Source organism: Paludibacterium paludis (assembly GCF_018802605.1).
Classification (GTDB): Bacteria; Pseudomonadota; Gammaproteobacteria; order Burkholderiales; family Chromobacteriaceae; genus Paludibacterium; species Paludibacterium paludis.
In genome coordinates, this window is sequence record NZ_CP069161.1 from 3360330 (window position 1) to 3821702 (window position 461373).

A 461373-nucleotide genomic window follows, 5' to 3' on the forward strand; every position below is an offset into this window, starting at 1 on the left:
GCGGTGGACAGCATGAAACAGAGCATCGAAAGCGTCGGCAAGGTCTCGGGCACCGCCGAGCAGGCCTCGCACTCGATGCGGGAGATCGAACAGAGCTCGGAAACGATCGTCGGCACCATCAGCGCGATCAGCTCCTCGCTTGCCGAGCAACGCACGGCGAGCCACGATCTGGCCCAGCGGATGGAACAGGTCGCGCAGCTGTCCGAATCGAACAGCGCGACGGTCGAAGAACTGGCGACCACCTCCGCGGAATTGCAGGCCCTCGCGAAAAATTTGCAGGACAGGGTCAGTCTGTTCCGCCTCTAGGTCGGATACAATGGGGTCGACACCAACGACCCCGTTGAACCGATTTTGGATCTGATCGCTGCCGGCTGCCACGCCGCCCTTCCCTGGCTCGCCCAAAGGCTGAAGAGTCGCGGATACCCCGTCACCCGCCTGAATGACGTTCCCGAGCCGCTGACCCGGCTTGGCGGCGAGGTGTCATGCCTGATCGCCGAGGATACCGTGATCGCGCTCGCCCCTTCCTCCGCGGCGCTGGCATTGCGCATGGAAGCCGAATGTCTCGCCCGGGGACTTCGCTACGCGGAGCTGACCGGCCCCTGGCAGTCTTATGGGACGGAAACGGGATTCATCCTCATGACGGGCACCGACGAATCCCCCCCGCCCGTCCTTCCCCCGATCCTGGATGCCCTGGCCCCGGTGCCGGGCGGCTGGCTGCGCACCGGACCGGCGGGCAGCGCCTGCTACACCGCGCGCGTCCTCGATACCCTGGTTTTCAGCTGCGCGCTGGCGAGCCAGGCGTCCTGGGCGATCCCCGGCGAGGCGTTGCGCCCCCCCGACTGGGAAACATTCCTGGCGCGCTTGCACCAACTGGCCGACCAGTTGATGGCGTTGTCGCTCGACTACCTGGGCGAGGAACGGCACAACGCAGAAGCCGATCCGGCAAGTGTGCTCGCCGACTTCGCCCGCCCCCCAGCCGAACAGGCGCACTTCGCCGGGAATCTGGCGCGCGTTCTGGTTCTCGCGCTACGCCAGGGCAAGGCGCTGGAGCAGCTGTACCTGGCGCTTGCGGCCTCCCACGGGAACGATCCCCCGGCCTGACGCGCGCCTCCCGGGCCTGGCAACCCGTTTCGCCCCCCATAAAAAAAGCGCCTGCCCTAAGGCAAGCGCTCACGCAGAGGGGACGTGCGCGAAACTCAGACGGAAGCGGTCGTCGTCTTCTTGGCGCGGCTGACTGCGGCCGACGCGGCCTTGGCCGAGTTGGTCGCCGCCTCTACGCTGGCCTCGGCGATTTCGGCGCCGACTTTCTTGGCCGTCTTGGACACGCTCTCGAAAGCCGCGCTGGAAGAATTGACCAGCGTCTTGAGCGCGGATACGGCGATGTCGGAGCCGGCCGGAGCGTTCTTGGAGAAACGGTCGATCGAGTTCAGGAGCGCCTTGTTGGTTTCGGCAACCTGCTCTTCGACAAAGGCGGCCAGTTCATTCTGGGTCTGCACCGCGGCGTCGTAGACATTGCGGGCGGCCGAGAACGCCTGATCGATGCTCGGCTGGGCAAGACCCGACTGGAACTCGGCGAAGGCCTTGACGTCCTTGATTTCGCCAAGCGCCTTGAAGGTCTGGGCCTGATCGGCCAGAACCTTGCGGGTCAGATCGAGGTGCAAGTTGGCGAAGCGCTCGGCGCTCGCCAGAACGATGGAAGACAGGCGAACAGCTTTGTCGAATTGCGCCTGCCCCAGAGAGGAAAAATCTTGGGTGTTGGTAAACATCGTGTAAGACTCCTGAATGCGTTTGACAACTCAGCAACAACAGCAACAAAACTGGTTGAGGCGAGCCATGCTGCACCGCAACAAGCCTAATTTAATCAAAATGACGGCAAGGGTCAAGTCCACGGCCTGACTCATTCACCATTAACCATCTATTTTGTCTGGATTTTTACCACAAATACACTCATACATCATGACGATTTCGTGATATCTATTCTACTGCCTCGCAGGACAGTTTCGTCGCGTCGCAGCATATGCGACAAGCATGCCCATTTTCCCGGTATCGAAGCGATTGAAACCCCAGAGACAAACCGATACACTCGCCCCATAGAAGAAATCTATTTATGATCAGACCATGAGCCAAACGGCCAACGCTTTCGATATCAAATCAGCCAGCATCGACGTGCTGGCCATTGTCCTGCGCACGGCGGGACTCGAAGAACTCGGCCCGGCCCTCCGAGCCCGCTTTGGCACGGCATCCGCCGAAGCCGGCACCGAGCCTTTCGTCCTCGATCTGGAGATGCTCGACGAGCCGACCGCGCTGGACATGCAGGGACTTCTCGCCCTGCTGGCAGAATCCGGCATCCATGTCGTCGGCCTGCGCCACCCGGATCCGGCATTCGCCGAATTGGCCTCCCGTCATGCCCTTGCCTGGCTGCCGGTCAACGCGCCGCGGCCTGCGCAGGCCGCCGCGGAGCCGGCAAAGCCGGCCGAACCTGCCGCGCCCCCCGCCGGTCCGGAGTCCATCGCGCCGATGATCATCGACCGGCCGGTGCGCGCGGGCCAGCAGATCTACGCGCGCGGCGGCGATCTTGTGGTGCTGGCCGTGGTCAGCGCCGGCGCCGAGATCATCGCCGATGGCAACATCCACGTGTACGCGCCGTTGCGCGGCCGGGCGCTGGCCGGAGCCAGGGGCAATACCTCGGCGCGGATTTTCGTGCGGGCCATGGAAGCGGAGCTTGTCTCCATCGCCGGGGTCTACCGGACGATCGAGCAGGCGCTGCCGGACAGCCTGCGCGGCAAACCGACCCAGATTTATCTTGAGAACGAGCGCATCGTGATGAGCGCGCTCGGTGAATGACCGGATAACGGCTAACCGCTAAACATTCCAAGGGAGCCAACGTGGCAAAAATCATTGTCGTGACTTCGGGCAAAGGCGGCGTCGGCAAGACGACCACCAGTGCCAGCTTCGCCTCGGGCCTCGCCCTCAGGGGGCACAAGACCGCCGTGATCGACTTCGATGTGGGCCTTCGCAACCTCGACCTCATCATGGGGTGCGAGCGACGCGTCGTCTACGATCTGATCAATGTGGTCAATAAAGAGGCCACCCTCAACCAGGCCATGATCAAGGACAAGAACTGCGACAACCTGTACATCCTGCCGGCGTCGCAAACACGCGACAAGGATGCGCTCAGCCAGGAGGGGGTCGAGCAGGTACTCAAGGAATTGGGCGACATGGGGTTCGAATACATCGTCTGCGATTCGCCGGCCGGTATCGAGAAGGGCGCGCTGATGGCGCTCTATTTCGCCGACGAGGCCCTGATCGTCACCAATCCGGAGGTCTCTTCCGTCCGCGACTCGGACCGCATTCTCGGCATTCTCGCCTCGAAGTCGCGCCGTGCCCAGGAAGGACGCGAACCCGTGCGCGAACACCTGATGATCACCCGCTACTCCCCGGCCCGTGTCGAAAAGGGAGAGATGCTGTCGGTCGACGATGTGAAAGAAATCCTGCGCGTGCCGCTGATCGGGGTGATCCCCGAATCGCAGACGGTGCTGCAGGCGTCCAACTCCGGCACGCCGGCCATTCACCTCAAAGGCACGGATGTGGCAGACGCCTACTCCGATGTGGTAGCCCGTTTCCTCGGCGAGCAGTGCCCGATGCGCTTCCTTGACGCGCCCAAGGTCGGTCTCCTCAAGCGTCTGTTCGGAGGTTGATCATGTCGCTGATAGAACGCCTTTTCGGCAAACGCCAGAAATCCGCCGCCATCGCCAGAGAGCGGCTGCAAATCATCCTTGCCCATGAACGCGACGGCCGCACCACGGCTCCGGATTACCTGCCGGCGCTGCAGCGCGAACTGATGGAAGTCATTTCCAAATATGTCGCCGTGCATCAGGAAGACATCAAGGTCCATCTGGAACGCCAGGACAACTTCGAAGTGCTCGAAGTGAACATCGTCCTGCCGGAGAACAAGCGCTAAGCCGCCATGACGCTGACAGAACTGCGTTACATCGTCGCGGTGGCGAGGGAGAAGCATTTCGGCAGGGCGGCGCAAAGCTGCTTTGTCAGCCAGCCCACCCTGTCCATCGCGATCAAGAAGCTGGAAGACGAACTGGCGGTGACCCTGTTCGAGCGCGGGGGACCGGAAATCGCCGTGACAGAGATCGGCGAGCGCATCATCGAGCAGGCGCAGCGGGTTCTCGAGGAAGCCGATGCCATCAAGCGGCTCGCCGGGGAACACCAGAACGAACTGGCCGGCCCCCTGAAGCTCGGGGTGATCTTCACCATCAGCCCCTATCTGTTGCCGCGCCTGATACCCGCCCTGCGGATCCTCGCGCCCGAGATGCCGCTGATCATCGAGGAAAACTACACGGTTCGCCTCGCCGAGATGCTCAAGCGCGGTGAGGTGGATGCCATCATTGTCGCCGATCCTTTCGACGAGGCCGGCACGATCGCCTATCCGCTCTACGAAGAACCTTTCGTGGTGGCGACGCCGAAAGGTCACCGCTGGGAAGAGCGCGCGTGTCTCGAGCCTTGCGAGCTGTCGCAGGAAAGCGTGCTGCTGCTCACCCAGGGCAACTGCTTCCGCGACCAGGTTCTGCAAGCCTGCAGCGAGCTGACGTCGCGCTCCTCGCAGCACGCCGGCGGCCTCGCTTCGACCTTGCAGGGCAGCTCGCTGAACACCATCCGCCACATGGTGGCCAGCGGCATGGGCGTGACCGTCATGCCGACCACGTCGGTGAGCGAGGCGGACGATGCCCTGCTCTCCATCATTCCGTTCACCGAACCGGCTCCCAGCCGCAAGGTGCTGCTCGTCACCCGCAAACAGTATTTCCGCCGCAAGGCCATCGGCACGCTGCAGCAAGCGGTGTTCCGTTCCGGATTGCCCGACGTGGTCATGCTGGACGGGGAGGCGCAATGAAAAACGACCATCGCAGCGCCATGGAGGCATTCTTTCATGCCTACATGGCGTTTACCGCCAAGCCCGACGAGATTCTCGCCGGACACGGACTTGCCCGGGTGCACCACCGCATCATGTTCTTCGTCGGTCACTACCCGGGGCTGAGCGTGAAGGATCTCCTGGCCCACCTGCGCGTGACCAAGCAGGCGATAAATTTCCCGTTGCGTCAACTGGCCCAGATGGGCCTTCTGAACAGCAGAACGGCCTGGCACGACAAGCGCGTCAAGGAGCTTTACCTCACCGAAGCGGGCCAGGCGCTCGAAGCCAGCCTCTATGGCGCGCAAGTGGCGTTTCTCGAGCGCTCGTTCGATGGCTGCAGCGACGAGGCCGTGGCCGGCTGGCTGGCGGTCAACCAGCGCATGGCGCGCGAACGGCGCCCCGAATAACCCTTCCTCAGCCGATTTTCCGGTAGGTCACTTCGAGAATTTCGATATCCTCGTCCCCGTCGGGACCGCGGAACAGAACGGCATCCCCTTCCCTCGCCTTGAGCAGGCACCGGGCGATCGGAGAAATCCAGCTGATATGGCCACGGCTCAGGTCGATCTCGTCGACACCGACAATGCTCAGACACTGCTCGCTGCCATCCCCCCGCTGAATCAGAACCGTCGCCGAAAAGAAAATCTGGTCGGTCGGTTCGCGGCGCTCGGGATCGACGACCTCGGCGATCTCCAGACGCTTGGTCAGAAAGCGGATGCGGCGATCGATTTCGCGCAGGCGGCGTTTGCCGTACAGGTAGTCGCCATTCTCGGAACGGTCGCCGTTGCTGGCGGCCCAGTTCACCACCTGAACGACCTCCGGCCGTTCGCGATGCACCAGATGGTACAACTCGTCCTTCAGGCGCCGCCATCCGCCAGGGGTAATGTAATTCTTGCCCGACGCGGGCAACCGTCGCTCGGCGGGCAGATCGTCATCGGCGTCGTCGTCGTTTTCTCGGGTAAAGGCTTTGCTCATCGGTTTCATGCTTCACAAAAAAAAAGCCTCCGTCGACCTGACGGCAGACGGAGGCGCCTATCACACGCTTGGCGACGCGGTCAGCGTCCGCGTCCCGGCACTTTCAGGCCGGCCCATTTCATCACGGCGGCGGCTTCCACTTCGTTCAGCTCGTAATACTGGCCGCGCTTGAGGCGCGGAGGCAGGGCGATATTGCCGAAACGCACGCGCATCAGACGGCTGACCTGCAGATTGAAGAACTCGAACATGCGGCGCACTTCGCGGTTGCGGCCTTCCTTGATCACCACGCGGTACCAGTGGTTGGCGCCTTCGCCCCCCTGGTCGACGATGCGCTCGAAGCGCGCCGGACCATCATCCAGCTCGATCTCGCGACACAACTCCCTGCGCTGCTCGTCGGTCAGCTCGCCCAGCACGCGCACAGCGTACTCGCGCTCGACTTCGAAGCTCGGGTGCATCATGGAATTGGCCAGTTCGCCACTGGTGGTCAGCACCAGCAGACCGCTGGTATTCACGTCAAGACGGCCGATGGCGATCCAGCGGCTGCTTTTCGCCTGCGGCAGGCGGTCGAATACCGTCACGCGTCCCTGTGGGTCGTCGCGGGTCACCATTTCACCTTCGGTCTTGTGGTAGAGAATCACCCGCGGCAGACGATCCGGCCACTTGAGCTTCACCGCATGCCCCTTGGCCACGACGCGATCCTGAGGCGTCACCTTGTCGCCCAGCGACGCGGTCTTGCCATTGATGGTCACAAGGCCGGCCTCGATCCACTCTTCCATTTCACGGCGCGAACCGCAGCCGGAATTGGCCAGGGCTTTTTGCAAGCGCACCGGTTCGATCTCGTCGCTCGCGACACGCGTTTCGCGCAGGCGGCGGTTCTGGTCCTGCACTTTCTGGTTCGGCTCGCGCACCAGCATTTTTTTCGCGCGGGCGACCTTGGGCGAGGTATCGCGGCCGAAGCGGCGTCCATCATCGCGCTGGCCGTCACGACCGGATGGCTGACGCTCGTCGCGGTTGAAACGACGGTTGTCGTCGCGACGGTCGTTGCGGCCGAAGAAATCGCGCTGGCTGTCGCGCTCGGCGGACTGGCGATCCTGATGCCCGAAGAAATCGCGCTGGCTGTCGCGGTTGGACGGCTGACGCTCGTCGCGGTTGAAGCGGCGGTTTTCACCCGGATTGCCGTTGCGGCCGAAGTCGCGCTGGCCATCGCGGTTGAACGGCTGGCGCTCGTCGCGGTTGAAGCGGCGGTTTTCACCCGGATTGCCGTTGCGGCCGAAGTCGCGCTGGCCGTCGCGGTTGAACGGCTGGCGCTCGTCGCGGTTGAAGCGGCGGTTTTCACCCGGATTGCCGTTGCGGCCGAAGTCGCGCTGGCCATCGCGGTTGAACGGCTGGCGCTCGTCGCGGTTGAAGCGGCGGTTTTCACCCGGATTGCCGTTGCGGCCGAAGTCGCGCTGGCCGTCGCGGTTGGACGGCTGACGCTCACCGTTGTTTCCGGCGCCCTGCCCGCGTCGTTGTCCCTCCCGGGAGAACGGCGCCCGGCCTTCTTGCGGCGCGGGAGCATTGCGGTTGGCCGACCGGATGAACAGAGAGCCTCCCGGCTTGCTGTTCGCGGGGTTGCGCGGCGCCTGGCCGTCGAAACGCGACTGCGACGCGTCTTCGCGCCCCCTGACACGCGCCGCCGGCTGGCGGTCGTGATTACGCTGTCCTTTAGACATCATGATTCCTGTTCAATTTCGTTGGCCTCCTCGTCACCGAGGGGCTCGGCGCCGGCCAATCCGGCGCCGCCGATGCCATCGCCGGCATCAGACACGACCAGTGTCCCCAGATCCGCCAACGGTGGCAGATCCCTCAGGGAGTTAAGCCCAAGATCGTCGAGAAACTTGCGCGTCGAGGCATAAAGCCCTGGTCGTCCGGGCACGTCCTTGTGCCCGATCACTTCGATCCAGCCACGCTCAAGCAGGGTCTGCATCACGCCGGTCGACACCGATACGCCGCGAATGGCTTCGATGTCGCCCCGGGTGACAGGCTGTTTGTAGGCAATGATGGCCAGTGTTTCCATGACCGCCCGCGAGTAACGGGGCGGCTTTTCCGGGTTGAGCCTGGCAAGGTAGGGCGTGAACTCGGCGCGCGCGCGAAAGCGCCACCCCGAGGCCAGCCGAACCAGTTCGACTCCCCGTCCCCGCCAGTCCTGCTGAATCTCGTCGAGCAGATCGTTGATCAGCGACGCCTTGATCTCTTCGGTGAACAGCCGTTTCAGGGCGGATACCGGCAAAGGCTCGGTCGTCGTCAGCAGCGCCGTTTCCAGCACGATCTTGAGGTACGTGAGATCAGTTATGGTGGACATGAAATCCAGTGTAGCCCATTCCGGGACGATTTCGCGGGAAGGCACGGATTTTACATGACTTTTTATGTTTCAGGCCAGAGCCAGACGCACATAAATCGGCTGATAGGGTTCTTCCTGGCTCACCCGCACCAGCGCCTCCTTGACCAGCTCCAGCACGGCGATGAAATTGACCACCAGATGGGCCACTCCTTTTCGCACGTCGAACAGCTCATCGAAGGGCACGTAATCGCGGCCTTCGAGGTAACGCAGGATCCAGCTCATTTGCTCGCGCACCGACAGCTCGTCCTTCTCGACCTTGTGGTGGCGGAAGTTCCTGGCGCGCGACAGGATGGCGAGCCAGGCATCGCGCAGATCCGGCGCCGCCACGTCAGGCAGGCGTTCCGCCGCCGTTTGCTCGAGCCACACGGCAAGCCAGATGAAATCCCGGTCGGCCTGGGGCATTTTATCCAGCTCCAGGGCCGCAAGCTTCATCTGCTCGTATTCGAGCAGACGCCGCACCAGCTCCGAACGGGGGTCCTCCGCTTCGCCGTCCTCGTCAAGCACCGGCCGCGGCAGCAACAGCCGCGACTTGATCTCGATCAGCAAGGCCGCCATCAGCAGATATTCGGCCGCGAGTTCCAGGCGTTCGGCTTTCATCGCCTCGATATAACCGAGGTACTGGGACGTCACTTCCGCCATCGGAATGTCCAGCACATTGATGTTCTGCTTGCGGATCAGATACAGCAGCAGATCCAGCGGGCCTTCGAAGCTTTCCAGAATGACCTGCAACGCATCCGGCGGAATGAAGAGATCGGGCGGAATTTCAAGCACCGGCTGCCCGAACACGTGCGCGACCGGCACCCCCGCGGGCAAGGCCGGCGGAGTCAGTTCGAAGGCGGCGCCGGCAGTCGCGCTCACAGCCCGCCGTAACCCAGGCCCATGGCTTCGCGCACGTCATCCATGGTTTCCTCAGCCACTTTGCGCGCGCGCGTGTTGCCTTCCTCGAGAATCTCGCGCACCAAAGCGGGGTTGTCCACATAGCGCCGGGCGCGCTCGAACATCGGCTGCTGCTCGGCCAGCACGCCTTCGATGACCGGCTGCTTGCACTCCAGACAGCCGATGCCCGCGCTCTTGCAACCCGTCTTCACCCACTCGCGGGTGGTGTCACAGGAGTACACCTGGTGCAATTGCCAGACCGGGCATTTTTCCGGATCGCCGGCATCGGTACGGCGCACGCGCGCCGGATCGGTCGGCATCGCGCGGATCTTCTTGCTGACGGCCTCCGGCTCTTCCCTGAGAAAAATGGTGTTGCCGTAGGATTTGGACATTTTCGCGCCGTCGAGGCCGGGCATTTTCGACGCGGCGGTCAACTTCGCCTCGGGCTCCGGCAGGATGGTCTTGCCCTTGTTCTCCAGAAAGCCCGTCAGGCGCTCGCGATCCGCGCCACCCAGATTCTGGCTGGCGGCCAGCAAGGCGCGAGCCGCTTCCAGCGCCTCGGCGTCCCCTTCCTGCAGATAACGGGTGCGAAGGCGGTCGTAGTCCTTGCCGGCCTTGCCCATTTTCCGGATGGCGTCGCGCGCCTTGTCCTCGAAGCCCGGCTCGCGGCCGTACAGGTGATTGAAACGACGCGCCACTTCGCGGGTCAGCTCGATATGCGGAATCTGGTCCTCCCCCACCGGCACCTGTCCGGCGCGGTAGATCAGGATGTCGGCGGCCTGCAGCAGCGGATAACCCAGGAATCCGTAGGTCGTCAGATCCTTGTGGCTGAGCTTGTCCATCTGGTCCTTGTAGGTCGGCACCCGCTCAAGCCAGCCCAGCGGCGTCATCATGGACAGGGCCAGATGCAGTTCGGCGTGTTGCGGAACGCGCGACTGGATAAAGATCGTGGCCTTTTCCGGGTCGACGCCGGCGGCGAGCCAGTCGATGACCATGTCCCAAGTGCTCTTGCCGACGATCGACACATCGTCATAACTGGTGGTCAGCGCATGCCAGTCCGCCACCATGAAAAAACACTCCTGCTCGTGCTGAAGGCGTATCCAGTTGGCGATCACGCCGTGATAGTGGCCAAGGTGAAGGCTTCCGGTCGGACGCATCCCGGACAAAACGCGATTGGCAAACATGTTCTTCTATTCTTTCAAATCAGTCGTAACAGCAGATTCAGCAGCATATAACACAATGTAATCAGGGGCTGAAGGATCGCCGAGAGGATGCCGCTGAACGCCAGCGCCAGCACGATCCACAGTCCGTAAGGCTCGATGCGCGAGAATTTCCAGGCCGTGCCCGGGGGCAGCAGGCTTTCCACCACGCGGCCGCCGTCCAGGGGCAGGATCGGCAGCATGTTCAACAGCATCAGTGAAAAATTCAACCCGACACCCGCCCGGCTCATCAGGGAGAGCGGCTCGCTGAACACACTGGGCACGATAATGGAGAGTTTCAGCAAGACCCCCCAGATGATGGCCATGGCGAGATTGGCGAGCGGCCCCGCCAGCGCCACCCAGCGCATGCCGACCCGGGGGTTTTTCAAGGCGCCGAAATTGACCGGCACCGGCTTGGCCCAGCCGAACAGCATGCCGCCGGAGATCAGCCCCAGTAACGGCAGCAGGATAGTGCCCACCGGGTCGATGTGCTTGAGCGGATTGAGCGTCATGCGGCCCAGCATGTAGGCCGTGGCGTCGCCGAAACGCTTGGCGGCATAGGCGTGGGCGGCCTCGTGCACGGTGATGGCCAGCAGCACGGGCATGGAGTAAATGATGATTTTCTGCAGCAGGGAAATGTCGTCCATGATTCCTCGTTCAGAATGGCGATGGAGGGTAGCGGGTCAAAGCCCGAACAATGCGGGGTCACCCTTGCCGCGGCGCACCAGCTCGATACCGTCTGACATGTCGATCACCGTGGTGGCCTCGGTGCCGCACCAGCCGCCATCGATGATCAGGTCGACGGCACGCTCGAGCCGGTCGCGGGTTTCGTAGGCGTCGCACAGCGGCTCCTCGTCGCCGGGCAGCATCAGCGTGGACGACAGGATGGGCTCGCCCAGCTCTTCGAGCAAGGCCAGCGCGATCGGATGGTCCGGCACGCGCAGGCCGATGGTCGAACGTTTCGGATGCAGCGTGCGGCGCGGCACTTCGCGGGTCGCCTGCAGGATAAAGGTGTAGCTGCCGGGAGTCGCCGCCTTCAGAAGGCGGAACTGGCTGTTGTCCACCTTGGCGTAATTGGCGAGTTCCGAAAGGTTATGGCAAACCAGCGTCAGGTGATGCTTCTGGTCGATCTGGCGAATCGTCAGGATGCGCTCCATGGCCGCCTTGTCGCCAAGCATGCAGCCGAGCGCATAACAGGAGTCGGTGGGGTAAACGATAACCCCCCCGTCGCGGAGGATCTTGACCGCTTCCCGGATCAGGCGGGCCTGGGGGGTTTCCGGGTGTATTACGAAAAACTGTGCCATGGTGGCGGATTCTCTTTCTTCTCAGAGTGGGCGGGCGCGAACGACCCGCTCCTGCAAAGCCTCCCACGCGGGGCGGCAGATCGGGGGCAGGTCCTCGGTCATTCCCACGTCGCGCCCTCCTTCGCCGGGCGCGTGAAAATCGCTGCCGGCGCTGGAGAACAGGCCGTATTGCCTGGCGATGAGCGCGTATTTGTGCCGGTCGTCGAGACTGTGACTGCCGCTGGCGACCTCAATGCCCTCTCCGCCGGCATCCTTGAAATCGAGGATCAGGCGCTCGGTCAGCGTGCGACCGAAATCGTAACGTCCCGGATGAGCGATCACAGCCATGCCGCCGGCCGCGCGAATCCAGCCGACCGCGTCGGCCAGTCCGGCCCAGATATGAGGTACGTAACCCGGCTTGCCCGGCGTCAGGAATTTGCGGAATACGCTCTTCACGTCCTTGACATGTCCGGCATTGACCAGAAAGCGGGCGAAATGGGTACGGCCGATCATTTCCGTGTTGTCGCACAGCGCCATCGCGCCATCGAACGCGCCGTCGATGCCAAGAGCCGCGAGCGCGTCCGACATGGCTTTCGCCCGGCCCGTTCTGCCGTCCCGGATGCTTTTCAGCCCCGCGCTCAGCGCGGGGTGATCCGGATCGATGCCCAGTCCCACGATATGGATCGTGTGCTTGCCGCTCCAGGTCACGGACACCTCGACACCGTTGAGAAAATCCACTCCGCATCCGCTTGCGGCGGCTCGCGCGTCGGCCAGCCCGCGCGTGCAATCGTGGTCGGTCAGCGCCACCAGGGTCGCGCCGCGCCCGGCGGCGCGTGTCACCACCTCGGCCGGAGGCAAGGCGCCGTCCGACGCATTCGAATGAAAATGCAGGTCGATGGTGGCCATGTCCTACTCCTTTTCCCGCCGGGCGCGCCAGTCGTCAAGACGCCGGCGGTAATCGTCCATTTCTTCGCGGTACAGATCCCAGACGCACGGATCGCACCCGCTGCCGCAGCACATCGAGTCTTCCGGCGCCACGGGTGCCTCCGGCTCGGGATCGAAGGCCTCGCCGTCACGCATCGGCAGCCAGCACCGCGATGGTGAATCCGTCGCCCGCCACGGTCTGCCCCGCGCGGATCTTGCAGGTCTTGCGCAGCTCGATCTGGCCATCCACGGTCACGAGACCTTCGCCGACCATGTGTTTCGCCGCGCCGCCGCTTTCGGCCAGGCCGCAGACCTTGATGAGGTCGCACAAGGCGATATATTCACCGGACAACCGGAACGTAGTTTTCATTTTTTCACATTCATCAGGGAAAGACCTGTGCGCCGCCTGTGGAAAAGCGGGCCAAGCCCTTCACAACACTACCATTTTTCTTGCCGCCCAAAAAACAGGCAGCCCCACGCGATCATCCACACAGGTCCGGGACAGAGCTGTGGGCGGCCTGTGGACAGCCACGCCAAATCACTGAACCAACGGGATATTTTCCGTATCGCTTATATTTTAGGCAACATCCGGCGCGAGAAGTTCGCCTATCGCCGCCATGGCCCGCGCGATGCGCGCCTCCGCCTCGCCCCGGATTTCAACCCATTCGACCAAACTCGCCGCCAGCGCCGCGCGATAGCGCTCAAGCAACTCATCCCGCCCGTCCGGGTGCGAGCGCAGCGGGTCGGGTTGCCAGGGAATGTCCGGACAGGCCAGCAGGGTCAAAGCATAGTCATCGGGACGCCACAAACCGGCAAGTTCGGGCTCGACAGTCCCGAAAGCCACTTCGGACCAGATGCGGCAGGTCAGCACGGTACTGTCGCACACCAGCAGATCGGCCCCGGGCGCCGCACAACGCTCAGCTTCCAGTTGGCCGCGCGCGATGGCCAGCACATCCCGGGGGGTCGGCCGGTAAGGCCGGTCACGATAATAGTCCCGGGCATATTCCTCTACCACCGCAACGCGCGCCCGACCGGCGAGCCGTTCGCGGATCCGCCCGGCAAGCGTCGATTTGCCGGAGGATTCGGGGCCGACGATGGCGATTTTCTGCGGCGCGCTTTCGCGTTTCATTCTACGTCCGGAAAAGTCACGATTATACGTCGCAGATGGGGACAACAGCCAATTCTAACAGAGGGCGGGGACAGTCTTGTGAGCCGTCTGTGGACAAGCCGGATAAACCGATGACGCACAAGCGTATTTTATGATTGCTCAAAAAACAGGCAATCCGAGCGGCTTTTCCCCACCCCCGGTGAAAAGACATGTGGGTGTGTTGTGGACAACCGCCCCAACCCCATGAATGGCAATGAAAAAAGTACACTGCTCAAAAAACAGGCAATCAACCCGGCGCAGGAAACCCCGCGCCGCTCATTCGCTCGCCGGGGGCCCGTCACCCGCTGGCGCCGGCGGGAAAACCGCGGCGGTTCAGGAGTTTTCCACGTATCCCGTGCACGTCCGTGTGGGGCATATGTGGACAAGCTGGGCAAGTCGATGAGCCAAAAGGACAAATTTCCACTGATTAAAAAACAGGCGCCGGAACCGGGTTTTCCACCCCAGGCCTGAACGAAGGTGTGAAGCGTTTGTGGAAAACACGGCCAACTCACTGATGAGCAAGCAAAAAAAACGGCCGCCTAAAAAACAGGCAGCCGCTCTCCCGTCAGCGTCGACAGTCAGGTATAGGTAATGTGCAAGGTATTGGTCGATCCCACTTGTCCGAACGGCACGCCGGCCACCACGGCAATGGGCTGGTGATCGTTGGCGTAGCCGTGGCGCACCGCCGCGGCCACCGCCTTGCCGACCATGTCCTCGACGCTCGACGCGTCATCGGTGACCACCGGATGCACGCCCCATACCAGCGCCAGACGGCGGCCGGTGTCGGAAGACGGCGTCAGCCCCAGCACGGGAGCCGGCGGGCGTTCATGGGCGATGCGGATGCAGCTTTTCCCGGACGTCGTATAGGCCACCGTGGCGGCCAGCGGCAAGGTGCTCGCCGCCGCGAGGATGGCCGCGCTGATCGCGTCGACCACGGTGCGCTCCGTGGAGGCGTGGATGGCCATCAGCGTCTGGCGGTGCAAGGGATCCTGCTCCACCCGGGTGATGATGCGATCCATCATCGTGACCGCTTCGACCGGATACTTGCCGAACGCCGACTCCCCGGAGAGCATGATGGCGTCGACACCCTCGTAGACGGCGGTGGCCACATCGGAGGCTTCCGCGCGGGTCGGCGTCGGGGTTTCGTGCATCGATTCGAGCATCTGGGTCGCCACCACCACCGGCTTGCCTTGCGCACGGCAGGTGCGGACGATCTGGCGCTGCAGCACCGGCACATCCTCGGCGGGCAATTCAACCCCCAGATCGCCGCGCGCCACCATGATCGCGTCGGCGGCCGCGACAATCGCGTCCAGGCGCTGCAGGGCGGCCGGCTTTTCCAGCTTGGCCATCAGCGCCGCGCGCCCGGCGACCAGTCCGCGCAACTCCTCGAGATCCTCGGGGCGCTGCACGAACGACAGGGCCACCCAGTCCACGCCCTGCCGCAGGGCGAAGGCCAGGTCATTGCGATCCTTTTCGGTCATCGCCGAAATGGGCAAGGTCGCATCGGGGATGTTCACTCCCTTGCGATCGCGAACCGGACCGCCGATCTCCACCTCGGTCATCAGCCGGTCGGCATGCACCTCCAGCACGCGCAATCGCAATTTTCCATCGTCGATCAGCAGGGAATGTCCGGGCTGGATCACCGCGAAGATTTCCGGATGGGGCAGACACACGCGGTGCGCATCGCCCGCCGCCGTATCGCGGTCGAGCACGAAGCCCTGCCCCCTGACCAGGACGGCTTCTCCGCCGTTGAATGTTCCCAGGCGGATTTTCGGGCCCTGCAGATCGAAAAGAATCGCGAGCGGATGACCGACTTCCTTTTCCAGGGCGCGAATGGCGGCAATCCGGCCGGCATGATCCTCATGGGTGCCGTGACTGCCATTCAGCCGAAAAACATCCGCACCACTATCGAAAAGGGCGCGGATGCGCTCCGGCGTGGAGCTGGCCGGCCCGAGGGTGGCGATGATCTTGGTATTGCGATTACGACGCATAATAATGTCTCCCCCGAAGGGATGGGTTGTTGCAAGGTGGTTTCGTGCGCTTTCAGTGCACGCCGATTTCTCCGGCCAGCGATTCTCCAAGCCGCTTGAGCCGCTCTTCGTGCGACAGATCCATTGACAACAGCACGGTCAGTTTCGCCAAAGCGGCTTCCGGCGTCATGTCGGCGCCGCTGACCGCGCCCGCCCGCGCCAAGGGCGCGCCGGCCGCATAGGCCCCCACTTCGACGGCTCCATGCACCACCTGGGTCAAATTCAGAACCGGGATACCACGCGAATTGGCGTCCGCCACACCGTCCAGCAGCGCCGGATCCCCGGGGGCATTGCCATTGCCGTAACTCATCAGGATCGCGGCCCCCTCCGCCTGACGCTTGAGCGCCTCGCCGATCAGGCGGGGCGACGCGCCGGGCATCAGGAAGTGGCAGGACACCGTGACATCGCGCGGCAGAACCGGAGCGAAATCGCCACGGGGAGGCAGCCAGTGCTCGCGGTGCCAGCGCGTCGCGATGCCGAATTCGCCAAGCAGCGGAGCGTTCGGCGAGCCGAACCCGCAAAACCCCGAGGCATCGAGCTTGCGCGAACACGCGCCGCGAATCAGACGCCGGTCGAACACCACGGCCACTTCGGCCAGACCGTCGCAGGCGGCCGCTTCGAGCGCGTCGGCCAGGTTGCCCCAGCCGTCGCTACGCGGATGAACCAGCGGCAACTGCGCTCCGGTCAGCACCACCGGCTTGCCAAGCCCCCTCAAGGCAAAGGCGAGCAGCGACGCCGTGTAGGCCATGGTATCGGTGCCGTGAATCACCACGAAACCGTCGTAGCGTTCATAGTGTTGCACCAGATCGCCGACAAGTTTTTGCCAATGCGCAAGCGTAATCGCGGAAGAATCGATCAAATGAGGGTATTCGACGATGTCCAGGGCATAAGAGGGAAGACGGAAGCGTTCCATTTTCGACGGCAGCAGGCCGGGCACGGGGACCAGCCCGCCAGCGGCGTAATCCATGCCGATCGTTCCGCCGGTATACAGCACCAGAATCTTTTTCATTGTGTCCCGCCTGTCGCAAGGCGGACTCCTTAACCTAACAGTTCAAACGTTGCCGGCTCATTCTAGGACGAACCGGCAACGGATGCAGCATCGGGCAGCGTCCTTGTCGATGCTCCCGCAACGGGCCATGACACGAAGGTCCGCCAGCGGAATCGGCCGATACGGGAATCAGGCGCGCACGGCCCGCAAAACCCCCCAGGCGAAAATCAGCGAACCGATCCCGAACACCGCCTGGGCCATGACCGCCCCCACGGCGTCGGCCAGCCACCCCGCTCCCAGGGCTGCCGCGCTGCCGGCCGCCATCTGCCAGCGAAAAGCCATCGCCGTCGCGGCGCCAACCCGAGCCTCATCGAATCCGGACAGCAGCGCGTGGATCGCCAGGGCAAAAACGATATTGGAGAACACGTGGGCCAGAAACACCAGCCCCATGGCGACTCCTCCCGGACCGGCATGCGGCAAAGCCATGTAAGCCCCGACGAACAGAGCGAGGCTGCCGAGGATCTGGAATCGATCCTGGTCATCGCGGCGGAAACGTTCGACCGACAGGAGCAGAGGCCCGGCCAATTGCCCGAGGCTGCGGGCGAACAACAACGCCATGGCGGTGCGCCCTCCGTCCGGCGGTGTTGCTACCAGGGCGGGCAGCAGAGCCATCGCGGGCGAACCGACCACACCCAGCAACGGCAAAAGCAAGACGGCCCGCCGCTCGCGCGCGGACAACAGGCGCCAGGAAGAAAGCCTGCGCGCGGCCGGCGACGGTGCCCGCGCCGCTCCCCGGAACCACACCGACGCTTGGCGCAACATTCCCAGCGCCAGACAAAAACTCGCGGCATCGGCCGCCAGCATGCCGACGGGGGGAACCGCGCCGCTCAGCGCGGCGCCCACCCCGACACCGAACAGCACGTACGATGCGAAAGCCAGCGTTTCCAGTGTCGTCGCCGCCGGCAGCTCCGATGCGCTCAACCCGCGCTTGAATACCTGGCTGAGCGCGGGCAAGGTCAGACCGGTGCAAAATGCCGCCACGCATTCAGACATCATGAGCCAGGGCACCGACCCGGTCAGCGCTCCGGCCAGCGGCAGAACCAATCCGGCGCACCCGCTGATTTCTCCCGCCGCGAGCAGCGAAAATGGCGAATAGCGCCGCAGCAAACGCTCTCCGGCCAGACTACCCAGATAGCCGGGAGCCGACGCCAGAACGAAAGTCAGCGCCAGCGACGATGGCGGAACCTGCAAACGCAACAGCTCGCCGAACACCACGACAAAGGTCAAGCCATTACCGATTGAGGTCAGAAACAGGGCCCCGACAAGATAACGGAGCCATCGACGGGTCCCGAGGACCTTCAGAAGCAGAGCGAACATCAATACTTTCCCTTACTGCCCGCCCGAAAGCGGGCGCCAGATGACGAGCCCCTTGCGGGGGGAGAGAAAATATCGAAGTGCTTTACACGGGGAATGACGTAAACATAAATCGAACCGAGGAAACCTTCTACCAGAAAGCCCCGGGACATTCAAGCGTCCCGGCACCGTCATGACCTGTTCGAAACGACGGGTAAAACCGGCTGGCACCATCAATTCATCTGGTATAGCATCGAAACCGTTTAGCATAGACCGTCCACTCTTCCCGCGCGGAGACGACCATGGGGTTTTCGGCCGAAAGCAAACGCAACGCCGCGATTGTCGCCTTGAGCGCGTGGCTGACCGCCTGCGCCACCGACCCGCCGCCGCTTTACCAATGGGGCAACTACCAGACCCAGATCTACGAATATTTCAAGGCCAACGGCAAAACGCGCCGTGCCCAGCTCGCCACGCTGGAGAGCGATCTGCGGCAGCTCCGCGCGGACGGCAAAACACCGCCGCCGGGTTTCCACGCGCACTTGGGCCTGCTTTATGCCTCGCTCGGCAACTACGAACAAAGCTCGCGGCAGTTCGGCCGCGAAAAAACCCTGTTTCCCGAGTCGGCCCCCTTCATGGATGCGCTGATCGAACAAAGCCGCCGCTAACGGGAGTTCTCGATGGGTAAAATCTTGACGCTGATGGCATGGCTGCTGCCGCTTATTCTGCTGACCGGGTGCGAAACCCCGCGGCCGTACGATTACACGGCCTTCAAAAAGAGCCGCCCGCGCTCGCTACTCGTCCTCCCCCCCGTGAATGACACCAACCATGCCGGCGCGACCTACAGCCTGTTCGCGCAAATGACGTATCCGCTGGCCGAGTCGGGATACTATGTACTGCCGGTGACGCTGGTCGACGACACACTCAAACGGAAAGGCTTGTCGCATGCGGCCGATATTCACGCACTCCCCCCCGCGCAACTGCGCGGTCTGTTCGGCGCCGATGCCGCGCTCTATGTCACCATCAGCCAGTACGGCAACGATTACACGGTTCTGGACAGTGTGACGACGGTGGCGGCGCGCGCCCGGCTGGTCGACCTTAAAACCGGCGCCGTTCTGTGGCGGGGCAAGGCCAGCGCGTCGAACAACGAGGACGGGAGCGATTCCGGCGGCGGACTGGCGGGCGCGCTGGTCACCGCCGCCATCAAGCAGGTGATTCACGAACTGACCGACACGGAACACGAGATGGCCGGCATCGCGAGCGCCCGCCTACTGGGCGCCGGCCAGGAGAACGGCATCCTGTACGGCCCCCGCTCGCCCAATTTCGGTAAGGATTGACGTGGATCACCGGCAATGCGGTCCGCTCTTAATCATAAGGAATACCCATGCAACTCATCGGAATGCTCGACTCGCCGTACGTGCGCCGTGTCGCCATTGCCCTGCAACGGCTAGAAGTGCGCTTCGAACACCGCCCGCTGTCGGTTTTCAGCACTTACCCGCAGTTCCGGGATATCAATCCGGTCGTCAAGGCACCTTCCTTGGTCTGCGATGACGGAGAGGTGCTGATGGATTCGACTCTGATACTCGACTATGCGCAAACCATCGCCGCTCCGCGAAAAAACCTGCTGCCGGCGGAGCCGGATCCGCGCCGCCGCGCCCTGCGCCTGACCGGTCTTGCGCTTGCCGCCTGCGAAAAAAGCGTGCAGATCATTTATGAACAGGAACTCAGGCCCGCGGACAAACGCCACACGCCGTGGCTGGAACGCGTCACGGAGCAGACGCTCGCCGCGTTTGGCGAGATGGAGGCCGAACTCGACCGCCACCCTCTTCCGGCGCCGACCGACCGGATCGGTCTTGACGGAATCAGCGTGGCCGTCGCCTGGCGTTTCGCCCGGGAAAAAATTCCCGGTTTGGTGGCCGCGGAAACGTTCCCGGCATTGCGGGACTACTCCTCGCTGGCCGAAACCCTGCCGGCGTTCATCGCCGCGCCATTCGGCCCGGGCGTTTGCCGGCCGGACTGAGTCGTGGAACGGGGCCGATCCGTCGCGAGCGGATCGGGCAAGTCGCCGGAGCACGACGCCATCGCGTCGTTCCGGGACCACTGCATGATCTCGCACAAGCGTTCCAGGGCCTCTTCGGGATCGATCCCCCAGCGCGTCGGTTGCCGGAAAAGAAAATCCCGGTACAGCATCATCAGGCGATCACGGTGTTTCATGATGGACTCCTTGCGATAGAGCGGCTATTGTCACGGCAATAACAGGAAACATAAATTGCCGACTTGAACCCGAATACTTCCCCTTTTATGGCCAACAACCGACTACTGCATCACTACGCCCGGCTCTACCGGCATCTGGATGGAAGGGAGTGTGAAACGACGCTGCAAAAACTGGCCGATCTGCTGTTCTGCACGCGGCGGCACATGCGCGGCCTTCTTGCGCACATGCAGCGGGCCGGATGGCTCGAATGGCGCTCCAGCGCAGGCCGCGGCAGACAGTCGACGCTGCGCTTTCTGAAAGACATCGGACAACTGCAGCAAGAGCAGGCGGCCCGATGGCTGGAGCAAGGACGGGTGGAACAGGCGGTTTCCCTGCTGAGCGACGATCCGAAGCAATGGGCGCAGGCGCTGTTGTCGCGGCTTGGCCGACACTGGCAGCACGACCGCCAGGTACTGGGCGTCGCCTATTACCGGCCCATGCCCAACCTGTACCCGGGCACGCCGTTACGACGTTCCGAACGGCACCTTGCCGGGCAGATCTTCAACGGTTTGACACGAATAAATGAGGAAAAAGGGGAAATAGAAGGCGATTTGGCCCATCACTGGGAACAGCGCTCCGAAACGGAATGGCATTTCCACCTGCGTCCGGCGATACGCTGGCACGACGGGCGCGAACTGACCATGGATGATATTGTCGCCACTTTGCAGCGCTTGAAAAACCGCCCGCTGTTTGCTCATGTCGGGACGGTGCGCAAGCTGTCCGGGCGAAGTCTTGCCATCGAACTGGGCGAAGAGGATGCCTGGCTCCCCTGGCTGCTGGCCGACAGTTCGGCGCTGATCGTGCCCGCCGATCACGCCGAGCGGCCGGATTTCGCCTCGCACCCGGTGGGCACCGGTCCGTACCGTGTGGCGATCAACGATGCGCACCGTTTGTCCTTGCAGGCCTTCGACGACTACTTCGGCTACCGCGCCCTGCTCGATCAGGTGGATATCTGGATGGTGCCCGAGCTTGACGAACACGTGACCCTGGGCGCGCCGGGCCTCTGCGGCCTGACCGTGGAGATCCCCCCCATGCCGGCCGAGCCTCGTACCGAAATGTCGCTGGAAGCCGGCGTCTATTTTTTGCTGTGCGATGCGCGCTCAGAAGCCATGCGGGATGACGCAACCCGTGCCTGGCTCTCCCAGGCGCTCTCGCCCCTCGCCATCATGCAGCGCACCCGGGCGGAGCTGCGCCAGTACTGGGTTCCGGCCGCCGGGCTACTGCCCCGCTGGCATCATTGCCGGCCCGTGCCGCCAGCCGGGCAACCGCCTTTGCGGCGGCTTCGGATCGCATTCTATGAACGGCACCCCGAATACCGGCTGATCGCCACCGCCATCGCCGAATGCCTGCGGGCGCATGATGTGGAGCCCGAACTCAAGGAAATCGCTTACAGCCAATGGGAACGGGGGCAAGGCGACAGCGACATATGGCTCGGGTCGGTCAATTTCACCCGCGCGGTCGACTATGCCCTGCCCGCCTGGCTGCTGGGCATGCCCCTGCTGCGGGACAGCCTGTCGCCGGCCCTGCCCGTGAACGACTGGCTGCGCGGTTGGAGACGGAGTTCGCACCATGCGCAAGACCTCGCGGCGGCGGTGGTCCGGCCGCACTGGCTGCTTCCCCTGTTTCACAGCTGGTTGAGCCTGAAGGGTCCGGGACAAATCGAGGATTTCCGGTTGAACGGTCTTGGCTGGTTCGATTTCAAATCGGCCTGGTTGCGACCGGACACCCCATGAACAGGGCTAACCGCGCGACGGCGCGTCGCATCGACAGAACAGAACACGCATCATGAAAAAACTGGTCTTTTCCATTCTTCTGACGCTTTTGAGCCCGGCTCACGCCAGCGAACCGGGCATCTCCGGAACATGCGGCGACACCCTGCCCGAAAACCTGATCCCGCCCCCGGACCGGCCGCCAGCCGGCCTGAAACGGTACAAGCATTACTGTTACACGGACGCGAGCGGCTCCCATGATTTACTGCTGAGCGAAACACAGGACCGGCCCGGTGGCGACGCCCCCCTGTCGGGCACAATCGAGGCGCGGCTTTTCCGGCGTGTTCCGAACGATGCCCCGAGGCTTCTGTGGACAATCCGCGACCGGCCGGACCCGCAAGAGGATGGCGTCCGGTTCTGGGCGGCACTGACAGAATTGACGGATCTTGATCACGACGGGATGGTCGACCCGATTCTGGTCTACCGGTTTCAGGACAAAAACCGATCGGACGACCCGGCATTCAGCGGGCGGCTCAAGATCATTCTTTTTCACCAAGGCAGGAAAGTCGTCATTCGGGCTCGCTCCGGCACCCTGGACGATGAGCGAGAAACCTCCGCCACCGCCTCCTACTTCGATCTTCCGCTGGTGATCCGGCGGCATCTCGTCGCGAAAATGGCGAAAATGTACCGCGATGACCTGTTCGGCTTCGACAACACCCACCGCTTTCAGCCTCTCAAGCCAAGCCAACGGTAATGCCCCCGCCCCGGCCAGTCCAAGGGGAAGGACAGCGAACGGAAGCGCATGACCTTGCCAAACCGCTTAAAACCGGCTAAATTTGTCGTCTCTTGACGCCACGGCGCGCGGGTGTAGCTCAATGGTAGAGCAGAAGCTTCCCAAGCTTACGACGAGGGTTCGATTCCCTTCACCCGCTCCAATCGGCCAGCCGCGCCCGCTTCACGCCCTCCAGGGCTTTTTGGTATACTCCACCGATCCCTACCGGGCAGCATTCCCGCCCTCCGGCAAACGCACTGAACGTCTTACTCCGACACACGTATTATGAAATGGAACTCCGGCCGGCTTTGGCTGCGCGTCATCGTCTACAGCCTGCTTACCCTGTTCGGACTGTTCGTCCTGACCCAATCGCTGATTCTCTGGCAATTCGACGAGAAGAGCGTGCGGCGCGCGGTCACCGAATCGTTGCATGACACGGGCCGGAAGGTCGCCATTTCCGGTTCCGTCACGCCGCGGGTATTTCCGTTTCCCGGCCTGGATATCGAAGGCCTGACCATCACCGAGCCGGACGGCCGCACGCCGTTCGCGAAAATCCGCCAACTCAAGGCGCGTTTCACCTGGCTGCCGCTTTTGCTTGGGCATCACGAAGTCCGCTCGATTTCGATGACCGGCTTTAACGCCAGCATCACCCGGCAGGCCGACGGCACGCTGTCGGTGTCGGATCTGTTCATGCGCCGCGCCCAGGACAGCTTCCTCGTGAAACTGGACAACCTCGCCCTGCGCGAAGGACAGCTCGACTACCGGGACATCATCACGGCCATGAACGGACGCCTTGATGCCATCAGCCTGGACGCGGAAGGGCTTAACGGCGACGCGACACTGTCGGCGGGCGCCGTTCTCAACAGCGCGGGACAGCCCGTCCGGCTGGCCATCAACACTCCGTTGACGATCCAGGACGATCAGGTATCGCTCAGCCAGCTCGAGGCCATCGCCATTCTGTCGCGACCGGAGCTTGGCGAAACCAAACTGCTGGCCCAGGGCAAGTTCAAACTCAACTTCGCCACGCTCAATGCCGACGGTCAGGATCTCTCCCTCACCTTCACTTCGGAAAACCCCGCAAGCACCGTCCATCTGACGGTTCCCAGGCTCGCGGCCAACCTGACCGACATCAGCCTGCCCAAGAGCGAACTGAAGGCCACGGTCAACTATGGCCGCAGCCGCTTCCAGGCCGAGGCCACGCTCAACGATCTCAAATTCCGCCAGAACAACCTCATCGCCGAACGGCTCAACGGGGAACTGAACTGGCTTGTCGGCGACAACCGGATGAAGTTCACGCTGTCCGCCCCGCTGTCGGTCGTCAACCTCGACCAGTTCCGCATGGAGCCGCTGAATCTCACGGCCCAGGCCATCACGCCGCTGCTGCCGCGCGGCAAGCTGATCTCGTCGATGAGCGGCTCGCTTGACGGCGGAATCGACGAAGGACGTCTCAATGTGCGCGTTGCGGGCAAACTCGATGGCTCCGACGTGGCCATGACGGTCAGTCAGTTCGGCTTCATCAAGCCGCGCCACGAGGCGACATTCAACATCGGACAGCTCGACCTGAACCGCTACCTCCCGGAAAACAAGGGCGATCGCGTGGCGATTTTCCAGGATGCCACACCGATTCCCCTGGACTGGCTCGATCTTTTCAATCTGGACGGCAAAGTGCACATCGGCCAGCTATCGGTCGGGCGCTTCCGTGTCAGTGACGTGTCGGCCGATGTGAGAGCCACGCCGAAGGCCCTGGAAGTGCGCAATCTTGGCGCCGACATTTACGATGGCAGGCTGCAGGGCGATGCGCGCCTGACCCGGGGCGACAAGGCCACCCTCGATGTCAAGCAGACATTGCGGGGCATGAACATCCGCCCACTGCTGATCGACCTGTTCAATTTCGGCCGGCTCGAAGGCAACGGCAACGGCCAGGTCAACATCCGCGCCACCGGCAATTCCTTCGCCGACCTGCGCAACACCCTGGGTGGCGATGTCGCGCTCAGTCTCAACAAGGGCGCGCTCACCGGCATCGACCTTGTCACCGCGCTGAAGAACCTGCCCGCCGAATTGAAGGAATGGAACCGGCCGGCGCAGTCGGACCAGAAAACCACCTTCTCGACCCTGTCCGCGCGCATGGCTCTGGAAAACGGCGTCGGCCGCAATCAGGATCTCAAACTCGCATCGCAACTGATGAATGTCAGCGGCGGAGGCAAGATCGACCTCAAGCAGAACATCATCGACTATACGCTGGACGTGCAGGCCAACCCGAGCGAATTCACCCGCCTCAAGGGAGTGAATGTTCCGCTGAAGATCACCGGTCCGCTGAGCGCGCCGATCTACGCGCTGGACTTCAACGCGCTGGTCAAGGGCAAGAAAAGCGAATCGGAAAAGCAGCAGGCGCTCAAGCAGGAACTGAAAAAGCAGATCACCACCATCCTGCCGGGCAAGTACTGAACAAGGTGGACGGGAAACCGCGCTAGCGGTGGTCGAGATACTTGGCGTTGATGCGGGCCAGCGTGCCGTCTTTCTGCATGGCATGCAGGATTCCGTTCAGATCGCGCACCTGGCTGTCGGGCAAAGAACGATGGCACGCAAGGTACATGAACGTGCTGTTGAAGGTAAGCACGGGGCTCAGACCGGTCGCCTTTTCGCGGGCGACCAGATAGGCGCCCAGGTATTTGCCGGTCGCCCAGAAATCGATGCGGCCAGCCTGCAGTTTCCGGATGTTCTGCACGTCGGTATGGGTCAGGTCGACCTCGAATCCCCGCTCAACGAGGAACTGCGACACCGCATCCCCGCCGTATCCGCCGATTTTGTAAGGGCGCGCGCCTTCCAGCCCGGTCACGGCATGCGCGCTTCCCGCCCTCGCATACAGCACCCACGGATTCTCCACCAACGGTCCCACCCACTTGAAAAGAGGCCCGCGAGAATCGGTACGCGTCGTGGAATAGACGCAGGTGCGCGGCTCCAGCACGGCAAGGTTGAAGGCTCGGATCCAGGGCATGACTTCCACCGTCGACTTCACTCCGGCGCGCTTCATCAGTTCCCGAACGATTTCGGTCGACAGTCCGCCCGCCTTGCCCGCCTCGGTCATGTTGAACGGAGGATACTCTTCGGTCAGCAGGCGCAGCGACGGCGCCGGATCGCCGAAAGCCAGCGACACGACGACACCCGGCACGATCCCGGCAAGTCTCAGGCACCGCATGCTCCCCCCTCCCGAAGATCGGCCCCTCCGATTCCAGTCTAGGCAGCGATGCGGCGGCGAACCAGCGGCTCAACCGTTCAGGATCCGGTATTCCGCGCGACCGAGCGCATCGGGGCGCCCGAGCAGCACCAGCACATCCCCTTGCTCGACGGAAAAGCCGCCGTCGACGTCCAGCCGCCGGAATCCCCGGCGCCGCACCGATTTGAGTTCGACCTCCAGGTCGTCCAGTCCGAGATCGGCGATCCGGCCCCCCACCGCGGCCGCGCCTTCGCACACGTACACGCTCAACAGCCTCGGTTGAGCCTCCTCGCCCTCCCCCTCGTCGCTCGCCCCCCGGAAAAACCCGCGGAACAGGTCGTAGCGCTCTTCCCGCACCGAACGGATACGCCGCAAGATGCGGTTCAGCGGCACCCCGGCCACCATCAATGCCTGGGACGCCAGCATCAGGCTGCCCTCCAGAACCTCGGGCACCACTTCGTCCGCCCCGGCCTCGCGCAACATGCCGATATCGGAGTCGTCGACCGTGCGCACGATCACAGGAAGATCGGGGCGCAGATCCTGCACCAGGTGAAGAATGCGCACCGCCGTGTGGCTGTCCGCGAACGTCACCACCATCACCTTGGCGCGATCCAGTCCGGCCGCCATCAGGACCTCCTTGCGCATCGCATCGCCGAACACCACCGGATCCCCGGCCTCGGATGCCTCGCGCACTCTTTCCGGATCGGTATCCAGAGCGAAAAACGGGATGGATTCCGCATCGAAAAGCCGCGCCAGCGATTGCCCGGTCCGTCCGTACCCGCAGATCAGCACATGGTCGCTCCTTGACATGCCCTCGACCAGCAACTGGTGCAGATCGACCGCCTGCATCATCCAGTCCTCGCGGATGAAGCGCCGCGCGATCGCCTCCGAATGCATGATCAGGAACGGCGCGGCCAGCATCGACAGCAAGATGGCGGCAATACCGGCCTGCTCGAGCGTCGCGGAAATCAGCCCGAGATTGCCTGCCAGCGCGAGCAGAACAAAACCGAACTCGCCGCCCTGGGCAAGCGCCAGGGCTCCGCGCAAAGCGTCGCGCGACTTGTGGCCGAAGCGGCGCGCCAGCAAAAACACCACGCCGAGCTTCACAGGCAGCAGCAACACCAGAAGCAGCAGGACCTCCTGCCAATGCTGATACAGAGCCAGGATATTGACCTTCATCCCCACGGTGATGAAGAAGAATCCCAGCAAAATGTCCCGGAAAGGACGGATATCCTCCTCCACCTGATAACGGTATTCGGTTTCCGAAATCAGCATGCCGGCGACGAACGCCCCCAACGCCAGGGAAAGCCCGGACAACTCGGTAAGCCACGCCACGCCGAGCGTCGCGAGCAAGACGTTGATCATGAACAGTTCGCTGGAGCGGCGGCGCGCCACGACATGGAACCAGGGGCGGATGAGACGCTGTCCGAGCGACAGGAGCAGCGCCATCACCACAACGACTTTCAGGGCGGCCAGCCCCAGTTCCATCAGCAGATTGTGATCACCGCCTGCGAAGGCGGGCAGCAGGATCAGCAGGGGCACCACGGCCAGATCCTGGAACAGCAGCACGCCGATGGCCAGTTGTCCGTGCGGCTGGGCCAGCTCCAGACGCTCGGCCAGCAGCTTGCTCGCGATGGCGGTGGACGACATGGTGACGGCGCCGCCGATGGCCAGCGCCGCCGGCACATCGGCCGACATCAGCATCATCACCGCGAAGGCGGTGATCAGTGTCAGGGCCACCTGGCTTGCGCCAAGACCGAACACGAGATGGCGCATGGCGCGTAATTTCGGCAGGGAAAACTCCAGGCCGATGGAGAACATCATGAACACGATCCCGATCTCGCCGAGAAAATGCGTCTGCTCGCCGCCGGGAATCAGATTCGCCACACCCGGCCCGGCCAGGAAACCGACCACGAGATAGCCCAGCATCGGCGGCACCCGGACCGTGCGGCACAGGGTGACGACAATGACCGAAGCCAACAGGACAAGAACGATCGGGGCCATGGAGTGCATCTGGGGCTGGGTCTCCGCTTGCGGTGGATGAAAGGGCGTTCAAGGATGACTGTAGCGGACAAGCAAAAGTTGCACCAGCGTTCAAGTCATACGATTTCCAGTTTGATATACTCGAGGGCTTATGGAAAACGCAAACCTCTCCGCCCGCATCGCACGGGCACGGGAAGTCATGACCCTGGAGGCCGAGGCCATCCTGGCCGTATCCTCGCGTCTTGACGGAACCTTTACCCGGGCCATCGATCTGATCCTGGCCGCGTCCGGCCGGCTGGTCGTCACCGGCATGGGGAAATCGGGGCATGTGGCGCGCAAGATCGCCGCCACGCTGGCGAGCACCGGCACCACGGCATTTTTCATGCATCCTGCCGAAGCCGCCCATGGCGACCTGGGCATGATCGCGCCGGGCGATGTGGTGCTCGCCCTGTCCAACTCGGGCGAAAGCGACGAAGTGCTCGCCCTGTGGCCGGCGCTCAAGCGCAAGGGAATCCGGATCATCGCGATGACCGGCAGGGCGACCTCCAGCATGGCCACGCTCGCCGACCTGCACATCGACGCGCATGTCGACAAGGAGGCCTGCCCGCTGGGCCTCGCGCCGACCACGAGCACGACCGTGCAGCTGGCGCTGGGCGATGCGCTTGCCGTGTGCCTGATGCACGAGCGCGGTTTCGGCAGGGAGGACTTCGCCATGTCCCATCCGGCGGGCAGTCTGGGCCGGCGCCTGCTCGTCCAGGTTCGGGACATCATGCACAGCGGCGAGGCGCTGCCAGCGGTCGGAAGCGGCACGTCCCTGAAGGACGCCCTCCTCGAAATGACGCGCAAGGGACTGGGCATGACCGCCGTGATCGCGGCAGACGGCAGCCTTGCCGGCATCTACACTGACGGAGACCTGCGCCGCACGCTGGACCGCACGCTGGATCTGGCCGGACTCGTGATCGACGAGGTCATGACCCGCGCGCCGGTCACCATCGCCGCCGACCGGCTGGCGACCGAAGCGGTGCAGATCATGGAATCGAAAAAGAAAAACGGGCTGCTGGTCGTCAATGACCGGGGACAGCTCGTCGGCGCCCTCAACATGCACGACCTGTTCAAGGCCGGCGTCGTTTAGTCGTTAAGGACAATCATGCAAGCCATCACCACCCTGGCACGCTCAACCCGCCTCCTGATCATGGACGTGGACGGCGTGCTGACCGACGGCAGGATTTTCTTCTCCGCCACGGGCGAAGAGATCAAGGCCTTCAACACCCTCGACGGATTGGGACTGAAACTCCTGCAGTCGACCGGCGTCAAGCTCGCCATCATCACCGGACGCGCGGCGCCGAGCGTCGAGCACCGCGCGCGGGGCCTGGGCGTCGACTATTACTACGCGGGCATCCACGACAAGCGCGCCGCCTTGCAAAGCCTGCTCGAAGAAACCGGATTCGCCGCGGACGATTGCGCTTACATCGGCGACGATGTCGTCGATCTGCCGGTCATGATCCGCGTCGGCCTCGCGGTGGCGGTGCCCGACGCTCCGTCCCTGGTTCGCCAGCACGCCCATTATGTGACCGGAGCGGCCGGCGGCAAAGGCGCCGTGCGCGAACTGTGCGAACTGATCCTGCAGGCGCAAGGCAATCTTGAGCGCCTGATGGCGGGATATCTGGAATGATCCGGCAAAAACTGTTTCCGGTCCTGCTGATCGTGCTGATGGCCTTGCTGACGTTCTGGCTCGACCAGGTATCGAGCATCACCACGATCGTGCGCGACCTCAACCCGAACCGGCCGGAGTTCTCGGCGAGCGGCCTGACCGCCACCCGGTTCGACGAGCATGGCCAGTTGTACGAACGCCTCGTCGCGGAACGCGCCTGGCAATTTCCCAAACAGCACGATGTCTACTTCGACAAGGGCGTGCTGACGCTCTACCGGGCCGGCGCCACCGACAGCGTCGTCAAGGCCGAGACCGGCCATTACAACCCCCGCACGCGGCAAGGGTTCTTCGACCGCAAGGTCAGGATGGACAAGCCGGCCGGCGCCGAAGGCCCCGCATCGAGCGTGGACACCTCGGCCATGAGCCTCGACGGAGACAAAGGCCTGCTGCGCTCGAACCGCTATGTGGAAATGCATCACGGCAATTCGGTCGCCACGGGTGTGGGCTTCACTTACGATTATCGCAACAAGCAGCTTCATCTGCTATCCAATGCGAGGATAACCTATGCGAAATAACCGCCTGACGGCGCTATTCGTCCTCTCCTGCCTGGCGGCGGCGCCGGCGTTCGCGGAAAAAGCCGACCGTGAAAAACCCCTCAATCTCACGGCGAACGACGCCAAGTGGGACCAGATCCGGAAAGTGACCGTGCTGACCGGAAACGTGGTCGCCGTGCAGGGCACCATGATCGTGCACAGCGACCAGGCCTATCTGACGCAGGACGACAAAGGCAATCAGACGCTCGTCGCCAACGGCAAGCCGGTCACCTTCCGCCAGAAGTCCGATCCGGACAGCAAGGGCGTCGTCGAATGGATCGACGCGCAGGGCGACCGCGTGGATTACGCGACGCAAACCCATACCGCGATCCTGACCGGCAACGCGCGGGTGAAGAAAGGTGAAAGCATCGTCATCGGCAACGTGATCACCTACAACACCGAAACCCAGGTCGTGGAAAGCGTCGGCGGCACCGCCAATACCGCCAACAAGGGCCGGGTGACCATCATCATCCCGCCCAGGCAGGCAGGATCCGCTCCGGCCACCGACGGAAAAAAACCATGACCCCCAGCCAACTCGACGTCACGGGCCTGAAAAAACGTTTCAAGAAACGGACAGTGGTCAAGGATGTGTCGCTGAGCATCGCCAGCGGCGAGGTGATCGGCCTGCTCGGCCCCAACGGCGCGGGCAAGACCACCAGTTTTTACATGATCGTCGGTCTCATCGGCGCCGATGACGGCACCATTGTCCTCGACGGCAGGGAAATCACCCGGCTCCCCATCCACACGCGGGCACGGCTCGGCATCGGTTACCTGCCGCAGGAGGCATCGATTTTCCGGAAGATGACCGTCGACGAGAACATCCGCGCCATCCTGGAGATTTCCGGACACAAGGGCGAGGAACTGGAAAACCAGCTCTCCTTGCTGCTTGACGACCTGAACATCGCCCATCTGCGGGACAGCAGCGCGCTCTCTCTGTCCGGAGGCGAACGGCGCCGCGTGGAAATCGCCCGCGTGCTCGCCACCCGGCCGCGCTTCATTCTGCTTGACGAGCCCTTCGCCGGCGTCGACCCGATCGCCGTGATCGACATCCAGAAAATCATCGCCTTCCTCAAGGGAAAGGGCATCGGCGTACTGATCACCGACCACAATGTGCGGGAAACCCTGCGCATCTGCGACCGCGCGTACATCATCAGCGACGGCAGCGTCCTGGCCTCCGGCATTCCGGAAGCGCTGGTCAGCAACGAAAAAGTCCGCGAAGTCTATTTGGGCGAACACTTCCGCCTCTGAGCGTCATGAAGCCAACCCTTCAGCTCAAGGTCTCCCAGCACCTGACCCTCACCCCCCAGCTGCAGCAGTCGATCAAACTGCTGCAGCTCTCCACGCCGGAACTGCAAACGGAGGTCGAGCGCCTTCTTCTGGAAAACCCCCTCATCGAACGCGCCGACGACACGGCGGAGGATGCCGGAGCGCGCACCGATGCCGATGTCGATCCCGCGCCGGCCGAACCGGATACCGCCCGGGAGGAAGGCCAGGATACGCAGGGAGACTGGGGAACGGGCGGGGGACGCCGCGACGATGGGGACGATTACGACCCGCTGGCCAACGTTCCCGTCACACCCACGCTGCGCGAGCATCTGATCGCGCAACTGGGCGAAGTCGCGATGCCTCATCAGGACAGCGCGCGGGTCCGGCTGCTTATCGAGGAGCTCGACGAGGACGGCTACCTTCCCGCCGATCTGCCCGAACTGGTGGCCCAGCTTCCCGAGGAACTGGATATCGGCGTCGACGAAATGGCCGTGGCGCTCAGGCTGCTGCAGCAATTCGACCCGCCCGGCGTCGCGGCGCGGAATCTGGCGGAATCCCTGCGCCTGCAACTACTCAGGCGGGAAGATACGCCGGAGCGCCGATTCGCGCTGGAACTGGTCGATGGACACCTCGCGCTGCTCGGCAACCGGGACTACACGAAATTGCGCAAGCTCGCCGGCGGCGACGACAATCTTCTCAGGGCGGCCCGGCACTTGATCGCCACCCTCAATCCACGCCCCGCGGCCGGCTTCAGCGGCGCGGAGATCCACTACGTGGTGCCGGACATCACCGTGCGCAAACGCGGCGGACGTTGGGTCGCCCAACTGAACCAGGCCGCGATCCCCCGCCTGCAGGTCAATCCGGTTTATGCCAGGATGCTTGCCGAAAACCGTCAGAACAGTTCCGAGCTGACCGGCAGGCTTCAGGAAGCACGGTGGTTCGTCAAGAACATACAGCAACGATTTGACACTATCCTGAAAGTGTCGGAAGCTATCGTACAGAGGCAGCAAACGTTCTTTGAAGAAGGCGAAGTGGCCATGCGCCCCCTGATTCTCAGGGACATCGCCGAGGAAGTCGGATTGCACGAATCCACCGTGTCGCGCGTCACCACGCAAAAATACCTGCAGTGCCCGCGCGGGGTATTCGAGCTGAAGTACTTCTTCGGCAGCGCGCTGGAAACGGACAGCGGGGAGGAGTGCTCCGCCACCGCGATCAAGGCCCATATCCGGCGCCTGATCGATACGGAAAACCCGGCCAGGCCGCTGTCGGACAATGCCTTGTCCGACGAGCTCGGGCGCCAGGGAATCCAGGTTGCGCGCAGGACCGTTGCGAAGTATCGTGAGGCTATGCAGATTCCTCCGGCCAACCAGAGAAAGGCGCTGTGACCCGACAGGCTTCCCTTCCGTAGTGCCCGACAGAATGATCAGCTAATCCGGCCAACCCGTCCGGATAGTCAACAAAGAAGGAGTTAGGGTATGAACTTCAAACTGACCGGTCTTCATCTCGACATCACTCCGGCCATGCGCGAGTACCTGGAGAGCAAACTCGAACGCATCGCACGCCATGTCGATCAGCTGATTGATGTTTCCGTGATCCTGTCCGTCGACAAGCTGGTACAAAAAGCCGAGGCCAATGTCCATCTTTCCGGCAAGGACATCCACGTCGAATCCGCGGACAGCGACATGTACGCGGCCATCGACGCGCTGATGGACAAACTCGACCGTCAGGTGCTCAAGCACAAGGAAAAGATCTCCGAACACCGCGGAGCGGGCACGGCGGGAACCGCCCAGGAAGCCTCGCTGTAAAGAGGCCCGCAGGAATTGACGGGAACCCGGCGGGTTCCCGTTTTTCTTTGCTAAGCCCTCTGGCAGGACGTAAAATCATACCGTTTTTCTCGCGTGGCACAGAGAACTCTATGGGCCTCATAGGCAAAATCCTCACCGCGGACCACATTCTTCTGGACCTTGATGTTTCCAGCAAGAAACGGGTTTTCGAGCAGGTGGGGCTACTGATTGAAAATACGCGTGGCATCGCGCGCAGCGAAATCTTCGACTGCCTGTTCGCCCGCGAAAAGCTGGGCTCCACGGGCCTCGGACAAGGCGTCGCCATCCCTCACGGCAGAGCGCGCGGACTCAAGGAGGCGACCGGCGTCTTCATCCGGCTCAAGCAGCCCATTCCGTTCGATGCGCCGGACGGCAAGCCGGTGCAGAGCCTCTTTGTCCTGCTCGTTCCAGAGCAGGCAACGGACCTGCATCTGCAGGTTCTCTCGGAACTCGCCCAGCTGTTCTCCAGCCGCCAGGTACGCGAACAGCTGCTGGCCGCGGCGGCGCCGGGCGAAATCCACGAACTCCTGACCCAATGGAGCGCCAATGCCTAGCATAACGGTCCGCAAGCTGTACCAGGAAAACCAGCAGAAACTCAATCTGAGCTGGGTTGCCGGCACGGCGGGGGCCGACAATATCATAGGCAACGACGATCAGCGCCCGACCCTGGCGCTGGTCGGGCACTTGAACTTCATCCACCCCAACCGGGTCCAGGTGCTTGGGCTCGCCGAGGTGAGCTACCTCGACAGGCTCGAGCAGTCGGCGGCCAAAACCGCCCTCGACCAGCTTTTCCACAAGAGCATGTCGGTGGTGATCGTCGCCAACGGCCAGGCCGTGCCCAAGCTGTTGCGCGATTACTGCCACACCCATAACGTGCCGCTGATGTCGACACCGCTGGAAAGCCCCTACCTGATGGATGTGCTGCGCATCTATCTGGCCCGGGCGCTGGCGGTCTCGACCGTGCTGCACGGCGTATTTCTCGATGTGCTCGAAATCGGCGTGCTGATCATGGGCGACTCGGCGATGGGCAAGAGCGAGCTTGCGCTTGATCTGATCTCGCGCGGTCACGGACTCGTGGCCGACGATGCCGTGGAACTCTATCGCATCGGCCCGGAAACGCTCGAGGGCCGCTGCCCTCCCCTGCTGCGCGACTTTCTGGAGGTGCGCGGCCTGGGCATTCTCAACATCCGCACGATTTTCGGGGAAACGGCGGTCCGCCCGAAAAAGGTGCTCAAGCTGATCATTCACCTGGTCAAGGCCAACGACCAGGCGATGCAGGCGCTCGATCGCCTGAACATCCAGTCGGAGACCCAGGACATCCTGGGCGTGACTGTGCGCAAGGTCGTCCTGCCGGTGGCGGCGGGTCGTAACCTCGCGGTCCTTGTCGAGGCCGCCGTGCGCAACTACATCCTGCAGCTGCGCGGTATCGACAGCACCCGCGAGTTCATCGAACGCCACACCAATTTCCTCAGGGAACAGGAACATGCAGCTGATACTGATTAGCGGCCTGTCCGGCTCGGGCAAATCGGTCACGCTCAGGGCGCTGGAGGATTCGGGCTACTACTGCGTCGACAATCTTCCGGCGACCATGCTGACCGAGGCGCTGAACCTCTACGCCGACTTCGGTTACGATCATATCGCGATCAGCGTCGACACCCGCTCCGGCCCGTCGCTGGGCGCGCTTCCCGACGAGATGCGCAAGCTGCGCGAAAAGGGCGCCGATGTGCGGCTGCTGTTTCTCGAGTCGCAGGAGGACACCCTGGTCAAGCGCTTTTCCGAAACCAGGCGGCGCCACCCTCTGTCGAGCCCGGGTCTGACGGTCAAGGAATGCATCACGCTCGAACGCGAGCTTTTGGCCGACATTCAGGAACTGGGCACGCGCATCGACACCAGCGATATGTCGGCCAACACGCTGCGGAACTGGGTCAAAACCCTGGTCGAAGCCGACACGGGGCGTTTGACGCTGGTGATCCAGTCGTTCGGTTTCAAGCACGGCGTTCCGCTGGACGCCGACTTCGTGTTCGATGTCCGCTGCCTGCCCAATCCTTATTACGATCGGGAGCTTCGCCCGCTGACCGGTCACGATCAGCCGATCATCGAGTTTTTCCTGAAATGCCCGGATGTCGCGGAAATGATCGACGACATCGACAGTATCGTCGGCAAGTGGCTGCCCCGCTTCAATCAGGAGGGCCGCAGTTACCTGACCGTCGCCATCGGCTGCACCGGCGGACAGCACCGCTCCGTCTACATCGCCCGCACCCTTGCCGAGCGGTATGCCGGCAAACGGGTGCTGGTGCGGCATCGACAACTGGACAGCCTGCCCTGATGCGCCCCGTCAACACCGTCACGGTCGCGCTGACCGGAGCCTCCGGCCTGCCTTTCGGCCTGTCGCTGATCGAACGCCTGGCCGAATCGGGACGCAAGGTGTTCGTCCTCTACTCCCAGGCGGCACAAATCGTCGCTCGCCAGGAAATGGATCTGGCCATCCCCTCGCGGCCCGCCGATTTCGCCCTCTGGCTGCAACAGCGCACCGGCGCGGCGGACGGTCAGATCGAGGTGTTCGGCCGGGAAGAATGGTTCGCGCCGGTCGCCTCCGGCTCCAATCCAGCCGATGCGATGGTGATCTGTCCCTGCTCGATGGGCACCCTCGCCGCGATCGCGAACGGCATGTCGGACAACCTGATCGAGCGGGCCGCCGATGTCTCGATCAAGGAAGGGCGCAAGCTCGTGCTGGTCCCCCGGGAAACGCCGCTGTCGGTGATCCATCTGGAAAACATGCTGAGACTGGCCAGGCTCGGAGCCGTCATCCTTCCTCCCGTGCCGGCGTTCTACACCAAACCGCAAACGCTCGACGACATGATCGATTTCATCGTCTCGCGCATTCTCGATCAACTGGGCATCGACAACCAGCTCGTGGCGCGCTGGGGTGCCCCGGCGCCGGAGTAACCCTCATGTGCGGCGCGCCCCTCTATCCGCCCGGCGATATTCGCGTCGTGGAGGCCATGGCGCGCCAGCGGGGCGTCGACCTGATGGAACGCGCCGCGCGCGCCGTGCATCGCTGGGTCGAAACGCACTTCGCGGCCGGCGCGTCGATACTTGTGGCGGCGGGTCCGGGCAACAACGGCGGCGACGCGCTCCTGGCCGCCTGCCTGCTCGCCAGAAGCTCGTTCAACGTGCACATACTGCTGCCGGAAACGCCCCGTCAGGACGAGGCGATCGCGGCCCACCGACGGGCATGCGAGGCCGGCCTTCCGCTATCGGCCACGCTTCCCGACGGCTTCCCCGCTCCCGATCTGGTCATCGACGGCCTGTTCGGCATCGGTCTTGCCCGGCCTCTTGACGGACGGTGGGCCGAGGTTCTGCGTCAATTGGCGGCATTGAACGCTCCGGTACTGGCGCTGGATGCGCCATCGGGACTCGATGCATGGACGGGAAAGGTCTTGGGACCTTGCCTCGCGGCCGACCATACGTTGACCTTCCTGTGCCATAAACCCGGCCTTTACACGGCAGACGGCGCGGATTTCGCCGGAAACGTCGAACTCGCGAATCTCGACTGCCCTCCCGAATGGTTTCCCGCGCCGGCAGGAGCACTCAACGCTCCCGCCGCCCACCTCCTGAAACGCCGGGCCAACAGCCACAAAGGCAGTCACGGCACCGTGGTCATCGAGGGCGGAGCGCCCGGCATGACGGGTGCCGCCCTGCTCGCCGGGCGCGCCGCCCTGGCGGCGGGCGCGGGAAAGGTTCATGTCCGCTTCCTCGGGCCCGCTCCCCACGTCGACCCGGCTGCGCCCGAATTGATGCTCGCCGGAGCGGAAGGCGCCCCGCCGGCCTCCGCGGTGCTCGCCGTGGGTCCGGGACTCGGACCGGGCGATACCGCGACCCAACGCGTCGAACTCGCGCTGGAGACGACGCTGCCTCTGGTGCTCGACGCCGATGCCCTCAATGCCATTGCCTCCAATCGCGAGCTGGCCGCCAGACTTGTCGCCAGGGCGTCGCCGACCGTCATCACCCCACATCCGGCCGAAGCCGCCCGTCTGCTGGGCTGCGGCACGGGCGCGGTACAGGACGATCGCCCGGCGGCCGTGACAGCGCTTGCCCGGCGGTTCGGCTGCCATGCGGTACTGAAGGGTTCGGGCACCCTGATAGGCCGCCCTGACGGATTTTTTCTGGTCAATACCAGCGGTGGCCCGGCCTTGGCCGCGGCGGGTCAGGGAGACGTCCTGACCGGATTGATCGCCGCGCTCATCGCACAGGGAATGACAGTGGCACAAGCCTCGGCCCTTGCAGTACACTGCCATGGTCTTGCCGGGGACGATTACACCCGGGAAGCGGGCGGCCCGCTCGGACTGACCGCTTCGATGACCGTCCAGCGCCTCGGTCGCGTGCTCAATCGCCTGATCGGATAACGGCCCCGGGCAAGATACGACCGCCGACCGTCCGTTACGAGGAGTCCGATTTGACCCGCCAACAGAAAGCCTACGCCTGCGGCCTGTCCGCCGTTCTCGCCTGGTCAACCGTCGCCACGGCCTTCAAGATCAGCCTCGCGCATCTGAGTCCGGCGCAACTGGTGCTGTATGCCAGCGCCGCGTCCCTGTGCGTTCTGCTTGGCATCCTCGCCTGGCAAGGCCGGCTCGGCGAACTTCCGAAGACCGCGCGCGCGCACTGGCAACGCTCTGTCCTGTTGGGCGCCGTGAACCCCTTCATCTACTACCTGATCCTGTTCCAGGCTTACGCGCGGCTGCCCGCACAGGAAGCCCAGGCTATCAACTACACCTGGGCCCTGACGATGACCCTGCTGGCCATCCCGGTGCTGGGACAGCGCCTGCGGCCGCAGGATGCCGCCGGCGCGCTCTGCTGCTACGCGGGCGTGCTGGTGATCGGCACGCGCGGCGATGTGCTGGCGCTGAACTTTTCCAATGCGGCGGGCGTCGGCTTCGCACTGGCCTCCACCCTGCTGTGGGCGCTTTACTGGCTATTCAACACCAAGGACTCGCGGGAGCCCGTGGTCGGGCTGACGCTGAACTTCGCCTTCTCGCTACCGTTGATCCTCGTTTGGTGCTTTCTCACCGGAGAATTGCAACCGGTCGCCTGGCAAGGCCTGGCCGGCGCCTTCTACGTCGGGGCGCTGGAGATGGGATTCACCTTCGTGCTGTGGCTCGCCGCGATGAAACTGACCGACAGCACCGCGAAGATCGCCAACCTGATCTTTCTCTCGCCGCTGGTTTCGCTGGTGCTGATCCACTTCATCGTCGGCGAACCGGTCTACTCGTCGACGCTCGGCGGTCTTGCCCTGATTCTCGGGGGCTTGGCGATCCAGAAATTTGCCCCGATGAGGCTGGCCGCCGCCTGACCGGTGAGCGTTTTTTGCAAGTCCCGGTCCTGCACCGCATCGTATGCTCGGCTTTTTGCGCCACCTCATGAAACCGACCATCCCGCTTTCGTCCTCTGGACCCGCGCAGCCTGGCGCCATCGCGCCGCCTGCGCGAGCAGGGACCGCCATTCAGCAGCTCAGGCGTGTCTTCACCCTGTGTCTGCGGCCCGCCGCGCAAGGCCCAGCGCCGTTGGAACCGAGGTCTTGCGCGCTGACGGCGCGACAGTGTCGCGCCCTCGAACGGCTCGTTCCCCTCTTTCGCGAACACCGGCGGCAACGCAATGCCAAAGAGGCCAATGAGTCAGGCTATGTCGTCTTCGAAGGGCGGCGCACGCGAACGGATGAAACCGGCCGCATGACGTGGGAAAGGCACCGTTTTCATGTGCATCGCGCCGGCAAGGCGCCATCCGCCGTCGAAATCGGCACCGAGCGCCCCGATCCGGCCCTGGCCGGCGCCAACAAGCGCATTGTCCATCGGGCGGGCGGTTATCTGTCCCTGACGACAACGACTCCGGCAAACATCGTCCCACCCCTGCCGGAAGGCTTCTTTGAAGATTTTCCGCACCTTGTCGCGCCTCGAAGGGTCGCGCCTGAGCGGCTGATCATGCGGGATGCGGGCCAGGATCTCCAAAGCGCGCTATGCAAGGGGAAATGCCTGCGGCCCGAACAATGGAAGCCGCTCGCGGAAGAGCTGGACCGGCTGCATCGGGCGGGCTTTGTTCATGGCGACATCAAACCGGAAAACCTGGCGCTCGGGCCTGACAAAGCAAACGGCGGCGAAGCGGTGCTGCACCTCATCGACTGCGACGGGATCTGTCCGGTGTCGAGGCGGCCGGAGTTTTTCACGCCGGGCTACACCCCCGCCCTGCTGCTGCCCTATCTTGACGCGAGTCCGCAGCATGCCGGAATCACGGCGGACGAGCATGCCTTTGTTTACTCGGTCATGCTGGCGACGATCGGGCGGTTCGGTTTATCGCCCTCGGAGCACGCCGCTTTTCTCGCGGCGATCCGGGACTGCCAGCGCCTCAATCGCCGGTTGACCGATCATTACCTGGACGGGATGGATCTGGTGCGGCTGGCGTCCGGCCCTCCCGAGTCACGCCAGAACTTCGCCGCCGCCCATGTCTACAACGCCAGCACTTGCGCCGTGCTGGAGCGCTGGATCAAGCGTTATATCGTTCCGGGCGAACGCCGTCGTATCCGTAGGCTGTTGATGGACCCGGTCAGCGATTGCGCTCGTCGGGCCACTCGCCCACCCACTCCGCTGGCCAGCGCGTTCCGTTGGAAGTGACTCCCGTTTTCCGGTAGAGGCATGACAGAAATCGCGCTATCTGCCAGCCTGTCTTTGCAATTTGGGCTGCGGTTTCTTACGATGGTTAGAGGGGGCCTAGCGAAAGAACCGCAACCACATGAACAGCATCAAGGCGAAACTGACTGTCTGGTTGATCGTCGGCGTCACAATAATACTTGGCATAACCGGCTTCATCTCCTACGCCAACAATAAACGACAAGGCGAAGCCGACTACCAGGCTTTGCGCCTGGCGCTCAAGGAGCGTCTCGCCCTGTCGTTGCCCCATGGCGTCTGGCAGCTCGACGATCAGTACATCCGCCTGACGCTGGACGCCGAACTGGGCTGGCCCTCGCTGACGGCGATCCGCATTCGCGGCGATGCAGGACTGAATGTCGGGCGCATCCGAGATGGCAAGGGCGGCATCCGGGACATGACGCCTTCCGAGCAGCCTTCCGCCGACGACATTCTCAAGGTTCCGATCGTTTACCAGGGCAAGGAACTCTTGGGCGAAGCCACGGTGTTCCTGTCGCGCCAGAGCCTCGCGAGCACACTGCAGGCCCGCCTGATGGAGATCATCGCCCAGATCATCGTGCTGGACATCCTGATCCTTATTCTGATGACCTACGCACTGCGTCACTTCGTTTTCCATCCACTGACCGAGCTGCAGATGGCCCTCAATCACGCGGCGAGCAGCGACGCGCTCAACGACGCCACGCTGGAGTTCAAGCAGGACAACGAGTTCGGAGAGGTGGCCCGCAGCTTCAACCGCATCGTCACGCGCATCATGGACGAATTGTCGATGCGCACAGCGGCCGAGGCCAGCGCGCAGGATGAGAAGCAGAAGGCGCAGGATGCCTATCGGCGACTTCTGGAAACCCAGCAGACGCTGGTGGAAGCGGAGAAACTCGCATCCCTTGGCGGGCTTGTCGCCGGGGTCGCCCATGAAATCAACACGCCGGTCGGCATCACGCTGACCACGGCATCGCATCTTGCGACGGTCACCCAGCATCTGAACGGGGAGTTGCAGAACGGCTCCATCCGCAAAAGCGATTTCCAGAACTATTTGCAAACCGCGTCGGAAAGCTGCGATCTGATTCTCGCCAATGCCGAACGCGCCGCCAACCTGATCCACAGCTTCAAGCAAGTCGCGGTCGATCAAACCAGCGAAGCGCGGCGCGATTTCCAGTTGAACGAATACCTGCACGAAATCATCACCAGCCTGCGACCGCGGTTCAAGCGCAGCCGCATCGATGTCGAGATCGCCTGCGAAGAGGATATCCTGATGGACAGTTACCCGGGAGCCCTGTCGCAGGTCATCACCAATCTCGTCGTCAATGCCCAGGTTCACGCCTTCGACGAGGGCGCCGAAGGCAAGATCCGTATCGAGGCGCAGCACGGAACCGGCACACGGATCGTGCTGAAGGTCACCGATAACGGCAGGGGCATTCCCTCCGACAACCTTCCGAAGATTTTCCAGCCGTTCTTCACGACACGCCGCAGCAGCGGCGGAAGCGGACTGGGACTTCACATCGTCTACAACATTGTTCGCCAGCGGCTGGGCGGAACCATCGAAGTGGCGAGCCGCACCGGCGAAGGCACGGTCTTTACCATTGAAATGCCCAGCTCGGCTCCCGAGCAACAACAAAGAGAGGTCTCCTGATGATGCCGGACAAGACAACCAATGACGATGACGACTGGTTGGTCGACGACGAACCGGCCGAATCGGACACCGGCAAACAACAGCTTGCGCGGCGCCCGTGGAAAGTCCTGATCGTTGATGATGAAAAAGACGTCCATCTGGCCACCCGACTGGCCATCAAGGATATCCGCTTCAAGGATCGCGGCCTGGAGCTGCTGAATGCCTACAGCGCCGAAGAGGGTTATGCGCTGATGAAGGAGCATGGCGACATTGCTCTGGTGTTGCTGGATGTGGTGATGGAATCCGACGATGCGGGATTGCGGCTTGTGGAAAGGATCCGCAACGAACTGGGCAATCAGACGGTACGCATCGTCTTGCGAACCGGCCAGCCCGGCCACGCGCCGGAACAGGAAGTGATCCTCGACTACGACATCAACGATTACAAGACCAAGACGGAACTGACCGTCCAGAAACTGTTCACCACGGTGATCGCGTCGCTACGCGCCTTCGAAAACATGCTCACTATCGAGAAAAGCCGCCAGGGACTGGCCAAGATTCTCGATGGCGCCGGAGATCTGTATCACCTTTATTCACTGAAGGAATTCGCCTCGGGGGTTCTCAAGCAAATCAGCGCCATTCTCGATGTCGGCATGGATGGTGTGCTGTGCGTGGAGAACGGAACGGAAATCACGGGCCGTCCCGCGCTGGAAGTCATCGCCGCCACCGGCGCCTACGAAACCCTGTCCAGGGACAACGACTTTACCGGCAACCTCGAATTGGCCGACGCCATCAGCCAGGCGTTCCGGCAACGCAAGAACCTGTACTGCCACCCGTACGACATGCTCTACATCTGCTCGCAAAACGGCCGGGAATTTGTCGTGCATTTCAGCCCTCCGTGGCCACTGGACGACGTGGAGCGCAGCCTCCTCGAGGTATTCTGCCAGCGCATTTCTTCGGCCTACGACAACCTGTATCTGTACAGCCAGTTGCGCAACGCCCAGCAGGCCACGGTCGTGGCGCTGGCGGATCTTGCGGAGTTTCGGGACACCAATACCGGCGAGCATGTGATGCGCGTGCAAAAACTGACCGATGCGCTGGCAGCAGAGCTGAAGGACATGGGCTGCTACCCGGAAACACTTTCCAGGGAGTTCATGGACATGATCGGCATGGCAAGCATCCTGCACGACGTGGGCAAGGTGGGAACCCCCGACAACATTCTGTTCAAGCCCGGCCGTCTTGACGCGGATGAGCGAATCGTCATGGAGCAGCACGCCACCATCGGTTCGCACATCCTGCAAAAGGCCAGCCAGATGTGCGAGGGAGTCAGCTACCTCACTTTCGGCGCGGAAATCGCCGGAGGACACCATGAACATTACGACGGCAACGGCTATCCGCTCAAGCGCCGGGGGCAGGATATCCCCCTGTCGGCGCGCATCGTCGCGGTCGTGGATGTTTTCGATGCGCTGCTGAACAAGCGGCCCTACAAAGAGCCGTGGACCATGGACGATACCATGCGCTACATCCAGGAGCGTTCGGGCACCCAGTTCGATCCGCAGATCGTCGAGGCGCTCAGTCGGCTGGTCCGGGAAAACCGCCTGCCATTCGCACTGGACGAGTGAGACGGCGTAAAGCCTGGAGCTCAGCCCGTCATGCGTGTCCGCACGGTTTGCAGCATCGCCAGCCGGCTGGAGGAGCACGGATCCGCCCTCCTCCAGCCGCTGATGCAAACTCGCCCGTGAAAAACGGTCGGCCAGCGTGCGGCCAACATCGGGAGAGTGCACGGTGCTGGCGTCCAGCATTAACGTGGCAGCGCGCGATGCCTCAAGCGGTCAACAGAAAGATTTGTCGGGATCCGCGGAGGAAGTCCCCAGCCCAGGACGATCCGGCGCCAGGAATCGCAAGCCGAGTTCGCACAGCAACGGCGCGTCTCACCCCCAACCGCCATCCATCCCGGCGCCGGAACAGAACAGAACAGAACAGAACAGAACAGAACAGAACAGAACAGGCAGGCCATCGGGCGGCCCCCATTCGTGCCAACTCAAGACTCGTCCGGCGCTTAACGTTAAAGAATGACGCCTGCCCGGCATCAAGGGAATCTCGTCAACGGTCACAATCCGCTTTCAACGCACGGATGATATTGCGACCATTTTAAATCAATGCGTGTTTCTGTACCTATCAGCCATGCATATCACGTTGCCCACAGAACAGATTTCGCACATGCGAATGCCGGAAAAACAGGGCGTTGGCTCCGCTGACAGCCTTGATCACCACACACCGGCATAAATAGCGCTGGCCGGCAAGCACATGCGTTCCCTGACCGGAACCGACCGGATGGATCGCCACTGAATTAAATAAATAATTAACAGACCGGAGTCATATCGTGAACTACCATCCCATGACTCCATTGCCAACCCCGTAAATCGTTCACCTCTCGACCAGAAACACATGCCGAAAACCCTGATCAACATCGTGATTACAGCAATGCTTGCAAGCATTGTTTCGACGGCGTTTTCCCAAGAAAAATCCGTCTATCTGATAAAAGACAAAACAACGCTGATCTATGTTGGTGAAATTGAAAAAGACACCGTAAAAAACATCATCAAGGATGAGAGATCAAAAAACATAACAACGCTTGAAATTTACTCATCAGGAGGGAATATTGAGGCCGGACTGCAACTTGGAACATGGGTCGCAGAAAAAAACATCAATGTCATTATTGAAAAAGCATGCATGTCGACGTGTGCAACACTATATCTTTACCGCGGGGGCAAGGAAAATTATTCGCGACGGTGCAGTTGTCGTGTGGCATGGCAGCATGGAGCAACGCAACCTGATCAATGACCAAGAAACATATCGGCTAATTCTTGAAAAAAAATCCACTCAAAACATCACTGCGGAAGAAGATCATTATCTTGAAAAAAATGCACGCAAATATGAATACATTAAAAAACTGCGTGACCAGCAAAGCGATTTTTTTAAAAAAATTGGCGTGAACGAATATGTAACACGGATTGCACAAGAAGAAACAAATCTATACAAACCTGACTGGACGATGACAAAACAAATGATGGAAACATTCAACATTCATTCCATCGATGCGCCGGACGACTATGGCAGTGCCGCGTATCTCAAGAGAATCGCTCCCTCCGTTCAGAATGGACACATTTATTCCATTCGTCGTGACGCCTCCGGAAACGTGACGGCGGAATAAACACGCCCGTCCATGAGTTCATCCTGGCGCGGAGATGGAAACACCATCCCGCACAGTGTGTACAACACCATGTACGGTAGTCATCCGCCGAGACGACTACCGCCAGGGGTACGCGTATCCGCTCAAAGAGCGGGAAAATCAGCACGCTTGCCTTCCATCCAGTCGAATAGCGCCTGCTGGTAGTTCAGCACGGACTTCCCTTCCCCAGTCCTTCCATACGTCAGGCGGGCATCGTTGTCCGGCTGGTTGAGTTGTTCACGAATCGAGGCATAGCGCGAACCCTCCGTCCTGCGGTCATCGCCCTGCGCGCACGCGACCTGATAAATGGCCACATCCATGCACGCCAGCATCGCCAGCGCCTGAAAATCGTGATGGCGCAGCACCGTGGCGGGCTGCGCGCGGGATTCGGAACCGACCCCGCTTTTCTGGCAGCGGAGGCGAAGTTTTCTTAGCGCACGCAGATCCTCGCGACGGAACCGCGCGTCGTGAAATGCCCGGGCCGTCAAGGCCGATCCGGCGGCTTCGGAGCCATCACGCAGGCTGTTTTTCAGTTCATTGAGCGTATTGCGCAGCGCCAGGGTGCGGTGAAAACCCAGGGCGCCGTTCCATGAAGCCCTGACACAGCGCAGTTGTGCAAGAAATGCGCCGGCAGCGGGCATCCCCTCATCGGAACCGGAACAAAAAGGACGGACAGTACCGGCCCGCCGGGCTCCGAGAAAGCGGGAGGCGAGGCTGGATGAGGAGCCGTCGAACAGGCGCGAGACTCCCTGGACAAACGACAGGGAAGAAAAAGAAGGGGGGGCCGGAAAAAACAAGAAAATCTCCCGATGCATCACATCGGGAGATCGTAATCCGCTCCGCCGTTGTCGGCTTTCATAAAACGCCGGGGGCCGGCGCCGTGGGTTTCAGGCGACGTAGAGCAACACGGAAAGGAATTGACACACGCTGCCACCGAGCACGAACAGGTGCCAGATGCCGTGCCCGTGACGGATCTTCTCGTCGTTGATGAACCAGTAGATCCCCACGCTATACAGCAATCCGCCGGCCGTCAGCCAGATCAGGCCGCCGGTGGCAAGATTCGTCACCAGCGGATCGATGGCGATAAGCACAAGCCATCCCATCATCACGTACAGGATCATCGACAGCAGGCGGGTACGTCGTCCCAGTGTCAGCTCCTGAATGATGCCGAACAGGGCCAGCCCCCAACTGAGTCCGAACAGTGTCCAGCCCCAGACTCCTCTCAGGGTCACCAGACAAAACGGCGTGTAGCTGCCGGCGATGAGCAGATAAATCGCCGAGTGGTCGCACTTTTGCAGGATCGCTTTCGCCCGGCCTTTCACGCTGTGATACAAGGTGGAGACCAGGTAAAGGATCACCAGCGTAGCGCCATACAGGCTGAAGCTGACGACCTTCCACGGATCCCCTTCCATGGAGGCCAGGGTGACCAGCGTTGCCAGTCCGGAGATCGCCAGCACGGTGCCGGCCAGATGCGAGAACCCGTTAAAACGCTCGCCGTAATACATGATGGTTTCCGTTAGTGAACAAATACAGAATGGGGGCATGATCCCCTTTTCACCAGACAATCATACCGCCCGGATGAAAAAAAGGCGGGAGAATCCCGCCCATTTTGCCGCAGATCAATCCTGACGCTCCGCGATCATCCCTTCAGGACGGCCAGCACTTCGTCGCGAACGGTGCCGACATCGCGGGTACCGTCGATTTTCACATAGCGCGGAGCACGGGCGTCGCCGGCGGCGGCCATTCTGGAATAATAGCCGACCAGCACCTCGGTTTGCTCGTGATAGACGCCAAGGCGCTTCTTCACGGTTTCTTCCTTGTCATCGTCGCGCTGCACCAGCGGTTCGCCCGTTTCATCGTCGATGCCCTCGGCCTTCGGAGGGTTGAACACGACATGGTAGGTACGGCCGGACGACAGATGCACGCGGCGGCCGGACATGCGCTCGACGATCATCTGGTCGGGCACATCGATCTCGACGACGAAATCGATGTCCACTCCGGCTTCCTTCATGGCCTCGGCCTGGGGGATGGTGCGCGGGAAACCGTCGAACAGGAAACCGTTCGCGCAATCGGATTGCGCGATACGCTCTTTCACCAGACCGATGATGATATCGTCGCGCACCAGACCGCCTTCGTCCATGATTTTCTTGGCTTCCAGCCCCAGCGGCGTACCGGCCTTCACCGCGGCGCGCAGCATGTCGCCGGTCGAGATTTGCGGAATACCGAACGCTTCCTTGATGAAGCCGGCCTGGGTTCCTTTACCGGCGCCGGGTGCGCCCAACAGAATCAGTCTCATGAAAAACTCCCTAGATCGAGTTGTTATCGGGGTCGGTCTCGTCCCTGAAAGCCCGGACCACACGCGCCAGATCCTCAGGGGTATCCACCCCTGCCGGCGGAGCCTTCTCGACACGGGCCACGACTATGTCATGACCGTGCCACAGAACGCGCAGCTGTTCCAGTGCTTCAATGTTTTCCAGGGGTGAGGGGGCAAGACGCGTATAGGTATTGAGGAACGACGCGCGGTAAGCGTACATGCCGATATGACGCAGCACCGGCATGCCATCGGGCATGGTCCGAGCGGAGCCGGCGAACGCGTCGCGCGGCCAGGGAATCGGCGCGCGGCTGAAATACAGCGCCCGGTCGTTCCGGTCAAGTACGACCTTGACCACGTTGGGATTCAGAAAGTCTCCCGCATCATGCACAGGATGCGCGAGCGTGGCCATCGGGGCGTCGCACCCTGCCATCACGGCGGCCAGGCGGTCGATCAGCGCGGGGTCGATCAGCGGCTCGTCCCCCTGAACGTTGACGATCAGGGCGTCGTCGGGCAACGACAGCAAGCCGACCACCTCGGCGAGGCGGTCCGTGCCGCTCGGATGATCCGCGCGGGTCATCACCACATCGATGCCATCGGCTTCGCAAGCCGCCGCCACCGCCGTGTGGTCGGTCGCGACCACCACACGCGTTGCCGAACTTCTGCGCGCACGCTCGGCAACCCGCACCACCATCGGTTTACCGGCGATATCCGCAAGCGGCTTGCCCGGCAAACGGCTTGACGCCATGCGCGCCGGGATCACCACAACGAAAGGGATCATTCCACCTCTTCCTCGGCGGGCAGCTCGCGCGCATCGCTCTCCAGCATGACGGGGATGCCGTCGCGGATCGGATAGGCCAGTCGGTCCGGCTTGCAGATCAACTCCTGCTTTTCCTTGCTGTATACCAGCGGACCTTTGCACAGGGGGCACACCAGGATTTCCAGAAATTTAGCGTCCATGTCGTAGTCTGAGTCGAGTCGTTATCCAGGCGGCCAGGTCGGGCTCGATAACGGCCCGAACCGGCAGCACCCATAGTCTAGCATGATTGAGGTGGCGCAACTTCACGGCGTCCTTCGCGGTCACCAGCACCGCATCCGCATCATCCGGGATATCGCCCGGACCGAAGGGATGGTGATCGGGAAACGCGATGGTTCGGGCGAGGACGAAGCCCTGCTCCCTTGCCGTCGCGAAAAACCGTTCGGGATGGCCGATGCCGGCCAGCGCCACGACCTTCTGGCCGGCGAACGACGCCGCGCCTCGGCATATGGACGGATCGGCCGCCAGGTAGCATTCACCGGCGGCCAGACGCATGGCGAACCGCTCCGCGCAGTCCGGCAAACCGGACAAACCTTCGGACGGGCCATTGATCACCAGCGCGTCCACCGTCGCAAGACGGCTCAGCGGCTCGCGCAAGGGGCCGTTGGGCAGCAACCGGCCATTGCCAGTCCCGCGCCGGCCGTCCATCACGACGATTTCCAGATCGCGCCGCAATCGGTAATGCTGCAAACCGTCGTCGCTGAGAATCACATCGATATCCGGATGCCGGGCGAGGAGCCATCGCGCCGCCGCGACCCTGTCGCGCCCCACCACAACGGGGGCTTGCGAAGCCGCCAGCAAGAGCGGCTCATCGCCCACCAGAGACGCGGGCGTTTGCGCCGTCACTTCGGTCGGCTCCCGATGTGCGCCGCCATATCCCCGGCTGACGACTCCGGCACGGATACCCATGCGCCGCAAGCTTTCGATCAAAGACAGGGTAAGCGGTGTCTTGCCGACCCCGCCGACGTTGATGTTGCCGATAATGACCACCGGCACGCCCGGGTGCGAACTCTTGAGCCATCCGCGCCGGAATGCGGCGCGCCTCAGTCCGCCCACGACGGCGAACAGGCTTTCCAGCGGAGCCAGAAGAATCGACATCCAGGGCGACGGAGCGTACCAGTGGCGCTCGATCCGGCTCACTGCTGCGGCGTCCTCGTGGCGAAGGTCAGCTGGCTCAGGCCGGCGTTGCGAGCCGCCTCCATGACCGACACCACGGACTGGTGAGTCGCGCCGGCATCGGCGTCGATGGTCACCACCGCATCGCTCTTGCCCTGCGCGGCGGTTTTCAGGGCGGAGGTCAACGACCCGGTATCGCCGGCCGGCATGGCCGCACCAGCCACCTTGACACGCCCGTCGCGCGCGACTTCGACAATGATCTCCCTGGGACGCGCCTCGCTGGCCTTGCCCGCGGCGGCGGGCAGGTTCACTTCCAGCTCTGAAAAACGCGAGTAAGACGTGGTCACCATGAGAAAGATCAGAATGACCAGCAGAACATCGATCAGGGGAATGAAATTGATCTCGGGCTCATCCCGTACCCTGCCGCGTCGAAAATTCATGCGCGCCTCCTAGCCTTGCGACGCATCGCGCTGTCCATGCACCACTTCCACGAGTTTGACGGCCTGGGCTTCCATCTCGATCAGCAGGCTATCGACACGGGAACGGAAATGGCGATAGAAAATCATGCTGGGAATGGCGACGATCAAACCAAAGGCGGTGTTGTAGAGAGCGACGGAAATGCCGTGGGCCAACTGGTGCGGGTTACCGCCAGTCGGCGTCTGGGCGCCGAACAGCTCGATCATGCCGACCACGGTGCCAAGCAGCCCCAGGAGCGGCGCCATGGCCGCCACGGTGCCAAGCGGGTTGAGGAAACGCTCGAGCTCGTGACCGACAACACGGCCCTCATCCTCGATGGCTTCTTTCATGATGTCGCGCGAGCGGGCCGCGTTGCGCAGACCGGCCGCCAGCACCCGGCCCAGCGGGGAATGCCCGCCAAGCGAACGGATGAACGGGTCGTCCCCTCCCTGCTTGCGCCACGCATCCAGTGTTTCCTGCAGCAGTCCGGCAGGAGCGACCCGCGAGGCGCGCAATGAAAAAAAGCGTTCGAGAATGATGGCCAGCGAAATGACCGAGGCGGCGATGATGGTCCAGATGGGCCAGCCGGCGGCTTCAATGATCGACCACACGCGAGAACTCCCCGAAGAATAAAGGCCTGACTTTAGCTTTTCGTTGCGAAGCGGGCAAGCACGGCCTGCCGCGAGGCTCTTCCGACGGCGCGTTTCATGATATGGTTGAGGATTGTCCCCGGTGACGTCTTGTTGCCGATTGTAAGGAAAATCCCGCTAAGCCATGATTTACAAAGGAAATGACGGGCCATCCACAAAAACTGTGGACAACTCTGTGGGCAACTTCCGGATATCCGGTTGCCAAGCCCGTCCCGCCAAGCTCGCGCTGGCATTGACCTCCGAATGGGCAAAACTCGCAAACCATTGATTTTATTGAGTTTCGCGCTTATCGCTACTGTAATGCCGCCGGAAATTGTCGGACAATCGATCCGATAACAGAATCCGGCCCCAGACTGTGGATGACTTGACAACCATGCTATTCGATGCATCCCGTGATGATGTCATCAGCGTCGCGACGCTGAACCGGATGGCACGCCAGCTTCTGGAAGGCGGCTTGCCGCCGACATGGATCAGCGGCGAGGTTTCCAACCTGACCTTGGCCGCATCCGGCCACGCTTATTTTTCCCTGAAGGACGGCGGCGCCCAGATCCGCTGCGTCATGTTCCGCCACCGACTTTCCCAGGCTGGGTTCCGCCCGGCCGAAGGCATGCAGCTTGAGTTGCGCGGTACGGTCACCCTTTACGAGGCGCGCGGCGACTATCAAATCACGGTCGATACCATGCGCCAGGCGGGACTCGGCCGCTTGTACGAAGCTTTCGAACAACTCAAGGCCAGACTGGCCGAACAGGGATTGTTCGACAGCGCGGCCAAACGCCCGCTACCGGCGCATCCTCGCGCCATCGGCGTGGTGACTTCACCGGCCGCCGCCGCTCTGCGCGACGTGATCACCACCTTGCGTCGGCGGATGCCGTCCATCCCCGTGATTCTCTACCCCACCCCGGTGCAGGGCGAAGGCGCCGCGCAACAGGTCGCAGCGGCCATCCGGCTCGCGTCGGAGCGCGCCGAAACCGACGTGCTGATCGTCTGCCGCGGCGGCGGCAGCATCGAGGATCTGTGGGCCTTCAATGAAGAATGTGTCGCCTGGGCCATCGCCGACTCGGTCATTCCCGTCGTCACCGGCGTCGGACATGAAACCGATGTCACCATCGCCGACTTCGTTGCGGACCGGCGCGCGCCGACCCCGACGGCTGCGGCGGAGCTTGTATCTCCCGACAAAGCACAGCTGGCCGCCCAGCTGGAGCAGGCGCGCCGGCACCTGTACCGGGCCCTGGCGCGCCAGTTGACCGACAAATCGCAGCATCTGGATTTCCTGGCGCGCCGACTGAGCCACCCGGGCGAACGGCTCAGGCAACAGCAAGAACGGCTGCGAACCGCGCGCGCGAACCTTGCAAGGCTCGGACGGGAAAACATCCGGCGCAAGCAATGGTCCCTCGACATGGCGAAAACCAGGCTGCTCGGCTGCGAGCCCGGACTCGCCATACCCGCACGGCGCGTGCAGGCGGCGCGCGCCGCGCTGGAGCACGCCATGCAAAGCGCGCTGGCCGACAAGAGCCGTCATCTGGCCCGACTGGACGGAATGCTGGGGGCCATGGACCCTCATGCCGTGCTATCGCGCGGCTACGCCATCGTGGAAAACGCGGTGGGGCGCGCGATTCGCGCCCCGGCGGAACTGGCGGACGGAGAGACGGTCACTTTGCGTCTTGCCGAAGGCGGCACGGAGGCCGTGGTGCGTCATCCGAGCGGCACGCAGGCGGACTTGCCTTTCTGACCCCCGCCCATCCTTTGACATGGATCAACTTTTTGTGGATGATGCTTTCAAACGACCGTTTGAAAGCATGCCATGCCCGTCTCTCCCCGTTTGGTCAAAACCGTCATCAATCTCTGGCCCCCTTTCCTGGGCGCAGGCATCCGCGTCAAACGCATCGCGCCGGATTGGGGCCATATCCGAGTCGCCCTGAGGCTGGGGCTCACCAACCGCAACTATGTCGGTGTTCACTTCGGCGGCAGTCTCTACGCAATGACCGACCCGTTCTTCATGCTGATGCTGATGAACCGGCTCGGACGCGATTACATTGTCTGGGACAAGGAGGGGTGTATCGATTACATGAAACCGGGCCGCGGCACGGTCACCGCGGATTTTTCGCTCGACGAGGAACTTCTTGCGACAATCCGAGCCCAAACAGCCGGTGGCGATAAATGTCTGCCGCAATTGGCCGTCGAGGTGAAAGACGCGGAAGGAGATGTGGTGGCCCGGGTGACCAAGACACTGTACGTCAGGAAGAAGAAAGGCCGCTGACAGCGGCCTTCATGGTCCCGATGGTTCTGGCAGCTACTCGCCGAAACCACAAAAGACTTCGCGCATCATTCGGAGAACTTCGAGGGTGCGAAGATCCCCGACCCGGTAGAACACGCGGTTGGCGTCTTTCCGGGTTCGCAATACTCCTTTATCTCGCATGATCGCCAGATGTTGGGAGATGTTACTCTGTGACGTACCCACTTTTTCCACGATATCCTGGACGCTGACTTCCTGCTCGCCCAGTACGGAAATGATCTTCAGTCGCAGTGGGTGCGACATCGCCTTCATCGCCCGCGAGGTCTGCTCGATCTGCTCCTCATTGAACAGCAAAGCGTCACTCCTAAAGCTAGTCATTATTATGTGTCTTTAGGGTACAATAGTATCGTCTCCCCTATTTATTATCAAGAATTTCTAATATTCTGATTGCAAATACGATGAAGAAACCGACAAAGGCGCTACTGTTGATCCTGGACGGGTTCGGTTACCGGACAGAAGGGGAGGACAACGCGATTCTCCACGCCAAAAAACCCAATCTGGATCGCCTGTTCGCCCGTCACGCCTTCGGCACCATCGAGGCGTCCGAAGGTTTCGTCGGCCTGCCCGGCGGGCAATTCGGCAACTCCGAAGTCGGTCACCTCAACATCGGCGCAGGACGCGTGGTCAGCCAGGACATCAGCCGCATCGACCTCGACCTGGAAAACGGCCGATTCACCGACAATCCGGTTATCCGCGAGGCGATCGACCGCGCGCGCGGCAATGCGCTGCATGTGCTCGGACTGCTGTCCGACGGCGGCGTCCACAGCCATGAGAACCACATTCACGCGTTGATCCGCGCGGCCCAGGCCGGCGGCGTCGAACGCATTCTCGTGCACGCCTTCCTCGACGGGCGCGACACGCCCCCCAGAAGCGCGGCCCTCTATCTCGAACGTCTCGACGCGGTACTGGCCGAATGCCCGAATGCCCGTCTTGTCACGCTTAGCGGACGCTATTACGCGATGGACCGCGACAAACGATGGGAGCGCGTGGCGCCCGCCGCCCATCTGCTGGTCGACGGCGAAGCCGAATACCGTGCGGCCAGTGCCGCCGAAGCCCTCGAAGCCGCGTACGCGCGCGACGAGAACGACGAGTTCGTCAAACCGACGCTGATCGGCGCGCCGGTTCCGATGCGGGATGGCGATGCGGTTGTCTTCATGAACTTCCGCGCCGATCGCGCACGACAACTGACCACCGCGCTGACGCGACCGGGGTTCGACGGTTTCGCGCTGCGCCAACCGGCTTTCGGCTTTTTCGCGACACTGACGTCTTACGGCGAGGAATACACCTTGCCGGTGGCCTACGCCCCCCAGAAAATCCGCAACGGCATCGGCGAGTATCTGGCATCGCTGGGCCTGACCCAACTGAGAATCGCGGAAACCGAGAAGTATCCGCACGTCACCTACTTTTTCAGCGGCGGGGAGGAAACGCCCTACCCCGGCGAGGAGCGCATTCTCGTGCCCTCCCCCAAAGTCGCCACTTATGACCTGCAGCCCGAGATGAGCGCGCCCGAAGTGACCGACCGGATCGTCGAGGCCATCGCCTCGGACCGGTTCGACCTCATCGTCTGCAACTACGCCAACGGCGACATGGTGGGACACTCGGGACGCTTCGACGCGGCCGTCAAGGCCGTCGAGGCGCTCGACGCCTGCGTCGGCCGCGTTGTCGACGCCATGCTAGCGTCCGGAGGCGAAGTGATCCTCACCGCCGATCATGGCAACTGCGAAATGATGCAGGACGTCGTGAACCACCAGCCCCATACCCAGCACACCCTCAACCGCGTGCCGTTCCTGTATGTCGGCCGCCCCGCGCGCATCCGTGACGGCGGCGCGCTGCGCGATATCGCGCCGTCGCTGCTGGCGCTGATGGGCCTCGAACAACCTTCCGAAATGACCGGACATTCGCTGATCGACTTCACGTGAAACTCCCGACCCTCCTGACTGTGGCGTGTCTTTTTCCGGTGGCGGCCTGCGCCGCCACCGCCGGCAAGGCCGCCTCCGACCTGAATGTCGCCCCGCACCAGCAGGACCTGCGTTCGGTGCGCAAGGAAATCGATTCCCTGCAAAAGGACATCGCACAGAAGGAAGCGGTGCGCAAGGAAGCGCAATCCGCGATAAAGGAATCGGAGCAGGCCATCAGCCGGACAAGCCAGGCGCTCAAGGCGCTCGAAGGCCGCAAAACGACATCGTCGGCCGAACTGTCTTCGCTGCGCGCCGAAATCGACCGAACCCGACAGTCAATCGCCGTCACCCGCCAGCAGGTCGTGCGCATGCTGTCCAAGCAGTACCGCAACGGCAACCACGACGCGATGAAGCTGATGCTCAATGCCGCCGACCCCAATCAGACCTCGCGCGACATGGTGTACTACCGGCACATCGTCGAAGCGCGCCAGCAACTGATCGGCGATCTGAACATGCACCAGAGGGACTTGGAAGCCCTCTCGGCCAAACTCGAGGAAGAGCTGGCTCGGCTCGATCATCTGGCCAACCGCAAAACCACCGAAAAGAGCCGCTTGCTGGAAGACAAGGCCGACAAGGAAAGCACCGTCACGAAACTGGCGAGCGACATCCAGAGCCGCCAGGACAAGCTTGTGCGGCTCAAGGAGGATGAAAAGCGCCTGACGGGCCTGATCGCCCAGATCAACCGCGAAATCCAGAAACGCAAGGCCCAGGAAGCGGCCGCCCGCAAGGCGCGCATCGAAGCGGCCCGCAAGGAAAACGAGCGGCGGCGCAAGCTGGCCGACAACGCACGCAAGGCGGGCAAACCGGTTCCGAGCGAAGCACGCCAGAGCGTCCCGGTGGAAAAACCCATCGCCGCGGACGACAGCGCGGACGCCCGCGCCTTCCGTGGCCAGCAAGGCGCCCTCAAACTGCCCGTGGCGGGTGAAATCACCGGTCGCTTCGGTACGGCGCGCAGCGAAGGCACCACATGGAAAGGGATTTTCATCAAGACCACGCCTGGCCAGCCCGTTCACGCCGTGGCGGCGGGCCGGGTGGTCTACGCGGATGCCTTGAGGGGATTCGGTAATGCGGTTATCGTAGACCATGGCGGCAACTATATGTCCGTTTACACCGGACTTGGCAATATCGGCCGTTCGGTCGGCGATACGGTGAAAGCCCAGGATTCCCTGGGCAGCACCGGCAAACTGGACAATGGCGATTCCGGCCTGTACTTTGAAATTCGTTACCTGGGCCGGCCGGTGAACCCGCTGACCTGGGCACGCCAGTAGGCGACATTCGGAGAAAACTGAACAACATGAGCCGTCCACGCATCAAGAATCTGGCCCTGATTGTGGCCAGCGCGCTGGCAGGCGGAGCGCTGACCGTCAGCATCCAGGCCTTCGCCGACAAGGAAGCCCCGCTCGCCCCCCTGCCTCTGAATGAACTGAGGACGTTCGCCGAAGTGTTCGGACGCATCAAGCAGGATTACGTCGAACCGGTCAACGACAAGAAGCTGATCAATGACGCCATCAAGGGCATGATCACCGGGCTGGATCCGCACTCCGACTACATGGACGCGGACTCGTTCAAGGAACTGCGCGAAACCACCCAGGGTGAATTCGGCGGTCTGGGCATCGAAATCGGCGCCGAGGACGGGCTAATCAAGGTGATTTCGCCGATCGACGACACCCCCGCTTACCGAGCCGGCGTGAAAAGCGGCGACCTGATCGTCAAGATCGACGACACACCGGTGCGCGGATTGACGCCCAACGACGCGGTCAAGCGCATGAAGGGCAAACCCGGCACCAAAGTCACCCTGACCCTGCTGCGCAAGAACGAAGCCAAACCGCTGGTGGTGACCATAACCCGGGCCATCATCCGTTACCGCAGCGTCAAGTCCGGACTGGTCGAACCCGGCTACGGCTATGTCCGCATCAGCCAGTTCATGGATCCGACCACCGCCAACATGGCCGCGGCGATCACCTCGCTGTACCGCCAGAACAAGGCGCCGCTCAAAGGCCTGGTGCTCGATCTGCGCGGCAATCCTGGCGGCGTGCTGACCGGCGCGGTGGGCGTTTCCGCGGCCTTCCTGCCCAAGGATACCCTGGTGGTCTACACGGAAGGTCGCGCGGCGGATTCGAAAATGAAGCTGTTCGCCAACGCCGGCAACTACAGCGCCCCGAACCAGCCGGATCCGCTGGCTAAGCTGCCGCCCGAGGTGCGCAAGGTACCGCTCGTGGTGCTGGTCAACAGCGGATCGGCCTCAGCCTCCGAAATCGTCGCCGGCGCCCTGCAGGACAACAAGCGCGCGCTGATTCTCGGTACCCAGACATTCGGCAAGGGCTCGGTGCAGTCCATTCTGCCGCTCGGTACCGCGGGGGGGATCAAGCTGACCACGGCGCGCTATTTCACGCCGTCCGGACACTCGATCCAGGCCAAAGGCATCACCCCCGACGTGGTGGTGGAAAATGGCGTGCTGACGACCGGCGAGCAGGCGCTGCGCATCCGCGAGGCCGATCTGGAGCACCATCTGTCCAACCCGAACGGCGAGGACAAGACGGAACCACGTCCGGCCAAGAAGGTCGCGCCGCCGGCTCCAGCTCCAGCTTCGGTACCGGCTCCGGCCGGCAACGGAAGCAAGGCGACGCCGGACGACGATCCGCAAAGCGGCGCGATTCCCAATCCGAAGAACGACTATCAGCTGTCCCAGGCCATCACCACGCTGAAGGTCCAGCAGCTGATGCTGAAAAAGGCGAACTGAGTTTTACCGGTCCGCCCGGATTCCCATGTTCCGACCGCCCGGCCCCACCGGGCGGTCTGTTTCCGAGGCCGGCATGCTGACACGTGAATTCGTGCTTTCCTTCCGGGAAGCCGCCCCCTATATCAACGCATTCCGCGGCAAGACCTTCGTGCTGGCGGTCAGTGGCGAAACCGTGGCCGAAGGGCATTTTCCCGGACTCGCGCAGGACATCAACCTGCTGACCACGCTCGGCGTGCGCATCGTCCTTGTCCACGGTATCCGGCCGCAGATCGACTCCTTGCTGAACAAGCAAGGCGTCGAGCGCCAGTTCCACCGCCAGAAACGCATCACCGACCTGCCGACGCTCGACATCGTCAAGCAGGCCGTCGGACTCGCTCGCCTGGACATCGAAGCCACCCTGTCGATGGGCATGCCCAACTCGCCGATGCACGGCTCCCACCTGAGAATTTCGGGCGGGAACATGCTGACGGCCCAGCCTCTTGGCGTGATCGAGGGCATGGACATGCAGTACACCGGACAAGTCCGGCGCATCGACATTCCGGCCATCACCGAACGGCTGGCGGCGGGCGACCTCGTGCTGCTCTCGCCGATCGGCTACTCGCCAACCGGAGAGGCCTTCAACCTGACCATGGAGGAAGTCGCCACCCATGCGGCGATCGCGCTCAAGGCGGAAAAACTGATCTTTCTGGTGGACGGCCGGGGCATCATTTCCTTCGAGGACAAGCTGCTGAGCACCCTGACCGCGCAACAGGCCGAGGACCTGCACGAGGCCGGCAACCTGCCCGACGACATCACCCTTTATCTGCCTTACGCGATACGGGCCACTCGCGAAGGCGTGTCGCGCGCCCACCTGGTCAGCAGCAAGGAGGATGGCGCCCTGCTCGCCGAACTGTTCACCCGCGGCGGCAATGGCACGATGGTGGCCCGCGATCCGCTGGTGAAAGTGCGCACCGCGACCATCGACGACATCGGCGACATTCTCGGCCTGATCCGCCCGCTCGAAGAGCAAGGCATTCTCGTCAAGCGCAGCCGCGAACTTCTGGAAATGGAGATCGGCAACTATTCAGTGCTCGAGCACGACAAGCGCACCTATGGTTGCGTCGCGATGCACGCGTTTCCCGACGCCGACACCGCCGAGCTCGCCTGCCTCGCCGTCTCCCCGGAACACCGTGACGCGGGATTCGGTGAAGCCCTGCTCAAACATGTCGAATACCAGGTCCGAACCCGGGGACTCACTTCGCTGTTCGTCCTGACCACCCAGACCGCCCACTGGTTCGTCGAACGCGGATTCGTGGAAACCGATCCGAGCCGGCTTCCACTGTCGCGCCAGCAGTTGTACAACTACCAGCGGCGATCCAAGGTTTTCGTCAAGAATCTGTAAGGCCGCGCCGATTCCCCCCGCGGCGACAGGGTTGGAAGCTTTCCGGGCTTGTGCCACAATCACGGCATTGCAAATCTAGGCAATCAGGAATAGAAATGGCCCGAACCGTACACTGTGTAAAACTCGGCCGCGAAGCCGAAGGCATGGATTTTCCGCCGCTGCCCGGCGAACTTGGCAAGCGCGTCTTTGACAATGTCTCGAAAGAAGCCTGGCAAGGCTGGTTGCGTTACCAGACCATGCTGATCAACGAAAACCGCCTGAGCCTTGCCGACCAGCGGGCCCGCCAGTATCTGGCGCACCAGATGGAAGCGTATTTCTTCGGACAGGGCGCCGAAACACCCGCAGGCTACACCCCGCCTGCCGAATAATGTCTTATCATATAAAGCCCTCACCATGAGGGCTTTGTCATTTATCGGGATTGGTTCGCCGCACTATGTCACTTCACCAAGATTTGATGCTCAACCGGGAGCTCGGCCTGATCGAGTTCAACCGCCGTGTTCTGGCCCAGGCGGAGGATACCCGCCTGCCCCTGCTTGAACGCCTCAAGTTCCTCTGCATCGTCTCCTCCAACCTGGACGAGTTTTTCGAAGTCCGGGTCGCCTGGCTCAAGGAGGCGGCCGAGCACACACCCGACCGCATCCTGCCCGACGGCAGCACGCCGGGCGAAGCCCTGAATCTGGTGTCGGATGCCGCGCGCGAGCTGATCCGCGAACAGTATGCCGTGATGCGGGACACGCTGTTCCCCGCGCTGCGCCAGGAAAACATCCTGTTCCTGCGCCGCACCGAATGGGATGACGTCCAGCAGGAGTGGGTGCGCAACTTCTTTTTCCGCGAACTGATGCCGATCCTCACGCCGATCGGTCTGGATCCGTCCCACCCCTTCCCCAAGGTACTCAACAAGAGTCTGAACTTCGCTGTCGAACTGGATGGCCGCGACGCCTTCGGACGCGAATCGGGCATCGCGATCGTTCAGGCGCCACGCATCCTGCCGCGGGTGATCCGCATGCCGCCCGAACTGTGCGGCGGCCACCGCCACACCTTCGTGTTCCTCTCGTCCATTCTGCACTCCCACATGCACGAACTGTTCCTCGGCATGACGGTGAAAGGCTGCTACCAGTTCCGCGTCACCCGCGACAGCGAGCTGAACGTCGAGGACGAGGACCTGAAGAACCTGCGCACGGCCTTGCAGGGCGAACTGCGCCAGCGCCAGTTCGGCAGCGCGGTCCGGCTGGAAATCGCCGACACCTGCCCGCAGCACATGGAAGACTTCCTGCTCACCCAGTTCGGACTCCTGCCGCGCGATGTCTACCGCGTCGACGGCCCGGTCAATCTGGTGCGGCTGATGCAGGTGCCCGATCTCGTGGACCGGCCCGACCTTAAGTTCGCGCCGTTCATTCCGACGCTGCCGCCGGTGCTGGAAAAGAAAGTCGGCCTGTTCCAGGCCATCAGCGAAGGCGATATTCTGCTGCATCACCCCTATCAGAGCTTCCAGCCGGTCATCGACCTGCTGAACCTGGCCGCCAGCGACCCTCAGGTGGTCGCCATCAAGATGACCGTCTACCGCACCGGCACCGACTCGGTGTTGATGGAATCGCTGATCGCGGCGGCCCGCGCGGGCAAGCAGGTGACGGTGGTGCTGGAACTGATGGCGCGCTTCGACGAAGAGGCCAACATCAGTTGGGCGACACGCCTGGAAGACGCCGGCGCGCATGTGGTGTACGGTGTCTATGGTTACAAGGTGCACGCCAAGATGCTGATGGTGGTGCGTCGTGAAGAAAACGGCTTGCGCCGCTACGTGCACCTTGGCACCGGCAACTACCATCCGCGCACCGCCCGGCTTTACACCGACTTCGGTCTGTTGACCTGCAACGAGGATATCGCCAGCGACGTGAACGACATTTTCGTGCAACTGACCGGACTTGGCCGCGCGAGCAAACTGAAAATGCTTTATCAGAGTCCGTTCAGTCTGCACGGCATGATCATGAGCGCGATCGAACGGGAAATCGAGAACGCCTCGGAAGGACGCCCCGCCCAGATCATCGCCAAGATGAACGCCCTGCTCGAGCCGCAGGTGATCCGCGCGCTCTACCGGGCGAGTCAGGCCGGCGTCAAGATCCAGTTGATCGTGCGCGGGGTCTGCGCACTGCGCCCCGGAGTCGAGGGATTGTCGGAAAACATTACCGTGCGTTCCATCGTCGGTCGCTTCCTGGAGCATCCGCGGGTTTTCTATTTCTACAACAACCGTGAAGAAAACCTGTTCATCGCCAGCGCCGACTGGATGGGCCGCAATTTCTTCCGCCGCATCGAAACCTGCGTGCCGGTGCTCGATCCGCGCATCAAGAAGCGCCTGATCCGCGAAGGCCTGCGGCTCTATCTGGAGGACAACGTGAACACCTGGGACATGCAGGCCGACGGCCTCTATCGCCGCCGCACCTCGCGCGGCAAGGAGAAGTGCGCCCAGCAGCTGTTGCTCGAGGAGTACACCCGCTGATGCAGGCTGAGTACCTGTGGTATGCGCTCTCCGCCGTCCTGGTTCTCGTCGGCCTTGCGGGCACCCTGGTGCCCGCCCTGCCCGGGCTGCCGCTGATCCTCGGCGGACTCGTGCTTGCCGCCTGGGCCGATGGCTTCACGCATGTCGGCGCGCCGACCATCGCCATTCTGGCGTTGCTCACCGCGGCGGGCATGCTGATCGATTTCGTCGCCGGCCTGCTCGGCGCGAAAAAGACCGGCGCGAGCCGCGAAGCGCTGGCCGGCGCGTTCATCGGCAGCCTTGTCGGGCTGTTCTTCGGGATCGCCGGCGTGATTCTCGGTCCGGTCATCGGCGCCGTGGCCGGCGAGCTCGCCGCCCGGCGCACTCTGCCGCAAGCCGGACGCGTCGGCATCGGCACGTTTCTCGGTTTTCTGGCCGGCACGGTGGCGAAACTCGGTTGCGCCTTCGCCATGCTGGCCGCCTTTGCGCTGGCACTTCTGCTGTGATTTGGTAAACTCCCCTCATCCCATCTATTTGTAGCCTTTACGGATACTTCAATGTCACAGCAATATGTGTTTTCCATGCTGCGAGTCAGCAAGGTGGTTCCCCCCAAACGGCAGATCATCAAGGACATCTCCCTGAGCTTCTTCCCCGGCGCCAAGATCGGCCTGCTGGGCCTGAACGGTTCGGGTAAATCGACCGTCCTGAAAATCATGGCCGGCCTCGACAAGGAAATCGAGGGCGAAGCCATCCCGATGCCGGGCATCAAGATCGGCTATCTGCCCCAGGAGCCGGAACTCAACCCCGAACACACGGTACGCGAAGCCGTCGAGGAAGGTCTCGGCGACATCGTGACGGCGCAGAAAAAACTCGACGAGATCTACGCGGCCTATGCCGACCCGGATGCCGATTTCGATGCGCTGGCCGCCGAACAGGCCAAATACGAAGCGATTCTCGCCGCCAGCGACGGCAGCGCCGACCAGCAAATGGAAATCGCCGCCGACGCGCTGCGGCTGCCGGCCTGGGATGCCCGCATCGGCCATCTGTCCGGCGGTGAAAAGCGCCGTGTCGCGCTGTGCAAGCTCTTGCTGTCCAAGCCGGACATGCTGCTGCTGGACGAACCGACCAACCACCTGGACGCCGAATCGGTGGAATGGCTGGAACAATTCCTGGTGCGCTTCCCCGGCACCGTGGTCGCGGTGACCCACGACCGCTATTTCCTCGACAATGCCGCCGAATGGATTCTCGAACTGGACCGCGGCCACGGCATTCCCTGGAAAGGCAACTATTCTTCCTGGCTCGATCAGAAGGAAGCCCGCCTCAAGCAGGAGGAGAGCAGCGAATCCGCCCGCCAGAAGGCCATCAAGAAAGAGCTTGAATGGGTTCGCCAGAATCCCAAGGGACGCCAGGCCAAATCCAAGGCCCGTATCGCCCGCTTCGAGGAACTGTCCAGCCAGGATTACCAGAAGCGCAACGAAACCCAGGAAATCTTCATTCCGGTGGGCGAACGCCTGGGCAACGAAGTCATCGAATTCAAGAACGTCAGCAAGGCGTTCGGCGACCGCCTGCTGATCGACGACTTGTCGTTCAAGGTGCCGGCCGGCGCGATCGTCGGCATTATCGGCCCGAACGGCGCCGGTAAATCCACGCTGTTCCGCATGATCGCCGGCCAGGAAGCGCCGGATACCGGCGAGGTGCTGATCGGTTCGACCGTGAAGACCGCCTATGTCGATCAAAGCCGTGGGGCTCTGGAAAGCGGAAAGACCGTTTTCGAGGAAATCTCCGGCGGGCACGATATCCTGACGGTCGGCCGTTACGAAACGTCGTCGCGCGCCTATATCGGCCGCTTCAACTTCAAGGGCGCCGATCAGCAGAAGATCGTCGGCAACCTCTCCGGCGGGGAACGCGGGCGCCTGCATCTGGCCAAGACCCTGATCGCCGGCGGCAATGTGCTGCTGCTTGACGAACCGTCCAACGACCTCGACGTGGAAACCCTGCGCGCGCTGGAAGACGCGCTGCTGGAGTTCGCGGGCTCGGTGATGGTGATCAGCCACGACCGCTGGTTCCTTGACCGGATCGCCACTCATATCCTCGCCTGCGAAGGCGATTCTAAGTGGGTGTTCTTCGACGGCAACTATCAGGAATACGAAGCCGACAAGAAGAAACGGCTGGGCGAAGAAGGCGCGAAACCGAAGCGTATTCGCTACAAGCCGATCACCCGTTGATCAACACCACCCGCTCCCGAAAACCGGCCTTATGGCCGGTTTTTCTTTAGAGCAAGTGTTATCCCGTATGGAAAAAGCGACCGACTACAAGTAGATTGGTAGCAAACATCCGATGAGAAGCAACATGCGGTTCATATCGGCACTTCTGCGCGCGACCTTGCAGGCCGGCTTGCTCCTGCTTGTGGCCTCGAGCCTCTCGCGCGCCGATAATACAGTGCACATCGCCTTCGGCGAGACCCTGGCGCCTTACGTGATCGAAGAAACCCAGTCCGGGCTGGAGCTCGAGATCGTGCGCGCCGCGCTGAAGGAAGAAGGCCTGGCGCTCAAACCTTCGTTTTACCCCCAAAAACGCTTGCCGGTACTGTTGGGCAGTTCGCAGGTTGACGGCGTAGCGTTGATGACAGCGGCACTGGCTCCCCATGCCGCACTGTCAGAGGTGTATGTGACGTACGAGGATTACGCCATCACCCTGGCGCGGCGTGGCATCACACTCCACAGCATTTCCGATATGAAGCCCTACACTGTGGCCGGTTTTCCGCTTGCCAGCCACTACTTCGGCGCCGAATACCTCGCACTGGCATCGAACAATCCCAATTATTCTGAACCGTCCAATCAAATGGACCAGAATCGTCTGCTCTACCGGGAAGCGGTTGATGTGGTGATCGCGGACAAGCGGATTTTCCATTACTATGACAGGCAACTTATCCGGCAGAAGCTGGAGAAGCCTGCCGACGTCACGCTGCACCCGTTGTTCGATCAGGTATCCTACCGGATAGCCTTTCGCGACAAGGCCCTTCGTGACCGCTTCAACCGGGGGCTCGCCGCCATCGCCAAAAAAGGCATATACCGGACAATTTCACAACGTTACCCCTGAAAACCGGAGTGGACGGGCGTGTCCGTCACCCTTCGTTTAAATAATTCGAATGCTTATTATCGACCTAAAGACCGTTTACCTGATGTTTGTGCTGGCAAGCCTGGTCTACGCCATCGGGTTGATCGTCAGCTGGTTCGGGGATCGTGCGGAACGGTCATTGCTGCTGTTCAGCCTCGGCCCGCTGTTCAGTGGTGTTGGCGGGGCGATGATCGGCCATCAAAAAACCATGCCGCTCTGGCTGGCCCTGGGAGGCGGCAACCTGATGATCTGCGCGTCGTATCAGGCGATGATCGCCGGTCTGGCGCTGTATGCGGGAAAACGACCGCCTTGGAGCATCCTGGCTGCATTCAACACCGCGTATTTCCTGTTTTATTGCCTATACAGCGAGCCGGAATGGTTCACTTTACGCGTCGCGGTCAGCGGAATCGCCGGAGGACTGTTGCATCTGGGGATCGCTTGGCAATTCATCCACCTGAAAGAAGCGGGCAGCCGCATCACGGCGCTTTGCGGCGCGATAACGGCAATGTGCGGTGCTCTTGGCAATGCATGGCGGGCAATGACCCCTGTTCCCCAGGGAATTCACTCGGCTCTCGACCTGGGGCAACCATTCGCCTGGAATCTGGTCATTATTTTCTTTCTGGACTGCTTGCTGCTGTTCGTGGTGCTGCACCTGTACCATATCCGGCTGCGCGGCAAGCTGACCTATCTTGCCAGCTTCGACGTACTGACCTCGTTGCTCAACCGGCGGCGCTTCCAGGAGGAAGTCGCGCGGCTGCGGCTGAATGGATCCTCGGACAGCCATGCGGTGCTCATGATCGATATCGATCACTTCAAGCGTATCAACGATACCTACGGCCATATCTCCGGCGATGCCGTCCTGAAACATTTTGCCGCGACACTGCGCAAGAAACTGCGCCAACACGATATCGCCGCGCGCTTTGGCGGTGAAGAGTTCGTGGTGTTACTGCGGGACACCGATACGGAACTGGCCTATGTCATCGCGGAGCGCTTGCGACAGGATGTCGAGGCCACAGGTTTTTCTCATGGGGAAAAGTCGCTCAGTTACACCATAAGCATCGGAATCGCCGGGTTCCGGCCACTCCGGGGCGAAGGCCATCTCGAAGCGATCGACCTTGCCGACCGGGCGCTCTATACCGCCAAGCGCGGTGGCCGCAACCGTTCCGTGGTGCACGGCCCCGGAGCGGAACTGGCGGCGATAGCCTAGTCGGCGGAACGCTTGGGGAAAAGTCGCGGACGGGAGTCCGCGGGACGACTTTTCCAGGCAACGTACAGCGCTTCGAACCGCTCCCTGGCCCACGGCGTGCGCCGCAGAAACGCCAGACTCGACTTCACCGATGGATCCACCCGGAAACAGCGAACATCCAGCCTCGCCGCCAGGCCTTCCCAGCCATACACAGCCAACAGTTCGTCGAGCATGCGCGCCAGCGTGATGCCGTGCGTCGGGTTATTGGCTTGAGATGAAGTCATGACAATCCGAGTCCGCGATAAAGCGCGATTATACCGTGCGCCATGATGCGATTGCGTATCTTTTGCCGCGCATCAGAAGACGCACGAACAAGGAATGACACAATCGCCCTTCGGTAATTCCAATCTGCAAGGCTTTTCATGAAACTCTCGACCCGGTTATGGATAATCATCCTGACCAGCTTCCTTGGCACGCTGCTGATCGGCGGCATCGCCCTCTACGACATCCGGTTGACCCTGATTCACGAAAAACAGCACGCCATACGCACTCAATTGACCATGGCGAACACGGTTCTCGAACACTACGCCACCGCAGAGCGCCAGGGGCAAATGACTCGCGAACAGGCGCAAAGCGCCGCCCGTTCGGCCCTGGCCATGCTGCGCGACGGGGACACCTATATTTTTGCCCGTGATCGCGACCAGGTCATGGTCGTGCACCCCAAAACCGATCTGATCGGCAAAAAGGGGAATGGCGGCATGATGCCGGATGGCAAGACCTCGGTGGTCGAAGCCTACGAGGCGGCGTTGGGCCAGGGCCGCATCGGCTTCGTCGAAGTGCCCAGCACCCGTCCGGGCAGCACGGAAAGCGTTCAGAAGCTCAATGGTGTCATGCGTTTCGATGCCTGGAACTGGACGGTCGGCAGCGGCGTGTATTTGCATGACATTACAGAAACGTTCTGGCAAAGCGCCACCTTGCTGCTGGTCGGCGCGCTGGTTCTGCTCGGTATCGTCGGAGGACTGGGATTTGTCATGTCGCGGGGCATTCTGGCCACGCTCGGTGGCGAACCGGCCTTCGCGGTCAGCGTTGCCGAGCGTATCGCGTCTGGCGATCTGTCGAGCGACTTTCCGGTCAAAGGCGGTGAACACAGCCTGCTTGGCGTCATCAAGACCATGCAGACCAGTTTGCGCGGCATGATCGAACATATCGAGCAATCCTCCCGCGACCTGGCGGCGACCGCCGCCGACATGGTCGGCCACATGGACAAACTGGGTGCCGCCTCGGAAAACGCCAGTTCCTCCACGTCTTCCGCCGCCGCCGCGATCGAGGAGCTCTCCGTCAGTATCGATCAGGTACGGGACAGCGCCCGGCACACCGAAGAGGATTCGCAAGCCGTGGCGGCCCTGGCGAAAGAAGGCAGTTCGACCGTGCGCGTCGCCGTCGACAATATTCGCTCGATCTCCGGCGAAATGACCACCGCCAGCGCGCATGTCGATGAATTGAACCAGCTGACCCGCACCATCGGCGGCATCGTCGACACCATCCGCGATATCGCCGACCAGACCAACCTCTTGGCGCTGAACGCCGCCATCGAAGCGGCCCGCGCCGGCGAAACCGGCCGCGGATTCGCCGTGGTGGCTGACGAGGTCAGAAAACTGGCCGAGCGCACGTCCAAATCCACCGACGAGATCTCCGGCATCATTCAGACCGTGGTCTCGGAAACCGGCTCCGTCGCCACCCTCATCGGAACACTCTCGCCGATGGTGGACAAGGGGGTCGGGGAAGTGGGGCACGCGGCCGAGCTGCTTGGCCAGATATCGGACAAGGCCAGTGAAACGCTCGATCGGATCCACAACGTGGCTCACGCCATGTCGGAACAGAGTATCGCCGGCACCCAGATCGCCGGCAGTGTGGAAAGCGTCGCCGGGATCGTCGACGAAACCCGCAGCGCGGTGGATTTCACGGTCAGCGCCTCGGCTCATTTACGTCATTTGGCCGAGGATTTGCACCAAACCGTTTCGCGTTTTAGGCTATGAGTCGACGCACCCCAACCGATGCTCCGGCCGCTGCCCTGGCAGCGGCTTTTTACATGCCGGCAAGGAACATGTCATTACCAAAATACATGTCTTTAACATAACTTAAGATGCGGCAAAATGCATCGAAATTCGTGGGGGAAACCCGGGAAAACGCCTTTTCCGAAGCGATGCCGCGGGAACTAGGCATCCCGGAGGACAGCTGGGCGAGGACATCGGAGATGGCAGCTTTCCCGGATATATCTGCTGCGTGGACGGCAGGATGGCCGGTTATTGTTTCGGCGACAGCGGCAGTGGTGAAATCGTCGTCCTGGCCCTACTGCCGGAATACGAAGGACAGGGGACCGGCAAAACCCTGCTCGGACTCATGGTCGAGGATTTCCGCCAAGCGGGCTTCACGCGCCTCTTTCTGGGCTGCGCGGCCCGCTCTCACGGGTTCTGCCGGCATCTTGGCTGGAAACCCACCGGGCACATCGATGACTTGGGCGATGAAATTCTTGACCTTGCACTGGCATGAGAAATTAAGAAGACGCGGACTCCGGGAAGGAGAGCCGCGGCCAGGAGCGGTGCGGCACGGACAACAAAAAGCCCTTGATGGCATCCATCAAGGGCTGAGTGTCTGGCGTCCCCACGGGGAATCGAACCCCGGCCGCCGCCGTGAAAGGGCAGTGTTCTAACCGCTAAACTATGGGGACAACTGGCGCACCCGGAGCGATTCGAACGCCCGACCCTCTGGTTCGTAGCCAGATACTCTATCCAACTGAGCTACGGGTGCGCTGTTTCTGGCGGAGAAAGAGGGATTCGAACCCTCGATACAGGTTACCCCGTATGCCGCCTTAGCAGGGCGGTGCCTTCGACCTCTCGGCCATTTCTCCGTCTCAGAGAGCGCAATATTAAGGACAGTCGCGCCCCCTGTCAAGCGTTTCAGGCGACCGAAACGGCGTCGAGTCCGAATGCCTTGTGCAGCACGCGCACCGCCAGTTCCAGGTACTTCTCGTCGATCAGCACCGAGACCTTGATTTCCGAAGTGGAGATCATCTGGATATTGATGCCCTCTTCGGCAAGCGTACGGAACATGGTCGACGCTACCCCGCAATGGGAACGCATTCCGACACCCACGATCGAAACTTTGACCACTCTGTCATCCGCGTCGATTTTGGCCGCGCCGATATGGGTCTGCACATCGCGCAGGATGGTCAGGGTGCGCTGGAATTCGCCGCGCGGCACGGTAAACGAAAAGTCGGTCGCGCCGTTCTCGCCGAAATTCTGGATGATCATGTCGACTTCGATATTGGCATCCGCCACCGGGCCCAGAATCTGGTAGGCGATGCCCGGTTTGTCCGGCACGCCTTTCACATTGATGCGCGCTTCGTTGCGGTCGAACGCGATTCCCGCGACTACAGCCTTTTCCATGTTTTCGTCTTCCTCGAACGTAATCAGCGTGCCCTCGCCCTCCTCCTCGAAACTGGACAGGACACGCAAACGGACCTGGTATTTGCCGGCGAACTCGACGGAACGGATCTGCAGCACCTTGGAGCCGAGGCTCGCCATCTCGATCATTTCCTCGAAGGTGATGGTCTTGAGCCGGCGGGCTTCCGGAACCACGCGCGGGTCAGTCGTGTACACCCCGTCCACATCGGTATAGATCTGGCATTCGTCGGCCTTGAGCGCGGCGGCGAGCGCCACGGCGGAGGTATCGGATCCGCCACGCCCCAGCGTCGTGATATCGCCGTTCTCGTCCACGCCCTGGAAGCCCGCGACAATCACCACCCGGCCTTCATTCAGGTCCCCGCGCATGCGCTCTTCGTCGATCGAGCCGATGCGCGCCTTGGTATGCGCCGTGTCGGTGGTGATGCTGACTTGCCAACCACAGTAACTGATCGCCGGCACACCGATTTCCTTGAGCGCCATGGCGAGCAGACCGATGGTGACCTGCTCTCCGGTGGAGATCACCACATCCAGTTCGCGGGGGTCGGGGTATTCCTGTATATCCTGGGCAAGGGCGATCAGCCGGTTGGTCTCGCCGCTCATCGCGGAAACCACCACCACTACGTCATGCCCCTGGCCCTTCCATTTGGCGACACGCCGGGCCACGTTCTTGATGCGCTCCGTGGTTCCGACCGACGTCCCGCCGTACTTTTGTACGATGAGTGCCATGCTGGGTTCTGTGTTGAAAAGTCGTTGAAATGTCGAGCTTGATTCTTGCCTTATCTATGCAAGAAATGCAAGCGTGTTGTTGACCCACCGGGGGCATTGCCCGCCAGTCAGGACATTTCCATTCCAGATCGCCGAGGGATAATGCCATTGAACTTTCCTCAACGACCGTCCTCCAATCAGAGTTATGCCTAAAGCATTAACTCTGGTTAGTTCATATACTCTGCAAGATATCCGGCTGACGGATACACCAAGACCCGCCCATTCAGAGCGGGCTTTCATCTACAAAGGAAACGACATGATGATACTGCGCCGCGCCGTTCTGGCCGCACTGATAACCATCTCGGGACAAGCCTGGTCCGCTCCGCCGCTCTCGGGCATCGAATTTGAAAACTTCGACCGCTCGGTACGCGCCCAGGACGACCTGTTTCACGCCATCAACGGGAACTGGGTGAAAAAAACGGAAATCCCCGCTGACAAATCCAGCTGGGGAGCCTTCGCTATTTTGCGGGAACGCTCGGACGAACGCACGCGCCTCATCCTGGAGGATGCGCGCCAGGGCAAACTCAAAGGCGCGGACGCGCGCAAGATCGGGGATCTTTACGCAAGCTTCATGAACGAAGCCGCCATTGAAAAAACAGGATTGGCCCCCCTTGCCGGTGATCTGGCCCGCATCAGCGCCATCGCCGACAAATCCGCGCTCATCGATTACTTCGCCCTCACCCGCCGCGAAATCAACCTCGGCCCCCTGACCTTCCAGGTGGTGCCGGATCCGCACGACTCCCGGTCCCATATTGTGACGTTCTCGCAAAGCGGGCTGGCGCTACCGGACCGGGACTACTACCTTCAGGACGACCCGCGCTTCGTCAACGCCCGTGCCGCCTACCGCGCTTACCTGACCACGCTGCTCCGCCTGGCGGGCTATGACAAAGCGGACGAACGGGCCGGCCGCGTGCTGGATCTGGAGACCCGCCTGGCGAAGATTCAGTGGGACCGTGTCGCCGACCGGGATCCCAAGAAAACCGACAATCCCGTCGAGCAGGCCGACCTGGCCACCCGCATAGGAGGGATCGACTGGAAACGCTATCTCGCCAGCGCCGGACTGACGGGCGCCGGCAAGGTCAACATCGAACAACCTTCGTATTTCACCGCGCTTGGCAAGGAAATCGATTCGATCGACCTTGAGACCTGGAAAACCTATCTGGCCGCCGCGCAACTTAACGCTTACGCGCCGTACCTTCCACATGCTTTCGCCGATGCCGCCTTCCAGCTTTACGGCAAAACACTGATGGGTCAGGCGGAGGAAGGCCCGCGCTGGAAACGCGCCGTCAAACTGGCCAATGCCGTGCTTGGCGAGGCGATCGGCAAACACTATGTCGCCCGGCATTTCCCGGCGCGCAACAAGGCTCGCATGGAAGCGATGGTCGATCATCTGATCAAGGCCTACGGCGAGAGCATCGACACAGCCGAGTGGATGACGCCCGCGACCCGGGCCATGGCGCGCGCCAAGCTCGCCAAATACACGGTGAAGATCGGCTATCCGTCGGTATGGCGCGATTATAGCTCGCTGAACATCGAGGCCGGCGAGCTGATCGGCAACATCAAGGCGGGTCAGGGCTACGCCTACCGGCGCATGATGGCCAAAATCGGCAAGAGCGTCGACCGGCAGGAATGGCTCATGACCCCGCAAACGGTCAACGCCTACTACAACCCCCTGCAAAATGAAATCGTCTTCCCCGCCGCCATCCTGCAGCCGCCGTTCTTCAATGTCGAGGCCGACGACGCGGTCAACTACGGCGGCATCGGTTCGGTGATCGGGCATGAGATCAGCCACGGCTTCGACGATCAGGGCAGCCGCTTCGACGGCGATGGCAACCTGAAAGACTGGTGGACCGCCGAAGACCGCCAGCGTTTCGATGCGCTGGGCGAGAAGCTGGTTGCCCAGTATGGCGCGGTGGAACCGGTGCCGGGCCGGAAAATCAACGGAAAATTGACCCTCGGTGAAAACATCGCGGATCTTTCCGGATTGCAGATCGCCTACAAGGCATGGCGCCTGTCATTGGGCGGCAAGCCTTCGCCGACCATAGACGGCCTCTCCGGCGACAAGCGTTTCTTTATCGGCTTCACCCAGATCTGGCGCGCCAAAATCCGCGATGCGGCCCAGCTCACCCTGCTGGTCTCGGATCCGCATTCACCGTCGTACTACCGGCCCATCGGCGCGGCGATGAACAGCGAAGCCTTCCATGAGGCATTCGATGTCCATCCGGGTGATCGCATGTTCAAGCCGCAAAATGAGCGGATCCGCATCTGGTAAGACGCGGCCCGCGAGCCGGCGGGCATTGCCTGCCGGGCAAAATGACAGATATATTTCCTCCTTGGCCACCGTGCGCATGTCCGGCGCCGGTGGTTCTACAAAGGAAAAAACGACATGAAATTCAAAGCAGCCCTTCTCGTCAGCGCGCTGATGCTCAGTTGGCACGCCTCCGCGCAGGAGTTGTCGGGTATCGACAAGACGGGATTCGACACCAGCGTGCGCCCGCAAGACGACATTTACGACGCCGTGAACGGGGGATGGATCCGCAAGGAAGTCCTGCCGCCCGAAGAAGCCTACACCGGCGCGTTCAAGAAACTCTACGACCTTTCCCAAGAGCGCAGCCGCAAAATCATCGAAAACGCCGCAGCCAATCCGGGGCGTTCCAGCGAAGCGCAGAAAATCGGCGATCTCTACAAAAGCTTCATGAATGAGGCGGCCGCCGAGAAGAAGGCCCTCGCCCCCGTCAAGCCCGACCTCGCCCGCATCGCGGCGCTCAAGAACAAAGCCGAGCTGATCAAGCTTTTCGGTGAGTTGCAACGTTCGGTCGTCACCGTCCCGGTGACGTTCTACGTCGGCCCGGACGCCAAGAACTCCCTGGCCAACCTGCCCGAAGTCGACCAGTCCGGCATCGCCATGCCCGACCGCGACTATTATCTGGAAAAGGACGCCCGCTTCGAGAAAGCGCGCAAGGCTTACGTCGCCTACCTCACATCGATGTTCCGGATCGGCGGCTTCGACCAGCCTGCCCGTCGCGCCGAAGCCGTGTTCCAGCTGGAAACGGAACTGGCCCGCCTGCAATGGAGCAACGTCGAGAACCGCGATCCCCAGAAAACCTATAACAAGATGTCCGTCGAAGCGCTGGCCAAACTGGCTCCCGGTATCGACTGGGCGGCATTCCTGAGCGCCGCGGGCGCGTCCGGCGTCAACGAGCTGTGCGTCGCGCAGCCCAGCTTCTTCACCGGGCTCGCCGGCCTGGTCGAGAAAACGCCCCTGAACGTCTGGCAGGATTATCTGGCGGTCCACACGCTGGATGCCTACGCGCCTTTCCTGAACAAACAGTTGGTCGACACGAATTTCGATTTTTACGGCAAGACCCTGGCCGGTACCAGCAAATTGCGCCCGCGCTGGAAGCGCGCGGTGAAAACCGTGGAAGGCAGCCTGGGCGAAGCCATCGGCAAACTGTATGTGAAGGACTACTTCCCTCCCGAAGCCAAGGTCCGCATGGAGGGGTTGGTCGCCAACCTGATGAAGGCCTACGCGCAAAGTATCGACGAGTTGACCTGGATGGGACCGGAAACCCGTAAGGCCGCCCACCTGAAGCTGTCCAAATACATGTTGAAGATCGGCTACCCGGAAAAGTGGAAAGACTACGGCAGCCTGACGATTCGCGCCGACGACCTGATCGGTAACGTGAAACGGGCTCGCGAGTACAAGCACGAGGAAATGCTGCGCCGCATCGGCAAACCGGTCGACCGCGCCGAATGGCACATGACGCCGCAGACCGTCAACGCCTACTACAACCCATCGGTCAACGAAATCGTCTTCCCCGCCGCCATTTTGCAAGCGCCGTTCTTCGACATGAAGGTGGACGACGCGGCGAACTACGGCGGCATCGGCGCGGTGATCGGTCATGAGATCAGCCACGGTTTCGATGACATGGGCAGCCAGTTCGACGGCGACGGCAATCTGAAAGACTGGATGACCGCGGACGACAAGGCGAAGTTCAAGGCGCTGACGTCCCGGCTCGTCGAGCAGTACAACGCCTATGAGGCCCTGCCGGGCAAGCATGTCAACGGCGCGCTGACGCTTGGCGAGAACATCGCGGACAATTCGGGTCTGTCGATCGCCTACAAAGCCTGGCGCCTGTCGCTGGATGGCAAGGAGGCCCCCGTCATCGACGGCATGAGCGGCGAACAGCGATTCTTCTATGGCTTCGCCCAGGTATGGCGCTCCAAGACGCGCGACGAGAGCCTGCTGTCGCAGATCGTCTCCGATCCGCACTCGCCGGACAAGTTCCGCGCCATCGGCGCCTCGTCCAACAGCGATGCGTTCCACAAGGCCTTCGACCTGAAGCCGACCGACAAGATGTACAAACCGCAAAACGAACGGATCAAGGTCTGGTAAGACATCCCGCCTGAAAGCAACGGGCCGCGGCATCCACCGCGGCCCGTTGTCGTTCACGCGTCACCGGTCACTCAGGACTCCGGCGTCGCCCCGTCGGCCTTGAACATCGCCTTGATGCCGCGCACCGCCTGACGGATGCGGTTCTCGTTCTCGATCAGCGCGAAACGCACGTAATCGTCGCCGTGGTCGCCGAACCCGATACCGGGCGACACCGAAACCCTGGCCTTTTCCAGCAGTCGCTTGGCGAACTCCAGCGATCCGAGCGCCCGGTACGGTTCGGGAATGCGCGCCCACAAATACATCGACGCCTTGGGCAATTCCACCTGCCAGCCCGCTTCGGCCAGTCCCTTGTGCAGCACGTCGCGCCGGCGCTGGTACTGTTCGGCGATCTCCCGCACGCATTGCTGGTCGCCTTCCAGCGCGGCGATGGCCGCCACCTGCAAGGGCGTGAACGTACCGTAATCGTGATAGCTCTTCATGCGCGCCAGCGCCGCCACCAGATCGGCGTTGCCCACCATGAAGCCAATGCGCCAGCCGGCCATGTTGTAGCTCTTGGACAGGGTGAAGAACTCCACGGCGATGTCCTTGGCGCCCGGCACCTGCATGATGGATGGCGCCTTCCAGCCATCGAACACGATGTCCGCGTAGGCAAGGTCATGGACGACCAGGATGTCGTGTTTTTTCGCGAGGGCGATCACGCGTTCGAAGAAGTCCAGTTCCACGCACTGGGCGGTCGGATTGGACGGGAAACCCAGCACCATCATCTTGGGTTTCGGGTAACTGCCGCGGATGGCCTTTTCCAGTTCCTCGAAAAAATCCACCCCGGGGACCAGCGGCACCGAGCGGATCTGGGCGCCGGCGATGACCGCGCCATAGATATGAATCGGGTAGCTCGGGTCGGGCACAAGCACCGTATCGCCGCGATCCAGCGTCGCCAGCATCAGGTGTGCCAGCCCCTCCTTGGAACCGATGGTGACGATCGCCTCGCTGTCCGGATCGATCGCCACCCCGTAGCGCTCGTCGTACCAGCGGGCGATGGCCCGGCGCAGGCGGGGAATGCCGCGCGAGGCGGAATAGCCGTGGGTGTCCGGCCGCTGGGCGACTTCGGTCAGCTTGGCGACGATGTGAGCGGGTGTCGCGCCGTCCGGATTGCCCATGCTCAGGTCGATGATGTCTTCGCCACGGCGGCGCGCGGCGAGTTTCAGCTCGGCGGTGATATTGAAAACGTAGGGGGGCAGGCGGTCGATGCGCGCGAAGCGGCGCTGTCCTTGAGAAGACATGTGAGTTCCTTGTACGTTAGCGCCCGGAACCGTCCGAGCGACGCAGCCGGCGGCGTATGCGCCACCGCTCATACCATCCTAATCGATTATTTTGCAGCGCACCATACCCGGGAACCGTCAGGGCAGGCGATACACCCGGCGGCCGCTGAATCCCCCGGCGACGACCCTTCAGCGTTTTTGGCTATAAAAAAAGCGAAATTTATAATTTATCAAGACGTTTTCTTGCCGATAGACTGGTCCGACCCTCAAGGGCCGCATGCATGGCAAGGAAAAACGTTGTGATCGAAGTTGCTCATCTGGAAAAACACTATCGGGTCGACGGACGATCGGTCCGGGCCCTGGACGATATCAACCTGTCCATCGCCGAAGGGGAAGTCTTCGGCATCATCGGCCGTTCGGGCGCGGGCAAAAGCACCCTGATCCGCTGCCTGAACCTCCTGGAACGGCCGGACACCGGCCGGGTCGCGCTGGACGGCGTCGACCTGACCACGCTGGACGCCCGCGCGCTCCAGCACGCCCGGCGCCGCATCGGCATGGTTTTCCAGCACTTCAACCTGCTGACCTCCCGCACCGTCGCCGGCAATATCCGCTTCCCGCTGGAACTGGCCGGGGAACTGGACAAGGCGGCCATGGATGCGCGCGTGAACGAACTGATCGAGCTCGTCGGGCTCTCCGGATTCGGCGACAGCTATCCGTCGCAACTGTCCGGCGGGCAAAAGCAGCGCGTCGGCATCGCCCGCGCGCTGGCGAGCCACCCTGCCGTGCTGCTGTGCGATGAGGCGACCTCGGCGCTGGACCCGGAAACCACGGACGCCATCCTCGCCCTGCTGCTCGATATCAACCGGCGCCTGAAGCTGACCATCGTGCTGATCACTCACGAAATGCGCGTGATCCGCAATCTGTGCGACCGGGTCGCCGTCATCGAAGGCGGCCGCATCGTCGAGAGCGGGACGGTCATCGACGTGTTCCTGCATCCTCGCCACGACGCCACGCGCAAACTGCTCGCCGAAACCGGCTTTTACCAGGAAGCCTCGCAGCAGGCATGGCGCGCCCATGTCGCGGGTCCGCTGCTCAAGCTGACCTTTGTCGGCCCGGCGACGCTGACGCCGGTGCTCGACGAAGTGAGCCGGGAACATCGCGTGAATTTCAATCTGGTCAACGGCACCCTGGCCGACATCAAGGGCACGCCATTCGGGCAACTGCTCGTCGGCGTCGTGAAGTCGGACATCCCGCTGGCCGATTTGCAAACGGTATTTCATGAAAAAGGTGTGGATTGCGAGGTACTGCCATGAACGCATCGCTCATGTCGTCGCTGCTGGCCAACGTGGACTGGAGCGAAATCGCCCAGGCGGCGCTCGATACCCTGACCATGCTCGGCGGCTCGCTCGTGTTCACGCTCGTCATCGGCCTGCCGCTGGGCATCTGGCTGTTCCTCGCCTCGCCCGGCCAGTTGCTTGAACGCCCGCGTCTTTACGCCACGCTCTCGGTCATCGTCAACATCCTGCGCTCGCTGCCTTTCGTGATTCTGCTGATCGTGATGATTCCGCTCACCGTGCTGTTGATCGGCACCTCGATCGGCGTGGGCGGCGCCATCCCGCCGCTGGTCGCCGGCGCGGCGCCGTTCTTCGCCCGCCTCGTGGAAAACGTGCTGCGCGAGGTGGACCGCGGCGTTGTCGAGGCGAGCCAGTCGATGGGCGCGACCACGCGCCAGATCATCCTGCACGTGCTGCTCCCCGAAGCGCTGCCCGGACTCATCGGCGCGGCGACAGTCACCACCGTCGCGCTGGTCGGCTACACCGCCATGTCCGGGGTGATCGGCGGCGGCGGGCTCGGCGATCTGGCCGTGCGCTACGGTTACCAGCGCTTCCAGACCGATGTGATGGCCGTGACCGTGGTGCTCTTGCTGGTGCTGGTTCAGTGCCTGCAAAGCGCCGGCGACCGGCTGGTCCGCCGCTTTACCCGCAAGTAATCCCAAAGCAACGCAACGACATTTCGACACCAACAAGGAGAAACTTCCATGAAACGACGCACCTTTACCGCCGCCCTGCTGGCCAGCGCACTGCTCTCCCCGCTCGCTCACGCGCAGCCGGTGAAACTCACCGTGGCGGCCTCGCCGGTCCCCCACGCGCAGATCCTCGAAGCGCTCAAGCCGCAGCTGGCCAGGCAGGGCGTGGAACTCGATGTGAAAGTCTTCAACGACTACGTGTTGCCCAACACCCAGGTGGAAGAAAAGCGCATCGACGCCAACTTCTTCCAGCACATTCCCTATCTGACCGAATTCAACAAGAACCGCGGCACCCATCTGGTGGTGGCGAGCAAGGCGATCCACATCGAGCCGTTCGGCGGCTACTCGACCCGTATCAAGAAGCTGGCCGACCTGCCGTCCGGCGCCACCATCGCGATTCCCAATGATCCGACCAATGCCGGCCGCGCGCTGGCGCTGCTCGCCCAGAACGGCGTGATCTCCCTGAAGAATCCGAACGCGATCGCGTCCACCGTGAAAGACATCACCGCCAATCCGAAAAAGGTGGTGATCCGCGAACTGGAAGCGGCCACCCTGCCGCGCGTGCTGGGCCAGGTGGATCTCGCGCTGATCAATGCCAATTACGCGCTGGAAGCCAAACTCGTGCCGACCCGCGACGCGCTGTTCCTGGAAAAGAAAACCCCCTACGCCAACCTTCTGGTCGCCCGGCCCGACAACAAGGACAGCGATGCCGTGAAAAAACTCGCGGCGGCCCTGGCGAGCCCCGAAGCGCGCAAGTTCATCGAAGAGAAGTACAAGGGATCGGTGATTCCGGCCTTCTGATCCGGGCGCCGGCAACACCGCTCTTCCCAAGGCCCTCGTCCGAGGGCCTTGTCGCATCGGCCTTTCCCGCCCCTTCCGTCCAGCACCTGTCCCCCCTTTTCGCCCCGAACTTGATCTAACCCCACCTTCAGCAAGATTTTCCGATTTTTGATACTGCCTCGCCAAAGGGGCGGATTAGGATCATTCATATCAAATAAACCATGGTGTCATCATGGAGAAGGAACGGATCATTCAGGAGTTCGTGCCCGGCAAGCAAGTGACACTGGCGCATCTGATCTCCCATCCCACCGAAGAGCTGTCGCGCAAGATCGGCGTCGCCCAGGCCGAAGCCATCGGCATCATGACGCTGACCCCGGGCGAAACGGCCATGATCGCCGGCGACCTGGCCTGCAAGGCGGCCAATATCGAGATCGGGTTTCTCGACCGGTTCTCCGGCGCGCTGGTGATCACCGGCAGCTGCGGCGCGGTGGAAGAGGCGCTGCACCAGACGATCGCCGGCCTGAAGCGGCTGCTCGGTTACACCGTTTGCGCGCTGACGCGCTCGTGAGATCCGCGATGAGCACGCCTGTCCGATTCGCGCTGGTGGGGCCGGTCGAAGCCGGTAAGTCCACCCTGTTCCGCGCCTTGCACGGCGACGACGGCGAGGTCCGCAAGACCCAGGCCGTGGAATACGACACGGAAGGCTGCATCGACACCCCGGGCGAGTTCTTCTGCCATCCGCGATTGCATCACGCACTGATCAACAGCACCGCCGATTGCGATCTTCTGATCTATGTGCACCCGGCCAACGACATGGAGTGCCGGCTTCCGCCCGGCCTTCTGGACGTGTACGCGCAACGCCGCCTGGTCACCGTCATCAGCAAGACCGACCTGCCCGACGCCCGGCCCGACGCCGTGGAAGCCATGCTGCGCGACCAGGGCATCGGCGGCGAAATCCTGCGCGTATCGGGACTGGAGCCGGACAGCGTGGCCGCGCTCAAGACCCGCTTGGGACTGAATCGAGAATCCGCCGCCAAACCGCGGCAAACCGAATGAGGCGAATGGAAATGTTGAAAAAGCTGATCAGCGCGGAAACCGTGCGCGCCGCCCATGCCGAGGGAGAGACGCATCTCTGGGTCAACGTGCGCGAACATATCGTCACACCGGAAGCCCGCGTGGTGGCCGAGCGGCTGGGTTTGATTCTCGCCGACACCGAAGCACCGGCGGCGCCTGACGGCACCGCATCCGTAACCCCCTCCGGCGAAGCCGACGCCCTGCGGGAAATCCGCGCGCGGGTGCTGGCCCAACTGCCCGAAGGCTCGGTGAGCGCCGAGCTGGTGGAACAACTGGTGCGCAAGGCGGCGGCCGAGCATCTGGGCACCGCGCAGGCCGGGCCGGCCATCAAATGCGTACGCGCCGACGAGGTGAGCATGGGGGTGTTCGACGGCGCCGGCCCCGGCCAGCAGGTCAGGATCGCCGACGTGATCACCGCCGCGGACGGCAGCGCGATGGCGGCCGGCTTCATGCAGTGGGAAAACGCCTTCTTCCCCTGGACGCTCAATTACGACGAAGTGGATCTGGTGCTGGAAGGCGAATTGCATGTCCGCCACGGCGGGCGGACCACGGTGGCCCGGGCCGGCGATGTGGTGTTCATTCCCAAGGGCTCCAGCATCGAGTTCGGCACACCGCAGCGGGTGCGTTTTCTGTATGTGGCCTACCCGGCCAACTGGCAAAGCTGTTGAGGCGGATATGGGCAACTTCATCACCGAGGACTGGCTGCGATCCCGCCACTCGCTGGCGCGCCACACTGAAATCACCCTGCCGCGCGACGCGAAGCTGACACCGTCGGCCGAAGAGCTCCTGAAAAGCCGCGATGTCGCCATCCGCTATCTGGACGACAAGGGCAGTGTATTCCGCGCCGAGCCGGACAACGAACGCCATGCGGTGCACGCCCTCACCGGCCGCGACCGGCGCACGGAATCCTGCTGCCAGCTGTGCCGCCAGCCGGTGGCGCGCAAGACCGAGGCGCTGACGCACCTGAACGCCGACACCCTGGTCGCGAAAAACCATCCGCGCATCGCCTTCCGGGGCAAGCTGGACAGCGCCATCGCCCAGGCGGTGTGGGCGCAGGCCGAATGGGAAGAGCGCCGCGCGCCGGCGCCGCTGGCGCACTATCTCGCCGATATCCGCTCGGCGCTGGGCAATGTGCTGCGCGCCGAAGTCTGCGGCGAGGCCATGCCGCCCATCGCCATGGGCGACGCCGACGACGCGCGCCTGCACGAATTATCGCACCGGCCGCTGGCCCTGCTCGGGCACGACCATATCGTCCCATCCGTCGAACATGGCGCCGATGTCGCCCGGCTCAATCTGCTGCGGACCACGATCCGCGAGTGCGAAACCGCGGCCGCCGGCCTGTTTCTGGACGCCGACTTCCAGGTGAGCCGTCCGGACATCCTGCAAGCGCTCAACCGGCTGAGCAGCGCCGTCTACGTGCTGATGCTCCTCGCGCTGCTGGCTCGGCTCGGCAAACCCCTGCCGAATCTGGGAGAGACGTCATGAACCTGCTCGGTCAATGCCGTCTCGCCGCGCGGGAGCATCCGGCCCGCATCGTATTCCCGGACAGCCTGGACGAGCGCTGCGTGCGCGCCGCCCACGAGCTCGCGCAGGCCGGTCTCGCGCGTCCCGTACTGCTGGCCAACCCCTTCGAGCTGCGCCATTTCTGCCATGCGCGCGGGCTGCCGCTCACCGGATTGGCCGTGCACGACCCGGCCGCCTCCACACGCCTGTCCTCCTACCTTGCGGCGCTGGCGGCACGCCAGCCCAAGGAACATGAAACCACGTTGCGCGAGTGGCTGGTCCGGCCGCTGTGGTTCGGCGCGGCCATGCTCGCCGCCGGCGACGCCGACCTGTGCATCGCCGGCAACCACTCGTCCACCCCGGATGTCTTGCGCGCCGCGCTCAGGGTGATCGGCCTCGCCGAAGGCAATCGCACCGTGTCGTCGGTGTTCTTCATGCTGCCTCCCGATGACGGCGAACCGCTCGGCTTTGCCGACTGCGGCGTGGTGCCGCGCCCGACACCGGAACAGCTGGCCGACATCGCGCTGGCCAGCGCCGCCAGCTACCGCGCCGTGACCGGCCGCGAGCCGCGTGTCGCCATGCTGTCCTTCTCCAGCCACGGCAGCGCCCGCCACGCGGATGCGGACAAGGTGCGCGCGGCCACGGCGCTGGTGCGCGAGCGGGCGCCGCGTCTGGCGATCGACGGCGAGTTGCAGTGGGATGCGGCCATGGTGCCGGAAGTGGCCGCCGTCAAGGCGCCGGGCGGCCCGCTCGCCGGACGTGCCAACGTGCTGGTTTTTCCGTCGTTGGAGGCCGGCAACATCGGCTACAAGATCGCCCAGCGACTGGGCGGCTACCAGGCGCTGGGCCCGATGGTACAGGGGCTGGCCCGACCACTGCACGACCTGTCCCGGGGCTGCAGCGTGGAAGACATGGTCAACGTCAGTCTGCTGGCCATGAAGATGTGCAATGCGGATGGCGCGGCGCGGCAGCGAGCGTCGGCCGCCTAGGCAAGATGAATTAACCCAACCCTTCAAGGAGTGTGCAAATGGAAGCTCTTGGCATGATTGAAACCCGCGGCATGGTAGCCCTGATCGAAGCCTCCGACGCGATGGTCAAAGCGGCCCGCGTCAAGCTGGTCGGCGTCAAGCAGATCGGCGGCGGCCTCGTGACCGCGATGGTGCGCGGCGACGTGGCCGCGTGCAAGGCCGCCACGGACGCCGGGGCCGCCGCGGCGCAACGCATCGGTGAACTGGTGTCGGTGCACGTGATTCCGCGTCCCCACGCCGATCTGGAAGAAGTGTTTCCGATCAAAATGCCGGCCGACCAGAACCTCGATTGAACGTCGGCGGACCGCGGCCGGCGGCTGACGGCGTCAGACGGCCGGCTCTTTTCAAACGACCGCACGCCGTCACGCGCGGCAGGCGGAAAACGGAAGCAGGCACATGAAACTGGGCATCGTGGTGGGACAGGTGGTGTCCACCGTCAAGCACGGCGGCTTGCAGAAAGACCGCCTGCTGCTGGTGGAAATGATCATGCCGGACGGCCAGCCCGCCGGCGGCACGCAGGTGGCGGCCGACAGCCTCGGCGCCGGCGACGGCGAGTGGGTGCTTCTGGTGGCCGGCAGCTCGGCGCGGCGCATGCTGGACGAAGACACCCCGGTGGATCTGGGTGTGGTCGGCATCGTCGACGAAGTGGTGTTCAGGCAGCAAGTGGTTTACCACAAGTGATCCGGCCGCCCGGATCGCTTGGCAAGACAAGGAGCGGGTTGTGGAACTGAAGGCAAGCGATATCGAAGACGTGGTCAAAGCGGTGCTGGCATCGATGGGGCATACCGCCCCGGCGCGGCGGGCGCCGGCATTGCCGCCGGGCATTTTCGCGGAACTTGACGATGCCGTGGCCGCGGCCAGAAGCGCCCAGGCCGCCTTGCGCAGTGTCGCGCTGCGCGAACGCATCATCGCCGCCATCCGCGCGGCCGGCGAAACGCACGCCCGCGAACTGGCGGAACTGGCGGTCGCCGAAACCGGCATGGGCCGGGTGGACGACAAGATCGCCAAGAACGTGGCGCAGGCCCGGCACACCCCCGGCGTGGAGTGTCTGCACGCGCAGGTGCTGACCGGCGACAGGGGGCTCACGCTGATCGAGAATGCCGCCTGGGGCGTGATCGCCTCGGTCACGCCGTCCACCAACCCCGCCGCCACGGTCATCAACAACGCGATCAGCATGATCGCCGCCGGCAACAGCGTGGTGTTCGCCCCCCACCCCGCCGCCCGGAAAACGTCGCAGCGGGCGATCTCGCTGCTGAACGAGGCCATCCTCGCCGCCGGCGGTCCGGCCGACCTCCTGACCACGGTGGCCAAACCCGACATCGACACCGCGCAGCGGCTGTTCCGTTACCCCGGCATCCATCTTCTGGTGGTCACCGGCGGCGAAGCCGTCGTGGAGGCCGCGCGCAAGGTCACCGACAAGCGGCTGATCGCCGCCGGCGCCGGCAATCCGCCGGTGGTGGTGGACGAAACCGCCGATATCGCCCGCGCCGCGCGCGACATCGTCTGGGGCGCGTCCTTCGACAACAACATCATCTGCGCGGACGAGAAGGCGCTGATCGCCGTGGACGCGATCTGCGACGACCTGAAGGTGGCAATGGAAAACCATCGCGCGGTGGAACTGACCGCCGAGGAGGCCGAGCGGCTGGTTGCCATTTTGCTGACGCGGGTGGACGAACAGGGCCGCGGCGCGGTCAGCCGCGACTGGGTGGGGCGCGATGCGGTGAAAATCGCCGCCGCGATCGGCCTGAAAGTGCCGGACGATACCCGGCTGCTGTTCGTGGAAACGCCGGCCGATCACCCGTTCGCCGTCACCGAACTGATGATGCCGGTGCTGCCGGTGGTGCGCGCGCGCGATGTGGACGAGGCGATCGCGCTTGCCGTGAAACTCGAAGGCGGCTGCCGCCACACGGCGGCGATGCACTCGCGCAACCTCGATCATCTGGACCGGATGGCCAACGCCATCAACACCAGCATCTTCGTCAAGAACGGCCCCTGTCTTGCCGGCCTCGGCTTTGGCGGCGAAGGCTGGACCACGATGACGATCTCGACGCCGACCGGCGAGGGCGTCACCTCCGCCCGCACCTTCGTGCGACTGCGCCGCTGTGTGCTGGTCGACCATTTCCGCATCGTGTGAGGAAGCTCGCCATGCCGACCGCTTCCCCGACCCCCGAATGGCTGCGGCGACGCCTGCGCGCCGCGCAGGCGTTGCATCACGGCGCCACACGGCGCGAGCCGGCTCCCGGCATGCGCCTGGGCATCGACCTTGGCACCAGCGACGTGGTGTCGGTGGTGGTGGCGCCGGATGGCGAGCCGGTCGCGGTCTGCCTGGACTGGGCCGACGTGGTGCGCGACGGCGTGGTGTGGAATTTCTTCGGCGCGGTGGAGATTGTCCGCCGCCATCTGGACGCGCTGGAGCGGCGCCTCGGGCACCGTTTCGCCGAAGCGTCCACCTCATTTCCGCCCGGCACCGACCCGCGCATCTCGGTCAACGTGCTCGAAGCGGCCGGACTCGCGGTGCGCGGCGTCATCGACGAACCGTCGGCGGTGGCCGCCCTGCTGGGGCTGGAGCACGCCGCCGTGGTGGACATCGGCGGCGGCACCACCGGCATCGCCATCGTCGAGCACGGCGAGGTGATCTACAGCGCGGACGAAGCCACCGGCGGCCATCACGTCTCGCTGACACTGTCCGGCCGGCACGGCCTGCCGCTCGATGAGGTGGAGATCCTCAAGCGCGAGCGCGGCGAGGAGGTCTGGCCCGTCGTCCGGCCGGTATTCGAAAAGATGTGCGACATCGTGCGCCGCCACCTGGATCGCATGCCGCAAGGCGATCTTTACCTGTCCGGCGGCTCCTGCTCGCTGCCCGGGGTGCGCGAACTCTTCGCGCGCGAGTTTCCCGCGCACCGCGTCCACCTGCCCGAGCCGCCGATCTATCTGACACCGCTCGCCATCGCCTGCCACGCGGCGGACGATGGCGCGCAAGGAGCACGTCATGCAAGCCACCGACCTTGACCTGGCGCTGTATCACGCCATCGATCTTTTCAGCGCCCGCGAGGTACAGACCTTCGCGGTGCCCCCCGCCACCCTGATCGGCACCGGCGCCATCGCCCGGACGGGCGAGGCGGCGGCCCGGCTCGGCCTGCAACGGGTTTTCGTGACGGCCGACGGCTTCTTGCTGGACCGGGGGCAGGCCGACGCCCTGCTGCGTTCGCTCGCGCGGCACGATATCGACGCCGAATGCTACCGCTATCCCGGAGGAGAGCCCGACAGCGCCACGGTGGAAGAGGCCGCGCGCCGGCTCGCCGGCGCCAAGTGCGATGGCATCGTCGCGTTCGGTGGCGGCTCGGTGCTGGACACGGCCAAGGCCATCGCCATGCTGGCCCCCCATCCCGGCATGGACGTCGCCGGCCTGGCCGGCGCGCCGGCGCTGCCCAACGGCCGGATGCCGCTCATCCTGGCGCCGACCACCGCCGGCACCGGCTCGGAAGCCTCCAACATCACCGTGGTCACCGATAGCGCCAGCGGCATCAAGCAGGCCATCGTCCACCCCGCGCTGATTCCCGACCTCGCGGTGATCGATGCCGGCCTGACGCTGGACATGCCCGCCGCGCTGACCGCCGCCACCGGCATCGATGCGCTGACCCACGCCATCGAGGCCTATGTCGCACGCGGCGCCAACCCGCTCACCCAGGCGCTGGCGCTGCGCGCCATCACCCTGATCGGCCGCGCGCTGCCCGTCGCCGTGGGCCAGGGACACAACCTCGCGGCACGCCAGGACATGATGCTGGGTTCGTATCTGGCCGGCATGGCCTTCTCCAACGCGGGGCTGGGACTGGTGCACGCGATAGCCCATCAGATCGGCGCGCGCTATCACATCCCGCACGGCGTCGCCAACGCCGTGCTGCTGCCCTCGGTGCTGCGCTTTAACCGGCTGGTTTCGGCTCGCGCCTACCGCGACATCGGTCAGGCGCTATGCGGCGAGCCCCTGGGGGCGGACGAACTGATCGCGGCGGTGGCGCGGCTGATCACGGACATCGGCCTGCCCGGCGGCCTGCGTCTGCCGGGTGTCTCGCCGGACGATTTCGCCGCGCTGGCCGAGGCCGCGCTCACCGACGCCTGTCTTGCCGGCAATCCGCGCGAGGCCGGCCGCGAGGACATCATCGGCCTTTACCGCCACGCCTGGAATCGCCAGGCGCAGGAGAACTGAATCGCTGATTGGAAAAAGGGAGCAACATCATGGGCATCAACGAAATCATCATGTGGATCATGATGACCTTCATGGTCATCGCGGCGCTGGACAGAATGATGGCGCAGTTCGGCGGCTCGGAGACCGTGCTCGGCAAAGTGGGACTGGGGTCGCTCGGGCGCCAGATCAGCGGCGCGGGCTCGCAGTTCGAGGAAGGCTTCATGGCGATGGGCGCGCTCGGCCTCGCCATGGTCGGCGTGATCGCGCTCGCGCCGGTACTGGCGCACTGGCTCGGGCCGGTGGTGATTCCACTGTATGAAGCGGTCGGGGCCAGCCCGGCGATGTTCGCCACCACCCTGCTCGCCAACGACATGGGCGGCTTCTTCCTCGCCAAGCAGCTGTCGGGCGGCGACACCGCGGCCTGGCTCTACGCCGGCCTGATCCTCGGCGCGATGATGGGACCGACCATCGTGTTCAATATCCCGGTGGCGCTCGGCATCATCGACAAGGCCGACCGGCGTTTTCTGGCGCTGGGCGTGATGGCGGGAATGGTCACCATTCCGCTGGGCTGTCTCGCCGGCGGGGTGACGGCCATGCTGAGCGACGTCTCGGTGAACGGCCAGCCTGTCGTGTTCACACTGCCGATGCTGCTGGTCAACATGATCCCGGTCATCGTCGTCGCGGTGCTGTTGGCCGTCGGCCTCAAGCTGTGCCCGGAAAAAATGATCGCCGGCTTCCAGGTGTTCGCGAAGTGCCTGGTGGTGCTGATCACCGCCGGCCTCGCGCTGGCGGTATTGCAAGCGACCCTGGGCGTAGCGCTGGTGCCGGGCATGGATCCGATCTTCACCGCCAGGGGCGACGAGCCGGGCACCATGCGCGCGATCGAGGTGATCGGCTTCATCGCCTGCGTGCTGCTGGGCGCCTACCCGATGGTGTTCATTCTGACGCGCTGGTTCGAAAAACCGCTGATGCGCGTGGGCGGCCTGCTCGGCATGAACAATAGCGCCGCCGCCGGCATGGTGGCCACGCTGGCCAACTCCATTCCCATGTTCGGGCTGATGAGCAAGATGGACGACAGGGGCAAGGTGATCAACGTCGCCTTCGCCGTGTCGGCCGCCTTCACCTTCGGCGATCACCTCGGCTTCACCGCCGCCAACGTCTCCAGCATGATTTTTCCGATGATCGTCGGCAAGCTGGTGGGTGGCGTCAGCGCCGTGCTGCTGGCGATGAGACTCGCGCCCGCGGCGCAACAGGATTGAGGCGACACACCATGAACCGTCGCCAGATCCACAGCGTGGGCATCGACATCGGCACCACGACAACCCAGGTGATCTTCTCGCTCCTGGAGCTTGTCAACCGCGCCGGTGTGTCGCAGGTGCCGCGCTACGAGTTTTCGCGCCGCGACATCGTCTATGAAAGCCCGGTGGCGTTCACGCCGCTGGACGCGGACGGCCGGGTGCGCGAGGACGAACTGATGGCCTTCATCCGCGCGCAATACCGGGCCGCCGGCATCCGCGAGGACGCCGTGGAGTCCGGCGCCATCATCATCACCGGCGAGACATCCAAGGCCCGCAACGCCCGCGACGCGGTACTGCGTCTGGCCGAAACACTGGGTGACTTCGTGGTGGCCACCGCCGGTCCGCATCTGGAATCGGCCATCGCCGGCCATGGCTCGGGCGCCTGCGAGATGTCCGCGCAGGAAACCCGCCGCGTGGCCAATATCGACATCGGCGGCGGCACCGCCAACTACGCGGTGTTCGAAGCCGGCCGGCTGGTCGATACCGCCTGCTTGAACGTCGGCGGACGGCTGATCGAAACCACCGCCGACGGCGCGACCCGCCATGTGCACGAGCCGGCCCGCGCCATCTGCGCCGACCTGTTCGGCGATGGCGTCGATCTGTCCGCGCTCGGTCCGGCCGAGCACGAGCGGGTGGCCGGGCGCATGGCCGGCCTGCTCTGGGAAGTGCTGGTGGGCGACCCCTCCGCGCTCGCGCGCGAACTGTTGATGACCGAGCCCCTGCGAGCGGGCCGGCCATTCGATGCCGTGATGATTTCCGGCGGGGTCGGCGAGTGCTACTACCGCCCGTCCTCTGCCGCCACGCCTTACGCCTTTCACGATATCGGCCCGCTGCTCGCCCGGGCGCTTCACACGCACGAGGGCATGCGGGCGCAGCCCGTCATCATGCCCGCGCAAACGCTGCGCGCCACGGTCATCGGCGCCGGGGCCTACACGCTGTCACTGTCGGGCAGCACCATCTGGCTCAAGAACCTGAAACTGCCGCTGCGCAATATTCCGGTCGCGCATCCGGATCTGGCCTGGGCCGACTTCGCGCCGGGGCGGCTGGAGGAGAGCCTGGAGCGCGCCGTGCGGCGCCTGGACCTCGATCCCGGCCGGGATCTTTACGCCCTGGCGCTGCCCGCCGACCTGCCCATCGCCTATCGGGCCATCGACGCCTGCGCCACCGAGCTTGCCGGTTTCTCTCGCCGCTTCGCCCAGGAACGCCCCTTGATCGTGCTGTCGTGCCGGGATCTGGGCAAGGCGCTGGGGATGCTGCTGCAGCCGGCGCTCGCCGGGCGCGAGCTCGCGGTCATCGACGAAGTGGCCACGCGCGATGGCGACTACATCGACATCGGCGCGCCGCTGTTCGGTGGAGAGATCGTGCCCGTCACCGTCAAGTCATTGGCCTTTCCATCATCCAAAGGTATGTGATCATGAAACTGAAGACGCATTTATTCGGCAAGACTTACCAGTTCCGGGACGTGAAGGACGTGCTGGCCAAGGCCAACGAACCGCGTTCGGGCGACATGCTGGCCGGTGTGGCGGCGCAAAGCTCGCAGGAGCGCGTGGCCGCCAAGCAGGTGCTGTCCGAGCTGACACTGGCGGACCTGCGCGAGAATCCGGTCATCCCGTACGAGGAGGACTGCGTCACCCGCGTCATCCAGGATGACATCAACGAATCCGCCTACGCCCGCATCCGCAACTGGACGGTGGGCGAATTGCGCGAAGCCATTCTGGGCGACGACACCGACAGCACAGCGCTGGACTACCTGCGCAAGGGGCTGACCTCGGAGATGGTGGCGGCGGTGGCCAAGATCTGCTCCAACGCCGACCTGGTCTACGGCGCCAAGAAAATGCCGGTGGTCAAACGCGCCAACACCACCATCGGCCTGCCCGGCCGCTTCAGCGCGCGCCTGCAGCCCAACGACACCCGCGACGACGTGAAAAGCATCGCCGCGCAGATGTTCGAAGGCCTGTCGTTCGGCATGGGCGACGCGGTGATCGGCGTCAACCCGGTCACCGACAACGTGGAGAACGTGCGCCGCATCCTCGACACCGTGTATGACGCGATCGACAAGTACGCGATCCCCACCCAGGGCTGTGTGCTGGCGCACATGTCCACCCAGATCGAGGCCATCCGCCAGGGCGCGCCGGGCGGCCTGATCTTCCAGAGTATCTGCGGCAGCGAAAAGGGCCTCAAGGAATTCGGCGTGACGCTGGAACTCATGGACGAAGCGCGCGAAGTCGGCCGCAAGAACAATCGCATCACCGGCGGCAACTACCTGTACTTCGAAACCGGCCAGGGTTCGGCCCTGTCGGCCAATGCCCACAATGGCGCGGACCAGGTGACGATGGAAGCGCGCAACTACGGCCTCGCCCGCCACTACGACCCGTTCATCGTCAACACGGTGGTCGGTTTCATCGGCCCGGAATACCTGTACAACGATCGGCAAATCATCCGCGCCGGACTGGAAGACCACTTCATGGGCAAGCTCACCGGCATCTCCATGGGGTGCGACTGCTGCTACACCAACCACGCCGACGCCAACCAGAACTCCAATGAGAACCTGGCCATCCTGCTGGCGACCGCCGGTTGCAACTTCATCATTGCCATGCCGTTGGGTGACGACATCATGCTCAACTACCAGACGACGGCCTTCCACGACACCGCCACCCTCCGTCAGTTGCTGGGGCTGCGGCCGGCGCCGGAATTCGAAGCCTGGCTGGAAAAAATGGGCCTGATGGAAAACGGCAGGCTGACGCGCCGCGCAGGCGATGCGTCCTTCTTCTTCTGATACGGAGCGGACCAAAATGGACAAACAGCAAATCGACGAAATCGTACGCGCGGTGATGAGTCAACTGGAACAGGGAACGCCGGCCGCCGCGCCCGCCGGCGCCGCCCGCCCGGTCAAGACAGGCGAAGAGGAGGCCCTGCCCGACCTTGGCACCGAACCCTTCCGGGTCTGGATGGGGGTGGACGAGCCCAAGCGGCCCGAGGTGCTGGCCGAATTGCGCGCCAACACCGCCGCCCGTGTCTGCACCGGCCGCGCCGGACCCCGTCCGCGCACCACGGCGCTGCTGCGCTTTCTTGCCGACCATTCGCGCTCCAAGGACACGGTGCTCAAGGAAGTGCCGCAGGAATGGGTGGAACAAAAGGGCCTGCTCGAACTGCAAAGCGAAATCGAGAACAAGGACCAGTATCTGACGCGTCCGGACATGGGACGGCGCCTGAACGAGACGTCGCTGCAATTGCTCAAAACGCGCTGCAAACAAAAACCCCAGGTGCAGGTGGTGGTGTCCGACGGTCTGTCCACCGACGCCGTCACCGCCAACTTCGACGAAATCCTGCCCCCCCTGCTCAAGGGGCTGGAGAGCGCCGGGCTGGAGGTGGGCACGCCGTTCTTCGTCCGCTACGGGCGGGTCAAGGTGGAAGACCAGGTCGGTGAAACGCTCGGCGCCAAGGTGGTGATTCTGCTGGTGGGCGAACGCCCCGGTCTTGGCCAGTCGGAAAGCCTGTCCTGCTACATGGTGTACGCGCCGACCGCCGCCACCGTGGAAGCCGACCGCACCTGCATTTCCAACATCCATCGCGGCGGCACTCCGCCGGTGGAGGCCGCCGCCGTCATCGTGGATCTCGCCAAACGCATGCTGGAGAAAAAGGCCTCCGGCATGGCGCTCAACCGTTCGACAGGAGACTGACATGGCCACTTTGGATCTGATCAAACCCAGCGTGAAGGCCGTGCGCCTGATCGCCTCGGCGCAGTCCGACTTCAAGGCCGCGCTCAAGTTGCCCGCCCACATCAACTGCCTGGGCCTGCTTACCGCCGATTCGGACGACGTCACCTACATCGCCGCCGACGAGGCGACCAAACAGGCGCAGGTCGAGGTGGTGTTCGGCCGCTCGCTGTACGCCGGCGCCGCCCACAGTTCATCGCCCACTGCGGGCGAGGTGCTGGTGATCCTCGGCGGCGGCTCGCCGGCCGAGGTGCGCGCGGGACTGGATTCCATGATCGCCACCATCGAGGACGGCCCGGCCTTCCGCTGGGCCAACGACGCGGAGGACACCGCGTTCCTCGCCCACGTGATCTCGCGCACCGGCTCTTACCTGTCGGCGCAGACCGGCGTGCGCCAGGGAGAACCCCTGGCCTACCTGATCGCCCCGCCTCTGGAAGCCACCTTCGGCATCGACGCGGCGCTCAAGGCCGCCGACGTGACGCTGGCCGGCTACGTGCCACCGCCATCGGAGACCAACTATTCCGGGGCCTTCCTCACCGGCAGCCAGGCCGCCTGCAGCGCCGCCTGCCAAGCCTTCACCCAGGCCGTGCTGGATGTGGGCAGGCAGCCGATCGCGCTGATCTGAGCGGAGGGCGGCCATGATCAACGCACTGGGACTCATGGAAGTCAGGGGGCTCGTTACCGCCATCGAGGCGGCCGACGCCATGCTCAAAGCGGCCGATGTACGGCTCATGCGCCAGTGGCGCACCGAACCGGGCCTGATCTCGCTGGTGGTGGAGGGCGATCTGGCCGCCTGCCGCGCGGCGCTGGACGCCGGAGAGGCCGCGGCGCGGCGCCTTGGAGAGGTGGTCAGCCGCTGCGAAATCGGCCGCCCCGACCCGGACACCGAAACCCTGGTCGGGACCATGCTCGAGCCGCCCGCTTCAATCGCACCGCCGGCGACTCCCCGGTTCGACGAAGCGGAGGTCATCGCGCGCATTGCCGCCGCCCCGGCGGGCATGAGCCTGGTCGAACTGCAAACGGCCTTCCCCTTCGTCGGCGTCAGCCGCGCCTGGCTGCAGACGCAATGCCGCGAGGGACGGCTCGTTCGGCGGCGCGGCCGCTATTTCGGGACGCAAGACAAGGAGTGAAGCGGCCGTGTGGCTTGCTCAACCACAAAGCCTCTTCGTGCCTGGCGGTGTACCGTATCCGACAGGGGGGAGGCCGCCGGAGCGAAAACCCGGTGACCGGCACAACGGTCGCCGCCAAGCCGTTTCGCCAGGCATGGAACCGCTTAGAGAGGAGAAACGATGCCCGTTCAACCGCGAAAAAACGGACCATTGCACCGGCTGCGTCACGACAGCCCGCCAAGCGACGCTCCGCTGGATCCCCTGGGGGCCGAGGTCGGCGTCAGGCGCCGCGAGGCGCACAGCAGTTTCGAGCAGGCCTGCGCCATCACCGCATGGCAGCAATTGTACGACCAGTTGCAGCCGGGACGCTTCGCCGGCTATCTGAAGGAGTTGTGGCTGGACCGGCTGCAATGCTTCGAGGAGTTCACCAACCGCGCGTTGCGCCAATCGTGCATCGTCTGGCCCGGCGCCTACTGGTTCGGCATTCCCTGCCCGGGCCAACCCGATGCCGCGCGCGACGGCTCGACAGTCGACGACAACCTCATCACCATCAGTCCGGGCGGCGAGGAGTTCGAACTGACGACTCCCGGGGATTTTCATATCATGGGGCTGGTGGTGCCGCGCGATGCGCTCGAAACGCACGCCAACATCACGCTGGATGGCGGACTGCCGGCGGTGCTGGCCAATACGCCGCTCCTGCAGGTGAATCCGGCCCGCAAGCGCGAGTTCATCCGCCGCCAGCGAGAACTCCTGACGGAAGCCGAGCGCAGCCGGCTCGGACCGTCCGACGTCGTCGCCTATCGCTTCATGCGCCATGAACTGCTCGACAACCTGACCGATCTGCTCGCCAGCGCGAGCCCGGCCCCGGCGCCGCTGCGCAGCCGCCAGCAACACTGGCGCCAGGTCCGCAGGGCGCGCGATTTCGCGATGAGCCAGCCGGATGTACCGCTGGTGGTGGCCGATCTGTGCAACCATCTCAATGTGAGCCGGCGCACACTGCAGAACATTTTTCACAACACCCTGGGCATCTGCCCGCTCTCCTACCTCAAGGCGATGCGCCTCAATGCGGTCAGGCGCGAATTGCTGAGTCCCGAATCGCGCTACCTGTCGGTGCAGGATGCGGCCACTGACTGGGGATTCTGGCACCTGAGCCAGTTCGCGGTGGACTACGGCCGGCTGTTCGGCGAGAAACCGTCGGATACGCTGCGTCGTCGGGAGAAATGAAGAATGCTACCTGGTGGCCCAGCGCGACGCCGACACGCCTCCGAGAATGAAAAGAAAAATACCCGGCCAACGTCAGTTGCCGGGTACCCACGATCACCAGGGCTTGCGGTACAAGGCGCACTCGATACATCGCGACGCCGGCTTGCCGCGTTCAGACCAGCGGCGGCTCCTGCATCAGCGCCACCTGTTCGCGCAGCTCGAGAATGCGGTCCTGCCAGTAACGGACGGTGCCGAACCAGGGGAACGCGGCGGGGAAGGCCGGATCCTGCCAGCGGCGCGCGATCCACGCGCTGTAATGGAGCAGTCGCAAGGTCCGCAACGCTTCCATGAGTTGCAACTCCCGGTCGTCGAACTCGCAGAACATCTCGTAGCCGCTGAGCACCGCGTTAAGCTGGGCGCGCATCTCCGGGCCATCGCCCGAGAGCAGCATCCACAGGTCCTGGATCGCCGGCCCCGTGCGGCTGTCGTCGAAATCGACGAAATGCGGACCGTTGTCGGTCCACAGCAAATTGCCCGGGTGACAATCGCCATGCAACCGCAGCACCCTGACATCGCCCGCCCGCTGCCAGGCCTGGTCGACACCGTCCAGAGCCTGGTCCGCGATGCTGATCCAGGCGGCCCTCAATTCGTCGGGCAACCAATCCCCGCTCACCAGGAAATCGCGCGGTTCCTGTCCGAAGCTTTGCCGGTCAAGCGCCGGTCTTGCCCGGTATTCGCCGCAGGCGCCAATGGCGTGGATGCGTCCCAGAAAACGTCCGAGCCACTCGAGGGTCTCTTCCCGGTCCAGATCCGGCACCCTGCCGCCCTGTCTGGCGAACAGCGCGAACCGGTGACCGTCGACATGGTGCAGGGTGCGCCCATCGAACGCCAGGGGAGGAACAACCGGCACTTCCTGCCCGGCAAGCTCGAGACTGAACGCGTGCTCCTCGAGAATCGCCTCGTCGCTCCAGCGCCCCGGCCGATAGAATTTGGCGATCAGCGGCGGATCTTCATCCATGCCGATCTGGTAGACACGGTTTTCGTAGCTGTTGAGCGCCAGAAGACGGCCATCGGGCCGCAAGCCGATACTCTCCAGCGCCGACAGCAGGCAATCCGGCGTCAAACCGGAAAACGGCGGTTCGTGAGGCGTATCGGCCGTGTCGTTCGGCGTCATGACTGGCGCGGAGCCTCGACCTTGTAGCGCGGCGCCAGGAACAGCGCCGGCACTTCGCGCTTGGTCTTGGCCTGGCGGCCCGGCAACGGTGTCTTGCGGCCTTCGGCGGCCGGAGCGGCCAGGGCGGACACCGCGACCGGTCGCTCGGATGCGCCACGGCCGCCGCGACGAGCGCGCGGCTCGGGTGCTTCGCCGGCGGGACGCGGCATCCAGGAAGGCCAGAATCCTTCCACCGTTTCCGGTTTGAGGGTTTTCTTGATCAGTTTTTCGATGGCTTCGTGCTGCTTGTCCTCTTCCTCGCCCATCAGCGAAATCGCCACGCCGGTGGCGCCGGCCCGGCCGGTACGGCCGATGCGGTGCACATAGTCTTCCGGCGAATTGGGCATCTCGTAGTTCACCACGTAGGGCAACTCGGAGATATCCAGACCGCGCGCGGCCACATCGGTGGCGACCAGCACCTTCACTTCGCCGCTCTTGAATGCGGCGAGCGTTTCCAGGCGCGAGCCTTGCGACTTGTCGCCATGGATGGCTTCCGCCGCGTGACCGTCGCGTTTCAGATCGCGGGCCAACTGGTCGGCGCTGATCTTGGTGCGGCAGAACACGATGACTTGCGACATCTGGCGCTGGCGGATCAGGTGCGAGAGCAGATGGCGCTTGCGGTAGGCATCGACCTGGTACACCAGTTGTTCGACCTGATCGTTGGTCGAGTTCTGGCGCGCCACTTCGACCAGTTGCGGGTCGACCATGAACTCTTCGGCCAGGCGTTTGATCTCGTTGGCGAACGTCGCGGAAAACAGCAGGGTCTGACGCGACTTGGGCAGCATCGACAGGATCTTGCGGATGTCCTGGATAAAGCCCATGTCGAGCATGCGGTCCGCTTCGTCGAGCACCAGGATGTCGACCTTGTTGAGCGCCACCGTGCGGGCGCCGACATGGTCGAGCAGCCGGCCGGGCGTCGCGATCAGGATCTCCACGCCGCGGCGCAGCTCCTGGGTCTGGGGATCCATGTTCACCCCCCCGAAAACCGTTGTACAGCGTATCGGCAGGTAGCGGGTGTAGGCCTTGGCGTTGACGCCGATCTGGTCGGCCAGCTCCCGGGTCGGCGACAGGATCAGCGCGCGCACCGGATGCATCGCCGGCGAGGCGCTGGGATTGGCGAATTTTTTCAATCGTTCCAGAATGGGCAGCATGAAAGCCGCCGTCTTGCCGGTCCCCGTCTGGGCGGCGGCAAGCAGGTCGCGGCCGGTCAGCACCAGGGGAATGGCCTTGGCCTGGATCGGCGTGGGCTCGCTATAGCCCTGCTCGTCGATCGCGCGGAGGATCTCCGGCGACAACCCAAGCTCGGCAAATGTCATGTATTGCTCCTGCAAAAAAATGGGCGACGGCGCGAAGGCCAAGCCCGCGCGCCGCTCACCGCGATTCATGTGTAGACTGTTTCGGTCAGCTCAGATACCGGACAAGCCCGGCCAACAGGACAACGAACAGCCACAAGAGCACCGATCGCCATACCAGTCCGACGGCGCTCTTGAGCGCCTGGGGATCGGCTTCGTCGCCGATGCCCAGCTCCGGACGGAATTTGATGGTGTAGTCCTGCTTGAGGGGATCGCCAAGCCGTATGCCGATCGCTCCCGCCGCGGTCGCCAGCAGGATACCCGCGGCGTGGTTCCCCCAGGTTTTGGCCTGGGCGCGCCAGCAGTAGACCGCGTCCTCGAAGTCACCGGTCACGGCGAAGCCCGCGGCGGTAAGGCGCACAGGAATCCAGTCGAGCCACGTGGTGACCTGGGCGGCGAACTCCCCGAAACGCTCCTCCCGGTCGATACGGTCACCCCATTTGCTGCTGAGCATCGTCGACAGGCGGAACACCAGCGCGCCGACCGGGCCGGGCAGCAGCACGAACCAGAACATCGTCCCGAACACGTGACGGTAACTGTCGACAATGCCCTGCTCGATGGCCAGCCGGGAGATCTCGTTCACCGACAGCTCGGCGGTCGGCTGGCCGGTCCACTGGCGCAGCAGATTGCGCGCATCGAAGTCGCGCCCTTCGGACAACGCGAGGGAGATCTCGGAGAACGCGCTGGAAAAATGCCGGAACCCCATCGTCAGATACAGCACAAACACGTTCCACGCCAGCGCCAGCGCCGGCGTGACCGCCGCCAACGCGTAATACACGCCGAGCACGATCAACGCGGGGGGAAGGATGGCCGTCAGCCAGGCCAGCAGGCCATGCCGCCAGGCGCCGGCATTCAGGTTGCGCTCAAGATAGTTCGCATAACGGGTAAACAGCAACCATACCCGGTTGCGGTTCCCCAGGGGGCGCAACTGCTCCAGCGCCAGAGCAAAAATAAGGGATAACAGGGTCATTGGTTAAAGTCGTTGTCTCGGGCCCAGCTTCGAAGATACCACAAAGCGCCACCGCGCCCAAACAAGCCGACGGTCTTGTCATGCCGAGCCGAGATGGCGTCCTCCGACGGGAATGTCGGGCGTGGTGCCGTCCTTGCCGTAGCCAAGCGTGGACGCGGCGCAACTTCTCAGAAAAACCAGCGCTTCGCCGGTGCGCTCAAGACCACGTTCGATGATCGCGCCATTGCGGGCATTTCGCGCCTTGGCCTCTTCCAGCGCGTCCTCCAGGGCGCGCCAGGCGGCGTCGGCTTCGGGCTTGTCCGGCAACCATGCCGCGACGCCCTCCACGGAGTGGATGCCCTTGTCCAGCATCCATTGCGCGCGCGCGCGTCCCCGCTCCTCGATGGTTTCCAGAGCCGCGGCCTTTTCGGCGGCAATGGCTTCCACGCGGCGCATTTCGCCCTTCTCGAGCACGGCGAACTCCTCGTCGAGAAGCGCCACTAGCCGGGACAAGCTTTCCGCTTCGTCCCGGCACAATTCGGCAAATCGTTGGCTGTCAGTCATTCGTGCACCTGCCGGCACGGCCATGGGCCGCCTCCCGGGTTACAGCAGCCCCCGCAGATGCTGGATCAAACCATCCGCCGTCTTGCTGGAGTCGGGCTGATAATCGCCGGACAGCAGGGCGTTGCGGATTTCTTCGACCTTTTTGGCATCGAACGGCTGCACGCTGGCGCTGATCTGCTGATCCGCCGCGATCGCCTGCGAAGTCCGCGAGCTGATGGCCACGGTTTCGGACTTGGCCGGCGCCGTCTGCGAAGCGACGTCTTCGGATTCGGTCCGACGCGGGGTCCGCTTGGACTGGGGCGCAAACACCCCGGTCACGTTGCCCGTGTTATCGATCTTCATGGCGTGTCCTTCCTGACTGCATATGTTCTTACACTCTATTATCGGCGCAAATCCTGCTGTCTTGACAGTCTTTTCGATCAAAACACCACAATCACCGCGCCATCCTCGCGAACCGTGCCGCGGATCACCCGTCCGGCGCCCATTCTCACCGGCACGCTATCCCCCGCCGCAGCGTTGGCCATGGCGGTTCCATCCGCGCTGACCATGAAGCCTTCCCCGATCGCCAGCACCTTGACCCGCTGATTCATTTTAACAACAACCGGGGCTTTTACCATAAAGGAACGCAACCATCCGCCCGCCGGCACTCCGCTGGTCATGGTTTGCCCCACCGCCAGGGACAGATCGCCCAGCACGGTCTGCGTCGCGCTGCCTTCGGGCATGTCGACGAGCCGCACATCGTCGGGGCCGATCGTCTCCCCGGCGCGCAAGGCGCGGTTGGCGACCACGCCGACCCGCGTTTCGCTGATCGAGACGGGAACCCGCAGCGACCAGCCCAGCGACGGACAACTGACATCGACAAAAGTCGATCCTGTCTGCCGCGCTCCCTGCGCCCAACCGGCGAACAGCGCGTCGCACGCGGGAACCGCCAGCCGGCGATCGACCCGTCCTATCGTCCAGCGGGCCTTGCGTTGTGCCAGCTCGCCGGCGACAAACTTGCGGGCCGTCTCTTCCAGACGCGACAGATCCTGGTTGGCGGCCAGCAACGGCGCGGGAATCAGTGCCGCCGCCAGCGCGGCCATCAGCGTGAAAATCTTCAGTTTCATCGCGCCTATTCTACCCGAAGCTCCGCGTAAAGACTGTATGTCGCGATTGACAAACACATAAAGCAAAACAAATACTTTCCATGCGTAGTGCATTTACTTTAAACAACAATACACACAGGGGAAACACATGAAACGACGCCTTGCCGCGCTGGCGACCGCTTGCGCGCTTTCCGCCATGAGCCAGGCCCAAGCCGACTCGACATTCAGCAACATCTATTTCCTTGGCGACAGCCTGTCGGATGTCGGCGTGTACGCCGGCCTCGTCTATGACCCCACCGCCGCCGGCAGCCCCACGCTTGGCGCCAAGGCGCGCTGGCTGACAGGCTACGGCCCCAACTGGACGGATGTGCTCGCCGCCCGGTTCGGCTTCACCTCGGTCGCCAATAGCCCGATCTATAACGCCGCCAACACCAGCCCCACCGGCAACAACTACGCGCAAGGCGGCGCCCAGGCGCAAAGCGGCGCGACCCACAATAACCCGCATGTCGGCCCCGGCGGCGTGCCGACCGAGGACATCCAGGCCCAGTACACCAATTACCTGGCCCAACACGGCGGCAAAATCGACCCCAGGGCGGCCTACGCGGTGTGGATCGGCGGCAACGATCTGAATGGCGCCATCCGCGCAGGACAAGCCTCCAGCGATCCGCAAGGCACCGTCGCCCAGGTATTGAGCAACGCGGCGACCAACACCCTCGGCGTGGTCCGATCCCTCAACGCCCAGGGCGCCGCCGTGGTCATCGTGCCGAACATTCCGGACCCGAGCCGCTCGCCGACCATCCTGTTCGCCGTTCTCGATCAGACACTGGAAGCCGCGGCGCGTGCCCAGTTGCCGGGCAATGCCACGCAAGCCCAGGTGAACGCGCTCAAAACCACTATCGACCAGACCCTCGGCCTTTACGCGACGGTGTTGCAGACCATCGGCTCAACGGCGATCACCACGGAGTCCGACCGAATGGCGGCCTACCAGAACGCCATCAATGGCGTGGCTCAGGGACTGGCCGCCCTGCAGGGCAACCCGGCACTGGCGACCGGTATCGCCGCGCAAATCAGCACCGGAATGAACAGCCTGAAAACCGCCCTCACCACGGCAACGGCCGGCTACAATCAACTGGTGGACATGGGGCTGCAAGGCACGCACGGCGTCATCCGTCCGAATATCAGCGCCCTGTTCTCGGAACTGCTGGCGAACCCGGGCAAATTCGGCATCACCAACATCGCCAGCCCCTACTGCAGCCAGGAGGCGGTGATCTGTACGACACCCCAGATCGCGGCGCAAAGCTATGTGTTTTCCGATGACTTCCACCCGAGCCCGGCCACCTCCCAGATGATCGGCCGCTACATCGCCGACATTCTGGTATCGCCGCGTTTTGGCGGCGCGATACCGGAAGTGTCCCTCACCAGCGCGCGCCAACTGGAAGACGTGCTCTCTTCCCGCTACGAAGCCAACCGCGCGATCCACCGCGCCAAAGGCACCGTGAGCGCCTGGGCGGCGGGCAATTACCGACCCGACAAGTTCAATCTGAATAATCTGAACGGCAAGGTCAAAGGTCAGTTGTTCACCGTCGGCGCCGACTATCAGGCCACCGACAGCCTGATGCTCGGCATCGCCGCTTCACACGCGGGCGGCACGACCGATGTCGGAACACTGGGTACGATCGATAACAGCAGCACGCTGCTGGCGTTCAGCGCCAACTGGCAATCGGGCAATGTGTTCATCGACGGAGATCTGCACATCGGCAACCTCAGCATGACCAGCAAGCGCAACACGCTCACCGGCGCCAAGAACGGCGATGTCGGCGGCGATCAACGGGGCTACCGCATCGCGGCGGGAATGGATTATGAGGCGGGCCCCGTGGTGACCGGACCGCGCCTCGCGGTCAACTATGCGCGGGCGAAGGTCAACACGGTCGCGGAAGGCGGTCACGACAGCACGGCGCAATTCTTCAAGGACCAAAGCGTGTCCTCGCTGACCGGCAGCCTGGGCTGGCAGGTGCGCGCCACGTTCGGCAGGCTGACGCCGTATGCGCGGGTGGATTTCGTCAAGGAATTCAAAAACAAGGATCGCGCGGTGACGGCCGGTCTCAACAGCATGCCGGGCGACTTTACGCTCAATCTTGGCAAACCCGACAGCAATTGGGTCGACACACGGCTTGGGCTGAGCGCCCAGATCAGCAAAACCGTCACGGCCTGGGGCCAGATCGGCGCCACCAGCGGGCGCAAGAGCGGCAACCAGACCACCGCGACGGTCGGCGTTTCCGCCTCGTTCTGACCCCAAAGCCGCCGCGAAGCCGCGGCGGCTTTTCCGGTCTCAGCGCCGTGCGCGCAGGATCAGCGCCTTGACGGCCTCGACATCGGCATCCAGCACGTCGACGCGCTGCGGCAACGCCTCGATGCCGGCCATTGACGCCGGACGCGGGGCGTCGCGGCCCAGCGCTTCGGTGATGGTTTCGGCGAACTTCGCCGGCAGCGCGGTTTCGAGGCACACCACGTTCTCGCCCGGCCGGCGCAGCTCACGCGCCACCTTCACCCCGTCCGCGGTGTGCGGATCGATCACCACGCCGTCGCTGTCGGCCACCGCCCGGATGGTCGCAAGCCGGTCGGCGTGACAGCTCTTCCCCGCCGCGAAACCTGCCTCCCCGATGGCGCGAGCCAGGCCGTCGGCACCGATATCGAAACCTTCGCCACGCTCGACATCGCGCCACAACGACGCGATCCGCGCCGGATCCCGATCCGCCAGATCGAAAACGAAACGCTCGAAATTGGACGCTTTGGAGATGTCCATCGACGGGCTGGAGGTCACCCGGGTTTCGGCGCTGCCGCGCGGGCGGTAACGCCCCTCCCGGAAAAACTCGCACAGCACGTCGTTCTCATTGGTCGCGACGATCAGCCGGTCGACGGGCAAACCCATGCGCCGCGCGATATAGCCCGCGCAAACGTTGCCGAAGTTGCCCGACGGGACGCAAAAGCTCACCCGTTCGTCGTTGCCCGATGTCGCCGCGAAATAGCCGCGGAAATAGTAAACAACCTGGGCGACAACCCGCGCCCAGTTGATCGAGTTCACCGTGCCGATGCGGTTTTCCGCCTTGAAAGCGGCATCCGCCGACACCGCCTTGACGATGTCCTGACAATCGTCGAAGGTGCCGCGGATGGCGATATTGTGAATGTTCGCGTCCTGCAGGGAATACATCTGCGCGCGCTGGAACGCGCTCATGCGCCCCTCCGGCGACAGCATGAACACCGATATCCCCGCCTTGCCGCGCATCGCGTATTCGGCCGCGCTGCCGGTGTCGCCCGACGTGGCGCCCAGGATGTTCAGCGTCTCGCCGCGCAGGCCAAGAACATACTCGAACAGATTGCCGAGCAACTGCATCGCCATGTCCTTGAACGCGAGGGTCGGTCCGTTGGACAAACCAAGCAGCGCGATGCCGTCTTTCAGACGAACCAGCGGGGTGATGGCGTCGCTGCCGAACACCTCGGCGCGGTAGGTCGCGCGGGTCATGCGACGAAGTTCGCCCTCGGGAATGCCATCGGCGAAGAGCCGCAGGATTTCGAAGGCCAGATCCGCATACGGGAGGCCGCGCCACGCATCGAGCATCGCGCGGTCCACCGCGGGATAGCTTTCCGGCATCGCAAGCCCCCCGTCGGGAGCCAAGCCCATCAGGAGGATCTCGGAAAAGGTTTTGGGGGGCATGCCGCCCCGGGTGCTGATGTATCGCATTGTCCCTGGTCTTTTTTTGTCAGCCGTTCAACTCTTCCATGCGCAGGCGCACCACCTTGCCCGCCACACTCTCCAGCGCCTCGATGGCCGAGATGGCCAGATTGGCGTTGCGTTCCTTCACGCGATGAGTGAGGATCACCACCTCGGCCGAACCGTCCGAGACCGACCCCTTCTGGATCACCGCTTCGATTGAAATGCCATTCCCGGCCAGGATGCGCGTGATATCGGCGAGCACGCCGGCCCGGTCGGCCGCCTGGATGCGCAGGTAATAGCTGCTCACCACGTCCTCGATCGGCAGGATGGGCAGATCTTCGAGACGGTCCGGCTGAAAGGCCAGATGCGGCACCTGATGGCCCGGATCCGCCGTCAAGAGGCGGGTCACATCGACCAGATCCGCGACCACGGCCGAGGCGGTCGGCAGCGCGCCGGCGCCCGCGCCGTAATAGAGCGTCGGTCCCACGGCGTCGCCGCTGGCGAGCACCGCGTTCATCACGCCGTTCACATTGGCGATCAAACGGCCCTCCGGAATCAGTGTCGGATGCACGCGCAATTCAATGCCTTCCTTGGTGCGGCGGGTCAGACCGAGCAATTTGACGCGGTAGCCCAGCTCTTCGGCATAGCGGATGTCCTTGGCGGTCAACTGGCTGATGCCTTCGAGGTAACACTTCGCGAACTGCATCGGAATGCCGAACGCGATGGCCGACATGATGGTCAGCTTGTGACCGGCATCGTGGCCCTCCACATCGAAAGTGGGATCGGCCTCCGCGTAACCGAGCCGCTGCGCTTCGGCCAGCACATCGGCGAAGTTCGCGCCTTTTTCACGCATCTCGGTCAGGATGAAATTGGATGTGCCGTTGATGATGCCGGCGATCGATTCGATGCGATTGGCGGACAGGCCCTCGCGCAGCGCCTTGATGATCGGGATGCCGCCGGCCACGGCCGCCTCGAAAGCCACCATCACGCCCTTTTCGTGGGCCAGCGCGAAAATCTCATTGCCGTGTTCGGCGAGCAGTTTCTTGTTGGCCGTCACCACATGCTTGCCGTTGGCAATGGCCTTGAGCACCAGATCGCGCGCGATGCTGGTGCCGCCGATCAGTTCCACCACGATGTCAACCTCGGGGTGCTCGACGATCCGGAACGCGTCATCCACCACGGTCACATCGGGACCGCACACGCTCTTCGCACGTTCGACATCGCGGTTGGCCGCCATGAACAACCGGATGGTGCGCCCGGCGCGGCGGCTGATCTCCTCGGCGTTGCGTTTAAGTACGGTGGCGGTACCGCCACCGACTGTCCCCACGCCCATCAGTCCGACATTGATCGGCTTCATGTTTTCTCCTTCAAAACTGGCAAAATCGCGTTTCGTTCAATCATGATAAAAAAGGGGCCGCGAGAGGCCCCTTTTCAAAGCGGTGTCCGGCCCGGAGGGCATCAGAGCGAGCCATGCTGCTTGCGGACATTTTCCAGAAAGCGCGCGATGCGCCCGATGGCGTCCGTCAAATCGTCCGTATTCGGTAGGAATACCACGCGGAAGTGATCCGGGGCAACCCAATTGAAGCCGGTGCCCTGCACCAGCAGCACCTTCTCCTGCTGCAACAGTTCGAGGATGAACTGCTGGTCGTCGGCGATCGGATACACGGCAGGATCGAGGCGCGGGAACAGGTACAGCGCGCCTTGCGGTTTCACGCAGGAGACCCCCGGAATCTCGGTGAGAAGCTTCCAGGCCAGATCCCGTTGCCGGCACAAGCGGCCGTGCGGCGCCACCAAGTCGTCGATGCTCTGATAGCCGCCCAGCGCGGTCTGGATCGCGTGCTGCCCCTGGACATTGGCGCACAGCCGCATCGAACAGAGCATGTTCAGCCCCTCGATATAATCCCGGGCGTGACGCTTCTCGCCGGAGACGATCAGCCAGCCCACCCGGAAACCGGCCGCGCGGTAATTCTTCGACAGGCCGTTAAGGGTGATGCACAGCACGTCCGGAGCCAGCGACGCGATCGAGGTATGGCTGACACCGTCGTAGAGCACCTTGTCGTAGATTTCGTCGGCGTAAATGATCAGCTGATGCTGGCGCGCGATCTCCACGATATGAGCGAGCAGTTCGGGCGGATAGACCGCGCCGGTCGGATTGTTGGGATTGATGATGACGATCGCCCGGGTGTTCGGGGTGATCTTGGCGCGGATATCGTCAAGGTCGGGAAACCATCCGGCGCTCTCGTCGCACAGATAATGCACCGCCCGTCCGCCGGCGAGGCTCACGGCCGCGGTCCACAGCGGGTAGTCCGGCGCCGGCACCAGTACTTCGTCGCCGGCATCCAGCAGCGCCTGCATCGCCACCATGATCAGTTCGGACACCCCGTTGCCGATATAGATGTCCTCCATGCCGACATTGGGCAGCGCCTTCTCCTGGGCGTAATGCATGATGGCCTTGCGGGCGGCGAACAGACCCTTGGAGTCGGAATAGCCCGATGCGCCGGGCAGATTGACGATCACGTCCTCGATGATCTCGTCCGGCGCGAAGAAGCCGAACGGCGCGGGATTGCCGATGTTGAGCTTGATGATGCGGTGGCCCTCGTCCTCCATTTTCCTGGCGTGTTCGAGAACCGGTCCGCGGATGTCGTAGCAGACGTTGGCGAGTTTCTGGGATTTGTGTACGGGCTGCATGGCGATCCGATGTTCCCGCCGTTCGGACTCCGAGCCCGAGGGCTGGTTTCGCGAGCGGCGCGGCGAGGTTTTTCTGGTCATGGTTTTCGCGTCGGCGACGCGATCCGCGTCTGTCCAACCGGCATTCGATGGGTATAATCCTATCCCAATCCGTGGTGCGCTGCACTAACGGGATTTGCCACCCACAAGGACCTCTTTCATGAAACTCCATCTGGCCAGCGGCGAAGGCCAAAATCTCTTCACCGGCTACGGCGACGGCCATGTGCTGATCAACCGGGAGCGACACGACGGCAACCTGATCGTCACCCCCGATTCGGTCCGCCCCTGGGAGGTCGAACGCTTCGAGGCGCTGAGCGAAGCGCATTTCACAGGACTGCTCGGTGACAGCCCCGAAGTCGTGATCGTCGGCACCGGCCCCACCCAGCGTTTTTTCCACCCCCGGCTGACCGCCGCGTTGACCGATGCCGGTATCGGCGTGGAAATCATGGATACCCGCGCCGCCTGCCGGACCTACAACATTCTGCTCGCGGAAGGACGCCGGGTGATCGCCGTCATTCTCACCTGAGCGGTCATTTGTGAAAACGGCCCGCGCCAGCTAAAACGGAGGAGGTAGGCTGATGGGTGGCGGGAGGCAATGATCATGCGTCTGAAAACAGCCGTTTGCGCGGGACTACTCCTGTTCACTATCGCCTCGCGGGCCGTGGAGCTGAAAATCGTTCGGGGAGACGGCCAGTATCCGCCCTATGAAATGCAGGAAAATGGCGCGCTGTCCGGACTGCATGTCGACCTGATCAACCACATCGCCAGACAGATCGGCTGCACCGTGACCTGGCAAAGCGTCCCTTGGCTGCGCGCCCAGTCGATGATTCGTTCCGGCGAGGCCGATGCCATCACCTTCATGAGCCGCACTCCGGAGCGCGAAACGTTCGCGATCTTTCTTGACGACAACACGCTCAGCGTCACCCGTTCCGCGCTGTTCGTGCTCGCCGGCAATCCCCGGCACGTCACATGGAACCAGAACCTCGCGGGGCTCGAGCCCTATACCATCGGTGTCCTGCGCGGCTACGCCTACTCGCCGGAATTCGACCAGGCGGCCAGCCTGAAAAAAATGCCCGTCGCCGCCACCAACGAACAGTTGCTGCAAATGCTTCATGCCGGGCGTTTCGACTTGGCGGTCGGCGACATGGACCAGTTCCGTTATCTGTCCCGCCACGGCAAAAACATGCCGGCCATCGAGTTTCTTGCCCCACCGCTGGCGGCGCGCCCCAATTACCTGGCGTTCTCCCGGGCGGGCCACAATGCGGCGCTGGCAAGGCAATTCGCCGAGACCCTCGCCGCGTTCAAGAAAACCGCCCGTTATACGGAACTCGTGGCCCGCTACCGGCAGGAAGAATAACGCGCCGTCACTCGGGCTTGGCGAACGACTCGAACGCCTGCAGCGCCTCGGCGGCCGTCATCAGCGACGGGCCGCCGCCCATGTAGATAGCGACCTGCAGCATCTCCATGAACTCTTCGCGAGAGCACTCCAGCTCGGCCAGGGCCTTGGCATGGAACGCCAGACAGCCCTGGCAGCGGTTGGCGATGCCGATCGCCATGGCCATCAGCTCCTTGGTCTTGTGCGACAACGCGCCGTCGGTGTTGGCCGCGCGGCTCATCATGCCGAAACCTTTCAGGGTGTCCGGCATCGCTTGGCGCATCTTGGCAAGCTGGGCGGAGAGTTCTTCGGTCAGCACGGGATAGTTGTAACTCATGGTATCTCCTTTCATGGCAAAAGAAATGGATCACGACACGTTCATTTACATTATATATTATTATATATTATATAGCATGCCAAGCATGAAAAAAGGGGCCGCAGCCCCTCGTGTTCTCATCCATGCAGCCATCCGCTGATCAGCAACACCGCCAACAGGATAGCGATCAGCGCCAGCCAGAAATTCTGCCGCTTCTGCTCGCGCATCAGGTGCATATACCCTTCGACCACCAGCTCCGTGCGATTTGCCGATACCAATTCGTTGAATTTGCGCGGCAACTGGGGCAAGGTCGCCGCCCATTGCGGCGCCTCGTGCTTGAGCGAACGCACGAAACCGCGCCAGCCGACCTGCTCGTTCATCCACTTGACGAGAAAAGGCTTGGCGGTGTCCCACAGGTCCAGATGCGGATCCAGTTGCCGCCCCAGACCTTCGATGTTCAGCAGGGTTTTTTGCAGTAGCACCAGCTGTGGCTGGATTTCGACATTGAAGCGCCGGCTGGTCTCGAACAGGCGCAGCAACACCATACCGAAGGAAATCTCCGACAGCGGTTTCTCGAAGATCGGTTCGCACACGGTCCGCACCGCCGCCTCCAGCTCCTCTGCCCGTGTGTCCGCGGGCACCCAACCGGACTCGATGTGCGCGGTGGCCACGCGCCGGTAATCGCGATTGAAGAACGCCAGGAAATTGACCGCCAAGTAATGCTTGTCGACGTCGGTCAGGCTGCCGACGATGCCGAAGTCCAGCGCGATGTAGCGCCCGTCGGCGGCGACGAAAATGTTGCCAGGGTGCATGTCCGCGTGAAAGAAACCATGGCGGAACACCTGGGTGAAGAAAATCTCCACGCCGAAACGCGACAGTTTCTTCAGGTCGACCCCATCCGCCCGAAGCCGCTCGATCTGCGAGATCGGCGTGCCATGCATCCATTCCAGCGTCAGAACGTCGCGGCGGGTATGGTCGTAGAACACTTCCGGCACGATCAGCATGTCCGATCCGACGAAATTGCGTCGCAACTGATTGGCGTTGGCCGCCTCGTGCATCATATCCAGTTCGTCATGCAGGTACTTGTCGAACTCGGCGACCACCTCGCGAGGCCTGAGCCGCTTGCCGTCGGCGAAGAACCGCTCGACCCAGCTTGCCAGCGTGCGCATCAGGGCCAGATCCTGCTCGATCACGGGCAAAATGCCGGGGCGCAGCACCTTCACGGCCACCTCGCGCCCACGCTCCCCATCCCGGCCTCTCAGCCATGCCTTGTGCACCTGGGCAACCGACGCGCTGGCGACAGGCTCATCCTGGAAATCGACGTACACGTCTTCGACCGGACACCCGAAACTGCGTTCGATCACGGCGCGTGCCTCGGCGCCATCGAACGGCGGCACCTTGTCCTGCAACCGGGCAAGCTCGTCGGCGTAATCGGGGGGCAGCAAGTCGCGCCGGGTGGACAACACCTGGCCGAATTTCACGAAAATCGGCCCCAGCGACTCCAACGCCTCGCGCGTGCGCGCCGGCAGGGGCGCCGAGGTATCTCGCGGCAGCGGAACCCAGCTCAGCAGAGTATGAACGAATCCCAGCCTGCTGTGGCCGCGCAGAAAGTCATCCAGGCCAAAGCGCCAGAACGTCGAAAAAATCTTGAAGGAACGGGAGAGGCGCATAATCGTCAGTGAGAATGGCGTTGCAGGGCATCTTCCGCGCGCCGCAAGCGCTTTTCGAAACGCTCGCAGTCGTCGCGCAATTCATCGATCGCCGTCACGCTGGCATCGACATCGGATTTGCGGGCCAAAAGCGGTGCTTCGTCGCGCAGATGCTCGATCCAGGACTCGGCCAGGCGCCAGACGATCTCGCCACGCGCACCGGCCATCCGCCGCACGGCCCGCTCGGCGCGGCTCGCCGCCGCATCGCCGGCCAGGCGGGAGAGATCCTCGACCCAATGCCAGGAAAGCCGCCCCGAAATCCGGGCCAGTTCGCCGGCCAACTCGGCGTCCCCTTCCATGGCGATATCCGACAGCGCCGGATCCTTGCCGGCGAGGGCCGACAGAACGGCGGCATGGGAAAGCGCGAGCACCGCTTCGGGTTCGCCGTCGCATTCGGCGAGCCAGCCTTCGCCGGTGACGACGCCGCTGACGAGAACGGGCGGCACGCGCCAGGCCACACGGCGTCCGGCGTGCGCCGCGAGCATGGCGCGCGCCTCGGGAGTCTGCTTGAGCAGGTGATTGAATACGGCCAGTCCAATACGCATCGCGACCTCACGAATAGGGGAATCCCCGGAACGGGTCGCCGCCCGTCCGGAAAATCAGAACACGTAGCCCTTGTGCAAGGCCACCACGCCGCCGGTCAGGTTGTGGTAATCGACCTTGTCGAATCCCGCGTCGAGCATCATGCCCTTGAGGGTTTCCTGATCCGGGTGCATGCGGATCGACTCGGCCAGATAACGGTAGCTCTCGGCATCGTTGGCGATCAGCTTGCCCATCAGCGGCAAGGCCTTGAAGGAATACAGATCATAGAAGGGCGCGAGCGGTTTCCACACGCGGGAAAACTCCAGCACCAGCAGACGTCCGCCCGGCCTGAGCACGCGGCGCATTTCCTTGAGCGCCGCCTCCTTGTGCGTCATGTTGCGCAGGCCGAAGGCCACCGAGACGCAATCGAAATAACGGTCCGGGAAAGGAAGTTTTTCCGCATCGGCGAGCGAAACGGGAAGAATCAGCCCCTCATCCATCAGGCGATCGCGCCCCACTGTCAGCATCGAACTGTTGATGTCGGTGAGCCACACTTCGCCGCTCTTGCCGGTCCGGCGCGCCCAGCCGCGGGCCAGATCGCCGGTGCCGCCGGCGATGTCCAGTACTTTGTCGCCGGGGCCGACGCCCGAGGTATTCAGCGTGAAGTGCTTCCAGATACGGTGCATTCCGCCCGACATGACATCATTCATCACATCGTATTTCTGCGCCACCGAATGGAAAACCTCGGCGACCTTGCCGGCCTTTTCGCCTTCGGAAACCGTTTTGAATCCGAAATGTGTCGTTTTATCCATTGTCATGCCCGTACTCGTTCAAGAGAAGGCCGATGGATCGGGGTCGCGGCTGGCGCCGGCCTCGTCCAGTCGGGTCAGATAGGCTTGCCAGTATTCCGACTGGCGCGTGCCCAGCTCATAAAGGTATTCCCACGTATACAACCCGTTGCGGTGCCCGTCGTCGAACACCAGGCGCAGCGCGTAGTGACCGACCTGTTCGACGGACAGAATCGCCACGCCCCGCTTGCCGGTCTGCAGGATTTCATTTCCGACGCCATGGCCGCGCACCTCCGCCGACGGCGAGCGTACGCGCAGGTACTCCGCCGGAAGGGAAAACCGCCGACCATCGTCGAACCCGACCTCTAGGGTTTTCGAGACGGCGTGCAGGCAGATTTCCACCGGAAGCGGCGCGGCGCTCATCGCCCGGTACCTTCGCGCTTTTCCAGCAGCATCGCGTCCCCGTAACTGAAGAAACGGTATTCGTGCTCCACCGCGTGGCGGTAGGCCTCGCGCATGGTTTCAAACCCGGAAAACGCCGACACCAGCATCAGCAAGGTGGACTTGGGCAGGTGGAAATTGGTCAGGAGCCGGTCGACCACGCGGAACCGGTATCCCGGCGTAATGAAAATATCGGTCTCGCCACGGCCGGCGACCAGCTCGCCCGAACGGGCCGCGGACTCCAGCGCGCGCACGCTCGTGGTGCCGATCGCCATCACGCGGCGCCCGGCGCGCCTGGCGCGGGCGATGCACTCGACCGTGGCGACGGGGATCTCATAGCGTTCGCTGTGCATCACATGATCGGCGATATCGTCGACGCGCACCGGCATGAAGGTACCCGCGCCCACATGCAGCGTCACCCACGCCAGCTCCACACCTTTTTCCTCGAGCGCCTGAAGCATCGATTCGGTGAAATGCAGCCCGGCGGTCGGCGCCGCGACGGCGCCCTGTTCGCGGGCATACACGGTCTGATAGCGGCTGTCGTCGTCGCCGTCGGCGCTGCGGTCGATATAAGGCGGCAACGGCAGGCTTCCGGAAGCCTCCATGATGTCGTAGACCGACTCCCCCTCCTCGAAACGCAGGCGGAACAGATCGCCGGCACGCTCGACCATCGTGGCGTGCCAGCGTCCGGCAAAGATCAGGGTGGTACCCGGTTTCGGCGATTTGGAGGCACGCACATGCGCCAACGCTTCATGCGGGCCGGTCACCCGTTCGATGAGAGCCTCGACACGGCCGCCCGAGGCCTTCTCGCCGAACAGCCGCGCTTTCACCACGCGGGTATCGTTGAACACCAGCACGTCTCCGGCCGACACCCGCCCCAGAAAATCATCGAAGCATCCATCGGTCAGATTCGGGCCGTCCACATGCAAAAGTCGGCTCTGCCCGCGTACGGCGGGAGGATGCTGGGCGATCAGGCGATCGGGCAGGTGATAATCGAAATCGGCAAGCTGCATGGTCGTCACGGACGTTCAAATGGACTGATTATACCCGCGACTCACCCCTTGCGGGCAGATGCTCCGTTGATAGTCATTTGCATCAGATCAAAGGGTTTTCCGCAAAGAAGGCCACAATGGCATCTTGCCGAAGCCGCCGACATCAATTAGTGTATCTGCTCGGTCCCGTTAAATGACAATAGCAAAACACTGACAAACATCCGTTTGAATTTCAGTAAAAGCTAGACATCTTGCTGCCATTTGCGGCAAACTCGCGCCCATGATTAAACGAGGAACTCAAGTTTTGGCCCGAACCATACTTGTGCTGCACGGCCCCAACCTGAACCTGTTGGGGGTCCGTGAACCCGAGCACTACGGCAGTCAAACACTTGAAGACATCGACCGGAATCTGGTGAAGCTGGCCACGGCCCAGGGTCATCGGTTAACCACCCTGCAAAGCAACGCCGAGCATGTCCTGGTGGAACGAATCCACGCAGCGATGAGCGACGGCACCGATTTCATCATCATCAATCCGGCTGCCTTCACCCATACCAGCGTCGCCCTGAGGGATGCGCTCTCGGCGGTCAGGATTCCGTTCGTCGAAGTCCACCTCTCCAATATTCACGCCCGAGAACCGTTCCGCCGCCACTCCTATTTCTCCGATATCGCGGAGGGAGTCGTCGCCGGTCTTGGCGCCCACGGTTACGAACTGGCACTGGCCTACGCGCTCGCGCACTCGCCCGCGCACCAGTGACGTCACGAACATAGCTTCCGAAGGATGACCCTAATGGATCTGCGTAAACTCAAGAAACTCATCGATCTGGTCGAAGAATCCGGCATCGCCGAACTCGAAGTGACCGAAGGCGAAGAAAAGGTGCGCATCACCCGCGTCACCGCAAACGCCCAGCTGGCCTACGCCCAGCCGATGACCGCCGTCCAGGTCCCCCCGCCCGTGCAGGCTCCCGCGGCCGCACCCGCCGTGGAAACCCCGGCGGCGCCCGATCTGTCCAACGCCGTCAAGTCGCCCATGGTCGGCACGTTCTACCGCTCCCCGAGCCCGGGCGCCAAGATGTTTGTCGAAGTCGGCAGTCAGGTCAATGTCGGCGATACCCTGTGCATCATCGAAGCGATGAAACTGATGAACGAAATCGAAGCGGACCGCGCCGGCACGGTGAAAGCCATCCTGGTGGTGGACGGTCAGCCGGTGGAATATGGCGAACCGCTGTTCATCATTGAATAAGTCCCTGACCGACACGGCCGGGAACGACAGGGCACGACACAGATCCGTGCCCTTGTCGTTTGTCGCGCCACACTATGGACGATCCTGCCATGTTTGAAAAAATCCTGATCGCCAACCGCGGCGAAATCGCACTGCGCATTCAGCGTGCGTGCCGCGAGCTGGGCATCAAAACCGTGGTCGTGCACTCCGAGGCGGACCGCGAAGCCAAATACGTCAAGCTCGCCGACGAATCGGTCTGCATCGGACCGGCGCCTTCGGCCAAGAGCTACCTCAACATTCCGGCCATCATTTCGGCCGCCGAAGTGACCGATGCCCAGGCGATTCACCCCGGCTACGGTTTCCTCTCGGAAAATGCCGACTTCGCCGAGCGTGTCGAGCAGTCCGGCTTCGTTTTCATCGGTCCGCGCCCGGAAACCATCCGCCTGATGGGCGACAAGGTTTCCGCCAAGGACGCCATGATCGCCGCCGGCGTACCCTGCGTCCCCGGCTCCGACGGCGCGCTGACCGACGACCCGGCGGAAATCGTCCGCTCGGCCAAGAAGATCGGTTTCCCGGTGATCATCAAGGCCGCCGGCGGGGGAGGCGGACGCGGCATGCGCGTGGTACACAGCGAAGCCGCGCTGATCAACGCCGTGAACATGACCCGGGCCGAGGCGCAAGCGGCGTTCGGCAACCCGACGGTGTACATGGAAAAATTCCTCGAACAACCGAGGCACATCGAAATCCAGGTTCTGTCGGACGAATACGGCAACGCCATCTTCCTTGGCGAACGCGACTGCTCGATGCAGCGCCGCCACCAGAAAATCATCGAGGAAGCGCCGGCGCCGGGCATCACCGACAAACAGCGCGGGCAGATCGGCAAGGTTTGCGCCGAAGCGTGCAGCCGCATCGGTTACCGCGGGGCCGGCACGTTCGAGTTTCTGTACGAGAACGGTGGCTTCTACTTCATCGAAATGAACACCCGCGTTCAGGTCGAACACCCAGTGACGGAAATGATCACCGGCATCGACATCGTGCAGGAACAGATCCGTATCGCCGCCGGCGAGAAGCTTCGTTACAAACAGCATGATGTGGTGCTGCGCGGCCATGCGATGGAGTGCCGGATCAATGCCGAAGACCCGTTCTCCTTCATCCCCTCCCCGGGACGCATCGAAGGCTACCACCCGGCCGGCGGCCCGGGCATCCGCATCGACTCGCACATTTACCAGGGCTACACGGTGCCATCGCATTATGACTCGATGATCGGCAAACTGATCGCCTACGGCGACACCCGCGACCAGGCCATGGCGCGCATGCGCGTCGCCCTGTCGGAAATGGCCGTATCCGGCATCAAAACCAATATCCCCCTGCACCAGGAACTCTTCATCGACGCCGCTTTCCAGCGCGGAGGCACCAGCATCCACTATCTTGAAGAGAGACTCTCGCAACTGAAGAAAGGGGAAGCCTGATGGCCTGGCAGCAAGCAACCATCGAAGCGGATTCCGCCGTCGCCGAACGCCTGGCTGACGCGCTGATGGACGTCGGCGCCCTGTCTTCCGCCATCGAGGACGCGTTCGCCGGCACAGCCCAGGAAGAGCCGATTTTCGGGGAACCTGGCGAACCGGTGGACCGGATGTGGCGCCAAAGCCGCATCATCACCCTGTTCGAGGAAGGCGCCGACGTGGCGCTGACGATCGCCGCGGCGAGCAACGCCTGCCAGATCGCCCCCCCCCCGTTCTCGGTCGAACGTATCGAAGAGCAGGACTGGGTTCGCATGACCCAGGCGCAATTCGAACCGATCAGGATCTCCGACCGGCTGTGGATCACCCCCACCTGGCACGACGCACCGGCTCCGGAAGCGGTCAACCTGCAACTCGACCCGGGCCTGGCATTCGGCACGGGCAGCCACCCGACGACCCGTCTTTGCCTGCAGTGGCTGGACGCGCACATCCGCGGAGGAGAAAGCCTGCTGGACTATGGTTGCGGCTCGGGCATTCTCGCGATCGCCGCGCTCAAGCTCGGCGCCGGACGCGCGGTCGGGGTGGACATCGACCCGCAAGCGGTGCGTGCGAGCATCGACAATGCCAGCCAGAATTCGGTCACGGCCCGTTTCTGCCTGCCCGACCAGTTGCCGGACGAGAAAAGCGATATCGTTCTGGCCAACATTTTGGCCAATCCGTTGCGCATGTTGGGAGGATTACTGGCGAATCATGTCAGAACCGGTGGTAAAATCGTTTTGTCGGGCATTCTCGCGGAGCAGGCCGAAGAACTTTCGGCGATCTACTCCGCGTGGTTCGACATGGACCCTCCGGTGTTTGACGAGGGCTGGACACGCTTGACAGGAACCCGACGCTAAAAACGTATGACCTACACCACACAGTGCCCCGATTGCCAGACCCGCTTCAAAGTCAACGACGCCCAACTTGCCGTCGCAGGCGGACTGGTCCGTTGCGGGCGCTGTTCACACGTTTTCAACGCCACGCTCCACCTCGTCGAGCAACCGGAACCGCCCCGGCTTGACGAGGAAGCGCCCGCGCCGCAGCCGGAGACACCGCACGCCCACCTGCCGGAGCACCGCACGCCCGCCGAAGAGCTCGACGATTTCGAGCTCGAGGTGCCCGACTTCGACCCCGAGGCCGCGCGCGCCGAAGCGGAGGCGGAACGTCTCGCGGCGGAGCGCACCGATGAGATGGCAGAGGAAAAGCTTCCCCCTCCATCCGATGACAGCGCCGCCCCCACGCCCGAAGACATCGATGCGTTCCAGCGCGCGCTGAGCGACGCATTGCACACCCCGGCCGTCCCCCATCACGACCGTTCGCCGGACGCGCCGATCGGCGATCCGTTCGCGGAACCGGTCTCCACCTTCGTTCCGCCGCCGAGTCATGAGGCGGACACGCGAAGCGAAGAGGATGACGAAGACGAGACGCCGGCCATTTTCGACACGCGGCGCACCGCGGCCAAACCCGCCGCAATGAGCGAGAATGAACCGTTCGCGGAGCCGTTCACGCCCGCTCGGGACGAACCCGCCCTGTCATTCGCCACAGCGATGGATCCTGTCGATACGCCGACGACCGGCCGCGCCTGGTGGAAAACCACCCTGCTGGTCGCCGCGAGCGTTGTCGGTTTGACACTGCTTGCCGGCCAGTTGGTTTACCTGAACCGGACACGCATAGGCGCCGAGGTGCCCGAACTGCGCCCGGCGCTCGAGACCGCCTGCAAGGCGTTCGGCTGCACCGTCGCGCTGCCGACGGATCTGCAATACATCAGAACGGAATGGTCGGATTGTCCGCAATTGCCCGATCACCCCAATGTTCTGCAATTGCAGGCGAAGGTACGCAACCGGGCGCCCTACCCGCAGGCTTGGCCAATGATGGAACTGACGCTCAAGGATGGCGATGACCAGGTGCTGGTGCGCAAGGTATTCACACCCAAAGAATACCTGAAAGCCGACGACTTCAAGCTTGGCCGATTCAATGCCAACACCGAAGCCCGGGTCGACATCCTGTTCGACGCGGGCCCGATCAGGCCGCGCGGCTACAGCATCTACTGGTTCTACCCCTGACCCCGCTTGCCGCCGCCCTCCTCGCGGGCCGCGGCGCCATTCTCCGCGGTTTGCATCGATTCGATTTCCGCCTCGGCCAGGATCGCGGCGATCGTATCGAAGTTGAAGTCATCCAGCGTATCGCGCAGACGCTCCGAATAGAACACTTCGTCCCGGCCATCCGCCAGAATGATGGCGGGCGCGGTATATCCGGCCAACGGATACTCGCTGATCAAGACACCGTAGCGCTTGTGAAAATCCCTTCCGCGCAGAGTGGAGAGCAGCGCGACGCCGGGCAATCCGTGTTCTTTCCTCGCCCGCCGTAGACTTGATGGCGAGTCCACCGAAATCACGACCAGCTGCAACTGCGGCCAGCGCTCGAGAAACCGCCGTGTTTCCCGCAACAGGCGCAAACCGCCATGTTCGTTCTCATCGATGGACAACAGCGTGAGGATGACTTTGGGCTGGCCGTTGAAGTGCTCGAGCGGCAAATCGTTGAACTGGTCGTCGACCAGCATGAAACTTGGCAGATGAGATCCGGCTTCCGGAAACTCTCCCGTCACGGGCAGGATTTCCTCACCGTAAAGGACTCGATGCTGAACCATGGCATTCTCCCCGGTTTCCTATCATGTTTGGCCTTTTACAGCCAAATTGCAAGCGGAATACAGAGAAGCGAAAGGATCAGTCGAGCGCGCTGCCCGACTCGGACTTGGGGGAGCGATTGAGCAGGTCGTCGACCACGCGAGCCGGTTCCGCTCCATGATAGAGCAAACCGCACACCGCGGCCGTCACCGGCATGTCCACTTCGAGGCGCTCGGCCATGGTGAGCACCTCGCGAGCCGTCGGCACGCCTTCGGCCACGTGTCCCAGTTCGGCGAGAATGACATCCAGCGGCTTGCCCTCGGCAAGCTTCAGCCCCACCTGACGATTGCGCGACAACTCGCCGGTGCAGGTCAGGATCAGATCCCCCATGCCCGCCAGCCCCATCATGGTCTGCTGACTCGCGCCCAGGGCAATGGCAAGGCGGGTGATCTCCGCGAGACCCCGGGTGATCAGGGCTGCCCGCGCATTCAGACCGAACCCCAGGCCGTCGGCGACACCGGTCGCGATGGCCATGACATTCTTCACCGCGCCGCCGACCTCAACACCAATCAAATCTTCGTTCGCATAGATCCGCAGCAACGGGCTATGAAGCTCTCGCGCCACGGACGCGGCGAATCCCGAATGGTCGGATGCCAGGGTCACGGCGGCAGGCAAACCCGCCGCCACTTCCTTGGCGAAACTCGGGCCGGACAAGACGCCGCAGGGCACGGAGGAAGGCAACTCTTCGGCCACCACCTGATGCGGCAGCAGGCTGGAGCCCGCCTCGAATCCCTTGCAGGCCCAGACAACCGGGGGCAAGGTCGCCCGGCCGGACATCAGCGCCTTGAGCGTGGAGCGCAGACCGGCGATCGGCGTGACGATCATCACCAGTTCGGCGCCGTTCAGGGCAACGGAAAGATCGGCGGTCAGCGACAACGACTCGGGAAAAGTCTGACCGGGAAGATAGCGCCGGTTGCAGCGCTCGGCCAACATTTGGGCGACATGGTCGGCATTGCGACCCCACAATATCGTATCGTGGTGACGGGCAAACGCCATGGCCAGTGCGGTACCCCAGGCGCCGGCCCCCAATATCGCGAGTTTCATGTTACAGCCCCCACACATCCAGAATGCGCACGAACCCCTGCGCACCGTCGCGGTGGCGGACCTTCACCCATCCGGCCGAAGGCGAAGCGAGCATTTCCACCACGCCGTCGCGCGGCACGGTGAACAGCACGTTCGCGGCCCCGTCCGCCGCCGCGCGCACCTCAGCCTTGTCCGTCACCACCAGGAGCATCGGCTGGGAAGACAGGGCAGCCGTCGGAATCCAGGCGATACCGCCCGTCGCGTCGCGAACCCGCGACCATTCCTTCTGGCTGGTGAGCACTTCCACCGGGTAGTAGCGGCTGACCACGAAGAGTTTTTTCGCGGTCAGGGACGGTGCCTCGTACAACGCCACACCGGTTTCCTTGACCGAACGGAATTCCAGGGCTCCCGCGGACGCGGAAAACACTCCCGCGGCCATGGCGAGGGCGGCAACGAGACACCGACGCTTCATCAGGCGTTACCCGCTTCCGCCTGCTGCGCACGCTGCTGCATGTACATGGCTTCGAAGTTGATCGGGTTGAGCAGAACCGGCGGGAATCCGGCGCGGTTCACGACGCTCGATACGGTTTCGCGGGCGTACGGGAACAGGATGTTCGGGCAGGCCACGCCGAGGATCGGGTCGAGGTCTTCGGTCGGAACGTTGCGGATCTGGAAAATGCCGGACTGCACGACTTCGACCAGGAACACGGTTTTGTCGCCGCCTTTGGCGGTAACGGTCAGGGACAGGCTCACGTCATAGAAGCCATCATCGATCTGCTTGCCCTCGGTGGACAGTTGCATTTCGATCTCGGGCTGGGCTTGCTCGAGGAATACCTGGGGGGCATTCGGCACTTCCAGGGACATGTCCTTGGTGTAAAGTTTTTCAATGGAGAAAACGGGTTGCAGATCGTCTTGCTGTTCGCTCATCGTGAGTCTCACTCATCGCCCCCGAGGGGCGGGTTCAGGTTGAAATATGGGGAATAGCAGGCCTTGCGGCCGCGACTTCCCCCGAATGATCGCATGAATCGACCGGACCGCCAACATCATTCAAATGACATCAATCGGCCAGCAGAACATCCAGTTTGCCCGCCTGCAACAATGCCTGGAGGTCATCGCATCCGCCAACATGGGTCTCCCCGATAAAAATCTGCGGAACGGTGCGGCGGCCGGTGATCGACATCATCGCTTCGCGGGCATCGGCGTCCAGATCGACGCGAATTTCCTCGATGGCCGTCACCCCGCGGGAGGCAAGAATCTGCTTGGCTCTCACACAATACGGGCAAACGGCCGTGGTATACATTTTGACGGCTTTCATGAAACACGGCTTTCTCTAAGGTCAATCATTTCATTATACCCGCCTGTGCGGCATCGGGCGCGGCTGAAAACCGCCCGACCAGGTCGGCGACAATGGCGTCCATCGCGGGCACGGCGCGACCGGGGTCGGCGCGGTTGACCACGACGACAATCGCCAGGCGGCGGCCATCGGCCGCCTGCCAGAATCCGGCGAGCGACCGGACATCGCGCAACGATCCGGTCTTCAGGCGAAGCTGTCCGCCCAGCGCCGGAAAGCGCCGCTTGAGGGTACCCTCGCCGCCGGCCGCCGGCAGGCTGGCCGCCAGATCCGCGCCTTCGGCTCCACGCAGCGCGGCGATCAGGGCTTCGCCAAGCAAGCGGGCGGAAACCCGTTCGCGCCGCGACAGCCCCGAGCCGTTTTCAAGCACCAGCGGCGTGGCATCGATACCCCGGGCCAGCAAGTGTTCACGCACGCACGCCTCCGCGCCATCCACCACATCGCCGTCAACGGGCGCTTCACGTCCAAGCGTCAGAAAAATCAGACGGGCCATCGGATTGCTGCTGTGCTTGAGCATGTCAGGAAGAATTCTCGACAGCGTCGGGGAATCAATGCTCGCCAGCACGCGCGCGCCGACCGGCGCCTTGCCGCTGCCGGCCGGCAGCGCCCCTTCTCCGCCAGCTTTGCGCCAAGCCCAGGCGAAAGAGGCGTGAGCGAAGGATGACGCATCCATCAGCTCAACATAGGTGCGCGCCCCATCACAGGCTGCCGGCAAACGCCCCTCCACAACCACTCCGCGCCCGTCATGCCGGATCGACACATAATCCCGCACATTCGCGCAGGACGAACCGGGCCGGGACGTCAATCGCACAGTCAGCGGCACCTCCGGCAATGCCGGCTCCAGGGCCGCCCGCGGACCGCTGGCATCATTATAGAAAGTCAGCCACCCCACGTTGAGGTTGGTCAAATGGGTGTCAGGCGGGCTGGCGAACGCCCGCCCCTCATCGGCGTCGAAATCGTCCGAACCGGCGATCCGGTTGAACGCGGAGCGATCCTGAACCAGCCGCCCCTCGATCGCGCGAACGCCACGCTCCCGCAATCTGGACACCAGCGCCTGCAAATCGTCGAGATAAAACCGTGGATCGCCCCGCCCGACCCAATAAAGATCTCCCTTGAGCACACCATCAACGACCGGAGCGTCCGCCACCAGATCGGTGCGCCATACGTAGTCGGGTCCGAGCCGGGACAACGCGGCCCAGGCCGTGAGGAGCTTCATGGTGGAGGCCGGATTCACCGAGGCATTCTCGCGCCAGACGACCGGCACCCCGCCCCCTTCAACCGGAGCGGCGTAGACAGCGACGCTGTCCGGGTCAAGACCGTGCAGGTCGGGCATCGGGCCGGCGCCCGATGCTCGCGAAAAACACACGGCGATCACAACAAAGAAGAAACGGAACATGCTACAACTCCTGCGGATCGATATCCAAAGACCAGCGCAAGGCGCGCGGCGCGCGGCGCGCCAGATCGGCGGCGCAGGCGGACAACTCGTCAAGGCACGCGTGCAACTCGGCCCTGCGTTGCGCCTCGAGAATCAGCTGGGCCCGCTCCCGATTGGCCAGCCGCATCATCAGCGCCGGCGCGGGTCCGGAGAACAGTACGGCAGGGTGCCGCCCGGCGACATCGGCGGACACCGACTCGAGAAAGCGGCAGGCATCGCCAAGCCGCGGCGCGTCGGCCCGCAGCACGGCCTGGAAGGTGGAGGGAGGGAAGCCCGCCGCCTCGCGCTCGGCAAGCTGCGTTTCGGTGAACCCGTCGAAGTCGTTCGCGCGCAGCGCCTGGTACAAGGGGTGCTCCGCCCACTGGGTTTGCACCAGCACCTCGCCCGGCACATCCGCTCGGCCGGCCCGGCCGGCGACTTGCACCAACTGGGAAAACAACCGCTCGCCGGCGCGGTAATCGGCCGAATACAGTCCGCCATCGGCATTGAGCACCACGACCAGACTCAGCGCGCCAAAATCATGCCCTTTGGCCAGCATCTGGGTTCCGACCAGGATATCGACCTCTCCGGCATGCACTTGCCGGTAGATGGCATCCCAGGCATGCTTGCGCGCCGTCGTATCCCGATCGATGCGCAGCACGCGCGCCTCCGGAAACATTCGCTCCAACGCCGACTCAAGGCGCTGGGTTCCTTCGCCGAGCGGCTTGATGTCGATGTTGCCGCATGACGGGCAGGCACGCGGAACCGGCTCCTCGTGACCGCAATGGTGGCAGCGCAGCACCCGCTCGAGAAGATGGACGACCAGGCGGGCGGAACAGCCCGGGCAACCCGATATCCAGCCGCACTCCGTGCACGCCACAACCGGAGCGAAACCGCGCCGGTTGATATACACAAGACTCATCTCGCGGCGCTCGATGCGCCGGCGCAGTGCGTCAATGGCCGGCTCGGCCAATCCTTCGACACGCTTCAGGTGACGCACATCGAGCAGATGAATGACCGGCAGGCTGGCTTTGCCATGCGCGCGACGGGTCAGGCTCACGCGTTCGTAGCGGCCGGCGCGGATATTGGCCACCGTTTCAAGACTGGGCGTGGCGCTGCCCAGCACAACAGGCACCTTATCCCGGCGCGCCCGCCACACCGCCAGATCCCGGGCGTGGTAGCGCAAACCATCCTGCTGTTTGAACGAACCGTCGTGCTCCTCGTCGACGATGATGAGTCCCAATTTCGGCAACGGCACGAACACCGACATGCGCGTGCCGATGACGATGCCGGCCCGGCCTTGCCAGGCGTCCACCCACGCGCGCAAACGCTCGCCATCCGACAGTTCACTATGCAATAACGCCATGCGTGTTCGCGGAAAACGTTCGGCGAACCGCGAAACCAGTTGGGGGGTCAGGTTGATTTCGGGCACCAGGATCAGCACCTGACGCCCGGCCGCCAGTTCGGCTTCGATGCGTCGCAGATAAACCTCGGTCTTGCCGCTGCCGGTAATTCCCTGCAGCACCCATGCGCGGAATCCCTCGCCGGAGGACAAGGCAGCCAGCGCCGCCGCCTGCTCATCGTTCAGGACCGGTACGGTGGCCACTTCGAACGGAACGGACGGCGGGGTTTCGCGTTTTAGCAATCCCCGATCCAGCCAGTCCGCGACAACGGCGCCGGCCCTTGGCATGGCCGACTTGATCCGGGCAATCGTCATGGGGCCGTCGCACAGTGCCTGCCACAAGGCCCGGCGCGCGGTCTGGCGCGCCGGGGGCGGCTCGGACACCCCCCGGTCGGTCAGGGCATACAGCGTCTCGTCGGGCAGCACCACATCGCGCGCCTCCCGCAAGCTGGTCGGGAGCGCGGTGAACAGGGCCTGCCCGAACGGATAGTGATAGTAACGGGCGGCGAACTCGACCATGGAGAAGAACTCGGGAGGCAACGGCGGCACGCCGGCCAGACTCGCCTCGATTTCTTTGAGACGGTCCGCTTCCACACCCTCTCGGGGTATCGCGTTAGCAACAATGCCACACACCTTGCGCCGACCGAACGGTACAAGGACACGCTGCCCGGGAATCAGCGCCTCCCGGGCCAGATAAGTGAACGTTCCATGAAGAGGGACATCGACCGCGACTTCAACGGTTTGCACTTCGCCCAATTTTTTCCATCGCTCCCAAAAACCAGCGCTGACAAGCCTTTGCGCCAGCTGTTAACAGTTCCTGTGGATAACTTTGTGAATAATACCTTGACCATAATCAGGAAAGGCGGCGGACCGGCCTTTCCATTAGATTGCATATTTTTTAAGCAAACATTAAAGTCGTTTATTTTCAATGAGTTACAACGCCGCGCAAAAGACAGGTTTTTTCTCTCTACGTTGTTCCACTTAACCGCCTCAACGTGTGCATAAGTCGTGGAACGACACTCCGCCCCCCTGTCAATACCCGCCAGAAAAAATGCCGCGCAAGCAGCGCGGCATTTTTGCACACGACGGAGCCGGCTGGTCAAGACATCCCGAAAACCGCTCCGCGCCTGGGCGCATTCACATCGGATACCCCTTCACCCCGCGCGGCGGGACAAACCATGAACCGCCTCCACCAGCACGCCGGCATGCTCGGGATCGACAAACTGCGAAATACCGTGCCCCAAATTGAACACGTGGCCGGATCCTTGCCCGTACGCGGCCAGGATGCGCCTCACCTCCTGGCGAATACCGTCCGGCGATCCGAACAGTACATTCGGATCCAGATTGCCCTGCAAGGCGACACGATCACCCACACGGCGGCGCGCCTCCGCGATGTCCGTCGTCCAGTCAAGACCGATCGCATCGGCACCGCTGTCGGCGATCGCTTCCAGCCATTGCCCGCCTCCCTTGGTGAATACGATGCAGGGAACACGACGTCCGTCTTTCTCCCGGATCAGGCCATCCACGATGCGCTTCATATAGGCGAGCGAGAAGATTTTGTAGGCATCGTGCGAGAGCGCGCCACCCCAGGTATCGAAAATCTGCACCGCCTGGGCACCCGCCTCGATCTGGGCATTCAGGTAAGCGGTGACCGCACGGGCATTCACCTCGAGCACCTTGTGCAACAGCTCCGGACGGGAGTAAAGCATCGCCTTCACGTGTCGGAAGTCCGCGCTGCCGCCTCCCTCGATCATATAGCAGGCGAGCGTGAACGGACTGCCCGAGAAGCCGATCAGCGGCACACGCCCATCCAGCGCGCGGCGGATCGATGTCACCGCGTCGAGAACGTAGCGAAGCTTGTCGGACGGATCCGGCGCGAACAGCGCCTCGACATCGCTTTCGGTACGGACCGGACGCTCGAAACGGGGCCCCTCGCCTTCTGCGAAATACAGCCCCAGCCCCATGGCATCGGGCACGGTCAGGATATCGGAGAACAGGATCGCCGCATCCAGGGGAAACCTGTCCAGCGGCTGCAGCGTCACCTCCGTCGCAAGCTCGGGACTTTTGCACAACGACAGGAAGTCACCGGCGCGAGCGCGGGTCGCACGGTACTCGGGCAGATAACGTCCGGCCTGGCGCATCATCCAGACGGGGGTATAGTCGACAGGCTCTTTGAGGAGCGCGCGCAGGAAGGTATCGTTCTTCAAGGATGTCATTCTCATTTACCTGTTTGCAGAGTAGGGCGATTATACCGTCAGATATCCGCTTCGACTTCGTTGCCGTGCGCTTCCATCCAGCTGCGGCGACCGGCCGCCTCGCCCTTGCCCATCAGCATATTGAACATGACGCGCGTTGTCTCCATGGCGTCGGCGCGCACCCTGACCCGCGACAACCGGCGGGTATCCGGATGCATCGTGGTGTCCTTGAGCTGCTCCGGATTCATTTCGCCCAGCCCCTTGAAGCGGCTGATGCTCCACGACCCAGGGCGAACGCCTTCGCTGGCGAGACGATCCAGAATGGCGTTCATCTCCGCCTCATCAAGAGCGTAAAGCTTGCGCGGCGGACGGTTCTTGCCGTGCCCGGGCACATCCACCCGGAAAAGAGGCGGCTGGGCGATATAGATATGGCCCAGCTCGATCAAACGAGGGAAATGCCGGTAGAACAGCGTCAGCAACAAGACCTGGATGTGCGAGCCGTCGACATCGGCATCGGACAAGATCGCGATTTTCCCGTAGCGCAGCCCCGTCAGATCGACCTCGTCACCGGCCCGGTGCGGATCGACACCGATGGCTACCGCGATATCGTGGATTTCCGCATTGGAAAACAACTGATCCTTGTCGGTCTCCCAACTGTTCAAGACCTTGCCGCGCAACGGCAGGATGGCCTGGTACTCCTTGTCGCGAGCCAGCTTCGCCGATCCGCCGGCGGAATCGCCCTCAACCAGAAAAAGCTCGTTGCGCTCGATGTCCTCGCTTTCGCAATCGGTCAACTTGCCGGGCAGCACGGCGACGCCGGAGCCCTTTTTCTTCTCGACCTTCTTCGCCGATTTGAGGCGCGACTGCGCTTGCCGGATAGCCAGTTCGGCGATTTTTTTCGCGGCATCGACATGCTGGTTGAGCCACAGCTCGACCGGATCGCGACTGACAGAGGAGACCAGACGCAGCGCGTCCCGGCTGGTCAGCTTGTCCTTGGTCTGCCCCTGGAACTGGGGATCGAGCACGCGGGCGGACAAGACAAAGCGGACTTTGCTCCAGACATCCTCCGCCATCAGCTTGACGCCGCGCGGCAAAAGGTTGTGATGGTCGACGAAGCTTTTCACCGCCTCGAACACCCCGGCGCGCAGCCCCGCTTCGTGCGTTCCTCCGACAGGGGTCGGAATCAGGTTGACGTAGCTTTCGCCGCCCGCTCCATCCTCGAACCAGGCCAACGCCCACTGGGCGCCTTCGCCCGGAGCGAATTGCTCGTGATCGGGACCGATATAAGCTTCTCCGGCAAACAGGGGAGCCACAGGCTCGTCGCCGTTGCACAATTCGGCAAGATAGCTCTTCAGGCCATCCGGATACTGCCAGACCTTCACTTCCTCGCCGCCGGGCTTCTCGTGAACCAGAGAAACGGACACACCGGGCAGCAGCACCGCTTTGGCGCGCAGAAGACGCTCGAGCTCCGCCATCGAATAGCGAGGGCTCTCGAAATAGCGGCTGTCCGGCCAGACCCGCACGCGCGTTCCGGCCGTTCTCGCACCGCACTCCCCGACCTGGGCGAGCGGTTCGACCACATCGCCGCCGGAGAACGCCATGCGCCAGACACCGCCATCGCGCTTGACTTCGACTTCCAGGCGGGTGGACAACGCATTGGTCACCGAAACGCCGACCCCGTGCAGACCGCCCGAGAAAGCGTACGCCCCGCCGTCCTTTTTGTTGAATTTGCCACCCGCGTGCAGCCGGGTGAAAACCAGCTCGACGACGGGAACGCCTTCCTGAGGGTGCAGACCGACAGGAATGCCACGGCCATCGTCTTCGACCGACAACGAGCCGTCCAGATGCACCGTCACGGCGATCTTGCGCGCGAAGCCGCCCAGGGCTTCGTCGGCCGCATTGTCGATCACTTCCTGGCAAATGTGAGTGGGGTCGGTCGTCCGGGTGTACATGCCCGGCCGTTCCTTGACGGGCTCCAGGCCCTTGAGCACCCTAACCGAAGATTCGTCGTAATTTTGGGTCATCGTGAAAAGATTTCTTGTCTGTATCGGATGGGGGCGCGAACGGACGATCGCGGAGGAAGGCCATGCCGATCACCGCCCGCAATGGCCCCGCCAACCGGGAGAGCCGCGCCCTTCCCGGCCGAAAACACGCTGGCACACGGCAACCGTGGTGTCACGTCGGCAAGTCCGCGTCCGTCCTGTCGCCGGGCAAGCTGGTCAGATAATCCTCCCGGCTTTCCACACCCTTGAGAAAACGCGACAGTTCGCGCAGCGCCCGTTCGTACACATCGCGCTTGAATTCGATCACGGCATCGATGGGCGCCCAGTAGCGGTTCCAGCGCCAGCCATCGAACTCCGGATGGTTGGTGGCCCTCAGGCAAACATCGCAGTCCCGACCGACGAGTTTGAGCAGGAACCAGATCTGCTTCTGGCCTTTATAACTGCCGCGCCACTCCCTGCGCACCCAGTTGCTGGGCACGTCATAGCGCAGCCAATCCCGGGTTCTCCCAAGAATCTTGACATGTTGGGGCAAGAGACCCACTTCTTCCAAAAGCTCGCGATACATCGCCGCCTCAGGACTCTCCCCCGGTTTGATGCCCCCTTGCGGGAACTGCCAGGAATGCTCGCGTACCCGTTTTCCCCAGAAAACTTCATTGCGGGCATTGATAAGGACAATTCCGACATTGGGGCGGTATCCGTCCCGGTCCAGCATGAAAAAAACCTGCGATTCGTCTAGTTATTCGAATTTTTGCACATTTCAGACTCCTGTGCCATGCGCCCGCGCCACGACAAGACAGCATGATCACCACGCGGCACGCCACCTGTTGGCCAGTAGTGATACCATAGTCTGCTTTATGGCATGGCCTGAACAATAAAACTGATGCCCCAAATCCTACTTCGTCCGCAACTGGACCAGCTTCCGGCCTTCGGCCTCAAGACGGGTGACGTCACCACGCTGATGAGCGCCGAAGATTTTCGTGCAAGACTACTGGAGGCCATCGGCCAGGCCCGCGAACGCATCTGCCTGACCGCGCTGTACCTGCAGGATGACGAAGCGGGGCATCAGGTCATGGACGCGCTCGTCGACGCCGCCAGACGCAATCCGGAGCTGGCGATATCGGTCGTCGTCGACTGGCATCGCGGCCAGCGGGGATTGATAGGCGCGGCGCGCAACGACGGCAACGCCGCCTGGTACCGCGAGGTCTGCGAGGCGCACGGCGGCATCGTGCCGGTTTACGGTGTGCCGGCCCAGACCCGCGAACTCTTCGGAGTCCTGCATCTGAAGGGTTTCGTTATCGACAACAGCGTCATCTACAGCGGCGCGAGCCTGAACAATGTTTATCTTGGCTGGCGGGGACGCTACCGCTTCGACCGGTACCACATCATCGAATGCGCCGCGCTGGCCGACAGCATGTACGACCTCGTTCAGCGCCACATTATCGGCAATCCCGCCGTGCACCGGCTCGATCTGCCCAATCCGCCGGCCACAAAAGCGATCCGCCGCGAGATCAAGGAGTTCCGCGCGAACCTGGTCAAACTGCGCTACGACACATCGGGCGCCACCGCGTTGCCCGGCACCCTGTCGGTCACCCCGCTCATCGGCGTCGGCAAGAACAACCCCCTAAACCGCCAGGTGTGCCAATTGCTGGCGTCGGCGACCCGGCGAGTGGTGATCTGCACGCCGTACTTCAACTTCCCGCGCCCCGTCTCCCGCGAGATCGGACGCCTGCTCCGCCGCGGCGTGACGGTCGATATCATCGTCGGCGACAAGACGGCCAACGACTTCTTCATCCCGCCCGATGAACCGTTCAAGGCGATCGGCGCGTTGCCGTATCTGTATGAGATCAATCTGCGCCGTTTTGCCAAACGCCATGAAAAATTCATCGCCGACGGATCGCTGAACCTGCATCTGTGGAAACATGGGGACAACAGTTACCACCTCAAAGGCATTCTGGTCGATGATCGCTACACCCTCATCACGGGCAACAACCTGAACCCGAGAGCGTTCAGGCTGGATTTGGAGAACGCCTTGCTATTCAGAGACCCGCATGGCGAACTTTCGGCGCAGAACGAAGCCGAGCTGGCCAACATCCTGACACATTGCCGCAAGGTCGAGCGTGCCGGAGATCTGGAATCGGTCCGGCACTATCCGGAACCGGTGAAGAAGCTGATCAGCCGCCTGAGCCGTGTCCGTGTGGACAGACTGCTCTATCGGATACTCTGATCCCGCCCGCTATGCGAAAGCCGCCTTCTGGCGGCTTTTTTAATGCTCTGACGCCGAAGAAAACCGCACAACTCACCGCGCACATCATGGGGAGTTACCGACAGATGTTCGCGAACCGGTGAGACGCGGCCACATTCCCGCGGTTGCGCTCCAGGTCGATGGCACAACAGATCAAAACCGCACGGGAGGCGGCGCCATGAAATCCGGCCGCCAGAAAGGCAAAAGCCCTGACCGTAGGGTCAGGGCTTGGAGGGGGGAGTCTGGCGGTGTCCTACTTTCACACGGCGAATACCGCACTATCATCGGCGCTAAGGCGTTTCACGGTCCTGTTCGGGATGGGAAGGCGTGGGACCACCTCGCTATGGCCGCCAGACATAAACTGTCAACAAATCAAGAAGCCGCCCGCGCGTCGCGGGAGTATGTATCGGGTCGATGACGCATCGCGTCGCCAGCCTGGGCTCACCCAAGCTGTTCAAATGATAGGATCAAGCCTCACGAGCCATTAGTATCGGTTAGCTTAACGCCTCACAGCGCTTCCACACCCGACCTATCAACGTCCTGGTCTCGAACGACTCTTCAGGGAGGTCAAGCCTCCAGGGAAGTCTCATCTTCAGGCGAGTTTCCCGCTTAGATGCTTTCAGCGGTTATCTCTTCCAAACTTAGCTACCCGGCAATGCCACTGGCGTGACAACCGGTACACCAGAGGTTCGTCCACTCCGGTCCTCTCGTACTAGGAGCAGCCCCCGTCAAACTTCCAACGCCCACTGCAGATAGGGACCAAACTGTCTCACGACGTTTTGAACCCAGCTCACGTACCACTTTAAATGGCGAACAGCCATACCCTTGGGACCGGCTACAGCCCCAGGATGTGATGAGCCGACATCGAGGTGCCAAACTCCGCCGTCGATGTGAACTCTTGGGCGGAATCAGCCTGTTATCCCCGGAGTACCTTTTATCCGTTGAGCGATGGCCCTTCCATTCAGAACCACCGGATCACTATGTCCTGCTTTCGCACCTGCTCGACTTGTCGGTCTCGCAGTCAAGCCACCTTTTGCCATTGCACTATCAGCACGATTTCCGACCGTACCTAGGTGACCTTCGAACTCCTCCGTTACACTTTGGGAGGAGACCGCCCCAGTCAAACTGCCTACCATGCACTGTCCCCAATCCGGATCACGGACCAAGGTTAGAACCTCAAACACACCAGGGTGGTATTTCAAGGGCGGCTCCATGCGAACTGGCGTCCACACTTCCCAGCCTCCCACCTATCCTACACAAGTCTGTTCAAAGTCCAATGCAAAGCTACAGTAAAGGTTCACGGGGTCTTTCCGTCTAGCAGCGGGGAGATTGCATCTTCACAAACATTTCAACTTCGCTGAGTCTCAGGAGGAGACAGTGTGGCCATCGTTACGCCATTCGTGCGGGTCGGAACTTACCCGACAAGGAATTTCGCTACCTTAGGACCGTTATAGTTACGGCCGCCGTTTACCGGGGCTTCGATCAAGAGCTTGCACCCCATCACTTAACCTTCCGGCACCGGGCAGGCGTCACACCGTATACGTCCACTTTCGTGTTGGCACAGTGCTGTGTTTTTGATAAACAGTCGCAGCCACCGATTCTCTGCGACCCCTTCGACCTTCGAGCGCGAGGCTCTACAATCTACCGGGGCATACCTTCTCCCGAAGTTACGGTATCAATTTGCCGAGTTCCTTCTCCTGAGTTCTCTCAAGCGCCTTGGAATTTTCATCCTGCCCACCTGTGTCGGTTTGCGGTACGGTTTTTGCAAGGCTGAAGCTTAGTGGCTTTTCCTGGAAGCGGGGTATCAGTCACTTCAGGTCCGTAGACCCTCGTTATCACCTCTCGACGTTAACAGCGCGGCGGATTTGCCTGCCACGCCCGTCTACCAGCTTGAACGACCTATTCCAACAGGCCGCTGACCTAACCTTCTCCGTCCCCACATCGCACCTTGCAAAAGTACGGGAATATTGACCCGTTTCCCATCGACTACGCATTTCTGCCTCGCCTTAGGGGCCGACTCACCCTACGCCGATGAACGTTGCGTAGGAAACCTTGGGCTTTCGGCGAGCGGGCTTTTCACCCGCTTTATCGCTACTCATGTCAGCATTCGCACTTCTGATATCTCCAGCATCCCTCTCAGGACACCTTCACAGACCTACAGAACGCTCCCCTACCACGTGACCTAAGTCACATCCGCAGCTTCGGTTATAAGCTTGAGCCCCGTTACATCTTCCGCGCAGGACGACTCGACCAGTGAGCTATTACGCTTTCTTTAAATGATGGCTGCTTCTAAGCCAACATCCTGGCTGTCTGTGCCTTCCCACCTCGTTTACCACTTAGCTTATCATTTGGGACCTTAGCTGGCGGTCTGGGTTGTTTCCCTCTTGACGATGGACGTTAGCACCCACCGTCTGTCTCCCATGCTCGCACTTTCCGGTATTCAGAGTTTGCCATGGTTTGGTAAGTCGCAATGACCCCCTAGCCATAACAGTGCTTTACCCCCGGAAGTGATACATGAGGCACTACCTAAATAGTTTTCGGGGAGAACCAGCTATCTCCGAGTTTGTTTAGCCTTTCACCCCTATCCACAGCTCATCCCCTAGTTTTGCAACACTAGTGGGTTCGGACCTCCAGTGCGTGTTACCGCACCTTCATCCTGGCCATGGATAGATCACTCGGTTTCGGGTCTACGCCCAGCAACTCAGTCGCCCTGTTCGGACTCGGTTTCCCTACGCCTCCCCTATTCGGTTAAGCTCGCTACTGAACGTAAGTCGCTGACCCATTATACAAAAGGTACGCAGTCACCCCATTTTTCAAGGGCTCCCACTGTTTGTATGCATCCGGTTTCAGGTTCTATTTCACTCCCCTCCCGGGGTTCTTTTCGCCTTTCCCTCACGGTACTGGTTCACTATCGGTCGATCACGAGTATTTAGCCTTGGAGGATGGTCCCCCCATCTTCAGACAGGATTTCGCGTGTCCCGCCCTACTTCTCGTACGCCTAGTCTCATCGCCACGTTTTCGTGTACGGGGCTATCACCCACTATGGCCGCCCTTTCCAGAGCCTTCCACTAACGCCGCGACTATCTCGTACAGGCTATTCCGCTTTCGCTCGCCACTACTGGCGGAATCTCGGTTGATTTCTTTTCCTGCGGGTACTTAGATGTTTCAGTTCTCCGCGTTCGCTTCGCCTTCCCTATATATTCAGGAAGGGATGACCCCTAAGGGCCGGGTTTCCCCATTCGGACATCGTGGGATCAATGTTCCATTGCCAACTCCCCCACGCTTTTCGCAGGCTTGCACGTCCTTCATCGCCTGTGATCGCCAAGGCATCCACCAGATGCACTTAATCGCTTGACCCTATCATCTGAACAGCCTAAACCACCCAGACTCCAGTTTCGCGACACGTCACGATCCCCTTCAAGACCGTCACGTCGATACAATCATCTACCCAAGTCGCACCCACCCGGATTCCTCCGGATCGGTGAACTTTACATATCAGCTTCTCAATTTGTTAAAGATCAACGCGTTGGCTACAACGCAAATCAAAAACGACGGATCCCTTCCCATCCTCTTTGATTTGCACTGTGGTGGAGGCAGACGGGATCGAACCGACGACCCCCTGCTTGCAAAGCAGGTGCTCTCCCAACTGAGCTATGCCCCCCTTCAGAGTCCTGGTGGGTCTGGTTGGACTCGAACCAACGACCCCCGCCTTATCAAGACGGTGCTCTAACCGGCTGAGCTACAAACCCAGTCTCTACTTGCCAACTTCCGAATAACCGATAGGTTGTGAGCGCTTGACGTCGCCATTCTCTAGAAAGGAGGTGATCCAGCCGCAGGTTCCCCTACGGCTACCTTGTTACGACTTCACCCCAGTCATGAAGCATACCGTGGTAAGCGGCCTCCTTGCGGTTAGCCTACCCACTTCTGGTATCCCCCACTCCCATGGTGTGACGGGCGGTGTGTACAAGACCCGGGAACGTATTCACCGCAGCATGCTGATCTGCGATTACTAGCGATTCCGACTTCACGCACTCGAGTTGCAGAGTGCGATCCGGACTACGATCGGCTTTATGAGATTGGCTCCACCTCGCGGCTTCGCGACCCTCTGTACCGACCATTGTATGACGTGTGAAGCCCTGCTCATAAGGGCCATGAGGACTTGACGTCATCCCCACCTTCCTCCGGTTTGTCACCGGCAGTCTCATTAGAGTGCCCAACTTAATGATGGCAACTAATGACAAGGGTTGCGCTCGTTGCGGGACTTAACCCAACATCTCACGACACGAGCTGACGACAGCCATGCAGCACCTGTGTCCAGGCTCCCTTTCGGGCACCGCCGCCTCTCAGCAGCGTTCCTGGCATGTCAAGAGCAGGTAAGGTTCTTCGCGTTGCATCGAATTAATCCACATCATCCACCGCTTGTGCGGGTCCCCGTCAATTCCTTTGAGTTTTAACCTTGCGGCCGTACTCCCCAGGCGGTCAATTTCACGCGTTAGCTACGCTACCAAGGATTCAAACCCCCAACAGCTAATTGACATCGTTTAGGGCGTGGACTACCAGGGTATCTAATCCTGTTTGCTCCCCACGCTTTCGTGCATGAGCGTCAGTATCATCCCAGGGGGCTGCCTTCGCCATCGGTATTCCTCCACATCTCTACGCATTTCACTGCTACACGTGGAATTCTACCCCCCTCTGACGTACTCTAGCTGAACAGTCCTCAATGCCGTTCCCAGGTTAAGCCCGGGGCTTTCACATCAAGCTTGTCCAACCGCCTGCGCACGCTTTACGCCCAGTAATTCCGATTAACGCTTGCACCCTACGTATTACCGCGGCTGCTGGCACGTAGTTAGCCGGTGCTTATTCTTCAGGTACTCTCATCCCCACCCGCTATTCACAGGCAGGATTTGCTCCCCGACAAAAGTCCTTTACAACCCGAAGGCCTTCTTCAGACACGCGGCATGGCTGGATCAGGGTTGCCCCCATTGTCCAAAATTCCCCACTGCTGCCTCCCGTAGGAGTCTGGGCCGTGTCTCAGTCCCAGTGTGGCGGATCATCCTCTCAGACCCGCTACTGATCGTCGCCTTGGTGGGCCTTTACCCCCCCAACTAGCTAATCAGACGTCGGCCGCTCGGATAACGCGAGGCCCGAAGGTCCCCCGCTTTCCTCCTCAGAGCGTATGCGGTATTAGCACAACTTTCGCTGCGTTATCCCCCATTACCCGGCACGTTCCGACGCATTACTCACCCGTTCGCCACTCGCCACCCGGAGCAAGCTCCTGTGCTGCCGTTCGACTTGCATGTGTAAAGCATGCCGCCAGCGTTCAATCTGAGCCAGGATCAAACTCTTCAGTTCAATCGCTAACTTTACTTCTGGCACGCAAGATCAAAGAAACAAAACCAGGTTCATTTCTGTCTTGCCGTGCAAGTGTCGGCTTCGCCAAACACTCACACCTATCGGTTATTCGCATTATTAAAGATCGGCGCCGCGCTCTTCGCTGCAGCAGAGGAAGCGAACTATACCCCCCCAACCCACACACGTCAACACCTTCATCCTACAAAAAACCAGGAAATCACTTAAGCCATTGAAAAACAATAAATTCAGAATTCAACGGCGTGCCGGAAAATCAGAAAAAGTCCGGGACAGGGGACTTGCCATCACGTCATTTACTCGCTCCCGCCGGGGCCGCAGGCTTCAGATACGGCAAGAAAGCATTGACGATTTCATCGGATTCCGGCGGAGTCCGCGTTCCGAACGCCTTAACCTTCCCGTCCGGCAACACAAGGTATTTATGAAAATTCCAGCTCGGACTTTCCCCCGTGGCCTTGATCAGGTCCTTGAAAAAAGGATCCGCATCGCCGCCCCGGACATGGAGCTTTCCTGTCATGGGGAAGGAGACACCGTAGTTGGCCTGGCAAAAACTGCCGATTTCGCCGGCGCTCTCCAGCTCCTGGTAAAAATCGTTGCTGGGCACACCGATAATCATCAGCCCACGGGACTTGTAGGTCTCGAAAAGTTTCTGCAGGCCGGTGAATTGCGGAGTGAATCCACAGCGGCTTGCCGTATTCACCACCAACACCGGCTGTTGCGCGTAATCGCACAACCTCACCTGCCCTCCCATGAGCGCAGGCAAAGAACGATTCATCAAGGAAGGACAGGAGGCCGCGGCAACCGCCAGCGACGGCAGGAGAAAGAGAGGTACGATCCACGTTTTCATGGCAGCTCCATCGAACGAATATCTTGCCCCACTATAGAGAAGACCCCGCCAACGGACAAACCGTGCCGGCGGGGTCTGCGATGACCAGGCCTCAGTCGGCATGCCGTATCGCGAAACAGCGATGGATTTTCTTGTTGCGAAAATCCTCCGGCACCGATTGCCGGGACAACTCCTCAACCCGATAGAGGATGGGCAAGGAAGGATCCAGCTCAAACGATCGCAGGTTATTGGAAAAATACAGAACGCCTCCCGGCGCCAGCACTTTCATGGCCTGCGTGATCAAGACGGAATGATCCCGTTGCACATCCAGCGTATCGAGCATCTTCTTCGAATTGGAGAACGTCGGAGGATCCATCACGATCATATCGAAACGCTTGCCGGTCGCGATCGCATCGGCCAGGTACTGGAACACATCGGCGCGCACCAGCGTGTGCCTTGCCGGGTCCAGGCCATTAAGCTCGAAGTTGCGCCTCGCCCAGCCCTGATAGGTATTGGACAGATCGACTGTCTCCGACGACGGCGCCCCACCGGCTGCCGCATACACCGTGAAACTGCCCGTATAGGCGAACAGGTTCAGAAAACGCTTGCCGGCAGCCTCGTCACGCACCCGTTTACGGGTATTGCGGTGATCGAGAAACAAGCCGGTATCCAGATAGTCTCGCAAATTAACAATGAAACGCAGGCCGTATTCACCGATCACGAAATCCTCGCCGGATGCACCGAGCTTTTCATACTGGTTTTCGCCTTTCTGGCGACGACGCGTTTTGGTCACGATGCGCTCGGTCGGCACGCCGGTCACTTGGCCAATCGCCTCGACAATCGCCGCCAGCCACTGCGCATGGGCCTCGTCGTCCATGTCCCATCCGGTGTCGTACTCCTGCAGGTGGCAATGGTCACCATACACATCGACCGCCAACGGGAACTGCGGCACATCCTTGTCATAGGCTCGCCAGGCATCCAGTCCCTGACGCTTGGCCCACTTGCCGTAATGCTTGTAATTCTTGGCCAGGCGATTTGCAAAAGCGCTGACATCCACCATTGTGTTACCTCAAAACTCAATAAAACAAAACGCGCCAACCGAAGGCTGGCGCGCGAGCCACCAAAATCGGGCCGTTCACCCGCCCGACTCCTGGTACATGGCCACCAGTTTCCGGTAAACCGGCTCGGGCACATACTGGCGAATCACTTGCTCCCATCCCCGCGGCCCGACCATGCCCTTGACCATGGTCGATGACACCTCGGCATATTCGCGGGGAGGCATAAGAAAGATCGTGGTGATATCGCCCTGCAGATCGGAATTAATGTAGCGCATGGTGCGCTCATACTCGTAATCGCTGGCCGTGCGAATACCCCGCACGATGTAATTGGCACCGGTCGATTGAGCGTAATTGACCAGAAACTGGTTTTCGAACACGTCCACCTTCAGCTTGTTGAAGCCGCGCGTCACCGCCCTGAGCAATTCGACACGCTCATCGACACTGAAGGTACAGCGCTTGTCCGGATTCACGCCAACAGCAACCACCAGTTCGTCGAACAGCTCGACGGCCTCGCGGATCATCCACAGATGACCATTGGTGACCGGATCGAAACTCCCGGCATACACGGCACGCTTCAATTGGTGCTTTCCTCTTTTGGGTATGTGTGTCATCGCGGAATGTATCCTGCGCAAACCTGCGGGTAAAGGCATTTTTGCTGCGGCGCGAAAAAAACCCCGCCCGGGCGGGGTTTTCGCGACAGGTTCCATCCAGTGTATCAGCCGTTGATTTCCTCCGCCCGGTGACACGCCACCTGGCGCCCGTCCAGCTCGCGCAATGACGGCAGTTCCTCCCGGCAGCGCTCCACGGCATGCGGGCAACGCTTGTGGAACGCACAGCCGTCCGGCGGATTCATCGGACTTGGCAGCTCGCCGCGGATTGGAATCTTCACCCGCCGGTCCTCGGCCCGGATGCTCGGCGTCGCCGACAACAAAGCCTGTGTATAAGGATGCAGCGGACGGGAATAGATCAGGGATTTGCTGCCCATTTCCGCCGTACGCCCCAAATACATGACCAGCACATCATCCGCCACATGTTCCACCACCGCGAGGTTGTGCGAGACGAATACATACGCGGTGTGGAGCTCTTCTTGCAGATCCATGAAGAGATTCAGCACCTGCGCCTGAATGGAAACATCCAGCGCGCTGGTCGGCTCGTCGGCGATCACGATTTTCGGATTGAGCATCATGGCTCTGGCAATCGCGATACGCTGCCGCTGCCCGCCGGAAAACATGTGCGGATAGCGGTAGAAGAACTCAGGCCGCAACCCGACCTTGCTCATCATCGCGCGAACCTTCTCGACACGCTCGGCCCGTGTCAGGTGAGTGTTGATCAGCAGCGGCTCGCCCAGCTGGTCGCCGATTTTCTGGCGAGGATTGAGCGATGCGTAGGGGTTCTGGAACACCATCTGAACCTTGGTGCGCAACGCGGCGATCTCCTGCCGCGAAGCCTTGGCGACATCGGTGTTTCCGAGCACCAACGAACCGGCGCTGGGAGGCTCGATCAGGGTCAATTGCCTGGCGAGGGTGGATTTGCCGCAGCCGGACTCGCCAACCACGGCCAGTGTTTTGCCGGCCTGCAGATCGAAGGACACCCCATTGAGCGCCTTGACTGTGGCATGCCCTTTGAGGAACCCCCGCGAAACGGTGTAATAACGGGCCAGATCCCGTGCTTGCATAACGGTACTCATCGGGCCTCCTCGACGTTCAGGGGATAATGGCAACGGACCGCGGCGCCACCCTGCCCCGTCAGAACGGGACGTTCGCTGCGACAGGTGTCCTGGACATAGGGACACCGGGGGGACAACAGGCACCCGGCCGGGCGGTCATGGTGCCCCGGCACGATACCCGGCAGCGTGCTCAGGCGACGCGCACCCTTGCTGTGTTCCGGAATCGAGGCCAGCAGGGCCTCGGTGTAAGGATGGGCTGGCGCGACGAAGATATCGGGCACCCTCGCCAGCTCGACAACCTGCCCCGCGTACATCACCGCCACGCGGTGCGCGATCTCGGCGACCACCGCCAGATCGTGGGTGATCAGGATCAGGGACATATTCTGACTTTGCTGAAGACTCACCAGCAGATCCATGATCTGGGCCTGGATGGTGACATCCAGCGCCGTGGTCGGCTCATCGGCGATCAGCAGCTTCGGATGACAGGCGATCGCCATCGCGATGGCCACACGCTGGCTCATCCCGCCCGACAACTGATGCGGATACGCCCCGAGCCGGCTTGCGGCGGCGGGAATCTCCACCATCTCCATCAGCTCCAGAGCGCGCTTTTTCAGGGAGGAGCCACGCAGTCCCAAGTGTTCGCGGAGCACTTCCATGATCTGGTAGCCCACCGTGAAGCTCGGGTTGAGCGCTGTCATCGGGTCCTGAAAGATCATCGAAATGTCTTTGCCCACAATGCGCCGGCGGGCGCGGGAACCAAGCGTCAGCAGATCCTTGCCGTCGAAACTGAGCCGGTCTGCGCTGATTCTGCCCTGCCCCTCCAGGAGCCCCATCATCGCCATCATGGTCACCGACTTGCCGGATCCGGATTCGCCGACAATGCCGACGATCTCCCCTTGCCGAACGGTCAGATCCAGTCCGTCGACCGCTCTGAACGGATGATCGGCGGCGCCGAAGGCCACCGACAAATTCTGAATTTCCAGAAGATTCATGATGTATTCCTTACGCAATCCGCTTCAGTTTCGGATCCAGCGCATCGCGCAGACCATCGCCCATCAGATTGATGGACAGCACGGCCAACAGAATGGTAAGACCGGGCAGACTGACGACCCACCAGGCGCGTTCGATGTAGTCCCGGGCGGAAGCCAGCATGGTGCCCCATTCGGCGGAGGGCGGCTGCACCCCGAGGCCGAGAAAGCCCAGCGCGGAGGCTTCGAGAATGGCCGACGAAAAGCTCATCGTCGCATGAACGATCAGCGGCGCCATGCAATTGGGCAGCACCGTCACGAACATCAGACGCAACAGTCCGGCACCGGAGACGCGCGAAGCGGTCACGTAATCGCGATTAAGCTCCGCCATGGCGGATGCCCGGGTCAGGCGCACATACGCGGGCAACCCGACGACGGCAATGGCGATAATGCTGTTAATGAATCCCGGGCCGAGAATCGCGACGATCGCCACGGCGAGCAACAGCGACGGCAACGCCATCAGGACATCCATGAAGCGCATCGTCAGGCTGCCGATCATTTTCGGGAAAAAAGCCGAGAACAGTCCCAGCACCACGCCGGGGATCAGCGCCATGATCACCGACGAGAGGCCGATCAGCAGCGACATGCGGGCGCCATAAATCAGCCGCGACAGCAGATCGCGCCCGGCCTCGTCCGTGCCCAGAAGAAACGTGAAGCTTCCCCCGTCGCACCATGCGGGCGGCGTCAGCAAATGCTCGTGATATTGCTCGATCGGGCTGTGCGGCGCGACGATCGGCGCGAAGATGGCGGCCAGCGTGACAACAAGCATGAACACCAGACCGGCCACCGCCCCCTTGTTCTGGCTGAACGCCAGCCAGAACTCCTTGAACGGCGAAGGATAACTGGCCACGGCCGCGTCCGGCGAGGCGGTCATTGCGGTTTGTTTTTGCGTAGACATGAGAGAACTCCCGCTTATTTGGCGTGGCGAATGCGCGGATTGACGACGCCGTAAAGAATATCAACGGCGAAGTTGACCATGATGACGAGCGTGGCCACCAGCAGCAGGCCGCTCTGTATCACCGGATAATCGCGGCTGCCGATAGCATCGATCAGCCATTTGCCGATCCCCGGCCAGGAAAAGATGGTCTCGGTCAGGACCGCGCCCCCCATCAGCGTGCCGATCTGCAGCCCGATCACCGTCAGGACCGGAATCAGGGCATTGCGCAACGTGTGCACGAAAATCACCTTGAGCGGCGACAGGCCCTTTGCCCTGGCGGTGCGGACATAGTCCTCCTTGAGCACTTCAAGCATCGACGAGCGAGTCATCCGCGCGATGACCGCGAGCGGGATGGTACCCAGCACGATGGTCGGCAGTATCAGGTGGCGCAGGGCGTCAATGAAGGCTCCCGCGTAATTGGCCGGATCGGCCCGCTCGAGCAGCCAGGCATCGATCAGCATGAAACCGGTGCGCGGCGGAATGTCGTAAGCGATCAGGTCGATGCGGCCCGACACGGGGGTCAGGTGCAGATAGTTGGAGCACACCATGATGAGGATCAGGCCCCACCAGAAAATCGGCATGGAAAAACCGGTCAGCGCCAGTCCCATCACGCCGTGATCGGCGAACTTGCCGCGGTAGATGGCCGCGACCACCCCCGCGATCAAACCGAAAAACACGGCGAACAGCATCGCCGACACGGCAAGCTCCAGCGTGGCGGGGAACAGGGTCAGGAACTCGTCGAGCACCGGCCCCCGGGTCCGGATGGACTCGCCAAGATTGCCATGGGCCAGTTGCCCGATGTAATCGATGTACTGAAGGTAAAGCGGTTTATCGAGTCCGAGCCGGTGCATCGCCGCGGCGTGCATGGCCGGATCCAGGTTGCGCTCGCCCACCATCACTTCGATGGGGTCGCCGGGGATCATGTGAATCAGGCTGAACGTCAGCAGCGTGATGCCGATGAATGTCGGAATCAGCAGCCCGAAGCGCCGGAAAATGAATGCGAACATGCGTGTTTCTCCGTGTCGGCGGCAAAACCGCCGAATGACGGCACCCGCATCGGACAGGGAAACCCGGACAGCCTGGACAAGATTGGGGAACAGCGGTAAACGACGCGCCCACGGCGCATGGAAGGGTCGTGACGATGAAGCCCCCGAACCACCCACCGTATACCAGCGGCGCCACCATCACGACGGCACCACAGTATCACGCGACGCTCCGGCCGCGCTTGACCCACGTCAAACCACCACCCCGCGGCAGCCTGCCGGCGCCGCCTCCTTGCATCCCGCAGCCGGGCGCCCCGCCGACCGGCTTTGAAGCCGGTCGCGGACACCGTTGTTGCAGCCCGGGAATACCGTTCCCGGGACTCACTGCTTGTTATTGTTGTTTACTTCACACTGACGTCGTAGAACGAGTTCAGGCCGAACGGGCTCACTTTGAACCCCCCCACCGACTTGAGCATCGGCTGATTGACCGTGCTATGGGCGATCGGCGTGAACGGCACTTGAGCCTTGAAGATTTCCTGCGCCTTCATGTAAAGCTTGGTGCGCTCCGCGTTATTGGTGGTGTGCTTGGCCTTCTGGATCAGGTCCTCGTAAGGCTTGTAGCACCATTTGGAGAAGTTGTTGCCCTTCATGGCATCGCAGCTGAGCAAGGTGCCGAGCCAGTTGTCCGGATCGCCATTGTCACCCGTCCAGCCGATCAGCATGGCATCGTGCTCGCCGTTCTTGGCTCGCTTGATGTATTCGCCCCACTCGTAGGACACGATCTTGGCCTTGACGCCGATCTTCGCCCAGTCGGCCTGGATCATTTCGGCCATCAGCTTGGCGTTGGGATTGTACGGACGCTGAACCGGCATGGCCCACAGGGTGATGTCGAAGCCGTTGGGATAACCCGCTTTGGCCAGCAGCTTTTTCGCCGCATCGACATTATAAGGAGCATCCTTCAGCGACTTATTGTACGACCACTGGGTCGGCGGCATCGGATTGGTGGCAAGCTGGCCCGTCCCCTGGTAAACCGCGGAGAGGATGGCCTTCTTGTTCACGGCCATATCCAGCGCCTGGCGGACTTCCAGCTTGTCGAGGAACTTGTGCTTGACGTTGTAGGCCACATAGCCGAGGTTGAAACCCGCCTGGCTGACGACACGCAGCTTGGGATCGGCTTTCAGGCCGGCCACATCAGCAGGACGCGGGTTGAGGGTCACCTGGCACTCTCCGGCCTTGAGCTTCTGTACCCGCACCGAAGGATCGGTGGTGATGGCGAACACCAGATTGTCGATCTTCACCTCACCTTTTTTCCAGTAGTCCTTGTTAGCGACATAACGGATCTGGGAATCCTTCTGGTAACGCTTGAAGACAAACGGGCCGGTGCCGACCGGCTGCTGATTGAATTGGGCGGGCTTACCCTCTTTGATCAGTTTGTCCGCGTATTCAGCGGAATGGATCGAGGCGAACGACATGGCGAGGTTCTGCAAGAAGGCCGGATCGGCGTCCTTCAGCACGAAGCGTACCGTCAGCGGGTCGACTTTTTCGACCTTGGTGATGTTCTCGTTCATCCCCATGTCGTTGAAATATGGATACTCGGCCGGATAGGCCTTGGCGAACGGCTGGTTCTTGTCCAGCATGCGCAGGAAGGTGAACACCACGTCATCCGCGCCGAATTCGCGGCTCGGCTTGAAATATTCGGTGGTATGGAATTTCACCCCTTTGCGCAGCGAGAAGGTATACGTTTTGCCATCGGGGGACACGGTCCATTTTTCGGCAAGGGCGGGCTCGACCTTGGTACCGCCGTGCTGAAACTGGACCAGGCGGTTGAACACCGTTTCGGCCGACGCGTCAAAATCGGTGCCGGTGGTGTACTGGGCGGGATCGAAGCCCGCCGGACTGCCTTCCGAGCAATAAACCAGGGTGCCGGCGGCATTCGCGGCGGAAACGCCGGCGATCAAACCGGCAGCCAGCATTGTCTTGATGATAACTCGCATAATTTCCCCATTCCTTTGTATGTTTATGTAATTAACGCAAGCCTGGCTTGCACATTACAGGGGATACATTATGCAGAGGGGGAACTTTTGACAAGCTCCCCCTGCTGACCTTGCTCAAATCCGGGTTTTTTTACAGACTCCGGACAAGACCGTCAGCCTTTTTTTACCACAATGCTGCCGACCGAATATCCGGCGCCAAATGAAGCGATCACGCCGGTATCGCCGGCCGCCATGTCTTCGCTGTACAGGTGGAAAGCGATAATGGAACCGGCCGAGCTGGTATTGGCATAGCGGTCGAGAATCACCGGCGCTTCCTGCTCGGAAGCATCGCGGCCCAGCACGCGCCGGGCAATCAGCTGGTTCATCGACAGGTTGGCCTGATGCAGCCAGAAGCGCTTGACGCCGCTCGGTTCGATTCCCAGGGATGACAGATGTCCGACAATATGCTCGCCGACCATCGGACAGACCTCCTTGAACACTTTGCGTCCCTGCTGAACAAACAGTTTGTCCGGCTGGCCGATCCCGCTGCCGTCGCAGCGGTTAAGAAAACCGAAGTTGTTGCGGATATGACTGGAAAACACGGTGGCCAACTTCGATCCGATCACTTCGAAACGGCAAGCCGACACGGCCGCATCGGCGCGCTCGAGCACCATGGCGGTCGCCGCATCGCCGAAGATGAAGTGACTGTCCCGGTCGCGGAAGTTCAGATGCGCCGAGCAAATCTCGGGGTTAACCATCAGGACAGCGCGCGCCTGCCCGCTCTGAATGGCGTTGACCGCGGCCTGAATGCCGAACGTCGCGGAAGAGCACGCAACGTTCATATCAAAGGCATAACCTTCGATGCCCAGCGCCTGCTGCACCTCTATCGCCATCGCGGGATAAGCGCGCTGCATGTTCGAGCAGGCGACAATCACCATGTCGATATCGGACGCCTGGCGGCCCGCGCGCGCCATCGCATCCCTGGCCGCCGCCACCGCCATCTCGGCCTGCAACGACAGGTCTTCGTTCGCCCGCTCGGGCAAATGGGGAACCATCCGCTCCGGATCAAGTACCCCCTCGCGATCCATGACATAGCGCTGCCGGATTCCCGATGCCTTCACGATAAACTCGGCGCTCGACTCGGCAAGCGCGGCGAGGCGGCCCGCTTCGATATCCTCGCGATGCGCCGCGTTGTACGAAGCGACATAGTGATTGAACGATGTCACCAGTTCTTCATTGCTGATGGAAAAAGGCGGCGTGAAGAGACCGGTGCCGCTGATGACGACTTTGTTCATGTAATGGTTATTCCAGAGTCGGCCCGCCCTCTTCCGGAGAACGGCGTCCGTAGTTAGCCCACAATCCAGTAGGCAATCATACACCATAGGCCCGAATCCCCTGCAAAATCATCCCCAGTCAAACAAAAACCGAGTAAAATTATCAAGATTACAAACCGGACCCTATTCGATCCGGATAAAAAATAGTTGACTATTTTACTCGGAAATTCGCTATAATCGATTCCAAGACCACCCACCGGAGTTTCTGAACCATGCGCTTGACCACCAAAGGCCGCTTCGCCGTCACGGCCATGCTCGACCTGGCACTGAGGGAAGCCAATGGGCCGGTGACGCTGGCCGGCATCAGTGAACGCCAGAGCATTTCGCTCTCCTATCTGGAACAGCTGTTCGGCAAATTGCGACGCGCCGAACTCGTCGACAGCGTACGTGGTCCCGGCGGGGGGTACACCCTGGCGCGCGACGTCGCCACCATCTCCGTTTCGGACATCATCCGCGCCGTCGACGAGCCTGTCGACGCGACGCAATGCGGAGGCCGGGAAAACTGTCACGGCAACAACCGCTGCATGACGCATGACCTGTGGACCCGCCTGAACGCCACCATTTACGATTACCTCTCCGAGGTGAGCCTCGCCAATCTTGTCGACGAGCAGCGCGCCAAGGAAAACACCGTGATTCAGGACAAACGCGAAGCCAGCGTGGCTCGCGCACCGCGCAACCGCGTGGCGCCGACCGCCTGAACACCGAAGCAGCGAGTGGAGAACCCCATAAAATGAGTGAACTGAAGCTTCCCATCTACCTGGACTACTCGGCGACCACCCCGGTGGATCCGCGCGTCGCCGAAAAAATGATTCCTTACATCAGCGAGCTTTACGGCAACCCCGCCTCGCGCAGCCACAGCTTCGGCTGGGTGGCCGAAGAGGCGGTAGAGGCGGCGCGCGAAAACGTCGCGCGTCTTGTCAATTGCGACGCCAAGGAAATCATCTGGACGTCGGGTGCGACGGAATCCGACAACCTGGCGATCAAGGGAGCGGCCCAGTTCTACAAGTCCCGCGGCAAGCATCTGATCACCGTGAAAACCGAGCACAAGGCGGTGCTCGACACCATGCGTGAAATGGAACGCCAGGGGTTCGAGGTGACCTACCTCGACGTAAGGGACGATGGCCTGCTCGATCTGGACGTTTTCAGGGCCGCCTTGCGACCCGACACGATTCTCGTCTCGGTCATGCACGTCAACAATGAGATCGGTGTGGTCCAGGACATCGAGACCATCGGCGAGATCTGCCGGGAAAAGGGCATCGTCTTCCATGTCGACGCCGCCCAGGCCACCGGCAAAGTCGAGATCGATCTCGAGAAGCTCAAGGTCGACCTGATGAGCTTCAGCGCGCACAAAACCTACGGACCGAAGGGCATCGGCGCCCTCTACGTCCGCCGCAAGCCGCGTGTGCGGCTCGAAGCCCAGATGCACGGCGGCGGTCACGAGCGGGGCTTCCGCTCCGGCACGCTCGCCCCCCACCAGATCGTCGGCATGGGCGAGGCGTTCCGTCTGGCGCGCGAGGAGATGGCCACCGAAAACGTCCGTATCCGCGCATTGCGCGACCGACTGTGGAACGGCATCCGCGACATGGAGGAAGTCTATGTCAATGGCGATCTTGCCGCGCGAGTGCCGCACAATCTGAATGTCAGCTTCAATTTCGTCGAGGGCGAATCGCTGATCATGGCGATCAAGGAGCTGGCCGTTTCCAGCGGATCGGCCTGTACCTCGGCGAGCCTCGAACCTTCCTATGTCCTGCGCGCCCTCGGCCGCAACGACGAGCTGGCGCACAGCTCGATCCGTTTCACCATCGGCCGCTTCACCACCGAAGACGAGATCGACTTCGCCGTCCAGCTGCTGCGCGGCAAGATCGGCAAGCTGCGCGAACTGTCGCCGCTGTGGGAAATGTACAAGGAAGGCATCGATCTGAACACCGTCCAGTGGGCCGCTCACTGAACGCATCGCAGGAGAAGGCAATGGCTTACAGCAACAAAGTTCTGGATCACTACGAAAATCCCCGCAATGTCGGCTCCTTCGCCAAAGGCGACGAGACGATCGGCACGGGTATGGTCGGCGCGCCGGCCTGTGGCGACGTGATGAAGCTGCAGATCAAGGTGGGCGACAACGGCGTGATCGAGGACGCGAAGTTCAAGACTTACGGCTGCGGTTCCGCGATCGCGTCCTCCTCGCTCGTCACCGAATGGGTGAAGGGCAAGACGCTGGACGAGGCGCTGGCCATCAAGAACACGGAAATCGCCGAAGAACTGGCGCTTCCCCCGGTGAAGATCCACTGCTCGATTCTGGCTGAGGACGCCATCAAGGCCGCCGTCAGCGACTACAAGACCAAGCACGGACTGTGATATCGGAGGAAACGGTTATGGCTATCACATTGACCGAGCGCGCGGCGACGCATGTGAGCAATTTCATCGCCAAACGCGGCAAGGGGTTGGGCATCCGTCTGGGCGTCAAGACATCCGGCTGCTCCGGCATGGCGTACAAACTCGAGTTCGTCGATGCGGCGGGCGAAGACGACATCACGTTCGACAGCTTCGGCGTTACGGTGTTCACCGACCCAAAGAGCCTGGCCTATATCGATGGCACCGAACTGGATTACGTCAAGGAAGGCCTGAACGAGGGATTCCGCTTCAACAATCCGAACGTCAAGAACGAATGCGGTTGCGGCGAAAGCTTCAACGTCTGACGCGATATGGATTCCGCCTTCACTCAGGACTACTTCGCGCTGTTCGGCCTTGAGCGCCGCTTCCGTATCGAGGTGGCGGAACTGGAGCGCGCGCGACTGCGCCTGGCCATGGAGGTCCACCCCGACCGCAACGCCGCCAAAACCGCGGCGGAGCAACGGGTGGCGCTGATGATGGCCACGCGGGTTAACGAAGCGTATGACACCCTGAAAACGCCGCTTGGACGCGCCCGCTATCTGCTGGAACTGGCAGGAATTCCCACGCTGGAAGAAACCAATACCAGCATGCCTGCCGAGTTCCTGATCGAGCAGATGCAGTGGCGCGAACGCATCGAGGAAGCCGCCGACGAAGGCTCGATCGACAGTCTGGATGCGTTGTCGGCCGAACTGGCCGGCGATATCAGGCGCATGGAAGAGGCGCTGGCGAACGCGATCGATGACGCGCGCGACCTGGATGCCGCCGCCCTGCTGGTGCGGAAACTGCGTTTTCTGGAAAAACTCGAACAGGAAATCGGCGACGCCATCGAAGCCCAGCTCGGCTGAGCGGCGCGCGCCGGTTTCACAACCCATAAGTTTGCCATGGCTCTCTTGCAAATCGCCGAACCCGGCCTCTCTTCAGCGCCTCACGAACACCGGCTGGCCGTCGGTATCGATCTTGGCACGACCAACTCGCTCGTCGCGACGGTACGCTCCGGCTCCGCCGTTGTTCTTGGCGACCAGGACGGGCACACCCTGCTGCCGTCCGTCGTGCGCTACCACGAGAACGGCGCGACCACGGTCGGTCATCGGGCACAGGCCGAACAAAGCCGGGATCCGGCCAACACGGTCGTCTCGGTAAAACGGTTCATGGGCAGGGGAATCCGCGACATTCCGGACCCGGCCACCCAGCCTTACCGCTTCGTCGATGCGCCGGGAATGGTTCAAATCCAGACCTGCGCCGGAGTCAAAAGCCCGGTGGAGATTTCCGCGGCCATCCTCGCCACACTGCGCGAACGCGCCGAGGGGGCACTGGGTGGACAGCTGGCCGGCGCCGTGATCACCGTACCGGCGTATTTCGACGACGCGCAACGCCAGGCCACCAAGGACGCCGCGCGAATCGCGGGTCTGAACGTCCTGCGTCTGCTTAACGAACCCACCGCCGCCGCCATCGCCTATGGTCTGGACAACGCATCCGAAGGCACCTACGTGGTCTACGATCTTGGCGGGGGAACCCTCGACGTCTCGGTGCTGCGCCTCACCCGCGGGGTATTCGAGGTACTGGCCACGAGCGGCGACTCCGCGCTTGGCGGCGACGATTTCGACCATCGCGTTTACTGCTGGATACTTCAGGAAGCCGGCCTCTCCGGTCTTGGCGCCAAAGATGCGCGATTGCTGCTCACCCGGGCCCGGGAGGCGAAGGAAGCGCTCACCTCGAACAACGAAGCGCGCATCACCAGCCTGCTGTCCGACGGAATGGCCGTGGACCTGACGTTGGACGTCACCACATTCCGCGCCATTACCCGGCCCCTGGTCGATAAAACCCTGGTTCCGGTACGCAAGGCCTTGCGCGACGCCGGCATACGGGTGGGCGACGTGAACGGTGTCGTCATGGTGGGCGGCGCGACGCGGATGCCGCATGTGCAAAAGGCCGTGGAAACCCTCTTCGGCAAGGCCCCGCTGACCAATCTCGATCCGGACAAGGTGGTTGCGCTGGGCGCGGCGATCCAGGCCAACGTGCTGGCCGGCAACAAGCAGGACGACGAATGGCTGCTGCTGGATGTGATTCCCCTGTCGCTGGGCATCGAGACCATGGGTGGTCTCACGGAAAAGATCATTCCTCGCAATAGCACCATTCCGGTCGCGCGGGCTCAGGAATTCACCACCTACAAGGACGGCCAGACCGCGATGAGCATCCATGTCGTCCAGGGTGAACGCGAGCTGGTCAGCGATTGCCGCTCACTCGGCCAGTTCGTGCTGCGCGGCATTCCGCCAATGGTGGCCGGCGCCGCGCGCATTCGCATCACCTTCCAGATCGACGCGGACGGACTGCTGGCCGTTCATGCCCGCGAACAGACGTCCGGAGTCGAAGCCAGCATCGAGGTGAAGCCGGCCTATGGGCTTACCGACAGCGAGGTCACCCGCATGCTGACCGACTCGATGAGCCATGTCAAAGAAGACATCGAAGCCAGAAAACTGCGCGAAGCCATTGTGGATGCCGAGGCCCTGATCGGAACGACGCAGCGGGCCATCGAGCAGGATGGCGACCTTCTCGAGGCCGACGAACGCCGGCGGATCGACGAAGCCATCGCGCGCGCGCACGACGCCATTGCCACCGCGCGCACAAGGCAAATCAACGAAGCCACCGCGGCATTGAACAAAGCCACGGATACCTTTGCCGCGCGCAGGATGGATCGCAACATCCGCCGCGCGCTCAAGGGTCAGAACATCGCCCAATTGTGAGGAAACCCCCGATGCCCCGCATCACTGTTTTACCACACGCCGATCTGTGCCCGGAAGGCACCGTGATCGAAGACGCCGAGCCGGGCGTCAGCATCTGTGAAATTCTGCTCGAGCACGACATAGAAATCGAGCATGCCTGCGAAATGTCATGCGCCTGTACCACTTGCCACGTGGTGGTGCGAGAGGGATTCGCCTCGCTGGAAGAAGCCGACGAACTGGAAGAGGACATGCTCGACAAGGCATGGGGCCTTGAGCCCTCGTCCCGTCTGTCCTGCCAGGCCATCGTCGGCGACACGGATCTGGTAGTGGAAATCCCCCGCTACACCATCAACCATGCGCGCGAGCATCATTGAGAAAGGGTTGAGTGATGAAATGGACCGATATCGGCGAACTGGCCATCGAACTTTCCGAGGCTCATCCGGATGTGGATCCCCGCACCATTCGCTTTACCGATCTGCATAACTGGGTGATCGAACTGCCCGCCTTCGATGACGAGCATTCCCGCGGCGGCGAGAAGATCCTGGAGGCCATTCAGCAGGCCTGGATCGACGAGATGGACTGATCAGGACAACGCCTCCCTCGCGGAGGCGTTGTCATATTCCTTGCATGTTCCCGCGCAAACTCGTCTAATGTTGGAATATCGGTGTTGAAGAGTGCCAATCATGTTCCGTCTTACCATAGGTAACAAGAATTTCTCTTCGTGGTCGTTACGCCCCTGGCTGATTCTGAAAATGATCGGTGAGCCCTTCGAAGAGGTGATCATCGACCTGCGGTCCCCCGAGAGCCGGCTCTCGCTTTCCACCCTCACTCCCGCCGGCAAGGTTCCGGTTCTCCAAGACAAGCAACTGACGATCTGGGACTCTCTGGCCATCTGCGAATACCTGGCCGAATGCTTCCCCGGTTCCCATCTTTGGCCATCGGATCCGGCGGCGCGGGCCATCGCCCGTTCCATGGCCGCCGAAATGCATTCGAGTTTCTCCACCCTGCGCGGGCAAATGCCGATGGATGTCGCCTCGTCTCGCGAGTCGCCGGCCTCCACGCCGGAACTGGCCGCCGATATCGCCAGAATCGTGCATCTGTGGGAAGAGCAGCGCAGTCACTACCACCTCGCCGGCCCGTTCCTGTTCGGTTCGTTCTCCATCGCCGACGCGTTCTTCGCGCCTGTGGCCTTCCGCTTCAAGACCTATGGCGTCGTACTGCCCGAAGCGTCGCAAGGCTGGGTCGACCACATGCTCTCGCTGCCGGCCATGCAGGAGTGGGCGGAGGCTTCGGCCGAGGAGATCCGGGCCGGGGCATGACACGGCGGCTTTCGTAATGGCTCCGGCTCGCGGTCGCACGACGCCGCGGGATCGAACCGCCCCGCATTGCTGCGCATTTCGCGATGCAAGCGGTCAAGTGCCCGGAAAGTACGCACGGTCGCTGCGAACAGCAGCGCCGTGGCCGCAACCATTCCTCCGATCATGTGCCTCGTCTCCGTGAAAACCCTCATCATCGCGCTTCAGACCGGAGCCAAGCTCCCTCCCGAAGCAATGCCAATGACATTACCGTCGATCAAGGCAAAAAGCAACGGCCCCCGGCTCAAGCGAGCGAGGGGCCGTCTTGTCTTGCACAGGCCAGCGAAGCTGGCCCAAGACCGGATTACAGATCCTTGGCGTTCTCGGCGAGGTAGGAAGCCACGCCTTCAGCATCGGCCTTCATTCCCTTCTTGCCCTTGTTCCAGCCGGCCGGGCACACTTCGCCGTTCTCTTCGAAAAATTGCAGAGCGTCGATCATGCGGATGGCTTCATCAATGTTGCGGCCAAGCGGCAGGTCATTGACGACCTGATGGCGAACCACGCCATCCTTGTCGATCAGGAAGGTGCCACGATAAGCCACACCGCTGGCCTCTTCCACGTCGAAGGCCTGGGCCAGTTCGTGCTTGACGTCGGCAACCAGGGTGTAGCCGACTTCGCCGATGCCGCCCTTGTTGACCGGCGTATTGCGCCATGCGTTGTGAGTGAATTCGCTGTCGATGGAGACGCCGATCACTTCGACATTACGCTTCTTGAACTCTTCCAGACGATGATCGAAAGCGATCAGTTCGGACGGGCACACAAACGTGAAGTCCAGCGGGTAGAAGAACACGACGGTGTACTTGCCCGAAGTGGCGTCCTTGAAGCTGAAATTGTCCACGATCTGACCATTGCCCAGAACGGCGCCGAATTTCTTGTCGTCACTGCCAAAGAACGGGGCTTGTTTGCCTACGAGTACAGCCATGGGGTTCTCCTTTCAGGATTCGATTCGACGGATCCGGCCGTCAATAGGGGACCGATCCGATACCAAAGCGTGATTGTGAATCCCGCGGCCGACACCGGCCAATTGAAAATCAAAATGGTGTCCATTGACGCGGCCAATCACGCGAGGTGCGCATGCATCGCACACACCGACAACCCTAACAATATTGGGTTGCACAAGGATTTATTCAAGGTGTGTCACAACAGTCGAAATCCGTGAACCGCAACACCCGGCAAAAAAATACCCCGGCGCACCGGGGTATCGTGAAACACTTCCGCGCAAGGATCAGGCCGAGGGTTCGGCCTTCTGGCGCAGGCGCAGGTTCAGTTCGCGCAGCTGTTTTTCGTCGACGGCGCTGGGGGCCTGCGTCAGCAGACACTGGGCGCGCTGGGTTTTCGGGAAGGCGATCACATCGCGGATCGACTCGGCGCCGGCCATCAGCGTCACCAGGCGATCCAGACCGAAAGCGAGACCGCCATGCGGCGGCGCGCCGAACTTCAGGTTGTCCAGCAGGAAGCCGAATTTGCCCTGCTGTTCGTCCGGGGAAATCTTCAGCGCGGCGAAAACCTTCTCCTGAATCTCGGCGCGGTGGATACGGATCGAACCGCCGCCGATTTCCCAGCCGTTCAGAACCATGTCGTAGGCTCGGGCAAGACATGCGCCGGGGTCGCTCTCGAGCATGTTCTCATGCCCAGGCTTGGGCGAAGTGAAAGGATGATGGCACGCCGTCCAGCGGTCCTCGTCCTCGTCGTGCTCGAACATCGGGAAATCGACCACCCACAACGGCCTCCATTCCTTGACGGCGAAGCCCTTCTCGTGACCGATCTTGACGCGCAGCGCGCCAAGCGCCTCGTTCACCACCTTGGCCTTGTCGGCGCCGAAGAAGATCAGGTCGCCATTCTCGGCGCCGGTGCGCGCGAGAATTTCCCGCAGCGCCGCTTCGGAGAGGAATTTCACGATCGGCGACTGCAGGCCGCTGTCTTCGCCGTTGGTCGGACGGGACACATCGTTGACCTTGATGTAGGCAAGGCCCTTGGCGCCGTAGATCGCCACGAACTGGGTGTATTCCTCGATCTCCTTGCGGGACAGGGTCGCGCCACCGGGAATGCGCAAGGCGGCCACACGGCCGTTGGCCATGTCGGCCGCGCCGCGGAAGACCTTGAATTCCTCGGTCTTCATCAGATCGGTCAGTTCGGTGAACTTCAACGCAATGCGCATGTCCGGTTTGTCGGAACCGTAGTAGAACATGGCATCCTGATAGGTCATGCGCGGGAAGTCGCCAAGTTCGACACCCAGCACATCACGGAAGATATCGCGGGTCATCGACTCGGTGATATCCATGATCTCATTCTCGGAGAGGAAGGAGGTCTCGATATCGATCTGGGTGAATTCGGGCTGGCGATCGGCGCGCAGGTCTTCGTCGCGGAAGCACTTGGTGATCTGGTAGTAACGATCGAACCCGGCCACCATCAGCAGTTGCTTGAACAGCTGCGGCGATTGCGGCAGCGCGAAAAACTCGCCCGGATGCACGCGGGACGGCACCAGGTAATCACGGGCGCCTTCCGGGGTGGAACGGGTCAGCATCGGGGTTTCGATATCGATGAAACCCTGGCGGTCCAGATAATTGCGGACTCCCATCGCCACGCGGTAGCGCAGACGCAGGTTCTTTTGCATCTGCGGACGGCGCAGGTCGATCACGCGGTTGGTCAGGCGGACGTTTTCCGAGAGGTTTTCGTCATCGATCTGGAACGGGGGAGTGGCCGCCGTGTTCAGCACCTCGATTTCCTTGGCGAGGATCTCGATCTCGCCGGAAACCAGGTTGCTGTTGGTGGTGCCGGCAGGACGCTCGCGCACAATACCGGTAATCGACAACACGTATTCGTTGCGGCTGGCATCGGCCGTGCGGAACGCGTCGGGGGTATCGGGATCGATCACCACTTGCACGAGCCCTTCACGGTCGCGCAAGTCGATGAAGATCACGCCGCCATGGTCGCGACGACGGTGGGCCCAGCCTTTGACCGTCACGGTCTGGCCCAGGTATTTCTTGTCAATCAGTCCGCAGTAATCAGTTCGCATGTTGTCCTGCAATCAAATTCGAAAAATTGGTGTATAGCTTAACGCGCTTTCTCGCTCGGCGCCACGACGCCCATGGAAATCACGTACTTGAGCGCTTCGTCCACGCTCATGTCCAGCTCGCGCGTATCCTCGATGGGCACCATGATGAAATAACCCGAAGTCGGATTGGGGGTGGTCGGCACGTAAACACTGATGTATTCCCGACCATCCATCAACGCGGCGACGCCAGGACTCGGACGCCCGGTCTGGAAGGCCACCGTCCAGGCTCCCTGATGCGGAAACTGCACAAGCAGCGCCTGCCTGAACGCCTGCCCCGAATCGGACAGCAGTGTATCGCTGACCTGCTTGACGCTGCTGTAGATGGACTTGACCACCGGGGTGCGCGACAGCAAGGCTTCCCAGAAACGCAACAGACGCTGCCCCAGCACGTTCGCCGTCAGCATGCCCGTCACCAGAAGAATGGCGAGCGACAGCAGCACGCCCAGCCCCGGCACGGGGAATCCGAGCAGCCGGTCCGGGCGCCACTCGCGCGGCAGCAGGTTCAGCGTCTGGTCCAGCGTTCCGACGATCAGGTGCAACACCCACAAGGTGACAGCCACCGGCACCCATATCAACAAACCGGTGACCAAATAGCCCTTGAGGGTCATTTTGACTTTTTTCATGTCAGTGACAGCTTCCGCAGCCTCCGGTGCCGCAACTGTGCGCGGCGGGTTCGGACGGGGCGGATGCCCCCCCCTTGAAGTCGGTGGCATACCAGCCCGACCCCTTGAGCTGGAACCCCGCAGCGGAAATCAGCTTGCGGTATTGCGCACTGCCGCACGCGGGGCAGACCGCGATGGGCGCATCGCTGAGTTTTTGCAGGTGTTCATTCCGGGTCTTGCAGTCATCGCATTGATATTCGTAAATCGGCATCGATGTTTCCTTCCGCCAGCTTTGACATTGACATAATCTGCGCATATCCTGCCTGAGTTCCTGCAGGGGACCCCGGGCATCGACCCGGAATTAGATGGAGGCGGCGGGCCCATCCATCAATAGCGCCAGCAAAGTTCCAATTATATCCGACTGAGCTGCCCTGGAAAAATTTCCTAATGTTTTTTCATTGCACCGCAACATCCACTGTCTACGATGGATTCATGATCGAACCCTTTTCACTGCAGGAGGAATCACGATGGACGCAATCCGCAACAGCATCGCCGGAAAAAAAGGCCTGGTCGTCGGCATAGCCAACGAAAACAGTATTGCCTATGGATGCGCGAGGGTGCTTCGGCAAATGGGGGCGGAGCTGGCCATCACCTACCTGAACGAAAAAGCTGAAAAATATGTGCGCCCGCTCGCGGAGGATCTCCAGGCTCCGCTGATTCTGCCCCTTAACGTCGACGTTCCCGGCCAGCTCGATACCGTGTTCGAGCAGATCGGACAAACTTGGGGAACGCTCGACTTTGTCATTCACTCCATCGCTTTTTGTCCTATGGACGATTTGCACGGACGCGTCACCGACTGCTCGCTGGACGGTTTTTTGCAGGCCATGAAAATCTCCTGCTATTCCTTCATCGAAATGGCCCGGCTGGCCGAGCCGCTGATGCGCGACGGCGGCACGCTGATCACCATGAGCTATCACGGCGCCGACAAAGTGGTGGAAAACTACAACATCATGGGTCCGGTCAAGGCCGCGCTGCAGTCCGCCACGCGATATCTTGCCCATGAACTGGGCGGCAAGGGTATCCGCGTCCACGCGGTCTCCCCCGGTCCCCTCAAGACCCGCGCCGCCTCCGGCATCGCACATTTCGACACCCTGATCGACCAGGCCATCGAGCGGGCACCGCAAAACCGGCTGGTCGATATCGAGGACGTCGGCACGACCGCCGCCTTCCTGATATCCGATGCGGCCCGCGCCATGACAGGTGAAACCCTGTACGTGGACGCCGGCTTCAACATCATGGCGTAAGGACAACCACGATGATTCGCGACGACAACGCATTCACCGACATTCTCGAACAGGCCACCACTCTCGGTCCGCTGCCCATGGCAGTGGCCCACCCTTGCAGCCGTGAATCCCTGCTGGGTGCCGTCGAGGCGCAGGACCACGGCATCGCGGTTCCCGTTCTGGTCGCCCCCAAAGCCAAGCTGGCGACGGTCGCCCGCGAACTGGATGTCGACCTGGCCCGTTTCAATCTGGTCGACGTGCCGCACAGCCACGCGGCAGCAGAAAAAGCGGTCGAACTGGTGCGCGAGGGCTCGGCCGAAATCCTGATGAAAGGCAGCCTGCACACCGATGAACTGATGAGCGAAGTGCTGGCGCGCGGCACCGGCATCCGCACCGACCGGCGCATCAGCCATGTGTTCATCATGAAGGTGGAAAGCTATCCGCGCTACCTGTTCATCACCGACGCCGCGATCAACATCGAGCCCGATCTGATGGCCAAGCGCGACATCTGCCAGAACGCGATCGATCTGTGCCATGCACTGGATATCCGCTCGCCCAAAGTGGCCATCCTGTCGGCGGTGGAAACCATCACGCCGACCATCGTTTCCACGCTGGACGCCGCCGCGCTGTGCAAAATGGCCGACAGGGGGCAGATCAGCGGCGCGATTCTGGACGGCCCGTTGGCTTTTGACAACGCCATTTCCAGCGCGGCCGCCGACACCAAGGGAATCGTTTCCCAGGTGGCTGGCAATCCCGATATTCTGTTGGTGCCCGATCTGGAAGCTGGCAACATGCTGGCCAAACAACTGACTTATCTGGCGGCGGCGGCATCGGCCGGCATCGTGATGGGGGCCCGGGCGCCCATCGTGCTGACCAGCCGCGCCGACGACGCGAACGGACGCCTGGCCTCGTCGGCCGTGGCCAACCTGCTCGCGCACCGCCGCCGCACCCTTGGAAAAATCGCATGACCCGATCCTTGCTGGCGGTGAATGCCGGCTCCGCCACACTGAAATTCCGCGCCTACACGCCCGACGGGCAACAGCTCCTGGTGCGCGGCATGATCGACCGCTTCGGGGAAACAGGCAGCACGCTGACGCTCAGCGACGCCAAGGGCGCCCGCCTGACAAGCCGGTCCCTGCACGAAACAGGCAAGGATGCCGCCGTCGCGGCGATGATCAATGCCCTTGCCGATCAGGATCTGCAACTTTGCGCTGTCGCGCACAGGGTCGTGCACGGTGGCGATCGCTTCGCCCGACCGCAGCGCGTCACGGACATCGTCAGGGAACAACTGGAAGACTACGTGGCGCTGGCCCCGCTGCACCAGCCAGTCAGCCTCGGCGTCATCGATGCCTTCACACGGCTCGACGACCGTCTTGCGCAGATCGCCTGCTTCGATACGGCGTTTCATGCCGGGCAGCCCGAAGTCGCGACACGCTTCGGCATCGCCCGCCACTGGCATGACGAAGGCGTCCGGCGCTACGGTTTCCATGGCTTGTCCTACGCGTCGATCGCGCGCCGCTTGCCGGATCTGGGCCTGGAGGACGGCCGGGTCGTCGTCTGCCATCTGGGCAGCGGAGCCAGCGCCTGCGCCATCGCCAATGGCCAGAGCGTCGCATCCAGCATGGGGTTTTCCGCGGTGGAAGGGTTGATGATGTCGACCCGCCCCGGATCGCTCGATCCCGAGGTGGTGCTCTACTGGATGGAGCACGAGGGCATGGGAATCCGCGAGGTGCGCCGGGAACTGTACAAGAATTCGGGATTGTACGGAGTGTCCGGGCTGTCCGCGGACATGAGGGAATTGCTGGACAACCCGGCCCCCGAAGCGCGCGAGGCCGTCGAGCTGTTCTGCTACCGCACCGCGCGCGAGGTCGGTTCGCTGGCGGTCGCGATGAAGGGCCTGGATGCTCTGATCTTCACCGCCGGAATCGGGGAGCGCTCCCCGGAGATCCGCGCGCGCATTCTCAAACAACTGTCCTGGCTGGGCTTCGATCTCGACCACCACGCCAACCTCTCGCAGGCGCGTCGCCTGACCACGCTGCCCAGCCCCCGACATGCCTATATGCTCCCCACCGACGAAGAAGGGGAAATGGCACGGGAAGCGGGCGAACTCCTGGGCGCGGACCTCCTCTAGCCCCACCCAAAGCAAAGGGGAGGCCTGCGCCTCCCCCATAAACACAAAGAGCCCCGAAACGGAGCCTTTGCGTGGTGTTCCCTGGTACTGCGCCGATCAGGCCATGGCCTTGATCTGGGCGGACAGACGGCTCTTGTGGCGAGCTGCCTTGTTCTTGTGGAACACGCCCTTGTCGGCGATGCGGTCCAGAACGGATACGGAAGCCTGGAATACCACCTTGGCGGCGGCCTTGTCGCCGGCTTCGATCGCCTTCAGCACTTTCTTCACTGCGGTACGGAACGCAGTACGCAGGCTGGCGTTGTGCGCGCGCAGCTTGAGAGCCTGGCGTGCACGCTTGCGAGCTTGTGCGCTATTTGCCATGAAACTTTCTCCTGATGAGCGGAATCGTAAAACTCGCGATTTTAAGCGTTAACATCGCGTTTTGCAAGCGAAATACGGCATGCCTGCCTGAACAGTTTAGCGCAAACGGCCTATGAGCGGCGGCTTTTTGCTAAACTCTCACCTTTTGCCCGGCCCTTCTTCAGGGTGGATCATCGGATGAATCTTCTCAAGGTTTTGGTCAGTGTCAGCGGCATGACGATGGTATCGCGCATTCTCGGTTTCGCCCGGGACGCCATCGTGGCCAGGGTATTCGGCGCGGGCATGGACACCGACGCGTTTTTCACGGCGTTCAAACTGCCCAACATGCTGCGCCGCATTTTCGCGGAAGGCGCCTTCTCCCAGGCGTTCGTTCCGATTCTCGGCGAATACAAACACACCCGCAGCGAGGAGGAGACCCGTCAGTTCGTCGCCATGGTGACCGGCGCCCTGGGCGCCGTGCTCTTCGTCATCACCGCGCTGTGCATGCTCGGCGCGCCCGCGATCCTCTGGCTCACCGCTCCCGGGTTCTTTTCCAATCCGGGCAAGGCGGAACTGACCATCAGCCTGCTGCGCGTCACCTTCCCCTATATATTGTTCATTTCGCTGGCCTCGCTCGCCGGCAGCGTGCTCAACAGCTGGAACCGCTTCTCCGTGCCGGCCTTCACGCCCACCTTCCTGAATCTGTCGTTCATTGTTTTCGCGCTGGGTTTCACCCGCTATTTCCACCCCCCGGTCATGGTGCTGGCATGGGCGACCTTCGCCGGCGGGTTGATTCAGCTGGTCTGGCAATTCCCGTTCCTCAAAAAGATCGGCATGCTGCCGATGCCCCGCCTCTGTCTGTCCAATGAAGCGGTCTGGCGCGTGATCCGTCAGATGGGTCCGGCCATCCTCGGTGTATCGGTGGCTCAGGTATCGCTGGTGATCAACAGCAACATCGCTTCCTTCCTTAAACAGGGCAGTGTCTCGTGGATGTATTACGCCGACCGGCTGATGGAGTTCCCGACCGGCGTGCTGGGCGTCGCGCTGGGCACCATCCTGTTGCCATCGCTGTCCAAGCATGCGGCGCGCGACTCCTCCGAGGCGTTCAGCGCACTGCTCGACTGGGGAATTCGCCTGACCCTGCTGCTGGCCGTGCCGGCGACGGTGGGACTGGGCGTGCTGTCGGCCCCGCTGGTCAAGACATTGTTCATGTATGGCAAATTCAACCATCACGACGCGCTGATGACGCAACAGGCGCTGATCGCCTACTCCGTTGGCCTGCTCGGACTGATTCTCGTGAAAGTGCTGGCACCGGGCTTTTACGCCCGCCAGAACATCAAGACCCCGGTCCGTATCGCCATCGTCACCCTCATCGCGACTCAGGTCATGAATCTGGTGTTCGTGTTTCCCTTGCAACACGCGGGGCTCGCCCTCTCCATCGGGTTGGCATCCTGCCTGAACGCCGGCCTGCTCTACCGCACCTTGCGCAAACACGATATCTACCATCCGCAACCGGGCTGGGGACGCTTCCTCGGCCAGCTCGTCCTGGGCGTCGCCCTGATGGCGGTGGCGCTGATCGCATGCCAGTGGATACTGCCGATCGACTGGTCCGGCCACGCTCTGGCCCGTGTCGCCTGGCTGAGCCTGCTCATCGCGATCGGCGCCACCGTTTATTTCGCCACGCTGTTCGCGGCAGGCATCCGCCCGCGCCATTTCATGCGCCGTGAAGCCTGAGCCAACGGCTATAGTGAGTACCGGACAAAGAGGAAAACATCCATGAAGAATGAACAGAAACCGGAGTTTTCTCCGCTGGGCAAGAAAGTCGAGTATCAGGATCAATACGATCCCGCGCTGCTGTTCCCCATTCCGCGCAAAGGCAAGCGCGATGAAATTGGCGTAAATGAAGATGCCTTGCCTTTTTTCGGTGTCGATATCTGGAACGGTTTCGAACTGTCGTGGCTTAACGCCAAAGGCAAACCCCAGGTGGGCATCGCGACCTTCCGCATTCCGGCCGATACCCCGAACCTGATCGAGTCCAAATCCTTCAAGCTGTATCTGAACAGCTATAACCAGACCCGCGTGGCGTCGGTGGAGACACTGGTCAGCCAGTTGACCATGGATCTGTCCAACGCGGCGGGCCGGCCCGTCGAAGTGAGCGTCGCCCTGCCACGAGACTTCTCCCGCGAAACCATCGCCGCGCTCGATGGCGAGAGCATCGACGACCTGGATATCGAGGTGAGCGACTACCACCCCGATCCGTCAAGACTGAACGCCGATCCGGCCAGGATCGTCGAGGAAACCCTGACCTCCGATCTGCTCAAGTCCAATTGCCTTGTGACCGGACAACCCGACTGGGGCAGCGTGCAAATCCGTTACCGTGGACCGAAACTGGACCGCGAAGCCCTGCTGCGCTACCTGATTGGATTTCGTCAGCATAACGAGTTTCATGAACAGTGCGTAGAACGTATTTTTACGGATATCATGAGAATCTGCCGTCCGGAAACCCTGACGGTTTATGCCCGCTACACCCGGCGTGGTGGACTGGATATCAACCCCTACCGCTCGAATCATAAAGACCGCGAACCGGCCAATATCCGTACCGCCCGCCAGTAAACGGAGGTACCCCATGCAGGAACAGTTTTATCGCGATCCCTATCAGCGTGTCCTCGAAACCCGCGTACTTCGCCACGACGAGCAGGGCCTGGTGCTGGAAGACACGCTGTGCTACCCGCTCGGCGGCGGGCAGCCCGGCGATTCCGCCACGATCCGCGCGACCGGCGTCGAACTGAAAGTCACCGATACCCGCCGCGACAGGGAAAGCCGGGAAATCCGCCATCAGGTGCCGGACGCCGGCGGCCTCCTCCCGCCGGGCACGGCGGTGTCGCTGGAACTGGATTGGGAGCGCCGCCACCGGCACATGCGCATCCACACCTGTCTGCACCTGCTGTCCGTGGTGATCCCCGTTCCCGTCACGGGCGGCAACCTCAACGACGAAACCGGGCGGCTGGACTTCAATCTGCCGGAGGGCATGGAACTGGACAAGGCGGTCATCGAAGAGGGGATCAACCGCCTGATCACGGAAAACCATCCGGTGGAAATCATCATGACCTCGGGTGAAGCGCTCAAGGCGCAGCCGGAGCTGATCAAGACGATGTCGTGCACGCCTCCGCTCGAGCTGCCGGAGATCCGCCTGGTGAACATTCCCGGGGTGGATCTTCAGCCCTGTGGCGGCACGCACGTGGCGCGCACCGGGGAAATCGGCCGCGTGGAAGTCCGGAAAATCGAGAACAAGGGCGCGCGCAACAAGCGCGTCGTCATCGCTCTGGCCTGACAGATCCGGCCGCCGACCGGCGGCCGGGATAAGCCATGCTCAGACGGCCACGGTGACGGCCGGATTCGAGGCGTCCAGCACGAAGCGCTCAAGCCGCTCGCAATGGGGCCCGAAAAGATCCGCAAGGTAGTCGAAACCGGGCTGCGGTGACGGAAATTCGCCTGAGGGCCGTTCGCTCACGAAGATGATGTCGCGTGTTTCCGCGGTGAGCTTGTGCAGGTCCGATTCGATCCAGTTCATCGCGCGGCATACCACGCGCCTCGCGCCATCCACCCAGATCACCTCCCCCGGCAGCGCCTCTTGAACCTGATCCTTACCCAGCGGCACGAACGGTTCGCCCCCCTTCGCGCAATCCAGGGTCAGGCCGCCTCGCATGGTGTGCACGTTTTCTCCGCCAAACGGACTGAAAGCGAGCAGGGAAGCCATATTGTACACGTCAACGGGCGGAAGAATCGGGCGCAGCTTACCCTTGCGCGCGCATTTGATCAGGTATTCGATCGAACTGCGGGCCGCCTTGTCGCACGGCAGGCTTTTGTAGAGCTTTTTCCAGCGGTCGATCAGTTCGGCCCCTTCGGTCTCGCCCAGCGAAGGCGGCGCGAAAGGCAGCTTTGCCAATGACTCAAGATCGATCGCGCGAGCGTACATCGCGTGCACCGACATCTCGGGCAAAACAGTCAACAGGGCATCGGACAAAGACAGCTTCATGCGGGGTATCTCCGTAAAACAAGTCATTGGTACAGGCCAAATCCTACATCCGGCCTACCCGCTGCCCAATCGGACGATTCCGATCCATGACAGCCGGCGGCAGTCAGCGCTTGGCCAGCGCCGCCTTGATTTTCTGATCCGTCTTGTACTGGCTCAGGGCATAAGCCGACCAGATCGCGGCGGGAATCCAGCCGATCAGGGTCAGTTGCAGCAACAGGCAGAACAGGCCAGAGAACGGACGGCCGATCGTGAAAAACTGCAACCAGGGGATGAAGATGGCGAGGAGGAGGCGCACGAGCTTGAACCTTTTCGGGGATTCGCGATGACGGTTATTGTCGCGCACTCCCTCTCAAGACGAAAGTCCCCTCAATCGGCGAAAACGCGTACGGGATGCCCGGCGTCCAGCACACAGCGCTCGATCGAGCGGCAATGCGGGGCAAGCGCGATACGGAGAAAATCCAGCGCCGCGGCAGCGGAGGCATCCTCCCCGCCCAGACGCTCTCCGACCAGCGCGAGGTGGCAATGCGCCCCCAGCTCCGCCTCGCCGGTATCGCCGCCCCAGCTCATCGCCGTCACCTCCCGGTGGGTGATGGCCTCCCAGCGCAGTTCGCCCGCGCGTGCTCCGGCGGGAAAATCCCATAACGGCCCATCCGTATCGTCCTCGCCGGCCATTTTCAGGATCAGTGAATCGCGCGCCGTAGAAGAGCCGCGCATAGCGAACGGGGTCAAACCGAACAGAGCGGCCGCCTGATAAAGATCCAGTCCGGCCGGCGCGGCGGGCTGCGTCTGTCCGGTGCGGGATTTTTTCGCGGAGCGCCGCGCCGCGCGGCAGGTTCGCTGCACCGGACCGGCATCGCACTCCAGTTGCGGCGGTTCGACGCGGAAACGTCGCAACGCGGCCATATCGATCGCCCGAACAAACAGGGCGTGAACATTGACGCCGGGCATCGCACCCAGCACGGTTTGGGACAGGGCCAGTCTCATCGCGTATATTTCCTTCAAGTGATAGGTTTTTTCTTTCAACCCACACGAGAGATGCTAATCGCGAGACAAGGAGCGGCCGATCGGACACTTCCTAAAGTGACGGAGAACGCGCGGTTCGATGAGGGTAAACACCCCCGGCCGCCGAACCGCCAACCGGGGGAGATCGCATGGTTCAGGCTTCGCCGTTGCGGCTATCGGGCAAAGCCGCGGGAGCGGACGGATCGCCCGCGCCGATCAGGCGGCGGATCCGGCTGCGCAGACTGTCCATATAGGTGTAGACCACCGGAACCACGATCAGGGTGAGCAAGGTGGACGTCACCAGACCGCCGATGATGGCATGAGCCATCGGGCCTTGCGTTTCGGAACCCTCGCCATGGCTCAGCGCCGCCGGCAGCATCCCGAAAATCATCGCGAACGAGGTCATCAGGATCGGCCGCAGTCGCACGCGCCCGGCCTCGATGATGGCCGCCTCGCGCGCCATGCCTTCGCGCCGGGCCTGATTGACGAAGTCCACCAACAGGATGCCGTTCTTGGTCGCAAGCCCCATCAGCATCACGATACCGATCACCGAGAACATGTTCAGCGTGCTGCCCCACAGGAACAGGGCGACGAACACCCCGACAAAGGACAACGGCAGCGCCATCATGATGGTGATCGGCAGGGTAAAGCTGCGGAACTGGGCGGCCAGGATCATATAGATGAAGCAGATACCCATGCCCAACGCCTGCAGCGCATACCCAAGCGACTCCTGCATGTCCTTGCTCTGCCCGCTTTGCGCCAGCGTCACACCCGGCGGCAGCTGCAACGACTTGGTGAGCGACGCGATATCGGCGAACACCGAACCCGGATCGCGGCCGCTGATATTGGCCGTCACCGCGATCTCGCGCTGCAGGTCCACGCGATCGATCTGCCGGGGGGTCGTATCCTTTCGCGCCTGGGAAACCGTCGACAGGGGCACCATCGCGGCGCTACCATCCTTGTCGCGGTTGCCGGCCACGGTCAGAACGTCGAGCATATCCTGATTGCGCAGATTCTTGGGAATCTGCACCCGAACATCGTAGCTTTCGCCGTCTGGCGCCTCCCAGTTGGTCACGACATCGCCGGCCAGCATGGTCTGCAGGGTCGTTCCGACACGGGACAGGTCAATGCCCAGCGATGCCGCATCATCGCGCTTCACGTCGATGCTCAGCGCCGGATCGGCATCGGTCAGACTGGACTGGATCTCCTTGACACCCTTGATCCCCGCCAGCTTGTTCGACACGATATCGGCCGCCCGGGCAAGCTCGGTGATGTCGGAGCCGCGCAACGCGACATAGACGGGTTTCCCGCCTCCGCCCCCGCCGCCGCCTTCGTTTTCCCGAATCGAGGACACCTCCACACCCGCCACCTTGCCCACATTCTTGCGGGCGTCGTCCATCAGGGCGAACAAAGAGCGCTTGCGCGAATCCTTGGTGCCGACATCGACCTCCAGTTCGCCTTCGGATGCGGTGCTGGACATATTGCCGTTGCCGACGGACAGGCTGATGCTCTTCACCTCAGGTATCGCCCGCACCAGCACTTCCAGCTCACGCCCTTTGGAGGTGGTGTACTCCAGGGTGGAGCCGGGCGCCGTTTTGTACGTCAGAACGAACTGCCCCGAATCCTGGCGCGGCATGAACTCCCCGCCCACCAGCGGCACCAGGGCGAAACTGCCCACCGTGACGAGAATGGCGGAAAACACCACGGTCTTGCGGTGACCGAGCGACCAGCGGATCAACTTCTCGTAATGCACGCCAAGGCGGTCGAGCGATCCTTCGAACCAGTCGAGCAGACGTCCGAACGGACCCTTGTGCTTGTCGCCATGATGATGCGGATCGTGCCAGATCGACGAGAGCATCGGGTCGAGCGTGAAGCTGACCAGCATCGAAATCAGTACCGCCACCGTGACGGTCAATCCGAACTGGTGGAAAAACTTGCCGATCACCCCGCCCATGAAACCGACGGGCAGGAACACCGCCACGATGGTCAGGGTTGTCGCGAACACGGCAAGGCCAATTTCGTTGGTGCCGTCCAGCGCCGCTTGAAAATGGCTCTTGCCCATCGCCGCGTGGCGCACGATGTTTTCCCGGACAACGATGGCATCGTCGATCAGGAGGCCGATCGACAACGACAGCGCCATCAGGGTCAGCAGGTTCAAGGTGAAGCCGGCGGCCCACACGGCGAACATGGTGCCGATCAAGGCCACCGGCAGTGTCAGGCCGGTGATCACCGTGCTGCGCCAGGATCCCAGGAACAGGAACACGATCAGCACCGTCAGCAGCGCGCCTTCGATCAGCGCGGCCTGCACGTCCTGGAGCGAACGCTTGATCGCCCGCGAATCGTCGTGGCTGATGTGCACCTTGGTGCCGGGCGGCATCTCGGCCTTGAGCGTACCGATCATCTTGTGCACGCCGTCGGCGACGCCGATCAGGTTGGCGCCGCGCGCCGCGCGGAACGACACCCCGACACCGGGCGCGCCGTCGATCAGCGACACGCTGTTGCGATCAGCCTCCGCGTCCTCCACCTGCGCCACGTCCGACAAGCGGATCGGTGAGCCGTTCCGGTAGCCGACGTTCAGGTTGGCGAAATCATCGACGTTCTTGATCTTGCCGGTGATCCGCACCGCCAGGTCATTGCGCGCCGTCGACACGCTCCCGGCCGGATAATCCTTGTTGGCGTTGCGGATGGCGTCCGATACGTCGGGAATCGACAGCCCCGCGGCCTCGAGCCGGTACGGATCGAGATTCACGCGGATTTCCCGGTTCACCTGACCGAAGATACGGATGCGCCCCATCCCGTTGATGGACTGCATGCGTTTCTTGAACACCTTGTCGACCCAAGTGCTGAGGACTCGCGGGCTGACCTCGGAGTTGCTCAGGCTCAACACCATGAACGGGTTGTCGTTGGGGTCGGCCTGCGATACGGAGGGCGTTGAAATTTCCCGGCGCAGACGGCTTTGCACGCCGCCCATGCGGTCGCGGACATCCTGGATCGCCTGGGCGGGATTCACACCGAGTTGGAACTGCACCACGACTTCGGACTCGCCAGGCATCGAGTAGGAGCGGATGCTCTCGATGCCACTGACCGTGTTGACCGCCTCCTCGATCTTGCGGGTCACCTCGTTTTCCACGACCTCGGGCGACGCGCCGTCATATGTCGTGGAAATCACCGCCACCGGAAAGCGGATATCCGGAAACTTCTCCACCGACAGGTTCAGCCAGGCATAACCGCCGAGCACGACCAGCGCCATCATCAGCACAGCGGCGAAATAGGGATTGCGCACACTGACACGGGTTAACCACATGATGCGGCCTCCTCAATGCTTGGCCGGAAGGGACACGGCATCCCCGATCTTGGTTCCCAGAAGCAGCGCGGACAAGACAACCTCGCCTGGCTTCACTCCCTTGACCGCCACGAGTTTGTCCATTTCCGACTGCAGCACGATCGTCACGGGCCGTTTGGTCAGCTTGCCGTTCTCCACCACTTCCACCCAGCTTGCGCTGCCTGGGTCCTGAATGGCCGTCATCGGCAAGGCGATCTGATCGCGCACTTCGCGCAGCACAATCTTGCCCTTGGCGAACTGCCCGACTTTCAGACGACCGTCACGGTTGTCGACGCGCACATAAATGGCGAAATTGCGGGTTCCGCTAACCGCCACGGGATTGATGCGTTCGAGCTCCCCGGCGAATTCGCCGGCAAGGCCCTCGACAGTGAAACCGGCTTTCATGCCGGTATGCAGCGAGGGAATGAGCCGCGCGGGCACCGTCGCCGTCACTTCCAGAAAATTCAAATCGACAATGCTGAACAGTTGGGCATTCGCCGTGATCTGTTCGCCGGGGTTGATCTTGCGCTCGGCCATCACACCGTCGATCGGCGCCTTGACCACCGTGTCGGCCAACAGCTTGCGCGCGCGCGCGAGGCCCGCCTCCTGCGCCCTGAACTCCCCGGCCCTCACGTTGTATTCGCTCTCCAGTTCGTCGAAAGCCAGCTTGGAGATGAACCCTTTTTGCAGCAGTTCGCGCTGCTTTTCCAGTTTGACGCGCGCCAGCTTCAATCGGGACTGGGTATTGGCCACCTGCGCCTCCTGCTCGGCGACATTCTGGCGCAAGGTTTCATTGTCCAGCACGGCGAGCACCTGTCCGCGCCGGACCTTTTCGCCTTCACGAACGCGTACATCGAGCACCTTGCCTTCGACCGCGGCGGACACCAGACTTTTGCTCAGTGCGGACAGGGAGCCGGTGAAGGGCAGGCTGTCCTGCACCAGGCCGACCTTGGCCGTCAGAAAATCGGTGCGGGCAAGTTCCCGCACCACGGTTTTCTTGTTGACTTTTCCATCGGTCTTCTGGCCATCGCCTTTGCTGCAACCGGCAAGGGACGCGGCCAGAATGACCGAGAGAAGCATTGCGGTTCTTGCTTTTCTCATATCTCTCGACAATCAATTTCGTTGTGATGTCCCGGGTTTTGTTCCGCGCGGCAGCAGCAGCCACAAGGATCCCGATTGTTTCATTCTTCCCGCCTGCATTCCGGCTTCGGTTCCGAACCCCCAGAAAAAGTCAGCCCTGGCAGGGCCTTTGATGGCATTGCCGGTATCCTGCGCGTGGACAAGGCGGATCAGGGGACGTGATGTTTGCGGCCAGGTAGTGGCCAAGTATACAGGTGTTCCCAATGGAATATAGCGTGGGTCTATTGCTATGCTGTAACCATTTGTAAGCGGAACGCCCAAGGCGCCGACCGGCCCTTCCCCGCTATCTGGCAGAAGTTTGAAGAACACATAGCGCGGGTTGACATTGAACAGCGCTTCGCGGCGCGACGGATTCGCCTTCACCCAGGCCTGAATGCCCTGCATCGAGGCATCGGACAGCCGCATGTCGCCCCGGTCGGCCAGATGGCGGCCGATCGACTGGTAGGGATACCCGTTGTGATCGGCAAAGCCGACGCGCAAAAAGCGCCCGTCGTCGAGCTGGATGCGGCCTGCGCCCTGCACCTGCAAAAAGAACAGCTCGACCGGATCCTCGACCCAGGCGAGCACCGGGGCGCTGTCCAGTCCTTTGCCGCGCGCGAGATCGGCGCGCGAATAATAGGGCAGGAAATGGTTTTCCTCGAGGCGCCCCTTGAGCGTTGCCCGATTGTCTCCGGGGAAGTCCGCCAGACGCACATCGTACTCGCCCACCCGCGGGGAGGAGACGCCGGGCACGACAGCCAGACGGCTGGCCGACACCCTGCGCGCAACCAACTGGGCTTTGCCGCGCAAGGACGCGGGAACATCCAGCGTCACCAAGTCCCGCGGCGCGCCGTAGACCGGCCATGGCGTTCTTTCCGAACGGGTCAGGCTACCGTTGAGCAGGGGTTCATAGTAACCGGTGACCAGGCCGGTATCGCTTCGTCCGTCACCCGCCTTCCACGCAAGAAAATAATCCTCGAAGAAGCGCCGGATCGCGTCATCGCCGGCGCCATTCAACCGCGAGGCGGCATGGCAAGGCGCACTCCATTCGGGACGACGGGCCACCGCCTTGCAGGTATTGAGCAGCGCGGGCAAGGAATCGGAGACATTTTGTCCGGCCCAGTCAGGCAGATCGGAAACACGCGTTCCCTGACTGGAGACCGGCGATACGGCCGGCCCGCCAGGAGGCGTGGTGGAACATGCCGCAAGCAGCAGCACAAGAAGCAGGGAAACACGGTTAAGCATGACGGTCCGACTCGATCGAATAATGACGGCAAGGCCAAAATTCTACGCCATCGGACGCGCCGGCGGGACGGGATTTATTTTGCGCACGACCCGTTGTCGTCAGCGAGCCGATAACCCACGCCCGTTTCCGTCAGGATGAATTCCGGCATCGCCGGGGATTCCTCCAGTTTCTGACGCAGATGCCCCATGTAGACCCGCAAATAGGGGTGGCTCTCGGAAAACGACGGCCCCCACACCGCGCGCAGCAGCTCCCGGTGAGTCAATACCCTGCCGGCATTCTGGATCAGCGTGGCCAGCAGGCGGTATTCGATCGGCGTCAAGTGCACAGGCTCCCCTCCCCGGGTCACCTGGCGGGACACGAGATCGACGCTCACGGTGCCGAAGCGGAACACCTGCGCCGGCGCGGCGCTGCCCCGAACATGACGGCGCAGCAAAACACGGATGCGGGCCATGCACTCGGCTACGCCAAACGGCTTGGTCAGGTAGTCTTCCGCCCCGGCGTCCAGCGCCGCCACTTTCGCCGCTTCCTGGCTGCGCGCCGAGAGAACAAGGATGGGCACCTGGCTCCATTGTCGCAGGCGGCGGATCACATCCACGCCATCCATGTCCGGCAAGCCCAGGTCAAGAATCACAAGATCCGGCTTGCGCGTCTCCACCTCGATCATGCCCTGCCGTCCGGTTTCGGCCTCGAACACCGCGAGCCCCTCGCTCTCCAGCGTGGTCGCCATAAACTGGCGGATCGGTTTTTCATCCTCGATCAGGACAACCCTGACGCGTGTTTCATTCGGCATGCGTCCTTACTCCGGAACTACCGGAGGCTGTCCCACCGGCAGGGAAAATGTGACGGTCGCTCCCTGCGGAGCGGTATTTTCGGCCTTGATCGTCCCGCCATGGGCTTCGACGATTCCCCGACAAATGGCGAGTCCGAGCCCGACGCCGGGCACGGAGGTCTCCATCGCGCCACGGGTGAATTTGTCGAACATGCTATTGCCAAGATGTGTCGGCCAACCCGGCCCGTTATCGGATACCGACACCTTCACCTCATCTCCTTCCCTGCGCACCGACAGCCGGATATCGGTGCCCGGACTCGCATACTTGCACGCATTGTCCAGCAGATTGACCAGCACGCGCTCGAGCAGCACTTCATCGAAGTCGAGCAGCGGCAAATCCGCCGGCAGATCCAGTTTGAGCGGATGCGCGGCGATGCGCGGCCCCATCGAGCGCACCGCGCTGCCGATGACATCGTCCAGATACTGCCATTCCTTATTGGGTTTGACTCCGGACTGCAGCCGCGCCATGTCGAGAAGATTGGTCACCAGCCGGTTCATGCGCTGCGCCTCGTCATTGATCGATGCGGCGATCCGCTTGCGCCTGTCCGGCGCCAGCTCATCCCCTTCGAGCAGGGAGGCCAGGCCGACCAGCGTGGTCAGCGGTGTTCGCAGATCATGCGACACGGTTGCCAGCACACTATTGCGCAAGCGTTCCGACTCCATGGCCACGATGGCATCCTGGGCCACCTCAACGTAATGGACGCGCTCCAGCGCCAGCGCGATCTGCGCGGCGCAGGTTTCCAGTAAACGCAATTCATCGGGAAGCAGACCGCGGCTGCCTTCCGGCAGCAGGATGGCCAACACACCGCGGACACGCATCGGCGCTTTGAGCGGAACATATAACGCGGTCGTCGACGGCAGGGTGTTGGTGCCCCGGCCGGCCGGCTGCTGATTGTCGTAGACCCACTGGGCGACTCCCGGATCCCCACCCGAATCCGGGTCGGTTTTTTTCAGGCGGTCTTCGCCGTCGGGAACGAAGAATACCGGCCGCACATTGAAGAGCCCTCCGACATGACGTTCCGCGGTATCCACGATCTGCGCGCCGGTCAGCGCTCCCGCGAGTTCCCGGCCAAGGTCGTACAGCACCCGGGTGCGCCGTTCGCGAAACGTCGCCGCGCGCGCTTCGAAGCGCTGCCTGGCGGTTTGCTGGCTGATGATCAGCGACACCGCAAGCATCACCAGAAAGGTCAACAGGTACTGGGTGTCCGACACGCTGAACGACATGCGAGGCGGCACAAAGAAAAAGTCGAACATGGCGACCGACAGGAAGGATGCCAGCACGCCGGAAACACGGCCGTAGCGGCTCGCCACCATCACCACCACCAGGAGGTAGACCATGATGACATTCGCCAGTTCGAAGTGGCGGATCAACAGGGCCGACAGGGCGGTCGTCAGCCCGGACGCGATCACCGCCGCGGCCACCCCCTGCTTGCGCCGCAGATCGGATACGTCGTCGAACAGCAGACTGCGGACCTTGCCCACCGGGCTGACCGGATCCTCCCCCTCGTCCATGTCGTGAGCGACCACATACACATCCACATCCTCGGCCATCCGCGACAGATGATCGACCAGGGACGGTCTGAGGCGAGACATCAGGGCGCTTTTCCTGTGACGCGCCACCACCAGCTTGGACACGTTGCGGCTGCGCGCGTAAGCCAGCAGCGCTCCGGCCAGATCCGACCCGGCGAGTACCGAGGTCTCCGCCCCCAGGTCCTGGGCGAGCCGGAGCACTTTCAGCAAGCGCTGCCGGTCGTTTTCACCCAGCGACGCGCCGGGGGTTTCCACGTGGACAACCAGCCAATCGGCGTCAAGATTCGCCGCCAGACGCTTTGCCGCCCGCACCAGCCGCTCGCCTCCCGGCCGGTTGCCGACGCAGACCAGCAAGCGCTCGCGCGCCTGCCAGACCGGCTGGATCGACTGGTTGGCCCGGTAGGCGCGCATCTGCGCGTCGACCCGGTCGGCGGTCCTGCGCAAAGCCAGTTCGCGCAACGCCAGCAGATTGCCCTTGCGGAAAAAATGCCGGATGGCCCGCTCGGCCTGACGCGGCAAATAGACTTTGCCGGCGTTGAGCCGTCCGATCAGTTCATCCGGCGGCAAGTCGACCAAAGAGACATCGTCGGCCGTATCGAACACCTGATCCGGCAGGGTTTCCCTGACCACGATCCCGGTGATGCGGCCAACAATATCGTTCAGGCTTTCCAGATGCTGGACATTCAGGGTCGTGTACACATCGATCCCGGCGGCAAGCAACTCCTCGACATCCTGCCAGCGCTTGGGATGGCGCGAGCCGGGCGCATTGGAGTGCGCGAACTCGTCCACCAGGATCAATTGCGGATGGCACGCCAGCGCCGAGTCCAGATCGAACTCGGCAAGCTGCCGGCCCTTGTACGCCAGCTCGCGCGAAGGCAGGACGTCCAGCCCCTCGAGCATGGCCGCCGTTTCGCTGCGGCCATGGGTCTCCACCACGCCGACCAGCACCTGGATCCCCTCTTTCTGGCGCGCCTTGGCGGCGGCCAGCATGGCGTAGGTCTTGCCGACCCCGGCGCAGGCTCCGAAGAAAATCTTCAGGCGCCCGCGCCGCGCGGCGGCCTCTTCGCGGCGAAGCTCATCGAGTAAATCGTCAGGATCGGGGCGCGGGTCAATCATGGTTCGGTCAGTCTGCCTTCAGTTGGTCAAGAGCCAGATTGAGCTTCAGCACATTGACGCGGGGTTGCCCCATGACACCGAACTGATGCCCCATCGTATTGGCATCAACAATATGTTTGACTCTCTCGATAGGAATATTACGCACTTTGGCGATGCGCGGCACCTGATAAAGCGCGGCCGCCGGCGTGATCTCCGGATCCAGACCACTGGCGGAGGCCTGCACAAGATCGGCCGGCACGGGACCATCGGGCACCGGACCGGCGGCCTTCAGCGCGGCGATGCGCGCCTTGACGGCTTCCACCGCCGCCGGATTGGTCGGTCCAAGGTTACTGCCGCCCGAATTGGCGCCATTGTTCGGCATCGGCGCGGTGGCCGACGGACGGCCCCAGAAATAGTTCGGGCCGCTGAAATTCTGGCCGATCAGCTCCGAACCGACGATCCGGCCCCCCTTGACGATCAGACTGCCATTGGCCTTGTCCGGAAACAGCGCTTGGGACACACCGGTCATGGCCAGCGGATACGCCAGCCCCGTCACGACGGCCAAGAGGCCGAACACGGTAATCACGGGACGAAGTTGTTTCATGAGATTTTCCTTTACACCAGGCCCAGGGCGACCAGCACCATATCGATCAGCTTGATGCCCGCGAAGGGGACGATGATCCCGCCAAGGCCGTAAACCAGAAGATTGTTGCGCAACAGGACCGCCGCGCTGCGGGCACGGTAGTTGACCCCGCGCAGCGCCAGCGGGATCAGGAACACGATCACCAGCGCATTGAAAATCACGGCGGACAAAATGGCCGACGACGGGCTGAACAACCCCATCACGTTCAGTGCGTTCAACTGCGGATAGGTGGTCGCGAACGCCGCCGGAATAATGGCGAAGTACTTGGCCACATCGTTGGCCACCGAGAAGGTGGTCAGCGAACCGCGCGTCATCAGCATTTGCTTGCCGATCTCGACGATTTCGATGAGTTTGGTCGGATTGGAGTCCAGATCCACCATATTGCCCGCCTCCTTGGCGGCCTGTGTGCCGGTGTTCATCGCCACGGCGACGTCGGCCTGGGCAAGGGCGGGCGCATCGTTGGTACCGTCGCCGGTCATGGCCACAAGCTTGCCCTCCGCCTGGTGGCGGCGGATCAGTTCGAGCTTGTTTTCCGGGGTGGCTTCCGCAAGGAAATCGTCCACCCCGGCCTCGGCCGCGATGGCGGCGGCGGTCAACGGGTTATCGCCGGTGATCATGACGGTCTTGATGCCCATCTGGCGCAGTTCGGCGAAACGCTCCTTGATACCGCCCTTGACGATATCCTTCAGCTCGATCACCCCCATCACGGTCTTGCCATCGGCCACCAACAAGGGCGTGCTGCCGCGGCGCGCCACATCGTGCGCGCAGCGCTCGACCTCGGCGGGGAATACCCCGCCCTGGCCTTCCACATGGCGGCGGATCGCATCGATCGCCCCCTTGCGGATGCAACGGCCATCGTAATCGATACCGCTCATGCGGGTCTGCGCGGTGAACGGCACAAAATGCGCCTCATGGGATTGCAGTCCGCGCTGGCGCAGGCTGAATTTCTCCTTGGCGAGCACCACAATGCTGCGGCCTTCCGGCGTTTCGTCGGCCAGCGACGCCAGTTGCGCGGCATCGGCCAGCGCCGCCTCGCTCACACCGGGCGCCGGCAGGAATTGCGAAGCCTGGCGGTTGCCCAGCGTAATCGTGCCGGTCTTGTCCAGGAGGAGAACGTCCACGTCCCCCGCCGCCTCGACGGCGCGGCCGGAGGTGGCGATGACGTTGGCGCCCATCATGCGGCTCATGCCGGCCACGCCGATCGCCGAGAGCAAAGCGCCGATCGTGGTCGGAATCAGGCACACCAGCAAGGCGATCAGCGCGGTGATGGTGATCGGTTTGCCGGCACCGGCAACGAAAACGCCGAATTGCGAGAACGGCAGCAAGGTCACGGTCACCACCATGAACACGATGGTCAGGGCCACCAGCAGAATGGTCAGCGCGATCTCGTTCGGGGTTTTCTGGCGGCGCGCCCCTTCGACCATGGCGATCATGCGGTCAAGGAAGGTTTCGCCGGGATTGACGCCGATACGCACGACGATCCAGTCGGAAAGCACGCGCGTGCCGCCCGTCACCGAAGAAAAGTCGCCACCCGCCTCGCGGATCACCGGCGCGGACTCGCCGGTGATCGCCGACTCGTCGACCGACGCCACGCCTTCGATGACTTCGCCATCGACCGGAATGACATCGCCGGCCTCGACCAGCACCACGTCACCCTTGGCGAGGCTCGTTCCGTCGACAATGGTTATGCCGGCGCCATGGCGCGGAGCAGAGAGCTTCTTGGCGACCACATTCTGTTTGGCGCTGCGCAGGCTCGCCGCCTGAGCCTTGCTGCGGCCTTCGGCCAGCGCCTCGGCGAAGTTGGCGAACAGTACCGTGAACCACAACCACAACGCCACCGACAAAATGAAACCGAACGGCGCCTCGCCGTGTCCCTGCGAAGCGGGGATCAGCAACAGGGTGGTCAGGATGCTGCCGATATACACGACAAACATCACCGGATTGCGCCACTGCACGCGCGGCGACATTTTTTTGACGGCATCGACCAGGGCCGGCTTGAGCAAGGCCGGGTCGATCAGGGAATGCAAAGCAGTTTGGGATTTCATCACACTTTCTCCTGGCTATCGGGCGGTCAGCGCAGCATCTGCAGATGCTCGACCACGGGGCCGAGTGCCAGAGCGGGCACATAGTTCAGGGCGCCAACGAGCAACACCACGCCGAGCAGCAGGATCACGAACAGCGCGCCATGGGTCGGAAGGGTACCGGTCGTCACCGCAAGACGCTTCTTGCCGGCCAGAGAGCCGGCGATGGCCAGAACGGGAACAATCATCAGGAAACGGCCGAACCACATGGCCGTGCCGGTGGCGATGTTGTAGAACAGCGAGTTGACCGACAGGCCGGCGAACGCGCTGCCGTTGTTGTTGGCGGCCGACGTGAAGGCGTAAAGGATTTCGGAGAATCCGTGGGCGCCCGGGTTCGCCACGCCGGACTGGCCCGCGGGCGTCAGAACGGCTATCGAGGTCAACACCAGCACCAGCACCGGCGTCACCAGAATGGCCAATGCCGTCATTTTCATTTCGAAGATCTCGATCTTCTTGCCAAGGTATTCCGGTGTGCGCCCAACCATCAGGCCGGCCAGGAACACCGCCAGCAAGGCGAAAATCAGCATGCCGTAGAGCCCAGAGCCCACGCCGCCGAACACCACTTCGCCCAATTGCATCAGGAAGGTCGGAACGAAGCCGCCCAGCGGGGTCAGCGAGTCATGCATGGCATCGACCGCTCCGCAGGAGGCCGAGGTGGTCACCGCGACAAACAGCATGGTGTCGTTGATGCCGAAGCGCGTCTCCTTGCCTTCCATATTGCCGCCATCGGCGAGCACCCCGTGCGACTGGCTGACACCCAGCGAACCGATCGCGGGCACGCCGCGCTGTTCGGCCCAAGTGCCGAGCCAGACCATCGCGACGAACAGGATGGTCATCACGGAAAACAGCGCGATGCCCTGGCGCTTGTCGCCGACCATCGCGCCAAACGCGAACACCAGCCCGGCGGGCACCAGGAAAATCGCCAGCACCTGCAAAAAGTTGGTGAACGGAGTGGGGTTTTCGAACGGATGCGCGGAGTTGGCGTTGAAAAAGCCGCCGCCATTGGTGCCAAGCAGCTTGATGGCCTCTTGCGAAGCGACCGGCCCCATGGCGAGAGTCTGCTTGTTCGTCGTGACGGTTTCCATCACCGGCTTGCCATCCTTCGTCACCGCGCCGCCGTTCGCGTCAACCTTGGGCTGCTGGTAGCTCACGGTCTCGAGCGTGGTGGCCTGCTTGTAGGGCGACAGGTTCTGGATCATGCCTTCGCTGACGAAAACCAGGCCGAACGCGATGGCCAACGGCAGCAGCACGTGCAAGGTGGCACGCACCACGTCGACCCAGAAATTACCGATGGCCTTGCTCGAATGACGGGCGAAGCCGCGGATCAGCGCGACAGCCACGGCGATGCCGGTGGCGGCCGAGACGAAGTTTTGCACCGTCAGCCCCAGCATCTGCACCAGGTAACCCATGGTGCTCTCGCCGCCATAGGCCTGCCAGTTGGTATTGGTGACGAAGGAAATCGCGGTATTGAACGCCAGATCCGGCGCAACGGCCCCCATGTGCTCGGGATTGAACGGCAACAGCCCTTGCGCGCGCTGCAGCAGAAAGAGGAACACGAAACCGGCGATATTGAACAACATCAGCGATACGGCGTAGGAACGCCAACCGGTCTCTTCGGTCGGGTCAATGCCGGCGACTTTGTAAATGGCGCGCTCCAGAGGGGCGAACAGTCTGGCGGCGCCGACATTCTTGCCGGAGAAAATCCGGCTCATATAGATACCCAGCGGGTAGGACAGCACCACCAGCACGCCCAGATAGAGCGCGAGGAGGGACACAGCATCGGTATTCATCTCAGAATTGCTCCGGTTTCAACAGGGCATAGATCAGGTACACCAGCAACGACACGGCGGCGACGCCGGACAGCAGATAGAACAAGCTCATTCTCCACCTCCCAGCCGAACACAGCCTTTGATGGCCAGCAACGGCAGCAGGGAAAACAGAGCGATCAACGCGATAAACAGCGCATCCATACGATCTCTCCAGACTAGGGATTCACACAGCCTGAACCTTACGCCGCCCGGCATAAAAATGACGTAAAAAAACCCACCTGCACCATGGCAGGCGGGTTTGCATCCGAATGAAAGAGAAGTCAGGCGAGCGACTGGTTGCGATGTTTCAGGCAGTCGGCCAAAAGAGAGAACTCCGTCCGCAGGCGCTCGCACAGGGCGCCAACCTCACCAAGCCGCCCCTCTTTCGCGGCATCCTGGATGTCTTGCGACAACTGCGCGGCAGGGCGGGCGCCGAAGGTCTGGAACAGCCCCTTGAGGCTGTGCGCTTCGCGGGTCAGCGTCCCCAGATCGCCGTTCTTCAGCGCTTCGGACATTCGCTGCAGTTGCAAGGGCGCATGTTCAAGAAAATGCTCCGCGATCAGGCCGACGATCTCCTGATCGGATGCCCCGAGAGCCGCCGCGTAGTCGAACCGGCTGCCGGTCAGCGCCGCGCCGGGTATCGACTCCAGCAGCCGGCGCAAGTCGCCGGCCTTGATCGGCTTGGCGATGTATTCGTCCATGCCTTCGGCCAGGCATCGCTCGCGATCCCCTTCCATGGCATTGGCCGTCATCGCGATGATGGGGATATGCCCGCCCCTGCCGCGCTCCTCTTCGCGCAACTGATGCGTTGCCTCCACTCCTCCCATCACCGGCATCTGCACATCCATCAGGATCACGTCGAAAGTTTCCGCGCGCCACAAGCGCAGCGCCTCTTCGCCGTTCGTCGCCAGACTGACCCGGTGCCCCCACTTCTCCAGAAGGCTCAGCGCCAGACGCTGGTTGACGTAATTGTCTTCGGCCAGCAGCACATTCAGCGACACTCCGCCATGGTGAGAGGCCACCGGGGACAGAACAGGCGCATCGCTCTGCGCGACGGGACGCACCGGCAAACTGACGGTGAATGTGCTGCCCTTCCCCTCTTCGCTGTCCAGCGCGATAGCGCCGCCCATCATGCGGACCAGATGCTGGGTGATGGATAATCCGAGACCGGTTCCGCCAAAGCGCCGGGTGGTCGACGAGTCGGCTTGGGTGAACGCCTCGAAAATCTGGGCCACCTTGGCCTTGGGGATGCCGATTCCGGTGTCCTTCACTTCGAAGTGCACCCACGGCCCGTCTTCCCGGGCGACCGGATAGACCCGGATGGCAACACCGCCCCTGTGGGTGAATTTGACGGCATTGCCCAGCAGATTGATGACAATCTGCCGCCAGCGTCCCGGATCGCCGATAAGCCGTGCAGGGCAGGACGGATCGATGTCCAGCGTCAGCCCCAGCCCGGCCTCCCTGGCATTGAGCGACAACAACTGGACCGCCGAGGTGAACACTTCCCTCAAATCGAACTCGATGCTCTCGATGGTGAGTTTGCCCGCTTCGATCTTGGAGAAATCGAGAATGTCGTTGATCACCTGCAAGAGCGCATCGGACGAAGCCTTGACGATCTCGAGCCATTCGGTCTGCTGATCGTCCAGTGGAGTTTCAAGGACGAGTTCGGTCATTCCGATGATGCCATTGAGCGGCGTGCGGATTTCGTGGCTCATATTGGCCAGAAATTCGCTCTTGGAGCGGCTGGCCGCCTCCGCCGCCTCCTTGGCCCGGATGCTGTCCCGTTCCGCCTGCTTGCGGCCGGTAATGTCCACCAGCGTCGACACCAGTCCGGTTACCGTCCCGTCGCGCTTGACCAGCGGGGCCTTGCTGATCAGCGTATCGATCACCGCGCCGTTTTTCAGCACCAGCGGAGACTCGTAGGTCTGGGGCTGCAGGGTTTCGTAGAGCAGGGAATCGATCCTGCCATGCTCGGTGGCGGCCTCCTCGCCGAACATTTCTTCGGCGGTCCGGCCGATCCAGTCTTCGGCCGGACTCTGGAACATCTCGGTGAACGCCTTGTTGACGCGGATGTAGCGACCGTCGGCGTCCTTCAGGTATACCGCCATCGGAATCAGTTCGAACAGGGTATCGACGAAATCGAGGTTCTCTTTCAATTGCATCACCGCCTCGCGGCGCTCGGTGACGTCCATCATGGTCCCTGTCGCCCCGATGATCACGCCGTTCTCATCGCGGTCCAGCCGCGCCAGCAGCTCCACGAACCGGTAGTCGCCGGCGTGCGTCCTCACCATCCCTTCGAACATGGTGCCGCCCTCCGCGGCCGGCTCGTGTTCGAGCAGATGGATCAATTGCCCTTCGATGACGTGCTCGACATACAGGTAATCGCTCTGGCTCTGTCCGAGCGTGGCCTTGACCGCATGACCGGTGATCGCTTCCCAGGCCGGGTTGAGAAACACCCAGCGTCCGGCCGCATCGATCTGGAAAATGACCGCCTGCACGCTGTTGACCACGGAGCGGTATTGGCGCTCGCGAGCCGCGACCCGTTCGGCCATTTCCTTGCGTTCCGTGATATCGGTGCGAATGGCGATGTACTGGTAGGGTTTGCCGTCCGCATCAAGAAAAGGCACGATCGTCGCATCGACCCAATACAAGTGCCCCTGCTTGGCGCGGTTGCAGATTTCTCCGCGCCACACGCGGCCGGAGATGATGGTCGACCACAGATCCGAGAAAAAAGCCGTCGAATGGCAGTGCGAATTGATCAGCCGGTGTGACTGCCCGATCAGCTCCTCGCGGGAATACCCGCTGATCTGGCAAAAACGGTCGTTGACGTACCAGATCTTGCCTTCGGTATCGGTCATGCTGACGATGGCGTGCTGATCCAGGGCGAAACGCTGATTGCCCAGTTCGATCCGGTCGATTTCCTGCTGGTGAACCAGATCGCGCAGCAACAGGGCCACGGTCTCCAGTTCATCGTCCTTGTTCAATCCTTCCAGCGGCATATGGTTTTTGAGCATTCCGCTGGCCAGTTGCCGCAACGAATCGATGGCGCGATTGCGGCTATCCAGTTCCTGCCTGAGCTTGTCGTTGAGTTCGCCCAGTTCCTGCGAGCTAAGTTCGAGACTGCGCGAACGCAAGGCCAGATCGCGCTCGAACTGCTCGTAGCAGTTGCCGATCCGCTCAAGGAATTCGGGCATGGACTCCAGAAGTCTGCGCATCGGCGCCGAGACCGCGTCGCCTTCGCCGAGCCGCCGCGCCTCGGCGCAGAGTGCCTCGATCTCTGCCGCATCGGCGCAGCCCCACAATCGGCGCAATTGCCGGATCAGTACCGGATGCATATCACTCCCCGACCGCTTCGCCCAGCAGGGTGATGGTCATGGTCTGGTTGCACAGCAAACTGCCAGCGCTTCCCGGCACGGGCGATATTTCGCCATTGGAATAAAAACCGCAGCAGACGGTCGATGCGCCGAAAATACCGGCCACCTCCTCGACCTCCTCGTCGACCCGCTCGCCCATCACCAGACGCCGGCCAACGCAACTGACCAGCAGCGCCAGCCGTTCGCCCGTGCACGCCATGATCGAGCGGGCGGCTAGAAGGGCGGCTTCGCCGGCGCCCGCGATCAAGTGTTCTGTCGACGCATGCATCAGGCGCAGATAGCCATCGGGATCGACATCCCCGGCCAGAAGCAACGCCCCGGTCTGTTCATCGATGCCCAGAATGGTGCGGATCACCCGGTTGGCGGCATCCTTGCCCGGCTGCATTTCGAACGGGAACAGCAGCCCCGAGCCTGGCAAGTCCGCCGCGTACTCGCCAAGATAACGGCGGTAGATATCCAGCGCCCGTTCTCCGTCGAGTTCGTACAGCATGTTCTGTTCGGCGCGGGTCACTTTGCGAAGCGGGCCGAATGGCTCCCAACCGCCATAGGATCCATTTCCCAAACGCAAGGACGAACCGTAAAGGCCGACGGCGACAATCGTGTCGTCCGAGGCGACTCCGTCGGCCAGCGTCCAGGTTTTGACGAACTGGCCGTTGTCCCCCGCCAGTCCCCCGAAAACCCCGCATCCGCGCGGCAGCACGCCGGCCAACCCGGCGACGAGCGCGCTGCCGTTGACGGCGACGCCGGTACCGAACAGCAGCACTCCGGCCAGGGAATCATGTGGCAATTTCGCTCCGAGCCGCTCGCCGGCCGACTGCGAGTCCGGCATGCCAGCTATGCGGGTGACGGCGATTTCGGCCCGGCTGTCCGGAGCCCCGAACACCAGGCAGGCAATCACGGCGGTGTGGCTGGTCACCTCGACGCCCAGGATCTCTCCGGCGGTCGAGCACCCGACAAGCGGCACGCCCGCGAAGGCCTCGCCAAGCGCATCGAGAAACCCCGCATCGGCGAAAAAAGACTGATCCGCGAACACCAGCGCCAGCCCCGCCCCCGCCGGAGGTCCCTCCGGCACGGCTCCCGGCCTGATTCGCTGCGAATGGATTTTCATGCTTCGCCTCCCTCGAATTCGGCGGGCAGATCGCCCTCGTCCGGCACATCGTCGGGAAACTCCCGCGAAATGCCGAGGACGCCTTCCCAGTTGGAGCAAAACGCGTCGACGCACCGCGGACAAAAATGCTTGCCGCGGCCGTCTTCGATGTAGCGGCGCGCCTCGTCGAACGGCCAGGGTTTCTTGTACGGGCGTTCAGAAGTCAACGCGTCGAACACATCGGCCACCGCCACGATGCGCGCCTCCAGCGGGATGGCCTCGCCCTTCAGTCCTAGCGGGTAGCCCGTGCCATCGAACTTTTCATGGTGTCCCGCCGCCACCCGGCTCGCCAGTTGAATCAGCGGGGAATGACTGCCGGACAGAATTCTCGCTCCGATTTCCGCGTGCCCTTGCATGATATGCAGCTCTTCGGGCGTCAGCCGGCCGGGTTTGAGCAAGATGTAATCGGGGATGCCAAGTTTGCCGATATCGTGCATCGGCGCCGCCAGCTTCAAATTGGCCACGAACTCCTCTTCGCAGCCGAGCCCCCTGGCGATCAGCGCCGCGTAACTGGACATCCGGTTGATGTGCGCCCCGGTTTCCGGATCCCGGTATTCCGCCGCGCGCGACAAGCGCAGCACCAGTTCCTGCTCGCGCAGACGGATCACCTGCGTCGCCCGCGCCACCTCCTCGGCGAGCCATTGGCTGCGGTTGCTCAATTGCTGCCTGGCCTGGCTCAAGGCCAGCAGATTGCGCACCCGGATACGGAACTCGACCGAATCGATGGGCTTGGCAAGGAATTCGGTGGCGCCAAGTTCCAGAGCCTTCTGCCTGATCGGGCGCTCGTTCTCGGTAGTGATCATGACAATGGGGACATCCTGCCGGTCGGGGATGGCGCGAAAGCGCCGGATGAACTCATGGCCGTCCAGTTCCGGCATCATGTAGTCCACCAATACCAGGTCGGGGTCATGGGACTCGCTCCAGGCCAGGGCTTCGAACGGATTTTCAAATGCGACCGGCTCGACCTCTGCCACGGAGCGCGCCAGCGCGGTCATCAGTATCAGATTGGTGGAATTGTCGTCGACTATCAGAATGGCCATGCGCAACGCCTGTCGCTCGTGGGGGAGATACTCTGATAGTAATGGATTGGTGGAGATTTGCCGACCGGACATGGCTAACGCGGACAAGGAAACTCGCTTCCCTGTCCGCGTTAAAGAAAAGGGGCCGGTCAGTAAACTGGCCGGCCAAAGTCAGCTTTGTTCAAGCTGAGGTACTCGATCGTTACTGTGATGCGATAGAAACCTTATTCGGCGGTGCCCGCGTCAGCGATATTCACCGGGAAGCGGTGAGCCACCATGCCATAGAGCAGGTAACCGAACAGCATCACCAAAGAGCCCCAGAAGACAGCATCGGCGCCGGCTGCGTAGATACTGTACATGCTGTACAGGATCGCGATCAGCACGATGAACATGTTGCGAGCGTACGGAGCGCCGGTCAGCTCGTTCTTCTTCATGATCGCAGGCAGAGCGGTCAGCGACAGGATGTACGGCACCACGTTGGTGAACACGGCCAGGTTGACCAGTACGTTGAACTGTTTGCTCAGATCGGGCGAAATGGTCATCAGTGCGATGGCGCTTTGTACCGTGGTGATCAGCACCATGCCCTTGATCGGGGCGCCATGCTTGGTCACGTCGGCGAAGAACTTCATGAAGATGCCATTATCGGCGCCGGCCTTGGAGACTTGAGCGATGGTGAACTGCCAGCCCAGCAGGGAACCGGTACACGCAACCACTGCCAACAGGTTAACCAGGCTACCGATGGCCGGGTTGAACAGAATCGAGAAGGCCAGACCGAACGGCGAGGTCGAAGCGGCCAGTTGCGCATTCGGAACGATACCTTGCATGGCGGCGGTCGACAGCACATAGATCACGGCGGCGATACCGGTACCCAGCAGTACGGCGATCGGCACGTTCTTCTTCGGGTTTTCGACGGCGTCGGAGTTGGCGCAAGCGGACTCCATGCCGAGGAAGGCCCACAGGGTCAGGGCGATACCGGAGGAAACGGCCTCACCGAACGGCTTGTTCTGCACGTTCCAGGCGCTGGAGAAAGTGTGCGGATCGAACCAGAACCAGCCGAAGACAGCCAGGGTGCACACCGGGATGATCACGCCCCAGACGGTCACGCCGGAGATGCGGCCGGTGATTTTCGGGCCCCAGAAGTTGGCGATGGCGGTCAACCACAGCAAAGCGATGATGCCCATGCAGGTATTGACCGGCGCGGCGCTAAGCCAGGGAACGAACGGAGCCAGATAACCGATGGCGGTAATGGCGATGGCGACGTTGGCGATAGCCAGCGACACGTAGTAGGTATACGAAGCCATGAAGAAGGAGGACTTGCCATGCGCCTCTTCAGCGTATGCCGACATACCGCCGGAACGGGAAACGAAGAAGCCGCACTGAGCGAAGGAGTAGGCAAGCGCCATGGCGCCAAGCGCCGTCACGATCCACGACAGCATCGTGATGGTCCCGACTTTCGCCAGGTTGGCCGGCAGCATGATGATGCCCGAACCCATCATATTCACGGCCACGATGATGGTTAGGCCCATGAGCCCCATCTTGTTGGACTTGGAAGACATAATTTTTCTCCAGAAAATTGAAGAAAACGCCCGAGGACGAATTCCTCAAACAAGCGCTGAACGCCATACGTAACGAGTACGTTTTTATTTCAGAATGATCTGAAAATATCTCGTGTTTTTCAGTATCGCGAGGAAAGATTACTCCCGAGCCCCATCCCCTCTCTTGATTCGGATCAATAAATAAGAACATTCTGATTAACGAAAGTTAAGGTTTCCTTAACCTTCAAATCAAGCCTGACACACCGCTCTAAAACCCTTTAAACACAAGCGTTTCCGAAAAAGTTCCACGGATTACCAACTATTACATAACCATCTTTTATGGCAAAAAAACCCCGATATGGAAACCTTTCCGCATCCGAAACACATGAATTTGTCATTGTTTTTTGGTTTTATTTCATAAATAACGCCAACTAACACGGACTACGATAAACATGAATTCACTGATCAAAAAATTAAGGATAAAAAAAACCGGCCGATCGTGAATTTATGAGCGCAAGGGACTGATTAGACTGGACGCGAAACAATACCCGATAAAATTACTCGGGGTTGTTTCCGGAAGGAATGCGAGGGAAAAGCGGGAATTCAGCAAGAAAACAGCAAACATGCCGAACAAAGCATGGAATCGTAAATTTTGACTTTGTCACATGACCCGACGGGCCGTCCGGCTCGCTGTTGGCAAGAGGCCGGCAGGCCGGCATCATTCCGCCCCGACCTCAGTCCGGATCATTCATGCATTTCAGAAACCCCGATCCATCGGGGGAATTTTTACCGCGAGCCGGCGGCGCGTCAGGCGTTCACCTCTCCATCGAGATAAACCCAGCGCCCGTCAAAACGAACAAACCGGCTCTTCTCGGCAAGCCGGCCGGCCCGGCCACCGGCCTTGTAGCGGGCGACAAATTCGACACGGCCTTCAAGATCGCCGGCAAGACCCTTGTCGGTGGAAACAATCGTCAGACCCAGCCACTTGAGGGGCTCGTCATCGAGATCGAGGCTCTCCGGGCACGTATCCGGATGCCAGCTGAAACGAAGGTACTCCGCATGCTTCAGGGCGAACGCGCTATAGCGCGAGCGCATCAGCGCTTCGGCGGTCGGAGGGAATGCTGACATGCCATGAAAAGGCTGGCAGCAGAGGGTATAGGCAAGGCCGCTGCCGCAGGGGCAGGCGGCCGCAACGGGCGATTTTCGGCTCACGGAAGACGTTTCCTCAGGCGTTCGGCAACGCACCGCAGAATACCGCAAACCGCCCGCGGCGTCCCGGTCACACCTTGAAACGGGATACCAGTTCGGATAACCGGGCCGACAGGCGCTCCAGCTCGCCTACCGAAACGACGGTGCCCTGAATGGCCTCGTCGTTCTCGCGCGCCATGGCGGCGATCGCGTCGATATTTTCCGTGACGGTATTGCTCACCTGCCGCTGCTGCTCCGTCACCCGGACAATCTGGTCCAGCCCCTGGCGGACATCCGAAACCGATTCATTCGCCGCGTCGAGGACTTCGGCCACGCGTTCGGCCGAGCGGTGGCTGGAAGCCAGGTATTCAAGGCTTGCCATGACAGTTTGCCGTACGGCATCGGATTTGGCATTGAGCGAACGGGTGACCTCGTCAATTTCGATCGCCGACTGGGCCGACTTTTCGGCAAGCTTGCGCACTTCGTCCGCGACCACGGCAAAACCCCGGCCATGTTCACCGGCACGGGCGGCCTCGATCGCCGCGTTCAACGCCAGCAGATTGGTCTGCTCCGCGATTTCCCGAACCTGACGCGTCATATCGGTGATGGCCGCCGTCGACGCCATCAAGTCATTTTCCGCCTGGGACATCATGGAGACCGTGCCCTCCACGCGTCCGACGTCGTCCTTGAGCTCGGCGAGGCTCGTTCGCCCTTCTTCCGAACGGGCAAGACTTTCCCCCGAACGCTGGTAGACTTCACCGGCGCTGGAGGCGATTTCGCCGATGTGTCCGGCCAGGGATTCGACCGCGCCGGCCGCCTCCACCGATTGCGTGTTCTGATGGTGGGAACCGCGGGCCAGGCGTCCCGCCCCCTCCGACAAGGCCGATGCGGAGGCGGATACCGCCGCGGACGCCGCGCCGACTTCACGCACCAGATCGGCAATCGTCGCCATCATCTGATTGAAGCTGGCCGCCGCCCGGCCGATCTCGTCGCCGCCCCTCACATCAAGACGCCGGGTCAAATCGCCCTCGCCCTTGGCAATCTCGACCAATCCGTCCGACATGGCGTTCAGCGGCCGGCTGACAAAGCGCCGGATGAACAGGAAAACCACGGCCATCAAAGGCAGCGACACCAGACAGGCGAACACGATGCTTTGATTGCGGAACCCCTCGACAGCCCGGTGGGTTTTTTCCAGCGAGATGCGCATGCTGACTGCGCCGAGCGGAGTTTTCTCGGGCACGATATGGCACATCAGACAGTTTTTACCCAGATAGTTGCTCGATGCCAGAGCGGGATACACGACGCGCAGCGCCTCCCCCTTGACCGGATCGCTCTCGATACCGATGTAAGTCTTGCCCTCATTGACGGCGGCGCTCTCCATCGGATCGGAGGGGCGCGCATCGTTGCCCACTCCGGGGCCGAATTGTTTGTTGACGGCGGGACCGCGCAATACTTTCAATTCGCGCACGGCCGACAGCTCTTTTATCTGATCAAGGAAAACATCGCGCTTGGCGACCGTGCCGGTCATCATCATGCCGGTCAAGCCCGCCAGGGTCATTTCGTTCATGCTGTGGGCCAGATCCTTGGCCTGATCGATCGCGATATCCTGACTGACCCGCGTTTCCCAGGCGATAAGCCCACCCCATGCCAAAACAAGACACAACCAGATCGCGCCAGTAAGACGCAGCCAAATCGGCCAATCGGAAAATCTACGCATCAATCCCACCCGGCTTCCCTTCAGTCACCGGTCTCCACTTTTGTTGTTGTGAGACTCGTTGTTCACGATACCTATGGCAAGCTGTTGCCATCATCATGCCCAACGGCTTTGCTCGCGAGCATACTCCGCAGCGAAAACCCGGCGATACGACAAATATCAATGAAGATGCGATATTTCAGAGGTTTCAACCGGCCGGTTGAGGCAGCAGCGTGTAACCACTCTGCAAACCGGCAAGCAGCACCGCGGTCGATACCAGTACGATGAGGAAACCGCCAACGACCATCTTGCACAGCCATGGCGCTTTCGCCCGAAAGACCAGAGAGAACGGCACAGCAAGGAGCAGGCCGCTGAGAAAAATGCCCGCCGCCCACCACCAGCGGCGCTCTCCCAGCGCGGCGACAAGCGCGACAAGTCCGCCAAATGCCAGCATCGTCAAGCCAATACTGGAGAAGATCGTACAAAGTATCTGCAAAGTCTGAAACATCGGATTTTCCGGGGCGCACGCCGGCTGTCGCCTGGCGCCACTGTTAATGTTATATGGATAGCCGGATGTCAGCATACACCGGACGCAGAAAGCGTGCACGCCGTCCGGGTCATGCGCGCCCGGCAGAAAACGCAAAAAGAGGGAATCGGCAGTCTCGCTGCGGATTCCCTCTTTTGCTCCGGTTCGACACCGCCAAGCGCGCGGTGTCAACAAGAATGGAGCGGTTCATTTAACGCGATAGTTCTCGGGATTTGCCTTGATAACCTTGCCTGCATAATCATCCGCGGTCAGGCGATCGGCTTCGCTTTGGGACGGAGCGGCTTGCTCAGCCTTGGCTTGTCGGTCCTGAAGGCGTTGAACGTTCAGAAATCCATCGCCGGCATGGGCGGCGAACGCGGAAACAGCGAACAGGGAAGCAGCAATAAGAGTCGTCGATTTCATGGTGAAGTCCTTGGTGTATTCAATGTCGGGAGCCCTGTCAGGCATGGGCATCGCCCGCTCAAAATCAGGGAACCGTTCAGGTATCCGGTTTACTTGGTTCGGTAGTTGTCGCGATTGGCCTCGATGGCTTCGCCGGCTTTGCGATCCGCCGCCTGGCGTTGCGCTTCGCGGTTGGCGTCGTCACCGGAGCGGATATCGGTCCGAACCTGCTTTTCCGCTTTCTCGGCCTGCATTTTCTGCACATTCAAAAAACCGTCGCCGGCATGGGCCAACGAAGAAAAAGCGAAGACGGTGGCAATCAGGGTCATAGTGCGTTTCATGGTTTCTTTCCTTTAGCTGTTTATGTGCGGCGGCAAGATCACGCCGCGTTTCAGTGGCTCCACTTTACTATTTGAAAAACTGATAAAAAAGCGCAAAATTAAGCAGATAAACAACAGAATTTTCGAACAATGAACGAACTATTCCCTCGCACCACGCTGGAACAGTGGCGAGTTTTGCAAGCCATCGTCGAACATGGCAGCTACGCACAAGCCGCCGAAGCGCTGTTTCGCAGCCAGTCAGCCATCAGCTACACCCTGGCTCGCCTGCAAAGCCAGCTGGGTGTCACATTGCTCGAGCCGGACGGCCGACGCATGAAGCTCACCACCATCGGAGAGACCTTGCTGCGCGATGCGATGCCGCTGGTGAAAGCGGCCATGCAACTGGAAAAGCGCGCGCGCTCACTGAATCAGGGGTGGGAGGTGGAGGTCCGGCTGGCCGTCGACGGGCTTTACCCGACCGCGCTGCTCATCGACGCGTTGCAATCTTTTCAGAACATCTGCGGGCAAACCCGGGTGGAATTGATTGAAGTGGTGCTATCGGGCGGCGATGAAGCCTTGCTGGAAGGAAACGTCGATCTTGCCATCGTGTGCGATCTGCCCAGCGGCTTTTTCGGGGACAAGCTGTTCGAGGCCGAATTCATCGCCGTGAGCGCGCCCGCGCATCCTTTGCAGACGCCCGCGGCACCGCTCGGTCTCGATGATCTGAAAAACTGGACCCAGGTCGTCGTGCGCGATTCGGGTTCGCGCCACCCTCGCGACGCGGGATGGCTCGAAGCCCGCAGCCGCTGGACCGTGACCAAGGCGGAAACCGCGATCGAAGTGGTCAGGGCCGGACTGGCGTTTGCCTGGCTGCCCGCGCATCTGATCCGCGACGACCTGGCGTCCGGCCGGCTCGCCGCGCTGCCGCTGGAATACGGCAGCCGCCGCTTCGCACCGGTTTACCTGGTCCTGGCCAGTCCGGACGAGGCCGGCCCCGCGGCGCGCGCCATGGCTGACTGCTTCCGGCGGGCCACGCTCGCCGCGTGCGCCACGACAGGGGACACCGCTGACACGCGACAATAAAAAAGGCCGGGAACCTGGTTCCCGGCCAATCATACCGCCAAACATCGGCAGCTCAGCGTTGCTTGTTATTTTTTCATTACATACCCGTAGGCACGCTTGCGTCCATCCGGATCGGTTTGCAGGTAAACCCCCTGCAGCTCCGGCGAGAAGCCCGGCAACACATTGATGCCCTCTTCCAGCGCGAGGAAGTAACGTTGAACCGCGCCGCCCCAGACTTCACCCGGAACCACGCACAGCACGCCAGGAGGATACGGCAGGGCGCCTTCGGCGGCCACACGGCCTTCCGCGTCGCACAGCGCCACCAGCTCGACATTGCCGCGAACGAATTCGATGTTCGCTTCTTGCGGGTTCATTACCTGCTTGGGCAGATGGCTTTGACGGAACATTTCCTTCTGCAGCTGCTTGACGTTGCGGCTTACGTACAGGTTGTGCATTTCCTGGCACAGCTGACGGATGGTGTAACCGCGATACCGTTCTTCGTTGTTCTGATAAACAGTCGGCAGAACCACGGACAGCGGCGCATCTTCCTCGATATAACGTTCGAAGCGGGCGATCTGGGCAACCAGATGCTGCATCTTGCCCATGTCTTCCGCCGGCGTCAGCAGGAAGAGGATGGAGTTCAGGTCGCACTTCTCCGGAATGATGTTGTTTTCGCGGAGGAAGTTGGCCAGGATGGTCGCCGGGATACCGAATTCGGTGTATTCACCGGTCGCGGCGTTGATACCCGGCGTCGTCAGCAACAGTTTGCAAGGATCGACGAAGTACTGACCTTCGGCGTAGCCTTCGAAGGCATGCCATTTCTCACCCGGGTGGAAGGCGAAGAAGCGCAGGTCTTCGGCCATCACTTCGGTCTCGTGATCCTGCCATGCGCGGCCATTGACCGTTTCGGGCACGAACGGACGGATCATCTTGCACGTGTTGAGCAGCATCTTGCGAGCTTCGATACCGAACTTCACGCACTGCTTCCACAGGTAGCGGCCGCTTTCGCCTTCGTGCATCTTGGCGTTGACGTCCAGCGATGCGAACAGCGGATAGAACGGGCTGGTCGAAGCATGCAGCATGAACGCGTTGTTGAAGCGTTTGTGGTTGCAGTAACGATCCTGACCCTTGATGTGGCGGTCTTTCTTGTGGATTTGCGAGGTTTGCGAGAAACCGGCTTGTTGCTTGTGAACCGACTGGGTCACGAGGATGCCAGGATCGTTTTCGTTCAAATCCAGCAGCAGCGGCGAGCAGTCTTTCATCATCGGGATGAATTGCTCGTAGCCAACCCATGCCGAGTCGAACAGGATGTAGTCGCACAGGTGACCGATCTTGTCCACAACCTGACGGGCGTTGTAAACGGTACCGTCGTAAGTCCCCAGCTGAATGATGGCCAGGCGGAACGGACGGGCCTTGTCGGCACGTTCCGGAGCCACGGCACGGATCTGTTCACGCAGGTATTTCTCTTCGAAGCAGTGTGCGTCGATACCGCCGATGAAGCCGAACGGGTTACGGGCGGTTTCCAGATAAACCGGAGTCGCTCCGGCCTGGATCAGGGCGCCATGGTGGTTGGACTTGTGGTTGTTACGGTCGAACAGAACCAGGTCGCCCTTGGCCAGCAAGGCATTACATACCACTTTGTTCGAAGCGGAAGTACCGTTCAGGACGAAGTAGGTCTTGTCCGCGTTGTAAACACGTGCGGCATGCGCCTGCGCCTCATGCGCGGCACCTTCGTGAATCAGCAGGTCGCCCAGCTTCACGTCGGCGTTACACATGTCGGAACGGAACAGGTTCTCGCCGAAGAAGTCGAACATGCGACGGCCGGCGGGGTGCTTGTGGAAGAACTGACCACCCTGGTGCCCCGGGCAGGCGAACGTGGAGTTGCCCATTTCGACATACTTGCGCAGCAGGCCGAAGAACGGGGGCAGCATGGATTCGCTGTATTTGGTGATGGCGGTTTCGATCTGGCGACCGTAGAACTCGGGAGACTGCTTGTTGCATTCGATGACGCTGGTCACGTGCTCGACGTATTCCAGCGGCAGCATTTCTTTGCTTTGGGTTTCAACAAAGACCGGGATTTTCAGGCCGCGGGAGATCAGTTTGTCGATGATCTTCCCTTCGGTGATGTCCTGCACGTTGATGACAACGGCGCCGACATCGGCGAAGTCCGTTTCCGCGACATTGACGTAGGCGCGTTCGGTTTTAATGCAGCAAGCTTCAACTGAACCAAGGGCAATTTTCAGATAATTCATCTTCTGTCCTACCTTGAGTGATAAACCAGCCAGTTCTGACCACCACCTCCTGACAAAGGCGATTCTGTTGCCTTGATCCGTTAGCGCGGCGGCCCTGCGACCTGAAATCCGGCATCGTGGGAATACCCATACTGCACAATTCGAAGCCGGCTCCGATCTCGATGACATCCATTATTCTGCCGCCGCGAGAGACTGTATTTGATGTACAGCAAACTCCGATCATAATGTTAGAATATGCTAATCATCATAAATTAGTAAACTCTTCATTAGTTAATATATCTATACCGCATTCACTAGTGAATAGGATATCAGTATGTAAATAAAGGAAAAATAGAGGACTCATCCACCAGACAAGGGCGGAAATTGGGATATTCCGTACGGAATCAGTCTGCGCCCACCGATACCACCCGGGCCAGACAAAGCAACAAGTCATCCCTGCGGAACGGTTTACTGACGAAGTCGTTCATGCCGGCATCGAGGCACGCCTGGCGATCGGAATCAAAAGCGTTGGCCGTCACCGCGATGATATGGGGCTGCCGCGCAGGCGCCTGCAGCGACCGGATGCGGCGGGTCGCCTCCAGCCCGTCCATCACCGGCATGTTCACATCCATCAACACCACATCGTAATTTTTACTCCTGACCGCTTCGACCGCTTCGGCTCCGTTCTCGACGACATCAATATCCTTGCCCATCCCCAGCCGGGTGAGCAGGTGCGTTGCCAGCATCTGGTTGACCACGTTGTCCTCGGCGACAAGAACGCGCAACTTCGGCAGCGGCGCCGCGAAATCCGACAAGGCACGGGAGCGGGGAGGCGCGCATTCGTTCAATGGCAGGTCGCACCGGAACGAAGGCGCGGCGGATGGGCCCGAGGCTTTCCAGACCTGCCCCCCCATGGCACGCACCAATCGGCCGCAGATCAACATGTCGAGTCCGCCATCATCGGAATGGGTCGCCGGACCTGAAGCAGGAAAATCGAAAGGCTCGTAGTGCCATGGCCTCTCGCTGCCGTGCGAGTGAACAACGAACAGGGAAATCGTACCGGCAGCCGTTGGCGCCAGGGAAACATCAATGCGCCCCTCTTTGGCCCGGCCAACGACCTGCGCGGCCAGAGTCATGACGACCTGTTTGAGGCGTAGAACGTCCCCCGTCACCCATACCGGCATGCACTCATCCATGCCGGTTTCGAATGCCACGCCACGAGTCAGGGCCATCGGTCTGAGCTTGTCGGCACAATCGGCCAGCAACGCACTGGCCGAAACCGGCAAGCTCTCCAGCTTCAATTGACCCGACTCGATACGCACAAAATCCAGCAAGTCATTCAGCAACTGCTGCATGGACTGTCCGGACGAACGCAAACCGTCCAGCAGACTTGACTGTTCGCGCGATAACGGCGTTTGTTGCAGAAGATCCGTCATGCCGATCACGCCGCTTACCGCGGATCGGAATTCGTGACTCAACAAAGCCAGCAAATCAAGTTTGTCACGGGATGAGCGCTTGGCCTCGCGCAGCGCGGCACACAGTGCGTCCCTCTCGGCCTGCAATTGGAGGAGACTTCCTTCGTGCGCGGCCCCATGCGCCCCGTCGGACAATCCCGTCCCATCCGGGCTGGAAACGTCGTCCGTTTGCCCTCCATCCAGAGAGCCTTCAGAATTGATCATGGCACGCAATCCATTTTTTACGCATGGCGCAAAGAGCCGCGGATCCGTACCAGGCCCAGCCAGCCGGTGTCCGCTCGCTCTCTTACTTATTCACTATAGGCAAGTCTGCGCAAAAGACGTTGCCCGGCATCAAGCGTCGATCACGCCCGCGCGCCGTCAGACCAGCTGCAATCGCCCATCCTCGTTCTTGAGCCGGACCCGCAGCGGATCGCTTTCGTGAATGGCAAGAGCATTGATACCGGCCGGAAACACGATATAACCCAACGACGCCAGTCTCGCACGGATCGCCTCCTTATCCGATTTGAGCATCTCGACGAAGAGAATCGGACGATGGCGCCGCAACAGACTCTCGGCTCCGGCCAGGACCTGTTCCTCCATGCCTTCGACATCGATTTTGACAAGATCGACCCTTTCCAGCGCCAGGGAGTCCAGCGTCACCATTTCAACACGCAACGGGCGATTGCCGTAATCGATAGGTTGGCCGATATCCTCTCCGCATCCGGACGGCTTCAATTCGAAACTGCCGAATGAACCCGGCACAAGATAATCGGGCTCGGGGATATCGATGTGCCCGCACTCAGCCCCCACGGCAGAGTTCATGGCATTGACATTGAAGCAGTTATTAAGGACGATGTTCCCGGCCAGCGCGTAGTAGATTTTCTCCTGGGCCTCGAAGGCAATGACATGGCCCCAGCCATACATGAAGCGCGCCCACTCGATGGTATGCACACCGATATTCGCCCCGCAATCGATAGCCAGTACCCCCGGCCCCTTATCCCGCAAGCATGAGGCCAGCAAGGCCAGGACAAAATCGATTTCCTCCTGTTCATAGCCCGACTGGGACATCAATTCGTAACCGACGCCGAACGTTCCGCCGGGCGACGCGTGATAATCGTTGCGGTTGACGATCATGCTGCCATGATTGGTCGAGAGCAGCATGAATGGCGCTGGGCGCGGGATATTCTTCATGAGAATGCATCCTGAAAACAAAGGGGATGATAGACAGTGCCGCATCCGCCTCGGCAGTTACGTTCAATCTTGTTGATTTACCGGCTGGCCGCCAGACATCGCGGCCGCGACCATACACCGAGCACCGCGGGCTGCCGCCCCGAATCAGCAAAAGCAGACCAGCGATCCTCATCGGTCACCTCACGGCGCAGAATAGCACCAAAACGATGGACCGCCATGCAATCCGGAAGCTTCTTTCACCGATAGAAGAGAAAACTCACCGAGATAGGCGAATCTCCTCCTGAAACCCGGTATATAAGACCAAAAGCTTTTCCAAACAATTATTTATGCAACGGGTTATTTATTCACCAATGTCCATACACACATAACGCAGCGGAATTCACTTCTTGCTGAAGGGTTGGCGGAAAAAAACAATCACGAAAATATCATTGATGAAGAACAAGTGATCCGGATGAACAGTCCATGCCAACCGTTATGTTCACAACGGTTCAAATAAAAACACCAATGGAACCTTTCCGCTTATCACCATGTCGACCCTTGAAGCTACCGCTCTTTAGTTGTCAAGTGGCGGAGCTCATCCGGAATCTCCCTGAAACATTACGGAAGGAGGTAAACCATGACACAGGGTCTTGGCGGCCGCTCACCGGCCAATGTACAAAAGTTTCTGAAAGGCGCCGACTATCCCGCCAGCAAAGCGGAACTGCTCAATACCGCGAAAAACAATCACGCACCGCAAGAAGTGCTCAAGACGCTGGAAGATCTGCCGGCGGACCAATTCGGCGGTCCGCAGCAAGTGATGAAAGCGTACGGCCGGATGGCATAAACACGGCCCCGATCCGGCCATCACCCGGCCTTGACTCCTATCACGGCAGCAGGAAAGGACACATCATGGCACAACAGCACAGCAAGGAAAACCAACGAGATAATCCTCAGGAAACTCGAAAGCATGACAGCATGACCGTTCAGGAAGCCCGCAAGCTGGGCGGAGAGGCCCGCAAAGCCCAGCTTGGGTCCGAAGGGTATGCGGAACTTGGACATAAGGGAGGCGAGGCGACCTCCGCAAAACATGGCAGGGAATTTTACGAAGAGATCGGCAGCCAAGGCGGCCAGGCCCGCAAAGAACAGCTCGGACCGGAAGGCTACTCCGAGCTGGGACAAAAAGGCGGGCAAGCCAGAAAGGAACAGCTTGGCCCCGAAGGCTATTCGGAACTCGGCCACAAGGGCGGGCAGCGCGTTCGGGAACTCATTGAAAAGGGCAAGGAAACCGAGGAGCACTCCGACAAGGACAGTCCCGAATCGGAGTGACCCCTCCTGCGGCTCCCCCCTTACATGTTCTCCCCCGGTTCACCCGTCTGCTCTATGGCAGACGGTTTTTTTGCCGATTTCCAGACATTTGCATAGCAATCATTGGGGGTTTTCCGTATTCGCACCACATAGTGGAGCCACTCACCGAGACTTTCCCGTTATTCGCCGAATAATGCGAGCCAGGCAAGACAGGTTTGCTTATTGTTATCACGTTGAAACCAACGGGAGAGACTTCGGTGCATTACATTCATTTCGACAGCCGTCATCGGCGGGGAAGCCAACGCTCGCAACTGATTTTCGGATTGTCTCTGATCGGTGCCGGCCTGGTGTACGCATTGTCTGCTTTCGGCATTCTCGGATCGCTCTCGGCATGGAGCATCCTCCCCGCTCTGCTCGCCATGTCCGGCGCGGCCCGAATCGCCACGGCTCGCCACGCGCGCCATATCGCCAAGGGAGCCTTCCATATTGCCATCGCGGCCTGGCTGTACGTCTCCATCGAGCACATTCTGGGACTGAACTTTCACATGACCTGGCCCGTCGGGCTGATTCTTCTGGGCATGCATCTCGTACTGCGCGGCCTGCTTCGGCAAGGCAAAACGGGTACAGGGGACAGGCCATGAGACACCACTGCCACTCGCCGAACCGCCAGCAACGCCGCATCGTCTTCGGATTGTTTTTCATTCTGGCCGGATCGCTGGCCCTGCTCGACTCGTTGCGCATCATCGCCATCGGCAATCTTGCCGATTACTGGCCATCGGTGTTTTGCCTGATTGGCGTCTTGCAGATCATGCAGTCCGGAAGTTTCCCGGGACGGCTTACCGGGCTGGCGTTCACCGTTCTGGGAGGCGGACTGATCCTGCAAAATCTGGGAGTGATTCAGCATGCGATGGGGCTGATTTTGCCGCTCCTCCTGATTATCGCGGGCATAGCCATCGTGGCCAGGGCGTTCCGGGGCCATGCGCCACGCCCGGCCCCCTCGGCCGACACGGATATTCATGAGGAAAAGGACGGCTTCATTCATGTGAATGCGGCAATGAGCAGCAACGTGGTGCGCTGCGACGCCCAAGCATTCGCCGGTGGCGAATTGCATTCGGTGATGGGTTCCATCGAACTCGACCTCAGCCAGGCGTCGATGCCATCGCAAGCCGCCTTGCACGTATTCGCGGTATGCTCGGGCATACAGATCCGCATCCCCCGGGACTGGCAAATACAAATCCGGATTTCTCCCGTCTTGGGAGGTGTGGAAGACAAGACGATTCCGCCGGCAAGCTCGAGCAAGATACTGACGCTCGAAGGCGGAGTCATCATGGGCGGTATTCAGATCAACCATTGACCCCGAGTCGCGCATGCATCCCTTCCTGTCCGACCGCCAACATCTGTTGTATTACCTATCGGGGTGGCTCGCCTCAGGCGCGGCGCTGACCGGCTACCTGCGCTGGGGAGGATGGGTCAACGCGGCGGCTTTCGCGCTACCGCTTTGCCCTGTATTCGGATTCACGGCGCTCTCCGCCTACTATGTCTGCCAGGCCCTGCCTTATTCGCAACGCGCGCCCTCGCGCGTCGCCGGATTGTTCGGAATGGCGTCGCTCCTGTCCGGCGGCATGTGGTGGGCTCTGGCGCAAATCTGGGGCCTGGCACTGCAATCCCTTGTGCCGGGCTGGCCACCGGGGTTTCCCGGCGCGGTGGCATCCTTTCCGGTTTTTCTCTGCGGTGTCGTGCTGTATCTGTTTTCCTTGCTGATCCACGATGCCTGGATCGCGTCCGATAACGCACGTCAGGAAAACGAACGAATGCAAGCCATGCGCGCGCTCGCGCGGGAAGCGGAACTGCAGATGCTTCGCACGCAGATCAATCCTCATTTCCTGTTCAACAGCCTGAACTCGATCAGCGCGCTGACCGCCATCGATCCGGCCGGTGCCCGCGCGATGACAATCGATCTGGCAGAATTTTTCCGGTACAGCCTGCCGGCGTCATCGCGCGGCACGACGACCCTGGGCGAAGAGCTCGGGCTGTGCGAACGATTCCTCGCCATTGAAAAACGCCGCTTCGGCAACCGGCTCGGCATCGAATGGCGCATCGACGAAGCCGCCCGGACGTGCATCATGCCCCCGATGTGCCTGCAACCGCTGCTGGAAAACGCGATCAAGCATGGTATCGGCGGTCTTGCGCAAGGTGGCGTGATCCGCATCGAGGCGTTGGTACAGGGTGGATGGCTGCGCGTGACGGTAAGCAATCCCGTCGCATCCGGTTCAGCCACGCTGCCGGAAGGCGCCGGGGTCGGACTCAAAAACCTGCGCGAGCGTCTGGCCTTGCACTACGATACACGGGCAAGCCTGAATGCGCGCCGCGATGGACAGACATTTCTCGTTGAAATCACTGTGCCCCGACACGAGGAAACCGCTCAATGAGCCGCTTATTGCGAGTACTGATCGCCGATGACGAAGAGCTGGCGCGCCGATTGCTCAAGGAATACCTGCATGGGCATCCGGACATCGAAGTCGTCGCCGAGTGCGGCGATGGCCTTCAGGCCGCCCGAATCATCGGTACACAGTCTCCCGACCTGGTGTTTCTCGATATCCGTATGCCCTTGCTTTCCGGGCTGGAAGTGCTGGAACTGACCGGTCGCCGGGAAGGCGTGATCTTTACCACGGCTCATGACGAGCATGCGGTGAAGGCCTTCGACCTGCATGCCGTGGATTATCTGCTCAAGCCGTTCTCTCAAGCGCGGTTCGACGAAGCGCTGCTGCGGGCGCGCGGCATGCTAGGCCACGAGCGCGCCGGACTGCAGGGATTGATCACCGATTCTGTGTCGTGCCTTGAAAGGATACTGATCAGGGACCGCGAGCAAAGCCATATCGTATCCGTCACGGACATCGACTACATCGAAGCGCAAGATGACTATATCGCCATTCACACCCAGGGCAAAACCTACCTGAAAACCCAAAGCCTTGGCGAGATCGGGAAGCGACTGGATCCCAAACGCTTTGTCCGGGTGCATCGCTCATACATTATCAATCTTGACCGGCTCAGGGCGCTGGAAAAACAGGGCAGGGACAGTCACGCCGCCCGCTTGGCCAACGGTACCCGGATACCGGTCAGTCGCGCGGGTTATGAACGTATCCGATCCATCGTGTGACACGCGCGAAGCGTCGAGGGAATAGCTCCGCCGCAGCAAACATTGCAAGCCCAAAAGAAAAATACCCCGCGCTTGACGGGGTATTTGTCGGGTCTGGTGGGCCCTGCGGGGCTCGAACCCGCGACCAAAGGATTATGAGTCCTCTGCTCTAACCAACTGAGCTAAAGGCCCGAGCGGCGCATTATAACAGAGTTATTGGCCGTTGGGTTCATTATCCAGGAAGCTGCGCAGACGCTCCGAACGGGTCGGATGACGCAACTTGCGCAGGGCTTTCGCCTCGATCTGGCGAATGCGTTCGCGGGTCACATCGAACTGCTTGCCAACCTCCTCAAGGGTGTGGTCGGTATTCATGTCGATGCCGAAACGCATGCGCAGCACCTTGGCCTCGCGGGGCGTCAGGGTGTCGAGCACTTCCTTGGTCGCATCCTTGAGGCTGGAGTACATCGCCGCCTCGGATGGCGCCAGGGTCACCGCGTCCTCGATGAAATCGCCCAGGTGGCTGTCGTCATCGTCGCCGATCGGGGTCTCCATGGAAATCGGCTCCTTGGAGATTTTCATGATCTTGCGGATCTTCTCCTCGGGCATTTCCATGCGTTCGGCCAGCTCGGCCGGGTCGGGTTCGCGCCCGGTTTCCTGCAGGATCTGGCGGCTGATGCGATTCATCTTGTTGATGGTTTCGATCATGTGCACCGGAATGCGGATGGTGCGCGCCTGGTCGGCAATGGAACGCGTGATCGCCTGACGGATCCACCAGGTGGCGTAGGTCGAGAACTTGTAGCCGCGGCGGTATTCGAACTTGTCCACCGCCTTCATCAGGCCGATATTGCCCTCCTGAATCAGGTCGAGGAACTGCAGACCCCGGTTCGTATACTTCTTCGCGATGGAAATGACAAGACGCAGGTTGGCCTCGATCATTTCCTTTTTCGCGCGCCGGGCCTTGGATTCGCCCGCCGACATCTGGCGGTTGATTTCCTTCAGCTCCTTGATCGACAGCATGGCCTTTTCCTGCAATTCAGCCAGTTTGGTCTGCTTCTCGATGATCGCGTACTTGAAGCGGCTGAGGAACTCGGACCAGGCCTTGCCGGAGGCGATTTCCTGTTCAACCCACTCGGTATTGGTTTCATTACCGGGGAAGGTCTTGATGAAATGGTTGCGATCCATGCGCACGCGGCTGACACAGATATCCTGGATGTCGCGTTCGTAGGTGCGGATCTCGTTCACCCGGGAGCGCAGCGATTCGCACAGACTCTCGATCTGGCGCGTCGAGAAACGGACGTTCATGAACTCTGCCGTGATCGCGTCCTGCAGCTCCTGATAGCCCTTGCTCTGGGTGCCGCCCTTGGCCAGTTCCTTGACGAGCTTGTCGAACAGCATGCGCACGTTGGCGAAGTGCTCGAGCGCCTGCTGCTTGAGTTCCTCGAGGTTGGCATTGGAGACGGCGCCGGCATCGGTTTCGCTTTCCTCGTCCTCCTCCTCTTCCTCCTCGAGGATCGCTTCATCCTCGTCTTCGGACGCTTCCGCGAACGGGATGTCGGATTCGGCTTCGGCGTTGGGATCGATGATGCCGTCCACCACCTCATCGACACGCGTCTCGTCGCGCGCGACGCGCTCCATCAGCTCCAGCACGTCGGAGATGGTGCCAGGACAAGCCGAAATCGCCTGAATCATGTGCTTGAGGCCGTCTTCGATCCGCTTGGCGATCTCGATCTCGCCCTCGCGGGTCAGCAGTTCGACGGAACCCATCTCGCGCATGTACATGCGCACCGGATCGGTCGTCCGGCCGAACTCGGAGTCCACCGAGGAGAGCGCCGCCTCGGCCTCTTCCACGGCATCCTCGTCAGCCACGGCCGGCGTCGCATCGGACATCAGCAGCGTATCGGCATCGGGCGCCTCGTCGTACACCTGGATTCCCAAACCGGAAATCATGGTGACGATGTTCTCGATCTGTTCTGCGTCGGAGACATCTTCCGGCAGGTGGTCGTTGATCTCAGCGTAGGTGAGATAACCCCGCTCCTTGCCCAGCGCGATCAGCTGACGCAGCCGTTTGCGCTGTTCTTCCAGGCTCAAGGTACCTTGTTCATCCGCCTGTTGGTCTTTATGATTCTCGGGAGAGGCCGCCATTTCGCTTCCTGCTTGAAAAAAGCCGAAAAAAACAGTTGATTATAACACCGCTGCGCATGCGTTGAGACTACCCGTCGGCGGGACGCGTCAGCAACTCGCGCAACAGCTGCGATTCCTCCGGCGTCAGCCGCTCACCCCGTGACTTGAATTTAAGCCTTTCCAGCTCGACATTCCGCAGCAATTGCAGCAATCGCGCATTGCCGTCGCGGAATTGTTCCCGGGCTGCTTCATCGGGTGACGCAAACTCTTCCGGATCCTGCATGGCCTGCTGCAGAATGCTGTCCACCAACCCCTCGAAGGGTGTGCCACGCGCGCACTCCACAAGCTGAGCCGGTGTCGGCTCGGTGGCGTGCTCCGTGGCGCGTTCGGCGAGCATCGCAAAACAGGCCAATTCGTCCGACAAGGTCAGACTATCTGGCAATTGGACATCGCAAGCCCACGAAGGGTTCATCAGCAGCCATTTGATCTGCTTTCGAATCAGCGATGTCGTGAATTGCCGGTTCGACTCCTGGGGCACGCGGTATTCGCGTTTCCCCTTGCGTTCCGGTTTCGCGTTGCCCACCAGCATGTCGAACTCGTCGACTTCGATGCCGGCGAGTTCCGCCAGCCTTTTTTTGATGATGAACCCCAAAACCGGAGCGGCAATCTGTGCCAGAAGCGGTTTGGCCTGCCGTATCAGGTCGGCCCGCCCTTCCGGCGATGTCATGTCCACGCGGCGTGTCAGCTCGCGGGTAAAATAGGCTGAAAGCGGCAAACTGTCAGCCTCCAGCCTGGCTTCGAACGCGTCGGCGCCCTCAGCCCTCACAAAACTGTCCGGATCGTGCTCTTCCGGCAAAAACAGAAAATGCAGCGCCTTGCCATCCGCCAGCTGCGGAAGACTGTTTTCCAGCGCCCGCCATGCCGCCTTCTGGCCGGGCGCATCGCCGTCAAAACAGAAGTACACATCGTCCGCGTGGCGCATCAGCTTGCGCACATGCTCGCCGGTCGTCGCCGTACCCAGCGTAGCGACGGCATAGCCTATCCCGAATTGGGACAGCGCCACCACATCCATGTAGCCCTCGACGACCAGGACACGGTTTTTTTCCCGTATCGCCTGCCTGGCCTCGTAAAGCCCGTACAGTTCCCGGCCCTTTTCGAACAGCGGCGTCTCGGGCGAATTCAGGTATTTTGGCTCGCCCTTGCCCAGGACCCGTCCGCCAAAACCGATGATCGCGCCGCGCTGATTGCGGATCGGAAACATCACGCGGTCGCGGAAACGGTCGTAACGGCGTCCTTCGTCATTGACGATCACCAGACCGCTTTCGACCAGCCGCCCGTCATCGTAAGACTCGAAGACCGTCTCGAGGTTCTGCCATTCGCCAGGGGCATAGCCCAACCCGAAACGCGCGGCGATTTCGCCGCTGACCCCCCGCTCCTTGAAATAGCGGATCGCGTTGGGGGCGCCCTTGAGCTGCTGTTTGTAGTACACGGCGGCACGCTGCAGCGCGTCCTCGAGCGTCATCTGCCGCTCGCGGGCCGCCCGCGAGGCGGCTTGGTCGACCCGGCTCGCCTCCGGCACGGTCATGCCCACGCCTTCGGCGAGCAGGCGTACCGCATCGACGAAACCGAGCCCCTGATATTCCATCACGAAGCCGATGGCCGAGCCGTGCGCTCCGCATCCAAAACAATGATAGAACTGTTTGGTCGGACTCACCGTAAATGACGGTGACTTCTCCTTATGAAAAGGACAACAGGCCAGATAATTCTGGCCGCCTTTCTTGAGCGGGACATGGCGATCCACCACATCGACGATATCGACGCGGGACAGGAGCTGATCGACAAAATCCTGCGGAATCACCTGGGCATCAGCGGGCGAGAGCCGCCTTGATGCGGGCGGAGACGGCGCCCATATCGGCGCGGCCGGCCATCTGCGGGCGCACAGCGCCCATCACCTTGCCCATGTCCTGCATGGAAACCGCGCCGGTCGTCTCGATAGCGGCGGAGATCAGCGCGTCGACTTCGGCATCCGACAGCGGCTCGGGAAGGTAAGAGGACAACACGTCCATCTCGAGTTTTTCCTTGTCAACCAGATCCTGGCGGCCGGCGGCCTCGAACTGGGCAATGGAGTCGCGGCGCTGCTTGAGCATTTTGTCGACAACACCGATGATCGCGGCGTCGTCCAGCTCGATACGCTCGTCCACTTCCTTTTGCTTCATGGCGGCCATCAGCAGGCGAATGGCGGCCAGACGGCTGCTTTCGCGGGCCTTCATGGCGCTTTTCATGTCATCGCTAATGCGGGCTTTGAGACTCATGATCGGACTCACAGGGAAAAACTGCGGATTGCAGTCATATTCGGAAAGCACAAATGGCAAAACCGCAGGGGTTCCCTGCGGTCCTGCTCACAACCGGGCCGACTGGAAATCAGTACAGTTTCGGCGGCAGCATCTGGCTGCGGATGCGCTTGTAATGGCGCTTCACGGCAGCGGCATGCTTGCGCTTGCGTTCGGTGGTCGGCTTCTCGTAGAACTCGCGGGCGCGCAGTTCGGTCAGAAGGCCGGTTTTTTCAACGGAACGCTTGAAGCGACGCATCGCTACTTCGAAGGGCTCATTCTCTTTAACGCGAATATGGGGCATTACTTAGTGTCCTCAATTCTGGAAGCTAAATGCTTGATCTTGATAGAAACGGGTATTTTAACAACAAAGCGGCTCGAGTAAAAGCCTGACACTCCACGGGCAGAGCAGCCTTGCGCATCATGCGCCAGGTTTGCCTGCCGAAATCACCCCCTCGGTTGGAGAACTTGGTGTTGCACTGTAAAAACGTTTCGGCATCCGTCCGGCATGGTACGCCGCTCGGCCCGCCTCAACGGCCAAGCCCATGGCGCGCGCCATGAGCACGGGATCCTTCGCCGCCGCGATGGCGGTATTCATCAACACGCCGTCGCAGCCCAGCTCCATGGCGATCGTGGCATCCGAAGCGGTTCCGACCCCGGCGTCGACCAGCACGGGAACACGGGCCCTTTCGATGATCAGCTGCAAATTCCACGGATTGAGAATGCCCATGCCGGAACCGATCAGGCTGGCCAGCGGCATGATCGCGCAGCAGCCGATGTCTTCCAGTTCCTTGGCGACAATGGGATCATCCGAAGTGTAGACCATGACATCGAAACCTTCGCCGACAAGCACTTCGGCGGCCCTGACCGTTTCGCGGACATTCGGATACAGCGAGGCGGGATCGCCGAGCACCTCGAGCTTCACCAACCGGTGATCGTCGAGCAGCTCGCGCGCCAGCCTCAGCGTTCTGATCGCTTCGTCGGCGGAGTAGCACCCCGCCGTGTTGGGGAGCAATGTATACCTGTTTTTCGGGAGAAAGTCGAGCAGATTCGGCTGATCCGGATCCTGTCCGAGATTGACCCGGCGGATCGCCACCGTCACGATCTCGGTGCCCGACGCATCGAGCGCCGCGGCGGTCTGTGCGAAATCCCGGTATTTGCCGGTTCCCACCAGCAGACGGGAGGCATAATGCCTGCCCGCTATGATCAGTTGGTCGTCCACGTGTCCCACACCCTGTAAAACAAAGTCAGTCAAGCCGATCAGCCTCCGCCGACGGCCACCACGATCTCCAGCACATCGCCATTGGCCAGGTTTTCCAACTCATGACGGCTTCTTGGCACGATCTCGCCATTGCGCTCCACGGCAATACGCTTCCCCGTCAAATCCAGCTCGCGGATCAGCTCGGCAACGGTCGACACGCCGGCAAAACCGCGCGCCTCTCCATTGAGGCAAATTTGCAACACTTGGCTCATTTCCGTTCCGTTCTCTGCACCACGTCGAGCTGCTCGATTTCCGCGATGACGCGCTCCAGGTGAGCCAGATTATCGACCTGCAACCGGAAGTCGATATGGATGTAACCATCGCCGACGTGGGTATCCTTGGTATCGACCTTTTCGATATTGGCCGACGCATGGGAGATCACCGTGGCGATATCGGCAAGCGCCCCGCGCTCATGATGGGCCAGCACGCTGACATTGACCCCGAACATGCGGTCTTTCTGCGCCTCCCAGCTTACCGTCAGCAATTTATCGTGATCGACACGCTTGGCATTGGGGCATTCGCCCCGATGGATCACCAGCCCCTGCCCCTTGATGATCACACCGATGATAGCATCGCCGGGAATGGGGTTGCAGCACGATGACAACTGCACGGCGCCGCCTTCGGTTCCCCGTATGGTGACCGGACCGACATGCAGATCCTCGCCCAGACGTTCGCCGGCCAGTTCGATCAGGCGACGAGCGACAACGACGGGCAAAAGCTTGCCCACCCCGATTTCCGCCAGCACATCCCGGAACGTGGTGATCTTGTCGCCGAAAGCGGCAAGGTAGGCCTCTTCCAGGGCGGCATCCACGGCCAGCGGACGCGCCGCAAGAGCACCGACCGCCTGCTTGAGCAGCTTTTCGCCCAGCACGGCCGCATCGGTGCGCTGCAGGCTCTTGAGATAACTGCGGATGCAGGAACGAGCCCTGCCGCTTGCGACAAATGTCAGCCAGGACGGGTTGGGCTTGGTCTGCGTCGAGGTGATCACCTCGACCGAATCGCCATTGCGTAGCACTGTCCTGAGCGGCACCAGCGAATGGTTGACGCGCGCCGCGATACAGCGATGGCCCACATCGGTATGCACCGCATACGCGAAGTCGACCGGGGTCGAGCCCTGCGGCAGCACCATGATCTTGCCCTTGGGGGTGAACACATATACCTCGTCGGGAAAAAGATCGATCTTGATGTGTTCAAGAAACTCGACGGCGTCGTCGCTTTCCGCCTGGATGTCGAGAATGCTTTGCAACCACTGGTGCGTGCGCTGCTGGGCCGTATCCAGGCTCGCGTCGCCGCTCTTGTACATCCAGTGCGAGGCCACTCCCGCTTCGGCGATGCGGTTCATCTCGCGGGTACGGATCTGCATTTCCACCGGTGTGCCGTAGGGGCCGAACAGGGTGGTGTGCAGACTCTGGTAGCCATTGCTCTTGGGAATGGCGATGTAATCCTTGAACTTGCCGGGGATGGGCTTGTAAAGGCTGTGCAGGGCGCCCAGCGCCAGATAGCAGCTGGGAATATCGTTCACCACGACGCGGAAACCGTAGATGTCCAGCACCTCGGAAAACGACAGGTGTTTTTCCTGCATCTTCTTGTAAATGCTGTAGAGGTTCTTCTCCCGCCCCTTGATCACCGCCTCGATATTGCTGCTGACCAGCTTCTGGCTGACCGACTGGAGGATCTTGTTGACCACTTCGCGGCGGTTGCCGCGCGCGCCGCGCACCGCCTTGGAGAGCACGTTGTAGCGGTGGTAGTGCAGATGACGGAACGCCAGATCCTGCAGCTCCCGATACACCTTGTTAAGGCCGATCCGGTTGGCGATCGGCGCATAGATTTCCAGCGTCTCCAGCGCGATGCGCCTGCGCTTGTCCTCGCGCATGGAGTCCAGGGTCCGCATGTTGTGCATGCGGTCGGCCAGCTTGACGATGATCACGCGGATATCGCGCGCCATCGCCAGCACCATCTTGCGGAAGTTTTCCGCCTGAGCCGTTTCCTTGGTCTGATACTCGAGCCGTTCGAGTTTGGAGAGGCCATCGACAAGATCGGCGATCGTCTTGCCGAATTTCTCGGTCAGCGTCGGCTTGGTGACGCCGGTATCCTCAAGCACGTCGTGGAGCAGGGCCGCCGCCAGCCCCTGCACGTCCAGCCGCCAGTCGGTGAGCATGGTCGCCACCGCCAGCGGATGGGTGATATACGGCTCGCCGCTCTTGCGTGTCTGGCCTTCATGCGCCTCGCGGCTGACATCGAAGGCCTGATGCAGCAACTGGATATCCTCCGGCCGCAGATAGCGCGAGGCCGCCTCGAAAAAGGCTTCGGCCTCGCGGCGCACGACCGCGTCGTAATCGACCGCTTCGGCGATATCGTTACTCATCGTGGGCAAACGTCGCCAGAGAGGATCAGGCCTTACCGCGGTTCAGCACTTCCTTGCCGACATGGCCCGCGGCGATTTCACGCAGCGCCACGACGGTGGGTTTATGGCGGCCGGCATCCACGAAGGCCGTCGCACCGGAAGCCACCTGACGGGCGCGGTACGCCGCGGCCAGGGTCAGGTCGAAGCGGTTGGTAATGCGATCCAGGCAGTCATCAACAGTAATACGGGCCATGGTTATCCTCTTTCAGTAATTCACTAAATAAAAATGCGTGGTGCGCCGTTCGCTCAGGCGCAGGTTCCCATGCGCGCCAGTTTTTCCGCATGCCGCGCGCGCTGCGCGTCGCCTTTCAGGCGCTGGGCGCGCACGACGCTGATCAGGTCGGCGCGAGCCCGCTCGAAATTGTCGTTCACAACGATGTAATCGTATTGGGCAACCTTGTCAATTTCCGAACGCGCCTCGGCCAGACGACGGCGGATGACGTCCTCGCTGTCGGTCGCCCGGCCGCGCAGCCGCCGCTCAAGTTCCTCGATCGACGGGGGCATGATGAAAATGCTCACCGCCTCCGGGAAAATCCGTCGCACCTGGGCGGCGCCCTGCCAGTCGATCTCGAGCAGGATATCGCGCCCCTTGGCCAGGCGCTCCTCCAGCCAGCGGGCGCTGGTGCCGTAATAGTTTCCGTACACTTCGGCGTATTCGACGAAATCGCCCAGCCCGATCATCTCCTCGAATTTCGGGCGATCGATGAAATGGTAGTTCTTGCCCGCCACTTCCCCGCTGCGCGGAGCGCGGGTGGTGTAGGACACCGACAGTTCGACGCCGGGCTCGGCATCGAGCAAGGCAGCGACCAGCGAGGTTTTACCTGCCCCGGAAGGCGCTACCACAACAAAAATCGTCCCGGTTGGCTGCGTCATGAGCAAGACATCCACATCAAAGTGTAATTTTTCAGGATACCACAGCCGTGCGACCCACGTTAAGCCATGGAGTATTTTCACATCAAAATTTAGGCGTTTGCCAGGGTGCCGAACTAGAATTATGTGCTTTGCAACAAACTCTTATCCGACTGAAGGCTATCCCCCGATGCAGCTGATCGAAAACCTGTTCAAGCTTAAAGAACACAACACATCCGTTAAAACGGAAGTGATTGCCGGTTTTACCACTTTCTTGACCATGGCATATATCATCCTGGTCAACCCGCTCATCCTGTCCAGCACGGGCATGGATCTGAACGCCGTCTTCGTCGCCACCTGTCTTGCCGCCGCGCTCGGCACCGCGATCATGGGCCTTGTCGCCAACTACCCGATCGCGCTGGCACCCGGCATGGGCCTGAACGCCTATTTCACGTTCACCGTGGTCAAGGGCATGAACGTCCCCTGGGAAACGGCTCTGGGCGCCGTATTCATTTCCGGACTGGTCTTCCTCGCCGTCAGTCTTTTCAAGGTTCGTGAAGCCATTGTGAACGCTATCCCGCGTTCCCTCAAGTTCGCCATCTCGGCGGGCGTCGGCATGTTCCTCGCCATCATCGCCCTGAAGAACGCCGGCGTGATCGCCGCGCACCCGGCGACCTACCTGACCCTCGGCGATATCCACAAGCCGTCCACGCTGCTCGCCATTCTGGGCTTCTTCATCATCGTCGCGCTGGAATACCGCCGTGTCCACGGCTCCATCATCATCGGCATTCTGGCCGTGACCGCGCTGTCGATCCTGCTTGGCCTGTCCAAATTCGAAGGCATCGTGGCTCCCGTGCCCAGCATGGCACCGACCCTCATGAAAATGGACATCCAGGGCGCGCTCAACGCCGGTCTGATCGGCGTGGTTTTCGTATTTTTCTTCGTTGACCTGTTCGACACCACCGGCACCCTGGTCGGCGTGTCGCACCGCGCAGGGCTCCTGGACAAGGATGGCAAGCTGCCGCGACTGAAACGCGCGCTGATGGCCGACTCCGTGGCGATCACCGCCGGAGCCGTGATGGGCACCTCCTCCACCACCGCCTACATCGAATCGGCCGCCGGCACCGCGGTCGGCGGTCGCACCGGCCTGACCGCCGTGGTCGTCGCCCTGCTGTTCCTGGCCTGCCTGTGGTTCTCCCCGCTGGCCAAAACGGTTCCCGCCTACGCCACCGCACCGGCGCTTTGCTATGTGGCCGTGCTGATGGCGCGAGGCCTCGCCGAGATCCAGTGGGACGACCTGACCGAATCCGCGCCGGCGGTCATGACGGCTCTTGCCATGCCCTTCACTTTCTCGATCGCGGACGGCATCGCCTTCGGGTTCATCAGCTATACCCTGATCAAGCTGCTGGCCGGCAGATTCGCCGATCTGAAGCCGGCCGTCATCGTGATCGCGGTGCTGTGGATCTTCAAGCTCGCCTTCTTCCTTTGAGTTACAATCACGGTATGGAAAATCTCAGTAATCTCGATTATTCCAGCTATCTCAAAGGCTGGATCCGTACCGTGCCCAACTGGCCCCAGCAAGGCGTGATGTTCCGCGACATCACGCCGTTGCTGCAAAACCCCAAGACGTTCCGCATGCTGATCGACATTTTCGTGCATCGCTACATGAGCGAAAAGGTCGACGTGGTCGCGGGACTGGATGCGCGCGGCTTCATTATCGGCTCGGTACTGGCCTATGAGCTGAACGTCGGCTTCGTGCCCATTCGCAAGAAAGGCAAGCTGCCGTTCACCACGGTCGAAGAAGAGTACGAGTTGGAATACGGCAACGCCGCGGTGGAAGTGCATACCGATGCCTGCCGCCCCGGCGATCGGGTCATTCTGATCGACGATCTGGTCGCGACCGGTGGCACCATGCTGGCCGGCTACAAACTGCTGCAAAAGCTCGGGGCGGAAGTCATCGAGGCCGCCGCCATCATCGAACTGCCCGAACTCAAGGGTGGCGAACTTGTCCGGTCCTCCGGACTCGACCTGTTCACCGTCTGCTCCTACGAAGGCCACTGAAAGCGGCCGCCGCCCGCTTCCTTCTCCAAGATCACACCCATACGCCGCCGCCGGCCCAAGACCTCTTGTCGAGGCCTTCGTCGTGCCCGGCTGCGGCGCTTTTCCGTCAAGATCCGTCAGACGGGGACAACAGAGCGACCTGGGCCTTCACCAGGGCCACCACGCCACGCCACGTCCAGCGGGTCAGCCAGAAACAGAACAGGACTCCGACAACTCCGGCCACCAGCATGCCGGCACCGACCAGCAATAACGCCTTCAGCACGGACATTCCTTTCAGACCGGTAATGTGAAGGGTATCCTTTTTCGTTCCGCCATCCCGCGCCGCGGCATTCAGAATCCGCTCCGCCGCATCGCTGGAAATGAGCTTGGCCTTGATCTCCGCGTTGAGCGTGCGCTGGAGTGTCTCGTGGCTGGAAAGCTCCTGGCTGACCTCCATGCCGGGCAACGCCCCATTACCAAGACGAGTCACGACCTTGCCTCCGTCATGGGTCTCGATGTGCAGTTCGGCGAGTCCGGCTTCGCCATCGAGCTTCATGGAAACCTGGTCGCCCTCCGCCGAACGCAACGCATACGACCGCAGCTCATGCTTGGGCAAAGTGATTTCACCGTCGCTGTCGGCCTTCAGCGCCGAAGGACCGCTGCTGTCGATCTTCACGCCCCCTGCACCGCCGCGCAATCGCACACTGTCGCCATTGCGGTACACCAGCGTCACACTGTCGCCACCGCGCAACCGGATCGTCACGTCATTGTCCGAGGGGTCGAACTCATCGCCAAGCGGCGCCGCCTCACCATTCTCGGCAGCGGCAAATGTGAGGGTTCCCTCTGTCAGCCAGTCATTGCGCAACGACAGGTCAGGCCAGCCGGAAACGGCATTGATACCACCGATGCACAACAGAAACGCACCCACGCCAAAGAAGGTGACCGAGGTGATCCACCCCGCCGTGAGGAGCGACAGGTACAGCATGAAAGGGATGGCCAGCAGAAAGTTCATCAGCCCCAGTCCGGCCACGGCCGCCACGACGCGGAACAGGGAGCCGACCGACTTGCTCTCTTCCCATTGCCGGTACCGCACTTGCGCGCGCAGCTCCTTGGCAAGCTTGGCGGGATCGCCCAGCGATTGCACGACCTCATCCTCGGTGCGGCCGGCCTCCTGGGCATCACGGAAATACTCCTGATAGTCGGCGAGGATCTCGTCGATCTCCCGGGGCGGCAAACCGCGCAAGCCGGCCTCCAGGGCGGAGAGAAAGGCTTTCTGATTCATTGTGACAGTTCCTGAGAGGAGGGGGAGCCATTGGCATGGTGTTCTTGCAAAACACTTTCCACTTCCGCAACGAACTCGCGCCATTCACGGCGCATGGCCCGAAGTTCGCTGCGACCGGCATCGGTCAATTGGTAATACTTGCGGGATGGACCAGACGAAGATTCAACCAGATAGGTTTTTACCCAGGATTCATTTTGAAGACGCCTCATCAAGGGATAAATCGTTCCCTCGCTGATCTCCATGGTTGCCGCCATTTTACTGACAATTTCGTAAGCATAACTGTCCGCCTGCTCCAGGATGGCGAGGACACACATATCCAGGGTCCCCTTTTTTAATTGTGTCTTCATAAATCCCTGACCCTTCGATCTTCCATCACTTTGTCATGCCCGCAATGCCGACACAAGCTTTATTCCTGATGTCTATTGATTGCCCGCCAAGCGCCTGCTCGACTCCACCCCGGCGACAAGGAGATGCCGCGAGCGCTCTGTCCGGCCCTCCGGCGCTTCCGGCACGTTACCGCACAACAAACGCTTGGTCCCGGCTATCGCCGGCGATGACACTTGACAGTTCAGCGCCTGGTTGAGAAGCGGCTCGGCGGGAGAAACAGCCCTGATCACCTCTGCCGATAACGCCATGAAAAAACCGAATGACGCCGCAGCGGCCACCAGAAAGGAAACCAGTCGCACGCTTTTCATGATCATACCTCATCGAGTGAATATAGCACTGTACCTTGCATAACAAGGAACGACGTTGCGGCCTCGCCAAATCCAGCCCACAGCGTCAATATAATGAAAGATACCTTGCAAAACAAGGTATCTTGCTAGATTTCATGAAAGTCTCGCCAGGAGAGGGGCGATGCGTCCATAACATCATAAGTGCAGAGTCGTTGCCCGCGCAGTCATGGCAGCAAGAAACGCTTCGAACCGCTCAGTCGACAAACCTTTTTCCGCCGCCAGCTTGTTCACGACCACTGGAAAAAGACTTTCATGCAGAGCCTTGTGCCGGGAAACATCTGGCTCACAGGACCGGATCGCATCGCTGACCCAAGCGGCAAGGGTGCTTGAGGCAATTTTGAAAAGATTATCGGGATCGAGCAAATGATGCCGGACATCGGAAAACTCGTCGCGGTCGAGCAATTGTCTTGCGCAGTCGGACATCTCCACCCGGACCTGAGCCGGAGAGCCCCACCCATCCGCGAACCGCCTAGCAGCGATGCCGTCAAGATGCCGAACCAATTGCATGCTGCGAGCCTGACGGACTAGATCGAGGCTTACCTCATCGGGCATCCGCCTCAGCATGCCGCCAATGGTCGACATGACGCGGCGGAGCAGCGCATCCTTGCCGGTCTCGTCCAGCGCCGAATCGCCTGACGCCCGCACATTTTCTTGCGTCGGGACGCTTTTCGAAGGCCCGGCGAAATACGGGTCATCCGAAGGACGGACGCAGCTCATGCAGACCCGGACAAGGCGGGATACCAGTTGCCCGCCCGCCCGTCTGGCCAACGCGGCGACCTCGACGACACGTTTAGAGGGATTGAGAAGAAAAGACGAAACCAACATGTGATGTTTCCATGTGAAGAATGATTTCCCTCACCTTAACCCCCTCTCCCCCGCGTGGCTTTCACAAATCGCCACTTCTGCGGACCGAACAAACACCATGGAACGCGCATCAAAAATGTTCATCGCCACGCTGCTTCAGATAGCTTGAAGTGATGTTATCGATCCAGGCGATGACATCGGCAAGCCTCACACCCTTCGACTCGCTCAACACCTTGTCCATCACACGCTCCTCAGTTCGCTTCAGCACCAGGCGATAGGCGGCTTGCGCGGCCTCCCCCGCGCGACCTGCAGGACGCAGAGCGCCAAGGTCGGAAAAAGCGAGCTCTACCGCCTGACCTACCGAGTTCGCACCCGCGCTCATTACCACTACGCCATCGATCAACCAACTGCGGTAAATATCGTGCGCGTGCAAACGCTGCAAAAAAAATGCGTTCACCCGATTCGCCTCATGCGGTTGCAGAGTGTCGCTGCCGGCCAATTCCTGACACAGCAGATCTGCCGCACGGCTCATGCGATGAGAAAGGTAGCTGGAAATCAGTTGCCGTTTCATCGTCATATCGCCTGACTCATAGCGTGAAACGACACGACGGTACGCCGCATCGGCAATCTGTTCCAGATCTTCTCGGGCACCGTCCCCCACTCCCGATGATCCTCGGAAAAACCCGGGTAATAGCAGGCGCTTTGCGGTACGGAGGCCGCCATGCACACAAGAAGGGCGGCACGGTGCCCGCCTCACGGCAGCCGCATCGGCAAAACCAGTCTTTGGCTCAATACAGCAGGGGATCATCAAAGGAAATGCCGAAGACATAATTTCCATATCTATTTTTCATCAGTCATGTGAAGGATATGGGATTACGATGCGGCATGGGGGAGGGGAAGGTCTTGCAAAAAACGCTCATACCTGGGGGAAGCATCCAAAAAAAGCGAGGATACGGCCCACCACCGTATCCTCCCAAGCAACAACACACACATCAAAAGGAAAACACATCAACAACAGTCGTCATGCTCCGGGTTTGGGCGACCTGTCCTCGATACAGCTTTCTTTGTCCGCCTTCATCGCACGGCGGACAAAGATCGCGACACAGACCACCACAATCAGCGTGGCAACAAGAATCGTGATAAGGCTCAACAGTCCCACATCGTCAGACAGCAGTTCAGACCAGAGACTCATGACTCGCTCCTTCCTTCGGGGTCACGGGCACTCGGTGCCGACCCGGCGACATGAAATTTTTGAGAAACGAATATCGCTTTCTCAAGCTGCAGTCATAATATCCTTATGAAATATATGGTCTTTGACGTGCATCAAACGTCATGCTGATGCCATGATCCATAGGACAAACACAAAAAAAGCGGCCCGTTTACCACGGACCGCCGTTCTTTTTCAGCCCACCCGATCAGGATTTCGGCGTCGCATCCTTGGAAAGGAAAAAGGCATCGGAATAAAACTCATCTTCCGGAAGCGCCCTTTCGGTCGTGAACGTGCGATGAGCGGCTTCGACCATCACCGGCGCGCCGCAGGCATAAACCTGATAACCGGAAAGATCGTCGAAATCGGCGAGTACGGCTTCGTGTACGAATCCGGTGCGGCCTTGCCATGCATCCGCCTCCGCGGGCTCGGACAGAACGGGGATGAACGTGAAATTCGGCATCGTTGCCTGCCATTCGGCCGCCATGCCGGCAAGATACAGGTCTTCGAGGGTACGCGCCCCCCAATACAGCACCATCTCGCGGTCAAGACCGATATGACGGGCATGCTCGACGATACCCTTGATCGGAGCGAAACCGGTGCCGCTGGCGATGAAGAGAATCGGCTTGTCCGAATCTTCGCGCAGGAAGAAGGTACCCAGCGGTCCCTTGAAACGCATGATCTCCCGCTCTTTCATGGTCGTGAACACGTATTCGGAAAAACTGCCTCCGGGCTGATGGCGGATATGCAGCTCCAGAAAACCTTCATCATGCGGAGCATTGGCAATGGAAAAGCTGCGTTTCTTGCCATCCTTCATCAGGATGTCGATGTACTGACCAGCGCGAAACAACAGGCGCTCCGACACGGGAAGCTTGAGGCGGAGAATGGCAACGTCATGAATTTTCTCGATTTTCTCCACTCGACACGGCAAGGTTTTGATCGGAATATCGCCCATACCCGTCACTTCGCGCGCCTCGATACTGATATCGCCTTTGGGACGCGAACAACAGAACAGCGCGTACCCTTGCGCCCGATCCTGATCGCTCAGCGCTCCGGCCTGGTAACTGCCATGGTCGACATCGCCCTCGACGACCTTGCCCCGGCACGCACCGCACGCGCCGTCGCGACATCCGTAAGGCAATCCGAGTCCCTGGCGCAACCCAGCCTCCAGGATAGTTTCATGGTCTTCCACTGTGAATGTGTGCCCGCTCGGGAGCACCTTGACCTGACACGTCATTTCTCTATCTCTACCTTAAAGCTTGCTAGAATGCCCGCCATGCGAACATTGCTCATTGCCGGGTTCGGCGATGTGGCGCAACGCGCCATGCCGACCTTGATCCAGCGCTGGAGAGTCATCGCGCTTGTCAGACGCCCCGAGACGGCGGCTCTTGCCCGAAAACTCGGCGCCCGTCCGCTGCTCGCGGATCTTGACGACGCCAAGTCGCTGGCGCGGGCCGCCGCGCTTGCCGACGCGCTGTTGTACACCGCGCCGCCACCGCAATGCGGTTGTCACGACACGCGATTGCGCAAGTTATTGTCCGCGCTGATAAAAACAGAAATCATACCACAGAGGGTCGTCTATATCAGTACGACCGGCGTCTACGGCGACGCCCTCGGACGCTGGCTCGATGAAACGTCGCCGCTCGCCCCCGAAAGCGACCGGGCCAGGCGGCGTCTCGACGCGGAAACGCAGATACGCCGCTTTGCCATCCGCACAGGATGCTCCGCGACGATACTTCGCGCTCCCGGAATCTACGCAAGCGAGCGACTGCCGCTGGCTCGGCTTGAAAGTGGCCCTCCCCTCTTCGAGCAGGCCGACGACAGCTTCGGCAATCATATCCATGCCGACGACCTCGCCGGCATCGCCATCGCCGCCCTGGAAAGGCTTGGCGGCATTCGGGTTTACAACGCATGCGACGACCAGCCCATGCTGACGGGAGACTGGTACGATGCGCTGGCCGACACCTTCGGACGGCCTCGGCTTGTGCGCGCCGACCGGGATACCGTCAGAAAGCTCGCCAGTCCGGCGCAGTGGTCCTTTCTTCGCGAATCGCGCCGTCTGAGCAACCGGCGACTGTCCGAATTGCGGATACGTCTGCGCTATCCGAGCGTCAGGGACTTCCTGAAGGAAAAGAGCGATGCGCCGTCTCTCGCGCCGCGGAAGGTTTTTGGGTAAAATCGTCGGTTTTCGCTTGACTGGTAGGCAATCATGGAAAACCCGGCTTTTCAACGACATATCCGCAGTTTCGTCCTGCGCCAAGGTCATCTTTCCGCGGCCCAGAAACGCGCGATGGACGAGGGCATGCCGCGCTGGGGTATCGAATACCGTGAAGGGCGCCTTGACCTGAGCAAGGCGTTCGGCCGCGAGGCTCCGCGCATTCTCGAGATCGGTTTCGGAATGGGGGGCGCGACGGCGGAAATCGCCAAGGCCAATCCCGACAAGGATTACCTGGGCATCGAAGTGCACTCGCCCGGAGTCGGCAACCTGCTCAAGCTGATCGAGGAAAACGGGCTGGGCAATCTGCGGCTGATCCGGCATGACGCGGTGGAGGTCATCGACAATATGCTGGAGGACGCCTCCCTTGACGGCGTGCACATTTTCTTCCCGGATCCCTGGCCGAAAAAACGCCACCACAAACGCCGCCTGATCCAGCCGGCATTGATCGCCAAGCTGGTCCGCAAGCTCAAGCCCGGCGGCTACCTGCATGCCGCCACGGACTGGGAGGAATACGCGCAGCAAATCATCGAAGTCTTCACCTCCGCCGAAGGAATCCGCAATTCGGTCGACGAAGGATTCGCTCCGCGCCCGGACTATCGCCCGCTGACCAAATTCGAAGCTCGCGGCATCCGCTTGGGACACGGGGTCTGGGATATCGTCTTCGTGCGCGTCTGATCGTTCACCGCGCCGGTAGCAGAGCGCGGATATCCTCGGCGATCTCCCAGGGCTCGACGACCGGCTCATAGCGTTTGACGAGGCGTCCCTGGCGATCGAGCAGGAACTTGGTGAAATTCCATTTCACCGGCTGGGGCCACTCGCTGTCCGCCAGGGTCAGCCAGCGCCACAGCGGATCGGCATCCGGTCCGTTGACATCCACTTTGGCCATCAGGGGAAAGCGGATGGCGAAACGGCTCTCGCAAAATGCGGCGATTTCCGCCTCGCTGCCCGGCTCCTGGTTGCCGAACTGGTTGCAGGGAAAGGCAAGCACGACCAACCGGTCGGGCCCGAACATTTCGTGCAGTTCCTGGAGTCCGGCGTATTGCCGGGTATAACCGCATTCGCTGGCGGTATTGACCAGCAACAGTAGCTTGCCGCGGCACTCAGCCAGATCCATCTGGCTGCCGTCGGCGCGTTTGACCTTCAGGGGCGGAAGCGTGGGCATGACGGTTCTCCCTCACGTATAATGACCAAACCCGAGCTTTTCACTCAAGTATAGAACCATGTTCAATCCCAGCCGCCAGGACGCCCGGCGCTTTTTTTTCGAGACCTGGCAAAAACACCGGACAGGTCAACCATTGACCGACCTGGAAACCATTGTGTTGTCCATTCTTGTCGCACATCCCGAATACCACTACATCGTTGAGGCTCCGGAAACCTACCTGGAGGCGGACTGGACACCGGAAATGGGGCAAAGCAACCCCTTCTTGCACATGAGCCTGCACATGGCCATCGAGGAGCAGCGTTCCATCGACCAGCCCTTCGGCATCCGCGCCCTTTACGCCCAACTGGCGCTGCGCCTCGGCAGCGAGCATGACGCCCAGCATGCGATGATGGAATGTCTTGCCGAAATGATCTGGCATGCCCAGCGGCATGGTGGCGGTCCGGACGTCAACCGCTACATCAACGCGGTCAGGCGGCGCCTTGGCGAAGGCGAGGAAGAAACCCCCAGGCCCAACCCGGGGGCGGGGAAAGACTGAAACGGCGTCAGTCGAGCCGGTTGAGCCGCTCGCCCCGCCGCCACGCCTCGCAGTTGGCCACAAGCGAGGCGGCGAGTCGATCCATCGCGCCCCGGCTCGCCCAGCCGATATGAGGCGTCACGATCAGATTGGGCAAACGCGCCTTGAGCAGGGGACTACCGGCAACGGGCGGCTCGGACGACAGCACATCGAATCCCGCCCCGCCCAGCTGGCCGTATTTGAGCGCCGCAATCACGGCGCCCTCGTCGACGATACCGCCTCGCGCGGTATTGATCAGAATCGCCCCCGGCTTCATGGCCATCAGCTCCGTTTGCGCGATCATTCCCCGTGTCTGCTCATTGAGCGGACAATGCAGCGATAGCACATCCGATTGCGCCAGCAGTGCCTCGAAAGAGACATACCCCTCCCGGATCTCCTTGCTGCCCTTGCGCTCGCCGTACAGTACGCTCATGCCGAAAGCCCTTGCCCGCGCCGCCAGCGCCTCGCCGATGCCGCCGCGCCCGATGATCCCCAGCACGGCCCCGGCCAAATCCCGGATCGGGGAGCCGAAATGGCAAAAGCTCTCTGACGCTTCCCAAAGACCGGCGGCCACATCGCGCTGATAGGCCGGGAGATTGCGAGCCAGCGCCAACATCAGCATGAATGCATGCTCAGCGACGGTTTCGTCACCGTAATGGCGCACATTGCACACCGCGATACCGCGCCGGCGGCAGGCCTCGATATCTATATGGTTAAAACCGGTCGCCGCGATGGCCACAAGGCGCAACCTTGGCAGTCCGGCCAGCACCGCGTCGTCGATCACCACCTTGTTGCTGATCACGATATCGGCATGCTCGCAACGCGGCAGCCGCTGGTCCGGCGAAGTGGAAGGGTATTCGGTCAGTTCGTGGTCGAAACCGAAGCGGGGAAGCGGGACAGGCAAGCTGTCCCGGTCAAGGAATACAATGGATGTCGTCACGTTGTCCTGTCGTCGGTCACTGATAGGAAACCAGATCGCGATAGGCATGCCAGCTGGCGAACCCGACAAGGGGAACAGTAAGGATCAAGCCCAGATACATGGTGGCGAAGCCGACCGCGGTTAGTCCGACGATAATAACGGCCCACAGCAGCATCGTCAGCACATTCTTGTACACGGCCTGCAAACTGTTGACCATCGCGGTGATGGTATCGACTTCCTTGTCCAGCATCATCGGCATCGCGATCACACTGCACCCGTACACCAGGGCCGCGAAAAAGAAGCCGGTTCCGAAGTAAACCAGCATGAAGGGCAGGTTTTCCGGGAGCAGGGCGTTGCGCAGAATATCATCGATCGATGGCAATGCCGCCGTGTCGTAAAACAGGGCGAACATCAACAGCGACACCCGGAACCAGGCGAAAACCACAACGGCGAGCAGCACGGCGTAAAGTGAAAACGCCTGAATGTTGCCGCGCCATGCCACCATGCTATGAAGCAGCGAGGCCCTTCCCTGGCCGTCGAAAGCTTCCATCTGCCTTGCCAGGTCGTAAAGACCAATCGCCAGGAAAGGGCCCGCCAGCAAGAACAGGGCCGACAGGGTGATAACGATTTGCGGCGCTTCGGAAAAATAGTAGGACAGGAAATACCCCATCAGAACAAACGCGGCGCCATAAAACAGGGCATCTACGGGTGATTTCTTGATATCTCGCCACCCAAGCCGCAGCCAGCGCAACGTATAGGACGGCATGACATGACGAACGACAGGATGTTCGGTGGATGACTGGTGTGTGATGTCCATGAGTAGTCCCCTTGTTTCAGGCTGTTATGCTGCACGAGAGAAGCCGGATTGTTACCGTTATAAGCAATTGAACGGAAAACACAAATACTCCGTAACGCTGATACAATGCCGGATTTTGCCTCACCCTGAACGAGAAGAAGGAAGTTATGACTACAGAACTGATCATTGAAGACCTGGTTGCCGGCGATGGCGCGGAAGCCCTGCCGGGCAAGGAAGTGACGGTCCATTACACCGGCTGGCTGACCAATGGCGCGAAATTCGACTCGAGCAAGGACCGTTTCCAGCCGTTCAGCTTTCCGCTGGGAGCCGGTCACGTGATCAAGGGATGGGATCAGGGCGTGCAGGGAATGAAAGTGGGCGGCAAGCGCAAGCTGACCATTCCGGCATCGCTTGGCTATGGCGCTCGCGGCGCCGGCGGCGTGATCCCTCCCAACGCCGTGCTGGTTTTCGAAGTGGAGCTGTTGCAGGTCGATTGATGACCGGCGTCTAGCGGTGTCCGCCGGGGGGATTTCCGGCGTTCGCCGCGACGGTCCGGCACTTTTTGCGACGCCGGTAGAGCAGATAGGTTCCGATGCCAAGCACTCCGATGACGATCAGAATGCCGCTTTGGCCGCGATGCACCCACATCATCAGCCAGTCCATATTGCGCGCGCCGAAATAGCCGAGATAAACCCAGACAGGGACGGAAATCAGGGCGGCAAACCCGTCCAACAGCAGGAAACGCCAATAGGGAACACGCCGCGTCATACCGGCCGTAATGAAAATCGGGGAGCGCAAACCAGGAAGAAACCGGGCGACAAACAGCACCCAGTGGCCGTACTTGGTAAATTTTTCCTGCACGCTGGCAAAGCGCGCCGGGGTGAGTATCCTGGCGATGGGACGAAATTGCATAACCCGTTCGCCGTAGATCCGTCCGACAGCGAACATCACTCCGTCTCCGACCAATACACCGGCCATCCCGACCAAGAACATCCCATGCACATTGGTATGCCCGAGGCCGGATATCACCCCGCCGGCGACCAAGGTGATGTCCTCCGGGATGGGCAGGCCGAATCCGCACAGCAGCAACACCAGAAAAACGGCGAAATAACCGTAGCCGGTGAACAAGTCGAGAAGTATCTGCAGAATATCCATAGACGAACCGCCAGACCGGTTTTGTCTCCCATGATGACGTTTATGACGCGGCGGCGTTATCCGAGTTCAGCAACAGGGGCCTATAATAGCACACCTCTCGTAGACACTTTTTACCATGACGCGCCCTATTCGTGCAGACATCGATCTGACAGCCATCCGCCATAACCTTCTGGTATCCAAAAACAAAGCTCCAAATGCAAAAGCCTATGCCGTTATCAAGGCCGACGCCTACGGTCATGGCGCGCTCCAGGTCGCGCGCGCGCTGGAAGACAACGCCGACGGCTTTGCCCTGCTGCGTCTGGAGGACGCGCTGGCACTCAAGGAAGCAGGGATCCGCCGCCCTCTGGTGCTGCTGGAAGGGGCCTTCGACTACGAAGAGCTGGCCGCCATGGCCGAGCACGGCATCGCCGGCGCGTTTCACAGCCCCTATCAGCTTGACTGGCTGGACAGGCTGCCGGCCGGCCTCCGTGTCAAAGGCTGGCTGAAAATCAACAGCGGCATGAACCGCCTGGGTTTTCGTCCCGAAGTGCTGCTCGATATCCTGAACCGTCTCAAAGCTCATCCGGCCTTGCGGCTTTCCGCGATCATGACGCATTTCGCCACCGCGGACGACCCACGCGGGATCGGACGCCAGTGGCCGGCCTTTGCCAAAGCGGCCGCCGACAGCGGCCTGCCGGTCTGTGCCGCGAATTCCGCGGCACTGTTCCGTTACCCGGAAACGCACGGAACCTTCGTGCGCCCCGGTGTTTGCTTGTACGGTTGCTCGCCTTTCGAGGGACAGACCGGCAGCGAGCTCGGCCTCAAGCCGGCCATGACGCTCTCGGCCGACATCATCGCCGTGCAGAATCTGGACTCGGGGGAGTCGGTTGGATATGGTTGCGGCTTCACGGCGGATAAGCCCACTCGCCTCGGGGTCGTGGCATGCGGCTATGCCGACGGTTATCCGCGGGTGGCGCCGAACGGCACGCCGGTGACAGTCGACGGTGCGCCGTCCTCACTGGTGGGCAGGGTCTCGATGGACATGCTGACCGTGGATCTGTCCCACCTTCCGCAAGCCGGTATCGGGAGCCGTGTCGAGCTCTGGGGGCCGCATGTGCCTCTGGAGACCGTCGCGCGCCATGCGGGCACCATCAGTTACGAGTTGATGTGCGCCGTCGCTCCGCGAGTTCCGCGCGCATGGCAAGACAATTGATCCGGCTGCCGTTCCGTCCCCCGACCACGAAGTGACGGCGTCGGACATCGACAAAAAAAGGGTCCGGACGCTGGAACCGGACCCTGTACCCTTGGAGTAAGGCAGTCAAATTCAAGTGTAGACCTAACCGGGCGATTCCGGCATGCGACCGATTGCCGCAGGCCGCGCAAGCACCGCTTCGAAGCCATGCGGCTCACGGTTGTTCAGCATCAGAGACAACCCATGCAAACCGGCCACCTCTTCCACGATGGAAAGCCCCAGGCCGCTGCCGGTCGCCGACTGGCCGGGCGGCCGGTAAAAACGCTCGCGAATCCGTGCCAGATGAGCCGGATCGACCCCGGGTCCTTCATCGGTCACCGCGATCCTGTTCGCATCGATCTCGATGATGACCGGAGACGACTCCCCCGAGTAACGCAGCGCATTGTCGATCAGGTTTCTCAGCATCAGTCCCAGCAGGGTTTCATCCCCTTTCATCGGTAGCGCCTCCCGACCCGGCACGTGCCAGCGGCACTGGACGCGCCCTTCTCCGGCGCGCCCCGCCTCACGGCACGCCTCTACCGCCGCGCCGACGACCCGCACCCAGTCAATTGGTTCTTTTACTTGTTTCGCCTCGCCCCGCTCCAGCCGGGACAACGCCAGCAATTGCTCGACAAGGCGGCCGGCCCGGTCGATGCCACGCATCAGTTGGTCAAGCGCCCGATCCGCCACGGCGGGATCGGTAGCCAGGCGGGCGACTTCAGCCTGCACGCGCAAGGCGGCAAGGGGCGAGCGCAATTCGTGCGCCGCATCCGAGGTAAAACGGCGTTCCTTTTCCACGGTTCTGGCGATTCGGGCGAACAGTCCATTGAGGGCGTCGATCAGCGCGGCCAGCTCGGCCGGCACGTTCACCGTGACCGGCGTATTGTCATCGACGCGGCGTTCGCTCAAAGCCTCGCCCAGTTGCCGCACCGGCGCCAGGGCCCGCCGCACGCCGAATAGCAAGACAATCAGCAAGAAAGGCAGGAACAGCATCCAGCTGATCAATTGCGACATCACCACGTGCTTCACCGCCGCGTGTCTCAGGACATCGCGCTGGCCGACGGCCACCAGCCGGCGTCCATCCGGCGACGGCAGATAGAACACCCGCCAGGCCTGATGCCCTTCTCCTTCGAGATAAAAACCCCGACGCCCGGCGATATAGGGGAAATGATGCCGACCGCCGCCATCGGTTATCAGGACGTTCCCTTCCGGGTCCCAGACCACCAGACCCAGCTCGTCCTCGTCGCTGCGTCCATGATCGCCTCCCCGAATCAATTTATGCGTGCGGGGCAATCGCGGGTGTTCATCGTCATCATGGCCGACATCGGTGGTCAACAGCTGCCTCGCGAACAGTGTCAATTGCGAATCATACAACTCGTCGACAGAACGCTTGGTCTGGTAGACCGCGACCCCGGCGGAGAGCAGCCACATCAATGGCGCCAGCAGAACAATGGTCAGAATCAAACGCCGCTGAAGGCTCATCCGCCCTCTCCGACCGTATAACCGACTCCGCGCACCGTGCGGATGAAACCGCTGCCGAGTTTTTTGCGCAGATGGTGCACATGTACCTCTATCGCATTGCTCTCCACATCCTTGTCCCATCCATAGAGCTTCTCCTCAAGCAGGGCGCGCGGCATGATCCGGCCCCGATTGATCATCAGCAATTCGAGCAAGGCGAACTCCCGCGAGGTCAACTCGATCTCTTCGCCATCCAGTGTCACCCGACGCCCGGCGGGCCTCAATTCGACATGACCAACAGTCAGCGCCGGCTGACTCAGCCCGTGGCTGCGCCTCACGAGAGAACGCAAACGTGCCGCCACCTCGGCAAGGGAAAACGGTTTGACCAGATAGTCGTCCGCCCCGCCGTCAAGACCGCCGACCCTGTCGGCAATGGCGTCGCGCGCAGTCAAAATGAGAATGGGCAAGGCGATACCCCGACCCCGGCACGCGGCGAGCACATCCATGCCATCCAGACCAGGCAACCCCAGGTCGAGAATCGCCGCATCATAGGGAATATCCGTCAGCGCGGCCAGCCCCTGACGGCCATCGGTAAACCAGTCAACCACAAACCCAAGCTGTCCGAGCCCGGCCTGGATTCCGTCCCCGATAAGCGGATCGTCTTCGACCAGCGCAACTCTCATCATCGCTCTCCGTCATACACGTACGAGCACTCAGCATAATGCATGCCAAGTGCCGATACGTTGAGCTTGGCCATCAATCGCGATGATCGTGGCGGTCATGGTGACCGTGATGGTCGCGATGACGAGAGAGGACTTTCCCCGTCGCCGGATCAAGACGGGCTTGCACCTTGTTGCCGTTTTTATCGCGGCCGGTGAACGAATAGCCATGACGGCACGTGAACAACTCATCGACGGTATAGCCCTGCCGCGTCAGCTCCTTGCGCGCCGCGGCCTCGGACAGCCGGGAGGCTTCGGGCGCCGAAGCGACATCCCGGCAATGCTCCGATGCGAAAGTCGATGCCGAGATAGCCGCCATGGAAACAAACAGGGTCATCGCCAACATGCGTTTCATGGGAACCTTTCATTACATGCGTTGTTATCGACGGTTCCCATTTGACCAGGCGCAGCTTAACCCTGTCTTAACAACACAAAACCCGGCGCCAGGGCCGGGTTTCGCTTTGCCTCCATAAGGTCAAGTCACGCCGCCGCCTCGATGGCCGCGGCAATCGTTCGCGCCCAGCGCTCAGCCAAGGCCGCTTCGTCCGCCTCCACCATCACGCGCACAACAGGTTCGGTTCCGCTCGGGCGCAGCACCACGCGGCCGTGCCCCTCGAGCGCCGCCTCCGCCTCGGCAAGCCTCGCAGCCGAAGCACCTTTCCAGTCTTGCCCGGCCAAGCGCACATTGATCAGGGTTTGCGGGAACGGCTGCCAGTCGCGGCAAACCTCCGCCAGGTCCATCTGCAGTTCGGAGAGACTGTCCAGCACTTGCAAGGCGGAGATGATGCCGTCCCCCGTGCTGTGCTTGTCGAGGCACAGCACGTGCCCGGATGCCTCGCCTCCGAGCTGCCAGCCGTTGGCGTGCAGCATTTCCAGAACATAGCGGTCGCCGACCTTGGCCCGGCCGAACGGCACCCCAAGCCGTTTGAGCGCAAGCTCCATGCCCATATTGGTCATCACCGTGCCGACCACGCCGCCTTCCAGCTGGCCACGCAAATTGCGAGCCTTGGCGATCACGTAAATCAGTTGGTCTCCGTCATAGACCTGCCCGCCGCGATCCACCATCATCAAACGGTCGCCGTCGCCGTCGAGGGCGATACCGAAATCCGCCTCGTGCAGGAGCACGGCCGATTGCAGTGTCTTGGTGTAAGTGGCGCCAACCTTGTCGTTGATATTGAAGCCGTTTGGCTCGCCGCCGATGGTGATCACTTCGGCGCCCAATTCGTGGAATACCTTGGGAGCAATGTGGTAGGTGGCGCCATGCGCGCAATCGACCACCAGCTTCAGGCCTTTCAAGTCCTTGTGATTGGGGAAGCTGCTCTTGCAAAACTCGATATAGCGTTCAGCGGCGCCTTCAATCCGGCGCGCACGCCCCAGATTGGCAGAAGGCTTGGTGATCATCGGCTGTTCCAGCATCGCCTCGATCTCCAGCTCAATGGCATCGTCAAGTTTTTTACCGCCTTCGGCAAAGAACTTGATTCCGTTATCGTGATAAGGATTATGCGATGCGGAAATCATCACGCCAGCGGACAAGCGCAGCGCGCGGGTCAGATACGCGATGCCGGGAGTGGGCAGCGGTCCGGTCAGCAGGACATGCACGCCAGCCGCGGTAAGCCCCGCCTCCAGCGCCGTTTCCAGCATATAGCCGGAAATGCGGGTGTCTTTGCCGATCAATACGGTCGGCTGATGCTGCTTGTCGTGGTCGACCAGCACGCGCCCCGCCGCGTTGCCAAGCTTCAGGACAAAATCCGGGGTAATGGGAAATTGTCCGACTTCTCCGCGAACGCCATCGGTTCCAAAATATTTTCGGGTCATTGCTCAGTATCCTGATACTTTTCAAAATTCCGGGTAATCCACCGCCGCCAACACCTGCATGGCCTGACGGCTCGCCTTGACATCGTGAACGCGAATAATGGCCGCGCCCCGTCTTGCCGCTTCCATCGCGGCGGCCACGCTGGCGCCCAGGCGCTCGTCCGGCACGGGCTCTCCGGTGATCTGTCCGAGCATCGACTTGCGGGACAAGCCCGCCAGTACCGGCACCCCGGCGCGGCGGCTCAATGCCGGTAACGCGCGCAACAAGGCAAGATTGTGCTCCAGCGTTTTGCCGAAGCCGAAACCGGGATCGATCAGCAGGCGTTCGCGCGCGATTCCGGCATTCAGGCAGGCCGATACCCGCCGCTCCAGGTAGTCTCCCACCTCAGCGACAACATCGGTATAGTGGGGAGAAGCCTGCATGCTATCCGGATTTCCCTGCTTGTGCATCAGGCAGATCGCCACCGGGTAAGGCGCGACGGCGTCGGTCGCGCCATCGTCCTCCAGCCCCGCCACATCGTTGATCAGGTCCACGCCCACGCGCAGCCCCTCCCGCATCACGGCAGTACGGCGGGTATCCAGGGATAACGGCACGCCCAGTTCGCCGATCCGCTCAAGGGCCGGCAGCACGCGATCCATTTCTTCCTGAACCGATACACTCGGCGCATTGGGTCGGGTGGACTCCCCGCCAATATCGAGAATCGCCGCCCCCTCCGCGACAAGACGCTCGGCTTGCCGCAACGCGGCGTCGGGGGCCAGGAACCGGCCCCCATCGGAAAAGGAGTCGGGGGTGACATTGACAATGCCCATGATCAGCGGGCGGGACAGGCCGAGCCGGAAGCGGCCGCAAGCAAGTTCTATCATTGTTGACTCGGACAATAAAAAAAGGGCAGTCGCCTTGGCAACTGCCCGATTCGTTGAGCGAACTATCAGGCCTCGGGAACGGGAGTCGCCTCGGGGCCGCCGGAGATTTCCGGCTTGCTATCCGTCACGGCCGGTGCGGCATCGCCCGGTTCCGCCGGTTTGCCCGGCTTGCCGACCGGACGCGGAGGACGCGGGGGACGGCCCTGCATGATGTCCTCGATCTGCTCGGCATCGATGGTTTCCCATTCGAGCAGCGCGGCTGTCATCGCTTCGACCTTGTCGCGGTTTTCATCGAGCAGGCGTCTCGCCAGCGAGTACTGTTCGTCGATAATGCGGCGGATTTCCGCATCGACCTGCTGCAAGGTGGCTTCGGAGAGGTTCTTGTGCGTCGTGATGGAGCGGCCGAGGAACACTTCGCCCTCGTTTTCGCCATACACCATCGGGCCGAGCTTGTCGGACATCCCGTAACGGGTCACCATGTCGCGGGCCATCTGGGTCGCGCGCTCGAAATCGTTCGACGCGCCCGTGGTCATCTGATTCATGAACAGTTCTTCCGCGATACGTCCGCCGAACAGGATGGCCAGGCGATCGAGCAGATACTGTCGATCATAGGCGAAGCGATCCTGCTCAGGCAGTTGCATGGTCAGGCCCAGCGCCCTGCCGCGCGGAATGATCGTGACCTTGTGCACCGGATCGGACTTGGGCAGCAGTTTGGCGACAACGGCATGACCGGATTCGTGATAGGCGGTGTTCTTGCGCTCTTCCTCGGTCATCACCATGGACTTGCGCTCCGCGCCCATCATGATCTTGTCCTTGGCCGCCTCGAAGTCCTCCATGTCCACCAGCCGCTTGGCGCGGCGGGCGGCGAACAGGGCGGCCTCGTTCACCAGGTTGGCGAGGTCGGCGCCGGAGAAGCCCGGCGTGCCGCGAGCGATCAGGTTGGCCTCGACATCGGCGGCGATCGGCACCTTGCGCATGTGAACGGAAAGAATCTGCTCCCGGCCACGGATATCCGGCAGCGGAACCACGACCTGACGGTCGAAACGGCCCGGACGTTGCAAGGCGGGGTCAAGCACGTCGGGACGGTTGGTCGCGGCGATCACGATGACCGTGGCGTTGGTGTCGAAACCGTCCATTTCGACGAGCAGCTGGTTGAGCGTCTGCTCGCGTTCGTCGTTGCCGCCACCAAGGCCGGCGCCGCGCTGGCGGCCCACCGCGTCGATTTCATCGATGAAAATGATGCAAGGAGCGTTTTTCTTTGCCTGCTCAAACATGTCGCGCACGCGGGCCGCGCCCACACCGACAAACATTTCGACGAAATCGGAACCGGAAATGCTGAAGAACGGCACCTTGGCCTCGCCGGCAATCGCCTTGGCCAGCAAGGTCTTGCCGGTACCCGGGCTGCCGCACAGCAGGATACCGCGCGGAATACGGCCGCCGAGGCTCTGGTAGCGGGTGGGATCGCGCAGGTAATCGACGATTTCCTTGACCTCTTCCTTGGATTCGTCACACCCCGCCACATCGGCGAAGGTGACGGTATTGCTGTCCTGGTCGAGCATGCGGGCCTTGCTCTTGCCGAACGAGAAGGCTCCGCCCTTGCCGCCCCCCTGCATCTGGCGCATGAAGAAAATCCACACACCGATCAGCAGCAGCATCGGGAACCAGCTGATGAAGATGTTCATCAGCATGCTGGGCTCTTCCTCGGGCTTGGCCGAGAAACGCACGTTGTTCTTGATCAGCTCGTCGACCAGTTGGGGATCGAACGGTGCGTAGGTGGCGAAGGTCGATCCGTCCGACCGCTTCCCTTTGAGCCATTGGCCGCCCCGGATGGGATGACCTTCGATGGTCAGCGATTGCACCTTGCCGGATTCCACATCGCTAATGAATTGCGAGTATTCCACCTGGTTCTGGGTATCCTGCCGCTTGTTCAATTGATTGAACACGGTCATCAGTACAACGCCGATGATTACCCAGATGGCGATGTTTTTGCCGAGATTGTTCACTAGAGCGGACTCCTTGTGCCCTGACTGTATGATTACAGACTACCTGGCTGGATTGTAAACCTCTCGGGGCGCGATGTCAGCGTCGCCCTTTACCCAGCAGGTAAATTTCGTTAGACCGGTCGCGCGAGGCCTTGGGCTTGCGCGATACCACTTCACCGAAGAGTTCCCTCATGGCTTTAAGGAAGGACTGGAAATCACTCCCCTGAAACACTTTGACGAGAAAATGTCCGCCAGGTTTCAAATGGTCGCGGGCAAAATCGAGAGCCAACTCGTTCAAATGGTAGCTCCGCGCCTGGTCGATGCTGCTCGTACCGGAGATATTGGGCGCCATATCGGAAATTACAAGATCCAGCTCGCGTCCGCCCAAAAGCTCGACAAACGCGTCAAGCACATCGTCCTCGCGAAAATCGCCCTGAATGAAGTCCACCCCGTGCACCGGATCCATCGGCAGGATGTCCAGCGCGAACACGCGTCCCTGCCCGCCGACCAGCCGCGCCGCCACCTGGGACCAGCTCCCGGGAGCGCTGCCCAGGTCGGCCACGATCGTACCCGGACGGATGAGTTTGTCCTTTTCGTTGATTTCCAGCAGTTTGTAGGCGGCCCGCGCGCGATAGCCGTCTTTCTTGGCCATATGCACGTAGTGATCGTTCACATGCTCCGCCAGCCAGGCGTTACTGGATTTGCTTCTTGCCATAATTTCCGTCGATTTGTGTTGCTGCCCGCACCGTTGCGCAGATAAATCTGGCGGGTTTTGGGCAAAAGGCCAATATTTTAGTAGAATCCTCTTTTATTCAGGAACCTGCAAGACATGAAAATCGAACTTTCCGCGTTCGAGCGCCAATATCTCAAAGGCCTCGCGCACTCGCTCAATCCGGTCGTGATGATCGGCAACCAGGGCCTGACCGAATCGGTGATGCGTGAAATCGCCATCAACCTGGATGCCCACGAACTGATCAAGGTCCGCGTGCATGGCGACGACCGAGATGCGCGCGTCGCCATGTTCGAGACGATTTGCGACGAGCTGGGCGCCGGCCAGGTTCAGCATATCGGCAAGCTTCTGGTGATCTGGCGTCCGTCCGAAAACGGCCGTATTCAGCTGCCGAAGAACAAAAAAGCGCTCAAGTCCCGGTAATGCGCCAGGGGCGGGGTTTTCCCGTCCCGCATTCGCCGGTGCCCACTAAAGACCGGCTGTTTTGCCAGTATTTTCTCCAAACCTTGCGGGAAACCGCGCCACCCGTCCCGTCCCTGCTTCCTTCATCGACCACGAATCGACAGACTGCGCATGGATCAGGATCGCCCTTGCGCTCTCGGTCCGGCGCGGGCTTCGTGTACCCACAGCCGCTCCGACGCGGCGAACCCGGCCCCCCATCAACCAGTGGCTGCTTTGAAGAAAGGCAACGGGAACAGGAAACCGCAGCCATGACGGAATGCCCGCATTCGCGTCATCCACGCTGGCGTGACTATCGCCAGCGGTCCCGACACGACCCATGACGCACACCTCCTCCCGGCCGCGCCGCCCCTGCTGGCCGCTCGCCAGTTTGCTCCTCCTTTGCCATGCCCACGCCGATACCGGCGATACCCACACCGGCTATGAACAGCAATCCGGCAGGGAAATCCACTATCGCGCCCTGCCGGACGGCAGCGCGGTCGCCTTTGGCGACATTCTGATCGGCGACCACGAACGCATTCTGCGCGAAGGCATCGCGCCCATTGGAATCGCTCCCGATAGCACATCGCGGCGCAAAAAACGCACGGTCTGGTCAGGCGCCACGCCCTGGCCGAACAATACGATTCATTATGAGTTCGACGCCTCCGCCGACCCGAAAACGCGCAGCGCGATCCTCGGTGCCATGCGGCAGTTCGAGCAGCGGACCACCTTGCGCTTCGTCGAGGATGCGGCGCAGCCATACCGGGTCAGAATCGGCACGAAACCGCATGCCAAAGGCATGTGCGGTATCGCTAATATCGGCCGCTTGCCCAAAGAAATGCAACCACAATCGCTACGGCTATTTTGTCCGGATGTCGGAACTGCCTTGCATGAGTTGATGCATACCGCCGGCTTTTTTCACGAGTCACTGCGCAAGCCCGACGCACCCGGAGTCCAGCCGGCAGACCCGGACAGCATCATGGGCAAAGGGCATCATGCTCTTTCCCCGGGAGATATCGCCGGCATCCGGAGCCTTTATCCCCCGGTCCCCGTTCCGGACAAGCCCGATACCAGCACTCCGCGCACGCCCATCTTTCCCATCGAAGATTCGGCCAAGCCCGCGGACCGGCAAAAAGCGCGGCTATTGCGCTCCGCCCATGGCACCGATGCATGCCTTGCCGCACTCGACGATAGGGATAGCTGGTTCTGGCGCAACAAGGAACGGACGGTCGGCACACGAAAATGCGACGGCAAGGATCCGGCCCAACGCTGGACCTTGCAGGCGGACGGTCGACTCACCAATGACGCCTATCCTTCGCGCTGCCTCGGCAAGGCCTCATGGAATACCGTGCTCGCCAGACATGAGAGCGGGCATGCCGCGCTCATGTCCTGCGCACGAGGCCCGGAGCAGCGCTGGCACTTTGCCGGTTCCCAACTGCAGAATCGTGGCGCTCCGACGCTCCGGTTGATCGTGGATCAGGGAGCCGTGCTGGTCGACGCGCCACCTGCCGACGCGCTGGACCGGGCAGTGTGGTCATGGGCCTGGCCGGACAGAACCGCCCCCGAACCGCGCTATCGCCAGTTGCAGGCAGACGACGGACTCTGCCTTGCGGCTCTGGACAAACGCAGCAGCTGGTATTGGCGCCATGGGGAACGGACCGTGGTCCCGCAGCCATGCGACAGCAAGAACAACGCGCAGCGCTGGGCGCTTCTGGGCGACGGCCGTCTGAAAAATGCCGCCTGGCCGGCGCTTTGCCTCGGCAAGGCATCATGGGAGCGGCAACTGGCCGACAACGAGACGGGGTATGCCGCTCTGCAGGCCTGCGGCGACGCACCGTCCCTGCGCTGGCGCTTTGCCGGCACCCGACTGAAAAACCTGGGAGCTCCCGGGTTGGTTCTTGCCAACCGCAATGGCGCGGCACTGGTCGAGGCGGAGAGCACGGCCCTCGCAACGACCGGGAAAGCGGGGTGGCACTGGCGATAACGGAGTCGTGCGCGGGCGGGAGACGGCCATGCCTCCTGTCCGCGCGCCAAGATCCCCGGTCAGGATTCGGTTTTGACGATGTAGACGAGACCGAGCAGGCTTTGCACCAGGTAAATCAGGCTGGAAATGGCATGCCAAGTGGCAAAGCCGCCGCCGAACAAGCCTTCTGCCGCCTGGTTCATGTGCAACTTCAGATTGGCGATGATCGGCGTCACGCCAAAATGGTTGATGAGGGTACACGCCAGCATGCCGACAATCAGCCAGAAAGCCTTGTCGCGCACCCCACGCACCCCTTCCCGGACAACCAGTTCAATCAACAGGAAAAGCCCGGCGACCATACCGACCCAGGCGATGGCCTGGAAGAGGCGGCCCGCAACGAGGCCGGCGACGGGCTTGTCAAGAAGCTCGAAGAGCACCGGGGCCACCACCATGCCGATAACCCACATCCCGCCAACCCAAAATACCCTGGCAATCGCCCTCAATCCATTCATCATGACTCGTTTCCCTTGAAAAAAAACGCGCTGTCACGCGCGTTTCCCTTCCCGTCAGCGCACCTTACAGGTACTTGACATCCAGCACTTCGTATTCGCGGATGCCCCCGGGCGCCACGACTTCGGCGACATCGCCGGCCTCCTTGCCGATCAGGGCGCGGGCGATCGGCGAATTGACCGATACCTTGCCCTGCTTGATATCGGCCTCGTCGTCCCCGACGATCTGATACGTCACTTCATCCTCGGTTTCCAGATCCATCAGATCCACCGTGGCACCGAAAACGACGCGGCCATCAGCATCCAGCTCGACCGGGTTGATGATCTGCGCATTGGAGAGCTTGCCCTCGAGCTCGGCGATCCGGCCCTCGACAAACCCCTGACGCTCCTTGGCGGCATCGTATTCCGCGTTTTCGGACAGGTCTCCGTGCGAGCGTGCCTCGGCAATCGCCTCGATCACCGCGGGACGCTCCACGCTTTTGAGTCGCTGCAGTTCTTCACGAAGAAGCTCTGCGCCACGCACGGTCAACGGGACTTTAATCATTACGTGAGTCTCCACAGGCGGCTAGCCGCCATCATCAAAAGCACAAGCCGCCGTCCATGGACGGCGGCTTGCAGTGCATCTGTTCAAGTACCGATTGTACCGGCAAATCCTTCAGGATTCAAAGGGGGGCGGATTCAGCCCTTGCCGATCGAGGCATGAAGCTCCTGAACACTGTAAACATCATACGCATCCTTGTAGGCCATTCCCATACACACGGCACGGGCACCAGCCAGTGTCGTGTACTGGGGAATGCGCGCCTGCAGGGCCGAGCGGCGAATGGAGTGGCTGTCCTGAATCGCCTGTCGCTTTTCGTCCACGGTATTCACGACCAGGGCGATTTCGCCGTTCTTGATCATATCGACAATATGCGGGCGGCCTTCCGTGACCTTGTTGACCGCCTGCACGACAAGCCCGGCCTCGGTCAACGCCTTGGCCGTTCCACGCGTCGCGCACACGCCGAACCCCAGCTTCTGCAAATCGCGGGCGACCTGAACGGCGCCGGCCTTGTCGCTTTCACGCAGCGACAGGAACACCTTGCCGATGCGCGGCAAGGAGTCGCCGGCGCCCAACTGGCTCTTGACGAAGGCCTCCGCGAAACTTCGTCCCACGCCCATCACTTCTCCGGTCGATTTCATCTCCGGCCCGAGAATGGTATCGACACCGGGGAACTTGATGAACGGGAATACCGCTTCCTTCACCGCATAGTAAGGCGGCACGACCTCTTCGGTGAATCCCTGCCCGACCAGCGAAATGCCGGCCATCGCGCGGGCGGCGATCTTGGCGAGGCTCGCTCCCGTCACCTTGGACACGAAAGGCACGGTACGGCTGGCGCGCGGATTGACCTCCAGCACGAAGATCACCTCGCCCTGAATGGCGAACTGCACATTCATGAGACCGACCACATTGAGCGCGCGCGCCATGGCCACGGTCTGGCGGCGAATTTCGTTTTGCAGTTCCACCGACAGGCTGTAAGGAGGCAGGGAGCACGCCGAGTCGCCAGAGTGCACCCCGGCCTGCTCGATATGCTGCATGATCCCGCCGATCACGACAGTGGTTCCGTCCGATACGCAATCCACATCCACTTCGATGGCGTCGTTGAGGAAACGGTCAAGCAAGACGGGACTGTCGTTGGATACCTTGACCGCTTCGCGCATATAGCGCTCCAGATCCGCCGGCTCGTGCACGATTTCCATCGCGCGCCCCCCCAGCACATAGGATGGCCGCACCACAAGCGGATAACCGATTTCGTCGGCCAGACGCATCGCGTCGGCCGGCGTGCGCGCGGTGCGGTTGGGCGGCTGCTTGAGTCCGAGCTCGTTGAGCAGTTTCTGGAAACGTTCGCGGTCCTCGGCCGCGTCGATCATGTCCGGCGAGGTGCCGATAATGGGGACGCCATTGGCTTCCAGAGCCCGGGCCAGCTTCAGCGGGGTCTGGCCGCCGTACTGGACGATCACCCCTTCGGGCTTCTCGATACGGCAGATTTCCAGCACGTCTTCCAGGGTCAACGGCTCGAAGTAGAGGCGGTCCGAGGTATCGTAGTCGGTGGATACGGTTTCCGGGTTGCAGTTGACCATGATGGTCTCGAAACCGGACTCGCGCAGGCTCAGCGCGGCGTGCACGCAGCAGTAGTCGAACTCGATACCCTGGCCGATGCGGTTCGGGCCACCGCCCAGCACCATGATCTTGCGGCGGTCGCTGGGCGCGGCTTCGCACTCTTCCTCATAGGTGGAGTACATGTAGGCCGTGGAGGTGGCGAACTCCGCGGCGCAGGTATCGACCCGTTTGTAGACCGGATGGATGCCCAGCACGCCGCGGCGTGCCCGCACGGCGGCCTGGTCCGCGCCAAGCAGATGGCCCAGACGGCGATCGGAGAACCCCTTTTGCTTGAGCGCGAAGAGCCGCTCGGCGCCGAGTTCCTCAAGATTCGCGCCGCGCAATGCCCCTTCTTCCCGGATCAGATCTTCGATCTGGGCCAGGAACCAGGGGTCGATGGCGGATATCTGGAAAATCTCGTCCAGGCTCATGCCGATACGGAAGGCGTCGGCGACATACAGGATCCGCTCGGGCCCCGGCGTGCCCAGCTCATGGCGGATCGCCGCGGCATCGGAAGAACGCTCGTCGAATCCCGACAAACCCGTCTCCAAACCGCGCAACGCCTTTTGCATGGACTCCTGCAGTGTACGGCCGATGGCCATCACCTCTCCCACCGACTTCATCTGGGTGGTCAGGCGATCATCGGCCTGCGGAAATTTTTCAAAGGCGAAACGGGGAATCTTGGTCACGACGTAGTCGATCGACGGCTCGAAGGAAGCGGGTGTTGCCCCGCCAGTAATGTCGTTTTTCAATTCGTCGAGCGTATACCCCACCGCGAGCTTCGCCGCGACCTTGGCGATCGGGAAACCGGTGGCCTTGGAGGCCAGCGCCGAGGATCGCGAAACGCGCGGATTCATTTCGATGACGATCATCTCGCCATTGGCCGGGTTGATGGCGAACTGGACATTCGAGCCGCCGGTGTCGACACCGATTTCGCGCAGCACCGCGATCGAGGCGTTGCGCATCAGCTGGTATTCCTTGTCGGTCAGCGTTTGCGCGGGAGCGACCGTGATGGAGTCGCCGGTATGAACCCCCATCGGGTCGAAGTTCTCGATCGAGCAGATGATGATGCAGTTGTCCTTGCGATCGCGCACCACCTCCATCTCGTATTCTTTCCACCCCAGCACCGATTGCTCGATCAGCAGTTCATTGGTCGGAGAGGCTTCGAAACCGCGCTCGCAGATCGCGAGAAACTCTTCGCGGTTGTACGCGATTCCGCCACCGGAGCCGCCCATCGTGAAGCTCGGACGGATCAGGGTAGGGAACCCCACTTCCAGTTGGGCGGCGAGCGCCTCGTCCATGGTGTGGGCGATGAAGGACTTCGGACAGAACAGCCCGATCTTCGCCATGGCCTCCTTGAAACGGCCACGATCCTCGGCCTTGTCGATGGCATCCTCGGTCGCGCCGATCAGCTCCACCTTGTGGCGGGAGAGCACGCCATGACGCGCGAGGTCGAGCGCGCAATTGAGCGCGGTCTGCCCGCCCATGGTCGGCAGGATGGCGTCGGGGCGTTCCTTGGCGATGATTTTTTCCAGGACTTGCCAGTTGATCGGCTCGATGTAGGTCACGTCGGCCATATCGGGATCGGTCATGATCGTCGCGGGATTGGAGTTGACCAGGATGACCCGGTATCCCTCTTCCCTGAGCGCCTTGCAGGCCTGGGCGCCGGAGTAGTCGAATTCGCAGGCCTGGCCAATGACAATTGGGCCGGCGCCGATAATGAGAATGCTTTTCAGGTCAGTACGTTTTGGCATGATGGAAACTCGATTCTTTTCAATTCTGGGGTCAGCCAAGACTTGCCATGGCAAGTTTCGCGCCGAAGCCGATAAACAGGGTGCCCACCCCTCCGGTCAAAGCGGCGGACAACCGTCGTCGCCGTCCGAACGCGGTGGCCAGCCTTGTTCCGGCGAGGACCAGCGTCGTCAGATACAGGAAGCTGCAGCACTGCAGCATCAACCCGAGCGCGGCGAAGGTCAGGCCGGGCATCGGATAGGCGGGATCGACGAATTGCACGAAAAACGAAAAGAAGAACAGAATCGCCTTGGGATTCATCAGACTGATGGTCAGCGCCTTGAGCCAGGGTTTCCCCGCGTCGCCCTGCAGCCGGGAAGGCGGCGCCGCGAGCGGGCCGGGCAAGGCGCGCACCGCGCTCCAGGCGGCGCGCAGCATCTGGATGCCCAGCCAGGCAAGGTAGGCGGCGCCCGCGTACTTGAGCACGCTGAACACCGTCGGATTGGCCTTGAGCAGCGATGTCGCGCCCAGCGCCGCGCAGCTCATCAGCACCAGATCGCCCATCACCACGCCGGCCGCGCCGGAGAAACCCGCCCGAACGCCTCGGCGAGCGGCCACGCTCAGCACGAACAGCGAATTGGGGCCCGGCAACAGCACCACAACGACAACACCGGCAAGGTAAGTGACCGGATCGGTGATTCCCAGCATTTTCCGTTCTCCCCGGGGCGTTAACGCGCGCGCTCGTCCATCAGACCGACAAAGCGGTCGAAGAGTCCGGCGACATCGCCGGGTCCCGGGCTGGCTTCGGGGTGTCCCTGAAAGCTGAAAGCGGGTCGGTCGGTCAGGGCGATTCCCTGCACCGTGCCATCGAACAGGCTGCGGTGCGTCACACGCACATTGGCGGGCAGACTCGTCTCGTCAACCTGAAAACCGTGATTCTGGCTGGTAATCATCACGCGCTCCGTATCCAGATCCTGAACCGGATGATTCGCGCCATGGTGGCCGAACTTCATCTTGCTGGTGCGCCCTCCGGCGGCAAGCCCCAAGAGCTGGTGACCAAGGCAGATGCCGAACACCGGCAGACCCGCGCCGAGAATCTCCCGGATCGCGCCGATCGCGTAGTCGCAAGGCTCGGGATCGCCGGGGCCGTTGGACAGGAACACACCGTCAGGCTTCATGCGCAGCACCTCGGCCGCAGGCGTCGTGGCGGGCACCACGGTCAGCCGGCAGCCGCGCTCGGCCAGCATTCGAAGGATATTGTGCTTCACCCCGAAATCGTAGGCCACGACATGACGGGAAGCGGACGCGACCGGCGTGTAGCCTTCACCCAGGCGCCACTCGCGCACGTTCCATTCATACGGCTCGGCGCACGTCACCACGCGAGCCAGATCCTGCCCCGCCATCGAACCGAATCCGCGCGCCAGTTCGAGAGCGCGCGTCTCGTCCACCTCGCCCGCCATGATGCAGCCCGCCTGGGCACCCTTTTCGCGCAGGAGCCGGGTAAGACGGCGTGTATCGATGCCGGCGATGGCCACGACGCCGTTCGCCTTGAGGTAATCGGACAGGGAAGATTCGGCGCGGAAGTTGCTGTGACGCGCGGGAAGATCGCGAACCACGAGGCCAGATGCAAAAACGGCGCGAGATTCGGTATCTTCCGAATTCGCGCCGACATTGCCGATATGGGGATATGTCAGAGTGACAAGTTGCCTGGTGTATGAGGGATCCGTCAGTATTTCCTGATACCCCGTGATAGCGGTATTGAACACCACTTCACCGACGGTATGGCCCGTTGCTCCGATGGCGACACCCCTGAACAGGGTGCCGTCAGCCAAGAGAAGAATTGCTGCAGTCGACACTGGCTGGCTCCTAATGATACAGATTTGCAGTATTGTTCTTTTTGGAATCTTGATGTGAATAACGGGACCGAGCGCCGGCGCGCACGTCCCGTTTGGTTAAACCTTTCAATGTTACCCCGGAAAAACCACAAAGTCAACGCCGCAATGTAACAACAATGTCATCAACGAGCGGAGCGAAGCTGCCAGTTGACCCCATTGTTGCCGTTCGGCTGCCCCAGCATGAGCAGCAGCGGTTTGAGGACTTCAAAGCGTTCCGGCCTCGACTCCGCCACGCCGGACAGGAGCATCGGCGCACCGGCCTGCCACTGCCCGTTACCCTCGATCATGAGATCGCCATCCAGCGTGCCGACGTGCAGCACGAGACTTTTGCCATTGCCCGCGACATCGAGCGCATAGGAACCGAACGGCGCGACACGCGTCAGGGACGAGGTGGCGGCATGCCATTCGACCCGCACATTACCGCTCAAGGTCTCCTCATTCGCCGAGAACCGGTCGCTCGACACCACCAGTTGCCCACCCAGCCCCGCGCTTTTCCACTCCGGGGACAAGCGCGCCACCGCGGCCATCGGCAAGCTAAAACGCGCCCGCTCGATCTGCCAGCCGCGCCATCCGGCCTGCCAGACCCCCTTTTCCCCTTCGCTGCCGACTTCCCAGGCAAGTTTACCCTGCAAAAGCCGCTTGCCCTGGAAATGCCACTCCACCACGCTCATCGGCAAACTGCCGAGTTCCTTGTCGGTAAAGACGAACTGCCCGCGTCCGTTCCAGACCGTTCCTTCGGCCGAGGAAAGATTCCAGCGCCCTCCCGTCGCCCTCTCGACCGGCCAGGACAACCAGCTTGCAGGCAAGGCCGCAACGAAGCCGGCAAGGGCGGCCAGAACGAGCAGCGCAGGCTTGATCCATTTCATGCCTCACCTCCCGCATGCACCAGAACCGCATCCAGTTTTATCCTCCCGGGGTGATCGGAGGGGGTCGCTGTCATACGCACGACATGCACCTGGGACTCGCGCTCAAGCATGCCGGCCAGACGCATCCAGGCATCGAAGCCCGCCTCTCCCGAGAGGCGGACGCCGGCATCGCCCTCGACGGCGAGCTTGACCTCGTCGCGGGCAAAGGCGGCCCGATCCATGGTCGCTTCGATCACGGTCTGCAAGGATCTCGCGGACAGTGGCGTCATCGCCGTCTTGCCCGACAATTTCGATGCCTCGGCGGCCAACTGCTCCACGGCCATCACCTGCCCTTCCAGCCGAAGCGCGGCCTCCCGGTTGCGCGACACGGCAAGCTCAAGGGGCTGGAGAATACCGAACACCAGCAAGGACGGCGCGACAATCACCGCCATGGCGAGCAGCAGGCGCTGCTCGCGCAACGATCGCTCCATCCAGATCCGCTTCAGGGCGGCCAAATATTTGCTGCGCATTCAGGACTCCAGCACCAGGGTAAGTTCGGTTTCATCGGCAGACACCGAGCGGCTCGTCATCCGGACTCCCCTGACTTGCAGCCGGGCTTTCCAGGCCGACAACACCGTTGGCGGCAATTTGGCGAGCCGGATCGTGAGCCTTCCCGCCTCATAGCCGATCACGCGAGGCTGCATCCCGTCACCGGATACCGAAGCGAGCGCGCCCGTCAGGGTCAGCATGCTGTCCCGTGCCGGCAGCCCCTGGGCAAGGCGCAATCTGTCCACCGCGCGGACGCCGGCCAGCACCGGAGCGGATTGAACCGACTCCTTGCCGGCCAACTGCGACGTCACCTCATGCAGGCGCGCTTGCAGCGATGCCTTGCGCCATCCCCACCATGCCGCCTGCCCCGCATCGACAAGCACGGTCCCCGCGACGAGCACGGCGAGAATGCCTCCCGCCCTCGCCAGCGCGGGACGCCATTGGCGCCAGCGCCGCCGCGCGGACAACTCGCCCCGGGCAAAATCGAAAGCGGCGGAGCCGCACGACGCCGACCGCCAGTCGTGCGCCGGGCCCAGGACCGCCTCGCGGTCGGGAAACAGCCGGTGCCAGGCGGCGGCCGTCTCCTGGCCGCAGACAAGAATACGGATGGCGGAATCCGGCATCGCCTTGCGCAACAGCAGGCGGGTCACGTCGGCATCCGAGTCGGGAATCAGCGCTACCGAGGTATCGTCCCGTCCGATCAGCCATCCGGCTTCGGTGAGCGCCACCACGGACTGCCCTTCCTCCGCCTCGGGCAACAGCGCTTCCTCGGGGAGAATCCGGTCGACAAGTCGGCCCAGTTTTTTTAACGTGGCGACAGCCAGACGCACCGGGGCCGATTCCGTCACGGCGACCATCACCCGTCCTTGCCGCGGTCGCTCGGCCGGAGCATAGAGATTGTGCTGCGGATCGTTGCACAGACTTTCTTCCAGGGCGAACCCCAGGGCGGCGTCCTTGAGCTGACGAACTCCCGGCGGCAAGGCAACGGCGCTGAACAGCGTTCTGCCGGCCGGCAGGACCAGTTCGAGCCGTTCGGCGCGCGGCCATCCGGCCGGAGGGCCATCTCCTCTGGCCGTTACCTGTCCCCGGCCATCCAGCACCGACCAGGCCATGGAGGGGTCAAGATCCGGCCATCCCGCTCTCATATACAATCTAAGGGTTGTTGTCATGTGTCTCCTGTCGGGGCAAGGCCCCCACCCCGTCCTGCCGCCAGATCACGCGGGCCCCGCCTTCGGAGGGGTCCACCTTCACCATGGCCCTTGTGGCCAGAACGATCCGTCCCTGCTTCACCCGGCTCTCCAGGCGAAACCATCCCGAATCGGTCGACGCCCAATCCTTGACCCTGTCCCGCTCCGCATCCGGCTTGACCCGGTTGATGAAATCGGCCACGTTCACAAAATAGTTCACTACCCGCTGCCTTGACTGAGCCTCGAGCATGCCCGGATCGACATCGGGCATCAGCGCCTTCAGAAGCGGCACCGGCGCGGTATTCACATTGATGCGGTTGACGCTTTGCGGCAGAACCGTGACATACGGTTCGAGCCTGGCGATCACCTCCGGCGTGAATCCCGTCACCCAGCGCAGCATATCGAGACGCTCCAGCCAATTGGCCGACAGGGCCGGGGGGCCTCCCTCCTGGCTGGCGTCGCCCACCCTCAGTTGCATGTGATTCATGAGGGCGTTCGACAAGGACAGGGGTAAATGCAACTGCGCGAGCAGACGCCGGAACTGCGCGACGCGCAATGGATCCTGCACCCCTTCTCGGGTACCCAGCGCATTCAGGTTGAAACGCCCCTGCATGTCGGTCAGAGTTCCACTGACCTTGACGCCCTGAGCCTCGGTTTCCGGCATCGGCTGCGCCCACAGTTGCCCGGGATACACCACCGGCGAAGTCATCCTGTTGTACTGGAGCACGGCCACCGCCCAGGTGATACCGGCGCGCGTCACTTCCCGAACCTGCGCCCGCGTCTGCTCCTCCTCGACCTGGCGCCACCACAGGTGCTGCTGCCAAAGCATCAAGGCGCTGGCCGACGCCGCCAGCGCGACCAGAAGCAGGGCTATCACGACCGCCATGCCCTTCTGCGATTTTTTCATGGCAGATTCCACAAGCGGGTTACCGCCGTTCCATCCGGCATGACCACGCGCATTTCCAGCGCCCGGGGGGAACCCGCGCTGTCGCCATCGCGCGGCCACGCTCCGACAAATCCGCCATCCGGCGACATCACGCGCCAACTCACCCGGTAGCCGGGCGGAAACAGCCGGTACGGCCGGGAGGCGACGGACGCGCCGAGTCGCTGCCCTTGCCAGGTCAGCCCTGCCGCCCCGGAGCGATAGCTCAGGCGCTCCCGGCCCTGCGGCGTCAGCCCCGAATAGACCTCCAGATCGAGACTCGCGTCGCCCTCGCTTCCCGACAGCCTGAGCGGTACCGCGAACCGGCCCTGGCGACGGGCCTCTTCGAGCCATGCCTCGGTCGGCAGGCGTGACAGATCGGTTTCCACGCGCCGGAAGGCCCGGGCCAGATCCACCCAGCGCCGGGATGTTTCCATGAGACTTTCGCGGGCGATCAGCAAGTTGCTGAACGCCTTGTAACCGAGCACGGACAGAATAGCCATGATGCTCATCGCGATAAGGATCTCGATCAGGGTCAATCCCCTTTGCCGCCGCTTCATCGCGCGGTTCCCACCGGCCGCGTCACGAACCCGGTCAGTTCGGCCAGCACATAGCGTTGCGCGCCATTCGCCAGAATACGCACTTCCACTTTCCGGAAATCCGGATTCGGCGTTTCGCTGACTTGCTGCTCCCAGCGCCATACGCGCTTGTCCTCGACCATTTCGCCGGCGGTAACGCCGGGAGTCGGCCATTCCTTGCGCGCCTCGAGCAAGGCCAGACGGTTTTGCGCCGTCCAGCCGGCCAGCATGCGCACGCGCAAGGCTTCGCTGTTGTCCGCGGCCAGCGCCCCCGCGCGCAGCAGCGCCGAGAGCGCGATCGCCATGATGGCCAGGGCGACCAGCACCTCGAAGAGGGTGAATCCGCGAGCCGTGCGCATCACGAGGCGTCCCCCACCTCGACACGGCCAAGCGGCGTCAACTCGAGCCTGAGCCTGCGCGTCTCGGAGCGCAAAACCAGATGCAACGGCGTACCCTGCCCTTCCTGCCACAAGAGGATCGGACCACCCGGCAACTTGCCTGCCGCTTCACCCACGATACCCTCCGGCCACTCCCGTTCCTTGAAAAAATCATCACCGACAGGCTGCCAGCGGCCATCCTCGCCCAGCCTGCGGAAGGCGTAACCGCGCGGCAGCCATACCAACCCCAGCGCATCGCCCTGCTCGGAGGCGTCCGCCGCCTGCTCAAGAATGCGGGCAAAGCGGTACGCCTCGTCCTCCATCTGCCTGTGGGTATCGGGCCGCATCGACAGCGTGACTGTCGCGGACAGAACGCCGATGATCACCAGCACCACCAGTATCTCGATCAGCGTGAATCCCGTTTGCCCTGTCCGGGTGACCGCTTTCATGCCAGTCAGCCGTTACTGGCCATTCCAGTTGCCGATCCAGTTCTTTTCATCGGCGGTCTCGCCATCCGCGCCCTGGCTCCAGATATCGATCTCGCCATGGGTTCCCGGATTGGCATAGCCGTACGAATTGCCCCACGGATCTTTCGGCATGCGTTCAAGATAACCGCCCGGCTTCCAGTTCCTGGGCAAGGGATTGGCCGTCGGTTTTTCCACCAGCGACTTCAATCCCTGTTCCGTTGTCGGGTAGCGGCCATTATCCAGACGGTAGAGCTTGAGCGCCTGGGAAATGGCGTTGATGTCCTGGCGCGCCGCCACCGCCCTGGCCTCGTCGGGACGGCTCATCACTTTGGGTACGACCAGTACGGCCAGCACGCCGAGAATCACGATAACCACCATGATCTCGATCAGGGTGAATCCTTTTTGCACACTGCGTTTCATTGCTTTCATGCCTGTCTCCGCTACACGATGTCGCACCGGGCGCCGCCTCAGTGGACCATTTGGTTCATATCTATGATTGGCAACATGATAGCCAGCACAATGGTCATCACCACGCCGCCCATCACCAGGATCAGCAAAGGTTCAATCAGGGTCGTGAAGGTCGCCAGACGACTTTCGACCTCTTCTTGCTGCTGGTGCGCCGCCTTGTCGAGCATCATGGCCAAGGTGCCGCTCGCCTCGCCGCTGCCGATCAGATGGATCAGAACGGGAGGGAACTGCCTGCACACCGCGAGCGCCCGGGCAAGCCCGCCGCCCTCCCGCACCCGGGCCATCGCTTCGGTCAGCCCCTCCTGCATCGGCACCAGCGTGACCAGCCCTCGGGCGGTCTCCATAGCGGCCAATAACGGCACACCGCTGCCGACCAGGATGGAGAGCGTGCTGGCCATGCGCGCGGTGTTGATGGCGCGCAACAATCGACCCAGCACCGGCAATGCGAGTAGACGGACATGCACGGCGGCCCGAACCCCCGGCATGCGCAAGCTGCGGGCGAACAGCCATCCGGCCAGCGCGACCAGGGCCGCCGCCACCAGACCCCATTCGCGCATGCCGCGACTGAGCGCCACCAGCATGCGGGTCAGCACAGGCAGGCTCTGGTGAGTATCGGTGAATACCGCCACCACCTGGGGCACCACATAGGTCATCAACCCCGTCACCACGGCAAAGGCCACCAGCGTCACCACTGCGGGATAGGCCAGCGCCAGCATCACTTTCTTGCGCATGCGCTCGCGCCGCTCGAGGTACTCGGCCAAACGTTCCATGACCGTATCGAGATGGCCGCTTTGCTCGCCGGCGTGCACCAGCGACCGGTAAATAACGGGAAACACTTCGCCACAATCGGTCAGCGCCTGCGCGAAACTTTGTCCTTCCATGATGCGCCCGCGCAGGCCCGCCACGATCTGGCGGGCACGGGGGTTCTCGCTTTGGTCGACCACCGCGGTCAACGCGCGCTCCAGCGTCAGGCCGGCATTGAGCAGGGTGGAGATCTGCTGGGTCAGCATGACCATTTCCGTCATGGGCAATCCGCGCCGCCCCCCTTTGCCGCCTTGCGTCTCTGCGGACCGGGCCGCGCTCAAGTCGACCAGCGTGATGCCTTTGTCGCGTAATTGCACGCGCGCCGCTCGCGCCGACTCCGCCTCGAGGATTCCGTTGATGCGCTTGCCCGACGCATCGATGGCTTCATACCGGAATGCGGCCATGTCAGCTCCGTGTCACCCGCAGGATTTCCTCGAGCGACGTTTCGCCAGCCTGCACCCAGCGCATTCCGTCGTCGCGCAAGCTGCGCATCCCCGTGGCGAGTGCCTGATCGCGGATCTGTTGCTCGGATGAACGATCATGGATCAGTCGCTGCATCGCATCGTCGATCAGCATCAGCTCGTAAATACCGTAGCGCCCCCGGTAGCCGGACTGCGCGCAGGCGGGGCAGCCGACAGGGCGGTAATGCGGGCGGCCCGCCGAGCCCTCGTACGGCACGGGATGCTCGGCCTTGCACTCCGGACACAAGCGGCGCACCAGACGCTGGGCCATCACGCCCAGCATCGACGATGCCAGCAGGAACGGCTCCACCCCCATGTCCACAAGACGCGTCACCGCGCTGGCGGCATCGTTGGTGTGCAAGGTCGCCAGCACCAGGTGGCCGGTAAGCGAAGCCTGCACCGCGATCTGGGCTGTCTCGAGATCGCGGATTTCGCCAATCATGATGACATCAGGATCCTGACGCAGGATGGCCCGCAGCGCCTTGGCAAAACTCATATCGATCCGGGCGTTCACCTGAGTCTGGCCGATGCCGTCCAGATGATATTCGACCGGATCCTCCACGGTCATGATGTTGGTGGTCGAGGCATCGAGCCGAGACAGCGAGGCATACAACGTCGTTGTTTTACCTGAGCCGGTGGGACCGGTCACCAGGATGATCCCGTGCGGCTGACGGATCAGCCGGTCGACCTCCTCGAGCGTGGCGGCGGACATGCCAAGACTCGCCAGATCGAGCCTCGCCGCTTCCTTGTCCAGCAGACGCAATACCACCCGCTCGCCATGGCTGGTCGGCAAGGTGGAAACACGCACATCCACGGGCCGGCCGCCCAATCGGATCGAAATGCGACCGTCCTGGGGAATGCGTTTCTCGGAAATGTCGAGATTGGCCATGATCTTGATTCGCGAGACCATCGCGCCATGCAGCGCCCGATGCGGCGTGACCACATCGCGCAAGCTGCCATCCAGCCGGAAACGGACTACCGAACAGTCCTCGAAAGGCTCGATATGAATGTCGGAGGCCTGGTCGCGCAACGCCTGGGTCAGCAGCGCGTTGATCATGCGGATGATCGGAGCGTCGCCTTCGGACTCGAGCAGGTCCTCCACGGTCGGCAGGGCTTCGATCATGCGGGTCAGATCGATGTCCTGACCGATATCGTCCACCACCCCGGCCGCGCCGTCGCGCCCGGCGTACACCGCCGAAAGCCGCTTGTCGAACTCCGCGGCCTGAAGCACTTTCACGGAGCCCGGCGCGGGATGAAGCCGCAGGACTTCTCCCCACGCCTCGGGCCTGGCGTCATCCCGGATCCACAATTCGCGTCCGTTCCCTTCCTCGACCAGCATCACGCCGTTATTGCGGGCAAAGGAAAACGGCAGCGTGGCGTTCGGCGCGATGGCATTCATTTTTGCGAGCCTTCCCGGGGCAGCGATCCCTTGGGATCCGCCGGCCGCAACTGATCGGCGAGCGATTTGATACCCGAAGGCAGGGCGCGCAAGGCGGATTCGGCATCGAGCGGCAGTTTTTCCGTCGCGTTTTTTCTGGATTCGCCGATGATGTAGCGGTAGCGGTCCTCGGCCACGGCTTGCGCGCCAAGATCGTCGCGCAGGATGGTCGGTTTGAGGAACACCAGCAGGTTGGTCTTGTTGCGCTGTTTGACCTGGTGCTTGAAGAGATAGCCGATGAGCGGCAAATCGCCCAGCAAGGGCACCTTGTCCTCGCTGTTGCCGACCTCCTCCTGGATCAGGCCACCAATGGCGATGATGCCTCCATCATCGACCGCGACCGAGGTATCGAAAGTCCGGTACGAGGTCGTCGGCCCGCGCGGATCATTGATCGTGGTCTGGTCGATCGCCGAGGACTCCTGGTGGATGCGCATGCGGATGGCGCCGCCTTCGGAGACTTGCGGCGTCAGCTCGAGCTTGAAGCCGAATTTTTTCCGGTCATACGTGTTGTACGGCAGGCTGGGGTTGCTGCTGCTGGCGCTGTTGTTCGGCATGCTCGCGAGCAGCACCGGCACCTCGGTGCCGATCTCGATCAGCGCCTTCTCGTTGTCCGTCGCCATCACATTCGGATTGGCGAGCACGTTCCCCTGGGCCTCGTCCTCCAGCGCCCGGGCAAGCAGCCCGAGGTTGGCGACCTTGCCGACCCCGGGAATGTCGATGCTGCCCTTGACGACGCCGATGGTCAATCCGGGCTGCTGCGCCAACCCCCCCAGGTTCTTGGCGATGCCGATAATGCCGGTGCTTCCCACCGAATCGGTGGGAAAATTGGTGCCGCCGATCACATTGGTGCCGTTTTTGCCGATGCCGCTGAGGGACTGCCACTGCACGCCGATATCGACGAGCCGCTTGGCCGACACTTCCATCACCAGCGTTTCCACATAGACCTGGGCCCGTCGCCGGTCGAGCAGGTCGATGACATTGCGCAGGTTCTGGTACACGGTATCCGGCGCATTGAGGATCAGCGCGTTATTGGCGCTGTCCGCCTGAATCATGCTGCCCGCGCTGCCGGGCTGGCTCGCGTCGGTCGATTGTCCCCCGGTGGCCGGCTGGGTCGTGGAGGCCGAGGCCGGCGACGCGGTCGACGCGCCGCCCTGGCTGCTGCCCCCCATTGTGCTGCCGCTGGCCGTTGGCAGGGAGCGCGCCGACGACTGCAGCTGTCCGGCATCGGAGGACATCAGGGTGCGCAGGATCTGCGCGACCCGTGTCGCGTCGGCGTTTTTCAGGTAGACGACCCGGACATTGGCGCCGGCCTGGCTTGGCTGGTCGATGGTGCGCAGCAGGCTCTTGATCTTGCCAAGCTTGCCGGGCGTATCCGAGCGCACAAGCAGCACGTTGGCGCGGGAGTCGGGAATGATGGTGATCTTGCCCGCGTCCCCGCCGCCGCTGTCCTGCATCAGTTTGGTCAGCATGCCGGCCAATTCCACCGCCGCGCCGAACTGAACCGGCAACACGGCAAAATCGCCGCCCGACGCGCTCTCCACCGACTCGATGATCGATTCGATACGGCGGATGTTGTCCGCGTAGTCTGTCACGACCAGCGCGTTGGCCTGAGGAAACACTGATACGGTGTTGTTCGGTGAAACGATGGGACGGATCACCGGCATCATCTGATTGGCGTTGCCGTTTTTCAGGGTGAAGACGCGGGTTATCAGCCGGTCCCCGTCGGAGCGCCGGCCCTTTTGCACACCGGCATGCAGCTTGGCCTCCGCCTCCGGCAGGATCTTGATCACGCCGCGCCCCTCCACCGCCGTGAATCCCTGCATGCGCAGCGAGGACAGCAGGATCTGGTAGGACAGCGAGCGGGGCACCGGCCGGGAGGACACGATATTCAGCGTACCCTTGACGCGTGGATCAATGATGAAATTCTTGCCGGTGATTTCGCCGATGGCCTTCACCACCGTTTCAATGTCCGCATTGACGAAATTGAGCATGATCGGCTCGTCGGCGGCGGCAAGAGCCTGGCTGGCCACGCACACAGTGACGGCGGCAACAAGAGGGGTCAATCGCATGATCGTGTTCTCGGTTTATTTCTGTGGGGCCGGATCACCCGGCGCCTGATCGGCTGGCATGTCCCTTCCGGGCGACGGCGCGAACGCGGGAGGCTGGCGCGGCGCCATGGAGGGCGGCGAAAGCGGCGGCTGCTGGGCAAGCATGTCAGGCCCCGCGCCCTGGGGCGCCTGGCCGCCACGCGCGACCAACGGCACGAAGCGCTCCTGCGCGCCCTGCACAAGAACGATCCCGGACGCTTCCACCCGGGCGAGCTTCCATCCTCCGGATGTCGTTTTTCCTTGCAGCAGGGGCGCGGCATGACCATTCTCGTCGACGATGGCAAAACCGTCCTTGCCGTCGCCCATTGGCGCGAAGACGCCGATAACGCTCAAAGGAGGCGGCGCCTCGGCCGCCGCGACGGGCTCGGTGCCGAACCAGTGAGCCGCGGCCACGGTACCTGCGTTTTCCGCGGGCGCCGCGACCGGCAGGGGCCGCCGGCCATGCGTGGCGGGAGCCAAGAGCGCGGCCAGTTCTCCTCCGGCCCACGCGGCCAGGAGCACCCCGGCCAGCAGGGGAACGCTCCGTATCGCACGGTCAAGCCCGGCCGCGGCAAAGTCGGCTGTCTTGCCGGTAAAGAATGTTCTTACTCCGATGCGCATGGGGAGCACGTTGTCCGGTGTTGTTGTTTCAGGGAAAGGGCTTTCAATGTCATTTCTTCGTCATAGCCGCAGCAGGAATACCAAAATAACAAATTTTTGTAAACAAGCTGTGACATTTGAAAACGCCCGCCAACCTGCGGTCGATAATACGGCCTTTTGCCTCGCCACAGCGTCGTGCCGCCCCTATCTCGCCAAAGTCTTATCTCATTTGCGGATTTTTCTTCGCCAGAAGGCCGGGAGACGGCCGGACAATCATAGCGTTCTTTACCCGGGATGCCGCCGCCACGATGGGCGGTTGCCCTGACTTGGCCGCCTGCGGTACAATATAAACCTATAGCATATATTGTCATCACGGGTTCTTTACATGCTCGGCAATTTCCGTTCACTGGGCTGGGAGCCCTTGTCCCACGATGACTATGGCCGATGCTGGCATCGGCATGGCGGCAGCGTCATTTCCCATCCGGCCGTTCTGGCGTTCATTGAATCCCGCTTCGACTGCAATCCTGCCCGCTGGGGCCGGCGCAACCGCAAAGGCGAACTGATCGGCGCCATCGCGACCTGGGGGAACTTCCTTGCCGGCGACAAAAGCGCCATGCTGCGGCTCGGTCTTGACGATCGCCACGACTTCGGCTCGCCCGAACTCATTTTGCCGCTCTCTCCGGAATTTCACGGTCCGATTCTCTACAGGGGAAAATTCGTCTCCCCGGTCAACGCGCCCCTGATTCTCAATGCGACGACAAAGGGCAATGGCCGGAGCCTGTGCTTCGCCAAACCCCTGGAGGGCGAGGGGAGTCTTTCGGGACGAACCCGACAGCGGCGTCGCAGTCAGACGAGGCACCTGTGCCAACACGGCGGTCAGATCAGGAACATCGATACCTTTACGCCGCGTGAACTGGCCGATCTTTACGCCGTGCTATTCGAAAAGCGCTGGCAGCGACCGATGCCGACGCTGGACGGGCTGCACGAATACTTCGACAGCCTCGCGCCGTATATGACCGGGCACGTGATTCTGATCGACGGCGCTCCCGCCGCCTATCAACTGCTGTTGGCGACCCGCTCGTCGCGATTCCTTTCCGTGGAATACATCAACGGCGGGGTCGACCCCGCGCATGGCGAACTCTCCCCAGGCACCGTACTGACCTGGCTCAATGTCGAGTCTTGCTGGAACGCCGCCAAGGAGGCCGGCCTTGCCCTGCGCTACTCGTTCGGACGCAACTCGTTCGACTACAAGGCGCAATGGGCGCACGAAGCTTTTGTGTCGCGCACCGTGACGTTCTGATCCCCGACGAAAAACGGCCCCGCCGGCGGAATGCCGGCGAAGCCGTCAGGCAATGGAAGGGAGGCGGGGATCAGAACAACGCTTCATCCATCGCCATGACCGACTGCCCGCCCTCGACGATCGCCGCCGCCAGCCCGCCGGCCTGCGGCAACAAATGCTCGGCGTAAAAACGCGCCGTCGCGAGTTTGGCCTGGCGAAAATCGTCGTCGACCTCGCCGTCTTTCGCCATTTTCTCCACCGCCAGCACGGCGCGAGCCATCTGCCATCCACCCAGCACAATCCCCATCAGCTTGAGGAACGGCACCGATCCGGCGGCGGGCAGCGCCGGGCTCACCGCGAAATGTTCCAGAATGTAGGCCACGCACCGTTCGGCTTCGGCCGCGGCGGTCTTCAGGTTGCCGGAGAAAAGCGACAGGTCTTCCAGACCGCCCAGGCGTTCGGCCGTTCCACGCACTTCCTCGAGCAAACGGCGGGCCGTTTCACCGTTCTCGGCGGCGGTCTTGCGTCCGATCAGATCCAGAGCCTGGATACCCGTTGTGCCTTCATAAATGGCGGTGATACGGGCATCGCGCATATATTGGGCCACGCCGGTTTCCTCGATGAACCCCATGCCGCCATGCACCTGCACCGCGAGCGACGTGATCTCGTTGGCCTGCTCGGTATTCCAGCCTTTGACCACGGGGATCAGGAAATTGACCATGGCCTGGCTGGCCGCCCGTTCCGCCGGATTCGGATGAGCCGAGGCCCGGTCGAGCGCCGACGCCGTGTAAAACGCCAAAGCCCGCTGCGCTTCGATCTGCGCGCGCATGGTCATCAGCATGCGGCGAATGTCCGGGTGGCGGATGATCGGCACGCCCGCCGCGTCGGGAGAACCGATGGCGCGGCTTTGCACGCGCTCGCGGGCATACTCCACCGCCTTTTGATAGGCACGCTCGGAAACCGCCATGCCTTCGACGCCGACACCGAGACGGGCATGATTCATCATGGTGAACATATAGGCGAGGCCTTTATTGGCTTCCCCCACCAGGTAGCCGATGGCACCGCCGTTATCGCCAAAACTCATGACGGCGGTCGGACTGCCGTGGATGCCCAGCTTGTGTTCGATGGACACGCAACGCACGTCGTTGCGCGCGCCCAGCGAACCATCGCCGTTCACCAGAAATTTCGGAACGATGAACAGCGAGATGCCTTTCACCCCGGCCGGCGCATCCGGCAGACGAGCCAGCACCAGGTGCACGATATTGTCGGCCATGTCGTGCTCACCCCAGGTGATGAAGATTTTCTGGCCGGAGATAAGGTAGGAGCCGTCCTCCTGCGGAACCGCGCGGCTGCGGACCTGGGCCAGATCCGAACCGGCCTGTGGCTCGGTCAGATTCATCGTACCGGTCCATTCGCCGGTCGACATGCGCGGCAAGTAGCATTGCTTGAGTTCGTCCGACGCATGGTGATGGATCGCCTCGATCGCTCCCAGGGTCAGCATCGGGGCAAGCGAGAACGACAAATTGGCCGAACACCACATTTCCTCGGCGGCGATGGCCACCAGCGCGGGAAGCCCCTGCCCGCCGAAATCCGCCGGCGCGCGCAGCCCCACCCAACCAGCGTCGACATATTGCCGCCACGCCTCCTTGAATCCCTCCGGAGCGGTCACTTCGCCATCCTTCCAGACCGAACCCTTGTCGCCCTGGCGATTGATCGGCGCCAGCACGCCCTCGGCGAAGCGGGCGCCCTCTTCCAGGATCGCGTCCACCAGATCCACGGAACACTCTTCGTATCCGGGCAAGGCGCAGACGGATGGCAGGTCGGCCAATTCGTTCAGGACAAAGCGGATATCTTTGATCGGTGCGTTGTAAATCATGCGTTTCTCCTTATTCGCTCAATCGTAATGTAAAAACCGGCCCGGCGGTTCGCGAACGGACGGCCCGCCGGCGAAACGCTCCCGTTTCGCGCAAGGCGCCTCCCGGCGAACCGGCCAAGGCCGGTTTGGTATTTCTATGGCCGTCGTATTATTTCGACAGTTCCGCGATCAGTTCGGGCACGACGGCGAACAGGTCGCCGACGATGCCGTAGTCCGCCACCTGAAAAATCGGCGCTTCCTCATCCTTGTTGATCGCCACGATCACCTTGGAGTCCTTCATCCCGGCCAGGTGCTGAATGGCGCCGGAGATGCCCACCGCCACGTACAGTTGCGGCGCGACCACCTTGCCGGTCTGGCCGACCTGGTAATCGTTGGGAGCGTAGCCGGCATCCACGGCGGCGCGCGAGGCCCCGACCGCGGCGCCCAGTCTGTCGGCCAGCGGCTCGATCACGGACTTGAACTGCTCTTCCGAACCCAGTGCGCGGCCACCGGACACGATGATGCCGGCCGAACCCAGTTCCGGGCGATCGGAGACGGTCAGTTCGCGGGACACGAACGAGGATTTGCCGGAAGCGGCGCCGGCATCGATCGTTTCCACCTGGGCCGAACCGCCTTCGCCGACGGCTTCGAACGCGGTGGTGCGCACGGTAATCACCTTGACCGGATCGGAGGACTCCACCGTCGCCATCACGTTGCCGGCATACACCGGGTGCACGAAGACGGACGGCGATTCGATGGCGACGATATCGGAGATCTGCGCGACATCCAGCAGGGCGGCCACGCGCGGCAACACGTTCTTGCCGAAGGTCGAGGCCGGCGCCAGCACATGGCTCGCGCCGGCGGCCAGACGAACGACGAGCGGCGCCAGATTTTCGGCGAGGCCGTCGGCCAGATGAGGCGCATCGGCGTGCAGCACGCGGGCCACACCGGCCAGGCGCGCCGCTTGCTGCGCGGCGGCACCCGCTCCGTGCCCGGCCACCAGCACATGGATCTCGCCACCGAGGCGGGCGGCCGCGGCGACGGTGTTCAGCGTGCCGGCTTTCAGACTCTGGTTGTCGTGTTCGGCGATAACGAGAATGGTCATGTCACAGCACCTTTGCTTCATTTTTCAGACGGGCCACCAGTTCGGCTGCGTTGGCCACTTTGATACCGGCGGAACGCTTGGCCGGCTCCGCCACCTTTAGGGTCTTCAGACGCGGAGCGATATCGACGCCCAGATCCGCGGCGGACAGTTTTTCCAGAGGTTTTTTCTTGGCGGCCATGATATTCGGCAGCTTGACGTAGCGCGGCTCGTTCAGGCGAAGATCGGCCGTGACCACGGCCGGCAGCGCCAGCTTGACGGTTTCCAGGCCTCCATCGATTTCGCGCGTCACCAAGAGGGTTCCCTCTTCGACCGCGACCTTGGAAGCGAACGTGCCTTGCGGCCAGTCAAGCAGGGCGGACAGCATCTGACCGGTCTGGTTCGCATCGTCGTCGATGGCCTGCTTGCCGAGGATCATGAGATCGGGATTTTCACGCACGGCCACCTCGCGCAGCAGTTTGGCCACGGCCAGCGGCTGCAATTCGGCATCGGTTTCCACCAGGATGGCGCGATCGGCGCCCATGGCCAGCGCGGTGCGCAAAGTTTCCTCGCACTGCTTGACGCCCAGGGACACAGCCACGATTTCGCTCACCTTGCCCGCCTCTTTCAGACGCACGGCCTCTTCCACCGCGATTTCGTCAAAGGGGTTCATGGACATTTTCACATTGGCGATGTCGACGTCGGAACCGTCGGCCTTCACGCGTACTTTCACGTTGTAATCCACAACGCGTTTCACAGCGACTAGAACTTTCATATTCCTCCAGCACACTTCATCTGGGTTATCAAGAATCCTGCTTAGCCACGTTCCTCGCCCGGGGCTCGGGCCTATCCCGGGGTCATTATGCCCCAAACTTATTTCAAACAAGCGTTTGGTTGGCATTCCGACTGTGGTGCGTCGCGTAAATGCAACTACTCAGCGATAGTACGTTATTTCCGGGCAATTTGCCTACACTACAATCCGTGTACAATGCACCGCAGCATTCTAACGTCATGCAAAGGGAGACACCATGGCCACGGTTTACTTTGAAGACATCAAGATCGGCGACGTTGCCGAGTACGGCAAGACCATCACGGAAGCGGACGTCCTGCTGTTCTCTGCCGTCAGCGGCGACAACAATCCTGTGCACCTGAATCAGGTCTACGCCGAGCAAAGCGCGTTCAAGACGCGCATCGCTCACGGCATGCTGACCGCGAGCCTGATTTCCACCGTGGTCGGCACCCGCCTGCCGGGCGAGGGCACGATCTATCTGTCCCAGTCGACACGATTCAAGGCGCCGGTTCAACTGGGCGACACGGTCGTGGCGCGCGCCACCGTCGTCGAGCTGATTCCGGAGAAGAAACGGGTCCGCTTCGCCACGCAATGCACGGTCGGGGACAAAGTGGTGCTCGAAGGCGAGTCGCTGGTGCTGGCGCCGTCCCGCGCTTAACCCGCGCTGTCCCGGCGCGGCGCCACTCCGTGCCGGGACAATGCCCAGACAACATGCTCGCGAACCAGCGGCGAGGGGTCGTCAAGACGCGCCGTCAGGGCGGCGATCACCGCCTCCGTGGTGGGCGCATTGCCCAGTCCGACCGCCAGGTTGCGCAGCCAGCGCTCATGGCCGATCCGGTAGATGGCGCTACCCGCCATGCGCTCGGCGAAGGTCGGAGCATCCCAGCTAAACGCCTCGGTCAGCTCGATATCATCGAGGCCGTGGCGCACCGAGAAATCGCTCTCCGTACCGGGGACCGCGAAGCGGTTCCAGGGACAGAACAACTGGCAGTCATCGCAACCGTACACCCGGTTTCCGATCAGCGGCCGCAAGTCTTCGGGAATGCTCCCGTCCAGCTCGATGGTAAGGTAGGAAATACACCGGCGGGCATCCACTTTGCCCTCCGCGACGATGGCGCCGGTCGGACAGACATCCAGGCAGCGCGTACAACTTCCGCAATGCCCTTCCACCGCGGGATCCTCCGGCAACGGCAAATCGGTGAACAGCTCGCCGAGAAAGAACAGCGAACCCGCTTCACGCGTCAACAGCAGTGTGTGCTTGCCGCGCCACCCGAGGCCCGACTGGGCGGCCAGCGCCACCTCGGCCACCGGCGCGCTGTCGGTGAAGACCCTGTGACCGAACGGCCCGATATGCGAAGCGATGCGCTCGGCCAGCTTCTGCAGCCGCTGCCGGATGACCTTATGGTAGTCACGCCCCAGCGCATAGCGCGATATGTACGCGCGCGCGCCATCCCCCAGAAGGCTCTTGGCATCGCGCGCCTCCTGCGGCCAATACGGCATGCGCAAGGTCAGCACGGACAGGGTGCCCGGCACCAGTTCGGCCGGGCGGACCCGCAGCAGTCCGTGCCGCTGCATGTAGTGCATTTGCCCGTGGCATCCTTCGGCCAACCAGTTTTGCAGATGACGCGTCGCCTCCTCGGGCAACTCGGGACGGGTCACGCGCGCATCCTGAAAACCGAGCTCACGCGCCCAAACCTTGATTTGCCGCGCCAATTCGGGATAATCCGGAGTTTGATAGGATTTGTCAGTCATGCCGATGAATGATACCAATAGTGTTTCGGGCGTTCTGGCCGACGAAGCGGCGACGCTGGAATTGGGAGGCCGGCTGGCCCGCGCGTCGGGGCCGGGTCTCGTCGTGCACCTTCTGGGCGACCTGGGGGCCGGCAAGACCACCTTCAGCCGCGGCTTCCTGCAAGGCCTTGGCCACCACGGCAGGGTGAAAAGCCCCACATATACGCTGGTGGAAAGCTATCCGCTGGCTGATTTTACCGTACATCATTTCGATCTTTACCGCTTTGCCGATCCCGAGGAATGGGACGACGCGGGTTTCCGGGACCTGTTCGGCCCCGATGCGACCTGCCTCGTGGAGTGGCCCGACAAGGCCGGCGGGCTGTTGCCAGCCGCCGACATCGTGCTGGAACTTGTTCCCGCAGGGAATAGTCGGACCTACCGATTGCAAGCCATTACCTTAGCAGGTCAACAATGTCTGAACCGTCTTTCGACCCCGCGCGCCGACGCGTCCTGAACCTCGCCGCCGCCTCGTTTCTCCTCAGCGTGAGCCGGGTCGGATTCGCCGCCTCCGCGGCGAAAATCGTCGCCGTGCGCATCTGGCCCTCCTCCACCTACACCCGCATCACACTGGAATCCAGCGAATCACTGCGCTACAAGCAGTTCTCCCTGGCCAATCCGAACCGACTGGTGATCGATATCGAAGGGGTGCAGCTGAACGGAATCCTCAAGGATATCAGCTCACAGATCACCGCCGCCGATCCGTTCATCAAAACAGCGCGCGCGGGACAGAACACCCCCGATACCGTGCGTCTTGTCCTGGAGCTCAAATCCGACGTCAAGCCCCAACTGTTCACGCTCGCCCCGGTCGCCGAGTTCAAGAATCGTCTTGTCGTCGACCTGTATCCGACCAATCAGCAGGATGATCCACTCCTGAGCCTGCTGGAAGACTACAACAAGGGCAAGCTGGAGCAGCCCGAACTGAAGACCCGCCCCAAGAACAGCCAGGATATCGGCCGTCCCATTCTGGTCATGCTCGACCCCGGTCACGGAGGCGAGGATCCCGGCGCGATCGGTCCGTCAGGAACCCGGGAGAAGGACGTGGTCCTGAAAATCGGCCGCGAACTCAAGCGTCTGATCGATGCGGAACCGGGCATGAAGGCCTATATGACGCGCGACGAGGATGTGTTCATTCCGCTGGGCGTGCGTGTCGCCAAAGCCAGAAAGCTCAACGCGGATCTGTTCATTTCGATTCACGCCGACGCCTTCCTGAACCCGAGCGCGCGCGGCACTTCGGTATTCGCGCTGTCGGAGAAAGGCGCCACCAGCACCGCGGCGCGTTATCTCGCCAAAACCCAGAACGAGGCCGACCTGATCGGCGGGGTGAAACTCAATGCGCGCGATCCTTATCTTGCCCATACCCTGTTCGACCTGACCCAGACGGCCACGATCACCGACAGTTTACGCCTGGGCAAACAGGTGCTCGGCAAGGTCGGCTCGCTGAACCGGCTGCACCGTGGCCAGGTCGAGCAGGCGGGATTCGCCGTGCTCAAGGCGCCGGACATTCCCTCGATTCTGGTGGAAACCGCATTCATCAGCAATCCGGACGAAGAGAAGCGTCTGATCGATCCGGACTTTCAGGGGAATATGGCGGCCGCCATCATGGCTGGCGTCAAAGGCTATTTCAAGCAGGGAGCGGCCCTGGCGGTCAGGGCCTGAGATTCAGGACTCTCGCGAACCGCTGTCCTCGCCGTCGGGCATCGTCTCGACGGCGGGCATCCGGTAAGACTCGCTGGCCCACTGGCCAAGGTCGATCATCTTGCAGCGTTCGCTGCAAAACGGCCGGTAACGGCTTTGCGGCCCCCAGGGGACCGTCGCGCCGCATCCCGGGCAGGAAACAATCAGGGCTTGTTCAGACATCGTTACCTTCAAAACTTGCAATGGGTCAGCGCGAACTCGATATCGCGCTCGGTCTGCTTCGCGCGAACCTCGCCCGTTTCCCCGCTAATGAAACGGATATTCAACGCATACTTGTTGGCGGACAGCTCGGGCAGCACATTCAGGGACTCATCGAATCCCACACGGATCAATTGCACGACCTTGCCACCCGACATTTGCTGGAACGCGCCACGGCGCGCCACGAAGTGATGGGTCTTGCCGCTGTCCCGCAACAGACGCAGCAGAATGCGCGACGCCTCGGCCGTCGGCATCAGGGGCTGAGCCCAGCGGATCAGATCCTGGCGGCGGTCTTCGGCCGGTCTTAGCTGCCACTGGTAATACGAGGGCAAATCGAATTGACAGGTTCCGCCGGGAATGCCCGCGCGCTGCCGGATGGCCATCAGCCATTCGTTTTCCCGTAAATGCTGGCCGAACTTGCCTGTCAGCGCCAACAGCCGTCCGGAAGTGGTCTCGATTTCCTCCAGAATGCCTTCCAGCGTTTCCTCGGCGACATTGGGATTGTCCCGCAAGGCTTCAAGCACCTGTTTCTGCCGCTCCAGCTCCTGAAGCAAATCGGCTTTCAAATCGGCGCGCGACGCGGTTTCCATCACTTCGAACAGGACAAGCAAAGCAGCATGATGCTCGAACGGGTTATCGCGTTCGATAAAAAAGGCCAGCCGGTCATACAGATGCTCCAGCCGGAGCAGCGTCCGTGTTCGTTCGGTGACGGGAAATTCAAAGCTGATCACAGCGCATCCGCCCTTTATTGGTGACTTGTATCAAGGCTTGACAGGGACCTTGTCAGCATTGGCAAGATAATAACGGTGTTTGGCGTCAACTTGAAGCCTCAAGTCATCAAGCGAGCCATTGTTGTCAATAATATCATCCGCAAGCGACTTTCTTGACGCTCTCGGCATCTGCGCGGCCATTATCGCGCGCACGGACTCCTCGCTCAAACCGCTGCGAGTCCTCACGCGCTCGATCTGCACGGACTCAGAGCAATCGATCAGCAGGGTACGGCTCACCAGATCGCGATAACGCTGGTTTTCGAACAGCAACGGCACCACCAGTATTGCATACTGGCCGGATTGCGCCGCCAGTTCGGCCACACTGTGAAGATAGATCATCGGATGCAAAATGCCTTCCAGGCGCGTTCGTTCGGACGGGTGGCCAAAAACCCTCGCCCTCATCGCGGCACGATTCATGGCACCCGAAGGCTCGATCACCTCATTTCCGAACGCTTCGCGAATTGGCGCGATCGCCTCCCCGCCAGGAGCAGTCAGCCGGTGAGCGATCACATCGGTATCGACCACGGGAACACCCAGGTCGGCAAAGCACGCCGCGGCCGCCGATTTGCCGGAACCGATTCCGCCGGTCAAGCCGATAACCGGAATCAAGCATTGGTCAGTAACCATACAGATACCATTGCAGAATCGCCTCGCCCCTGTACCAGGCGCACCAGCCGGCGGCGGCGAGATAAGGACCGAATGGCAGGGTTTTTCCGAACTGGTGCCGGCGCAAGGCAATCAGAATCACGCCGGCCACCGCGCCGGCCAGCGACGAAAAGAGAATGACGATAGGCAGCATGCTCCAGCCAAGCCAGGCACCCAGCGCCGCGAGCAGTTTGAAGTCGCCCGGTCCCATGCCTTCCTTGCCGGTCAGCATCCGGAATCCCCAATACACCAGCCAGAGCAGCAGGTAGCCCGCCATGGCGCCCATCACGGCATCGGAAAGCGCGACATGACCGCTCAGCAGATTGAAGAGCAAGCCGGCCCACAGCAAGGGCTGGGTCAGCGAATCGGGCAAATAGCCCGTTTCCGCGTCGATGAATGCCAGGACAATCAACATGGCGCTGAGAAAAAACCCGCCAAGCAAAAGGAAAGGGACGGTTTCGCCGGCGGCCAGCAGCACGAAAAGCCCGCCGCACAGCCCCTCCACGACGGGATAGCGCCACGCGATGCCAACCCCGCAGCTCGCGCAGCGCCCCTTGAGCAGGATGAAGCCCAACAGTGGAATGTTATGCCAAGGCTTGATCGGTGTCTTGCAGGCAGGACAGTGCGATCCGGGGAAACACACTCCGGGAGGAGGGGCATGGGGCTCTTCCTCCACGCCAAGAAATTGCAGACTGTCCCTCCTCCACGCATCCAGCATACGAAGAGGCAGGCGACTGATGACCACATTCAGAAAGCTGCCGATCAGCAGCCCAAGAACCAGGGCAATGGTGATCCGGACATTCGTCGTCGCCAGCAAGGGCGACACGTCGGTGAACGTTATCAAACAATTTTCCCCATATCGAAAATGGGCAAGTACATGGCGATCATCAAACCGCCGACCAGAACGCCCAGCACCACGATGATAAATGGCTCGATCAGACTTGAGAGTACAGCCACCGCATTATCCACTTCTTCTTCATAAAAATCGGCAATTTTGTTCAACATGTCATCAACCATACCCGCTTCTTCGCCAATGGTGGTCATCTGCAGCACCATGACGGGGAAACAGTCCGTCCGTTGCATGGACGCGCTCAGCGACGAGCCCTTGCTGACATCCTGTTGAATCATCCGCGTCGCATCGGCGAATACCTTGTTGCCCGCCGCGCCCGCCACCGACTCCAACGCTTCGACCAATGGAACACCCGCCGCGAACAGGGTCGCCAACGTCCGGCTCCAGCGGGCGACGGCCGCCTTGGTGACGATATTGCCAAGCACGGGCAGACGAAGCGTCAGTCGGTCAATGCGATCCCTGAACGCCTGGCTTCGTTGAAACAATTGGCGGATGGCGAAGGCCCCGCCGACAAGCCCCGCCGCCAACACCCAGCGCAACGCGACAAACGCATCCGAAAGAGTCATGACAAGACGGGTGGGCCCGGGCAATTCGGCCCCGAAGCTGGCGAACAGATCCTTGAAACTCGGGATGACAAAGATCAGGATGATACTCGTCACCCCCAGTCCGGCAAGCAGGACCAGCGCAGGATAGATCATCGCCGATTTGACCTTGCGCTTGAGCATCAGGGTTTTTTCCTGATAGCGGGCCAATTTGTCCAGCAAGGCCTCCAGCACACCGCCGGTTTCTCCCGCCGCCACGACATTACAGTACAACTCGTCAAAATGCCGGGGATGGCGGCGAAAGGACTCGGCGAGGGACTGCCCGGTCTCCACGTCCATGCGCACATCGAGCAACAATCGTGTCATCGATGGTTTGGACGCGCCACGAGCGGCAATATCGAACGCCTGCAACAGCGGTACACCGGCTTTCATCAGCGTCGCCAACTGCCGGGTAAAGAGCGCGATATCCTTGGGACCGATGCGATCGCCGAACGTCACGCGCCGACGGCGGATTCGCGAAACCGCGATACCCTGACGGCGTAACTGCGCTCTCGCCAGCGTCGCGCTTTCTGCGCGGGTTTCTCCGCCGACCTTCTTGCCAGCCCGATCCTTGCCTTCCCAGACCCATATCCCGCCGGACGACGGTTTGCGCGTAGCGGCGCGGCTCATGAACGACCTCCATCGCTGGTGATGGCTTCGATTTCGGCAAGGGACGTTTCGCCCTGCCGCACTTTGATCAACCCTGCCCTGCGCAGATCGATCATGCCCTCCTTGCGGGCCAGATCGGCGATTTCCACGGCATTGCCGTTGCGCATGATCAGCCGGGTCATGGCGTCGGTCATGGGCATCACTTCGAACAGTCCCACCCGTCCGCGGTAACCGGTTCCCTTGCATTCGGGACAGCCAGCCGGTCCATAGCTTTGCCAGCCACCATCCAGTTCATCCTCTGTGAATCCGGCTTCAAGCAAGGTTTCACGGGGAAGGTCCAAGGGGGTGCGGCATGATGGGCACAGCTTGCGGGCCAGCCGCTGCGCCATGATCAGCGATACGGAGCTGGCCACATTGAATGGCGCAATGCCCATATTCAAAAGACGGGTCAGGGTCGAGGGCGCATCATTGGTGTGCAAGGTGGAAAAAACCCGATGCCCCGTCTGGGCCGCCTTGATAGCGATATCCGCGGTTTCGAAATCCCGGATCTCCCCCACCATGATCACATCCGGATCCTGCCGCAAAAAAGCCCGAAGGGCGGAAGCGAAGGTCAATCCGGCCTTTTCATTGACGTTGACCTGATTCACGCCGGGCAAGTTGATTTCTACCGGATCCTCCGCGGTGGAAATATTGATGTCCGGTGTATTGAGCATGGCAAGACAGGTGTAGAGCGATACGGTTTTTCCGCTCCCGGTCGGGCCGGTAACCAGCACCATTCCCCAGGGGCGGGCCACCGCGTCCGTCAGCAGTTTTTTCTGGATCGGGTTCAAACCCAGCGCATCGATGTCCAGGGACACGGCGGCCGCATCCAGGATACGCATGACGATTTTTTCGCCGAACAGCGTGGGCAGCGTGCTCACCCGGAAATCGATGGCCCTGTCGCGCGACAGGGAAAGCTTCATCCGTCCGTCCTGAGGCAAGCGTTTCTCGGCGATATCCAGGCGCGACACCACCTTGATGCGGGAGGCGATTTTTTCCTTGAGCACCAAGGGGGGCTGGGCAACCAAGCGCAACTCGCCATCGATGCGATAGCGGACGCGGTAATATTTCTCGTAGGGCTCGAAATGGATATCTGAAGCGCCGGATTTGATGGCATCCAGCAGCAGCTTGTGGATTAAACGCACCACCGGTGCATCATCGACTTCCTGTTGAACCGTTTCTTCGGTGACATCGGAGGCTCCAAGCTCATCGAACCCACCGATTTCCGGCATACCCTGACTTTCCGCTCCCGGCGACATTCGACGGGAGAATACCCGGGCAAGCTTATCCTCTTCCACCACGACCACATCGACTGTCAGGCCGGTTTTGAAGGTAATGGCATGAAATGCCGAGGTCTGCGTCGGATCCGAGGCCGCAACGAACAGCCGGTTGCCACGCTTGAACAAAGGCAAAACCCGGCGCGACACCATCACGCTCTCGTCGATCAAGCCTTGCGGCAGACTTTCCGCCTCGATGGCACTCAGGTCGAATAACGGATAACCGAACAACGTGGCGGCGAACTCGGCGATCTCGCGCGCGGTTTTTTTGCGCGACAACACCAGTTGCTCGACAAAGCTCACCGACGACGACTCGGCCTGCCGCTGAATGTTTTCCGCTTCCTCTCGCGTCAACAACCGGCTTTGAACAAGAGCGCGGCCCAGACCCGTCACACCTTGCGATCCTTCCATGGCACCTCGGAATGCATCAAATCACAGGTTTTGACTTTACCGCAAAACCGCCCGCCCGACATTGATGCCGGTCGAATAAAAAAGCAAAAAGGGCTGCCGAGGCAGCCCCTTGTCCGAACCGGTGACAACCGGTCAGAAGTTATGGGTCAGGTGAACACCCAGGGTCTTGACGGAGGTATCCACGGCATTGGCAGCATTGCCGTTAGCCGCATTGATAGCGACACCGGTTCCCTTGTCGTATTTGGCATTACCGTAGGAAATACCAGTGCTGGTCCGCTTGGACAGAGCATAATCGACCCCCAAGACATATTGACGATACCCCGAGTTGGCAATCTTGCCCGTCACGTTGTCATGCTGGTCCCAGCCCTTGGCATAGGAAAAGCGCGGAGTGATGGCACCAAAGCTGTACGCTACAGTCAACGCAGCCTGTTTGCTCACTACTTTACGTTGAGCAGATGTCAAACCACTCACGACATAGCTGCCGTCACCGGAGAAGTCATCCAGCCAGTCGTAACCGGTGCCCTTGTTATAACCCAAAGCAACAAACAGATTATCGGCACTATACGTTGCTTCCAGACGATGAATGCTGGCAGCTTTGCGGCCATCGTCAAGTTGCGAACCGGGGTTGAACTCCTTCTGGTACGCATAGTGGACGCCAAAAGCATCATACGACCAATTCAGCCCAATGCCGAGAATGTCGGAAGCTTTCTTGGTGCCGGTCGCATCTTTCGATTTATTCTCGCCGGCGCCCCACATGATGCTTCCATCAAAGCCATAGAAGTTCGGAGAGTCATAACGGATAGCATTTTTCAGGCGATCGCCACTATTCGTAAACGTCCCGAGCCCGTTGGCACCTTTCACCCCAACTGCACTACGGTAAGCCCAAGGATCGACCAACCCCAGATCATTCAGTTGGTTGCTAAGCTTCCCCAAACGAACTTTACCGAAATCGCCCTGAAGGCCGATGAAGGTATCCCGGGTGCCCAAATTCGCAGAATCCCCGCCATCCACATAAATGCGGCTTTCGATCTGCCAGATGGCCTTCAGGCCATTCCCCAAGTCCTCCCCACCTTTGAAACCGATCAGCGAGGTGTAATCTTCAACCCGATTCTGGGATACGCCGTTGGTCACCTTGTCGTTCTGGAAGCCACCATTCAGGGTGCCGTACAGGGTAACGTCAGCCATGGCGGCAACCGGCAAGGCAGCCAGCGCCACCGCAATCAGCTTCTTGTTCATAGTTTGCATCCTTTCCATTGGTAAGTGGACCCTTCACCTATCCGGTCCCATGCAGAAGAACCATCCCGGCCTGAGCCATTTTTCATCACACGTTGTACCCCGGTGATCTCAGTCGGACTATAAATCCGCCGTTGTGGAAATACAAAAAGCAACGAGCTTCTGTATCGTAAAACATACATTTTTGTACCAAAAACGCCACAACACACTGTTTTACATAATCATTTTCTAATGCCATTAATAACAACATCAAGAACCATCGCGGATGTGGAAAAAGCTTGCCCGGCAAGCCTTTCACAGCGATGACAAAAAATTGAGAAGCACAGGAAAGGAAAGCAGGAAAGGCTAAATCGGCATTTTCGCAACAAAAGCTCCGAGAAGGGAGTGTCGTCGCCTAAAACGCAAAAAAGGGCTGCCGAAGCAGCCCTTTCATTTCTTCAGATCTGTTTAAAGCGCAGATTAGAAGTTGTGGGTCAGGTGAACACCCAGGGTCTTGTAGGTGGTGTCTACACCGCCAACAGCCAGCGAGGAACCACGGTCGAACTTGGCGTTACCATAGGAAACACCAGTGCTGGTGCGCTTGGACAGCGCGTAGTCAACACCCAGGATGTACTGACGGTAGCCCGAGTTATCGATCTTGCCATCGGTGTCATGCTGATCCCAGCCCTTCGCATAGGAGAAGCGCGGGGTGATGGCGCCGAAGCTGTAAGCCACGGTCAGAGCGGCTTGCTTGGAAACCAGCTTGCGCTGTGCATCGCCATCGTTGGAGAAAGCTTCGTTCCAGTCGTAGCCGGTACCCTTGTTGTAGCCCAGGGCCACGAACAGGTTGTTGGCGCTGTAGGTGGCTTCAACACGGTGGATGCTGGCGGTCTTGCGGCCGTCGTTCACTTGCGAACCCGGGTTGAATTCCTTCTGGTAAGCGTAGTGAACACCGAAGGTGTCATTCGACCAGTTCAGGCCCAGACCCAGGGTATCGGAAGCTTTCTTCGTGCCGGCCACGTCTTTAGCCTTGTTTTCGCCAAAGCCGTACATAATGCTGCCGTCAACGCCGTAGAAGGTCGGGGAGTCGTAGCGAACCGCGTTGTTCAGACGGTCACCGTTGGCGGTGAATACGCCCAGGCCGTTGGCACCAGTGTTGCTGTTGTATGCCCACGGGTCAACCAGGCCCAGATCATTCAGCTGGTTGCTGATGCGGCCCAGACGAACCTTACCGAAGTTGCCTTGCAGACCGATGAAGGTGTCACGGGTGCCCAGGCCATCGCTGGAGGGACGCACGTCCGAACCTTCTTTGCCGTTGGTGCCGTCCATGTGCAGACGGGTTTCAACTTGCCAGATAGCCTTCAGGCCGTTGCCCAGATCTTCGGAACCCTTGAAGCCGATCAGGGAGGTGTAGTCTTCAACGCGGTTTTGGGATTCTTTGTTGGTTACCTTGTCGTTCTGGAAACCAGCGTTCAGGGTACCGTAAATGGTAACGTCAGCCATGGCGGCTACCGGCAGAGCAGCCAGAGCTACAGCGATCAGCTTCTTGTTCATCGCTTTGGTCCTTTTCGAAGTCAGTTAACATGCCTGTTTCCCGTGCCGGCTAGCCGGTGGGATCGGGCTTTTTTTACACCACCGTTACATTCCGGTGATTTCCCGACGGACTATAAAGCGACCGTTGCAAAAATACAAAAGACAGGGGACATCCTGGATGACACAAACAGCCATTAACGCCTGAAAAATCAAGCAAATCATTGATTTATAAGAAAATAATCAAACACGAAACGTGTTGCCAATTTGCCACAAAAATCGTGCATTCAGATAAAATGTTGCAAAAACAACAACTGAAAATAACCACATATAAAACAAATTCGATTCAGAAATGAACATGGATTATGTATCCAACTTCATATGGAGGCCCTACCATGCCGACCCGCGCCCTTTGCTGGTTTCGACGCGATCTGCGCCTTGATGACCACGCGCCGCTCAGCCAAGCCCTCATCAACCATGATGAAATCCATTGTGTTTTCGTCTTTGACACCACTATCCTCGACGCACTTCCCCGCCAGGATCGGCGTGTCGAATTTATCTGGCACGCGGTCGCGGAACTGAAAGAGACCCTGCGGCAACAGGGGTCCGACCTCATCGTCGAGCATGGCGACCCGGCCACCCTGATCCCCCGTCTCGCCCATCGTCTGGGAGCGCATGCCGTATATTGCGCGGAGGATTACGAACCGGCGGCGCGTCAGCGCGACACACGGGTGGCCGAGACACTGAAACAGGCGGGCATCGCGTTTCATGCGCTCAAGGATCAGGTGATTTTCGCGAAAGACGAGATACTGACCGCCGCCGGGCGTCCGTATACGGTATTCACACCTTATAAGAATGCCTGGCTCGCCAGACTGCACCCCCGGGACTACGCCACCTGGGAGAGCAAAACCCTGGTCTCCCGCCTTGCCCGCCATGACGACACACTCGTCATGCCATCCCTGGATCAACTGGGATTCGGCGACACGGACCTGTGCACGTTGCGTCTGCCCTTGGGCACCTCAGGCGCGGAAACCTTGCTGAAGGATTTTCTGGAACGGATGGACGACTATGCGCAAACCCGGGATTTTCCCGGCATCAAGGGCGTCTCCTACCTTTCGCCCCACTTGCGCTTCGGCACCCTTTCGATACGGCGCCTGGTGAAACATGCCCTGGAACACGGTGGCGACGGCGCCTCCACCTGGCTTTCGGAGTTGATCTGGCGAGAGTTTTATCAGCAGTTGCTCTGGCACTTTCCGCATGCGGCGACAACCAGCTTCAAGCCGGAATACCGGGATCTCGCCTTCGAGAATGACACGGCGCGCTTCGAGGCATGGCGCGAAGGGGCAACGGGTTACCCCATCGTCGACGCGGCGATGCGGCAATTGAAACGCTCCGGATGGATGCACAACCGCCTGCGAATGATCGTCGCGAGTTTTCTGGTAAAGGATTTGCTGATCGATTGGCGCTGGGGGGAACGGCACTTCGCGGAACTCTTGCTGGACTTCGACCTGGCCGCCAACAATGGGGGCTGGCAGTGGGCGGCGTCCACCGGGTGCGATGCCCAGCCTTATTTCCGGATCTTCAATCCGGTCACACAGTCGGAGCGTTTCGATCCCGAAGGGCACTTCATTCGCCGTTATGTGCCAGAACTGGCAACACTCGACAAACGGGCGATCCACGCGCCCTGGAAGGCCAAGGTGCTACCGGCCGGTTTTACCCTGGGACGCGATTACCCGTTTCCGATCGTGGATCATGCGGCGCAGCGCGAAAAGGCCCTGGCCCTGTTCGGCAAAAGAGAGGGCTAACGTGAGGGCAGACGCTCGATCACGGTGGGCGGGACCTCGCGCGAAGGCCGGGCATCGCCTGCCGACACCTTGCCGCGCAGAGACTTGACAAGAGCGGGGCCGAATCCGGGAACCCTGGCCAGTTCGACTTCCCGGCGAAACGGCCCGTCGACCTCACGGGACCGAATGATTGCCCGCGCCCTTGCCTTGCCGACCCCTGGCAGCGTGCGCAATTGCGCCTCGCTCGCCGTGTTAAGGTCGATGCGCCCGGCTCCGGGGGCCGGCACTACCCAGAATAATGCGCAGCACAGCAAAAGGAACCGGAACCGCATGGCACACCTCCGCGCAATCAGGTTCGTTTGAGGATCAGCTCCAATACGATCTTGCTGCCGATATAGGCCATCATGAGCAGGACAAAACCCACCAGTGTCCAGCGAATCGCGATTCTGCCGCGCCACCCGTAGCGGGAACGTCCGAACAGAAGACCCGCGAAGGTCAGCCAGGAAATCACCCCGAACACGGTCTTGTGGGTCAGCGTCACCGGTTGTCCGAACACCGTTTCGGAAAACACCAGACCGGACAGCAAGGCCAGCGATAGCAGCACGAAGCCCACGGTCAGCACCTGAAACATCATGCGTTCCAGAGACAGAAGCGGCGGTAAATGGTTTACCAGGGGTGTTCTTCGCTTGGCATGAAGCGCGCGCTCCATCGCCAGCATCAAGATGGCCAGCAATGCGCCGATGGCGAACAGGCTGTAGGCCAGCATCGACACCAGAATATGCAGGATGAAGGCCGGATTACCCGGATCCGGAATCACGTGATGGCCCGGGAACACCAGCGAAAAACCGAGGGTCAGCACCGCAAGCGGCATCATGAAAAGCTGCAGACCGTCCACCCTGTAGAAAAAGGAAGCGGTCCAGTAAATGAGCAGCATCAGCCAGGCCACGACGGCGAGCGCCTGGCCGACGCCGATGGACAGCACGGCGCCACCGACCATCGGGCCGAGCACGGCGAAGGCATGGAAAAGCAACACCACGCCCAGCACCGCCTGCTCGCGCCGGATATTGCGCTCGGGACCTGCCGAAGCCTGACTGTAGTGGAATACATGCCAGGAAATGCCGCTGTAGGCCACCATCAGCATGAGTGTCAGTACGAACATGGGATTCGACATAAGTATTGTTTCGACGTTGACGCCGGGTGTTTGCCCGTCAGCTCGTGTAAAATAGACAGTTTGAAAGTCTACACCAACCCGCATCGCGTTGGCAGACAGTAAGGACGACTGATGCTTGATAATCTCACCACCCGCCTGTCCGGTGTCCTAAAGACGCTGCGGGGACAGGCCCGACTGACGGAAACCAACATCCAGGACGCATTGCGCGAAGTCCGCATGGCGCTGCTGGAAGCCGACGTTGCCCTGCCAGTGGTCAAGGCCCTTATCGCCCAGGTCAGGGAGCGCGCGCTGGGCCAGGAAGTCATGGGCAGCCTGACCCCGGGACAAGCCCTGATCGGCGTCGTCAACGAAGAGCTCACCAAGGTGATGGGCGAAAAGAACGACGCCCTCAACCTCGCCGCCGTCCCTCCGGCTGTCGTGCTGATGGCCGGCCTGCAGGGCGCGGGTAAAACCACCACCGTCGGCAAGCTGTCGCGCTGGCTGAAAGAAACCACCAAGAAAAAGATCCTGGTGGTTTCGGCCGACGTCTACCGACCGGCCGCCATCGAGCAGTTGAAACTGCTGGCAGCGCAGGTCGGCGTGGAGTTCTTCCCGTCGGAAGGCTCACAAAAGCCCGTGGACATCGTCAAGGCCGCGCATGACCATGCCCGTCGCCATTTCTTCGACGTCCTGATGGTCGATACCGCCGGCCGCCTGGCCATCGACGACGCCATGATGCAGGAAATCCAGGCCCTGCACGCGGCGCTCAATCCGGTCGAAACCCTGTTCGTTGTCGACGCCATGCAAGGTCAGGACGCCGTCAATACCGCCCGCGCCTTCAACGACGCCCTTCCTCTGACCGGCGTCATCCTGACCAAAATGGACGGCGACTCCCGCGGCGGCGCCGCGCTGTCGGTACGGCATGTGACCGGCAAGCCGATCAAATTCCTGGGCGTCGGCGAAAAACTCACCGGGCTCGAACCGTTCCACCCGGACCGACTTGCCAGCCGGATTCTCGGCATGGGCGACGTTCTGTCGCTGATCGAAGAAGTTCAGAAGGGCATCGACGAGGCCGAGGCCACCAAAATGGCCAAGAAGCTCAAATCCGGCAAGGGCTTCGACCTTGAGGACTTCAAGGCGCAGATGCAGCAGATGAAGAAAATGGGCGGGATGAGCAACCTCTTGGAAAAAATGCCCGGACAGATCGGCCAGATGGCCAAGGGCATCCAGGGTGCCGAAGCCGAGAAAGCCATGCGCCGCATAGAGGGCATCATCAACTCAATGACACCGGAGGAACGACGCAAGCCGGAGCTGCTGAAGGCCAGCCGCAAACGCCGCATCGCGGCAGGATCCGGCGTCACCGTCCAGGAAGTCAACAAATTGCTCGCCCAGTTCGAACAGATGCAAAAAATGATGAAGCAGTTCTCCAAAGGGGGGATGCTCAAGATGATGCGCAACATGAAAGGCATGATGCCGGGCATGTGACCGCGTGCGGGGGGGCGTCCCCCCTCGGGCGAACTCTCTAGAAACCACCGTTTGAAAGCACCACGATGAATCTGACTACGTTGACCGCCCTGAGTCCCCTGGATGGCCGCTATGCAGGCCAGGTCGAAGGCTTGCGCAACCTGTTCTCCGAATACGGCCTGATGCGCTTTCGCATCCAGGTCGAGCTCGAATGGCTGAAAATGCTGGCCGCCGAGCCCGGCATCGAAGAGGTCAAGCCGTTTTCCGAGGCGACCTTGCGCGAGATTGACGATGTGGTGGCGGGCTTCCGCGTCGAACACGCCGCCGAAGTCAAAGCCATCGAGGCGCGCACCAACCATGACGTCAAGGCCATCGAGTACTGGCTCAAGGAACGTCTGTCGGCCAATCCGGAAGTGATGGCGGCCAGCGAGTTCATTCATTTCGCCTGCACATCGGAAGACATCAACAACCTGGCGCATGCGCTGATGCTGAAGACCGCCCGCAATACGGTGCTGGTGCCCCAGCTCGAAGCGGTCATCGCCCGCCTGGCCGAATTGTCGCACGACCTGGCGGCGGTCCCGATGATGAGCCGCACCCATGGCCAACCGGCCACTCCCAGCACCATGGGCAAGGAACTGGCCAACGTGGTCTACCGCCTCAAGCGCCAGCGCGAGCAGCTTGTTCGCCAGGAAATTCTCGGCAAGATCAACGGCGCGGTCGGCAACTACAACGCCCATCTGGTCGCCTACCCGAATGTGGATTGGGAAAGCCTGTGCGGCCGCTTCGTCGCCAGCCTCGGCCTGACCTTCAATCCTTACACCATCCAGATCGAACCTCATGACTACATGGCCGAACTCTACCAGGTGATGAGCCGGATCAATACCATCCTTGTCGATCTGAACCGGGATATCTGGGGCTATATCTCCCTTGGCTATTTCAAGCAAAAGGTCAAAAAGGACGAAGTGGGCAGCTCCACGATGCCGCACAAGGTCAACCCGATCGACTTCGAAAATGCGGAAGGCAACTTCGGTCTTGCCAACGCCATCCTCGGCCACCTCGCGGAAAAACTGCCGGTCTCCCGCTGGCAGCGCGACCTGACCGACTCGACCGTGCTGCGCAATATGGGCACGGGCTTCGGTTACACGGTACTGGGGCTGACCGCCTGCCTGCGCGGCCTTGGCAAGCTGGAACTCAATCCGGCCGTGCTGGCGGCGGACCTGGACGCCACCTGGGAACTGCTCGCCGAACCGATCCAGACCGTGATGCGCCGTTATGGGGTTCCCAATCCCTACGAGCAACTCAAGGAGCTTACCCGCGGCAAGGATGGCATTACCCGTGAAACCCTGTCGGCGTTTATCAAGAGTCTGGAAATTCCCGAACAGGAAAAGACCCGTCTTCTTGAACTGACGCCAGCCGGTTACACCGGCAAGGCGGAAGAGCTCGCCCGCCGCATCTGAACCGGAGTTATCCTTTACGGGATCACCGCTTCCCGGCGGTCGATCCCCGGATCAGAAGCCGCCCGGGAAAGACCACTTTCCTGGGCGATATTCCCGCATCGGCCAAACGCTCCACCAGCAAGGACATCGCCGTCCTGCCGATATCCAGCACAGGCTGCTCGATCACGGTCAGTCCGGGCGAGACCACCTCCGTCCAGCCTTCATTGTCGAATCCCGCCAGCGCGACGCCCCCCGGCAACGCGACGCCACGCCGCCGCGCAGCCCGAAACGCGCCCAGCAGCAATTGGCCGTTGCTGGCGACAATAGCATCCGGCCGATCCGCCGAATCGAGCCAGACCCCCACCGAGTCCTCGGCCGCCGGGGCTTGCGGCAGAATGAACTTCGTCTCGCAGGGCAAGCCATGCAGCGCCATCGCCGCCGCGAAACCATCACGCCGTTCCTGGCCGGTCGTGCTGGTCTTGCCGAAAATGCCCCCGATGCGGCGATAACCCGCATCAACCAGATGATCGACCAGCATGGCCGATGCCCTGGCGTTATCCAGCAATACCGCGTCGACGCCGGTCGCAGGCCCGGCCCTGTCGATCAGCACCACGGGAAAACCCAGCGCATCCAGATCTTGGCGCGAAGCCGTGTCGCGAGTCGGCGCGAAAATCAATCCCGTCACGCGCTCCTCCTGCATCAGACGCAAGTACATGGCTTCTTTGTCGGGATTTTCATCGGTATTGCACAAAATCACCCGCCATCCCGCCTCGTAAGCCGCGTCTTCCACCGCCCGGCTCACCGATGTGAAAAAACTGTTCCGAATATCCGATACAACAAGACCGATAGTCTGGCTGCGTCGCGAGCGCAGTCGGCGCGCCGACAGGTTCGGACGATAACCGGTGATCTCGATGGCGCGCTCCACCCTGGCGCGCAACGCATCGCTGACCGGCCCCTTGCCAAGCACCCGGGAAACGGTGGCGACCGACACCCCCGCCTCGCGTGCGACTTCTTTGATACTGACAGGCATCGAGCTGTAATCCTTTTCACTTTACAGACGAAATACTCCAACAATCATCCATTTTAATCAATATCTTATCGTTGACATACCGCATGTAATCGTTTTCAATCCAATATAACAATAAGGACAGGAGACCCTGGGCATGACCTCTTTCGTGCTTTCGCCGGACACCATTGCACTCGGAACCTGCGCTGCCGACAAAACAGAAGCCATTCTTCTGGCCGGTGAATTGTTGGTCGCGGCCGGACACATCGCCCCCGACTACGTGACGAGCCTGATGGCGCGAGAAAACGTGTCCGACACCTATCTTGACCATGGCGTCGCCATTCCGCACGGCCTGACGGCGGACCGGCACCTGATCCGCCGCACTGGCATCGCCGTTCTGCAGCTTCCCGACGGCGTGGAGTGGGGAGAAAACCGGCGGGTTCGGCTGGTTATTGCCATAGCGGCCCAATCGGACGAGCACCTGAGCGTCCTGAAGCGATTGACTCGCCTCATCAACGATCCCGAACGTCTGTCCGCGCTGATCCACACGGCGGATCCCGGCCAGGTCATCGCCGCGTTGACCGGCGATGCCCCCGTCCAAACGATCGGCCAGGCTTCCGACCTCGACGCCGAATCATTCGAATGGATCCTCGACTACCCGAACGGTTTGCATGCGCGGCCAGCCAGCGAATGGGTCAAAACAGCCCGCAGGCACGCCGGCGATATCCGCGTCAGCCGCGGCAATGAAAGGGCCGACGGCAAAAGCCTGCTCTCCCTCCTGCAGCTTGGTCTGGCATGCGGTGACACCTTACGCGTAGAGGCCGGAGGAGCCGGTGCGGCCGAAGCGCTCGCCAGGCTCAGGGACGTGATGCAAAAGCTGACCCGGGAGGAATGCAGTCATGCCGTCAGCGCCCTTGCCCCTGCGATGCAGACCAGCCAGGCCTGGCGTCCTGGAGCGCGTGCCGTGATATTGCGCGGGTTGAATGCCAGTCCGGGTTTTGTCATCGCGCCACTGCTGATCAGACCGCGCCAGAGCCGCGTGATCCCCGACCAGCCCATGTCACTCGGTGACGCCGGCCGACTGCTGGACGCGGCGCTGGCCATCACCAGGGCGGAGTTGATCGCGCTTGGCGACACATCGGCGGCGCGGTTCGGCGCAGCGCAGGCAGGGATTTTCAAGGCCCAGGCGGAACTTCTGGGGGACACGGATCTGATCGGACTGTGCTGCCGGCTGATTGTCGAGGGGCACGGCCCGGCATACGCCTGGCAACAGGCCACGCACACCCTCGCCGACCGTTTGTCGTCAGTGGGAGTTCCGCTTCTTGCCGCGCGCGCGACCGATTTGCGCGACGTTTCGGAGCGCGTGCTGAGCCACCTCCTGCCGGACAGCGCTTCCCGCTCCCGATTCGACCTGCCGGAGGGGCGCTGGATACTCGTCGCCGAAGACCTGACACCCTCCGATACCGCGGAACTCGATCCGTCACGCATAGCGGGCATCGTCACCGTACATGGCGGCCCCACCTCGCACACCGCCATCCTCGCCCGCACGTTGAGCCTGCCCGCCCTCGTCGCGGCCGGCGACGCGGTCCTGGCTCTGGATAACGGCAAGGACGCCATCCTGGACGCGGCGACGGGGCGCTTGATTCTGCCGGGAGACAAGAGCGATCTGGAGTCCGCTCGCGACTGGATGGGAACCTTGAGCGAGCGGCAAGCCCGCGATGCGGACTCCCGACAACTGCCCGCCATCACCACGGACGGATGCCGTCTTGAGATCGGCGTCAATCTCAATCGCCCAGCTCAGGTCAAGGAAGCGCTGGAATTCGGCGCGGAGGGCGTCGGCCTGATGCGAACCGAATTCCTGTTCCTGGAGAGCGACCATCTGCCCGGCGAAGAAGAACAGCTTGCCACCTACTTTTCCATGCAGGATGCGCTGGACGGCCGGGAACTGATCGTGCGGCTGCTGGACATCGGCGGCGATAAACAGGTGCCTCACCTTGCCCTGCCCCGTGAAGACAACCCGTTCCTGGGAGTGAGGGGCATCCGCCTGCTGCTGCGGCGCCCGGATTTGCTCGAACCGCAACTGCGCGCGCTTTACCGGGCCGCGCTCAGCGGCCGGCCGCTTTCCATTCTTTTTCCCATGATTTCGACACTCGCCGAGGTCAACGATCTCAAAACCGAATGCGAGCGCATTCGCGGCGAACTTGGCGCGCCCCGCGTGGATCTGGGCATCATGATCGAAGTACCCGCCGCGGCCGCCATGGCCGATCAGCTCGCCGCCCATGTCGATTTTTTCTCGATCGGCACCAATGACCTGACCCAGTACGTGCTCGCCATCGATCGCCAGCATCCCGAACTGGCCGCCCAGGCTGACAGCCTGCATCCCGCTGTTCTGCGCCTGATCCGGCAAACAATCGACGGCGCGCGTCTTCACCAGCGCCGCATCGGGGTTTGTGGGGGCCTGGCCGGAGACCCGCTGGGCGCGGCCTTGCTCGCGGGGCTCGGGGTGGATGCGCTCTCGATGAGCGCCGGGGACATACCGGCTGTGAAAGCCATGCTGCGCAATCACTCCATGGAAGAGCTGCAGCGTGCGGCACTCCGTAGCTTGTCGTGTGCCGATGCCGGCGAGGTCCGACGTATCGCGGAGGAACTGGCATGAGCGCACCAGTCCTGACCATCACCCTGAATCCGGCGATAGACCAGACCGTCATTCTTCCCCAGTTGTGCGCCGGCAGCGTCAATCTGGCCGAGAGCAGCCAGTGCGCGGCCGGCGGCAAGGGAATCAATGTCGCCGCATGCCTCGCCGATCTTGGTATCCCTGTCGCGGCAGGCGGCTTTCTCGGTAAACGCAATGAAGATCTGTTCCGGGAGCTGTTCAACCTCAAGGGAATCGATGACCATTTCGTCCGGCTGGACGGCAATACCCGGACCAACCTCAAGCTGGTCAACCGGACCCGGGAAGAAACCACCGATATCAACCTGCCGGGGTTTCCCGTCCCCCGCGAAGCCATCCGCCGTCTTTACGACAGCATCGGCTCGCTGGCGCAATCCGGGCATCTTGTCGCGTTGTGCGGCAGTCTCCCTGCCGATCTTGACGCGGGAGTCTGGGCGCAGCTTGTCGCCGCCTTCAAGGCAAGACGCTGTACGGTATTGCTCGACACAAGCGGCGAAGCGCTAAAGCGCGCACTGGCCATGCCGCCTCACGACCTGCCGGACATCATCAAGCCGAACCTCAGCGAGCTCGAAGAATGGGCCGGAACGGCTCTGCCAAACACCGCCTCGTTACTCGCAGTCGCCAGGGAACTTTGCCAAACCGGCGTCGACCTGGTGGCGGTGTCACTCGGCGAAGAAGGCGCCTTGCTGGTGCGCGGTGATGAAGTACTCCACGCGCGATTGGCCGCCTCACGTGTCGCAAGCACGGTAGGAGCGGGGGACGCCATGGTCGCCGGTCTTCTTGCCGCACGGCGCGCGGGCCTCGATCTTGCCGCCAGTGCACGCCGCGCGGTGGCCGCCGCGGTCGGTAAACTCGCCCGCCTGGGGCCGCATCTTCCCGATGCGGCCACCTTGGCGGCGTTGGAGCAACGCGTTCAAATCCGGGCATTGCGATAACCGGATCACCTTACCCCGAGGAGATACAACATGGCGACCATCACTGTTGTCATCGCAGAAAAACACCGGCCGGCGCAAACGCTGCTGGCCGCGGAAGCACTCAAGGCGGCGGCGCGAGCGGAGGGCCACAGCCTGACGCTTTCCACACCGGACAATGCCGCCGCCGATGCTGCGCGCGCGGATCTGGCCTTGTGGGTGGGTCCGGTATCGGAACCCTTCACCGCCAGCCGCTTCACCGAAGCCACTCTCGATAGCGTACTGGAAGACCCCAAGGGAATTTTGTCCTCCCTGCTCGCTCCGCCACGACAAGGCGGGGCACTAAGACTCGCTGCCGTCACATCATGTCCCACCGGTATAGCCCATACGTTCATGGCAGCGGAGGGGTTGATCCAGGCGGCGCAAGCGCTCGGTCATACCATCCATGTCGAAACACAAGGCTCTGTCGGCGCTCAGGACACTCTCAGCGCGGAACAGATCCGCGATGCGGACATCGTGATCATCGCCGCCGACACGCAGGTCGGGACGGACCGGTTTGCCGGCAAACGGATTTTCAAGACATCAACGAAATCCGCCATCCATAACGGCCAAGCCCTGATCCGCGAAGCGATCGACAAAGCCGCTGTCGCAACGCCCGGCGCTACCTCGGCCGCTTCGCCCTCCGACACAGACACGGCACGCCCCGGTCCCTACAAGCACCTGATGACCGGGGTCTCCTTCATGCTGCCTTTTGTGGTCGCTGGCGGCATCTTGATCGCGATAGCTTTCGCGCTGGGAGGGATCTATGCGTACGACGATGCGCACAAGGGCACGCTGGCATGGGCCCTGTTCCAGATCGGCGCCAAATCCGCCTTTGCCCTGATGGTCCCGATCCTGGCCGGCTATATCGCCTTTTCCGTGGCGGACAGACCGGGATTGGCGCCGGGCATGGTTGGCGGCATGCTGGCCGCGAGCCTGGGATCGGGCTTTCTCGGCGGGATAGCCGCGGGCTTCATCGCGGGTTATGGCACCCGGTGGCTTAACCGGTTCATCAGGCTGCCGCAGCAGCTCGAGGGACTCAAACCTGTGCTGATCCTGCCTGTATTGGGATCCTTGCTGGTCGGACTGTTGATGATTTACGTGATCGGACAGCCGGTGGCCATTGCGCTTGCCGCGCTCACCGGCTGGCTGCAGGGCATGCAAAGCGCCAGCGCCATCGTTCTGGGCGTTCTGATCGGAGCGATGATGGCCTTCGACATGGGGGGGCCCGTCAACAAAGCCGCGTACGCCTTCAGCACAGGGTTGATCGCCAGTCAGGTCTACACCCCGATGGCCGCCGCCATGGCCGCCGGCATGACCCCGCCCCTCGGCATTGCCCTGGCCACCAAATTGTTCGCCGATCGTTTCACCGCCGATGAGCGGGAAGCCGGAAAAGCCACCGCCATACTGGGTCTCGCCTTTATCAGCGAAGGGGCCATCCCGTACGCCGCACGCGACCCTTTGCGCGTCATTCCGTCGCTGATGGTCGGATCGGCCACGGCCGCCGCCATCTCGATGGGGTTCGGCGTGGAGTTGAAGGTCCCGCACGGTGGCATCTTCGTCTTGCCGATTCCCAATGCCGTCGGGCATCTGGGCGGCTATCTGCTGGCGCTGACCACCGGAACGGTTCTGACCGCTCTGATGATACGGCTGCTAAAGAAACCCGCGGTTTGAGGCCAGCACACGACGCAAATGAAAAAAGCCGGCTTTGGAAAGCCGGCTTTTTTCTGTAACCTGGTTGCGGGGGCAGGATTTGAACCTACGACCTTCGGGTTATGAGCCCGACGAGCTACCAGACTGCTCCACCCCGCGTCTGAGGAAATGAATAATATTACAACCGCGATGTCACGTCAAGTTTCTGAGCAAAAAAACTTTCCGTCACCGATGCCCCGCCATTGCCCTGTGGCATGGAAGCCGCATCGACTGGCAATTAGCGGATATTCTGCTCTTTCTTCACCTTCATGATCATCTCGACCATGTTCGGGATGAGCTTTTCCGGACCAAAGGTCTTCAGCGCATATTTGCCGCCCACCACGATGGTCGGGGTGCCTTCGATCGAATAATCGCGCGTTGCCTGGGTCCAGCGCGCCACCTCGGCGTTCACGCCGAAGGATTTATACGTTTGCATGAACTGCGGTACGTTGACTCCCGGACGGCCCTTCAGCCACTCGGCGAGAATCGCCTCGTCGCCCAGGTTCATGCGCTTGTTCATCACCGCATCAAACGCATCGGCATGCAAGCGAGGTTCGGTTCCGGTCGCCTGCTCCGTCGCGTAGAGGCGGGCCAGGCCTTCCATCGGCTTTTGCCACACAACATGCACCCGCTTGAACTCGACAAACGCCGGCTTCTTCTTGAGCCAGGCGTTCATCGCCGGCTCGAGCTTCAGACAATGGATGCAACCATACTGGAAAAACTCCAGCACTTCGACCTTCCTGGGATTCGACACCGGTTGCGGAGCCGGCAAGAGATCGTAATCCTGCCCCTGTTGTATGGCCGCGTTCGCGGCGCCGGAAAGCATCATCAGGGCAAGGAGGAACATTTTTTTCATCGGGAATATCTCCGGATCAATTATCCATTCTGACGGCGGTCGCATTGATGCCGTCAGCCTTCAGTTGGGAGCGCAGCCTTTCCATGTCTTCCGGACGGGAGAAAGGACCGACGCGGACGCGATGCACCATTCCCTTGCCCGGCAGGGTCACGGACTGGATCTTCGCCTCGACGCCGACCATGGCAAGTTTTGCTTTCATGTTGTCAGCATCATCCTGGTTTTGGAAAGATCCCAACTGCAACCAGACCGATTTGGCAGCGGAAGAGGCGTTTGGTTCCTGGGACGATTTCGCCGAGCCCTCCGGTTGAGGAGCGACAGCATCGCCGTTGCCGGGAAGAATCTTGTAGAAGTCGAAGCGCTGACCATCCTTGCCCTTGGCGCTCTTGTCCGCCGGGGGGGTGACGGGCTTGGCCGCGGGTTGCGATGCCTGCGGCGTTGCCGGAGGCTGAACAACCGGGGCCGGGGCGCTTCCGGCATCGGCGGAGGCATCCTTGTTCATCAGGCGGGTTCCTGGCGCCAGCAATTCGGCAGCGCTTTCGGCGACTCCGGCGGAGGCCGTTTGCGGCGCCTTGGCCGTTGTCTGCCGCGGCGATTTGTTCAGGTACCAGACAACGCCGCCGATCGAAGCCACCCCGATGATGAGACCGAGCAGAAGGCCCGTCCAGAGTCCGCCGCCGTTGCTTCCCTTGCGTGCAGGCCGTCGGGAAGTCGTCGCTCGTGAACCGTTTTTCAAATCGCGATTAGCCATCAATTCTTTCCACTGTCTTGCTGTCTGTCATTGTGTACCGGCCGAGCGCCGGTTTATCTCCCCCGCGGGGCGCAAAAAGCGCACGAGAGCCCGCCTCGCGCGTCAACGGGCGATTTTACCCGCTTCAACGGGGTTTTGCTCGAAAAGCGGACGCGCGCCGGCAAATTAGGCGCAACGACAAGGACTTCGCTCAGGAATGGCCCTGGCTGGCTTCCTCTTCCACGTTCTGCTGGCCCGCCTCGGGAAACAGAACGGATTCGACATGGGCCAGACGCGCTTCAAGGGCGGCGAGCTTCTCGCGGGTGCGCGTCAGCACCTCCTGCTGGACATCGAACTCTTCTCGCGTCACCAGATCCATTTTGGTGAATGTCGCCGCCATCATGGCACGCATGTTTTTCTCGATATCCCTCGCAGGACTGGCCGCGATCGTCTCGCTGATCTTGGCTGAAATCTCATCGAACAGTTTCTGGCTCAACATGGCCATCTCCTCTTTTGCGGTCGGTTCTGATCCGCCTGAGTGTAGCAAAAAGCGCAATCGGCTGCAGAACCTGAACTGGCACCATTACCGTGCGCACCGCTGGCATCGCCGCGCTATAACAGTGCATGAACAGGCCGCGAACCCGGTAAATCTTCATGCAAGCCTGTTGTCATGTCAGATGAGAGCCCCGGTTTTGTGTTGGCACGCTTTGTGCAAAGCAGCAGACAGCAGGTAAATGACATTACGGACAGGCATATCCGAAAGGAGCAGTCATGAAACTGGTATCCGCAATTATCAAGCCGTTCAAGCTCGACGAAGTGCGGGAAGCACTGTCGGCCATTGGCGTACAGGGCATCACCGTGACCGAAGTAAAAGGATTTGGCCGGCAAAAGGGGCACACCGAGTTGTACCGCGGCGCGGAATATGTGGTGGATTTCCTGCCCAAGGTCAAACTCGAGATCGCCATTGACGATGGCCTGCTCGACCAGGTTGTCGAAGCGATCGAGACAGCGGCCCGCACCGGAAAAATCGGCGATGGAAAAATCTTCGTCCTCGATCTGGAGCAGGTCGTGCGCATCCGGACCGGGGAAACCGGCTCCGATGCCGTTTAACCACACTAAAACAATACCTACGACAAAGGGACACTCACGATGAAAGCGTTCACCAAGACAGCGATCTCGCTGTACCTTCTCGCGACAGCGCTGCCGGCTCTGGCCGACGGCCCTGCCGGCCCCGCGCTCGCGGAAGGCAAGGTCATCAATGCGGGCGATACCTCCTGGATGCTGATTTCCACCGCGCTGGTCCTGTTCATGACCATTCCCGGACTCGCGCTCTTTTACGGCGGAATGGTCCGCAAGAAGAACGTACTGGCGACCCTGATGCAGAGCTTCGCCGTGACAGCCCTGGTCACCGTGCTGTGGATCGTGGCCGGTTACAGCCTGGCCTTCACGGTCGGCACGCCCTGGCTCGGCTCTCTTGACCGTTTTCTGCTCGATGGCATGGTCTACATCAAGGATACAGGTAAACTGACCGTGCACCCGCTCGCAGGAACCATTCCCGAATCGGTATTCATGATGTTCCAGATGACCTTCGCCATCATCACTCCGGCGCTCATCACGGGGGCGTTTGCCGAAAGGATGAAGTTTTCCGCGATGCTGGTCTTCATGACTTTGTGGTCACTGCTGGTCTATACCCCGGTCGCGCACTGGGTCTGGGGACCAGGAGGATGGATGGCTGACAAGGGGGTCCTGGACTTCGCCGGCGGCACCGTCGTGCACATCAACGCCGGTATCGCCGGTCTGGTCTGCGCACTGGTGATGGGCAAGCGCCTTGGTTATGGCAGGGAAGCCATGGCACCGCACAATCTGGTGCTCACGCTGGTCGGCGCTTCCATGCTGTGGGTTGGCTGGTTCGGTTTCAACGCGGGTTCCGCCGCCGCGGCCGATGGCAGGGCGGGGCTCGCCATGGTGACAACCCAGGTCGCCACAGCCGTCGCGGCGCTGGCCTGGACATTCGCGGAATGGTTCGCCAAGAAGAAACCGTCGGTACTCGGCATCGCCTCCGGAGCAGTCGCGGGTCTTGTCGCCATCACGCCCGCCGCGGGATTCGTGGACATCAAAGGCGCGCTGCTCATCGGTCTTGTCGCCGGCATCGTGTGCTTTTGGGGCGCCACGACCCTTAAGCACAAGCTCGGGTACGACGACTCGCTGGATGCCTTCGGAGTGCATGGCATAGGAGGGATTGTCGGTGCGCTCCTGACCGGCATATTTGCGGTAAAAAGCATTGGCGGGGTTGAAGGCAGTCTTGCCGCCCAGGCCCTGGGCGTCGTCGTCACTGCGGCGTATTGCGCTGTCGTGACCTTCGTCTTGCTAAAGCTCGTCGATCTGGTCATCGGTCTGCGCGTCGCAGAAGACGAGGAGCGCGAGGGACTGGACCTGGTCCTGCACGGGGAGCGGGTCGAATAGCGCATCTGCGCAAGGCAAAAGAAAGGGGGGCGCCTTGGCGCCCCCCTTGTGACTCTTCGCGGCAAAACATCCGCCGCGTCGCAGCTTACTTGACGATACGCAACGAAGGTTTGCCGCTAGGACGAGGCCTGTCCACGCCCTCCTCCCCTTCCTCCCCTTCCTCCCGGGCGGATGATTTCGCAACTGCGGGATTGAAAGGCACCGGCCCCTTCAACGCACTCTCGGGCAACGGCTCGACTTCGAATCCCATGCCTTCGCCCGTTTCCCGCGCAAAAATCGACATGACATTACCGATGGGAACATAAACCGGGCGGCTCACCCCCCCGAAACGAGCGGCGAAACTGATCGCATCATTCGAGATCTGCATGTGCTGTGTGGCCTGATAGCTGACATTGAGTACGATCTCGTTCTTCTGAACGTACTCGCGCGGCACATCGGTATGTTCTGACACCCACACAACGATATAGGGGGTGTAGCCACTGTCCGTGCACCACTCATGCAACGCACGGATCATGTACGGTTTGGTCGAGCTCGTCATTGAGCCGTCTCCTTATTTGCGCATCGCCTTTTCGGACGGAGTGAGCGAATCGATGAAGGATTGACGCTGGAAAATGCGCTCAGCGTATTTCAGGATAGGCGCGGAGTTCTTGCCAAGGTCGATGTTGTAATGCTCAAGTCGCCACATCAGCGGAGCGATGGAAACATCGATCATCGAGAACTCGTCGCCCAGCATGAACTTCTGCTTGGCGAACACCGGAGCGATGGTCGTCAATCCGTCGCGGATCGCCTCGCGGGCCTTGGCCGCGTCCTTCGCGGACGGGTTCGATTCCAGAACCTTGACGGACTGGAACAGCTCGCTCTCGAAACGGAACAGGAACAGGCGCGCGCGGGCACGCATGACCGGGTCGGCCGGCATCAGTTGCGGATGCGGGAAGCGTTCATCGATGTACTCGTTGATGATGTTCGACTCATGCAGAATCAGATCGCGTTCGACCAGAACCGGCACCTCGTTATACGGGTTCATCACGGCCAAGTCTTCAGGCTTGTTGTGGATATCCACATCGATGATCTCGAAATCCATGCCCTTTTCGAACAAAACGATACGGCAGCGATGGCTGAAAGGGCAGGTGATTCCGGAGTAAAGTGTCATCATGGCAGCTACAGATCCTTGACGGGCTGGTTGATCAAATGCAGCGATTTTAGCACTTTCACTGACCAATTATCCAGAAAAACTCTGCAACTCATTGATAATCAAGAAAAAAGGCGGGTTTCCCCGCCTTTTTGCCAGCCCGTCCGCGACGCGCTCAGTGAACGTCCTTCCAGTACTCTTTCTTCAGGAAGTAAGCCAACGGCAAAAGCAGAAGCCCAAGGAACATCAGAACAACATAGCCGATCTGATTACGCTTCACTTGCGCGGGTTCTCCCATGAAGACCAGGAAGTTGGTCAGGTCGGCCATGCGACGATCGTAATCGACCGTCACCGCCTTGCCGTTCTCCAGTTTGGTCAGGGTGCCGGCCTTGACGAGCTCGAGCTTGTGCTCCTCGCCATGCGGACCCTTGACGGTCTTCAGCACCTGATCGCCCTGCCACTGCCAGAACACGTGCGGCATGCCGACCTTGTCGAACACCACGTTGTTCCAGCCGGTCGGCCGGGTATCATCGCGATAGAAACCGCGCAAATAGGTGTACAGCCAGTCGGCGCCACGGGAACGGGCCACCACGGACAGATCCGGCGGCGGCGCGCCCAGCCAGTTCTTGGCATCGGCGGCCATCATGCTGATTTTCATCGGCTCGCCGATCTTGACGCCGTCGGGCAGCAGGTTGTCCTTGATCTGCTGCTCGCTCAGGCCGATATCCATCAGGCGGTTGTAACGCATGGAAACCGCGGAGTGGCAGGACAGGCAGTAGTTGGTGAAGATCTGCGCGCCGCGCTGCAACGACTCGGTGTCCTGGATATTGATCGGAGCCTTGTCGAGGGCCGGGCCGCCTTCATTGGCGAAAGAGGCCAGCGGCAATGCCAGGGCACAAGCGGCGATCAGATGACGAATTTGTTTTTTCATGACAGTCATCCCGTTCGATCAGATATACGACGCAAACAGGTAAGCACCGGCCACAACCAGAGCCACCATGATGGCGAAGTTGATTTTCATCTTCGTGGTCGATTCGGTCACGCGATCGGGTACCGGTACCGAGCCGACGTCGTTCTTGGTGTAGAACGGCATGCCAAGGAAGAAGGCGAAGTAGATCACCGACAGGATCTGCGAAACCACGGTGCGCAGATTGGTTGCCGGCAAGGCGCCCAGCATGCCAAGGCCGATGAAGGAGATCACGAACAGCGCCAGCATGAATTTGAACTTCGGACCGCGATAACGCACCGACTTGATCGGCGAACGGTCAAGCCACGGCAGGAAGGCGATGATCACGACGGCGGCGCCCATCGCCAGCACACCCCACACCTGGGTACCGGCGAACGACGGCACGGCGCGCAGGATGGCGTAGAACGGGGTGAAGTACCAGACCGGCGCGATGTGCGGCGGGGTCTTCAGCGGATCGGCCGGAATGAAGTTGTTGGCTTCCAGGAAGTAGCCGCCCATGTCGGGCAGGAAGAACACGATCAACGAAAACACAATCAGGAACACCGCCACACCGAGTACATCCTTGACGGTGTAATACGGATGGAACGGAATGCCATCCTTCGGCAGGTGGGTGACCGGATCCTTGTTTTTCTTGATTTCCACGCCGTCCGGGTTGTTCGAGCCGACTTCGTGCAGCGCGATAATATGAGCGACCACGAGGGCGAGCAACACCAGCGGCACGGCGATCACGTGAAGCGCGAAGAAGCGGTTCAGGGTGGCGTCGGACACCACGAAGTCGCCGCGAATGAAGACCGACAGGTCCGGACCGATCACGGGAATGGAACTGAACAGGTTGACGATCACCTGGGCGCCCCAGAACGACATCTGGCCCCACGGCAGCAGGTAGCCGAGGAAGGCTTCGGCCATCAGGCACAGGAAGATCAGCATCCCGAAGATCCATACCAGCTCGCGCGGCTGTTTGTAGGAACCGTAGATCAGGCCACGGAACATGTGCAGATAGACCACGACGAAGAACATCGACGCGCCGGTCGAGTGCATGTAGCGGATGATCCAGCCGCCGCCGACATCGCGCATGATGTACTCAACGGAAGCGAAAGCCACCGACACGTTGGTGCCCGGCAGCAACGAGGCGTCCGGTTTGTAGTTCATGGTCAGGAAGATACCGGTGACGATCTGCATCACCAGCACGAGCAGAGCCAGCGAACCGAAGAAATACCAGAAGTTGAAGTTCTTCGGAGCGTAATACTCCGTTATGTGCGACTTAAGGCTGGAAGACAGCGGAAAACGCTGGTCGATCCAGTTAAGCAGGTTTTGTCCTTTGCTCATTTTGCTCCCTCGCTTATTTGTCTTCGCCAATCAACAGGCGGGTGTCGGAGAGGTATTTGTGCGGCGGGATTTCCAGGTTCTTCGGTGCCGGCACCCCCTTGTAGACACGGGCGGCAAGGTCGAACTTGGAGCCGTGACAGGGGCAATAGAAACCGCCGAGCCAGTCCGCGCCCAGATCGGCGGGAGCTAGGTCCGGACGGTAGGTCGGCGAACAGCCCAGATGCGTGCAAATGCCCACGGCAACCAGCAGGTTGGGCTTGATCGAGCGCGTGCCGTTCTTGCAATAGGCCGGCTGCTGATCCATGTCGGATTGCGGGTCGGTCAGCTTGTCGTTCAGCTTGGCAAGGTTCTTCACCTGTTCGTCGGTCCGGTTCAACAGCCATACCGGTTTGCCGCGCCATTCGACGTTGATCTTCTGGCCCGGCTCCATCTTGCCGATCTCGACTTCAACCGGGGCCCCGGCGGCCTTGGCGCGCTCGGACGGGAAAAAACTCATCAGGAATGGGGTGGCCACACCGGCAGCCGCCACTCCTCCAACAGCGCTGGTTGCAACCGTCAGAAAACGACGGCGCCCCGCATCGACGTGTTGTTCACTCATTACAGTCATCCTCAAATCGTGGAAACCGAGCTCAAAACTTTCCAATTTTACCCGATTACCAGCAGGGACTTAAAGCGTTTATGCCAACAAATTGATGGCAAACGCAAAATTTCCCTTAAACCGGGTTAAAAAGGTCGACAAATTGCACATCAATGCCAGTTTCATCCGCGAGCCACGTGCCCAGCGCCTGAACGCCGTATCGCTCAGTGGCATGATGACCTGCAGAAATAAACAACACATCATACTCTAAAGCCATATGGTGGTTCTGCTCGGACACCTCGCCCGTCAGGAAGGCGTCAACACCCAAATCGATGGCTTTCTGAAAATAGCTTTGCGCTCCTCCGGTGCACCAGGCCACGCGGCGCACGGGTTTGTCGGGGCGCCCCAGCAACAGCGGCGCGCGGCCGAGCGCCGCGCCGATGGTATCGGCCCATTCCGTGCCGGCAAGCGTACGGGCAAGGCTGCCGTGCCACAACAGCTCCATGTCCCCGACCCGGCCTTCGGGCTCTATGCCCAGCCTTTTGGCCAGCGTGGCATTGTTGCCGACTTCGGGATGGGCATCCAGAGGCAGGTGGTACGCGACAAGATTGATGTCATGGTCAAGCAGGGTTTTCAGGCGCCGCCGCTTGAGTCCATTGACCCGGGCGTCCTCGCCTTTCCAGAAATAGCCGTGATGCACCAGCACCATGTCGGCATCGAGGCGAACCGCCTCGTCGATCAACGCTTGCGAGGCCGTTACCCCGGTCACGACGCGCTTCACCGTCTCGCGGCCTTCGACCTGCAAACCGTTCGGCGCATAGTCGCTAAACCGCCAGGGTTCGAGCAGCGTGTCCATGCGGCTCAGAAGATCATTGCGATTCATTGTCTCTCCTTTACCGTATTGTGAAAGAAAAAACCCCCTGCGCGCAATGCGCAGGGGGTTTTGCGAACGGAGGTCGCGAGACTTACATCATGCCGTCCATGCCCATGCCGCCCATGCCGGCCGGAGCCGCCGGCTTGTCTTCCGGCAGTTCGGCGATCATGCAATCGGTGGTCAGCATCAGGCCGGCTACGGATGCGGCGTGCTGCAGAGCGGAACGGGTCACCTTGGCGGGGTCCAGAACGCCCATTTCCAGCATGTCGCCGTATTCGCCGGTCGCGGCGTTGTAACCGAAGTTGCCCTTGCCTTCCAGAACCTTGTTCACCACGACGGACGGCTCATCGCCGGCGTTGGCGACGATCTGGCGCAGCGGCGCTTCGATGGCCTTCAGAACGATCTTCACACCGGCTTCCTGATCGGCATTGTCGACCTTCAGGGTTTCCAGCGTCGAGCGGGCGCGCAGCAGGGCGACACCGCCACCGGCCACCACACCTTCTTCAACGGCGGCGCGGGTAGCGTGCAGCGCGTCTTCGACACGGGCCTTCTTTTCCTTCATTTCGACTTCGGTCGCGGCGCCGACCTTGATCACGGCCACACCGCCGGCCAGCTTGGCCACGCGTTCCTGCAGCTTTTCGCGGTCGTAATCGGAGGTGGCTTCCTCGATCTGGCGGCGGATTTCGCCGACACGGGCCTGGATGGTCGCGGCTTCGCCGGCACCGTCGATGATGGTGGTGTTTTCCTTGGCGACTTCGACGCGCTTGGCCACGCCCAGCATGTCGAGGGTCACTTTTTCCAGGGTCAGGCCGACTTCTTCGGCGATCACGGTACCGCCGGTCAGAATGGCGATGTCCTGCAGCATGGCCTTGCGACGGTCACCGAAGCCCGGAGCCTTGACGGCGACGGTCTTCAGGATGCCGCGGATGTTGTTCACCACCAGGGTGGCCAGCGCTTCGCCTTCGACATCTTCGGCGATGATCAGCAGCGGACGGCCGGACTTGGCGACTTGCTCGAGAACCGGCAGCAGATCGCGGATGTTCGAGATTTTCTTGTCGAACAGCAGGATGAACGGATTGTCCAGAGCGGCGATCTGCTTGTCCTGATTGTTGATGAAGTACGGCGACAGGTAGCCGCGGTCGAACTGCATGCCTTCGACGACATCCAGCTCGTTGTTCAGGGACTTGCCGTCCTCGACGGTGATCACGCCTTCCTTGCCGACTTTTTCCATCGCGTTGGCGATGATTTCACCGATATCGGAGTCGGAGTTGGCGGAAATGGAGCCGACCTGGGCGATTTCCTTGCTGGTCGCGCACGGCTTGGCGATTTTCTTCAGCTCGGCGACCAGGGATACGACGGCCTTGTCGATACCGCGCTTCAGATCCATCGGATTCATGCCGGCGGCAACGAATTTCATGCCTTCCTGAACGACGGCCTGGGCCAGTACGGTCGCGGTGGTGGTGCCGTCGCCGGCGACGTCGGAGGTCTTGGAAGCGACTTCCTTGACCATTTGCGCGCCCATGTTCTCGAACTTGTCCTTCAGCTCGATTTCCTTGGCGACGGAAACGCCGTCCTTGGTGATGGTCGGAGCGCCGAAGGAACGGTCCAGAACCACGTTGCGGCCTTTCGGGCCCAGGGTGACCTTCACGGCGTCGGCCAGGATGTTGACACCGGTAACCATCTTGGCACGGGCGGAATCACCGAAACGTACGTCTTTAGCAGCCATTGTTAAACTCTCCAGTATTCAGTCAGTTTCGACAGGGGTCGGAATTACTCTACGACGATGCCCATCACGTCTTCTTCACGCATCACCAGCACTTCATCGCCGTCGATCTTGACGGTCTGGCCGGAGTACTTGCCGAAGAGGACCTTGTCGCCCACTTTCAGTTCCAGAGGATGGCGATCGCCGTTTTCCAGAATCTTGCCGTTGCCAACGGCCAGGACTACGCCCATATCCGGCTTTTCTGCGGCGGCGCCCGGCAGAACGATACCGGACGCGGTTTTTTCTTCCGCCTCGAGGCGCTTGATCACAACACGGTCATGCAGAGGACGAATTACCATTGTTCTCTCCTGAATTTCAGAGGCTGTTGAAAGTTGAACTCATCAAACCAGCGGGAACCGAATGCATTTGGCACTCGGCCTTGACGAGTGCTAATGATATGGGCGCACAAAAGGGGTTTCAAGAGCGACGAAGAGTGAAATTTTTTCAATCGCCCAGAGCGCTGCGATTGATTATACAATCAGGCCCATGGCGGCGATTACACGAGTCCATGCGTCTTCGCGAATTCGGCGATGGCAATCGAGTTCTTCAACTTCAGCTTGTTCAACACCCTGGCCTTGTACGTGCTGACGGTTTTCTGGCTGATATAGAAAATTTCCGAGATTTCCTTGTTGCTGTAACCCTTGGCGATATAGCGCATGATGGCCAATTCCCTGACGGACAGACTCGACAGCGCGTCAGTCGCCTTGCCGTAGGCGGGCCGTCCCTGGGACGCGAGGATGTCTTCCGCGGGAAAACAGTTGTAGCCGGACATGACGGCGCTCGCCGCATTGTAGACTTCCATCATGTCTTTCGATTTCGTCACATAGCCATTGGCTCCCTCTTCGGCCGCCTTGACGGCATAAATCCGCTCCTCCTGCCCGGTCAGAACCAGAATCTTGATCTTCTCGTCGACCCCCTTGATCCGCCGTATCAGCGCCAGCCCGTCCGAGCGCGGCAAACACAAATCCAGCACCACAAGGTCGGGCTTGTGCTGCCGGATTTTTTCCAGTCCTTCCTGCCCGTTGTCGGACTCGTCGACAATGGAAAACTCCTGCCATTTTTCCAGCAGCCCCTTGATGGCGAGACGAATCGCCGGATGATCGTCGATCACAATGACTTTTTTCATTGTCAGGCACCTTCCTGAATCGCGAGATGGTTATGTGGTTTGGCGAAAACAAGAACCGCAAGGTTCCGCTGACAGCCCTTCCGGACGGCTCCGGAACCGACATAGAGCCAATCCAGAGTTTATGCACTAGACGATTGTCACGGCTTGTCGGAGGAGGAGCAATCAGATGCATCACCGAATGGATTTGCTCATTCCGATGTGTCTGTAAGCATGTTTACGGAAACACGTAGCGAATGGATGGAAAACAAGAAGGAGGGATCAGGAGGAAGAATCCGCCCTGCCGGCAGTAACGGAAGGAATGAAAAAACAGCGCGGAAAAGAAAAAACCCGTCTTGCGACGGGCCAAAAGGGTCAATCCACCATGTTCCGGCTACCAGACTTCCAGCATGCCGAGAATGCCTTCCGCCGCCTGGCGTCCTTCGTAAACGGCCCGCACCACAAGATCGGCGCCCCGCACCATATCGCCCCCCGCGAAAATCTTCGGATTGGCCGTTTGCTGCTTGAAGACGGCGCCACCGGCAAGCCGGGTCCGTCCGCGCTCGTCGCAGCGGATTCCCGCCTCCTCGAACCAGTCGGCCGGCTCCGCCTGAAAACCGAAAGCGATGACCACCCTGTCGCACTCGATGCGCGTTTCGGAGCCCGCGACGATCTGCGCCTGCCGGCGCCCGCGGGCATCGGGTTCGCCCAGACGGGTTTCGGCCAGCACGACACTCAAGGCCCCATCCGCTTGCGGTTCAATGGCCACCGGCTGGCGGTTCCACAGAAACTCCACGCCTTCTTCGCGGGCGTTCGCCACCTCGCGCCGCGAGCCGGGCATATTGGCCTCGTCGCGCCGGTAGGCGCAAATCACGCGGCTGGCGCCCTGACGGATCGCCGTGCGGTTGCAGTCCATCGCCGTGTCGCCACCGCCGAGCACGACTACCCGCTTGCCCGACATCGACACCGGTTCTTCGCCGGCGGGCAGGGTTCCCATGTTCTGACGCACCGCATTGATCAGGAAAGGCAGCGCCTTGAGCACACCGGGCAAATCCTCGCCGGGAAAGTCGCCGGTCATCGCCCGGTACGCCCCCATGCCCATGAACACGGCATCGTATTCGTCCAGCAACGCATCGATCGTCACGTCACGACCGATTTCGGTGTTGAGCCGGAACACCACGCCCATTTCTTCCATCATGACGCGGCGCTCCGCCACCACGGTTTTTTCCAGCTTGAACTCGGGAATGCCGAACGTCAGCAGGCCACCGATTTCCTCGTAACGATCGAATACGACCGGGAGCACCCCGTTGCGAACCAGCACGTCGGCGCAGGCGAGTCCCGCCGGGCCCGCGCCGATCACGGCGACACGCTTGCCCGTGGGTCTCACCCGGCTCATATCGGGACGCCAGCCGGCTTTGCGCGCCTCGTCGGTGATGTAGCGCTCCACCGCGCCGATGGTCACCGCGCCAAAACCGCCCTGATTCAGGGTACAGGCGCCCTCGCACAAACGGTCCTGGGGACAGACGCGCCCGCAGATTTCCGGCAGCGAATTGGTCTTGTGCGACAGCTCGGCCGCATCGAACAGCCGGCCTTCCTGCACCAGGGCCAGCCAGTCCGGAATGTAGTTGTGGACCGGACACTCCCATTCGCAATAAGGATTGCCGCAGGACAGGCAGCGCCCCGCCTGATCGGCGGCATCGGTGGCGCTCAGCGGCCGGTAGATTTCCATGAACCGTACCCTGCGCACCTCGGCCTCCACCTTCTGGCCGGGATTGCGCGACAGCTTCATGAACTGGAATACGTCACCCATGGTTCACCTCATCAATCTTTCAGCAGGCTGTCGAGCGTCGCAGCCTTGGGTTTGACCAGCCAGAAGTAGTCGACGTGATCATCGAAGTTTTCCAGCATGTCGCGGCCGAGCGCGGAACCGGTCAATTCGACGTGGCGGGCCAGCTTGTCCAGCAGGAAAGCCCGGTACATGCCGGTCGCCTCGCCGTTGATCAAATGAATGTCCACCAGTTCGTTGTTATAACGGTAAGCGAATTTCTCCGAACGATCGTAAACGAAGGCGAAGCCCCCGGTCATGCCCGCGCCGAAGTTGTAACCGGTGCCACCGAGCGAGATCACACAACCGCCGGTCATGTATTCGCAACAATGATCCCCCGCGCCCTCGATGACCGCGAGGGCCCCCGAGTTGCGCACACCGAAGCGCTCGCCCGCCACGCCGGCGGCGAACAGTTGCCCGCCCGTCGCGCCGTAAAGACAGGTATTGCCGATGATGATCGACTCGTGGGAAGGATGGGACGCGCCGCGCGGCGGATAAATCACCAGACGCCCGCCCGCCATGCCCTTTCCGACATAGTCGTTGGCGTCGCCCTCCAGTTCGAGATGCAGGCCGGGGGCGTTCCAGACACCGAAACTCTGTCCGGCCGATCCGGTAAAGCGGATGGACAGGCACCCTTCCGGCAAACCTTCGGCTCCGTGATGCCTGGCGATCAGGCCCGACAGCCGCGCGCCGATCGAGCGGTTGACGTTTTCGATCGGGTATTCGAGCCGCAGCATCCGGCGCTGTTCGATGGCCTCACGGGCATCCACGACGATCCGCGCCGCCAGCTCGCCCTTGTCGAAGGACGGATTGGAATCGGCGGTGGAATGGCGCGGTTCGCTGTCGGGGATGTCGCCATGACGGATCAGCGGCGCGAGATCGAGACGGCGCTGGCGCTCGGTGCGCCCTTCGACCACCTCCACAAGATCCAGCCGCCCCACGAGCTCGCTCATGCTGCGCACGCCGAGCCGGGCCATCCACTCGCGGGTTTCCCGGGCAAGGAACAGGAAATAATTCATCACCCGCTCGGGCAAGCCGGTGAAATGCTTCTCGCGCAACCGCGCGTCCTGGGTCGCCACGCCGGTCGCGCAGTTGTTCAGGTGGCAGATGCGCAGGTACTTGCAGCCGAGCGCTACCATGGGACCGGTTCCGAAGCCGAAGCTCTCCGCGCCGAGAATCGCGGCCTTGACGACATCGAGGCCGGTTTTCAGGCCGCCATCGGCCTGCACCCGGACTCGTCCGCGCAGTCCGTTGGCGCGCAGCACCTGCTGGGTTTCGGCCAGCCCGAGCTCCCACGGCGAGCCGGCGTATTTCACCGAAGTGAGCGGCGAGGCGCCGGTGCCGCCGTCGTAACCGGAAATGGTGATCAGATCGGCGTAGGCCTTGGCCACGCCCGCGGCGATGGTGCCGACGCCGGGTTCGGCGACGAGCTTGACCGACACCAGCGCATCCGGATTGACCTCCTTCAAGTCGAAGATCAGCTGGGCCAGATCTTCGATGGAGTAGATATCGTGATGCGGCGGCGGTGAAATCAGGCTGATGCCGGGCTTGGAGCAGCGCAGCCGCGCGATCAGCGGCGACACCTTGTCGCCGGGCAATTGTCCGCCTTCACCGGGCTTGGCGCCCTGGGCGATCTTGATCTGCAGGACATCGGCGTTGACCAGATAATGCGGCGTCACGCCAAAGCGGCCCGATGCCACCTGCTTGATGCGCGACATGCGCTCCGTACCGTAGCGCGCCGGATCCTCGCCGCCTTCACCGGAGTTGGAGCGGCCGCCCAGGCGGTTCATCGCGATGGCCAGCGCCTCATGCGCTTCGGGAGACAGCGCGCCCAGCGACATGCCGGCCGAATCGAAGCGCTTGAGAATGGCCTCCACCGGCTCCACTTCCTCAAGCGGAATCGGCGCCGGCAACTCCCGTAGGGCGAGCAGGTCGCGGAACATCGCGGCGGGACGATGGTTAACGAGATCCGCGTAGGTTTTCCATGCGTCGTAGTCATTATCCTGCACGGCCTTTTGCAACTGCATCACCACATCGGGGTTGTACGCGTGGAACTCCTCGCCATGCACATACTTGAGCAACCCGCCCTGCACCAGTCCCCGGGCGGGATTGAAGGCCAGTCGCGCGAGGGCCTTCTGATCGGACTCGAAATCGGCGAACGCCGCCCCCTGGATACGGCTCACCGTGCCTTTCAGGCACAGCTCGACCACCTCTTCGTGAATGCCCACCGCCTCGAACAATTGCGCCCCGCGGTAGGACGCGATGGTCGAAATACCCATCTTGGAGAGCACCTTGAGCAGGCCCTTGTTGATGCCTTTGCGGTAGTTTTGCAAGGCCTGATTGACCTTGAGCCCGACTTCGCCGCGGCCGACCATGTCGATGATGGTCTGGTAGGCCAGATAGGGATAGACGGCCGTCGCGCCGTAGCCGATCAGACAGGCCATCTGGTGCGCATCGCGCACCGTGGCGGTTTCGACCAGGATATTGGTTTTGCAGCGCAAGCCCAGATCGATCAGCGCGTGATGCACGGCTCCGGTTGCGAACAGCGCATGAATCGGCAGCCGCCCTTCGCAGAAGGATCGGTCGGACAACACCACGATCACCGTGCCTTCGCGCACGGCATCGACCACATGCCCGATAAGCCGGCGGATGGCGCCTTGAAGATCCGTTTCGGCCGGGTCGTAACACAAATCGAAAGTCGTCGCGCAAAGATACGGCTCGGGCCGCGTGGTGACCTTGATGAATTTCTCGTGCGACAGCACGGGCGAGCGTACCTCGAGGCGCCGGGCATGCTCGGCGCTCTCCTCGAACATGTTGCGCTCCGGCCCGAACACCGAGTTCAGCGACATCACCACCGCCTCGCGGATCGGATCGATCGGCGGGTTGGTCACCTGGGCAAATTGCTGGCGCAGATAGTCGAACGGCGAACGCACTTTGCTCGACAGCACGGCCATCGGCGTATCGTCGCCCATCGAACCGACGGCCTCGATGCCTTCGGCGGCGAGCACGCGCAGGATCTGGGTACGCTCCTCCAGACTGAGATTGAACAGTTTCTGGCCAGTCAGCAATGCGTCGGCATCCATCGGCGCCAGCGTGGAATCGTCCTCGATGGACAGTTCGAGGTAGCGCGCGCTGTCCTTGATCCACTGGCGATAGGGCTTGGCGCTCTTGAGCCGGGCATCGATCTCCTCGGGAAGCAGGAGCTCGCCGGTGGACAGATCGGCCGCGAAAAGCTGGCCGGGCTTGACACGCCCCTTCTTCACCACGTCTTCGGGACGGTATTCCCATACGCCGACTTCCGACGCGATGGTCAGGATGTTGTCGCGTGTCAGCACCCAGCGCGCCGGACGCAAGCCATTGCGGTCAAGCAGGCAGGCGGCATAGCGTCCGTCCGTCATGACGATGCCAGCCGGGCCATCCCAGGGCTCCATGTGCATCGAATTGAACTCGTAAAAAGCGCGCAGATCCTTGTCGGTGCTGTCGACGTTCTGCCAGGCCGGCGGCACCAGCAGGCGCAACGCCCGGAACAGCGGGATGCCACCCATCAGCAGCGTCTCGAGCATGTTGTCGAGGCTCATCGAGTCGGAACCGGTGGCGTCCACGATCGGCCGGATCTTCTCCATGTCGATGAACGGCGAGGACAGGATGCGTTCGCGCGCCCGGGACCAGTTGCGGTTGCCCTGCACGGTGTTGATCTCGCCGTTGTGGGCGAGATAGCGGAAAGGCTGCGCCAGGCGCCATTGCGGCCAGGTATTGGTGGAAAAGCGCTGGTGGAATACGGCGAGGCTGGACTCGAAACGCTCGTCCTGCAGATCGAGGAAAAACTTCGGGAGGTTTTCCGGGGTGACCAGCCCCTTGTAGGACAGGGTGTGCGGCGACAGGGTCGGCACGTAAAAATGCCCGTCCTCGTCGCGGTTGGCCTTTTCGGCGAGGCGCCGCCCCATGAACAACCGCCGCTGGAAGGTCAACTCGTCCATGCCGAACGGACAGTTCACGAAAACCTGCGAAATGGCGGGCAGCGTGGCTGCGGCATACTCGCCGCAGGCCTCGGGGTCGACTGGGACGGAGCGGTAGCCCGCCACTTCGAGTCCTTCGGCCTCGAGGTGTTCTGCCAACCGCCTCAGACTGCGACGACCGACAGCGTCGTCGGGATGGTGGAACACCAGTCCGGCGGCGTACACTGCTTTCAGAACCAGTCCGGCCTCGGCCGCCGTCTCGCGCAAAAACCCGTCGGGTTTTTTGAACAAGAGCCCGCAACCGTCGCCGGATTTACCGTCCGCGGCCACTGCGCCGCGGTGGGTCAGGCGGGCAAGGGACGCAATGGCGGTCTTGACGATCCAGTGGCTGGGCTTGTCGTCCAGTTGGGTGATCAAACCGAAGCCGCAGCTGTCCTGCTCGAATTCGGGGCGATACAACGTACCCTGCAACCAGCGCTGTCTGTCCATGGTGAATGCCTGTTTTATTGTGTAATGAATGAATCGATTCTAAAGGCAAGGCCCGACCCCAGGCAACTGCTATTTGTGCAGCGCATTAAATGTTTTAAATCATGGTGTTAAACGTTTTTTCGCGAGTTTTTCTCGAAATATCGAAACAAAAAAACAATCTTTTTCTTGCTTGTTTGTGACGTACAAATTCAGAAAAACGACACAAATGAGATATTTTGACGCTATACAACAAACACCTTTTAGAGCAAAAAGGTATATTGTCAAACAATAAACAATGAATGCCATGCCGCCACAAACCCGCCATTCCCCTCTCGCCCGGCAACTGGCCGATCAGGTTTTTTCCCGTTCCGCCGGCGCGCCGCTCGTGGGAGGGAATGCCATACGGCTGCTGTTCGACAGCAAGGAAAACTTTCCGGCCTGGCTGGACAGTATCCGCAACGCCAGGCACAGCATCCTGATGGAAATGTACCTGGTGGGTTCGGACAGCTTCGGGCGGGAACTGTGCCAGGCACTGGCCGAGCGTGCCCGCGCCGGTGTGCGTGTCGTTCTGGTCTACGACTGGCTCGGGTCGTGGGTCGCGCAGTGCCGCGGCGTGTTCGCCGAACTGGCCGCGGCCGGCGGCCAGGTGGTCCGATACAATCCGCCATCGACCGGCAACCTGCTGGGACTGTTCGGCCGCGACCATCGCAAGCTGATCGTCGTCGACAGCGAAGTCGCCTATATTTCCGGCTTGTGCGCCAGCGCGCGCTGGGAAGGGGCCAATGGCACGGAACCCTGGCGCGATACGGGCCTCGCCCTGCGCGGGCCGCTGGTCGGCGAAGCCATCAACGCCATCGCCGATACCCTGCTGCACTGCGGTCATCCGCTTCGGGAAGAGACGCTGGAAGAATTGCACCGGAGGGTACCCGAGAGCGCCGGCAATGTGGCGGCGAGGCTGATCGCCACCACCCCCGCCACGGCGCACATGATGCGTCTTGACCTTCTGGTCGCGGGGTTTGCCCGCCATACGCTCTGGCTGACCGACGCCTACTTCGTCGGCACCAGCCTCTACATGATGGCGCTCAAGGAAGCCGCGCGTGACGGTGTCGATGTGAGGCTGCTGGTGCCGCGCGCCAGCGATATTCCCTGGATCGCGGCGCTGTCGCGCACCCTCTACCGTCCCTTGCTGGAGGCAGGGGTTCGCGTGTTCGAATGGAACGGGCCGATGATCCATGCCAAAACGGCCATGGCCGACCGGCGCTGGGCAAGGATCGGCTCGACCAATCTCAATATTTCAAGTTGGCTCGCCAACCGCGAACTGGATGTGGCCATCGAAGATGAAGGCATCGCGGCGCAGATGGCCGACCGGTTTCTGGCGGATCTGGACAATGCCACGGAAATCGTACTCGGCGCGCGCCGGATCCCGGTGCTGACGCACCCCCGTCCGGTGACGCCAGGATCGCGCCGAACGCCTTCAGCCGCCGCCGCGGCGACGGCCGCCGCACGGCAGGCGGCGCGCATCGGCGACGTGATGGGCGCCGCGGTGCGAGGCACGCGCGCGGTGGAGGGTGGCGAAGCCGGGGCGTTCATGACCATCGGCGCCATTTTGCTGGGTCTTGCCCTGGCCATCCTGGCGTTTCCGAAACTGCTCGCCTACCCCCTGGCCATCGTGCTGCTGTTTTCCGGCGGAGCGATCCTGCTGCGCGCGGTGACATTGCGCCTGGATGGACTCGCGGAACGAAAAAAACAACACCCGGCAAGACGCCCCGACACGACCGACCGCACTGACACGCATTGATTTTTCTCGCGGTTCCGGCCACTGCTTCACCTTCCCGCAATTCATTAGGCATATTATTTGCGCATCCTGTCAGGTAATGGGTCTACAATTCGCGCTTCCCGTTCCCACCCCGGCTTCTCTTCACCCTTCAAGGGAGGATGCAAGGCATGCAGTTTCAGTTTCCTATCGTCATCATCGATGAAGACTTCCGCACCGAGAACACCAGCGGCTCGGTGATCCGCGAACTGGCTCTGGCCATCGAGAAACAGGGCATGCCGGTCGTCGGCTACACGAGCTATGGCGATCTGGCCTCCTTCGCCCAGCAACAAAGCCGCGCATCGGGCTTCATCCTGTCCATCGACGACGAAGAGTTCAGCTCGGAGGATCTGGCCGATGAAGTGCTCGGCAACCTTTACAGCTTCGTGGCCGAAATCCGCCGCCGCAATCCCGATATCCCGGTCTATCTCTTTGGAGAAACCCGCACGGCGCGCCACGTGCCCAACGATATCCTGCGCGAGCTGCACGGCTTCATCCACATGCACGAGGACACGCCGGAGTTCGTGGCCCGGCACATCATCCGCGAAGCCCGCTCCTACCTTGAGACACTGGCGCCGCCGTTTTTCCGGGCGCTGGTCGATTACGCGAACGACGGCTCCTACTCCTGGCACTGCCCCGGCCACTCCGGCGGTGTCGCGTTCCTGAAAAGCCCCGTGGGCCGCATGTTTCACCAGTTCTTCGGCGAAAACATGCTGCGCGCCGACGTGTGCAACTCGGTCGACGAACTGGGACAACTGCTCGATCACACGGGGCCCGTTGCCGCCAGCGAGCACAATGCCGCGCGGATTTTCCACGCCGATCACCTGTTTTTCGTCACCAACGGCACGTCGACCTCCAACAAGATCGTCTGGCACTCCACGGTGGCGGCCGGCGACATCGTCATTGTCGATCGCAACTGCCATAAATCGAACCTGCACGCGATCATGATGACCGGCGCCATTCCGGTTTTCCTGATGCCGACACGCAACCATTACGGAATCATCGGCCCGATTCCGCGCTCCGAGTTATCCCCCGCGTCCATCCGCGAAAAAATCCTCGCCAACCCGTTCGCCCGGGAAGCGCTCGAAAAACATCCGGAACGCCGTCCGCGCATTCTGACGCTGACCCAGTCGACCTACGACGGCATTCTCTACAACGTGGAGCAGATCAAGGGACTGCTGGACGGAGAACTGGATACGCTGCACTTTGACGAAGCCTGGCTGCCGCATGCCGCGTTTCACGAGTTCTACCGCGATTTTCACGCGATCGGCGAAAACCGCCCACGCTGCAAGGAATCCCTGGTGTTCTCCACCCAGTCGACGCACAAGCTCCTGGCCGGGCTTTCGCAAGCGTCCCAAATCCTGGTCCAGGATCCGGAAAACCGCAAACTCGATCGCCACAGCTTCAATGAAGCGTATCTGATGCATACCTCGACGAGCCCGCAATACGCGATCATCGCCAGTTGCGATGTGGCCGCGGCGATGATGGAGCCGCCTGGCGGCACGGCACTGGTGGAGGAGTCGTTGCTCGAAGCGCTCGATTTCCGTCGCGCCATGCGCAAGGTCGACCAGGAGTACGGCAAGGACTGGTGGTTCCGGGTCTGGGGACCGGACGAGTTGTCCAGCGACGGCATCTGCGAACAGGACAGTTGGCGCTTGCGTGCCGGCGAGACCTGGCACGGATTCGCCGGCATCGAGGACAATTTCAATCTGCTCGATCCGATCAAGTGCACGCTGCTCACGCCTGGTTTGTCGGTGGACGGCACCTTCGCGGAACAGGGTATCCCGGCGGCGATCGTGACCAAGTACCTCGCCGAGCATGGCGTGGTCGTCGAAAAAACCGGGCTTTACTCGTTCTTTATCATGTTCACCATTGGCATTACCAAGGGACGCTGGAATACGCTGTTGACGTTGCTGCAGCAATTCAAGGACGATTATGACCGTAACGCGCCGATGTGGCGCATCATGCCGGAATTCGTCGCGCGTCAGCCCCGCTACGAACGGATGGGGCTGAGAGATCTGTGCCAGCGCATCCACGAGGTATACCGGGAGCACGATATCGCGCGGCTGACAACCCAGATGTACGTCTCCGACATGGTTCCGGCGATGCGGCCTTCCGACGCCTTCGCCATGATGGCTCATCGGGAAATCGAGCGGGTGCCGCTCGCACGTCTGGAAGGACGCGTCACGGCGGTGATGCTGACCCCGTATCCGCCGGGTATCCCGCTGCTGGTGCCCGGCGAACGGTTCAACAAAACCATCGTCGACTACCTGCGTTTTGTGGAAACGTTCAACCGGCTGTTGCCGGGTTTCGAAACCGATGTTCACGGTCTGATTCCCGAAACGGTGGATGGCCTGACGGTGTACGGCGTCGACTGCACCGTGGAAAAGCAATTGTAAGCAAACAATGACGTTAACAAGCATGCTGGGCGGCTTCATGCGCCGCCACTGGAAAAGCTATCTTGCCGCGGGACTGACGCTGGCGGGCATCGCCCTGCTCTCCGTGTCGGTACCGCGCAGGATAGGCCACATCATCGACAAACTGGCGACCCGCTCGCTCGCGCCGGGGGAACTGGCCACCGAACTTGGCATTCTGGTTGTCATGGGACTGGCCATCTACGGTTTGCGGGTCGCCTGGCGTCTGACGCTGTTTCCGGTGTCCTACCAACTGGGCGTCGAACTGCGCCACCGTCTTTATGAACGACTGTCGCGGCAAGGACCGCCGTTCTTCCAGCACCAGCGCACCGGCGACCTGATGGCGCTGGCCACCAACGACATCGATGCGGTGGAAATGACGGCCGGCGAAGCGGTACTCGCCGGTTTCGATGGCACGATGACGCTCGTCATGGTGCTGGCCATGATGATCCTCGGTGTCGACTGGCGCCTCGCCCTGATCGCGCTGATCCCGTTTCCGGTGATGGCCCTGGCGTTCTGGTGGATTTCCTCGCATGTGCACGATGCGTGGAAAACCTCCCTCGATAACTTCAGCCGTCTGAACGAACACACGCAGGAAACCCTGGGCGGCATCCGCACGCTGCGCTCCCTGGGACTCACCGGCCGGTCGGCCGGCACCTTTTCGGCGATCGCCGGCGACGCCGCCGACGCCAGCCTGAGGGCCCAGCGCTGGGAAGCCGCCTACGAACCCGCCGTCGGTCTGACCCTCGGCGCCGCCGTCACCCTGACACTGGCCGCCGGCGGAGCATTTGTCTGGCACGGCGAAATGACCATCGGTACCCTGACCGGCTTTACCATGTACCTTGGCCAATTGATCTGGCCGATGTTCGCCATGGGCTGGGTCACCACCTTGCTCGCGCGCGGCAAGGCCGCCTGGAGCCGCCTGGAACCGGTGCTGTCGGAACCGGACAGCATCGCCGACACCGGCACGATCCTCGAGCCGCCCGCCGGCGAGATCCGCGCCGATGCGCTGACCTTCATCTACCCCGGCCAGCACCTTCCCGCCCTGCAAGACTTCACGGTTCAATTGGGGAAGGGCGAAACGCTCGGCCTCGTCGGGCCAACCGGATCCGGCAAGACCACGTTCTTGCGCTTGCTGCTGCGCCAGTACGCAGCGACGGGCGGAGAACTCTCGTGGGGAGGCTATCCGGTATCGGACTACCGCCTTGAGGCATTGCGCCAAGGGCTAAGCTGGGTGCCGCAGGAGCCTTTCCTGTTTTCCGCGTCGATCGCCGAGAACATCGCGTTGTCGCGCCCGCTGGCGACGCGTCGGGAAATCGAGGAAGCGGCGCGGCTCGCCGCGATCCATGAGGACATACTGCGTTTCCCCAAGGGCTACGATACGCCCGTCGGAGAAAAGGGCATCACACTGTCGGGCGGACAACGCCAACGCGTGGCCATCGCCCGCGCCCTGCTGTCACCGGCCCCCCTTCTGCTGCTGGACGACGCGCTCTCGGCGGTGGACACCGAAACCGAAACACGCATTCTGGCGCATCTCAGGGAAGCCCGGCTGGGGCGCACTGTCATCATTGTCAGCCACAGGTTGAGCGCCGTGATGGACGCCGACCGCATTCTCGTGCTGCGTGGCGGCCACGTAACGGAAAGCGGTGATCACGCCGCCTTGCTCAACGCCGGCGGCTGGTATGCCGGCCAATGGCGTTACCAACAGCTGGAGGCCAGTCTGGATGCCCTCTGAACATCAGGCCAACGGGGCCGAACGGCTTGGCGCATTGCGACTGCTTGGCAAGGTGGCGGCGCCGGACCGCCGCCACATCGCGCGGGGGATGGCCTGGCTCCTTCTCGCCGCGGCGCTCGAAGCGCTCGGCCCGCTGCTGGGCAAGCATTTCATCGACCACTACCTGATCCCCCGGAATCAGGACCTCCTCTCTATGGGACTTCTGGTGGGGGGCGCGCTGCTCGCCGGCTGGACCGCGGGGATTCTGCGCTATCTGCAATTGGTCAGGCTCGCCGGCCTGGCGATGAGATCGGTCCGAAGGTTGCGCGAAGAGGTCTACCGGCATGTGCTGTCCCTGCCCATGGCGTTTTTCGATCGGGCCATCACCGGACAACTGGTCAGCCGGGTGACCAACGACACCGAGGCCGTCAAGACACTCTACGTGCAAGTGCTGTTCGTCATGCTGGACAACCTGATTCTGTTGACCGGCGCGATGGTGGCGATGGCGTGGCTCGACTGGCGCCTGATGCTCATCGTCTTGCTCCTCGTTCCCGCCGTCGTGATTATCGTCTGGCTCTACCAGCGCCTGAGCGCGCCCGCCGTCGCCCGTTCCCGCGCCTTGCGCAGCGACATCAACGCCCAGATGGCCGAAAGCATCGCCGGCATGCCGGTGCTGCAGGCGGACAATGCGCAGAAGCGCTTCGGCGAACGCTTGCTCGGGACCAGCTGGCTGCATTACGAGGCGCGCATGGGGGAGCTGCGCGCCAATGCCTGGCTCCTGCGCCCCGTGCTCGATCTATTGAATGTCTTGCTGCTGGTCACCGTGCTGTACAGTTTCGGCGGGCGCCCTCCCGGCGGCCTCGAAGTCGGCGTGCTCTACGCGTTTGTCAGCTACATCGCCAGGGTGGTGGAACCGCTGATCCAGATTACCCTGCAATTTAGCCAATTGCAGCAATCGCTGGTCGCGGCGGCCCGGGTGAATGTGCTGCTGGCCGAAGAACCGGCGCCCGGAACCGGTGGACAGGCGCGGATCACCGCCGGCGCGATCGATATCCGCGACCTGAGTTTCGGTTACGACCCGGCCAATCGGGTGCTCCACGACCTGAGCCTGTCGATTCCGGCCGGCAGTTTCATCGGTATCGTCGGCCACACCGGCAGCGGCAAGTCCACGCTGCTGTCTTTGCTGCTGCGCTTTTACCGACCGCAATGCGGTGAAATCCGCCTGGATGGCGAAGCGCTGGAACAGTTCGACGACGAAGTGTTCCAGCGCCACGTCGGCCTGGTGCCGCAGGAGCCATTCCTGCTCGCCGGGTCGGTGAAGGACAATATCGACATGGGCAGGGGCCTCTCTCCGGCGCAGATCGAGGCCGCCGCGCGGGCGGCCCGCGCCCACGAATTCATCCTGGATCTGGAGCACGGCTACGACACACCGCTCGGCGAAGGTGGAGCCCGTCTCGCGACCGGACAGAAACAGCTTCTGGCCATCGCCCGCGCCCTCGCGGGCTCGCCCAGCGTGCTGTTCCTCGACGAAGCCACCTCGCACATCGACAGCGAGACAGAGCGCATCGTCCAGGAGGCTCTGGACGCGCTCAAGGGCCGTGTCACCGTGGTCGCCATCGCCCATCGCCTCTCCACCATCCGCGACGCGGACCGGATTATCGTACTCAATCACGGCCGCCTGGCCGAGTCGGGTACGCATGAAGCCCTGATGGCGAAAGAGGGCGGGCTCTACCAACGGCTCTATCTGCTTCAGCAAATGGGCGACACGGACGCTTGAGCCGGCGCTCAGGCCAAGGCCTGCTCCAGGTCGCCGATCAGGTCGGCGACGTCTTCGATGCCGACCGACAAGCGTAACAGTCCTTCACGAATCCCGAGACGATGCTTGTCGGAGGCGGTCATCGACCCGTGCGACATGGTCGCCGAGTGGTTGATCAGCGACTCGACACCGCCCAGCGATTCGGCAAGACCAAAGAAACGCAAGCGCTCGGCGACACGGGAGGCCGCCGCGCGGCTGTCATCGGCCAGGTAAATCGAAATGATGCCGCCGAACCGCGCCATCTGGCGCCGCGCCAGAGCGTGATCCGGATGCGAGGCCAGCCCGGGGTACATCACCCGTTCCACGGCCGGATGACTGTCCAGCCACACCGCGATTTTTTCGGCATTGTCGCAGTGCCGCTCCATGCGCAACGCCAGCGTCTTGATACCGCGCATCACCAAAAAACAGTCCTGCGGGCCGGGCACCGCGCCGGCGGAATTCTGGATGAAGCGGATCCGGCGCGCGAGCGCGTCGTCGCGCACCACGGCAAGACCGAGCAACACGTCGGAATGACCACCGAGGTATTTGGTGGCCGAGTGCACCACGATATCGGCGCCCAGTTCGAGCGGCCGCTGCAGATACGGGGTCGCGAAGGTGTTGTCGATGGCGACGGGCACCCCGGCCTCACGGGCTATCCGCGACAGCGCCGAGATGTCGACCAGCTTGAGCAGGGGATTGCTCGGGCTTTCCAGCCAGACCAGCTTCACCGTGTCGGAGAGCGCGGCGGCAAGGTTCCCCGGATCGCCAAGATCGAGAAACGTCACCTTGATGCCCGCGGGTTCCAGCACCCGGGTCAGAAGCCGCCATGCCCCGCCATACAGGTCGGCGACCGCGATCACCTCGTCGCCCGGCGACAGCGTGGCGCGCAGCACGGCATCGATGGCCGCCATCCCGCTGGCAAAGGCGAAACCGTGCCTCCCCTCCTCCAGCGAGGCAATACACGCCTCGAGGCTCTCCCGGGTCGGCGTGCCGCTTCGGGCATAGGCGAACGGCAGCGCTTCCCCAATACGGTCATGGACGAACACCGAACTCTGATAAATCGGCGGCATCACGGCACGGTTGTGCTCATGGTGGTCATAACCGGCGTGAATGGCGCGCGTGGCGAACTGCAATTTGTTGTTATCGGACATGGAGCGGTCTCCCCCTGTGTGATGGAAACGAGAGCCTCGTACGGTGTACATCATACCCCCCTTACCACAAGAAAATGTCATTGCCATTTTTCATATAGAGATAACGGTTGGAACGATTAAACCGTTGGATATCGCTTCACTTCGCTTGATATCTGGCAAATAAAACGGACGCTTGACTTTACAGAGGCCGCCTTTCGGGATAAGGTGCCTCGTTTTGTAACGCTTTGTAATTCTTCAATGCTTGATCGCGCCTTTGATTTCCTGTTCCACCAAGCCTCCCTCTTCCCCCGCCAGGACTGCCTTTCGGCGCGGCGCGGAAAAGAGTGGACGCGGCTGTCGACCACTGACACCGTGGAACGAGTCAACCGCATCAGCCTCGGGCTGATGGGCATCGGCATAGAAAAAGGCGACAAGGTCGCCATTGCGGCGGACAATTGCCTGGAATGGACCTTGGTCGACCTCGCTCTGCAGCAGATCGGAGCGGTCAGCGTACCGCTGTACCCGACCTGCACGCTGGACGACGCACGCTACATCCTCGCCCATGCCGAAGTCAAACTGGCCTTCGCCGGCTCCGCCTCCCTCGCCCGCAAGCTGACGGACGCGCTGTGTGGCTCCGAATGCCCGATTTACGGTTTTGTCCAGATCGACGGTATCGCCGGTCTTGACGAACTTGAAGCGCAGGCCGATCAGGCCCGCGTCGACGAACTGGATACCATACGCGCCGGCATCACCGCCGACGATGTTTTCACCATCATTTACACCTCGGGCACGACCGGCCGCTCCAAGGGCGTGGTACTCAACCACCGCAACGTCACGAGCACGGTCAGGTCCGTGGCCGCCCACACCGGACTGCCCCAGGGCAGCTGCCGTGCGCTGAGCTTCCTGCCGCTGTCGCACATTTTCGAGCGGGCGGGTGTGCTGTACTACATGTACACCGGCACCGCCGTGTATTTCGCCACGGTCGAAACGCTGTCCACGGCGCTCGCCGAAGTGCGGCCCCATACCTTCAGCGCCGTGCCGCGCGTGCTGGAGAAGGTGTACGAGAAACTCGTCGGCAAGGCCAGAACGCTCAAGGGGGTGCAACGGCGCATTTACCTGTGGGCCTTGCGCATCGCCGAAAATTACGAACCGTCGCGCAGCCTGTCGCCGCTTGGCGCACTGCAATTCGCCCTCGCCAGAAAACTCGTGTTCAGCAAGTGGCATGCCGCCATGGGCGGCGAGCTGCGCTGGATCAACGTCGGCTCCGCCGCCCTGCAGCCGCGCTTGGCGCGCATGTTCTGGGCGGCCGGCGTGGTGGTCAGCGAAGGCTACGGCATGACCGAAGCGGCGCCGGTGATTTCCGCCAACCCGTTCAGCGCCCGCGACGTGCGCATCGGCACGGTGGGCATCGCCATGCCCGGCGTGGAAGTGAGGCTCGCCGACGATGGCGAGATCCTGGTGCGCGGCCCCAACGTGATGGTCGGCTACTACAAGGAGCCGGAGCTGACCGCCGAAGCCCTCGCCGGCGGCTGGCTGCACACCGGCGACATCGGTGTCGTGGAGGATGGCTACATCCGCATCACGGACCGCAAGAAGGAAATGTTCAAGACATCGAACGGCAAGTACATCGCGCCGCAGATCATCGAGAACAAACTGAAGGAATCGGCCTTCATCGACCAGATCATGGTGGTGGGCGACGGGCAGAAGTACGCCAGCGCGCTGATCGTCCCTCTCTTCGAAAAACTGCGCGAATGGTGTTCCGATCATGGCATCGCTTACACGAGCGATTCCGAAATGGCGCGCCATCCCCGCATCGTCGAGCTGATCGATCGCGAGATCAAGCGCTTCAACCGCCAGTTCGGCAGTTGGGAACACATCAAGAAGTTCTCCCTGGTGGAAACCCCGTGGTGTGTCGACCGCGGCGAACTGGCCCCGACGTTGAAGCTTCGCCGCAAGGTCATCGCGGAGCGTTGCCGGCACCTGATCGAAAGCATGTACGCCCACCCGGAGCCGGCCTGACCGCGCCCGCCGCTAGCGGCGAAAGGCCAGCGACAATCTGGCCTCGACCCGCTTCTGAACCCTCTCGAACGCGAAACTGAGCGCCCAGTAGATCCCGGCCGCCGCCAGATACAAAGGCAGCGGCTGGAATGTCTGGGCGATCGCGTCCTTGGTCGCCAGCATCAGTTCCGTCACGGTAATGACCGAGACCAACGAGGTATCCTTGATCAGGCTGATCAGACTGTTGGACAGGCTTGGCACGGCCAGGCGCAGCGCCTGCGGCGCGATGATGTGCCGCATGGTCTGCCACCAGGAAAACCCGAGCGACAAACCCGCGTCCCATTGTCCGCGCGGCACGCCATCCAGCGCTCCGCGCATGCTTTCGGACAGGTAGGCGGCCACATTGAGCGTCAGGGCGAGAATCCCGGCCGGCACCGGCTCAAGCTCGATTCCCGCGCCCGGCAAACCGTAATAGATCACAAAAATCTGCACCAGCAGCGGCGTGCCGCGGATCGCGCTGACGTAAACCGCGGCTATCCGGGCGAGGATGGGCAACGCCGCCACCCGCACCAGCGCCACCAGGAAGCCGAGCATCAGGCCGAGCACCATCGCCGCGACCGCGAACATCAGGGTATAGCCGGCTCCCTTGAGCATCAGGGGCATCGCGGCCCCTATCACATTCCACATTTCCATCGGGACTCAGGGCTTTTTCGCACCGGGCGCGCGCGAGACGTCGATGCCGAACCACTTGACCGAGATCTTGCGGAAGCTGCCGTCGTTCTTCATATCGGTCAACGCCTTATCGATGGCCGCCTTGAAGCCGGGGTTGTTCTTGACGAACGGGAAACCCATGCTGGCGACATCGCCCACCGCCCCGGCCGCCTTGACCGGCAGGTGCGATTCGCGAATGGCGAATGGAATCAGCAGGCTGTCGTTGAGCGCCGCGTCGATGCGGCCGGTCGCCAGATCCTGCAGGTACTCCGGCGCGCCCGGATAGGTTTTCACCTCGACACCCGGCACCGCCTTGGCCATATCGGCATAGTTGCTGCCCTGCCCCACACCAACCTTGCGGCCTTTCAGATCGGCCAGCGACGCGAAGCGTCGGGTCTCGTTCTTGCGCACGATCAGTTGCGCGCTGGAGAAGGTATAAGGCTGGCTGAAATCGAAGGTCTGCTTGCGTGCGTCGGTGATGCCCACCTGGTTGGCCACGATGTCGTACTTGCCGGCCTGCAGGCCGGCGAGCATACCGCTCCATTCCGTGGTGGTGAACTCCGGCTTGACCTTCAGACGGCGTGCGACCTCGCGCACGACATCGACATCGAAGCCGGTCAGTTCCTGCTTGGCATCCTTGAAATTGAACGGAGGATAGGTACCCTCAAGCGCCACGCGCAACGTGCCGCGCTGGCGAACGGTATCGAGAAGGTCGGCACCAAAGGCTTGGAGCGACAGGGCGGCGAGCAGTACGGCCGGGAACCACTTTTTCATATTAATATTCCTTTTAGGCATAAAAAAGCCATAAAATAATCAAATACGAACTATATCAAGAAGCGTTCCGCTTTAACAAGAAAGAATGAAAAACCAATGGTTTTATAAGAATAATTTATGACTTACAAATATCAAGTACATACCCCGCGTGGAAATGACAACGGCCCCGCAAGTAGTGACTTGCGGGGCCGCACGGGGGAGTTGCTCTGGCTTCGGTCAGACGGATCGGCGCTTGCGTCGCTTGAGCAGCAGCGCGGAAAGGCCCAGCCCCATCAGCGCCCAGGTTTCCGGCTCGGGAATCGGGGGCTTGGGCAACAGGCTACCCACAGAACCGCCAGAATTGGGGACCGTCGGCGCAATGCCGGAGAACCGGGTTCCGGACGGCACGACGTCTCGCGTCGCGAAGCCACCGGCGAACGACACGGTCGAGGTATCGCCAGGCAAGGCGTCCGGATAACGGAACGGCAGGAAATTGTCATCGCGGGCGACAGGTGGCGGAGCGGGAATGGCACGGGCCACATCTTCCGGGCCTCGCAGTGACGGAGCGCCAAGGCGAGGAACATACAGATCGCCACCAGGCGTCCAGTTGGCCAGACGCTGATGATCGGCGAACAGGGAACCCGCGCCTCCGGCATCGCCGATATCGGCCCCACCGCTGCTTTCCACGGGAGCGCTCTGTTTCTTCAGCATCTTCATCGTCGCGGCAACGCCGACGGCGGATGCTCCAAGGAACAGCATCAATACGGTTGCAATACGGACACGCTTCATCAAAAACCCCAAAAAGATGTCTCAATCACGGCGTCAGCCTGATCAATGACACTAACATTCTCACAAACATCAGATCAATATTCACTACGTATAATCACCAGTAGCGGAAGATACGTACACCTATTCTTGAGCGATAACGGCACTCACCTACCTGACCTTTGTGCCAGATAGATCCATTTATTCAGTTCTCTTTTCAGAGCTGATACATATACTTCCAATTTTGCCATGAAACCGTGTAAATGTCGTGACAAAAATGAGACATCATAAGCTTTTGGCAAAAATGCAACTCATACGCTCATGGAATACGTAGACGCCAGACCATAAAACCATGGTGGTCTGCCCCTGCCTGCGTACGGTATTTCTTGACGAGGCCTGCAAGAGCACGCCGGACACATCGCCGCAGGGAAATGGAGCGGGCGTGTAGCCTCACGGCATTCACCGCCAGAACACCTCCGATCTTACCGCCCCCCGCTCCACCTCTTGCCGTGACAGCAGGGCATCGCGCATCTGGTTGCGCGATGCCATCGGCAATTGATCACCGTAGTACGGAGACTGAGGATTGCTGCTGTTGCCATATGTATTGATCACCTTGGCGGTCACGGGGTTGCCGAACTCGACAAGCACAGTGAAGGTATCGCCAAAAATGGCGCGCAGACGGCCGTCCTGGTCATCCAGGTAGCCAAAGGTACGAAAACCGCCCAGGCTCTCGCTCGCGCCATTGGCCGGTTCGTCCACATAGCGCGCCGAGCCCGGCTTGCCGCGTCGGAAACGGTAGACATCGCCATACGCCACATCCAGCGGCAAACCCGCCTGCCGGAACAGTCCCACCGCCTCCCCCAGCTTGGTCAGCGCATGCTCCGGATCGCGCAGACCTGCCGGTGTGCCGTAGGGTTTCGCCGGGTCGGGCTCCTCCAGGAAGCGCAGCCCCTCCTCGCCGCCGCTGACGGCAAGCCAGGCGGCGAACAGCGCGGCGCCGCGACTTTGCGCATCGCTGCGACGATCCCACACGCGCAGCGCCTGCGCCGCGGCGACCAGATCGGCGTTACCGGACGCGCCGGCAAAAGCGATCAATGGATCCAGCACCCGGTCGGCCATCAGTGAACGCGTGTCGTGCTTGGCGCGCATGAGCGTATCCAGCGTGAAGCGCGGCGTCTGTTCGATAAGCTCGATGCCGCGCTGCTCGCGCAGCAACGGGATGGTCAACGGCGAAAGGTAGGCCGGAAAGCGCCCGTGATCGAGCGCGGGCTTGCTCATATACCACGGCACACTGTTCGAGTTCTGCACCCAGCCGCCGACGGGATTGACGGCTTGCGGCAGTTCGTCAAGGCGCAGGGCATCGCGCCAGATCAAATCGCCGCGGCCGCCGTCCACCGGCTCCGCCCAGAACGCGGCATCCCCGCCCGAACGGCGCGGTGTCAGCCCACCGAACACCGCCCAGATGTTTCTTGCCGCATCCGCGTAGATGATATTGTGATACGGGTTGTGCAGGCGGCCGACCGTACGGCGGAATTGGGCGAAGTCCTTCGACTGCGCCATGTCCCACCACTGCTCCAGTACCCCTGGCGTCTGCAACTGATCGACACCGACGATACGCATCGCGTAACGCTTGCCATCCTTGTCGAAAACCGGGCCGTGCACCGCGCGGCGCAATGTCAGCGGCTGTTCCCGAAAGGAGCCATCTGGCTGCCTGACTCGCAGGATCTCCCGCCGGGTTTCGTAATCGCGCGGCACGCCATCGAGCAAGTAGCGATCAGCGGAGGTTTTGAGTTCGTATAAATCGCAGCCATCCTGACTATTGACGGTATGCACCCACCCCAACCGTTCATTGAACCCGATACGCATCACCGGCAGGCCGACGAGGGTCGCGCCATAGATCGAATATTCGGGGCTGGCGAAGTGCGCTTCGAACCAGGTGTGCGTCCCCCCCCACAGCAGATGCGGATTGGCCAGCAACATCGCGTTGCCGGATACGGTTTTTGCCGGGCCGAGCGCCCATCCGTTCGAGCCGCCGATCAGGTTCACCGGTGTCGAGACCGGATCGGGATAGACCAGCGAGCAGTTGGCCGCGCCGGTCGTCATCGAGCCGCTCAGATACCCGAAAAAAATGCGCAATGTGTGGGCCATCACATCTTCGGCGCTGACGGGCAGCACCGCGCGCGCGGCGGGACTGAGTGTTTCCCGTGCGGCCTGATCGTTGATCCCGGCCACAAATGCCTCGAGGTACTCGCGCATGCGCGGGCTTTGCCGTTGCCACCATAGACTGGCGCGGGAAGGAAATCCCATGGTGCGCACCAGCGTGTCGACTTCCACCATATCCGTGGGGAACGGCTCTCCGCCCTCGAACACCGGTCCATAATACTCGGCCCCTCGACCACGCCCCTGGGCATACAGGCGCAGCAGCAGTTCCGGATGCATGCGCATTTGCGCACGTCCGAAGGCATACGCCATGCTGTCCGCGCGCCACGCATAGATGTGGGGCACACCGTAGCTGTCCCACAGTGTCTGACTGCCGCGCGGTTTGCCGGCATGATCGTCGGGCTCGCAGGCGGACAGCGACAGCAACGTAATGACCACAGCCACTGCACGTGCAAAATGTTTCATTGCTCGCCTCCCTGAACGGAACCGGCCGCGCAGCCCGGCATGAGTCGGAGATTGATCCACCGGCGGGGTGGATTCGGAGCTATTCAGTATGCACGTGTCACACCTCAAAAAATAGCACCGTCATAGACAATTAACCCGATCCGGAGCGGATTTCCCTCCCTCCGCCTTGAGCCACTTGCGCAACCGTGACCTGGCGTTGGCATAGGGAGAGGCAGTGTTGAACTGGATCATCCTTCCCATCGTCCATTTACCATACCAGGGGCGTCCATAGAGCTCCTCGTTGCCACGAGCTTCGATCGCCGCCACGATAGCCGCTTTGGCCAAACGCAAGCGCTCAAGCCGTTGCGGATAGGAAAGGGAGGCATAATCGGTATAAAACTTCTGCGCCAGACGGCCCAACTCATTCCAGGCAAAACCCGTTTCCGGAAAGTCCACGGATTCTCCCGCGTCATCCCTGGCGATCCATTTGAGCACCAGTTCATTCCAGCCGATCAGATAAGCGACCAGATCACCGACGCTCATCCGTGTTCCCTTGGCATGCCCCTCGAGCGAGGCGTCACGGGCACGGGAATGCGGCAGAGCATCAAGATCGGCGATAAGTTTGCTGAAGTTGCCATTGATGGCGGCGAGCAATTCATCTTTGCTGGCGGGGATGGACATGGCGCCCTCCTGTCATGAACCACTTTCATGAAGCCAGAGATGGCATAAGCTGTCCAATCTTCGCGTCAAGACAGCCACGGCAGGCATCCCTTACCGACAAGAAGCAACAAAAAAGCCGCGCAAAGGCGCGGCTTTAGGGCAAGACCGGAGTATCGCTCAATACGGGCGATCCACAGCCTTCGCGGCAATCAGACGTTGAACAGGAAATGCATCACATCGCCGTCCTGGACCACGTACTCCTTGCCTTCCACGCGCATCTTGCCGGCTTCCTTGGCCTTGGCCTCACCGCCGAGCTTCACGAAATCCTCGTAGCTGATCACCTGGGCGCGGATGAAGCCACGCTCGAAGTCGGTGTGGATCACACCCGCCGCTTGCGGCGCGGTGGCGCCGACCGGCACCGTCCAGGCGCGCACTTCCTTCACGCCGGCGGTGAAATAGGTCTGCAGGCCCAAAAGCGCGTACCCCGAACGGATCAGGCGGTTCAGCCCCGGCTCTTCGAGCCCCATCTCCGCCAGGAAGTCCGCCTTGTCGGCGTCATCCAGATCGGCGATTTCCGACTCGATGGCCGCGCACAGCGCGACAACCGGCGCGCCTTCGCGCCCGGCGAGCTCATTGAGCCGATCCAGGTGCGGGTTGCCGGTGAAGCCGTCTTCGGCGACGTTGGCGACGTACATGGCCGGCTTGATGGTCAAAAGGCAGAACGGCTTGATCAGCGCCACCTCTTCCGGATCCAGGCCGAGGCTGCGGGCGGGCAAACCTTCGTTCAGGTGGGCGCGCAGTTTTTCCAGCACGCCGATCAGGCGGATCGCCTCCTTGTCGCCGGACTTGGCCTTCTTGCCGTCGCGGATGATGGCCTTCTCGACCGTGGCGAGGTCGGCGAGCGCAAGTTCGGTGCCGATGGTTTCGATATCGGCGATCGGATCGACCTTGCCGGCCACGTGCACGACGTTTTCATCGTCGAAACACCGCACCACATTGACGATGGCGTCGGTCTCGCGGATGTTGGCGAGGAACTGGTTGCCCAGGCCTTCGCCGCGCGACGCGCCGGCAACAAGACCGGCGATATCGACGAATTCGACGATGGCGGGCTGGATTTTCTGGGGATTGACGATGGCGGACAGCGCGGCCATGCGCTCATCGGGCACCTCGACGATCCCGACATTGGGCTCGATGGTGCAGAACGGGTAGTTGGCCGCTTCGATACCGGCCTTGGTCAGCGCATTGAACAGGGTCGATTTGCCGACATTGGGCAGACCGACGATACCGCACTTGAGACTCATGATTCCGATCCTCCAGAGATTGAGTCGTTGATGTTTATTTGGCCGCCGTATGCAGCGTTCTCATGGCCGAGGGCATGTCGCCAGCCAGCGCCTGCGGCAGTACGTCGAGCGCCTTGACCAGCGCCTCGTCGATCGCCTGCTGCTCCTCGGCGCGCGGCTTCTTCAGCACGAAATTGGCGACTTCGGCCTTGTCGCCCGGATGACCGATACCGACACGCAGTCGCCAGAACGCCGGGGAACCCAGCCTGGCGATAATGTCCTTCAGGCCGTTGTGCCCGCCATGCCCTCCGCCCTGCTTGAAGCGCGCGGCGCCGGGCGGCAAATCCAGCTCGTCGTGCACGACGAGGATTTCATCGGGCAAGATCTTGAAAAACCGCGCCAGCGCAACCACGGACTGACCGGACAGATTCATGAACGTCATCGGCTTGAGCAGCCACAGATCGCGGCCATCAGGCAGCGCAACCCGCGCCACTTCGCCGAAGTACTTGCCCTCGCTTCTCAGGGAAGCCTTGAAGTGCCAGGCAAGTTCGTCGATCAGCCAGAAACCGGCATTATGCCGTGTTCTGGCGTACTCTGGGCCGGGATTGCCCAGACCCACGACCAGGCGGATTTCGGACATGGATGTCTTTCAAGCAAAAAGCCCGCCACCGCCCGAAACAGGCAGAGAGCGGGCTTGAAGGAGAAACGTCCGGCGCTTATTCGGCGGCGGGGGTTTCTGCAGCGGCGTCGTCTTCGGCAACCTTGGCGGAAGAAGCCAGAACCACGGCGGTATCGCCGCCACGGATCAGGGCGGTCATTTCAACGCCTTGCGGCAGCTTCAGTTCGCTCAGGTGGATCGATTGGCCGGCCTTGATGGCGGACAGGTCGACTTCGATGAACTTCGGCAGCTCGGCCGGCAGGGCGCGCACGTCGATCTCGGTGATGATGTGCGAGATCTTGGCGCCTTGCAGCTTGACGGCTTCGGACACGTCGGCGTTCACGAAGTGCAGCGGCACCTTCACGTGAATCTTTTCGTTCATGTTCACGCGCTGGAAGTCGATGTGCATCACTTGCTGCTTGTACGGATGCATCTGGAAGTCACGCAGCAGAACCGGCTGCTTCTCGCCATCGATGACCAGATCCAGGATCTCGGTGTGGAACGCTTCGTTCTTCAGCGCGTAGTAGATCGGGTTGTGTTCCAGCACGATGCTGACGGCGGCAACATCGCCACCATAGATAACACCCGGCAGTTTGCCAGCGTGACGCAGGCGGCGGCTCGCACCAGTACCCATCTCTTCGCGCTTGGCTGCAATCAGTTCGAAAGCCATGTAAAACTCCAATTTTTCACGTTAAAGGCACCCTGCCCGCCGCGACCAGCGGGCAAGATGTTACGGCAGGCAGGCGCCTGACGAAACCAGATCCTCGTTGAAGAGGTACGATACCGATTCTTCGTTGTTGATGCGCCGCAGCGTCTCGGCCAGGAGGCCGGCGATCGAGCAGACGCGAATCCGCGGGCAGGCGCGCGCCTGGGCGGTCAACGGGATGGTGTCGGCCACCACCACCTGGTCGATATCGGAATTGGCGATGCGGTCCACCGCCTGGCCCGAGAACACCGCGTGGGTGGCGTAGGCCAGAACACGGTCGGCACCGCGCTCTTTCAGGGCGGACGCCGCCTTGCACAAGGTGTTGGCCGTGTCGATCATGTCGTCGACGATCAGACAGGTACGGCCGGACACATCGCCGATGATGTTCATGACCTCGGCCACGTTCGCCTTCGGGCGACGCTTGTCGATAATGGCGAGGTCGGTATTCAGCGCCTTGGCCATGGCGCGGGCGCGCACGACGCCGCCGACGTCCGGGCTGACCACGATCAGGTCTTCGATGCGCTGGGCGCGGATATCCTTGAGCAGGACCGGCGTCGCGTAAACGTTATCCACCGGCATGTCGAAGAAGCCCTGGATCTGGTCGGCGTGCAGATCGACGGTCAGCACGCGGTCGATTCCGGCCGAGGTCAGCATGTTGGCGACCAGCTTGGCGGAAATCGGCACACGGGCGGAACGCGGACGACGATCCTGACGGGCATAGCCGAAATACGGAATCGCCGCCGTAATGCGACCGGCCGATGCACGTCGCAGCGCATCGGCCATGGTCAGGATTTCCATCAGATTGTCATTGGTGGGATTGCAGGTGGACTGAAGAATGAAAACGTCGCGACCGCGCACGTTTTCCAGGAGTTCCACCGCCACTTCACCATCGCTGAAACGCCCCACATCCGCCCGTCCGAGCGAGATGTCCAGATGCTTGACCACGTTCTGAGCGAGTTCCGGGTTCGCGGTCCCGGTAAATACCATCAAACTGTCGTATGCCGCCATAACCTGTTTGCCTTAGCTGGATAAAGAAAAAGCGTGTAAGGGAAACTTACACGCTTTTTTTATGCTTCTCTATACGAGAAATAAGTGGCTGGGGAGGTAGGGATCGAACCTACGAATGCCGGAATCAAAATCCGGTGCCTTACCACTTGGCGACTCCCCAGTACTAACCTTTTCAGACGATGTCTTTTAGCGGGTGACAATTCATGCCTTTTGCAACAAATCCGCTATAACGCCCGGACATCGACCGGTAAACTTTATCTGCTTCGCTTCTCGACTCGACTTCGATAAAACAGCAACTTCCCGAGCCTGTCATCAGCGGCAAACCGTATTCTTTTAGCTCATTCAACAGTTCGCTTACCGCCGGATACCTATCGCAAACAACGCTTTGCAGATCGTTTCGTCGTCGCTGCGTTGTTTCGAGGATTGGCATTATGCTTGGGGCCGAATCCCTTGTCAACAACTTTGACGAAAAAATTTCAGCGGTCGGCACATTGACCCCGGGATGGAACACGCAATACCACATCGGAGGCACATCGATCGGGGTCAACAGTTCGCCGATTCCGGTGGCGAACGCGCTGTTTCCAAAGATAAAAACCGGCACATCGGCGCCAAGACGCACACCGAGTCCCATCAGGGTATCGCGGTCCACCCCCGTTCCCCACAGGTGATTGAGCGCCATCAGCACGGTCGCCGCATCCGAGCTTCCCCCGCCAAGCCCGCCCCCCATCGGGATACGCTTTTCGACATGAATCGTCGCGCCCAGGCCGGTTCCCGTAAAGGATTGCAGCAGTCGGGCGGCACGAACGACCAGATCCTGCTCGGCCGGAACACCGGCCAGTTCGCTGGAACGCTCGACAAGTCCGTCGTCCCGGATACGAATCTGCACGGTATCGCCGTAATCGAGGAAGTGGAATACGGTTTCCAGAAGATGGTAGCCATCACTGCGGCGGCCGGTCACTTTCAGGCCAAGATTGAGCTTGGCCGGCGCCGGAAAAGACAAGAGAGCTTGGGTCATCGGTAAAACTTCCGCCATCAGCGCCATTGCTGCATCACCAGACGCAGGGTCAGACGCTCGCGGGACAGATCGATTCGTTTCGGATAAGGAGAAGGCTGATCGGCATCGCGGGTGAAACGGATACGCCAGCCATCCTGCACCAGGGTGCCGTCGGGCAAGGTTTCAGCCGCCGCGCCGGGCGCCGCGCGTCCGCGCACCCACCAGGCGAGGTTGGCCATTGGCAACGGGAAGCCCAGACGCTCTTCGGTCAGCGTGTCGACATCGGGTGCCCGGTATGTCTTGCCATCACTGGTCAGTTCGACACCCGAGACATCGCGCACCAGTCGCGCCACGGTCGACCCCAGCGGGGTTTTCACGTCGAGCTCGTCGCGGCCGGGTTGATGGCGCCAGTCGAAACCGGCCATCTGCCCCTTGCCGTCGAAATTGACGGACAGACGTCCTGTCACATCGAATGGCGCATCGGTGGCGTCGCGGTTCTCCACCACGGGCCGCCACACCGTTTCGCTGGCGCAGCCTGTCAGTCCCAGCGCCGCGGCCGCCAGCAGCGCGATTGCCAGAGCGCGGCGCATCACGGCCTTTTCAGCAGACGCCGCGCCACGTCGCGCAGCACTTCGTGATTGGGATTGGCGCCGATGGCCTTATCCAGCACCTCGGTGGCCTTGTCGCGCTGACCGAGGGACCAGAGCACCTCGCCGTAATGGGCGGCGATCTCCGGATCCTCGACGGCCGAGTATGCCCGGAACAGATACTTGAGCGCCGCGTCTGGCTTGCCCATGCGGAACAGCAGCCAGCCCATGCTGTCCAGAATCATCGGATTATCGGGCATGGCCTTGAGGGCCTTGTCGATCAGCGCCTGCGCTTCCGCATAGCGGGTCGTGCGGGTCGCCAGCGTGTACCCCAGCGCATTGAGTCCCAGGGGTTCGTCGGGCTTCAGTTTGAGATAGGCGCGCAGGTCGCGTTCCGCATCGGCGCCGTTGCCCCGCATGTCGGCCACCAGGCCTCGCTCGAACAGCAGCTCCGGCGAAGCAGGCCGCGCCTTGAGCGCGCGCGTCAATACCGCGTTGGCCAGTTCGTAACGTTTGGCTTCGCGCGCCAACTGGGATTGCAACAGGGTCACTTGTGTGCGCTCCTGATCGCTGGCGCCCAGGTTATCGAGGCGCGCGACGGCCGCGTCGATCCGCCCCTCTTCCGCATCCAGCACGGCAAGCCGGGCCTGCGCGGCAAGATAGCGCGGCCCGGCGCCCACCGCGTCGTACCAACGGCGGGCGGTTTTCGGATCATGCGCCTCCTCGGCCACCTGCCCCAGGGTATACCGCAAAAAGTCCTGCTCGGGATGTCCGCTCTCGAGCGCGCCTTCCAGATGCTTGCGGGCGGCGATCAGATCCTTCATCTGGAACGCCATCAACCCGCACGCGTATTGCAGATCGCGCTGCCCGGGATTGGCGGCGAGCAGCGCGTCGAACGCGGCGCGCGCTTCCGGATATTGTTTTTGGGAAAGCAGCAATCGCGGGTAGGCGATCTTCAGCTCCATGCTGGCGTCGGGCCGTCGCGCCAGTTCCTTTTTCAGGAACGCCAGCGCCGCCTTGGAATCCTTGCGGTTCAGGCGGTCGGTCTGCCAGGCCACGGGCAGATCCCAGCGCGGAGCAAGGGTGGCGAGCCGGTCGAACTGGCGCTCGACCTCGGCGTCGTCATTCACCTCGGCGGCGATCGCGATCACCGCGAAGCGCGCTTCGGGCAGATCGGGAAAACGCGCCGCGATGGGGCGCACCAGCTTATAAGTGCCAAGCTTGTCCGTCTGGGACTGCGCAAGACGCGCCAGTTGCACGAAAAGAGCCGGAGCCCGGGCAGGCTCTTTCGCGAGAATCTCGTCGATCAGCGGCGCCGCGCGGTCGAGCTTTCCGGCGCGCAAGGTGGCAATCAGCAACTGCTCCCGCGCCGCATCGGAAGCCGGCTCGGTATCGGTCCACAATTTCAGGGCATCCAGCGCCAGCGGCAACTGCCCGGTGAACAGCGCGAACTCGGCGGAGCGCTGGGCAAACCGCGGATCGCGCGTGCGCTTGGCCAGATCGAGGTAAGTCGATGCCGACGCCGCGGCCTCGCCGCGCTGGGCGGCGATCTCGCTGGCCAGCACGCCATAGACGATGTCGGGCGTCAGCGAAATGCGCGGATAATTTGCCTCGGCCTCCCGCGCCCGCTTCTGGGCTTCTTCCATGGCTTCTTCCTGGCGCAACCGCGCGTTTTGACCCGCCTCTTCGGCCGTGGCGGCCGGACCGGGTCGGGGCGGGGAGGAAGCCGGCAGATGAGCGCACGCCGCCAGAGCAAGGGGAAGGAGAAGCGTCAGGTGTCGTTTTAACTGTGTCATCGCATTGCAATCTGAGGCTGGCGAACGGGTAGAATACCATTTCTGCACGATAATAATTCATCGCATCGAGGTAAATGGTCATATGCCCGAACTGCCCGAAGTGGAAACCACCCGCAAAGGCATCGAACCTTATCTGCAAGGCGCGACCGTCAGGGACGCCGATGTGCGCGAGCCCCGCCTGCGCTGGCCCGTCACGCCCGGACTGGATGCCCTGCTCAAGAATCTTCAGGTGCGTTCCGTCGCGCGGCGCGCCAAGTACCTGCTCATCGGCTTCGATCCGGGCACCTTGCTGATCCATCTTGGCATGTCGGGCAGTCTGCGCGTCGTCGACCACGACATGCCGGTTGAAAAACACGACCATGTGGACATCGTACTCGACGAGCGGCGCATCCGATACCGCGACCCGCGCCGCTTCGGCGCCATCCTGTGGTATCCGGGCGCGATCGAGACACACCCGCTGTTGGCCGGCCTCGGCCCCGAACCGCTCGGCCCGGCATTCGGCGGCGCGGTGCTCTTCAACGCCTCGCGCGGCAAGAGCCTCGCGGTCAAACCCTTTCTGATGGACAACCACGTGGTGGTCGGCGTCGGCAACATCTACGCCAACGAAGCCCTGTTCCAGGCCGGGATCCGTCCCGGCCGCGCCGCGGGACGGCTCACGCGCGCGGACTGCGACCGCCTGGCCCTCGCCATTCGCGATGTTCTGGCCCGCGCCATCGACGCCGGGGGCAGCACCCTGAAGGATTTTGTCGACGCCAGCGGTAAACCGGGCTATTTCCAGCAGAGCTACTTCGTCTACGGGCGAGCCGAAGCGCCATGCCTGCGCTGCGGCTCGCCGATCCGGCATATCAGACAGGGGCAGCGCAGTTCTTACTATTGCCCGCATTGCCAGCCGTGCTAGAGTGGACCCTTATTGCCGACCCAGCCCATGACAGACACTTTGAATACCCCACTCAAATCGACGTCGCCGCTCACCCGAGCGGCGCGACTCGCCCTGATGGGCGTGCATTTCCTTTATGGCTTCTACCTTCTGGCGTTCCGCTACCGGAAACTCGATCGCACGGCCCAGGTTCGGCTCGCCCGCCGCTGGTCGCTGCGCATGCTCAAGGTACTGGGCATTGAAGTCGTCATGCGGGGAGAGTGGCCGGGAGAATACCCGGCCAATACGCTGATGGTGGCCAATCACATTTCGTGGCTCGATATTTTCGCGCTGTCCAGTCAGACCATGACCCGTTTCATCGCCAAGATGGAAATCCGTCACTGGCCGGTGGTCGGCTGGCTGGTCCATGCCGGCGGCACCCTGTTCATCGACCGCACCAACCGGCGCGACGCGAGCCGGGTCAACCAGATCATGGCCGATGCCCTGCAATCCGGCGACTGCATGGCCGTCTTTCCGGAATCGACCACATCGGAAGGCAATGTTCTCCTGCCTTTCAAGTCATCGCTGTTCGAGTCGGCGATTCTGGCCGGCAGCCGCGTGCAACCGGTGACGCTTCGCTACCTGGACGCCAACGGCATCCCGACCACCGATCCGTCCTACGCCGGCGACACTACGTTCCGCGAAAGCCTCGCCGCCATCCTGCGCCACAAGGTGATCCGCGTGGAGGTGACTTTCGGGGAGTCCCTGGCGGCCGGCACGCCGCCCTACGACTCGCGCTTCGCGCTCGCCGAAGCCTCGCGCCGCGAGGTCGCCGCCGCGCTCAGGCTATCTCGCGATAGGCCGGACACGGACGGGCTGTCACCGCTCGATCCTCAAGCCGAAGTGCTGTAAGGCTGCCACCCCACAGGCACCCGGTATCGATCGCCATCACGTCATCGGTCAGCATCAGCCCCAGGGCCGACCAGTGACCGCAAACGATGGGCGTATCCTGACTGCGCCGGCGCTCGGACGCAAACCAGGGAATCAGATGGGATGGCGCGCCGGCCAGTTCTCCCTTGTACGCGAGGTCGAGATCGCCATCCCGGGTGATGAAGCGCATGCGCGTCATCGCGTTGACGATCAGGCGCAGGCGCTCCGCCCCCCTCAGCTCGTCCGACCAGCGGGTCGGCTTGTTGCCATAAAGGCGTGACAAAAGTTCGCGGTATCCGGGCCCCGACAACTCGCGCTCCACCTCCTCGGCCAGACGCAACGCCTTGTCGATCGACCACTCCGGCAGCAGGCCGGCATGCACCATCGCATAGCCGTTGGCGTAGATCATCAGCGGCTGACAGCGCAGCCAGTCAAGCATCAGCTTGCCGTCCGCGGCATCGAGGATCTCGAGCAGCGTATCATCGCCATGAATCTTGCCGAACCCTTCGGACACGGCAAGAAGATGCAGATCGTGATTGCCGAGCACCATTTCGACCGAATCGCGGTGGCGATAGACCCAGCGCAGCACTTCCAGTGACTCGGGACCTCGATTGACCAGGTCGCCGGTCAGCCACAAGGTATCCCTCCCGGGATTGAAATCGATATCGTTCAGCAGTTGCATGAACGGGGTGTAGCAGCCCTGAATGTCGCCGATCGCGTAGCAAGCCATAATTCGTTCCTCGTTGGGCGGGCCGGTGGCGAGGAGAGGCCGGCAAGGGCCCGCCTTGGGTCTGACCATGATACCCCATGCTACAATGCAACGCCTGCGTTACGATTGTGCAACGCCATTTCCATACCGATACCACCATGTCCAGACCCGATCTCAATCCGCCGCAGCGCGAGGCCATTCATTACCTCGACGGCCCCTTGCTGGTGCTCGCCGGAGCGGGCTCCGGCAAAACACGCGTGATCACCTTCAAGATCGCCCACCTGGTTCGCCACGCGGGTATCGATGCCCGCCATATCGCCGCCATCACGTTCACCAACAAGGCGGCGCGGGAAATGATGGAACGCGTCGGCAAGCTGTTGTCCGCCACGGAAGTCCGCGGCCTGACCGTCTCGACATTCCATTCGCTGGGCATGCAGATCCTGCGCCAGGAAGCCACGCACCTTGGCTACAAGACCCAGTTCTCCATTCTTGACGCCTACGATGCCGGAAAGATCATTTCCGACATTCTGAAAACCACGCACAAGGACGAGGTCCGCAAGGTTCAGTCGCAGATTTCGCTGTGGAAGAACGACTTCCTGTCGCCCGACGACGCCCTGGCCCGGGCCGGCGACGAATGGGAAGGCATCTGCGCCCGCACCTATATCGCCTATCAGGCGACACTGACCGCCTATCAGGCGATGGATTTCGACGACCTGATCCGCCTGCCGGTCGAATTGTTCCGCGCGCACCCCGACGTGCTGGAAAAATGGCAGAACAAACTGCGCTACCTCCTGATCGACGAATACCAGGACACCAACACTTGCCAGTACCAGCTCGTGAAACTGCTGACCGGCATCCGCGGCATGTTCACGGCGGTGGGGGACGACGATCAATCGATCTATGCCTGGCGCGGCGCCAACATGGAAAACCTGCGCCTTTTGCAGCAGGACTTCCCCAAACTCAGAATCATCAAGCTCGAGCAGAACTACCGTTCGACCGCCCGTATTCTGTCGGCGGCCAACAGCGTGATCGCCAACAATCCCAAATTGTTCGAGAAGCGCCTGTGGAGCGAACTCGGACTTGGCGAGCCGATCCACGCCGTGCAGTGCAAGGATGACGACCACGAGGCGGAAACCGTCATTCAGCGCCTGCTGGCCCACAAATTCGAGCACCGCACCCGCTTTGACGACTACGCCATCCTGTACCGCGGCAACTATCAGGCGCGCCTGTTCGAACAGGCGTTGCGCAATCACCGCGTGCCCTACCAGATGTCCGGCGGACAGTCCTTCTTCGACAAGGCCGAAATCAAGGACGTGATCGCCTACATGCGCCTGATCACCAACCCCGACGACGACCCGGCCTTCATCCGCGCCCTGACCACCCCGCGCCGCGGCGTCGGCGCCGTCACCCTGGAAAAGCTCGGCGCCTATGCCGGACAGCGCAACAAGAGCCTGTTCGCCGCCGCGCATGAGGAAGGCTTCCAGCATCAGGTGCAAGCCGCCCAGCTCGCGCCGCTGCTTGAATTCTGCCAGTTCATCAACGCGCTGCAATACCGCGCACTGCGCGAGCCCGCGGGCGAACTGGCCGAGGAAATGCTCAAGGCCATCGGCTACGAAGCCTGGCTGTACGAAACCGAAGAGCCCCGCCCGGCCGAAGTGAAATGGCAGAACGTGATGGAAATGACGGCATGGTTGGCGAAGAAGGGACTCGCCGACAACAAGACCCTGATCGACCTGACCCAGACCATCGCTCTGATCACCATGCTGGAAGGACGCGACGAAGGGGACGTCGATGCGGTGAAGATGTCCACACTGCATGCCTCAAAAGGCTTGGAATACCCCCATGTGTTTCTCGTTGGCTGTGAGGAAGGCATCCTGCCGCACCAGGAGTCCGTCGACAACGGCATGCTGGAAGAAGAGCGCCGACTGATGTACGTCGGCATCACCCGGGCGCAAAAGAGCTTGACGCTCACCTATTGCGTGAAGCGCCGCCGGGCGGGTGAGTGGCAGTTCGTCGACCCCTCGCGCTTCATCGACGAAATCGGCGCCGACGATGTTCGTCATTTCGGGCGTCCCGGCGCCGAGCCCGTCGTCAGCCGCAACGAAGGCAAGGCGCGCCTGGCGAGCCTGAGCCAATTGCTCGGTCAGAAAGCGCGTAGCGAAGACCAGGAAGGCAAATGAACCGAAAAAATGGCGCCAAACGGATTTGGCGCCATGAAACATGAGGAACATCTCTGGGAATGGACAGGAGCCCACGAATGCTCCCGCCCCCAGCCAGAACAAGGTAGGTCACGCCAGAATGAAACGAAACTGGCAAAACCTGCAATTTCTCGCCGGTCAGAAAGGTCATCATGCCTGACCCATTAAACCGGGGCACCTGACCTTTAGGACAGTCAACGAAGCCGGAACGGCACGGGCACCAGCACCTCCGACTCGCGCGCGACGCCACCGCGTGTGGCCGGCACAAAGCGCCAGGATGACACGGCGTCCAGCGCCGCCTTGTCAAGCCGTCCGAAACCGCTGCTGCGCTCAAGACGAACGGATCGCACCTTGCCCACCGCATCCACTTCGGCCCGCACCACCACCCGCCCCTCTTCCCCCTGTTCGCGCGAACGCCACGGATACTCGGGAACCGGATTACGCAAATACTCGGGCCGGTAATCCGCGGGGCGGTCATCGACAAGCACGCCAGCCTGCCCCCCTCCCTGCCCGGCCATCGCCGCCGCGCCATCCGTTCCGGCCGCCCCCCCTGTCGCGCCGGATCGCTCTTTGGGCTGAGGAACGACAACTTCCGCGCGTGCGCCGCTTTGCGCCGGCGGCCCCACAACCGGCGCGGGTTTCGCCGGCGCTTTAGACGAACCGGGCCTCCCGGCGGCCATTCGCTGAGCGGGTGCGCGGGGCGGCATCAACGCCCGGGGAGCGGCGGTCTGAGGCTCCGGTCCGGCCAGCGTCAACGTCAGCGACGACGAGACCGCGGGCGCCGGCGACCGGCCCGCGGGCCAGGCCGACAGAATGATCCCGTGCGCGAACAGCGACAGCAAAAGCGCCGTCAGCAGCGCAGGGGGGCGGAATGCCGGGCGTAATGGAACCATGCGATAAAGGTGCAGGCCATATAAAACGTCAGGAACATCAGGAAAGCGGGCAGGAAACTGTCGAACAGATCCAGCGACGTTCCGAACGACTTGGGAATAAAGAAGCCGCCAAGCGCCGCCAGTACCGAACTGACGTTCATCGCCGCCGCTCCGCGACGGCCGCCCTCGGCATAAGCATCGGCCATCGTCCGTCCGGTTTTGGCCGCGTTCAGGCCGGCATCGATCAGGTGCACCTTGGGCGCCAACTGATACGACGAGCCGTTACCAATCCCAGCGGCAAGGAACATTACCTGGAACAACAGGAAAAACAGCACGAAGGAGCCTCCGCCGGCCGGACCGGGCAAGGCGAAATACAGACCGAGGCATGCCATGCCCATCGCCGCGTTGCACAGCATGGTGGTCATGCCGCCGCCAACGCGGTCGCCGCACCAGCCGCCGATCGGCCGCGACAGGGCGCACAGCATCGGACCGACGAACGCGAGCGTGGTGGCATTGCTGCCGGGAAACATGTAGCGGGCCAGCAGCGGATACGCCATGGAGAATCCGAGAAAGGTGCCGTAGCTACCCAGATACAGGATGCCCACATACCAGGTGTGTGGATGCTTCATGATGCGCAGCTGGTCGCGCGGCGTCATCTTGAGTTTGGGAAGGTCATGCGAATACAGCAGGCACAGCACGGCAATCACCAGAATGGGAACGATCCAGATGTAACCCGCATTTTGCAGCCACACGGCATGAACATCGCTCCCCAGCCCCCAGATCTGGGGCTCGCCGCCGCGCCAGCCGAACAGCTCGACCGAAATCACCAGTGGAATAAGCAGTTGCGCGACCGACACGCCAAGATTTCCCATGCCGGCATTCATGCCCATCGCGAAACCCTTGGCCGATTTCGGATAAAAAAAGCTGGTATTGGGCAAATGCGATGCCGATGCCCCACCACCGAAACCGCATAAGGCGCCGATCATCAACAACATGGGAAATGGCGTGGAGATATCCTGCACGGTATGCGCCACCCCGAAGGTCGGGATCAGCAACAGCAGAGTGGAGACCCCCACCCAAGTCCCCCCCCCCACCCAACTCCAGATCCATGAATAGATGACGCGCATGAACGCGCCGACCAGCGGCGGAATGGAGACAAGCAGGAACTGCTGCTGGCCGCTCAGTAAAAACCCGACCTGGGGCAGGTTCACCACCACCATGCTCCACATCATCCAGACATTGAAATTCAGGTGCAGCGCCAGGGTCGACAGAATCAGATTGCGTTTGGCGATGCGACGCCCATGGAGCGACCAGAAAATAATGTTTTCAGGTTCCCAGCGTTTGATGCGGATGGTCATGGATAGGGTACCGGCTAGCTGAATTGCGGGCGCGCAAAAACGCGTTCCGTCAAGGATACCATCCAAAAAACACAAAAGCCTTGATGTATATCAAAACATCATTCCGCCAATCATGCCGTTTCACGCAGTTTCAGCGCCTCGACGATATCGACCGCCACAATACGGCTCACCCCCTGCTCCTGCATGGTCACGCCAACCAGTTGCTCGGCCATTTCCATGGTCAGGCGATTATGCGAGATGTAGAGGAACTGGGTGTTTTCAGACATTTTCTTGACCAGATCGCAAAAACGGCTGGTATTGGCGTCATCCAGCGGGGCATCGACTTCGTCCAGCAGACAGAACGGCGCCGGGTTGAGACTGAACAGGGAAAACACCAGACTCATCGCGGTCAGGGCCTTCTCGCCGCCGGACAGCAAATGGATGCTGCTGTTTTTCTTGCCGGGCGGCTGGGCGATGATCTGAATGCCGGCATCCAAGAGATCCTCTCCGGTCAGCACCAGCTCGGCACGCCCCCCGCCGAACAGTGTCGGGAAAAACTCGCTCATGCGCGCATTGACCGCATCATAGGTGGCCTTGAGCAGATCGCGGGTTTCCCCGTCGATCTTGCGGATCGCGTCCTCCAGCATGGCCATGGCTTCCAGCAGGTCGGTCGACTGTCCGGCGAGGTATTCGCCCCGCTTCCGGGCCTCTTCCAGCTCTTCGAGCGCGGCAAGATTGACCGCCCCCAAGCCCTCGATGGCACGGGCGAGCTTGGCGATTTCACTCATGAGGGAAGACGGTTTCACCGCGTCGGTAAGCAGGGGCAACAGCGCCGTTTCGTCGACACCGGCCTCGGCCAGCTCCTCGGCAAAACGCTCCATCGCCAGCCGCGCTTCCTGATGACGCAGCAAGCACGCGGAACGCGCATCGCGCAAGGCGGGCAGATCGGTCTGCAGAACCTGCTGGCGCTGGGCGAGTTCGCGCAGGCGTTCAGTCAACCCGTTCAGGCTGTCGCGTGCCAGCGCCAGCGCGCCCTCCTCAGCCTCGCGGCGCGTCAGCGCCTCCTGCAGGGCCTCCTCGGGCACCGCCTCCTCGACCACTTCACCTTCCAGCACCAGCGTTTCGAATTTGTCGTCAAGCAGCCCCGAACGCTCATCCAGCTCTTCCTGGCGACGCACCAGCATATCGAGGCGTTGCTGCGATGTACTCAGCGCCAGCGTGGCTTCGTGCACCAGCCGTTCGCCATCGCGGCTCTGATTGCGCGCCAGCTCCAGACCGGTTTCAGCGTCCAGGCGCCCAAGACGCGCCTCCTCGGTCAGCATGGACAGTTCCTCCAAACGCATCTCGGCCTCTTCGGCGACCAGCCCCGCCTCGTCGATTCGCAGCTTCGCGTCCTCGCGCGCGCCGGCGATCGCCGACAACTCCTCCTCGATGGCCGCCAAACGCCTGGCGCCTTGCCGGGCGGCCTGATCGAGCCGCACCTCCGCCAGGGCGGCGTCGTTGCGCTCGGTCTCCAGACGCGACATGGAGCCTTTCTGGGCGCGGATCGCTTCGGCCAGCATGCCAGCCTGGCTCGCGACGGCATCGCGACGGCGGCCGGCGGTCTCCAGCTCGGGCTCCAGCGCACCGATCGCCGCCCCCAGCTCATCGAGGCGCGTTTTCTGCTCCATCACGCCGCCACCGGACTCCGCCGCATGGTAGGTCACGAAGGACCGACCCACACGGTGCCCCTCGGGCGTCACGAACACGGCGCCGGGGGGCAGCCCGGCGCGCGCCGACAACGCCTCCTCGAGCGTGGCGGCAAGGTAGATGCCGGACAGCCACTCGCCGAGCGCCGCAGCGAACGGCGCATCCACGACGACCTTGTCCCGAAGACAGGGGGCCGCGAACACCGCCGCGGGCGGTGCGACGCCGTTGCCATCCACCAGAGTCAGGCGAGCCGGCGGAATCTCGCCGGCGAGAGGCGCGGCGCGCGAGGAGAGCCGCGCGCCAAGCACCGCCTCCAGCGCGACACGCCATTGGGCATCGACGGACAGGGACTGCCACAACACCGGCGCCGACGCCAATCCTTGCGCATCGACCCAGTCGCCCAGCGCCGCGTCGGCCTCGGCCGCCGCCAGCAACGAGGCGCGCGCCGACTGCTCCGCGCGCAAACGCGCCACCTCGGCGCCCATCCTCGCCAGATCGCCATCCAGGCGCTCCCGCTCGGCGGCGAGGTCCGCCAGCCGCTCTTCGTCCGCCTCCAGACGGCGGCGCACACCATCGACCGCTTCCGCGGCACGTCGCGCGTTCTCGCGCGCCGCAGCAAGCGCGTCGCCGTCCGGTAACGCCAGGGCACGCAACTCGTCCCGCAGCGCCGTCTCGCGCAGGCCAAGATCGTGCAGATTTCCGCCCAGCAGCCCGGCCTGCTGCCGGGCCAGATCCCGTTCGCGCGTCAGCCGCGAAGTTTCGGCCTGCAGCGACGACAACTTCGCGTCCGCCTCACGAAAACGCGCCTCGGTCTCGGGCAGCCCCTCGCTGCCTTCCTCGAAACACAGCCGCGCCTCTTCCAGGACCAGTCGCGCCTCCTCATTGCGCGAGCGCCAGTGTTCCAGCTCCGCGCCGGTCTCGTCGCGGCTGGCTTGCAGCAGCTGCCGCTCCTGGGCCAGCGCGGTTTTTTCCCTTTCAACGCGCACCCGGTTCTCTTCCCGGTGACGGTGCTTTTCTTCCAGGCGGGCCATCGCGGCATTGGCCTCGAACAAACGCTGCTGGACTTCGTGCACCGCGTCACCCGCGGCGAAATGCGCCTCGCGCACCGCTCCGAGTTCGACGTCGGTGGACGTCAGAGCGGCCTCGAGTCCGGCCTCCTCGGTTTCGATGCGCGCGAGCTCCGCGCGCGCCGCCGCTTCGTTGCGCGCCGCCTCTTCGCGCCGCGCCAGCGCCAGCAGGTTCTGCTTTTGCGTCAGAGTGGCGCGCAAGTCGTGATATTGCCCGGCCACTTCGGCCTGCTCGGACAGCCTCTCGACCTGCCGCTCCAGCTCCTGACGCAAATCCTCGATGCGCTCCAGATTGTCGCGGGTATCCTTGAGGCGGTGCTCCGTTTCCCGCCGGCGTTCCTTGTAGCGGGAGACACCCGCCGCTTCCTCGAGATACGCCCTCAGTTCCTCGGGGCGCGCCTCGATGATGCGGGAAATCATGCCCTGCTCGATCACCGCGTAACCGCGCGCGCCAACGCCTGTTCCAAGGAACAGATCCGTGATATCCCGGCGACGGACCTGCTGACCATTGATGAAGTAGCTCGACTCCCCCTGACGCGTCAGCACCCGGCGAATCGCCACCTCGGCATAGGCGCCCCAGGGGCCGACCAGCTGGCCATCGCCGTTGTCGAACACCAGCTCGACGGATGCCCGGGATACCGGCTTGCGGGTCGAGGATCCGTTGAAAATCACGTCCTGCATCGATTCCCCGCGCAACTGACGCGCGGAGGATTCGCCCAGCACCCAGCGCACGGCATCGATCACATTCGACTTGCCGCAACCGTTGGGGCCGATCACCGCCACCAGTTGGCCGGGAACGGCGATACTGGTCGGATCGACAAAGGATTTGAAGCCCGAAAGCTTGATATGGGTCAGCCGCAAGGTACACTTCTTTCCGGATCAGACAGACAGAACATTTGGTGAATCCCGCATTCTACCAAGCCTGTGGCTCGACACCACTGCCGTCGCGACTCGGGCGCTGCCGACAAACGGCAGTTGTGCCATAATGGCCGCATGGAATCCTTGACCCTTTCCAATCAGTTCCTCATCGCGATGCCGAACATGGCCGATCCATTGTTCGCACGGGCGCTGGTCTACCTGTGCGAGCACGGAGAGCACGGCGCCATGGGATTGATCGTCAACAAGCCGTCGGGCGTGGCGCTTGCCCAGCTGTTCGACCAGATCGACCTGCCACTGGACAAGTCCGCGACGGGATCCCGGCCGGTCTATTTTGGCGGGCCGGTTCAGCCCGACCGCGGCTTCGTGCTGCACACCCCGGTCGGCGACTGGCAATCGAGCCTGACCGTCTCGGACGACATGGCCTTGACCACGTCAAAAGACATCCTGCTTGCCGTATCGGAAGACAAGGGACCGGAACGCTTTCTCGTGACGCTCGGCTATTCGGGCTGGCAAAGTGGACAGCTCGAACAGGAGATCGCCGCCAACGCTTGGCTCACGGTAGCCACCGATCCGTCCATCATTTTCGAGGTACCGCCCGAGGAACGCTACGACAAGGCCATGGCGCTGCTCGGCTTCGACCCGTCCCTGCTGTCCGGGGACATCGGTCATGCATGACGGAACCGCCCTCGCCTTCGATTTCGGCGAACGGCGCATCGGCATCGCGATCGGTGAGCCGCTGGTCGGCGTGGCGTCCCCTCTTGCGACCATCGACAGAGAAATCAACGACGAACGCTTCGCCGCGATCGCTTCGCTCATCGAGCAATGGCGGCCCGCCCATCTGGTCGTGGGACTGCCCGTTCACGCCGATGGCACCGAACACGACATGACCCGTCTCGCGCGCCGTTTCGCGCAACGCCTGAAGGGGCGGTTCGGCTTGCCGGTATGGCTGGTCGACGAACGGCACACCTCGCTGCTGGCCGAATCGATGCTCAAGGAAGCCGGCGTGCGGGGCCGCAAACAAAAGCCCATGCTCGACCAGGTCGCCGCCCAGGCGATTTTGCAAACCTGGTTCGACGTTCCCGGAATGCCTCTCTGATGCTCTTGTCGCAACGCACCCGTACCAGCCTGCTGATGCTGGGCTTTTTGCTGTCCGTCACCTCGCTGATCGCCTTGCTTCTGGCGCCGGAGCGCGGCATGAGGGACTGGAAGGAAACCCGCGCCACCATTCTGGAAAGTCGGGCGCGCGTCATTGTCGACCCGGACAATCCGGACAAAATGCATTGGGAACCGATGGTGTCGTATCGTTACATCATCGATGGTGTGACGTACTACCGGGAAAAAGTCTTCGCCATCGACACCAGCCTGCCGGCCGATATGTCGCAGGCGGAGGATGTGGTGCGCCGCTATCCGAAAGGCAAGGTGGTGCCGGTTTTCTACGACCCGCTTCACCATGACCATTCCGTGCTGGTCAAAGGTGGCGACAATCCCATCCGCTACGGCAAGATCACCCTGGCCGTGCTGACCGCCCTGATCGGGAGCGCCTTGTTCAGCGTATTCCGGCAACGGAGACAAGCACGCCGAACTCCCCCGTCGCCATGAAAAAAACCGGCATGTCGCCGGTTTTTTTCATCAGGTCAGCCGCGGCCTTTGCGCGGCGCGCGCGCCGGATTGTCCGGCGCGGCCTTGCCCTGACGTTCGAGGCGGTGCGCTTCGCGCTCCGCACGCAACCGCTGCTCGGCCTCGCGCGCGGCCTTTTCCCATACGACCCACTCTTCGGGGCGCTCGAGACTTAACCGGCCGACCTGCCCGGCACGGAAATCGGTCAGGATGATCTCCGCGGTTTTCTGGATATTCACCCGCCCGCCGCCCAGCATGGCGCCGCGCCGCCTGCCGATGGCCTCCATCACCTCGTAATCCTGGCGCCCGTTCATCTCGCCGATCTTGTAGCGCTCCCCGAGCTGATCCGGATAATGACGCATCAGGTAGGCGATCAATTCCAGCGCCACCTCTTCTTCGTCCATCGCATTGCGGCCCACCGCGCCGCTCGCGGCCAGATTGTACCCGCCCTGCTCGACGATGATTTTCGGCCACAGCATGCCGGGAGTGTCGACAAGCTCGAAGTCGTCGGCCAGCAAAATGCGCTGCTGCCCCTTGGTGATACCCGGTTCGTTGCCGGTTTTGGCGATGCGCCGTCCGGTAAGACTGTTGATCAGCGTCGACTTTCCCACGTTGGGAATGCCGCAGATCAGCACGCGCAGGGGTTTTTCCAACCCGCCCCGTCCCGGAGCCAGCTCCCGGCACGCCGCGATCAGACGCTGGGCCGGTGCCCGCTCGCCGGCATCCAGACCAATGGCGCGCGTTCCCGGGCGGCGCTCGTAGTGGTCGAGCCACAGGGCGGTGACCGCCGGATCGGCCAGATCCTGCTTGTTGAGGATTTTCAGTGACGGCTTGCCGCGGGTCATCGCCGCGATCATCGGATTCGCGCTGGAGCCCGGCAGGCGCGCATCCAGCATTTCGATCACCACATCAATGTCTTTGAGCCGCGTGGACAATTCCTTGCGGGCCTTGTTCATGTGCCCGGGAAACCATTGGATAGCCATGGATTAACGCTTTCGTAAGGGCTCGACAAGATCCAGCAAGCCGTTGTGGTTGAGTTCGTGCGCAAGAGCCAGCAAGCGTCCGATTTCTCCGGGGGGAAATCCCTTGCGGGCGAACCACGCGAGATAATGACCGGGAAGATCGACGATCGCCCGCCCCTTGTATTTACCGTAGGGCATTTGCCGGCTCACCAGCAATTCGAGGTCGGCGGCATCCATCCGGCCGGCTCCTGATCTGTGGACAAGGAGGCGAATTGTGCCAAAGAGTCGCCGTCCACGCCAGCGCCACGCGCCGGGAGGAGGGTTTATACCGGCATGGGCTTGCCGGCGTTCAGATACAGAAAACCCTTGACGATCCGGTAGAGGTACCACAGAAACAGGATAAACAGGAGCACGAAGCCGACCAGCATCCACATCGACACCCAGCCGACGACACCTCCCGCGAGCGTGCCCCAGAAGGTTCGTATCTGCCAGTGGAAATGGCTGTCGTAAATCGTGCCGCGCACTTCGTCGCGCTTGAGGTAATTGATGGCCAGACCGATCAGCGCACCGATGCCGGTCACCAGCGCGACGGCCTGCAGGACATACACGGCCAGGGTTAAATTGGACAGGGTGTGTTGCGCTCGGACCATACGGCCTCCCCCCGAGTTCGGATTAAGCAAACAGCTTGATGCACTCGCATGTTCTTTCACGCAAATGCTGCTGCAAGCGCAATGTCGAGTCAAGGACAGAGGTCAACTCTTTTGCTGATTGCACGGCGTCCGGCAGGCAATCGGACCACACGGACAGCAGGGGGGAAGGCACCGCAACACGGCCATCTCCGCCCAACATGGGCAGGACTTCGGGGATGGCGACGATGCCGGTCAGCGAGCGGATACGCCGCACGGCCAGATCGAATACCGGCAACCGCTCGATGCCAAGCGCGACGCGCGAGATCCCTAGCAGCAAAAGACGCGCGGCCATCCAGTCGGCCGCGTCGCTCAGTTGCCCGGGACATCGGGAATGCCGTTCCGACCGCCGCGCGGCGAACAATACGGCCAGGGTGCGCACTCCGGGCAGCAGCGACTCGACGATCAGCGGCCGGCCGCGCACCTCTTGCCCCAGGCGGGCGACAACAGCGGCATCGTGCCCGCATGACAACCACTCGCCATCGGTCAACAGCACGAAAGGCGAACGCGTCACGGTCGGCGCGGGTACGGCGGAATGCGCGATCTGCCGCGCCACGAATAATTCATTCATCACGAAACCCCCTTGCGGCGACAAGGGCGGAATCGGACAACTGCAAAAACAAATGCCGCCAATGTCGCGGCGGCATTTGCTGGAATTGTCCGGTGTTTTTTACCTTTTCTCAGGCCAACACGGTTCCCTGGCGCCGCCGATCGTCGCGGTACCAATAATAGGAAACAGTGAAAAAAGCCTGGGAAAAAGTCGTCATGACTTCATCGTGCCCCCTCCCGGGCCGCCTGTCAAGCAAGGCAATCTCTTCTTGCGCCAACAAAAAACCCGGCGGGCCATTCGGCCGCCGGGTCTGGCGCATGCCGCATCACATATTCGGATAATTCGGCCCGCCGCCGCCCTCCGGCGTGGTCCAGGTGATGTTCTGGGTCGGGTCCTTGATATCACAGGTCTTGCAGTGCACGCAGTTTTGCGCGTTGATCACCAGACGCGGCGCCTGCCCCTCTTCGCTGACAATTTCGTACACGCCGGCCGGACAGTAACGCTGCTCCGGCGCCGCATAGCGCGCCAGGTTGACATCGACCGGCACGGCGGGATCCTTGAGCCGCAGATGGATCGGCTGATCCTCGCTGTGATTGGTATTGGAGATGAACACCGAGGAGAGACGATCGAAAGTCAGCACGCCGTCCGGCTTGGGATAGTCGATCGGGGCGAATTCGCTGGCCGGACGCAAGCTCTCGTGGTCGGTGTGGGTATTGCGCAACGTCCAAGGCGCGTTGCCGCGGAACAGAAAGGTGTCGATGGCCGAGTAGATCATCGCCGGCCACAAGCCCCAGCGGAACGACGGACGAATATTGCGGACTTTCCACAGCTCTTCGCGCACCCAGCTTGCGGAGAAGCGCGCCTTGTAGCCCGTGGCTTCCTCCTGGGGCGCCGCCTCCTGCCCCAGAAGCTCGAACACCGCCTCGGCCGCCAGCATGCCGGACTTCATCGCGGTATGGGTGCCCTTGATCTTCGGCACATTGAGAAAGCCCGCCGCGTCGCCGATCAGCGCTCCGCCCGGGAACGTCAGCTTGGGCAACGACTGCAGGCCGCCCTCGCACAGCGCGCGCGCGCCATAGGACAGGCGGCGGCCACCTGCGAACACCTTGCGCACCGCGGGATGGGTCTTGAAGCGCTGGAATTCCTCGTAGGGCGACAACCACGGATTGCGGTAATCGAGGCCGATCACGAAACCCACCGCGACCTGATTGTCTTCCAGGTGATACAGGAAGGAGCCGCCGTAGGTCTTGCTGTCCATCGGCCAACCCACGGTATGGACGATCTTGCCCGGCTCGTGATTCTCCGGGGGAACTTCCCACAGTTCCTTGATGCCGATGCCGTAGGTTTGCGGATCCGATCCCGCGCCAAGCGCAAACCGCTCATAGAGGGTCTTGGTCAGCGAGCCGCGACAGCCTTCGGCGAACAGCGTCTGGCGCGCCCACAGCTCCATGCCCGGCTGCCACGCATCGGTTTTTTCGCCATCGCGGCCGACACCCATGTCGCCGGTCGCGACCCCTTTCACCGAGCCGTCCTCGCGATAGAGAACCTCGGCCGCGGCAAAGCCCGGATAAATCTCCACGCCCAGCTCTTCGGCCTGGGTTCCCAGCCAGCGGGTGAAGTTGCCCAGACTGATGATGTAGTTGCCGTCGTTGTGCATTTGCGGCGGCGTCGGCAACTGGATGGACTCGGTTTCGGTCAGGTAAAGGAAGGTGTCCCGGGTCGCCGGCGTTTTGAGCGGCGCGTCTTTTTCCTTCCAGTCGGGGATGAGTTCGTCGAGCGCGCGCGTTTCCAGCACCGCGCCGGACAGGATATGGGCGCCGATTTCGGAACCTTTTTCCAGCACACAGACGCTCACGTCGCGGCCGGCTTCGGCGGCCAGTTGTTTGAGGCGAATGGCCGCGGACAGCCCGGAAGGACCGCCACCGACAATCACCACATCATATTCCATTGATTCGCGTTCCACCGTATCTCCTTGATGCACAGGCACCTGCGCTGGTTTGATAACACCAATAATGCTATGAACATGGTGTACGCGTCAAAATCAAACAAACGTTTAAATGGCGCCCTGTCGTCTGAGTTCCGCCACGCGGGCCTCGTCATAACCCAGCGCGGCGAGCACCTCGTCGGTGTGCTCGCCGAGCGCCGGCGGTGCGAGAGTATACCCGACCGGCGTGTCGGACAATTTGATCGGACACCCGGACAAGGGCACTTTCTGCCCCCGGCTGTCGATCATGGAGATGGCCATCGCCCGATGAACAAGTTGCGGATCGGCAAACGCTTCATCAATGGTGTTGATCGGTCCGCACGGCACGCCCGCGGCATCTAGCCGCGCCAGCCAGTCGTCGCGTGACCGCGTAAGAAACACCCCGGCCAGCAAAGGCACGAGCTCGGCGCGATGACGCACCCGGGCGGGATTCGTCGAGAAACGCTCGTCGGCCGACCATTCCGAATGCCCTGCGACCTCGCAGACCGCCACGAACTGGCGGTCGTTGCCGCACGCCAGAATGAAATGTCCGCCGCCCTCGGTGGCGAAGACCTGGTAGGGCACGATGTTGGGATGGGCATTGCCCAGGCGCGGCGGCACCTTGCCGCCGATCAGCCAGTTCATGGACACATTGGCCAGCGTCGCCACGGCGCAATCGAACAGGGCCATGTCGATATGCTGCCCGCGCCCGGTGCGAACACGGGCCAGCAAGGCGGCGAGAATCGCGTTGGCGGCATACAGACCGGTAAAGAGATCGGTGGTCGCCACCCCCACCTTGTGCGGCTCGCCATCCGCGGGACCGGTGATGCTCATCAGACCCGACATGCCCTGGATGATGAAATCGTAGCCGGGCATCGACGCATACGGTCCGTCCTGCCCGAAACCGGTGATCGAGCAGTACACCAGCGCGGGATTCACCGCGCTCAGCGCGGCATAGTCCAGGCCGTATTTGGCCAGGCCCCCGACCTTGTAGTTCTCCAGCACCACATCCGCCTCCGCGGCGAGGCGCCGGATGATGTCCTGGCCTTCGGGACGGGTGATATCCACGGTGACCGAACGCTTCCCCCGGTTCGCGCACAAGAAATAAGCCGCCGTGCCGTCGGGCAGGCTGGGCGGCGACCAGGCCCGGGTCTCGTCCCCCTCGCCGGGCCGTTCGATCTTGATCACGTCCGCCCCGAGGTCGGCCAGCAATTGCCCGGCCCAGGGACCGGCCAGAACACGGCTCAAATCGAGCACCTTGAAGCCTTCAAGCGCGCCGCCCATGCCACTCCCTCCCGTTCAGAATGCCGCGATGCCGGTCTGCGCGCGCCCCAGAATCAGCGCATGCACATCGTGCGTACCCTCGTAAGTGTTCACCGCTTCGAGGTTCATGACATGGCGAATCACGTGGTACTCGTCGGCGATGCCGTTACCACCGTGCATGTCGCGGGCGACGCGGGCGATATCCAGCGCCTTGCCGCAATTATTGCGCTTGATCAGCGAGATCATCTCCGGCGCCGCCCGTCCCTCGTCCATCAAACGCCCCACCTGCAAGGCCGCCTGCAGCCCGAGCGCGATCTCTGTCTGCATATTGGCGAGCTTCAGCTGGATCAGCTGATTGGCGGCCAGCGGCCGGTCGAACTGCTTGCGGTCGAGCGTGTACTGCCGCGCCGCGTGCCAGCAGAATTCGGCCGCGCCCATGCTGCCCCACGCGATACCGTAGCGCGCCTTGTTAAGACAACCGAACGGCCCTTTCAGACCTTTCACGCCGGGCAGCAGCGCCTCCTCCGCGACGAAGACGTCCTCCATGACGATTTCCCCGGTCACCGAGGCGCGCAGACTGAACTTGCCCTCGATCTTCGGCGCCGAAAGACCCGGCATGCCACGCTCAAGCACGAAACCGCGGATCTCGCCTTCGTCATCCTTGGCCCAGACCACGAACACGTCGGCGATCGGACTGTTGGTGATCCACATTTTCGATCCCTTGAGCACATACCCGCCATCGACCTTGCGGGCGCGGGTGCGCATGCTGGCCGGATCGGAGCCGGCATCCGGTTCGGTCAGCCCGAAACAACCGACCCACTCGCCGCTGGCGAGCCGGGGAAGGTAACGGTCCTTTTGCGCGTCCGTGCCATAGGCGTGAATCGGATGCATCACCAGCGACGACTGTACGCTCATCGCCGAACGGTAGCCCGAATCCACCCGCTCGACCTCACGCGCGATCAGACCGTACGCGACATGCGACAACCCGGCGCAACCATAGCCGTCGATAGTGCAGCCCAACAACCCAAGCTCGCCCATTTCGGCCATGATCTCGCGATCGAAGCGCTCCTCCCGGTTGGCGCTCAGGACTCGCGGCTGCAGCCGCTCCTGACAGAACGCATGCGCGGTATCCCGCACCATGCGCTCTTCATCGGTCAGCAGGTTTTCCAGAAGAAGGGGATCGCTCCAGACGAAGGCCGGGCGGCTGGTAATTGAGCTCATGGTTTGTCTCCTCACGATAGTTCCGCATTGCGGAATTGTGTTCCACCATGCAAAATAGACTAACAACACTAAATGACAATGTAAAGATCATGACTCACGAACGCTTTGACGATGACCGGTTATTCGTGACCGCGCTGGCCCGCGGCCTTGCCCTGCTCTCGGCCTACCGGCCCGGCGATGGCGTGCTGGGCAATCAGGAACTGGCGGCGCGCACCGGTCTGCCCAAATCCACGGTGTCGCGCCTGAGCTACACTCTGGCGGCGCAAGGCTATCTTGTCGCCGACCCGGCCGGTGGTTACCGCCCGGGGCCGACCCTGCTCGCGCTGGCGGCCACGGCGCTGGCCGGGCACGATGTGCGGCGCGCCGCCGCGCCGCTGATGCAGGCGTTCTCCCTTGAGCATGCCGTCTCGACGAGTCTCGCGGTGCGCGACGGCACCGATGTGGTGTATCTGGAAACCTGCCGCAGTCAGGCCCGCGTATCGGTGCAGTTGAATGTCGGCTCGCGCGTCCCCCTGGCCACCACCGCCATCGGACGGGCGCTCTATGCCGGTTTGCCCGACAACGAACGCGCGCGACTGGACGACGCGCTCGCCGCGCGCTACGGCGATCGCTGGGAAACGGTCAGAGCGGGACTTGCGGCGGCGCTGCGGGACTGGGAAAAAACGGGATACACCGCCTCGTTCGGCGATTACGAGACGGAGGTGATGGCTGTCGGGGTGACGGTGCCGCCGCTGTGGCCGGGCCAGCAGGCGATGAGCCTCAATGCCAGCGGGCCGGTGTTCCTGTTCGACGAAGCGCGCATGCGAAACGAAATCGCCCCGGCGCTGGTCGCACTGGGGCGATCATTGCTGCCTGGCCACGGACAGGAGATCAGGCCATCTGGATATAGTGAACCAACTGCTCGATGACGAACTTCTGCTCTTCGATGGTGGCGCGCACCAGATCGCCGATCGACAGCAAGCCGATCAATTTGCCGGCATCCATCACCGGCAGGTGGCGGATATGCTTGTCGGTCATCAACGCCATGCATTGATCGAGAGTGTTCTCCGGGGTGACGTACACCACGCGGCTGGTCATGATGTCGCGCACATGGGTTCCGGCCGAGGTGCGTCCTTGCAGCACGATGCGACGCGCGTAATCCCGCTCGGAAAAGATTCCGACCAGTTCGTCGTCCTCCATGACCAGCACGGCGCCGACATCGCGATCGGCCATCAACTGCAACGCCTGGAACACCGTCGCATCGGGCCCGATATGGATGATCCCGTGATGCGATTTCGCCTCCAGCAACTGCCTGACTGTCTGCATGTCTCCCCCTTCGTTCTGGTGGGTTCGGGTTGAAGGTGTTTTACCACTATAGAACACACTTCAGCCGTGCAGACACCTGTCTTATCGGGCACGAATCATGGTGCCCACCCCTTCGTTGGTGAGGATCTCCAGCAACAGCGCATGCGGCACGCGGCCATCGATGATGTGCACCGACGCCACACCGTTGCGCGCGGCCTCCAGCGCCGAAGAGATTTTCGGCATCATGCCGCCGTGAATGGTGCCATCGGCGAACAACGCATCCACCTCGGCGGCAGACAGGCCGGTCAGCAACTGGCCGTTCTTATCGAGTACGCCGGGCGTATTGGTCATCAGGATCAGCTTTTCGGCGCCAAGGGTTTCGGCAAGACGGCCGGCGACCAGGTCGGCGTTGATGTTGTACGCCTCCCCCTCTTCCCCCACGCCGATCGGCGCCACCACGGGAATGAAATCCTGGCTGTCCAGCAGCGCCACCAGCGTCGGATCGATCGACTCGATTTCGCCGACCTGCCCGATGTCGATGGTCTCGTCGCTCTCGCTCTTCAGGTACAGCTTGCTTGCGCGGATAAAATGCCCGTCCTTGCCGGTCACGCCGACGGCCTTGCCGCCGTGCTTGTTGATCAGCGATACGATTTCCTTGTTCACCAGTCCGCCCAGCACCATTTCCACCACATCCATGGTCTCGGCGTCGGTCACGCGCATGCCCTGGATGAACTGTCCTTCCTTGCCCACCCGTTCGAGCAGACCGTTGATCTGCGGGCCGCCGCCATGCACCACAACCGGATTGAGCCCCACCAGCTTGAGCAGAACGACATCCTTGGCGAAATCCTCTTTCAGGCGGTCATCGGTCATGGCGTTGCCGCCGTACTTGATCACGATGGTTTTACCGGCGAAACGGCGGATATAAGGCAGGGCTTCGGCCAGGATGCGGGCTTTGTCGGAGGCGGTTGCGGACACAGTGTTTCCTTTGCAAAAAACGGTTCCAGATGCCGACATTCTACCGAAGCAATTTACTGAAAAGATATTTATTAATTGCTACAGCATGGAAATTTGTCTACAGTAGCGCATTAAATGAACCATTGTTCAGCAACCATGAACCTCAAATGCCCCGTCGCCGCCCGATGGCAGCGCAAAAAAGAAGCCCGGCCGGCCGAGATCCTGGACGCCGCCCTCGACCTGTTCGTGGAAAAAGGCTTCAGCGCCACCCGCATGGAAGAAATCGCCCGACGCGCGGGCGTAACCAAGGGCACGCCCTATCTGTACTTTTCCGGCAAGGAAGACATTTTCAAGGCGATGATCAATGAGTTCCTGCTCAATCCGCTGGGCACCATCCAGGAAACCGTCTCGGCGCGCAGTGGCAGCCGCGCCGACCTGCTGCATGAACTGATGGAGATCTGGTGGCACAAGGTCGCCTCCCGGAAAGCCGGCGGATTGTGCAAGCTGATGATCGCCGAAGCGGCGAATTTCCCCGAATTAACGCGCTACTACCACGATGAACTCATCCAGCCCGGCAAGAACCTCGTCGCCCGGATCATCCGCGCCGGCATCGACAGCGGCGAGTTCCGCGACGTACCCGTGGACGACGCGGCGGAAATGCTGCTGGCCCCGGCGCTGATGACCATGATCGACCAACATTCGTTCCTGCGCGCAGAGAACGGCCTGCCGTCGTCGCCGGCCGATCCGCTGCGCTACCTGCACTTCGCCCTGGACATGATGCTCACCGGACTTAACCAGCCATCTCGTTAGAAAGCCCACCATGAAACTTCACCCGACACGACTGCCGGTCATCCTGGCGGCCGGCCTGCTTGTCGCCGCCTGCGGCAAGGACGCCCCTCCCATTGAAGAAGTCCGTCCCGTGCGCTACGTCCGCGTCGCCGACGGCTCGCTCGACGCGGGCCTTACGCTCCCGGGCGAGATCCGCGCGCGCCACGAAGCGGCGCTCGGTTTCCGCGTCGGCGGCAAAATCGTCTCCCGGCAGGTCAACCAGGGCGACCGGGTCCGCAAAGGCCAACTGATCGCCAAACTGGACGGCAGCGACTACGCCTTGGCGCTGACCGCCAAAGAAGCGCAGCTGAACGCGGCGCGCGTCGACCTGGCACAGCAGGAAGCGGATCTTGCGCGCTACCGGGAGCTTCTGGGCAAAGGTTTCATCAGCCGGGCCCAATTCGACAAAATGGAAGCGTCGGTCAAGGCCGCCGCCTCGCGGCGGGATCAGGCCGGCGCGGAACTGGGCGCCAGCCGCAACCAGACGGCTTACACCAATCTAGTTGCCGATGCAGATGGCGTGATCAGCTCGATCACCGCGGAACCCGGCATGGTGGTGGCCGCCGGACAGCCGGTGGCCAAACTGGCCCGTGACGGACAACTGGAAGTGGCGGTCAGCGTCCCGGAAAACGCCCTGGCCGCCGTGCGCGGCGCCACACGGCTGACCGTCCGCCTCTGGTCCGGCAATCGCAGCTATGACGGAGTGTTGCGTGAACTGGCCGCCGATGCGGATCCGGCGACCCGCACCTACCCCGCCAGGATCGCCATTCCCAAGCCGGACGACACTCTGCGGCTCGGCATGACGGCCAGTGTCGCCATTCCCGGCACTACCCCGCAAGGCGTGGCACGCCTGCCGGTCACCGCGCTGCTAGACGAGGCGGGCAAGCACTTTGTCTGGCTCGTCGATGAAAAGACCCTGCGCGTCAAACGCGTCCAGGTCGATGTGAAAGCCGTGACCAGCGAGTTTGCCGCTGTCAGCGGACCGCTGGCCAAAAACGCGCTGGTCGTCACCGCCGGAGTGCATTTGCTACGCGACAACCAGGCGGTTCGCCTGCTCAACAACCCCTGATAGAGCGACCGATGAAAAAACTCAATTTGTCCGAATGGTCGCTGAAGCACCAAGCCCTGGTCGTGTACTTGATGGTCATGCTGATGGCGGGCGGAGTGTTCGCGTATCTGAAGCTCGGCCAGAAAGAAGACCCCGATTTCACCTTCAAGGCCATGCTGGTCAGAGTGAACTGGCCTGGCGCCACCACCCTGGAGATGGAGCGGCAGGTCACCGACCCGGTGGAGAAAAAGCTGCAGGAAATGAGCGAGATCGACTCGGTTCGCAGCTACACCAAACCGGGCGAAACCGTCATGGTTATCGCCTTGCGCGAAAATGTTCCCCCCAAGAAGGTCGAAGGCTTGTGGTACCAGCTGCGCAAGAAGCTCGGCGACATGAGCCATACGCTGCCCGCCGGTGTGCAGGGGCCATTCTTCAATGACGAATTCGGCGAAACCTACGGCAACATGTTCGCCTTCACGGGCGATGGTTTCAGCTCCGAAGAGCTGCGGCGGGAAGTCGACCGCGTCCGCGAGGAGGTATTGCGGTTGCCCGATGTGGCGCGCGCCGATCTGGTCGGAGAGCAGGAGCCCCGGGTATATGTCGACGTATCGACCGCGCGCCTGGCCGGACTCGGTCTCGACTCAAGGCTGATCTGGAACAGCCTCGCCTCGCAAAATGCCGTCACGCCGGCCGGAACCTTCGAAACCGGCACGGATCGGATCCGTGTTCGTCCCAGCGGCGCGTTCAACAGTCTTGATGCGATCCGCGCCACGCCCATCGCGGCGAATGGCAACACCTTCCGCTTGAGCGATATCGCCCGGATCGACCGTGGTGTGGTCGACCCCGCGGAATCCACCATGCGCTACAACGGCAAACCCGCCCTTGGCCTTGCCATCAGCATGGTGAACGGCGGCGACGTGATGCGACTGGGACGCGATCTGGATGCGCTGATGGCCACCTTGAAGAAAAACCTTCCGGTGGGCATCGAAGTGCACGCCATTTCCGACCAGCCCAAAGTCGTCGAGCACTCGATCAGCGAATTCATGCACTCGCTCGCCGAAGCCGTGGTGATCGTGCTCGCGGTCAGCTTTTTCAGTCTCGGCTGGCGCCCCGGCGTGGTCGTGGCGCTGTCCATCCCGCTGGTGCTGGCGATGACCTTCCTGGCCATGTACCTGTTCGGCATCGATCTGCAACGCATTTCCCTGGGCTCGCTGATCATCGCGCTGGGCCTGCTGGTCGACGACGCGATCATCGCGGTGGAAATGATGCAGCTCAAGCTGGAACAGGGCTGGACCCGCTTCAAGGCCGCCACCTTCGCCTACACCAGCACGGCCTTCCCGATGCTGACCGGAACGCTGATCACCGCCGCGACGTTTTTGCCGGTGGGGATCGCCAAATCGGATGCCGGCGAATACGTGTTCAGCCTGTTCGCGGTGGTCGGCATCGCGCTGATCCTGTCCTGGGTCGTTGCCGTGGTCTTCACCCCTTATCTCGGCTACCGGCTGCTTCCCGAGCACCAGGTCGCCCATGCCGACCACGACGTCTACGCCAAACCCTTCTACATCCGTTTTCGCTCCGTGCTCGAGTGGTGCCTTGACCATCGCAAAACGGTGATCGCACTGACGCTTATCGCGTTCATCGTGTCGTTGGGCGCTTTCCGGCTTTTCGTGCAGCAGCAGTTTTTTCCGTCATCGAACCGCCCGGAGCTGATGGTGGATCTGTGGCTGCCGCAAGGCGCGAGCCACGACGCCACCGAACGCGAAACCCGGCGGCTCGAAGCGAAACTTGCCGGCAACAAGCACATCGTCAGCATCACCAGCTACGTAGGCAACGGCTCACCTCGCTACTACCTGCCGCTTGATCAACAGCAGCAGCACATGAACTATGCCCAGCTGATGGTGATGACCCGCGACGAGCATGTGCGCGAAGACGTGAAGAAAACCATCGAGACCCTGTTCGAAACGGATTTCCCGATGGTGCGCGGCCGGGTCACCCGGCTGGAAAACGGTCCACCCGTCGGCTACCCGGTGCAATTCCGTGTCAGCGGACCCGATCACGCCACGGTACGCGGCATCGCGACCCGGGTGGAAAACATGATGCGCGCGACACCGGGCCTCAAGCACGTCGACAACAACTGGGGCGAAGAGGTCAAGGCCCTGCATGTCGATATCGACCAGGACAAGGCCCGGGCGCTGGGCATCGGCAATCAGGACCTGTCGCGCCAGTTGCAGATGCTCATCAGCGGCGCGCCGGTGACCCAGTACCGCGAAGGCGACCGCAATATCCAGGTGGTCGTGCGCCTTGATCATGGCGAGCGCCAGGATGTCGCGGGACTCGGCAATCTGATGATCCAGACCGGAACCGGCCGCTATGTACCGCTGTCGCAAATCGGCAAGATCCGCTATGCCCCCGAAGAGGGCATCGTGTGGCGTCACAACCACCTGCCGACCATTACCGTGCGCGGCGATCCGGTCGATGGCGTTCAGGGTTCCGACATTTCTATCAGACTTTGGCCGAAAATTCAGGAACTTGAGAAAACTTTGCCTGTCGGTTATCACATTGAGCTTGGCGGCTCGCTGGAATCCAGCGAAAAGTCCCAGACCGCGATCGCGGCCGTGCAACCCCTGATGCTGGTCATCGTACTGACGTTGCTGATGCTGCAATTGCAGAGTTTCCAGCGTACCCTGATGGTCGTGCTGACAGCCCCGCTGGGCATGATCGGCGTGACGCTGTCGCTGATCCTGTTCAGCGCGCCCTTCGGCTTTGTCGCCATGCTGGGTGTCATTGCCCTGGCGGGGATGATCATGCGCAACTCGGTGATCCTGGTTGATCAGATCGAACATGACATCAGGGATGGCATCGCGCCATGGGAGGCGATCCTGGGATCGACGGTTCGCCGATTCAGGCCTATCATGCTAACGGCATTGGCCGCCATCCTGGCCATGATCCCGCTGACGCGCAGCACCTTCTGGGGTCCGATGGCGGTCGCCATCATGGGGGGCCTGCTGGTCGCAACCGTGCTGACACTCCTGTTCCTGCCCGCACTGTACGCGCAATGGTTCAAGGTGTCGCGGCCACGGAACAACATTTGATTATCGAGATCCACCACGAATGAAACGACAACATCAACTCATGATCTGGCTTGCCATCGCCGCGCTCCCGGGGCAAGCCACCGCCTTCGACCTGATCGAAGCCTGGCAGGCGGCCAGAAACTACGACGCGGGTTATGCCGCGTCGCGCGCCGATCTCGCGGCGGGACAGGAGCGGCAGGCGCAGGGACGCGCCGGGCTCTTGCCACAGGTGAGCGTCACCGGCAATTACACCCGCGCGAACCCGATCGCCCCCAAAGGCCAGGATCAGAACGGCCGCGACCTGCGCAACGGCGCGGAAAGCCATGGCTACACCCTGGGCATGACGCAGCCGCTGTTCGACGTCAGCCGCTACACCGGCTACCAGAAAGGCAAGATCGACACCGCGCTGTCGCAAACCCAGTACGAACAGGCGGAACAGCAGTTGATCTCCGATGTGGCCAAGGCCTATTTCGACGTGCTGCTCGCCCAGGACTCGCTGTCCGCCACCCAGGCCGCGAAGAAATCCTACAAGAGCCAGCTTGACCAGGCGAAAACCTCGTTCGAGGTCGGCACCGCCACGATAACCGACACATATGAAGCCCAGGCCGGCTACGATGGCGCGATTGCCGAAGAAATCATCGCGCAAAGCACGCTGGAAATCGCCATCAACAACCTGACGCGCCTGACCGGGCTGCCCGGCAGCGGGATCCAGCCTTTGGCGAGCCGGATGGTGCTCGACAAGCCCGACCCGGAAACCCTGGACGGCTGGGTCGCGCAAGCCCTGAACAACAGCCTGGAAATCCGCGCGCAAACCCAGCAGGTCGCCCGCGCCGAACAGGATCTCACCGAAAAACGCGGCAGCCACCTGCCCACGGTCAACCTGACCGCCAACTACCAGGACAACCGCTCCAACCAGCCCGCCGCTCTCGGCGGCGGCCCGACCCGCGGCAGCTCCATCGGCGTCAACATCAGCCTGCCGCTGTTCGCCGGCGGCGGCATCAACGCCCAGGTCCGGGAGGCCGCCGCGCGCCTGGACAGCGCCCGGGAAAAACTCGAGGCCACACGCCGCAAGGTGCGCGAGGACGTCCGTCGCGCCTACCTTGGCGTCACCAATGGCGCCGCCTACGTCAGGGCACAGGAGCAATTGCTGGTGTCGGCGAAAAGCAAACTCGAATCGACGCGCCTTGGCAAGGAGGTGGGAGTCCGCACCAACCTGGATCTGCTCAAGGCCGAGCAGGATTACACCACGACCATCAAGACTCTGGCCGATGCCCGCTACCGCTACCTGAACGCCCGCATCGCCCTCGCGCAATCCGTCGGCCGTCTCGACGAGGGTGTGCTGCGCGGCGTGAACGCCTCGATCCGACACTGACGCGTTGCAACTTCGCCACGCGCGAAACCGGGCTTAGGCCCGGTTTTTTCATGCCCACGCCGAGTCGCTCGCCAAGTGTTTAATTTTTTCAACTACCGTGTGGCTTTTTGCTAAACACATAATTAGAATGATTTTCGTCACGCATCCCGCGGGATCGGCGCGACACACCCACAACAACGGAGGAGACACGAAGTGAGCAACCGGACCTTGCAGCAACGCCGCACCGACGCCACCCCTCGCGGCATCGGCGTGATGTGCCCCTTTTTCATCGAGCGCGCCCGCAATGCCGAGTTGTGGGATACGGACGGCAACCGCTACATCGACTTCGCCGGCGGCATCGGCGTGCTCAATACCGGCCACCTGCACCCAAAGATCCAGGCCGCCGTCTCGGCGCAGCTGGAATCCTTCAGCCACACCTGCTTTCAGGTCGTGCCGTATGAAAGCTACATTCGTGTCGCCGAAGAGCTGAACCGTCTCACTCCCGGGGATTTTCCCAAGAAGACCGCGTTTTTCACCACGGGAGCCGAAGCGGTGGAGAACGCCGTCAAGATCGCCCGCGCCGCGACCGGCCGGGCGGGCGTCATCGCCTTCGGCGGCGCCTTCCATGGCCGCACCATGATGGGCATGGCGCTGACCGGCAAGGTAGCTCCGTACAAAACCGGCTTCGGCCCTTTCCCGGGCGAGGTCTACCACGCCCCCTTCCCCAATCCGCTACGCGACATCACCGTCGATGACGCGATCGGCGCCGTAGAAAAACTGTTCAAGTACGACGTCGATCCGAAACGGATCGCCGCCATCATTTTCGAACCGGTCCAGGGGGAAGGCGGTTTTTATAGCGCTCCCCCGCAATTTGTCGTTGCGCTGCGCCGCATCTGCGACGAGCATGGCATCCTGCTCATCGCCGATGAAGTCCAGGCGGGCTTCGGCCGCACCGGCAAACTGTTCGCGATGGAGCACTATTCGGTTCACGCGGATCTGATCACACTGGCCAAGAGCCTGGCGGGCGGTTTCCCGCTATCGGCCGTGACCGGACGCGCCGAATGGATGGACGCGCCGCAACCGGGAGGTCTTGGCGGCACCTACGCCGGCAACCCGCTGGCCCTCGCCGCGGCCGCGGCCGTGATCGACCTGATGCAAAGCGACAATCTGCCCGCCCGCGCCGAACGGCTGGGACATCAGATCAAGGAGCGGCTCGTCGCGCTCCGCCAGCGCGTTCCGGCGATCGCCGACGTGCGCGGGCCAGGCGGCATGGTGGCGGTCGAATTCAGCCATCCTGGCGGACGCGAACCGGATGCCGAATTCGCCCGAGCCGTGCAGGCGAAGGCACTGGCCGATGGATTGATCCTGCTCACCTGCGGCAGTGACGGCAATGTGATCCGCTTCCTGTTCCCGTTGACCATCGAGGACGCGGTGTTCGAGGAGGCGCTGGGCAAACTGGAAACAGCCATCCTGCACACCATGAACGGAGTTCAGCATGATTGACTTGAAGGATCCTGGCCTTTTCAGGCAACAGGCCTATCTGGACGGAAAGTGGCATGACGCCGACAACGGCGCCACGATTGCCGTCGACAACCCCGCCACCGGCGAGACGATCGCCCGCGTGCCCGACATGGGCGGCGCCGAGACCGAACGCGCCATAGCGGCGGCGGAGCGCGCCTTCGCGAGCTGGCGCCGCACCACCGCGCGCGAACGCGCAAGATTGCTGCGCGCCTGGTTCGATCTGATCGTCGCCCATCAGGAAGACCTCGCCCGGCTGCTCACGACCGAGCAGGGCAAGCCGCTCGCCGAAGCGCGCGGGGAAATCGCTTACGGCGCGTCGTACATCGAGTGGTACGCCGAAGAGGCCAAGCGCATCTATGGTGATACGATCCCGCAGTCGCAGAACGACAAGCGCATCATCGTCATGCGCGAGCCGATCGGCGTGGCGGCCGCCATCACCCCATGGAACTTCCCCAATGCGATGATCACCCGCAAAGCGGCTCCAGCGCTCGCCGCCGGTTGTCCCATCGTGGTACGCCCCGCCAGCCAGACACCGCTTTCCGCGCTGGCCCTGGCCGAGCTCGCGCATCGCGCCGGCATTCCGCCCGGGGTGTTCACGGTCATCACTGGCGGATCGAGCGCCATCGGCGCCGTTCTGACCGGCTCTGACACCGTGCGCAAATTCAGCTTCACCGGATCGACCGAAGTGGGTCGCAAACTGATTGCCCAGTGCGCGCCCACGGTCAAGAAAGTGTCCATGGAACTGGGCGGCAATGCGCCGTTCATCGTCTTCGACGATGCCGACCTGGACGCGGCGGTGGAAGGCGCGCTCATTTCCAAATTCCGCAATGCCGGGCAAACCTGCGTCTGCGCCAACCGTCTCTATGTCCAGTCCGGCATCCACGACACCTTTGTCGCGCGTCTTGCCGAAGCCGTCGACAAGCTGAAAGTCGGCAACGGCGTGGAAAATGGCGTGAACCAAGGGCCGCTGATTGACGACAAAGCGATCGGCAAGGTCGAAGAACACATCGCGGATGCCGTTGCGCTCGGCGCGAAACTGGTGAGCGGAGGCCGGCGCCACGAGCTGGGCGGCCGCTTCTTCCAGCCGACGCTGCTCACCGGTGTGACCGGCGCCATGAAGGTGGCCAAGGAGGAAACCTTCGGCCCGCTCGCGCCGGTTTTCCGGTTCGATACCGAGGAAGAGGTGATCGGTTACGCCAACGACACGGAGTTCGGCCTGGCCAGCTACTTCTATTCGCGGGATATCGGGCGGATTTTTCGGGTGGCCGAAGCACTGGAGTACGGCATGGTCGCCGTCAACACCGGCATTCTGTCCAACGAAGCCGCGCCGTTCGGCGGCGTCAAACAATCCGGTCTGGGACGCGAAGGGTCGCACTACGGCATCGACGACTACCTGGAAATCAAGTACCTCTGCCTTGGTGGTATCGACCGCTGACCGTTTCCGGCCTCAGCCGGTGACCAACCGGTTGCGGCCGGCATTCTTGGCAAGATAGCAGCGCTGGTCGGCCCGTTCGATCGGGTCGGCCGGCACAACATCGTCAGGACGAAGCATGGTCATCCCCACGCTCGCCGTGACGGAAAGACTCACTCCGGCCACCTCAAGCACATGAGCCTCGATCTGGCCGCGCACGGCCTCGATCAGCGCGCGCGCATCGTCAAGCCGGCAATTGAAGAGCAGTAACGCGAATTCGTCTCCTCCCAGCCGTGCAGCCACATCCGAACTGCGCAGACGGCTCTGGATGATGCCCGCCACATCCTGCAGCAACTGATCGCCGGCACCATGCCCTGCATGGTCGTTGACGGCCTTGAAGTGATCCAGGTCGATCAGCGCGATGGCATCATTGCGCCCCTTCCGATCCGGGCCGGCAAGCAAACCCGACAGCGATGCAAGATAGCCGCGGCGGTTGAGCAAGCCGGTCAACGGATCGTGATTGGCCTCCCAGCGGTGCGCTTTTTCCCGTTCCCGGCGTGCGCTGTCGTCATGAAGAACATAAACACGGTAACCATGCATACTTCCCACAGCGGCAATCACCGACAAGGTCAACACCACGGGCTGTACTCTGGCATCCTTTGTCATCATGTCCATTTCGCAAAACGGGTGCGCCACCAGCGATTCTAGGCGCTGGATCGACAAGGGGCGTCCGTTCTCCGGAGGGCTGAAGCTTGCGAAGCTGTAGAGGGGGCGGCCAAGGGTATCCTGGGCCCGCACCCCGAGCAGCGCCTCGGCCGGCTGATTCAGGTATTCGATTTCATCCAGATGACTGGTCAGAACCACCGCGTCGCCGATCGATTCCAGGATCGCCATCGCCCGTTCGCGTTCAGCCATCAGACTCTGGCGGGTCTCTTCCTGCTCCGACACATCCATGACGACACCAAGAAACCGCGGTTCCGCTTCATACGTCAGCCGACACAATCTCAATTCGACATTCAGGAAAGGGCGCTGCCCGTTGATGAGCCGGCACTCCGTCTTGACCAGGGTTTCTCCGTCCGCGAGCAGCGATCGCGCCAGCGCCCGGATGCGCTCGTGATCGAGCGGGTGCACCGCCTCGTTCCAGTGCCGGCCATGCCACTCCACTTCATTCTCATAGCCAAACAAGCGCTTGCACGCGCGATTAACATAATTCAGTTTGCCACGATCATCGACAACAAAGACTCCGAGAGGAGACGCCTCGTTCAACGCCCGGAAAAACGCTTCGCTGCGTGCCAGCTGCGCTTCCATTGTGTCCCGCTCGGACCAGGCCCGGGCAACGACATCGGCAACGGACTGCAACTCGTCGTAGTCGCTGATACCCGCCAAAACACTGTTGCCTGAAGCAGGCAAAGTCAGGATATTGGACTTGAGGCGATCCAGCGGACGCAAAATATGCTTTAAGCGCCAGGAAACCAGCAGCAGCACAACCAGCATCATCCCCAATGCAAAGGCGATATAACGTTCGGCAAGAGAATAAATCGGCTCATAGGCCTCGCCGACTGGCAGCAACCCGCCGACCACCCAATCCACCTGGCGCAGCGGGCGATAGGCCACAAGCATGCGCTCACCGGTACTGATCGTGGTTTCATCCACACCTTGCCAACCACCCAGGGCCCGATTCAGGGCAGGACTGCTGGCGGCGGACGGCAAAGGTTCGAAAACGCGGGACGTGTCGGGATGGTAAATATTCAGACGGGAACGCACGGCATTGACCGTAATATAGCCGCTATTGCCGATGGTGATCGACTCCAGATCCCGGAAGAATCCGACGGACAGCAACTCCAGACTGCCGCCAACCATTCCGACAAACTGTCCGTGCGGATCAGTGAGCGGAACGGTGAACACCACAATGCGCCGCTTCGGGTTATTGCGGGTACGCAGCGGCACGGAAATCATCGGCCGAAGGGATTTCCGGGTCTCGATAAAATAGTCGCGATCATGGATATCCAGACCACGGCGCCCGGCACTGGCCGGCTCATCGGCCAGAATGATGCCATGGCGGTCATAGACGACCAGCGCATCGAACAGGGGGGCGATGGGACGGAGAGACGTCAGGATGCCTTCCGCCATCTGCGGCAGAGCGGCATCCGTCGGATGCAGGGTACGCACCGATGAGGCCAGGAGACGCTGACGTACCGCCACCCGTTGGTCAATGTCGGCGGCGATCCGTTCGACAAGATCAGACAGGTAGCGGAAACGCTCGTTCTTGATTTCCGCCCGGGCCGCCTGGAAATTGAACCAGCCGATCAAGACAAGGCTGCCCATGCCGAGCACGACCGTCAGAAGCGCCACCCGGAACTTTAGGGTACGACCAAAGCGCGATGCCAACATTGCCCCCATACCTTTCATGGCTCGGGAGATTATCAGCCCATCGGCATAAAGGCAACGACGGCATCACACGGCAACGTCAATGAAGCCGGGCGGCCCTTTCGACCAGTTTGAGACCGGCCTGTTCCAGACAGCGTTTCAGATCGTCGAATGCCACCCTCCGGTCCGGGGCCACATCCGGCACCAGCAGCCAGGGCGCGACGGCAAGCACGGCATCCTGGCCGAGGCGCCGCAAGGCGATCTCATAGCCGGAGAGTTCCGGTTGATAGGTTACGATGGCCTCAAGATGCGAGACCGACGTCTCCTTGCCCAGCACCATGGCGACCGTCAGACCAAGCCGCTTGCGATTGGCCGCCATCACGCCGGCCGCCAATGCCTCCCACCAAGGCAATGGCGCAAAAATTTCCGCCTCGCCGTACTCCATCTCGGAGGAAATGGCCTCTTGTATACTGGGAAGAATGGCGTCGAGCGCGCGCCGGCCAAAGCGTCTGGCCGAATCGACATTCAAGGACCCCCGCTCGACAAGGAAGGGAATCCAGGCGACAACCCATTGTGGATCCGTTGTCCGGTTGGCCGCTTCGAAAGTGGCGCGTGCGTGGTCGGGATCCTCCGGCGCGAAATCGCAGCCGGCATCCATGACGGGCGCCAGATGAATCAGGTTCTGACAGCCCCGCTCGTTGAGCATGTCGACGGTGAATAGCGTGGGCGACAGCCAGAGAATCGCGTTGGGCGGCAGCTCAAGCGCATCGGCGAGCAACGGCTCCACTCGCTCCAGCATGGGGAAGTGCCACCAGACCCCACCTTTGGCCCGCGAAAAGCAGAACGGCAACGCCCACAATTCAAACGACATGATAGAGCCATCCTGACGCACTACCTCAGGGAAGGCGATAGCGTCGCGCGCCGCCTCGATAAGGCGCTCGCGAGCGGCTGGCTCGCTTTGCAATGCCAGCTGCGCTTCGGTGAAGACCGCCTGATCCCCCCCGGAAATGGTTTCCCGTACCGCCGACTCGAACGCGATACGCGCGACCGGATCCCGCAGAGTTTGACGAGTCTTGCCGACCAGGGTCTCGATGGCCTCGCTTCGCGCGGCGGGAGGGAGCGGTTCGGTCGGCCCGCTACGCATCTCCCTCTGCTTGTAGCCCAGCTCTCTTTCCTTGTAGATATCTTGCAACTGCAGGTAGTCGTCCATGGCTTCATCACAGATCGACTGCAAGGTTTCCGCGCTGGGCACGGCTCCCGTAAAAGTGAAATCGTACAAACGGAAGCCGGAATTGCACACGTAAATCGAGGTATTATTGACGTCGTCGTACAAAATAGCACTGGCGAAGTCTTCGTCATCACGGCCTTCGAATTCGGTGGTATCGTTCCCCACCAAACGACATATAAAAGCTGGTGATGCCGTATGAATGACATATTCGCACGCCTCCAGAGCGCCAGTCGCGTCCAGAGCGTCGCCGAAGATGAACCGGCCGGGAGCCCGTGCAGCCCCCATCAACCGGGAATTACGCGGATGAAACTTCATAATCGTATCTTTACCGCTGCGGAATCTTGCAAACTATTGATTTTAACGCGTTTTCCCGTAACAAAGAAACACGTCGGCCATCACTCATAAAATTCAACAACTTAAAGTGCCATTATTTATGAAAAACAAACTCCTGATCAGCGCCTGCCTGCTCGGCCATCCGGTACGCTACGACGGAGGCGCCAAGGGATTACCGGACGAAACCCTGCGCGATCTACGACAGCGATTCGGGCTGATTCCCGTTTGCCCGGAATGCGCCGGAGGACTGCCAACGCCCCGGGCACCCGCAGAAATCGAACCGGGCCGCAGCGCGAGCGATGTCCTGCGGGGACAGGGCAGCGTCATCACGGCCACCGGGGACGATGTCACGGCCGAGTTCCTGTCGGGAGCCGACAAAGTACTCGGTATCGCACAAGAAACGGGAGCCGGCTGTGCGCTTCTGAAAGCCAACAGCCCTTCTTGCGGCAAGCTGGCCGTCTATGATGGTCACTTTGCCGGAAAATTGGTCCCGGGGGAAGGCATAACGGCGCATCGTTTGCGGCAGGCCGGGATACCGGTATTCAGCGAGACGGAACTCAATTTGCTGCCTTAAAAAACCAAAAGCCCTGACCGTAGGGTCAGGGCTTGGAGGGGGGAGTCTGGCGGTGTCCTACTTTCACACGGCGAATACCGCACTATCATCGGCGCTAAGGCGTTTCACGGTCCTGTTCGGGATGGGAAGGCGTGGGACCACCTCGCTATGGCCGCCAGACATAAACTGTCAACAAATCAAGAAGCCGCCCGCGCGTCGCGGGAGTATGTATCGGGTCGATGACGCATCGCGTCGCCAGCCTGGGCTCACCCAAGCTGTTCAAATGATAGGATCAAGCCTCACGAGCCATTAGTATCGGTTAGCTTAACGCCTCACAGCGCTTCCACACCCGACCTATCAACGTCCTGGTCTCGAACGACTCTTCAGGGAGGTCAAGCCTCCAGGGAAGTCTCATCTTCAGGCGAGTTTCCCGCTTAGATGCTTTCAGCGGTTATCTCTTCCAAACTTAGCTACCCGGCAATGCCACTGGCGTGACAACCGGTACACCAGAGGTTCGTCCACTCCGGTCCTCTCGTACTAGGAGCAGCCCCCGTCAAACTTCCAACGCCCACTGCAGATAGGGACCAAACTGTCTCACGACGTTTTGAACCCAGCTCACGTACCACTTTAAATGGCGAACAGCCATACCCTTGGGACCGGCTACAGCCCCAGGATGTGATGAGCCGACATCGAGGTGCCAAACTCCGCCGTCGATGTGAACTCTTGGGCGGAATCAGCCTGTTATCCCCGGAGTACCTTTTATCCGTTGAGCGATGGCCCTTCCATTCAGAACCACCGGATCACTATGTCCTGCTTTCGCACCTGCTCGACTTGTCGGTCTCGCAGTCAAGCCACCTTTTGCCATTGCACTATCAGCACGATTTCCGACCGTACCTAGGTGACCTTCGAACTCCTCCGTTACACTTTGGGAGGAGACCGCCCCAGTCAAACTGCCTACCATGCACTGTCCCCAATCCGGATCACGGACCAAGGTTAGAACCTCAAACACACCAGGGTGGTATTTCAAGGGCGGCTCCATGCGAACTGGCGTCCACACTTCCCAGCCTCCCACCTATCCTACACAAGTCTGTTCAAAGTCCAATGCAAAGCTACAGTAAAGGTTCACGGGGTCTTTCCGTCTAGCAGCGGGGAGATTGCATCTTCACAAACATTTCAACTTCGCTGAGTCTCAGGAGGAGACAGTGTGGCCATCGTTACGCCATTCGTGCGGGTCGGAACTTACCCGACAAGGAATTTCGCTACCTTAGGACCGTTATAGTTACGGCCGCCGTTTACCGGGGCTTCGATCAAGAGCTTGCACCCCATCACTTAACCTTCCGGCACCGGGCAGGCGTCACACCGTATACGTCCACTTTCGTGTTGGCACAGTGCTGTGTTTTTGATAAACAGTCGCAGCCACCGATTCTCTGCGACCCCTTCGACCTTCGAGCGCGAGGCTCTACAATCTACCGGGGCATACCTTCTCCCGAAGTTACGGTATCAATTTGCCGAGTTCCTTCTCCTGAGTTCTCTCAAGCGCCTTGGAATTTTCATCCTGCCCACCTGTGTCGGTTTGCGGTACGGTTTTTGCAAGGCTGAAGCTTAGTGGCTTTTCCTGGAAGCGGGGTATCAGTCACTTCAGGTCCGTAGACCCTCGTTATCACCTCTCGACGTTAACAGCGCGGCGGATTTGCCTGCCACGCCCGTCTACCAGCTTGAACGACCTATTCCAACAGGCCGCTGACCTAACCTTCTCCGTCCCCACATCGCACCTTGCAAAAGTACGGGAATATTGACCCGTTTCCCATCGACTACGCATTTCTGCCTCGCCTTAGGGGCCGACTCACCCTACGCCGATGAACGTTGCGTAGGAAACCTTGGGCTTTCGGCGAGCGGGCTTTTCACCCGCTTTATCGCTACTCATGTCAGCATTCGCACTTCTGATATCTCCAGCATCCCTCTCAGGACACCTTCACAGACCTACAGAACGCTCCCCTACCACGTGACCTAAGTCACATCCGCAGCTTCGGTTATAAGCTTGAGCCCCGTTACATCTTCCGCGCAGGACGACTCGACCAGTGAGCTATTACGCTTTCTTTAAATGATGGCTGCTTCTAAGCCAACATCCTGGCTGTCTGTGCCTTCCCACCTCGTTTACCACTTAGCTTATCATTTGGGACCTTAGCTGGCGGTCTGGGTTGTTTCCCTCTTGACGATGGACGTTAGCACCCACCGTCTGTCTCCCATGCTCGCACTTTCCGGTATTCAGAGTTTGCCATGGTTTGGTAAGTCGCAATGACCCCCTAGCCATAACAGTGCTTTACCCCCGGAAGTGATACATGAGGCACTACCTAAATAGTTTTCGGGGAGAACCAGCTATCTCCGAGTTTGTTTAGCCTTTCACCCCTATCCACAGCTCATCCCCTAGTTTTGCAACACTAGTGGGTTCGGACCTCCAGTGCGTGTTACCGCACCTTCATCCTGGCCATGGATAGATCACTCGGTTTCGGGTCTACGCCCAGCAACTCAGTCGCCCTGTTCGGACTCGGTTTCCCTACGCCTCCCCTATTCGGTTAAGCTCGCTACTGAACGTAAGTCGCTGACCCATTATACAAAAGGTACGCAGTCACCCCATTTTTCAAGGGCTCCCACTGTTTGTATGCATCCGGTTTCAGGTTCTATTTCACTCCCCTCCCGGGGTTCTTTTCGCCTTTCCCTCACGGTACTGGTTCACTATCGGTCGATCACGAGTATTTAGCCTTGGAGGATGGTCCCCCCATCTTCAGACAGGATTTCGCGTGTCCCGCCCTACTTCTCGTACGCCTAGTCTCATCGCCACGTTTTCGTGTACGGGGCTATCACCCACTATGGCCGCCCTTTCCAGAGCCTTCCACTAACGCCGCGACTATCTCGTACAGGCTATTCCGCTTTCGCTCGCCACTACTGGCGGAATCTCGGTTGATTTCTTTTCCTGCGGGTACTTAGATGTTTCAGTTCTCCGCGTTCGCTTCGCCTTCCCTATATATTCAGGAAGGGATGACCCCTAAGGGCCGGGTTTCCCCATTCGGACATCGTGGGATCAATGTTCCATTGCCAACTCCCCCACGCTTTTCGCAGGCTTGCACGTCCTTCATCGCCTGTGATCGCCAAGGCATCCACCAGATGCACTTAATCGCTTGACCCTATCATCTGAACAGCCTAAACCACCCAGACTCCAGTTTCGCGACACGTCACGATCCCCTTCAAGACCGTCACGTCGATACAATCATCTACCCAAGTCGCACCCACCCGGATTCCTCCGGATCGGTGAACTTTACATATCAGCTTCTCAATTTGTTAAAGATCAACGCGTTGGCTACAACGCAAATCAAAAACGACGGATCCCTTCCCATCCTCTTTGATTTGCACTGTGGTGGAGGCAGACGGGATCGAACCGACGACCCCCTGCTTGCAAAGCAGGTGCTCTCCCAACTGAGCTATGCCCCCCTTCAGAGTCCTGGTGGGTCTGGTTGGACTCGAACCAACGACCCCCGCCTTATCAAGACGGTGCTCTAACCGGCTGAGCTACAAACCCAGTCTCTACTTGCCAACTTCCGAATAACCGATAGGTTGTGAGCGCTTGACGTCGCCATTCTCTAGAAAGGAGGTGATCCAGCCGCAGGTTCCCCTACGGCTACCTTGTTACGACTTCACCCCAGTCATGAAGCATACCGTGGTAAGCGGCCTCCTTGCGGTTAGCCTACCCACTTCTGGTATCCCCCACTCCCATGGTGTGACGGGCGGTGTGTACAAGACCCGGGAACGTATTCACCGCAGCATGCTGATCTGCGATTACTAGCGATTCCGACTTCACGCACTCGAGTTGCAGAGTGCGATCCGGACTACGATCGGCTTTATGAGATTGGCTCCACCTCGCGGCTTCGCGACCCTCTGTACCGACCATTGTATGACGTGTGAAGCCCTGCTCATAAGGGCCATGAGGACTTGACGTCATCCCCACCTTCCTCCGGTTTGTCACCGGCAGTCTCATTAGAGTGCCCAACTTAATGATGGCAACTAATGACAAGGGTTGCGCTCGTTGCGGGACTTAACCCAACATCTCACGACACGAGCTGACGACAGCCATGCAGCACCTGTGTCCAGGCTCCCTTTCGGGCACCGCCGCCTCTCAGCAGCGTTCCTGGCATGTCAAGAGCAGGTAAGGTTCTTCGCGTTGCATCGAATTAATCCACATCATCCACCGCTTGTGCGGGTCCCCGTCAATTCCTTTGAGTTTTAACCTTGCGGCCGTACTCCCCAGGCGGTCAATTTCACGCGTTAGCTACGCTACCAAGGATTCAAACCCCCAACAGCTAATTGACATCGTTTAGGGCGTGGACTACCAGGGTATCTAATCCTGTTTGCTCCCCACGCTTTCGTGCATGAGCGTCAGTATCATCCCAGGGGGCTGCCTTCGCCATCGGTATTCCTCCACATCTCTACGCATTTCACTGCTACACGTGGAATTCTACCCCCCTCTGACGTACTCTAGCTGAACAGTCCTCAATGCCGTTCCCAGGTTAAGCCCGGGGCTTTCACATCAAGCTTGTCCAACCGCCTGCGCACGCTTTACGCCCAGTAATTCCGATTAACGCTTGCACCCTACGTATTACCGCGGCTGCTGGCACGTAGTTAGCCGGTGCTTATTCTTCAGGTACTCTCATCCCCACCCGCTATTCACAGGCAGGATTTGCTCCCCGACAAAAGTCCTTTACAACCCGAAGGCCTTCTTCAGACACGCGGCATGGCTGGATCAGGGTTGCCCCCATTGTCCAAAATTCCCCACTGCTGCCTCCCGTAGGAGTCTGGGCCGTGTCTCAGTCCCAGTGTGGCGGATCATCCTCTCAGACCCGCTACTGATCGTCGCCTTGGTGGGCCTTTACCCCCCCAACTAGCTAATCAGACGTCGGCCGCTCGGATAACGCGAGGCCCGAAGGTCCCCCGCTTTCCTCCTCAGAGCGTATGCGGTATTAGCACAACTTTCGCTGCGTTATCCCCCATTACCCGGCACGTTCCGACGCATTACTCACCCGTTCGCCACTCGCCACCCGGAGCAAGCTCCTGTGCTGCCGTTCGACTTGCATGTGTAAAGCATGCCGCCAGCGTTCAATCTGAGCCAGGATCAAACTCTTCAGTTCAATCGCTAACTTTACTTCTGGCACGCAAGATCAAAGAAACAAAACCAGGTTCATTTCTGTCTTGCCGTGCAAGTGTCGGCTTCGCCAAACACTCACACCTATCGGTTATTCGCATTATTAAAGATCGGCGCCGCGCTCTTCGCTGCAGCAGAGGAAGCGAACTATACCCCCCCAACCCACGCCCGTCAACACTTTCACGCCCTAAAATCCAACAAAATCGCTAACCCGTTGAATTTCAACAAATCCAATTTACTCTGTTCCCGATTCGATCTTCGATGCCACTTCGCAAAAACCCTGCGGTGAGGATTTATCCGCCAGAAAAACCGGCGGATAATGGCGCTTTTTGCCGATTTGCGGAGCCACGATTGCACCTGACCTGGATATTCGACCTCGACAACACCCTGCATAATGCGAGTCATGGCGTATTTCCGCGCATCAACCAGTTGATGCTCGGCTACATCATGCGACATCTTGGCCTGGACGCCGACTCGGCCAATGCACTGCGCCAATACTATTATCAGCATTACGGCGCCACCCTCCGCGGCATGGCACTGCATCACCACGTCGACCCGGCGACCTTTCTCGAAGAAACCCATCCGCTCAGCGCACTGGAGCCGGAACTCGTCATCCAGAGCGAGTCGGCGCGCGTCCTTGCCCGATTACCCGGCCGCAAGCTGATGTTGTCCAATGGCCCTCAGGCCTATATCGAGCGTGTCGCGCAGCGCATGGGCTTCGAAAGACACTTCGAGGATATGTACGGCATTGAGCGCGTGAACTACATCACCAAGCCGGATGCCCGCGCGTTCTTGCGCGTGCTCGGCCAGGAAAAACTCGACCCCCGCCGCTGCGTCATGGTGGAGGACAGCCTGGACAACTTGCGCACCGCGCGAAAGCTCGGCATGAAAACCGTCTGGATCTCTTCCGAAACCCGGCGGCCTTCCTGTGTCGACTATCGCATCAGGGATGTGTCCGAATTGCTCCGCCTGCCCTTCCTGCCTTTGTGTCGTTCCTAGGACACAAAAAACCGGCCCGGGAAAGATCCCGCTTGATCGGCGAATAGCGGGACGCCTGAGAAGACAGGTGGCGGCACCACACCGCTCGTCCATATATAAAGACATGCCCCGGTGAACTTCGCCGGGGCATGCGGGAAACAGCGACAGGATGATTACTTGAGCTTGATCTCGGACCACACCCGGTTCAGATCACGGCGCTGTTTGGCGTTCAGATCCTGCAGTTGCTGCAGACGCGGCAAGTCCTCCTTGCCCGGGAACACAGCGGCATTCTTCACCAGATCAGGCTTGATGAACTGCATGGCCGCCTTGTTCGGATTGCCGGAGCCCATGTCATTGGAAACCCCCGCCGCATTCTTCCCGTCCATCATGAAATTGATGAATTTATAGGCAAGATCCTTCCGCGGAGCATCCTTGAGCAGAACAAAATTATCCACGGACAGGGTGTTGCCTTCCTTTTGCAAATGGAAGTTGAGGGCGAACTTGCGTCCCGCTTTCTTAGCGTCCTGTTGCGCCTGGTACATATCGTTGGAGTAACCGAAAGCCACCACGATGTTGCCGACCGTCAGTTCCTTGATATAGGACTGGTTATTGAACGCCGCCCAGAACGGCTTGGCTTTCAGGATCACGTCCCGCGCGGCTTTCCAGTCGGCGGGATTCGTGGAGTTCGCGGACTTGCCCAGATACATCAGGGCCGCGGACATCAGTTCGCGCTGAGAGTCGAGCACCGTGACCTTGCCCTTGATTTTGGCGAGCACGGCGGGATCGAAAATCAGTGCCCAGCTGTTGTTCTTGTCCAGAACCCCCAGCTCTTTCAGTCGGGTTTCGTTATACCCGAGCAGGGTGGTCGTGAACGCGTAGGGAATGGAAAAATCATTGGCCTTGTCATAGAAGCCGCCCATATACCCCGGATTCATGTTCTTGAGATTGGGCAACTGGGCCTTGTCCAGCTTCATGGCTTTGCCTTGGCCGATCAGGGTCTGTACGGCAAAGCCTGTGGGGACGACAAGATCATACCCTTTGGCGCCAGCCGCCAGCTTGGCCAGCATTTCCTCATTGTCGCCATAGAAGTCCTGGACAAGCTTGCATTTGCAGTAAGCTTCGAAACGCTTGGCGGTTTCGTCGGACAGATAGTTATTCCAGTTGTACAGATGCAGCTCGTCGCCGGCGAAGGCTTGGCCAGTCGCCATCAGGGCAAGCGCAAGAATAAGCTTCTTCATGGTAATCCTCTAATGGTATGTAGTTATGGTACGACATGAAAAAGAAGGGCGACGTTGCCGAAGCGACGCCGCCCTTCCGGACGCTAGCCCTTGGCCCGCAGCGCCGATGGCGACACGCGGGACGCGATGACGATCAGGGCAAGAGTGAGAAGCATCAGCAAGGAAGAGACCGCATTGACCTCCGGCGTCACGGCGATCTTGATCATCGAATAGATCTCCAGCGGCAGGGTGGAGGCCCCGGCGCCGGCGGTGAAAAAGGTGATCACGAAATCGTCGATGGACAGTGTGAACGCCATCAGCGCGCCGGCGATGATGCCGGGTTTGAGCAACGGCAAGGTCACGAGCCTGAAGGCCTGAAATGGTGTCGCGCCCAGATCGCGGGCGGCCTCGACCAGACTGTCATCCATACCTTGCATGCGCGCCCGCACCACGATGGCAACGAAACCGACACAGAAAGCGATATGCGACAGCAGGATCGTGAGCAGGCCAAGCTCCAGAATGCCGATCAACTGATTCACCAGCACAAAGAAAATCACCAGGCTCACCCCCATCAGCAACTCGGGAATCGCGATCGGCGTCAGCACCAGGAACGGCAAAAGGCGCAACTTGTAACGATGCAGGGCAATACCGGCCAATGTGCCAAGCAGTGTCGCCGCCACGCTAGCCAGCAGCGCGATAACCAGCGAGTTGCCGGCGGCGGTAAGCATCTTGTCGTTGGCGAATAACTGGTGATACCACTTGAACGTAAAACCTACCCATTCCGCATTGAGTTTCGAGTCGTTGAAGGAAAACACAACGACAATCACCAGCGGCAGGTACAGGAACAGATACGTCAGGCTCGCCGATGCCCACAACCAGCGCGATTGTTTCTTAGCCACGTTTCTTTCCTCCCCGGGCTACCAGCGAACCGATCACGGCAATGCCCAATACGCCGCCGGTCAACATCAGAGACAGCACCGACCCGAACGGCCAGTCGCGCGTATCGAGAATCTGCTGTTTGATCAGGTTGCCGATCATGATCGAATCGGTCCCCCCCAGAATATCGGGAATGGCGAACATGCCAAGCGCGGGGATGAACACCAGCGCGGAACCGGCGAATACGCCCGGCAAGGAGAGCGGCCAGGTAATGCGCCAGAAACGCTGCCAGGCGTTTGCCCCCAGATCCTGGGCGGCGTCCAGCAACGACATGTCATGCTTTTCAAGGTTGGCGTAAAGCGGCAAAACCATGAACGGCAGATGCACATACACGAGGCCCACGATCACGGCGAACGGCGTAAACAGCAGCCGGACCGGAGCGATACCAAACACTCCCAGCACCATGTTCACGGCATGACTGAATGCCGACTGGGGCCCGAGAATGATCATCCAGGCATAAATGCGAATCAGAAAATTCGACCAGAACGGCAGAATCACCATCAACAGCAGCAGATCGCGATAACGCTTGCCGCTGCGCGCGATGAGCCACGCCAGCGGGTATCCCATCAGGATGCAGACTGCCGTGGTCAACAGCGCATAGCCCGCCGACTTGATGAAAAGCTCGATGTAAAGCGGCTCTTCGACCAGACGATGGAAGTTTTCCAGGGTCAGGTTGAGGATGCGCTTGCCATCCTCCTCCAGGAAGATCGGCGCCAGGCCGCCGTAATCGCCCGGATAGCGGAACGCGGCGAACGCCATGATCAGCGTCGGGACCAAAAAGAAAACCAGAAGATAGATCAGCGGAGGCCAGGACAGCACCCACTTGCCGATACGGTCACGCAGCATCATGCCTTTACTCCGTCAGGAAGCTGCCTGCGTCATAGCGCCAGGCGATCTCGACCACGTCATTGTCGTCAAAGAACTTGGCGACCCCCGGAATGCTGTTGGGCAGCATGGTTTCGACCATGACTCCCTCGGCGACTTCGACCACGTAGATGGTGACGTCGCCCAGATAGAGGCAGTCGTGCACCTTGCCCTTGAAATGGGCCTCTTCCGGCAAAGCGGTCAGTTCCTTGTCGAGGCGGACTTTTTCCGGGCGTAGCGCAAGCCAGCCCTGCTGTCCTTCGCGAGCGCCGGGCGTGCTCTGGCAACGCACTTCGCCGCAGCCCTTTATTTCGACCGTCATGATATCGCCGGACACGCCTGTCACCGTACCCTCGAGCACGTTGCACTGTCCGATGAAATCCGCCACGAAACGGTTTTTCGGGAATCCGTAGATCTTTTCCGGGATATCAAGCTGCTCGACCTGCCCCTGGCTCATCACCGCGATGCGGTGCGACAGCGCCAGCGCCTCGCCCTGATCGTGGGTCACGTAAACGAAGGTGATGCCCACTTCCTTTTGCAGATTGATCAGTTCGATCTGCATTTCCTCGCGCAGTTTCGCGTCGAGCGCGGAGAGCGGTTCGTCAAGCAACAGCAGACGCGGGCGATCGACCAGCGCGCGGGCGATGGCCACACGCTGCCGCTGGCCGCCGGACAGTTCATGGGGAAAGCGATCGCCGAAGGCCGTCAGGCGGACATCTTCCAGCAATTCCTCCACCTGGCTGCCGATACGCGCCTTGTCCCAGCCGGCCATTTTCAGCGGAAACGCGATATTGTCGCGGACCGTCATGTGCGGGAACAGCGCATAGCTCTGGAACACGGTATGGACCGGGCGCTTCTCGGGGGGAACGCGCGACATGTCCTGGCCGTCGAGCAGAATCTGGCCTTCATCGGGCTGCTCGAAACCGGCGAGCATCCTCAGAAGAGTCGTCTTTCCACACCCGGAAGGCCCCAGTAATGTGAAAAATTCGCCAGCTTCCACGTTCAGGCTGACGTTGTTGACGGCGGTATAGTCGCCGAACCGTTTAACAACATTCTTGATTTCAAGAAGAGACATTGCGTTCTTCCCCGCCCAGTAAAAAGGGCGCCATTGTAACAAAAATCAAACGATGGGAAACCCCAAAATCCCTAGTCAATTCAAGGACTCAGGCGATCCGCCCCTCCCATCGCCCCCATTTTCCCCTCCGGGCCGATAAGTCGCTATTTTCGTTGAAGAAACCTATTGCCCCTTCAGAAATCCCGTCGTGCAACAAATGTATTTTTTTCTGAAAAAAACGATGCTTTTTGGCAACACTTGACGTTTTTACTGTTTATTTGTGCGTCGTATCACACGTTCCCCAGTGCCCTTGATAGAAAAACGCACGAAAACGCGGTATCCACGCATCGATATCATGGCCATTCTTCTGTAGCCAGTTTCTGTCGTAATAACTGTTCAGGTAGCGGTTTCCATCATCGCACAGCAACGTGACAACCGACCCTTCCTTGCCCTCTTTCGCCATTCTGGCGATGACCTGGCATACCCCGGCAAAGTTGGTCCCGGTCGAGCCACCGCACTTGCGGCCGAGCACCTCTTCCAGAAAATGAATGGCCGCGTAGCTGGCCGTATTGGGCACACGCACAACATCATCGATCACGGAAGGAATGAAGGATGGCTCCACCCGCGGGCGGCCGATACCTTCCACGCCCGACCCGCCTTCACAACGGCAGTCGGTGGCTCCGGCATGAAAGCAGTCGTAAAACACCGAATTTTCCGGATCCACAACACAAATCCGGGTGCCCAGCCGCTGATAACGCACATAACGCCCAAACGTGGCCGACGTCCCCCCCGTCCCGGCGCCACAGACGATCCAGTCGGGTACCGGATGCGGCTCCAGAGCCATCTGCCGGAAAATGGTATCGGCGATATTGTTGTTTCCACGCCAATCGGTGGCCCGTTCGGCATAGGTGAACTGATCCATGTAGTGCCCGCCCAGTTCGAGCGCAAGACGCCTTGATTCCTCATAGATAAGGGCCGGATCGTCGACCAGATGACAACGGCCACCGTAAAATTCGATAGCCCGGATTTTCTCCCCGGAGGTGCCGCGCGGCATGACCGCGATGAACGGCAAGCCGAGCAGACGGGCGAAATAGGCTTCGGATACGGCGGTACTGCCGCTGGAGGCTTCGATAATGGCGCAGCCTTCGCGAATCCAGCCGTTGCACAGGGCGTACAGAAACAGGGAGCGCGCCAGACGATGCTTGAGACTGCCGGTCGGATGCGTCGACTCATCCTTGAAATACAGCTGGATGGCGGGAAATGCCGGAAGCGGCAAAGGGATCAGGTGTGTGTCGCTGGAGCGGTTAAAATCGGCTTCGATCTTGCGGATAGCGTCTGATACCCAATGATTCATAGCACCTCCTGATTCCATTGGGATCCATTGTACCCGTCCCAATAAAAAACGCACCCCGCGCGGGGTGCGTTCTTTCTATCGTTCCGGACAACAGGAATCAGAACTTGGTGCCGAAACCGATACCGTAGATCCACGGGTTGATCTTCAGCTCGCCCAGCTTGGTGCCATTGAGCTTAACGTCGGTCTTGATGTCGACTTTCTTAACATCGACGTTGATGTACCAGCTCTTGTTGATCGCATAGTCGAAGCCGACTTGCAGCGCCGGACCATAGCTGTTGTTCTTCAGATCCAGCTTCTGATCGCCGACCTTCAGGTCATTGCTGTAGAAACGGGTATAGTTGATACCTGCGCCCACATACGGACGGAAGTCACCTTGCGGATTGAAGTGGTACTGCAGGGTCAGCGTCGGGGGCAGAACGGAAACTTTGCCCAGCGAGGTGCGGCCGCTGTTTACCGTGACTTCATGGCGGGAGGTGCCCAGAATCAGCTCGGCGCCGATGTTGTTGGTGATCATGTAGGTGAAGTCGACTTCGGGAACCGTCGCATCCTTCACATCGGTCTTCAGTGTCGACAGCGCGCCGTCTTTGGACACGTCCGGGTTGACGTTGATCACGCGGAAACGCGCCAGGATATCGCCCTGGTCAGCGAAAGCACCAGCGGACAGCAGACCGGCCATAACAGCGAAAACAAGCTTTTTCATGTAAGGTTCTCCAGCGTTTGAATTTGAGCTAGTCGCCGCCCGTTGAGCCATCATTGACTTTCTCTCGGACCGGCAGTAGCGTGCGACATCAGTTGCCAAGGTTAGTGATAGCCTGACATAAAAACTTTGCGCCAGATCATGTATAAGTCATGAAATACTCCGATTTACGCGACTTTGTCGCTCGCCTGGAACAATCGGGCGAACTCAAACGGATCACCCATCCGGTATCCGTTCACCTGGAAATGACCGAAGTCGGAGACCGCGTGCTGCGGGCCGAAGGACCGGCCCTGCTGTTCGAGGCTCCTCACCGCGATGGCGAACGCTTCGACTACCCTGTCCTGACCAATTTGTTCGGCACTCCGCGGCGGGTCGCCATGGGAATGGGCGCCGACTCCCCCGCCGCCCTGAGGGAAATCGGCCGGCTTCTGGCCTATCTGAAAGAACCCGAGCCCCCGCGCGGCTGGAAAGACGCCTGGGACAAACTGCCCCTGCTCAAGCAGGTGCTGTCCATGGCGCCGAAGATCGTGTCGCGCCCCCCCTGCCAGGAAATCGTGCTGGAAGGGAACGACGTCGATCTGGCGCGCTTGCCCATCCAGCACTGCTGGCCGGGCGATGTCGCTCCGCTGATCACCTGGGGGCTCACCGTTACGCGAGGTCCGCACAAAAAGCGCCAGAATCTTGGCATCTACCGCCAGCAGGTTATCGGCCGCAACCGTGTCATCATGCGCTGGCTCGCGCATCGCGGCGGAGCGCTCGACTACCGGGAATTCCGCCAGCAGAATCCCGCCACGCCGTATCCGGTGGCCGTGGTGCTCGGTTGTGATCCGGCCACCATCCTGGGCGCGGTCACGCCGGTGCCCGACACGCTGTCGGAATACCAGTTCGCCGGATTGCTGCGCGGCGGCCGCACGGAGCTGGCCCGCTGCATCGGATCGGATCTGCAGGTGCCGGCGCGTGCGGAAATCGTGCTTGAGGGCCACATTCATCCGGACGACATGGCGCTAGAAGGCCCCTATGGAGACCATACCGGCTACTACAACGAGCAGGATCGCTTCCCGGTTCTGACCATAGACCGCATCACCCAGCGGGAAAACCCCATTTATCATAGTACCTACACGGGCAAACCTCCCGATGAGCCAGCGATTCTCGGCGTCGCGCTCAACGAGGTATTCGTTCCGATCCTGCAAAAGCAGTTCCCGGAAATCACCGATTTTTATCTGCCGCCGGAGGGCTGCAGCTACCGCATGGCGGTGGTCTCCATCCGCAAGCAATACCCTGGGCACGCACGACGCGTGATGATGGGATGCTGGAGTTTTCTGCGCCAATTCATGTATACCAAATTCATCGTGGTGGTCGACGATGACATCGATGCCCGGAACTGGAAAGAAGTGATCTGGGCCATCACAACCCGCATGGATCCGGTGCGCGACACCGTACTGATCGACAATACTCCCATCGACTATCTGGATTTCGCCAGTCCTGTCTCAGGCCTTGGCGGCAAGATGGGGCTGGATGCGACCAACAAGCTGCCGGGCGAGACATCGCGCGAGTGGGGCACCCCCATCGTCATGGACGATGCGGTGCGCCGCAATGTGGACGCGATGTGGAAAGAGCTTGGCCTGTAATGCGGGCGGCAATCGGGCCGACCTGCTATCATCACCGGTTTTTGGTACTGGAGCCGACATGACTCAACGCAACAATCCCAATTCCGCTCAGCGCCTCAAGCGTCTGAACACCCGCCAGCGCAAGAAAATGCGTGTCGGTGAATTCTGCGAGCTGGGCTTTCACGTGATCGCCACGTTCAAGGAAGGACTGGGCGCCGACGTGCAGGACGCGCTGCTGGACGGCTGGCTGACCGCGGTGGATGCCGCCGATGTCAGCTTCGGCGGCCACTTCGATGGCGCAAGCCGGCTCGAAGGCGTGGTTTTTCCGGTGGGAGGCGTCAAAATCACCGACGACCTGCGTGCCTCGCTGGTAAACTGGCTTGATGCGCGCGCCGAGATCGACAGCGTCGAAGCCGGCGAATTGATCGACCTGTGGCACACGGCCTGACACGGACCGACCGCCTCATGACTGAGCCAACGGGAGCCTCGCTCCCGTTTTTCATGGATACCGACCGATGAAGCGAGAACGCGAGGGAACACACTGTTTTCGGGAGGCGAACCGGCTGTTCGGCGAAGGCCGCTACGATCTGGCCCTCGACCAGTACTTTCGCGCGCTCGAATGCCTGCCGGACTCGCCCGAAGTGCGCAACAATCTTGCCGTCCTGCTGCGCCAGCTCGGTGAGCGGACGCTGGCGGAGCAATGCTTGCATGAAGCCCTGGCCCTGAATCCCGGTTATGTCGATGCGCTCGGCAATCTTGGCAACCTCTACCGGGAGGCCGAAGACACCGGCCGCGCGGAGCAGTGTTTCAAGGCCGCCCTGGCCCTGAGCCCCGACAATCCTGTTCTGTGGAACAATCTGGGACTCGTCCACAAGATGGCCAACCGTTTCGAAGCCGCCATCGATTGCCTTCGCCACGCCCAGGCCCTTCCCGGCTGCCCGCCGGAAGCCGCATTCACGCTGGCCGTTGCCCTGTTGCAAACCGGCTCTCGCCGCGAAGGATGGGAACGTTACCAGGATCGCTGGCAACTGCCGGGACTGGCGGCAAGACGCCGGCCTTTTGACGCGGTCGCGCCCGAATGGCGCGGCGAACCGCTTGACGGCAAGACGTTGCACCTATGGTCGGAGCAAGGCCTCGGCGACACCATCCAGATGGCGCGCTTTTTGCCGGCGCTTGCCCAATGCCACCCTGATGCCGTACTGCAGTTGTCCGTTCCCGCCCCGCTCTCGCGGCTTCTCGCGCAACTTGACGTGGACATCGTCGACGCGGATACGCCCCCGGCTCCGGGCAGCGCGGATTTTCACCTGCCCATCATGACGATTCCCTGGCTGTGGATCAGCCAGAACCGCGCGCCGGTGCCATCCGGCCCCTATCTTCGCGCCCTGCCGGAATGGGAGAACGGCCTTGTCCGGTTGCCGGAACGCCGCGCCGGACGATTACGTGTCGGCATCGTCTGGACGTCCGGCAACGCCGGCGTGCCGCTTCTGCCAGACAGGGAGCAGGAATCGCGCAGCCTGGACGCCGCCGCGCTGACTCAGCTTCTCTCGTTCGATGGCGTCGATTGGGTCTCATTGCAATACCAAGGCCAAAGCGTGCTGCGGGAACAAGGTCTCGAGATTGCCGACCCGACGGAATTCATCGGCGATCTTGCCGATAGCGCTGCCATCATCCGCCAGCTCGATCTGGTCGTCAGCGTTGACACCGTCGTCGCCCATCTGTCCGCCGCGATGGGCATCAGAACATTCACGCTGATGCGCTTTGCCGGCGGCAACCTGTTTCCGGCCGACGGAGAAACCTTCTCCTGGTATCCGGCGATGACAGTGATCCGGCAGCCGGTTTCCGCTGACTGGCAAAGTGTCATAGCTGAGGTTCATCGCCGCCTTCATGAGGCAAGTCAGAATGCAATATCCGGGAATTGACCTATAATGGCCGATTCATTAGTGAACCGATGACCGATGCCTTATTTGCGACTGATGTTCCGGGGTTTTCTGTGCGCCGTTTTCCTGCTGGCAGTCGGCATGGGGACGGTGGCCTGGGGCATCGTCGACTACGGTTCCACCGATGACGGGGAAATGGCCGATGCGGCCCTGGTACTGGGCGCCGCGGCATGGGGCGACAAACCTTCGCCGGTGTTCCGCGAACGTATCCGTCACGCGGTGGAGCTCTATCGCTCCGGGAGAGTCCGCTGGATTGTGTTCACTGGGGGGACGCCCGTGCCGGGCTACCCGTCGGAGGCCGAGGTGGGACGCAGCTACGCACTCAAGGCCGGTGTTCCGATGACCGCGATGCTGGCGGAAACCGAGTCCCGCACCACCTGGGGCAATCTGGAAAACGCCCGCAAGCTCGCCGAACCTTTCGGCATCCATCGTTATCTGCTGGTCAGCGACCCCTGGCACATGCGCCGCGCGGTACTGATGGCACGGGATCTCGGCCTGAACGCCCACCCCTCCCCCACCGACTCCACACGATTTCGCACCTTTGGCGCGAAATGCTCATTCCTGCTGCGCGAAACCTGGCTCTACACCGGCTACCGGATTTTCCGGACGCTATCCTGACCCGATAAGGCCACGCTCCCGGCCTTCGCGCCCCAGCGCCACCCAGCCGTCAAGGCAGGCCGAGCGGCTGCGCATGTTCCAGTCGCAGGCGATACGGGTGTAATCATCAAAGGGCGCGATCCCGCGCACCGTTTCCAGCACTTGGCCGCACAGAATGAACTGGGCATCGTTGCTGTCATGCAACAATGCCAGCGTATCGGCGCGCAAACGCCGGCCAAGCCGCTCGACCTTGTCCGGCAAGGCGGCCGGCCCGGCCAGCACCCGGCCGGCGTAGAAGCATTGCGAGCGCCAATAGGCCTGCAGGCTGCGCATCATGGCAAAGCTGGCCATGACCGGCAGCGAACCGCAGGCAACCCAGGCACGGACATATGACATGGAAGCCTCCTATTGTGCAGCGCACAATGAAGACTATAGGCCGCTAACCAACCCGCCGGCAAGCCCGCGCCGTACGATCCAGTCGCACGTCGACTTCTCGCCCTTGAATTCATGCACGACCTGCTGCATCAGCGCGAACGCCTGTTCGGCATCGAGTTTTCCGCAGGCCTCGCGCAATTGCGCCATGAATCCGGTCAGCTCCGCCTCGTCGAGGTGGTACTCCGTCGCCCGCATGATCCGCTCGTGCTCCGTCGGCAAAACACTATCGCCGATCAGCAACTCTTCGTAGAGTTTTTCTCCGGGACGCAGACCCGAGTAACGGATCTCGATATCGCCATGAGGCGACGACTCGTCGCGCACCTCAAGCCCGGACAGATGAATCATCCGCCGGGCAAGATCGGCAATACGAACGGGTTTACCCATATCCAGCACGAACACATCGCCGCCTTCCCCCATGGCCCCGGCCTGAATCACCAGTTGGGCGGCCTCGGGAATGGTCATGAAATAGCGGGTAATATCCGGGTGCGTCACCGTCACCGGCCCGCCCTGCTGGATCTGCCGCTTAAAAAGCGGCACGACCGAACCGGAGGATCCCAGCACATTACCGAAACGCACCATCACAAAACGCGTGCCGCTGCCGCGGGCATGGCGCATCTGCAAACACAACTCCGCAAGACGCTTGGTCGCGCCCATCACATTGGTCGGACGCACCGCCTTGTCGGTGGAGATCAGCACAAAGGTGGCCACACCGGCCGCCTCCGCGGCCCGGGCCGTCGTATCGGTACCGATCGCGTTGTTGAGGATACCGGCAACCGGGTTATGTTCGACCATGGGCACGTGTTTGTAGGCCGCCGCATGGTAAACCGTTTCGACACCGAATGCCGTCATGGCCTGAAGCACCCGGTCGTAATCCGTCACGGAGCCAAGCAAGGCAACCCGTTCGACATCGGGACAGGTTTCCGCCAGTTCGCGGTCGATCGCATAGAGCGCGTATTCGGACAACTCGAACAACACCAGCAGACGCGGCCGGCAACGCGCGATCTGGCGTACCAGCTCCGATCCGATCGATCCGCCCGCGCCGGTCACCATCACAACCCTGTCCTCGATATTGGCGGACATCAGCGCCGGGCGTGGCGGAACAGGATCTCGCCCCAAGAGATCTTCGATGTCCACTTCCTTGAGTTCCTCGACGCGCACCTCGCCCGACACCAGATCGGCCATGCCGGGCAGACGTTTGATCGGGATGCGCAGCGGTTCGAGGCTCTCGAGAATTTCCTGCTGGCGCGCCCGGCTCACCGACGGCAGCGCCACGAGAATGGCCTTGGCGGAGGTTTCCTTGACCAACACCGCCAGTTCATTGGGAGCGTGCACCGCCAGACCGCGGAAGGTTTTGCGCCACAGCGACGGATTGTCGTCGACAAACGCCATCGGGCGGTACTCGCGGCCGGCCTGCAAGGCCAGCATCAACTGGATGCCGGCGCGCCCCGCCCCGTAGATGAGCACCGGCTCGCGCGGGGCATCCACAGCGTCGATGCGCCGGATGAACCCGCGCAACACGAAACGGCTGCCGCCGATATACGCCATGGCGAATACCCAGAAAATCACGATCGATGAGCGCGGGAACGGATCGCTGCGGCTCATGGTGATGACCGCGGTCAGGATCAGTACCGCCAGGGTCACGCCATAGAACACGGTGTAGACGATCTTGTCGTCCACGTACTTGATGACCGCCCGGTACAGACCCAATTTGATGAAGATCGGAATCACCCACAGCGGAATCGCCGCGAAAATCCACAGGTGCGGATTGAGGCGCGGATCCCAGGCTCCGCCCAGACGCAGCACCACGGCGCTCCACAGCGCCAGCGGCAACAGCAGCGCGTCGAGCAACATCAGCAAGACCATCTTGTGATGGCGGGAAAACGAAAGGAGAGTCTCGAACATGGTCAGCGCACCACGATGCGGGCAAAGGTGGCAAAAATGATCCGGATGTCTTCCGGCAGGGTGTGTCCCTGCGCGTAGCGGACATAATAGTCCAGCTTTTCCGGGAGGATTTCCTCGATATAGGCGCGCTCGGGGTCGGCGGCGCGTCCGAGGATCTCGTTCTCATCGATCATGCGGATCGAGGCCCAGTCGGTGATGCCCGGGCGCACCGACAACACCAGATCGCGCACCGAGTCGGGATAATGGGCGACATAGCGCGGCACTTCCGGCCGGGGGCCGACGAGGCTCATGTCCCCAAACAGCACATCGAGCAATTGCGGCAACTCGTCAAGTTTGGACTTGCGCAGGAAACGGCCGGCGCCGGTCACGCGCTGATCCGTGCCAACGGTCAGTTGCCCCTGACTTTCCGCCATCAGCTGCATGGTGCGGAATTTGTGGATGCGAAATAGCGTCCCATGGCGGCCGACCCGGACCTGACGGAAGAACACCGGGCCGGGCGAGTCAAGACGGATCCACAGCGCGATCGCGATGAGCAGGGGGGACAGCGCCAGCAAGCCCGCCGCCGAAGCGGCAAGGTCAAAGAGGCGCTTGGCGAGCGCGGAACCGGTCCGCGCCTTTGTCACGGCAACCGACTTCATGCCCCGAGAATCTCCCGGACGGCGGCGATCACGCGGGTCTGGTCCTGGTCGGTCATGCGGGTATAGAGCGGCAAGGTCACTTCCGCCTCGAACGCGGCCTGGGCGTTCGGGAACCGCGCGGGAGTCAGCTGGTATCCGTCGCGCCATACCGGGTGCAAATGCAGTGGAATGAAGTGAACCGAGCAGCCGATACCTTTTTCGGACATGGCGATGATGAAGTCGTCGCGCTTGATACCGGCTTCCGCGGTCAAACGAACCGGATACAGGTGCCAGGAATGCAGGTCGCCGGCATGAACGGGCCGCGGAGGCAGAATCAGCGGCAGATCGCTCAGTTCCCGGTCATAGCGGTCGGCCATCGCCTGACGCTTTTCATGAAAACCACCCAGGCGGCGTAATTGGTGAATGCCGATGGCCGCGCCGATATCGGGCATGTTGTACTTGAAGCCGGGTTCGATGACTTCGTAGAACCAGGCCGGGGTCTTGGACACATAGCGGTCGAAAGCGTCGCGGCTGATGCCGTGCAGGCGCATGATCTTGCAGCGCTTGATGATCTCCGGATGCGCCGACACGACCATCCCCCCCTCCCCGGTGGTCATCGTCTTGTTGGCGTAGAAACTGAATACCGTCACGTCGCTGGCGAGGGTGCCGATACGCCGGCCCTTGTAGGTGGTCGGCAGCGAGTGCGCCGCATCCTCGACGACCTTGAGGCCGTGCTCGCGCGCGATGGCGAGGATCTCGTCCATCTCGCACGCCAGCCCGGCGAAATGCACCGGCACGATCGCGCGGGTTTTCTCGGTGATGGCGGCACGGATCGCCGCGGGGTCGATGTTGAACGTGGCCGGATCGATATCGACGATCACCGGATGCGCGCCAAGGTAGCGCACGACTTCGGCCGTGGCGGTAAAGGTGTAGGACGGCACGATGACCTCGTCGCCCTCCCGCACACCGACCGCCTCGAGCGCGAGGTGCAGACCGGCGGTCGCCGAGTTGACGGCGATCGCCTCCACGCCGTCGCCCAGGTAAGCGGCGAAGTCCGCTTCGAACTGGCGGGTTTTCGGGCCGGTGGTCACCCAGCCCGAGCGCAATGCGCTGACGACTTCATTGATTTCCTCTTCTCCAATATTGGGAAGGGCGAACGGCAGAAATTCTTGGCTCATAATCTTTTGTCTCGATGTTCACTCAGCTTGTCCGGCACCGCCATTGCATGCCTGCAAGAAACGATGCGCCAGAACCCGGTAATCGTGCCGGGCCAAAATATACTCGCGACCGGCCGCGCCCATGGCGCGCCGCTCCTCGGAGGAGAGCGCCATCATGGAGCGCACGGCGCCGGCGATGGCGACAGGATCCTCGGAGCCGATGGACAATCCCGCCCCCGCCTCCTTGACCATATCGTTGCCGGCGTCCACCGAATGGATCACCGGTCGCGCCGCCATCATGTAATCGAAAAGCTTGTTGGGGTTGATGCCGAAACGGTAGATCGGCAACTTGCGCCAGCCGATGAACAGCGCATCCATGCGGGCCAGAAATGCCGGCACCGCCCGCTTCGGGATCGCCGGCAGGAAATGGACATTGCCCAGGCCCAGCGTTCTGGCGGCGGCCACGAGTCCGGCCTTGTCGGGCCCATCGCCGACCAGCACGAAAGCGACGGGTTCGTCCTTGAGGCTGGCGGCGGCCTCGAGCAGAAAATCCAGCGCATTGGCCAAACCGTGGCCACCCGCGTACCCCAGCAAAAACCGGCCTTCGCTTTCCAGCCGGTAAATCAGTTCGTCGTGCTCGCGCGGCAATGGCAAACCATCATCGTCCCATTCGGTCAAATCCACTCCGTTTGGAATGACATGATACTTGTCCGGAGCCATGCCGTGGGCTTGCATGTGGTCGCGCGCGCACGGCAGCATGGAAACGACCGTATCGGCATTGCGGTATCCATAATCTTCGGCCCACTGCAGAAGCATGACAAAAGGATGGCGCGGCGACATTCCGCCGACTTCGACCGGCGTCAGCGGCCACAGATCGTGCACTTCATAGGCGAGTTTCGCGCCGCACTCGCGCGCGATCCGTTTGGCCGGAATCGTATCCAGAGGGTAGGTGCTCGACGCGATCACCAGATCCGGCGAATACGTTTTGCGCAAGGTTCGCCAGGCGCGCATCAGGGCCAACAGGAAACCGAAGATGTTGATCACACGCCCGACGCCATTGCCGTCATAACGCGGAGTGCGGCACCACAGGTAGCGGATGCCGTCGATGCTCTGCTCATGCGTCGCGCCCTGGAATATCGGGTTTTTCTGGCGCAAGTGCGACTGATCCGCCGCCACCATCACCACCTCATGGCCGGCTTTCACCCATTCGCGGGCAAGATAGTAGGGACGGAACTCCATGCCGTGCTCGGGTGAGCCGGCGTAATGATTGATATAAAGGATTTTCATTGGTCGTGTACCTCGAGCGACCGGTAGAGCGAGCACAATTTCTCGGCTTCCGCCGCCCAGCTGTAGCGGGCCAGGACGGCGCGCTGTCCGGCACGGCCCATCGCGGCGGCGGTGCCGTCGTCCTGCATGAGGGTTCGGATCGCGGACGCGATCGCGGACGGATCCTGCGGATCCACCAGGAGACCGCAGCCCGCATCGTCGACGATCTCGCGCCACACCGGGAAATCGGACGCGATCACCGGCATGCCCGCGGCCATGTATTCGAACAGTTTGATCGGCAGCGCATCCACATAGTTGGGCGTCGGAAACAGCGTAACAAGGCCGATCTTTGAGCGCGCCAGCACGTCGGCCACGCCGGCGCGATCCAGCACGCCAAGATCGTTGACCCGGCTCCAGCCGGGCTGGCTTTCCAGTTCGGCGCGCAGGTCGGATTCGCTCCAGGGCCCGGCAAGATTCAAACGCGCGTCGGTATCCGGCAAGGCGGCCACGATCGGGCCGATCCCGCGAATACGGGAAATCCCGCCGATATAGCACACCTCGTTGCGGCGGCTGTCCCACGGCGTATCGCGCACCAGCTCTTCGAGAATGGGGAAATTGCAAATATCCACCGAACGGGCGTTCAAGGCTTCGAAGCGCTTGCGGATATGCGGCGTCGACGTCACGATGGCGTCGAAACGGCGCGCGGCGAAATGCTCCAGGGTTTCCACCGAACCGGATACGGCAGGACGCAGCCACCCGGGGATCCAGTGCTTGGCCATGACCTGTCGCGGCACGTCTTCGTGCACATCGTAGACAACCTTGATGCCGGCCTGCTTCAGACGTACCGCGACGGGCAACAGCTCCGGGTCATGAAAATGCGCCACATCCGGCCTTAGCGCCAACGTGGCCTGATAAACGCGGCGCACCGTGCCGGTCATTCGTCCAAGACGTCCTCCCGAATGCGCGCCGACATCCACGATGCGGATCGAGTCGCGGATTTCCTCGCCCTTTCCATCCGCGACGATCAGGGTTACCTCGTGTCCGGCCGCGGCAAGGGCATGGCATTCTTTTACAAATATTCTTATGTCGTAGCGCGGGTGAGCACTGGTCAGATGTGCGATTTTCATGGTATCGGTCCCGTTCTATTCGGAGCGGCTTTGCAAGCTGGCATAGATCTCTGCAAAACGCCGCATGTTCGGTTCGTGCAATGCCTTGGCGGCCACCAGATTGCGGTTGATGGCCGCGATGCGCTCGAGGGCGTTGCCGTCCTCGGCCATGAGCATGGCCTCGCGCAGCGGCACCGAGAGCGTGGCGATGTCCTCGACAATCTTGCCGTTCAACCCGTCGATCACCCATTCGCCGTTGGCGGGCAAGTTGGAAAGAACCGGCAGGCATCCGTGCCCCATCGCCTCGAGAAGGCTGATGCTGGTGGCATCGGAACTCGGCACACTGACGAACACCCGGCTATCACGATACAGGCCCGCCAACACATCGGTCTTGACGAAACCGGTAAAACTCACGCGCTGGAGCGTCAATGACGCGGCCAAGGCCTTGAGCGAGTCGGTTTCTTCTCCGCTGGCGGCGACCGTCAGGGACCAGTCGGCAAAACGGTTATCGTTTTCCACATCGCGCCAGGCACGCAGGATCGCGTCGATACGGTAAAGCGGCTTGTGCAGCCGGCAGGACAGCACCCGGCGCGGCCGGCTGACGAAATCGGGTTCGGGCGGCAAGGCGTCCATACCGAAATTGAGAACCTTGATCGCGGGCCCCTCGCCGGCCAGCTCCCGGATGACGGCGGCCATATGCAGCGAATCGGAGGTGACCACCGAAGCGGCGGCCAGATTCGTGCTCACCATGCGGCGCATCAGCGCATTCTGCCTCGGCAACAGCAGGACATCGGAGCCCCACGCCGACAGAACCAGGGGAGCGGGACACCCTTGCAGGGCGCGCACGGCATGCCAGGCCACGCTATTGGCCTGATGGACATGAACCATGTCCGGTTCGATGCGTCTGGCCCAGTCCCGGATTCGTCCGGCGGTTCGCAGCGCCTTGAGGCCAAAATCCACCGTCAGCGTACCGGCCAGGTTGGCCGGACGCCGTTCCGGCGGCACATCGGTGTTGCACACCAGATAAATCCGGCCAACGTGCGGGGCGATGCCCGCGAGATAGCGCCAGGTATGCACCGAGGCCGAACCGATCAACAGCAGCCGTTCTACCATGCCAGCTCCCCGATGGCCGTGCGCAGACGGCCCAGTTTGTCGTCGAGACCGCCGTCCCCCGCGAGCGCGATATTGACCGGCAGATTGAACACTTCCGCCGCCAGGCGCTCGCCTTCCGGGCAATCTCCGGGCATATAGCCGTGGCGGAACGATCCGCGCGGATGGATCGGATCGTCGAACCAGATACCCACCGGCAAACCCGAGGCATCCGCCAGACGGCGTGCCATCGCCATCTTGTCGCCCCGGGCTGCGGCCAGGCGGAAGGGGTAACGCACCCAGTGAACATCCGGTCCGGCCTCCCACACGGTGACGCCGGGCAGATCCGCCAGCGCGTTCCGGTAGCGGTCCGCCAGCACCGCCTTGGCCTCGCGGATAGCCGCGAGGCGCCGCAACTGGGGCAGAATCAGCGCGGCCGACAGCGTGGCCAGCCGTTTTGGCGCATGCACGGCGCCGTCACGCACCTCGTCGTCACCCGAACGGTAAATCAGACCGGTGCGCCGCGCCAGCGCCATCCATGCCCGGCCGGCGAGGGCTGTCCGGATGGACAGCAGATGCCCGGCCAGGGTAACGGCAAGACGCCACTGCCCGAACCGGCTCACCCGCTCGACCGGCATGCCGGCAAACGACATGGAGGCGGGCAGGAGCGCCAGTCCACCGACACCGCCGGTCAGATTCTTGGAGTACTCGAAACTGAAAAACGCGCCGTCATGCCCCGTGCCAAGCCACCGCCCCCGGTTATCGAGACTGCCGAGGCCATGGGCGGCATCGTCGAGGAAGCGGACGCCGGGATAACGCGCGCGCACGGCATCCGGCACCCGCGACACCATGCCGAAATTGTGCGGAACAATGACCGCCCGCGTAGCCGGCGTCATCGCGCGCGAAAGCGCCTCCCAATCGTAGGAGAGCGTACTTTCCTGTACATCGCAAAACACGATCCGGGCGCCGCGCGCCGCGATCTGATTGGGCACCACGACACAGGTATACGCCGGCACGATCACGTCGTCGCCGGGTCCGATCCGGTAGGCGTCGAGCAGGGCGCCCAGCGCGCTTCGTCCGGCATCGAACCAGCGAATCTGCCATGCCTCGCCGATCTGGGCTTCGACCAGGCGAGAGAGACGCGCCTCAAGCCCGTCGGGGCGAAGAAACGGCGCGGTCAGCAACGCCGACAGGAACGCACCCGGCATCAGGGAATTGCAGGTCAGCATGGCACGGCTCCTCGACAACGCCGGTCTTCGCGCCGGCACAATCGCAGCACCCAGATCGTATAACTGGCCAGGTACAACGACATCACGACGCTCATCGTGGCGAATGCCCAGACCGTATCGCGCGTCATGACAATCACCGCCGCGAACGCGGCCAAGTTGGCGCTCAACCAACCCAGAGCCAGAGCGAACGACGTGCGCTGGCGCTTGAGCACCATGGGCACCATGAATGCCGGAGCGCAAGCGAAAGACAGGAAAAAGCTTGGCGCGAGAATGGCCGCCAATCGCCCGGCCTCGCCCCAGGCGGAACCGAATACCAGGGAAAACAGCCACTCGCCCCGTGCTGCCAGCAGGCCGAAAGGCAGCACGGCCAACGCAGCGAGCAGCTTCAGGGTCTTGCACAGCACCGGACGCAACGGGCGCCCCCGGGTATGGGCTTCGGCCAGATCGCGGTAAATGACCTGGGACACCGCCTGTCCGACGATGGCGGCGGGCAGTTTGAGCACGCGCAACACCAGACCGTAATACCCGACCACGGCCGTGCCGGCGAAATGAGCGATCAACCACAGCAGGAACGAGTCCTGCAGGGCGACGGCAAACGCATGAGGCGTGTTGACGGCGGGAAACTCGCGGTATTGCCAGGCCAGACGTTTGAGGCCCTCGACCGATACACCCGAGAAGCAGGCGAACCGTTCGTTCATGTCGCGCCGCCATTCGCCCAGCAGCGCGGCGGCCTGGCCGGCCGTCTGGCCGATGATCAGCGCCGCGACACCAAAACCGGCGAAACCGCCGGCGATCTGCACGGCGGTCAGCGTCAGGGCCTGGGCGACCCGGCCTTGCGCATTGGCGTCGTAGCGGCGCAAGCGGTTGTTGCGGTTGACCCAGATCTGGGCCGCGCCCGCGCACCACAGGGAGACCGGCAAAAACAGCAGCCAGGGCGCCAGTTCGGCCGCGCCAAGCCAGGTGGCGATCGCTTCGCGCGCGGCGAGCGCGGGCAGCAGGGCCGCGACGGACAACGCCGTGCACACGATCATGGCGAGCGCCAGAAGATGGGTCGCGTCGCGGTCCTCGGCCGGCAGCACGACGGCGAGCTCGTAGCGCCCCCCCGCCGCCACGGCGAGATTGGAGAGCCAGGACACGAACAGCGTCAGCAGCGCGAACTCGTTCGGGCTATAGAGCCGGGTCAGCAGCGGAGAAAACAGCAGCGGGATGGCCATGGCCAGCGTCGCGCCGCCGGCCAGTGTCAGGACGCTGCGCAGGAAAGCCCCGCGCAACATCGAGGTCAGTCGTCGTGCCGGCACGCTTACCCCAGCGCGCGCTTGACGGCGGCGACGATGGCGTCCTGGGTTGCTTCATCCAGGAAGGGATGCATCGGCAGGCTCATCACGCGGCGCGATGCGGCCTCGGCAAGCGGGAAACTGCCTTCCGGCTGGTTCAGGTGCGCGAACGCCGGCTGCAGGTTGAGCGGGACGGGATAATGCACGGCGGTCGGCACACCCGCCTCCTTGAGCGCCGCCTGCACGGCCTCGCGGTTGTCCACTTCGATGGTGAACTGCGCAAAAACACTGGTATTGCCCTCGGCGATCACCGGCACGCGCGCCACGTCCTTGAGCAGCTCGATATAGCGCGCGCCGATGCGGGCACGGGCCGCCACTTCGTCGCCGAACGTCGGCAGCTTGGCCAGCAGGATGGCGGCCTGCAGGGTATCGATGCGACCGTTCAGGCCGATCACCGGATGGTGGTAACGCCGGTCCTGGCCATGCAGCCGGATCTGCCGCATCTTGCGCGCCAGTTCGTCGTCGTCGGTGAAGCAGGCGCCGCCGTCCCCGTAGCAGCCCAACGGCTTGGAGGGGAAGAAGCTGGTGGTGGCGATGGTCGACACGCCGCACGAATGGCGGCCGCGGTACGTCGCGCCGAAGCTTTGCGCCGCGTCTTCGATCACCGGCAGACCATGTTTTGCGGCAACGGCGTTGATCGCGTCGAAATCCGCGCATTGCCCGTAAAGGCTCACCGGAACGATGGCCCGGGTACGTGGGGTGATCGCCGCCTCGATCAGGGCCGGATCCATATTCCAGCTGACCGGATCGATATCGACGAAGACCGGCGTCGCGCCCAGGAGGGCGATCATTTCGCCGGTGGCGATGAACGTGAACGGCGTGGTGATGACCTCGTCGCCGGGGCCGATGCCCAACGCCATCATGGCGATTTGCAGGGCCGTGGTGCCGTCGGAGACCCCGATGGCGTGCTTGACGCCGACAAGGCGGGCAAGTTCGCCTTCCAGTTCGGCGACCTCGGGCCCCATGATGTATTGCCCGTGGTCGAGCACCCCCTGGATGCGGGCGTCGATATCCGCCTTCAGATGCCGGTACTGCGCTTTCAGATCGATGAAATTGATGCTCATGATGTCGCTATCCTGTCTCACAGCAGCGTACAGTGGTTGCCGCCGATTTCGTATTCCAGCCCGCACGCCGCGCAGGCGTGTTCACCGATGCTGTCGTCCAGCCGCTCGCCGCAACGGCACATCCAGCCAAGACGACGCGCCGGGGTGCCGACCATGATGGCGTGGGCCGGCACATCGCGGGTCACCACCGCGCCGGCGCCGATGAAGGCGAATTCACCGATGGTATGCCCGCAGACGATGGTCGCGTTGGCGCCGATCGAGGCGCCATGGCGCACGATGGTGCGGCGATATTCGCTCTTGCGCGACACATGGCTGCGCGGATTGTGCACGTTGGTGAAGACCATCGACGGGCCGCAGAACACATCGTCTTCCAGCGTCACCGAGTCGTAGATCGACACGTTGTTCTGCACCTTGACGTTGTTGCCGATGATCACGTCGTTGCCGACGAACACGTTCTGGCCGAACGAGCAGCGCTCGCCGATGACGGCCCCGCCGCAGATGTGCACCCAGTGCCAGACGCGGGTGTCGTTGCCGATGCGCGCGCCGTCGTCGATGATGGCCGTGGGGTGTGCCTGGTACTCGCTCATGAGGGCTCCGTTTTCAGTAATCCAGCGGCAGACTGATGCGCCGGCCGTCGCGGGCCGACAGATACATGGCGATCAAGAGCTCCAGCGACTTGAGACCTTCACGCCCGTCGGTTTCCGGATCGGCCTCGCCGCGCATCACCTTGATAACATTGTCGTAATACAGCGGGTGTCCAAAACCATACACGCTGGTGGTCGAGTAGCTGGCGTTCTCGATGGTGTCATCCATCGGATGCGGATCGGCGAACTCCCAGTGCTGGATTTCGTTGACCGCCACACCGCCGATCCGCGCGGTGCCTTTTTCCCCCATGATGGTGATCGAACCTTCGAGGTTTTTCGGGTAGGTCAGCATGGTCACGTTCATGCTGCCCAGCGCGCCGGAGCGCCACTTGATGCTCACCACGCCGGTGTCTTCCACTTCGATGTTGCGCGCCAGCGTCGCGGTATAGGACTGCACGCTCTCGACCGGACCGATCAGCCAGTCGAGCAGATCGACATAATGGCTCGCCTGGTTCATGAACGCGCCGCCATCGAACTCCCAGGTGCCGCGCCAGGCGGCGGAATCGTAGTACTCCTGCGGGCGGGTCCAGAACACGTTGACGTTGACCATGTAGATGCGGCCGAAACGCTTCTCCTCGACGGCGCGCTTGAGCAGTTGCAAGGTGGCGTTGCGGCGGTTCTGCTTGACCACGAACAGGCGCTTGCCGGCATCGTCTGCCGCGCGCACCATCGCCAGACCATCCTCCCAGCGTGTCGCCATCGGTTTTTCGGTCAGCACATGGAATCCCGCCTCGGAGCATTCGATCGACTGGCGCGGATGCAGGCCGGAAGGCGTGGTGAGGATGATGATGTCGGCGTTGGTCGCGGCCAGCATGTCGGTCAGAGAAGCATGGCCGCGGGCGCCGGTCCGCTCGACCGCCGCGGCGAGCGCCGCCGGGTCGATGTCGCACACATCCACCAGCTCTGCGCGGTCGGCGTGCTTTTCAAGGGAACCGAAATGGTTGGCGGCGATCCGGCCGCAACCGGCCAGGGCGAAACGGATCTTGCGATCGGTGATGGGCGTGTGATGGACGGTGTGCATGGTCATTTTCAATGGTCGGTGAACGGCAAGGGGCGACACGATGGTCGCCCCGCTTCGGCATTGAACCGGTCAGGCCTTGACGATGTGGTCGGCCGGCTCCAGGTATTTACCGCGCGAATCGACGATCAGCGGCGCGTGCGCCTTCAACTGCGCGTAATCGAACTTGTCGTGGTCGGTCGCCAGCAGCACGCAATCGTAGGTCTTCAGCGTTTCGGGCGTCACCGGCACGCTCGACAGGTCGAAACGGTGCTCGCGCATTTTCGGGAACACCGGGACGTGCGGATCGGAATAGCTGACCTCGGCGCCCAGATCGCGCAGTTTTTCCATCAGGATCACCGACGGACTTTCGCGCATGTCGTCGACGTTCTTCTTGTAGGCGATCCCCAGCACCAGGATGCGGCTGCCGTTGATGGCTTTCTTGCGTTCGTTCAGCGCCGACGCGATCTTGCTGACCACGTAATCCGGCATAGTGGAATTCACTTCGCCGGCCAGCTCGATGAAGCGGGTGTTCACACCGTACTCGCGCGCCTTCCAGGTCAGATAGAACGGGTCGATGGGGATGCAGTGACCGCCCAGGCCCGGGCCCGGATAGTAGGGCACGAAGCCGAACGGCTTGGTGGCCGCGGCGCGGATCACCTCATGGATATCGATGCCCATGCGGTCGGCGACGATTTTCATTTCGTTCACGAGGCCGATATTCACCGCGCGGTGGATGTTTTCCAGCAGCTTGGTCATTTCCGCCGCGCGGGTGGATGATACCGGCACGACCTGGTCGATCACCGCGGAGTAGAGCGCCACGCCGATCTCCTGGCAGGCGGTCGTCACGCCGCCGCAGACTTTCGGAATGGTGCGGGTGGTGAAGTCCGGATTGCCCGGATCCTCGCGCTCGGGCGAGAACACCAGGAAGGCGTTGTCGCCGACGGTGAGACCGCGCGACTCGATACGCGGTTTGAGCTCTTCGTCGGTCGTGCCCGGGTAGGTGGTCGATTCCAGCGACACCAGGTGTCCTTCTCGCAGGAAGGGCACCAGCGAATCGATGGTGTTGAGCACGAACGACAGATCCGGCTCGCGGTATTTGTTCAGCGGCGTGGGCACGCACAGGATCAGCGCGTCGGCCTCGGGAGCGCGCGAGAAGTCGCTGGTCGCTTCGAATCCGCGGCCAAGGGACTGGGCGATGGCTTCGCCCGGGATGTGTTCGATGTACGAGCGGCCGGCCATCAGGGCGTCGACCTTGGATTGATCGATATCGAAACCGATCACCTTGTAGCCGACCTCGGCGAAACGCAGCATCAGGGGCAGGCCGACATAGCCCAGTCCGACAATGCCGATGACGGCGGATTTGTCCGCAATGCGGTTAAGCAGTTGCTGCTTGATCACGATGACAGTCCTAAACAGAAAGAAATTCGTCGGTCGCCGTCCTTCGACGGCGGCCCGGATAATCGGGAAACGGAAAAAGGCAGTCTCGCGCACTTCGCCGCCAGGCTGCCTGATCTTGCTCAACCGAGCCGGTATTGGGCGCCATTATACGCCGCTTGGCCCGCCCCGCTAGAGCAACAATTGGCCGCCGCTTGACTGGTTGGACAAGCGCAGGCGTTCGACGAATTCCGGGTACTCCAGCCCGAAGCGCGCTTCGCGGGCGACGGCGGCCTTTTCCAGCTCGGCGAACGACAGCACCGATGGCGTATCGCGGAACGCCAGCACGGCGACATTGCCGTGGCTCGCCGAGGGCAGCTCCAGCACACGGCCCTCGAACACCCCGCACAGGCGCTCGAGAAACTGGTGATAACGCTTGTCGCCGCTCCACCAGTTGGTCACGAACACACCCTGCGGCGACAACGCCCGTCGGCAATCCTCGAAGAAGGTTTCGGTGGTCAGCGCGTCAACGATCTGCAAACCGTCGAAACCGTCGACCAGAATGGCATCGGTCGATCCCCTGAAAATCTTCACGTACTCCGCGCCATCGGCCTCCACGATCTCGAACCGCTCGCCCTCCTCCGGCAATTCGAAGAAGGAGCGGGCCACGGCGATGACCTGGGGATTGATGTCGATCGCCACACTCTTGGCGTCGCGCAGGTAAAAATCGATATAGCGCGCCAGGGAGCCGCCGCCCAGGCCGATCTGGAGGATATGGGCGGGGTCGGGATTGAACAACAAAAAACCCATCATCGCCCGGCTGTACGACAGCACAAGATCGGTCGGGTCCTCAAGGTCCATCGAACTCTGGATGGTTTCCGAACCGAGGTGCAGCGAGCGGATGCCGTCCACTTCGCTGATCTCGACCTCGGGCATGGCATCGACGCCGGGGCGAACCCGGCGCCGGAAAGGATGTCGGGCCTTGCTCATTGGCACTCCGGAGCCTTCGGGCGGGAATCGAGGATGCTGATGGTGCGGCGCGGCGCCTCGACGTCATCGGCCGGCGCGACCGGATCGCGGAACTCTTCCTTGTCGAAGGCGGTGTCGCCACCCGCTTCGGGAACCACGCCCGGCGCGATAGTGGCGAAGTCGTACAGAGCGGTATCGGCCAGGTGCGAGGGCACGACATTGCGCAGTGCGCGGAACATGGTTTCCACCCGTCCCGGGAAGCGGCGGTCCCAGTCGTTGATCATTTCCTTGACCACCTGGCGCTGCAGATTGGGCTGCGAGCCGCACAGATTGCACGGAATGATCGGGAACGCGCGCATCTGCGCGTAGCGTTCGATGTCCTTTTCCCGGCAATAGGCCAGGGGGCGGATCACCACGTGACGACCGTCGTCCGAGACCAGCTTGGGCGGCATGGCCTTGAGCTTGCCGCCATAGAACATGTTGAGGAACAGGGTCTGCAGAATGTCGTCCCGGTGATGTCCCAGGGCGATCTTGGTCGCGCCCAGTTCGGTCGCCACCCGGTAGAGAATGCCGCGGCGCAAGCGCGAACACAGCGCACAGGTGGTCTTGCCTTCCGGCACAACACGCTTGACGATGGAGTAAGTATCTTCTTCCACGATACGGTACTCGACCCCTATGCTCTCGAGGTAACCCGGCAGCACGTCCTCCGGAAAACCCGGCTGTTTCTGGTCGAGATTGACCGCCACGATGGAAAAGTCGATCGGCGCGGACTTTTGCAGTCCGAGCAGGATGTCCAGCAGGGCGTAGCTGTCCTTGCCGCCGGACAGGCATACCATGATGCGGTCGCCCTCTTCGATCATGTTGAAATCATTGATGGCGTCGCCCACGTGGTGGCGCAGCCGCTTGGCGAGCTTGTTGCTTTCGAAAGCGGCTTTCTGGGCTTTGTCGTCGGAGACGGGAGAGACGTCTTGCATGGCGGCCGTAACAGATTGAAAAACGGTCGATTTTAGCGCGAAATACCCGGACAGGAGAAGTTTTGCGGCGTTTTTTTGCTAAAGAACAATGCTGCGCCCGCCATCGACCGCGAGGATCTGTCCGGTGATGTAGGAGGCCTCCGCCGACAGCAGGAAGGCCACGGCACGGGCGATATCCTCCGGCGTGCCGATGCGGCCCAGCGGGATACCGGCTTCGATCGCGGCGCGCGCGTCCGGAGCGGACAGCACATCGTGCGACTCGGGCCAGATATTCGCGCCGGGCGACACGCCGTTGACCCTGACGCGCGGGGCCAGCTCCAGCGCCAACGAACGGATCAGCTGGGCATGCCCGGCCTTGGCGAGATTGTAGACCACGTGCGATTTCATCGGCCGTTCCGCGTGGATATCCACGATGCCGACAATCGCGCCGGAGGCTTCCGTCAGGAACGGCGCGGCCGCCTGCGCTAGCCACAACGGCGCTTTCAGATTGCTGCCCATCAGATCCTGCCAGACCGCCTCGTCGATCGCGCCGATCCCGGTCGGAAAGAAACTCGAGGCGTTGTTCACCAGACCATCAAGCCGCCCGAACACCCCCGCCGCCCGCTCGACAAGAGCGGGCAGCCCCGGGGTGTCCAGCAGGTCGCCCTGCGCGAGCGCGACCGAACCGGGCCGCTCGAGGCGCAGCGCGGCGGCCAGGGATTCGGCCTCGTGCCGCGACTCCCGGTAGTGAAGGATCAGCAGCGCGCCGCGCCGGTGCAATTCGCGCGCGATGCCCGCGCCGACCCTTCGCGCCGCGCCGGTGACGAGAATCGCCTTACCGGCCAGATTGCCGGCCGTCATTTGGCTTCCGCCCGGCAGGCAGAAACAGCGCCCAGCATCGCGCTGGCGTCCTCGGGGAAATCGAACTCCGCTTCCAGCACGGGATCGCGCCGTTTCGCCGCTTCGATTTTGATCACCAGATGCGTGCCGGTTACCGGCACACGTTCGAGAAAGGCGTTATCCGGCTTCCAGCCGAAAGCGAAAGCGTGCTCCCCACTGCGCCAGCCGCTGACACGGTGCCGCGACGTGAAACGGCTGTTCTTCATGGAAACCGTCAGCAGGCTGCGCCGCTGTCCGATGCCCTGCGGCCCTTCGAAGGGCGACACATCCCAACCCGGAATCGCGTCCGGCACTTCGAGCGCCAGTTGCATCACCGGCTGATCGGCACGGCAAGTCAGGGTCAAGACCGCGGAGAACTCCGCCTTTCCCGCCTTGCCCTTGCCTGTCAGCGCGGCTTGGCGCAGGGGGCTGCCGGCCACCGGTTCGGTCACGATCCATCCGGCCGGCGCGTCTTGCGCCCGCAAGAGGCCGCTCGACATCATCAGGGCCATGGCGGCCAGTCGCGCAAAATGCGTCACCCTCTTCTCCTTCCGGTCGGTTTAGACCACAATCGCCACACATTGTAGCAGGATGTCAGACATGTCCCATCTCCCAGAACCTTCCGTGGAGGCCCTGGCGGTCAGCCGGACGCTGTGCCGCCGTATAGCACAGACCATCGGCGACGCCGGCGGCTGGATCCCGTTTCCTCATTATATGGAAATGGCATTATATTCGCCCGGTTGTGGTTATTACGCCGCGGGCAGCCACAAGCTTGGCAGTGCCGGCGATTTCACCACCGCGCCGGAAATGACCCCATTGTTCGGCCGCACGCTGGCCAGACAGGTCGCCCAGCTGCTGCCCGAAACGGCGGGAACGATCTACGAGTTCGGCGCCGGTTCGGGCATTCTCGCCGCCGACATGCTCGAAGCGCTGGACGCGGCCGGCAGCCTGCCCGAACGCTATGCGATCATCGATTTGTCCGCGGATCTGATCGAACGCCAGAAAGCGACACTCGCGCGCCGCGTCCCGCACCTGGCCGACCGCATCCAGTGGCTGGATGCGTTGCCCGACCGGCTTGACGGCATTGTGATCGGCAACGAAGTGCTCGACGCCATGCCCTGCGAACTCATCCGCCACGAGGGCACCTGGCGGCGTCGCGGCGCCACGGTCAAGGACGGCGCGCTGGCCTTCGAAGACCGCCCGATCGACGACGCGGGTCTTGCAGAACGCGCCGCGCGCCTTGTCCCGCCCCTGCCCGGCTACACCACGGAAATCAGCCTCGCCAACCTCGCCTTCATCCGCACCCTGGCCGACCGTCTCGAGCGCGGCGCCCTGCTGTTCGTCGATTACGGTTTCCCGGAAAGCGAGTACTACCACCCTCAACGCCACATGGGCACACTGATCGGACACTATCGCCACCACACCGTGGACGATCCGTTCTTCCTGCCAGGCCTGATGGATCTCACCTGTCATGTCGACTTCACCGCCATCGCGCTGGCCGGCACCGAAGCCGGGCTCGATCTGATCGGCTACACCACCCAGGCGCACTTCCTGGTGAACGCCGGCATCACCGAAGAGCTTCAGGCGCTCGACCCGAACGACCCCGCCCGCTATCTGCCCCACTCGGTGGCGGTGCAAAGGCTGGTTTCGCCGGCGGAAATGGGGGAGCTTTTCAAGGTGATCGGTTTCGGGCGCAAGATCGGGTTCGACTGGATCGGTTTCGCCAGCGGCGACCGCTGCCACATGCTGTGAGAAAAAAGCAAAAAATCTTCCCGCGAAGTGTTGACAGCTCCAAAACAGCACGTTAATATTCGCCCCACTTCGACGCAGCAACGCGACGAAGTCGTGGCGAATTAGCTCAGTCGGTTAGAGCGACGGAATCATAATCCGCAGGTCCGGGGTTCGAGTCCCTGATTCGCCACCACGGAATTCAAGGGGTTAGCGCAAGCTAGCCCCTTTTGCTTTTATGCCCTCCTGGAGTCCGCCCTTCCCCTCGCCGCTTTGGTTCTGTACTTGTGCCACTATAGTGGCTTTGTCATAGGAGAAACATGGAGTTGGGAGGGGATTGCCGGAGGCCTGCGCCCCCGGCCGGGTGCTCGATCAGGCGAAATCGCTCAGGTACTTCGACAAGAGATCGGCGACCGCCCGGTCATCCAGCCCGCGCGATTTGAGTTCATCCCCCAGTTCACCGACATTCACGCTGCCCAACGTCCGGTTTTCGCCCAACGGCCGCTCATCCCGGCGAATGAAGAAATCGTATTTCCTGTTTACCGTTTCCTTCACTTCGTAATGCATCACCTCGTCAACATGGTTATCCTGGGTGAAGGTCAGCACCACGGGCTGCATAGCGTACAACTCGTCGGGACGGACATAATCCGACGCGCAGATGATTACCCGATCGCCCTTCTGGCAGGTGCGTGCCGCGGCGCCATTCAGGATGCAGCAGCGCGATCCGGGCTCGCCATAAATCACATAGGTGGAAATCCGGGCGCCGCTGTCCTTGTTCCAGATCTCGACAAATTCCATCGGGAAAATGCCGGCCTTTTCGCATTGTTCGGGGTCGAGCGTGATCGAGCCGTGATAATCCAGCTCCGCTCCCGTAATCGTGATGCCATGCAGTTTTGCGCGAACAACTTTAATCACTCTGAATCCTTTCCATAAAAAACCCGGTTCCCGTTCTGTTGCTCTTTTCCCTCGCCGGGAAAACCGGAAAATCATCCCGTGCGGTGAACACTCCGCCGCGCCGTCCTTCGTTCACCATGCCAGCAAATCCTCGCAGCGATGCGCGATTTGCCGGCGCAGAGCCGACATCAATGCGGTCCGGGCCGGACCGTCGTTGAAGTAAAAATGCCCCCCCGGAAAACTCGCCGTCCCCTGCCAGCGACGGCTGTACCCTTGCCATTGCTCAAGCTCGTCCGGCGTGAAATCCGGCTCGTCGTCGCCGCCGACCACGAACAGCGGCGACGCCAGACATGCCTCCCGGCCGAAGCGATAGCCGTCCACCAATGCAAAATCATTGCGCAGCACCGGCATGAACACCTGCAGCAACTCCCGGCTCTGTTCGAGTTCAGCGGGCAACCCGCCATAGCGGCGCACCTCGTCGAGAAAGGCGGCCTCCGGCAGCGCGTGCCGCTGCCGTCCCGCCTCCGGCGATAAATGCGGCGGCTCGCGTCCGGAAAGCGTCACCAGGGCGAGGCGCTCCGGTTTTCCCCGCTCTTCCATCTGGCACGCCATCTCATACGCCAGCAAGGCCCCCATGCTGTGACCGAACAGCGCGAAAGGCCGGTCGTCGGCGTTCAGCACCTCATCCAGCAGATGCCCCGCCAGAACCGTCGCATCGTTGAGCAACGGCTCCCCGAACCGTTTGCCGCGGCCGGGCAGCTCAAGCGGCCAGAGCCCCAGCCAATCGGGCAGCAGCGCATCCCAGCCGCGATACATTTCGGCGCTTCCGCCAGCGCATGGCAGGCAGTACAGGCGCACCGGCGCCGGCTTGGGCGACGGAATGGCGAACACGTCAGACATGGCAGACCTCCTGCGTCGCGGCCAGTTCGGCATCGATACGCCGGCCGGTCCGGATCACGTCATCCAGCAAACGGTCCAGCAGGGCGTCCTCGCACAACGGGTTGTACATCACCGCCCGCAGCATCACGCGCGCGGGCCCGGTCTCGCCCGGCAAAACCCGCTCGGTGCGCGACAGCAACGCGCCTTCCGCTTCGCGCAATCGCTTGTGCAGCAGGACATTGCGCCGGTTGATCTCCTTTTCCCGCTCGGGGCCGGCCTCCCTTTCCCGGCATGCCGCGCCCAGATAGCGGAACACCACCAGATTGCTCACCGGCTCCAGCAGCAACTCCAGTTCGGGCCGCGCCGCGATACGCCCGGCCAGCGACCGCGCTCTCTCGAAACTTGCGTCGATCAAGCGCCGGTAACCGGTGCGGCCGATCAGATGCATCGCCGCGTGCAAGTACAGCGCCGAGGCGGGACGGGACCCCTCGAGCGTGAAACGCCCGCTGTCCCACGAACCGGGCCGCACCGCGTACGGCGCCGAGGCCATCACCGCGCGGGACACTCCACCGTCCCGGTACAGCAACACCCCGCATCCGAGCGGTGTCAGCAACTGCTTGTGCGCATCCAGCGTCACCGTGTCCGCTTCCCCGATGCCGGCGAGCAGAGGCGCATGACGCCCGGACAACAGAAAGGGGCCGCCCCAGGCGGCATCCACATGAAAATGCGCCCCCTCGGCCCGGGCACGCTCGGCCAGCGCGCCAAGCGGATCGACACTGCCAAAATCGGTGCCCCCCGCCACGCCGACAATCGCCAGCACCTTGCGCCGCTCACGCCGGCATTGCGCCAAGAGCGCGTCCAGCAAATCGATCCGCATCGCACCCGCGCCATCCACGTCGACCTTGAGCAACGCCCCTTTGGCCAAGCCCATAAGGTCCGCCGCCTTGTCGAAGGAGTAATGCATCAGTCGTGAACCGATGATGACCGCGTCGTCATAGCCCTGATCACGCAATTGCCGCCACCAGGCCCCGGCTCCCGGCAGCGCGCGCTTGCGTGCGCACCACATCGCGCCGATGTTGGCCAGCGTGCCGCCGGTGGCGATCACGCCGGCGATGCGTCCGGGATCGTCGCGCAGGGCGCGGTAGACCGCGTCGCTATCGTTGAAGACCATCCGGTGCAACACCGCCAGCACCCGCCGCTCGAGCAGCGTCAGCGCTCCGGACGACTCGGTTTTCATCATGTTTTGATTGAGCGCCGTCACCAGCCGCGCCAGCTGCGGCATGAATCCCGGCAACGGCGAGGTCATGTGACCGAGGCAATCGGGCCGGTGCATGCGGGCCGAGTGCTCGAGCCCCTCGTCCGCCAGCACCTCCAGATAGTCATCGGCGCTCAGCGGGCGATCGGGGAACTCCACGTCGCCGACCGGCGCCGCGCGCGTCACCGGGATCGCTGGCCGGCCGGCACGATGCAAGGCAATCAGCTGATCGACGCGCGATGCCCACTCGCGTTCGCTCGACGCGTCCCACATCATGAAATCCGCTGTCTCAGTCATTCGCTTCCCTCCTTCCTGACAAAACGCTGCTTGCGCGCGCTCTGATGTTCTCTTCGCGGAACCGGCGCCTCGAACGGCGCGCCGGCTTCCGCCGTTACGTCCCCCGCCAGGCGCCGCGCGAGCTCACTGAGCGAACTGAACTGGAACAGCTCGGTCAGGGCCAGGCCGGCCGACGGGAAAGCGCGGGTCAGCACGGCATGGACGCTGGCCAGCGAGAGCGAGTTGAGTCCGATCTCGTACAGTCCGCGGCGCGGATCGATGCTGCCCGGATCACAACCGGCCAGAGGCGCGATCAGGACGGCAAGCTGCCGCTCCCGTTCGCTCGCGGCCGGCGCCGGATCCGACGAGCGGGCGGACAGCGAAGCCAGCAGCCGTGCGCGGTCGACCTTGCCGTTGGGCAATCGGGGCAGGGTGACCGGCGTTTCGAAACGGGTCGGCACCATATAGGCCGGCAATCGCAGCAAAAGCGCCGAACGCACCCGCGACACACCCTCGCCATCCATGCCTTCCAGCCAGGCGACCAGCTGCAGGCCACCGGCCGGATCGGGCACGGCCAGCACCAGGCATTCCGTGCCGGAGAGCTGGCGCAACTGACGGCCCACCTCGTCCAGCTCAACCCGGTTGCCGCGAATTTTCACGAGATCGTCGCGGCGTCCCTCGTGAATCAGCATCCCGTCATCCCGCCAGCGTCCCCAGTCGCCCATAGGGAATTCCGGATCGCCGTCCCCGAGCGCTTCTACACGGTTCTTCCCATTCAGATACCCGGCGAACACATGGTCGCCCGCCACGTGAATCTGCCCGCTGAGGCCCGGCGCCACCGCCTGCCCCCAGCGATCGCGCAACACGATGCGGCAACCGGGCAAGGGCCGGCCCAGCACCACCTGGCTACGGTCGCCCTGTCCTTCGCGCGGCCACGCATGCGCCGTGACATCGGCCACTTCCGAACTGCCATAGCAATTGACGAACACCAGCTCCGGCACTATCCGGTACAGCGCATCCAGTTCCTCCACCCGCGGCGCCTCGCCGCTGCTGAGCAACAGCCGCAGCGAGCGCCAGCGGGCAAGCCATCCCGGAACCTGAAGCCAGGCGCGCATCAGCGCGGGCACGATCACCATCCGCGTCACACCCGCCTCGCACATCATCGGCAGCAAACGGCTGCTGTCGGCGGCGACACCGCCCGGCACGATCACGCAGCGGCAGCCGGCCAGCAAAGGATCGAGCACCTCCCACAAGGCATCGATGAAGTTCAGCGGGGTGCGGATGGCGCAGCAATCGCCGTCTTGCAGGGGATAGGCCGAGGCCAGCCAGTTTGTGCGGCTTTGCGCCGTCAGCCAGGTGCCGCGCACTCCCTTGGGCTGCCCGGTCGAGCCGGAGGTGAAAAGCAGGTACAGGCAATCCCGCGCCAACGGACGGCACACCACCGCCTCGCCGGGCGGCACAGCCGCCATCTCGCGCCACACCCTGCTGCGACCGGCGAAAGGTTCGGGCAGACGGTCCCGATGAGCCTCGTCGCTGATCACGAGGACCGGCCGGGCCAGTTCCAGCATGGTGGCGATGCGCGCCTCCGGATAGTCCGCGTCCAGCGGCACATACACCGCGCCGGTGAACAGAATGGCCAGCATGACACCGATCTGAGCTGTGGAGCGCGGCAGGTACACCCCCACCGCCACCCCCGGACCGGCGCCCTCCCGGCGCAATCCTTCGGCGAGCCGCTGACTGAGCGCCAGAAGCTCGGAATAACGGGTCTGGACACCGTCCTCGACCAGTGCGCACCGCTCGCCGCCCGAACGCAGCGCGTCGTAAAGCCGTTGTGGCAAATCGATGACCGGGTCGGCCCCGCGCGGCATCGGCGCCGGCCATTGTCCCGGCCAATAGCGCAACGACACGACAGGGCGGTGAGGCTCCGCAACAATCGATCCGAGCAAGGTGACATAGTGCTGCAGCAGACGCTGCATCCGGCTCCCATCGAACAGGCCGGTGAGGTAATTGAGCTCCAGCCACAAGCCGTCCCCCTCCGGCACCGCATACAGATCCATATCCATATGGGCCGCCCGAAGCGGGGGTCGCAAGCGCCGCAGCGTCACGCCGCCATCCAGTTCGGGCAAGGTCTCGCGCGGCTGCATGGCGAAACCGGCCTGATACAACGGATGGCGGGACGGATCGCGCTCCTGCCCGCTCAGGGCGACCAGACGCTCGAACGGATAATGCTGGTGAGCGAACGCCGCCAGGATGCGCTCGCGGTTTTGCGCGAGAAACGCGAGGAAAGACTGATCGGGAAACCACCGGGCGCGCATCACCAGATTGTTCACGAAGCAGCCCAGCATGTCGTGGCTGGCCTCCTGCTCCCGCCCGGCAACATAGGTCCCGACCACCACCTCCTCCTGCTGCGCATAACGGCCGAGCAACAACTGGAACGCGCTGAGCAGCACCATGAACAAGGTGGCCCCCTGCTGGCCGGCCAGGGCGTCGAGCCGGGCCACCAGTTCGCCCGGCACGGCCAGCCCGACGCTGGCGCCGGCCCAGTCCATCCGGGCCGGGCGCGGACGGTCGGTCACCAGATCCAGCACGGGCAGACCGGCCAGTTCCCCAAGCCAGAAATCGCGGGCCTCCGCCTCATCCGGCCGGGCTTGCTGCCAGTACGCGTAATCGCCATAGCGGAATTCGCCTGACGGGAGCGTCCGCCCTGCCCGCAACGCGGCATACGTTTCGGAGACTTGCCTGAGCAGCACACCGAACGACCAGCCGTCGAACACGATATGGTGAAAACTGAGCGCCAGTACATGCCAGTCCGGCGCCACGTTCAGCAGGATGGCGCGCGCGCTGAGGCCGGAGGTCAGATCGAACCCCGCCGAGGCGAAATCGCGCAACCACGCATCAAGATCGCCCGGCGCCGGCAAGGCCTCGCGGCGCGTGCGCGGAGGCTCCGCATCCGGCAACAGGCAGGGCCGGCTTTCCGTCGAATCGTAAACAAAGCGGCAACGCAGCAGCTCATGACGCGCCAGCACCCGATCCACGGCGCGGACCAGCAAGTCGGCATCCAGCGCGCCGCGCAACTGCAACAGCATCGGCAAGGCATACGCCGTGTTGCCCGGCTCGCGCTGCTCGATCAACCACAAACCGCGTTGCGACCAGGACAAGGGCGCGGCGCCCGCCGGACGCGCCGGGAACCCGACGGGTTCCGCACCACCCCCTTCCAGATTTCCGCCGTCCGGGCTACGCTCGCGCCATTGCCGCGCAAGGTCCTCCGCCATCTGGTCGAACCGGGGCGCCGCGAAAATCCGCGGCACATCCTGCTCCAGGCCGCTGCGCCGGCGGATCTCCGCGCTCAGGCGCACGGCCAGGAGGGAATCCCCCCCCAGATGGAAGAAATTGGCGCACCGGTCGGTCACCGCTTGCCCGAGCAGCTCGGACCAACGCTCGGCAAGCCACACTTCCAGCTCCCCCCGGGGAGCGATGGCCGTCCCCGCCGCGTTGCGCGGCTGCAGCGGCCGGGCCGCCAAGGCCTGGCGATCGATCTTGCCGTTGCCGCTCAGCGGCCATTCATCGCAGCGCAGCCAGAGCGACGGCACCATCGCCGCCGGCAGGGACAATGCCGCGTGCGCCCGCAAGGACTCGTCATCGGCGTCGCTCTCCACCCAGGCCAGCAATTGGGGGTGCGGCTCGTCGCGCCTTTGCACCACCGCGCGAACCACACTTGGATGGCGCTGCAGGACGGCCTCGATCTCGCCAGGCTCGATGCGGTAACCGTGCAACTTGATCTGGCTGTCGCGCCGGCCGACGAATTCGATCTCGCCGCCGGGCAAATAGCGGCCCAGATCGCCGGTCCGGTAGCTGTGCGCCTCGCGGTTCGCCAGGGGGCCGAACGATGCCTGCCCGGGCTCGGCCGGGTCGAGATACCCGGAACTCACGCCCGCCCCTGCGCACACCATTTCTCCGGTCACCCAGTCCGGGCAGTCCTCGCCGGACTCGTCGACGATGTAATAGCGGCTGTTGGCGATCGGCCGGCCATAAGGAATGCGGTCGCGCGAGGCGTCCTGAGCGGTCAGACGGTGACTGATGTTCCACACCGTGACTTCGGTGGGGCCTCCGACACTATGAACCTCGACGCCGGGCGCGAACCCCGCAAGACGGGTACCGATGTCGTTCGGCAGCCAATCACCGCCGAGTGTGACCCGCCTCAGACTGTCCAGCGTTTCACCCCGGGCGGCGGCGTAATCGAGCAGCATGGTCATCAGGGCCGGCACAGAATTCCAGTAAGTGACACCGAACTCTTTCATCCGCGCCAGCCAGTGGCCCGGGTCCCGCCGGCCGGACTGGCAGGGCAGCACCAGCGCCGCGCCGCGGCTGAGCGCGCCGAACAGATCGTAGACCGACATGTCGTGATGCAGGGCGGAAATGCCGAACACCCGATCGCCATCGCCAAGACGCAACCACTCGCCGTTGTGTTCGAGCAGATTCGCAAGCCCGGCTTCGCGCACCACCACGCCCTTGGGACGGCCGGTCGACCCCGAGGTATACAGCACGTAGATTTCCTTATCGGCCCGCCATGCGGGGAGTGCCGCGCTTCGTGCCGGTGGTTCGGTACGCCAGCGGGAAACCGCCAGAACCGGCGCCTCGCCAGTCCAGGCCTCCAGGGCGTCGGCGCCCAGCACCAGTCCGACCTCCGCCTGGGCGGCAATGGCGCGCTGCCGCGCGATCGGCTGTTCGATATCCAGCGGGACATACGACCGCCCGGCCAGCACGCAGGCCAGCACGGCGATCACCTGCTCCGCGCTCTTGCCGATGCGGATGGCGACACGCCCCTCGCCTTCCCGCAATTGCGCGGCCAACGCACCGGCCCGCGCGAACAGATCGCCATAGCGGTAGGTGCGGCCGTCGGCAGCCAATGCCAGGCGGTCGGACCAACGATCGGCCGCCTCGGTCAAGCGCTGCGCGAGCGGCACGGGAAGCCAGTCGCGCGCTGTGTCATTGACCGCCGCGCGCCGGGCCAATTGCGCGGTCGGCAACGACACAACGCTGATCTCATCCAGAACCGCCGCGCCGCCGGGGGCGGCCAGCCTCCCGACCAGCGCCTCGAACGCGGAGAACATGTCGCCGACCATCCCCGCGGGGAATCGCGCCTCGAGGTAGTCCCAATTGATGCGCAAACCGCCGTTTTCCTGGAAATACTGGCAGTCCAGCCAGACTTGCGGGGTCTGGGTCAGGCTATCGACCACCTCGCCCAGCAAGGCGGTATCCGCCGAGAAATTGTCCGTTCCGCCCGCCGCCAGTTCCGGCAGCGACGTGAACACCACCGGCGCCGGCGCTCGGCTGCGGCCGCCGCTCAATTGGTTGAGTTCGCGCAATACGCGCACACCGGAGACCGCATCGTGCTCCATGTCGCGCCACAGCTGCTGTTGCATGGCGGCGATTCGCTCGCCAAAACGGCTGCCCGGCTCGTGGTTCACCGCCAGCAAGGTGAACGTCGCGAATTCCCCCAGTACGGCATTGACATCCGGATGCAAAGGCTTGCGGTTGAAGCGCGGCATATTGAGCAGAAACCGCCGGCTGCCCGACCAGCGCGCCAACACCTCGGCATAGCAAGCGGCAAGCAGCGTGGCCAGCGTCAAGCCCTGATTCGCGACCAGCGCGCGCAGCGCCTGGGTACGCGATACCGGCAGCGCCATGGCGTAGCGGGCAAAGCGCGGAGAATCGGAATCCCGGAAGTCCGCGGCCAGGGGCAGGGCCGGAGCGGCGGGCAAGTCAGGCAGGCGGGCACGCCAGTAGGCTAGCGCCCGCGCATAATCCGCCCCGTGCTCCGCCTCGCGGCACGCCAGCACATAATCCCTGAAGGACAGCCCGATGGCGGGCAGCGCGCAAGACGGGTCGCGGTAGCAGGCGGCCAGCTCATTGATCAGGGTTTGCACGCTGTGCCCGTCGATGCACCAGATGTCGAGACTCATCAGCAGGCGGCCTTCGCCGCCGCCCAGATCGCACCAGAGCACGCGGTGCTGCGGCCACACGGCAAGATCCGCCTTGCGATGCATCAGCGCCTCGCGCAGACGGGCCAGCTCGTCGTCGGAGGCTCCCGGGTCAAGGGAGCTCAGATCAAGCGCTTCGGGCAAGCCTTCGCCCGCCAGGAACGGCAGAATCCGTTGCTCGCCGTTTTCCGTCACCACCACGCGCAGCATGTCATGCCGCTCGAGCAGACGCTGCCACGCCTCGCGCAGACGGGAAAACACCAGACCGCGGGTATGGCGTTCGACGTAATAATGCATGCCGGTCTGGTTGTCGCCCCGGCGGCCGATCCAGTAGGCCTGTTGCATGTCGTTGAGCGGAAATGGCTCGAACCGGGCCTCCGGATCCGCCTTCAATACCGCCCGGACCGGATCCTCTCCGGCGCCGCGACGCTGCGCCAGACGCCGGCCAAGCAATCGGCCGGCCTTTTCGGACAACGGGGAGGTCATGACGTCACCTCGCTCTCCGATTCGGCTTCCAGTACGGCGGCGATGGCATCGATGACATCGCCCAGCGTGCGCATTTTCATCATGTCGGCCATCGGCAGATCGATATCCAGATCGCGCAGGATCGCCGCGCGGATCTGAATCGCCGCCAGGGAATTCCCCCCCAGCATGAAAAAGTCGCTGCTCCGCGACAAGCGCGCCTGGCCCAGCGCATCCCGCCAGTAGCCGGCCACCAGATCGAACAACGGATCGCCGCTGTCCTGCGGAGAGTCCGCCACATCCTCCGCGGGAGGCGTCCCTCCTTGCCCGGCCGCCACGGCCATGGTCAGCCCGAAGCGCGTTCGGGCGAACGGGTACCCGGGAAATCCCGTCCGCCGCCCGGTGTCGCAAACACCGCAGACATCGGCCAGATACCCTTCGGTGAAGGCCAGGCCGACCTGGCCGAGCCAGGCCACATGGGCATCCGGCCCTTCCGTCAGGGCCGCAAGGCAACCTTGCGGCAGCACGGGTCCCACCAACCCGGAAAGCAGGGGGCGCGGCCCGATTTCCAGCGCGCGCGTGACGCCCATCTCCGCCAGGCGGCCGGTCATGGCGCGGAACGCCACGCAGCGGCGCAGGTGCTCGCGCCAGTAACGGGCATCCGGCGCCTCGCGCATGACCGTGCCGTCAAGATTACTGAGCAGCGGCAGCGTCGGCGCCCGGAACGCGAATCCCGACAGTTCGGCTTCAAAACGGTCGAGAACGGGATCGAGCAGCGCGGAATGAAACGCGTGCGTGACAGGCAGACGCACCGACTGGACGCCCGCCGCCGTCAGCGCGTCCGCGAGGCGAGCGATTTCGGAGAGCCCGCCGGACAGCACCACCTGTTCCGGACCGTTGTCGGCGGCGATATCCAGCCCGAATCCCCGATCAAGCCAGGCTTGCGCCGCCTCGCGCGACAGCCTGGCCGCCAGCATGCCGCCGCCGGCGGGCAGACTGTCGAGCAAGCGGCCGCGCGCGCACACCATGGCCATCGCGACCGGCAGGGTCATCACTCCAGCCAGGCAGGCCGCCACGTATTCGCCAAGACTGTGGCCCAGCAGCACATCGGGTCGGCTGCCCGCACGCCGCCAAGACGCGGCAAGGCCGTACTGGACCGCGAACAGCAAGGGTTGCAGGGTGGCGGCCGACTGCAGCGCGCCGCCCATCGGCAACCGCCCGGACAGCCATTCGGCCAGCGGCAGCTCGGCTCCCGCCGGCAGCGCGGCGACGCAAGCGTCGAACGCCTCACGGAACGCGGATTCGTGCAGGTACAAGGTTCGCGCCATACCGTCGTACTGGCCGCCCTGCCCCGAGAAAATCCACGCCGTCTTGCCCCCCTCCACCGTGGCGCGGCCGCCTGACGCGCCGGACAGGCCGGCCGCCAGTTCCTCCACATTTCGGGCCACCACGGCAAGGCGGTGGGAAAACACTTTTCGTCCTCTGGCCGCGGTGAAGCACAGATCGGCGAGCTGCGCCGAACGTCCTGCTTTGCCTAGCCAGTCGCCGACCGCCGCGCGGTAGCGTTCGAGTCCCGCGGCGTCGCGCGCGCTCAACACGAACAGCCCGGCCCCGCCCGCGGGCGCCGTTTGCGGCCCCGGATCCGGTCCTTCCTGAATCACCAGGTGGGCATTGGTGCCGCCAAAACCGAAGGCGCTGACGCCGGCGCGGCGCACGCGCGGGCCGCGCGGCCATGGGCGCAGGACATCGTTGACGAAGAACGGACTGTTTTCCAGTTCGAGTTGCGGGTTGGGGCGCCGGTAGTGCAGCGTCGCCGGCAGCATTTCGTGGCGCAGCGCGAGCACGGTCTTGATCAGTCCGGCCACGCCGGCCGCGGTGTTCAGATGCCCAAGATTGCTTTTCACGGCGCCGACCGCGCAGCGCCGTTCGCGCTCGCGGCCTTCGCCGAACGCGAGCCGCAAGGCGCGCCATTCGATCGGATCGCCAAGACGTGTGCCGGTGCCGTGGGTTTCCACGTAATCGATGCTGTCCGGCGTAACATCGGCCAGGCGGTGCGCAAGACGGATGACTTCGACCTGACCCTCCACACCCGGCGCCATGAAATCCATCTTGCGCTGCGCGTCGTTGTTCACCGCGGCGCCAAGAATCAGCGCGTCGATGCGATCGTTGTCGGCGATGGCGTCCTCCAGCCGCTTGAGCACCACCGCCGCCACGCCATTGCCCATGATCGTGCCGGCCCCGTCGGCATCGAACGGCCGGCAATGGCCATCCGGCGACAGAATGGTGTCCGGCTGGTGCAGATAGCCTTGCCCGTCAGGCAAGGACAGCGCCGCCGCACCGGCCAGCGCCATGTCGCACTGGTAACCGAGCAGGTTCTGGCAGGCGGTGGCCACGGCCACCAGCGACGTCGAGCAGGCGGTCTGGATATTCATGCTGGGGCCTCGCAGCCCCAGCTTGTACGAAACCCAGGTGGTCAGGTAATCCTTGTCGTTGTAGGTAAGGATTTCCAGCCATTGCGCCAGATTGTGGCCCTGCATCCTGTCGATCAGGTGGCGCCACAGATAGGCGCCGGGATTGGAGCCGGCGAACACGCCGACCCTGCGCGTACCCAGACGCGAGACGTCGTAGCCGGCATCTTCCATGGCATGCCAGCAGACTTCCAGAAACACCCGTATCTGGGGATCCATCCAGTGCGCCTGCTTGTCGCTGACCCCGAAAAAACCGGCATCGAAGCACTCCGGGCCGTCCAGCGGCATGCCCGCGCGCACATAGGCCGGGTCGTCCACGACCGCGGGGTCGGCGCCATTGGCGATGAGCTCGTCGCGGCGGTATTCGCGCCGGGCTTCGCTTCCCGTGCGCAACAGATCCCAGAACGCGGCGATATCGGCCGCTCCCGAGAAACGCCCAGCCATGCCGACGATGGCAATCGCATCCGGGTACTGCTCTAACAGTTGTTTTGAAGTATCCATGTAGGCTCCCGTTCCGGACGTCACAGTCCGGCCATGCGCTGACGATTGCGCTGCTGCGTGGAGCGGGCGCGGTCGGCATCGACCCGCTCAGCCCCGCTCTGCCCGGCTCCGGCAATGCGGCCGGCCAGCAAGGCCAGCGACGGATACTGGAAAAGATCGGTCAGATCCAGCTTCCACTCCGGATGACGGCGATGCAGCAATTCGTAAAACCCCGTCAGGGCATTCGAGTCGAGGCCCTGTTCGAACAGACTGCGTTCCGTTTGCACGCCGGCCCTGCCGACGCCCAGGTGATCGGCCAGCAATCCGGCAAGATGCGCTTCAAGAACGGCGGCCGTTTGCCGCCCCGGCCTGGCATCGCCGCCGGGCGCGGACCGGTGATGCAGCAATACCGGCAAACGGCCTTCGCGCAGCAAGGTGCGGCACAGGCTTCGCTGAATCTTGCCGCTGGAGGTTTTCGGCAGACTGCCCGCCCGGATGAAGACGATCTCGTCCAGCGCCAGCCCCAGCGAGGCGGCAACGGAGGCCTGGATCTGCTCCGCGTATTGTGGCAAACGCTCCGCCGGGCAGGGCTTGTCGGCCTCCTGAACCAGCACGAGACGCGGGGACAGTGCGTCGCCGTCGGCGAACGCGGCACCGGCATCCACGCGCAGATCCGGGCGGCCGGATTGGGCGAGCCATTCGATATCCGTGGGCACGATATTGCGCCCCTGATAGATGATCAAATCCTTGAGGCGGCCGCTGATCACCAGCTCCCCCTTGTTCAGGTAGCCCAGATCGCCGGTGCGCAGGAAACGCCCGGAGCCATCCGCCAGCGTGGCCTGGAACACCTCGCGGCTCAACTGCGGTTCGTTCCAGTAGCCGGATGACACGCTGCCGCTCTCATCGGCCACCCAGATCTCGCCGACCTGGCCATCCGGCAGCGGGTGGCGGCACTCCGGATCCACGATGCGCAGACCGATACCGGCGCCCGCCACACCGCACGCCACCGTCAGCGCGTCGCTGTCGCCAGGCCTGACAGGCATGGGCTTCCACGGTTCGCCAAGCCGGCTGCTGGTCAGAAAAAGCGTGGCCTCGGCCATCCCGTACGCGGCGCGGAACGCCGAGGGATTCAGACCGGCCGGGGCGAACCGCCGCATGAATCCGGCGACCGTGGAGGACTTGATCGGCTCCGCGCCGCAATGCGCCCAATGCCAGTTAGACAGATCAAGGCCAGCGATGTCGGCCTCCTCCACCGCGTCCAGGCACTGCTGATAGGCGAAATTGGGACCGCCGCTGCGCCAGGCGCGGTAATCCGATACCGCCCTGAGCCAGACATGCGGCGCCCGGAGAATGGTCATCGGTGGCAGGATCACGTGCTCGCCGCCGGTGTAGAGCGCCATCAACAGCCCCTTGACCAGTGAGTAGTCGTGAAAATGCGGCATCCATTCGACCGATACGATGCGCCCCGGATAGCCCATCTGGGCTTCCATCACACCGACGTTGGCGGCGATGTTGCGGTGAGTGATCATCACGCCCTTGGGCTCGCCCGTGGAACCCGAGCTGTATTGCAGGTAGGCCAGCCGGTCCAGATCCGCCGCGGGCAGCGGCGCCCCGCTCGCGCACCCCGTCTTTTCGAGGCCGGACAAGGTCAGCCAGTGATAGTCATCGCGCCCGAACCAGTTTTCCTGATCGCGCGCCTCGGCAAGAAAGGCGTCGTCGGCCAGAATCGCCCCGGCCGCGCAATTGGCGCAAATCCGTGCCAGTCTTGGCACAGCGCGCTTGAGTCCGACGGCGCCCGGCCGTGCGCTGGGCACCGCGATCTTGCCGGCCAGAACGACCCCGGTGAACGCCACCATGAAATCGATGCCGGGAGGAAACAGCAGCAGGATGGCATTCCCCGTTTCCGGCGCGGCGAGCAAGCCTCGTGCCACGGCGCCCGCCCTCCGCCACAATTGCGCGAAGCTGATCTGCCCGACTTCCTGTCCGCGGCTGTCCAGTTCGCGGTACGCCACCAGGTCGCCGTTTTCTTCGGCACGGTAACGCATCATGTCCAACAGCGTTTTCATGTATTGATTCTCATTATCACCAACAGGTTAAAAAAATATCGCGACACGCCCGGCCACCGGCCGGCCTCCTTATCCGCGTGGATCGGTGACCGGCAGGCCCGCTACCGGCCGCAACCGGCGATGCGCGCTCCACGTCATAACGGCGCCGGTAATCAGGCATCCGAGCGCCACACTCCACCAGACATCGTCCAGCACCGCGCCCGCACCGCTGACGGCGCCTGATAGCAACAGGGGCTGCAGGACGAGGTGGCGCCCCGCCCCCCCGAGAAAATTCGCGGCCGGACGCTGAGTGCCCTGCAGCGCCTGGCCCGCGGTGATCATCAGGGCGTAGCCGAACGAGCCCAGGCACACGATACGCAGATAATCCGTGGCCACGGCGGCCGGTCCCGCGTCGCGCGAGAAACCGCCGGCAAGCCAGGGGGCCGACAGGTACAGCAGCGCCGACAGCGCCAGCGCCAGCCACAGTCCGAGCCGCGTGGCCACACGCAAGGCTTCGGCCACGCGCGCCCGCCGGCCGGCACCGTGGCTTTGCGCGACCAGCCCCAGCACGGCATACCCCAGCGCGATCAGCGGCACCAGGAACACTTGCTCGATGCGGAATCCGAGGAGCGCACCGGCCATGGCCGTGTCGCCGAAACGGCCGACAAACGCGAACAGGATGTAACCGCCGGCGGCAACGAACAGATAGGTCGACCCTGCGGGGAGGGCCAGGCGCGCGAGCTCCGCGCAACCGGCCAGGGTCGGCCGCAGGTCTGACCCGCGCCAACCGCGCAAGGCCGGCAGCCGCAGCGCAGCGCGCAGCAACCAGCACGCCAGCGCGCCCTGCACAAGACATCCGGTCACGGCAAGGCCTGTCACGCCAAGCGGCGCCAGCGGACCGATTCCCAGGCTGGCCAGACCGTTCAGGCACAGACTGGCGGCGAATCCGGCGAGCAGCGCGCGGCCGAACACCCGCGACTGCCCCAATCCGTTGAGCGTGCCGTAAAGTGTCATCAACAGGTAAAACAGCGGCAGTCCGGGCAGCGCCGCCCACAGGTAGCGCGACGCTTCGGCGAGCGCCGCGTCGCGTCCGCCGAGCAACCCGAGCAGCGCGGGGGCGGCCACCCAGGTCAACAGCGCGAGCCCTGCCGCAAAGAGCACGCCGAGCGCAAGCGCCTGGCCGACGACGCGGCGCAGCCGCTCGGTGTCCTTGCCGGCATAGGCATGACCGGCCAGCACCGCGGTCGCCTGGCCGATTCCGTGGCTGAACGCGCTCATCACGTACAGCACAGTACTGCCCAGCGCCAGAGCCGCCAGCTGCGCCTCGCCCATGCGTCCGGCGAACCACGAGTCGGCGAGCCCGAACAGCAGCATCAGCCCGAGGCCCAGGCTCAGCGGCGCCACCTGGCCGAGCAACTGCGCGCCGACCTCACCCCGGCTCAAGTCCGTGTCATGCATCGTCGTTCCTCCTGTCAAACGACTTGCCAGCGGAGACTGTGTTCATGATTCGCCCACAGTCGCGCGTAAACGCCCGCGGCCGCCAGGAGCGAGGCATGCTTCCCCGATTCGACCAGCCGCCCGCCGTCCAGGACCAGCACCTGGTCGGCGCTCACCGCCTGCTGCAAGGCATGAGTGATCTGGATCACCGTGCGCGAACCGGACAAGGCGGCAATCGCCTGCTGCACCAGCGCCGCATTGAGGCTGTCCAGCCCCGAGGTAATCTCGTCCAGCAGCACGATCTCGCTGTCCTTGAGCAGCGCCCGGGCAATCGCCACACGCTGACGTTCGCCGCCGGAGAGCATGACACCGCCCTCGCCCAGCAGCGTGTCGAGCCCCTGAGGCCAGTCAGCGACAAAATCGCAACGCGCGGCCAGCAAGGCTTCGTGCAGCGCCGCCTCCCCGGCGTCGGGTTTTCCCAGCAACAGGTTGTCGCGCAGCGTGCCCGGCAACAGCGGCATATCCTGCAATATCACACTCACACGGGCGCGCCAGGCGCCAAGCGCGATCTGCCGACTGTCGATGTCTCCCAGGCGGACCCGCCCCCGATCCGGGTCCGAGAGGCGCGCGATCAGGGCAAGCAGCGTGGATTTCCCTGCGCCGTTGCGTCCGACGATCACAGTGTGGCTGCCCGGCGCGAACCGCGCCCGGATGCCGTCCAGCACCGTCGCGCCGCCATAGCCGAAGCCGACATCCTCGAGCACCAGATCGGTCCGCTCCCCCGGCATGTCGAACTCTCCGCCCCCGCATTGCGCAGGAAGGCGGCTCACCGGCTCGACCCGCTCCAGCGCCTGCCGGCTCCAGCGCAGCAGGCTCCATTCCTGCCAGGCGCAGAACAGGTGGTGATACACCAGCGGCGCGAGCAACAGCGCCGGCAGCAACGCTGCGTCCGGACGCCGTGTCCACGCCAGGATCAGCACGCCGGCAAGGGCGGCATCGAGCAGCGCCGACGCGCACTGGTCGCGCAAGGCGAAACGCGGCACGCAGCCGGCCACGGCGCGATGCTGGGCATCCAATGCCGCGTCGAGGCCCAATCCCCGATGCGGCAGCGCCCGGAACAGACGCAAGGTGCGAATCCCGTCCAGCGTGGCGCTCAAGGCCCGCTGCACCTCGTCCGCCGCGCGGCTCAGGCCCGAGGCGCGGTTGTCCAGGGCGGCGATGCCGAAACGGGCGCACAACGCACAGACCAGCAAACCCGCGACGAACGCCGCGGCGAAGAGCGGACTGCGCCAGGCCAGATAGAGCAGCAGCGCGAGCGATAGCAGGACCGAGACCTGCAGGCGCACCAGCACGATGAACACGCCTTCCTGCACCAGGCGGACATCCGTGCCCAAGCGTTCGATCAGGGCGCTGTCCGCCCAGGCGCGGGTTTTCCATAACGGCGAGGCGAGCAAGGTGGCGGCCAATTGTTGGCGGTACAGGCCGAATGCGCGAAACACCGTCTGCGCTCCCAGCATGCGCGCCCGCCACTGCACCGCCAGACGCGACACCGGCGCCAGCAGGGCCGCGCCCAGGCACCACCAGGCGGCCTCGGGCAATGGGTGTCCGGCGATGGCATAACGGAGAAACTCGGCGGCGGCCAGGGGGGGCACGGCCATCAGCGCGATATCGAGCCAAGTCAGCCAAAGGTAACGGCGGAAGCCGGCGAGCGCGCCGCTGTCGCGCAACAAGGCGTGAAACCAGGTCATCATACTGTCGCCTCCTGTTCGGGCTGTCCGATCATGCGGCGCCACAGCGCGGCATAACGTCCATTCGCCGCCACGAGTTGATCGTGCCGGCCCCGTTCGGCGATGCGTCCGCCGTCCAGCACGACGATGGCGTCCAGCGCGCGGACGGAAGGCAGCCGGTGCGCGATCACCACCAGCGTGCGGCCTTTGGCAAGACGGCTCAGCGCGCGCTGGATCAGGACTTCGTTTTCGATATCGCTGAACGCCAGCGCTTCATCGAGGATCAGCACCGGCGCATCGAGCAGCAGCGCGCGGGCCAGGGCAAGACGTTGCCGTTGTCCGCCCGAGAGATTGCGTCCGCCCTCTTCCAGCACCGTCCGGTAACCGTCGGGCAAGGCCATGATGAAGTCGTGGCACAGCGTCGCGCGCGACGCCGCGACGACCTCGTCCTCGCCGGCGTCCGGCCGCCCGAGACGGATGTTGTCCAGCACGCTCAGCGCGAACAGTTCGGTGTGCTGGCTGACGAACGCCATCCGCCCCCACAGGGTATCGCGGTCATAGTCGGCGAGCGGCCGGCCGCCGAACAGAATGTCGCCCTCGGACGGATCGTCGTAGCGCATGAAGAGCCGGGCGAGCGTGGTTTTACCCGATCCGCTCGGACCGACCAGCGCCAGCGAGGAACCGGACGGAATGGTCAGATCGATGGTGTCCAGAATAGTCCGTCCGCCTTGCAGGTACGTCAGTTGCCGTACCTCGAAACCATGATCCGCGGGGCGGATGCCGGACGCGCCCCACGCCTGCTCGGGGGCATCCATCAGCGCGAAAAGCTGCTTCCAGATGGCGTTCAGTTTGCCAAGGCGCAGGAAAAACCCGAAAACATCGCTGTAAAGACTGCCAAGACCGATGGACACCACCAGAAAAAACACCAGCGTGCTCAGGCTCAGATCCCCGGCATACCACAAGGCGCCGCCGGCCAGCAGCACCACGGACAACGCGCAAGTACCGAGGACCATGAACAGCACGGAATGCCCCAGCGGTTGCCGCACCGCCTGTTCGGATCGCAGGCCGAATTCGGTCAGGGAGGCATCGACGCGCCGCAACGCCGCCCCGTCCTGATCGTGAATACGCAGCAGCAACTGGCCGCCGACAAGCCCCCCCAGCGTCCGCATCAGTTGTCCCCAGGCCCGCATCATCGCCTGCCCGGCCTCCTTGCCGACCGCCATGGAGCGGACACTGAAAAAAATCGCCAGCGCGTAGGGCGCGAGGCACGCCAGCCCGAGCCGCCAGTCCGCCCACAACAGCAAGACGGACAGGACCAGTGGCACCAGAATCGCGGACGTCATCTCCGGCAACAGATGCGCGATGGCGTCTTCCAGTTCGTCGGTCTGACGGCCGATCAACTGGGCCGTGACCAGGGCCGGCTGTTGGTCGAAGTAGCTCAGCGGCACACGATCGAGCTTGTCCAGCAACCAGCGCTTGAGTCCGATGATGGCGTCAAAGGCCAGCCGGTGCGCCAGCACACGCGAGGCGAACGCCAGCGCATGCCTGAGCACCAGCCCTCCGGCCAGAGCCGCCGCGAAACCGGCGCCATCCAGCGCGAACGCCGAACCGCCCAGCCACCGGTCGGCCAGCGCCCAGGCCGCCAGATAAGGCAACAGCCCCAACAATCCCGAAGCGGCGGCGCCGGCGCAGGCCGCGCCCACCGCCAGCGGGCGGTGCCTCACCAGCGCGAAGCTAGCGGCGAATCCCCCCTGGCGCGGCAAAGCGGCGAAATCGGTCATGACCGTCCTTTCCTCAGAATGCGCCGCCGACGGACAGATGGACACTGCGCCGCTGCCCGTACAGCGCCGTATGGGTACCGGCGAACGGCGAATTGGCGATCACATTGCTGTAATATTCCTTGCCGAACAGGTTGTCGACGTTCACTCCCAGCCACCAGCCCTTGAACTCGGCGCGGGCGCTCAGGCCGACGGTCTGGTAACCGGCCTGGCCAAAGCTGTTGAGGCTGTCCGCTTCGATGCGCCCCACATGATTGACATCGGCTCGCAAGGTCAGATCGGCCTGCGCCAACCGGCCGTTATACTCAAGGCCAAGGCGGCCGGTGTCGCGCGGCACGAACGGCACCCGCTTGCCGACGGCCGCCGCCAGGTCGCTCTTGTCGACCCGACTGTCGTTGCGGCTGTAACCGGCATTGACCGACCACGACGGCGCGAAACGGTACTGGGCGGACAGCTCGATTCCGCGGTAACGGGTTTTACCGAGGTTCTTGATCTGGGTATCCGACATATCCAGGATTTGCTGATCGCGCAGCATGGTCTGGTACACCGAGAGCGAGTACCCCAGTCCCAGGTCTTTCAGGCGGCCTTTCAGCCCCCACTCCAGGCTGGCGGTTTTTTCCGGGGAATAGCCGAGGTAGGGTCCGACCGGCAATCCACCGACCATCTGCGGATTGGTATTGACGCCGCCCGGGGTATAGCCGGTGCCATAACTGATGAAGCTGGTATTGTCGGGACGGAATTCGTAAGCGAGCGCCACCTTGTAGCTGCCCGAGCCATCCGAGCGGGATTGCTCGGCCAGGCCTTTCTGCACGTCCCTCAACTGTTGCTTGTCATGCTGGAAACGGCCGCCGCCGGTCAGCGTCCACTCCGGCGTCAGCTTGTAATCGGCCTGACCATAGACCGCCCAGCCGGACGTGCGGTAGCGGGAATGGCTCAGGATATTGCCGAAGCTGGTCTTGAAAACGTTGCTGTTGTCGGTGCGGTCGCGGTACAGGAACACCCCGCTTTGCCAGTAGAGGGCGTCGGTTTTGCCCACCAGCTGGATTTCCTGGCTCAGTTGCCGGTGATCGTTGATATAAGGGTCGAAGTCCCAGCGCACCAGCGGATTGCTGCTGTAATCGGCATCACTGACGGTGTAGAGCTTGTCCTTTTGGTAGCCGGTGGTGGCGTTGAGCCGGAACGGACCGAAGTCGTGGCTGATTTTCACGGTGGCGCCACTGCCGCGGGTGCGGGTATAACCTTGCAGGTCGCGGTCGATCTCGTAAAACTTCGAGGGCTCGAATCCCATGCCGGCGCGCTGGCGATGAATCGGGCGCAAGGTCGCCGAATCGATGAATGTCTGCAGGTAGGGCGCGCTCTTGTCGTCGAAGTGATTGAAACCCATCTCCACGCGAGTGCGCGAGGACGGAATGAAGTCGGCCTTGAGCGATACATTGCGCCGGTCGTACTTGTCGATGTCCCCCCTGGAGCCGTTGGCGATATTGGTCAGCTCGCCCTTGCCCTTCAGCCAGGTCGTGGAAAGCCCGAGCCGGAGCGCATCATCGTAAAAGCTCGAATGCGCATCCAGTCCCAGTCTGCGTTCGCTGCGGCTGCCGACACCGGCGAAGCCGCTGACGCCACTGCCTTCCGGACGGCGCGTGATGATATTGATCACACCCGAGGCGGCATTGCGGCCATACAGCGTACCCTGCGGCCCCTTGAGCACTTCGACGCGTTCGACGTTGTTGAGCAGCATCGGATCCTGCAGCACCGAATCCAGCTGCGGTACGCCATCCACATACACGGCCACCCGCTTGTTTTTCAGATCGAAGGCATCGCCGATCCCGCGCAGATAAATCCGCGGCTGCCCGCCCGTATAACTGGAAACGTTCAATCCGTTGACCAGCTTGCCCAGCCCCTCCAGGCTGTCCACCTTGCGCAGCGCGAGCTCTTCCGCGCCGACCACGTCGACCGTGGCCGGCACTTCCAGGATGTTTTGCCTGATTTTCTGGGCGGTCACCTCCACCACCCCGAGCGAAACGGGCTCGACGGATGCGCACGCCGGCGCGGCGAGCGCGCAAGCCATCACGGTCAGGGGAAACGCTGTTTTAACCGGGTACGACATGTAAGTCTCCAATGTGCGGCATTGAAATTCGCCCGTTCGGGCAGTTCGGACAGTCAGGTTTGCGGCACGGCCGTCGCGTCCAGGCGCTCCAGTTGCCGCAACCAGCGCGCGACGGGCAGCATGCCAAGCAGCAGCAACGCCGCGCTGACAGCGAATACCGCCGGGTAACCGGCCAGCTTCGCGAGGGTGGCGCCCGCGAGCGCGCCCCCGATCGCCAGTGCGCTGTCCAGGCTTTGAAAAACGGTGAAGTCGGTGCCCGGCTGAGCCGGGCTGCACCACCCCATGACCAAGGCGTAAAACGACACGAATGCCGCCGAGACCGACAGGGACAGGATCAGCACCAACGGCACGGCAAGCGCCAGTGGCAACGCGCCGGGGCGCGAGGCGGCCCAGGCCAGTCCGATCCATGCCGCGGCCTGGAGCAGGCAGGCGGCGGCCAGCGCGGCGCGTGCGCCAAAACGCCGGATGATCCACGCCCAGGACAGGGCGCCGGCAAGACTCGCGCCCGTTCCGGCCACGCCCTGCAGCCAGCCGACCGTCGCCAGATCGACGCCCCGGTCGATCAGCGAAGGGCCGATCATCGACACCGCCAGCCGCACGGCCAACATGAAGAGCGCGGCCACCGCCAGGCGGCGCCCCGCCCCCGCACGGCGCACGAAATGGCGCAGGCTCGCCGAATGCGCCTTCGCCGCGGTGGCGGAGCCGAGACGGCCGACGCGCCATGTCGCCGCCAGACACGCCAACATTGCCGCGCCGAGCAGGCACTGCGCGGCGGCCCAGCCCCAGCGCGGAATCAGCACCAGCAAAAAGCCGCCCCCGATCAGGGCACCCAGGCTGGCGCCGCCGACCTGGGCGGCATTGATCGCGCCATAAAGCCGAGGCGAACTGTTTTCCACGGCGAAACCGTCGACCGCGATGTCCTGGGTGGACATCAGCCAGGAGCCGGCGAACAGGATGACCGCCAGCGCCTGAACGAATGCCGGGCCGGACAGCCCGTCCAGCAGCGCCAATCCGAAAAACATCAGCGCATAGGCGCCCTGGATGGGCAGAATCCAGGCGCGGCGCGAACCACGCCGGTCAACCAACGGCGCCCACAGGAATTTGATGACCCAAGGCAGCATGCTCAGGTAAAGAAGCCCGATCACATTCAGGTCGTACCCCCGGTCGCGGACCACGGCGGGCACCGCAACGGCCAGAAATCCCCCATACATGCCCTGAGCAAGGTAGAGGAGTGCCAGATGCAGCAGCAGCGTCGCGGGACGGATGCCCGCGGACGGTGTGTCGGCCGCGTGTCCGGCGGCCGGATTCAGGCTTGCGCTCATGAAAATCATCTTGTCCGGCTCATGCCCGGACACTCAATTGAGAACGGTTATCAATTGTATTGTTTGGCAAACAGGACAGGTTTTCCGGAATGCGCAAAAACCGTTTGAGAAATGACCTCGTAATTAATACAATGGTTCTCATTCTCAATCAGGAAGCCGCCGACTGACGCTTCAGGAATCGACGGGACATGGACGGACGTTTGCATATCGCCAGGCAATTGAGCTGGCAGGCCGAAGAAGGGGTGAGCATGATGGGCAGCGAACTGGTCGCGCTGGGCGACGCCATCCTGCACACCACCATGCCCGACGATGGCCTGCTGCTGGGCCTGACCCTGTATGGTCAGGCCGAGTCGGGGATGCCGGACGGCCCCTGCCGGCGTTTCACCGTGTTACCCGGCCGCTGCTGGGCCTTGCCGGTCAGCCGGCACAACCAGCTCGAAGGCCGGTATCCGGCGGGCACGCGGATCGCCGGCATCAGTTTTTTTCTCAGCGAAGGATGGCTCGCCCTCCGGCGCAAGGGCGACGAGACGCTCACGCGGCTGTGCGCGCACTGCGGCGCGGGCGGTCCGGCGCAGGGCGAATTGCCCGCGGCCTTGCGCAGCCATGCCATGCGGCTCTTGCGCAATCCGCATCATGGCGAAATGGGGCGCCTTTTCCTGGCGGCCCGGGCTCACGACCTGCTGCTCGGCCTGATCGAAAGCTTCGCGCGTCCCGGCCACACCGCCGCCGCGCCGTCGGTACCGGGGCTCATGCGCATGAGCCGCGCCCGCGACATTCTGGAGAGCCGCCTGGAAACGCCGCCCGGCCTGGATGAACTGGCGCGTCTGGCCGGCACCAGCGTCAGCGCCCTGCGCAAGGACTTCAAGGCCGCTTTCGGACTGCCGGTCGCCGCCTATGTGCGCAAACGCAGGCTGGAACTGGCCCGTGGCCAGCTGGAACAAGGCCAATCGGTCACGCAAGTCGCCTATCAGGCCGGGTACGATTCGCCGGCGAACTTCGCCACCGCCTTCAAACGCGAATTCGGCCTTCCACCTAGCGAACTGCGCCGGCGCTGACCGCTTCCGGGGCGCGACGCGCCCTGCGGCAGGCGTTTTTTTTTCATACCATCGAAATACCCTCGCAAACCAGGCACGGCGTCGATTCGCCGATTCTGGCGCATCATTCTCTCGTTCTTTTTTCTCGCTAATGATATTGACTATCAATATCGTTTGAGTTCAGTATCGGCGCAAAACCGACCTTCGTTACCCTTTGCGACCGAGATGACATGAGCACCGCCACATTGCCTCCTTCCGGCTCCGAACGCCTTGCCAGTCGACTGAAAACCCGCTTGCAGAGCACGCGGGCCGAGCGAATCGTGATCGAACCGGATCCGGCGCGCCGTTTCCGTCCTTTCCCGCTCGCCGACATGCAGCATGCCTACTGGATGGGGCGGCAGACAGCCTTTTCCCATTCCGGCGCGATCCAGTTCTATACCCAGTTCCGCTGCCGCGATCTTGACGTGGCGCGTCTGGAAGCGGCCTGGAACCGGCTGATTGCCCGGCACGACATGCTGCGCGCCACCGTCGGCGCCGACGGCATGCAGGTGGTGGCTCCAGAGGTGCCATACCAGCGCATCGAACGCCGCCACCTGGCCGGGCTTGACGCCGACCGGCGTCAGGCCCTGCTCGACGCTACCCGCCGGGCGCTGCAGGATGAATGCGTACCGCTGGAGCACTGGCCGCAATCCCGCGTTCTCTTCGATGAACTGGACGACGGTCACGGCTACCTGCACATCAAGCTTGACCTGTGGAATATCGACGGACGCAGCCTGCACATCCTGTTCGATGAATGGGTGAGGCTTTACCTCGACCCGCAGGCCGACCTCCCCGCCCTGACCATGCAGTTTTGCGACTATATCGACGCCCTGGAACGGCAGACGGCCGGCCCGCGCTACCAGCGCTCGCTCGCCTGGTGGCAAAGCCGCCTCGCCACCCTGCCGCCGGCGCCGGAATTGCCGCGCCGTCCGGGAGGCCAGGACACCGACCTGCGTTTCGTCCGCTGGCAGGGCCGTCTGGCTGAGGATCGGTTCGCCGGCCTGAATGACGCCTGCCGGCGCCGTGGGCTGTCGCTCGCGTCCGTAATGCTGACTGTCTACGCCAGGACGCTCGCCAAGTGGAGCGCATCGCGGCACTTCACACTGAATGTGCCACGCTTCAATCGTCCCGACTGGCATCCCGATATCGGCAATGTGATCGGCGAATTCGCGTCGTTCAGCCTGCTGGAAGTGGATCTGCGCAAGCCGGCGAGCTTCGCCGCTCAGGCCGCGCGGGTGCAGGCCGATCTGTGGGAAGCGCTCGATCATCAGGACGTGTCGGGGGTGCGCCAGTTGCGCGAACTGGCCCGTCTTCAGGGACTCGCGGAGGTGGCGGCAATGCCCGTCGTATTCACCACCACACCGCCATTGCGCGAGTCGGCGGTCCTGACCACGGAAGAGATCGCCTCCGTGTTCGGAGAAACCCTGCACCGGGTCAGCCGCACCCCCCAGGTGCTGATCGATTGCCAGTACCTGGTCGATGCGCGCGCGCTGCAGTTCAATTGGGACGCCATGCCCGGCGCCTTCCCCGACGGCTTGCTCGATACCCTGTTCGACGCGTTTTCCGGGCAGCTGGCCCGTCTTGCCGATGACGACTCCGCCTGGGACGGCGACTTGCCGGTTCCGCTGCCGGCCGGGCAGGAAGCGGCGCGGCGCGCGGCGGAGCGCTCCCGAAACGTGCGCGAAGCCACCCCGGCGCAAATACTGCTGGCCCGCGCCCGGGAAACACCGGCGGCTCCGGCCCTGATCGGCGCAGACGGCACGCGCCTCGATTATGCGCAACTGGCCTCCCTGGCCGGAGCGCTCGCCGCCCGCCTCGCCGCCGATGGTGTGCGCCCCGGCGACCGGATCACGCTGCTGCTGGCGCGCGGTTGGCGCCAGAGCGTCGCGTTGCTGGCCTGCCAGTGGCTGGGCGCTGTCGCCGTGCCGATCGACCGCCATGCTCCCATGGCCCGCCTGGGCGACCTGCTGCGCCAGGTCGAACCGCGCCGGGTACTTGTCGATCCGGGACAGGATCCCGCGCCCCTGCATCCGTGGGCGATGCTGGAACTCGACGCACAACCGCTCCCGGAAAATCCTCCGGCGATGCCGCCAGCGCCCTATCGGGCCGACGCCGTAAGCTGCGTGATTTTCACTTCCGGCACGACAGGCCGCCCCAAGGGCGTGGAAATTCGCCAGGACGCGTTGGCCAACGCCCTGCAATGGAGTGTTGACGAATTCAGGCTGAACGCCGGCGACACCACCCTGGCCATCACCGCCCTGCATCACGACATGGCCCTTTTCGACCATCTGGCCACGTTCTGCGCCGGCGCCGCGCTGGTGGTGCCGGAGGCGGGGCGTGATGCGGATCCGCGTCACTGGCTCGCGCTGATGCGCGAACACCGGGTCACGGTATGGAACAGCGTGCCGCGTTTCATGGAGATGCTGGTCATGGCCGCTGAAGCGCCCGGCCTGCCGATACCGGACAGTCTGCGCCTCGCGCTGCTTGGCGGCGACTGGATCGCGCCGGCGCTCGCCGCCGGGCTGATGGAGGCCCTTCCCGGACTCGGGCTTTACAGCGTGGGCGGCCCCACCGAAACCACCTTGTGGAATATCGCCCATCGCGTCACGCCGGAAGACACCCGCCAGCCGTCCATTCCCTATGGCAAGCCCATCGCCAACTGCCGCTATTACGTGCTCAACGAGCAGGCCGAAGAATGCCCGGACTGGGTGGCGGGCGAACTGTATTGCGGCGGCATCAGTCTCGCGCGAGGGTATCTTGGCGCACCGGAATTGACGGACGAGCGCTTCATTACCCACCCGCGCAGCGGCGAGCGCCTGTACCGGACCGGCGACAAGGGACTGCGCCGCGGCGACGGCTCACTGATGATCCTGGGACGCACGGATTTCCAGATCAACGCCGGCGGCTTCCGTTGCGATCCGCTGGAAATCGAAAGCGCGATCCTGGCCCACCCGGGCGTGCGGCGGGCCATCGCGCTGGAAATCCAGCCGGGCGGCGGCGCCGCCATGCTGGCGGTGTGCTACCAGCCGGACAAGACGTCTTCCTGCGATGAAGAGGCGCTGCGCCGCCTCGCCGCGGAGCGCCTGCCCGCGGCGGCCGTGCCCAGGCTGTTTCTGGCCATTGACGACGTTCCTTTGACCGCCAACGGCAAAACCGACCGGCGCCGGCTGACGCAATGGGCCGAGCAGCGCTGGCAAGGCAGCGGGCCGGGCGCGGTACCCGGGGACGGCATCGAACGGCGGTTGGCGGATATCTGGAGCCGGCTGCTGGGCGCGCCGGTCAATGATGCCAACGCCAACTTTTTCGCGCTGGGCGGCGACTCGCTGATCGCCACGCGTCTTCTTCTGCAACTGGAGGAAGCGTTCGGTATCCGTCCGCCGCTGTCCATGGTGTTCACCCATGCCAGCTTGCGGGCCATGGCCAAATGGCTCGCCGAACAGGCGACGCCGACGCACGCCGACACCGCGCTGCCGCTGGCGGACCTCCGGCATCCCCCCCTGTCCTGGGCCCAGGAGCGCCTGTGGTTCATGACGCAACTGGCTCCGGACAGCCCGTTCTTCAACCTCTGCTACGGCCTGCGGCTGACAGGTCCGCTGCAGGTTGCCGCGCTCGGCCGCGCCTTCCGGCGCCTTGCCGAACGCCACGAACCGCTGCGCAGCCGTTTTCCGGCATCGGCGCCGGCCGGTACCTGCGTCATCGGCGACGCGCCGGACGACCTACCCGGCCTGACCGATCTGAGCGCGCTGGCTCACGGCGCACAGCAAGAGCGGCTGGAGGCCTGGGCCGAGCGGGAAAAGCGCACCGGCTTCGATCTGGAAAACGGCCCGCTGTGGCGCGCCAGCCTGTTCCGCCTCGGCAAGGACAATCACACGCTGTTCTACACACTGCACCACCTCGTTTTCGACGGCTGGTCGGCCGAGCTGTTCACGCACGAACTTTTCGCGCTGTACCGCGAAGAAGCGGACGGCACACCGGCCCTGCTGCCCGACATCGGACATTACGCCGGATTCGCGCAATGGCAGCGCGACACGCCGCCCACCAAACTCGCCGCCACCCTGGATTTCTGGCAACGCAGGCTCGAGGGCGTCCCCCCTCTGGCGCTGCCGTCCGACCGGCCCCGCCCCCCGGTGCAGCGTTTCCGCGGCGCCCTGCTGCACCATCGGCTCGACAGCGCGCTGACCCGAAGCCTGACCGATCTCTCCCGGCGCTACGACACCACACCGTTCATGATTCTGCTGTGCGCCATGCAGATCGCCCTGGGACGGCTGGCCGGCCAGGAGCGGTTCGTCATCGGCAGCGTGGTGTCCGGACGCAGCCATCCGGCCACCGCCGCCATGATCGGCCTGTTCATCCATGCCGTGTCGCTGCGCGGCGATCTGGCCGGCTCGCCGAGTTTCGCGGAGTTGTTGCGCCGGGTGCGCGACGAATTTCTCGGCGCGCAAGCGGAGCAGCACTATCCCCTGCAGGCGCTGGTTCAGCGGCTGAACGCGGGCGCGGACCTGAGCCGCAACCCGCTGCACCAGGTGTCCTTCACCTACCAGCCGGCCGGCTTGCCGGAAGGAACGACCGGAAACCTTTCCCTGAGCAGCCTGCCGCTGGCGCCGGACAGCACGCATATGGACCTGGAAATCCTGGCCATGCCGCATGGAGAGGAGTTGCTGCTGACATGGATCTACGCCACCGACCTCTTCGATGCGGAAAGCGTGGAACGCTTTCACCAGGCATTCGAGTGTGCGCTGCGCGCCGCGCTCGCCAACCCTCTTGCCGTCATCGATGACCTGCCCGTCGCGAGCCTGGAGGACACGCTGCGCTGGGCCTGCCTGGACGGCGGCGAGGCGCTCGAAGGCCTCGACCCCTGGCCCCGCCTCGCCCGGATCGCGGCCAGCCGTCCCGATTCGACAGTCCTGCGCCATGACGACGGCCGCAGTTGGCGCTGGGCGGACCTGATGACCGCGACGGAACGTCTTGCCGGCTGGATCGACAAACACAGCGGGCCGGACACGCCGGTGGCGGTCCGGCTGCACCCCGGCCACGACTACACCGCGGCCATACTGGCCGCGCTGCGATTGGGACGCGCCTGGATGCCGCTGGATCCGCGCCGCCCGGAGAGGACCGTCCGCGACATGCTCGAGCGCGCCGGCGCCGGCTGCCTGGTGACCGAGCATGCGCTGTGGGAAACCGGCATCGCCGATATGCCGCCGGTGCATTACGCCGATGCGCCGGACACCCTGATGCGGGAAACGCCGCCCGCGTACCGGCCGGCGCCGGATACCGCGCCGGCCCTGATCCAGCATACATCCGGCTCGGAAGGACAACCCAAGGCCGTGGAAATCAGCTACGGCAACCTGCGCCGGCGCCTCGCCTGGGGGCAAACGACAGCCCCGCTCGGCGAAACGGATGTCGGCTGCCTCAAGACGTCGCCGGCGTTCGTCGATGCCGTCGGCGAACTGCTGGACAGCCTGCTGGCCGGCATGACCCTTATCGTGCCGGATCCCGACCAGGCGCGCAGTCCGCTGGAACTGGCGCAACTGATGCGGCGCCATCGTCTCACCCGGCTTGTGTTGACGCCATCCCTGGCCGACGCGCTGCTCGCGGTGCCCGACGCGCGCCCCTTGCCGCTGCGCGTGCTGGTGCTCGGCGGAGAAAAGGTCGGAACGGAACTGGCGCAGCGCTGCCTCGACGCCCTGCCGGAGCGCGCCCTGCTGCTGAATTACTACGGTTCCACGGAACTGACCTCGGATGGCGCCTGGCACGCGATTACCCGCGACGACCTCACGCGGCGGGGACGGCAGGTGCCGGTCGGCCTGCCCCTGCCCGGCAGCCGGATCTGGCTTCTTGACCGGCAGGGCCGTCTTGCGCCGCCGGGCATGGCCGGCGAGATCCATGTCAGCGGCCAGAATCTCGCCAGCGGTTACCGCGGCGACTCTGGAAGCAGCGCTACCGCGTTCCGCGAGTGGACACCCCCCGACGGACCCGCCGTCCGGCTTTACGCCACCGGCGATATCGCCACCCGCGATGCGTCGGGACGCCTGGTCTGCCTTGGCCGGCGCGACCATCAATTGAAACTGCGCGGCATGCGCGTCGAGGCCGGAGAAATCGAGCATCACCTTCGCTCGCACCCGGCGGTCCGCGACGCGCTCATCGATGTGCAGGGTGAAGGCGCCGCGCAACGCCTCGTCGCTCATGTTCTTCTGCGTCAGGATGCCGCAGCCGACTGCCGCCAGTTGCGCGAACATCTGGCGCACGTCCTGCCCGCCTCGCTCTTGCCCGGTCACTGGAGTCTCGCCCATGACTGGCCCCACACGGCGACCGGCAAAGTGGACCGCCGCCGTCTGCCGCGGCACGGATTGTTCACGGCGGCGGACCGGCGGCACTTCCTTGCCGCGTCCACTCCCCTGCAGGAAACCATTGCCGGGCTGTGGCGCGGCCTGTTGAACGAGGAACGGATCGGCATCCACGACAATTTCTTCGAAATGGGCGGCAACTCGCTGCTGCTGACCCAGGTGCAGCAGAAACTGGCGCACGCGCTGAACACGCACGTGCCGCTGACGCTGTTGTTCCGGTACCCCACGATCCACGCGCTGGCCGAACGCCTCGGCACGGATCAGGGGGCGGACGCTCCACGACAGGCCGTTCAACAGCGGGCAGCCGCGCGCCGGGCGGCGCGCGGTCATACCCGCTCTTAAAATACCGACAGGCAGATCATGACTCACGCATCCACTGACATCGCCATCATCGGCGCCGCGGGACGGTTCCCCGGCGCGGACTCGGTCGCCGCGCTCTGGCGTCTGCTTCTCGAAGGCAAGGAGCCCTACCGGATCCTCGGTCCCGAACAACTGGCCGCCGCCGGCCACGCCGAGCTCGCCCGCTCGCCGCGTTATGTGCCCCTTGCCCGGCTTCCGGACGATTACGACTGCTTCGATGCCGGCTTTTTCGGCTACTCGCCGCGCGAGGCCGCCTTCATGGATCCCCAGCAGCGTCTGCTGCTGGAGTGTGCCTGGCATGTGTTCGAGCAGGCGGGACACATTCCCGAGGACCGCGACGGCATGCGCACCGCCGTGTTCGCCAGCGTCGGCGCCAACGGCTATCTGCCCTTGCATGCCCTCCCCCGGGTACTCGCAGGCCAAGCCGACATGCTCGATGTGCTGATCGGCAACGACAAGGATTACGCGGCCACCCGCATCGCCTACAAACTCAATCTCTCCGGGCCGGCCCTCAGTGTGCAGACGGCCTGCTCGTCATCGCTGGTCGCCGTTCACCTTGCCGTGCAGAGCCTGCTGGCGTTCGAAGCCGACCGCGCCCTGGTGGCCTCGGCCTCCCTGGCCGTACCCGCCGAAACCGGCTACCTGGCCGAAGAATCGGGTATCCGTTCACCGGACGGCCATTGCCGCCCGTTCGACGCGGACAGCAACGGCACGGTCTTCGGGTCGGGTGTCGCCGGTGTTCTGCTTCGACGCCTGGACGACGCGCTGGCCGACGGAGATACCCCGCTCGCCGTGATCCGCGCCAGCGCCGTCAACAACGATGCCGCCGCCCGTGTCGGCTTCACGGCGCCTGGACTGCAAGGACAAATCGATGTCATCGCCGAGGCGCTGCAAATGGCGGAACTGGATGCGGCCGACATCGGTTACGTGGAATGTCATGGCACCGGCACCCAACTGGGGGATCCGGTGGAAATCGACGCGCTCTCCCAGGCTCTGCGCGCCTGCAGCCGCGCGCCACTGCCGCCCGCCCACTGCCTGGTCGGCTCGGTAAAAAGCAATATCGGCCATCTGGATGCCTGCGCCGGACTGGCCGGGCTGATCAAGACGGCCTGCAGCCTGCGCGAGGGGGTCATTCCTCCGACCCTGCATTACCGCCGTCCCAATCCGCGCCTGGAACTGGACGCCACACCGTTCCGCGTGGTCGACCGGCGCATGCCTTGGCCGGCGGATCGGCCCCGTCTGGCCGGGGTGAGCGCCTTCGGGTTCGGCGGAACCAATGCCCATCTGATTCTCGCCGCGCCGCCGGCGCCGCCGGCAACCGGACCTGCCCGCACCCAGCATTGCCTGCCGCTGAGCGCCGCCGACGGCCCCGCCTTGCGGCGTCAGGCCGAAAATCTGGCCGACTGGCTGGATAACGATCACGGCCACGATCTGGCCGACGTCGCCTTTACCCTGCAAACCGGGAGGAAAGCCCTGTCGCACCGCGCTGTCGTGGTGGCGGCCGACATAGAGCAGGCCAGCGCCGCCCTGCGCCGGATGCGCGGCAGCGAGGCCACCCTCGACCAGCCATGGCGGGCCCTGTGGCTGTTCCCCGGACAGGGTTCCCACCATCCGGGCATGGCCGCCGCGCTATATCGCGAAGAGCCGTTGTTCCGGAGCGAACTGGAACACCTGCTCGGCCGAATGGCGGCGCACCGCCACGCACCGGCCATCCGCGCCCTGCTGCTGGACGCCGACGGCGCGACCGACGATACCGCCATCGTTCAGCCGGCGCTGTTCGCCTTCGAAGTCGCCCTGGGGCGGTACCTTCTTGCCCTGGGCCTGGAGCCTGCCGCCTTGCTGGGGCACAGTCTTGGCGAATTGAGCGCCGCGTGCCTGGCGGGGGTTTTCGGATCGGACGACGCCTGCGATCTGGTCTGCCTGCGCGGCGAACTGATGGCCGGCGCCGAACCTGGCGGCATGGCGGCGCTCTGGGCGGACGCCGACGACGTGCAAGCCTGGCTCGAAACGCACCACCCGGGCCTGGAAAGGGTGGTCGTCAATGCCCCCCGCTGCTGCGTCGTGGGAGGGCCCGAAAGCGCGCTCGGCGCCGCGCTCGCCGATGCGGAAAAACAGGGCTGGCCCGCGCGCAGACTGCGGGTCTCCCGGGCCTTTCACAGCCGCATGATGGAGCCGGCGCTGGCCGTCTGGCGCGAACGGCTGACGACCATCACGCTGTCGGCGCCGCGCTGGCCGATGATTTCCGCGGAGGACGGGCAGTGCCTCGATGCGCGGCGGGCCTGCGATCCCGGCTACTGGGCACGGCAATTGCGCCAGCCGGTCCGCTTCGATCTGGCCTTGCTCAGAACACGCGAACTGCCGCGCGCCCTGCCTCTGGAAATCGGACCGGGCGGCGGCCTGATCGGGTTTTACCGGGACACCGTGGGCGGCGAGGCGCCCGCTTTCGAGCTGTGCGGCAGCCGTCACCTTGCCGACTCCGAACGTTACCGCCATTTTCTCGGTACGCTCGGCCAACTGTGGCAAGCCGGCGCGCCGCTGGCATGGCCGGCGTTCAACCGCGACCATCTGCCACGCCGCAAGGTCGCCCTGCCCGGTTATCCCTTCGCCAGGGAACGCCATTGGCTGCCCTCCTCGCTGCCCGTTCTCGCCAAGGCGCTGGCAAACCGCGACGTACCCGCCGCCGAGCCGGCGGCGGATCCGGCCGCCGAACGGCCCGTACCGGCCGGGATACGCCACCAGCCAAGGCCTGCGCAACCGCACCCGTTCCGGGCTCCCGTTTCGGATGCGGAGCGCCTCATGGCGGCGCTGTGGCAGGACTTGCTGTTCATCGACGACATCGGCCTGGACGATGATTTTTTCGCGCTCGGGGGCAACTCCATCCTGGCGCTGCGCCTGTGCCAGGAAGCACGCAGCCGCGGCTGGACACTGACGCCTGCCGAGGTGTTCCAGTCCCGCACGGTCGCCGCGTTGTGCCGGCATCTGGACGACGCGGCGGCCGCAGCGCCCCACCCGGCGCCCGCGCGCGCCGATATCGATCCGGCCGATCTGGCCGTCCTGTTGCAACGACTGGAAAACACGGAATCAGCATGAGTATCGATCACTCCGGCGTAGCGGACATCCTGCCCGCCACCGCTTCGCAGCAAGGCATGCTCTATCAGGCGCTGGCCGGCAACGATCCGGGCATGTACCTCGAGCAATACGGGTTCACCGTGCGCGGCGCCGTCGACACCGAGCGCTACCGGGCCGCCTGGCAGGCCACGCTCGATTACCAGCCCGCGCTGCGCACCACCTTTCACTGGGAAGGGCTTGGCAAGGCATACCAAGTCGTGCACCGCCATCTGGTCCTGCCCTTCGAGACAGCCGACTTGAGCGGCGACGATCCGTCGCGGCAAGCCGCGCGTCTGGAGGCGCTGCGCCAGGAAAAGCGCCAGGCCGGATTCGCGCCGGACCGGGGACCGCTATTCGCCGTCACCGTGATCCGGCTCGGACAGGAGCACTACAAGGTCTGGCTGACACTGCATCACGCACTGGCCGACGGCTGGTCGCTGTCCCTGATCCTGGCCGAAGTGGCGGAGCGCTACCGCGCGCCGGATGCGCCACGCCCGGCGGCCGTGCCGTTGCGGCATTATTGCGACTGGCTGGCGCGCCAGGACAGCGAACGCGCGCGGCAATGGTGGCGCGAACGCCTGACGGGCCGGGGACTGGCCGGCCAGGCTCCGTTGGCCGACCCGCGGGCGGGCGGCGCCAGCGTGTTCGCCGAGCAGGTCCTTGACGAAACCGACAGTGGCCGGCTGCGCGAGGGGTGCCGCCGCCAGGGCGTGACGGAAAGCACGCTATTTTGCGCGGCATGGGCCCTGCTGATGGCGCGCTATTTGCGCCAGGAGCATGTCGTGTTCGGCTGCGTGGTGTCCACCCGGCCGCCAGGTATCGCCGGCATCGAACGGATGCTGGGACTGCTGCTGAATGTGTTGCCGGTCACCGCGACGATCGAGCCGGATCGCGCCCTGGCCGACTGGCTGCAGGGGTTCCAGCGGCAGTTGTTCGCCGACCGCCAGTACGACTGGCTGCCCTTGCACGAGATGCAGGATCTGGCCGGCTCCGCGGCGGAAACCGCGCTGTTCGGCAGCTTGCTGGTATGGGAAAACCAGCCGGGCGCGAACATGGCCTCCTCCGGGGAAAACGGGCTGCGCGTCGAGCACGACGAAGCCTACGAACGCAACGACTATCCACTGATGCTGGCCGGTTATCCGGAACGCCGCATCCGCCTGCGACTGACATTCCGGGAGGACGCGCTCCCCGGCGAGGCCGCGCATAGCCTGCTCAGGCAGACGGCCGCCCTGATGACGACCCTTGCAGAGCCGGGAACGCTGACCCTCGCCGATCTGGCTCCCTGCGAAGGCGTCCTGGCCCTGCCCGCCCTGCCGGGCGGCCAGGATAGCGGCCTCGTGGCGACCGATCCGTGGCAGCGCTTCACCGAGCAGGCTCGCGTCGACCCCGAGGCGCTGCAGTGGATTCAGATCAGCCCGCCCCTGTCCCTTACCCGCGGCCAGCTGCTCGCGCGTGCCCGCGCGCTCGCCGCGCGGCTGGCGCCCCGGCTGCCCGCGGACCGCACGGCGCCGCTGGCGCTGCTATTGTGGCCCGACAGCGACTACGCGAGCGCCATTCTTGCCTCCCTGTGCCTGGGGCGCCCGTGGCTGGCGCTCGATCCGCGCAAGCCGCCGGACGGTCTGGCCGCCCTGCTCGAGCAGCATCGCCCCGCCGCCCTGCTGACGCAGCCGGCGTTGTGGCCGGATCCTTCGCGCTGGGACGGCCTGACATTGACCGATCTTGCCGCGCCCGATCCGGACCCGCCGCCGCTTGCCGACAGGCCGCCCCCCGCCCCGGACGACTGCGCCTTCATGGTCCTGACCTCCGGCTCGACCGGTGTGCCCAAATGTGTGCGACTTCCGCATCGGGCGCTCAGGCACCGTCTTGCCTGGATGGAGCAGGCCTATCCGCCAGGCCCCGACGAGCGCATGCTCCTCAAGACCTCGCCGGTTTTCGTGGATGCGGTCTGCGAACTGCTCGGCCCGCTGCTCTGCGGCTACCCGGTGGTCTCGCCCGGGCCGGAGCCGGTGCTGGATCTGGCCGAACTGACGCGCCTCGTGTCGGACCATGCCATTACCCGCCTGGTGGTCACGCCGTCGGTGCTGGACGGTTTGCTCGCCCTGCCTGCCGAACCGCGGCCCGCCCTGCGCCTGTTGCAAGTGAGCGGCGAACGTTTCGGCGCGGAGCTGTTCGGGCGAGCCGCGCGGCGCTGGCCCCGGGCGCGCATTCTCAATGTCTACGGCTCCGCCGAAGTGATGGCCGACGCCAGTGTCTTCGATGCCGGCGAAGACGCGGACCGGCGCGCGTTCAACGGCGCCGATGTGCCACTGGGCAAACTGCTGCCGGGCATCCGGGGGATGATTCTCGATGAATGTCAGCGGCCGTTGCCGCCTGGCGCGATCGGCGAACTCTATCTGGGCGGCGTCTGCCTCGCGTCGGGCTATCTGGGCGACGAGGCGGCGACTGCCGCGAAGTTCCGTCATCTGACGCATCTGCCGGGACAACCACGGATGTACGCGACCGGCGATCTGGCCTCGATCGGTCCGGATGGCGAATTGCGCTGCCACGGCCGCGCCGACGCCCAGATCAAGATCAACGGAATCCGTATCGAGCCGGGCGAAATCGAAGCCTTGCTCAAGGCCCAGGAGGGGGTGGCCGATGCCGCCGTCGCCTGCCACGACAACGAGCGCGGATTGCGGGTGCTGACCGCCCATATCGCCAGCCCGGATCACTGCGCGGACCCCGCGGCGCTGATCACCCGATTGCGCGCGGCGCTGGCCAGACAGCTCTCATCGGCCCTGATGCCCCGGCACTGGCAGTGCGATGCCGAATTGCCGCGCAATGCCAGCGGCAAGCTCGACCGGCGGGCGTTGCGCTATCGCCCCGGCGCGCCAACGCGGACGAACCTCACCCCGCCGCAAACCGATACCCAGCGGCAATTGGCCGAATTGTGGCGTCAGACGCTGGGGGTGGACGTGGCCGATATCGACGATTCATTCTTTGACGCTGGCGGCAATTCGATACGCATGACCCAGCTGTGCTTCGCTATCCGCAAACAGTTCGGGGTGGCGTTCCCGATCCGGGCGATTTTCGAGGTGCCAAGCCTGCGCCAGCAAGCGCAATGGCTGGATGCGCTGCGTGCCGGCGCCAAGCCGGAAGACGACAGTCATGGCAGCGGCGACATCGGCTACGATCTGGACGCCGACGCGGCCCGCGCCGATGCCATCCGGCCACGGACCGTCTTGCCGGAAACCTCCGGTCGGCCGGGGGCGAAACGGCTCTTTCTCTCCGGCGCTCAGGGGTTCATCAATGCCTGGTTGCTGGCCCGCTTGCTGGACGACGCCGGTGCGCGCGTGACTTGCCTTGCGCCAGGCAAGCACGAGGACCAGGCGCGCGACTGGCTGGCCCGCCATCTGGAGGGGTTCGGCCTGTGGACACCGGAACGCGCCGCACGGCTCGACGCCGTCGCCGGCGACCTGGGCGCCGAGCGCTTCGGACTGGATGCCCGGACCTGGGCGAGGCTGGCGGACAGCGATGTCCTGTTCCACACCGGCGTCGACATCAATTTCATCGCCCCCTACCAGCAACTGCGCGCCACCAACGCCCTGGCCGCCGCCACGATGGTGGAGCTGGCTGTCGCGGGACGTGCCAAACCGCTGCATTTTGTGGGGAGCCAGAGCATTGTCGATCAGACGCACGCCCGTCCGGACAGCGCGCCGATCGCCGAAGACGATCCGCTGCCGCATTGGCGCGGACTGCCCAACGGCTATTTGCAGGCCCGCTGGGTCAGCGACACCCTGATGCGCCGTGCAATGGCGCGCGGCTTGCCCGGTTCGGTCATCCGCATGACCACCGTCAGCGGCGATACCTTGGATCACCGGGCCAATCCGCAGGACATGATGTGGCAACTGATCAAATTGGCGGTGACCCTCGGCGCGGTGCCGGACAGCCCCCGTCCGATCGATCTCGTTCCGGTCGACACCGCCGTTGAGGCGGCCATCGCCCTGGCACGGTCCCCGGCCTCGCTGGGGCACGTCTGGCACGTGTCCAATCCGCGCCGCTGGACCTGGAGGGAAGTGGGAGAGCGCTTGCGCGCCGCGGGCTATCCGCTGCGGATTCTGTCGGGCCCCGAGTGGTCGAAAACGTTCCGGCGCCACGCGCCGGCCCTGAGCCGGGATCCGGCGTGGCAGGCGGTGCTGCCGCTGATCGGCGACACATGGCGCGAATACCCGTGCTTTTTCCGGCTGGAGGCCTCGCGCACCCGACAGCGGCTGGAGGAGCTGGGATCCCCCGTGCCGCCGCTGGAGTGGGACACCCTGTGGAAAACCCTGCGGACCCAGATTGCCCAAGGGTTCCTTCCCCCCCCGCCGCAGGGAGAGGGCAACCGAGGCTGACGCCGGCCTCTCCCTCGCCACGGCAAGGGAGAGGTCAGCGGTCGGCCGGACCGAACACCAGCGCCGCGTTCGTGCCGCCGAACCCGAACGAGTTGGACAGCGCGTACCGTACCCGCCGCTGTTTCGCCTCGAAGGGAACAAGATCGATTCCCTCGCACTGCGGCGACGGCGACTCGAGGTTGAGCGTCGGCGGCACGATCTGATCGCGCATCGCCAGAATTGACAGAATGGCCTCGACACTGCCCGCCGCGCCGAGCAGATGCCCCATCGCCGATTTGGTCGAGGAAACCGACAGTCCCCCGCGGGCATGCTCCCCGAACACGCGCCGGATCGCGCAGATTTCGGCGAGATCCCCGGCCGGCGTCGAGGTTGCGTGCGCGTTCACATAGTCGATCGCAGAAGGATCAAGTCGTGCGCGTTTGATCGCGGCGGCCATCGCGCGCGCCGCGCCATCGCCATCCTCGGGCGGCGCAACGATATGGTGCGCATCGCCGGACAGCCCGTATCCCAGCACTTCCGCGTAGATCGGCGCACTTCGCGCCCGGGCGTGCCCGTACTCCTCCAGCACCACGATGCCGCTGCCCTTGCCCATCACGAATCCGTCCCGCCCGGCGTCCCAGGGACGCGATGCCCTGGCCGGCTCGTCGTTGAACGACGTCGACAACGCTCGCGCGGCGGCGAACCCCGCCACGCGCGAAGGACGACGCCGTCCGTGCCGGACGGCGTCGTCACGAAAAGCGGGAAACTGCCGTCAGGAAATGACGCCGAGAAACAGGCCTACCTTGGCGGCGGCCACTTTCTGCAGACGGCACAGCAGGGCGTGGTCCACATCCCCCACCCGAAACCGGCGACGCAACGTATCCGCAAGATGCTGCATCAGGTTGGCCGCCATTTCGGCGTCGGCGAGCGCGCGGTGGGCACACCCGGTATCGGGCAGACGGCATACCCGCGTCAACGTACCCAGCTTGTGATTGGGCGCCTCGGGCAACAGGCGCCGGGAAAGCAGCAGCGTGCAGGCGAAATCCTGCGTTCGCGTCAACCCCAGCAAGGACAGTTCATAATCCCAGAACTTCCGGTCAAAACCCGCATTGTGGGCGGCCAGAGGCATGGCCCCGACGAACCGGGCGGCCTCGCGCATCACGGCATCCGCCGCCGGGGCCGAAGCCAGCATGGCATTACTGATGCCGGTCAATTGCTCGATCATCGGCGGAACGCGCACACCCGCATTCATCAGGCTCTGGAAACGGTCGACGATGTTGCCGTTCTCGAGCACCGCGATGCCGATCTCGGTGGCGCGGCAATCGGCGCCGGGGGTGATACCGTTGGTCTCGAAGTCGATGACGGCGATGCGTTGTTTCATGGCGATTCCATCCTGGTCGGCGCTGACTCGCTCGCCGGCCGGAGCATGCGGGATTGAAGAGGCTGAAATTGTACCGGGCTTTGGCCATGCCGCCGGAATTTGTCGCCTGCGCAAGGAAAGAGGAGCATGCGCCGATCCGGGAATCCAGTACAATCGATCGCGTCAACAAGAAGGACAGGCATGAGCGATCAGGAAATACGGTTATCCAAGCGCCTAGTGGAACTCGGACTTTGCGCCTCGCGCCGGGAAGCCGACGAAGCGATCGAACAAGGTCTCGTGCTGGTGGACGGCCTGCCGGTCACAACGCTGGGCAGCCGGGTCACGCACCTTCAGCAGATCGTGCTAAACCCGCGGGTATGTGGCGCGAGCGACGCGCCCGGGGTTCTACTACTGCACAAACCGGCGAACGTGATCCTCGACCCCAGAGCGTTGATCCGTCAGCAGACCCGCAGTCCGGAAGCCCCCGACACCGGAGCATGGCGCGCGCTATTGCAGAACCCGGCGTGCACGGGAGCGGTGGACGCATTCGCGGAGGGGCTGGTCGCGCTGACACGCGACAAGCGGCTGGCCGGCAAGCTTGCCGAATGCGAAACCGAATTCCTGATCGGCGTGGATCGCGCGCCGCCCGCCGCCGAATTGGCGAACCGGTTCGCACAGATCGCACGGGAAGAACACCCTGCCCCCGGCGTCAAGGCGACACGCCAGAGCGACCGCCAGGTGCGCCTGACCGCCCATGGAGTGCGGGAAGGACAGTTGCTGCGCTGGTGCGAACAAGCCGGACTCGCGCCGCGCTCGGTTCGCTGCATCCGTATCGGACGCATCGCGATCGGCCGTCTCGCGCCGGGCCAGTGGCGCGGCCTTCTTGCCAACGAACGCTTCTGAACCGGCGCATGCATACTCTCGAACAACTTGAAGCCGGCCGTCTTGCGGGTGCCCGCAGCCTGAAGCTGTCGGAAGGGCTGGAGCGCTTCCCGGAGGCGATTTTCCGTCTGGCGGACACCCTGGAAGTGCTGGACCTGTCGGGCAACCGGCTTGCGGAATTGCCGGACGACCTGTGGCGGCTGGGCAAGCTGCGTATCCTGTTCTGCTCCGGGAACCGCCTGGAATCCCTGCCAAGCGGCCTTGGCCGCTGCGCGTCGCTGAGCATGCTCGGCGTCAAGGCCAACCGGATCGCCCGAATTCCTGAAAATGCCCTGTCCCCCGGCTTGCGCTGGCTGATCCTGACCGATAATCATCTTGCCGCCTTGCCCGAAACCCTGGGCCGCTGCCGCGGCATGCAAAAACTCATGCTGGCCGGCAACCGGCTCGAGCACCTGCCGGACAGCATGGCGGCGCTCGAACGCCTGGAGCTTCTGCGCCTGTCCGCCAACCGGTTTTCCGGGTTGCCCGCCTGGCTCGCCGGATTGCCGAATCTGGCCTGGCTGGCGTTTTCCGGAAACCCGTTCCATGACGCGGCTCCCCCGCCCGGCAACAGCGATGCCGTCCGGATCCCCTGGCGGGCGCTGACCCTGGGCAGGCGCCTCGGCGAGGGCGCCTCCGGCGTGATCCATCGGGCGGTCTGGCGCCACAATGGCGAAAACCGCGATGTGGCGGTGAAGCTGTTCAAGGGATCGGTCACCAGCGACGGTCTGCCCATGGATGAAATGGCCGCCTGCCTCGCGGCCGGACAGCACAATGCATTGATCGGAGCCCTGGGACGGCTAGAGTCGCCCCCGGACGGCGCGCCGGGGCTGGTCATGCCGCTGATCGCGGAGGATTTCGTAGCGCTGGCCGCTCCGCCGGATTTCGATACCTGCACGCGCGATGTGTATCCTCCGGATCTGTGCTTCGCTTTCGCCGCGACAGTGTCGATATTGCAGCGCATCGCGTCGGCCGTCCGCCATTTGCACCAACAGGGCATGCTGCACGGCGACCTTTACGCCCACAACATTCTGCACAACCACGCGGGAGATGCCCGGCTGGGGGATTTCGGCGCGGCATCGCGCCTGCCTTCGGCCAATCCGGCGTTCGCCTCGGCGCTCACGCGGCTCGAAGTCAAGGCCTTTGCCTGCCTCGCCGGAGAGTTGCTCGCGCGCACCTCGCCGCTAACCGCCGACACGGCGCGGTTTGCCGCGCTCCAGCGCCTTGTCGAACATTGCGCTCATCCGGACCCCGGTTGCCGGCCGGCCTTCCCGGCCATCGCCGCGTCTCTCGAGTCCATGGCGTAGCCGTACACCCCGGTCAGGGAACGCCCGCGCCGCCATGGCCGACAAACGCCGGCCGGGCGCACAATCCGGAATAGTAGGCATGCAGCCGCTCAAGCCGCGGCTTGTCGAACGGAGTCAGAAACCAGCGCTGCGCCATCAGTCCGAGCACAATGTCCGCCAGAGAAAAGGCGTCACCCGCGATGAACGCCCCCCGCCCGGCAAGATACGCATCGAGGATGGTCATGTGGCGGGTCCAGTTCGCCTGGCTCTCGCCGATCCTGGCAGGATCGTCATAGCCCGGCGTCCGCCGGGACAAGGCGTGGAAGGCGTACGACGAGGACTGCCCCGGTCCGGTGGCCTGCCAGTCCATCCATTTTTCGACTTCGGCCCGGGCCGCCGGCGCGGACGGCAGCAGATCGTCCCTCCCCCGCGAAGCCGCCAGATAACGGCAGATCGTGTTGGACTCCCACAACACGGTCGGGCCATCGATCAGCACCGGCACCAGCGCATGCGGGTTGAGCGCCATGAATTCGTCGCTCGCCGTCGGGCGGAACCCCCGGCCCCAATCCTCGCGCTCGTAATCCAGACCGATCTCGTGGCAGGTCCAGAGCACCTTGCGCACATTGATCGATGAAAGCCTGCCAAGAATCCGAATCATGTCCTCTCCTTTGCCGGTCACCGCGCCGGAACCCGACCGTCTTTGACCATCACGAACTAACCACGATAAAGTAATGACGTTCAATTAAACACGATTCCAACCGATGCGCCAACGTATCCGCCAGGAAATCGCCCGGATTGTGCCTCTTGACCTGCCGGAGCGCGCGGACATCGCCCAGGCTCTCGCGTGGATCGATTCGGGCGCGCCGCTTTGCCGGACAGAAAAGCCGGCGACACCGCCCACCCATCTGGTCGCCTACTTCGCCCTGGTCGACAGCGGCCATATCCTGCTTGTGGATCACAAGAACGCCCGATTATGGCTGCCGCCCGGCGGCCATGTCGACCCTGACGAGCACCCCCGCGAGACGGTGCGCCGGGAATTGCAGGAAGAATTGGGAGTGCGCGCCGATCAACCGGTCGGCCCTCCCGTGATGATCAGCATCGCCGACACGGTGGGGCTGACAGCGGGCCATACCGATGTGTCCTTGTGGTATGTCGTCAAAACCCGCCGCGACATTCCGTTGACACCCTGCGAGGAAGAGTTCAACGAAATCCGCTGGTTCGGCTTCCACGAGGTGCCACTGCAGAACAGCGATCCGCACATGGCCCGTTTTCTGGCCAAACTCGCCGGCTCGGCCATCTAATCAAATGAACATGCCGCCGGAAGCTTCGATACGCTGCGCATTGATCCAGCGCGTGTCCTCCGTCAGCAAAGCCGCCACCACCCCTCCGATATCGTCGGGCTGTCCGGCCCGCCCAAGCGCGGTCTGCGAGGCGATATACTGGTTGATCGCCGCATTGTCGCGCACCGCGCCGCCGCCGAAATCGGTCTCGATCGCCCCTGGCGCCACCGTATTCACGGCGATGCCGCGCTCTCCGAGCTCCCGGGCCAGATAGCGGGTCAGCACCTCGATGCCGCCTTTCATCATGGCATAGGCGGAATATCCAGGAAGAGCGAAACGCGTCAATCCGGTAGCGACATTAACAATGCGGCCCTGATCGGCGATCAACGGCAACAGGTGCTGGGTCAGGAAGAACACGCCTTTCAGATGAATGTTCATCAACCGGTCGAACTGTTCTTCGGTGGTATCGGCAAAAGGAACATGAATGCCGATACCGGCATTGTTCACCAGAAAATCGAACGTCTCCCTGCCCCAGTGCCCGGCCAGAGCCGCGCGGACCTCATCGGCGAACGTCGCGAACGTCCGGATGTCGCTCACATCGAGCGGCAATGCCACGGCCTTGCGCCCCATCGCCCGGATGGTTCCGGCCACCGCTTCGGCTTCATCGCGACGGCTCTGCCAGGTCAGTATCACATCGATGCCCTGTCCGGCCGCCTGCAGGGCCGCGCTCTTGCCCAACCCCCGCCCCCCTCCCGTAATGATGACGATTTTGCTGCTCATGGCATTCTCCTTGCTGATGTATTGGGTAAGTGCCTGCAGTCTATTGAATAGAAATCAACAAACAAATATCAGTATTGCGATTACACTGTTCATAATTGACAAACAATCATCAGGAGTGTTCGCCATGAATACGACGGAGACGCTGCGGATTTTCACGCGGGTGGCGGAATTGTCGAGCTTCACCCAGGCCGCGGACAGTCTTGGACTGCCCAAGGCCAGTGTCTCGTCGGCGGTGCGGGCGCTGGAAAGCCAGTTGGGAACACGCCTGTTTTTCCGGACAACGCGGAGAGTGGAGCTGACCCCGGATGGCCAGGCATGCTACGAACGCGGCAAGGATCTTTTGGCCGATCTGGACGACTTGATGACGCTTTTCCAGCATGCCGACGCCTCGCTGAGCGGACGATTGCGCGTGGACATGCCGGCCGGGGTGGCGCGAAATCTCGTCATCCCCAAACTGCCGGACTTTCTGGAGGCGCATCCGCGGCTGGCGCTGGAGCTAGGATGCGCCGACCGCAAAGTGGATATCGTCCGGGAAGGTTTCGATTGCGTGCTGCGGGTGGGGAAACTCGCCGATTCGAGCCTTGCCGCGCGCCAGCTCGGCGCTTTCCGCCAGATAAACTGCGCGAGCCCCGCCTACTTGGAACGGTATGGCACGCCCACGCACCTTGCGGATCTCTCGCGGCACCGCATGGTGCATTACACCGCGTCGTTGGGCGCCAGGCCGTCCGGCTGGGAATACACGGAAGGCGCGGAAGAAAAAACGCACCCGGTTCCCGGCGCTCTGACCGTCAACAGCACCGATGCCTACGATGCCGCCTGCCTTGCCGGATTGGGCCTGATCCAGGCACCGGAAGCCGGCGTCGCGCACTGGCTCAGGTCGGGGCAACTGGTCGAAGTCATGCGCGAGTGGCGGCCCGCCCCCATCCCCGTCGCGCTGGTCTTTACCCACCGGCGCCATCTTCCGCGCCGCGTCCGGGTATTCATGGACTGGATCGGCGAAGTGCTGCGCCCGGCTCTGGCATGACGGTCACTGGCGCCGGTGCAGGCTGGCGGGAACCCGTACGGCGCCATCGCCCAGCTCGATTCCTGCGAGCAGGGCGAACACCTGATCGAGCGACGCGCGCGCGAGCGCCATGCTGTCCTGCACGATGGCATCGATCCGCAGCGGTAGGCAGTCGAGCAAAGGATGATCGTCGAATGTCATCAGGCAACCGGGCGCCTCCCGTAGCGCGTGCGTATCGCTGATAAACGCGAGAGCCCCCTCGAGCAGGGTGATGGACGCCGTGAACAGGGCTTCCGGATAACGCCCGTGAGACTGGTACCAGTTTTTCATCATGGCATAACCGGACTCGCGCTGGAAATCGTGCTGGAATACCCAGTCGCCGCGCTCGGCGATGCCGTGGGCCGCCAACGCCTGACGATAACCGGCGAGACGATCGCCACTGGCGGACAGATCCGGCTGCCCACCGAAAAACACCACTTCGCTCACGCCGGAAGCCAGCTTTTCACCGATCAGCTCGGCGACGATCCCCGTGGCGTCGGTCACCGCGGAAGGAACCGGCTGGGCATCGATCCGCCGGTCGGCGAACACCAGCGGCAAACGCTTGAGCCATGGCTGGTACTGCCCGGCGTCGCCGCTGCACGGCACGACGACCATGCCGTCGACCTGGCGCGAAACCAGATGGGCCATGCCCTCGGTTTCCCGGACGGGATCCTCGTCGCTGGTCACCAGTACCAGTTGATGATCGCATTCACGGCACAAGGACTCCATGGACTGGGCCAGGGCGGCATGCGCCGAGTTGGTCAGATCCGGGATGACAAGGCCGATCGAATTGCTGCGTCGGCTGCGCAGCGAACGGGCCGACTGGGAAGGGTTGAAATGCTGTTCGCGGGCGATGCGCTCGACACGCTCCACCGTCGCGCGGGAAATGCGGTAACGCTCGGCATGTCCGTTGAGCACCATGCTGGCCGTCGTGCGCGACACTTGAGCCAGACGCGCGATATCGTCGATGGTCAGACGCTTGAAAGCTGTCACACAATCACTCCGTGAACCGGAGCGGGACGAGCCCGGGCCGGCCCGGCGCAGCCGAAAGGCCGCGCCGGATAGTCCAAAACGGCGTCAGTATTTCATACGGCTTACTGCTTGACCAGATTGAGCGGAACCGGGATGAACTTGTCCACGGTCTTGCCTTCGACCAGTTTCTTGGCGGTTTCCACACCGTAACGGCCGATCAGTTGCGGCTGCTGCTGCACGGTCGCGGCCAGCGAACCGGATTTGACCGCGGCGACGGCGTCCTGGGTGGCATCGAAGCCCACGACCACAACATTCTTCAGTCCGGCCGCCTGGATGGCCTTGAGCGCGCCCAGCGCCATTTCGTCGTTGTGCGCGAACACGCCCTGGATGTCCTTGTTACCCTGGATGATGTTTTCCATCACGGACAGACCCTTGGCGCGATCGAAATCGGCGGGCTGCTTGGCCACGAGCTTGACGTCGGCCTTGCCGTCGACCACCTTGTGGAATCCCTCGCCGCGCTCGCGAGCCGCGGAGGAGCCGGCGATCCCTTCAAGCTCGACGATACGGCCCTTGCCGCCCAGCTTCTCCAACAGGAACTCGCCGGCCATCTTGCCGCCGGCCACATTGTCGGAGGCGATATGGGCGCTCACTTCGGCGCCATTGACGCTGCGGTCGAGCGAAATCACCTTGATGCCCTTGCCGGTGGCTTCTTTCACCACGTTGGCCACCGCCGACGAGTCGGTCGGATTGATCAGGATCACGTTGACCTTCTTCTGGATCAGGTCTTCGACACTGGCCTGCTGCTTGGCCGGGTCATCCTGGGCATCCACGGTGATGAGGGTGACGCCTTCTTTCTTCGCCGCTTCGGCCGCGCCATCGCGCAAGGACACGAAGAACGGATTGTTGAGGGTAGACACCGCCAGGCCCACGGTGATGCCGCCGGAGGCGGCGGCGGGGGCGCTGGCATCGGCCGGCGCGGAATCCGGGCCCTGTTTGGAGCACGCGGCAAGACTCAGGGCGACGAGACTGGCAAGCAGCGGGGACATAAAGCGTTTCATGCAAGACTCCCAAGTTAACGGACAACGTTTTGGCGTTTCCCGGCCTGGCCGGGAGCGCCGCTTATTTTTTGCTGCCGCGGTCGATCAGCACCGCCAGCAAAATGACCACACCCTTGATGACCTGCTGGTAAAACGACGATACGCCCAGCAGATTAAGACCGTTGTTCAGCACACCGATCAGCAGCGCGCCGACCAGCGTCCCGAAAATCCACCCGCGGCCACCGGTCAGGCTCGTGCCGCCCAGCACCACCGCCGCGATAGCGTCCAGTTCATAACCGGTTCCCGCGGTCGGTTGCGCGGAATTGAGGCGCGACGTCAGAATCACGCCGGCCATCGCCGACATCGCGCCGGAAACGGTATACACCCACAGCTTTATCCGATCCACCCGTACGCCGGACAATCGGGCGGACTCTTCATTGCCGCCGGTGGCGTACACATGCCGACCGAAGACGGTTTTTTTCAGGACAAACCAGAACAGCGCGAACATGAGCAGCATCCACACCACCGGCACCGGAACGAAACCGCCCACATAACCGCCACCCAGCATCGAGAAGGCCGGGCTGTCAAAACCGGTGATCGGGCTGCCGTTGGACACCACCAGCGACAGGCCGCGCAAAATGGTCATCGACGCCAGCGTGGCGATGAACGGCGCCACTTTGCCCTTGCTGATCACCAGCCCGTTGAACAGCCCCATCAAGGCGCCGGCCAGCACACCGAGCAGCGTGGCCAGCATCGGGTCGAGACCGGCGCGGATCAGACTGGCGATGCCGACCGAGGACAGGGCGAGCATGGAGCCCACGGACAAGTCGATGCCGCCCAGCAGGATCACCAGGGTCATGCCAAAGGCGATCAGGGCGTTGATCGAGACCTGCCGCATCACGTTGAGCAGGTTTCCCATGGTCAGGAAATCGGGACTGAGCACCGCCAGCCCTACCGCCACCGCGATCAGGGCGAGAAACGGGCCGAGGCGCTGCAGCGTGGCTTTCTGTTTTGGAGTCATGATGGTCTTTCTTGCAATTACGCCGCGTTTCGGCCGGCCCCGCCCGCGGCGGCGGCCATGATGCTTTCCTGGGTCGCGCCCGCGGCCTCGAACAGGCCCGCGCCACGGCCTTCGTGAATGACGAGAATGCGATCGCTCATGGCCAGTACCTCCGGCAATTCGGACGACACCATGACGATGGCGACACCCGCGGCGGCCAGTTCATTGATGATGTGATAGATCTCGGCTTTGCCGCCGACGTCCACCCCGCGGGTCGGCTCGTCCAGCAACAGCACCTTGGGCGGCACGCTCAGCCATTTGGCGAACACCACCTTTTGCTGGTTGCCCCCGGAAAGGGATTTGACATCGAGCTCGGCGTCCCGCGTGCGGATGCGCAACTGTTCGATCAGTCCGGCGACGGCCCGCGTCTCCTTGCGCGCCGCGATGACACCGGCGCGGGCAAAACGGCCAAGATGCACGAGCGTCGCGTTCTCCCGGACGGACATGCCCAGCACCAGCCCCTGCCCTTTGCGGTCCTCGGTCACGAAGGCCAACCCCGCGGTGATCGCATCGCCCGGGCGCTTCACGTCCAGCGGTTCGCCGTCGAGCCAGATACGCCCGGCGCGGCGTCGCTTGACGCCAAACAGGGTCTTGAGGATTTCGCTGCGCCCGGCGCCCATCAGGCCGGCGACCCCCAGCACCTCGCCGGCTTTCACTTCGAACGAGATATCGGAAATCTGCTCACCGTCGGACAGTCCCTCGACGCGCAGGCGCACCGAGCGGGGCACCGTATCGCGTCTGGGGAAGCGGTCCTTGATCTCGCGACCGACCATCAGCCGCACCACCTCGTCGAAATCCGTCTCCGCGATACGCCGCTCGCCAACAAAACGCCCGTCGCGCAGTACGCTGATCGCATCGCAGATCCGGAAAATCTCCTCCATGCGATGCGAGACATAGACGATGCCCACACCCTGCTCCCGGAGCGTCCGCATCAACGCGAACAGGGTGTCGATTTCCCTCTCGGTCAGCGCCGCAGTGGGCTCGTCCATGATCAGGATCCGGGCATCCATGGCCAGGGCCCGGGCGATTTCCACCATCTGCTGCTGGCCGATCGACAACAGCCCGGCTTCGGTTTCCGGATCGATATGCCCCACACCAAGGGCGTTGAGCCGGCTCTGCGCCGCCTTGCGCATCGCCTTGCGGTCGATCACCCCAAAGCGTGCCGGCTCGCGACCAAGGAACAGATTCTCCATCACGGACAACTGCGGGATCAGGTTCAATTCCTGATGAATGATGGCAATACCGCGTTGTTCCGCCTGCCGCGTGGAACGGATCGTGGCCGCCTCGCCATCGACCAGAATCTCGCCGGCATCGGCGCGGTACACGCCGCTGAGAATTTTCATCAAGGTCGATTTGCCGGCGCCGTTCTCTCCCATCAAGGCATGAATTTCCCCGCCTTTGATGGAAAAATCCACGGTCTCGAGGACATGCACCGGGCCGAAGGCCTTGCTGATGCCTCGCATCTGGACATTCATCGACGCCTCCTCAGAAAATCACACCAGAGTATAAAATAACATTGGCATACGGAGTACATTCGCCGGTGCGAATAACCACCCGGGCCTGCCGGCACCGCTCCTTGAACAGCTCGTGACTCACATACTCAACCTGCACACCGTCGTTCCCAAGATCTTCCGCCAGTCCCGTCACCGCCGGGTTACTGCCCCGGCACTCCTCGGCGAACAGTGCTCGTTCGCACTGAAAATCGGCGAGGATACTGTCCAGCACCTCCGGAAACCCCGGATTTCCCCGACCGAAGGAAAGGTCGATGCATTCGACGCCCGGCGGAATGGGCAGACCGCAATCGGCGATCACCAGACTGTCGGTATGTCCCATACCGGCGAGGACGCGCGCGATATCGCGATTCAGATGACCCAATTTTTTCATGGTTGCCGCTCCAGAAAACCTGTCAATTGATCGAGCTCGGGCATGCCGCCTTGCGCGCCTGGCCGGGTAACGGACAACGCGCCGGCGGCATTGGCCCTGCGCACCGCCTCGGCAAGGCCGAGCGGCAGGAAGGTGGCCAGCGCGCCATTGAAAGTGTCGCCGGCGCCGGTGCTGTCCACTGCGGTGACCTCATACCCCGGCTGGTGGCGCAGCGTTCCGTCGCTCGCAACGAAACAGGCGCCCTCCTTGCCACGGGTCATGACGGCCCGTCCGGGCAGACGCGCCAGCAACGCCGGCCAGTCGTCTTCCGCCCCGCCCAGCGCCACGGACAGCTCATATTCATTGGGGGTCAGCAGACTCACGCGCGACAGCAGCGCCTCGGACAGCGGCATGGCCGGCGCCGGGTTCAGAACAAACGGCTTGCCGTATTTCTCAGCCAGCCGCGCCGCATGCTCGACCGTCTCCCTCGGGACTTCCAGTTGGGCAAGAACGATATCCGCATCGGCGAACGCCTGCCCGGCGGCATCAAGGTGCGCCGGCGTCAGGGCATGATTGGCGCCGGGAACCACGATGATCGCGTTGTCCGCGCCGCAGACGGTGATCATGGCCACCCCGGTCGCTTCGGTCACACGGCTGATCCAGCGCGTATCGACGCCCTCGCTGGCAAGTCCGGCGAGCAAGGTGTCGCCAAAGGCATCGTTGCCCACGCAACCGATCAGACTGACACTCGCCCCGAGCCGGGCGGCGGCCACGGCCTGGTTGGCGCCCTTGCCGCCCGGATACGTCGCGAACGCCTCGCCCAGCAAGGTTTCGCCGAGCCGTGGAAAGCTCCCGGTCCTGACGACCAGATCCATATTGATGCTGCCCACTACCAGTACACGGGTCATGGTTTTCCTCCTTCCATGCCCCGGCACAGGCCGGGACAGATCCGAATCGTTAGCTAAAACGTAATCAGCACTGCGCAACTTATATCAGAGGACGGGGTCTGCGGCCAAGGAAATACGCCAAATTTTGTAATTTATGCACTACGTGAAGAGATTAAAATACGACAAATCCTCATCGATTCCATCCCAAAACCCGGGTTTCCCCCAAACTGACAGCGTGTTCTGTAGTCTCTTTATGTAAAGATTTCTAATCATGATCGTGCAAACCTGCCAGAAGCCCGTGGCGCGGACAGCCGTCCCGACCCCCCTTCCACGGTCCGACGCGGCAAGCCTTGCTGCTGCACTGCGTTTTGTCATAGATTCAATCATCCCATCGGCATTAAGCACCCATGATCACTTCTTCCTCGCTTCCAGGCGGTCTGGCCATCAGCCCGGCCCGTGGCGAAGAGCTGGAAAGCGTCCTGCGCCAGGTATGCTTCGATCTCTTCGAAAAGCAGTTGCCCGGCGCTATCGTGATCAACCGCGATGCCCGCGTGGTCTGGCTGAGCCGCAGTTACGCCCAATTACTGGGTCTTGCCACTCCACTGGAAGCCATCGGCCAGGACGTGCGGCAATTACTCCCGGAAACCCGTCTGCCGGAAGTCATCGGCACCGGCCAGCCCCTGCTGCTCGATTTCATGCGTTACCGGGATAAAACATTTGTCGTGACCCGGCTGCCGATCCTCAATGAGGATGGCCAGATCCAGGGCGCGGCGGGCATCCTGCTGTACGAAACGTGGGAGCCGCTCAAACCGATGGTCGACAAGTTCGATCTGTTGCAGGCGACACTGGGCAAGAGTCGGCAACCCCGCAACCAGCAGCGCCAGGCCCGCTACACCTTGAAAGACATCATCGGACAAAGCCCGGCCTGCCTGCGCATGAAAACCCTGGCGCGGCGCGCGGCCGATCTTGACACCACCGTTCTGCTGCTGGGAGAAACCGGCACCGGCAAGGAATTGCTGGCCCAGGCCATTCATGCCGACAGTCTGCGCACCAACAAGCCTTTCGTCGCGCTCAATGTCGCCGCCATTCCTGAGACGCTGCTCGAAGCGGAGTTTTTCGGGGCGGCGCCGGGAGCGTACACCGGAGCCGACCGGCGCGGCAGGGAGGGCAAATTCAAGGTTGCCCACGGCGGCACGCTGTTCCTCGACGAGATCGGGGACATGCCCTTGGCGTTGCAGGCCAAGTTGTTGAGGGTGTTGCAGGAACAGGAGATCGAACCGCTGGGCAGCAATGCTCTGGAGAAAATCGACGTGAGGGTGATCGCGGCCACCAGCCGTGATCTGGGGGCCATGGTGGAGGCCGGGCAGTTCCGGGCCGATCTGTATTACCGCCTCAATGTCCTGCCCATCGAATTGCCGCCGCTCAGGCAACGCATCGGGGACATTCCGCTCCTCGCCAGAACCATGCTCGAAGAAATCGGCAAACGTTGCGGCTATCCGCGCCGCAGCCTCAGCCCCCCGGCGCTCGACTGGCTGACACAGCAGCCTTGGCCGGGAAATATCCGCCAGTTGCGCAATGCGCTGGAGCAGGCATCGATGCTATCCGACCACAACGAACTGACGCTCGCCGACTTCGCTCCAGGGGCGCGGCGCGCGCAGCCAGTCCGCCCGCTCGCCGACACCCTGGCCCGGGCCGAGCGCGAGGCATTGATCGACGCGCTGGCGGCCGCTTCGGGCAACAAGACCGAAGCGGCGCGCCTGCTGGGACTCGGACGCGCCACCCTGTACGAGAAACTGGCGGCGCATGGCCTCCGCTAACCGTCAATCAGGAACGTTCAACCGCCCATTCCGGAACACGATGGCCTCCGCGGCCGCCGGAGAGGCGACCGGCGCGGGCAGGTTGGCGGCCGTCAGGGTCTCGCCGGAGCTCGAGCGAACCGTGGTGCGCACCACCTGGCTCTGCGGCAAGGGCGCGCCGTTCTTCATGAACGCCCATACCGCATCCAGCGCGCGTTGACCGTAAACATGCAGTGGGATGAAGCGCGTAGGAAAACCCGGCAAGGACAAAAACCCGTCGAAATGCTGGGCGTGCGTCACCTCGATATAACGCAGCCTGCTGGCGGCGCCGTCCCGTTGCTGATTGAGCGCGTAATAGGCGCGCGCGCCATGGTTGACGGGAATCAGCGCATCGGAACGGCCGGCCACGATGATGCCCGGCACTCCGTGCAGCCGCCCTGTCGCCTTGACTTCGCTCACGCCTTGCGCCACCCGGTCCGCCAGCAGTTTCTCGTTACCGGTCAACGCCGCGCCCGTGACCGGGTCGACGCCCGTGGCGAGCTTGCGCAGGCAGATCGCGCCGTCGATGTTGTAGTCGGCCAGTTGCGTCGACGGGGACACCGAAACAGGATCGGCCAACGCCCCGCCATAGGACAGATTGTTGATAACAGAAATCCCGCCGGTCGGCGGCACGCCATTCGCCGTACCGTATATGCCCGCCAACCGGTCCGCCGGCGGCGCGATGACCACGCCGCCGGTGCCCGTGAACGCAAAACTGTAACCGCACAGATTGTCGCTCACCGCGAAGCGTCCGTAGGCATTGGCATAGGTCAGCGCCACGCCCAGTGTCGCGCCCAGTCCGTAATGACTGGCATGCAGCGCATCGGCATCGGGTGTCCAGCCGGCGGCGAGCAGCTTGTTGTAGGCATCGGTCGACCGATCGGAAAGCGTCGCACCGCTGACCAGGCCCTTGGCGGCGAGGCTGGCGCAGCGATCGGTCGCCGTCGCCGTGTTCAGGGCGACAGGATAGGCGGAACCCGAGCCGGCAAGGTTCGGGGATTGCGCGGCGCAAGGCTGATACAGATTCGCCGCGGTGAAGTAATCGATCAGAGACTTGCCGATGGCACTCTGTGGGCGCCCCCCCTGAACGATCGCCAGTCCCGTCATGTCATCCGGCTGAATTTGCGGTTCACTGACCGCCACCGCGCTGATCAACCCTTTGGTGTCCGCTTCGACCGCTCTTAACGCGGATCCCGCTCCGTTGGATACGCTGGAGGCGATCACCAGCACCTTGCCGGGCAGCGCATAATCCGCCAGCCGTTTGCCGCTGGCGGTTTTGCCGCCGTATTTTTCGTTGAGCACCCAGAAGGCGAACTCGACCGCGCGCAGGGTATCCCGGCCCCAGTTTTTTTCCGGGTTTTGGCCGGAGTGCGCGTGCTTGACGGCCTGACGGCCGGGGTACGCGGCGTTGAACGCCGCAAGATCGGCGCCGGCCAGCGCACTGGCGAAATTGGCCTTTTTTCCCGCCGTCTGCCGCGCGGAACGGGTCCCGTCGATCAGGTTGACCGTATCGGACATCAGGTCATGCACACCGACGCCGCCGCCCTTGTCGGTATAAGCCACCGCGCAGCCATGCTTGAGGCCCCATTCGCCCGACGCGGCAATCGCTCCGTAGACACCCCGGGAACCCGGCGACGTCGCCGTGACAACGCAAGGCGACGCCCGGTTGAAGCTCGCCGGCAACTGCACCATCAACGTCACATTCTGCTGTCCGGATCCGTCATCCGCGAAAGCGAGATACTCCTCGCCGGCGACCATTCCCTCTCCCAGCGTGTCCTGGCCGTTGATATCGATATTGGGACCGTACAGACTTCCATATCCACCGGTCGTCGTCATGTCGACCAACGCCCGGTAATTGTAATAAATCGCCGTGCGGCGCAATTCGGCCGCAGTGGGATTGAGCGGATCGGCGTATGTCGGCACCGTTCCGCTCAGCCCACTTTTGCCAAGGCCCGCGGTCAGCAGATCGTCGCTGCGGCCGTCATAGGATTTCTGCGTCACGGTACCCAACCAGGAAGGCTTGGTATTTTCCGTGCTATTGGACGCGCCGGAACTGCCGCACGCCGACAGCAGTCCCGCCGCCGTCAGCGCCGCCGGCCAGAACAGCAGGGGTCCCGCCTGTTTCGTCAAAATAAGCATGAGTTTCGTCTCCTGATCCTTGCGATGGAAGGTTGGCCGGAACGGCCCACGTCCCGGCGATCAGAAACTGCGTTTCATACGATGGACGATCTCGCCGACGATGCCGCGACGGAACGCCATCACGCACAACACGAAAATGGTGCCGATGGTCACGGTCACCCAGGACCCCAGAGAGGACAGCTCGTGGTGCAGGGTCACGACAAGCACCGCCCCCACCACCGGACCGAGCAGCGTCCCCATGCCACCCAGCAAGGTCATCAAAACGACTTCGCCGGACATGTGCCAGGACACGTCGCTCAGCGATGCAAGCCCGACGACCAGAGCCTTGGTCGAGCCGGCGAGGCCCGACAGCGCCGCGGAGAGCACGAAAGCGGTCAGCTTGTAGGCGTCCACCCGGTAACCCAGCGACAGGGCGCGCGCTTCATTTTCCCGGATGGCCTTGAGCGCCTTGCCGAAAGGGGAATGCACCGTGCGCCAGATCAGCCAGTGTCCGGCGCAGGTCACCGCGAGCACAAAGGCGTAAAGCGCGAGCGGCATCGGCCCGTAGCCCAGATCCACTGTGGCCGCCAAATCCACCACACCGAACAGACTGCCGCGAGGAATTCCCTGCAAACCGTCTTCCCCGCCGCTTTGCGGCAACTGCAGGCAGGTGAAAAACACGATCTGGGCGAGCGCCAGCGTCACCATGGCGAAATAGATGCCCTGGCGGCGGATGGCGACCGCTCCGATGGCCAGCCCCAGCACCCCCGCCCCGGCGGTGCCAAGAAGAATGCCGGCCTCCGGAGGAAAGCCCCAGACCTTGAGCGCATGACCGCACAGATAGGCCGCGCTGCCAAAGAAGCAGGCGTGGCCGAAACTGAGCAGTCCGCCGAACCCCAACAAGAGATTGAAGGCCCCCGCGAACAGCGCGAAGCACATCAATTCCATGACAAAGACGGGGTACAGGAAAAAGGGTGCCACGACGCCCAGAGCCAAGGCAAGGAAGCACGGCAGATAGGGGGAGTTCAGTGTGTTCACTTTCGGATCCTGGCGGGGAGGTTTGTCGGAAACCACGATGGCCATGGTCAAATCTCCTTGCCGAAAAGGCCGGTCGGACGCCACAGCAGCACCAGCGCCATGACAATGAAGATCACCGTATTGGCCAGAGGCGGGTAAAAGACTTTCACCGTACCTTCGATCAAGCCCAGCGCCAAGCCGGTCAGGATAGCGCCCATGATGGATCCCATGCCGCCGATCACCACCACGGCAAAGACCACGATGATCAGATCGGCGCCCATTTTCGGGCTGACCGAGTAGATCGGCGCCGCGACCACCCCGGCCAGTCCCGCCAGCGCCACCCCGAGAAAATACGTCAGGCTGCGCAACATCGGCACATCGATGCCGAAAGCGCGCGCCACATCGGGGTTTTCCGTGCCGGCGCGCAGGTAGCTGCCAAGCCGGGTGCGTTCAATCACGAACCATACGGCGAGGCACACCGCGAGCGACAGCGCGATGGAAAACAGCCGGTAACGCGGAAAGAACATGAAACCAAGATTGACGGCGCCGTCCAGAATGGGGGGCTTGCCGCCATAGGGTTCGCCCGCCACATTGAAGTAGTTGGTGAACACCCCCTCGAAAATCAGCGCGAGGCCGAATGTCAGCAGCAATCCGTACAGATGATCGACCTGATACAAACGCCGCAGCATGGTTTTTTCGACCGCGACGCCGATGAGGCCGACCAGCACCGGAGCGACGACGAGCGCCGGCCAGAATCCCAGTCCGAACGCTTCGCTGCCCAACAGCCTGGGCAGATAATCCAGCCCGATCAGCGCCACGAAAGCTCCCAGCATGTAAAACGCGCCATGAGCGAAATTGACCACATTGAGCATACCGAAAATCACGGCGAGTCCGAGGCTGAGCAAGGCGTAGAACGCCCCGTTATTGAGCCCGAGCATGATCTGCGACAGCACGGACGAAAGGGAGATATCCATGTCTCGACCTTAAAAAAACGGCAAGGCAAATCGGATTCCCCCTTTGCGCGAAAGGGGGAAACGGAACGCATCCTTACTTCTTGATCAGCGGACACTCGCTGGCCGACAGCGGCTTGAACGCCGTATCGCCGGAGATGGTCGCCACGAGCTTGAGCTGATCCCACGGCCCCTTGGATTCGGACGGCTTGATCACCTCGACCAGGTACATGTCGTGCACCATGCGCCCGTCGGCCCGGATCACCCCTTTTTTCGCGAAAAAGTCGTTGATCGGCATGGCGCGCATTTTCTTCATCACGGCATCCGCCTCGTCCGTACCCGCCGCCTTCACCGAGTTCAGGTAATGCATCGTCGACGAATACACCCCGGCCTGGGTCATGTTCGGCATGAAGCCGGCCTTGGCGAAGAATTTCTTGCCGAACGCCTCCATTTCGGGATTGAGCTCCCAGGAATAGGCGGTGGTGAACTTCATGCCCTGCGCCGTGGCGAGTCCCAGCGCCTTGACATCGGTATCGAACACCAGCAGCCCGACCAGTGTCTGCTTCAGTCCGAATTCCTTGGCCTGCTTCACCGCGTTGACAAAATCGCCGCCGGCGTTGGCAAGACCCACGACCCGGGCACCGGAGTTCTGGGCCTGCAAGAGGTAGGATGAAAAATCGGTGGTGGACAACGGGTGCTTGACGGTACCGAGTACCTTGCCGCCCATCGCGGTAACGATGTTCGCGGCGTCATTTTGCAAGGATTGCCCGAACGCGTAATCGGCCTGCAGGAAAAACCACGACCCCTGCCCCTGCTTCATCAGGGCCGTGGCCGTGCCCTTGGCCAGCGCGTAGGTGTCATAGGCGTAATGCACACCGTAGGGGCCGCACTCCTTGTTGGTCAGCGCGGTGGAACCGGCGCCGTTATTGATGGTCACGCGCTTTTTCTCGGTGCCGAGGCGCTGCACGGCGATACCGACACCCGAGTTGGTCAGGTCGTTGATCATCGCCACGCCCTGGGTATCGAACCATTCGCGCGCCTTGCCCACCCCGATATCGGCCTTGTTCTGGTGGTCGGCGAATACGATCTGGATCGGGCGTCCGAGCACTTTGCCACCAAAATCGGCCGCGGCCATCTCGGCGGCGATCACCGATCCCTTGCCGCCGACGCCGGCATAGACTCCCGACATGTCGGTCAGAATGCCGATCTTGAGAGGACCGCCGGCCGCCGAAGCCAAAGCGGGGGCCGTCATGGCGCAGGCAAGGGCCAGAGTTGTCAATCGTGCATGCATGGTGTGTCTCTCCGTTGTTGTGATGCGATACATGACAAAAAACGCGGAACCCCGGCTATACGCCGAGATAGCGGTCCAGCCGCGCCTGGCTAGCCGACAAGTCGGCGGCTTCCACCACATCGACCACCTGCCCGTGCTCGATCACGTAATGGCGGTCGGCGATGGTCGCGGCGAAGTGGAAGTTCTGTTCGACGAGCACGATGGTGTAACCGCGCTCCTTGAGAAGACGGACGCTTTCGCCGAGCTTCTTGACGATGACGGGCGCGAGTCCCTCGGTGATTTCGTCAAGCAGCAGCAGGCGGGCGCCGGTGCGCAGGATGCGCGCCATCGCGAGCATCTGCTGTTCGCCCCCGGACAGACGCGTGCCGGGGCTCGCGCGCCGTTCCCACAGATTGGGGAACAAGGCGTAGATTTCCTCGAGCGTCATGCCATCGCTGCGCACCCGGGGCGGCAGCAGCAGGTTTTCCTCGACGGACAGACTCGCGAAAATCGCCCGCTCCTCCGGACACCAGCCCACGCCAAGATGGGCGATTTTGTGGGTCGGCAGACCGACCGCCTCGCGGCCGTTGATCATCACCGAACCGGAACGTCGTCCGGTCAGGCCGAGAATGGCCTTGAGCGTCGTCGTCCGTCCCGCCCCGTTGCGTCCGAGCAAAGTCACCATCTCGCCGCGATGCACGGCAAGATCAATCCCGTGCAGAATGTGGGACTCGCCGTAAAACGCGTGCAGCCCCGTCACGCGCAGCATTTCGCCCTGATGATCGATCACATCACGCATGAGCGGTCTCCTCGCCGGCCGTCACACCAAGATAGGCTTCGCGGACTTTGGGATCGGCGGATACGGTTGCGTAGTCGCCTTCGCTGAGCACCTGGCCGCGCGCCAGCACCGTGATGCGGTCGGCCAGGGTCGACACGACTTTCAGGTTATGCTCCACCATCAGGATGGTGCGGCCTTGCGCCGCCTTGCGGATCAGCGCCGTGACCCGATCCACGTCTTCGATCCCCATGCCCTGGGTCGGCTCGTCAAGCAGCATCAGCTTCGGGCGCAAGGCGAGCGTCGTGGCGATTTCCAGCGCCCGCTTGCGGCCGTAGGCCAGCTCGCCGGCCAGCACATGAGAGAAATCCGCGAGGCCCACGTCGTCGAGCAGCGCCATGGCCTCGTCGGTTAACGCATCAAGCTCCCGCTCGGATCGCCAGAAACGGTGGCCTCCTCCGGCCAGCCTCAACAGCGCCACGCGCACGTTGTCCAGCGCGCTCATCTCGGGAAACACCGCGCTGATCTGAAAGGACCGGATCAACCCCTTGAGCGCCACCTCGGCGGGCTTGAGCGAAGTGATGTCTTCCCCGTCGTAAATGACCCGGCCCTGGCTCGGGGGCAGGAACTTGGTCAACAGATTGAAAACCGTGGTCTTGCCCGCGCCATTCGGCCCGATCAACGCATGGATACTGCCGCGCCTGACGGTGAGATTGACGCCGCTCACGGCGGCAAAGCCGAGAAACGACTTGCCCAGGTCGCGGGTTTCGAGAATGATGTTTTCGTTCATGGGCGCTCCGGTCACTGGCCGCCCTGCCGCGACTTTTCGCGCAGCAGGAATTTCTGGATCTTGCCGGTGGAGGTTTTCGGCAAGGCGCCGAACACCACCTGCTTCGGGGTCATGTAACCGGCCAACCGTTCGCGGCAGAACGCGATCAGTTCGGCTTCCGTCACCGGCGCCGCGCCGTCTTTCAGGGACACGTAAGCGCACGGAACCTCCCCCCACTTCGAGTCGGGTTTGGCCACCACGGCCACCTCCAGAACTGCGGGGTGCTGATAGAGCACGCTCTCGATCTCGAGGCTCGGGATGTTCTCGCCCCCGGAAATGATGATGTCCTTGGAACGGTCCTTCAACTCGATGTATCCGTCCGGATGCAGCACCCCAAGATCGCCGGAGTGGAACCAGCCGCCGGCGAACGCCTCGGCGGTGGCCCGCTCGTTTTTCAGATAGCCTTTCATGACGATATTGCCGCGGAACATCACTTCCCCCAGCGTTTCGCCATCCGCATCCACCGGCTGCATGGAGTCGGGATCGAGCACACTCACCGCCTCGAGCACTGGATAGCGCACCCCCTGGCGCTTGAGAATGCTCGCCTTGGCCTCCTCGTCCAGCCCGTCGAACTCCGGCTTCCACACACAAAGCGTGGAGGGGCCGTACGTTTCGGTCAGCCCGTACATGTGCTGAACCCTGAAGCCCAGCGCCTCGGCCGCGCGGATCACCGGCACCGGCACCGGAGCGGCGGCGGCATTGAAGTGCACCGGACGGGGAAACAAGCGTCGCAGCTCGGCGGGCGCGTTGATGAACATCGACAGCACTACGGCGGCGCCGCACATCAGATTGACGCCATGCTCGGCGATCATCGGGTACATGGCGGCGGCCTCGACCTTGCGCAGGCAAACCGACGTTCCGCCCACCGCGGCCAGCGTCCAGACAAAGCACCAGCCGTTGCAGTGGAACATCGGCAGGGACCACAGCTTGACGGTATCGTGGGTCAGGCCGGTTGCCAGGGCATTGGACAAGGCGTTCAGATAAGCGCCCCGGTGGTGATACACCACGCCTTTGGGATTGCCGGTGGTGCCCGAGGTGTAATTGAGCGAAATGGCATCCCATTCGTCACGCGGGTTGAGCCATGGCGCATCGCGGCTTCCTTCGGCCAGAAGGTCGTCGTACAGCAGATCGCCAAGCCTCTCGCCCGTGTCGTACTCGCTGTCGACAATGTCGACCAGCAAGGGCCGGGAACGGGCCAATTGCAACGCCTCTTTCGCCAACGGCGCGAATTCGCTGTCCACCAGCCAGGCTTTCGCCGCGCCGTGGTCCAGCTGGAAAGCCAGGGTGCGCGCATCCAGCCGGTAATTCATGGTATTAAGCACCGCGCCGGTCATCGGTACGGCGAAGTGCGCCTCGATCATTTCTGGAATGTTCGGCGCCAGCACCGCCACCGTGTCGCCGCGCCCGATCCCCCGGGCGGCGAGAGCCGAAGACAGTCTGCGACAGCGGTCGAAGGTGTCGCCCCAGCCATAGCGGCGGCGACCATGGATCACGGACGGGTGGTTGGGCCAGATCTGGGCGGCCCGCGCAAGAAACGTGATCGGAGTCAGCGGAACATAGTTGGCCGGGTTGCGGTCGAGGCCAAGTTCATAGGCATTGCCCATCTGGCACGGTCTCCTGTTTGTGCTTGCCGGATCGGAACCGGCATTGACCGCCCTCTTTCTTGCAAACCCCGTGCCAACGTCATCGAAAAACACTCAATCCATTGAATTCATTGAACAATGATTTCAATAAAGCTGAAAGAATGCCGGTTTCAAATGATTCATCCCGGGAAAAGTGTCCGATCGCCCGGTCAACCAGCCAAGGCGGCAAGCCAGACGTCCATGGATTCGCCAGTCACTACGTCCGTCATTCCGGAAATACTTGTCCGTTTTTCCGGAATTTCATGATTCTTCACAGAAGCACGACGGCTCCGCCTCCTTTCCGGTGCTGTCCTATAGTGAAACAGGCTGTGACATGACCGACTGGAGAGCGTGATGAATCGCAGACTGTTTCTCTGTTCCGCCGCCAGCGGATTGCTGGCCCTGTCGGGCCGCAGCCCGGCAGGACAGGCGCCTTCCATCGCCCTGATTCTCAAGTCAATGAAAAACGAATTCTTCGTGCTGATGGCCGAAGGCGCGCGCAGACACCATGCCAGGCGCACAGCCGACTACACGCTGACAGTGGATGGAGTGCAGGAGGAGACCGATACGCGCGGGCAGGAGGTTCTCATCCACAAGGCGCTGACGCGCCGTGCCGATGTCCTGATCATCGTGCCGGCCGACTCCACGACAATGGTTCCTCCACTGCTCAAAGCCATGGCGGCCGGCGTGCTGGTGATCAACATGGACAACAAGCTCGATGACAGGACGTTGGCCGGCGCCGGCGTCAATATCCCCTTTGTCGGGCCGAGCAACTTCATGGGAGCGCGCAGCGTCGCCGAATATGTCGCCCGGCAACTGAAACCGGGCAGCAAGGCAGGACTCATCGAAGGCGCGCCCGGATCCATCAATGCCAAGGCGCGCAGCGATGGCTTCCGCGAGGCGCTGCGCGCGGCGGACATAGCGGTCGCCGGCATGCGCTGGGGCTATTGGGATACCTTGCGGGGCAAACAGGCCGCCCTGGAATTGATTGACGCCGCGCCGGGCCTCGCCGCCTTGCTGTGCGGCAACGACAACATGGCCATCGGCGCGGCCCAGGCGGTTCAGTCCCGCAATCTGACCGGCAAAATCCTGATCGGCGGCTACGACAACATCCCCGCCATCCGGCCATTGCTCGCCTCCCGAAAGGTCATCGCCACGGCGGATCAGCACCCTGAACTGCAGGCGGCCTATGCGATCGATCTGGCGCTCAATGCTGTCCGGCAGCGGCTCTTGCAACCCGATATGCCTTCCATTGTCCAGACCCCCGTCCAACTCGTCACAAAGGCATGATCCATGCGCCACTCCGTCCGGCCTCGCGCAGCCGCGCTGGCCATTCTGCTGGTGCCCGCCGTCGGTATCGCCGCCACGCCCCTGCGCATCGTGGCCGAGGACTATCCGCCTTTCCTGCGCGACACGGGGAAGGGCCTGACGGGTCCTTACGCCGACGCATTCCGCCTGCTGATGCGTCGCCAGGGAGTCGAGGTCAATTATCAGACCCTCCCCATGAAACGCGTCTTCCAGCAGGTCGCCATGCAGCCGGGCACCTGCGCGCTGGCGGTGAACTACGCTCCCGGAGAAGCGGAAACGTTGATCTACGTCGGCAAGGTCGCGCCCATTACCTTGACGGTCTATGTCCGGCAAACGCAAAGCGAGCCGATCACCAACATCGAGCAACTCCGCTCGCGCCCGGTCGGTGCGATCAATATCGCCGAAATTCGCGATCTGCTGGGTACGGCCGGCATCGCGTTCACCCCGGTCGACAGACCCGCGCTGGGCATACCCATGCTCAACGCCGGGCGCTTTGACGCCTTCATCAGCGATACCCGCCCGGATGTGCAGTTCATCGGCGGCAGGGGCAGGCCGGTCAAGGCCTTCACCCTCGCCCGGGCAGAACGATGGGTCGCCTGCCATGCCGCCATGGCGCCAGCCACCCTCGCCATGCTCCGCCGCGCCTTGCGCGAGGGGGTATTCGCCGCGGAAACCCTGCCGGTCTGGCACAGTTACGGCATGGACAGCTTTTTTCTGGAAACGCGCCAGCAATGGCTGCAACCGGCCAACTGAATCATCCTCACCGGCGCGACACGGACTCCCAGACCACGCTTCCCCCCAGAACCGTCCCGCCCGAGACGGGAATCGCCGTGCGCCGGTTGGGGCCGGCCTCCCAGACAACAGAGCCGTCCTCGTTCTTGCGGTAAATCTTGTACTCGACCGTTTTACCCGCCGGCAAATTGACCCGGCCGCGCCAGACAGGATAAGTCTTCGCGTCCAGAGGAATGCCAAGATCGGTATGCCAGCCGCCGAGCGCCGGGAGGTTTCCGGTCAGGTAGACATGTTGGCCCGGGCGGGTCTGCGCCGTGAATGCCAGCTCCGCGGCCGCGTCTCCCGGCGCGGGGGGAACCACGCAGTTGCCGTAGCGCTGGCACACGGCCTGCGGCATGTCGACGATGCGCCCGGCCGCCATCGAGGCGATCAGCGTCATGTATTCGCCGAGCGCCCACCCCAGAGGCGCGATGCTGCCGGTGGGGGAACCCGGCGCCGCGCCGGCCGGATTGAGAACCGGCCAGGAGCCGGCCACGCGCGTCGCCAGCGACCAGACTTGCTCAGGCAAAAAGCCTTCCGGTGTCGTGAAGCGTCCAAGCTGAGCCAGATAGGGGGCTCCGGCCGAACCGCGACCGGTGCGAGCTATCTCCGCCATGGCGCGTTCGGCGGTGAGAATCGGCCATAAGCGCCCGACTCCGGTGCCGTCATAGGGACGGCCATCGTTATGCTCCCCGTAGCCGTCGAAGGCATAGCGGAACCAGGCCAATGCCGGCAGTCCGCTCCCCGGACTCTGTCCCAGCACCCGGTCCAGCACGGCGAGCGATTCGCCGATCACCGGGTCGTTCGCGCCTTTCACGCCAAAACGCACCAGTTCGAGAAACCCGCCGTCCACCACTTCACGCGCATCGCGCGAGCCGCCGCCGTTTTTCACCTCCAGGCGTTGCGGCGAGTCCGGACCGAAGCGCGGCGAACCGTCCGGCGCGGACGGGGACGGATTGAGCCGCAGGAAGTACCGGCCGTTGCCATACGGGCCGGTTGTCGTCATGGTCCAGCGCTCGACATTCCGCTGCCAGCGGTCCGCTGCGGCGAGATAACGCCCGGCGCGGGCGAGGTCGCCCTGCGCGCGCGCCATGTCCGCGGCGCAGACCAGGCCGGCAATGCCGGCCGCCAGGGTCGAGGGCGAATAGCCGTCGTTTTCCTCCCAGCGCTCCTGCTGCGTGCGCGGGCCGTTGGCCAGCAGGTAATCCGCGGTTTGACGGATGCGCGGCCACAACGGCGCGTAAACGGATGCGCCAAGACGCCAGGCCAGCACCAGCGGCATCGCCTGCTCGTCCATCTGGGTGGCGTTCCAGTAAGGGCGCCCGTCGATCCAGGCATTTTGCGGAAAACGTCCGATCCGGCTGAATCCGCCGGGACACGCCTCGGCCCGGAATGCCGGGTCGCCGCAATCGGTCTGCTGCTGCAGTCGGGTGAACAGGTACCGGACAACCCGCGCCGCCGACGCCGAATCTCCCGCGCTGATCAGCGCATTGGCGTACTTGGCCAGATCGCGCGGCCAGACAAGGTGGTAGCCACCGGCATTGGCATCGTTTTGCGACTCCCCCCACGGCGTGCCCAATCCCGCGACCATCGCCCCGCTCGCCTTGTCCTGCAGGGTTTTGAGGGTCATGGCATAGAGGTAGTAACGATCGTCCGCGAGTCCCCGCTGAGTCGACAGCGACGCCGCATACCGCCGCCAGCCGGCATCGAAACGCCGGCGCGTATCGTCCATCGGCCCGGACAGTGCGGCCGAGGCCGTCTCTCCGGCCGCCTGCGCCGTGGCGCCGAACGCCAGTACCACGTCGAAGGTCATGCTCTGCCCCGTTTCCTGCTCCGTGGCGACTTGCCCCATCTGCGCGACATTGCCGGGCCCGGCGCGCTCGAAGCGCCAGTCCATGCGCTTGTCGGCAGCGCCCCCCAGAAGATCGGTCCAGCCGTCGCTGCGTCCGGCATAACCATTGGAAATGGCGGGTTGTCCGGCCACCATCGACCAGGGGCGGGACAGCGCGATGGCCGATGCGGAGCGACCGCCTTGCGCGACAAGCGCCATCCCGCTGTCCCGGCGCCGCAGGACAAACGCGGTGTCGTCCCGGCCATTGGCCGACAAGTAAGGCTTGAAGAGCAGGTAAAGGCGAAAATCGCTGACACGCCGGCCATCGAGCGCCGTGAACGTCACCCTCTGGATCAGCGCGTCGCGCGCGGGATCGGTGAAGATTTCCTTGTCCAGCCGCCAGCCGTGCTCCGGCGACGAAGTCGTCGCGAGCCAGCGCAGTGACCGCGCGTCAGGCCGGGTCACCCGGTACGGCTGGCGTTTTTCCTCATCCACGAATGTGGCCCCCCGGTCACCGACCAGAAACTGCAGATCGACGCTGGCGAGTGTGTCGGCCGCGGGGTAGTAGATTTCCGACACGATGCCGCGATAGCCGGTGAAATACACGTTCGATGCCGGCTCGGTCGCCGTGCCGATGAAGGACTTGAGCGCAGGCCCGTGCACAGGATCGCCGCCCGGCGCGCCGAAAGCATCGCCCGCCTGCGCCTGCGCACCCACCGCCAGAAAAAGCCCGATGGCCGCCCGCACGGGAAGGGACAAAAAAGTCATGCCCATGGTTTGCCTCTTGCAAATAGAATAATCGGCAAACTACACCCGCTCAATCCCGGTGCGCGACGCCAGTCCGGCCAGTTGACGCAAGCGGTGCACTGGTTGACACGCACTGTGTACCGGCTGCGAAAAACCCACATGTCATGTAACATGACCCATTCGACACACCATCAATTTTGTCTGTCCCGGAGAAATATTGATAATGAGGAAAATCATCTGCGCGATCCTGTTCGCGGGCATGGCGCATGCCATCCTGGCGGCGCCGGCAACGCCGATGCGTCTGCCCGATACCGCCGCGCCGCTCGCCTACCATCTGGATCTGAGCGTCGATCCCGAGAAACCGACCCACTCGGGCACGGTACGCATCGATATTGAGATCAAGCGGCCCACCACAGTTCTGCGGCTCAACGCCACCGATATCACGATACGATCGGCGCGGCTGTCGATCGGCGGCCGGCGGCTTGCCGCCCGGACCAACAAGGCCGACGACGACATGATCGATCTGGTGTTTCCGGCCCCGCTGCCGGCCGGGCGCGGCGAGCTTGACATCGCCTTCCGCGGCAAGATCAACGACAAGGATGTGGAAGGCCTGTTCCGCCAGAAGGAAGGCCACGACTGGTATGCCTTTACCCAGTTCGAATCGACCAGCGCGCGTCAAGCGTTCCCGTCCTTCGACGAGCCGCGCTGGAAAGTGCCCTGGAGCATTTCTCTGACCGTGCCGCAGAAATTGACCGCCGTGGCCAACACGCCGGTCCGCCGTGAAGTGCGCTTGCCGGGAGGCCTCAAACGCGTCGAGTTCCAAACCACCCGCCCGTTGCCCAGTTATCTGGTCGCCTTCGGCGTCGGTCCGTTCTCCATTCTGGATGGCGGCATGGCCGGCAAGGCGCCGTTGCGCATCATTACGCCACGCGGTCGCGCCCATGAAGCGCGCTATGCAGCAAAGATGACGCCAGCCATTGTCTCCAGGCTGGAAAACTATTTCGGCATGGATTATCCCTATGAAAAACTCGATCTGATGGTGCTGCCGATCACGGTCGGCTTCGGCGCCATGGAGAATCCCGGGCTGATCACCTTCGAATCCGGCCTCTTGATCGCCAAACCCGACAACGAAACGGACAACTTCAAGCGCGGTTTCGTATCGGTCGCGGCGCATGAACTGGCCCACCAGTGGTTCGGCGATTACGTCACCATGGTCTGGTGGGATGACCTGTGGCTCAACGAATCCTTCGCCTCATGGATGGGCGACAAGATCACCGACCAGGTCATGCCAGAATGGCACTGGGACACCAGCCTCGAAAGAGCCAGGGCCCGGGCCATGAAGACCGATCGTCTGGCCAGCGCGCGGCGCATTCACCAACCGGTGGACACGCCGGAAGATCTGAGTGGCGCCTTCGACGACATCACCTATCAGAAGGGTCAGGCGATGCTCGGCATGTTCGAGACCTGGCTTGGCGCCGAGCGTTTCCGCAATGGCGTGCGGCGCTATATGGCCCGCCATGCCTGGGGCAACGCGACCGGGCGCGACTTCATCGCCGCGCTCAGTGATGGCGACACTGCGCTCGCCGAGGCCTTCGCGAGCTTCACCGAACAACCCGGCATACCGAAGTTGCATGTCCGGCTGGATTGCTCGGCCACGCCCAGAGCCGTGCTCGCGCAATCGCGCTTCCTGCCCTTGGGCAGCGCGGCACAAACCGGTGACGCGCACTGGAGCGTGCCGGTGACGATCCGTACTCCCGGCGGCGTCACCCGTTATCTGCTGAAAGACAAAACCGGTTCGGTCACCCTGCCCGATGCCGCCTGCCCGGCCTGGATCCAGGCCAACGCCGACGGCAGCGGTTATTACCGCCCGGTATACGAAGCGGGCCGCCTGACCGCGCTGATGCAGCGCGACGATCTGTCCGTGAACGAAATTCTGGCCGGACTCAACGATGCGCTGGCGCTGACCGAAACGGGCGACGTACCGATGGCCGATGCGCTCGACCTGGCGGTGCGCTATGCCGCCCATCCCCGTCAGGAGGTGGCGATTCGTGCCGGCGACATCCTGCTCAAGGCGGGCAAAGCGGTCGCCCCGGACAAGAAGGCCGCCTACACCGCGCTCTGGCAGCGCGCCTACGGGCAGCGGCTCAGGACTCTGGGTCTGACCCCGAAACCCGCCGACAGTAACGACGACCATCGCATCCGCGAAGTCCTGGCCTTCAATGTCGCCGACAAGGGCGACGATGCCGGACTGCGCAGGGAGGCCGAAACGCTTGTCCATCGCTGGTTGCGCAAACCGGACGCCATTGCACCCTCGATGCGCGAGACCGTGTTCGCCATCGCGGCGCTGAACGGCGACCCGGCTCTGTTCGACGCCATGGCGGGTAAGCTGCGCCGCACCGGCGACCGTCTCGAGCGCTCGCAGTTGCTCAATGCGCTGGCCCGCTTCCGTCCGGCGTCACTGGCCGAACGGGCACGGGGGCTGATGCTCGATCCGGCGCTCGATCCACGCGAATCCATTTATGTCCTGCGTATCCAGAATGAGGAGGACACGCTAAGGGATGGGTCGCTGGCATTCGTCAAGCGTCACTTCGACGATTTGGTGAACCGGCTGCCCAAAGACTCGCCGGGCGGGTTTCCCCGCTCGTTCAACGGCTATTGCAGCGAGGAATCGGCCGATGCCGTCGACCGGCAGTTCCGTCCCGGCATTGAACATTTTGACGGTGGCCCGACCCACCTGGCGCAATCACTGGAAACCATCCGGCTTTGCGCCGCCTGGCGAGGAGCCCAGCAAGGCAGCCTGAACCGGTGGTTGACGCGCGACGCGCCCGCGGCGCCATAATGCCGGCATCCGCCCCGCCGTGAAGACGTCGCGCCGGGGCGGTTTTTTTTCAGGGGAAACGCGCGCGACCGTCTTGCGCGGCCATCGGCGCGGCACCCTTGACGGGCATGAAAAGCGGCACGAGGCGACAACGGCGGGCGAACACGCCTTATGACTCGTCCAGCAACCGCTGGTGCATGGCGTCGCGCCAGTCCTCGTACTCGGTGGCATCCAATCCCAGATAAGCCAGCACCGCTTGCTGGCGATGACTCCAGCCGGGATCCTGGCGGTCGGGAGAACGGGTCCGCCAGACATGGGTCGCGGCACGCACAATGGCGATCATCATGCGGCCCTCGTGGGAAATCGGCAGGCTTTGGGCCGGCTGATAGACTTTCGGATCGTATTGCAGAAGGATCGCCTGGCAAAAAGCTTCCGGCATATTCCAGGCACGCGCCACCAGGAAGCCCACCACATCGTGGCTGGTCTCGTGCAATTCGTGCTCGATCTGGCTGATACGTTCGTCGGGCGCATGTTCGATCATCGCCAGGGTCCGTTCATAACCCGGGTAGCGCATCAGCATCAGCGCCACGCCGCAGTTGTGGAACAGAGCGAAACTGCGCGCGTCCTCGGGAACATGGGCAATGTGATCGCACAGCGCCGAGCTGATCATCGCCACCATCATCGCCTGCTCCCAGAACCCCTCCAGACAGGCGGGCGCATCACCGGTCAGCCGGGTCCGCAGCACAATGCCGCCGATCAGGCTGACGACATTCTTGACCCCGAGCAGACTGATCGCCTGACTGACGGAAGTCACCTTTCTTCCACGGCTGAACACCGGCGTATTGGCCGCTTTCATCATGGCGGCGGAGAGGGCGACATCATCCCCAATGACTCTCGCCACTTTGACAAGGTTGATATCCGGATCGTTGCGCAACGCGGTCAATTGGTCGAGCACATCGGGGCGTGGCGGAATCACCAGGTTCTTCAGCAGTTGATCGCGGTTTTCGTCGGTAATCAGGGAGGCCATGGCAGCGCAAAATGACAAGAAAGATATAGAGAAGCATAGCAAGCCGTCATGGCAACTTCTGGCGTTTTCATGAAAATTTACTCAGGCCGGACGGCAGCGCGGCCCTTCCGGGCCGCGCGCTTTCCTTACCACCAAAGGTGGAAGCGCCGGGATGGCGGCAGATACATCTTGTCGCCCGGCTTCACGTCAAACGCCGTATAAAACGGTTCGAGATTGCTGACCGTGCCGATCGGGCGATACAGATCGGGCGTGTGCGGATCCGAAATCAGCTGCTGAAGGATGGCGGCTTTGCGCGCCTTGCTGCGCCACGACTGGGCGAACGCGATGAAGAAACGCTGATCGCCCGTCATGCCGTCCAGTACCGGCGCCTCTTTCCCGCCAAGCGCGATCCGGTAGGCCTTGTACGCGATCTCGAGTCCCGCGTTATCGGCGATGTTTTCTCCCAGCGTCAGCTTGCCGTTCACGCGTTTGCCCTTCACCGGCTCATAGCGCGAATACTGGCTCACCAGTTTGGCGGTCAATTTCTTGAAGTGGGCATGATCGGCGGTCGTCCACCAGTTGCGCATATTGCCGTCACCGTCGAACCGGCTGCCTTCATCGTCGAAACCATGACTGATTTCATGGCCGATAGTCGCGCCGATACTGCCGTAATTGACCGCATCGTCGTACTTCGCATCGAAATAGGGGGCCTGCAAAATCGCGGCGGGAAACACGATCTCGTTATTGGACGGGTTGTAGTAGGCATTGACGGTTTGCGGCGTCATCGACCATTCGCTTCGGTCGACAGGACGCCCCAGATGGCCGATCTGGAAGCGATAGGCGAAGGCGGCGGCCCGGTCGGTATTGCCGACCAGGTCGTCGGGCTTGACCTCAAGTCCGCCATAATCGCGCCATTTGTCGGGATAACCGATCTTGACCGTGTACTTGGCCAGTTTGGCGTGAGCCTGACGGCGGGTTTCGGCACTCATCCAGGCCAGACCGTCAATGCTCTGGTCATAGGCCTTGAAAATGTTGCGCACCAGCTCCTCGGCGCGCGTCTTGGCATCCGCCGGGAAATATTGAGCGACATACAATTTACCCACCGCCTCGCCAAGCGCCGCCTGCACTCCGCGCACGGCCTTTTTCCAGCGAGGCCGGTCCGCGGTGCGGCCCTGCAGCGCCTTGCCGTGAAACGCAAAATTGGCCGCCACGAAATCCTGTGTCAGTTGCGGCGCATAAGCATCGAGAGTGCGCGCGGCCAGATAGTCCTGCAGAACCGGTACCGGCGTTGTGTTGAGCAACCCGGCCAGGGCGGAAAGATAGCTTGGCTGGTCAAGAGTGATGGCGTCCGCCGCCGACAAACCGGAGGCCGACAGCAGCAAATCCCAATCCAGTCCGGGGACGGCCTGCTTCGCTTCATCGCGCGTCTTTTTGTTGTAGGTTTTGTCAAGATCGCGATTATCGACATTGCTCCATTGAATGCGGGCAATCCGGATCTCGAAATCCAGCGCGTTTTTCGCGCGCGCGGCCGGATCGCTTTGGCCGGACAAGCTGAAAAGCCGGGTCAGGTAGCCAAGGTAAGCCTTGCGCACCTCCGCCATCGCCGGCGCCTTGTCGAGGTAGTAATCGCGGTCCATGACCAGCCCTGACTGCCCGACCCCGGTCAAATAGGCCTGGGAATTTTTGGCATCCTGCGACACGTAAAAACGCAACGGCGTATCAACCGGGGTGAAATGGGCTTCGCCGATATACCGTTGCACATCCGGTAACGAAGCGAGCGCGCGGATGGCCGCGAGTTTCGGCGCGACAGGCGCGAGGCCGCGCCTGGCGATGGACTCCTCGTCCATGAAGCTGCTGTACAGGTCGGCGATCTTGCGCGCCTCATCCGACACGGCCCGGCGCGCGCCGGCGTCCTCGATGATTTTGCGCACCCGCTCCTCGTTCAGATCGAACAGCGCTTCGGCGATGCCGGTGGACGAGCGCTCGGGAGGAATGACCGCTGTTTTCAGCCATGCGCCGTTGGCATGGAGGGAAATATTGTCCTGAGGTCGGACCGTGTGGTCGATACCGGCAAGGTCGATGCCATAGCGCCCGTAATCCGGAGCTCTCACCTCGGCCTGCGCCACGGCGGCGCCGGACAGGAGGGCGAGGAACAGCGCCGGTCGTTTCCAGTGTCTCATTAGGGTTTCCTTTGTGCTGATGTTGTTCTTGACAACCTTGCGATCCTAATACCGATGTCATCGACCAGGCAAGAAATGCATCCGGGCCCGCGACCGGCCCGACCCCCGTGGCGATTTTTTATCGTATAATCAGGCAATTGATTATCGGCGCAGGCTCCGGACACGCCGGAACCATCCCGCCACGGCCCGTTGACCCGGCTCAACGGGCCTTTTGCATCTTCACGATTCACGCTGGAAACGCTGCGATACATGAAAAAGGTTTATATCAAGACCTTCGGCTGCCAAATGAACGAGTACGACTCCGACAAAATGGTCGACGTACTGGGCGATGCGGAAGGCATGATCAAGACAGACTCCCCGGAAGAGGCCGATGTCATTCTGTTCAACACCTGTTCGGTGCGGGAAAAGGCCCAGGAAAAAGTCTTTTCCGACCTGGGACGCATCCGCCACCTCAAAGAGACGCGGCCGGACCTGGTGATCGGGGTCGGAGGGTGCGTCGCCTCCCAGGAAGGCGAAACGATCATCAAGCGCGCGCCCTACGTCGATGTGGTGTTCGGCCCGCAAACCCTGCACCGGTTGCCGGAGCTGATCCGCTCGCGCAGGGCGAGCGGACACGCCCAGGTCGACATCAGCTTCCCGGAAATCGAGAAGTTCGACCACCTGCCGCCGGCGCGGGTCGAAGGCGGCGCCGCTTTCGTCTCCATCATGGAAGGCTGTTCGAAATACTGCTCGTTCTGCGTGGTGCCTTATACCCGCGGCGAAGAAGTGTCCCGTCCTTTCGAGGATGTGCTGGTCGAAGTCGCCAACCTTGCCCAGCAGGGGGTCAGGGAAATCACCTTGCTCGGACAGAATGTCAACGCCTATCGCGGACCGATGGCCGACGGGGAAATCGCCGACTTCGCCTTGCTCCTCGAATACGTGCACGAGATCCCCGGTATCGAACGCCTGCGCTTCACCACCAGCCACCCGCGTGAATTCACCGATCGCCTGATCGCCTGCTACGAAAAACTGCCGAAACTGGTCTCGCACCTGCACCTGCCGGTGCAAAGCGGCTCCGACCGGGTGCTCGCCGCGATGAAGCGCGGCTACACCAGCCTGGAATTCAAATCGATCATCCGCAAGCTGCGCGCGGTCCGGCCCGACCTGTGCCTCTCTTCGGACTTCATCGTGGGTTTTCCCGGGGAGACGGAAGCGGATTTCGAAGCGACGCTCAAGCTGGCGCGGGATCTGGAGTTCGACCTCTCCTACGTGTTCATTTACAGCCCCCGCCCGGGCACGCCGGCGGCCAATCTCGCCGACGATACGCCCCACGCCGAAAAGGTGCGGCGCCTGGAAGCCCTCAACGAGGTGATCGAAGCCCAGGCCTTCAGCATCAACCGGTCGATGGTCGGCACGGTGCAAAAAGTTCTGGTCGAAGGAGTGTCCAAACGCGACGAAACCATGCTGGCCGCACGAACCATGAACAATCGCGTGGTAAACTTCGAGGGCCACCCCCGCCTGAGCAGACAGATGGTCGATGTGATCATCACCGAGGCCTTCGCCCATTCGCTCAAGGGCGAGGCAGTGACGACGGAATCCAACTGAACCGGGAGCACTCACCTCTTGCAGTCAGAACAATTGAGTTTCAACCCCGTCGACAATGACCGGCTGCTGCGCCTGTGCGGCCCGCTGGACGAGAATCTGAGGCAGATCGAAACCGGTCTTGACGTCAGCATCGTCCGCCGCGGCGAGCAATTCCGCATCAAGGGCGACAAAGCGCGCCAGGCGGCGGATGTACTGACGCGCTGCTACCTGTCCGCGGAAAAACGCACGCTGGAAATCGACGATATCCAGCTCGGCCTTGTCGAGGTGCGCCAGCCGCCGGCAGACGTCACCGACGAATCGGCGCCCGAGCTCTATACGCGCCGCGGAGATCTGCGCGGCAGGACGCCCCGCCAGAACACCTACATCCGGGCCATTCTCGAACACGACGTGACGTTCGGCATCGGTCCGGCCGGTACCGGCAAGACCTATCTCGCGGTGGCC

The 461373-nt window shown here is 62.4% G+C and carries 407 protein-coding genes, 12 tRNA genes, 6 rRNA genes and 2 pseudogenes (2 of these 427 running past the window's edge); 163 read left to right on the top strand and 264 right to left on the bottom strand.

Annotated features, from left to right (window positions below; all coding sequences use genetic code 11):
• Positions 1-306 carry the final stretch of a methyl-accepting chemotaxis protein gene (locus JNO50_RS15485; protein ID WP_189530083.1) on the top strand. The gene continues 1329 nt to the left of window position 1, outside the view, so only the last 306 of its 1635 coding nucleotides appear in the window; the start codon falls outside the window, past its left edge; the stop codon is at positions 304-306.
• A 45-nt stretch (positions 307-351) separates the two neighbouring features.
• Complete coding sequence (locus tag JNO50_RS15490; protein ID WP_189530082.1) at positions 352-1101, top strand: hypothetical protein; 750 nt, start codon at positions 352-354, stop codon at positions 1099-1101.
• A gap of 95 nt (positions 1102-1196) precedes the next feature.
• Here JNO50_RS15490 and JNO50_RS15495 read toward each other — a convergent pair whose 3' ends face one another.
• Positions 1197-1766: a phasin family protein gene (locus tag JNO50_RS15495; protein WP_189530080.1), complete on the bottom strand. Its 570-nt coding sequence runs from the start codon at positions 1764-1766 to the stop codon at positions 1197-1199.
• Positions 1767-2118: 352 nt separating this feature from the next.
• Between JNO50_RS15495 and minC the strand changes: the two genes are divergently transcribed.
• The 5 genes from minC to JNO50_RS15520 are packed head-to-tail and all read left to right on the top strand — an operon-like array spanning position 2119 to position 5328.
• The gene (gene minC / locus JNO50_RS15500) at positions 2119-2844 is read left to right on the top strand and encodes a septum site-determining protein MinC (protein WP_189530078.1); all 726 of its coding nucleotides are present in this window, start codon (positions 2119-2121) and stop codon (positions 2842-2844) included.
• Between the two features lie 41 nt (positions 2845-2885).
• Entirely contained in the window at positions 2886-3698 is an 813-nt protein-coding gene (gene minD, locus JNO50_RS15505) for a septum site-determining protein MinD (protein ID WP_189530076.1), read from the top strand.
• A gap of 2 nt (positions 3699-3700) precedes the next feature.
• Positions 3701-3961, top strand: a complete 261-nt coding sequence (minE, locus tag JNO50_RS15510; RefSeq protein WP_189530074.1) for a cell division topological specificity factor MinE — start codon at positions 3701-3703, stop codon at positions 3959-3961.
• 6 nt (positions 3962-3967) lie between these two features.
• Positions 3968-4903, top strand: coding sequence for a LysR substrate-binding domain-containing protein (locus JNO50_RS15515; protein ID WP_189530072.1), 936 nt, complete (start codon positions 3968-3970; stop codon positions 4901-4903).
• Positions 4900-5328, top strand: coding sequence for a MarR family winged helix-turn-helix transcriptional regulator (locus JNO50_RS15520; RefSeq protein ID WP_215796404.1), 429 nt, complete (start codon positions 4900-4902; stop codon positions 5326-5328). The genes JNO50_RS15515 and JNO50_RS15520 overlap by 4 nt, the downstream gene beginning before the upstream one ends.
• A gap of 7 nt (positions 5329-5335) precedes the next feature.
• Here the strand turns inward: JNO50_RS15520 and greB are convergent, their stop codons facing one another.
• The 11 genes and pseudogenes from greB to JNO50_RS15575 form a co-directional block, all read right to left on the bottom strand.
• Entirely contained in the window at positions 5336-5893 is a 558-nt protein-coding gene (greB, locus tag JNO50_RS15525; protein WP_189530070.1) for a transcription elongation factor GreB, read from the bottom strand.
• Positions 5894-5973: 80 nt separating this feature from the next.
• Positions 5974-6873: pseudogene (rluB, locus tag JNO50_RS19075) on the bottom strand (23S rRNA pseudouridine(2605) synthase RluB); the annotation flags it as partial.
• 731 nt (positions 6874-7604) lie between these two features.
• A complete protein-coding gene (scpB, locus tag JNO50_RS15535) occupies positions 7605-8234 on the bottom strand; it encodes an SMC-Scp complex subunit ScpB (protein WP_189530068.1) in 630 nt (209 codons plus the stop codon).
• A 69-nt stretch (positions 8235-8303) separates the two neighbouring features.
• Positions 8304-9131, bottom strand: coding sequence for a segregation and condensation protein A (locus JNO50_RS15540; RefSeq protein WP_189530067.1), 828 nt, complete (start codon positions 9129-9131; stop codon positions 8304-8306).
• Entirely contained in the window at positions 9128-10333 is a 1206-nt protein-coding gene (locus JNO50_RS15545) for a tryptophan--tRNA ligase (protein WP_189530065.1), read from the bottom strand. The genes JNO50_RS15540 and JNO50_RS15545 overlap by 4 nt, the downstream gene beginning before the upstream one ends.
• A 14-nt stretch (positions 10334-10347) precedes the next feature.
• Positions 10348-10995 carry a site-2 protease family protein gene (locus tag JNO50_RS15550; RefSeq protein ID WP_189530063.1) on the bottom strand — a complete coding sequence of 216 codons (648 nt, stop codon included), beginning with the start codon at positions 10993-10995 and terminating at the stop codon, positions 10348-10350.
• A gap of 36 nt (positions 10996-11031) precedes the next feature.
• On the bottom strand, positions 11032-11652 hold the full coding sequence (locus JNO50_RS15555; RefSeq protein ID WP_189530061.1) for an L-threonylcarbamoyladenylate synthase: 621 nt from the start codon (positions 11650-11652) through the stop codon (positions 11032-11034).
• Between the two features lie 21 nt (positions 11653-11673).
• Positions 11674-12537 (bottom strand): 3',5'-nucleoside bisphosphate phosphatase, encoded by an 864-nt coding sequence (locus tag JNO50_RS15560; RefSeq protein WP_189530059.1) that lies wholly within the window; start codon positions 12535-12537, stop codon positions 11674-11676.
• 3 nt (positions 12538-12540) lie between these two features.
• Positions 12541-12711 (bottom strand): oxidoreductase-like domain-containing protein, encoded by a 171-nt coding sequence (locus JNO50_RS15565; protein ID WP_189530056.1) that lies wholly within the window; start codon positions 12709-12711, stop codon positions 12541-12543.
• Positions 12704-12925 (bottom strand): RNA-binding S4 domain-containing protein, encoded by a 222-nt coding sequence (locus JNO50_RS15570; protein ID WP_189530055.1) that lies wholly within the window; start codon positions 12923-12925, stop codon positions 12704-12706. Before JNO50_RS15570 ends, JNO50_RS15565 begins: the two co-directional genes overlap by 8 nt.
• A 207-nt stretch (positions 12926-13132) precedes the next feature.
• On the bottom strand, positions 13133-13684 hold the full coding sequence (locus tag JNO50_RS15575; RefSeq protein WP_189530052.1) for an AAA family ATPase: 552 nt from the start codon (positions 13682-13684) through the stop codon (positions 13133-13135).
• A gap of 222 nt (positions 13685-13906) precedes the next feature.
• Here JNO50_RS15575 and JNO50_RS15580 point away from each other — a divergent pair, with 222 nt between their 5' ends.
• Entirely contained in the window at positions 13907-14173 is a 267-nt protein-coding gene (locus tag JNO50_RS15580) for a hypothetical protein (RefSeq protein ID WP_189530051.1), read from the top strand.
• 107 nt (positions 14174-14280) lie between these two features.
• On the opposite strand, the gene pyk is transcribed toward JNO50_RS15580, so the two are convergent.
• The 3 genes from pyk to JNO50_RS15595 all read right to left on the bottom strand — a co-directional run bounded on the left by pyk (position 14281) and on the right by JNO50_RS15595 (position 18097).
• Positions 14281-15693 (bottom strand): pyruvate kinase, encoded by a 1413-nt coding sequence (gene pyk / locus JNO50_RS15585; protein ID WP_189530050.1) that lies wholly within the window; start codon positions 15691-15693, stop codon positions 14281-14283.
• A 52-nt stretch (positions 15694-15745) separates the two neighbouring features.
• Positions 15746-16741, bottom strand: coding sequence for an asparaginase domain-containing protein (locus JNO50_RS15590; protein WP_189530048.1), 996 nt, complete (start codon positions 16739-16741; stop codon positions 15746-15748).
• A 168-nt stretch (positions 16742-16909) separates the two neighbouring features.
• Positions 16910-18097, bottom strand: a complete 1188-nt coding sequence (locus tag JNO50_RS15595; RefSeq protein ID WP_189530046.1) for an MFS transporter — start codon at positions 18095-18097, stop codon at positions 16910-16912.
• Positions 18098-18375: 278 nt separating this feature from the next.
• Here JNO50_RS15595 and JNO50_RS15600 point away from each other — a divergent pair, with 278 nt between their 5' ends.
• Genes JNO50_RS15600 through JNO50_RS15610 form a run of 3 tightly spaced genes read left to right on the top strand, consistent with a single transcriptional unit; the run spans position 18376 to position 20090 of the window.
• Positions 18376-18738, top strand: a complete 363-nt coding sequence (locus JNO50_RS15600; RefSeq protein ID WP_189530044.1) for a DUF4810 domain-containing protein — start codon at positions 18376-18378, stop codon at positions 18736-18738.
• Positions 18739-18750: 12 nt separating this feature from the next.
• Positions 18751-19407 (top strand): DUF799 domain-containing protein, encoded by a 657-nt coding sequence (locus tag JNO50_RS15605; protein ID WP_189530043.1) that lies wholly within the window; start codon positions 18751-18753, stop codon positions 19405-19407.
• Positions 19408-19454: 47 nt separating this feature from the next.
• Entirely contained in the window at positions 19455-20090 is a 636-nt protein-coding gene (locus JNO50_RS15610; RefSeq protein ID WP_189530041.1) for a glutathione S-transferase, read from the top strand.
• Here JNO50_RS15610 and JNO50_RS15615 read toward each other — a convergent pair.
• Positions 20015-20284: a hypothetical protein gene (locus tag JNO50_RS15615; protein ID WP_189530039.1), complete on the bottom strand. Its 270-nt coding sequence runs from the start codon at positions 20282-20284 to the stop codon at positions 20015-20017. The two genes, JNO50_RS15610 and JNO50_RS15615, sit on opposite strands and share 76 nt — an antisense overlap.
• Before the next feature lie 87 nt (positions 20285-20371).
• Between JNO50_RS15615 and sgrR the strand changes: the two genes are divergently transcribed.
• From sgrR to JNO50_RS15635, 4 genes are all read left to right on the top strand, one after another.
• Positions 20372-22057, top strand: a complete 1686-nt coding sequence (sgrR, locus tag JNO50_RS15620; protein WP_189530037.1) for an HTH-type transcriptional regulator SgrR — start codon at positions 20372-20374, stop codon at positions 22055-22057.
• Positions 22058-22109: 52 nt separating this feature from the next.
• Complete coding sequence (locus JNO50_RS15625) at positions 22110-22787, top strand: M949_RS01915 family surface polysaccharide biosynthesis protein (RefSeq protein ID WP_189530035.1); 678 nt, start codon at positions 22110-22112, stop codon at positions 22785-22787.
• Positions 22788-22894: 107 nt separating this feature from the next.
• Positions 22895-22968 (top strand) — tRNA-Gly (locus JNO50_RS15630).
• A gap of 122 nt (positions 22969-23090) precedes the next feature.
• Positions 23091-25250: an AsmA family protein gene (locus JNO50_RS15635; protein ID WP_189530033.1), complete on the top strand. Its 2160-nt coding sequence runs from the start codon at positions 23091-23093 to the stop codon at positions 25248-25250.
• 22 nt (positions 25251-25272) lie between these two features.
• On the opposite strand, the gene JNO50_RS15640 is transcribed toward JNO50_RS15635, so the two are convergent.
• Positions 25273-26001 carry a substrate-binding periplasmic protein gene (locus JNO50_RS15640; RefSeq protein ID WP_189530031.1) on the bottom strand — a complete coding sequence of 243 codons (729 nt, stop codon included), beginning with the start codon at positions 25999-26001 and terminating at the stop codon, positions 25273-25275.
• Positions 26002-26070: 69 nt separating this feature from the next.
• Positions 26071-28023 (bottom strand): cation:proton antiporter, encoded by a 1953-nt coding sequence (locus JNO50_RS15645; protein ID WP_425325363.1) that lies wholly within the window; start codon positions 28021-28023, stop codon positions 26071-26073.
• A 130-nt stretch (positions 28024-28153) separates the two neighbouring features.
• Between JNO50_RS15645 and JNO50_RS15650 the strand changes: the two genes are divergently transcribed.
• From JNO50_RS15650 to JNO50_RS15735, 18 genes are all read left to right on the top strand, one after another.
• The gene (locus JNO50_RS15650; RefSeq protein ID WP_189530028.1) at positions 28154-29134 is read left to right on the top strand and encodes a KpsF/GutQ family sugar-phosphate isomerase; all 981 of its coding nucleotides are present in this window, start codon (positions 28154-28156) and stop codon (positions 29132-29134) included.
• Between the two features lie 15 nt (positions 29135-29149).
• Entirely contained in the window at positions 29150-29674 is a 525-nt protein-coding gene (locus JNO50_RS15655; protein ID WP_189530026.1) for a KdsC family phosphatase, read from the top strand.
• On the top strand, positions 29671-30228 hold the full coding sequence (gene lptC, locus JNO50_RS15660) for an LPS export ABC transporter periplasmic protein LptC (RefSeq protein ID WP_189530024.1): 558 nt from the start codon (positions 29671-29673) through the stop codon (positions 30226-30228). Before JNO50_RS15655 ends, lptC begins: the two co-directional genes overlap by 4 nt.
• Positions 30218-30769 (top strand): lipopolysaccharide transport periplasmic protein LptA, encoded by a 552-nt coding sequence (gene lptA, locus JNO50_RS15665; RefSeq protein WP_189530022.1) that lies wholly within the window; start codon positions 30218-30220, stop codon positions 30767-30769. Before lptC ends, lptA begins: the two co-directional genes overlap by 11 nt.
• Positions 30766-31494, top strand: coding sequence for an LPS export ABC transporter ATP-binding protein (lptB, locus tag JNO50_RS15670; RefSeq protein WP_189530020.1), 729 nt, complete (start codon positions 30766-30768; stop codon positions 31492-31494). Before lptA ends, lptB begins: the two co-directional genes overlap by 4 nt.
• Before the next feature lie 5 nt (positions 31495-31499).
• Positions 31500-32897 carry an RNA polymerase factor sigma-54 gene (locus tag JNO50_RS15675; RefSeq protein WP_189530018.1) on the top strand — a complete coding sequence of 466 codons (1398 nt, stop codon included), beginning with the start codon at positions 31500-31502 and terminating at the stop codon, positions 32895-32897.
• A gap of 90 nt (positions 32898-32987) precedes the next feature.
• Positions 32988-33317, top strand: a complete 330-nt coding sequence (gene hpf / locus JNO50_RS15680; RefSeq protein ID WP_189530016.1) for a ribosome hibernation-promoting factor, HPF/YfiA family — start codon at positions 32988-32990, stop codon at positions 33315-33317.
• 110 nt (positions 33318-33427) lie between these two features.
• Positions 33428-33889: a PTS IIA-like nitrogen regulatory protein PtsN gene (gene ptsN / locus JNO50_RS15685; RefSeq protein WP_189530014.1), complete on the top strand. Its 462-nt coding sequence runs from the start codon at positions 33428-33430 to the stop codon at positions 33887-33889.
• A complete protein-coding gene (gene hprK / locus JNO50_RS15690) occupies positions 33882-34838 on the top strand; it encodes an HPr(Ser) kinase/phosphatase (protein ID WP_189530013.1) in 957 nt (318 codons plus the stop codon). Before ptsN ends, hprK begins: the two co-directional genes overlap by 8 nt.
• Positions 34819-35661, top strand: coding sequence for an RNase adapter RapZ (gene rapZ / locus JNO50_RS15695; protein ID WP_189530012.1), 843 nt, complete (start codon positions 34819-34821; stop codon positions 35659-35661). Before hprK ends, rapZ begins: the two co-directional genes overlap by 20 nt.
• Positions 35661-36281: a flavin prenyltransferase UbiX gene (locus JNO50_RS15700; RefSeq protein ID WP_189530011.1), complete on the top strand. Its 621-nt coding sequence runs from the start codon at positions 35661-35663 to the stop codon at positions 36279-36281. The genes rapZ and JNO50_RS15700 overlap by 1 nt, the downstream gene beginning before the upstream one ends.
• A 5-nt stretch (positions 36282-36286) precedes the next feature.
• Positions 36287-37741 carry an NAD(P)H-hydrate dehydratase gene (locus tag JNO50_RS15705; RefSeq protein WP_229804396.1) on the top strand — a complete coding sequence of 485 codons (1455 nt, stop codon included), beginning with the start codon at positions 36287-36289 and terminating at the stop codon, positions 37739-37741.
• A gap of 50 nt (positions 37742-37791) precedes the next feature.
• Positions 37792-38685 (top strand): DMT family transporter, encoded by an 894-nt coding sequence (locus JNO50_RS15710; protein ID WP_189530009.1) that lies wholly within the window; start codon positions 37792-37794, stop codon positions 38683-38685.
• Between the two features lie 376 nt (positions 38686-39061).
• The gene (locus JNO50_RS15715; protein ID WP_189530007.1) at positions 39062-39997 is read left to right on the top strand and encodes a BUD32 family EKC/KEOPS complex subunit; all 936 of its coding nucleotides are present in this window, start codon (positions 39062-39064) and stop codon (positions 39995-39997) included.
• 118 nt (positions 39998-40115) lie between these two features.
• Positions 40116-41657: a sensor histidine kinase gene (locus tag JNO50_RS15720; RefSeq protein ID WP_189530005.1), complete on the top strand. Its 1542-nt coding sequence runs from the start codon at positions 40116-40118 to the stop codon at positions 41655-41657.
• Positions 41657-43255: a DUF3369 domain-containing protein gene (locus tag JNO50_RS15725; protein ID WP_215796405.1), complete on the top strand. Its 1599-nt coding sequence runs from the start codon at positions 41657-41659 to the stop codon at positions 43253-43255. The genes JNO50_RS15720 and JNO50_RS15725 overlap by 1 nt, the downstream gene beginning before the upstream one ends.
• 826 nt (positions 43256-44081) lie before the next feature.
• Positions 44082-44477, top strand: coding sequence for a hypothetical protein (locus JNO50_RS15730; RefSeq protein WP_189530004.1), 396 nt, complete (start codon positions 44082-44084; stop codon positions 44475-44477).
• The gene (locus JNO50_RS15735; RefSeq protein WP_189530002.1) at positions 44452-44847 is read left to right on the top strand and encodes a hypothetical protein; all 396 of its coding nucleotides are present in this window, start codon (positions 44452-44454) and stop codon (positions 44845-44847) included. The genes JNO50_RS15730 and JNO50_RS15735 overlap by 26 nt, the downstream gene beginning before the upstream one ends.
• 122 nt (positions 44848-44969) lie before the next feature.
• On the opposite strand, the gene JNO50_RS15740 is transcribed toward JNO50_RS15735, so the two are convergent.
• From JNO50_RS15740 to JNO50_RS15775, 8 genes are all read right to left on the bottom strand, one after another.
• Complete coding sequence (locus JNO50_RS15740; RefSeq protein ID WP_189529999.1) at positions 44970-45662, bottom strand: hypothetical protein; 693 nt, start codon at positions 45660-45662, stop codon at positions 44970-44972.
• Between the two features lie 90 nt (positions 45663-45752).
• Positions 45753-46370 carry a PAQR family membrane homeostasis protein TrhA gene (trhA, locus tag JNO50_RS15745; RefSeq protein ID WP_189529997.1) on the bottom strand — a complete coding sequence of 206 codons (618 nt, stop codon included), beginning with the start codon at positions 46368-46370 and terminating at the stop codon, positions 45753-45755.
• Positions 46371-46504: 134 nt separating this feature from the next.
• Positions 46505-47161, bottom strand: coding sequence for an adenylate kinase (gene adk, locus JNO50_RS15750; protein WP_189529995.1), 657 nt, complete (start codon positions 47159-47161; stop codon positions 46505-46507).
• A 10-nt stretch (positions 47162-47171) separates the two neighbouring features.
• A complete protein-coding gene (gene kdsB / locus JNO50_RS15755; RefSeq protein WP_189529993.1) occupies positions 47172-47957 on the bottom strand; it encodes a 3-deoxy-manno-octulosonate cytidylyltransferase in 786 nt (261 codons plus the stop codon).
• On the bottom strand, positions 47954-48136 hold the full coding sequence (locus JNO50_RS15760) for a Trm112 family protein (RefSeq protein ID WP_189529991.1): 183 nt from the start codon (positions 48134-48136) through the stop codon (positions 47954-47956). The genes kdsB and JNO50_RS15760 overlap by 4 nt, the downstream gene beginning before the upstream one ends.
• Entirely contained in the window at positions 48126-49133 is a 1008-nt protein-coding gene (gene lpxK, locus JNO50_RS15765; protein WP_189529989.1) for a tetraacyldisaccharide 4'-kinase, read from the bottom strand. The genes JNO50_RS15760 and lpxK overlap by 11 nt, the downstream gene beginning before the upstream one ends.
• The gene (locus JNO50_RS15770) at positions 49130-49549 is read right to left on the bottom strand and encodes an ExbD/TolR family protein (protein WP_189529987.1); all 420 of its coding nucleotides are present in this window, start codon (positions 49547-49549) and stop codon (positions 49130-49132) included. The genes lpxK and JNO50_RS15770 overlap by 4 nt, the downstream gene beginning before the upstream one ends.
• Positions 49550-49558: 9 nt before the next feature.
• Entirely contained in the window at positions 49559-50176 is a 618-nt protein-coding gene (locus tag JNO50_RS15775; protein ID WP_189529985.1) for a MotA/TolQ/ExbB proton channel family protein, read from the bottom strand.
• 412 nt (positions 50177-50588) lie between these two features.
• On the opposite strand from JNO50_RS15775, the gene xseA reads away from it, so the two are divergent.
• Positions 50589-51944 carry an exodeoxyribonuclease VII large subunit gene (gene xseA, locus JNO50_RS15780; protein ID WP_189529984.1) on the top strand — a complete coding sequence of 452 codons (1356 nt, stop codon included), beginning with the start codon at positions 50589-50591 and terminating at the stop codon, positions 51942-51944.
• Positions 51945-52016: 72 nt separating this feature from the next.
• Positions 52017-52472: a DUF4442 domain-containing protein gene (locus JNO50_RS15785; protein ID WP_189529981.1), complete on the top strand. Its 456-nt coding sequence runs from the start codon at positions 52017-52019 to the stop codon at positions 52470-52472.
• A 33-nt stretch (positions 52473-52505) separates the two neighbouring features.
• Here JNO50_RS15785 and JNO50_RS15790 read toward each other — a convergent pair whose 3' ends face one another.
• Complete coding sequence (locus tag JNO50_RS15790; RefSeq protein WP_189529979.1) at positions 52506-52826, bottom strand: ArsR/SmtB family transcription factor; 321 nt, start codon at positions 52824-52826, stop codon at positions 52506-52508.
• Positions 52827-52906: 80 nt separating this feature from the next.
• On the opposite strand from JNO50_RS15790, the gene gpmI reads away from it, so the two are divergent.
• The 10 genes from gpmI (at position 52907) to JNO50_RS15840 (ending at position 65381) form a co-directional block, all read left to right on the top strand.
• Positions 52907-54427 (top strand): 2,3-bisphosphoglycerate-independent phosphoglycerate mutase, encoded by a 1521-nt coding sequence (gene gpmI / locus JNO50_RS15795; RefSeq protein WP_189529978.1) that lies wholly within the window; start codon positions 52907-52909, stop codon positions 54425-54427.
• Complete coding sequence (locus JNO50_RS15800; RefSeq protein ID WP_229804395.1) at positions 54424-55734, top strand: murein hydrolase activator EnvC family protein; 1311 nt, start codon at positions 54424-54426, stop codon at positions 55732-55734. Before gpmI ends, JNO50_RS15800 begins: the two co-directional genes overlap by 4 nt.
• Positions 55735-55760: 26 nt before the next feature.
• Positions 55761-57206 (top strand): S41 family peptidase, encoded by a 1446-nt coding sequence (locus JNO50_RS15805; protein WP_189529977.1) that lies wholly within the window; start codon positions 55761-55763, stop codon positions 57204-57206.
• Positions 57207-57279: 73 nt separating this feature from the next.
• The gene (argA, locus tag JNO50_RS15810; protein ID WP_189529976.1) at positions 57280-58587 is read left to right on the top strand and encodes an amino-acid N-acetyltransferase; all 1308 of its coding nucleotides are present in this window, start codon (positions 57280-57282) and stop codon (positions 58585-58587) included.
• A 95-nt stretch (positions 58588-58682) separates the two neighbouring features.
• Positions 58683-58955, top strand: coding sequence for an oxidative damage protection protein (locus JNO50_RS15815; RefSeq protein WP_189529975.1), 273 nt, complete (start codon positions 58683-58685; stop codon positions 58953-58955).
• 65 nt (positions 58956-59020) lie between these two features.
• Positions 59021-61078: a polyphosphate kinase 1 gene (gene ppk1, locus JNO50_RS15820; RefSeq protein ID WP_189529973.1), complete on the top strand. Its 2058-nt coding sequence runs from the start codon at positions 59021-59023 to the stop codon at positions 61076-61078.
• Positions 61078-61563 carry a DUF456 domain-containing protein gene (locus tag JNO50_RS15825; protein WP_189529971.1) on the top strand — a complete coding sequence of 162 codons (486 nt, stop codon included), beginning with the start codon at positions 61078-61080 and terminating at the stop codon, positions 61561-61563. Before ppk1 ends, JNO50_RS15825 begins: the two co-directional genes overlap by 1 nt.
• Positions 61564-61614: 51 nt before the next feature.
• Positions 61615-63282: an energy-dependent translational throttle protein EttA gene (ettA, locus tag JNO50_RS15830; protein ID WP_189529969.1), complete on the top strand. Its 1668-nt coding sequence runs from the start codon at positions 61615-61617 to the stop codon at positions 63280-63282.
• Between the two features lie 124 nt (positions 63283-63406).
• On the top strand, positions 63407-64156 hold the full coding sequence (locus JNO50_RS15835; RefSeq protein ID WP_189529967.1) for a substrate-binding periplasmic protein: 750 nt from the start codon (positions 63407-63409) through the stop codon (positions 64154-64156).
• A gap of 49 nt (positions 64157-64205) precedes the next feature.
• Entirely contained in the window at positions 64206-65381 is a 1176-nt protein-coding gene (locus JNO50_RS15840; protein WP_189529965.1) for a GGDEF domain-containing protein, read from the top strand.
• Here JNO50_RS15840 and JNO50_RS15845 read toward each other — a convergent pair.
• On the bottom strand, positions 65378-65644 hold the full coding sequence (locus JNO50_RS15845; RefSeq protein WP_189529963.1) for a VF530 family protein: 267 nt from the start codon (positions 65642-65644) through the stop codon (positions 65378-65380). The genes JNO50_RS15840 and JNO50_RS15845 overlap by 4 nt on opposite strands.
• A gap of 138 nt (positions 65645-65782) precedes the next feature.
• On the opposite strand from JNO50_RS15845, the gene JNO50_RS15850 reads away from it, so the two are divergent.
• Positions 65783-67396: a methyl-accepting chemotaxis protein gene (locus JNO50_RS15850; RefSeq protein ID WP_189529961.1), complete on the top strand. Its 1614-nt coding sequence runs from the start codon at positions 65783-65785 to the stop codon at positions 67394-67396.
• 259 nt (positions 67397-67655) lie between these two features.
• Positions 67656-67910 carry a GNAT family N-acetyltransferase gene (locus JNO50_RS19080; RefSeq protein ID WP_229804391.1) on the top strand — a complete coding sequence of 85 codons (255 nt, stop codon included), beginning with the start codon at positions 67656-67658 and terminating at the stop codon, positions 67908-67910.
• A 103-nt stretch (positions 67911-68013) separates the two neighbouring features.
• Here the strand turns inward: JNO50_RS19080 and JNO50_RS15860 are convergent.
• From JNO50_RS15860 to JNO50_RS15875, 4 genes are all read right to left on the bottom strand, one after another.
• Positions 68014-68088, bottom strand: a tRNA-Glu gene (locus JNO50_RS15860).
• Between the two features lie 3 nt (positions 68089-68091).
• Positions 68092-68168, bottom strand: a tRNA-Arg gene (locus tag JNO50_RS15865).
• An 8-nt stretch (positions 68169-68176) separates the two neighbouring features.
• Positions 68177-68268 (bottom strand) — tRNA-Ser (locus tag JNO50_RS15870).
• A 49-nt stretch (positions 68269-68317) separates the two neighbouring features.
• Complete coding sequence (locus JNO50_RS15875; protein ID WP_189529959.1) at positions 68318-69550, bottom strand: aspartate kinase; 1233 nt, start codon at positions 69548-69550, stop codon at positions 68318-68320.
• A gap of 295 nt (positions 69551-69845) precedes the next feature.
• On the opposite strand from JNO50_RS15875, the gene JNO50_RS15880 reads away from it, so the two are divergent.
• Both JNO50_RS15880 and JNO50_RS15885 read left to right on the top strand, forming a co-directional pair.
• Positions 69846-71861 (top strand): M13 family metallopeptidase, encoded by a 2016-nt coding sequence (locus JNO50_RS15880; protein WP_229804387.1) that lies wholly within the window; start codon positions 69846-69848, stop codon positions 71859-71861.
• A gap of 114 nt (positions 71862-71975) precedes the next feature.
• Positions 71976-73985, top strand: a complete 2010-nt coding sequence (locus JNO50_RS15885) for a M13 family metallopeptidase (RefSeq protein ID WP_189529957.1) — start codon at positions 71976-71978, stop codon at positions 73983-73985.
• Positions 73986-74056: 71 nt separating this feature from the next.
• Here JNO50_RS15885 and alaC read toward each other — a convergent pair whose 3' ends face one another.
• The gene (alaC, locus tag JNO50_RS15890) at positions 74057-75265 is read right to left on the bottom strand and encodes an alanine transaminase (protein ID WP_189529955.1); all 1209 of its coding nucleotides are present in this window, start codon (positions 75263-75265) and stop codon (positions 74057-74059) included.
• A gap of 278 nt (positions 75266-75543) precedes the next feature.
• Between alaC and JNO50_RS15895 the strand changes: the two are divergent.
• The 21 genes and pseudogenes from JNO50_RS15895 to JNO50_RS15990 form a co-directional block, all read left to right on the top strand.
• A pseudogene (locus JNO50_RS15895) lies at positions 75544-76278 on the top strand (methionine ABC transporter ATP-binding protein); the annotation flags it as partial.
• 108 nt (positions 76279-76386) lie between these two features.
• On the top strand, positions 76387-76557 hold the full coding sequence (locus JNO50_RS19325; RefSeq protein WP_425325371.1) for an NIL domain-containing protein: 171 nt from the start codon (positions 76387-76389) through the stop codon (positions 76555-76557).
• Positions 76554-77234 (top strand): methionine ABC transporter permease, encoded by a 681-nt coding sequence (locus JNO50_RS15900; protein ID WP_215796407.1) that lies wholly within the window; start codon positions 76554-76556, stop codon positions 77232-77234. Before JNO50_RS19325 ends, JNO50_RS15900 begins: the two co-directional genes overlap by 4 nt.
• 48 nt (positions 77235-77282) lie before the next feature.
• On the top strand, positions 77283-78071 hold the full coding sequence (locus tag JNO50_RS15905) for a MetQ/NlpA family ABC transporter substrate-binding protein (RefSeq protein WP_189529947.1): 789 nt from the start codon (positions 77283-77285) through the stop codon (positions 78069-78071).
• Between the two features lie 211 nt (positions 78072-78282).
• A complete protein-coding gene (gene eutS, locus JNO50_RS15910) occupies positions 78283-78618 on the top strand; it encodes an ethanolamine utilization microcompartment protein EutS (RefSeq protein ID WP_189529946.1) in 336 nt (111 codons plus the stop codon).
• Between the two features lie 8 nt (positions 78619-78626).
• The gene (locus tag JNO50_RS15915; RefSeq protein ID WP_189529945.1) at positions 78627-79106 is read left to right on the top strand and encodes a EutP/PduV family microcompartment system protein; all 480 of its coding nucleotides are present in this window, start codon (positions 78627-78629) and stop codon (positions 79104-79106) included.
• A gap of 5 nt (positions 79107-79111) precedes the next feature.
• Positions 79112-79792, top strand: a complete 681-nt coding sequence (gene eutQ / locus JNO50_RS15920) for an ethanolamine utilization acetate kinase EutQ (RefSeq protein ID WP_215796408.1) — start codon at positions 79112-79114, stop codon at positions 79790-79792.
• Between the two features lie 7 nt (positions 79793-79799).
• The gene (eutT, locus tag JNO50_RS15925) at positions 79800-80609 is read left to right on the top strand and encodes an ethanolamine utilization cob(I)yrinic acid a,c-diamide adenosyltransferase EutT (RefSeq protein ID WP_189529943.1); all 810 of its coding nucleotides are present in this window, start codon (positions 79800-79802) and stop codon (positions 80607-80609) included.
• Positions 80606-81616 (top strand): phosphate acetyltransferase, encoded by a 1011-nt coding sequence (pta, locus tag JNO50_RS15930; protein WP_189529942.1) that lies wholly within the window; start codon positions 80606-80608, stop codon positions 81614-81616. Before eutT ends, pta begins: the two co-directional genes overlap by 4 nt.
• Before the next feature lie 38 nt (positions 81617-81654).
• Positions 81655-81948: an ethanolamine utilization microcompartment protein EutM gene (eutM, locus tag JNO50_RS15935; protein WP_189529941.1), complete on the top strand. Its 294-nt coding sequence runs from the start codon at positions 81655-81657 to the stop codon at positions 81946-81948.
• Between the two features lie 103 nt (positions 81949-82051).
• Positions 82052-82336, top strand: a complete 285-nt coding sequence (locus JNO50_RS15940) for a EutN/CcmL family microcompartment protein (protein ID WP_189529940.1) — start codon at positions 82052-82054, stop codon at positions 82334-82336.
• 40 nt (positions 82337-82376) lie between these two features.
• A complete protein-coding gene (locus JNO50_RS15945; RefSeq protein ID WP_215796409.1) occupies positions 82377-83789 on the top strand; it encodes an aldehyde dehydrogenase family protein in 1413 nt (470 codons plus the stop codon).
• Between the two features lie 11 nt (positions 83790-83800).
• Entirely contained in the window at positions 83801-84664 is an 864-nt protein-coding gene (gene eutJ, locus JNO50_RS15950) for an ethanolamine utilization protein EutJ (RefSeq protein WP_189529939.1), read from the top strand.
• Positions 84645-85859, top strand: a complete 1215-nt coding sequence (locus tag JNO50_RS15955) for an iron-containing alcohol dehydrogenase family protein (RefSeq protein ID WP_189529938.1) — start codon at positions 84645-84647, stop codon at positions 85857-85859. Before eutJ ends, JNO50_RS15955 begins: the two co-directional genes overlap by 20 nt.
• Before the next feature lie 29 nt (positions 85860-85888).
• Entirely contained in the window at positions 85889-87097 is a 1209-nt protein-coding gene (eutH, locus tag JNO50_RS15960) for an ethanolamine utilization protein EutH (protein ID WP_189529937.1), read from the top strand.
• A gap of 11 nt (positions 87098-87108) precedes the next feature.
• Positions 87109-88548, top strand: coding sequence for an ethanolamine ammonia-lyase reactivating factor EutA (locus tag JNO50_RS15965; RefSeq protein ID WP_189529936.1), 1440 nt, complete (start codon positions 87109-87111; stop codon positions 88546-88548).
• A 2-nt stretch (positions 88549-88550) separates the two neighbouring features.
• Positions 88551-89912: an ethanolamine ammonia-lyase subunit EutB gene (locus JNO50_RS15970; RefSeq protein WP_189529935.1), complete on the top strand. Its 1362-nt coding sequence runs from the start codon at positions 88551-88553 to the stop codon at positions 89910-89912.
• A 16-nt stretch (positions 89913-89928) separates the two neighbouring features.
• On the top strand, positions 89929-90816 hold the full coding sequence (gene eutC / locus JNO50_RS15975; protein WP_189529934.1) for an ethanolamine ammonia-lyase subunit EutC: 888 nt from the start codon (positions 89929-89931) through the stop codon (positions 90814-90816).
• A 1-nt stretch (position 90817) separates the two neighbouring features.
• The gene (gene eutL, locus JNO50_RS15980) at positions 90818-91477 is read left to right on the top strand and encodes an ethanolamine utilization microcompartment protein EutL (RefSeq protein WP_189529933.1); all 660 of its coding nucleotides are present in this window, start codon (positions 90818-90820) and stop codon (positions 91475-91477) included.
• Between the two features lie 13 nt (positions 91478-91490).
• Positions 91491-91982: a BMC domain-containing protein gene (locus JNO50_RS15985; protein ID WP_189529932.1), complete on the top strand. Its 492-nt coding sequence runs from the start codon at positions 91491-91493 to the stop codon at positions 91980-91982.
• Between the two features lie 159 nt (positions 91983-92141).
• Entirely contained in the window at positions 92142-93185 is a 1044-nt protein-coding gene (locus JNO50_RS15990; protein WP_189529931.1) for a helix-turn-helix domain-containing protein, read from the top strand.
• Positions 93186-93336: 151 nt separating this feature from the next.
• On the opposite strand, the gene JNO50_RS15995 is transcribed toward JNO50_RS15990, so the two are convergent.
• The 6 genes from JNO50_RS15995 to flgA form a co-directional block, all read right to left on the bottom strand.
• Complete coding sequence (locus JNO50_RS15995) at positions 93337-94338, bottom strand: serine/threonine protein kinase (protein ID WP_189529930.1); 1002 nt, start codon at positions 94336-94338, stop codon at positions 93337-93339.
• Complete coding sequence (locus JNO50_RS16000) at positions 94335-95693, bottom strand: DEAD/DEAH box helicase (protein WP_189529923.1); 1359 nt, start codon at positions 95691-95693, stop codon at positions 94335-94337. Before JNO50_RS16000 ends, JNO50_RS15995 begins: the two co-directional genes overlap by 4 nt.
• An 85-nt stretch (positions 95694-95778) precedes the next feature.
• Positions 95779-96699 (bottom strand): CobD/CbiB family protein, encoded by a 921-nt coding sequence (locus JNO50_RS16005; protein ID WP_189529920.1) that lies wholly within the window; start codon positions 96697-96699, stop codon positions 95779-95781.
• 78 nt (positions 96700-96777) lie between these two features.
• The gene (locus tag JNO50_RS16010; RefSeq protein WP_189529918.1) at positions 96778-97242 is read right to left on the bottom strand and encodes a flagella synthesis protein FlgN; all 465 of its coding nucleotides are present in this window, start codon (positions 97240-97242) and stop codon (positions 96778-96780) included.
• A gap of 39 nt (positions 97243-97281) precedes the next feature.
• The gene (flgM, locus tag JNO50_RS16015) at positions 97282-97584 is read right to left on the bottom strand and encodes a flagellar biosynthesis anti-sigma factor FlgM (protein WP_189529916.1); all 303 of its coding nucleotides are present in this window, start codon (positions 97582-97584) and stop codon (positions 97282-97284) included.
• Positions 97585-97661: 77 nt separating this feature from the next.
• The gene (flgA, locus tag JNO50_RS16020) at positions 97662-98348 is read right to left on the bottom strand and encodes a flagellar basal body P-ring formation chaperone FlgA (protein WP_229804385.1); all 687 of its coding nucleotides are present in this window, start codon (positions 98346-98348) and stop codon (positions 97662-97664) included.
• A gap of 127 nt (positions 98349-98475) precedes the next feature.
• Here flgA and JNO50_RS16025 point away from each other — a divergent pair, with 127 nt between their 5' ends.
• Positions 98476-100617 carry an autotransporter outer membrane beta-barrel domain-containing protein gene (locus JNO50_RS16025; protein ID WP_189529908.1) on the top strand — a complete coding sequence of 714 codons (2142 nt, stop codon included), beginning with the start codon at positions 98476-98478 and terminating at the stop codon, positions 100615-100617.
• Positions 100618-100656: 39 nt separating this feature from the next.
• On the opposite strand, the gene thrC is transcribed toward JNO50_RS16025, so the two are convergent.
• The 3 genes from thrC to JNO50_RS16040 all read right to left on the bottom strand — a co-directional run bounded on the left by thrC (position 100657) and on the right by JNO50_RS16040 (position 104727).
• Positions 100657-102066 carry a threonine synthase gene (thrC, locus tag JNO50_RS16030; RefSeq protein WP_189529900.1) on the bottom strand — a complete coding sequence of 470 codons (1410 nt, stop codon included), beginning with the start codon at positions 102064-102066 and terminating at the stop codon, positions 100657-100659.
• 19 nt (positions 102067-102085) lie between these two features.
• The gene (locus JNO50_RS16035; RefSeq protein WP_189529898.1) at positions 102086-103396 is read right to left on the bottom strand and encodes a homoserine dehydrogenase; all 1311 of its coding nucleotides are present in this window, start codon (positions 103394-103396) and stop codon (positions 102086-102088) included.
• A 101-nt stretch (positions 103397-103497) separates the two neighbouring features.
• Positions 103498-104727, bottom strand: coding sequence for a pyridoxal phosphate-dependent aminotransferase (locus tag JNO50_RS16040; RefSeq protein ID WP_189529896.1), 1230 nt, complete (start codon positions 104725-104727; stop codon positions 103498-103500).
• 199 nt (positions 104728-104926) lie between these two features.
• Here JNO50_RS16040 and JNO50_RS16045 point away from each other — a divergent pair, with 199 nt between their 5' ends.
• Positions 104927-105292, top strand: a complete 366-nt coding sequence (locus JNO50_RS16045; RefSeq protein WP_189529894.1) for an Mth938-like domain-containing protein — start codon at positions 104927-104929, stop codon at positions 105290-105292.
• Positions 105293-105367: 75 nt separating this feature from the next.
• Entirely contained in the window at positions 105368-106123 is a 756-nt protein-coding gene (locus tag JNO50_RS16050) for a substrate-binding periplasmic protein (protein WP_189529891.1), read from the top strand.
• A gap of 7 nt (positions 106124-106130) precedes the next feature.
• Here the strand turns inward: JNO50_RS16050 and JNO50_RS16055 are convergent, their stop codons facing one another.
• From JNO50_RS16055 to queA, 6 genes are all read right to left on the bottom strand, one after another.
• Complete coding sequence (locus JNO50_RS16055) at positions 106131-106478, bottom strand: carboxymuconolactone decarboxylase family protein (protein WP_189529890.1); 348 nt, start codon at positions 106476-106478, stop codon at positions 106131-106133.
• 116 nt (positions 106479-106594) lie between these two features.
• Entirely contained in the window at positions 106595-108127 is a 1533-nt protein-coding gene (gene ubiB, locus JNO50_RS16060) for a ubiquinone biosynthesis regulatory protein kinase UbiB (RefSeq protein WP_189529888.1), read from the bottom strand.
• Positions 108128-108132: 5 nt separating this feature from the next.
• Positions 108133-108711: a ubiquinone biosynthesis accessory factor UbiJ gene (locus JNO50_RS16065; protein ID WP_189529886.1), complete on the bottom strand. Its 579-nt coding sequence runs from the start codon at positions 108709-108711 to the stop codon at positions 108133-108135.
• A 54-nt stretch (positions 108712-108765) separates the two neighbouring features.
• Positions 108766-109500: a bifunctional demethylmenaquinone methyltransferase/2-methoxy-6-polyprenyl-1,4-benzoquinol methylase UbiE gene (gene ubiE, locus JNO50_RS16070; protein ID WP_189530814.1), complete on the bottom strand. Its 735-nt coding sequence runs from the start codon at positions 109498-109500 to the stop codon at positions 108766-108768.
• Positions 109501-109518: 18 nt separating this feature from the next.
• Entirely contained in the window at positions 109519-109899 is a 381-nt protein-coding gene (locus JNO50_RS16075; RefSeq protein WP_189529884.1) for a gamma-butyrobetaine hydroxylase family protein, read from the bottom strand.
• Positions 109896-110930 carry a tRNA preQ1(34) S-adenosylmethionine ribosyltransferase-isomerase QueA gene (queA, locus tag JNO50_RS16080; RefSeq protein ID WP_189530812.1) on the bottom strand — a complete coding sequence of 345 codons (1035 nt, stop codon included), beginning with the start codon at positions 110928-110930 and terminating at the stop codon, positions 109896-109898. Before queA ends, JNO50_RS16075 begins: the two co-directional genes overlap by 4 nt.
• A 259-nt stretch (positions 110931-111189) precedes the next feature.
• Here queA and aroQ point away from each other — a divergent pair, with 259 nt between their 5' ends.
• From aroQ to JNO50_RS16105, 5 genes are all read left to right on the top strand, one after another.
• Positions 111190-111663, top strand: coding sequence for a type II 3-dehydroquinate dehydratase (aroQ, locus tag JNO50_RS16085; RefSeq protein WP_189529882.1), 474 nt, complete (start codon positions 111190-111192; stop codon positions 111661-111663).
• A gap of 33 nt (positions 111664-111696) precedes the next feature.
• On the top strand, positions 111697-112149 hold the full coding sequence (accB, locus tag JNO50_RS16090; protein WP_189529880.1) for an acetyl-CoA carboxylase biotin carboxyl carrier protein: 453 nt from the start codon (positions 111697-111699) through the stop codon (positions 112147-112149).
• An 89-nt stretch (positions 112150-112238) separates the two neighbouring features.
• Positions 112239-113597, top strand: coding sequence for an acetyl-CoA carboxylase biotin carboxylase subunit (gene accC / locus JNO50_RS16095; RefSeq protein ID WP_189529878.1), 1359 nt, complete (start codon positions 112239-112241; stop codon positions 113595-113597).
• Positions 113597-114484 carry a 50S ribosomal protein L11 methyltransferase gene (gene prmA / locus JNO50_RS16100; protein ID WP_189529875.1) on the top strand — a complete coding sequence of 296 codons (888 nt, stop codon included), beginning with the start codon at positions 113597-113599 and terminating at the stop codon, positions 114482-114484. The genes accC and prmA overlap by 1 nt, the downstream gene beginning before the upstream one ends.
• Before the next feature lie 6 nt (positions 114485-114490).
• Positions 114491-115690, top strand: a complete 1200-nt coding sequence (locus JNO50_RS16105) for a DUF3426 domain-containing protein (RefSeq protein WP_189529872.1) — start codon at positions 114491-114493, stop codon at positions 115688-115690.
• Here the strand turns inward: JNO50_RS16105 and JNO50_RS16110 are convergent.
• From JNO50_RS16110 to JNO50_RS16155, 10 genes are all read right to left on the bottom strand, one after another.
• On the bottom strand, positions 115681-116274 hold the full coding sequence (locus tag JNO50_RS16110) for a thioredoxin domain-containing protein (protein WP_189529870.1): 594 nt from the start codon (positions 116272-116274) through the stop codon (positions 115681-115683). The genes JNO50_RS16105 and JNO50_RS16110 overlap by 10 nt on opposite strands.
• A gap of 76 nt (positions 116275-116350) precedes the next feature.
• Entirely contained in the window at positions 116351-117355 is a 1005-nt protein-coding gene (locus JNO50_RS16115; RefSeq protein WP_189529869.1) for an NAD(P)H-dependent glycerol-3-phosphate dehydrogenase, read from the bottom strand.
• Between the two features lies 1 nt (position 117356).
• A complete protein-coding gene (locus JNO50_RS16120) occupies positions 117357-117806 on the bottom strand; it encodes an SH3 domain-containing protein (protein ID WP_189529867.1) in 450 nt (149 codons plus the stop codon).
• Positions 117806-118261, bottom strand: coding sequence for a protein-export chaperone SecB (secB, locus tag JNO50_RS16125; RefSeq protein WP_189529865.1), 456 nt, complete (start codon positions 118259-118261; stop codon positions 117806-117808). The genes JNO50_RS16120 and secB overlap by 1 nt, the downstream gene beginning before the upstream one ends.
• Positions 118262-118391: 130 nt before the next feature.
• Positions 118392-118649, bottom strand: a complete 258-nt coding sequence (gene grxC, locus JNO50_RS16130; RefSeq protein WP_189529863.1) for a glutaredoxin 3 — start codon at positions 118647-118649, stop codon at positions 118392-118394.
• 25 nt (positions 118650-118674) lie between these two features.
• On the bottom strand, positions 118675-120081 hold the full coding sequence (gene dacB, locus JNO50_RS16135; protein ID WP_229804381.1) for a D-alanyl-D-alanine carboxypeptidase/D-alanyl-D-alanine endopeptidase: 1407 nt from the start codon (positions 120079-120081) through the stop codon (positions 118675-118677).
• Between the two features lies 1 nt (position 120082).
• Positions 120083-122248, bottom strand: a complete 2166-nt coding sequence (locus tag JNO50_RS16140; protein WP_229804450.1) for a primosomal protein N' — start codon at positions 122246-122248, stop codon at positions 120083-120085.
• Positions 122249-122655: 407 nt separating this feature from the next.
• Positions 122656-123717, bottom strand: a complete 1062-nt coding sequence (hemE, locus tag JNO50_RS16145; protein WP_189529859.1) for a uroporphyrinogen decarboxylase — start codon at positions 123715-123717, stop codon at positions 122656-122658.
• 38 nt (positions 123718-123755) lie between these two features.
• Positions 123756-125720, bottom strand: coding sequence for a DNA topoisomerase IV subunit B (parE, locus tag JNO50_RS16150; RefSeq protein ID WP_189529856.1), 1965 nt, complete (start codon positions 125718-125720; stop codon positions 123756-123758).
• A 151-nt stretch (positions 125721-125871) separates the two neighbouring features.
• On the bottom strand, positions 125872-126411 hold the full coding sequence (locus JNO50_RS16155) for an RNA pyrophosphohydrolase (RefSeq protein ID WP_189529854.1): 540 nt from the start codon (positions 126409-126411) through the stop codon (positions 125872-125874).
• A 168-nt stretch (positions 126412-126579) separates the two neighbouring features.
• Between JNO50_RS16155 and pssA the strand changes: the two genes are divergently transcribed.
• The gene (gene pssA / locus JNO50_RS16160) at positions 126580-127923 is read left to right on the top strand and encodes a CDP-diacylglycerol--serine O-phosphatidyltransferase (RefSeq protein ID WP_189529852.1); all 1344 of its coding nucleotides are present in this window, start codon (positions 126580-126582) and stop codon (positions 127921-127923) included.
• Between the two features lie 258 nt (positions 127924-128181).
• Here the strand turns inward: pssA and rrf (JNO50_RS16165) are convergent.
• The 14 genes from rrf (JNO50_RS16165) to JNO50_RS16230 all read right to left on the bottom strand — a co-directional run bounded on the left by rrf (JNO50_RS16165) (position 128182) and on the right by JNO50_RS16230 (position 143074).
• Positions 128182-128296 (bottom strand): 5S ribosomal RNA (rrf, locus tag JNO50_RS16165).
• A gap of 108 nt (positions 128297-128404) precedes the next feature.
• A 23S ribosomal RNA gene (locus tag JNO50_RS16170) occupies positions 128405-131298 on the bottom strand.
• Positions 131299-131526: 228 nt separating this feature from the next.
• Positions 131527-131602: transfer RNA gene (locus tag JNO50_RS16175), tRNA-Ala, on the bottom strand.
• A gap of 11 nt (positions 131603-131613) precedes the next feature.
• A tRNA-Ile gene (locus tag JNO50_RS16180) sits at positions 131614-131690 on the bottom strand.
• Positions 131691-131755: 65 nt separating this feature from the next.
• Positions 131756-133293: ribosomal RNA gene (locus JNO50_RS16185) — 16S ribosomal RNA — on the bottom strand.
• The 16S, 23S and 5S rRNA genes sit together here with 2 tRNA genes alongside, the layout of an rRNA operon.
• Positions 133294-133600: 307 nt before the next feature.
• On the bottom strand, positions 133601-134257 hold the full coding sequence (locus JNO50_RS16190) for a glutathione peroxidase (protein WP_229804486.1): 657 nt from the start codon (positions 134255-134257) through the stop codon (positions 133601-133603).
• The gene (locus JNO50_RS16195; RefSeq protein WP_189531343.1) at positions 134247-135194 is read right to left on the bottom strand and encodes a class I SAM-dependent methyltransferase; all 948 of its coding nucleotides are present in this window, start codon (positions 135192-135194) and stop codon (positions 134247-134249) included. Before JNO50_RS16195 ends, JNO50_RS16190 begins: the two co-directional genes overlap by 11 nt.
• A 75-nt stretch (positions 135195-135269) precedes the next feature.
• The gene (gene coaD, locus JNO50_RS16200) at positions 135270-135803 is read right to left on the bottom strand and encodes a pantetheine-phosphate adenylyltransferase (RefSeq protein ID WP_189531345.1); all 534 of its coding nucleotides are present in this window, start codon (positions 135801-135803) and stop codon (positions 135270-135272) included.
• A gap of 104 nt (positions 135804-135907) precedes the next feature.
• Entirely contained in the window at positions 135908-136879 is a 972-nt protein-coding gene (locus JNO50_RS16205) for a peptide ABC transporter ATP-binding protein (protein ID WP_189531347.1), read from the bottom strand.
• The gene (locus JNO50_RS16210) at positions 136876-137850 is read right to left on the bottom strand and encodes an ABC transporter ATP-binding protein (protein WP_189531355.1); all 975 of its coding nucleotides are present in this window, start codon (positions 137848-137850) and stop codon (positions 136876-136878) included. Before JNO50_RS16210 ends, JNO50_RS16205 begins: the two co-directional genes overlap by 4 nt.
• A gap of 10 nt (positions 137851-137860) precedes the next feature.
• Positions 137861-138784: an ABC transporter permease subunit gene (locus JNO50_RS16215; RefSeq protein ID WP_189531357.1), complete on the bottom strand. Its 924-nt coding sequence runs from the start codon at positions 138782-138784 to the stop codon at positions 137861-137863.
• Between the two features lie 14 nt (positions 138785-138798).
• On the bottom strand, positions 138799-139830 hold the full coding sequence (locus JNO50_RS16220) for an ABC transporter permease subunit (RefSeq protein ID WP_189531359.1): 1032 nt from the start codon (positions 139828-139830) through the stop codon (positions 138799-138801).
• A gap of 377 nt (positions 139831-140207) precedes the next feature.
• Positions 140208-141800: an ABC transporter substrate-binding protein gene (locus JNO50_RS16225; RefSeq protein WP_189531361.1), complete on the bottom strand. Its 1593-nt coding sequence runs from the start codon at positions 141798-141800 to the stop codon at positions 140208-140210.
• Between the two features lie 152 nt (positions 141801-141952).
• Entirely contained in the window at positions 141953-143074 is a 1122-nt protein-coding gene (locus tag JNO50_RS16230) for a beta-ketoacyl-ACP synthase III (RefSeq protein WP_189531363.1), read from the bottom strand.
• A 251-nt stretch (positions 143075-143325) separates the two neighbouring features.
• On the opposite strand from JNO50_RS16230, the gene iscR reads away from it, so the two are divergent.
• The 9 genes from iscR (at position 143326) to JNO50_RS16275 (ending at position 149540) form a co-directional block, all read left to right on the top strand.
• A complete protein-coding gene (gene iscR, locus JNO50_RS16235; protein ID WP_189531365.1) occupies positions 143326-143811 on the top strand; it encodes a Fe-S cluster assembly transcriptional regulator IscR in 486 nt (161 codons plus the stop codon).
• A gap of 32 nt (positions 143812-143843) precedes the next feature.
• The gene (locus tag JNO50_RS16240; RefSeq protein WP_189531367.1) at positions 143844-145061 is read left to right on the top strand and encodes an IscS subfamily cysteine desulfurase; all 1218 of its coding nucleotides are present in this window, start codon (positions 143844-143846) and stop codon (positions 145059-145061) included.
• 20 nt (positions 145062-145081) lie between these two features.
• Complete coding sequence (gene iscU / locus JNO50_RS16245) at positions 145082-145465, top strand: Fe-S cluster assembly scaffold IscU (RefSeq protein ID WP_189531369.1); 384 nt, start codon at positions 145082-145084, stop codon at positions 145463-145465.
• 17 nt (positions 145466-145482) lie between these two features.
• Positions 145483-145806 (top strand): iron-sulfur cluster assembly protein IscA, encoded by a 324-nt coding sequence (gene iscA, locus JNO50_RS16250; protein WP_189531371.1) that lies wholly within the window; start codon positions 145483-145485, stop codon positions 145804-145806.
• 6 nt (positions 145807-145812) lie between these two features.
• A complete protein-coding gene (gene hscB, locus JNO50_RS16255) occupies positions 145813-146346 on the top strand; it encodes a Fe-S protein assembly co-chaperone HscB (protein WP_189531373.1) in 534 nt (177 codons plus the stop codon).
• A gap of 36 nt (positions 146347-146382) precedes the next feature.
• Positions 146383-148242 (top strand): Fe-S protein assembly chaperone HscA, encoded by a 1860-nt coding sequence (hscA, locus tag JNO50_RS16260; protein ID WP_189531374.1) that lies wholly within the window; start codon positions 146383-146385, stop codon positions 148240-148242.
• Positions 148243-148253: 11 nt separating this feature from the next.
• The gene (gene fdx, locus JNO50_RS16265; RefSeq protein WP_189531376.1) at positions 148254-148595 is read left to right on the top strand and encodes an ISC system 2Fe-2S type ferredoxin; all 342 of its coding nucleotides are present in this window, start codon (positions 148254-148256) and stop codon (positions 148593-148595) included.
• Positions 148596-148609: 14 nt separating this feature from the next.
• Positions 148610-148804 carry a Fe-S cluster assembly protein IscX gene (iscX, locus tag JNO50_RS16270; protein ID WP_189531379.1) on the top strand — a complete coding sequence of 65 codons (195 nt, stop codon included), beginning with the start codon at positions 148610-148612 and terminating at the stop codon, positions 148802-148804.
• 100 nt (positions 148805-148904) lie between these two features.
• Positions 148905-149540, top strand: a complete 636-nt coding sequence (locus JNO50_RS16275; protein ID WP_189531381.1) for a glutathione S-transferase family protein — start codon at positions 148905-148907, stop codon at positions 149538-149540.
• A gap of 340 nt (positions 149541-149880) precedes the next feature.
• On the opposite strand, the gene JNO50_RS16280 is transcribed toward JNO50_RS16275, so the two are convergent.
• The 4 genes from JNO50_RS16280 to JNO50_RS16295 all read right to left on the bottom strand — a co-directional run bounded on the left by JNO50_RS16280 (position 149881) and on the right by JNO50_RS16295 (position 153504).
• The gene (locus JNO50_RS16280) at positions 149881-150498 is read right to left on the bottom strand and encodes a peroxiredoxin (RefSeq protein ID WP_189531383.1); all 618 of its coding nucleotides are present in this window, start codon (positions 150496-150498) and stop codon (positions 149881-149883) included.
• A 303-nt stretch (positions 150499-150801) separates the two neighbouring features.
• On the bottom strand, positions 150802-152592 hold the full coding sequence (aspS, locus tag JNO50_RS16285) for an aspartate--tRNA ligase (protein ID WP_189531384.1): 1791 nt from the start codon (positions 152590-152592) through the stop codon (positions 150802-150804).
• 38 nt (positions 152593-152630) lie between these two features.
• Positions 152631-153254 (bottom strand): DUF502 domain-containing protein, encoded by a 624-nt coding sequence (locus JNO50_RS16290; protein WP_189531386.1) that lies wholly within the window; start codon positions 153252-153254, stop codon positions 152631-152633.
• Between the two features lies 1 nt (position 153255).
• Positions 153256-153504, bottom strand: a complete 249-nt coding sequence (locus JNO50_RS16295; protein ID WP_189531388.1) for an FmdB family zinc ribbon protein — start codon at positions 153502-153504, stop codon at positions 153256-153258.
• A gap of 256 nt (positions 153505-153760) precedes the next feature.
• On the opposite strand from JNO50_RS16295, the gene fabI reads away from it, so the two are divergent.
• The 3 genes from fabI to JNO50_RS16310 are packed head-to-tail and all read left to right on the top strand — an operon-like array spanning position 153761 to position 156647.
• A complete protein-coding gene (gene fabI / locus JNO50_RS16300; RefSeq protein ID WP_189531390.1) occupies positions 153761-154537 on the top strand; it encodes an enoyl-ACP reductase FabI in 777 nt (258 codons plus the stop codon).
• Positions 154538-154548: 11 nt separating this feature from the next.
• A complete protein-coding gene (locus JNO50_RS16305; protein ID WP_189531391.1) occupies positions 154549-155484 on the top strand; it encodes a phosphate acetyltransferase in 936 nt (311 codons plus the stop codon).
• Positions 155481-156647, top strand: a complete 1167-nt coding sequence (locus JNO50_RS16310; protein WP_189531393.1) for an acetate/propionate family kinase — start codon at positions 155481-155483, stop codon at positions 156645-156647. The genes JNO50_RS16305 and JNO50_RS16310 overlap by 4 nt, the downstream gene beginning before the upstream one ends.
• A 96-nt stretch (positions 156648-156743) precedes the next feature.
• Here JNO50_RS16310 and rpsT read toward each other — a convergent pair whose 3' ends face one another.
• Positions 156744-157007, bottom strand: coding sequence for a 30S ribosomal protein S20 (rpsT, locus tag JNO50_RS16315; protein ID WP_189531395.1), 264 nt, complete (start codon positions 157005-157007; stop codon positions 156744-156746).
• Between the two features lie 177 nt (positions 157008-157184).
• Between rpsT and murJ the strand changes: the two genes are divergently transcribed.
• The 3 genes from murJ to JNO50_RS16330 are packed head-to-tail and all read left to right on the top strand — an operon-like array spanning position 157185 to position 160317.
• A complete protein-coding gene (murJ, locus tag JNO50_RS16320) occupies positions 157185-158720 on the top strand; it encodes a murein biosynthesis integral membrane protein MurJ (protein WP_189531397.1) in 1536 nt (511 codons plus the stop codon).
• 42 nt (positions 158721-158762) lie between these two features.
• Positions 158763-159599 carry an NADPH-dependent 7-cyano-7-deazaguanine reductase QueF gene (gene queF / locus JNO50_RS16325; protein WP_189531399.1) on the top strand — a complete coding sequence of 279 codons (837 nt, stop codon included), beginning with the start codon at positions 158763-158765 and terminating at the stop codon, positions 159597-159599.
• Positions 159600-159612: 13 nt separating this feature from the next.
• Positions 159613-160317, top strand: coding sequence for an alanyl-tRNA editing protein (locus JNO50_RS16330; RefSeq protein ID WP_189531401.1), 705 nt, complete (start codon positions 159613-159615; stop codon positions 160315-160317).
• A gap of 39 nt (positions 160318-160356) precedes the next feature.
• On the opposite strand, the gene JNO50_RS16335 is transcribed toward JNO50_RS16330, so the two are convergent.
• The 21 genes from JNO50_RS16335 to JNO50_RS16435 form a co-directional block, all read right to left on the bottom strand.
• On the bottom strand, positions 160357-161022 hold the full coding sequence (locus JNO50_RS16335; RefSeq protein WP_189531404.1) for a B3/B4 domain-containing protein: 666 nt from the start codon (positions 161020-161022) through the stop codon (positions 160357-160359).
• A 103-nt stretch (positions 161023-161125) separates the two neighbouring features.
• A complete protein-coding gene (locus tag JNO50_RS16340; protein WP_189531406.1) occupies positions 161126-161317 on the bottom strand; it encodes a YqaE/Pmp3 family membrane protein in 192 nt (63 codons plus the stop codon).
• A gap of 71 nt (positions 161318-161388) precedes the next feature.
• On the bottom strand, positions 161389-162006 hold the full coding sequence (locus JNO50_RS16345; protein ID WP_189531407.1) for a hypothetical protein: 618 nt from the start codon (positions 162004-162006) through the stop codon (positions 161389-161391).
• Positions 162007-162178: 172 nt separating this feature from the next.
• Entirely contained in the window at positions 162179-165328 is a 3150-nt protein-coding gene (locus JNO50_RS16350) for an efflux RND transporter permease subunit (protein ID WP_189531409.1), read from the bottom strand.
• Positions 165329-165340: 12 nt separating this feature from the next.
• Complete coding sequence (locus JNO50_RS16355; protein WP_189531412.1) at positions 165341-166426, bottom strand: efflux RND transporter periplasmic adaptor subunit; 1086 nt, start codon at positions 166424-166426, stop codon at positions 165341-165343.
• Between the two features lie 33 nt (positions 166427-166459).
• Positions 166460-167710 (bottom strand): murein transglycosylase A, encoded by a 1251-nt coding sequence (mltA, locus tag JNO50_RS16360; protein WP_189531414.1) that lies wholly within the window; start codon positions 167708-167710, stop codon positions 166460-166462.
• A gap of 74 nt (positions 167711-167784) precedes the next feature.
• Positions 167785-168501, bottom strand: coding sequence for a two-component system response regulator KdpE (kdpE, locus tag JNO50_RS16365; RefSeq protein ID WP_189531416.1), 717 nt, complete (start codon positions 168499-168501; stop codon positions 167785-167787).
• Positions 168502-168507: 6 nt separating this feature from the next.
• Entirely contained in the window at positions 168508-171186 is a 2679-nt protein-coding gene (locus tag JNO50_RS16370; protein ID WP_189531418.1) for a sensor histidine kinase, read from the bottom strand.
• 7 nt (positions 171187-171193) lie between these two features.
• Positions 171194-171769, bottom strand: a complete 576-nt coding sequence (kdpC, locus tag JNO50_RS16375; RefSeq protein ID WP_189531420.1) for a potassium-transporting ATPase subunit KdpC — start codon at positions 171767-171769, stop codon at positions 171194-171196.
• 11 nt (positions 171770-171780) lie between these two features.
• Positions 171781-173853: a potassium-transporting ATPase subunit KdpB gene (kdpB, locus tag JNO50_RS16380; RefSeq protein WP_189531422.1), complete on the bottom strand. Its 2073-nt coding sequence runs from the start codon at positions 173851-173853 to the stop codon at positions 171781-171783.
• A gap of 26 nt (positions 173854-173879) precedes the next feature.
• A complete protein-coding gene (gene kdpA, locus JNO50_RS16385) occupies positions 173880-175679 on the bottom strand; it encodes a potassium-transporting ATPase subunit KdpA (RefSeq protein WP_189531424.1) in 1800 nt (599 codons plus the stop codon).
• 1 nt (position 175680) lies between these two features.
• Positions 175681-175770 (bottom strand): K(+)-transporting ATPase subunit F, encoded by a 90-nt coding sequence (gene kdpF, locus JNO50_RS16390; protein ID WP_189531426.1) that lies wholly within the window; start codon positions 175768-175770, stop codon positions 175681-175683.
• A 208-nt stretch (positions 175771-175978) separates the two neighbouring features.
• Positions 175979-179032, bottom strand: a complete 3054-nt coding sequence (locus JNO50_RS16395) for a PAS domain S-box protein (protein WP_215796410.1) — start codon at positions 179030-179032, stop codon at positions 175979-175981.
• Between the two features lies 1 nt (position 179033).
• Positions 179034-180179, bottom strand: coding sequence for an FIST signal transduction protein (locus JNO50_RS16400; protein ID WP_189531429.1), 1146 nt, complete (start codon positions 180177-180179; stop codon positions 179034-179036).
• Positions 180176-181258: an HD-GYP domain-containing protein gene (locus JNO50_RS16405; protein WP_189531431.1), complete on the bottom strand. Its 1083-nt coding sequence runs from the start codon at positions 181256-181258 to the stop codon at positions 180176-180178. The genes JNO50_RS16400 and JNO50_RS16405 overlap by 4 nt, the downstream gene beginning before the upstream one ends.
• A 203-nt stretch (positions 181259-181461) precedes the next feature.
• The gene (gene potE, locus JNO50_RS16410) at positions 181462-182793 is read right to left on the bottom strand and encodes a putrescine-ornithine antiporter (protein ID WP_189531434.1); all 1332 of its coding nucleotides are present in this window, start codon (positions 182791-182793) and stop codon (positions 181462-181464) included.
• 786 nt (positions 182794-183579) lie between these two features.
• Complete coding sequence (locus JNO50_RS16415) at positions 183580-183984, bottom strand: YchJ family protein (protein ID WP_189531436.1); 405 nt, start codon at positions 183982-183984, stop codon at positions 183580-183582.
• Between the two features lie 67 nt (positions 183985-184051).
• Positions 184052-185677 carry a methyl-accepting chemotaxis protein gene (locus JNO50_RS16420; RefSeq protein ID WP_189531437.1) on the bottom strand — a complete coding sequence of 542 codons (1626 nt, stop codon included), beginning with the start codon at positions 185675-185677 and terminating at the stop codon, positions 184052-184054.
• 184 nt (positions 185678-185861) lie between these two features.
• A complete protein-coding gene (locus JNO50_RS16425) occupies positions 185862-186161 on the bottom strand; it encodes a hypothetical protein (protein ID WP_189531439.1) in 300 nt (99 codons plus the stop codon).
• 225 nt (positions 186162-186386) lie between these two features.
• Positions 186387-186602 (bottom strand): hypothetical protein, encoded by a 216-nt coding sequence (locus JNO50_RS16430; protein WP_189531441.1) that lies wholly within the window; start codon positions 186600-186602, stop codon positions 186387-186389.
• A gap of 89 nt (positions 186603-186691) precedes the next feature.
• A complete protein-coding gene (locus JNO50_RS16435; RefSeq protein WP_189531443.1) occupies positions 186692-186922 on the bottom strand; it encodes a hypothetical protein in 231 nt (76 codons plus the stop codon).
• A 129-nt stretch (positions 186923-187051) separates the two neighbouring features.
• Between JNO50_RS16435 and JNO50_RS16440 the strand changes: the two genes are divergently transcribed.
• Positions 187052-187984 carry a LysR family transcriptional regulator gene (locus JNO50_RS16440; RefSeq protein WP_189531444.1) on the top strand — a complete coding sequence of 311 codons (933 nt, stop codon included), beginning with the start codon at positions 187052-187054 and terminating at the stop codon, positions 187982-187984.
• A 65-nt stretch (positions 187985-188049) separates the two neighbouring features.
• Here JNO50_RS16440 and speF read toward each other — a convergent pair whose 3' ends face one another.
• The 3 genes from speF to JNO50_RS16455 all read right to left on the bottom strand — a co-directional run bounded on the left by speF (position 188050) and on the right by JNO50_RS16455 (position 192842).
• Positions 188050-190215 (bottom strand): ornithine decarboxylase SpeF, encoded by a 2166-nt coding sequence (gene speF / locus JNO50_RS16445; protein ID WP_189531446.1) that lies wholly within the window; start codon positions 190213-190215, stop codon positions 188050-188052.
• 383 nt (positions 190216-190598) lie between these two features.
• A complete protein-coding gene (locus JNO50_RS16450; RefSeq protein ID WP_189531448.1) occupies positions 190599-191873 on the bottom strand; it encodes a response regulator in 1275 nt (424 codons plus the stop codon).
• Positions 191874-192029: 156 nt separating this feature from the next.
• Positions 192030-192842: an FkbM family methyltransferase gene (locus tag JNO50_RS16455; protein WP_189531449.1), complete on the bottom strand. Its 813-nt coding sequence runs from the start codon at positions 192840-192842 to the stop codon at positions 192030-192032.
• Between the two features lie 616 nt (positions 192843-193458).
• Between JNO50_RS16455 and JNO50_RS16460 the strand changes: the two genes are divergently transcribed.
• The 6 genes from JNO50_RS16460 to JNO50_RS16485 all read left to right on the top strand — a co-directional run bounded on the left by JNO50_RS16460 (position 193459) and on the right by JNO50_RS16485 (position 197283).
• The gene (locus JNO50_RS16460) at positions 193459-193665 is read left to right on the top strand and encodes a DUF2795 domain-containing protein (protein WP_189531450.1); all 207 of its coding nucleotides are present in this window, start codon (positions 193459-193461) and stop codon (positions 193663-193665) included.
• A gap of 65 nt (positions 193666-193730) precedes the next feature.
• Entirely contained in the window at positions 193731-194147 is a 417-nt protein-coding gene (locus tag JNO50_RS16465) for a KGG domain-containing protein (protein ID WP_215796411.1), read from the top strand.
• A gap of 236 nt (positions 194148-194383) precedes the next feature.
• Positions 194384-194767 (top strand): LiaF transmembrane domain-containing protein, encoded by a 384-nt coding sequence (locus tag JNO50_RS16470; protein WP_189531451.1) that lies wholly within the window; start codon positions 194384-194386, stop codon positions 194765-194767.
• Positions 194764-195480, top strand: coding sequence for a LiaF transmembrane domain-containing protein (locus tag JNO50_RS16475; protein ID WP_189531452.1), 717 nt, complete (start codon positions 194764-194766; stop codon positions 195478-195480). Before JNO50_RS16470 ends, JNO50_RS16475 begins: the two co-directional genes overlap by 4 nt.
• Before the next feature lie 13 nt (positions 195481-195493).
• The gene (locus JNO50_RS16480) at positions 195494-196555 is read left to right on the top strand and encodes a sensor histidine kinase (RefSeq protein WP_189531453.1); all 1062 of its coding nucleotides are present in this window, start codon (positions 195494-195496) and stop codon (positions 196553-196555) included.
• Positions 196552-197283, top strand: coding sequence for a LytR/AlgR family response regulator transcription factor (locus tag JNO50_RS16485; protein WP_215796412.1), 732 nt, complete (start codon positions 196552-196554; stop codon positions 197281-197283). The genes JNO50_RS16480 and JNO50_RS16485 overlap by 4 nt, the downstream gene beginning before the upstream one ends.
• Before the next feature lie 94 nt (positions 197284-197377).
• On the opposite strand, the gene JNO50_RS16490 is transcribed toward JNO50_RS16485, so the two are convergent.
• The 3 genes from JNO50_RS16490 to dnaG form a co-directional block, all read right to left on the bottom strand.
• Positions 197378-197454, bottom strand: a tRNA-Ile gene (locus tag JNO50_RS16490).
• A gap of 21 nt (positions 197455-197475) precedes the next feature.
• Entirely contained in the window at positions 197476-199404 is a 1929-nt protein-coding gene (gene rpoD, locus JNO50_RS16495; protein WP_189531454.1) for an RNA polymerase sigma factor RpoD, read from the bottom strand.
• A gap of 67 nt (positions 199405-199471) precedes the next feature.
• Positions 199472-201187: a DNA primase gene (gene dnaG / locus JNO50_RS16500; protein ID WP_229804503.1), complete on the bottom strand. Its 1716-nt coding sequence runs from the start codon at positions 201185-201187 to the stop codon at positions 199472-199474.
• Between dnaG and JNO50_RS19085 the strand changes: the two genes are divergently transcribed.
• Positions 201122-201271, top strand: coding sequence for a hypothetical protein (locus JNO50_RS19085; protein ID WP_229804507.1), 150 nt, complete (start codon positions 201122-201124; stop codon positions 201269-201271). The two genes, dnaG and JNO50_RS19085, sit on opposite strands and share 66 nt — an antisense overlap.
• On the opposite strand, the gene JNO50_RS16505 is transcribed toward JNO50_RS19085, so the two are convergent.
• From JNO50_RS16505 to gmk, 7 genes are all read right to left on the bottom strand, one after another.
• On the bottom strand, positions 201249-201695 hold the full coding sequence (locus JNO50_RS16505; protein ID WP_189531456.1) for a GatB/YqeY domain-containing protein: 447 nt from the start codon (positions 201693-201695) through the stop codon (positions 201249-201251). The genes JNO50_RS19085 and JNO50_RS16505 overlap by 23 nt on opposite strands.
• A gap of 109 nt (positions 201696-201804) precedes the next feature.
• A complete protein-coding gene (rpsU, locus tag JNO50_RS16510; protein WP_189531457.1) occupies positions 201805-202017 on the bottom strand; it encodes a 30S ribosomal protein S21 in 213 nt (70 codons plus the stop codon).
• 117 nt (positions 202018-202134) lie between these two features.
• On the bottom strand, positions 202135-202935 hold the full coding sequence (locus JNO50_RS16515; protein WP_189531458.1) for a thiazole synthase: 801 nt from the start codon (positions 202933-202935) through the stop codon (positions 202135-202137).
• 38 nt (positions 202936-202973) lie between these two features.
• Positions 202974-203186 (bottom strand): sulfur carrier protein ThiS, encoded by a 213-nt coding sequence (gene thiS, locus JNO50_RS16520; protein ID WP_215796413.1) that lies wholly within the window; start codon positions 203184-203186, stop codon positions 202974-202976.
• Positions 203183-205339, bottom strand: a complete 2157-nt coding sequence (locus JNO50_RS16525; RefSeq protein ID WP_189531459.1) for a RelA/SpoT family protein — start codon at positions 205337-205339, stop codon at positions 203183-203185. The genes thiS and JNO50_RS16525 overlap by 4 nt, the downstream gene beginning before the upstream one ends.
• A gap of 25 nt (positions 205340-205364) precedes the next feature.
• Positions 205365-205571: a DNA-directed RNA polymerase subunit omega gene (gene rpoZ, locus JNO50_RS16530; RefSeq protein WP_189531460.1), complete on the bottom strand. Its 207-nt coding sequence runs from the start codon at positions 205569-205571 to the stop codon at positions 205365-205367.
• A gap of 53 nt (positions 205572-205624) precedes the next feature.
• Entirely contained in the window at positions 205625-206251 is a 627-nt protein-coding gene (gmk, locus tag JNO50_RS16535) for a guanylate kinase (protein ID WP_189531461.1), read from the bottom strand.
• 166 nt (positions 206252-206417) lie between these two features.
• Here gmk and JNO50_RS16540 point away from each other — a divergent pair, with 166 nt between their 5' ends.
• The gene (locus JNO50_RS16540) at positions 206418-207716 is read left to right on the top strand and encodes an NCS2 family permease (RefSeq protein ID WP_189531462.1); all 1299 of its coding nucleotides are present in this window, start codon (positions 206418-206420) and stop codon (positions 207714-207716) included.
• A gap of 14 nt (positions 207717-207730) precedes the next feature.
• Positions 207731-208288, top strand: a complete 558-nt coding sequence (locus tag JNO50_RS16545) for an adenine phosphoribosyltransferase (RefSeq protein WP_189531463.1) — start codon at positions 207731-207733, stop codon at positions 208286-208288.
• A gap of 106 nt (positions 208289-208394) precedes the next feature.
• On the opposite strand, the gene JNO50_RS16550 is transcribed toward JNO50_RS16545, so the two are convergent.
• The 7 genes from JNO50_RS16550 to JNO50_RS16580 form a co-directional block, all read right to left on the bottom strand.
• Positions 208395-209549: a DUF1700 domain-containing protein gene (locus JNO50_RS16550; protein ID WP_189531464.1), complete on the bottom strand. Its 1155-nt coding sequence runs from the start codon at positions 209547-209549 to the stop codon at positions 208395-208397.
• The gene (locus tag JNO50_RS16555) at positions 209546-209896 is read right to left on the bottom strand and encodes a PadR family transcriptional regulator (RefSeq protein WP_189531466.1); all 351 of its coding nucleotides are present in this window, start codon (positions 209894-209896) and stop codon (positions 209546-209548) included. The genes JNO50_RS16550 and JNO50_RS16555 overlap by 4 nt, the downstream gene beginning before the upstream one ends.
• A gap of 72 nt (positions 209897-209968) precedes the next feature.
• Positions 209969-210250, bottom strand: a complete 282-nt coding sequence (locus JNO50_RS16560; protein ID WP_189531468.1) for a hypothetical protein — start codon at positions 210248-210250, stop codon at positions 209969-209971.
• A gap of 168 nt (positions 210251-210418) precedes the next feature.
• Entirely contained in the window at positions 210419-211108 is a 690-nt protein-coding gene (locus JNO50_RS16565) for a hypothetical protein (RefSeq protein WP_189531470.1), read from the bottom strand.
• A 109-nt stretch (positions 211109-211217) separates the two neighbouring features.
• Entirely contained in the window at positions 211218-211925 is a 708-nt protein-coding gene (locus JNO50_RS16570; RefSeq protein WP_189531472.1) for a hypothetical protein, read from the bottom strand.
• Positions 211926-212108: 183 nt separating this feature from the next.
• Complete coding sequence (locus JNO50_RS16575) at positions 212109-212279, bottom strand: DUF3149 domain-containing protein (protein WP_189531474.1); 171 nt, start codon at positions 212277-212279, stop codon at positions 212109-212111.
• A 223-nt stretch (positions 212280-212502) separates the two neighbouring features.
• Entirely contained in the window at positions 212503-213531 is a 1029-nt protein-coding gene (locus JNO50_RS16580) for a CDP-6-deoxy-delta-3,4-glucoseen reductase (protein ID WP_189531476.1), read from the bottom strand.
• A gap of 39 nt (positions 213532-213570) precedes the next feature.
• Here JNO50_RS16580 and JNO50_RS16585 point away from each other — a divergent pair, with 39 nt between their 5' ends.
• Together JNO50_RS16585 and trmB are read left to right on the top strand one after the other, a co-directional pair.
• Positions 213571-214470 carry an NAD(P)H-binding protein gene (locus JNO50_RS16585; protein WP_189531478.1) on the top strand — a complete coding sequence of 300 codons (900 nt, stop codon included), beginning with the start codon at positions 213571-213573 and terminating at the stop codon, positions 214468-214470.
• A gap of 33 nt (positions 214471-214503) precedes the next feature.
• A complete protein-coding gene (trmB, locus tag JNO50_RS16590) occupies positions 214504-215187 on the top strand; it encodes a tRNA (guanosine(46)-N7)-methyltransferase TrmB (protein ID WP_189531480.1) in 684 nt (227 codons plus the stop codon).
• Positions 215188-215191: 4 nt separating this feature from the next.
• Here the strand turns inward: trmB and JNO50_RS16595 are convergent, their stop codons facing one another.
• The gene (locus JNO50_RS16595) at positions 215192-215674 is read right to left on the bottom strand and encodes a glutathione peroxidase (protein WP_189531482.1); all 483 of its coding nucleotides are present in this window, start codon (positions 215672-215674) and stop codon (positions 215192-215194) included.
• A gap of 58 nt (positions 215675-215732) precedes the next feature.
• On the opposite strand from JNO50_RS16595, the gene JNO50_RS16600 reads away from it, so the two are divergent.
• A complete protein-coding gene (locus JNO50_RS16600) occupies positions 215733-216209 on the top strand; it encodes a DUF1841 family protein (RefSeq protein WP_189531484.1) in 477 nt (158 codons plus the stop codon).
• 7 nt (positions 216210-216216) lie between these two features.
• On the opposite strand, the gene JNO50_RS16605 is transcribed toward JNO50_RS16600, so the two are convergent.
• Together JNO50_RS16605 and JNO50_RS16610 are read right to left on the bottom strand one after the other, a co-directional pair.
• Complete coding sequence (locus JNO50_RS16605) at positions 216217-217167, bottom strand: D-2-hydroxyacid dehydrogenase (protein WP_229804489.1); 951 nt, start codon at positions 217165-217167, stop codon at positions 216217-216219.
• 16 nt (positions 217168-217183) lie between these two features.
• Entirely contained in the window at positions 217184-217963 is a 780-nt protein-coding gene (locus JNO50_RS16610; protein ID WP_189531487.1) for a DUF2189 domain-containing protein, read from the bottom strand.
• A gap of 146 nt (positions 217964-218109) precedes the next feature.
• Here JNO50_RS16610 and JNO50_RS16615 point away from each other — a divergent pair, with 146 nt between their 5' ends.
• Positions 218110-218439 (top strand): FKBP-type peptidyl-prolyl cis-trans isomerase, encoded by a 330-nt coding sequence (locus tag JNO50_RS16615; RefSeq protein WP_189531488.1) that lies wholly within the window; start codon positions 218110-218112, stop codon positions 218437-218439.
• A 10-nt stretch (positions 218440-218449) separates the two neighbouring features.
• Here JNO50_RS16615 and JNO50_RS16620 read toward each other — a convergent pair whose 3' ends face one another.
• Positions 218450-219097, bottom strand: coding sequence for a DedA family protein (locus tag JNO50_RS16620; RefSeq protein ID WP_189531491.1), 648 nt, complete (start codon positions 219095-219097; stop codon positions 218450-218452).
• A 115-nt stretch (positions 219098-219212) separates the two neighbouring features.
• Here JNO50_RS16620 and alr point away from each other — a divergent pair, with 115 nt between their 5' ends.
• Complete coding sequence (gene alr, locus JNO50_RS16625; RefSeq protein ID WP_189531493.1) at positions 219213-220289, top strand: alanine racemase; 1077 nt, start codon at positions 219213-219215, stop codon at positions 220287-220289.
• 123 nt (positions 220290-220412) lie between these two features.
• On the opposite strand, the gene JNO50_RS16630 is transcribed toward alr, so the two are convergent.
• The 7 genes from JNO50_RS16630 to rlmE form a co-directional block, all read right to left on the bottom strand.
• Positions 220413-221789 (bottom strand): ATP-binding protein, encoded by a 1377-nt coding sequence (locus JNO50_RS16630; RefSeq protein WP_189531495.1) that lies wholly within the window; start codon positions 221787-221789, stop codon positions 220413-220415.
• Entirely contained in the window at positions 221786-222448 is a 663-nt protein-coding gene (locus tag JNO50_RS16635; protein WP_189531742.1) for a winged helix-turn-helix domain-containing protein, read from the bottom strand. Before JNO50_RS16635 ends, JNO50_RS16630 begins: the two co-directional genes overlap by 4 nt.
• Before the next feature lie 73 nt (positions 222449-222521).
• Positions 222522-222839 carry a PepSY domain-containing protein gene (locus JNO50_RS16640; protein WP_189531497.1) on the bottom strand — a complete coding sequence of 106 codons (318 nt, stop codon included), beginning with the start codon at positions 222837-222839 and terminating at the stop codon, positions 222522-222524.
• Positions 222840-222964: 125 nt separating this feature from the next.
• On the bottom strand, positions 222965-224299 hold the full coding sequence (gene glmM / locus JNO50_RS16645; protein ID WP_189531499.1) for a phosphoglucosamine mutase: 1335 nt from the start codon (positions 224297-224299) through the stop codon (positions 222965-222967).
• Positions 224300-224320: 21 nt separating this feature from the next.
• Positions 224321-225160, bottom strand: coding sequence for a dihydropteroate synthase (gene folP / locus JNO50_RS16650; RefSeq protein WP_189531500.1), 840 nt, complete (start codon positions 225158-225160; stop codon positions 224321-224323).
• Positions 225161-225225: 65 nt separating this feature from the next.
• Positions 225226-227163: an ATP-dependent zinc metalloprotease FtsH gene (gene ftsH, locus JNO50_RS16655; protein ID WP_189531501.1), complete on the bottom strand. Its 1938-nt coding sequence runs from the start codon at positions 227161-227163 to the stop codon at positions 225226-225228.
• A 76-nt stretch (positions 227164-227239) separates the two neighbouring features.
• Positions 227240-227860: a 23S rRNA (uridine(2552)-2'-O)-methyltransferase RlmE gene (gene rlmE / locus JNO50_RS16660; RefSeq protein ID WP_189531744.1), complete on the bottom strand. Its 621-nt coding sequence runs from the start codon at positions 227858-227860 to the stop codon at positions 227240-227242.
• A gap of 111 nt (positions 227861-227971) precedes the next feature.
• On the opposite strand from rlmE, the gene yhbY reads away from it, so the two are divergent.
• Together yhbY and JNO50_RS16670 are read left to right on the top strand one after the other, a co-directional pair.
• The gene (gene yhbY / locus JNO50_RS16665; RefSeq protein ID WP_189531502.1) at positions 227972-228295 is read left to right on the top strand and encodes a ribosome assembly RNA-binding protein YhbY; all 324 of its coding nucleotides are present in this window, start codon (positions 227972-227974) and stop codon (positions 228293-228295) included.
• 355 nt (positions 228296-228650) lie between these two features.
• Positions 228651-230294 (top strand): M12 family metallopeptidase, encoded by a 1644-nt coding sequence (locus JNO50_RS16670; RefSeq protein ID WP_189531503.1) that lies wholly within the window; start codon positions 228651-228653, stop codon positions 230292-230294.
• Positions 230295-230353: 59 nt separating this feature from the next.
• Here the strand turns inward: JNO50_RS16670 and JNO50_RS16675 are convergent, their stop codons facing one another.
• The 17 genes from JNO50_RS16675 to JNO50_RS16755 all read right to left on the bottom strand — a co-directional run bounded on the left by JNO50_RS16675 (position 230354) and on the right by JNO50_RS16755 (position 247349).
• On the bottom strand, positions 230354-230788 hold the full coding sequence (locus JNO50_RS16675; RefSeq protein WP_229804491.1) for a DUF4149 domain-containing protein: 435 nt from the start codon (positions 230786-230788) through the stop codon (positions 230354-230356).
• A gap of 61 nt (positions 230789-230849) precedes the next feature.
• The gene (gene greA / locus JNO50_RS16680) at positions 230850-231326 is read right to left on the bottom strand and encodes a transcription elongation factor GreA (RefSeq protein ID WP_189531504.1); all 477 of its coding nucleotides are present in this window, start codon (positions 231324-231326) and stop codon (positions 230850-230852) included.
• 134 nt (positions 231327-231460) lie between these two features.
• Entirely contained in the window at positions 231461-234673 is a 3213-nt protein-coding gene (carB, locus tag JNO50_RS16685) for a carbamoyl-phosphate synthase large subunit (RefSeq protein ID WP_189531510.1), read from the bottom strand.
• A gap of 31 nt (positions 234674-234704) precedes the next feature.
• Positions 234705-235358, bottom strand: coding sequence for a leucine efflux protein LeuE (gene leuE, locus JNO50_RS16690; protein WP_189531512.1), 654 nt, complete (start codon positions 235356-235358; stop codon positions 234705-234707).
• A gap of 20 nt (positions 235359-235378) precedes the next feature.
• Complete coding sequence (gene carA / locus JNO50_RS16695; protein ID WP_189531520.1) at positions 235379-236506, bottom strand: glutamine-hydrolyzing carbamoyl-phosphate synthase small subunit; 1128 nt, start codon at positions 236504-236506, stop codon at positions 235379-235381.
• Positions 236507-236667: 161 nt separating this feature from the next.
• The gene (gspN, locus tag JNO50_RS16700) at positions 236668-237411 is read right to left on the bottom strand and encodes a type II secretion system protein N (RefSeq protein ID WP_189531529.1); all 744 of its coding nucleotides are present in this window, start codon (positions 237409-237411) and stop codon (positions 236668-236670) included.
• Positions 237408-237920, bottom strand: coding sequence for a type II secretion system protein GspM (gene gspM, locus JNO50_RS16705; RefSeq protein ID WP_189531531.1), 513 nt, complete (start codon positions 237918-237920; stop codon positions 237408-237410). The genes gspN and gspM overlap by 4 nt, the downstream gene beginning before the upstream one ends.
• A complete protein-coding gene (gene gspL / locus JNO50_RS16710; RefSeq protein WP_189531533.1) occupies positions 237921-239108 on the bottom strand; it encodes a type II secretion system protein GspL in 1188 nt (395 codons plus the stop codon).
• Entirely contained in the window at positions 239092-240033 is a 942-nt protein-coding gene (gspK, locus tag JNO50_RS16715) for a type II secretion system minor pseudopilin GspK (RefSeq protein ID WP_189531536.1), read from the bottom strand. The genes gspL and gspK overlap by 17 nt, the downstream gene beginning before the upstream one ends.
• A complete protein-coding gene (locus tag JNO50_RS16720) occupies positions 240030-240608 on the bottom strand; it encodes a PulJ/GspJ family protein (protein ID WP_189531538.1) in 579 nt (192 codons plus the stop codon). The genes gspK and JNO50_RS16720 overlap by 4 nt, the downstream gene beginning before the upstream one ends.
• Positions 240605-240985, bottom strand: coding sequence for a type II secretion system minor pseudopilin GspI (gene gspI, locus JNO50_RS16725; RefSeq protein WP_189531541.1), 381 nt, complete (start codon positions 240983-240985; stop codon positions 240605-240607). The genes JNO50_RS16720 and gspI overlap by 4 nt, the downstream gene beginning before the upstream one ends.
• Positions 240985-241452, bottom strand: a complete 468-nt coding sequence (locus tag JNO50_RS16730; protein ID WP_189531543.1) for a prepilin-type N-terminal cleavage/methylation domain-containing protein — start codon at positions 241450-241452, stop codon at positions 240985-240987. The genes gspI and JNO50_RS16730 overlap by 1 nt, the downstream gene beginning before the upstream one ends.
• Positions 241453-241464: 12 nt before the next feature.
• Positions 241465-241899, bottom strand: coding sequence for a type II secretion system major pseudopilin GspG (gene gspG / locus JNO50_RS16735; RefSeq protein ID WP_280530237.1), 435 nt, complete (start codon positions 241897-241899; stop codon positions 241465-241467).
• 38 nt (positions 241900-241937) lie between these two features.
• Positions 241938-243146 carry a type II secretion system inner membrane protein GspF gene (gene gspF / locus JNO50_RS16740; RefSeq protein ID WP_189531544.1) on the bottom strand — a complete coding sequence of 403 codons (1209 nt, stop codon included), beginning with the start codon at positions 243144-243146 and terminating at the stop codon, positions 241938-241940.
• 1 nt (position 243147) lies between these two features.
• On the bottom strand, positions 243148-244602 hold the full coding sequence (gspE, locus tag JNO50_RS16745) for a type II secretion system ATPase GspE (RefSeq protein ID WP_189531546.1): 1455 nt from the start codon (positions 244600-244602) through the stop codon (positions 243148-243150).
• Complete coding sequence (gene gspD, locus JNO50_RS16750) at positions 244599-246710, bottom strand: type II secretion system secretin GspD (RefSeq protein WP_189531548.1); 2112 nt, start codon at positions 246708-246710, stop codon at positions 244599-244601. Before gspD ends, gspE begins: the two co-directional genes overlap by 4 nt.
• A 15-nt stretch (positions 246711-246725) precedes the next feature.
• Positions 246726-247349 carry a hypothetical protein gene (locus JNO50_RS16755; protein WP_189531550.1) on the bottom strand — a complete coding sequence of 208 codons (624 nt, stop codon included), beginning with the start codon at positions 247347-247349 and terminating at the stop codon, positions 246726-246728.
• A gap of 364 nt (positions 247350-247713) precedes the next feature.
• Here JNO50_RS16755 and JNO50_RS16760 point away from each other — a divergent pair, with 364 nt between their 5' ends.
• Positions 247714-248628: a GNAT family N-acetyltransferase gene (locus tag JNO50_RS16760; protein WP_189531552.1), complete on the top strand. Its 915-nt coding sequence runs from the start codon at positions 247714-247716 to the stop codon at positions 248626-248628.
• 70 nt (positions 248629-248698) lie between these two features.
• Here the strand turns inward: JNO50_RS16760 and JNO50_RS16765 are convergent, their stop codons facing one another.
• The 3 genes from JNO50_RS16765 to JNO50_RS16775 form a co-directional block, all read right to left on the bottom strand.
• Positions 248699-250483: an acyl-CoA dehydrogenase gene (locus JNO50_RS16765; RefSeq protein WP_189531553.1), complete on the bottom strand. Its 1785-nt coding sequence runs from the start codon at positions 250481-250483 to the stop codon at positions 248699-248701.
• A 148-nt stretch (positions 250484-250631) separates the two neighbouring features.
• The gene (locus tag JNO50_RS16770; RefSeq protein ID WP_189531555.1) at positions 250632-251567 is read right to left on the bottom strand and encodes an electron transfer flavoprotein subunit alpha/FixB family protein; all 936 of its coding nucleotides are present in this window, start codon (positions 251565-251567) and stop codon (positions 250632-250634) included.
• 1 nt (position 251568) lies between these two features.
• Positions 251569-252318 carry an electron transfer flavoprotein subunit beta/FixA family protein gene (locus tag JNO50_RS16775; protein WP_189531557.1) on the bottom strand — a complete coding sequence of 250 codons (750 nt, stop codon included), beginning with the start codon at positions 252316-252318 and terminating at the stop codon, positions 251569-251571.
• A 253-nt stretch (positions 252319-252571) separates the two neighbouring features.
• Here JNO50_RS16775 and JNO50_RS16780 point away from each other — a divergent pair, with 253 nt between their 5' ends.
• A complete protein-coding gene (locus JNO50_RS16780; protein WP_189531558.1) occupies positions 252572-252991 on the top strand; it encodes a MaoC family dehydratase in 420 nt (139 codons plus the stop codon).
• Here JNO50_RS16780 and queG read toward each other — a convergent pair.
• Positions 252988-254085 carry a tRNA epoxyqueuosine(34) reductase QueG gene (queG, locus tag JNO50_RS16785; protein WP_189531560.1) on the bottom strand — a complete coding sequence of 366 codons (1098 nt, stop codon included), beginning with the start codon at positions 254083-254085 and terminating at the stop codon, positions 252988-252990. The genes JNO50_RS16780 and queG overlap by 4 nt on opposite strands.
• A 4-nt stretch (positions 254086-254089) precedes the next feature.
• Here queG and tsaE point away from each other — a divergent pair, with 4 nt between their 5' ends.
• Together tsaE and JNO50_RS16795 are read left to right on the top strand one after the other, a co-directional pair.
• Positions 254090-254578, top strand: a complete 489-nt coding sequence (gene tsaE / locus JNO50_RS16790; RefSeq protein WP_189531757.1) for a tRNA (adenosine(37)-N6)-threonylcarbamoyltransferase complex ATPase subunit type 1 TsaE — start codon at positions 254090-254092, stop codon at positions 254576-254578.
• Entirely contained in the window at positions 254536-255780 is a 1245-nt protein-coding gene (locus JNO50_RS16795) for an N-acetylmuramoyl-L-alanine amidase (RefSeq protein ID WP_189531563.1), read from the top strand. Before tsaE ends, JNO50_RS16795 begins: the two co-directional genes overlap by 43 nt.
• A gap of 3 nt (positions 255781-255783) precedes the next feature.
• Here JNO50_RS16795 and yacG read toward each other — a convergent pair whose 3' ends face one another.
• From yacG to JNO50_RS16835, 8 genes are all read right to left on the bottom strand, one after another.
• Positions 255784-255981 (bottom strand): DNA gyrase inhibitor YacG, encoded by a 198-nt coding sequence (gene yacG, locus JNO50_RS16800; RefSeq protein WP_189531565.1) that lies wholly within the window; start codon positions 255979-255981, stop codon positions 255784-255786.
• Positions 255982-255989: 8 nt separating this feature from the next.
• The gene (zapD, locus tag JNO50_RS16805) at positions 255990-256748 is read right to left on the bottom strand and encodes a cell division protein ZapD (protein ID WP_189531567.1); all 759 of its coding nucleotides are present in this window, start codon (positions 256746-256748) and stop codon (positions 255990-255992) included.
• Between the two features lie 30 nt (positions 256749-256778).
• Complete coding sequence (gene coaE / locus JNO50_RS16810; RefSeq protein ID WP_189531569.1) at positions 256779-257414, bottom strand: dephospho-CoA kinase; 636 nt, start codon at positions 257412-257414, stop codon at positions 256779-256781.
• Entirely contained in the window at positions 257404-258276 is an 873-nt protein-coding gene (locus JNO50_RS16815) for a prepilin peptidase (protein WP_229804493.1), read from the bottom strand. The genes coaE and JNO50_RS16815 overlap by 11 nt, the downstream gene beginning before the upstream one ends.
• Positions 258273-259493, bottom strand: coding sequence for a type II secretion system F family protein (locus tag JNO50_RS16820; RefSeq protein WP_189531571.1), 1221 nt, complete (start codon positions 259491-259493; stop codon positions 258273-258275). Before JNO50_RS16820 ends, JNO50_RS16815 begins: the two co-directional genes overlap by 4 nt.
• Complete coding sequence (gene pilB, locus JNO50_RS16825; protein WP_189531573.1) at positions 259490-261199, bottom strand: type IV-A pilus assembly ATPase PilB; 1710 nt, start codon at positions 261197-261199, stop codon at positions 259490-259492. The genes JNO50_RS16820 and pilB overlap by 4 nt, the downstream gene beginning before the upstream one ends.
• Before the next feature lie 132 nt (positions 261200-261331).
• The gene (locus JNO50_RS16830) at positions 261332-262435 is read right to left on the bottom strand and encodes a porin (protein WP_189531575.1); all 1104 of its coding nucleotides are present in this window, start codon (positions 262433-262435) and stop codon (positions 261332-261334) included.
• A gap of 456 nt (positions 262436-262891) precedes the next feature.
• Positions 262892-263965, bottom strand: a complete 1074-nt coding sequence (locus JNO50_RS16835) for a porin (protein ID WP_189531577.1) — start codon at positions 263963-263965, stop codon at positions 262892-262894.
• Between the two features lie 371 nt (positions 263966-264336).
• Between JNO50_RS16835 and JNO50_RS16840 the strand changes: the two genes are divergently transcribed.
• The gene (locus JNO50_RS16840) at positions 264337-265746 is read left to right on the top strand and encodes a cryptochrome/photolyase family protein (protein ID WP_189531580.1); all 1410 of its coding nucleotides are present in this window, start codon (positions 264337-264339) and stop codon (positions 265744-265746) included.
• Here JNO50_RS16840 and JNO50_RS16845 read toward each other — a convergent pair.
• Together JNO50_RS16845 and JNO50_RS16850 are read right to left on the bottom strand one after the other, a co-directional pair.
• Positions 265743-266057, bottom strand: a complete 315-nt coding sequence (locus JNO50_RS16845) for a ComEA family DNA-binding protein (RefSeq protein WP_189531582.1) — start codon at positions 266055-266057, stop codon at positions 265743-265745. The genes JNO50_RS16840 and JNO50_RS16845 overlap by 4 nt on opposite strands.
• Before the next feature lie 17 nt (positions 266058-266074).
• A complete protein-coding gene (locus JNO50_RS16850) occupies positions 266075-266896 on the bottom strand; it encodes a cytochrome C assembly family protein (RefSeq protein ID WP_189531589.1) in 822 nt (273 codons plus the stop codon).
• A gap of 111 nt (positions 266897-267007) precedes the next feature.
• Here JNO50_RS16850 and ffh point away from each other — a divergent pair, with 111 nt between their 5' ends.
• Positions 267008-268360, top strand: coding sequence for a signal recognition particle protein (gene ffh / locus JNO50_RS16855; protein WP_189531591.1), 1353 nt, complete (start codon positions 267008-267010; stop codon positions 268358-268360).
• 65 nt (positions 268361-268425) lie between these two features.
• Positions 268426-269796 carry an adenylosuccinate lyase gene (gene purB, locus JNO50_RS16860; RefSeq protein ID WP_189531593.1) on the top strand — a complete coding sequence of 457 codons (1371 nt, stop codon included), beginning with the start codon at positions 268426-268428 and terminating at the stop codon, positions 269794-269796.
• 22 nt (positions 269797-269818) lie between these two features.
• Here the strand turns inward: purB and JNO50_RS16865 are convergent, their stop codons facing one another.
• Positions 269819-270805 (bottom strand): LacI family DNA-binding transcriptional regulator, encoded by a 987-nt coding sequence (locus JNO50_RS16865; RefSeq protein WP_189531595.1) that lies wholly within the window; start codon positions 270803-270805, stop codon positions 269819-269821.
• Between the two features lie 133 nt (positions 270806-270938).
• Between JNO50_RS16865 and ptsP the strand changes: the two genes are divergently transcribed.
• The 3 genes from ptsP to JNO50_RS16880 are packed head-to-tail and all read left to right on the top strand — an operon-like array spanning position 270939 to position 276076.
• A complete protein-coding gene (gene ptsP / locus JNO50_RS16870; RefSeq protein WP_189531597.1) occupies positions 270939-273437 on the top strand; it encodes a phosphoenolpyruvate--protein phosphotransferase in 2499 nt (832 codons plus the stop codon).
• On the top strand, positions 273434-274387 hold the full coding sequence (gene pfkB / locus JNO50_RS16875) for a 1-phosphofructokinase (RefSeq protein ID WP_189531599.1): 954 nt from the start codon (positions 273434-273436) through the stop codon (positions 274385-274387). Before ptsP ends, pfkB begins: the two co-directional genes overlap by 4 nt.
• 30 nt (positions 274388-274417) lie before the next feature.
• Positions 274418-276076, top strand: coding sequence for a PTS fructose transporter subunit IIC (locus tag JNO50_RS16880; RefSeq protein ID WP_189531602.1), 1659 nt, complete (start codon positions 274418-274420; stop codon positions 276074-276076).
• A 61-nt stretch (positions 276077-276137) separates the two neighbouring features.
• Here the strand turns inward: JNO50_RS16880 and JNO50_RS16885 are convergent.
• The 4 genes from JNO50_RS16885 to JNO50_RS16900 all read right to left on the bottom strand — a co-directional run bounded on the left by JNO50_RS16885 (position 276138) and on the right by JNO50_RS16900 (position 278176).
• A tRNA-Met gene (locus tag JNO50_RS16885) sits at positions 276138-276214 on the bottom strand.
• Between the two features lie 118 nt (positions 276215-276332).
• Entirely contained in the window at positions 276333-276950 is a 618-nt protein-coding gene (locus JNO50_RS16890; protein ID WP_189531604.1) for a thiol:disulfide interchange protein DsbA/DsbL, read from the bottom strand.
• Between the two features lie 16 nt (positions 276951-276966).
• Positions 276967-277698, bottom strand: coding sequence for an SPOR domain-containing protein (locus JNO50_RS16895; protein WP_189531607.1), 732 nt, complete (start codon positions 277696-277698; stop codon positions 276967-276969).
• A gap of 190 nt (positions 277699-277888) precedes the next feature.
• Positions 277889-278176, bottom strand: coding sequence for an accessory factor UbiK family protein (locus JNO50_RS16900; RefSeq protein WP_189531609.1), 288 nt, complete (start codon positions 278174-278176; stop codon positions 277889-277891).
• A gap of 272 nt (positions 278177-278448) precedes the next feature.
• Between JNO50_RS16900 and glnK the strand changes: the two genes are divergently transcribed.
• On the top strand, positions 278449-278787 hold the full coding sequence (gene glnK, locus JNO50_RS16905; protein WP_189531611.1) for a P-II family nitrogen regulator: 339 nt from the start codon (positions 278449-278451) through the stop codon (positions 278785-278787).
• A gap of 39 nt (positions 278788-278826) precedes the next feature.
• Positions 278827-280140, top strand: coding sequence for an ammonium transporter (locus tag JNO50_RS16910; protein ID WP_189531612.1), 1314 nt, complete (start codon positions 278827-278829; stop codon positions 280138-280140).
• Between the two features lie 85 nt (positions 280141-280225).
• Here the strand turns inward: JNO50_RS16910 and JNO50_RS16915 are convergent, their stop codons facing one another.
• The 11 genes from JNO50_RS16915 to gltB all read right to left on the bottom strand — a co-directional run bounded on the left by JNO50_RS16915 (position 280226) and on the right by gltB (position 294147).
• Complete coding sequence (locus JNO50_RS16915) at positions 280226-280678, bottom strand: ClpXP protease specificity-enhancing factor (RefSeq protein WP_189531614.1); 453 nt, start codon at positions 280676-280678, stop codon at positions 280226-280228.
• A gap of 12 nt (positions 280679-280690) precedes the next feature.
• Positions 280691-281293 carry a glutathione S-transferase N-terminal domain-containing protein gene (locus tag JNO50_RS16920; protein ID WP_189531616.1) on the bottom strand — a complete coding sequence of 201 codons (603 nt, stop codon included), beginning with the start codon at positions 281291-281293 and terminating at the stop codon, positions 280691-280693.
• A gap of 151 nt (positions 281294-281444) precedes the next feature.
• Complete coding sequence (locus JNO50_RS16925) at positions 281445-282200, bottom strand: cytochrome c1 (protein ID WP_189531618.1); 756 nt, start codon at positions 282198-282200, stop codon at positions 281445-281447.
• Between the two features lie 18 nt (positions 282201-282218).
• A complete protein-coding gene (locus JNO50_RS16930; RefSeq protein WP_189531620.1) occupies positions 282219-283562 on the bottom strand; it encodes a cytochrome b in 1344 nt (447 codons plus the stop codon).
• Between the two features lie 13 nt (positions 283563-283575).
• Positions 283576-284160, bottom strand: coding sequence for a ubiquinol-cytochrome c reductase iron-sulfur subunit (petA, locus tag JNO50_RS16935; RefSeq protein WP_189531622.1), 585 nt, complete (start codon positions 284158-284160; stop codon positions 283576-283578).
• Positions 284161-284275: 115 nt separating this feature from the next.
• Positions 284276-285022, bottom strand: a complete 747-nt coding sequence (locus JNO50_RS16940) for a Nif3-like dinuclear metal center hexameric protein (RefSeq protein ID WP_189531630.1) — start codon at positions 285020-285022, stop codon at positions 284276-284278.
• Between the two features lie 82 nt (positions 285023-285104).
• The gene (gene groL, locus JNO50_RS16945) at positions 285105-286739 is read right to left on the bottom strand and encodes a chaperonin GroEL (protein ID WP_189531632.1); all 1635 of its coding nucleotides are present in this window, start codon (positions 286737-286739) and stop codon (positions 285105-285107) included.
• A 44-nt stretch (positions 286740-286783) separates the two neighbouring features.
• A complete protein-coding gene (gene groES, locus JNO50_RS16950) occupies positions 286784-287074 on the bottom strand; it encodes a co-chaperone GroES (protein ID WP_189531634.1) in 291 nt (96 codons plus the stop codon).
• 197 nt (positions 287075-287271) lie between these two features.
• On the bottom strand, positions 287272-287901 hold the full coding sequence (locus JNO50_RS16955) for a response regulator transcription factor (RefSeq protein WP_189531636.1): 630 nt from the start codon (positions 287899-287901) through the stop codon (positions 287272-287274).
• A gap of 370 nt (positions 287902-288271) precedes the next feature.
• Positions 288272-289687 carry an FAD-dependent oxidoreductase gene (locus tag JNO50_RS16960; RefSeq protein ID WP_189531639.1) on the bottom strand — a complete coding sequence of 472 codons (1416 nt, stop codon included), beginning with the start codon at positions 289685-289687 and terminating at the stop codon, positions 288272-288274.
• 11 nt (positions 289688-289698) lie between these two features.
• Complete coding sequence (gene gltB / locus JNO50_RS16965; RefSeq protein ID WP_189531641.1) at positions 289699-294147, bottom strand: glutamate synthase large subunit; 4449 nt, start codon at positions 294145-294147, stop codon at positions 289699-289701.
• A 283-nt stretch (positions 294148-294430) separates the two neighbouring features.
• On the opposite strand from gltB, the gene JNO50_RS16970 reads away from it, so the two are divergent.
• The 4 genes from JNO50_RS16970 to JNO50_RS16985 all read left to right on the top strand — a co-directional run bounded on the left by JNO50_RS16970 (position 294431) and on the right by JNO50_RS16985 (position 301844).
• Positions 294431-295924: a phospholipase D-like domain-containing protein gene (locus tag JNO50_RS16970; RefSeq protein ID WP_229804497.1), complete on the top strand. Its 1494-nt coding sequence runs from the start codon at positions 294431-294433 to the stop codon at positions 295922-295924.
• A 146-nt stretch (positions 295925-296070) separates the two neighbouring features.
• The gene (locus JNO50_RS16975; RefSeq protein ID WP_189531645.1) at positions 296071-298338 is read left to right on the top strand and encodes an arginine/lysine/ornithine decarboxylase; all 2268 of its coding nucleotides are present in this window, start codon (positions 296071-296073) and stop codon (positions 298336-298338) included.
• A gap of 7 nt (positions 298339-298345) precedes the next feature.
• Positions 298346-300088: an ABC transporter transmembrane domain-containing protein gene (locus tag JNO50_RS16980; RefSeq protein ID WP_189531647.1), complete on the top strand. Its 1743-nt coding sequence runs from the start codon at positions 298346-298348 to the stop codon at positions 300086-300088.
• A complete protein-coding gene (locus tag JNO50_RS16985) occupies positions 300078-301844 on the top strand; it encodes an ABC transporter ATP-binding protein (RefSeq protein ID WP_189531649.1) in 1767 nt (588 codons plus the stop codon). The genes JNO50_RS16980 and JNO50_RS16985 overlap by 11 nt, the downstream gene beginning before the upstream one ends.
• A gap of 8 nt (positions 301845-301852) precedes the next feature.
• On the opposite strand, the gene JNO50_RS16990 is transcribed toward JNO50_RS16985, so the two are convergent.
• A complete protein-coding gene (locus JNO50_RS16990; protein ID WP_189531761.1) occupies positions 301853-302995 on the bottom strand; it encodes a trans-sulfuration enzyme family protein in 1143 nt (380 codons plus the stop codon).
• Positions 302996-303250: 255 nt separating this feature from the next.
• Here JNO50_RS16990 and JNO50_RS16995 point away from each other — a divergent pair, with 255 nt between their 5' ends.
• The gene (locus tag JNO50_RS16995) at positions 303251-305011 is read left to right on the top strand and encodes an AMP-dependent synthetase/ligase (protein ID WP_189531651.1); all 1761 of its coding nucleotides are present in this window, start codon (positions 303251-303253) and stop codon (positions 305009-305011) included.
• 12 nt (positions 305012-305023) lie between these two features.
• On the opposite strand, the gene JNO50_RS17000 is transcribed toward JNO50_RS16995, so the two are convergent.
• The 13 genes from JNO50_RS17000 to JNO50_RS17060 all read right to left on the bottom strand — a co-directional run bounded on the left by JNO50_RS17000 (position 305024) and on the right by JNO50_RS17060 (position 317512).
• Positions 305024-305683: an amino acid ABC transporter permease gene (locus tag JNO50_RS17000; RefSeq protein ID WP_189531654.1), complete on the bottom strand. Its 660-nt coding sequence runs from the start codon at positions 305681-305683 to the stop codon at positions 305024-305026.
• Positions 305684-305689: 6 nt separating this feature from the next.
• Positions 305690-306475: a transporter substrate-binding domain-containing protein gene (locus JNO50_RS17005; protein ID WP_189531655.1), complete on the bottom strand. Its 786-nt coding sequence runs from the start codon at positions 306473-306475 to the stop codon at positions 305690-305692.
• A gap of 216 nt (positions 306476-306691) precedes the next feature.
• On the bottom strand, positions 306692-307243 hold the full coding sequence (locus tag JNO50_RS17010; protein ID WP_189531657.1) for a PEP-CTERM sorting domain-containing protein: 552 nt from the start codon (positions 307241-307243) through the stop codon (positions 306692-306694).
• Between the two features lie 435 nt (positions 307244-307678).
• A complete protein-coding gene (locus JNO50_RS17015) occupies positions 307679-309844 on the bottom strand; it encodes a penicillin acylase family protein (protein WP_189531659.1) in 2166 nt (721 codons plus the stop codon).
• 120 nt (positions 309845-309964) lie between these two features.
• The gene (locus JNO50_RS17020; protein ID WP_189531661.1) at positions 309965-310504 is read right to left on the bottom strand and encodes a ClbS/DfsB family four-helix bundle protein; all 540 of its coding nucleotides are present in this window, start codon (positions 310502-310504) and stop codon (positions 309965-309967) included.
• 188 nt (positions 310505-310692) lie between these two features.
• The gene (ychF, locus tag JNO50_RS17025) at positions 310693-311784 is read right to left on the bottom strand and encodes a redox-regulated ATPase YchF (RefSeq protein WP_189531663.1); all 1092 of its coding nucleotides are present in this window, start codon (positions 311782-311784) and stop codon (positions 310693-310695) included.
• A gap of 34 nt (positions 311785-311818) precedes the next feature.
• Positions 311819-312403 carry an aminoacyl-tRNA hydrolase gene (gene pth, locus JNO50_RS17030; protein WP_189531665.1) on the bottom strand — a complete coding sequence of 195 codons (585 nt, stop codon included), beginning with the start codon at positions 312401-312403 and terminating at the stop codon, positions 311819-311821.
• A gap of 76 nt (positions 312404-312479) precedes the next feature.
• Positions 312480-313091 carry a 50S ribosomal protein L25/general stress protein Ctc gene (locus JNO50_RS17035; protein WP_189531667.1) on the bottom strand — a complete coding sequence of 204 codons (612 nt, stop codon included), beginning with the start codon at positions 313089-313091 and terminating at the stop codon, positions 312480-312482.
• A 60-nt stretch (positions 313092-313151) separates the two neighbouring features.
• The gene (locus JNO50_RS17040) at positions 313152-314135 is read right to left on the bottom strand and encodes a ribose-phosphate pyrophosphokinase (protein ID WP_189531669.1); all 984 of its coding nucleotides are present in this window, start codon (positions 314133-314135) and stop codon (positions 313152-313154) included.
• Positions 314136-314220: 85 nt separating this feature from the next.
• A tRNA-Gln gene (locus JNO50_RS17045) sits at positions 314221-314295 on the bottom strand.
• Between the two features lie 12 nt (positions 314296-314307).
• Positions 314308-315177: a 4-(cytidine 5'-diphospho)-2-C-methyl-D-erythritol kinase gene (gene ispE / locus JNO50_RS17050; RefSeq protein ID WP_189531671.1), complete on the bottom strand. Its 870-nt coding sequence runs from the start codon at positions 315175-315177 to the stop codon at positions 314308-314310.
• Positions 315168-315719 (bottom strand): lipoprotein insertase outer membrane protein LolB, encoded by a 552-nt coding sequence (gene lolB, locus JNO50_RS17055; RefSeq protein ID WP_189531673.1) that lies wholly within the window; start codon positions 315717-315719, stop codon positions 315168-315170. Before lolB ends, ispE begins: the two co-directional genes overlap by 10 nt.
• Positions 315719-317512, bottom strand: a complete 1794-nt coding sequence (locus JNO50_RS17060; RefSeq protein WP_189531675.1) for a tetratricopeptide repeat protein — start codon at positions 317510-317512, stop codon at positions 315719-315721. Before JNO50_RS17060 ends, lolB begins: the two co-directional genes overlap by 1 nt.
• Positions 317513-317594: 82 nt before the next feature.
• Here JNO50_RS17060 and mutM point away from each other — a divergent pair, with 82 nt between their 5' ends.
• Both mutM and JNO50_RS17070 read left to right on the top strand, forming a co-directional pair.
• On the top strand, positions 317595-318410 hold the full coding sequence (gene mutM, locus JNO50_RS17065; RefSeq protein ID WP_189531677.1) for a bifunctional DNA-formamidopyrimidine glycosylase/DNA-(apurinic or apyrimidinic site) lyase: 816 nt from the start codon (positions 317595-317597) through the stop codon (positions 318408-318410).
• Positions 318411-318437: 27 nt separating this feature from the next.
• Positions 318438-319280: a lysophospholipid acyltransferase family protein gene (locus tag JNO50_RS17070; RefSeq protein ID WP_189531679.1), complete on the top strand. Its 843-nt coding sequence runs from the start codon at positions 318438-318440 to the stop codon at positions 319278-319280.
• Here the strand turns inward: JNO50_RS17070 and JNO50_RS17075 are convergent.
• Positions 319210-320028, bottom strand: coding sequence for a symmetrical bis(5'-nucleosyl)-tetraphosphatase (locus JNO50_RS17075; RefSeq protein ID WP_189531681.1), 819 nt, complete (start codon positions 320026-320028; stop codon positions 319210-319212). The genes JNO50_RS17070 and JNO50_RS17075 overlap by 71 nt on opposite strands.
• 137 nt (positions 320029-320165) lie before the next feature.
• Between JNO50_RS17075 and JNO50_RS17080 the strand changes: the two genes are divergently transcribed.
• Positions 320166-322187 (top strand): UvrD-helicase domain-containing protein, encoded by a 2022-nt coding sequence (locus JNO50_RS17080; RefSeq protein WP_189531684.1) that lies wholly within the window; start codon positions 320166-320168, stop codon positions 322185-322187.
• A 212-nt stretch (positions 322188-322399) separates the two neighbouring features.
• Here JNO50_RS17080 and JNO50_RS17085 read toward each other — a convergent pair whose 3' ends face one another.
• The 3 genes from JNO50_RS17085 to smc all read right to left on the bottom strand — a co-directional run bounded on the left by JNO50_RS17085 (position 322400) and on the right by smc (position 328031).
• Complete coding sequence (locus JNO50_RS17085; RefSeq protein WP_189531686.1) at positions 322400-323098, bottom strand: energy transducer TonB; 699 nt, start codon at positions 323096-323098, stop codon at positions 322400-322402.
• Entirely contained in the window at positions 323056-324435 is a 1380-nt protein-coding gene (locus JNO50_RS17090) for an MFS transporter (RefSeq protein WP_189531689.1), read from the bottom strand. The genes JNO50_RS17085 and JNO50_RS17090 overlap by 43 nt, the downstream gene beginning before the upstream one ends.
• 110 nt (positions 324436-324545) lie before the next feature.
• On the bottom strand, positions 324546-328031 hold the full coding sequence (smc, locus tag JNO50_RS17095) for a chromosome segregation protein SMC (RefSeq protein ID WP_189531691.1): 3486 nt from the start codon (positions 328029-328031) through the stop codon (positions 324546-324548).
• 132 nt (positions 328032-328163) lie between these two features.
• Between smc and JNO50_RS17100 the strand changes: the two genes are divergently transcribed.
• Genes JNO50_RS17100 through JNO50_RS17110 form a run of 3 tightly spaced genes read left to right on the top strand, consistent with a single transcriptional unit; the run spans position 328164 to position 329648 of the window.
• Positions 328164-328724, top strand: coding sequence for a YqgE/AlgH family protein (locus JNO50_RS17100; RefSeq protein WP_189531692.1), 561 nt, complete (start codon positions 328164-328166; stop codon positions 328722-328724).
• Positions 328717-329145 carry a Holliday junction resolvase RuvX gene (gene ruvX / locus JNO50_RS17105; protein ID WP_189531694.1) on the top strand — a complete coding sequence of 143 codons (429 nt, stop codon included), beginning with the start codon at positions 328717-328719 and terminating at the stop codon, positions 329143-329145. The genes JNO50_RS17100 and ruvX overlap by 8 nt, the downstream gene beginning before the upstream one ends.
• On the top strand, positions 329145-329648 hold the full coding sequence (locus JNO50_RS17110) for a DUF3592 domain-containing protein (RefSeq protein ID WP_189531696.1): 504 nt from the start codon (positions 329145-329147) through the stop codon (positions 329646-329648). Before ruvX ends, JNO50_RS17110 begins: the two co-directional genes overlap by 1 nt.
• A gap of 35 nt (positions 329649-329683) precedes the next feature.
• On the opposite strand, the gene ylqF is transcribed toward JNO50_RS17110, so the two are convergent.
• The 7 genes from ylqF to JNO50_RS17145 all read right to left on the bottom strand — a co-directional run bounded on the left by ylqF (position 329684) and on the right by JNO50_RS17145 (position 336311).
• The gene (ylqF, locus tag JNO50_RS17115) at positions 329684-330649 is read right to left on the bottom strand and encodes a ribosome biogenesis GTPase YlqF (protein WP_189531698.1); all 966 of its coding nucleotides are present in this window, start codon (positions 330647-330649) and stop codon (positions 329684-329686) included.
• A gap of 3 nt (positions 330650-330652) precedes the next feature.
• On the bottom strand, positions 330653-330865 hold the full coding sequence (locus JNO50_RS17120; RefSeq protein ID WP_189531700.1) for a DUF3820 family protein: 213 nt from the start codon (positions 330863-330865) through the stop codon (positions 330653-330655).
• Between the two features lie 86 nt (positions 330866-330951).
• Positions 330952-331278 (bottom strand): DUF4870 family protein, encoded by a 327-nt coding sequence (locus JNO50_RS17125; protein ID WP_189531701.1) that lies wholly within the window; start codon positions 331276-331278, stop codon positions 330952-330954.
• A gap of 22 nt (positions 331279-331300) precedes the next feature.
• Positions 331301-331885 carry a hypothetical protein gene (locus JNO50_RS17130; protein ID WP_189531703.1) on the bottom strand — a complete coding sequence of 195 codons (585 nt, stop codon included), beginning with the start codon at positions 331883-331885 and terminating at the stop codon, positions 331301-331303.
• A gap of 304 nt (positions 331886-332189) precedes the next feature.
• Positions 332190-333812 (bottom strand): electron transfer flavoprotein-ubiquinone oxidoreductase, encoded by a 1623-nt coding sequence (locus tag JNO50_RS17135; protein WP_189531763.1) that lies wholly within the window; start codon positions 333810-333812, stop codon positions 332190-332192.
• A gap of 105 nt (positions 333813-333917) precedes the next feature.
• Entirely contained in the window at positions 333918-335111 is a 1194-nt protein-coding gene (locus tag JNO50_RS17140; protein ID WP_189531705.1) for a CaiB/BaiF CoA transferase family protein, read from the bottom strand.
• 15 nt (positions 335112-335126) lie between these two features.
• Positions 335127-336311, bottom strand: coding sequence for an acyl-CoA dehydrogenase (locus JNO50_RS17145; RefSeq protein ID WP_189531707.1), 1185 nt, complete (start codon positions 336309-336311; stop codon positions 335127-335129).
• Between the two features lie 89 nt (positions 336312-336400).
• On the opposite strand from JNO50_RS17145, the gene JNO50_RS17150 reads away from it, so the two are divergent.
• The gene (locus JNO50_RS17150; RefSeq protein WP_189531709.1) at positions 336401-337219 is read left to right on the top strand and encodes an IclR family transcriptional regulator; all 819 of its coding nucleotides are present in this window, start codon (positions 336401-336403) and stop codon (positions 337217-337219) included.
• Here JNO50_RS17150 and JNO50_RS17155 read toward each other — a convergent pair.
• Positions 337182-337616: a CBS domain-containing protein gene (locus tag JNO50_RS17155; RefSeq protein WP_189531711.1), complete on the bottom strand. Its 435-nt coding sequence runs from the start codon at positions 337614-337616 to the stop codon at positions 337182-337184. The two genes, JNO50_RS17150 and JNO50_RS17155, sit on opposite strands and share 38 nt — an antisense overlap.
• 81 nt (positions 337617-337697) lie before the next feature.
• Positions 337698-338570: an acetylglutamate kinase gene (argB, locus tag JNO50_RS17160; protein ID WP_229804500.1), complete on the bottom strand. Its 873-nt coding sequence runs from the start codon at positions 338568-338570 to the stop codon at positions 337698-337700.
• A gap of 135 nt (positions 338571-338705) precedes the next feature.
• On the opposite strand from argB, the gene JNO50_RS17165 reads away from it, so the two are divergent.
• The 6 genes from JNO50_RS17165 (at position 338706) to gabD (ending at position 347803) form a co-directional block, all read left to right on the top strand.
• Positions 338706-339359 (top strand): TetR/AcrR family transcriptional regulator, encoded by a 654-nt coding sequence (locus tag JNO50_RS17165; protein WP_189531715.1) that lies wholly within the window; start codon positions 338706-338708, stop codon positions 339357-339359.
• A gap of 10 nt (positions 339360-339369) precedes the next feature.
• Positions 339370-340446 carry an efflux RND transporter periplasmic adaptor subunit gene (locus JNO50_RS17170; protein ID WP_189531717.1) on the top strand — a complete coding sequence of 359 codons (1077 nt, stop codon included), beginning with the start codon at positions 339370-339372 and terminating at the stop codon, positions 340444-340446.
• 11 nt (positions 340447-340457) lie between these two features.
• Positions 340458-343517: an efflux RND transporter permease subunit gene (locus tag JNO50_RS17175; RefSeq protein WP_189531719.1), complete on the top strand. Its 3060-nt coding sequence runs from the start codon at positions 340458-340460 to the stop codon at positions 343515-343517.
• A 19-nt stretch (positions 343518-343536) separates the two neighbouring features.
• Positions 343537-344868: a TolC family outer membrane protein gene (locus JNO50_RS17180; RefSeq protein WP_189531721.1), complete on the top strand. Its 1332-nt coding sequence runs from the start codon at positions 343537-343539 to the stop codon at positions 344866-344868.
• 192 nt (positions 344869-345060) lie between these two features.
• Positions 345061-346350 carry a 4-aminobutyrate--2-oxoglutarate transaminase gene (gene gabT / locus JNO50_RS17185; protein WP_189531723.1) on the top strand — a complete coding sequence of 430 codons (1290 nt, stop codon included), beginning with the start codon at positions 345061-345063 and terminating at the stop codon, positions 346348-346350.
• Positions 346343-347803, top strand: a complete 1461-nt coding sequence (gene gabD, locus JNO50_RS17190) for an NADP-dependent succinate-semialdehyde dehydrogenase (RefSeq protein WP_189531725.1) — start codon at positions 346343-346345, stop codon at positions 347801-347803. Before gabT ends, gabD begins: the two co-directional genes overlap by 8 nt.
• Positions 347804-347815: 12 nt before the next feature.
• Here gabD and JNO50_RS17195 read toward each other — a convergent pair whose 3' ends face one another.
• Together JNO50_RS17195 and JNO50_RS17200 are read right to left on the bottom strand one after the other, a co-directional pair.
• Positions 347816-350170, bottom strand: a complete 2355-nt coding sequence (locus JNO50_RS17195) for a diguanylate cyclase (protein ID WP_189531727.1) — start codon at positions 350168-350170, stop codon at positions 347816-347818.
• A 76-nt stretch (positions 350171-350246) separates the two neighbouring features.
• Entirely contained in the window at positions 350247-351689 is a 1443-nt protein-coding gene (locus tag JNO50_RS17200) for a hypothetical protein (protein WP_189531729.1), read from the bottom strand.
• 118 nt (positions 351690-351807) lie between these two features.
• Here JNO50_RS17200 and JNO50_RS17205 point away from each other — a divergent pair, with 118 nt between their 5' ends.
• The gene (locus tag JNO50_RS17205) at positions 351808-352281 is read left to right on the top strand and encodes a 2-thiouracil desulfurase family protein (RefSeq protein WP_189531731.1); all 474 of its coding nucleotides are present in this window, start codon (positions 351808-351810) and stop codon (positions 352279-352281) included.
• A gap of 44 nt (positions 352282-352325) precedes the next feature.
• Here JNO50_RS17205 and rrf (JNO50_RS17210) read toward each other — a convergent pair.
• The 5 genes from rrf (JNO50_RS17210) to JNO50_RS17230 all read right to left on the bottom strand — a co-directional run bounded on the left by rrf (JNO50_RS17210) (position 352326) and on the right by JNO50_RS17230 (position 357437).
• Positions 352326-352440, bottom strand: a 5S ribosomal RNA gene (gene rrf / locus JNO50_RS17210).
• A 108-nt stretch (positions 352441-352548) separates the two neighbouring features.
• Positions 352549-355442 (bottom strand): 23S ribosomal RNA (locus JNO50_RS17215).
• A gap of 228 nt (positions 355443-355670) precedes the next feature.
• Positions 355671-355746 (bottom strand) — tRNA-Ala (locus JNO50_RS17220).
• Between the two features lie 11 nt (positions 355747-355757).
• Positions 355758-355834: transfer RNA gene (locus tag JNO50_RS17225), tRNA-Ile, on the bottom strand.
• Between the two features lie 65 nt (positions 355835-355899).
• A 16S ribosomal RNA gene (locus tag JNO50_RS17230) occupies positions 355900-357437 on the bottom strand.
• 365 nt (positions 357438-357802) lie between these two features.
• On the opposite strand from JNO50_RS17230, the gene JNO50_RS17235 reads away from it, so the two are divergent.
• Positions 357803-358450 (top strand): pyrimidine 5'-nucleotidase, encoded by a 648-nt coding sequence (locus JNO50_RS17235; protein WP_229804700.1) that lies wholly within the window; start codon positions 357803-357805, stop codon positions 358448-358450.
• A gap of 152 nt (positions 358451-358602) precedes the next feature.
• Here JNO50_RS17235 and JNO50_RS17240 read toward each other — a convergent pair whose 3' ends face one another.
• The 6 genes from JNO50_RS17240 to JNO50_RS17265 all read right to left on the bottom strand — a co-directional run bounded on the left by JNO50_RS17240 (position 358603) and on the right by JNO50_RS17265 (position 364554).
• Entirely contained in the window at positions 358603-359667 is a 1065-nt protein-coding gene (locus tag JNO50_RS17240) for an ABC transporter substrate-binding protein (protein WP_189534376.1), read from the bottom strand.
• An 83-nt stretch (positions 359668-359750) separates the two neighbouring features.
• Entirely contained in the window at positions 359751-360545 is a 795-nt protein-coding gene (locus tag JNO50_RS17245; protein ID WP_189534374.1) for an ABC transporter permease, read from the bottom strand.
• Positions 360538-361431 (bottom strand): ABC transporter permease, encoded by an 894-nt coding sequence (locus tag JNO50_RS17250; protein ID WP_229804697.1) that lies wholly within the window; start codon positions 361429-361431, stop codon positions 360538-360540. Before JNO50_RS17250 ends, JNO50_RS17245 begins: the two co-directional genes overlap by 8 nt.
• Before the next feature lie 4 nt (positions 361432-361435).
• Positions 361436-362521 carry an ABC transporter ATP-binding protein gene (locus JNO50_RS17255; protein WP_189534371.1) on the bottom strand — a complete coding sequence of 362 codons (1086 nt, stop codon included), beginning with the start codon at positions 362519-362521 and terminating at the stop codon, positions 361436-361438.
• A 253-nt stretch (positions 362522-362774) separates the two neighbouring features.
• On the bottom strand, positions 362775-363854 hold the full coding sequence (locus JNO50_RS17260; protein ID WP_189534370.1) for a PLP-dependent cysteine synthase family protein: 1080 nt from the start codon (positions 363852-363854) through the stop codon (positions 362775-362777).
• 97 nt (positions 363855-363951) lie between these two features.
• A complete protein-coding gene (locus JNO50_RS17265; RefSeq protein ID WP_189534368.1) occupies positions 363952-364554 on the bottom strand; it encodes an OmpW/AlkL family protein in 603 nt (200 codons plus the stop codon).
• A 149-nt stretch (positions 364555-364703) separates the two neighbouring features.
• On the opposite strand from JNO50_RS17265, the gene ubiD reads away from it, so the two are divergent.
• The 4 genes from ubiD to JNO50_RS17285 all read left to right on the top strand — a co-directional run bounded on the left by ubiD (position 364704) and on the right by JNO50_RS17285 (position 368713).
• The gene (gene ubiD / locus JNO50_RS17270; protein ID WP_189534366.1) at positions 364704-366179 is read left to right on the top strand and encodes a 4-hydroxy-3-polyprenylbenzoate decarboxylase; all 1476 of its coding nucleotides are present in this window, start codon (positions 364704-364706) and stop codon (positions 366177-366179) included.
• 58 nt (positions 366180-366237) lie between these two features.
• On the top strand, positions 366238-366606 hold the full coding sequence (locus JNO50_RS17275; protein WP_189534364.1) for a YggL family protein: 369 nt from the start codon (positions 366238-366240) through the stop codon (positions 366604-366606).
• Between the two features lie 67 nt (positions 366607-366673).
• Entirely contained in the window at positions 366674-368077 is a 1404-nt protein-coding gene (locus JNO50_RS17280) for a tetratricopeptide repeat protein (protein ID WP_189534362.1), read from the top strand.
• A 36-nt stretch (positions 368078-368113) separates the two neighbouring features.
• Positions 368114-368713: a YdcF family protein gene (locus JNO50_RS17285; protein ID WP_189534360.1), complete on the top strand. Its 600-nt coding sequence runs from the start codon at positions 368114-368116 to the stop codon at positions 368711-368713.
• On the opposite strand, the gene JNO50_RS17290 is transcribed toward JNO50_RS17285, so the two are convergent.
• The 17 genes from JNO50_RS17290 to JNO50_RS17370 all read right to left on the bottom strand — a co-directional run bounded on the left by JNO50_RS17290 (position 368705) and on the right by JNO50_RS17370 (position 386249).
• The gene (locus JNO50_RS17290; protein WP_189534358.1) at positions 368705-369088 is read right to left on the bottom strand and encodes a hypothetical protein; all 384 of its coding nucleotides are present in this window, start codon (positions 369086-369088) and stop codon (positions 368705-368707) included. The genes JNO50_RS17285 and JNO50_RS17290 overlap by 9 nt on opposite strands.
• Before the next feature lie 33 nt (positions 369089-369121).
• Positions 369122-371029 carry a polysaccharide biosynthesis protein gene (locus JNO50_RS17295; protein WP_189534356.1) on the bottom strand — a complete coding sequence of 636 codons (1908 nt, stop codon included), beginning with the start codon at positions 371027-371029 and terminating at the stop codon, positions 369122-369124.
• A gap of 2 nt (positions 371030-371031) precedes the next feature.
• A complete protein-coding gene (locus JNO50_RS17300; RefSeq protein ID WP_189534354.1) occupies positions 371032-371667 on the bottom strand; it encodes a sugar transferase in 636 nt (211 codons plus the stop codon).
• Entirely contained in the window at positions 371664-372824 is a 1161-nt protein-coding gene (locus JNO50_RS17305) for a DegT/DnrJ/EryC1/StrS family aminotransferase (protein WP_189534352.1), read from the bottom strand. Before JNO50_RS17305 ends, JNO50_RS17300 begins: the two co-directional genes overlap by 4 nt.
• A gap of 18 nt (positions 372825-372842) precedes the next feature.
• Positions 372843-374090, bottom strand: coding sequence for a glycosyltransferase family 4 protein (locus JNO50_RS17310; RefSeq protein ID WP_189534351.1), 1248 nt, complete (start codon positions 374088-374090; stop codon positions 372843-372845).
• Positions 374087-375196 carry a glycosyltransferase family 4 protein gene (locus JNO50_RS17315; protein WP_189534349.1) on the bottom strand — a complete coding sequence of 370 codons (1110 nt, stop codon included), beginning with the start codon at positions 375194-375196 and terminating at the stop codon, positions 374087-374089. Before JNO50_RS17315 ends, JNO50_RS17310 begins: the two co-directional genes overlap by 4 nt.
• A 15-nt stretch (positions 375197-375211) precedes the next feature.
• Positions 375212-376288: a glycosyltransferase family 4 protein gene (locus JNO50_RS17320; protein ID WP_189534346.1), complete on the bottom strand. Its 1077-nt coding sequence runs from the start codon at positions 376286-376288 to the stop codon at positions 375212-375214.
• Positions 376282-377493, bottom strand: a complete 1212-nt coding sequence (locus JNO50_RS17325; protein ID WP_189534344.1) for a DegT/DnrJ/EryC1/StrS family aminotransferase — start codon at positions 377491-377493, stop codon at positions 376282-376284. Before JNO50_RS17325 ends, JNO50_RS17320 begins: the two co-directional genes overlap by 7 nt.
• Positions 377487-378791, bottom strand: a complete 1305-nt coding sequence (locus tag JNO50_RS17330) for a lipopolysaccharide biosynthesis protein (RefSeq protein ID WP_229804695.1) — start codon at positions 378789-378791, stop codon at positions 377487-377489. Before JNO50_RS17330 ends, JNO50_RS17325 begins: the two co-directional genes overlap by 7 nt.
• Positions 378792-378793: 2 nt before the next feature.
• Positions 378794-379891 carry a DegT/DnrJ/EryC1/StrS family aminotransferase gene (locus JNO50_RS17335; RefSeq protein ID WP_189534342.1) on the bottom strand — a complete coding sequence of 366 codons (1098 nt, stop codon included), beginning with the start codon at positions 379889-379891 and terminating at the stop codon, positions 378794-378796.
• Between the two features lie 17 nt (positions 379892-379908).
• Entirely contained in the window at positions 379909-380478 is a 570-nt protein-coding gene (locus JNO50_RS17340; RefSeq protein ID WP_189534341.1) for an acyltransferase, read from the bottom strand.
• Between the two features lie 13 nt (positions 380479-380491).
• Positions 380492-381556: a Gfo/Idh/MocA family protein gene (locus JNO50_RS17345; RefSeq protein WP_189534339.1), complete on the bottom strand. Its 1065-nt coding sequence runs from the start codon at positions 381554-381556 to the stop codon at positions 380492-380494.
• 69 nt (positions 381557-381625) lie between these two features.
• A complete protein-coding gene (locus JNO50_RS17350) occupies positions 381626-382930 on the bottom strand; it encodes a nucleotide sugar dehydrogenase (protein ID WP_189534392.1) in 1305 nt (434 codons plus the stop codon).
• A gap of 171 nt (positions 382931-383101) precedes the next feature.
• The gene (locus tag JNO50_RS17355) at positions 383102-383899 is read right to left on the bottom strand and encodes a polyamine aminopropyltransferase (protein ID WP_189534337.1); all 798 of its coding nucleotides are present in this window, start codon (positions 383897-383899) and stop codon (positions 383102-383104) included.
• Positions 383896-384852: a tRNA 2-thiocytidine(32) synthetase TtcA gene (gene ttcA / locus JNO50_RS17360; protein ID WP_189534335.1), complete on the bottom strand. Its 957-nt coding sequence runs from the start codon at positions 384850-384852 to the stop codon at positions 383896-383898. Before ttcA ends, JNO50_RS17355 begins: the two co-directional genes overlap by 4 nt.
• 78 nt (positions 384853-384930) lie before the next feature.
• Entirely contained in the window at positions 384931-385692 is a 762-nt protein-coding gene (locus JNO50_RS17365; RefSeq protein WP_189534334.1) for a pteridine reductase, read from the bottom strand.
• On the bottom strand, positions 385689-386249 hold the full coding sequence (locus JNO50_RS17370; protein WP_189534332.1) for a hypothetical protein: 561 nt from the start codon (positions 386247-386249) through the stop codon (positions 385689-385691). Before JNO50_RS17370 ends, JNO50_RS17365 begins: the two co-directional genes overlap by 4 nt.
• A 61-nt stretch (positions 386250-386310) precedes the next feature.
• Here JNO50_RS17370 and JNO50_RS17375 point away from each other — a divergent pair, with 61 nt between their 5' ends.
• Together JNO50_RS17375 and JNO50_RS17380 are read left to right on the top strand one after the other, a co-directional pair.
• The gene (locus tag JNO50_RS17375; protein WP_189534330.1) at positions 386311-387462 is read left to right on the top strand and encodes a class I SAM-dependent methyltransferase; all 1152 of its coding nucleotides are present in this window, start codon (positions 386311-386313) and stop codon (positions 387460-387462) included.
• A 95-nt stretch (positions 387463-387557) separates the two neighbouring features.
• Positions 387558-387634: transfer RNA gene (locus JNO50_RS17380), tRNA-Met, on the top strand.
• 176 nt (positions 387635-387810) lie between these two features.
• On the opposite strand, the gene JNO50_RS17385 is transcribed toward JNO50_RS17380, so the two are convergent.
• From JNO50_RS17385 to JNO50_RS17435, 11 genes are all read right to left on the bottom strand, one after another.
• A complete protein-coding gene (locus tag JNO50_RS17385) occupies positions 387811-388353 on the bottom strand; it encodes an aspartate 1-decarboxylase (protein ID WP_189534328.1) in 543 nt (180 codons plus the stop codon).
• A gap of 111 nt (positions 388354-388464) precedes the next feature.
• Positions 388465-389232: a thioesterase II family protein gene (locus JNO50_RS17390; protein ID WP_189534325.1), complete on the bottom strand. Its 768-nt coding sequence runs from the start codon at positions 389230-389232 to the stop codon at positions 388465-388467.
• A complete protein-coding gene (locus tag JNO50_RS17395) occupies positions 389225-390763 on the bottom strand; it encodes a pyridoxal-dependent decarboxylase (RefSeq protein WP_215796414.1) in 1539 nt (512 codons plus the stop codon). Before JNO50_RS17395 ends, JNO50_RS17390 begins: the two co-directional genes overlap by 8 nt.
• Entirely contained in the window at positions 390760-397209 is a 6450-nt protein-coding gene (locus JNO50_RS17400; protein WP_189534323.1) for a non-ribosomal peptide synthetase, read from the bottom strand. The genes JNO50_RS17395 and JNO50_RS17400 overlap by 4 nt, the downstream gene beginning before the upstream one ends.
• Entirely contained in the window at positions 397206-400154 is a 2949-nt protein-coding gene (locus JNO50_RS17405) for a type I polyketide synthase (RefSeq protein ID WP_189534321.1), read from the bottom strand. Before JNO50_RS17405 ends, JNO50_RS17400 begins: the two co-directional genes overlap by 4 nt.
• Positions 400155-400174: 20 nt before the next feature.
• The gene (locus tag JNO50_RS17410) at positions 400175-402199 is read right to left on the bottom strand and encodes an AMP-binding protein (protein WP_189534320.1); all 2025 of its coding nucleotides are present in this window, start codon (positions 402197-402199) and stop codon (positions 400175-400177) included.
• A gap of 69 nt (positions 402200-402268) precedes the next feature.
• The gene (locus JNO50_RS17415; RefSeq protein ID WP_189534318.1) at positions 402269-403636 is read right to left on the bottom strand and encodes an MATE family efflux transporter; all 1368 of its coding nucleotides are present in this window, start codon (positions 403634-403636) and stop codon (positions 402269-402271) included.
• Between the two features lie 14 nt (positions 403637-403650).
• A complete protein-coding gene (locus JNO50_RS17420) occupies positions 403651-405366 on the bottom strand; it encodes an ABC transporter ATP-binding protein (RefSeq protein WP_189534316.1) in 1716 nt (571 codons plus the stop codon).
• Positions 405363-407123: an ABC transporter ATP-binding protein gene (locus JNO50_RS17425; protein ID WP_189534314.1), complete on the bottom strand. Its 1761-nt coding sequence runs from the start codon at positions 407121-407123 to the stop codon at positions 405363-405365. Before JNO50_RS17425 ends, JNO50_RS17420 begins: the two co-directional genes overlap by 4 nt.
• Before the next feature lie 13 nt (positions 407124-407136).
• A complete protein-coding gene (locus JNO50_RS17430; RefSeq protein WP_215796415.1) occupies positions 407137-409224 on the bottom strand; it encodes a TonB-dependent receptor in 2088 nt (695 codons plus the stop codon).
• A gap of 53 nt (positions 409225-409277) precedes the next feature.
• Positions 409278-410546 carry an MFS transporter gene (locus JNO50_RS17435; protein WP_189534312.1) on the bottom strand — a complete coding sequence of 423 codons (1269 nt, stop codon included), beginning with the start codon at positions 410544-410546 and terminating at the stop codon, positions 409278-409280.
• A 188-nt stretch (positions 410547-410734) separates the two neighbouring features.
• Between JNO50_RS17435 and JNO50_RS17440 the strand changes: the two genes are divergently transcribed.
• The 4 genes from JNO50_RS17440 to JNO50_RS17455 all read left to right on the top strand — a co-directional run bounded on the left by JNO50_RS17440 (position 410735) and on the right by JNO50_RS17455 (position 425804).
• Positions 410735-411601 carry a helix-turn-helix transcriptional regulator gene (locus tag JNO50_RS17440; protein WP_189534310.1) on the top strand — a complete coding sequence of 289 codons (867 nt, stop codon included), beginning with the start codon at positions 410735-410737 and terminating at the stop codon, positions 411599-411601.
• Positions 411602-411810: 209 nt separating this feature from the next.
• Positions 411811-418305 carry a non-ribosomal peptide synthetase gene (locus JNO50_RS17445; RefSeq protein WP_189534308.1) on the top strand — a complete coding sequence of 2165 codons (6495 nt, stop codon included), beginning with the start codon at positions 411811-411813 and terminating at the stop codon, positions 418303-418305.
• An 18-nt stretch (positions 418306-418323) separates the two neighbouring features.
• Entirely contained in the window at positions 418324-421413 is a 3090-nt protein-coding gene (locus JNO50_RS17450) for a type I polyketide synthase (protein WP_215796416.1), read from the top strand.
• Positions 421410-425804: an SDR family oxidoreductase gene (locus tag JNO50_RS17455; RefSeq protein ID WP_189534306.1), complete on the top strand. Its 4395-nt coding sequence runs from the start codon at positions 421410-421412 to the stop codon at positions 425802-425804. The genes JNO50_RS17450 and JNO50_RS17455 overlap by 4 nt, the downstream gene beginning before the upstream one ends.
• Before the next feature lie 34 nt (positions 425805-425838).
• Here the strand turns inward: JNO50_RS17455 and JNO50_RS17460 are convergent, their stop codons facing one another.
• Both JNO50_RS17460 and JNO50_RS17465 read right to left on the bottom strand, forming a co-directional pair.
• On the bottom strand, positions 425839-426495 hold the full coding sequence (locus tag JNO50_RS17460; protein WP_215796417.1) for a beta-ketoacyl synthase N-terminal-like domain-containing protein: 657 nt from the start codon (positions 426493-426495) through the stop codon (positions 425839-425841).
• Positions 426496-426555: 60 nt separating this feature from the next.
• Complete coding sequence (locus JNO50_RS17465; protein WP_189534302.1) at positions 426556-427164, bottom strand: 3'-5' exonuclease; 609 nt, start codon at positions 427162-427164, stop codon at positions 426556-426558.
• A gap of 180 nt (positions 427165-427344) precedes the next feature.
• On the opposite strand from JNO50_RS17465, the gene JNO50_RS17470 reads away from it, so the two are divergent.
• Complete coding sequence (locus tag JNO50_RS17470; protein WP_189534300.1) at positions 427345-428046, top strand: S4 domain-containing protein; 702 nt, start codon at positions 427345-427347, stop codon at positions 428044-428046.
• An 8-nt stretch (positions 428047-428054) separates the two neighbouring features.
• On the top strand, positions 428055-429371 hold the full coding sequence (locus JNO50_RS17475; RefSeq protein WP_189534299.1) for a leucine-rich repeat-containing protein kinase family protein: 1317 nt from the start codon (positions 428055-428057) through the stop codon (positions 429369-429371).
• Between the two features lie 13 nt (positions 429372-429384).
• Here the strand turns inward: JNO50_RS17475 and JNO50_RS17480 are convergent, their stop codons facing one another.
• Positions 429385-430008 (bottom strand): glutathione S-transferase family protein, encoded by a 624-nt coding sequence (locus JNO50_RS17480; protein WP_189534297.1) that lies wholly within the window; start codon positions 430006-430008, stop codon positions 429385-429387.
• A 103-nt stretch (positions 430009-430111) separates the two neighbouring features.
• Between JNO50_RS17480 and JNO50_RS17485 the strand changes: the two genes are divergently transcribed.
• A complete protein-coding gene (locus JNO50_RS17485) occupies positions 430112-430651 on the top strand; it encodes an NUDIX hydrolase (protein ID WP_189534295.1) in 540 nt (179 codons plus the stop codon).
• Here the strand turns inward: JNO50_RS17485 and JNO50_RS17490 are convergent, their stop codons facing one another.
• Complete coding sequence (locus JNO50_RS17490; RefSeq protein WP_189534293.1) at positions 430652-431410, bottom strand: SDR family NAD(P)-dependent oxidoreductase; 759 nt, start codon at positions 431408-431410, stop codon at positions 430652-430654.
• Positions 431411-431534: 124 nt separating this feature from the next.
• Between JNO50_RS17490 and JNO50_RS17495 the strand changes: the two genes are divergently transcribed.
• Positions 431535-432434: a LysR family transcriptional regulator gene (locus JNO50_RS17495; protein ID WP_189534291.1), complete on the top strand. Its 900-nt coding sequence runs from the start codon at positions 431535-431537 to the stop codon at positions 432432-432434.
• 3 nt (positions 432435-432437) lie between these two features.
• Here JNO50_RS17495 and JNO50_RS17500 read toward each other — a convergent pair whose 3' ends face one another.
• From JNO50_RS17500 to rbsK, 6 genes are all read right to left on the bottom strand, one after another.
• A complete protein-coding gene (locus tag JNO50_RS17500) occupies positions 432438-433445 on the bottom strand; it encodes a LacI family DNA-binding transcriptional regulator (protein ID WP_189534289.1) in 1008 nt (335 codons plus the stop codon).
• A 101-nt stretch (positions 433446-433546) separates the two neighbouring features.
• Entirely contained in the window at positions 433547-434482 is a 936-nt protein-coding gene (rbsB, locus tag JNO50_RS17505; RefSeq protein ID WP_189534287.1) for a ribose ABC transporter substrate-binding protein RbsB, read from the bottom strand.
• Positions 434483-434543: 61 nt separating this feature from the next.
• Positions 434544-435482, bottom strand: coding sequence for an ABC transporter permease (locus tag JNO50_RS17510; protein ID WP_189534285.1), 939 nt, complete (start codon positions 435480-435482; stop codon positions 434544-434546).
• Positions 435483-435499: 17 nt separating this feature from the next.
• Positions 435500-436996: a sugar ABC transporter ATP-binding protein gene (locus JNO50_RS17515; RefSeq protein WP_189534283.1), complete on the bottom strand. Its 1497-nt coding sequence runs from the start codon at positions 436994-436996 to the stop codon at positions 435500-435502.
• A gap of 10 nt (positions 436997-437006) precedes the next feature.
• On the bottom strand, positions 437007-437405 hold the full coding sequence (gene rbsD / locus JNO50_RS17520) for a D-ribose pyranase (RefSeq protein WP_189534281.1): 399 nt from the start codon (positions 437403-437405) through the stop codon (positions 437007-437009).
• Complete coding sequence (rbsK, locus tag JNO50_RS17525) at positions 437402-438292, bottom strand: ribokinase (protein ID WP_189534279.1); 891 nt, start codon at positions 438290-438292, stop codon at positions 437402-437404. Before rbsK ends, rbsD begins: the two co-directional genes overlap by 4 nt.
• A 386-nt stretch (positions 438293-438678) precedes the next feature.
• Here rbsK and JNO50_RS17530 point away from each other — a divergent pair, with 386 nt between their 5' ends.
• Positions 438679-440088, top strand: a complete 1410-nt coding sequence (locus JNO50_RS17530) for a sigma-54 interaction domain-containing protein (protein WP_189534277.1) — start codon at positions 438679-438681, stop codon at positions 440086-440088.
• Between the two features lie 3 nt (positions 440089-440091).
• Here JNO50_RS17530 and JNO50_RS17535 read toward each other — a convergent pair whose 3' ends face one another.
• From JNO50_RS17535 to JNO50_RS17565, 7 genes are all read right to left on the bottom strand, one after another.
• Positions 440092-442245, bottom strand: coding sequence for a 3-hydroxybutyrate oligomer hydrolase family protein (locus tag JNO50_RS17535; protein WP_189534275.1), 2154 nt, complete (start codon positions 442243-442245; stop codon positions 440092-440094).
• A gap of 60 nt (positions 442246-442305) precedes the next feature.
• Positions 442306-443307, bottom strand: coding sequence for a branched-chain amino acid ABC transporter permease (locus JNO50_RS17540; RefSeq protein ID WP_189534273.1), 1002 nt, complete (start codon positions 443305-443307; stop codon positions 442306-442308).
• 2 nt (positions 443308-443309) lie between these two features.
• Positions 443310-444215, bottom strand: coding sequence for a branched-chain amino acid ABC transporter permease (locus JNO50_RS17545; RefSeq protein WP_189534270.1), 906 nt, complete (start codon positions 444213-444215; stop codon positions 443310-443312).
• Positions 444216-444288: 73 nt separating this feature from the next.
• Positions 444289-445482: an ABC transporter substrate-binding protein gene (locus tag JNO50_RS17550; RefSeq protein ID WP_189534269.1), complete on the bottom strand. Its 1194-nt coding sequence runs from the start codon at positions 445480-445482 to the stop codon at positions 444289-444291.
• Between the two features lie 55 nt (positions 445483-445537).
• The gene (locus tag JNO50_RS17555; protein ID WP_189534267.1) at positions 445538-446260 is read right to left on the bottom strand and encodes an ABC transporter ATP-binding protein; all 723 of its coding nucleotides are present in this window, start codon (positions 446258-446260) and stop codon (positions 445538-445540) included.
• A complete protein-coding gene (locus JNO50_RS17560) occupies positions 446253-447026 on the bottom strand; it encodes an ABC transporter ATP-binding protein (RefSeq protein ID WP_189534265.1) in 774 nt (257 codons plus the stop codon). The genes JNO50_RS17555 and JNO50_RS17560 overlap by 8 nt, the downstream gene beginning before the upstream one ends.
• An 11-nt stretch (positions 447027-447037) precedes the next feature.
• Entirely contained in the window at positions 447038-448669 is a 1632-nt protein-coding gene (locus JNO50_RS17565; protein ID WP_189534264.1) for an acyl-CoA synthetase, read from the bottom strand.
• Positions 448670-449041: 372 nt separating this feature from the next.
• Here JNO50_RS17565 and JNO50_RS17570 point away from each other — a divergent pair, with 372 nt between their 5' ends.
• Both JNO50_RS17570 and JNO50_RS17575 read left to right on the top strand, forming a co-directional pair.
• Positions 449042-449977 (top strand): substrate-binding domain-containing protein, encoded by a 936-nt coding sequence (locus JNO50_RS17570; protein ID WP_189534262.1) that lies wholly within the window; start codon positions 449042-449044, stop codon positions 449975-449977.
• Positions 449978-449980: 3 nt separating this feature from the next.
• Entirely contained in the window at positions 449981-450748 is a 768-nt protein-coding gene (locus JNO50_RS17575; protein WP_189534260.1) for a substrate-binding periplasmic protein, read from the top strand.
• Positions 450749-450755: 7 nt separating this feature from the next.
• Here the strand turns inward: JNO50_RS17575 and JNO50_RS17580 are convergent, their stop codons facing one another.
• Positions 450756-453371: a glycoside hydrolase family 15 protein gene (locus tag JNO50_RS17580; RefSeq protein WP_215796418.1), complete on the bottom strand. Its 2616-nt coding sequence runs from the start codon at positions 453369-453371 to the stop codon at positions 450756-450758.
• A 196-nt stretch (positions 453372-453567) separates the two neighbouring features.
• Here JNO50_RS17580 and JNO50_RS17585 point away from each other — a divergent pair, with 196 nt between their 5' ends.
• Positions 453568-456183 (top strand): M1 family metallopeptidase, encoded by a 2616-nt coding sequence (locus JNO50_RS17585; protein ID WP_189534258.1) that lies wholly within the window; start codon positions 453568-453570, stop codon positions 456181-456183.
• 148 nt (positions 456184-456331) lie between these two features.
• On the opposite strand, the gene JNO50_RS17590 is transcribed toward JNO50_RS17585, so the two are convergent.
• Both JNO50_RS17590 and JNO50_RS17595 read right to left on the bottom strand, forming a co-directional pair.
• Positions 456332-457189, bottom strand: coding sequence for an HDOD domain-containing protein (locus JNO50_RS17590; protein WP_189534257.1), 858 nt, complete (start codon positions 457187-457189; stop codon positions 456332-456334).
• Positions 457190-457314: 125 nt separating this feature from the next.
• Entirely contained in the window at positions 457315-459348 is a 2034-nt protein-coding gene (locus JNO50_RS17595) for a M13 family metallopeptidase (RefSeq protein ID WP_229804691.1), read from the bottom strand.
• A gap of 249 nt (positions 459349-459597) precedes the next feature.
• Here JNO50_RS17595 and miaB point away from each other — a divergent pair, with 249 nt between their 5' ends.
• Both miaB and JNO50_RS17605 read left to right on the top strand, forming a co-directional pair.
• A complete protein-coding gene (gene miaB, locus JNO50_RS17600; protein ID WP_189534255.1) occupies positions 459598-460932 on the top strand; it encodes a tRNA (N6-isopentenyl adenosine(37)-C2)-methylthiotransferase MiaB in 1335 nt (444 codons plus the stop codon).
• Between the two features lie 18 nt (positions 460933-460950).
• Positions 460951-461373, top strand: partial view of a PhoH family protein gene (locus JNO50_RS17605; RefSeq protein ID WP_189534253.1) — the 5' end (the start) only. It continues 555 nt past the right edge of the window; the window shows 423 of its 978 coding nt (coding positions 1-423); it begins with the start codon at positions 460951-460953; its stop codon lies off the right edge, out of view.

Coding starts and splice junctions, on each gene's coding strand:
- trmB (WP_189531480.1), top strand. CDS start 214,504: ATGGAAAACCCGGCTTTTCAACGACATATCCGCAGTTTCGTCCTGCGC.
- kdpB (WP_189531422.1), bottom strand. CDS start 173,853: ATGAAATCCCAAACTGCTTTGCATTCCCTGATCGACCCGGCCTTGCTC.
- JNO50_RS15955 (WP_189529938.1), top strand. CDS start 84,645: ATGCAAGCCACCGACCTTGACCTGGCGCTGTATCACGCCATCGATCTT.
- greB (WP_189530070.1), bottom strand. CDS start 5,893: ATGAGCAAAGCCTTTACCCGAGAAAACGACGACGACGCCGATGACGAT.
- JNO50_RS17090 (WP_189531689.1), bottom strand. CDS start 324,435: ATGACCATCCGCATCAAACGCTGGGAACCTGAAAACATTATTTTCTGG.
- JNO50_RS16330 (WP_189531401.1), top strand. CDS start 159,613: ATGCAGGAACAGTTTTATCGCGATCCCTATCAGCGTGTCCTCGAAACC.
- JNO50_RS16880 (WP_189531602.1), top strand. CDS start 274,418: ATGGCGACCATCACTGTTGTCATCGCAGAAAAACACCGGCCGGCGCAA.
- mutM (WP_189531677.1), top strand. CDS start 317,595: ATGCCCGAACTGCCCGAAGTGGAAACCACCCGCAAAGGCATCGAACCT.
- JNO50_RS16275 (WP_189531381.1), top strand. CDS start 148,905: ATGTTCCGTCTTACCATAGGTAACAAGAATTTCTCTTCGTGGTCGTTA.
- eutL (WP_189529933.1), top strand. CDS start 90,818: ATGGCCACTTTGGATCTGATCAAACCCAGCGTGAAGGCCGTGCGCCTG.
- iscR (WP_189531365.1), top strand. CDS start 143,326: ATGCGCTTGACCACCAAAGGCCGCTTCGCCGTCACGGCCATGCTCGAC.
- gspD (WP_189531548.1), bottom strand. CDS start 246,710: ATGCGATTGACCCCTCTTGTTGCCGCCGTCACTGTGTGCGTGGCCAGC.
- rpoD (WP_189531454.1), bottom strand. CDS start 199,404: ATGGCGGCCTCTCCCGAGAATCATAAAGACCAACAGGCGGATGAACAA.
- JNO50_RS15570 (WP_189530055.1), bottom strand. CDS start 12,925: ATGAAAACTACGTTCCGGTTGTCCGGTGAATATATCGCCTTGTGCGAC.
- JNO50_RS17515 (WP_189534283.1), bottom strand. CDS start 436,996: ATGAATGTCCAGATGCGAGGCATCAGCAAGGCCTTCGGCCCGGTGCAT.
- JNO50_RS15725 (WP_215796405.1), top strand. CDS start 41,657: ATGATGCCGGACAAGACAACCAATGACGATGACGACTGGTTGGTCGAC.
- JNO50_RS17130 (WP_189531703.1), bottom strand. CDS start 331,885: ATGAATGAATTATTCGTGGCGCGGCAGATCGCGCATTCCGCCGTACCC.
- JNO50_RS15845 (WP_189529963.1), bottom strand. CDS start 65,644: ATGACTTCATCTCAAGCCAATAACCCGACGCACGGCATCACGCTGGCG.
- JNO50_RS16295 (WP_189531388.1), bottom strand. CDS start 153,504: ATGCCGATTTACGAATATCAATGCGATGACTGCAAGACCCGGAATGAA.
- JNO50_RS16045 (WP_189529894.1), top strand. CDS start 104,927: ATGAAACTCCATCTGGCCAGCGGCGAAGGCCAAAATCTCTTCACCGGC.
- JNO50_RS17395 (WP_215796414.1), bottom strand. CDS start 390,763: ATGACTGAGACAGCGGATTTCATGATGTGGGACGCGTCGAGCGAACGC.
- JNO50_RS17325 (WP_189534344.1), bottom strand. CDS start 377,493: ATGCTGACCTGCAATTCCCTGATGCCGGGTGCGTTCCTGTCGGCGTTG.
- JNO50_RS16730 (WP_189531543.1), bottom strand. CDS start 241,452: ATGAAAGCGGTCACCCGGACAGGGCAAACGGGATTCACGCTGATCGAG.
- JNO50_RS15990 (WP_189529931.1), top strand. CDS start 92,142: ATGCCCGTTCAACCGCGAAAAAACGGACCATTGCACCGGCTGCGTCAC.
- flgA (WP_229804385.1), bottom strand. CDS start 98,348: ATGAAACTGAAGATTTTCACGCTGATGGCCGCGCTGGCGGCGGCACTG.
- JNO50_RS17075 (WP_189531681.1), bottom strand. CDS start 320,028: ATGGCTTGCTACGCGATCGGCGACATTCAGGGCTGCTACACCCCGTTC.
- purB (WP_189531593.1), top strand. CDS start 268,426: ATGAATCTGACTACGTTGACCGCCCTGAGTCCCCTGGATGGCCGCTAT.
- JNO50_RS16835 (WP_189531577.1), bottom strand. CDS start 263,965: ATGAACAAGAAGCTGATCGCTGTAGCTCTGGCTGCTCTGCCGGTAGCC.
- gspM (WP_189531531.1), bottom strand. CDS start 237,920: ATGCGCAGCAAATATTTGGCCGCCCTGAAGCGGATCTGGATGGAGCGA.
- miaB (WP_189534255.1), top strand. CDS start 459,598: ATGAAAAAGGTTTATATCAAGACCTTCGGCTGCCAAATGAACGAGTAC.
- JNO50_RS17250 (WP_229804697.1), bottom strand. CDS start 361,431: ATGATGCTGCGTGACCGTATCGGCAAGTGGGTGCTGTCCTGGCCTCCG.
- JNO50_RS17595 (WP_229804691.1), bottom strand. CDS start 459,348: ATGAGACACTGGAAACGACCGGCGCTGTTCCTCGCCCTCCTGTCCGGC.
- eutQ (WP_215796408.1), top strand. CDS start 79,112: ATGGAAATGTTGAAAAAGCTGATCAGCGCGGAAACCGTGCGCGCCGCC.
- JNO50_RS16120 (WP_189529867.1), bottom strand. CDS start 117,806: ATGAAGCGTCGGTGTCTCGTTGCCGCCCTCGCCATGGCCGCGGGAGTG.
- iscA (WP_189531371.1), top strand. CDS start 145,483: ATGGCTATCACATTGACCGAGCGCGCGGCGACGCATGTGAGCAATTTC.
- pfkB (WP_189531599.1), top strand. CDS start 273,434: ATGAGCGCACCAGTCCTGACCATCACCCTGAATCCGGCGATAGACCAG.
- kdsB (WP_189529993.1), bottom strand. CDS start 47,957: ATGATCCCTTTCGTTGTGGTGATCCCGGCGCGCATGGCGTCAAGCCGT.
- JNO50_RS17475 (WP_189534299.1), top strand. CDS start 428,055: ATGCATACTCTCGAACAACTTGAAGCCGGCCGTCTTGCGGGTGCCCGC.
- JNO50_RS17295 (WP_189534356.1), bottom strand. CDS start 371,029: ATGTTCGAGACTCTCCTTTCGTTTTCCCGCCATCACAAGATGGTCTTG.
- ruvX (WP_189531694.1), top strand. CDS start 328,717: ATGCATGACGGAACCGCCCTCGCCTTCGATTTCGGCGAACGGCGCATC.
- JNO50_RS17535 (WP_189534275.1), bottom strand. CDS start 442,245: ATGCTTATTTTGACGAAACAGGCGGGACCCCTGCTGTTCTGGCCGGCG.
- JNO50_RS17155 (WP_189531711.1), bottom strand. CDS start 337,616: ATGCAGACAGTCAGGCAGTTGCTGGAGGCGAAATCGCATCACGGGATC.
- JNO50_RS16280 (WP_189531383.1), bottom strand. CDS start 150,498: ATGGCTGTACTCGTAGGCAAACAAGCCCCGTTCTTTGGCAGTGACGAC.
- JNO50_RS17310 (WP_189534351.1), bottom strand. CDS start 374,090: ATGAAAATCCTTTATATCAATCATTACGCCGGCTCACCCGAGCACGGC.
- JNO50_RS16400 (WP_189531429.1), bottom strand. CDS start 180,179: ATGAAAATCCATTCGCAGCGAATCAGGCCGGGAGCCGTGCCGGAGGGA.
- JNO50_RS17545 (WP_189534270.1), bottom strand. CDS start 444,215: ATGGATATCTCCCTTTCGTCCGTGCTGTCGCAGATCATGCTCGGGCTC.
- JNO50_RS16240 (WP_189531367.1), top strand. CDS start 143,844: ATGAGTGAACTGAAGCTTCCCATCTACCTGGACTACTCGGCGACCACC.
- JNO50_RS15635 (WP_189530033.1), top strand. CDS start 23,091: ATGAAATGGAACTCCGGCCGGCTTTGGCTGCGCGTCATCGTCTACAGC.
- adk (WP_189529995.1), bottom strand. CDS start 47,161: ATGAGACTGATTCTGTTGGGCGCACCCGGCGCCGGTAAAGGAACCCAG.
- speF (WP_189531446.1), bottom strand. CDS start 190,215: ATGAATTATCTGAAAATTGCCCTTGGTTCAGTTGAAGCTTGCTGCATT.
- JNO50_RS16910 (WP_189531612.1), top strand. CDS start 278,827: ATGAAAGCGTTCACCAAGACAGCGATCTCGCTGTACCTTCTCGCGACA.
- JNO50_RS17015 (WP_189531659.1), bottom strand. CDS start 309,844: ATGAAACATTTTGCACGTGCAGTGGCTGTGGTCATTACGTTGCTGTCG.
- JNO50_RS16780 (WP_189531558.1), top strand. CDS start 252,572: ATGGCCACGGTTTACTTTGAAGACATCAAGATCGGCGACGTTGCCGAG.
- JNO50_RS17000 (WP_189531654.1), bottom strand. CDS start 305,683: ATGGAAATGTGGAATGTGATAGGGGCCGCGATGCCCCTGATGCTCAAG.
- JNO50_RS16640 (WP_189531497.1), bottom strand. CDS start 222,839: ATGAAACGCATGTTGGCGATGACCCTGTTTGTTTCCATGGCGGCTATC.
- JNO50_RS16890 (WP_189531604.1), bottom strand. CDS start 276,950: ATGAAAAAAATGTTCCTCCTTGCCCTGATGATGCTTTCCGGCGCCGCG.
- JNO50_RS15915 (WP_189529945.1), top strand. CDS start 78,627: ATGAGCACGCCTGTCCGATTCGCGCTGGTGGGGCCGGTCGAAGCCGGT.
- JNO50_RS16610 (WP_189531487.1), bottom strand. CDS start 217,963: ATGGACATCACACACCAGTCATCCACCGAACATCCTGTCGTTCGTCAT.
- JNO50_RS17585 (WP_189534258.1), top strand. CDS start 453,568: ATGAGGAAAATCATCTGCGCGATCCTGTTCGCGGGCATGGCGCATGCC.
- groL (WP_189531632.1), bottom strand. CDS start 286,739: ATGGCTGCTAAAGACGTACGTTTCGGTGATTCCGCCCGTGCCAAGATG.
- JNO50_RS17565 (WP_189534264.1), bottom strand. CDS start 448,669: ATGGGCAATGCCTATGAACTTGGCCTCGACCGCAACCCGGCCAACTAT.
- kdpE (WP_189531416.1), bottom strand. CDS start 168,501: ATGCCGAATGAAACACGCGTCAGGGTTGTCCTGATCGAGGATGAAAAA.
- tsaE (WP_189531757.1), top strand. CDS start 254,090: ATGAATGATACCAATAGTGTTTCGGGCGTTCTGGCCGACGAAGCGGCG.
- JNO50_RS16970 (WP_229804497.1), top strand. CDS start 294,431: ATGCCGCCACAAACCCGCCATTCCCCTCTCGCCCGGCAACTGGCCGAT.
- dacB (WP_229804381.1), bottom strand. CDS start 120,081: ATGTTCCGTTTCTTCTTTGTTGTGATCGCCGTGTGTTTTTCGCGAGCA.
- JNO50_RS17540 (WP_189534273.1), bottom strand. CDS start 443,307: ATGGCCATCGTGGTTTCCGACAAACCTCCCCGCCAGGATCCGAAAGTG.
- scpB (WP_189530068.1), bottom strand. CDS start 8,234: ATGTCCACCATAACTGATCTCACGTACCTCAAGATCGTGCTGGAAACG.
- JNO50_RS16760 (WP_189531552.1), top strand. CDS start 247,714: ATGCTCGGCAATTTCCGTTCACTGGGCTGGGAGCCCTTGTCCCACGAT.
- grxC (WP_189529863.1), bottom strand. CDS start 118,649: ATGAAAGCCGTCAAAATGTATACCACGGCCGTTTGCCCGTATTGTGTG.
- eutJ (WP_189529939.1), top strand. CDS start 83,801: ATGCCGACCGCTTCCCCGACCCCCGAATGGCTGCGGCGACGCCTGCGC.
- JNO50_RS16435 (WP_189531443.1), bottom strand. CDS start 186,922: ATGAAACGCACTATGACCCTGATTGCCACCGTCTTCGCTTTTTCTTCG.
- JNO50_RS17490 (WP_189534293.1), bottom strand. CDS start 431,410: ATGAGCAGCAAAATCGTCATCATTACGGGAGGGGGGCGGGGGTTGGGC.
- JNO50_RS15825 (WP_189529971.1), top strand. CDS start 61,078: ATGCAGGCTGAGTACCTGTGGTATGCGCTCTCCGCCGTCCTGGTTCTC.
- JNO50_RS16930 (WP_189531620.1), bottom strand. CDS start 283,562: ATGAGCAAAGGACAAAACCTGCTTAACTGGATCGACCAGCGTTTTCCG.
- JNO50_RS17265 (WP_189534368.1), bottom strand. CDS start 364,554: ATGAAAAAGCTTGTTTTCGCTGTTATGGCCGGTCTGCTGTCCGCTGGT.
- JNO50_RS16580 (WP_189531476.1), bottom strand. CDS start 213,531: ATGACGTGTCAGGTCAAGGTGCTCCCGAGCGGGCACACATTCACAGTG.
- JNO50_RS16755 (WP_189531550.1), bottom strand. CDS start 247,349: ATGCGCATCGGAGTAAGAACATTCTTTACCGGCAAGACAGCCGACTTT.
- JNO50_RS17290 (WP_189534358.1), bottom strand. CDS start 369,088: ATGTCATATGTCCGTGCCTGGGTTGCCTGCGGTTCGCTGCCGGTCATG.
- JNO50_RS15900 (WP_215796407.1), top strand. CDS start 76,554: ATGAACGCATCGCTCATGTCGTCGCTGCTGGCCAACGTGGACTGGAGC.
- JNO50_RS16465 (WP_215796411.1), top strand. CDS start 193,731: ATGGCACAACAGCACAGCAAGGAAAACCAACGAGATAATCCTCAGGAA.
- JNO50_RS17390 (WP_189534325.1), bottom strand. CDS start 389,232: ATGTCTGACGTGTTCGCCATTCCGTCGCCCAAGCCGGCGCCGGTGCGC.
- JNO50_RS17510 (WP_189534285.1), bottom strand. CDS start 435,482: ATGACTCCAAAACAGAAAGCCACGCTGCAGCGCCTCGGCCCGTTTCTC.
- JNO50_RS15650 (WP_189530028.1), top strand. CDS start 28,154: ATGGAAAACGCAAACCTCTCCGCCCGCATCGCACGGGCACGGGAAGTC.
- JNO50_RS17415 (WP_189534318.1), bottom strand. CDS start 403,636: ATGCATGACACGGACTTGAGCCGGGGTGAGGTCGGCGCGCAGTTGCTC.
- JNO50_RS19080 (WP_229804391.1), top strand. CDS start 67,656: ATGGCCGGTTATTGTTTCGGCGACAGCGGCAGTGGTGAAATCGTCGTC.
- hscB (WP_189531373.1), top strand. CDS start 145,813: ATGGATTCCGCCTTCACTCAGGACTACTTCGCGCTGTTCGGCCTTGAG.
- JNO50_RS17175 (WP_189531719.1), top strand. CDS start 340,458: ATGAAAAAACTCAATTTGTCCGAATGGTCGCTGAAGCACCAAGCCCTG.
- JNO50_RS17575 (WP_189534260.1), top strand. CDS start 449,981: ATGCGCCACTCCGTCCGGCCTCGCGCAGCCGCGCTGGCCATTCTGCTG.
- potE (WP_189531434.1), bottom strand. CDS start 182,793: ATGTCTTCCAAGTCCAACAAGATGGGGCTCATGGGCCTAACCATCATC.
- JNO50_RS16110 (WP_189529870.1), bottom strand. CDS start 116,274: ATGGTTCAGCATCGAGTCCTTTACGGTGAGGAAATCCTGCCCGTGACG.
- JNO50_RS16215 (WP_189531357.1), bottom strand. CDS start 138,784: ATGTCTACGCAAAAACAAACCGCAATGACCGCCTCGCCGGACGCGGCC.
- JNO50_RS16630 (WP_189531495.1), bottom strand. CDS start 221,789: ATGAGCCTTCAGCGGCGTTTGATTCTGACCATTGTTCTGCTGGCGCCA.
- JNO50_RS16205 (WP_189531347.1), bottom strand. CDS start 136,879: ATGAGTACCGTTATGCAAGCACGGGATCTGGCCCGTTATTACACCGTT.
- JNO50_RS17195 (WP_189531727.1), bottom strand. CDS start 350,170: ATGTTGGCATCGCGCTTTGGTCGTACCCTAAAGTTCCGGGTGGCGCTT.
- eutH (WP_189529937.1), top strand. CDS start 85,889: ATGGGCATCAACGAAATCATCATGTGGATCATGATGACCTTCATGGTC.
- argA (WP_189529976.1), top strand. CDS start 57,280: ATGCTGACACGTGAATTCGTGCTTTCCTTCCGGGAAGCCGCCCCCTAT.
- JNO50_RS17405 (WP_189534321.1), bottom strand. CDS start 400,154: ATGGATACTTCAAAACAACTGTTAGAGCAGTACCCGGATGCGATTGCC.
- rbsB (WP_189534287.1), bottom strand. CDS start 434,482: ATGAAACGCTTTATGTCCCCGCTGCTTGCCAGTCTCGTCGCCCTGAGT.
- JNO50_RS17560 (WP_189534265.1), bottom strand. CDS start 447,026: ATGAACGAAAACATCATTCTCGAAACCCGCGACCTGGGCAAGTCGTTT.
- fabI (WP_189531390.1), top strand. CDS start 153,761: ATGGACGCAATCCGCAACAGCATCGCCGGAAAAAAAGGCCTGGTCGTC.
- JNO50_RS17035 (WP_189531667.1), bottom strand. CDS start 313,091: ATGGCTTTCGAACTGATTGCAGCCAAGCGCGAAGAGATGGGTACTGGT.
- JNO50_RS17355 (WP_189534337.1), bottom strand. CDS start 383,899: ATGAGCAAGGCCCGACATCCTTTCCGGCGCCGGGTTCGCCCCGGCGTC.
- JNO50_RS16620 (WP_189531491.1), bottom strand. CDS start 219,097: ATGGATATTCTGCAGATACTTCTCGACTTGTTCACCGGCTACGGTTAT.
- JNO50_RS15495 (WP_189530080.1), bottom strand. CDS start 1,766: ATGTTTACCAACACCCAAGATTTTTCCTCTCTGGGGCAGGCGCAATTC.
- JNO50_RS16765 (WP_189531553.1), bottom strand. CDS start 250,483: ATGATTTACAACGCACCGATCAAAGATATCCGCTTTGTCCTGAACGAA.
- JNO50_RS16345 (WP_189531407.1), bottom strand. CDS start 162,006: ATGAGACTGGCCCTGTCCCAAACCGTGCTGGGTGCGATGCCCGGCGTC.
- JNO50_RS17275 (WP_189534364.1), top strand. CDS start 366,238: ATGACTCAACGCAACAATCCCAATTCCGCTCAGCGCCTCAAGCGTCTG.
- eutS (WP_189529946.1), top strand. CDS start 78,283: ATGGAGAAGGAACGGATCATTCAGGAGTTCGTGCCCGGCAAGCAAGTG.
- JNO50_RS15545 (WP_189530065.1), bottom strand. CDS start 10,333: ATGTTTGCCAATCGCGTTTTGTCCGGGATGCGTCCGACCGGAAGCCTT.
- JNO50_RS15675 (WP_189530018.1), top strand. CDS start 31,500: ATGAAGCCAACCCTTCAGCTCAAGGTCTCCCAGCACCTGACCCTCACC.
- JNO50_RS15880 (WP_229804387.1), top strand. CDS start 69,846: ATGATGATACTGCGCCGCGCCGTTCTGGCCGCACTGATAACCATCTCG.
- JNO50_RS15885 (WP_189529957.1), top strand. CDS start 71,976: ATGAAATTCAAAGCAGCCCTTCTCGTCAGCGCGCTGATGCTCAGTTGG.
- rbsD (WP_189534281.1), bottom strand. CDS start 437,405: ATGAAAAAATTGGGTCATCTGAATCGCGATATCGCGCGCGTCCTCGCC.
- ispE (WP_189531671.1), bottom strand. CDS start 315,177: ATGGCGCTGATGGCGGAAGTTTTACCGATGACCCAAGCTCTCTTGTCT.
- JNO50_RS17145 (WP_189531707.1), bottom strand. CDS start 336,311: ATGAGCTCAATTACCAGCCGCCCGGCCTTCGTCTGGAGCGATCCCCTT.
- hpf (WP_189530016.1), top strand. CDS start 32,988: ATGAACTTCAAACTGACCGGTCTTCATCTCGACATCACTCCGGCCATG.
- minC (WP_189530078.1), top strand. CDS start 2,119: ATGAGCCAAACGGCCAACGCTTTCGATATCAAATCAGCCAGCATCGAC.
- JNO50_RS17120 (WP_189531700.1), bottom strand. CDS start 330,865: ATGGATGCCGCCGACCTCGAATTGCTGGTGAGCCGGCAAATGCCCTAC.
- JNO50_RS16025 (WP_189529908.1), top strand. CDS start 98,476: ATGAAACGACGCCTTGCCGCGCTGGCGACCGCTTGCGCGCTTTCCGCC.
- JNO50_RS16305 (WP_189531391.1), top strand. CDS start 154,549: ATGATTCGCGACGACAACGCATTCACCGACATTCTCGAACAGGCCACC.
- eutT (WP_189529943.1), top strand. CDS start 79,800: ATGGGCAACTTCATCACCGAGGACTGGCTGCGATCCCGCCACTCGCTG.
- JNO50_RS16900 (WP_189531609.1), bottom strand. CDS start 278,176: ATGTTGAGCCAGAAACTGTTCGATGAGATTTCAGCCAAGATCAGCGAG.
- greA (WP_189531504.1), bottom strand. CDS start 231,326: ATGATTAAAGTCCCGTTGACCGTGCGTGGCGCAGAGCTTCTTCGTGAA.
- JNO50_RS16425 (WP_189531439.1), bottom strand. CDS start 186,161: ATGTTTCAGACTTTGCAGATACTTTGTACGATCTTCTCCAGTATTGGC.
- gspL (WP_189531533.1), bottom strand. CDS start 239,108: ATGACAACAACCCTTAGATTGTATATGAGAGCGGGATGGCCGGATCTT.
- groES (WP_189531634.1), bottom strand. CDS start 287,074: ATGGTAATTCGTCCTCTGCATGACCGTGTTGTGATCAAGCGCCTCGAG.
- JNO50_RS16675 (WP_229804491.1), bottom strand. CDS start 230,788: ATGATGAATGGATTGAGGGCGATTGCCAGGGTATTTTGGGTTGGCGGG.
- coaE (WP_189531569.1), bottom strand. CDS start 257,414: ATGGTTACTGACCAATGCTTGATTCCGGTTATCGGCTTGACCGGCGGA.
- JNO50_RS16155 (WP_189529854.1), bottom strand. CDS start 126,411: ATGCTGGACCGGGACGGATACCGCCCCAATGTCGGAATTGTCCTTATC.
- JNO50_RS15770 (WP_189529987.1), bottom strand. CDS start 49,549: ATGAATTTTCGACGCGGCAGGGTACGGGATGAGCCCGAGATCAATTTC.
- JNO50_RS16055 (WP_189529890.1), bottom strand. CDS start 106,478: ATGAGTTACAACTATCCCGTGCTGACCGAAGAACTCTCCGCCCAGCTT.
- JNO50_RS15995 (WP_189529930.1), bottom strand. CDS start 94,338: ATGACGCCGAACGACACGGCCGATACGCCTCACGAACCGCCGTTTTCC.
- JNO50_RS17580 (WP_215796418.1), bottom strand. CDS start 453,371: ATGGGCATGACTTTTTTGTCCCTTCCCGTGCGGGCGGCCATCGGGCTT.
- JNO50_RS17445 (WP_189534308.1), top strand. CDS start 411,811: ATGAGCACCGCCACATTGCCTCCTTCCGGCTCCGAACGCCTTGCCAGT.
- JNO50_RS16480 (WP_189531453.1), top strand. CDS start 195,494: ATGCATCCCTTCCTGTCCGACCGCCAACATCTGTTGTATTACCTATCG.
- JNO50_RS16450 (WP_189531448.1), bottom strand. CDS start 191,873: ATGATCAATTCTGAAGGCTCTCTGGATGGAGGGCAAACGGACGACGTT.
- JNO50_RS17315 (WP_189534349.1), bottom strand. CDS start 375,196: ATGAAAATCGCACATCTGACCAGTGCTCACCCGCGCTACGACATAAGA.
- JNO50_RS15730 (WP_189530004.1), top strand. CDS start 44,082: ATGCCGAAAACCCTGATCAACATCGTGATTACAGCAATGCTTGCAAGC.
- JNO50_RS16115 (WP_189529869.1), bottom strand. CDS start 117,355: ATGAAACTCGCGATATTGGGGGCCGGCGCCTGGGGTACCGCACTGGCC.
- JNO50_RS15590 (WP_189530048.1), bottom strand. CDS start 16,741: ATGAAAAAGATTCTGGTGCTGTATACCGGCGGAACGATCGGCATGGAT.
- JNO50_RS16350 (WP_189531409.1), bottom strand. CDS start 165,328: ATGTGGTTAACCCGTGTCAGTGTGCGCAATCCCTATTTCGCCGCTGTG.
- queG (WP_189531560.1), bottom strand. CDS start 254,085: ATGACTGACAAATCCTATCAAACTCCGGATTATCCCGAATTGGCGCGG.
- gspG (WP_280530237.1), bottom strand. CDS start 241,899: ATGAAAGCAATGAAACGCAGTGTGCAAAAAGGATTCACCCTGATCGAG.
- gspF (WP_189531544.1), bottom strand. CDS start 243,146: ATGGCCGCATTCCGGTATGAAGCCATCGATGCGTCGGGCAAGCGCATC.
- pta (WP_189529942.1), top strand. CDS start 80,606: ATGAACCTGCTCGGTCAATGCCGTCTCGCCGCGCGGGAGCATCCGGCC.
- iscU (WP_189531369.1), top strand. CDS start 145,082: ATGGCTTACAGCAACAAAGTTCTGGATCACTACGAAAATCCCCGCAAT.
- JNO50_RS17465 (WP_189534302.1), bottom strand. CDS start 427,164: ATGAAACAACGCATCGCCGTCATCGACTTCGAGACCAACGGTATCACC.
- JNO50_RS17255 (WP_189534371.1), bottom strand. CDS start 362,521: ATGTCTCTTCTTGAAATCAAGAATGTTGTTAAACGGTTCGGCGACTAT.
- JNO50_RS16540 (WP_189531462.1), top strand. CDS start 206,418: ATGCAGCTGATCGAAAACCTGTTCAAGCTTAAAGAACACAACACATCC.
- aspS (WP_189531384.1), bottom strand. CDS start 152,592: ATGCGAACTGATTACTGCGGACTGATTGACAAGAAATACCTGGGCCAG.
- JNO50_RS16570 (WP_189531472.1), bottom strand. CDS start 211,925: ATGGAAATTATGTCTTCGGCATTTCCTTTGATGATCCCCTGCTGTATT.
- JNO50_RS16975 (WP_189531645.1), top strand. CDS start 296,071: ATGCAGTTTCAGTTTCCTATCGTCATCATCGATGAAGACTTCCGCACC.
- JNO50_RS16830 (WP_189531575.1), bottom strand. CDS start 262,435: ATGAACAAGAAGCTGATTGCGGTGGCGCTGGCTGCCTTGCCGGTTGCC.
- trhA (WP_189529997.1), bottom strand. CDS start 46,370: ATGTATTACGGCGAGCGTTTTAACGGGTTCTCGCATCTGGCCGGCACC.
- mltA (WP_189531414.1), bottom strand. CDS start 167,710: ATGCTTAACCGTGTTTCCCTGCTTCTTGTGCTGCTGCTTGCGGCATGT.
- JNO50_RS16960 (WP_189531639.1), bottom strand. CDS start 289,687: ATGGGTGACGTATTCCAGTTCATGAAGCTGTCGCGCAATCCCGGCCAG.
- kdpA (WP_189531424.1), bottom strand. CDS start 175,679: ATGAATACCGATGCTGTGTCCCTCCTCGCGCTCTATCTGGGCGTGCTG.
- JNO50_RS15805 (WP_189529977.1), top strand. CDS start 55,761: ATGAGCCGTCCACGCATCAAGAATCTGGCCCTGATTGTGGCCAGCGCG.
- glmM (WP_189531499.1), bottom strand. CDS start 224,299: ATGACCCGAAAATATTTTGGAACCGATGGCGTTCGCGGAGAAGTCGGA.
- JNO50_RS16475 (WP_189531452.1), top strand. CDS start 194,764: ATGAGACACCACTGCCACTCGCCGAACCGCCAGCAACGCCGCATCGTC.
- ubiE (WP_189530814.1), bottom strand. CDS start 109,500: ATGGATAAAACGACACATTTCGGATTCAAAACGGTTTCCGAAGGCGAA.
- JNO50_RS17300 (WP_189534354.1), bottom strand. CDS start 371,667: ATGAAGTCGGTTGCCGTGACAAAGGCGCGGACCGGTTCCGCGCTCGCC.
- JNO50_RS16925 (WP_189531618.1), bottom strand. CDS start 282,200: ATGAAAAAACAAATTCGTCATCTGATCGCCGCTTGTGCCCTGGCATTG.
- kdpF (WP_189531426.1), bottom strand. CDS start 175,770: ATGAGCTTGTTCTATCTGCTGTCCGGCGTCGCCGCCGTGTCGTTGCTG.
- JNO50_RS17200 (WP_189531729.1), bottom strand. CDS start 351,689: ATGAAGTTTCATCCGCGTAATTCCCGGTTGATGGGGGCTGCACGGGCT.
- yacG (WP_189531565.1), bottom strand. CDS start 255,981: ATGTCTGAACAAGCCCTGATTGTTTCCTGCCCGGGATGCGGCGCGACG.
- JNO50_RS16430 (WP_189531441.1), bottom strand. CDS start 186,602: ATGAAATCGACGACTCTTATTGCTGCTTCCCTGTTCGCTGTTTCCGCG.
- JNO50_RS17450 (WP_215796416.1), top strand. CDS start 418,324: ATGACTCACGCATCCACTGACATCGCCATCATCGGCGCCGCGGGACGG.
- JNO50_RS17080 (WP_189531684.1), top strand. CDS start 320,166: ATGTCCAGACCCGATCTCAATCCGCCGCAGCGCGAGGCCATTCATTAC.
- JNO50_RS17150 (WP_189531709.1), top strand. CDS start 336,401: ATGACTCACGAACGCTTTGACGATGACCGGTTATTCGTGACCGCGCTG.
- JNO50_RS16405 (WP_189531431.1), bottom strand. CDS start 181,258: ATGGCCATTCTGATAGTCGACGACAATTCCACCAATCTGATACTGATG.
- JNO50_RS15595 (WP_189530046.1), bottom strand. CDS start 18,097: ATGTTCGCTCTGCTTCTGAAGGTCCTCGGGACCCGTCGATGGCTCCGT.
- JNO50_RS15515 (WP_189530072.1), top strand. CDS start 3,968: ATGACGCTGACAGAACTGCGTTACATCGTCGCGGTGGCGAGGGAGAAG.
- hprK (WP_189530013.1), top strand. CDS start 33,882: ATGCCTAGCATAACGGTCCGCAAGCTGTACCAGGAAAACCAGCAGAAA.
- JNO50_RS16820 (WP_189531571.1), bottom strand. CDS start 259,493: ATGAGCCGCGCCGCTACGCGCAAACCGTCGTCCGGCGGGATATGGGTC.
- JNO50_RS17140 (WP_189531705.1), bottom strand. CDS start 335,111: ATGGGCGGCGCGCTTGAAGGCTTCAAGGTGCTCGATTTGAGCCGTGTT.
- pth (WP_189531665.1), bottom strand. CDS start 312,403: ATGTCCGAAATCCGCCTGGTCGTGGGTCTGGGCAATCCCGGCCCAGAG.
- JNO50_RS16505 (WP_189531456.1), bottom strand. CDS start 201,695: ATGAGTCTCAAAGCCCGCATTAGCGATGACATGAAAAGCGCCATGAAG.
- JNO50_RS15640 (WP_189530031.1), bottom strand. CDS start 26,001: ATGCGGTGCCTGAGACTTGCCGGGATCGTGCCGGGTGTCGTCGTGTCG.
- JNO50_RS17375 (WP_189534330.1), top strand. CDS start 386,311: ATGTCCCATCTCCCAGAACCTTCCGTGGAGGCCCTGGCGGTCAGCCGG.
- coaD (WP_189531345.1), bottom strand. CDS start 135,803: ATGACACACATACCCAAAAGAGGAAAGCACCAATTGAAGCGTGCCGTG.
- JNO50_RS16865 (WP_189531595.1), bottom strand. CDS start 270,805: ATGCCTGTCAGTATCAAAGAAGTCGCACGCGAGGCGGGGGTGTCGGTC.
- JNO50_RS16795 (WP_189531563.1), top strand. CDS start 254,536: ATGTCTGAACCGTCTTTCGACCCCGCGCGCCGACGCGTCCTGAACCTC.
- JNO50_RS17070 (WP_189531679.1), top strand. CDS start 318,438: ATGACAGACACTTTGAATACCCCACTCAAATCGACGTCGCCGCTCACC.
- JNO50_RS17485 (WP_189534295.1), top strand. CDS start 430,112: ATGCGCCAACGTATCCGCCAGGAAATCGCCCGGATTGTGCCTCTTGAC.
- JNO50_RS16775 (WP_189531557.1), bottom strand. CDS start 252,318: ATGAAAGTTCTAGTCGCTGTGAAACGCGTTGTGGATTACAACGTGAAA.
- JNO50_RS16770 (WP_189531555.1), bottom strand. CDS start 251,567: ATGACCATTCTCGTTATCGCCGAACACGACAACCAGAGTCTGAAAGCC.
- ppk1 (WP_189529973.1), top strand. CDS start 59,021: ATGTCACTTCACCAAGATTTGATGCTCAACCGGGAGCTCGGCCTGATC.
- ttcA (WP_189534335.1), bottom strand. CDS start 384,852: ATGCAAGACGTCTCTCCCGTCTCCGACGACAAAGCCCAGAAAGCCGCT.
- JNO50_RS15785 (WP_189529981.1), top strand. CDS start 52,017: ATGCCCGTCTCTCCCCGTTTGGTCAAAACCGTCATCAATCTCTGGCCC.
- JNO50_RS17430 (WP_215796415.1), bottom strand. CDS start 409,224: ATGTCGTACCCGGTTAAAACAGCGTTTCCCCTGACCGTGATGGCTTGC.
- lolB (WP_189531673.1), bottom strand. CDS start 315,719: ATGCGCCGCGCTCTGGCAATCGCGCTGCTGGCGGCCGCGGCGCTGGGA.
- leuE (WP_189531512.1), bottom strand. CDS start 235,358: ATGCTGGGAATCACCGATCCGGTCACTTACCTTGCCGGTGTTGTCGTT.
- JNO50_RS16595 (WP_189531482.1), bottom strand. CDS start 215,674: ATGCCCACGCTTCCGCCCCTGAAGGTCAAACGCGCCGACGGCAGCCAG.
- rpoZ (WP_189531460.1), bottom strand. CDS start 205,571: ATGGCCCGTATTACTGTTGATGACTGCCTGGATCGCATTACCAACCGC.
- alr (WP_189531493.1), top strand. CDS start 219,213: ATGACGCGCCCTATTCGTGCAGACATCGATCTGACAGCCATCCGCCAT.
- JNO50_RS17010 (WP_189531657.1), bottom strand. CDS start 307,243: ATGAAGCGTGTCCGTATTGCAACCGTATTGATGCTGTTCCTTGGAGCA.
- JNO50_RS15580 (WP_189530051.1), top strand. CDS start 13,907: ATGAATGGCAATGAAAAAAGTACACTGCTCAAAAAACAGGCAATCAAC.
- JNO50_RS16575 (WP_189531474.1), bottom strand. CDS start 212,279: ATGAGTCTCTGGTCTGAACTGCTGTCTGACGATGTGGGACTGTTGAGC.
- lptC (WP_189530024.1), top strand. CDS start 29,671: ATGATCCGGCAAAAACTGTTTCCGGTCCTGCTGATCGTGCTGATGGCC.
- JNO50_RS16335 (WP_189531404.1), bottom strand. CDS start 161,022: ATGAAGCTGTCTTTGTCCGATGCCCTGTTGACTGTTTTGCCCGAGATG.
- JNO50_RS17040 (WP_189531669.1), bottom strand. CDS start 314,135: ATGGCGGCATACGACAGTTTGATGGTATTTACCGGGACCGCGAACCCG.
- JNO50_RS16075 (WP_189529884.1), bottom strand. CDS start 109,899: ATGAGCGCCGCGCCGCTTCCGGTGGAAATCTGCCTGCACGCCGTCTCG.
- eutM (WP_189529941.1), top strand. CDS start 81,655: ATGGAAGCTCTTGGCATGATTGAAACCCGCGGCATGGTAGCCCTGATC.
- yhbY (WP_189531502.1), top strand. CDS start 227,972: ATGAAAATCGAACTTTCCGCGTTCGAGCGCCAATATCTCAAAGGCCTC.
- pilB (WP_189531573.1), bottom strand. CDS start 261,199: ATGGAAGGATCGCAAGGTGTGACGGGTCTGGGCCGCGCTCTTGTTCAA.
- ubiD (WP_189534366.1), top strand. CDS start 364,704: ATGAAATACTCCGATTTACGCGACTTTGTCGCTCGCCTGGAACAATCG.
- JNO50_RS15715 (WP_189530007.1), top strand. CDS start 39,062: ATGACGTGGGAAAGGCACCGTTTTCATGTGCATCGCGCCGGCAAGGCG.
- JNO50_RS17125 (WP_189531701.1), bottom strand. CDS start 331,278: ATGGTCCGAGCGCAACACACCCTGTCCAATTTAACCCTGGCCGTGTAT.
- JNO50_RS16560 (WP_189531468.1), bottom strand. CDS start 210,250: ATGATCATGAAAAGCGTGCGACTGGTTTCCTTTCTGGTGGCCGCTGCG.
- JNO50_RS17455 (WP_189534306.1), top strand. CDS start 421,410: ATGAGTATCGATCACTCCGGCGTAGCGGACATCCTGCCCGCCACCGCT.
- ptsP (WP_189531597.1), top strand. CDS start 270,939: ATGACCTCTTTCGTGCTTTCGCCGGACACCATTGCACTCGGAACCTGC.
- xseA (WP_189529984.1), top strand. CDS start 50,589: ATGCTATTCGATGCATCCCGTGATGATGTCATCAGCGTCGCGACGCTG.
- minE (WP_189530074.1), top strand. CDS start 3,701: ATGTCGCTGATAGAACGCCTTTTCGGCAAACGCCAGAAATCCGCCGCC.
- JNO50_RS15555 (WP_189530061.1), bottom strand. CDS start 11,652: ATGGCACAGTTTTTCGTAATACACCCGGAAACCCCCCAGGCCCGCCTG.
- JNO50_RS17410 (WP_189534320.1), bottom strand. CDS start 402,199: ATGAAAACGCTGTTGGACATGATGCGTTACCGTGCCGAAGAAAACGGC.
- ptsN (WP_189530014.1), top strand. CDS start 33,428: ATGGGCCTCATAGGCAAAATCCTCACCGCGGACCACATTCTTCTGGAC.
- murJ (WP_189531397.1), top strand. CDS start 157,185: ATGAATCTTCTCAAGGTTTTGGTCAGTGTCAGCGGCATGACGATGGTA.
- JNO50_RS17170 (WP_189531717.1), top strand. CDS start 339,370: ATGAAACTTCACCCGACACGACTGCCGGTCATCCTGGCGGCCGGCCTG.
- JNO50_RS17260 (WP_189534370.1), bottom strand. CDS start 363,854: ATGAATCATTGGGTATCAGACGCTATCCGCAAGATCGAAGCCGATTTT.
- queA (WP_189530812.1), bottom strand. CDS start 110,930: ATGCAGCTTGCCGATTTCGATTATCACCTGCCCGATCGCCTGATCGCC.
- JNO50_RS15985 (WP_189529932.1), top strand. CDS start 91,491: ATGATCAACGCACTGGGACTCATGGAAGTCAGGGGGCTCGTTACCGCC.
- JNO50_RS16845 (WP_189531582.1), bottom strand. CDS start 266,057: ATGCGGTTCCGGTTCCTTTTGCTGTGCTGCGCATTATTCTGGGTAGTG.
- JNO50_RS16290 (WP_189531386.1), bottom strand. CDS start 153,254: ATGAAAAAAGTCAAAATGACCCTCAAGGGCTATTTGGTCACCGGTTTG.
- JNO50_RS16005 (WP_189529920.1), bottom strand. CDS start 96,699: ATGACCCTGTTATCCCTTATTTTTGCTCTGGCGCTGGAGCAGTTGCGC.
- lptB (WP_189530020.1), top strand. CDS start 30,766: ATGACCCCCAGCCAACTCGACGTCACGGGCCTGAAAAAACGTTTCAAG.
- sgrR (WP_189530037.1), top strand. CDS start 20,372: ATGGCCAACAACCGACTACTGCATCACTACGCCCGGCTCTACCGGCAT.
- gmk (WP_189531461.1), bottom strand. CDS start 206,251: ATGACGCAGCCAACCGGGACGATTTTTGTTGTGGTAGCGCCTTCCGGG.
- JNO50_RS16720 (WP_189531538.1), bottom strand. CDS start 240,608: ATGAAGCGGCGGCAAAGGGGATTGACCCTGATCGAGATCCTTATCGCG.
- JNO50_RS15790 (WP_189529979.1), bottom strand. CDS start 52,826: ATGACTAGCTTTAGGAGTGACGCTTTGCTGTTCAATGAGGAGCAGATC.
- JNO50_RS15625 (WP_189530035.1), top strand. CDS start 22,110: ATGAAAAAACTGGTCTTTTCCATTCTTCTGACGCTTTTGAGCCCGGCT.
- ettA (WP_189529969.1), top strand. CDS start 61,615: ATGTCACAGCAATATGTGTTTTCCATGCTGCGAGTCAGCAAGGTGGTT.
- JNO50_RS16065 (WP_189529886.1), bottom strand. CDS start 108,711: ATGCGTATTGGACTGGCCGTATTCAATCACCTGCTCAAGCAGACTCCC.
- hscA (WP_189531374.1), top strand. CDS start 146,383: ATGGCTCTCTTGCAAATCGCCGAACCCGGCCTCTCTTCAGCGCCTCAC.
- JNO50_RS16995 (WP_189531651.1), top strand. CDS start 303,251: ATGCTTGATCGCGCCTTTGATTTCCTGTTCCACCAAGCCTCCCTCTTC.
- JNO50_RS16310 (WP_189531393.1), top strand. CDS start 155,481: ATGACCCGATCCTTGCTGGCGGTGAATGCCGGCTCCGCCACACTGAAA.
- JNO50_RS15700 (WP_189530011.1), top strand. CDS start 35,661: ATGCGCCCCGTCAACACCGTCACGGTCGCGCTGACCGGAGCCTCCGGC.
- JNO50_RS16210 (WP_189531355.1), bottom strand. CDS start 137,850: ATGAATCTTCTGGAAATTCAGAATTTGTCGGTGGCCTTCGGCGCCGCC.
- hemE (WP_189529859.1), bottom strand. CDS start 123,717: ATGACATCCTTGAAGAACGATACCTTCCTGCGCGCGCTCCTCAAAGAG.
- glnK (WP_189531611.1), top strand. CDS start 278,449: ATGAAACTGGTATCCGCAATTATCAAGCCGTTCAAGCTCGACGAAGTG.
- ychF (WP_189531663.1), bottom strand. CDS start 311,784: ATGAGTCTCAAGTGCGGTATCGTCGGTCTGCCCAATGTCGGCAAATCG.
- JNO50_RS16585 (WP_189531478.1), top strand. CDS start 213,571: ATGCGAACATTGCTCATTGCCGGGTTCGGCGATGTGGCGCAACGCGCC.
- JNO50_RS15605 (WP_189530043.1), top strand. CDS start 18,751: ATGGGTAAAATCTTGACGCTGATGGCATGGCTGCTGCCGCTTATTCTG.
- JNO50_RS15970 (WP_189529935.1), top strand. CDS start 88,551: ATGAAACTGAAGACGCATTTATTCGGCAAGACTTACCAGTTCCGGGAC.
- JNO50_RS17400 (WP_189534323.1), bottom strand. CDS start 397,209: ATGACCTCCCCGTTGTCCGAAAAGGCCGGCCGATTGCTTGGCCGGCGT.
- ubiB (WP_189529888.1), bottom strand. CDS start 108,127: ATGCGCCTCTCCCGTTCCTTCAAGATTTTTTCGACGTTCTGGCGCTTT.
- JNO50_RS15850 (WP_189529961.1), top strand. CDS start 65,783: ATGAAACTCTCGACCCGGTTATGGATAATCATCCTGACCAGCTTCCTT.
- JNO50_RS16525 (WP_189531459.1), bottom strand. CDS start 205,339: ATGAGTAACGATATCGCCGAAGCGGTCGATTACGACGCGGTCGTGCGC.
- JNO50_RS17020 (WP_189531661.1), bottom strand. CDS start 310,504: ATGTCCATCCCCGCCAGCAAAGATGAATTGCTCGCCGCCATCAATGGC.
- JNO50_RS16550 (WP_189531464.1), bottom strand. CDS start 209,549: ATGAATCAGAAAGCCTTTCTCTCCGCCCTGGAGGCCGGCTTGCGCGGT.
- JNO50_RS17530 (WP_189534277.1), top strand. CDS start 438,679: ATGATCACTTCTTCCTCGCTTCCAGGCGGTCTGGCCATCAGCCCGGCC.
- JNO50_RS17365 (WP_189534334.1), bottom strand. CDS start 385,692: ATGACGGCCGGCAATCTGGCCGGTAAGGCGATTCTCGTCACCGGCGCG.
- JNO50_RS16920 (WP_189531616.1), bottom strand. CDS start 281,293: ATGATGACACTTTACTCCGGAATCACCTGCCCTTTCAGCCATCGCTGC.
- JNO50_RS17305 (WP_189534352.1), bottom strand. CDS start 372,824: ATGAGCCAAGAATTTCTGCCGTTCGCCCTTCCCAATATTGGAGAAGAG.
- JNO50_RS17320 (WP_189534346.1), bottom strand. CDS start 376,288: ATGGTAGAACGGCTGCTGTTGATCGGTTCGGCCTCGGTGCATACCTGG.
- JNO50_RS16395 (WP_215796410.1), bottom strand. CDS start 179,032: ATGCATCCGGTACTGATCCGGCAATTGCGCCGATTGTGGGGCTGCGCC.
- JNO50_RS15705 (WP_229804396.1), top strand. CDS start 36,287: ATGTGCGGCGCGCCCCTCTATCCGCCCGGCGATATTCGCGTCGTGGAG.
- JNO50_RS16420 (WP_189531437.1), bottom strand. CDS start 185,677: ATGCGTAGATTTTCCGATTGGCCGATTTGGCTGCGTCTTACTGGCGCG.
- JNO50_RS15610 (WP_189530041.1), top strand. CDS start 19,455: ATGCAACTCATCGGAATGCTCGACTCGCCGTACGTGCGCCGTGTCGCC.
- JNO50_RS16370 (WP_189531418.1), bottom strand. CDS start 171,186: ATGATTGACCCGCGCCCCGATCCTGACGATTTACTCGATGAGCTTCGC.
- JNO50_RS17060 (WP_189531675.1), bottom strand. CDS start 317,512: ATGACACAGTTAAAACGACACCTGACGCTTCTCCTTCCCCTTGCTCTG.
- JNO50_RS17425 (WP_189534314.1), bottom strand. CDS start 407,123: ATGACCGATTTCGCCGCTTTGCCGCGCCAGGGGGGATTCGCCGCTAGC.
- ffh (WP_189531591.1), top strand. CDS start 267,008: ATGCTTGATAATCTCACCACCCGCCTGTCCGGTGTCCTAAAGACGCTG.
- accC (WP_189529878.1), top strand. CDS start 112,239: ATGTTTGAAAAAATCCTGATCGCCAACCGCGGCGAAATCGCACTGCGC.
- JNO50_RS17335 (WP_189534342.1), bottom strand. CDS start 379,891: ATGAGCATCAATTTCATCGATCTGAAAGCGCAGTACCGGCATCTGAAG.
- JNO50_RS17480 (WP_189534297.1), bottom strand. CDS start 430,008: ATGATTCGGATTCTTGGCAGGCTTTCATCGATCAATGTGCGCAAGGTG.
- gspN (WP_189531529.1), bottom strand. CDS start 237,411: ATGAAATGGATCAAGCCTGCGCTGCTCGTTCTGGCCGCCCTTGCCGGC.
- JNO50_RS15655 (WP_189530026.1), top strand. CDS start 29,150: ATGCAAGCCATCACCACCCTGGCACGCTCAACCCGCCTCCTGATCATG.
- eutC (WP_189529934.1), top strand. CDS start 89,929: ATGGACAAACAGCAAATCGACGAAATCGTACGCGCGGTGATGAGTCAA.
- petA (WP_189531622.1), bottom strand. CDS start 284,160: ATGAGTGAACAACACGTCGATGCGGGGCGCCGTCGTTTTCTGACGGTT.
- JNO50_RS17435 (WP_189534312.1), bottom strand. CDS start 410,546: ATGAGCGCAAGCCTGAATCCGGCCGCCGGACACGCGGCCGACACACCG.
- prmA (WP_189529875.1), top strand. CDS start 113,597: ATGGCCTGGCAGCAAGCAACCATCGAAGCGGATTCCGCCGTCGCCGAA.
- JNO50_RS15905 (WP_189529947.1), top strand. CDS start 77,283: ATGAAACGACGCACCTTTACCGCCGCCCTGCTGGCCAGCGCACTGCTC.
- lptA (WP_189530022.1), top strand. CDS start 30,218: ATGCGAAATAACCGCCTGACGGCGCTATTCGTCCTCTCCTGCCTGGCG.
- JNO50_RS16440 (WP_189531444.1), top strand. CDS start 187,052: ATGAACGAACTATTCCCTCGCACCACGCTGGAACAGTGGCGAGTTTTG.
- JNO50_RS15565 (WP_189530056.1), bottom strand. CDS start 12,711: ATGCGTGACGGCGAGGCCTTCGATCCCGAGCCGGAGGCACCCGTGGCG.
- JNO50_RS17495 (WP_189534291.1), top strand. CDS start 431,535: ATGAATACGACGGAGACGCTGCGGATTTTCACGCGGGTGGCGGAATTG.
- rpsU (WP_189531457.1), bottom strand. CDS start 202,017: ATGCCCCATATTCGCGTTAAAGAGAATGAGCCCTTCGAAGTAGCGATG.
- JNO50_RS16460 (WP_189531450.1), top strand. CDS start 193,459: ATGACACAGGGTCTTGGCGGCCGCTCACCGGCCAATGTACAAAAGTTT.
- secB (WP_189529865.1), bottom strand. CDS start 118,261: ATGAGCGAACAGCAAGACGATCTGCAACCCGTTTTCTCCATTGAAAAA.
- JNO50_RS15840 (WP_189529965.1), top strand. CDS start 64,206: ATGCTTATTATCGACCTAAAGACCGTTTACCTGATGTTTGTGCTGGCA.
- JNO50_RS15600 (WP_189530044.1), top strand. CDS start 18,376: ATGGGGTTTTCGGCCGAAAGCAAACGCAACGCCGCGATTGTCGCCTTG.
- JNO50_RS19085 (WP_229804507.1), top strand. CDS start 201,122: ATGAAAAGGACAACAGGCCAGATAATTCTGGCCGCCTTTCTTGAGCGG.
- JNO50_RS17180 (WP_189531721.1), top strand. CDS start 343,537: ATGAAACGACAACATCAACTCATGATCTGGCTTGCCATCGCCGCGCTC.
- JNO50_RS16940 (WP_189531630.1), bottom strand. CDS start 285,022: ATGAATCGCAATGATCTTCTGAGCCGCATGGACACGCTGCTCGAACCC.
- JNO50_RS16615 (WP_189531488.1), top strand. CDS start 218,110: ATGACTACAGAACTGATCATTGAAGACCTGGTTGCCGGCGATGGCGCG.
- JNO50_RS15875 (WP_189529959.1), bottom strand. CDS start 69,550: ATGGCACTCATCGTACAAAAGTACGGCGGGACGTCGGTCGGAACCACG.
- JNO50_RS17470 (WP_189534300.1), top strand. CDS start 427,345: ATGAGCGATCAGGAAATACGGTTATCCAAGCGCCTAGTGGAACTCGGA.
- gpmI (WP_189529978.1), top strand. CDS start 52,907: ATGAAGAAACCGACAAAGGCGCTACTGTTGATCCTGGACGGGTTCGGT.
- JNO50_RS16670 (WP_189531503.1), top strand. CDS start 228,651: ATGACGCACACCTCCTCCCGGCCGCGCCGCCCCTGCTGGCCGCTCGCC.
- JNO50_RS17420 (WP_189534316.1), bottom strand. CDS start 405,366: ATGATGACCTGGTTTCACGCCTTGTTGCGCGACAGCGGCGCGCTCGCC.
- JNO50_RS16980 (WP_189531647.1), top strand. CDS start 298,346: ATGACGTTAACAAGCATGCTGGGCGGCTTCATGCGCCGCCACTGGAAA.
- JNO50_RS15550 (WP_189530063.1), bottom strand. CDS start 10,995: ATGGACGACATTTCCCTGCTGCAGAAAATCATCATTTACTCCATGCCC.
- JNO50_RS17345 (WP_189534339.1), bottom strand. CDS start 381,556: ATGCACACCGTCCATCACACGCCCATCACCGATCGCAAGATCCGTTTC.
- JNO50_RS17110 (WP_189531696.1), top strand. CDS start 329,145: ATGCTCTTGTCGCAACGCACCCGTACCAGCCTGCTGATGCTGGGCTTT.
- JNO50_RS16010 (WP_189529918.1), bottom strand. CDS start 97,242: ATGACTGACAGCCAACGATTTGCCGAATTGTGCCGGGACGAAGCGGAA.
- JNO50_RS17085 (WP_189531686.1), bottom strand. CDS start 323,098: ATGGTTCCATTACGCCCGGCATTCCGCCCCCCTGCGCTGCTGACGGCG.
- JNO50_RS16985 (WP_189531649.1), top strand. CDS start 300,078: ATGCCCTCTGAACATCAGGCCAACGGGGCCGAACGGCTTGGCGCATTG.
- JNO50_RS16050 (WP_189529891.1), top strand. CDS start 105,368: ATGCGTCTGAAAACAGCCGTTTGCGCGGGACTACTCCTGTTCACTATC.
- JNO50_RS16955 (WP_189531636.1), bottom strand. CDS start 287,901: ATGAAAAAAGTCATTGTGATCGACGATCATCCGGCGATTCGTCTCGCC.
- gltB (WP_189531641.1), bottom strand. CDS start 294,147: ATGGACAGACAGCGCTGGTTGCAGGGTACGTTGTATCGCCCCGAATTC.
- JNO50_RS17440 (WP_189534310.1), top strand. CDS start 410,735: ATGGACGGACGTTTGCATATCGCCAGGCAATTGAGCTGGCAGGCCGAA.
- carB (WP_189531510.1), bottom strand. CDS start 234,673: ATGCCAAAACGTACTGACCTGAAAAGCATTCTCATTATCGGCGCCGGC.
- JNO50_RS15520 (WP_215796404.1), top strand. CDS start 4,900: ATGAAAAACGACCATCGCAGCGCCATGGAGGCATTCTTTCATGCCTAC.
- JNO50_RS16220 (WP_189531359.1), bottom strand. CDS start 139,830: ATGTTCGCATTCATTTTCCGGCGCTTCGGGCTGCTGATTCCGACATTC.
- JNO50_RS17550 (WP_189534269.1), bottom strand. CDS start 445,482: ATGCATGCACGATTGACAACTCTGGCCCTTGCCTGCGCCATGACGGCC.
- JNO50_RS17555 (WP_189534267.1), bottom strand. CDS start 446,260: ATGCGTGATGTGATCGATCATCAGGGCGAAATGCTGCGCGTGACGGGG.
- JNO50_RS15835 (WP_189529967.1), top strand. CDS start 63,407: ATGCGGTTCATATCGGCACTTCTGCGCGCGACCTTGCAGGCCGGCTTG.
- JNO50_RS15575 (WP_189530052.1), bottom strand. CDS start 13,684: ATGAAACGCGAAAGCGCGCCGCAGAAAATCGCCATCGTCGGCCCCGAA.
- JNO50_RS15760 (WP_189529991.1), bottom strand. CDS start 48,136: ATGGACGCTAAATTTCTGGAAATCCTGGTGTGCCCCCTGTGCAAAGGT.
- JNO50_RS16230 (WP_189531363.1), bottom strand. CDS start 143,074: ATGAACAAAGTCGTCATCAGCGGCACCGGTCTCTTCACGCCGCCTTTT.
- accB (WP_189529880.1), top strand. CDS start 111,697: ATGGATCTGCGTAAACTCAAGAAACTCATCGATCTGGTCGAAGAATCC.
- JNO50_RS17570 (WP_189534262.1), top strand. CDS start 449,042: ATGAATCGCAGACTGTTTCTCTGTTCCGCCGCCAGCGGATTGCTGGCC.
- JNO50_RS16485 (WP_215796412.1), top strand. CDS start 196,552: ATGAGCCGCTTATTGCGAGTACTGATCGCCGATGACGAAGAGCTGGCG.
- JNO50_RS17005 (WP_189531655.1), bottom strand. CDS start 306,475: ATGAAAAAGTGGTTCCCGGCCGTACTGCTCGCCGCCCTGTCGCTCCAA.
- queF (WP_189531399.1), top strand. CDS start 158,763: ATGAAGAATGAACAGAAACCGGAGTTTTCTCCGCTGGGCAAGAAAGTC.
- pssA (WP_189529852.1), top strand. CDS start 126,580: ATGCCCCAAATCCTACTTCGTCCGCAACTGGACCAGCTTCCGGCCTTC.
- JNO50_RS16915 (WP_189531614.1), bottom strand. CDS start 280,678: ATGACGAGCTCGACCAAACCGTACATGATCCGTGCGTTGCATGAGTGG.
- JNO50_RS16635 (WP_189531742.1), bottom strand. CDS start 222,448: ATGAGAGTTGCGCTGGTCGAAGACGATCCGCTTATCGGGGACGGAATC.
- JNO50_RS17100 (WP_189531692.1), top strand. CDS start 328,164: ATGGAATCCTTGACCCTTTCCAATCAGTTCCTCATCGCGATGCCGAAC.
- JNO50_RS16000 (WP_189529923.1), bottom strand. CDS start 95,693: ATGACATTTGCCGAGCTTGGGTTGTCGCCGGAGATCCTCCGCGCGATC.
- JNO50_RS17590 (WP_189534257.1), bottom strand. CDS start 457,189: ATGGCCTCCCTGATTACCGACGAAAACCGCGATCAACTGCTGAAGAAC.
- JNO50_RS15735 (WP_189530002.1), top strand. CDS start 44,452: ATGGAGCAACGCAACCTGATCAATGACCAAGAAACATATCGGCTAATT.
- JNO50_RS15615 (WP_189530039.1), bottom strand. CDS start 20,284: ATGAAACACCGTGATCGCCTGATGATGCTGTACCGGGATTTTCTTTTC.
- JNO50_RS15965 (WP_189529936.1), top strand. CDS start 87,109: ATGAACCGTCGCCAGATCCACAGCGTGGGCATCGACATCGGCACCACG.
- thiS (WP_215796413.1), bottom strand. CDS start 203,186: ATGAGCCAAGTGTTGCAAATTTGCCTCAATGGAGAGGCGCGCGGTTTT.
- JNO50_RS16600 (WP_189531484.1), top strand. CDS start 215,733: ATGTTCAATCCCAGCCGCCAGGACGCCCGGCGCTTTTTTTTCGAGACC.
- JNO50_RS17340 (WP_189534341.1), bottom strand. CDS start 380,478: ATGAGCGAGTACCAGGCACACCCCACGGCCATCATCGACGACGGCGCG.
- JNO50_RS17205 (WP_189531731.1), top strand. CDS start 351,808: ATGAAAAACAAACTCCTGATCAGCGCCTGCCTGCTCGGCCATCCGGTA.
- pyk (WP_189530050.1), bottom strand. CDS start 15,693: ATGCGTCGTAATCGCAATACCAAGATCATCGCCACCCTCGGGCCGGCC.
- JNO50_RS15815 (WP_189529975.1), top strand. CDS start 58,683: ATGGCCCGAACCGTACACTGTGTAAAACTCGGCCGCGAAGCCGAAGGC.
- JNO50_RS16355 (WP_189531412.1), bottom strand. CDS start 166,426: ATGCTTCTCTCGGTCATTCTGGCCGCGTCCCTTGCCGGTTGCAGCAAA.
- JNO50_RS16565 (WP_189531470.1), bottom strand. CDS start 211,108: ATGTTGGTTTCGTCTTTTCTTCTCAATCCCTCTAAACGTGTCGTCGAG.
- rbsK (WP_189534279.1), bottom strand. CDS start 438,292: ATGACCCGTGTACTGGTAGTGGGCAGCATCAATATGGATCTGGTCGTC.
- aroQ (WP_189529882.1), top strand. CDS start 111,190: ATGATTAAACGAGGAACTCAAGTTTTGGCCCGAACCATACTTGTGCTG.
- JNO50_RS16455 (WP_189531449.1), bottom strand. CDS start 192,842: ATGAAGAATATCCCGCGCCCAGCGCCATTCATGCTGCTCTCGACCAAT.
- JNO50_RS17135 (WP_189531763.1), bottom strand. CDS start 333,812: ATGGAATATGATGTGGTGATTGTCGGTGGCGGTCCTTCCGGGCTGTCC.
- folP (WP_189531500.1), bottom strand. CDS start 225,160: ATGATAGAACTTGCTTGCGGCCGCTTCCGGCTCGGCCTGTCCCGCCCG.
- JNO50_RS16850 (WP_189531589.1), bottom strand. CDS start 266,896: ATGTCGAATCCCATGTTCGTACTGACACTCATGCTGATGGTGGCCTAC.
- JNO50_RS16840 (WP_189531580.1), top strand. CDS start 264,337: ATGCCGACCCGCGCCCTTTGCTGGTTTCGACGCGATCTGCGCCTTGAT.
- JNO50_RS16105 (WP_189529872.1), top strand. CDS start 114,491: ATGACCTACACCACACAGTGCCCCGATTGCCAGACCCGCTTCAAAGTC.
- JNO50_RS17240 (WP_189534376.1), bottom strand. CDS start 359,667: ATGAAGAAGCTTATTCTTGCGCTTGCCCTGATGGCGACTGGCCAAGCC.
- gspI (WP_189531541.1), bottom strand. CDS start 240,985: ATGCGCACGGCTCGCGGATTCACCCTCTTCGAGGTGCTGGTCGCCCTG.
- gabD (WP_189531725.1), top strand. CDS start 346,343: ATGATTGACTTGAAGGATCCTGGCCTTTTCAGGCAACAGGCCTATCTG.
- JNO50_RS16035 (WP_189529898.1), bottom strand. CDS start 103,396: ATGAAGCCGATCAATGTCGGACTGATGGGCGTGGGGACAGTCGGTGGC.
- fdx (WP_189531376.1), top strand. CDS start 148,254: ATGCCCCGCATCACTGTTTTACCACACGCCGATCTGTGCCCGGAAGGC.
- kdpC (WP_189531420.1), bottom strand. CDS start 171,769: ATGAAACAACTTCGTCCCGTGATTACCGTGTTCGGCCTCTTGGCCGTC.
- JNO50_RS17285 (WP_189534360.1), top strand. CDS start 368,114: ATGCCTTATTTGCGACTGATGTTCCGGGGTTTTCTGTGCGCCGTTTTC.
- rapZ (WP_189530012.1), top strand. CDS start 34,819: ATGCAGCTGATACTGATTAGCGGCCTGTCCGGCTCGGGCAAATCGGTC.
- JNO50_RS16895 (WP_189531607.1), bottom strand. CDS start 277,698: ATGGCTAATCGCGATTTGAAAAACGGTTCACGAGCGACGACTTCCCGA.
- JNO50_RS15940 (WP_189529940.1), top strand. CDS start 82,052: ATGAAACTGGGCATCGTGGTGGGACAGGTGGTGTCCACCGTCAAGCAC.
- gspE (WP_189531546.1), bottom strand. CDS start 244,602: ATGAATGCCATCGCGCCGAACGCCACGCTGCCGTTTTCCTTTGCCCGC.
- JNO50_RS15645 (WP_425325363.1), bottom strand. CDS start 28,023: ATGGCCCCGATCGTTCTTGTCCTGTTGGCTTCGGTCATTGTCGTCACC.
- JNO50_RS16190 (WP_229804486.1), bottom strand. CDS start 134,257: ATGCCGACTGAGGCCTGGTCATCGCAGACCCCGCCGGCACGGTTTGTC.
- JNO50_RS16195 (WP_189531343.1), bottom strand. CDS start 135,194: ATGGTGGATGTCAGCGCTTTTGCAAATCGCCTGGCCAAGAATTACAAG.
- rpsT (WP_189531395.1), bottom strand. CDS start 157,007: ATGGCAAATAGCGCACAAGCTCGCAAGCGTGCACGCCAGGCTCTCAAG.
- JNO50_RS17165 (WP_189531715.1), top strand. CDS start 338,706: ATGAACCTCAAATGCCCCGTCGCCGCCCGATGGCAGCGCAAAAAAGAA.
- JNO50_RS16545 (WP_189531463.1), top strand. CDS start 207,731: ATGGAAAATCTCAGTAATCTCGATTATTCCAGCTATCTCAAAGGCTGG.
- ylqF (WP_189531698.1), bottom strand. CDS start 330,649: ATGGCTATCCAATGGTTTCCCGGGCACATGAACAAGGCCCGCAAGGAA.
- JNO50_RS15720 (WP_189530005.1), top strand. CDS start 40,116: ATGAACAGCATCAAGGCGAAACTGACTGTCTGGTTGATCGTCGGCGTC.
- gspK (WP_189531536.1), bottom strand. CDS start 240,033: ATGAAAAAATCGCAGAAGGGCATGGCGGTCGTGATAGCCCTGCTTCTG.
- thrC (WP_189529900.1), bottom strand. CDS start 102,066: ATGCGATACATCAGCACCCGGGGCGGCATGCCCCCCAAAACCTTTTCC.
- parE (WP_189529856.1), bottom strand. CDS start 125,720: ATGACCCAAAATTACGACGAATCTTCGGTTAGGGTGCTCAAGGGCCTG.
- iscX (WP_189531379.1), top strand. CDS start 148,610: ATGAAATGGACCGATATCGGCGAACTGGCCATCGAACTTTCCGAGGCT.
- JNO50_RS17280 (WP_189534362.1), top strand. CDS start 366,674: ATGAAGCGAGAACGCGAGGGAACACACTGTTTTCGGGAGGCGAACCGG.
- JNO50_RS15560 (WP_189530059.1), bottom strand. CDS start 12,537: ATGGCCACCATCGACCTGCATTTTCATTCGAATGCGTCGGACGGCGCC.
- flgM (WP_189529916.1), bottom strand. CDS start 97,584: ATGAAGATCGATAACACGGGCAACGTGACCGGGGTGTTTGCGCCCCAG.
- JNO50_RS16555 (WP_189531466.1), bottom strand. CDS start 209,896: ATGAAGACACAATTAAAAAAGGGGACCCTGGATATGTGTGTCCTCGCC.
- alaC (WP_189529955.1), bottom strand. CDS start 75,265: ATGTCTTCTCAAGGACAGCGCCGCTTCGCGCGCATCGACCGCCTGCCC.
- JNO50_RS16225 (WP_189531361.1), bottom strand. CDS start 141,800: ATGCGAGTTATCATCAAGACAATGCTGGCTGCCGGTTTGATCGCCGGC.
- JNO50_RS16040 (WP_189529896.1), bottom strand. CDS start 104,727: ATGCAGCCCGTACACAAATCCCAGAAACTCGCCAACGTCTGCTACGAC.